Genomic DNA, 334809 nt, shown 5'->3' with positions numbered 1-334809 from the left:
ACCTCCGGGGGGGGGGGGGGGGCCGCCCCCCCCCCCCCCCCCCCCCGGGGGGGGGGGGCGCCGCGGGGGGGGGGGGGGGGGGGGGGGGCGCGCCGCGCCGGCGCCAGTCACCCCTCCCCGCCGCTTCGCGGCGACCCTCCCCATCCAGGGGAGGGTAAAGCGCGATCGGCCGAAGGCCGCAAGCCCGACCGGGCGTCCGAGCCGTTGCGAGGCGACTCCCGCGACGCCGAAGGCGCGCAAAAAAGAGGGGGCGGAAGGCCCGCGCCGGCAGGCGCGGAACAGCCCGTGAGCGTGAATATTTGCTGCGTCGGCGACGACGACCAGTCCATCTATGGCTGGCGTGGCGCCGAGGTCGACAACATCCTGCGCTTCGACAAGGATTTCCCGGGCGCCACCATCATCCGGCTGGAACGCAACTACCGCTCGACGGCGCACATCCTCGGCACCGCCTCGCACCTCATCGCCCACAATGAGGGTCGCTTCGGCAAGACGCTGTTCACCGAGAAGGTCGCCGAGGACGACGAGAAGGTGCATGTTCACGCCGCTTGGGATTCCGAGGAGGAAGCCCGCGCCGTCGGCGAAACCATCGAGACCTACCAGCGTGCCAAGCACAAGCTGAACGACATGGCCATCCTGGTCCGCGCCTCCTTCCAGATGCGCGAATTCGAAGACCGCTTCGTCACGCTCGGCCTCAATTACCGCGTCATCGGCGGCCCGCGTTTTTATGAGCGCATGGAAATCCGCGATGCGCTGGCCTTTTTCCGCGTCGTCGCCCAAGGCGCCGACGACCTCGCCTTCGAGCGCATCGTCAATGTCCCCAAGCGCGGCCTGGGTGAAGCCACCATCCGGCAGATCCACGACACGGCGCGGAGCTTGCGCATCCCGATGCTGGAGGCCGCGGCCAAGCTCGCGGAAAGCGATGAGCTGAAGCCCAAGCCGCGCGCGGCCTTGCGCGAAGTGGCGGCCAATTTCGAGCGCTGGCAGAAGGCGCTGGAAACCACGCCACACACCGAGCTCGCCGAGACCATTCTGGAGGAGAGCGGCTACACCGACATGTGGAAGAACGACCGTTCGGTCGAGGCGCCGGGCCGGCTGGAAAACCTGAAAGAGCTGATCCGCTCGATGGAGGAGTACGAATCGCTGCGCTCCTTCCTCGAGCATGTCGCGCTGGTCATGGACGCCGAGCAGAACGCCGAGCTTGACGCCGTCAACATCATGACGCTGCATTCGGCCAAGGGCCTCGAATTCGAGACCGTGTTCCTCCCCGGCTGGGAGGAAGGCCTGTTTCCGCACCAGCGCGCGCTGGACGAAGGCGGCCGCTCCGGCCTGGAGGAAGAGCGCCGTCTCGCCTATGTCGGCCTGACCCGGGCCAAGAAGAACCTGCATTTGTGGTTCGTCTCCAACCGCCGCATCCACGGCCTGTGGCAATCGACCATCCCGTCGCGCTTCCTGGACGAACTGCCGGAAGCCCATGTCGAGGTCGCCGAAAGCGGCAACTCCTATGGCGGCTACGGCAATACCTATGGCGGCGGTTCGTTCGCGTCGGGCCGTGGCGGCCAGGGCGCAGGACGGCAGAACCCCTACGGCGCCTCGCGCTTCGACAATGTCGGCGCGGAAAAATCCGGCGCCTTTTCCAACACCTATGCCACGCCCGGCTGGCAGCGCGCGCAGGCCAACCGCACCGAGGCCACCGACCGCAACTGGGGCTCGCGCTCCGGCCATCAGGTCGAGCGCATCGGCTATGGCGAGACCGACAGCGGCTACGGCGCCGGCCGCACCTCGGTCAAAGGCCGCACCATCGACGGCGAACTGGTCGCCAAATCCGTCGCCGACACGCCGTCAGCCTTTAGTGTCGGCGACCGCGTCTTCCACCAGAAATTCGGCAACGGCAACATTTCCAACATCGAAGGCAACAAGCTGACCATCGACTTCGACAAGGCCGGCCAGAAACGCGTGCTCGACGGGTTCGTCGCGGCGGTGTGAGAGATCAAGTCGGGAATGCAAACCGTTCTACAATTTTGTTTGCCAGAAACTGGACAACGTCTTCTCGCTCAATGTTATACTCAAATGAAGTACTCCTGAACCCGCTTACGTTTAATCCTTGCAATTCCTCATTAGACGATAAGAAATACCTCCAGTTGATGGCATACCAATCCCGGTCGTTCTCCCTCTTATCCGGATCATCAGAAAATCCATAACGAGTCTTTACGTCACGATAGGTCAGCGTCCCATTTTTGGCCTTTGCGAATAAAGGAGGAGAGGACAGTTTCAAATCACAAAGTACATGGATCAATGCCGGATGGCGTATGGTTCTTTTGTTCGTAAAGGCCATACACAATCCAAACAAGGTGCAAAGACGCTCCAGCCGACGTAGAGAATATTCGCCGCTTTCCCATACAATCGAGGTAAAGTCGGCAAAACGATCCTTCAACTGACCAGATTGATCATCGTCTGGCATCTCCCTAGTTGCATTCAGTACAAATTTCTTTAGAAGGCGATCATTCTCCCTTTTTTCGAATTGTGGGAATGTCACTCTAAAATGAATGAATTTTTCCAGATACAAATTGGCGTTTATCTCAGATCCGTACATTTTTCGGGTTGCGGCAGAAAGCTGATCTAATTGGCATACAAGCAAGAAATGAACATTTTTGACAGAAAATAGATGCTTTATTGTCTCCAGAACCGACAGCGCGTATGTCGGCTTGCATCGATCAAGCTCATCTACGATAAATATAAGAGGCTTTTGGCTACTGTCTGTCGACATAAGGTCCGAGAGCGTTTGGCGAAAGCTCTCGAATGCCTTTTGCTCAGCTTTTGCGCTTTCCAATCGGCTATCAATGATTTTGTCGAGTTCGGCTTCGATCTCCTTACCTACCTCGTTGGCTATGTCCTCATTTGCATCTTCAAAGTCAGAGGCTCGCACCACGCCGGCCGTTAGTCCGCGAATAGCCCCTTTGATGGCAACCCGCCCAACAATCTTAGCTACGTCTTTTGCTCGTGCCTTGAGCGCTTTCTTTTCCTTCGGCTTTATTCCCGTCTCTTGGATAATCTCGGCGGCAAGAGAAACAAAAACGTCTGGATCGTAGTCGCGTTTGAATGCATCGAAATAGACAACTTTGAATTGCTGATCCTTTGCCTTGCGAGCCAAGCGCCTTGCGAAGACTGTTTTTCCTGATCCCCATGGTTCATCGAGCGCGACGACTAATGGATCATCACTGAGGTCAAACACCTTCAAGAGCCCTTCGCCAAATAAGTCGCGGCCAAAAATATCTTCACCGGCCTCAATTGCTTGCTCGATATCTGGCGCAAGTATCTTCATCTAAGGCTCCCCCAAAGGAGCCTTTTCTAGCACGCCAACCCACCTCTCCAAACTTGACCTATGCACTATCCACTAATTCCTTCCTGCCGCCGCGGCGAGGCAGAAACGGCAGGAAAGGCCGAGCTTGGCATCGCATGAATGGCTACCAACAAGCAGGCGTGAGCGACTGATCTCCCGCCTCCAAGTCAACACAGCCCCTCACCTGTACCGCGCCTGGTTCCACTTGTGCCCCAGCAGCGACAGGATGATGATCAGCCCGTTGAAGAACTGGACGTAGAAGCCGCTCAGGCCCGCCGCCACGACGCCGGTCTGGATGAACGACACGGTGACCGCGCCGATCGCTCCACCGGCAACCGTGCCGATGCCGCCCCAGGTCGGCGTGCCGCCGACGAACACTGATGCCAGCACCGGCAGCAGATAGCCGTCGCCCGCGGTCGGCCACCAGGTGAAGTTGATCATCACCGAAAACGTGCCGGCGATCGCGGCCCCAATGCCGGTGAAGATGAACACTTTCACCCGCACGCGCTTGACGTCGATGCCCATCTGCTGGGCGCTGTCGGGGTTGTCGCCGACCACCCTCACCTGCGCGCCGAAGCGGTGCCGGTTGTAGAGCATTGCCGACAAAATGACGAAGGCGAGTGCCCAGAAGACCTGTACCGGAAAACCCCACACCTGACCGGAGAAGATGGTGTACGCCCAGCTGTCGCTGAGACCGGTCAATGCCGTCGATCTGCCCTCGTTGATGATCTGGATCAGTCCCCGCAGCAGGAAATTCATGCCGAGGGTGGCGATCAGCGACGACAGCCCGCCATAAACGACCAGGGATCCGACGAGAAAGCCGAGCAGCGTGCCTGTGAGAATCGCCGCTGCGATGCCGAGAAACGGATCGTAGCCGGCCTGCACCACCAGCGCGAACACCCAGGAGGCAAAGCCCATGGTTGCGGGAAACGACAGGTCGATCTCGCCGCAGGTGACGACGAAGACCAGCGGCACCACCACGAACAGCGCAACGGGCAGCGTGGTCAGCACGGATCTGTAGAGATACCAGGTGGTGAACACGGTCGGGTTGGCGATCAGGAACGCCGCCATCATGATGATGAACACGGCGAGCGTGCCGAGCGCTGCGCGGTTGTCGATGACGAAACCGCGCAGCCAGTGGTCGGACGGGTGCTTCCACTCAGGTCGGGCCGCCTTGCCGCCAAGAGGGCTCTGCAGATCGGGTTCCATGGTCTTGCTCATCGTGCTGCCCTCTCCGCGTCGCCGGCCTCGTGCAGCCCCGGCAATCCGCCGGGATGCGCAAGGTCTTCCATGAAGTTGATCAGCTCTTCGGCCGACTTGACCTGGCTGCGATCGGCGGTCAGCGCCACCTTGCCGCGGTCAATCACCACGAAGCGGTCGGCGATGTCGAAGACGTGATGGATGTTGTGGCCGATGAACAGGATCGAGCGGCCACTCGCCCGCACCTGGCGCACGAAATGGAAGACCTTGGCGGTCTCGGTCAGCGACAGCGCCGTCGTCGGCTCGTCGAGGATGATCAGTTCCGCCTGCTTGTAGATGGCGCGCGCGATCGCCACGCCCTGGCGTTCGCCGCCGGAGAGCTGGCCGACGATCGAATGCGGCGTGAACACCTTCGAGGTAAAGCCGATCTCGCGCATCAGCCGGCTCGCCTCCTCTATCTCTTTATTGACCTTCAGAAAGCCCATGAAGCCGGTGAGTTCGCGGCCCATGAAGATGTTGCGCACGATGGTCTGCTGCACGGCCAGCGCCCGGTCCTGGAAAACCGTCTCGATGCCGGCGTCGCGCGAGCGTGCCGCACTCCAGCCGGTCACCGGCTTGCCGCGCACCAGGATCTCGCCGCTGGTCGGCTTGACGACGCCCGACAGGATCTTGATCAGCGTCGACTTGCCGGCGCCATTGTCACCGATCAGGCCGACCACCTCGCCGCGGTCGACCGAGAGATTGACCCCGCCCAGCGCATAGACCTGGCCGTAGGATTTGCTGATGTCGCGCAGTTCGATGATGCGTTCGGCCATGGCGATCCTCGCTCCTGTGGTATCATCCCGGCCTGGTGCCGGCGGTCCTGCCGGCCGGGCTTGGGCCCAGCCGGCAGCTTGGGAGGTCAGCGCAGCGCCTGCTTGGCGAGCTCGGCGACGATCTCGTAATTCTGCGGCGTCACGAAGCCGGCACCGGTGTCGACATTCATCGGCGCCAGGCCCAGCACCACCTGCTGGCAAAGGCTGAGGATCGGCAGATAGCCTTGCAGAAACGGCTGCTGATCGGCCGTCAGCTGCACCCAGCCGCCCTTGAACGCCTCGACGATCTGCGGGCTGGTGTCGAAGCCGAAGTTGAAGATGTCGCCGGGTTTGCGTCCCGCCGCCTGCATGTAGGTGGCGACGTTGCCCAGCATCTGGCCGCCGGGATAGCCGACCGCCTTCACATCGGGATTGTTGAGCAGTGCCGCCGTGATCACCGGGATCGCCAGATTGGGGTCGGACGCCCATTCGCCGCTCGGCGGCGAGGACAGCTGGATGACCTCGACGCCGGCTTCCTTCAGCGCGGCCACGGTGCCGCGCTCACGCGCACCGCGGGCCTCGTTCTCGAACGGGCCGATCATGATCGCCTTGTCGCCGGCCTTGAGATTGCCGAGCTTGAACGCCTCGACGCCGAGCGCGCGGCCCTGCTGCTCCTGCTGGGCGCCGACATAGCCGCCGCCGAACGCAGCCACCACCGTCGGCACCGGCACGTTCTGGTACATCATCTTGATACCGTCCTTGTGCGCCTGTTCGGCCAGCGGCATGATCGCGGCGTCGCCGGGATGGCCCATCATGGCAATGCCGTTGGGCTTCACGGCGACGGCCTCGCGCAATTGCTGAACCATCTTCTCGACGTCCCACTGCGAGAAGATGTAGTCGACCTTGGGTCCGAGATCGGCCGCCGCCTGCTTGGCGCCATTATAGACGATGGTGCCGAAAGCGTCGCCCTCGGCGCCGCCGACGAAAAAGCGGATGTGGACATCCTTGCACCACTGGGCGTCGAGCGCCTGCGCCGGCAGAGTGGAGATGGCGGCGCATAGCGCCGTGGCGGCGGCCACGACGGTCGAGCGCAGAAGTGTCGTTCTCATTGCGATGCTCATGCACGTTCCTCCCTTTTGTCCTCGGTGAGCCGAGGGGTTTCGTCATTCGCCTGTCGGCAGTGCTTGTCGGCAGTGCTTGGCAATCTGTCAGGCCGGCTCCTCCCACCGGCCCTCGGTCACGCCGGGTTCGGCAGGTAGGTCGCTCCTCCCCGGCATTGCTTGAGGTATTCCAGCCCGCGCACCTGACCTGTGATTTCGAGGTCGCCGCGATAGACCGGGTCGTGCCAGCCCTCGATGTCGATGGCGCCCTTGTAACCGGCCAGCCGCAATTCGCTGATCACCCGCGTCCAGTCGCTGTCGCCAAAACCGGGCGTGCGCATCTGCACGAAGGGCAGCTTGCCGAACACGCCGTGCTCGCGGATGACATCCCAGCGCACCGTCGCGTCCTTGCCATGGACATGGAAGATGCGCGGCGCCCATTTGCGGATCTGCGGCATCGGATCGATGAGGTAGACCAGCTGATGGCAGGGCTCCCATTCCAGGCCGAGATTCTCGTCGGGCAATTCGTTGAACATCAGCTCCCAGGCGTCCGGATTGTGGGCGATGTTCCAGTCGCCGGCGGCCCAGTTGCCGTCCATGGCGCAATTTTCGAAGGCAATGCGCACGCCCTTGTCGGCGGCGCGTTTGGCCAGCGGCCCCCAGACCTCACGGAAGCGCGGCAGGCTGTCGGTCAGCTTCTTGCCGCGCAGGCGGCCGGTGAAGCCGCTGACCGTCGAGGCGCCGAACAGATGCGCATTGTCGATCACCGTTTCCCAGGCCGCGAGCACGCCGCGATCGACCTCGCCATCCTCCAGCGGATTGCCGAACACACCGATCGACGACACGACGACATCGGCATCGCCGATCGCCTCGCGGATCTCGCCGGCGAGCCGCGGCAAATCCTTGCCGCCCAGCGTCTGCCAGAAGAAGGGCTGGATGCTCTCGAAGCCGAGCGGCAGAATCTCTTTGATGTAGGCGGCCGGGTCTTCGAGATTGGCCCGCACCATGGTGCCGATCCGGATGTCGAGAAGCGGGTTTGGCATCATGATGCTTCCTGTGTGATTGCGACGCGCCGTCCGGTCTCGGCGCTTTCGATGGCGCCAAAAACCATGGCCAGGCTTTTGATGTTGTCGCTGCCACGGGTTTCCGGCTCGCTGCCGGTCTCGATTGCGTGGATGAAATCCTTGATGATGCCGAGATGACCGCCGACGCGGTCGGCGGAATCGAGCGGCGGTACTGTGATGGGCTGGGTCAGGTCGAACAGGCCGTCGCGGACCGACAACACAACTTCGGCCTTCAGTCCGTCCTCGCCGTCCCAGACCAGGCTGCCGTGCTCGGCGACGATTCGCCACGTGCTCTCCCAGCTGGTGCGGAAGCCCGCCGCGCACCAAGAGCCTGCATAGGTGAACACCTTGCCGCCGCCGAGATCGAAGATAGCGCTGGCCGACGATCCCTGCCGGTACCAGGAATTCGCCGGCTCCCATTCCTGGCAAAAGACGCCGGCGGGATCGCCTGCGACCATGTAGCGGGCGGCGTCGAATGTGTGGATCGCCATGTCGAGCAAAAGCACATGCGCCATCTCCTCGCGAAAGCCGCCGAAATGCGGCGCGACGAAGAAATCGGCATGGATGCTGGTTGGCTTGCCGATGGCGCCGGAGTCGAGAAAGCGCCTGATGCGCCGGACATTGGCGACGTAGCGGCGGTTCTGCACGACCGCATGGATACGCCCCGCGTTACGTGCCGCATCGACGATGGCGCGCGCGTTTTCCGGAGTATCGGCCAGCGGCTTTTCCGTCAGCAGATGGCAATTATGGGCAAAGGCGGCAAAGGCGACATCACGCCGGGCGGCTGGAACCACGACATCGAACACCGCGTCGGGCCTGGTCTGGTCGAGCACCGCGTCGAGGCTGGTGCCGATTACCGCGCCGTCGAGCCCGTATTCGCGCGCCCTCGCCTTCGCCCGTTCTGCGTCGAGATCGACCAAGCCGACAATGGCCAGCCCGTCGATCTGCCTCGCGGCATCGAGCCAGGCCTTGCTCATCGCACCACAGCCGACGAGGACGGCATTCATCATCCGGCATTCCTCCCGTCCGGTCCCTCCAGACCGAATGTCACGGCATTTCCGGCACCACCGTAAACGTTTCTCCGTAAACGTTTACGAGAACACACCCGATGGCGTAGAATGTCAATCGGCTGCCAGCGAAAATCATCCCGAAGCCTTGGCCTGGGCGGCAGCCGGTGCTAGCCAAGACAGGGGGAGAACTGTCCTTGGCGTCCAGCATCCATGACCTTGCGCGTCACCTGAACATTTCGATCGGCACCGTGTCGCGGGCGCTGAACGGCCGCGCCGACGTCAATGCCGACACCCGCCAGCGCGTGCTCGCCGCCGCCAAGCAATTGAACTATTCGCCCAACCAGTCCGGCCGCAGTCTGCGGCAAGGCACCACCCATTCGATCGCCTTCATGCTGCAGCCGCATCCGGGCGACCAGCAATATGGCGAACCCTTCTTCATCCCGTTCCTGATCGGTCTGCAGGGCCGACTGGCCGAGGATGACCTGGATCTGATGGTCGTCATGGGCGAGCCCGGCCAATATCAGCAGGAGAGGCTGCGCCGCGTGGTTGAGACGCGCCGAGCCGACGCGGTCGTGTTGGCCAATACACGGCGGGAAGACGATCGGATCGACTATCTCAGCAAGGCTGGCTTTCCCTTCGCCACGCTTGGCCGAAGTCAATCCGGCGACGACACCTATCCTTCGCTCGATATCGATTTCGAGAGGGCGGGTGATGAAGCCGTCGACCGGCTGGTCGCGCGCGGCCACCGCCGCATTGCCGCCATCCGCCCTTCGCTGGATCTCAACTTCGGCTACCTGTTCCTCGACGGCTACCGCAAGGCGCTGGGGCGGCATGGCATCGAAGTCGACCCCGGCCTGATCGCCGACGGCTTCATCAACGAGGCCGGAGGCTACCAGGTGACGCCGCGCGTGATGCTCTCCAAGGACCGGCCCACAGCCATCATCTTCAACAATGACGCAATGGCGCTCGGCGGCTGCAAGGCACTGGCCGAGATGGGCATCAGGCCCGGCCACGACATCGCGGTGATCGTCATCGTCGACACGCCGCTCTGCCGTTATTTCTCGCCGGCGCTGACCGCCTTCCGTCCGTCGCTGGAGCCGATGGGCCGGCGGCTGGCCGAAATGCTGCTGGCCTCGCTTCCCGCCTTTGCCGGCCCGGAAGGTCCGCGCATCATCCGCGAAGTCTGGCCGCTGGAACTGATCGCCCGCGACAGCGATTGATCATTGCGCTCTTCCCTCTCCTACAAGGGAGAAGGAAGAGGCCCTCTCTGTCACGCAAGTATCATGTTCGCGTCCTAGACCGCTTTGCGAGAGGGCGACATCGTCGATGCGATGCGGTGGCCCCTTTGCGCCGCTCAAGGCTTGTCACAAAAAGGATCTCCATGAAAATCTCGCACCGAACCGTGTCGCTCGGCGCCGCGCTGGCGCTGTTTACCGCCCTGACCCCTGCCCTTGCCGACAGCACCGCCACCGTTGGCGGCTTCGTCAACAAGGGCCTGGTCGGCGTCGGCCGCATCCCGGCCGATCAGAAGGACAAGTTCGGCGAGACCTTCGGCTCCGGCTCCGGCATGTCCATCGACGCCGCAAGCTGGACCCGTGGCGCGGACGGCTACAAGGGCTCGCTCTGGTTGCTGCCGGACCGTGGCTACAATGTCGTCGGCACCACCGATTACCGGCCGCGCCTCAACACTATTCATATCGAATTCACGCCGACCGCACTGGGCGCCACGCCCACCTCCGGCCAGGAACAGACAGGCGTCAAGGCGACGCTTGCCGATTCCCTGCTCCTCACCGACGACAAGGGCGCTGACGCCACCGGCCTCGATCCGCTCAACGGCGTGCGCGCGGCCAATGGCGACCTGCCGATCCTGCCCGAGGCCAATGGCAAGCTGGCGCTCGACAATGAGGCGATCGCGCGGCTGCCCGACGGCACCATGTTCATCTCTGACGAATACGGCCCCAACATCTACCGCTTCTCGGCCGACGGCCATCTGTTGTCGGCAACGCAGCCGCCCGCCGCTTTGGTGCCGATGCGCAAGGGCGCGCCGAACTTCGCCTTCGACAATCCGGGCCCCGGTGCAGCCGAACCCGATCCGAAGGATCCCGAAACCGGCCGCCAGAACAATCAAGGCCTCGAAGGCATGGCGCTGACGCCGGACGGCAAGTCGCTGATCACTGTGCTGCAGTCGGCGCCCCGCCAGGATGGCGGCGATTCGCCCGCGACGCGCCAGAACACCCGCGCGCTGGTCTACGACGCCTCCGACCCGGCCCATCTCAAGCTGGTGCATGAATATGCCGTGCCGCTGCCGGTGTTCAAGGACGCCAAGGACAAGACCAAGGTCGCCGCGCAGAGCGAAATCGTGGCGCTGTCGGACAAGACCTTCCTGATGCTGGCGCGCGACAGCGGAAACGGCCAGGGGGTGAAGGGCGATACTTCGCTGCTGCGCCAGATTTTCGTCGTCGACGTCTCTGGCGCCACCGACATTGCCGGCGGCGCCTTCGATGCCGCCGACAAGCCGCTGGCGCCCAAGGGCGTGCTCGACCCCTCGGTGACCCCGGCCAAGCTGACGCCGTTCATTGACATCAACGACAACAAGGAACTCGGCCGTTTCGGCCTGCATGACGGCAAGCCGAACGACAAGAACAATCTCTCGGAGAAGTGGGAAGCAATGTCTGTGGTCAGCCTGCTCGATCCGGCGCTGCCCGACGACTATTTCCTGTTCGTCGGCAACGATAACGACTTTCTCACCCAGGACGGTTTTCAGGTCGGCGCGCCCTACAAGGCCGACGACGGCGCCGATGTCGACACCATGTTCCTGGTCTATCAGGTCACGCTTCCGGGCCTCGCCAAGAAGTAGCCGTTTACGGAAAGGCGGACGCGCCCGGCGCGTCCGCCTCTAAACGTTTGTCGGCGATCAGCGATGCCGTGAAGGCACCTATTTCAAAATCTCCGCATCCCTTGGCACGCCGGCATCGATCGGCTCGGCGGTCCGGCTCGACACGGCCATGATCTTGCCTGCGGCCGACAGGTTCGGGCGCACATAGACCTGGGCTACGCCGTTGACCCGGCTGTAGAGGTCGATAATGTCCTGGTTCATGAAGCGCACGCAGCCCGACGACGCGTTCTTGCCGATGGAATCCCATTCCGGCGTGCCGTGCAGCCGGTACATCGTGTCCTTGCCGTCGCGGAACAGATAGAGCGCACGCGCGCCGAGCGGGCTCTGCGGTCCCGGCGGCATGCCGTCCTTATATTTCGCCAGTTCCGGCCGGCGCTGGATCATTTCGGGCGGCGGCGTCCACACCGGCCATTTCTTGCGCGCCTGGATCACGGCGCTGCCGGTCCAGCCAAACCCGGCCTTGCCGAGGCTGACGCCATAGCGCATTGCCTTGCTGCCGTCGCGCACCAGATAGAGAAAATGCTCGGATGTATCGACGACGATCGTGCCGGGTTTTTCGCCGGTCGGATCGTCCACGATCTGGCGCACGAACTTCGGATCGAGCTTGGCCACGGGGATTGCCGGCAATGAAAAGCCCTCATCGACGCGCGCCGAATACATGGTGGCGGCATCGCCCAGAGCCGGTTCGGGCGCCGGAGCGGGCGTTGGCGGCACCACGACGTCGGTCGTGGTGCAGGCTGAAAGCGCCATGGAAGCGGCACCCAAAGCGGATATTCCAAGAAACGCGCGCCGGTTCAGGCGCTCGGAAAAAAGCGGATTGTCGGACATGATCCCCCCAGCCTATTCATCATATCCAACAGGATATGCGACCCCACGCGGCGACGACCCATATCCCATTCCGAATGTTTTGAGAACTGATTAGCTTGAAGCCGCCAGGTGGCATGTTCCAATGCCGCATCGACCTTGTCCGTCAAATCGGCGATCATTGCCGGGCGGACTTTGAGATGAACCTTCGCCGAACAGCCCATGGACGAAAAAATACCACCGCGCCGGCGCACCGGCGACCTGACCAGCGGCCCGATTCCGCGCACGCTGCTTTTGTTCGCTCTGCCGGTGCTCGGCTCCAATGTGCTGCAGTCGCTCAACGGTTCGATCAACGCTGTCTGGGTCGGCCGCTTCCTCGGTGAATCGGCGCTGACCGCCACCTCCAACGCCAATCTGGTTCTGTTCCTGATTCTTGGCACCGTATTCGGCATCGGCATGGCCGCCACCATCCTGGTGGCGCAATCGGTCGGCGCCCGCGACCTGCCCGAGGCGCGGCGCATCGTCGGCACCAGCGCCAGCTTCTTCTTCCTCGTCTCGGCTATCTTCGCCGTCTGCGGCTGGATCTGGGTCGACGCCATCCTCAACACACTGGGCACCCCGCCCGATGCGCTGCCGCTGGCGCGCTCCTATCTGCGTATCATCTTCGTCGCCGTGCCGATGATGAACCTTCTGTCCTTCGTCATGACGGTGCTGCGCGGTGCGGGTGATTCGCGCACGCCATTCTTCTTCATGGCGCTCGCGGTCGTGATCGACATCATCCTCAATCCGCTGCTCATTCGCGGCATCGGCCCCTTCCCCGAACTCGGCATCGCCGGCTCCGCCACCTCGACGCTGATCGGCCAGACGGTGAGCGTGATCGCCATCCTCGTCGTGCTTTATGCCAAAAAGCATCCGTTGCGGCTCGCCGGCGCGAACCTCGCTCTGCTGCGGCCGGATCCGGCGCTGCTCAGGATCGTCGTCTTCAAGGGCGTGCCGATGGGCCTGCAGATGATCGTCATTTCGGCGGCGGCGCTGACCGTGATGGGCATCGTCAACTCCTACGGCTCGCAGGTCGCCGCCGCCTACGGCATCGCGGCGCAGCTGTGGACCTATATCCAGATGCCTGCACTGGCGATCGGAGCCGCAGTCTCGTCGATGGCGGCCCAGAATGTCGGCGCCGGGCGCTGGGACCGCATCGGTCGCATCGCGGCGTCCGGCGTCGGCTTCAACCTGGTGCTCACCGGCGCCCTGGTGGCGCTGCTGTTCCTCTTCGACAGGCCGGTGCTCGGCCTGTTCCTTAGCCGCGACAGCACCGCAATCGACATTGCAGCCCACATCAACAAGGTGGCGTCCTGGTCGTTCATCCTGTTCGGCGTCACCATCGTGCTGTTCGCCACCGTGCGCGCCACCGGTGCCGTGATGCCGCCGCTGATCATTCTGGTGATTTCCGTGCTGGTCGTGCGTACCGGCTTTGCCTACTTCTTCAGGAGCTACATCGGCGAGGAAGCGCTGTGGTGGAGTTTTCCGGCGGGATCGATCACCTCGCTGGTGCTGGCCGCCGCCTATTATCGCTTCGGCCGCTGGCGCACCATGCACATGATCGAGGACCGGCCGGCCGCCGGCGAGCCGCCCGACACCGGCCTCGGCATCCCGCGCGGACGGGCAAACATGGCGCCCGAGACGCCAAACGGGTGAGGCTCAGCGCGCGTATTTGACGCCGAACCCCAGCGCTACGACAGAGAACAGCGTGATCATGCCGGCGAAGGCCAGGCTTGCCGTCGTCGGAGTGGCCCAACTCGACAGCAGCCCAATGCCGATCACCGGCAGCGCATTGCCGCAGAAGCAGCAGATGAAGAACGCCGACACCAATTCGGCGCGACGCTCGGCAGGTGCGATCTGGCTCACCACCTGCAGGCCGCCGCGATAGCCGAGCGCCGCCGCCACGCCGCACACAGCGGTGGCGGCAACCATCAGGGACATCGACGCGAAAAACTGAGCAGCAACCATCAGCCCTACGGCCGGGATCATCAGCGCCAGCGCGGCCAGCATGCCGGCGCGACTGGACAGTCGGGTCGTGGCCAGAATGGTCGCGGCCGCAACGATCGACAGTTCAAAGAACAGCCCGCCGGCCTCGGCATGGTTGGCCACATGCAGCTGCTGCGCCAGGATGCTCGGCGCCAGGGCTGCATAGAAGCCGACCAGCGCCATGGCGCCGAAGCCGGTGACGGCCGGCGCCACGAAAGCGGCGCGGATATCAGCGGGCACCGACAGCCGCGGCCGCAGCGAAACGTCGGCCAGCCTTCCCGGCCGCGAAACGGTTTCCCTGGTGCGCCAGATCAACAGCGTCACCACCACGAGCAAGGCAAGATAGACCGCAAACGTTAGTCTCAACGGCCAGGGCGCATATTCGGCGAGCAGGCCCGATGCCAGCGCGCCGAGGCCAAGGCCAACGAAGTTGGTGCTGGTGGCGATGATTGCCGCGCGCGATTTGTCCTTACCCTCGATCAATTCGGCAAGCCAGGCCGTGCCGGTTCCCGCGCCGACGCCGATGCCAAGGCCGCTCAATATGCGGGCGACATCGAGCCATGCGACGTTCTCGGCCAACAGGAACACCAGCGCGCTGACCACCGCTATGGCCATCGACGCCAGCGCCGCAGGACGGCGGCCAATGCCGTCGGACAAGCGCCCGAACATCAGCAATGCGCCGAGATTGCCGACGACATAGACGGCGTAGACCAGCGTCAGCGTGATCTGCGAGAAACCGAAGGCCTGCTTGTAGATGACGTAAAGCGGCGTCAGCACCGTGCTGCCGGCGAACAGAGCGGCGATCATGGCGGCAACCGCGGCCATCGCGGGCCGGCCATCGAGTCCGTTGTCGCGCGTTATGGTCTCGGCATAGCTGGTCATGGCAACCTCCGGCCAATCGCCCAACGCCCAATTGCGCCCCAACGTCCATGTAAGGATGGCCGTTCCACGCGCCGAACTTCATCCTGACAACCTTGTCAGGATGGTCTTGCCCGAAATCCTCGCTTAACGTCTTTCCATCGAGAAGGAGAATCCATGGGAAAAGGCAGAGTCGAGGCATTCACCGATGGGGTGGTCGCCATCATCATCACCATCATGGTGCTGGAGCTGAAAGTGCCCCATGGGGAGGATTTTTCAGCGCTTCTGCCGCTGTGGCCGATCTTTTTCAGCTATGTCTTGTCGTTCATCAATGTCGGTATCTACTGGAACAATCTGCACAACATGTTCCACACCGTCCAAAGGGTCGACGGCCGCGTGCTGTGGGCCAACCTCAACCTTCTGTTCTGGTTGTCGCTGATGCCGGCGACGACGGCCTTCATGGGCGAGAACCATTTCGCGCCGGTCCCCGTCGCCGTCTATGGCATCGACCTGGTGCTGTGCGCGGTCGCCTACACCTTTCTCGCCACCAAGCTGCACCATTTGCACGGCAACGACACCGCCTTCGCCAAGGCGCTGGGCAATGACCGCAAGGGCAAGATCTCGGTGGCCCTCTACGCCGCCGCCGTCCCGCTTGCCTTCGTCAACCAATGGATCGGCGTTGCGATCTTCGTGCTGGTGGCCGCCGTCTGGTTCGTTCCGGACACGCGTTTTTCGCGGGTGCTGGAAAAGTAGCGTAGGACGCCTCTACTTGCGCATCGCCTTCAGCTTTTCGGCAACCGACGCGGCTAGGTCGGCATAGCGCTCCTCCAGCCGCTCGGCCGCCTTGATGATCGAAAAATCATGGCCGAATTTTTCCAGCGCCATGCGCAATTTCTCGACGAACTCGGCCTGTTTTTCGAGTGCCGAAAACAAGGTCTTCACCTGCGCTTCGCTTATGTCCGGATTGGCAAGCATCTGTGGCACCTCGCGGCCCATCTGGTCGCCGGTGGCGGTCTGCTCCTTCAGGATCGCAACCCAGTCGGTCAATCGGCAGTCTCCTGTTCAGCCGCAGCATGCACAGCCGCCGTTGATGCGGTCAACCCGAACACGCGGGACGGCCTTGCACGATGCGCGTCCCGCGCTAAGTTCGGCGCCACCCGAACCCTAGGAAAAAGATCATGACCTCCGACGCCGAAATCCAATCCGCTTTGCCCGCCCTCAGCCGAGGCAACGTCGCCGTCATCACCGGGGGCGCCAGCGGCATAGGGCTTGCCGCCGCCAAAAGGCTGGCGGCTATGGGCATGAGACTGGTGCTGGCCGACATTGGCGGCGCGCGCCTCGATGCGGCCCGCCAGGCAGTCGCCGCGATCGCCGGCGAGAATGCCGTGCTTGCGGTCGCCACAGACGTCTCGAAGGCCGACGAACTCGGCCGGCTGGCGGAAAAGACGCATGCCGCTTTCGGCGCCGTATCGCTGCTGATGAACAATGCCGGCGTCGGCAACAATCCGGGAAAACCGTGGGAGAACGGCGACGCCTGGAAGCGGCTGATCGACATCAATTTCTGGGGCGTCGTACATGGCGTCGAGGCCTTTGCGCCGGCCATGCTGGCCTCCGGAGAGCCGGGCCTGATCATCAACACCGGCTCCAAGCAAGGCATCACCACGCCACCCGGCAATCTCGCCTACAACGTATCCAAATCGGCATTGAAGACGTTCACCGAAGGCCTGGCGCACGCATTGCGCAACGAGCCGGGCGCGAAGGTCGCGGCGCATCTTCTCATTCCCGGCTTCACCTTCACCGGCCTCACCGAAGGAGCGGTCGAAAAACCCGCTGGCGCCTGGACCGGCGAGCAGGTGGTCGACTTCATGCTGGCTTCGCTGGCGCGCGGGGACTTCTACATCCTGTGCCCCGACAATGAGGTGATGCGGCCGACCGATGAAAAGCGCATGGCCTGGGCGATCGGCGACATCATCGAGAACCGGCCTGCTCTCTCGCGCTGGCACCCCGACCATAAGGACGCTTTCGCGGCCTTTATGGGAAACTGATCGTCGAACTCAGCCAAAGCCGAGACTCAGGCGGGCGCGCGTTTTTTCGCGGTGCGCTTTTGCGCGACGGCCTTCTTGCCCGCCAGTTCGGCGAGCTCGTGGTCATGGCGTTTTGCCGCCCGCTCGCATTTGTCTCTGATCTCCTCGACCTCGGATTCGGTCAGGTGCTCGATGCCGATGAAATGATTGTGGCCCTCGCTGACGCGGATCAGTTCGTCGAGCTTGGCCTGAACCGCGGCGCCGTCGCGGTTCTGGGTGTTCTGAATCAGGAACACCATCAAAAAGGTGATGATCGTCGTTCCCGTGTTGATGACGAGCTGCCACGTATCGGAGAAGCCGAAGAATGGCCCGCTTACCGCCCAGACGATAACGATGGCGCAACAGGCGATGAAAGTCGGCGGCAGGCCCGCCAAGTGCGAAACGGTGTTGGCGATTCTGGTAAACAGCTTTTCGATCATTCACATCCTCAACCGTTCAAAGCGCGACGAGCTGACCAAGGCCGCATTCATCGCTCCAACAATAAACAACCGGCAGCCGCTTCCGGTTCCCTGTCGCAGAGGGCATCGCTGGTGCAATTGTATGCACGCCAAAGGCGCAGCGCCGTGAAAAGCCGCCTTATCGGTTTGTTGCCATTAGTCACCATGCAGGCCAAAACCTGTTCGTTCCGCTTCACGGCGGATTTGTCTCCAAGCCCCTTCCGCTGCGCCACCCCCGCATGGCGGAAGGGGTCCGTTGCGTTGCCGCAGACCGGCGGAACTCTTCCCGACACGTGCCGTTCAGAATTTTGGCGCCAGGATTTCGGCCAGCCAGTCGATGAAACCGCGCACGCGCGGCGAGCTCTCAGGAATGCTCTTGCTCCCAACGATCGAGGAAATCCTCAATCGGCAAGGCCTGCATGTCGGGAACCGCTTTGGCGAGTTTCTCCGGCGGCCAGTCCCACCAGGCAAGGCTTTCGATCCGCGCCGCGATCTCGGAGGGAAAGCGCATGCGCAACGGCTTCGCCGGTACGCCGGCGACGATTGTGTAGGCCGGCACATCCCGCGTCACCACCGAATTGGCGCCGATGATGGCGCCATTGCCGATGCTGATCTCGGGCATGATGACGGCGCCATGGCCGATCCAGACATCATTGCCGATGCCGACCGCCTTGGCCTGCCGCCGCGCGCGGAACGCCGCGTCGACGCCCAGCCAGCGGAAATACTCGTTCGGCCGGTAGCTGAGCTTGTGCTGCGTGATCCGCTCGATCGGATGCTCCAAGGCATTGATGCGGCTGTTGGCGGCGATCGAGCAGAATTTTCCGATCGTCGTGTAGATCGCCTCGGCGTGGCGCTCGAAATAGGAGAAATCGCCGACATTGACCTCGCGCAGCACCACCCGTTCGCCGATCGAGGCATAGCGGCCAAGCTTGCACGCTTTCAGCTCCGCGGTCGAATGGATGCGCGGCTCGGGATCTTTCAGGACGAGGTTTTCGGTACGGTCCATCTGGCGGATTTACCCCCGCGCAATTGCGGAAGCAATTGTCGCGTTGCGCCCGGAGGATCGTTATTTCGGCTTGCCGCCGGTCCACACCACGTTCTGGCCGAACAGCGGCACGGTCGTCACCGACATTTTCGCCGAGCCGTCCTGCACTTGGCGCGAATGCGAGAGATAGATCAGCGTCTCGTTCTTCTTGTCGTAGATGCGGTTCACCACCTGCTTCTTCCAGATCAGGCTGATGCCTTGCTTGAACACCTCTTCGCCGCCCTCGCTCATGTCGATGTCGCCGATGGTGATCGGCCCGGTCTGGCGGCAGGAGATCGAGGAATCAGACGGATCCTCGAACCAGTTGCCCTTGTGCAGCCGGTCGATGACGCTGCGGTCGAAATAGGAGACATGGCAGGTCACGCCGTCGATCTTGGGATCCTTGATCGCCTCGACGATGATGTCGTTGCCGACCCAATCGACGCCGACCTTGCCGACTTCCTCTGCCGCTGCGGCACCGGCGCCAAGGGCAATGCATGCGGCCAGCGCGCCGCCGATCAGTTTCTGCCCAATCCGTCTCTGCCCAGTCCGTCTTTGCAAGGGAGCCTCCTCAGGTTCAGTTTGCCGGTCTCAGGTGGGATAAGGGCCAGCTGTTTGCAAGGTAGCGCCCAGCCCGGTTGCGGCAACGCGGCATCTTTGCCTTGCCCCCTGCGACCGGCTAAGACTGCCGGCAGAGAGGCGCCGATCCGGCGCTCGATGATTTCTGCTACGGACAATTCCTGATGATGCGTTCAATTCTGGTCGGCATTCTCGTTCTGATGGCGGCGGGCATCGGCTGGCTCACCTTTGACTTCTATCGCGGCCACTATGGTGGCGAACCGTATGGCGCGCCATTCACGCTGGTCGACCAGAAAGGCGCGCCAATCACCGAAGCCGCCTTCCGGGGAAAACCCAGCATCGTCTTCTTCGGCTTCACCCATTGCCCGGAAGTCTGCCCGACCACTTTGTTCGAAATGGCCGGCTGGCTGAAGACGCTGGGCGACGACGGCAAGAACCTCAACGCCTACTTCGTTACCGTCGATCCAGAGCGCGACACGCCGCCTGTGATGAACACTTACGTCAGCAATTTCTCCGACCGCATCGTCGGCATATCGGGCGATCCCGACAAGGTGCACGCCATGGCGAAGTCCTTCAACATCTACTGGAAGAAGGTCGACACCGGCGACGGCGATTATACGATGGACCACACCGCCTCGGCGCTGCTGCTCAATGCCAAGGGCGAGTTTTCGGGCACCATCGCCTATGGCGAAAGCGCCGATACCGCGATTGCCAAGCTGAAGCGGCTGGCAGCAGGCTAGGCATGATCCCTAAATGTGGAATCCGGTTTTCTCGGACAGAAAAGTGTTGTCCAGAGATCATGCTCAAGCAAGAGACCAACTGATGGGTCAGACCAGGCTCCACTTCATCGCTGGGAAGATCGAGGCCGACCGCATATTTGCCGCGCTCGAGCCGGCTTTCGAGGATGAAGGCCTGCCGATCGCCGTGCTCGAAGTCGATGAAGACCGCGACATCTATGAGGTTTCGCTCTACACCGACGGCAATGTCGACGCGGTTGAGGCGCGGCTAAAAGACAGCCTTGTGGGACTGTCCCTGTCGAAGCCGATCGAGCGCGAGGTTTTGCCCGACATCGACTGGGTGGCGCGCTCGCTGGAGGGACTGAAGCCGGTGCGCGCCGGACGTTTCTTCGTCCATGGCGCGCATGACCGCCGGAAGCGCCACAGCGGCGAACTCGCCATCGAGATCGAGGCCGGCCTTGCCTTCGGCACCGGCCATCACGGCACCACGGCCGGCTGCCTCGAAATGCTGGAACGGGTCGTGCGCCGCGAACGTCCCAGGAATGCCCTCGACCTCGGCACCGGCAGCGCGGTGCTGGCAATCGCCGTCGCCAAACTGGCGCATATTCCGGTGCTGGCGACCGACATCGATCCGATCGCCGTCAGGGTCGCCGCCGCCAATGCCCGCCTCAACCACGTCAAGGCGCTGGTTGAAACGGTGACGGCGCCCGGCTTCCACCACCCGATCTTCGGCAAGCGCGCGCCTTTCGACCTCATCGTCGCCAACATATTGGCGCGGCCGCTGATGCGGCTGGCGCCTGAGATGGCCAGGCACATCAGCCTCGGCGGCTCGATCGTGTTGTCCGGCATCCTCGAGCGCCAATGCAATGCGGTGATCTCGGCCTATGTCGGCCAGAATTTCCGGCATGTCAGGACCCTGCATCGCGAAGGCTGGGTGACGATCCACCTGAAGCACTGAGACGCAACGCGCTTTGGACCAATCCGAGCCTGTTGCGATTGGCGAAAATCGATTCCGGTTTTCCGGGTCATGCGCTACGGTCGCGCCCGATACAGGAGGCATACCATGTTCCAGACCTTCGATTCCGCAGGCGACCCCAGCGTCGGCAAGCCGCGCGTGACGTTGCTGCGGCGATGGCTGGCGGATAATGGCCTCGACGGTTTCCTGGTGCCGCGCGCCGACGAGCACCAGGGCGAGTATGTCGCCGATCGCTCGGCGCGGCTGAAATGGTTGACCGGCTTCAGCGGCTCGGCGGGCGTAGCACTTGTGCAGCGTGACCGCGCCTTCATGTTCGTCGATGGCCGCTATACCTTGCAAGTGCGCCACGAGGTCGATCTCGACATTTTTGCGATCGAGAGTCTCGTCGACAACCCGCCGGCCTCCTGGATCAAGGACAATCTCGGCAAGGGCGCCAGGCTTGGCTTCGACCCGTGGCTGCACACGATCGCTGAGGTCAAGGCGCTGAAAACCTCGGCCGAGCAATCCGGCGCGACGCTGGTGCCGCTCGACAGGAACCCGATCGACATCATCTGGAAGGATCAGCCGGCGCCGCCCGTGGCGCCGGTCGAAATCCACCCGATCGGCTTTGCCGGGGAACTCGCCAAGGACAAGCTGGCGCGGCTGGTGGCGGCAATCGGCAAGGAGGGCGCGACGCACGCCGTGCTCACCGACCCCTCCTCGATCGCCTGGGCCTTCAACATCCGTGGCGGTGACGTGCCGCACACGCCGCTGGCGCTCGGCTTCGCGATCCCTGCCGCCGACGGCAAGCACCAGCTGTTCATGGACCAGCGCAAGTTTTCGCGCACGGTCGCCGCCTATCTCACCCAACTCGCCGATCTGCACGAGCCCGGCGAATTCGAGGCGGCGGTCGTTACCCTTGCCAAGGGCGGCGCCAAGATCGCGCTCGACCCGGTGCTGGCGGCGGAGAAGCTGAGAATGCTGGTCGAGGACAATGGCGGCGCATTTGTTTCAGCGGCCGATCCCGCCCGCATTCCGCGCGCCACCAAGAACCAGGCGGAAATCGCCGGCAGCCGCGCCGCGCACCGCCGAGACGGGGCGGCCGTGGCGAAACTGCTGTGCTGGCTGGAACGGCAAAAGCCGGGCACGCTCGACGAAATAACCGTTGTCACCAAGTTGGAGGAGGTGCGCCGGCAGACCGGCGAGGAAACGCAGATGCCGCTGCGCGACGTCTCCTTCGACACCATTTCAGGCAGCGGTCCGAACGGCGCCATCATGCACTACCGCGTGTCGCGCGCCACCAACCGCGAGCTGGCAAAGGGCGAGCTGTTCCTGCTCGATTCCGGCGCCCAGTATCAGGACGGCACCACCGATATCACCCGCACGGTGCCGATCGGCCAGCCGACCGAGGAGATGCGCGAGCGCTTCACACTGGTGCTGAAAGGTATGATCGGCATTTCCACGCTGCGCTTTCCCGCCGGCACGCGCGGCTCGGAAATCGACGCGGTGGCGCGCATGGCGCTGTGGAAGCATGGCTGCGACTTTGCCCACGGCACCGGCCATGGCGTCGGCTCCTATCTGGCGGTGCACGAAGGGCCGCAGCGCATCGCCCGCACCGGCACCGAAAAGCTGCTGGCCGGCATGATGCTGTCCAACGAGCCCGGCTATTACAAGGAAGGCTCCTACGGCATCCGCATCGAGAACCTGATCCTGGTGACACCGGCTGAACAGGTGGAGGGCGGCGACATCGCCATGCACGGTTTCGAGACGCTGACGCTGGCGCCGATCGATATCAGGCTGATCCGCACCGACCTGTTGACGCGCGAGGAGTTGCACTGGCTGGATACTTACCATGCCTGGGTGCTGGCCGAGATCGGCCCGATGCTCGACGGCGAGACGCTGGCTTGGCTGGAGAAAGCGACAGCGCCGCTGCCGCACGACGCCAAGATCTGAAATGAGCTTCTTTCTCCCCGTCACTATACGGGGAGGTGAGGAGCGGTCCGCGAAGCGGACGAAAAGCCAATTGCTTGGCTTTTCGAGTGACGAACGCCCGCCAGGGCAATGAGCGGCGGCGCCGACAGTTCGAAACTGTTCCGCGCGCAGGCGCCCTATGCCACAAACTGCCGCGCGAGGACCAGCACCACCGCCCCGGCCAGAAACATCGCCATCAGGCCGCCGCGCAGCGAGACCACAGCGGCGACGACCAGCGCCGCCCATTCCGCCGGTCCGGCGCTAAGTGCGGCGGGCGCCACCAGCGTCGTCAACACTGCGGCCGGCACGGCATTCAAACCCGCCTCGACGCGTGGATGGATGTGGTCGAAGCGCGAGATCACCAGATGGCCGCCGACGCGGGTGAGATAGGTGGCGATCGCGCCGGCAATGATGATCCACAAGGTCGCGCTCATCGTTTTGCCTCCACACCGCTATGGTGCGGCGGCAGGATGACGGCCAGAAGCACGCCTGCAACGGCGCCGATGGAGACGTGCCATGGCGATCCCACAGTTTTGTAGGCAATGATCGACGCCGCGGCGCTGGCGATCACCACCGGCAGCCACAGTGGCCGGTTGCGAAAGCCCATGACCAGCCCGAGGAAATAGATCGGCAGCAGGAAGTCGATGCCGAGCGCATGCGTGTCCGGGATCAGCTTGCCGAACACCGCGCCCAGCGCGCTCTCGATCCCCCAGAACACATAGACCGGCAGGCCAAGCCCCATGTACCAGGCAAAGCCAACGGTCTCGCCGGCTTCGGCCTTACGCTCGGCCACCGCGAATTGCGGATCGGTGAGCACGAAATAGCCCAGCGCTTGGCTGATAACCGGCCAGTGCGCGATTCGCCGGCCGATGCTGGCGGAGTAAAGCACGTGACGGAAGTTTACGGCGAAGATCGACAGCACGATCAGCCATGGCGCGACATGCTGGCCGAACAATTCGATGCCGACCATCTGGCTGGCGCCGCCGAAGATCAGCGCGCTCATCAAGAAAGCTTCGAGAACGGAAAAGCCGTTGTCGACGGCGATGGCGCCGAACAGCAGCCCAAATGGCGCCGCGGCGACAACCACCGGCATCGACAGCCGCACGCCGTCCCAGAAGTCGCTGGCCACGGAATTTTCGCTTAAGGTCTCTGCCGACATGTCACATTCCCATCTCGCGCTGCTATGTAGGAGCCGGCGTTTGAAAAGTCAGACGAATTCGCTTGAGCCAACAAATCAGCGAAACTGATGTTGTAAAAACAAATGAGGGGGTTCGGATGATCGCTTATGACTTCACCGGCAGGCACGCGGTCGTCACCGGCGCCGGTGGCGGTATGGGCGAGGCGATCTCGCTGGCGCTGCTCGATGCCGGCGCCTCGGTCACCGCCATCGACGTCAAGCCGCGTCCGGCGTCGCTTGCCGCCTATGACGACCGGCTCACCTTTGCCCAGGGCGACCTCACCGACGCCGCCTTCGTCGAGCAGACCATCAATGCCGCGGGCCGCGAGCGCGGCGGCATCGATTATCTCGCCAATGTCGCAGGCGTGCTCTGGTTCGGTCGCGACAAATCGGCCCTCGAGATAGACCTCGATGTCTGGGATCAGGTCTTCAACATCAATCTGAAATCCTTCGTCCACACCGCGCGGGCGGTGGTTCCGCATATGCGGGCCGGCGGACGCGGCGGCGCCATGGTGCACTTCTCCACCATCCAGTGGTATCGCGGCGATCCGACCCCGCAGGATGCCTACCAGGCATCGAAGGCCGGCGTCTGTGCGCTGTCGAAGTCGCTCGCCATGCAGTTGGCGGGCGATGGCATCCGCTCCAATTCGATCTGCCCGGGAATGGCGTTGACGCCGCTGCAGGCGCGCTGGGACACCGAAGAGAAACGCGCGGCCGTTGCCAATTATGCGCCGCTCGGCCGCATCGGCACGCCGCAGGACATGGCCAATGCCGCGCTATTCCTGCTTTCCGATGCGGCAAGCTACATCACCGGCATCGAACTGGCAGTCGACGGCGGTCTTTTGATGCGGATGTAGCCGTGCAGTGCGCCGGGCTGATTTAGCTCCGCGGTGCCGTGCCCTGGATCGCCCTGCCCCAGTCAAGCAGCGGCTTGGCGCGCAAGGCGAAATCGACAAGCTCGTCGACCAGCGTCGGCGCGTGAATTCCAGCCGGATCGATCATGTGCTGGACATAGAAGTGCCGGTTGCGGATGGCGTCGACAAGATCGGGTTCGTTGACCTGCTCGAAGCCGCGCGGCGTGCGCTTCATGCGGCCCTCGGTTTCAAGTTCGAAGCCGTTTTTCTTCAGCGTTGAGAGCAGTTTTCGGAACTCGGCCGGCCGGGCGACGATCGCCTTGCGCATCGCCAGCAGCAGGGACGGCTCCGGATTCCACCAGGCGACATCGGCAAAGCAGCGGTCGATCCCGACATAGACGAAGAACACGCCCTGCTCCATCTTGGTGCCATCCGGCGACAGCATGGCCGACAAATGCTGGTTGTAGGGCCGCTTGTCCTTGGCGAAGCGCACGTCGCGGTTGATGCGAAACAGTGACTTCTTGCGGTCTCCGCGCAAGCCCAGACCCGCCGCCGCGAAGCGCTCGGTCAGCGTCTCGACCAGATCGCAGAACGGCTCATGCAACTCGCTGTCGTAAAGCGCGCGGTTTTCCTGGAACCATTCGCGGCTCTGGTGGAAGTCGAGCGCCTTGAGGAACGGTATGGCCTTTTGCCCGAACCCTTTGAACGAACCGGCGGTCATGCCTTGCCGACCCGTTGCAGCCATGTGTCCTCGTCGATGACTTCGACGCCGAGTTCGCTGGCCTGCTTCAGTTTGGAGCCAGCGCCCGGCCCGGCCACCAGCAGATCGGTCTTCGCCGACACCGAACCCGCCACCTTGGCGCCGAGCCGTTCGGCCATCGCCTTGGCTTCGGAGCGTGTCATCTTTTCCAGCGTGCCGGTGAAGACGATGGTCTTGCCGGCAACCTCGCTGTCGGTCGACACGGTGACGACATACGGCTTCGGCTTGACCTGTTCGAGCAGTCTGTCGAGCACGTCGTCATTGCGTTCATTGCCGAAGAAATCGCGCAACGCGTCGATCACCGTGTCGCCAATGCCGTTGATGGAGGGGAAGACGCTGTGCGGATCCTCAGCCGCCGCCGTTTCCTTGCCGACGCGGATCAGCTCCTCGATGGTCGAAAACGTCCGGGCAAGCACGGCCGCCGTCGTTTCGCCGATATGGCGGATGCCGAGTGCGAAGATGAAGCGGTCGAGCTCCGGCTCGCGGCGCGAATCGATGGCCGCGAACAGCTTGTCGAGGCCTTCATAATTGCGGTTCTCGACACCGCGCACATTCTTGCGCGCCTTGCCCGATGCCGCCTCGCGCAGCCTGGCCTGCTCCTCGCGCCGCTCGGCCAGCGCCCTGGTGACGGCCGGGCGGCGATCCCTGAGGGTGAAGATATCGGCGGCGGTCTTGACCAGTCCCGAATTGAAGAACAGGTCGATATTTTCGGCGCCCAGCCCCTCGATGTCGAGCGCGCCGCGCGACACGAAATGACGCAGCCGCTCCACAGCCTGCGCGGCGCAGATCAGCTCGCCGGTGCAGCGCCGGCGGGAATCCTCCTTGCCGGTCTTTTCGTTGATTTCGCGCGTCGCCGGCGAGCCGCAGACCGGACAAATGTGCGGGAATTCGTAAGGCACCGCATCAGCCGGCCGCTTGTCGACGACGACGCTGACGATCTGCGGAATGACATCGCCCGCCCGTTGTATGACAACCGTGTCACCGATGCGGACATCGATGCCGTCGCGAATCGGCAGGCCGTTGCTGTCGAAGCCCTTGATGTAGTCCTCATTGTGCAGCGTGACGTTTTCGACCACCACGCCGCCGACCGTGACCGGCGCCAGCCGCGCCACCGGCGCCAGCGTACCGGTACGACCGACCTGGATGTCGATCTTCTGCACCGTCGTCATCGCCTGTTCGGCCGGGAATTTGTGCGCAACGGCCCAGCGCGGCTCACCGGTGACAAAGCCCCAGCGACGCTGCAATTCCAGCTGGTCGACCTTGTAGACGACACCGTCGATGTCGTAGCCGAGCGACGAACGCAGCTCCTCGATCTTGTGGTAGTGCGCGATCAGCTCCTCGACAGACTTCGCCCGCACCATCAGCGGGCTGACCTTGAATCCCCATTCGGCGAATTTCTGCACCGAATCATATTGGGTCGGCGCCGGATCCGCTGTCGTGTAGCCCCAGGCATAGGCAAAAAATTTAAGATTGCGGCTGGCGGTGACGGACGCATCCTTCTGTCGCAAGGAGCCCGCTGCCGTGTTGCGCGGATTGACATAGTCCTGGCCGCCCACCGCCGCCGAGCGTACCTTCAGTGCCTCGAATTCCGCATAGGTCATGTAGACCTCGCCGCGGATCTCGATGGTCTCGGGCCAGCCCGATCCTTCCAGCTTGGCGGGGATGTCGGCGATGGTCCTGAGATTGGCGGTAATATCCTCGCCGACAGTGCCGTCGCCGCGCGTAGCACCCTGCACGAACACACCGCGTTCATAGCGCAGCGACGCCGACAGGCCGTCGATCTTCGGCTCGGCCGTAAACGCGATGTCGAGATCCTTGTCGCGGTCGAAGAAGCGCCGGCCACGCTCGATGAAATCGGTGACGTCCTCGTCTGTGTAGGCCTTGGCGAGGCTGAGCATCGGCACCGCATGGCGCACTTTGGCAAAGCCTTCCGCCGGCGCGGCGCCGACCCGCAGCGAGGGCGAATCCTCCCGCACCAGACCGGGAAACCGCTCCTCGATGGCAAGGTTGCGCCGCCGCAGCGCGTCATATTCCGCGTCCGTAATCGTCGGCGCGTCCTCGGCATGATAGCGCCGGTCATGACCGGCGATCTCCTCGGCCAGCCGCTGGAGCTCATCCGCGGCTTCGCTTTCGCTCAACGATTCGACTGGTTTTTCAGACATGCAGCGGTCCCTGGACAGTGGCGAGGCACCATAAATCAGGATTTCGGAAAAAGCATTCCTGAACAGCGGGATGGAGCCATATCCTGACTCAGTCCGAAAGCCTTGCGACGACTACGCTGCAGCAATATTCTCGCGCAGCAGCCGTTCGGCGGCTGCGCGCGCCTCTTCGGTGATGGTGGCGCCGGCCAGCATGCGCGCAATCTCTTCCTGGCGCGCCGCCCGGTCCATTTCGGCGATGCCGGTAGCGACCTTGTCCGAGCCGCCGGATTTGGAGATCAGGAAATGCGTGGCCGCGCGCGCCGCCACCTGCGGCGCATGCGTTACGGAAAGCACCTGCACACGCTTCGACAGTCTGGCCAGCCTTTGGCCGATCGCATCGGCCACGGCGCCGCCGACGCCGGTGTCGATCTCGTCGAAGACCAATGTCGGCGCCGAGCCACGGTCGGCCAGCGCCACCTTGAGCGCCAGCAGGAAGCGCGACAGCTCGCCGCCGGAGGCGACCTTCATCATCGGCCCAGGCCTGGTGCCGGGATTGGTGCGCACCCAGAACTCGACCTGGTCGATGCCTTCCTCCATGCGGTTCTCGCCATCGCTGGCCAGTTCGACGATGAACTCAGCCCGTTCCAGTTTCAGCGCCGGCAATTCGGCCATCACAGCCTTGGTCAGGCCGACCGCGGCCGCATGGCGAAGCGAGGACAGCTGGGCTGCGGAAATATCGTAGGCTTCGCGCGCCGCTGAGGCCTGCTTTTCCAAGAGATGCAGGCGCCCCTCGCCGGCATCAAGATCGGCGAGATCGGCGGACATGGTGTCGCGCAGTTGCGCCAGATCGTCGACGGCCACACTGTGCTTACGTGAGGCCGCACGCAGCGAAAACAGCCGCTCCTCCGCCTTCTCCAGCCGCTGCGGGTCGTATTCGGTAGCGCGCAGTGCCGCCTCGACGCCCGATTGCGCCGCATCCAGCGACAGCATCGCCTCGTCCAGCGACTTCACCACATCCTCGAGCAGTCCCGGCGCTTCGCTGGCCTTGCGCTGCAGGCGCCTCAACAGGCTGGCCAGTTGCGGCAGCGGCGAGGACGGGCCTGACAGCACATCCTGTGCGTCGTGTATTTCCGAGGCGATCTTTTCCGCCCGCATCATCGTTGCACGCAATTCCGCCAGCTGTGTCTCTTCGCCGGGCTGCGGATCGAGCTTTGCCAGTTCCGCCACCGAGGCCCTGAGATAATCGGCCTCGCGCGCCGCCGCCTCGACCTTGGCGCGGTGCCTGGCGAACTCCTGCTCGCAGCCGCGCCAGTAGCGCCACGCCTCGCCTGTCGCGCGGGCAGCGCCGAGATGACCGCCAAAACTGTCCAGCAATTCGCGATGCGCGCCAGGGTCGACCAGAGCCCGCTCGTCATGCTGGCCGTGGATCTCGACCAGCGCGTGGCCGATGTCCCGCATCAGGGTGACGCTGGACGGCTGGTCGTTGACGAAGACACGGGTGCGGCCATCCGCGGTCTGCAGCCGGCGCAGGATGATGTCGCCGTCATCCTCGATGGCGTTTTCGGCCAGCAGCGCGCGCACCGGGTGGTTGCGCGGCACATCGAAGACGGCAATGACCTGGCCCTGGGCCGCGCCGTGGCGCACCAGCGAGGCGTCGCCGCGCGCGCCAAGCGCCAGCGACAGCGCGTCGAGCAGGATGGATTTGCCGGCGCCGGTTTCACCGGTCAGCACGGAAAGGCCGGGCTGGAAGTCGATATCCAGCTTCTCGATCAGGACGATATCGCGGATCGACAGTCTGGAAAGCATCAGAACCCGGACCTCAAGCAATTCCAGGAAAAGTGCGTAGCGGTTTTCCGTCCGGAATTGCGTACAACAAAAAGTTAGGACGGTTCAGAGCCTCAATCAAACCACTGAACCGCTGTGTGAAGCGGCATGCGACCGATGGAGTCGCAGCGCCGCACTATCTTTTTGTTTGAGCGTCGGATCAATCCGAAAAGCGCGTTCCGCCTCAGTCGATGCTCGGGCGTCAGGCGCCGGTGATCAGCTTGCCGGCCTTGGATATCCACGATCCGGCATTCTCGCGCGGCTCAAGCCCGTTGCTCTGCAACAGCTTGTAGGTATCCTTGTACCATTGGCTGTCGGGATAATTGGTGCCGAGCACCGCAGCGGCGGTTTGCGCTTCCGAGGTCAAGCCCATCGCGTAGTAGCTTTCGGCCAGACGCGCCAGCGCCTCTTCGACATGGCGGGTGTTGGAATAGTTCTCGACCACGTTGCGGAAGCGCTTGACGGCAGCAATGTATTCGCGCCGCTCGAGATAATAGCGGCCGATCTGCATCTCTTTGCCGGCCAGCTGGTCATTGGCGAAACGGATCTTTTCCTTGGCGTCGTCGACATATTCCGACGTCGGCCAGCGCGTCACCAGATCCTGCATCGTCTGCACGGTCTGGCGTGCTTCCTTCTGATCCTGGGTGACGTCCTTGATCTGCTTGTAGTAGCTCAGCCCGATAATATACTGGGCGTAAGCCGCGTCGTCGGTCGACGGATAGAGCGTGAGATAGCGCTTGGCCGAGCCGATCGCTTCGTCATAACGGCCGGCGCGATAGTCGGCGAAGGCGCCCATCACCATCGATTTGCGGGCGAATTCCGAATAGGGGTGCTGGCGGTCGACGGCGTCGAACTTCTTGCTCGCCTCATCCAGGCGGCCGGCATTGAGATTGGCAAGGCCTTGATTGTAAAGGACGTCGGCCGGTTCGGTCTGGTCGACATAGGTCGACAGGTCGACGTCTTTCTCGGACGACATGCAGGCCGAGAGGAAGAGCGATGGCACAACCACCGAAAGCGCCAGGAAAACAGCCCGATACGGCGCTTTCGATTGACCAACTCGCTTGAAGAACATGATTGGATTGCGCCCTTTCGGCGTTAGTTCAATGCCTTTCGCATGGCGTTCCCTCAAAACTGATCCCCACTTTTGAGCGACATGCGCCTAACAGACGGCAGCAGCCATAAACCATAACTGCCTTGCCCAGCAACGCTATGTCTAGCCAATCGCACATTTTTGTGGCGGCTTGGTGTTGCCCCGAATGCTACGCACTTTCACTGGCCGGTGATGCTTTCGTGCAACACCGGCCAGCGTTCAGAAAGCCAGAAAATCGTTAAGAATCAGATCACCCAGGGCGCAAAGACAGGGCCGGTGACGGCGCTCATCTCGGCGGTGCGGCCGCGCTCGCGGCGCGTGGTCTCGACGACCTCGAAGGCCGAACGGTCGGACAGAAGCCGCCGCAAAGCGGCCGCATTCATCCGGTGACCGCCGCGATAGGAGCGGAAACAACCGATGAAACGGGCGCCGGCCAGCGCCAGATCGCCCATCGCGTCCATCGTCTTGTGGCGAGCGAACTCATTGGGGTAGCGCAGGCCGCCCATGTTGATCACCCGGTTGTCGTCGCCGATCACCAGCGAGTTCTCCAGCGAGGAGCCCAGCGCATAGCCGGCCGCCCACAGCCGCTCGACATCCTTCATGAAGCCGAAGGTGCGGGCGCGCGCGATATCCTGGCGAAAGATGTCGGGGTTGATGTCGGAGGCGAATAGCTGGCGGCCGATCGCCGGGCTTTCGAAATCGATCTCGACCTCGAAGCGCGTGCCGCTATAGGGCCTGAACTCGGCCCAGGACGCGCCATTCTCGATGCGGACGGGCTTGACCACCCTGATGTAGCGGCGCTTGACCGCCAGCGTCTCGATGCCGGCTTGGTCGATGGCTTCCACGAACGCCACCGCACTGCCATCGAGGATCGGAACCTCATGACCGTCGATCTCGATGACGATGTTGTCGATGCCGAGCCCGAAAAGCGTCGCCATCAGATGTTCGACGGTGGCGATATGCTCGCCTGCCGGATCGCCGAGCATGGTGCAGAGATCGGTCGCGCCGACTTCAGCAACCAGCGCGCGGAACTCGCGGCTCTCGCTTCCGTTCGAAAGGTGGAAGAGCACGCCGGTGTCGGCGTCCGCAGGGAGGAAATTGACGGTGACCGGTTTGCCGCTGTGAACGCCGGTACCGGTCAGCGTTGCACGCGATTTCAGTGTCGTCTGATAGTCTTGCAAGACAAACCCCATAGCCCAAACGCCTAAGTCCGCTTTAACCCAAAAGGCGCGGCTCTTTTTTATCGGCAGGCAGGGCCACTTCCCCGAATCCCAGCACACCGAAAGTGCTGCGGCAAAGATAATGGTCTGTCAGGGAGACTCCAAATCACGGTTTCTTACTCTGTGTAACCGCGACAGACCTTGAGCGTCACATCGTAACGCCTTGTTATTAAACCACTTTAAACGTTAACAGGCAGACAATCTCTCGTCTGCCTGTTAACAAGTGTTACATACCGTTAACGGCTCAGTTGGCCTGGCGGCGCAGGAAAGCCGGTATCTCCAGCTGGTCGTCTTCCTGGGTCGACCTGGTCTGCGGCGTCAACCGGCCCTGATCGTCGAGCTGGCCGCGGCGCGGCGCGTAAAGCTGCGGATCCTGGCTGGCAAGGCGGCGCATTTCCGGCGCCGCCTGGCGCAGTTTCGGTTCGCGCGGCTGTGCCGGCTGCAACCGGGCCGGCTCTTCTTCGCGGCGCGTCAGCCCGTTGGTGAGCCGCTTGAGCAGCCCCATCGGCCCGCTGTTTTCATGGTCGGCCGGACGGCCCTTGGCTTCCACCTCGGCCCGCACCACCGGCGGAAAATCCTCCACCCGCGGCATGCGCTGCGGTGCGGCAGCCACAGGCTGCGGCATTTCCCGCATCGGCGCCGGTTGCATCACCTGCTGCACGACAGGCTGCGGCTGGGCAGGCGGGGCCTGGAAGATCTTGCTCTGCGGGCGGAAATCTTCCGCCTGGGCCATCGGCGCCGGACGAGCCATTGCCGCCGCATTGGCCTCGGCAAGCTGGATCGCCTCGGCCACCGGATCGGCCGCGCGCTGCTCATAGGTCTGCTGCTGGACCGGTACCGGACGGCCTTCCGCCCCCGGAGCCGCTGGGCGGCTGACCGGCTTCTGCTGCGGCGGCACGGCCCGGATCGAGATCGGCGCCGCGGCGATTTCAGCTGCCGATTTGTCGATGCCGGTGGCGACCACCGAGACGCGGATGACGCCTTCGAGTTCCTCGTCGAAGGTGGCGCCGAGGATAATGTTGGCGTCCTGGTCGACTTCCTCGCGGATGCGGGTCGCGGCCTCGTCGACTTCGAACAGGGTCAGGTCGCGGCCGCCGGTGATCGAGATCAGCAGGCCCTTGGCGCCCCTCATCGAGGTCTCGTCGAGCAACGGATTGGCGATCGCCGCCTCGGCGGCGGCCATCGCGCGGCCCTCGCCCGAAGCTTCGCCGGTGCCCATCATCGCCTTGCCCATTTCGCGCATCACCGAACGCACGTCGGCGAAGTCGAGATTGATCAGGCCTTCCTTGACCATCAGGTCGGTGATGCAGGCAACACCGGAGTAGAGCACCTGGTCGGCCATGGCGAAGGCGTCGGCAAAGGTGGTTTTGTCATTCGCCAGCCGGAACAGGTTCTGGTTGGGGATGACGATCAGGGTATCGACACATTTCTGCAGCTCCTCGATGCCGAGATCCGCCGTCTTCATGCGGCGCTGGCCTTCGAAATGGAACGGCTTGGTGACGACGCCGACGGTGAGGATACCCCGTTCGCGCGCCGCGCGGGCAACCACGGGAGCCGCACCGGTTCCGGTGCCGCCACCCATACCGGCGGTGACGAAGCACATATGGGTGTTGGAGAGATGATCGATGATCTCATCGATGCACTCTTCCGCCGCCGCACGGCCCACTTCAGGCTGCGAGCCGGCGCCGAGCCCCTCGGTGACATGCGCGCCGAGCTGGATCAGCCGCTCGGCCTTCGACATGGTCAGCGCCTGTGCATCGGTGTTGGCCACGACGAACTCGACACCGCGCAAGCCCGCGGTGATCATGTTGTTGACGGCATTGCCGCCGCCGCCGCCGACACCGAATACGGTGATCCGCGGCTTGAGCTCGGTGATGTCCGGCTTTTGCAGATTGATCGTCATTGTCTCCGTCCTTTGCCTTTCCCGCCGCTTCGCCGCCGCGGCCGCCTATGGGGCTGTCCCCGTCAATTAGAAACTGTCTCTCAACCACTGACTCATGCGATGCAGTTTTCCGCCCGTCCCGGTCATCCTGAGACCGGAAATTCCTTTCGCCGGATGGCTCTCGAAGCTCGCCATCTGCGGGTAGATCAGCAGCCCGACCGCCGTCGAGAAAGCCGGCCCCTTGGCAGCTTCCGGCAGGCCCGCCACGCCGAGCGGGCGTCCGATGCGCACATTGCGTCCCAGAATGCGGCGCGCCGCCTCGGGGAGACCCGCAAGCTGGCTGGCGCCGCCGGTCAGCACGACGCGTTTTCCCACGGCATTGCCGTAGCCCGACTTGTTCAGCCGGTCGCGCAACAGTTCCAGCGTTTCGTCGATGCGGGCGCGGATGACGCGCGTCATCACCGAGCGCGGGATCTGCAGCGGCATCTCGCCGTCTTCGCCGATCGGCTGGATCGAGACCAGGTCGCGATCGTCGGCACTGCCAGGCAGCGCCGAACCATGCATCACCTTCAGCCGCTCCGCGGCGTCGAGCGAGGTCGACAGGCCCTTGGCCATATCGAGCGTCACATGATTGCCGCCGATGGCAATGGCATCGGCGTGGACGAATTTGCCTTCCGAAAACACCGAGATGGTCGTCGTGCCGCCGCCCATGTCGATGCAGGCCGCACCCATTTCCAGTTCGTCGTCGACCAGGGCCGCAAGCCCGCTGGCATAGGGCGTCGCCACCATGCGCTCGACCGAAAGATGCGAGCGGTTGATGCAGAGCTCCAGATTGCGCAGCGGCGCGGCATCGCCCGTCAGCACATGCATATCGACGCCGAGTTGGTCGCCGACCATGCCGCGCGGATCGCGCACGCCGCGCTCGGCGTCCAGCGAAAAGCCGACGGGCAGCGAATGGATCACGTCGCGTTCGGCCTTGAGCGCCTGCTTGGCGCCGGCGGCAAGCACGCGCTTGATGTCGGCTTCGTCGGCCTGATGGCCACCGAGATTGATGGTGGCCGAATAGGTTTCGCTCTTCAGCCGGCCGGCCGTCATGTTGACGATCAGCGAATCCACGGTCAGTCCCGCCATGCGTTCGGCTGCGTCGACGGACAGGCGAATGGCGTGCTCCGCGCGGTCGAGATCGACGACCACGCCCGACTTCACGCCTTGCGATTTCTGGTGGCCGATGCCGATCACCTGGATGCGGTGCGAGCGGCCGCGCAACAGCTTGCCGTCCTCGCGCGGCTTCAGTTTCGCCACCACGCAGCAAACCTTGCTTGAGCCGACATCCAGCACGGTGAGCGTGCCGGAACGCCGCGAAGAGGCATCGCTGTTGCCGCCAAGCCAGCTCATATCTTCGTCCCCGACTTGCGCTTCAGATTTTGCGGCTTTTCATTGAGCGCGGCCTGGCGCTGCGTCGCCGCTTCCGGCGTCAGCTGCACCACCAGGCGATCGGAGATGCGCATGTCGACGGCGGCGATGTCCCGCGTCAGAAGCCCGTTGTCGTGGTCCATCCGAACCAGATCGGCGATCGCCTGATCCTCGCCATCCTCGGGCAGCTTGATCGTGATGCCGTTTTCCAGCTTAAGGTCCCAGCGCCGTTCGCCGATGCGGATATAGCCTTTGACCCGAGCCGCGAGCTCGGGAAATTTCTTGATCTTGGCCACGAAGTCGGGGGCCTTGGCCGGCGCGCCGGTGCCGATGATCAGCGGCAGCAGCGCCTGCTTGCCGCCGGAGAATGGCGCGATCACCGCGCCGGAGCGTTCGATGACCGAAAGCTCGGCGCCCTGCTGCCAGAGCGCGAAGGGCTCGCGCTCCTCGACACGCACTTCCAGCGTATGTGGATAGACCTTGCGCACCGCCGCCACTTCGACCCAGGGCAAGGTATCAATACGTTCACGCGCAGCCTCGGCATCGAAGCCGATCAGTGACGTCCAGCCGTCGAGCTCGAGCCGGTCCAGTATGTCGATCTCCGAAGTCTGGCGGTTGCCGACCACCTTGATCTGGTCGACGGCAAAGCCGGTCCGGGCGGTGATGCTCTGGACGATGTCGTCGGCATGACCGCCGAGAATGGCGCCATAGAGGCTGCTTGATGCAATGAGCGAAGCCGACAGGATGGCCGCGGAAAAGCGCGGCGCGACGAAGTCGCCGCCGCCCAGGCGCGCCAGCACGCGCACCGGCCGGCGCAGCACGCGCGGCAGCACGAAATGGTCGAACGACAACGGCATGCCGAACAGCGCCGGCCCGGCGCCGCCCCTGCCCTTGTCCTGTCCCCATTTCAACGCAGACACGAAGCGTCCTCCACCATCCAACTCAACAATTCGCCAAACGAGTGCCCGGCCTGGGCGGCGATTTCAGGCACCAAAGACGTCGGCGTCATGCCCGGCTGAGTGTTGATCTCGAGCCAGACAATCTCGCCGTTTTCGGAGTGACGGTCGTCATAGCGGAAGTCCGATCGGGAAACGCCCCGGCAGCCGATAGCCAGATGTGCCTTGAGCGCCAGTGTCTGTATTTTTTGGTAAATATTTGATGAAATTTTAGCAGGGATTTCGTGTTTTGATCCGCCGGCGACGTATTTTGAATCATAGTCGTAGAAGGAATGGCCGGTCGGAATGATCTCGCAGACGCCGAGCGCCACGTCGCCCATGACGGCGCAGGTCAGCTCGCGCCCATGGATGTAGCGCTCGACCATTACGGTCTCGCCATATTTCCATTCGGACGAGCCGATGACCTGCGGCGGATGCGACTGCCCTTCATGCACGATGACGACGCCGAAGCTTGAGCCTTCATTGACCGGCTTGACCACGTAGGGCGGCTTCATCGGATGCTTGTTCTGGATGGCAAAGCGGCTGGCAACCTTCGATTCCGCCACCGCGATGCCGGCAGCCTTGGCGACCTTCTTGGCTTGCTCCTTGTTCATGGCGAGCGCCGAGGCGAGCACGCCCGAATGGGTGTAGGGAATGGCCAGATATTCGAGGATGCCCTGGATGGTGCCGTCTTCACCGAACGGGCCGTGCAGTGCGTTGAAGACGACATCGGGCTTGAGTTCGGTGAGCACGGCGCCGACATCGCGCGCAACATCGACGCGGGTAACTTGGTAGCCTTCATTCTCAAGCGCATCCGCACACGCCTTTCCCGAAGACAGAGACACGGGCCGCTCGGACGAGAATCCGCCCAGGAGGACAGCCACATGCTTGTTCTTCATATCCCGTCATCCCTCTCACGGCGGGCCCGCAACCACGCATTCAGCGATCAGATTGAGTCCGAGTCTCCCGGCAGGTTGCCCCCCCAGACGGAAAACGCGGTCGACGCGTCGAACGACTCAAATCAGGAAACGCTTTAAGGCAGAGAATCAGAGAGTTGATTCGCTGGCAAGTGCTTATGATTCCGACAGATTCACTTTCCGCGAAAACGGCCGGAAAAAGCGTGTTGTGAGTCTTTGGAGCAACGGTGGCGCTGTTGTTTCAGACCGTTTGAAGTTCAAGCATCACATGAACTTCAGCTTGCGCTAAAGAAGCTGTCCGAGGAATTCCTGCACGGCATGGCCGGGGCGGAAATTGCCGAGCCGCTTGATTTCCCACTGCAGGCGGATGCCTGAATTTTCAAGCACGCGGGCGCGCACCGTCTCGCCGAGATATTCGAGGTCGTATCCGGTCGCTGTTCCGGTGTTGATCATGAAGTTGCAGTGCATCGGCGACATCTGCGCGCCGCCGATCATCAGCCCGCGGCAGCCGGCCTTGTCGATTTCCTTCCAGGCCGAGGTGCCTTCCGGATTCTTGAAGGTCGAGCCGCCGGTCTTCTCGCGGATCGGCTGCACCGTCTCGCGATGCGTCTGGACGGCGTCCATGGCCGCCTTGATCGCCTCTGGGTCTTCCAGAACACCTTCGAAAACGGCGGAGGTGAAGATCAGCCCGGCAGGTGCGGCCGAGTGACGATAGGCATAGCCCATGTCGTCATTACTGAGCGTGTGGTGATTGCCCTTGCGGTCGAGCGCCCGCACCTCGACGACACGTTCCCGCGTCTCGACGCCATTGGCGCCGGCATTCATCCTCAGCGCCCCGCCGATGGCGCCGGGAATGCCGTGATAGAAATGAAAGCCGCCAATGCCGGCCTCATAAGCGACGGCCGCGACGCGCTTGTCGGGCGTCGCCGCACCGGCCTTGATGACGGTCGGCGAAACCACCTCGGTCTCGCCAAAACCCTTGGCCGAAAGCCGGATGACGAAACCCGGAATGCCGCCGTCGCGCACCAGGAGGTTGGAGCCGACACCGACGATGGTGAGCGGGATGTCCTCCGGCACGGCGCGCAGGAAGGCAGCCAGATCCTCCTCGTCGGCCGGCTGGAACAGGGCGTCCGCCAGACCGCCGGCTCGGAACCATGTGATCTTGTCCATCTCGGCATTGGGCGTGATGCGGCCGCGCAGGCCGGCAAGCCGGTCGCCAAGTTTGTCGAGCAGGTCCTGGCCGCGCATCATGAGACGGTACCGCCGAGTTCCCCAGGCAGCGCATAGGCCCATTGGGTGATGTTGCCGGCGCCCAGGAAGATGACGAAGTCGCCCGGTTTCGCCAACGCGCGGATGACGGGCGAAATCGCGGCAGGGGTTTCGACGTAGCGCGCATCGCGATGGCCGCCGGAGCGGATGCGCGACACCAGCGCCTCCGAGGTCACGCCGTCGATCGGCTCCTCGCCCGCCGCATAGACCGGCGCCACCATCACCGTGTCGGCATCGTTGAAACAGACCGAAAACTCGTCGAACAGATCGTGCAGCCGGGTGAAGCGGTGCGGCTGCGCAATGGCGATGACGCGGCCCTTGGTGGCGCTGCGCGCCGCTTTCAACACCGCCGTGATCTCGACCGGGTGGTGGCCGTAATCGTCGAAGATGTCGACGCCGTTCCACGAGCCGGTGTGGGTGAAGCGCCGCTTGACGCCGGCAAAGGACGACAGCCCCTTCTTGATCGCTTCGGCCGACAGGCCGAGTTCATGCGCGACCGCAATTGCGGCGGTGGCGTTGGAGACGTTGTGGCGGCCGGGCATCGGCAGCCGCAGATCCGATATCGTCGTCTGGCCGCCGGTCTTGCGGTCGCGGATCACCACGTCGAATGCCGAGACGGCACCGGCCATGCGGTGGTTGGTGAAACGCACATCGGCCTGCGCGTTCTCGCCATAGGTGATGACGCGGCGGTCCTCGATGCGGCTGACCAGCGCCTGTACTTCCGGATGGTCGGTGCACATCACGCCAAAACCGTAGAACGGCACGTTCTCGACGAATTGCCGGAAGGCCTCGCGCACCTTGTCGAAACTGCCATAATGGTCCAGATGCTCGGGATCGATGTTGGTGACGACGGCGATCTCGGCCGGCAGCTTGAGGAAGGTGCCGTCGCTTTCGTCGGCTTCGACCACCATCCACTCGCCATCGCCCATACGGGCATTGGTGCCATAGGCATTGATGATGCCGCCATTGATCACCGTCGGGTCGAGCCCGCCGGCATCGAGCAGCGTCGCCACCATCGACGTGGTTGTGGTCTTGCCATGTGTGCCACCGATCGCGACCGCCTGGCGGAAGCGCATCAGTTCGGCCAGCATCTCGGCCCGGCGGACAATTGGGAGCAACTTCTCCCGCGCGGCCTTCAGCTCGGGATTGGATTTCTTGATCGCGGTGGAGACGACCACCACTTCGGCCGCGCCGATATTCTCGGCCTTGTGGCCGACAAAGCATTCGATGCCCTTGTCGCGCAGCCGCTGGACATTGGCGCTGTCGGCCTGGTCCGAACCCTGCACCTTGTAGCCGAGATTGTGCAGAACCTCGGCGATGCCGCTCATGCCGATCCCGCCAATGCCGATGAAATGCACAAGGCCGATGGTCTGCGGCATCTTCATCAATGCGTCCCTTTCCTGAAATCCGAAACGGTTTTTCTGGACGCAATAGCCTCTGTGAGATCAGCGAGCAACCGTGCCGCGTTCGGCCGGCCAGCCGACTTCGCTCCGGCAGCCATGGCCGTCAGCCGCTCGGGAGTGTCCATCAGCCCGCCAATGAGAGCCGCGATGCGCTCCGGCGACAGTGACGATTGCGGATGCACCTCGCCGCCGCCCGCCGCGGCAAGGGCGGCTGCGTTCGCCGCCTGATCGTGATCCAGCGCATAGGGATAAGGCACCAGCAGCGCCGGCCGGCCGATGACGGCGATCTCCGAAACCGTCGAGGCGCCGGAGCGCGAGATCACCAGATGCGCCGCGCCCATGCGCTGTGCCATATCGGTGAAGAAGGGCGAGACCTCGACATGGACGCCGAGTGCCGCATAGCCAGCCTTCACCCGCGCCACGTCGTCGGCGCGGGCCTGCTGGGTGATCACCAGCCGCTTGCGCTGCGCCTCCGGCAGAAGTGCGATCGCCGCCGGCATGGCATCGGAAAAGAACTGCGCGCCCTGGCTGCCGCCGAACACCAGGAGCCTGAACGGATCCGCCCCTTTGGATGCGGTGTAGGGCGTCTTTGCCGCCTCCAGGATTGGCGGCCTGACCGGATTGCCTGTCGTCACCGTCTTGGCGCCTGTGGCACTTTCATCTTGCGGCAGGAAGCCGCCGGCAATCGCATCGACACGCCCGGACAGCGCCCGGTTGGCGCGGCCCATGACCGCGTTCTGCTCATGGATCAGCGTCGGCAGCTTGCGCCGCGTCGCGGCATAGAGCGGTGGCAAGGTCGGATAACCGCCAAAGCCGACGACCGCATCAGGCTTGATCCTGGCGATGACGGCGGAGGCCTGGCGCACGCCGCGCCAGATCTTCCAGAACGCTCCGAGCAGAGCGGCGGGGTTTTTCGAGCCCATCGTCGCCGACTGGATCGGATGGATGGCGGCGGCCGGGAAATGGCCGGCAAAGCGCTCGGCGCGGTCGTCCGTCGCCAGATGCACGCCCCAGCCGCGCTCGATCAGCTCATGCGCCAGCGCCTCGGCCGGAAACAGATGTCCGCCGGTTCCGCCAGCCGCGAGAAGGATGACACCCCGCGCCATATCACTCCGCCGGCAGGGCGCGCTGCGACAGGGCAAAGCCCATCTGCTTGCGCTTTTCCGGTCGCTTGCGCGTCAGCGCCAGCACCATGCCCATCGAGATGGCAATGGCGATCTGCGAGGAGCCGCCATAGGAGATGAAAGGCAGCGTCATGCCCTTGGCCGGCATCAGTTGCAGGTTGACGCACATGTTGATGACCGACTGCAGGCCGAACACGGTGACGAGACCGCCGACGGCGTAGCGGGTGAAATCATCATGTTCCTTCAATGCCGTGCTCAAGCCGCGCAGCACGATGAAGGCGAAGATCGACATGATGAAGAAGCACATGATCAGCCCGAACTCTTCGCCGGCGACCGAAAACACGAAATCGGCATGCGCGTCGGGGATGACGCGCTTGACCGTGCCCTCGCCCGGGCCGACGCCGAACCAGTGGCCGTTGATCAGCGCCTCGCGGCCCATGTCGACCTGGAACGTGTCGCCTTCGCCGGTCAGGAATTTGTCGATGCGGGCGGCGACGTGCGGGAACACCGTATAAGCGGCAAACAGGCCGCCGGCGCCGGTGGCGCCAAGCGCGATGATCCATAGCCAGGGCAGGCCGGCCATGAAGAACATGACGCCCCAGGTGCCGGTCACCAGCATGGTCTGGCCGAGATCGGGCTGCGCCACCAGAAGCGAGATGACCAGGATCAGCAGCAGCATGGCAAACAAATTGCCCGGAATGTCGGGCTGGCGCTTGTGTTCGGCGAACAGCCAGGCGCAGACGATGACGAAGGCGGGTTTCAGAAATTCCGACGGCTGGATCGACATGCCGACAAACGACACCCAGCGCCGCGCGCCTTTCACCTCGACGCCGATATAGAGCACGGCGACCATCAGCACCAGCATGATCCCCAGGATGATCAGCGCCATACGCCGGATCTGCCGCGATTCCAGGAAGGACACTGCCAGCATCACGCCGAGCGCCGGCACGGTGAAGATGATCTGCCTGGTGGCAAAGTGGAAACTGTCGAGGCCGATGCGTTCGGCCACCGCCGGGCTTGCCGCAAAGGACAAGACGATGCCAAGCCCCATCAGCGACAGGAACGCCGCCAGGAACCAGCGATCGATCGTCCACCACCAGGTTGCAACCGGGCTTTTGTCGAGACGGCTTTGCATTATCGTGCCCCTCCGATGGGTTTCACGCCCTCGATAGCATTCGCAGCTTGCCTGAAGGCTTCGCCGCGAACTTCGAAATTCTTGAACTGGTCGAAACTGGCGCAGGCCGGCGACAGCAGTACCACCACCTCGCCGTTGTCATCCTTGGCCGAGTCTTTCGCGGCATGGTCGACCGCGGCGGCCAGGGTGCCCGAGATTTCATAGGGCACGGCTTCGCCGAGCGTCGCCGAGAATGCGGGCGCCGCCTCGCCGATCAGATAGGCCTTGGCGACGCGCGGGAAGAAACCGCGCAGCGGCTCGATGCCGCCTTCCTTGGGCAGTCCGCCGGCGATCCAGTAAATGCGCGAAAAACTCGACAGCGCCGGTGCCGCCGCATCGGCATTGGTCGCCTTGGAATCGTTGACGAACAGCACATGATCCTTGCGGCCGACCTGCTCCATGCGATGCGCGAGGCCGGGGAAGCTTTCCAGTCCCGCCTGGATTTCGCCCAGGCTCAAGCCGACCTTGAGGCAAGCTGCGACGGCGGCAAGCGCGTTCTGCGCATTGTGCTGGCCGCGCAACGAACCGATGCCTTCGAGGAAGGCGACGCGGCTGTAGCGGCCATGCACGGCTTCCATCAGATCAGAGCCGTCGGCGAAATAGCCGTCGGTCAGCGGCAGCCGCTTGGAGATGCGGATCACCTCCCGGCCCGCCCTCTCCAGCCGGTCAGCGATCTGCGCGCACCAGGAATCGTCAACGCCGACGATCGCCGTCTCGCTGCCGGCAACCAGCCGCTCCTTGATCGAAGCGTAATGCTGCATGGTGCCGTGGCGGTCGAGATGGTCGGGCGTCAGGTTGAGCAGGATGCCGGCCGTCGGGTTGATCGAGGGCGCGAGATCGATCTGGTAGGACGAACACTCGACGACATAGTCCCGGTCAGCCTGCGGTGGATCGAGCGTCATGATGGCCCGGCCGATATTGCCGCCCATCTGCGTGTCGCGCCCTGCCGATTTGAGGATATGCGCGGTCAGCGCCGTGGTCGTCGACTTGCCGTTGGTGCCGGTGATAGCGATGAACGGCGCATCAGGCGCGCGCGCAATCCGCTCGCGGCAGAACAATTCGATATCGCCGATCACCTCGACGCCGGAGCCACGCGCCAACTCCACCGTCCAGTGCGGCTTGGGATGCGTCAGCGGCACGCCGGGTGAGAGCACGAAGGCCGAGAATTTCGACCAGTCGGCGCCGCGCAGATCGGCGGTCGCAATGCCTTGGTCAGCAGCCTTGGCGACGCTATCGGGATTGTCGTCCCAGGCGAGCACGTCGGCGCCGCCCTCGATCAGCGCGCGCGCCGTGGCGGTCCCCGAGCCACCGAGCCCGAAGAGCGAAACGCGTTTGCCCGAAAAGGATGCGGCGGGGATCAAGCGGGTTCCTATCTCAGCTTGAGGGTCGACAGGCCGACCAGCGCCAGGATGACGGCGATGATCCAGAAGCGGATCACCACCTGGCTTTCGGTCCAGCCGAGCTTTTCGAAATGATGATGGATAGGCGCCATCAGGAAGACGCGCTTGCCGGTCATCTTGAAGTAGCCGACCTGGATGATGACCGACAGGATTTCCACGACGAACAATCCGCCGACGATGACCAGCACGATTTCGTGCTTGGTGGCGACCGCGACCGTACCGATCAGGCCACCCATGGCCAGCGAACCGGTGTCGCCCATGAAGATCGCCGCCGGCGGGGCGTTGAACCAGAGGAAGCCGAGGCCGGCGCCGATGACGGCGCCAAGCACGACAGCCAGCTCGCCAGTGCCGGGCACGAAATGGATCTGCAGATATTCGGCGAACACCGCATTGCCGGAGAGGTAGGCGATGACGCCGAAGGATGCCGCCGCAATCATGATCGGCACGATCGCCAGCCCGTCGAGGCCATCGGTCAAATTCACCGCATTGCCGGCGCCGACGATGACGAAGCAGGAGAACGGCACGAAGAACCAGCCGAGATTGATGATGAATTCCTTGGCGAAGGGGAAGGTCAGCGACGACGAGAACGGCGCCTGGCCATTATGCATGATCGCCCAGGCGGCGATGCCGGCGATGACGAATTCCAACGCCAGCCGCGCCTTGCCGGAAAAGCCGAGATGCGACTGCTTGGTTACCTTGAGATAGTCGTCGTAAAAGCCGATCGAACCGAAGCCCAGCGTCACCAAGAGCACCACCCAGACATAGATCGAGGAGAGGTTCGCCCATAGAAGCGACGAGCCGACGATGCCGCACAGGATCATCAGCCCGCCCATGGTCGGCGTGCCGGCCTTCTTGAAATGCGTCTGCGGGCCATCGGCACGGATCGGCTGGCCCTTGCCTTGCCGCAGCCTCAGCGAATTGATGATGGTCGGCCCGAAGATGAAGACGATCAACGCCGAGGTGATCAGCGCACCGCCGGTGCGGAAGGTAATGTAGCGGAAGACATTGAAGACCGAGACCTTGTCCGCAAAATCGACGAGCAATGTAAACATGCGATTCCGTCCCCCGGACTAGTTCTGTTTCGTGCCTGCGGCTTCCGCCGGATATTTGCCGAGCAAGGCCTCGACCAGCTTTGAAAAGCCGATGCCTTTCGACGATTTGATCATCACAACGTCGCCGGCCTTCAGCGTCGACAACAACAGCGGCTTCAATTCCTCGGCGCCGGCGCGGTATTCCGTTTTGATCTCGTCGGGCAGGATGTCTGCCAGCGCCCGCATTTCCGGGCCGCCGAGAAAGACCGTGTGCGTGCCGGTCCCGACGATCAATTCGGCCAGGGCTGCATGCAGCTTGGCCGAATGGTCGCCGAGCTCGAGCATGTCGCCGAGCACGGCGATGCGCCGGCCCTCGCCCGTGACAGGCGTCGCGTTGAGCAGCGCCATGGCAGCAGCCATCGAGGCCGGATTGGCGTTGTAGCTCTCGTCGATCAGTGTGATCGGTCCCTTGGGATGGCGCAGCACATGGCGCTTGCCACGGCCACGCTCCGCAGAGAGATCGGCCAGCGCTTCCGCCACCTTTGCGATGTCAGCTTCAACGAGATGCGCCGCGCCAAGAACGGCGAGCACATTCTGCACCATGTGGCGGCCAGGCGCGCCGATCCGGGCAACGACATCCTGACCGCCGATCCTGGCGGTGATATCGGAATGACCGGCATGCAGCTCGCATTTGGTCAGCTTGTAGGTCGACCGTGCATTCTCGCCGAAGCCAAAGACATGTTCGACGCCGGCGGCCCGCGCCATCTTGTCGAGCAGCTTCCAGCGCGCATCGTCGCGGTTGAGCAAGGCCGCACCGCCGGGCTCGATGCCTTCAAAAATCTCGGCCTTGGCCTTGGCGATCTCGTCGAGATTTCTAAAGAAGCCGAGATGCGCGGCGGCGATCATCGTGACGATGGCCACATGTGGCCGGACCATCTTGACCAACGGCCGGATCTCGCCGGGATGGTTCATGCCGATCTCGAACACCGCATAGTCGCAATCGCCGGGCATGCGCGCCAGCGTCAGCGGCACGCCCCAATGATTGTTGAAGGACTGCGCCGAAGCATGCACCGTGCCGACGGCCGACAGCACATGACGCAGCGCCTCCTTGGTGGTGGTCTTGCCGGCCGATCCGGTCACCGCGATGATTTTTGCGCTGGAACGGGCGCGGGCGGCAACACCGAGTTTCTCCAGTGCTGCCAGCACATCCTGCACGACGATCATCGGCGCCGTCAGCCGCCCAAGCGACGGCAATTTGCCCTCGGCGACGACCAGAACGCCGGCGCCGGCCTTGATCGCCGCGGTCGCGAAGTCATGGCCGTCCATCGCCTCGCCCTTGATGGCGAAGAAGGCGTCGCCCGGCTGCAGGCTGCGGCTGTCGATCGAGATCCCCGAAATTCCCTCCGGCATCGGCCCGAGCGGCCGACCGCCCATGGCGTCGACCAGCGCGTCGGAAGTCCAGAGCACGCTCATGCGGCCCGCTCCCGCAGCGCCGACCGGACTTCTTCGTGGTCGGAGAACGGAAAAGTCTCGGCGCCGATAGTCTGGCCCTCTTCATGGCCCTTGCCGGCAACGATCAGCGTATCGCCCGCTTTCAGCATGGCGACCGCTTCGTGGATCGCCTTGCGGCGGTCGCCGATTTCAATGGCGCCGGGTGCGGCCGCCAGGATCGCGGCACGGATCGTTTCCGGCACTTCCGAGCGCGGATTGTCGTCGGTGACGATGACGACATCGGCGAGCCGCGTGGCGATCTCGCCCATGATCGGCCGCTTGCCCCGGTCGCGGTCGCCGCCGCAGCCGAACACGACGATGACGCGCCCGGTGGTGAATGGGCGCACGGCGGCCAGCACATTTTCCAGCGCATCCGGCTTGTGGGCATAGTCGACATAGACGGGCGCGCCATTGGCGGTGGCGCCGACAAGGTCGAGCCGTCCCGGTGCCCCCTGAAGTTTCTCCAATGCCATCAAAGCTTTGGCGACCGGCGTTCCAGTGGAAATGGCCAGCCCGGCCGAAACCAGGGCATTGGCGATCTGGAAGTCGCCGGCGAGCGGCAGGTCGATCTCGTAGAGCACGCCGTCGGCTTCGACCTCGGCGCGCTGGCGGTGGCGCTCGTGCTCGACCCGCTTCAGGCGCAGGAAATCGCCATGGCGGCCGACAGTCAGCACATTGAGCCCCGCGGCCTGCGCAGCCTGGATGGTCGGCGCCGACCACGGATCGTCGGCAAAGATGACCGCCGGCGCGCCTTTCGGCAGCAGCGTGTCGAACAGGCGCAATTTGGCGCGATGGTAGTCCTCGACCGTCGGATGATAGTCCATATGGTCGCGGCCGAGATTGGTGAAACCGCCCGCGGCGAGCTTGACGCCATCGAGGCGGCGCTGGTCGAGACCATGGCTGGAAGCCTCCATCGAGGCGTGGGTGACGCCGGCCTCCGCCAATTCCTTGAGCAACTGGTGCAAAGCCACCGGATCGGGCGTGGTCAGCGAACCGTAATCGTTGCGGCCCGGCGCCACCACGCCGGTGGTGCCAATGGACGCGGCGGCAAAGCCGGCCTGCTCCCAGATCTGCCGGATGAAGGCGGCGACCGAGGTCTTGCCTGCGGTGCCGGTAACCGCGACCATCGTCTCCGGCTGGCTGCCGAAGAAACGTGCCGCGCTCAGCGCCAGCGCCAGGCGTGGGTCGTCGACGCTGAGCACCGGGACGGACAGGCCGGAAACGGCGCCGGCCTTGCCCACGACAACCGCCGCTGCGCCGCGCTTTGCCGCATCGGCGGCATAGGCCGAACCATCCGCCTTGCTGCCGGCGAGCGCGAAAAAGACCACGCCGGTCTTGACCGTGCGGGAATCCGACGAAATCCCGGTTACCTCCACATCGCGGGAAGATGTTCCCTCGACAGGCAGGATACCGGCTAAATCTCTCAGGTGCATCGAACCCCGTTTATCTCAACAAAATAGCGCGCAGTTGCCGGCGCGCCCTAAGAATCACTGATAGGAAACCAGCGTTGCGCCATTTTCATGGCTGAAATCTGGCTTCACGCCAAGCATGGCGGCTGCCCGCCTGATGATGTTTCCGGCCATGACACCCGCATTGTTGGCGGCGACGTCGGTCATCCCGGGCTTTTCCGGGTGCGGAGCGTCGGCGATCGTAAACACCAGATATTGCGGATCGTCCATCGGGAAGGCGGCGACGAAGGTGTTGAAATTCAGTTCCTTCGAGTAGCGGCCATTGATCACCTTCTCGGCGGTTCCGGTCTTGCCGCCAACGCGGTAGCCGGGGGCCCTGGCGTTTCTGGCCGAGCCTTTCTCGGCATTGAGCGTGTAGAGGTAGCGCATGCCCTCCACAGTCTTTTCGCTGACCACTCTCTTGGCCACCGCCATGGCATCCTGCTCGCTGCGGACCAGGAAAGTCGGCGGGATCAAATAGCCCTGCATCAGCGCCGCGCAGCCGACGGCGGCCTGCAGCGGCGTCGTCGACACACCATGGCCGAAGGCGATGGTGAAGGAGTTGACCTGTTTCCAGACCTTCGGTTCGGTCGGGCGCGCGACCTCAGGCAGTTCGGTCTGCATCCTGTCCAGAAGGCCAAGGCGATGCAGGAATTCGCGGTGCCCCTCGATGCCGACCATTTCGGCCTCACGGGCCGATCCGATATTGGAGGAGTAAAGGAACACCTCCGGCAATGACAGCACGCGGTTCTTGCCATGGAAATCGTGGATGGCCTGATGGCCGACCCGGATCGGATGCGAGGCGTCGAAACGGCTGTTCATATTCGCCTTGCCGGAATCGAGCGCCATGGCCGAGGTAAAGCTCTTGAAGGTCGAGCCCATCTCGTAGAGGCCGGCCGACATGCGGTTCAGCCGATCCTTGTCCTGCGCATTGAAGGGATTGTTCGGATCGAAATCCGGCACCGAGGCCATCGCCACCACTTCGCCGGTCTTGATGTTGAGCACGACGGCGCCGGCGCCCATGGCGCGATAGCGCTCGAGGCCGGCGGCAATCTCGTCGCGCACCACATGCTGGACGCGCAGGTCGATCGACAGCTGAACCGGCTTCAGATCCTTGGCGATCGCCAAGCCTGAGGCCTGCAGGTCGCTCAGGCCCTGCTCGTCAATGTATTTCTCCATGCCGGAGATGCCCTGATTGTCGATGTTGGTGAGGCCGACAATGTAGGACGAGGTCACGCCGGCCGGATAGAAGCGGCGCTTTTCGGTGCGAAAGCCGATTCCGGGAATGCCGAGCTGCATGATGTCGGCCTGCTGCTTGGGCGTCAGCTGCCGCTGCAGCCAGACGAAGCCGGCGCCGCTCTTCAGCTTGTGATAGGTCTGCTCGGGGTCGATATCTGGCAGAATGGTCGACAGCTTTTCGATCGCCTCGTCGGCATCGACGATGCGGCGCGGCTCGGCAAACAGCGATGCCGTCTTGATGTCGGTCGCCAGCACCTCGCCGTTGCGGTCGACGATGTCGGGACGCGACGCCGTCACCCGGCTTTGCGGCCCATTCGACATGTCGGGGGACTGAAAACCGAGATAGACCAGCCGCCCGGCGATGGTCGAATAGATGCCGAAGAACACCGCCATGGTCATCACGATGCGGGTCTTGGCCTTGCCGCCGGTCGCCTTGCGCGCGCCCTCGACGACGATGGAGCCGTCCTCGCCGGTCCGTGCGCGGCGCTTCAGCAATTTGCCGATCGACGGAAGTTTGGGGCGCATTGGAAATCCAGCGATCATTGGACGATGGCTCCGGTCACCACGGGATCCTTGTCGGCTGGTCCTTTGCCGGAATTGTCGGCCATGCCGCCAAGCCGCTGCGACGACAGGTCCTCGATGTTGAGCGGTTTTGCCGGCAGGTCGTCGAGCCCGACGATCTGCCGCGCATTGACCGGCTCGAGTGCGAGCTGCGATTTGTAGATTTCAGCCAGCTTCTGCAGGCGCGACGGCTGGGTCAGCAGGCTCCAGTCGGCCTTGAGCAGGTCGATCGTGTCCTCCTCATAGCGGATCTGCGCCTCGATCTTCTGCACCGAAGCCAGCTGTTCCTCGGCCTCGCGCTTGGCCTTGTAGGTCAGAGCCGCGGCCGAGACCATGACGGCGATCAGGACTATGTCGCTGGTTCGAAACACGTATTCACCTCTCTCGCGGCGCCTGGATGCCGGGAAGTTTTGGAAGTCCGAAAACGGTGAGATCACCGGCGCGCGCCGGCGCCTCGGTGCGGATGGCGGCACGCAGCCTGGCCGAGCGCGCCCGCGGATTGGCAGCGACTTCGGCATCGCCTGCCGTCACGCCGCCACCGGCCTTGCGGAAGGTCGCGGTGCGCGCATGCGCCTCGGGCAAATGACGTGAGCCGGTGGCGACATCGGCGCGGTCGGCGATGAAGCGCTTGACGATGCGGTCTTCCAGCGAGTGGAACGTCACCACGGCAAGCCGCCCGCTGGGCTTCAATACCCGCTCGGATGCCATTAGGGCTTTGGCCAATTCGCCCAGCTCGTCATTGACGAAAATGCGCAGCGCCTGGAAGACGCGGGTGGCCGGATGGATTTTGTCTTTCGGCGCGCGGCCGATATGCGTCTCGATGGCGTCGGCGAGATCAAGCGTACGCTCAAACAACCGTTTTTCGCGGCGTGACTCGATCATGCGGGCGATGCGCCCGGCATTCCGCTCTTCGCCGAGGAAGCCGAAGATGCGGGCAAGGTCGCCTATCTTGAACGAATTGACGACGTCGGCAGCACTCAAACCCGCCTGCGCCATGCGCATGTCGAGCGGCCCGTCCGTGCGGAACGAAAAGCCGCGCTCGGGCTGGTCGACCTGCATGGAGGAAATGCCGATGTCGAGGACAACGCCGTCGGCGCTTTCGACCTGTTCGTCCAGCGTCGAGAACGGCGCCTGCACCAGCCTCAGCCTGCCGCCGGATTGCTGTTCCAGGCCGCGCCCGGCGGCAATCGCATCGGGATCGCGATCGATCGCCACCACCGAGGCGCCGCTCGCCAGGATCGCCTTGGTGTAGCCGCCGGCGCCGAACGTGCCGTCGACGATCACATCGCCTTCTTTGGGCGAGAGCGCTTCCAGCACTTCGGCAAGGAGGACCGGAATGTGGCGGACCGGTCCGCCAACGGCGCTGAGATCATCGCCGTGATCCGCCATCATTCCGGCCGCTCCCCAGCCTTGCCCTCGTGAGCCTTCGTCCCCTGCCGAAGCTGCAAAAGCCGGGCCCGCGCCTGCGCCCCATAGGCGGCCAGCCGTCCAGGCTCCCAAACTTGAAAGAAATTGCCACGGCCGACAAAGGCCACTTCGCTTGTGATGCCCGTATGCTCGCGGATGAAATCGCTCATCGTGATGCGGCCATCCTGATCGAGCTTCAGGAACGTCCCGTCGCCATGGCAGAAGAACGACATATCGTCCGCCGTCTGCAAAAAAGGGTCTTCCAGCGCGATGCGCTGTTCGTAGCGGTCGAGCAGATCGAGGCCGCCGACGTCCATCGCAGGCACGTCCAGTCCGCGCAGCGCGTAGAGCTCCGAATAGCCGCGTTTCTGCACGACCGCGCGGAAATGCGCCGGAACGGAGACCCGCCCCTTCGCATCGATCCTGTTCACCGCGCTTGACAGAAACCGGTCCATGACACGCTGCAGCCGCTTCCGCCGCCGCACCCCTCTCCATGTTTTCGTCCGCGCCGAAGCGCGTCCCCTGCCGAAAATCCGCTTCGATCCCAGCGGCAAAACCCCGCAAACGCACAGCCGCCGCGGCTGCCCGATTGGCGTACGCTTTACCCTGACGCGAAACGAAGGCTTTGGTATCGAAATGGGATATCATGGGGCACTATGGGCGTCAACGGGAACAGGCTTCACAACGCGCGCCACAACCGGTGAGAGCAGCTCTGACAACACTCCCGTCTTTATCTCCCATTAAGCCTAACGAACCGTTTAGAGCGGGCTGGCCCAAGCGGAAGCGGCTTGCCGCGCATCACTGCCGCGAATAGCGTCGTCAGTCTTTTCGCTGAGCAACAAGGCAGAAATCCATGTCCGAAACAGCCAGGTCCCGCGCGGCCTCCCTTGCCCATCTGCGGCGCGACGGACTTGCCAAAGGCGACCCCATCCCATTGCCGCTGACCATGGCCGCTATTTTCCACAACCCGGGCGACGGCGCCGGCTACAGTCAGTACGGCCGTTACAGCAACGCCACCTGGGATGCAGTCGAGCACATGCTGGCGCATCTCGAAGACGCGCCATGCGTCGGCTTCCCCTCAGGAATGGCGGCAATCTCGGCGGTGTTTTTCGGCCTGTTGAAATCCGGCGACCGCGTGCTTTTGCCTTCGGACGGCTACCATGCCACACGCGCGCTGGCCGAACGTTTCCTCAAGCCCTTCGGCGTCACCTATGATCTGCGGCCGACAGCTACATTCCTCGACGGCGGCTTCGACGGCTACCGCCTTGTCTACGTTGAAACCCCGTCAAATCCGCGATTGGACATTTGCGACATCACAGCGGTCGCCGAGGCCGCGCACCAAGCGGGCGCGATCGTCGTCGTCGACAACACCACGATGACGCCGTTCGGCCAGCGCCCGCTCGATCTCGGCGCCGACATCGTCGTTGCTGCCGACACCAAGGCGGCCAACGGGCATTCCGACGTGCTGTTCGGCCATGTCGCCAGCCGCAATCCAGACATCATCGCGGACGTCACCGGCTGGCGCGAGACCGCGGGCGGCATTCCCGGCCCGTTCGAGGCTTGGCTGGTGCATCGCGGCCTGGAGACGCTGGAGGTACGCTTCGACCGCATGTGTTCTTCTGCCGAGGTGATCGCGAAGCGCCTGAAAAACCATCGCGCCGTTAGCGGCTTGCGCTACCCCGGGCTGGAGGGCGACCCGTCGCACAACCTCGCCCGGGCGCAGATGGAGCGCTTCGGCTTCCTCATGTCCTTCGAACTCCTCTCCCAGGAAAAGGCCGAGGATTTCATCAACAACTGCACGCTGATGCAGGCGGCAACGTCGTTCGGGGGTGTCCACACCTCCGCCGAGCGGCGGGCCAAGCGAGGAGATTCGGTTCCGCCCGGCTTCGTGCGCCTGTCGGTGGGCTGCGAGCCGGTGGAAGAACTCTGGCAGGCGATCGAGGCATCGCTGGACAAGATCGGCATCTGAGCTGGCGGTTAGGTCACCAAGTAATCGGCGCCAATATCGCGCCTGCCGTGCAAAACGCGGACGATCTCGATCGCGTCTTCGCCCATGCGATACAGAGTGACATATTCGCCGACGATCAGATGACGAATGCCGGGCGCGATATCATCGCGCGGCGCACCTGAGAACGGGTGCAAGGTGAGCAGTGTCCAGCGCCTCTCCAAAGCGTCCACAAGGCGCATGGCTCCCTTTGGGCTATGTTCCGCAATGTAGTCACCGATGCCTTCGACATCTGATATCGCCTGAGGAAGCAGCCGATATTTCACTCTTCCGAGCCTGCAGCTTCCGACATCCTGTGATATTTGGCTCGCAGCCGGTCCATGAAGGGCTGGCCGTCCACCGCCGGTCCGCTGTCGATCCCCTCCTGAACCAGCCTGCGCAATTCCTCGACCGTGTAGCCGAGAAGATCGCGGCGGTCTTTCCATTGCCGCAGCGCATCACGGATGACTTCGCTGGCCGAGGCATATTCGCCGGCGGCCACGACATCGTCGACCGCCGCCGCCAGTTCCGGCGAAAGCGTGATGCTGCGTTTGTCGACGTGACCCATGATGCGCTCCTGATCAAACCATGACAATCATGGTACGATTTAATCGTACCAGCTTCAAGGATGCGTTTGTCTCGACCCCAGCATGCGTACTTGATTCAATCGCTCAAGCACCTGAATCGCCAGCTGCGCCCGAAGGCGCAGACTGCTGATCCAAAGGATTAATCGCGATATGGGGGAGAAATTGCCAGCTGGCCTGTAAGCCGGGTTTTGTATGGCCCTCGCCCCTTTCGGGGCGAGAACGTGGCGGCCATTCATCTTGGGCGCATGTTGCCATGCGCCTCACGCAACCTACCCGGACGGTGAGCCGGAAACAGCCCTCGAAGGTTTCCCCTCGCACCGTCCCTATTCGGTCTTGCTCCCGGTGGGGTTTACCGTGCCGCTCCTGTTGCCAGTCGCGCGGTGGGCTCTTACCCCACCCTTTCACCCTTGCCCCGATAAATCGTGGCGGTTTGCTTTCTGTGGCACTTTCCCTGGGGTCGCCCCCGCCGGCCATTAACCGGCACCGTGTTTCCATGGAGCCCGGACTTTCCTCACCCGCAGCCTTTCGGCTTTGCGGGTGCGGCCGCCCGGCCAGCTGGCAGAGCGTATAAAGGGGTTCACGTTCCAAAACGCAAATGAAAAAGCAGACTTTATGCCGGCGATCCCAATGCCGCCAACTGCACCTTGACCTTGCCGCAATACGCCGCCGACACCGGGTTCATCCGCGTCGCGGCATGGCCGGCATTGTATTTCAGGATCGTGCCGCAGGTGGTGCCGCCGCCGAGATTGCGCGCCATGGCAAGGTACTTCATGCCGTATTTGATGTTGGTGTCGGGATCGAACAGACCCTTGGCCGAGCCGCTATACCCCATCATCCGCGCCGTTGCCGGCTTGATCTGCATCAGGCCGATTTCACCCGCGCTGCCGACGATGTTCGGCCGGTAGTTGCTCTCGATCTTGATGACCGCCTGGGCCAGCGACACCGGCACGCCTTCGGCCGCAGCATAGCGGGCAATGATTGCCGAATACTGGCCGCCAAGCGCGGCTGCCGCAGTCGACTCCGCAGCGGTGCTTGGGCGGATCGATGCGGTCGTCGTCAGGTCGACGCTCTTCCTGTTGCGCTTAAAATGCCTCTTGGCCGTGGCTTTTCTGGCCTTCACCACGGCTGCTTTGCGCACTTTCGCGGTGATTGCCCTTTTTGCTTTCGGGTTTGCCTTCGTCATGGTGGCTTTGGCGGGTGCGGCGATGAAGCCCTGGTCTGCCCTCTGGCTCAGTGGTGCGGCATCGGCCGTGCTGAAGGCAAAAGTCATTACGCCGGCAGCAATAGCTGCCGTTACAACGGTCAATTTCTGCATGTGGTCCTGTTCTGTTTGGCCGCGCGAAGATCTTCACGCAGCAACGCCTAATCAATATCGGAGCATCCGGGGGGCTGGAGGTCCGATAACTTGCACGAACCGCGTTTGAGGGCGGAATTTGTGTCGAACAAGGCGAGGCAATTCACTTTCAGTGACAGGCTGTAACTTGAATATCAGAAAAAGATTATTTAGAGGCAACTGACCTAAGGGAAGTCAGCAGGCTTTGCAGCGTGCTAGACGTAGAGCCGTCGGCGACACCATTCACCAGGCGCGGTCGGAAATGCCGCTGAAAAGCTTCGACGACGATTTCGGTCTGGCGGTCGAAGACACCTGATATCTCGACGCCATAGCCATAGAGCGCCAGCATCGACTGCAGTGCCTCGACCTCGGCGCCGGTATCGCCGGCTTTCAGCACCGCGCCGCGCCGGACCGGCGCCGCAGGCACGAGATGGCCGACCCCGGCCGCAAACAGCGCATTCCAGGGGAATTTCTCGCCCGGGTCGATCTTGCGCCCCGGCGCGATGTCGGAATGGGCAAGCACCCTTTGCGCCGTAATGGAATGGCGTGCGATGATACCAAGGCAAAGCCCGATCACCGCTTCCACCTGCCGCTTGGGAAAGGCCGAATAGCCGAGCGAATGGCCGGGATTGACGATTTCGATGCCGACCGAACAGGAGTTGATGTCGCGACGACCGAACCAGGAACTTGCACCGGCGTGCCAGGCGCGGTCGCTTTCGCGCACCATCTGGATAATGCGACCGTCCTCATGGACGAGGTAGTGCGACGAGACTTCGCTTGCGGGGTCGCACAACCAGGCTTCCGCGGCAGCACCCGTCGCCATGCCGGTATAGTGCAGCACGATCATGTCGGGCCTGAGCGTTTCGCGTCGCGGGCCGAAATTCGGCGATACCCTGACCTCCGCGCTTGGCTCGTCGGGCGGGAAGCCGCTCATGCGTGCCTGAGGCCCCGCTCGATCATTTCATAGGCCGCGTTGATCGCCGCGACCCTGGTCGTTGCAATCTTGATGAATTCCTGCGGCAGGCCGCGCGCTATCAGCCGGTCCGGATGATTGTCGGAGACCAGCTTGCGGTATCGTTTCCTGACCTCCTCGAACGGTTTGCCGCGCTCAATGCCGAGCACGATATAGGGATCGCCGGCGCCGAGATTGACGTGCCTGGCCATGATGGCTTCGTAGTGCACCTCGTCGATGCGGAAAATCTCGGCAATACGGTGCAGGAAAATCCCTTCGCGCTCATGCACCAGCCCATCCGCCTTGGCGATATGGAACAGACCGTCGAGTATGTCTTCCAGCATGACGCAGTTCGAATGGCCCGAGCCGCACATCTGCGCCATACTCTCGGCATAGGTCTCGAACCCGGCAACGTCGCGCTTGGCCAGATCGTAAAGCCGCGCCACATTGCGGGTCTGTTCTCGCGGCACCTCGAATATTTCCTGGAACGCGCGAACCTCGTCCTGGGTGACGATGCCATCGGCCTTGGCCATCTTGGCTGACAGCGCAATCATCGCCACAGAGAAGGCGACGCGCCGGCGCAGATCGGCGTCACCGGAGAAAACCGTGCGCACGGCCTCGACCACATCGGCGACGCCGGACGTGGCTGAAGATGAAACGCGGGTGATGAAGTCGCCGAGGCGATCCCAAATCGACATGAGCGCTTATTAGGGCCGCCGGCCATTGCTATCAAGCCAAGACAGCGCCGCAGAGTGGATCGAATTTACGCAAGCAACCGACGCGCCAGATCCCAAACCGTAGGAAAGAGCCGGTTCAAGGCCCTTGAGCCCCGAATCGACCTAAACGCAGGAAGGCCGGCGCGAAGCCGGCCTCCTCTCTCGTCACGTCAAAGTGACCGAGACTGCTGCTACTGCGCGGGGGCAGGAGCAGGTGTTGCCGGAGCCGGTTCTGCAGGCTTCGGTGCATCCGGCGTCGCCGGCTTCATGGGCTCGGCGGCTGGCGGATTGGTGCTCTGGGTGGTGGTGTTATCCGTACCGCTGTCGCTGCAGGCGGCAACGCCGAACAGGGCCAGGGCGGAAACGGAAGCAAGAATGAGCTTTTTCATGACATCTCTCCTTCAACACACGCTCACGTTGCGGTGAACGGTCGAAGGCAAAATGCATCAAACGGCCATGAGTTTCGTAACGTTGCGTTTCCTGATGTAACATCCGCGCACTACCGATTGCGGGCCGGGCGATGCCGAACTAACAGTCTGGACCCAAATGCAATGCCGGAGTTCTGCGTGGACAAGAAATGGGATTTTTGGATCGACCGCGGCGGCACCTTCACCGACGTGATCGGACGTGATCCGCAAGGCGGTTTGCATCCCAGGAAATTCCTGTCGGAAAATCCCGAAGCCTATCCCGACGCGGCCATAGCCGGCATCCGCGAGCTTCTGGGGCTGAAATCCGGCACCGCTATTCCTCCGGGCCTGGTCGGTGACGTCAAGATGGGTACCACCGTTGCCACCAACGCGTTGCTGGAGCGCAAGGGCGACCGTGTGCTTTTGCTCATCACCAAGGGCTTTCGCGACGCGCTCAAGATCGCCTATCAGGCGCGGCCGGACATCTTCGCCAAGGAGATCATCCTTCCGGAACAGCTCTACGAGCGGGTCATCGAGATCGACGAGCGTGTGCGCGCCAATGGCGAGGTCGAGCGCCTGCTCGACATCGCCGCCTGCCGCCCCGCCATCGAACAGGCGAAGGCTGACGGCATCGATGCGGTGGCCATCGTCTTCATGCATGCCTGGAAATATCCCGACCACGAGAAGGCCGTGGCGAAAGTCTGCCGCAAGATCGGGTTCAGCCAAGTCTCGGTCAGCCATGAGGTCTCGCCGCTGATCAAGCTGGTCGGCCGCGGCGACACCACCGTGGTCGATGCCTATCTGTCGCCGATCCTGTCGCGCTATGTGCAAAGGGTGGCGGGAGAACTGGGCGCGACGCCAATCTCCCCACTTGTGGGGGGTGAGGAGCGGTCGGCCAAAGGCCGAGAAAAAGCCAACGATTTGGCTTTTTCAGCGACGAACGCCCGGAGCCATAGCGAAGGGCAGTCCGCAAAGCGGCCAGGGGGGGGCGCTGTCCCGCCAGCGCCTCATTCCGTCACGCCCCCCTCTGCCCTTCCGGGCATCTCCCCCACGAGGGGGGAGATTGGCCAATCTCCTCGCCTGATGTTCATGATGTCGTCGGGCGGGCTCACCGCCGCCGACATGTTTCAGGGCAAGGACGCGCTGCTGTCCGGCCCGGCCGGCGGCGTCGTCGGCATGGTCGAGACGGCGAAACTCGCCGGCTTCGAGAAAGTCATCGGCTTCGACATGGGCGGCACCTCGACCGACGTTGCCCATTATGACGGCGAGTATGAGCGCGCCTTCGACACCGAGGTCGCCGGGGTGCGCATCCGTGCGCCGATGATGCGCATCCATACCGTCGCTGCCGGCGGCGGCTCGATCCTGCATTACGAAGCCGGCCGTTTCCGCGCCGGCCCGGATTCCGCCGGCGCCAATCCCGGCCCCGCCGCCTACCGGCGCGGCGGCCCGCTTGCCGTCACCGACGCCAATGTCATGCTGGGCAAGCTGCAGCCCGATTTCTTTCCGGCGATTTTCGGACCCGGCCAGGACCAGCCGCTGGACGTCGCCGCCGTGCATAAAAAATTCGCTGCGCTGGCCGCCGAAATCGGCGATGGCCGCACGCCGGAAGCCGTCGCCGAAGGGTTCGTTACCATCGCGGTGGAAAACATGGCAAACGCCATCAAGAAGATTTCCGTGCAGCGCGGCTACGATGTCACCGAATATCTCTTGAACTGTTTTGGCGGCGCCGGCGGCCAGCATGCCTGCCTGGTTGCCGACGCGCTCGGCATGGAGGCGGTACTGATCCACCCCTTCTCCGGTCTGCTCTCAGCCTATGGTATCGGCCTGTCGTCGGTTTTCGCGTCGCGCCAGCAGGCACTCCTGAAGCCGCTTGCCGAAGAATCCAGGACCGAGATCGCCAGCCTCATCGGCACGTTGAAAAAAGCCGTCATCGCCGAATTGGCAGCGCAAGGCATCGCCGAGGACAAGATTGCGGCAAAGCCGGTGCTGCACATCCGCTATGACGGCACCGACACCACGCTGTCGGTGAATTTCGAAGGCGACTCGATCTTCCAGGCCAGGCGCGATTTCGAAATCGCCCACAAGGCGCAGTTCGGGTTCGTCTATGATGACAAGCCGATGATCGTCGAGACCGTTGGCGTGGAAGGCGCCGAGATCGTCGAGACCACGGCCGAAGCCGTTGCGCCCGCCGGACCGGCAAGGGTTGAAGCGGGTGCGTCGGGAACGCGGCGCATCTACACCGAGGGCCGCTGGCATGAGGCCGGCATCCATCGCCGCGAAAACCTGCGCCCATCCAATCTGGTCCCAGGCCCCGCTTTGATCATCGAGCCGAACCAGACCATCGTCGTCGAGCCGGGCTGGCAGGCCGAAATCACCAACCTCAATCACGTCGTCATTCGCCGCACGGAACGGAAAGTTCGCACGGCTGCCCTCGGTACCGAAGCCGATCCGGTGATGCTGGAGGTCTTCAACAACCTCTTCATGTCGATCGCCGAACAGATGGGCGTCACGCTGCAGAACACCGCCTATTCCGTCAACATCAAGGAAAGGCTGGACTTTTCCTGCGCCGTCTTCGACCGTCATGGCGCGCTGGTCGCCAACGCGCCGCACATGCCGGTGCATCTCGGCTCCATGGACCGCTCGGTCGAAACCATCATCCGGCTGAACTCCGGCGACATCCATCCCGGCGACGTCTTTGCGCTGAACGCCCCCTATAATGGCGGCACGCATCTGCCTGATATCACGGTGGTGACGCCGGTGTTTTCCCTCCCCCTTGAGGGGAGGGTGGCCGCGCAGCGGCCGGGTGGGGTCCTCTCAGAAGGCACCACAAGAGCGTCGAGCACTGCCGCAACGCCCCCCTCCGGCGGCTCCGCCGCCACCTCCCCCTCAAGGGGGGAGGAAGTAATCTTCTACGTAGCCTCGCGCGGCCATCATGCCGATATCGGCGGCACTGCCCCCGGCTCGATGACGCCGCTTGCCACCACAGTCGACGAGGAAGGCGTGCTGTTCGACAATTTCCGCGTTGTCGATCGTGGAAAATTCCGCGAGACGGAGTTGCAAACGCTGCTCACCGACCACCCCTACCCCGCCCGCAACCCGCACCAGAACATCGCCGACCTAAAGGCGCAGATCGCCGCCAATGAAAAGGGCGTGGCGGAACTGCGCAAAATGGTCTCCCATTTCGGCCTCGATGTCGTCGAGGCCTATATGGGCCATGTCCAGGACAATGCCGCCGAAAGCGTGCGCCGCGTGCTGGAAAGGCTGCCTGACAGCTCGCAGTATGAATACCCGACCGACACCGGCCAGGTGATCAAGGTGAAGATCACGGTCGACCGGCAAAAGAGCGAAGCGACCGTCGACTTCACCGGCACCTCGCCTGTCATGAAGAACAATTTCAACGCGCCCGAGCCCGTCGCCCGCGCCGCCGTGCTCTATGCCTTCCGCGTCATGGTCGAGGACATGATCCCGATGAATGCCGGGTGCCTCAGGCCCATCAACATCATCATCCCCGACGGCTCGATGCTGAAGCCGGCCTACCCCGCCGCCGTCGTCGCCGGCAATGTCGAGACCTCGCAGCATGTCACCAACGCGCTGTTCGGAGCCATGGGCGCCATGGCCAATGCGCAAGGCACGATGAACAACCTGACCTTCGGCAACAAGCAGTACCAGTATTACGAGACCATCTGCTCCGGTTCGCCGGCAGGCCGGATGAACTCCGGCCGTGGCTTTGCCGGCACATCGGGGGTTCACACCCACATGACCAATTCGCGACTCACTGACCCTGAGGTGCTGGAACTGCGCTTTCCCGTGCTGCTGGAGGATTTCCACATCCGCCAAGGGTCCGGCGGCAAGGGCAAATGGAGCGCCGGCGACGGCACCAGGCGCACCATCCGCTTCCTCGAAAAGATGGAATGCGCCATCCTGTCATCGCACCGCAACCGGCCGCCGCAAGGCCTCGACGGCGGCGGTGACGGCGAGGTCGGCTCGACCAAGGTCCGCCGCCAGGACGGCAGCGTCGAGACGCTGAAGGCCTGCGACCAGACCGTGCTCGACGCCGGCGACGCCGTTATCCTGACGACGCCGACACCGGGGGGATTTGGCAAGGCCTGAACTCGCGTCAACAGCCTGTCACCCGCCTGTCATGCCCCTGAGTTACCCGCTTGCGGCAAAGCAAATGGGGAATCACTTTGCCATGACGGACGTCTCCTCGGATCTCGTTTTTCGCCGCGGCAAGGAAGTTGGAAAGGCCGTCTACCAGAACCGCCCGCTGTCGCAGGCCGGCCTTTCCGAACGACTGTTTGCGCTGCTGTTTTCCGGCCTCGTCTATCCGCAGATCTGGGAAGACCCTGAAGTCGACATGGAGGCCATGCAGCTTGGCCAGGGCCACCGCGTCGTCACCATCGCCTCCGGCGGCTGCAATATCCTGGCCTACCTCACCCGCTCGCCTGAACGAGTCGAAGCGGTCGATCTCAACGCCGCCCACATCGCCTTGAACCGGATGAAGCTGGAGGCGGTGCGCCACCTGCCTTCGCAGGGCGATCTGTTCCGCTTCTTCGGCGCCGCCGACACCAGCCACAATTCGGAGGCCTATGACCGCTTCATCGCGCCGCATCTCGATCCGGTCAGCCGCCACTATTGGGAGCACCGCAACTGGCGCGGCCGCCGGCGCATCACCGTCTTCGACCGCAATTTCTACCAGACCGGCCTGCTCGGCCTGTTCATCGCCATGGGCCATCGCACCGCCAAATTCTTCGGTGTCGACCCCGCAGGGATCATGGCGTCGAAGTGCATCGCCGACCAGCGCCGCTTCTTCAACGAGGAGCTGGCGCCGGTCTTCGACAAGAAGCTGTTGCGCTGGGCGACCTCGCGCAAGGCTTCGCTGTTCGGCCTCGGCATTCCGCCGGCGCAGTACGATTCGCTGATCACCTCGGGCGATGGTTCAATGGCCAGCGTGCTGAAGGCCCGGCTGGAAAAGCTCGCTTGCGATTTTCCTTTGAAGAACAACTATTTCGCCTGGCAGGCTTTCGCCCGTCGCTATCCCAATCCGGGCGAAGCCGCCCTTCCCGCCTATCTCGAAGAGGCCAACTACAAGGCGATCCGCAACAATGTCGGTCGCGTCGGCATCCACCACGCCAATCTGATCGAATTCCTGGCCGGTAAGGATGCCGGCACCGTCGACCGCTTCATCCTGCTCGACGCGCAGGACTGGATGACCGACGACCAGCTCAACGCGCTGTGGTCGGAGATCACCCGCACCGCGTCGGTCGGCGCCCGCGTCATCTTCCGCACCGCCGCCGAACCCAGCCTGCTGCCCGGCCGCGTCTCGACTTCGCTGCTCGACCAGTGGACCTACGAGGACGAGGCTTCGCGCGACTATTCGGCCCGCGACCGTTCGGCCATCTATGGCGGCTTCCACCTCTACGTGAAGCGCGCGGCATGAGCGCGAGCGAGCTGCCGGCCGACCATGCGCAACTGATGGACGGCGTCTATCGCTGGCAGCGCCACATCTACGACCTGACCCGCAAATATTACCTGCTCGGCCGCGACCAGATGATATCGGGGCTGGATGTACCGGCGAACGGCACAGTGCTCGAGCTCGGCTGCGGCACCGGCCGCAATATCGCGCTTGCCGCCCGCCGCTACCGCGACGCCCGCTTCTACGGCCTCGACATCTCGGCCGAGATGCTGGAGACGGCCAGCAAGGCGATCGGCCGCGAAGGCCTGTCCGGCCGCGTCGTGCTGGCACGCGGCGACGCCACCGATTTCGACGCCAAGACGCTGTTCGGCGTCGAGCGCTTCGACCGCATCTTCGTCTCCTATTCCCTGTCGATGATCCCCGGTTGGGAAAAGACGGTTTCAGCAGCCCTCGCCGCACTCGCGCCCGGCGGCTCGCTGCATGTCGTCGACTTTGGCCAGCAGGAACGCCTGCCCGGCTGGTTCCGGACATTGCTGCGCGGCTGGCTCAAGAAATTCCACGTCGCGCCACGTGAATCTCTGCGTGAAGTCCTGGAATCGGAATCTCGGCGAACCGGCGCAAGCTTCCGTTTCCGCACGCTTTATCGCGGCTATGCCTGGCTGGCGGTCGTCAAGATCGCGCACTCTTACCTCCCCCTCGATGGGGGAGGTCGCGCCGAAGGCGCGGGTGGCCAGGCACCCCGCCCCGGCGCTACGCGCCGACCCTCCCCATCAAGGGGAGGGTAAAGGGAGCTAGCGCAGTGCCTTCATCAGCGCGCCGACCATCACCTGCGGCCGGTAGCCGAGCTTGGCGGGCGTCAACCCCAGCCGCACCACCACCAGTTGCTCCGACGGGATGATGGCGACCGTCTGGCCGTCATGGCCCTCCATCCAGTAGGTATCGTTGGGCAGGCCGGCGGCGACGCCGGCGCCGGGATTTCCTTCGTCCCCCGGGGCTTCGATCCAAAGTTGCCCCTTGCCGTAGACTTTCGAGGCCGGTGCCGGTTCGCGCATCCAGTCGACGAAACCGGCCGGCAGGATCTGGTTGCCGTTCCAGACGCCGCCCTGCAGCAGGAATTGGCCGAACCGCGCCCAGTCATGCCCGGTGGCATAGAGGTAGGATGAGCCGACAAAGGTACCCTCCTCGTCGGTTTCGAGCACCGCGCTTTGCATGCCGAGCGGCCCGAACAGCGCTGTCCTTGGCCACATCAGCGCCTTGTCGCCGATAGCATCCTGCCACAGCCGCGACAGCATCACCGCCGTGCCGCTCGAATAGGAAAAGACCTTGCCGACGTCGCCGGTCAGCGGCTTGGCCTCGGCGAAGCCCGCCATATCCGGTTCGAGGTAGAGCATGCGCGTCACATCGGCAACGTCGCCATAATCCTCGTTGAACTCGAGTCCGCTCGACATCGCCATCATATCGGCAAGGCTGATGGCGGCGCGGCCGTCCGCCTTCCATGAGCCGAACAGGCCCTGATTGGTCACCGCCATCTTGCCGTCCTTGACCAGCGTGCCGACGAGCGCGGCGTTGACTGTCTTGGTCATAGACCAGCCCAGCAGCGGCGTTTTCGCCGAAAAGCCCTCGCCATAACGCTCCGCAACAATGCGGCCATTTTTGACCACAACCACGGCGCGCATGCCGATGCCGGTCATCGCCGCACCGTCGAGGATCTTGTTGATTTCGGGATTTTGCGAGGCATCGACTCGATCTCCCTCGGGCCACAGATCGCCCTTGGTGGCCGCCGACGCCTCGGCAGGGATTGACGTGCGCCGTGCCTTGCCGACGTCGCCGTCGGGAACCGAGGCGCAACCCAGGCCGGCGCGCGCAACGGCAACGCTCTTGCCGAGGAAGCCAAGCAGCCCGGCCGAGACGGTCCCCCTGTTCTTGTCGACCGACACCTTCATCAGCCTGAGAAGCGGATGGCCGGGCGCCTGCACGTCGATGGCAAGCACCTCATTGGGATCACGGCCGGCGATAAAAACATTCGAGCAGACAATCTTGGCGGAATAGCCGGAACCGACGCGGATCAGGTCGGGCGGCGCGATGTAGAGCCAGGCAAACAGGGCGGCTATGGCCAACACGACCAGGCCGAGCAGCCATTTGATGATCTTCACGGCGATCCGCATCTTTCCGTCCCTGCTTTTCCGCTGCCCGTGGCTTGCGGCCCGATTTTATGTCATCGATTTGCCGCCATTGCTTCCGCAAAATCGGTGTTCTTGTCGAGCGCCGTCAACCTGTTATCAACCATGATCGGCGATCACTGGTGCATGTCGCCCAAAAGTGCGCAGCGGTTTTGGAACAACGACATGCACGAAAATAGCGTATCAGACGATGCTGTGGGGCGATCGCCTGAGGGGCACCTGCAACGACAACCCAACAGCGACCGGCTGATTCCGGCTCGGGAAATGCGATGCGCCGTTTCGCGGCCCTCATCACGTTGACGCTGCTGGCCGCCTGCTCGACCGCCGGCGATCTCGTGCCCTCGATGTCGCCATCCAGCAGCCCGACGGTTGCCGTGCGCGCACCGCGTTTCGAAGACTCCAAGCCGCATGAATGGGATAGCGGCGCGCCTTGGAACTATGCCGTTCACGGCACCGACGTCTCCAAATACCAGACCTCGGTCGACTGGCCGACGGCCAAGGCCAGCGGCATCTCCTTCGCCTTCATCAAGGCGACCGAGGGCGGCGACCGTTTCGACGAGTATTTCAACGAGCATTGGTCGCGCACCAAGGCCAATGGCATTCCGCGCGCGGCCTACCATTTCTTCTATTTCTGCACGCCTGCCGCCACCCAGGCGCGCTGGTTCATCCAGAACGTGCCCGTCGACCGCTCGGCCATGCCGCCGGTGCTCGACATGGAGTGGAACCCGCAATCGCCGACCTGCCGGCTGCGCCCGGATTCGGCGACGGTGCGGGCCGAAATGACCACCTTTCTCGAGATGATCGAGCGGCACTATGGCAAGAAGCCGATCATCTACACCTCGGTCGACTTCTTCGACGATAACGACCTTTCGACGTTCCGCGGCTATCCCTACTGGCTGCGCTCGGTGGCCGGCCACCCCCGCCAGAAGTACGGCAGCCACCCTTTCACCTTCTGGCAATACACCGGAACCGGTATCGTTCCCGGCATGACCGGCAAGTCCGATATCAACGTCTTCAACGGCACTGAGGCAGCCTGGAAAAAGTGGCTGCGGCAGAACACCCGTTGACACCGGCTCTGCCGCCTGCTTTTCGACGTCCCATGCGCACCTACCTGCAACCACTGGGATATCCACGCCGGAAACAGTCGAAGAGCCGCCTGCGCTCCGGGCTGCTCGCGGCCCTGCTGCTCGGCGCCGCGGTCGTGCCGGCGGCGGCGCAGGAATGCGGCGGCGACTTCGAAACCTGGAAGCAAGGCGTGGCGGCGGAAGCCAAGGCGGCCGGTGTCGGCGCTGTCGGCCTTGACGCGCTGGAAGCCGCCGCCATCGACGACAAGGTGCTGGCGCGTGACCGCGCCCAGGGCGTCTTCGCCCAGACCTTCATCCAGTTCTCCAACCGCATGATCTCGGCCTACCGGCTGAAGCAGGGCGCGGCCAACCTGAAGAAATACGCCGAAATCTTTGCGCGCGCCGACCAGCAGTTCGGTGTCCAGGCGCCGATCATCACTGCCTTCTGGGGGCTGGAGACCGATTTCGGCGCCGTACAGGGCGATTTCCACACGCTGAGCGCCTTGGTGACGCTGTCGCATGACTGCCGCCGCCCGCAGCTGTTTCGGCCGCAACTGGTGCCGCTGTTGACGCTGATCGATCGCGGCGTCGTTCCGGCCGACGTCACCGGCGCCTGGGCCGGCGAGATCGGCCAGACCCAGATCCTGCCTTCCGATTATCTCGCGCGCGGAGTCGACGGCGACGGCGACGGCATTGTCGACCTCAGGCGCAGCGTACCCGACGTGATCATGACCACGGCCAACAAGGTGCTGTCGCGCGGCTGGAAACGCGACCAGCCCTGGATCGAGGAAGTGCGCGTGCCCGAGGACATCCCCTGGGAGCAGACCGGCCGCACCAACAAGTTGCCGCTGCCGCAATGGGCCGCCTGGGGCGTCACCAATCCCGATGGCACGCCGCTGATCGACAATGGCCTGAAGGCCGGCCTGGCGCTGCCGATGGGCCGCAAAGGTCCGGCCTTCCTCGCCTACGACAATTTCGACGTCTATCTCGAATGGAACCAGTCCTTCACCTACGCGCTAACCGCCGCCAACTTCGCCAGCCGGCTGGCCGGGGCAAAGCAGTTCGACCCGCGCAATCCCGAAACCGGGCTCAATGGCGACCAGATGAAGGAATTGCAGACTAAGCTCGAAGCCAGGGGCTATGACGTCGGCACCGTCGACGGCATTCTGGGCACCAACACCCGCGAAGCCATCCGCAAGGAACAGATGCGGCTCGGCATGCCGGTAGACGGCTGGCCGACGCCGGAGCTTTTGGGGAAACTGTGAGTAGAATCTGCCCAAGCTGGGTTCCTTATTCCCTACTCCTTGCCCGGACGAAGTCGATAAATGCCCGCAAAGCCGGGGGGACGTGCCTCGAACTCGGGTGATACAGGAAGAAGCCTGGAAAGCTGGGCGACCAGGGCTCTAGAAATCTCATCAGCCTGCCCGCATCGATCCAGGACTGGACCTGATAGTCGATCATGTAGGCAACGCCTGCTCCACCCAGCGCCGCGTTCAGCATCAGCTCGGTGTCGTTGACAGTCAGGCTGCCCTCGACGGCGATTTCCAGAGACCGTTTGCCGCGCGCGAACTCCCATCGATAGAGGTTGCCGCCACCAGGCCACTGGAATTTTATGCATTGGTGCTGATGCAACTCCTGCGGATGGCGCGGTATGGCCCGATTTTCGAGATAGACGGGAGCGGCCACCGCCGCCATCTGCAAATCCCCGCTCAGTTTCACTGCCACCATGTCCTTCTCCAGCCGCTCGCCAAGCCTGATTCCGGCATCGAACCGTCCTCGAACAATGTCGGTCAGCGTATCGTCGACGATGACGGTCAGCGCTATATCAGGATAGGCGCGTTGGAAGTCGCCAAGGATCGGGCCGATGAACCGCACCGCGGCAACACGCGGCACGTTTATTCGTAGCGAACCCGCCGGCCGATCACGCGCGGCATGAATGTCCGCTACGGCGCCCTCTAGCTCTTCGAACGCAACGGCAAGGCGCGCAAACAGCGTCTCGCCGGCACCAGTGGGTGAAACACTACGCGTCGTGCGATTCAGCAACCTGACGCCGATGCGAGCCTCCAGTTGCCGGATCGACTGGCTGAGCGCCGGCGGGGAAACACGCAGCCGGGCGGCGGCGCGGACGAAACTACGCTCTTCCACGATTGCGGCAAATGCCTTGAGCTCGGCGAATTCAGAACCGCGCATTGTGTATCCCTAGATTAACAAGCTAGTCAGATAATAGGCCATTATCTGATCAGTTGCATGGCCCTATTTCTCGACTAGCGGACCCGTCGGATGAATCCGGCACGGGCCTGAATGATTGAAGGACGTATCATGCCCAAGTCCTTGCAAGGCAAAACCGCACTCGTCACCGGCAGTTCGCGCGGCATTGGGCGAGCCATCGCCGAAGGCCTCGCCTCCAAGGGCGCTGCCGTCGTCGTCAACTATGTCGGCAACCACGAAGCCGCTGACGAGGTCGTGGCCGCCATCGCCGGCAAGGGAGGAAAGGCGATCGCCGTCCAGGCCGACATATCAAGCGTCTCGGATATTCATCGCCTGTTTGACGAGGCTGAGAGTGAGTTCGGCGCGATCGACATCGTGGTTGCCAATGTCGGCGTCGCCGTCATCAAGCCTCTGACCGAGGCAACCGAAGCCGATTTCGACCATGTCTTCGGCACCAATGCCAAGGGCACGTTCTTCGTGCTTCAGGAAGCAGCGCGCCGTGTGCGAAACGGCGGCCGCATCATCGCGGTCTCCACCGGCGGCACCAAGATGTTCTTCACGCAAACGGCGCTCTATCTCGGCAGCAAGGGCGCCGTCGAACAATTCGTCCGTGTGCTCTCGCGTGAACTCGGACCGCGCGGCATCACCGTGAATGCGCTGTCGCCTGGCTTCACCGACACGGACCTGCTTCCCGAGCGCGATCGCGCCGTGGCGGCCGGCATGTCTCCATTTGGCAGGATCGGCGCGCCCCGCGACGTTGCCGATGTCGCGGTCTTCCTGGCCAGCGACGAGGCCCGCTGGCTGACCGGCGAGAATATCCAGGCCGGTGGCGGGGTCGCTTAGTCCGCCATCGTCTCCAGGCTGGCGAATCCCTGCGGCGCATCGCCTTCGTCAAACGGCGTCGTCACCTCGACGAAGGTATCGGGATAAAAGCCGTTGAAGCGGGTTCTTAGCGACAGCGAATAGGCGCCGATATGGCCGATCTCGATCCAGTCGCCGGTGTCGACGGTTTCCGGCAGCCAGAACGGCCGCGACAGGATGTCGACGGAATCGCAGGTCGCGCCGCAGACCTTGAACGGCACGATGTTCTTCTCCTCGCCATTGCGCGAGCGGATCGCCGGATCGGGGATGAAGCGGGCCGGCAGTGTGATCTTGCCGGTCCAAGAATCCGACAGCGACGCCCAGATGCCGTCATTGATGTAGAGCCGCTTGCCCTTGCGCAGCAGCACCCGCACGATCAGCGACAGGCAGCGCGCCACGATCACCCGGCCGGGCTCGGCCACCAACGGGATCTGGTCGAACTGGTATTCCCTCAGGTCGCCCGACAGCCGCGACATGATCTGGCCGAGCGACGGCATCTCGATCTGCTTGCGATTGGGGTCATGGCCGTACTCGGCGGGAAAGCCGCCGCCGACATCGAGGCCCGCAATGTCGAAGGTCAGCCGGTTGCGCACCCAATCGGCGGAGGCCAGCGCCCGTTCATAGGTGTCGGGATCCTCGATCTGGCTGCCGACATGGAAGCACAGGCCGACCTTGTAGCCGGTGCGGTTGAGTCGCTCGGCGAGTTCCACAGCATAGGCCGGCCCGGCGCCGAATTTCTTCGACAGTTCATAGGCCGCCGAACCCTTGGTCTGGATGCGCACGAACACGCTGATGGAGCCCGGATCGATGTCAAGCGCCCGCACCACCCGCGTCAGCTTGGTGATCTCGTCCTCATGGTCGAGCGAAATGACCCGGATGGCGTATTTTTCCAGCGCAAGCTTGATGTCCGACTGCGCCTTGACCGGATGCATGTAGAGCATCTCGGCGTCGGGTGAGACGGCGCGCACTGCGGCGAACTCGCCGGGCGAGGCCACATCGAAGGCGGTGACGCCGGCTTCGACCAGCGCCTTCAGCACGATCTGCTCGCCATTGGTCTTGACTGCGTAGGCGGTCTTGCCGGGAAACATGCCCATGAACTGTTTGGCATCCGCCTTCAGCACCTGCGGGCGAAAGCAGTAGACCGGATCGTCCGGCCGAAGCGCCAGCGCCGCCTCGCGGGCATTCTCGAATCGCTGCATGGACGAATCCCCTGACTTCTCGGCTGCGCACAATTAATCCAAGCTAGCGGCCAAAGAAAACAATTCTGTGTCTGGCGGGCACTGACCCAGCGGCGCATCCTCCTGGCAGCACTGTTGTCAGCAATCAGGTTTCGGGTGGCTCTTGTCGCCGGACCCGATATGCCTTCTGCCTGAGTGGCTGGCATTGATGCCGCGGGGAAGGACGTTCACGATGGCAATAGCCACGACAGCCGTGCAGCGCGGACCGATGACGCTGAGGGACTGGGGACAGCTTCTGCTGCTCGGCGCCATCTGGGGCGGCTCGTTCTTCTTTGCCCGCATCGCCGTTGCCGAAATGCACCCGCTGGTGCTGGTGCTGTTTCGCGTTGCCATTGCGGCCATTGCACTGCAGCTCTATCTCGGCATTCGCGGTCCGTCCTTCCGCCTCGCCTTCCCGCATGCCGGCCTGTTTTTCCTTTTGGCGCTCGCCAACAATGTCGTCCCGTTCTCGCTGATCTTTGCCGGCCAGACCGCGCTTGGCGCCGGCGTCGCCTCGGTGCTCAACGCGACGACGCCGTTCTGGACGCTGATCCTCGCCAACGCGCTGACAGCGGACGAAAAGCTCTCCTGGAACAAGCTTGCCGGCATCGGGCTCGGCATCGCCGGCACCGCTGTCATGATCGGCCCCGGCCTGCTGGCCGGGCTCGGCGGCCCGGTCTGGGCGAAATTCGCGCTGATCGGCGCCTCGCTGTCTTACGCCGTCGCGCTGATGATTGCCCGCCGCTTCAAGGGCGTGCCCTCGCCGGTCATCGCCACCGGACAATTGACGGCGTCGACCATCATCATGATCCCGGTGGTGCTGCTCACCTATGGCCCGGCCGGCCTGTTCTCGGCCTCGCCGCCGGTCTGGACGGCGGTGCTGGCGCTGGCGCTGCTCTCCACCGCCTTCGCCTACATCCTCTATTTCAACCTCGTCGCCTCGGCCGGCGCCACCAACGCCTCGCTGGTCACGCTCATCGTCCCGGCCAGCGCCATCCTGCTCGGCCTCCTGTTCCTCGGCGAGCGGCTCGCTCTGTTCGAGTTCTGCGGCATGGCACTGATCGCGCTTGGCCTGGTGACGATCGACGGGCGGTTGTTTGGTCGGCGCTAATGCCCGTCGACCAAAAGTGCGCAGCGGTTTTGGAACAACGACGCGCTTTAGGTCTGGTAGCGCTGCCATGCCTCGCTTTCGTCACAGCCACGTCACAATTTATTCACAGGCTACCAGCGGGTTTTGCCGAAGAGTTTCAATGCCTAACGCCAGGTGGCAGGTCGCAAATTCCACAATCGCGTCGCATTGCAGCATATTTTCCGCTTGCCTGTGGCACAAATGCCCCTAGACTCCACCCATAGCTCTTGAAGAAGGAGACTATGACATGGGACTTACGAGGCCAATCAACGCATTGATGATCTGTGCTGCATTTGCCTTCATTGGCGCCCTTATCATAGGTGTTCTTCCGTAACCGCCGGAGCGGAAGAAAACAGCAGCAATAGCCCACAAATTCGAAAGGCCGGGTGTTTCGCCCGGCCTTTTGCATTTCAGATTTCATACCACGATGAAGCTCAGGCGGCGGCGGATCCAGCTGCCTCTGTTTCGTGGGAGCGGATGCCGATCATATGGCAGATGGCAAACACCAGGTCGGCCCGGTTCATGGTGTAGAAATGGAAGTCGCTGACGCCGCGCTCGACGAGATCGAGCACCTGCTCGGCCGCCACGGCAGACGCCACGAGCGCATGCGTCTGCGGATCGTTGTGCAGCCCTTCGAAACGCTCGGCCAGCCATGCCGGCACCAGCGCGCCGCAGCGTGCCGAGAAATTGGCGACCTGGGTGAAATTGTGCACCGGCAGGATGCCAGGCACGATCGGGATGTAGATGCCGGCACGGCGCGCCTTCTCGACATAACGCTCGTAGAGATCGTTGTCGAAGAAGAACTGGGTGATCGCCCGCGTCGCGCCATTGTCGGCCTTGCGCTTCAGCATGTCGAAGTCGGTGGCGAAGTCGGGGCTTTCCGGATGCTTTTCGGGATAGGCCGAGACCGAGATGTCGAAATCGCCGGCGTCCTTCAGCGCTCCGACAAGTTCGGCGCCATTGGCATAGCCATCGGGATGCGGCCGGTAGGCCGTACCGACACCCGCCGCCGGATCGCCGCGCAACGCAACGAAGCGCTTCACGCCCATATCGGCGAATTCGCGGACCACGGCATCGACCTCATGGCGGGCGGCGTCGACGCAGGTCATGTGAGCCGCCGGCGTCAGCGCCGTCTCGTTCAGGATGCGCTTGATCGTGCGCGCCGTGCGTTCACGCGTCGAGCCGCCGGCGCCATAGGTCACCGAGACGAATCTCGGCTTCAGCGGCTCCAGCCTGGTGACGGTGTCCCAGAGCCTGGCTTCCATCTCGTCGGTCTTCGGCGGGAAGAACTCGAAGGAAACGCGCACCTTGTCGCCGATGTCGGGACGGCGGGAAAAGCGGAACTGGTTCATCAGGCGATTTCCCCCATAGGGTACGCTTTGGTGGGTTGGGTGTCATTTGAAGGCTCGGCCATCAGCATGCGGCGGTCGCGGCCGAGCCACAGCTTGACGGTCAGCCTGGCTTCGTTGCCGCCGCGCGGCTCGAATTCCTGGGCATCCTCGAGATCGAGCCCGGCCTCGGCAAACCATTCGGAGATCTGGCGGTCGGAAAAGCCCAGCCTGACATGCGCATGCTGGTCGCGCAGGAATTCCAGCGCATGCGGCGCGAAGTCGACGATCACCAGCCGGCCCGCCGGGCGCAGCAGCCTTGCCGCCTCGCGGATGGCGCGGGCGGGATCGTCCAGATAGTGCAGCACCTGATGGATGGTGACGAGGTCGAAGGCGTCGCGCTCGACCGGCGGCGCGAAAATGTCGCCTTGGCGGACCTGGGCATTGGCGATGCCTGCCTTGTCGAGATTGGCCCGCGCCACCGTCAGCATTTCGCGCGACATGTCGATGCCGACACCGCGCCGGTAGAGCGGCGAAAATATCTCCAGCAGCCGCCCGGTACCGGTGCCGAGGTCTAGCATCGACTGGAATGGCCGCTTGCCGACCAGCTTGAGGAGTGCGGCTTCCACCGCGCGGTCCGGCACATGCAGCGAGCGGATGTGATCCCAGCTGGCGGCGTTCTCGGAGAAATACTCGGCGGCACGGTCCTGGCGCTTGCGCTTGACCGATGCCAACCGCTCGAGATCGCGCTCGACCTGTGGATCGGCGCCGCGAATGCCGGAGACCAGCCCCATGACGAAGTCGCGCGCGGAATCCGTATCCGACAGCCGGAAGAAGGCCCACGAGCCCTCCTGGTAGCGGCCGATCAACCCGGCCTCCAGCAGCAGCTTCAAATGCCGCGACACCCGCGGTTGCGACTGGCTGAGGATCTCGGTGAGGTCGGACACGGTGAGATCGCCGCGCGACAGCAGCGCCAGGATGCGGAGCCGGCTCGATTCGGCCGCAGCCTTCAACGTATCAACCATCGTATCGAGCGAAACATGCATCGGCGCGCTCTCGTTGAAAAGATATAAACATATGTTTATGTCAGCTTTGACGACATGGCAAGGCCTATGTCGCTTCCTGACAAGAAAATGCCGCACACATGATCCCCGCCTGAGAGAACCGCTTTTCCCTGACGATCAGCTGGAAACTTGTGCTAGGGCGAAAGCCATGTTCGAGAAGCGCGACGGCGAAAAGCTCCTGCAGACTGACCCGGCTGACATGCCGGCGGATGGCCATATCGTGTTTATCGGCCGCATCGCCTCGCCATGGACCACGCGCGAAAGCTGCCCGAAGAACATGCGCGCCGCCCGCGAGACAGGACAGGCGGCCACCGTTCTCATCGACCCACCCTATCGCGACGGCCTGCTTGCGCTGGAGCGGGCCAGCCACATCGTCCTCCTGTCCTGGCTGCATCACGCGCCGCGGGCACTGATTGTCCAGAGACCCCGCCATGCGGCTGAGCCGAAAGGCGTTTTCTCGCTGCGCTCCCCTGCCCGGCCGAACCCAGTCGGGCTGCATATCGCCAGGCTGATGGCCGTCGACATCGACAACGGCTGCATCGACATCGACGCCATCGATGTTCTCGACGGCACCCCGGTGATCGACATCAAGCCCTATTTCGCCTCGACCGACGCCTTTCCCGAGGCGACCATTGCCGGGCGTGACGAAAAATGAGCGCGCCCACCGGCCGCCGCCGCGCCATCGCCAAGGCGCTGACCGCACTGCTGCCCCTGGCGCCCTATGCCGATATGGAGAAAATCCGCACCGAGGCCGGCGCCGTGCACATGAAGACGCTGCCGCCGGGCATCGCGGTCTGGCTGGCGACGATCGCCCATATCAGGCACGGCCATACCGACTATGAAAAGCTGCTGGCCGAGGGCTATGACCGCGACTCGGCGCGGTTCTTCGTCATCGAGCAAACAAACATGGTGCTGACCCGTTGGCGCGCCACGCGCCTGCTCGATGCAGAGGACGAAGAGGAATAACTTCAGCTACCGTCGCTTCAATACGGCAACCGCATTGTAGGGCTGGCCGTCGGCCTGGCCAACCCAGGTCCAGGACAGGTTCCCTTTGAAAAATCGGACGGTGATGCCGCCACCGTCGATGCACTTGTCCTGGCCGTAGCTGATGTTTTCCCGGTATTCCGCCGAACTGTCGTCGCGAGAAATCTCGGTCAACGATCCGCCGCAGCCGAGCGACGGATAGTCGATCGACGCGGCGCCATCGCCGATTGTCATTGCGATCGCCCAATCGGCGCCGGCAGCCCCGGCCGGACTTTGATGACCGCTGCCGGTCCAGACGCCGTTGAGCCCCGCCGCGTTGACCACGCAAGGCACGTTCTGAAAGATCGGCGTCAGCTCGCTGCCCGTCTTCTCGCAACGATAGGTCTGGCCGTTCTGGCACAGCGCCTCGCCCTCGCGAGCGCATTGCGCGAAGGCATGGCCAGTGACGAAGACGAGGAAAATTGCAAAGCTGATGGTCCGAAAAGATCTGCCCATTTTGCCCCTCCCGGCCGGATATTTTCAAGCCGGACCATAGGGCATATCGAATGTGCTACCTAGGACAAACAGCGATGGTTGGGTGGCCCTATGCCGCCTGCAGGGGACCACTAGCTTGACTCTGCCGCATCAAGCCGAAGGACCAATCGCCATGAACCGAAGCGCAGCAGCCGGTAGCATTGTGCCATTGCCGGCTTTGTCGGATCGCCATATCGATCCGCATTCCTATCCCGACGGCATCGCCTTTCTCGATGGTCAGTATCTGCCGATGTCGCAGGCCAAAATCTCGGTGCTGGATTGGGGGTTTCTGCATTCCGACGCCACCTACGACACCGTGCATGTCTGGGACGGCAGCTTCTTCCGCCTCGACCTGCATCTCGACCGCTTCTTCGCCGGCTTGCAAGAACTGCGCATGACGATCCCATTCGACCGCGACGGGGTGAGTGAAATCCTGCACAATTGCGTGGCGCTGTCGGGCCATCGCGCCGCCTATGTCGAAATGCTGTGCACGCGCGGCGCCTCGCCGACCTTCAGCCGCGACCCGCGCCAGGCGGTCAACCGCTTCATGGCTTTCGCCGTTCCCTTCGGCTCGGTCGCCAATGCCGAGCAGTTGCGGCGCGGCCTGCATGTCGCGATCAGCGACAAGGTGCGCATTCCGCCGGCTTCGATCGATCCGGCGATCAAGAACTATCACTGGCTCGACCTGGTGCGCGGCCTCTACGACGCTTATGACCGTGGGGCCGAAACCGCATTGAAACTCGACTTCAACGGCAATGTCGCCGAAGGCCCCGGCTTCAACGTGTTCTGCGTCAAGGACGGCAGGCTGTCGACGCCCGCGGTCGGCGTGCTGCCCGGCATCACCAGGCGCACCGTCTTGGATCTCTGCGCCGAAGCAGGCCTTGCCGCCGACTCGGCCGATGTCAGCGTTGCCGCGCTGAAGGCTGCCGACGAAGTCTTCATCACTTCCACCGCCGGCGGCATCATGCCGGTGACAGTGATCGACGGCGCTGCTGTCGCCGACGGCAAGATAGGCGGGATCACAAAGCGCTTGATGGCGCTCTACTGGGAAAAGCATGACGACCCGGCCTGGTCGAGCCCGGTGCGCTATCCCTGACCGGCGAAGGTCCTGCTCCACACGATGTCGTGACCAAAAAGATTCCCCCTCGCCTCTGGAAAATCGCTCGACGCACCGTATATCGCGGAAGCGGAGAAGCCTCCGCTTCCCAGTTCACGGACCGCATGGGCAAGGATTCCACGTCATGACAAGCAAGGTTTGGTTCATCACCGGATCGTCGAAAGGCTTTGGCCGAGTCTGGGCCGAGGCCGCACTCGCTCGCGGCGACCGTGTCGCCGCAACCGCGCGCGATGCCGGCACGCTCGCCGATCTCGTCGCGAAATACGGCGATAATGTCGCCGCGATCAAGCTCGACGTCACCGACAAGAAGGCTGTCGATGCGGCCATCGCCGAGGCGCACAAGCGCTTTGGCCAGCTCGACGTCGTCATCAACAATGCCGGCTATGGCCATTTCGGCGCCATCGAGGAAGTCAGCGAACAGGAAGCCCGCGACCAGATCGAAACCAATGTGTTCGGCGCGCTCTGGGTCACCCAGGCGGCTTTGCCGATCATGCGGGCGCAGGGCTCCGGCCACATCATCCAGATCTCGTCGATCGGCGGCGTCAACGCCTTTGCGTCGCTCGGCCTTTACCATGCCTCGAAATGGGCGCTCGAAGCCTTCAGCCAGTCGCTCAGCATCGAGGTCGCCGAATTCGGCATCCATGTGACGCTTGTCGAACCGGGCGGCTTCTCCACCGATTGGTCCGGCGCCTCGGCCAAGGTCTCCAAAGCGATCGAGGCTTACGCGCCGGCCCGCGCCAAGATGGCGGAACGCCGCGCCAACTCGGTCGCCGGCGACCCCGAGGCCACCGGACCGGCGATGCTTGAAATCGTCGACGCGGCCGAGCCGCCGCTGCGCGTCTTCTTCGGCGATGGCGGCCTGCCGATGATCAAGCAGGAATACGCCAACCGCATCGCGCTGTGGGAAAAGTGGGACCACGTTTCCGTCGAGGCGCAGGGCGCCAAGAAGAACCGCAAGGCGGCCTGAGCGCGTCTTGAAATCCGGCTGCGTCGCCCCGGCGGCGCAGGACTTGCCCTAGCCCGGTGCTAGGATCGATAAATCCACTGCTCGGGCACGCGCACCGAGATCTCTTCCCCTGTTGTCATACGACCCGGTTTCTCGACCCAGGCAACGAGGCCGCGCAGCCGTTTCGCCGCCTTCGGGAAGGCCAGCGCGCCGGCCTCCCGATCGGCCATCCCGGCGTTTTCGGCAATCGAACGTCCGGCAAGGCGGCAAGGTCCGTTCTGCGCATCGACCTTGATCGTCACGCCACCTCTGAAGAACAGCAGCGTGCCTGACGGCAGCATCGAGAGATGCGGCACGCCTTCGATCAGCAGATTGGCGCCGATCCATTCCGGCTTGATCTCGGCCAGCCCCATCCGCTCGGCAACGACGGCGAGTTCATCCCCTGCTACGATTGATATCTGCCGCTCGTTGCGGATTTCGGTGCCGCGCGGATACCAGGGTTCGCGACCGCCCGAACGACGGGTGGCGCCGGCGTGGAAGTCGCCGTCGATGCCTTCGAAACCGAGCTGCAATGCTTCCACCGGGCGCGTCTGGAAGTGATTCGACGGTGCGGCGTAGAGCGCCGTCACCCTGGCTACGAGTTTTCGCGCTGAAATGATCTCGATCGGAGCCTCAGGGAAAAGATCCAGCATGGCTTACTCCTTGTGCAAGGCGGCATTAGCGATAGCCATGAGCCCGGTCCAGTCCAAAGCAATGATGATCCGATCAAGCGGGCTGATGGCAGCCGATCACGATCTTCTTACCGCGGATCGCATATCCTATCGTACTGCGCCGCATTGCCGCCGTGCTGCACCGGCCTCATGGTGAGACAAGTCTGCGGAGGTTTCCATGCGTCCCGGGACTGCAATCGCGCTGCTTTGGCTGATCTGGGTCGTGTCCTGGTTTCTAGCCGCCTTCTGGGCCGACCCGGCGAAAAAGCGTGCCGGCATCCAGGAGGAGCTTCGCTATCGCGCTTTGTGGTTGATCGGCGCGGTGCTGCTGTTCATTCCCGCGCATGGCTATGCCGGCCGGCTGCGATTCTGGTTTCCGACCCTTGCCGAAGCGTGGATCTGCGCAGGGCTTGTTGCCGTTGGCCTGTTGTTCGCCTGGTGGGCGCGGTTGCATCTCGGCCGTCTCTGGTCGGCTTCGGTGACGGCCAAGGCCGAGCACCGTGTCGTCGACACCGGTCCCTACAGAATGGTCCGCCACCCGATCTATACCGGACTGCTTCTGGCGATGCTTGCCACAATGGCGGCCAAAGGCACGGTCTGGGGAATCGCCGGCGCGATTCTTCTCACCATCGGCATCGTCATGAAGGCAAGGCTGGAGGAACGCTTTCTGCGCGGAGAACTCGGCAACGCCTATGATGACTATGCCCGCAGCGTACCGATGCTGGTGCCGTTCATGCCGGCCTGATTACAGCATCCGCAAAAGCGCGCCACCGATCGAATAGCCGGCGCCGAAGGCGCACAGCACGCCGAAATCGCCGGGCTTCATGTCGGCGTGGTTTTCCGACAGCGCGATGATGGCGCCAGCGCCGGCGGTGTTGCCGAGCCGCTCCAGCACCATCGGCGCGCGGTCATGGTCGACCTCGTGGCCGAAGGCCAGTTTCAGGATCATGGCGTTCATTCGCGCATTGGCCTGATGCAGCCAGAATCGCCTGATGGCTTGCGGCGTCAGCCCGTGCTCGGCGAGGAATTCGACAATGAATTTGTGGCCGGCGACGGTGACTTCCTTGAACACCTTGTTGCCGACCTGTTTGATCAGATTGCCTTCGAGGTTGATCATGTAAGGATCGTCCTGGGCGGTGCGGGTGTGATAGCCCAGATTGGTGCGGATATTGTTCGACATCTGCGTCCAGGTGCGCGTGTCCAGCACCTCGAAACGCCCCGGCCGCCTCTCGCCCTCGCCCAGCCCCTCGACCACCATCGCCACCGATGCATCGCCGAAGATGAAATGCGTCTGCCGGTCGCGGAAATTGAGATGGCCGGTGATGATCTCCGGCGTGACCACCAGCACGCGCTTGTGCGCGCCCGCCCGGACCAGATTGGCCGCAATGTGCAAGGCGGCCGCGGCCGATGAACAACCAAGCCCCATGTCGAAGCCGGCGCCCTTGGTGCCCAGCGCCTCCTGCATTTCGATGGCGATCGCCGGATAGGGCCGTTGCTGGTGCGAGGCCGAGCAGATCACCAGGTCGATGTCGGACGGCTTCAGGCCGGCATGGTCGAGCGCCTTCCGGGCCGCGGCCACTCCAAACTCGGCCTGCAGCGACAGCGCATCATCGGGCCGCGCCGGAATGCGCGGCGCCATGCGGGTCGGATCGAGAATGCCTTCGCGCTCGATCACATGCCGGGTCTGGACGCCCGAGGCATGGACGATGAAGGCGCTGTCGGATTTCTGCAGCAGCGTCTCATCCGTGCCTTGCCGGCGCGCATTCTCCGTGTCGACCCAAGCGTTGAAACTGGCGACCAGTTCTTCATTGGTGATCTTGGCTTCAGGGATTTCAACGCCGATGCCGCTGATGATGACGCGATGCATATCCAGTCCGTCCATGCGCAGGCATTGTCGTTCTCATGTGAACGACGAAGGGGCGCGACACAACACTTTTCTCACCCCGCCGGTTTACGCCGGCTTAAGCCACAGGCTGTGGGCGGATATCCTCGGGTGCAGAGTGCTAGCCGGCCCGCTTGGCGACGATGAAGATACGCGGAAAGCGCAGCAGCACCTTGCCGTTTGCGGTCTTCGGATAGGCCTCGGTGATCTTGGCGGTGTAATTGTCGAGGAATATCTTGCGCTCGCCGGCGTCGAGCGGATCGAGAAACGGCTTCAGCCCCGTCGACTTCACCCATTCGACGATCACCTCGGCGTCGGTCAGCGGATGATTGTAGGCCGTATGCCAGATATCCACCCGGATGGAGAGCGGCGACAAGAGATCATAATAGAACGACACGGCCGGCAGCGGGCCGCGCGCAGCACCTGCCATCTTGGCGGCGAACGGCATTTCGGCGGCCGTCTCGCGCATCAGCCGATGCGACGGCTCAAGCAGATTGTCGGGCATCTGGACGGCGAGCGCGCCACCCGGCGCAAGAAAGCCCATTAGCCGCTGGAAGACTGCCGGATGGGTCGGCAGCCACTGGAACACCGCATTGGCGAAGATGACGTTGACCGGCCCGGCCGGCTGCCAGGTCGAGGCATCGGCGAGGTCGAAATTGACGCTGGGCAGGCGCGCCCTCGCCTTTTCGATCATGTCGGGAGAGCTGTCGAAACCGATGACCTCAGCATCCGGCCAGCGCTCGACCAGCAGCTCGGTCGAGTTGCCCGGGCCGCAGCCGATGTCGACCACCCGGCGCGGGAAATCCACCGGCACCTGCGCAACAAGATCGCGCGCGGGCCGCGTGCGCTCATCCTCGAATTTCAGATATTGGGCGGCGGACCAGTCAGGTTTTGCGGCTGTGCTGTTCATCGATAAACCTCACGACGGTTGCCAACCTCCACGACCAGCACGACAAGCCGGCTGTCCTGGAACTGAGTAATGATCCTGTGGTCACCGACACGAAACCGCCAAGCTTCTTCCTTTGTGCCCGTCAGGCGCTTGGCAAGGGCTCTCGGATTGGGATGCGCTGAAACTCTCTGATTCAGGAACTCCAGGATGCGCCGTTGATCTTTCGTCGAAAGCCGTTCGATGTCTTTCTCGGCGCGCGGCGTGAACTCGACACGCCAGGTCATTCAGCGGCAGGCTTCTTGCGACGCTCCTCGGCTTCACGACGTTCGAGCTTCCGGATCACTTCATCCAGCGGAATGCGCACACCGTCATCATCTCTCAGGCGTTCGTCCGCAATTGCGGCGTCGTGCCAATCTTCGATGGCCTCGAGGATCGCTTCGGCTGCAACCTGGTCGGCGGTGCGACCGCTGGCCTTGGCCATTTCGGCCAGCAGTTTCTCGGCTTTTTGCGGCAGTTTGACTGTGATCATGGACGACTCCATCCGATCAATTTAGGTCAAACGCACACCGCCTGCAACGGATCGCCGCAGCCCTACCGCGTCAGCCTCTTGTACGTCATCCTGTGCGGGTTGACGGCTTCGGGGCCGAGACGACGGATCTTGTCCTGCTCGTAGTCCTCGAAATTGCCCTCGAACCATTCGACATGGCTGTCGCCCTCGAAGGCGAGGATGTGGGTGGCCAGACGGTCGAGGAACATACGATCATGCGAGATGATGACAGCGCAGCCGCCGAAATTTTCCAGCGCGTCTTCAAGTGCCGCCAGCGTTTCGGTATCGAGATCGTTGGTCGGTTCGTCGAGCAGCAGAACATTGCCGCCGGTCTTCAGCATTTTTGCCAGATGCACGCGGTTGCGCTGGCCGCCGGAGAGGTTGCCGACCTTCTGCTGCTGGTCGCCGCCCCGGAAGTTGAACGACGCGCAATAGGCGCGCGTGTTGGCCTCGAACTTGCCGAGCTTGACCACTTCGGCGCCGCCGGAGATTTCTTCCCAGACGGTCTTTGACGGATCGAGCGCATCGCGGCTCTGGTCGACATAGCCGAGCTTCACCGTTTCGCCGACGCGCACAGAGCCGGCATCCGGCGTTTCCTGGCCGGTGATCATGCGGAACAGCGTCGTCTTGCCGGCGCCGTTCGGGCCGATGACACCGACGATGCCGCCCGGCGGCAGCTTGAATTCCAGGCCTTCGATCAAAAGCGTGTCGCCAAAGCCCTTGGACAGGCCTTCCGCCTCGATCACCACATTGCCGAGCCGCTCGCCATGCGGAATGACGATCTGCGTATCGCTCGGACGCCGCTTGTCGGCTGCATCCAGCAGGTCCTGGAACGCCTGGATACGCGCCTTGGACTTGGTCTGGCGGGCTTTCGGGCTGGACTGGATCCACTCGCGTTCGCGACCGATGGCGCGCTGGCGGGCGTCGTCCTCGCGACCTTCCTGCTTGAGGCGCTTGGCCTTGGCTTCGAGGTACTTGGTGTAGTTGCCCTCATAGGGGATGCCGCGGCCGCGATCGAGCTCGAGGATCCACCCGGTGACATTGTCGAGGAAGTAGCGATCGTGGGTGATGATCATCACGGCGCCGGGATAGGCGCGCAGATGCTTTTCCAGCCACGCCGTGGTCTCGGCGTCGAGATGGTTGGTCGGTTCGTCGAGCAGCAAGAGGTCGGGCTGACGCAGCAGCAGCTGGCAGAGCGCGACGCGGCGGCGCTCACCGCCCGAAAGCTTGGTGACCTCGGAATCCTTGGGCGGGCAGCCCAGCGCTTCCATCGCCATCTCGACCTGCTGTTCGAGATCCCACAAATTGAGCCGGTCCATCTCGTCCTGGAGCTTGGCGGACTCATCGGCCGTCTCGTCGGAGTAGTTCATCATCAATTCGTTGTAGCGCTCGATGATGGCGGTCTTGGCGGCGACACCTTCCATGATGTTCTCGAACACGGTCTTGTCCGGGTCGAGTGCCGGCTCCTGCGCCAGGTAGCCGACGGTGGCGCCTTCGGCCAGCCAGGCTTCGCCGTTCCACTCCTTGTCGAGCCCGGCCATGATCTTGAGGATCGTCGACTTGCCCGAGCCGTTGGGGCCGAGGATGCCGATCTTGGCGTCGGGATAGAAGGAGAGATGGACATTCTCAAGCACCTTCTTGGTGCCATAGGCCTTGTTGAGGCCGGCCATGTGATAGATGAACTGGCGTGCCACGCGCGCTTTCCTTGATGATTGACCGAAAATGTCGGATTGAATGGAGGTTGGCCGCTATGTAGGCGATGCCGGGCCGAACGGCAATCGCTTTTGCCATTTCAAGCCGGGTGTACACCGCACGTTAAGTTTTCCGCCGGTTGTAGGGAGCGTTGAAATCCCCGGTTAACCCTTCAGCGTCAAAACAGGATCGATCGCTGGCCTGTCGCGATCGAAAGTAGAGATCGGACCGAAGGTAGTGCTGAACAGTTTCCTGCTCCTTGCCGAAGCGGTCGTCTACTTCAGCGTCATGGTCACGCTGTTCCGCTTCAGGGATCGCATCGGCCTCGGCGTCTTCGTCTGCGCGCTGGGCGCCATGCATTTCCTCGAAACCTATCTCGCCAGCGTCTTCTATGTCGCCCTGCCCTTCGGCATGGTCTCGCCAGGCTCGGCGGTGCTGTTTTCCGGCAAGCTGGTGATGCTGCTTCTGCTCTACGTGAAGGAAGATGCGGCCACGGTGCGCCAGCCGATCTATGGCCTTTTGCTCGGCAACGCCTTGATGATCGGGCTGGTCCTGATCCTGCGCCTGCACGATATTTCAGCCCTTTCCGACGGCAAGCTTCCCGATATCGGTTTCATCGACCAGTTGGGCTGGCTGATGGTGTGGGGCACGACGCTGCTCTTCATCGACGCCATCCTGATCATCCTGCTTTACGAAAAGCTCGGGCGTTATCTGCGCAAGGCGCCGTTCTCCCGCATCCTGATTTGCGTCGCCTGCGTGCTCACCTTCGACCAGGCCGGATTTTTCACCGCCCTGCATTTCGTCGCAGGCGCACCGATTGCGGTCTTCTTCGGCGGCTGGTTGGCCAAGATGGGTGCCGCTTTTGCCTACAGCGCCATGCTTGTCGCCTACCTCAGATGGTTCGAAACGCGTCAGGTCGTGGCACCCCGCGGGCTGTCCGACGTCTTCGACACGTTGACCTATCGCGAGCGCTACGAAGCCCTGGTCGAACATGTCGGCCGCGACGGCCTCACCGGCCTGTTGCACAGGGGACGCTTTGACAGCGACGGCGAACGTCTGGTTGCCGTCAGCCTGCGCACGGCCCAACCGCTCAGCCTGCTGATCGTCGACGTCGACCATTTCAAGTCGATCAACGATCGCTTCGGCCATGCCGAGGGCGACAGGGTGCTGAGATCGATCGCCCAGGTGCTGACCCAGGCGGCCGGCGCACACGATCAGGTTTTCAGGATCGGCGGCGAGGAGTTCGCCATCCTTTGCTCGCAGCCGCATGCGGTCGCCAGGTTGCTCGGAGAAAACCTCCGCCAGGCCGTCAAAGCGTGCGTAAACCGGTTCGACATCAGCGTCAGCGCCGGCATCGCCACTGTCGATGAGACCGTAGGCTCGCTTGCCGATCTCTTCGCCCTTGCCGACGAGCGTCTCTACAGGGCCAAGTCCACCGGGCGTGACCGCGTCGTCGGCGAAGCGCATGACGATGCCGAAGACCTAACTGCGTGGACATTGCCCACGCGTGGCGTCAGCGGATAAGGCTGTCAGCTCCGCTTGCGCTGCTGCAACGCGCCGACCGCAACTGAAACGGCTATCAGCGCGATGGCCAGCCATTTCAGCACGGTGATGATCGGACTGGCATCGATGTCATAAGCGATGAACAACAGAATGCCGGGCACCAGCAGGCCGCACATGACCAGCATGATGCGGTTGATCTGCCAAGACACTTTTGCTGCCAGCGCTTCGTCACCGGCTTCGCCGACAAGACCGGCGCGCATCTCCCGAGAGATGGCCAACGCGCTCGACAGGCGCATGGAGATCGGCAAGCCGAGCCCGATTATGAGGAAGGCACACGCCGCCAGCAGAGCCGAGAATTTGAGCGCGCTGGTGTCGGCCGGCACCGGAAACAAAAGTGTCGCCAGCGGCAGGAAGACACAGACGATGCCGAGCGCGGCAATGGCGATGAAGATCGCGGCATTGACCCAAGTGAACAGCTGGTAGCGGCTTGCCCCGATCGGCGCGGCAAGCACGCGCATGCGCGCCCACTCGGCATCGGTATAGGAAAAGCCCGGCCATTCCATGCGGCCGTCTTTAATGGCGGTCATCCCCCTGGCCCAGAAAGCCAGCCGCGCCAGCGCGCCTGATGTCATGCCACTCATCGCCACCCCCGCCGAATGAAACACATCCAGACCATATCACCGCGTCACTGCCAAGCGACAGACGGATATCCTACTGGAACCCGGCCGCATCGACCGAGCCCTTCGGACAGCCCGCCTTGGTCGTCGGCGCCGAGGCGAGCATGAGAGTGCCCAGCGAACTGTCGGGGCCGATCGGGCCGGTCAGGCCGAGCGTCAGCTCGCCGATCAGCCGCCTGCCGCTCGACGGATCGACCAGGCAGGAGACACGCACCCGCGCGCCCGACCCGGCGCCGAAGGCGCTGTCGAAGGCGCTGCGGATCTGGTCCGAAGTCAGCTGCTTGCCGACATTCCTGGTGAAGAGCTCGCGCACCGGCGAGGCATTCACCGCCCGCATCAGGTTCAGCGCCTCGGCAAAATACTCCTGCTGGCTCTTGCCGTAGCAGGTGCCGTGCTTGATCCATTCATGCCGTTCGAGCTTGGAGGCGGTGCCCGGCATAACCTGGTCGAGCTCGGCGCGCGTAGCGGCATCGAGATCGACCGGCGGCAGGTCTGCCCAATGGGCCGGATTGTCATTGGCCTTGTCGCTCGCCGGCACCTGGCAATAGAAATTGCCGTTCGGCTGCGGCCAGAGCCCATGCAATGTGAAATGCGACGCGTCGAAGCCGCCCGCCGTCTGCGCCTGGCATTCGGGCTTGCTCGACTTGGTTTCGCAGAAGGCCGGCTGCCAGCTCAGCGCGAAAACATATTCGGGTTTTCCTGAAGCCGGCGCCGCAGGCTTGCCCTGATCGGCGGGCGCGGCCGGCTGGGCGGCTGCGCTGCCGCCGGTGACATGACCGCAGCTGATCTTGACCCAGCGACGCTCAGGATCGGCGCCCGGCACGCGGATGAGGTAATGCGTCGGCGCATCCTTGTTGCCGGCCAGGAGGTCGTAGCTCTGTCCAGCCGTTGTCGCGATATTGCCGGGGTTCTTGCCGCTCTTGATTGCCTGCGTTGCTGGACAGGCAGCATCGGCCACGAAGGAGCCGCTCATCTTCACATCGGCGCGCGCTAGGCCGACACCGGCCAGCGCCACCAACACCGCACCCCATATCGCCGATATCCGCATTCCAGCACTCCTAGCGTTTCATAGCGCAAGCTAGAAACGTGTGACATGTCAGAATTACGATTTCTTTCGTCCGCCGCAAAAAACAATCGCTCGGTCGATCAGACCCCGCCCTCCTCGACCCGCTTCGTCAACATACGCAGCAGATCAAGCGCGGTCTCAAGCACGCGAGGCTCGATGCCCTCGCTGATGCGGTTGGCCCAGACATGCTGGCGCGTGCCGATATCCCTGATCGCGGCCCGGCCCGCATCGGTCATCGCCAGGAGCTTGGCGCGGCGGTGCGCCGGGTTGTCCGCATAGGCGGCGAGCCCTTCGGCGGCCAGAATGTCGGCAAGGCGCTGCACGCTCTGGCGGGCAAGCCCCATGTGGCGGGCAATGTCGGCAACCGATTTCGGCTCCTTCAGCACCGCGCCCAGAACCTGCCAGCGCGCCGCCGTCAACCCGGCAGGCTCCGCCAGCCGGTCGGCCGCGTCGAGAAACCCGCCATTCAGCCGGAACACGGCAAGCACCAGTTCGGTGAGCACATCTCCGGCTTCGGTCCTGCTTGTCATTTCTGGCCGGCCTCGATGGTGGAAACGAAAGTGTTGACGGCTTCAGCCACCGCCTCCGGCTTGTCAAGCATCACCCAATGGCCGGAACCGGCGACGGTTCTGTGGCCAATTCCGCTGCGCAGCCGAAACAGGGCCGCCGCATTGTCATTGGCCTCCGTGGCCAGCACGAAGATCGGCCCGTGATAGGCGTCGAGCGTCGGTTCGGGATTCCATTCCGCCAGCGCCTTGCCGACGCCTGCCCGAGCCGCCGGATCGACCACCGCCGCATCGGCGATGACCTGTTTGCGGACATCTGGGTTGGAGCCGGCGATCGAGGTGTAATAAGCGCTCAGGACATCGCCGCCGTTTGGCCCCGCCAGATCGCGCACGAACCCGTCGCGAATCTCTTTGGGCAGGGCGCGCGGATCGGTCGCCGGATCGACCAGCAGGATGCCGGCAACACGGTCGGCATGGCCGGCGGCATAGGCGAGCGCGGCCCCACTGCCGCCGCTATGTGCAACGAGGACAAACCGCTTCAGGCCGAACGCATCGGCCACCGCACCAATATCGTCGGCACGGCCGTCATAGCCGTAGTCGGCATCAGCTGCAGGCGCCGATGCGCCATGGCCGCGAAAATCGAAGGCGACCGCCTCACGGCCACCTGCGGTGAGCTGCATCACCCGGTTCCACTGTGTGGCGCGGCTGCAGTCGCCATGCGCGAACAGGATCGGCAGGCCGTCGCCGGATTTGATGTCGTAGCCGGCAAGCTGGCCCTGCGGGCCGGCAATGGTTGAGGTCTTCATGGTCATCTCCCTGGTCTGGCTGGAAGCAATGCCGGGCAGGAGCATTGCGGATGAAAGGCTCGCCAGCAGAAACGCGCGGCGCGAAACGGTCGAAACGGTTTTCATACTCATGTTCCCGATGTAATTTGACAGTATGCTGTCATATAACCAAATTGACAGCAAGCTGTCAATAGTGACCCCGGCTGATTTCGACCTCCCCTTGACGTCGGTCCCGCCGTCGCCCAACAGTCGCCGAGGAGCGAGACATGGCATTTGACAAGCAGACGACGCTGGCCTCTCCGACCGGGGCCACGCTCAACCTCTATGTGAAGCACGCGGGGGGCTCTCCACGCGCGGTAGTCCAGGTCAATCACGGCCTGGCCGAACATGCGGCGCGCTATGCCCGCTTCGCCGATTACCTCAGCACCCGCGGCTTTCATGTCTACGTCCACGACCATCGCGGCCATGGCGCGACCAAGGCGCCCGATGCCCCGCTCGGCAGGTTCGCCGGCACAGGCGGCCCGGCCAAGGTGATCGCCGATGTCGATGCCGTCCACGATTTGATCGCAAGGGAGCAGCCCGGCCTGCCGGTCATCCTGTTCGGCCATTCGATGGGTGCGTCGGTGGCGCTCAACTACCTGCTGGCGCACTCGCCGCGCGTCCACGCCGCGGCGATCTGGAACGGCAATTTCTCACAAGGCTTGCTCGGCCGGCTTGCGCTCACCATCCTCGCTTATGAGCGCTTCAGGCTCGGCTCCGATGTCCCCTCACGCGTCTTGCCCAAACTGACCTTCCAGGCCTGGGGCAAGGCGGTGCCCAACCACAAGACGCCGTTCGACTGGCTGTCGCGCGACGAGGCTGAAGTGGCCAAGTACATTGCCGACCCGCTGTGCGGCTGGGATGCCTCGATCTCGATGTGGCGCGATGTCGTGGAGATGGCGCAGAAAGGCGGCAAGGATGCGGGCTTTGCCGGCATCAGGCGCGACCTGCCCGTCAGCATCGTCGGCGGCGAGAAGGATCCGGCCTCCGACTATGGCAAGGGCATCGACCATCTCGCCAAGCGCATGCGTGCGATGGGCTTTTCGAATCTGGTTTCAAAGGTTTACGCCGACACCCGCCACGAAAGCTTGAACGAGGTGAACCGCGATGTCGTCATGGACGATTTCGCTGCCTGGGCCGATAGCGTGCTCAAACGCTGACATCGCTGGCCCACCGCAAGGCCCGTGACAGCGGCATCCCGGGTTGATAGAGGCTGCGGTTCCGACCCGTTTTTGGTGATTTATGGCTGAACCTCCGCTGAAAGGCGTCCGCGTCGTCGAACTCGCCCGCATCCTGGCCGGCCCCTGGGCAGGACAATTGCTGGCCGATCTCGGCGCCGATGTCATCAAGGTCGAGAGCCCCGATGGCGGCGACGATACCCGCAAATGGGGTCCTCCCTTCGTCATGAGCCATGATGGCGAGAACCTGTCGGCCGCCTATTACCACTCCTGCAATCGCGGCAAGCGCTCCATCGCCGTCGATTTCTCGACGCCCGAAGGGGCCGAGACGGTGCGCCGGCTGGTTGCCACGGCCGACATTCTGATCGAGAACTTCAAGCTCGGCGGCCTCAAGAAATACGGGCTCGATTACGAGAGCCTGAAGGCGATCAATCCAAAGCTCGTCTACTGCTCGATCACCGGCTTCGGCCAGGATGGGCCTTACGCACCCCGCGCCGGCTATGATTTCATCATCCAGGCCATGGCCGGCATGATGTCGATCACCGGCGAGGTCGGGCGCGAGCCGCAAAAAGCCGGCGTCGCCATATCGGACATCTTCACCGGCCTCTATTCGGTGATCGCCATCCAGGCAGCGCTTCGCCATGCCGAAAAGACCGGCCAGGGACAGCATATCGACATGGCGCTGTTCGACACGCAGATTTCCGCACTCGGCAACCAGAACCTCAACTATCTCGTCTCCGGCAAGGCGCCGGTGCAGATGGGCAATGCGCATATGAACATTGCGCCCTATGAGGTTGTCCCGGTCAGGGACGGCCATATCATCCTGGCGGTCGGCAATGACGGCCAGTTCGCCAAATTCTGCGCCGCCGTCGGACTCGACCATCTCTCAGCGAATCCCGATTTCGCCACCAATCCGGCCCGCGTCGCCAACCGGGTGAAATTGCGCGAGCACATGATCGAGACGCTGAAGAACTGGGACCGAGACCCGTTGCTGGCCAAGCTCGAAGCGGCAAGCGTGCCGGCGAGCCCGATCAACAATATCGGCCAGATGTTTGCCGACCCGCAGACGATCGCACGCGGCATGCGCCTCGACCTCGACGATGGCCATGGCAATCGTCTGCCCTCGGTGCGCGCGCCGATGGTGATGTCCGGCACACCGCTGGTCTATGAACGCCCTTCGCCACGCCTTGGCGAACATACCGAAGAAATTCTTGCCGAACTGGAGAAGTCTGGACGATGAAGACCGGTGGACAACTGATTGTCGACGCACTCGAGGCGAACGGCACCGACCGCATCTTCTGCGTGCCCGGCGAATCCTATCTCGCGGTGCTCGACGCATTGCATGACTCGCCCATCCGCACCATTGTCTGCCGACAGGAAGGCGGCGCCGCCATGATGGCCGACTGCCAGGGGCGGCTGACCGGCCAGCCCGGCATCTGCTTCGTCACCCGCGGCCCCGGCGCCACCAATGCGTCGGCCGGCATTCACATTGCCATGCAGGATTCGATACCCGTCATCCTGTTCATCGGCCAGGTCGCCAGCCACGCCAAGGAGCGCGAGGCTTTCCAGGAGGTCAACTACAAGCGCTTCTTCGGCGACATCGCCAAATGGGTGGTGGAGATCGACGATGCCGCGCGCATCCCCGAACTCGTCACCCGCGCCTTTGCTGTCGCGACATCGGGCCGCCCCGGCCCCGTCGTCGTCTCGCTGCCGGAGGACATGCTGACCAGTCTTGTCGACGCGCCCGCGGCCTTGCCGCACACGCCGGTCGAAACCCGGCCCGGCGAAGCCGAACTCGATGCTTTGGAAAAGCTTCTAGCCAAAGCCAAGCGTCCCTTCGTCATCCTCGGCGGCACACGCTGGGACGAGGAAGCGGTGGCACGTATGCGCACCATTGCCGAGGCCTGGTCGCTGCCGGTCGGCTGCTCCTTCCGCCGCCAGATGCTGTTCGACCATCTGCACCCGAACTATGCCGGCGATGTCGGCATCGGCATCAACCCGACGCTGGCCACCGCCATCAAGCAGGCCGACCTGGTGCTGCTGATCGGCGGCCGCATGGGCGAGATGCCGTCCTCCGACTACACGTTGCTGAAAAGCCCCTATCCCGACCAGACGCTGGTCCATGTCCATGCCGATGCCGGCGAACTCGGCCGTGTCTACCGGCCGACCCTGGCGATCAACGCTGCGCCGTCAGCCTTCGTCGAAGCCTTCGCCAAGCGCAAGCCAGCCTCCGCGCCAGCCTGGGCGGATGAGACAGCGAAAGCACACGCTGCCTACCTCGACTGGTCGACGCCTCCTGAGACCGGCCCCGGCACGGTCCAGATGGGACCGATCATGAATTACCTGGAAAAGGTTCTGCCCGACGACGCCATTTTCACCAACGGCGCCGGCAATTACGCCACCTGGCTGCACCGCTTCCACCGCTTTCGCCGCTTCGCCACGCAGGGCGCGCCGACCTCCGGTTCGATGGGTTATGGCACGCCGGCCGCGGTTGCCGCCAAGGCGCTCCATCCCGACCGCACCGTGATCGCCTTTGCCGGCGACGGCTGCTTCCTGATGAACGGACAGGAATTCGCTACCGCCGTGCAATACGACCTGCCGATCATCGTTATCGTCGTGAACAACGGCATCTACGGCACCATCCGCATGCACCAGGAGCGCGACTATCCCGGCCGTGTCGTCGCCACCGATCTGAAGAACCCTGACTTTGCCGCTCTTGCCCGCGCCTATGGCGGCCACGGCGAGACGGTCGAGAACACGGCAGATTTTGCCCCTGCCTTCGAGCGTGCCCGCGCCAGCGGCAAGCCGGCGATCGTCGAAATCAGGCTCGACCCCGAGGCGATCACGCCGACGCGGACGATGACGCAGATCCGCGACAAGAGCTGAGAAGTTAGCAGCGAAAGCCGAGTTCCGTCACACCCCCCTCTGTCCTGCCGGACATCTCCCCCTCAAGGGGGGAGATTGGATGTCATGTCGCCCTTCGCCAATCTGCAGCGTTGCAGACAGGGCGCTATGGTCAGAGCTGCTGATCTCCCCCCTTGAGGGGGAGATGTCCGGCAGGACAGAGGGGGGTGCTGTCCCGCCGACGCTGCCAAGACGATCGCCCCTTTCCTGATATCTACAAGCGAGCTATCAGACCGCTGCCAGCGCCTGCGTCAGGTCGGCGATAAGATCGTCCGGATGCTCGACGCCGATCGACAGCCTGACCGTGGTCTCCAGCACGCCAATGCGCTGGCGCACGTCGAAGGGAATGCCGGAGTGCGTCATCGCCGCCGGGTGGCTGGCGAGTGACTCCGTGCCGCCGAGGCTCACCGCCAGCTTGAATATTTGCAGCCCGTTGAGAAATGCGAAGGCCGCCTTCTCTCCGCCTTTGATATCGAAAGAAAATGTCGACCCGGCGCCGCTGCATTGCGCCTTGTAGGCCCGTCCCGCTGCCGTATCCTCGCCCAGGAACGGCAGGTAATGCACCTTCTCGACCTTGGCGTGATCGCGCAGGAATTCGGCCACGAGCCGCGCATTGTCGTTGGCGCGCTCCATGCGGATGGACAGCGTCTCCAGCGAGCGGCCGAGCATCCAGCAGGAATGCGGGTCGAGTTGCGTGCCGATGGCGCCGCGCAGCGCCTTGATCGGCTTGGTCACCGCCTTGCTGCCCATCGCCGCACCGGCGATCAGGTCGGAATGGCCGCCGACATATTTGGTCAGCGAATAGACGGAGACATCCGCGCCATGTTCGATCGGTCGCTGGAACACCGGGCCGAGCAGCGTGTTGTCGCAGACGATGATCGGCGTTGATCCTTGGCTTGCGCCGATCTCGTCGGCAAACTTCCGGATCAGTGCGATGTCGACCAGGCTGTTGGTCGGATTCGACGGCGTTTCGATGAGAATGACCGAGACACGCCCCTTCGCCACCGCTGCATCAGCAGCGGCCCGCACCGCCTTGTCGTCGACGCCGTCGGCGAAGCCGACAGCGCCGATGCCGAAGCCGGACAGCGTGCGCGTCAAAAGCGTCTCGGTGCCGCCGTAAAGCGGCTGCGAATGCAGGATGACATCGCCCGGCCGGGCATAGGCGAGCAGCGTCGTGGCGATCGCCGACATGCCCGACGAGAACAGGATGCAGGCGTCCGTTCCCTCATAGACCGCCAGCCGGTCCTCGACGATCTCCGAGTTGGGATGATTGAAGCGCGAATAGACCAGGCCGGACGCCGTGCCGCTCGGCGGCTCCTTGCGGCCGGATGTGTAGTCGAAGAAGTCGCGTCCCTCCTCCGCCGATTTGAACACGAAGGTCGAGGTCAGGAACACCGGCGGCTTGACGGCGCCTTCCGACAGTTGCGGATCGAAGCCATAGCTCAACATCAACGTTTCCGGATGGAGCTTGTGGTTGCCGATGTGGGTTTTCGACGGGCGCGGCGCGGTCATGGCTTTTCCTGCGTTCTGGAGGAGTCTCGTCCAGCAATTTATGCGATCCCGGTCCACCAGTCCTTGCTATTTTCGGCCTCGCATGGCTGCATCCCGGCAACAAATTGCCGAGCGAGAGCAAAAGTGCAACAGAAGATAGCCGACGATTTCGACCGCAAGATCCTGCGCGAGCTGCAGGCCGACGCCCGCATCACCAACAATGAGCTTGCGGAGCGCATCGGCCTGTCGCCGTCGCCATGTTTGAGGAGGGTACGCCGGCTGGAGGAGGCCGGCATTATCCGGGGCTATACCACGCTGGTCGACCCGGCCGCCTTCGGCTGGAACATGGTCGCCATCGCCACCGTCCGGCTCAGCCGCCAGAACGAGGACGAGATCGTCATGTTCGAAGACGCCATCCGCGGTTGGGAAGAGGTACTGGAATGCCACCTCGTCACCGGGTCACGCGATTATGTGTTGAAAGTGGTGACCGGCAGCCTCGAACAGTACGAGCGCTTCATCAAGGAAAAGATCGCGCGGCTGAAATGCGTCGCGTCGATCGAGACCAGCTTCGTCATGAACACCATAAAGGAACGGCGCCTCTGACATTTGGTCAAAGGCGCCGCTCTCGAGGTCGAAATTGCCTGGCCAGGCTTATTTGATCGCCTTGTCGGTGATGGCTGTGGTGTAGGCGCCGGTCGGCGCCTTGGTGATGATCTTCTGGTCGAGCAGCGCCTTGGCGGTGCGCTCGTAGGTCGCCGGGTCGAGCTTGCCGTCGGCATTGTCGATCAGCTTGGCGACTTCGCTCATCATCCGCTTCTGGTGGTTTTCGTCCTGGCCACCGCCGTCCATGACAATGCCCGCGGCCTCGTCATTGTTGTCGATGGCATATTTCCAGCCCTTCATCGAGGCGCGCACGAAACGCACCATCTTGTCTTCGAAAGCCGGATCCTTGAGCTTGTCTTCCGAGGCATAGAGCCCGTCCTCAAGCAGGTCGTTGCCCATCGCCGAGTAGTTGAACACGGTGAGCTGGTCCGGCTTGTAGCCGGCATCGATCAGCTGCCAGTACTCGTTGTAGGTCATGACCGAAATGCAATCCGCCTGCTTCTGGATCAGCGGCTGCACGTCGAAGCTCTGCTTCAAAACCGTGACGCCGTCCGGGCCGCCTTCGGTCTTCAGGCCGAGCTTGTTCATCCAGGCGTAGAATGGATATTCGTTACCGAAGAACCAGACGCCCAGCGTGTGACCCTTGAAATCGGCTTCGGTCTTGATCGGGCCGTCCTTCGGGCAGACCAGCTCCATACCGGCCTTCTTGAACGGCTGGGCGATGTTGACCAGCGGCACGCCCTTTTCGCGCGCGGCGAGCGCCCCGCCCATCCAGTCGACGATGACGTCGGCGCCACCGCCGGCGATCACCTGCTCGGGTGCGATATCGGGACCGCCCGGCTTGATGTCGACGTCGAGGCCTTCTGCTTCATAAAAACCCTTGGCCTTGGCGACATAGTAGCCGGCAAACTGCGCCTGCGTGACCCATTTCAGCTGCAAGGTCACCTTGTCGGCGGCCATTGCCTGGAACGCGGCCAGCGACATCGCGCCGGCCAGCATCGGAATGATCAGTCTTTTCATGTTTTTACCCTCTGAAGTTAACACCCGAACCCACCGCCCTATCCACCACGGACAGAGGGATGCCAAAACGTGACGGCTCTCTCGACGAGAGCGACCACGCCATAAAAGACCGAACCCGCCAGTGCTGCAACTGCGATTTCGGCCCAGACCATGTCGATGTTCATCCGCCCGACCTCGGTCGAGATGCGAAAGCCCATGCCGACCACAGGCGTGCCGAAGAACTCGGCGACGATGGCGCCGATCAGCGCCAGCGTCGAGTTGATCTTCAGCGCGTTGAAGATGAAGGGCGCTGCCGCCGGCAGCCGGAGCTTCAAGAGTGTTGGCCAGTAGCCCGACGCATAGGTGCGCATCAGGTCGCGCTCCATATGGCCGGAGGCGGCAAGACCGGCAACCGTGTTCACCAGCATTGGGAAGAAGGTCATGATGATGACGACCGCGGCCTTGGACGGCCAGTCGAAGCCGAACCACATCACCATGATTGGCGCCACACCGATGATCGGCAGCGCCGAGACCATATTGCCGATCGGCAGCAGACCGCGGCGCAGGAACGGCACGCGGTCGGCCGCAATCGCCACCAGGAAGCCGGCGCCGCTGCCGATGACATAACCGAAGATCACCGCCTTGAAGATGGTCTGCCTGATATCGGCGCCGAGCACCGGCAGGGAACTGGCGATGCGCACACCGATGGCGCTCGGCGGCGGCAAAAGGATGAAGGGAATGCCGGCGCCACGCGTCATCGCTTCCCATATGATCAGGATCCAGGCGCCGAAGATCGCCGGTATGATGAGGCGCAGCGCCATCCGCGCCCCTTTTGCCATCGGGCGAAGCCCCGACAGCACGGCGACGCAGCGCCATGCCAGCAGCCAGGCAGCGGCGAGCAGCAGGAAATACGGCGCCAATGCCATGCCTTCGAACCCTGTAATGCCCGAGATCAGCATCCAGGCGACAAGGTGAGCGCCGATAAACAGCACCGCAGCCTCGGCCACCGCCGAAATCCTGAGCATCGAGATCAGCCCCGCCAGCACGGCCAGGCCGATCATCGGGGTCTTTATACCGAAATAGGGGTAGTCGAAACTTGCCGTCGGGTCTGCAAGGGTGGCCGCTTCCGGCTTCGACATCGCGCCGAGCGACAGGGCTACAAGACACAGCGTAATGGCCAGCACCGCTTGCCAGGAGGGCTTCAGCCAGTTCATGCCGGCCTCCCGCCCATCGCGCGGTCAACGAGGCGCCCGGCTATGCCGACCACCATGACCAGAAGGGCCGCCACCACCGAGCCCGCCACAAGGGCGGACCAGATGTCGATGGACTGGCTGTAATAGGCACCTGCCAAAAGCTTGGCGCCGATGCCGGCGACAGCACCGGTCGGCAGTTCGCCGACAATGGCGCCGACCAGGCTCGCCGCCACCGCCACCTTCATCGAGGTGAACAGGAACGGCACCGAGGCCGGCACCCGCAGCTTCCAGAAGGTCTGCGAGACACTGGCATTGTAGGTGTGCATCAGGTCGAGATGCATGAGTTCGGGCGAGCGCAGGCCCTTCACCATGCCCACCGTCACCGGGAAGAACGACAGGTAGGTCGAGATCATCGCCTTTGGGATCAGACCGCTGATGCCGATCGCCCCCAGCACGACGATGATCATCGGCGCCACGGCCAGAATGGGAATCGTCTGGGAGGCGATGATCCACGGCATCAGGCTACGGTCGAGCGTCGCCACATGCACGATGCCGACCGCGATGACGATGCCGAGCGCCGTGCCGAAGGCAAAGCCGAGCAACGTCGACGACAGGGTCACCCAGGCATTGTAGACGAGGCTTCGGCTCGATGTGATGGGCCGCAGGAAGGTGTTCTCGAAGAAGTTCACCGCCACCTGATGCGGCGCCGGCAGCGTCGGCTTGGGCTGCGACAGCGTCTTGCCGATGAATTCGACGGTGCCGTGGGTTTCCCCGGCGCGCCGGTCGAGGTCGCGCTGGAACGGCGCGTTGAGGATGACGGCGAAGACATACCAGAGCACCACCACGCCCAGGAGGATGGAGGTCACGGGGATGAGTTTTTCGCGGAAGGTGTCCATCTATCGCGCCTCGCCAGCGGGGCGCCCTCCTCTCCCCAACGGGGAGAGGGTGGCCGGAGCGAAGCGGAGGCCGACCACCTCCGCGTTCGTCATCCTAGGGCGGAGCGACGCGAAGCGTCGTGCAGACCCTAGGATCCATTCCGTGACGTTGGCCGAGGGGTATAAGCGGTTGAGAATGTTCGCCTTCGCGGGCGCAGCGGCGTGTGCACCGTTTTGCACCGTTGCGGACCGTATAGGTAACGGTATGGATCCTAGGGTCTGCGCCGCGTCGCTTCGCTCCTTGCTTCGCCCTAGGATGACGAAGGCGTGGCGGCGACGTCCGCACTCATTCGCTACCCCCTCAATCATCATAGCTGTGCCCTGCCCGCAACCCATCGCGCACGCGGGCCGCGATCGCCAAAAACTCCGGTGTCTCGCGGATGTCCAGTGGCCGCTCCTTTGGCAGCGTCGATTCGATGATGTCGGTAACCCGACCTGGGCGCGGCGACATGACGACGATGCGCGTCGACAGATACACCGCCTCGGGGATGGAATGGGTGACGAAGCAGATCGTCTTGTTGGTGCGCGCCCACAATTCCAGAAGCTGTTCATTGAGATGATCGCGCACGATCTCGTCCAGCGCGCCGAAGGGCTCGTCCATCAGCAACAGGTCGGCGTCGAAGGCGAGCGCGCGGGCGATCGAAGCGCGCTGCTGCATGCCGCCGGAAAGCTGCCAGGGGTATTTCTTCTCGAAGCCGGAGAGGTTGACGAGCTCCATCGTGCGCTTGATGCGCTCGGCCTGCTCCACTCTCGAAAGGCCGATGATCTCCAGCGGCAGCGCCACGTTACGCTCGATCGTGCGCCACGGGAAAAGGGCTGCCGCCTGGAAGACGTAGCCATAAGCGCGTTTCTCGCGCGCCTGTTCCGGCGTCATGCCGTTGACCGAGATCGTGCCCGATGTCGGTTTTTCCAGATCGGCGATGACGCGCAGCAAGGTGGTCTTGCCGCAGCCCGATGGGCCGATGAAGGAGACGAACTCGCCCTTGCCGATGGTCAGGTCGACATTGGAGAGCGCCTCTACCGGACCGTCATTGGTCTGAAAGGTAAGGCCAAGTCTGCTTGCCGAGACGACGGCTGGCGATTGTCCCGTCATCGCTTGCTGCCTGCCTCTCGCAGCCGCCCAGGATGAAATGCCGTTGCATTCGCGTTGATGTTGCTTTCCACTCGTCCAATCCCACCCAATCGACGCCCGGAGCCTTGCCGATGTCGCCCAAACCCACTTGTCACCTTATCCGTCCTGAAAGCACTTATGAAGGCAAGCAGGGATTGACCTATTTTGCCGGCATTGCAGCCGAGACGGTCGGCTCGTCCGGCATCTGCATGCATCTGCTCACCCTGCCGCCTGGCGCCCGCGCCAAGGCGCATCTGCATGAAAGCCATGAGACGGCGATCTATGTGCTCTCGGGCGAGGTCCACACATGGTATGGCGACAGGCTCGAGAACCACATCGTCGTCAAGGCCGGCGACCTCTTCTACATCCCGGCCGGCGTACCGCATCTGCCGGCCAATCTGAGCAACGCCCCGTCCTCGGCCGTCATCGCCCGCACCGATCCCAATGAACAGGAAAGCGTCGTCCTGTTGCCGGAACTGGATGCGCTGGTGGCCTGACGCTGACGGGACTGCCGTCATTTGCACCGCGCCACTTCGCCCATGACATTGCCGTCCTCGTCGGCGACCGTCAGCTTCTTGGCGTTCTTGGCGCTGCGCTTGATGGTGAATTTGGTCGGCTCCTGTCCGTCTTCACCTTCGGCCTCGCATGTCGCCGTCACCACCAGCGAACCATCAGCCTGCGCTTGCTTCTCCGTGAAGGTGCAGGCGCTGGCGGCGGTGACCAATGCCTCGTCGGTCAAAAGCAGCATCCGATCGGCGGCGACTTCCTGGCCGTTGCGGTTGATGCAGCCATATTTGTCCCCATAGGGTTTCGTCAGGTCGATGCCTGCCGCAAGGGCCTGACCCGCAGCCAGAACGACTACCATCGCAACAGACGGCCCCAAACCGCGCGCGCTCATTCCCCCAGCTCCAACGTCACGAACACGGTTGCAACGGCCCCATTTCTTCAAGACCGGGAATGGTCACGAAGAACCCACCCTCGCCCTTGTTGGTGACCACAACGGTTTCAGCCGTCGTCCCCGCCTCGCCTTCGGCGGAACAGGTCGCATCAAGTGATTGCGTGCCCGGCGCCCACGTCAATTGCTGCGCGAACCGGCAGCCGCTGCCATAGGTCTCGATGCCCTCGGCGGTCAGCACGATATAATCGTCGCGGCCCTGAAAGCCGGCCTTTGCAAAGACACAACCGGCATCGTTGCCCCAGAAGCCCACCAGCCTCTCGGCCCCTGTTGCCGGACCAGCGACCACCATCGCCACGACCAGTGAAATGAGCGCCCCCGGGCTCCGCAACGTCAAACGCCTGTCGCCGGAATGCCGGTGCGTTCGACCTTGCGCGGCGCGGTGATGTCCTTCCAGGTCGATAGAGCCCGGTTGACCGCCGCGTTCGGCTCGCGGGCGACGAATTCGCCATGGCCGGGCTTGGCCTTGACCTCCGCTTCCTCGACCGACAATTCGCCGCGCGAAAAGACGAAGCGCGGCAGGCCGGTCACCTCAAAACCTTCGAAGACGTTGTAGTCGATCACCGATTGCTGCTTCTTCGAGGTGATGGTCTTCTTGGCGCTGGGGTCCCACACCACGATGTCGGCGTCCGCGCCTTCGACGATGGCGCCCTTCCTAGGATACATGTTGAGGATCTTGGCGATGTTGGTCGAAGTCACCGCGACGAACTCGTTCATCGTCAGCCGCCCGGTGTTGACGCCCGTCGTCCACAGCACGGGCAAGCGGTCTTCAAGCCCGCCAGTGCCGTTCGGGATCTTGGTGAAATCGCCGACGCCGTTGCGCTTCTGCTTGGTGGTGAAGGCGCAGTGGTCGGTCGCCACCACCTGCAGCGATCCCGCCTGCAGGCCGGCCCACAGCGAATCCTGGTGCAGCTTGTTGCGGAAGGGCGGACTCATGACGCGGCGCGCCGCATGGTCCCAATCCTTGTCGAAATACTCGCTTTCATCCAGCGTCAGATGCTGGATCAGCGGCTCGCCGAAAACCCGAATGCCCTTCTGGCGGGCGCGGCGGATGGCTTCGTGGCTCTGCTCGCAGGACACATGCACGACATAGAGCGGCACGCCGGCCATGTCGGCGATCATGATGGCGCGGTTGGTCGCCTCGCCCTCCACTTCCGGCGGCCGCGAATAGGCGTGTCCCTCGGGGCCATTATTGCCGGCGGCGAGCAGCTTTTGCGACAGCGCCGCAACCACGTCGCCATTCTCGGCATGAACAAGCGGCAGCGCGCCGAGATCGGCGCAGCGCTGGAACGACGCGTACATCTCGTCGTCGTCCACCATCAGCGCGCCCTTGTAGGCCATGAAATGCTTGAACGAGGTAATGCCTCTGTCGACGACGGTGGCCATCTCGTCGAACACCTGCTTGCCCCACCAGGTGATCGCCATGTGGAAGGAGTAGTCGCAGGCAGCCTTCGAGGTCTTGTTGTCCCACATCTGCAACGCTTCCAGCAGCGACTGCTGCGGCGCCGGCAGGCAGAAATCGACCACCATCGTGGTGCCACCGGAAAGGGCCGCACGCGTCCCGGACTCGAAATCGTCGGCCGAATAGGTGCCCATGAACGGCATTTCGAGATGGGTGTGCGGATCGATGCCGCCCGGCATGACGTAACAGCCGCTGGCGTCGAACTCATGGTCGCCATGCAGGTTCGAGCCGATGGCGACGATCTTGCCGTGCTGCATCAGCACATCGGCCTTCCAGGTGCGGTCGGCGGTGACGATGGTGCCGTTTCGGATGACTTTGGTCATTGTCGTGTTCCCTTGTTCTCTTCGCGCTTCTTGTGAGCGTCGTTTTGAATACAGATCTTAGTTCACGCCACGATCCCCGCTGTCTCTACCACCGCATGGAACAGCACGTCGGCGCCGGCGCCGGCCCATTCCTTGGTGATTTCCTCAGCCTCGTTGTGTGACAACCCGTCAACGCAGGGGCACATCACCATGGCGGTCGGCGCAACGCGGTTGATCCAGCAGGCGTCGTGGCCGGCGCCGGAGACGATGTTGCGGTGGGAATAGCCGAGCCGATCGGCGGCGTCGCGGATCGCCTTGACGCAGCCGGCATCGAAGGTGACCGGATCGAAAGCGCCGACCTGCTCGACCTTGTACTGGATGTCGAGCGCCTCACAGATTGTGTCGATGCCTTCGCGTATGCGCCCATCCATCGCGTCCAGCACTTCCTTCTCGGGCGAGCGGATGTCGATGGTGAAGACGGTGCGCCCGGCGATGATGTTGCGCGAGTTCGGAAACACCTCCATGTGGCCGACCGCGCCGACGGCGTCGGGCTGGTAGTCCATGGCGATCTCGTGCACCAGTTCGATGACCCGAGCCATGCCGAGCCCGGCATTACGGCGCTTGGGCATCGGGGTCGAGCCGGTATGCGCCTCCTTGCCGGTCAGCGTTACCTGCAGCCATTTCAGGCCCTGGCCGTGGGTGACGACGCCAATGTCGATGCCTTCGTCCTCGAGGATCGGCCCCTGCTCAATATGCAGTTCGAAGAAGGCGTGGATCTTGCGATCACCGACTTTCTCGGTGCCTTTCCAGCCGATGCGCTCCAGCTCCTCGCCAAATTTCCTGCCCTGTTTATCAGTGTGCTGATACACGTCCGCCTGATCGAGCACACCGGCGAACACGCCGGACGCCATCATAGCCGGGGCAAAGCGCGAGCCTTCCTCATTGGTCCAGTTGGTAACGACGATCGGATGCCTGGTCTGGATGCCGAGATCGTTAAGCGAGCGAATAATCTCCAGCCCGCCGAGCACGCCGAGCACGCCGTCATATTTGCCGCCGGTCGGCTGCGTGTCGAGATGGCTGCCGACATAAACCGGCGGCAGGCTGGGATCAGCGCCTTCCCGGCGGGCAAACATGGTGCCCATTTCGTCAAGCCCCATTTCGAGCCCGACCGCCTCGCACCAGCGCTTGAACAGATGCCGTCCCTCGCCGTCCTCGTCGGTCACGGTCTGGCGATTGTTGCCGCCGGCAATACCGGGGCCGATCTTCGCCATCTGCATGATGGAATCCCACAAACGGTCTGAATTGATTCGCAGATTCTCGCCTGGGGCGGCCATGCTCTAAAACCTCATCGGTTGCGGGGCGGCGGCGTCCCCCTCCCCCTCGAGGGGAGGGTGGCCGCGAAGCGGTCGGGTGGGGTCGCCCGCGACGCGCGCGACCTTCTCTTTGACCACCTGCGCGACGTGCCAAGCGCTGTTTATGACATCGGGCTCGTCAACACGGAAGACTTCAAATCCGAGCGATCGCAGATAAGCATCGCGAACGGCATCGTGCCGACTACCCCTGTCGTGTTCGTGCATGTCGCCATCGACCTCAACGATCAGCTTCACCGCCAAGCAGGCAAAATCCACGATGTACGGGCCAATCGGGCACTGACGGCGAAACTTGATGCCGGCTGATTTCAGGTCCCGCAGTTCATACCACAGCAGCGATTCTCCCTTGGTCGCGTGAATTCGAAGCGCTCGCGCCTTTTGGCGCATTTCGAAGCTCACGCGGGTACGGGGCATCAGGAGCGGCCTCGGAACAAAAGAGCAGGTCGGCGTCCGGTCGCACCGACCCCACCCGACCGCTTCGCGGCCACCCTCCCCTCGAGGGGGAGGGCTATCCGCGCCCGGTTTGTCAATCGATCGCCCTCAGCACTTCTCTGACATGGTCGATCAATTCGTTGATCTGGCCCTTGGTGATGATCAGTGGCGGCGACAGCGCGATGATGTCGCCGGTGGTGCGGATCAGCGCGCCGCGCTCGAACGCCTTGACGAAGGCCGAGAAGGCCCGCTTGGTCGGGCTGCCGGCGATCGGCGCCAGTTCGATCGCGCCGATCAGGCCGATATTCCTGATGTCGATGACATGCGGCTCGTCCTTCAGCGAATGCAGCGCATCTTCCCAGTAGGGCGCCAGTTCCTCGCCGCGGGTCAGCAGGCCCTCTTCCTTGTAGGTGTCGAGCGTGCCGAGTGCCGCGGCGCACGCAATCGGATTGCCCGAATAGGTGTAGCCGTGGAAGAACTCGATCATGTGCTCGGGGCCGGTCATGAAGGCGTCGTGGATTTCCTTCTTCACGAACACCGCGCCCATCGGGATGACGCCGTTGGAGACGCCCTTGGCGGTGGTCATGATGTCGGGCGTGACGCCGAAATAATCCGCTGCGAACGGCGCGCCGAGACGGCCGAAACCGGTGATGACCTCGTCGAAGATCAGCAAAATGCCGTGCTTGGTGCAGATCTCGCGCAGTTTCTGCAGATAGCCCTTCGGCGGCAGGATGACGCCGGTGGAGCCGGCGACCGGTTCGACGATGACAGCGGCGATGGTCGAGGCGTCATGCAGGGCAACGATGCGCTCCAGCTCGTTGGCGAGTTCCGCGCCATATTCCGGCACGCCCTTGGAGAAGGCGTTCTTTTCCGGCAGATGCGTGTGCGGCATGTGGTCGACGCCGCCGAGCAGCGTGCCGAACATCTTGCGGTTGGTGACGATGCCGCCGACCGAGATGCCGCCGAAATTGACGCCGTGATAGCCGCGTTCGCGGCCGATCAGGCGGGTGCGCGCGCCCTCGCCCTTCACACGGTGATAGGCGATCGCCATCTTCAGCGCCGTTTCGACCGATTCCGAACCGGAATTGGTGAAGAAGACATGGTCCATGCCCTTGGGCGCGAGATCGACCAGGCGGTTTGCCAGTTCGAACACGATCGGGTGTCCCATCTGGAAGGCCGGCGCATAGTCGAGTTCGGCCGCCTGATGCTGGATCGCTTCCGTGATCTTGGGACGGCAATGGCCAGCATTGACGCACCACAGGCCGGCGGTGCCGTCGAGCACCTTGCGGCCGTCGCTGGTGGTGTAGTGCATGTCCTTGGCGGACACGAACATGCGTGGCGCCTGTTTGAACTGCCGGTTCGCGGTGAACGGCATCCAGAATGCGCTGAGATCGTTCGGCGTGACTTTCAGCCGGTTGGACATGACCAAGACTTCCCCTTGTAACCTGTTTCTGTGCGGCTAACGCTTGGGCTTTCCAAAGCTTGGTCTTTGCTGCGTTTTCATGCTACGCAAATTTTTGACCGATTGGACAAACGTTAGCACCGCCCTGTCGGCGGTCAAGGGATTACTAGCGGAAATGCGGCCTGCGAAGTGCGCTCCACGGGTAAGAGAAAAACTGGTCCAGAGAATTGGTCCAGATGAACCCTGCGGCCAAGGCTTGCAGGGGTGAGCGGCGCCATGGAAGGCTCAGCCCCTCGCCGCACCCGCATCCAGCAGGAAAAGCGCGAACTGATCCTGGAGGCAGCCCTCGAAGTCTTCTCCGCCAACGGCTTTCGCGGTTCGACCATCGACCAGATCGCCGAGGCCGCCGGGATGTCGAAGCCGAACCTGCTCTACTATTTCCGCCGCAAGGAAGACATCCACGAAACGCTGATGGAGCGGCTGCTGGCGACGTGGCTGGCGCCGCTACGTGAACTCGACGACATCGGCGACCCCCTGACCGAGCTCAGGAGCTACATCCGGCGCAAGCTCGAAATGGCGCGTGATTTTCCCAGGGAAAGCCGGCTGTTCGCCAACGAGATCCTGCAAGGCGCGCCGCGCATCATGCCGCTGCTGGCGGGTGAGCTGAAAACGCTGGTCGACGAGAAGGCCAACGTCATCAAGGGCTGGATGCGCGCGGGAAAAATCGCCCGCACCGATCCCTGGCACCTGATCTTTTCGATCTGGGCGACGACGCAGCACTATGCCGATTTCGATGTCCAGGTCCGTGCCGTGCTCGGCGCCGATCGCGGCGGCGACGGCCGCTTCGAGGATGCGGCGCGGTTTCTGGAGCAGTTGTTCATTGATGGGCTGAAGCCGAAGGGCTGACCTTGGGCGTCAGGCGCTGCGGCGCTCCGCCGGCATCGCCTCAAGCAAATTCTGCAGCTTCTCGATCGAATTCTGTTCGGCCAGCGGCGTGTAGACGATCAGCTTCATGTCCGAGCCGTCGTCGATCGACAGGCTCATATGCTCGAACGTCATGGCGCCGGCTCTCGGATGTCGGACATGTTTCACCCCCGACAATCGGCGTGCCACGTCGCGTTGCGGCCACCAGTCGCGAAACTCCGGACTTGAGCGCGTCATAAGCACGATCAGCCGCTCGAAATCCGCATCGCCCACATAGCGGGCGCTTTCCGCCCGGAACGAGGCCAGCACGGTGCGCGCCAATTGCTCCCAGTCAACCAGCAGGCGCCGGTGATGCGGATTGGTGAACACCATGTGGACGATGTTGCGGGCGTCGCCCTCTAGCAGGCCATAATCACCGAACACCGCTACCGCCGCCGGATTCCAGGCCAGCACATCCCAGCGCCGCCCGACGACATAGGCCGGCTGCAGCACCAGGCTCTCCAGCATATGCATTAGCGGGCCATCGACCTTTTCCGGCGCAGCCACGCGGTTCTCCGGTTGCTGGCGGCCTGCCAGGATGAACAGATGCCGCCTTTCAACGGCGTCGAGGCGCAGCGCTTCGCTGAGCGCAGCTAGCACCTCCACCGAGGGTCTGACCTCGCGCCCCTGCTCTAGCCATGTGTACCAGGTGGTGCCGACGCCGGCGATCATCGCCACTTCCTCGCGACGCAAGCCTGGCGTGCGTCTCCGCAGGCCGGTCGCGATGCCGGTGGCGGACGGCGTCAATCTTTCGCGGCGCGAGCGCAGGAAGGCGCCAAGCTCGCGCCGGCGGCTGTCTTCAGCGGAGTGCGTGGGGGCATCCATGAGAGCTATTATAGCAGTATTGATACCAGGATAAAGTTTGAACTGTTTGGGCTGGGTCAGGCGCCCCATCTTCCATCCAGAAGAGATGGAGGCTCTGAATATGGATCTGAAAGACAAGACAATCCTCATCACCGGTTCGACCGACGGCGTCGGCCGTGTCGTCGCGCAAAGGCTGGGCGCCGGCGGCGCGCGCGTGCTGGTGCATGGCCGTGACGCGGCTCGCGGCAAGGCAACCGTCGCAGAAATCGAATCCGCCGGCGGCAAAGCCGAGTTCCTCGCCGCCGACCTCGCCTCGCTAGCCGAGGTCCGCCGCCTTGCCGAGGCCGTACGCGCAAAAACCGACCGGCTCGACATCCTCATCAACAATGCCGGCATCGGCACGGCCGGCGCCAAGCGACAGCTCAGCGCCGACGGCTTCGAACTGCGCTTTGCCGTCAACTATCTCGCCGGTTTCCTGCTGACCTCGGAACTGCTGCCGCTGCTCAAGGCGAGTTCGCCGGCGCGCATCGTCAACGTCGCCTCGGCCGGCCAGCAGGCGATCGATTTCGGCGATGTCATGCTGACCCGTTCCTATGCCGGCGTGCGCGCCTATTGCCAGAGCAAGCTGGCGCAGATCCTGTTCACCATCGACCTCGCCGGAGAGTTGAAAGGCAGCGGCGTCACCGTCAACGCTCTGCATCCGGCGAGCTACATGAACACCACCATGGTCCGCCAAGCCGGCGTGACGCCATGGAGTTCGGTCGAGACCGGCGCCGACGCCATTCTCAACCTCGCGACATCGCCCGCCCTGGAGGGCCGCAGTGGCCTCTATTTCGATGGCCAAAAGGAATCCCGCGCCAACGCACAAGCCTATGACGCCAAGGCCAGACAGCAATTGCGAACCCTGAGCCTCGACCTCGTCGGCCAAGCCTCCGCAAAATGGAAGGAACAGCATTCATGACCGGCAAGATCGAACACACGGTCGTCATCGGCGGCTCATCCGGCATCGGCCTGGCAACGGCGCGAAAACTGCTGGGCCCAGGCATGAAGGTGACCATCACCGGACGAAGCCAGGACAAGCTCACCAGCGCCTGGAAGAGCCTCGGCGGCGCCGCCGAAAAAGCTGCCTTCGATGCTTCGAAGCCGGACGAAGTCCGCCATTTCTTTGGGGAACTCGGACCGTTCGATCACCTCGTGCTGGCTGCCAGCGGCGGCAAGGGACTTGGGCCGTTCGAAACCCTCGATCTCTCAGACATCGCCGGCGGCGTCGACGAGAAAGTCAGGCCGCAGCTGTCCTGCCTGCAGGCTGCCTTGCCGACGCTCAACAGATCGGGATCGGTCACTTTCATCTCGGCGGTGTCGGCACAATTGTCGGCGCCCGGCGTGGCTGGCATTGCCGCCGTCAACGGCATGCTGTTGACGGTGGTGCCGATCCTGGCGGTCGAACTGAAGCCGCTGCGCGTCAATGTCGTTGCCCCCGGCGTCATCGACACGCCGTGGTGGGATTTCCTGGCCGAAGACCAGCGGCAGGCGGTGTTCAGCGAATATGCCGGCAAAACCCCGGTGGGCAGGATCGGCCGCGCCGAAGACGTCGCCGGCGCAATCGCCTTTCTAGTCTCCAACGGCTTCATGACCGGCCAGGTGCTGACCTGCGACGGCGGCCTGCGCTACGCGGCGTGACCTTACAGCGACTGCGCGATCAGCGTGAGAAGGCCTCCGGCCAGTGCGACGTTGCCTACGAAACCGTTGATGCGCGACGCCCGGTCCGGGCCCTGATGGTCCCAGAAATTGTGGAACATCGGCGTGGCGACGATGAGAAACAGCAGCAGCACGGCGCAGGCGGTCGCAGTCCACAGGCCGGCCATCAACAGCGCGCCGGCAATGGTCTGCAGGACGATGCCGGCCCACAACGCCAATCTCGCCTGCGGCACGCCGCGCGCGGTCATCAGCCCGGTCAGGAAGGTCTCGTTCTGAACATTGCGCAGGCCGGCGCAAACGAAGGCGCCGCCGAGCAACAGGCGGCCGAGAAACAAAAAGGTCGAAGGCAAATCGACAGGCATGAAATCTTCCCCGTACTTAAGCATGAAACAGGTGGAGCGCCGCCCTTTCCACGGCGCTCCATGACTAACCGGACGGTCAGGCTGCTTTGGCAGCCGGCATCGGGTGAATGGCGTGGAACGGGATGCAGAGCCGGTTCCAGGTGTTGATCATGCCGATCGCGACCGACAGCTTGACCAGTTCCTCTTCCGAGAAGTGCTCTAGCGTGCGGGCATAGAGTTCGTCCGAAACGCCATTGTTGGCGATCAGGGTCGTTGCCTCGGTCCAGGCAAGCGCCGCGCGTTCGCGCTCGGAAAACAGCGGCGATTCCTTCCAGGCCGAAACCAGATAGAGCCGTGTCTCGGTTTCGCCATCGCGCCTCGCCTCGCGGCTATGCATCTCGACGCAGTAGGAGCAGCCATTGATCTGCGAGGCGCGGAGCTTGATCAAATGCAGCAGGCTCACTTCAAGCCCGCATTCGTCGACCGCCTTGTTGAGCGCCGACACGGCTTTCATGATCTCAGGCGCCTTGGCGAAGAATTGCAGTCTCTGTTTCATCGTCTTTCCTTTCACATCTGTTTGCGGGGGATTAAATCTGTTTGGTCGAAGCGGGTTTCTGCGGCCGCTGATGGCGCGCCACAAAGGCACAGCTGGCGGCAAACGATCGCGGATCGCCTTCGGCCTTGTAGTCAGCCACGATGTCGGACAACCGGGTTTCCGCGAGAGCGGCACGATAGGCACGCTCGGCTTTCAGCATCGCGGCATTGATGCCGCACGGCTTCACATAGGCCGAAGCATCGATCTTGACCGGGCCGCGCTGGCGGATCTCGCCGCAGCGGAAGGCCGGCTCGCGACCCTCGACCGCAAGCACGATATCGAGCAGCGTGATGCGCTCGGCCGGACGCGCCAGCCGGTAGCCGCCCGCCGGTCCCGGCACCGATTCCAGGATGCGCGCAGCAGTCAGCTGGTTCAGATGTTTCAGCAGATAGCTCGGCGACAGGCCGAAGGACTCTGCCAAAGCAGCACCCGGTATCGTGCTGTTGCCCTCCACGCTGGCCAGTGTGGCCGCGCAATGGATGGCCGCTTCTACACCCTCGCCCAGCTTCACGATGTTGCGCTCCTATTCATAGATATCTTTTATCCTAGATAAATTTTATCTGCAATAGGAAAATGAAAAACGGCGCTCGAAAGCGCCGCTTTTTTCTTCGACCCGTCCCCTACTCCGCAGCCACCTTGGCCATCGGGTTGTTCGGGTGCGTCGTCCAGTTGGCATAGACCGGCGACACCGGCTTGCCGGTGCGCTGGTCCATCACGCCGGCGGCCAGCGGCTCCATGGTGATGCAGTTCTCGACCGGGCAGACATTGACGCACAGATTGCAGCCGACGCATTCGGCCTCGATCACCTCGAAATGCCTGACGCCGTCGACCATGTTGGTGATTGCCTGGTGCGAGGTGTCCTCGCAGGCGATGTGGCAGCGGCCGCATTTGATGCAGGCGTCCTGGTCGATATGCGCCTTGGCGATGTAATTGAGGTTGAGATACTGCCAGTCGGTGACGTTGGGCGTGGCGCGGCCGACGATGTCGTCGAGCGAGGCATGGCCCTTCTCGTCCATCCAGTTTTCAAGACCGGCGATCATCTCCTGCACGATCTTGAAGCCGTAGGTCATCGCCGCCGTGCACACCTGCACATTGCCGGCGCCGAGCGCCATGAACTCGGCAGCATCCCGCCAGGTGGTGATGCCGCCAATGCCGGAGATCGGCAGGCCGTGCGTTTCGGGATCGCGGGCGATCTCGGCCACCATGTTCATGGCGATCGGCTTCACCGCCGGGCCACAATAGCCGCCATGCGAGCCCTTGCCGTCGATGGTCGGCTGCGGCGCGAAACTGTCGAGATCGACGCCGGTGATCGAGTTGATGGTGTTGATCAGCGACACCGCGTCGGTGCCGCCGGCGTGGGCGGCGCGCGCCGGCTTGCGCACATCGGTGATGTTGGGCGTCAGCTTGGTGATGACAGGCATGCGGGTGTTGGCTTTGCACCAGCGCACCACCATTTCGATATACTCCGGCACCTGGCCGACAGCCGCGCCCATGCCACGTTCCGACATGCCGTGCGGGCAGCCGAAATTGAGCTCGATGCCGTCGGCTTCGGTCTCCTCGACCACCGGCAGGATCGCCTTCCAGCTTTCCTCGACGCATGGCACCATCAGCGAGACGACGATGGCGCGGTCGGGCCAGTCCTTCTTGACCTGCTTGATCTCGCGCAGATTGACCTGCAAATCGCGGTCGGTGATCAGCTCGATATTGTTGAGGCCGAGCAGGCGGCGGTCGGCGCCCCAGATCGCGCCATAACGCGGGCCGTTGACATTGACCACCGGCGGGCCTTCCTCGCCCAGCGTTTTCCAGACCACGCCACCCCAGCCCGCCTTGAAGGCGCGGATGACGTTGTAGGCCTTGTCGGTCGGCGGCGCCGAAGCCAGCCAGAACGGATTGGGCGATTTGATGCCGACGAAATTGTTGCGGATGTCTGCCATGACAGGTCCCTTTCAACCGAGACGAAGGAGCATTTCCACGGGTGCGAGAATGCCGCCTTTAAGCGCGGGGGTGAGATTGGCGATCTTGGTGCCGGCGTTCTCGCCCATGATAAGATTAACGCCAGGCGGCGGCTTTTTTCCTTCCGCCTGCGCCGCAGCCATGCGCGCCCGTATCGTGTCGAAAAATTCGATGGCGAAGGCGCCACGAGGGCGCTCGGCGGTTACAGAGAACCCCGCGGCGGCGGCAGCCGAACGATAGTCGTCGGGCGTGGCAACGAAGGACATGCTCTCGTCGGATGCCCATGGCAGCGGATAGGTCAGCGCACCTGCCTTGAGCCGCATCACATCGTAGACGGCAAAGACGCCGCCCGGCTTGAGCACACGCGCCGCCTCGCTCATCAGCTTTTTCTTGTCGGGAAGATTCATGCCGACATGCAGGATCATGGCCGTATCAAAGCTTTTGTTGCTGAACGGCATGTCCAGCGCGCTGCCCTGCACGAACCGGACTTTGTCGGCCATTCCCACCCGCTTCGACAGGCTGGTCGCGATGTCGACATAGCTTTGCGTCAGATCAATGCCGGTGACATCGGCGCCGGCATTGTTGGCGGCGAAGCGGGCTGGACCACCCACGCCGGAACCAATGTCGAGCAGCCTGGCCCCCGGCTTCAAACCCATCTGGCCGATGAGTTCCCTGGTGGCGGCGATACCGCCAATGTGGAACTCGTCGACCGCTTCGAGATCGCCAGCGCGTAGATGGGCAATTTCCACGCCGGTATCGGCGACCACGGCAAGAATGTGCTGCTCCAGATCCGAGACGTCGTAGTGACGCGCGATGCCTGATTCCACTGAGGCCATGATCTCTATCCCTGTGCCAGACTCCGGTTGATGCTCTCCGCCGCATCGCGGCCTTGCGCGACGGCCGATACCGTCAAATCGTCGCCGCCAAAAATGCAGTCGCCGCCGGCCCAGACATTGGCGAGCGAGGTGCGCCCTTCTGCGTCGACCTTGATGCGGCCGGCTTCGAGTTCGATCGCAGCACCGCTGCCGTTAAGTGCCGCCGGCACAAAGCTCTGGCCGATCGCCTTGAACACCTGGTCGGCGGCCAGCGTCAGCCGCTCGCCGGTGCCGACAAGCGTGTCGCCGTTCATCGCTGTGTATTCGAGCTCGATGCCCGACACTTTGCCACCTTCGACAATGACCCGCTTCGGCTGCAGCCAGTGGCGGATGGTGACGCCGTTGGCGGCTGCCAGATCCTGCTCGAACTCGGAAGCGTTCATGTGTTCCTGGCCGCGCCGGTAGCAGATCGTCACCTCCTCGGCGCCGAGCAGCTTCGACTGCACGGCGGCGTCGATCGCCGTCATGCCGCCGCCGATGACGACGACGCGCCGGCCGATTGGCAGGCTCGAGAGATCGCTGGCCTGGCGCAGTTCGGCGATGAATTCGACTGCATTGACGACGCCACCGGCCTCCTCGCCATCGGCGCGCAGCGCATTGACGCCGCCAAGCCCCATGCCGAGGAAGACGGCATCATAATTGAGGATCAGGTCCGAAAGCTGGTAGTCGCGACCGAGCGCCTTGCCGTTATGGATATCGATGCCGCCGATCCCAGTGACATAGTCGACCTCGGCCTGGGCGAAATTGTCGATGCTCTTGTAGGCGGCGATGCCATATTCATTGAGGCCGCCGGCCTTCGGGCGGGCTTCCAGAATGGTGACGTCATGGCCGTGGCGAGCGAGCCGGTGGGCGGCGGCAAGACCGGCCGGTCCGGCACCCACGACGGCGACCGACTTGCCGGTCGATTCAGCGCGCGGATAAAACTGCTTGTGCTCGGCCATTGCGACGTCGGTGGCGTAGCGCTGCAGGCGGCCGATCTGCACCGGCTTGCCTTCCGCCACCTCGCGCACGCAGACCTCTTCGCAAAGCGTCTCGGTCGGGCAGACGCGGGCGCACATGCCACCCAATATGTTCTGGTCGAAAATCGTCTTGGCCGAACCGATCGGGTTGCCGGTCGATATCTGGCGGATGAACAGCGGAATGTCGATCGAGGTCGGGCACGCGTTCATGCACGGCGCATCGTAGCAGAAATAGCAGCGGTCGGATTCGACCAGCGCTTCGTGGTGATCGAGCGGCGGATGCAGGTCGGAAAAATTCTCGGCGTACTGGTCGGCGGCAAGCCGGCCGCCGGCAATGCCGTCCTTGAACTGGCCTTCTGGCATCGTCAGTTCCCCATGTTTTCGTTTTGGGGAAGGCTAGCACGTTTTATTTTTTTATCAATTGGTCAATTTTCGCCGCAAGCCACTGAAAAGCCTAGCTGATAATATGATCGGACCACTCATGTTATGGCCTATGTCACGGGCGAAAAGCCAGTGCTCGTAGCGCCGCCATGGATCGACCTGATCTCGTTGGCAACCAGTTGCTGCAGCCGCCACAGATTGCGGTCGCGGATGCCGAATTCCTCAAGGTGGCTGACGGTGTTGTAGAGATATTCCGCGCCTGAGCCGACATGGCCGCAGGCTCTGGCAAGCACCCTCGCCACCCGATCCAGCGGCTGCCCGAGCGAGGTTCCCCTGCCCGTCACCCCGACCCAGAAGCCGAGCGCCCGTATCCGGCCCTGCTCCGTGCGCACGGGAACCCACCGGACCGAGCTGACACTCTCATGGTCGTCGATCTCGCGCCGCAACAATCTTTCGATCTGCTGCGGCTTGTCGCCGTCGGGCAGGCGGTAGATGACGCCGTCGCATCGGCCGCCGCGTTCGAGCGCCATCATCAGCCCCGGCTGCGCGACGCTGCCGCGCCAGCGCACCATGTCGAGGCAGAAGGAGCGATGCCAGCCAAACGCAGTGGCGCGCTGGCGTTCGACGGACTCGAAAGCCGGCTTCCAGATCAACGAGCCATAGGCGAACACCCATAGCGGCCCCGCATCCGCTTCGTTGGAGAGCCGCGCGGCAAGAGCACGGAAATCCTCGTCGTTCAGCTGCGTCCAGCTGCCGTCGGGTCCAGGATCGACCTCTTCGCGATGGCACAGTGAAACAAGCTCAGGCGTGAGCGACATAAGGCGCATGAAACGACAACCCCTCGTTTGCCCAAGGAAAGTCGAAAACCGCCGCATGTGCAAGGCGTCGAGCGGGACGAAGTGCGGAACGATGCGTCAACGCAGCCGTTGAACTTTCTCCGCTTCGCTGTCGGATTCGCGTCGCTGAAAACGTCCTTTGATGGATCGGACGACGATCTATGCATGAAGGTGAGGAGACCGAGAAATGCCAAAATCCCCGATGCCCTTCTTCTGGTACGAACTGATGACATTGGTCGAAAACGCTCACCCGACCTAATCAATCTTGTCGTCTAGTCCCACTCCCATCCCTTCCCGTTCCCCCATCTCTTGAAACCCTTTCCCTTGTGATCCAACACCTTTCGAAACAAACCGCCCTCGGGCGGCTCGTTTGGTCCATAGATATCGCGCAGCAGTTGTCTCGCCTCCCCGTTGTCAACATCGCCGTCAGTAAGCGGAATCAGAGTGAGTTTTCGATCCTTAGTCGGCACAACGTGCATGATTCTAGCGGGCACCGTCATGAGCGATCGAAAATCTTTTCTGGGGCCTCTCTCAGATTGAACCATATCCTTTATGAATTTTGCATATTGCCAGACGATGATGTCAGCTGCCTGGATCATGCCAGACGCTCGCTTGTCCATAAATGAAAATGAAGTCCGCGGACGGTGGATCTTCCTATCATTGAAATACTCGTAAGCAGTGTTCCCGTTCTTGTGTCTACTTTCATAAAAAAGAGATACTTCGCAATCTCTAAAATATATATTTGCAATATCATATATTATATCAGATACGTTCCCTACAAGATAGGTATATGGGTCAATATATTTTCCATCTTTGTTATACCCATCATATCTGCCCAATGGGGTGGAACAGATAATCGAAAAGGCGACGTGTCGATTAATTAGGTCCATCAGTTCGGTTTGAAGCTGTATTCTGCGCTCTTTTGGCATTCCTTTGAAGACGCCGCTTGGAGGCTCAGGAGCGCATTCCACCATATGGAAGTAGGGAAGATCGCCATACCTTCTTAAGACGGCTGCCCATGCCGTCTCTACGAAACGCGCATCTTCGGGTCTAACAACATACCCGCCGACAATCTGGATCGGAAACCCTCCATCATCCCCCGACTCGTCTATGTAAGCCTCTAGACGCACGAATGCCAAATCCTAGGAACAGCTGATTTTCAAATACTTTCGAATAAGCGTCTATCATCCTACCACCTGCCAATGGATGCTCAAAGTACGGTATTCCACCTTAGCCCAAACTCTGAGCCCGTAACACTAATACGGCGCGCGCCCGCGCTATCCGTACAACGCACAACAATTACTTCCAAAGATCTGTAAAGAGCCGCGGCGAAGTGCGGAACGATGTATCAACGCGGCCGTTGGATTTTCTCAAGCCCGCTGTCGGATTCGCGCTGCCGAGATCGTCCTTTGATGGATCGGACAACGATCGATGCATGAAGGTGAGGAGACTAAAAATGCCGAAATCCCCAATGCCCTTCTTCTGGTACGAGTTGATGACCAGCGACCTCGATGCGGCGCAAGCGTTCTACACCAGCGTGGTCGGTTGGCGGGCCGAGCCCTTCGACAAGGCGCCCGGCATGCCGCGCTATATCGTGGTGAACTCCGCCGAGCGCGGCGTCGGCGGGCTGATGACCCTGCCCGAGGAAGCAGCCAGGACGGGTCTGAAGCCGGCCTGGTTCGGCTATATCCGCACCAGCGATACCGTTGCCTCGACCGAGGCACTGAAAGCGGCCGGCGGGGCTGTTCACCGCGAACCCGACGACATTCCCGGCGTCGGCCGCTTCTCCGTCGTCGCCGACCCGCAAGGCGCCGCCTTCATGTTCCTGCAGCCCAATGGGCCCGACCAGCCCGTCCTTCCGGCAACGACGCCGGGCCATGTCGGCTGGCACGAGCTTTATGCGGCCGACCGCCAGAAGGCCTTCGATTTCTACTCAAGCCAGTTCGGCTGGACCGATGCCGGTAGCATGGACGTCGGCGAGATGGGCATCTACCAGACCTTCGGGGCAGGCCCTGAATCCGGCGGCGGCATCATGAACAAGCCGCAACAGCTGCCGGTGCCGGTCTGGCTGTTCTACTTCAATGTCGACGCCATCGACGCAGCCGCCAAACGCGTCACCGACAATGGCGGCAAGATTGTCATGGGTCCGATGCCGGTGCCGACCGGCCAATGGATTGCCCAGTTCACCGATCCGCAAGGCGCTTATTTCGCGCTGATCGCGCCGGGCCGCTGATCCCCTCCGGTACTCGCCTGCACGGAACTGCTCTCATCGCGCCGCCGGTGCGATGAGACGCGCCTTGGGCGCGGTCACTCCGGCGCCAGCACCGCGACCTTGAGGTTCTCTTTCCTGGCGCCGCTGAGCTGGATCGTGGCTGCGCCAGGCGTCAGCTTGAAGCGCACGCTCTTGCGGATGCCGGGGCAGGTCTTCACGCCGCTGAAACCCGCTGATTTCACGGCCTGGCCATCCTGAATGACGTCGACCCAGGCCTCATCGGACAGGCTGATCTGGAGCTCTCCTTCCGGTGGCACGGCCACGTTTGCCGTCGCGCCGAACGTGCCGGCTGCCGGCGCGCGTTGCGGTGAGACGGTGAAGCTGACCGCATCGACCGGCTCCAGCGCCATATCCGCGGCTTCGCCGAAAGCAAGAGAGGCACCGGACTGCGCGGCGGGCGCTGCCGGAAACAGTTCCTGCTCGCGTGTCACCGGCCATTTGAAGGCATCGCAGCCAGCATCAGCGGCCATGGCGAAACTGGTGCTTGCGAGAATTGCGAACAGGCTGACGGCGACTTTTTTCATGGCGAAGGAACCCGTTTGGTTTGGAGTGTCTTACACGCAGATATACAACTTTAACGAGATGTATGCAACCATAACGAGAGCAGATTTCGAAGTCAGACTGGAAATAATTGCATCACCGATTGTTGATGACAGGCCATGGGAAGTGAATGGTCCAGCGCCGGGTGATGATTTATGGCCGGGCCACATGGTTGGAAAAATGGAGTTTAGATGAAGCTTTTTGACGGTCTCGCCAGATTTCAGCCGCAGGCACTCGGCGTCCTGCGCATCATGACGGCCCTGCAGTTCCTCGAGCATGGCTCGCAGAAACTGTTCAATTTTCCGGTCAGCGCCGAGCCTCACGCTCTTAGCGGCCTGACGGCGACGGCAGGCATCCTGGAATTCGCCGGTGGCATCCTGCTGGCGCTCGGTCTGTTCACCCGCCCGGTCGCGTTCCTGCTGGCCGGCGAGATGGCCATCGCGTATTTCATGGCGCACTACCCGCGCGACTTCTTCCCGGTCAACAACAGCGGCGACGCGGCAATCTCCTTCTGCTTCATCTTCCTCTATCTGGTGTTTGCCGGCGCCGGCGCCTTCGCGCTCGACAACCGCCGCAGCACCTGACGCGCCTGATGCATGTCGCCCAAAGGTGCGCAGCGGTTTTGGGATAACGACATGCACAAAGGAATCTGAAGCGCCTCGGCGAAGCCGAAGCGCTTCAGGCGCGCATTCGCTCGAAGTTCGCGTCAAAGAGCGGCGCTGCCTGAACGCGCGCCGCGTGGCGCTTGCCCAAAAGTTCGATCTCGAAGCCGTCGCTCTCATCGGCGATCTCCTTCGGCACATAGCCGATGGCGACGGATTTTTTCGAGTGATGCGCATAGCCGCCTGAGGTCACCCAACCGCGGACTGCGCCATCGTACCAGATCGGCTCGTCGCCGATGACATCGGCATCGTCGGCATCGAGGATAAATGTGCGCAGCCTGAGCTTGCCGCCCTGCTTGCGCTCGGCAAGAGCGCCGGTTTTGCCGATGAAATCGGCATCCTTGCCATAGGCGACGAAACGGTCGAGTCCGGCCTCCAGCGGCCCGTAGATCGGCCGGTATTCACGCGCCCATGAGCCGTAGTTTTTCTCCAGCCGCAGCGCATTGAGCGCGCGCGAGCCGAACAGGCCGAGGCCGAATTCCGCGCCTGCCGCCATCAACGCCTGGAAGGCAGCGCGCTGATATTCCGGCGCCACCCAGATCTCGTAGCCGAGATCGCCGGTGTAGCTGACGCGGCCGACCAGGCACGGCGCCGTGCCGATGTCCAATTTCGCGACCGCCATGAAGGGGAATGCGGTGTTGGCGACATCCGCGCGGCTGACCTTCGCCAGCACCTCCCTCGCCTTGGGTCCGGCGATCGCCAGACCGGTCAGTTTCTGCCCCAGCGCCTCTATGCGCACTGAGCTATCCGCAGGTAAATGTGCCTCGAACCAGCGCATATGATACTGCTCGGCGATACCGGAGCCGGCGATGAACCACTCGGTCCCGTTGGAATTGGGGGCACCGATATTGGCCAGCGTGAAATCGCCGATGAGCTTGCCGTCGTCCTTCAACATCGGCGCCAGCGTCATGCGGCCGGGCTTCGGCAACTTGCAGGCAAAGATCCGGTCGAGCCAAGCAGCCGCCCCTTCTCCCGTCACCTTGTATTTGGCGAAGTTCGAAATCTCCGCCAGGCCGACGCTCTCACGAACAGTCGCGACCTCATTGGCGACATGGGTGAAATCGCTGGACCGCCGCCACGAGAACTCGTCCTTGACACCCTCGGGCGCAAACCAGAGCGGCACTTCCAGCCCATAGGACACGCCCCATTGCGCGCCCTTGGCCGACAGCAGATCATAGATCGGCGTCGTCTTCAGCTGCCGCCCGGCGGGCAGCTCCTCATTGGGGAAACGGATCGAGAAGCGGCGCGAATAGTTCTCGCGCACCTTGGCATTGGTGTAGGCCATCGTCGCCCAGTCGCCGTAGCGCGCGACATCCATCGCCCAGATGTCGGCGCCGGGATCGCCCTCGATCATCCAGTTGGACAGCGCCAGGCCGACGCCGCCGCCTTGTGAAAAGCCCGCCATGACGCCGCAGGCGACCCAGAAGCCGGGAAGGCCACGCACCGGCCCAACCAGCGGATTGCCGTCCGGCGCGAAGGTGAAGGGCCCGTTGATGATCTGCTTGATGCCGGTCCTCTCGAAGGCCGGGAAATGGCGGAAGCCGACTTCGAGCGACGGCGCGATGCGGTCGATGTCCGGCTCCAGCAATTCATGACCGAAATTCCACGGCGTCTGGAATTCGGACCAGACCTTATTGGCCTTCTCGTACGTGCCCATCAGCATGCCGCCGCGCTCCTGGCGCAGGTACAGCTCACCATCGAAATCGACGGCATGGATGATCTCGGTCCCCGTCTTGGCGTTCCACGCCGCCACCTCGGGCATATCCTCGGTGATCAGGTACATGTGCTCCATTGCCAGCACCGGCAGCTCCAGCCCGACCATGCGGCCGACCTCGCGCGCCCATAACCCGCCGGCATTGACGACATGCTCGGCCACCACTTCGCCCTTGTTGGTGATGACGCGCCACATGCCGTCGGGCCGGCGCACAATGTCCTCGACCTTGGTGAAGCGCTCGACCTCGGCGCCCAGTTTCCGCGCGGCCTTGGCATAGGCATGCGTCACGCCGGAGGGATCGAGATGGCCGTCCTCCTTGTTGCGGACGGCGCCGACGAATTGTTTCGGGTCGAGCAGCGGCATCAGCTCGGCCGCTTCATTGGCCGATATCTCCTCGAGGTCGATGCCGAGGTAACGCCCCTTGGCGACGACGCCGCGCAGCCAGTCGAGCCGCGCCTCGGTTGCCGCCAGAAGCACGCCGCCGGTCAGATGTACGCCGGTCGCCTGTCCCGACAGCTCCTCGATCTCCTTGTAGAGCGAGATCGTGTATTTCTGCAGCTTGGCGACGTTGGGGTCGCCATTGATCGTGTGCATGCCGCCGGCCGCATGCCAGGTCGAGCCGGAGGTCAGCTCGTCGCGCTCCAAAAGCACGACATCGGTCCAGCCATGACGCGCCAGATGGAACAGCACGGAGCACCCGACGACGCCACCGCCAATGACCACGACCTTTGCATGCGATTTCATGAGTTTTGCTCTGTTATCAATGAGTTGAGGAGATAAGGTGAATCAGAAAGGCAGCGCCGCGCGCCGACGCTGAAAAAGTCACGGCTCGCCCTGCCCGATCGCTTCCTTGCGCCTGGCCACATACGCCTCCAGCGCCTCGCGCACGGCGATATCCATCACCGGCTCGACATAGTCTTCCAGCGCCTTCTTCCACAGCCGGGTCGCGCGCGCCGTCGTGTCGAGGCCGCCGGCCTCCTGCCATGCCTCGTAATTCTGCCAGTTGGACAGTATCGGCTGGTAGAAGGCGGTGGCATAGCGTTCCAGCGTGTGCGGTTCGCCGAAGAAATGGCCGCCGGTCGGCACCGCGCCCAGCGCCTCGACCGCAAGCTCCGCCTCGTCGACGACGATCGGGCGCAAGAACTCCATCATGTGCTGGATCATCTCGACATCAATGATGAGCTTTTCGAACGATGCCGTCAGCCCGCCCTCCTGCCAGCCGGCGGCATGATAGACGAGGTTGCCGTGGCCGAGCACAGCGCCCCACAGCGCCATCAGCGTCTCGTAGGCGCCTTGCGCGTCCGCCGCATTCGATGCCGACCCCGGTGTCGTGCGGTAGGGCAGATTGTAGCGCCGCGCCAATTGCCCCGAGGCGATGTTGGCCTTGGTGTTCTCCGGCGTTCCGAAGGCCGGCGCGCCCGACTTCATGTCGACGTTGGAGGTGAAGGCGCCGTACATCACTGGCGCGCCGGGGCGCACCAGTTGCGTCAGCACCACGCCGAACAGCGCCTCGGCATTCTGCTGCGCCAGGGCGCCGGCGAGCGTCACCGGGCTCATCGCGCCCATCAGCGTGAACGGCGTCACCGCCACCGACTGGCCGAACTCGGCCATGGTCATCAGCCCCTCGGCCATCATCTCGTCGAAGCGGCGCGGCGAGTTGACCGAGATGATGGTGGCAATGCCGGGATCATCGCGCATCTCGTCCAGCGTCAGCCCGCGCGCGATTGCCATCATCTCGATGCCGTCCAGCGCCCGGCCTCGTCCGATCGCCGAGACATGGAAGGATTTGTCGGTCAGCGTCAGATTGGTGAAATAGGTATCCATGTGCCTGGTGTTCGCCGGCAGTTCCACCGGCGCGCAGACCTGGTTGCCGAGCATGTGGATGCAGTTGAAATGCTGAGCCAGCCGGGTCAGATCGGCATAGTCGTGCAAGTTTCCAGCGCGCCGGCCGCGCTCCATGTCGTGCACATTGGGCGGCCCGGCGACGAGGGTGAAATTGATCGTGTTGCCGCCGAGATGAATGGTGTTGGCGGGGTTGCGCGGCGTCAGCCGGTAGCTGGACTGCGTGGTCTTCAGCGCCTCGGCGACAAGGCCCCGGTCGATGCGGACGTTCGCCGTTGCATGGTCGACCTTTGCGCCCGCCTTCTCGAACAGCGCCAGCGCCCGCTGAGACATCACCTCGATGCCGAAATTTTCCAGAATATGCATCGACGCCTGGTGGATCGTTTCGACCTGGTCGACTGAGAGCATCGCCATCGGCGGATAGGGATTGGTCACCCGCCGCAGTGGAAGTTGCGGGATGGCGGCAGGCCCCCGGTTGCTGGTTCGCTCCGCGCCGCGCTTGCGTCTTGGTTCATTCATGCCTGTCATCAGAGCGCCGGCATCCGGATATCGCTGTCAGAAATCCGCCCTTCGCGGACGTGATTTTAGCCAAGGCGGCATTTTTGAATTCTGACGGAGATAAAGGCGACGCGAAAGGTCGGAATAATGATACAGGCCCACTGAGCGCAGCCAGGCCGGCAAGCCGTTAAGAAACGCCGAAAGATTCCCTTTATGATTTCGGCCTATTCGTTTTCCAATGCGTAGTTCGAGTTTGAGTAAAATTGTAGCGGTTGGCGTGCTGCTGGCTTTGCCGGCCTGCGCGACGCCGCCCAACCATATCAACGATGTCTGCGCCGTCTTCGACCAGAACGACGGCTGGTTCGACAACTGGCAGTCGGCCGCCGAGCGCGCCTCGCAGAAATACGGGGTCCCCGTCCCCGTGCTGATGGCGACGGTGCGCAAGGAATCCGGTTTCAAGAGCAATGCCAGGCCGCCGCGTACCAAACTGCTCGGCTTCATTCCGTGGAAACATGTCTCGTCAGCCACCGGTTTCTCGCAGGCGCTCGACGGCACCTGGTCGCAATATCAGAGCGAAACCGGCAGTTGGGCGGCGAGGCGGACCAAGTTTGCCGATGCCGTCGATTTCGTCGGCTGGTATCATTCCAAGACATCAGACACGTTCGGCGTCGCCCGCAACGACACCTACAATCTCTACCTCGCCTACTATCTCGGCTGGACCGCCTACGGCCGTGGCAACCGTGGTGACGCCGGCGTGCAGGGCTATGCCAGGGCGACCGAAAAGATGGCCCGCGACTATGCCGAACAGCTGCAGCAATGCGGCAGCTGACGTTGCCAAGCGGTCTTGCAGCCACGCAGTTTGCGATCGAAGCGGAACTCAGCCATTCATTCGCTTGGGATCAGGTGGAGGATCGACCTCCCTCCCTTTACCGCTGCCGTCGACAGCTTTCGGTCAAACGTCGCCAATTGGCCGTCACGCGCCTTGGCGAGTCCCAACAGATAGCTATCCGTTACCTGTGCCGGGGTGAGGATCCTGGCTGCATCGATGTCGTTGGAACCGACAAGGCTGATCTCGTCAGGCCAGAACTGATGTCCTGAAAGGGCATGCAGCTTGCCGACAATCTGCCCCACCACTGCGGGCGAACCCGGAGAATTGGGGTATTTCGGGTTGCTTACAATCCTGATGACGCCATTCTCGGTAATGGGACATGTTGCCCATGATAAATGCCCGGTGGATTGGAACCACCGATGGGCATCTTCATGCGCGACGTGAGCCGGATCGATCAACGCAATCAACACATTGACGTCGAGCAGGAAGGTCACGGCAATTCGTCGCGAAGCGCATTGACCATTTCGAGATCGACCATCGGGCTGTCGGGCCGCGATGCAAGCAAGGGGATGCCGTTGCGTTCACCGCCGGTCGGGGGCCTGCGCAGTGAGCGGCGAGCCAGATCGGAAATGACGTCGCCAACGCTGCGATCCTGCTGTCGCGCCATGGCCTTGGCCGCAAGTAGGACATCGTCATCGATTGCAAGTGTGGTTCTCACAACATGCTCCCTACCGCGCATCAAACATCACGCATCACATAAAGCAATGGACAGCAATATTCAAGCGAACGTAGCTGTCGTTCCTTGAGCTATGGCGACGCTGCGGCAATGCGCCAACGAGCGGCATTGCCTCTATGGCTGGTCAGCTCGGCTTCTTGCCATGCGGGCGCTTCGGCGGTTCGCCGGCGAAACCGGGGCCGATCCCATCCGGTGCGTCTTCCGGCACGCCCTCATGCGCTGCGTGTTCCCTGTCGAACTTGATCACCGGCTCCATCGTCGCCAGCACATCGTCCGACAGCCAGCACAGGCTCATATGGCCATCGCCGAGATGCTTCACCGGCGGCACCTTGGTCTCGCACAGATTGTCCGGCACCAGTTTCTTGTAGCCGCAGCGCGTCTGGAACGGGCAGCCGCTCGGCGGGTTCATCGCCGACGGGATATCGCCTTCGAGCACGATGTGCCGTTTGACCACGCTGGTGTCGGCGATCGGGATCGCCGACAGAAGCGCCTCGGTGTAGGGGTGGTAGGGCGGCGCGAAGATCTGGTCGGTCGTACCCTGCTCGACGATGTAGCCGAGATACATGACGACGACCCGGTCGGCGATGTAGCGCACGACGGACAGATCGTGGCTGATGAACAGCATCGTCGTCTTGTTCTTGCGCTGGATGTCCATCAGCAGCTCGGTCACCGCCGCCTGCACCGAGACGTCGAGTGCCGACACCGGCTCGTCGGCCACCACCACCTTGGCATCGCCGGCAAAGGCACGCGCCACGCCGATGCGCTGCTTCTGGCCGCCTGAGAGCTGACGCGGCTTGCGTGTCTCGAAGGCGCGCGGCAGCTTCACCAGGTCGAGCAGCTCCAGCATGCGCTTGCGCCGCTCGGCGACATTGTTGCCGACTTTGAATTTTTCCAGCGTGCGGATGATCTGCGAACCGACGGAGTGGCTGGGATTGAGCGTATCGAACGGGTTCTGGAACACCATCTGGATCGACGACACCGTTTCGACGCTGCGCTTCTCGATGCCGGTCGACTGGATCTCCTTGTTGCCCAGCGTCACTGTGCCGGCACTTGCCGTCTCCAGCCCGAGCAGGACCTTGGCTAGCGTCGACTTTCCGCAGCCGGACTCGCCGACGATGGCGACGGTCTCGGATTCGCGGGCCATGAACGAGATCGTCTCATTGGCCTTGACGACGCGGCCTTCGCTGGAGCCGAACACTTCGCTGCCGCCGACCTTGTAGTATTTTCTCAAATCCTCGATCTTGAGCACCGGGGCGCCGGGCACGACCTTCTCATTGACCTTCTTGGCGCCGGGAGGCAGCGCTTCCCAGTCGATCTCGTTGAAGCGCACGCAGCGCGAGAAATGCCCTTCGTGACCGGCGACCTCGATCATCGGGATTTCGGCGGCGTTGCAGACGCCCTCGACGAAATGGTGGCAGCGCGGCCCGAAATTGCAGCCCTTGGGCCGCTCATGCGGCAGCGGCAACTGGCCGGGGATAGAGATCAGCGGCCGCGAATTCTTGTCGGCGCCCGGCAGCGGAATCGAGCGGAACAGCCCTTGCGTATAGGGGTGACGCATCCGGTCGAACACGTCCTTGATCTTGCCGGTCTCGACCGCTTCGCCCGAATACATCACCGTGATGCGGTCGCAGGTCTCGAGGATGAGGCCGAGATTGTGCGACACGAAGATCATCGACGTGCCGAACTTCTCGCCCAGCCCCTTGACCAGTTCGACGATGCCGGCCTCCACCGTCACGTCGAGCGCCGTCGTCGGCTCGTCGAGCAGAAGCAGCGCCGGTTTCGACAGCAGCGCCATGGCAATGACGATGCGCTGCTGCTGGCCACCGGACAGCTGGTGCGGATAGGAACGCATCATCCGTTCGGGATCGGGCAATCTCACCGAGCGCACCATTTCGAGCGCCCTTTTGTAAGCCTCTTCCTTCGACACCTTGTCGTGGATCAGCGGCACTTCCATCAATTGCTGGCCGACCTTCATCGCCGGATTGAGGCTCGCCATCGGCTCCTGGTAGATCATGGCGATCTTGTTGCCGCGGATGGAGCGCAACTCCTCGTCGGACAGCTCGCCCATGTCCTTGCCCTGGAACTTGATCTTGCCGCCGACGATCTTTCCGATGTTGGAGAGGTCGCGCATGATGCCGAGCGACACGGTCGACTTGCCGCAGCCGGACTCGCCGACGATGCCCATGGCTTCGCCCGGCATCACCGTGCAGGAAAAGTCCATGACGGCAGGGATCTCGCCCTTGCGGGTGAAGAAGGAGATCGACAGGTTCTCGATCTCGATGATCGGCGCAGCGCTTGGCCCAAGGGTCGGGTTGCCGGGATTTCGAACTGCCTCATTCATGGGTCGCTCCAATCCTATTTTTATGCTCGCGGGGCCGAAACCCGCAGATCAGTCTTTCATCGATTGTTCGCGCAGCGAGTCGGCAAGCAGGTTCAAGCCCAGCACGAACGACATCAGCGCGATTGTCGGCGGCAGCGCCGGGTGGATGAACGAGCGCAGCAGGCGGCTGGCGTCCTTGATCGCGGTGCCCCAATCCGGGCTCTCCGGCGCCAGGCCCAGCCCGAAATAGCCGAGCGTGCCGAGCAGGATCGTGGTGTAGCCGATGCGCAGGCAGGCATCGACGATCAGCGGTCCGCGCGCATTGGGCAGGATCTCCCACAGCATGATGTACCAGGGCGATTCACCGCGCGTCTGCGCCGCCGCCACATAGTCGCGCGTCTTGATGTCCATCACCAGGCCGCGCACGATGCGGAACACGCCGGGGCTGGAGGCGAACACCACCGCCACGAAGATGTTGAGCTGGTTGGGATCGATGTGGATGATCTTGAACGGATCGGCGTCGAACACCAGGCCGGCATAGACCCAGCCGCCGATGACCAGCGTCAGCCCGAGCAATATATAGAGGCGGTCCGGCCGGTTCTTGTAGCGGGTCCAGAACAGCACCGAAAAGAAGATGATCGGGAACAGGAAGAACAGCCCGGCCATGGCGTAGGGGATCGGCGTATCCATGATGCCCGGCGTCACCAGCAGGTAAAACAGCAGGATCACCGGGAAGGCCAGCACCAGATTGGCCAGGAAGGACAGCACAGTGTCGATCCGGCCGCCATAGTAGCCGGCGGGCAGACCGAGCGTAATGCCGACCATCAGCGCGAAACCGGTCGCAGCCGGTGCGATGATCAGCACGATCTGGCTGCCATAGACCATGCGCGAAAAGACATCGCGGGCGAGCTTGTCGCCGCCGAAATAGTAGATGAGTTTCGATACCGGCTCGAGCGCGCCCGGCAGCGCATCCTTCATGATCGGGACCTGGGCGAGCGGATCGAAGGGCGCGACGGTCGACGCGAAGATTGCCGTGAACAGCCAGAACAGGCAGATGCCGACACCGACTATGCCGACGCCGCTATCGAACAACTGGCCGTAGAGGCCGAGCCTTTTCTTGTAGGTGAAGCTCGCCCCCATCACCAGGGCAAGCCCTAACCAGACCGGCCAGAAACGCCCAATCACGCCGAGCACGACATTGAAGGCACCGATATATTCGACCTGCATCTGCCCCAGCCCCCTATTGAACTCTGATACGCGGATTGAGGAACGCGTAGCCGACATCCGAGATGAGCTGCGTGATCAGCACGATGAACACCGAGACCAGTGAACAGCCAAGCAGCAGATCGATGTCGTTGTTGCCGGCGGCCTCGACCAGCGTGTAGCCAAAGCCCTGGTAGCGGAACATCACCTCGACGATGACGACGCCGGTAAGCAGCCAGGGAAATTGCAGCATGATGACGGTGAAGGGCGCGATCAGCGCATTGCGCAGCGCGTGCTTGACGACGACGCTGCCGAAGGAAAGCCCTTTCAGCCGGGCGGTGCGGATATATTGCTGCGTCATCACCTCGACCATCGAGGCGCGTGTCATGCGGGCGATGTAGCCGATGCCGTAGATCGCCAGCGTCATCACCGGCAGGGTGAAATTGTAGAAGGTGATGCCCTGGCTTGCCGAGGCGGCCGAACCGTTCAGCCAGCCGAGCCAGGAGGCGAAGATGACGGTGAAGATGACGCCGGACACATATTCGGGCGTCGCCGTCGACGCGATCGATGCGACGGACAGCGTTCGGTCCGTTCGCGAGCCCTCGCGCATGCCGGCCAGGATGCCGATCAGCAGCGAAATCGGCACCATCACCAACAGCACGCAGAGCATCAGGATACCGGTGGCGGCGAGTGCGGGGAAGAGCTTTGACGCAACGGAGGTTTTGAACTTGGTCGAGCAGCCGAAATCACCTTCCAGGATGCCGGAGAATTTCGGCTCCAGCGGATCGTTGCAGAAGGAGAAACGCTGCGTCGGCTTGCCGGTCGCCGGATCGGTCACCGGTTGCTTCGGGACGACGCCCAGCCATTGGCCGTAGCGCACGAAGAAGTTCTGCCGGTAGCCATGGTTGACCAGCCAGCTTTCGAGCTGTTCGGCCGATGTGTGCATTTCGGTCTGGCTGATCGCCAGCTTCTTCAAATTCGGCTCGAGGTTGATCAGGAAGAAGACGATCATCGTCAGGCACAGCATCGTCAATGCCATGGTGCCGAGACGCCGGATTACGAAAGAAAGCATGGCGGTCCCCTGCCGGTCTGGTTGGGGTTGGAGCCAGTTCGAAAAACCAGCTTTGCCGTTGCCGGCAGAGTTGGCCGTCAAATCGGCACTCGGATGCAATCAACCCAGTTTTATTGAACGGTCTTTCAGGAGAGTCCGCAACTTTTGCTGCGGCGGCTTCCGGTTCTGGGCCATGCGAGGCGTGACGGGAAGGAGCGAAGTGCCCCTTCCCTGACGTTCCGATCACGCCTGGTCGAGCCAGACCTTGCCGTAGTCGCGCTCGAAGGTCGGATGCATCTTGTAATTCTGCACCGCCTTGACCGAGTGGCTGTAGAGCTTGCGCCAGTATGGCTGGATCATGATGCCGGAATCCTGCAGGATCTGCTCGATGTCCTTCATCATCTCCTTGCGCTTGGCCGCATCGGCAACGGCCAATGCTGCATTGAGCTTGGCATCCCATTCGGGGTTGGAATAGGCCGACTCGTTCCACGCCTCGCCGGTGCGGTAGCCGATCGCCAGAACCTGGACGCCGAGCGGGCGCATGTTCCAGTTGGTCATCGACAGCGGATACTTGGTCCAGTCGTTCCAGAACGTCGAGCCCGGCAGCACCGTGCGCTTTACCTTGAGGCCGGCGTCGCGCATCTGCGCGGCGATGGCGTCGCCGGTATTCTTGTGCCAGTCTTCGTCGACCGTTATCAGCTCATGCTCGAAGTCGGCCTGGCCGGCTTCCGCCATCAGCGCCTTGGCCTTGGCCGGATCGCGAGCGACTTTGGGCAGCTCGTAATATTCCGGGTGGATTTGGCAGACATGGTGGTTTTCAGCCACCGTGCCGGCATTTCCGTAGCCAAGCTGCAGAACGACATTGTTGTCGACCGCCAGTTGCAGCGCGTTACGCACCTTCTGATCGCCGTAAGGCTTGTTGTTGATGTTGGTGCGGCACACGATGGTCGACGCGGTGACGATTTCGGACTTGACCAGGTCCAGTCCGTCGAGGATCGACACATAGTCGGCCGAGGTCTCGAAATTGGTATGGACTTCGCCGGCCTCGAAGGCACTGACCATGGCTGCCGGATCGGTGCCGTAGTCGACGAATTCGATGCCGTCGAGGAACACCTCGCCGTCCCACCACTTGTTGTCCTCGCGGCGCTTGTAGACCACCTTCTGGCCGACATCGTAGGAGACGAGCTCGAACGGACCGGTACCGATCGGGCAGGCTTTGAAGTCGCCGCCCTTCTCGTCGAAGCTCTTGTGGACGATGAGACCGGGATAATCGCACATGTTCGGAATGAGCGCGATGTCGGCCTTGCCGAGCTTCAGCTTGACGGTGTGGTCGTCAACCTTGGTCACGGCGCTTTCGTCGAGTTTGTCGTCCTTGACCAGCGTGCCGAGACGGCCAGGCATCGAATTGCCCTCGGCCTTCTTGTCGGCCCAGCGCTTGAGATTGAAGATGACGTCATCGGCGGTGAAGGCATCGCCATTCGACCAGGTCACACCCTTGCGCACATGCAGCGTGTACTCGGTGGCGTCGTCGTTGACCTCCCAGCTCTCCAGAAGGTACGGCCGGAACGTGTATTCGCTGGTGTACTTGACCAGCGGCTCAAGCGCCTGGCGCTCGGCATTGGCGATTTCCGACCAGTCGGCCTTGCGCGGATCCTTGGGATCCTTGACCCATTGCGCGACTTTAAGGATGCCACCCTTCTTGCCCTGCACCTCTTCGGCCCTGGCTTGGGTCGGCACGGCTACGCCGAGCATGCCGTAGGCCATCGCAGTCGACGCGCCGAACACGCTCGCCATGGCGAGGAACTCGCGGCGATCGACTTTGCCTGCCTTGGCTTCTTCGGCCATGGCCAGGATGTGATCGGGAACGCGATCGCCATTACTCTTGTAATTTGTCATACCTTAACTCCCATTGTTGGCTTTCCGCCTTTTAACATTCCGCATCCCTGCCGTGATGTCAAAGACGGCATGGCTACGGAACCTGTTAGGGAATGTGCAACTTTGAAAAGGGAGCGGTTCGCGTGATAACGACAGACTTGGCGCAAAAGTGCTAGCGCGCCCAGATTCCGCCGGAATCTGCTTAGGCGAGTATTGATACATTTGGGCGGGTTGAGACAGCGCCAGTTCCGGCGGCGGTAAGGGCCAGGAACTCAATATTCCTTTTCGTAGAATATGCCGCCCTTGGCCTCGCCGCCATCATTGGCCTCGCCGCGCAGCTTGACGCCGCGTCCGACATTGAGGTCGATCGTCGCCTTGCCCGACCCTGGCCTGTCGCCTTTCTGGATCGTCACATAGGTGCGGTCATTGAGGTACTTGCCCGCCGACACGGCGGTGCCGCCCTGGTCATCGGTGGTCACATCCAGGTCGTCGACGCCGATTGCACTGCGCAGGTTTTCGAGCAGCGAGGTCGAGCCGCCGACGCCGGCCAGTTGGCCGGCGGCCTCGGCCAGCTGCGCGATCTGCAGCGGCGACAGGTTCGACATAGAGCGGCCGAAAATCAGCTGCGCCAGCACCTCGTCCTCGGGCAGCGCCGGCACCGATGAGAAGTCGAATTTCGGATTGGTCGCTTCGCCCGAGACGACGATGGTGACGGTGGCGCTGGTCGTGGTCGATGTCGCGGTCAAGTTGAGGTAGGGCACCAGCGAGCCCGAAAAGCCGACCGTGCCTTCGGTAAAGGTCAGCCGTTTGCCGAGAATCGACAGCCGCCCACGCTGCAAGGTGAAGGTGCCGACCGCCTGCGGCGAAGCCGCCGGGCCGGTCAGCCTCAGCGAACCGCCGAACTCGGCATCGACGCCCCTGCCCTGGATGAAGATCTGGTTCGGCGCATTGACCGTGACGTCGAGGACAAGCCCACTGCCGCCACCACCGCTGGCCGCCGCCGGTCGCAAGGCCTTGTCCTGCGCCCGCACGGAGGCGGGCGCGTTCTTGTGCTTGACACCGAGCGCTGCCAGCGAGCCCGGCAGCTTATCGGGAACGGTGATGACGGTCTTGGCCAGATTGACGGTGCCCGAAATCACCGGCGCCGAGGTGAGCGGCCCCTTGATGGTCAGGTCGCCGCCGAGATTGGCTGTCACCACCCTGCCGTCGGTATAGCGGCCGTCAACCAGCTTGATAGACAAATCGGCTGGGAAACCTTGCGCCGGATTGATGCCGAGGGTGCCGGAGGCCGACAGGCTGCCGCGTGTCGACAGCGTGCCGGTCAGCCGGTTGATCCGGGCAACGCCGTTGCCGATCGAAATGTCGGCGGCAATGTCGTTGACGGCAAGGCCGGAGCGCGCGTCGACCAGGCGGGCGCCCGACGTGCTGACCGTGCCGCCGATCACCGGCGACGCCGCCGGGCCGCGCATCTGGATATTGACGTTGGCGGTGCCGCTGAGCGACAGGCCTTGCGCCGCAAGCTTGGCGGCCAGGAAGGAAAATGGCACCTTGCCGTTGAAGTCGAGCACCAGCGCTGGTGTGCCGGCCGTCGTCACCGTACCGCCGCCCTTGAGGCCAAGCCCGGCGCCGTCGCTGATGTAGGCGTTGAAGGTGAGCTTCTTGCCGGCAAATGTTCCCGACGAAGAGATATTCATGCCGCCAAGACCGGCGCTGCGCGTCTGCGAGGTCTGCACCCCGCCGGCATCGATATCGAAGGCGACAGCCGGATTGCCCAACGCGCCCGTCACCTTCACAGTCCCTGAAATCGAACCGGCGGCCTGGAGGCCCGGCGAAAAACTGTTGGCCAGCGAAGCCGGCACCTTCGACAGCGCGGCACTGATGTCGAGTGCCTGCCCGACCTTGCCGGTCACCGTCGCCGTGCCGCCACCGAGATTGAGCACCAGCTTGTCCAGCGTCGTTGTGCCGTTGGCGATGCTGACGGTCGAGGCCTGGGCGATGGCCGCCTTGATGCCCTGCACCGTGGCCTGGCCGGAAGCGAGTTCGATGGTGGTGGTGCCGCCAGCCACCTTTACCCTGCCCGCAGCCCTCGCCGGAATGCCCTTGACGGTGGCGCCGCCGGAAAACCCGGTCCAGTCGCCGTCGCGCTTCAAATCGACATCGATGCCGCTGATGGCGGTGCCGCCGGAAATGACGCTGTCGGCGCGAATCTTGCCCGAGATGACCGGCGCGGCGAGATAGTTGGCGACCAGCGCATCGATCGACACCGTCTTCGCCTGCAGGTCGCCGCGCGTGATCGAAGCGGTCGCAGCCTTGACGGCGACGTTCGGGCCATCCGCGGTCTTGGAGAATGCAATAGTGCCGCGCACATCGCCTTCGGCCTTTTCCAGCGCCAGCGCCGCCAGCGGTCCGATATCGGGCAGGTCGAGCGCGATGGTGCCGACCGGCACGAAAGCCTCGTCGAGCGCAAGGTCGCCGGAGATCTTGTTGTTGCCGAGCGACAAAAGCAGCTCGTTGATGGCGCTCTTGCCGTCGGCCGTCGCCAGCACCGCATTGCCTTGAAGCGCCTGCCCCGCGACATTGCCGGTCAGTTGCACATTGGCTGCCGGGTTCGCGGCATCGGCCTTGCCGGTCGCAATCAGCTTAAGTCCGGTGATTTCGCGTTCCGCCACCAGCAGGCGGTCGCTGTTGACCGTCAGCGACAGGTCCGGCGCCAGGCTGGGCCCCTGCGCGTTGAGTGCAAAGCTGATCGCGCCTTTGGCATCTTTCGACACCAGCGAGATGTCGGCCAGTGCACCCGTGATATCTGCGCTGAGCTTGTTGTCGGCGAGACTGGCCTGACCGTCCGCGGTCAGTGCGCCCGACACCAGTCTGACCGGATTGGCGCTGAAATTGCCATTGGCATCCCGCTTCAGCGTGGCGCTGAGCTGCGTGCGCTCTGCCAGCACGCCGCGCGCCGCAGCCGGCAATGCCGCCGACAGCACGTCGGCGTTCAGGTTGAGGTCAATTGCTCCATCGGCAAAGCCGACACGGCCATTGAAGGCACTGCCCAGCGCATCGCCCTGCACCGAGCCGCTGTCGATGGTAATCGCATCGGCCGCCAGGCTGCCCGCGACCTTGGCGGTGACTTTGCCGGCGATCAGCGGCGCGATCGTCGGATTGTCCAGACCGACCTTGTCCGCCGTCACCGTGCCCGAGATCGGACCGGTGCGGCTTCTCACATCGAACGCGTCGGAATGCAGCGCCAGCGAGATGCCCTCGACCTTGGTGAAATTCGTCGCCACCGACGGCAACACCGCCGAGATATCGAGCTTGGCTTGCGCAGCCTGCCCCGCCGCCTTCACAGACAGCGCCTGCAGTTCGAGCTTGATCGGGCCTTCCACGCTGCCGAACGCCAGCGGCAGGCTCGGACCGGAAGAGGTCAGGTCGAGCGCGAAATCGCTGGCGCCGTTCGGGTTGAGGGTGCCGGCCGCCTTGCCGGAGATTTTCTCACCCGAAAGCGTCGCCTGGTCGAGCACGACGCCGCCGGCCGCGGAATAGCTGCCGGCCGCATCGACATCGAGCGGCCCGAGCCCGGCCTGACGGGTCTGGCTGGTCTCGGCGCCGGCCAGCTTTGCATCGAAGTGGATGTCGGGATTTGCCGATGGCCCGGTGATTTGCGCCGTGCCGTCGAGCGTGCCCCCGGCATCGAGGCCGGGTGAAAAGCCATTGGCAAGCGCGGCCGGCAGCGCCGAGAAGGTCGCCGCCAGATCGAGCGTCTGGCCCGCCGTGCCCGACAGCGTCACCGAGCCGCCGCCGAGATCGACTACCAGCCTTTGAATGTTGGTTATGCCATCGGCAATGGTCAGGCTCGACGGCTCGGCGATCGCCACCTTGATGCCGCGCACCGTCGCCTCGCCGGACGCGATCTCGACGCTGGTCGCGCCGCCGGCAATCTTCGCCCGCCCGGCAGCTGTCGCCGGAATGCCTGATATGGTTGCGCCGCCGGTGAAATTCGTCGAGTCGCCGTCACGCTTGAGGTCGACGCCGATGCCACTGACGACGGTCGTTCCCGAGGTCACGCTCTCGGCCTTGATCGTGCCGGAGATCGCAGGGCTGTTGAGATAGTTGGCGATCAGTGCGCTGACGGTGACTGCCTTGGCTGCCACATCACCGCGCGCGATCGACACGCTGGCTGCATTGATGGTGACAGTGGGAGCCTCGCCGTCTTTGGCGAACACCACGGTGCCGCCGATATCGCCGGCCGCCGTCTGCCCGGCCAGCGACGCCAGCGGCGCGATATCGGGCGCGGAGATCGTCAGCGTCCCCAGCGGCAGGAATTTTTCATCGAGCGTGAGGTCGCCCGACACCTTGTTGTCGCCCAGCGCTACGCTGAGCCCCTTGATGGAGCGCTTGCCATCGCTCGTCACCAGCGCCGCCTTGATGGCGAGCGGCTGTTCGTCGACCGCGCCGGTCAGCGAGACATCTGCGGCCGGGCTCACAATGTCGGCCTTGCCCGATGCGGTCAGCTTGATGTCCTTGACCGTGCGGCCGGAGGCCGTCAGGCTGGCACTGTCGGCCGAAACCGAGAAATCCGGTGCGTTGCGCGCGCCGCTTGCCGTCAGCGCGAAATCGATCCCGCCGGCGACCGGCACGCCGACCAGCGAAGACAGCACCGAGACGTCGCCGAGCTTGCCCTTGATGTCGGCCTGGATATCGCTGCCTTGCGCGCTGGCGGTGCCGCTGGCGCTCAGCGAACCGGAAGTGAGTTCGATCGAGTTGGCGGCGAAAGAGCCCTGCGGATCGCGCGTCGCGGTCGCCGAGAATTTGACCCGTTCGCCAAGCAGCGAACTGATCTGCGGCGGCAGCGCCGTCGACACAGCATCGGCATTCATCTTGAGCGTCATGGCGAGATCGGCCAGCGTCACCTTGGCCGTCAGCCCGGCATTGAGAGCATCGCTGCGCAGCGTGCCTTCGTCGAGCGAAATCTCGTCCCTGCTGATCGAACCGGCAAGAGAGGCCGTCAGCTTGCCGGTCACCAGCGGCGCCAGCGTCGCGACGTCGGTCTTCAGCCCGGCCGCCGCCAGCGACACGCTGACCGGGCCGCTGCGGTTCTCGAAGTCGAAACCGTCGGAATGGATCTTCGCATCCAGATTGTTCACCTGAGAGCCGCCCGCCACCACCGAGACCAGTGAAGCGCTGGCGTCAATCATCGGCGCCTTGCCGTCACCGAAGGCGCGCGCGGTCACATTGTTGATGGCCACCATGATCGGCTGCGCCTGGGTACCGACATTGACCGTGACCGGCTTGGCTTTGGCCACGAGTTCGACCGAAAGGTCGCTGGCGCCGTTGGGGTCGACCATGCCGGCAGCGGTACCATGAACTGCGTCGCTCTCGATTGCAGCGCGCTCGATGTCGACGCCGCCGGCTGCGGTCGCGGTGCCGGCGAGGTCGAAACTGGTCTTGCCGGCAAACAGCGACTTGAACCGTTCCGGCAGGAACCCTTCGAACGAACCGTCGCCCTTGGCCTCGATCCGGTTGCCCTTGTCGGTCAGCTGGTGCCGGCCGGTGAGCTGGGTAACGATCTGCCCATCGACCATGAAGGTGCCGACGCCGCTCCAGTTGGCCAGCGGCCCGGTGCCCGAGACGACGATGTTGACCGGCGGCGCGCCGGGTAGCTTGAGCAGGTTGGCGATGATGCCGCCGGCCGGCTCGGAAGCCTTGAGATCGAGGTCAAGCTTGTTTTCATCCGGCGCGAAGTGGATGTTGGCGTCGACATTGCCTTGCTTGCCGTCATGGCGGGTAACGTTGAGCACCGTCTGGATCGCCAGCGGCGACGCATCGACCTTGGCCGATCCCTTGGCCGCAAGTTCGGCAATGCCGCTGCCGGCAAGTTGCTGGCCGAGCGCGATCTCCGGCAAATCGATCGCTCTGATATCAAGCGAAACCGGCAGGCCGGTCGACCCGCTCTTGCTCGGCTCGGTGCTCGCCACAGGCAGCCGTGCCAGTTCTATCCGTTCGGCCGCTATGCGGTCGGCGCTGAAATTCTTCGACAACAGCGCCAGCGGCGACCAGTCGACGGCCACCTTGCGGGCCACCAGCCACGCGCCCTCGCGGTCTTCCAGCACGACATGGTCGACCGTCAGCGCGCCGGACCAGATACCGTTAATGCCGCTGACCGTGACTTTGCTGTCCCTTGACGAGGCCATGTCAGAGATGATGCCGGCGAGATTTTCGCGGCCGCGCTCGGTCTTGGTCAGCACGACCAGCGCGCCGATGCCCGCCGCCGCCACGATCAGCAGCGTGTAGAAAAACAGGCGAAGGATGCGTTTCAAAATCTTCATCGTCAGAACGCCTGTCCGATCCCGGCATAGATGCCGAAACGCGGGTCGCCACGGTCGCGGTTGAGCGGCACGGCGGCGTCGATGCGCAGCGGCCCGAACGGCGTGATGTAGCGCAGGCCAACGCCCGCGCCGACCTTCACGTCGGAAAAGTCCGGCGTCGCTGTGGTCGAGACAGTGCCGGCGTCGACGAACGGCACGATGCCGATCGTGTCGGTCAGCGCAATGCGCATTTCGACCGATGTTTCGAAGAAGGAAAGCCCGCCGATCGGCTGATTGTCGATGTCCTTCGGTCCGATGCCCTGATAGGCATAGCCCCGCACCGAGCCGCCACCGCCGGAATAGAAGCGCCTGTCGGCTGGAACGTTCTGAAGGCCGGTGCCGACGATCGAACCCAGCGCGACGCGTTCGGCAAGCACGAATTTCGAGGCCGTGTCGAGCGACTGATAGGCCGACCCCTCGCCCCTGAGCTTGAGGAAGGCGGCGCCGCTCAGAATGTCGTAGCTCGGTTCGGCATAGGCCAGAACCCTGAAGCCGCTGGTCGGATTGAGCCGGTTGTCCCTGTTGTCATAGACATATTGCAGCGGAATGCTGGCGATCAGGTATTTGTGCTTGCCGAAGGCGTCGGTGATCCTGGAATAGTCCAGCGCGATTTCAGCCGAAACCGTCTGCTTCTTGTCGATCTCATAGGACAGGCCGGTGCTGCCCTTGACCGAGAAATGGTCGTAGGCATCGGGATGTTCGAGGACGGTCTTGACGCTGGCGATGAATTTCGAAGCCGGCCCGATCACGCCCGGCTTCTCGAACATGATGCCGGCATTGTAGTTGAGCTCGCTGAGATCGTTGCTGCCGATGCCGCTGATCTTGCCCTCGATGCGCAGCTTTTCGGCCCGGCCGAACAGATTTCGGTGGCCCCAATAGCCTTCCAGGCCTAGCCCTTCGGTGTTGGAGAAAGTGCCGCCGACGCCGAAATAGCGCGGTTTGCGCTCGCTGACCTGAACGCCGATCGGAATATTGCCGTCGGCGTCGAGACTGTCGGCTTCCTTCAGCGTCACGCTGTTGAACACTTCGAGCCTCAGCAGCCGGTCGCGGGCATCGTCGATCTCGTCGGGCGAATATTGCCGGCCGCGTTTCAGCCCGGTCATATATTCGGTGAACTCGCGATTGACCTTCTCGGTGCCATCGACGGTGGTGTCGCCATAACCGGCAACCGGCCCGGCGGCCACCGTCAGCGTCACGTCGAGCGTCGAGGTGGTGTGCTCGGCCACGACCTGCATGTCGGTGATCCGGGCCAGCGGCCGGCCCTCCTGCTTCAGCGCCCGCACGATCAGCGCCTCGGCCTTGAGCACGGCGCCCGAGCCGGCATCGCCGCCGGCTATCAGGCCGAAATCGGTGCTCGCCAGCCCGGCGGCATCGCCCTCCAGCCGAATATTGCCGAGCGTGAATTTGGGCCCGCTCGAGATGCTGATCACCACCGGGATCGGCTGCGGACCCGTAAATTCGGCATCGGGCGGCAAATCGTCGAGCGCCTTGCCCTGGATGGTGATGGTGACGACGCCTTCATAACGGGCGTCGGCATAAAGCGCGGCGACCAGCTGTTCGCGGTCGCTACGCGCCTTTGCCAAAAGGCCGAGCGAGCCGGAAACCGGGCGGTCTTCGTCGGATTTCAGCGACGAGGCGTTTTCGAGCTTCTTGACCAGGTCCTTGTCGGCATCGGGCGCTTCGATGGTCACCGCATAGCGCAGCGGGTCGACGATATCGGCGTCCTCGTCATTCGAAGAGCCCCACAATTTGATGCCGAAGAGCTCGAAGGCGGCCGCCGACCCCGATTCGGCAACGAGCACGGTCGAGCACGCCAACGCCACAATCAGCGCACGCGAAAGCGTGCGCCGTGGCGCACTTACCTTCGACATCTGCGCTTCATACGCCGGCATCAGGACAACCTAGGTTACAAAACTAAAATTGGAATGAAGTTTTGAAGCGCTCGTAAAGGGGCCACAATCCAATTGTCTGAAATAGGCAGGGCTTGGAATTCACACCTTCTGCGTTTTCGCAAGAAAGCGTGATCCCTTTCCCGTGGATGAACTATCGGCATACCGGTCATTGGCCGGTTTGGGAACCGTTGGCGGGCGGAAACCTGCCCGTCCTCGTGTTGACAAGCTTGACTGAAGCTTGAACATGCCGCGGACGTAGCAGTGTTTGGAGGGTGTTATGGCGATGCGCGCGGCGGCTCGTGGTCTGTCGATCTTGATTCTTCTCATTTTCGCCTGGGGGTCTGTAGCGCAAGCGGCCGAAGCCCGCCGGGTGGTGACCTCAAATAATTCCGACTATTTCGGCTTCGATCTCAGATCGGACCAGAATGTCAGCCTCGATCAGTGCAAGACGACATGCCTCGGCGACCCCGCCTGCCGCGCCTTTACTTACAACAACAAGGCCAAATGGTGCTTCCTAAAGTCCGACTATAACCAGTTGAAACCCTTCAGCGGCGCGGTCGCGGGCAAGGTCGTCAATGTCGATGGCGACCCCGATATCGGCGCCCCGCCGGAACTCGCCTTCTTCCCCAACTGGATGGCCGACCAGGCCCAGCAATACCGCAACAAGCTGACCGATCCGGCCTATGACAAGCCGACCGACGGGCTGGAATCACTCCGCGCCGCCGCCGAACAGGCTGCACTGACCGGCGACCATGGGCAGGCCATGAACAAATACGAGGCCGCGGTCTCGGTCCTGCCTGACGACGGTCAGCTTTGGCTCGGTCTGGCGCGTGAAACGCTTGCCATACAGCCGGCCAGCGGCACCTCCGAATCCTACAATCTGCCGGTCAAAGGCACCTCCGCCGCCATCAACGCCTACAAGTTGCTGCGCACCACCAAGACCCGCGCCGAAGTGCTGGCGCTGCTCGGCAACGGCCTCGACCGCCGCGATCTCTACCGTCCAGCCCTGCAGGCTTATGAAGCCAGCCTCGCGCTGGTCAGTTCGCCGGCGGTCAAGGCCGAATATGAGGATCTCAAGGCCCGCAAGGGCTTCCGCGTCATCGATCACTCGATCGACGCCGACACCAGCGCGCCGCGCATTTGCGCGCAGTTTTCCGAGGAGCTGGTCAAGACCGGCGTTGACTACGCCCAGTTCGTCACCGTCGACAACCAGCCGCCCAAGGGCGTCGAGGCAAAGGACAAGCAGATCTGCGTCGAAGGCCTGGAGCACGGCCAACATTACGAAGTGACCTTCCGCGCCGGCCTGCCGGCCGCCATTGGCGAGGTCACCGCCGCTCCGGTCGTGCTGTCGATCTATGTGCAGGACCGCGCGCCGTCCGCCCGCTTCACCGGCGACAGCTTCGTGCTGCCCGCCGGCGCCCGCCGCGGCATCCCGGTCGTCACCGTCAACATGAATGCCGCGCAGATGAAGCTCTACCGCATCGGCGATCGTTCGCTGGCGCAGCTTCTGTCCGGCTATCAGTTCCTAAAGCAGCTCGACGGCTATGATATCTCCAGCATTTCCGACCAGATGGGTGAGCCGGTCTGGCAGGGGCAGCTCGATATCGCCAACGACCTCAACAAGGACGTCACGACTTCGTTCCCGGTCGACGAAGCCTTGCCGCAGCGCAAGCCCGGCGTCTACGTGCTGACCGCGCAAGCGGTAAATGAAAATGACGAGGACAATTACAATTCGCTTGCCACGCAGTGGTTCGTCGTCTCGGACATCGGCCTGTCGACCTATACCGGCCAGGATGGCCTCAATGTCTTTGCCCGCTCGCTCGGAACCGCCAAGCCGATCGCCGGCGCCGAACTGACGCTGCTGGCCAGGAACAATGAAATCCTCGGCACAGCCACGTCGGACGCCGAAGGCCATGCTGTCTTCAACCCCGGCCTGACGCGCGGCGACGGCGGCATGGTGCCGGCCGTTCTGATGGCCAAGCAGGGCGACAACGATTTCGTCTTCCTCGACATGGGCCGCGCCGGCTTCGATCTGTCCGATCGCGGCGTCGCCGGACGCGCCGCACCGGGCGCGCTCGATGTCTATGCCTGGACCGAACGCGGCATCTACCGCGCCGGCGAGGATGTGCATGTCGCAGCCCTTGCCCGCGACGGCGCCTCCAAAGCGGTGGAAAACCTGCCGCTGACCTTCATCTTCACCCGTCCCGACGGCGTCGAGAACCGCCGCATCGTTGCCGATGGCGTCTCGGCCGGCGGCTATGCCGTCGACCTGCCGCTGGAAGCCAACGCCATGCGCGGCACCTGGACGGTGTCGATCTATACCGATCCCAAGCAGGCGGCCGTTTCCAGCCAGATGTTCCTGGTCGAAGACTTCGTGCCGGATCGCATCGAGTTCGACATGAAGTCCGACAAGCAGGAGATCGCACAGGGCGAAACCGCCACCATCGACATTGACGGCCGCTTCCTCTATGGCGCGCCGGCCGCCGGCCTCGCGCTCGAAGGCGAGCTGACGCTGTCGACGGCGCGCGACTGGGACCGTTTCGCCGGCTATTCGTTCGGCCTTGCCGACGAGCAGTCGGCCGAGCCTTCGGTGACCCCGTTCACCGGTCTGCCGGTGGTCGGCGACGACGGCAAGGCGACCTTCCCGGTCACGGTCGACCAATTGCCCGCGACCACCAAGCTGGTCGACGCCAAGGTCACGGTTCGCATGCGCGAAACCGGCGGCCGCGCCATCGAGCGCTCGCTCAACATCGGCATCCGCCCGCAAGGCCACATGATCGGCATTCGTCCGGATTTCGCCGACAATGAGGTGCCGCAGGGCGGCACCGCCAAATTCAGCCTCATCGCGGTCGATCCCGACGGCAAGCGCGAGACGCTGAAGGGCGCGCAGTGGTCGCTGGTCAAGGTCGAACGCAATTACCAGTGGTATCGCAACAACAACTCGTGGAACTACGAACCGGTCACCTTCACCAAATCGATCGCCAACGGCCAGGTCGATCTCAGCGCCGATGCCGAGGCGACCGTGACGATGCCGGTCGACTGGGGCCAGTACCGGCTCGAGATCGAGACTGCCGATCCCGAGGGCCCGGCGACCAGCTATGAGTTCGACGCCGGCTGGTATGTCTCCTCGACCTCCACCGAAACGCCTGACGGGCTCGAGATCGCTCTCGACAAGGACAGCTATGCCGTCGGCGACGTGGCCAAGCTGAAAGTGTCGCCGCATTTTGCCGGCGAACTGCTGGTCACCATCGGCGCCGACAAGCTGCTCAAGACCGTCACGGCAACCGTGCCGGCCGGCGGCAGCACGGTCGACATCCCGGTCGGTGACGACTGGGGCGCCGGCGCCTACATCACCGCAACCCTGTTCCGGCCCGGCGATGCGCAGGAAACCCGCATGCCGGCGCGCGCCATCGGCGTAAAATGGCTGACGGTCGACCCAGGCTCGAAAAAGCTCGCCGTCACCCTGACGCCGCCGGACAAGACGATGCCGCGCCAGCAGCTGTCGATCCCGGTTTCGGTCGCCGGCGTAGCGCCGGGCAGCAATGCCTATGTCACGGTCGCTGCCGTCGATGTCGGCATTTTGAACCTCACCAACTACAAGGCGCCGGATCCGGAGGGCTGGTATTTCGGCCAGCGCATGCTCGGGCTCGAAGTCCGCGACATCTATGGCCGTCTCATCGACGGCTCGCTCGGCACCACCGGCAAGCTCAGGACCGGCGGCGACGGTGCCTCGATGCAGCCGCAAGGCAGTCCGCCGACCGAAAAGCTGGTCGCCTTCTTCTCCGGCCCGGTCCAGCTCGACGCCGACGGCAAGGCAAGGATCGACTTCGACATCCCGCAGTTCAACGGCACCGTGCGCGTCATGGCCGTCGCCTGGACCAAGGAGGCCGTCGGCCATGCCACGACCGATGTCATCGTGCGCGATCCGGTGGTGATCACTGCCGGCCTGCCCCGCTTCCTGGCGCCTGGAGATGCAGCTATCATGCGGCTCGACGTCGCCGACACCGACGGTCCGGAGGGCGACTATGCCCTGTCGATCGCCACGACCGGCGACCTCTCGACCGGCGACAAGCCCTTGCCCGAAAAGCTGACGCTGGCCAAGGGCAAGCGCCAGACGCTGACCGTGCCGCTGATTGCACAGACGGCGGGCAATGCCTCGATCACCATCAAGCTCGCCCATGGCGACGGCACCGCCGTCGAGCAGACGCTGTATGTTCCGGTGCGTCCGGCGCAATTGCCGGTCACCACCCGTCTGGTCGTCGACCTCAAGGGCAATGGCGGCTCGCTGCGCGTCGACAAGGAGCTGCTCGCGGCAAGCCTGCTCGACGGCGCCTCGATCAGTGTCGGCGTTTCGCAGGCTGCCGCCTTCGACGTGCCGTCGCTGCTGATGACGCTCGACCGCTACCCCTATGGTTGCGCCGAGCAGACCACCAGCCGCGCCATGCCGCTTCTCTACGTCAACGATCTGGCGTCCGGCGTTGGCATGCAAAGCGATCCCGAACTGCACGGCCGCGTGCAGGCCGCCATCTACAAGGTGCTGAGCTACCAGGCTTCGGCCGGCAGCTTCGGCCTGTGGGGTCCGGGCTCCGGCGATCTGTGGCTTGACTCTTACGTCACCGACTTCCTGACCCGGGCGCGCGAGCAGAACTACGACGTGCCGGCGCTGGCGATGAGCCAGGCGCTGAGCAATCTGCAAAACTCGGTCGGTTACGACCAGGACGTCCAGGATCGCGGCAGCGAAATCGCCTACGCGCTCTATGTTCTGGCCCGCAACAAGAAGGCCTCGGTCGGCGATCTGCGCTACTACGCCGACACCAAGCTCGAAGCCTTCTCGAGCCCGATGGCCGTCGCCCAGTTGGCGGCGAGCCTGGCGCTCTACGGCGACGCGCAGCGTTCGGAAGCAACCTTCCAGACGGCGCTGCAGCTGGCCAAGTCGACCACCGAATACGACTACTACCGGTCCGACTATGGCTCGCGGCTGCGTGATGGCGCCGCGATCCTGGCGCTCGCCGCCGAATCGAAGCCGGTGCCGACCATCGTGCCGGAGCTGATCCGGCTGGTGGCAAGGGAACGCGCCGATGCCCGCTGGACCAGCACGCAGGACGAGTCCTGGATGCTTCTGGCGGCCCGCGCGCTGAAGTCGGGCAACGACTCTATCACGCTGTCGGTCAACGGCGCGCCGCATGCAGGTGGATATTCCAACCACCTCAGCGGCACCGACATTGCCGACAGCCCGCTGACCATCGCCAACACCGGCGCCACGCCGCTGCAGGCGGTCGTCACCACGGTCGCCTCGCCGGTAGAGCCCTTGCCGGCCGGCGGCGACGGCTTCACCATCGACCGCACCTACTACAAGCTCGATGGCACCGAAGCCAACGTCACCGAGGCGACGCAGAACGAACGCTACGTGGTCGTGCTCAAGGTTTACGAGCAGAACCGCTGGCCTTCGCGCCTGCTGATCACCGACCTGTTGCCGGCCGGCTTCGAGATCGACAATCCGGGCCTTGTTTCCAGCGCCCAGCTGTCGAACTTCACCTGGCTGGCGCAAACCGACGCCGCCCATCTCGAATTCCGCGACGACCGTTTCGTCGCGGCATTCAATCCCAATGACGGCGATGGCGACCGCAACATCATGCTGGCCTATGTCGTGCGTGCGGTGACGCCGGGCACCTACGCCCATCCGGCGGCCACGGTGGAGGACATGTACCGGCCGCAATATTCGGCCCGCACCGCCACCGGTATGATGGAGATCAGGGCGCCGTAAGGCGCCTTGACGAAGATGAACACGCCGATGTCCGCGACCATCTCCTTCTCCCCGCTATGCGGAGAGAAGGAGCCGGCAGGCGGATGAAGGGCACCACCATGCTCTCCAGAAAATTTCTCCGTCGAACAGGCATCGCCGCCGCCTCCCTCGTCGGCTTTGCGGCGATCGCTGCCGCTTCTCTCTGGGAACTCGACCGCGCTTTTCCGCCGCCGCTGCCCGGAAGGCTCACCGTCTCCACCGAGGTCCAGGACCGCGACGGCCAGCTGTTGCGCGCCTTCGCCACGCCGGACGGTTACTGGCGGCTCGACACTCATCTCGACCAGGTCGACAAGCAGTTCGTCAACATGCTGGTCACCTATGAAGACAAGCGCTTCTGGGACCATGATGGCGTCGATGTGCTGGCGCTGGCGCGCGCCGCCGGCCAGTTCGCCACCAGCGGCCGTATCGTCTCCGGCGGCTCGACCCTGTCGATGCAGCTTGCCCGGCTGATCGAGCCACGCGAAAACCGCAGCCTCGGCTCGAAGATCAAGCAGATGCTGCGTGCCATCCAGATCGAGCGGCGGCTGTCCAAGCAGGAGATCCTCGAACGCTACCTGACCTTGGCGCCCTATGGCGGCAATCTTGAAGGTGTGCGCGCCGCCTCGCTCGCCTATTTCGGCAAAGAGCCGAAGCGGCTGACGGTCTCGGAAGCAGCACTGCTCGTCGCCTTGCCGCAATTGCCGGAAAAGCGCCGTCCCGACCGCAATCTCACCATCGCTCATGCCGCCCGCGACCGCGTGCTGACCCGCATGGTTTCGGCAGGCCTGCTTGGCGAGCGCGAGGCCGCGCGCGCCGCCCTCGACGATGTCTCGGGCCTGCGCCGCAAATTGCCGGCGCTGGCGCCGCACGCCGCCTACGCCATGCTGCCCAAGGCCGTGCCCGGCAAGCCACTGCAGCTTACGATCCGCAAAAGCGTCCAGCAAGGGCTGGAACAGGTGGCGCGCGATGCCGCGATCAAGCTTGGCCCGCGCCTGTCAGTCGCCATGGTGATGGCGGACGCACGCACCGGCGACATTCTTGGCGAAGTCGGCTCGGCCGATTTCTTCGATGCCAGCCGCTCCGGCTGGATCGACATGACCAGGATCGTGCGTTCGCCCGGTTCGACGCTGAAGCCGTTCATCTATGGCCTCGCCTTCGAGCAAGGGCTGGTGGCGCAGGAAATGCTGATCGAGGACAGTCCGGTCGATTTCGGCGGCTACCGGCCAAAGAATTTCGACATGGGCTATCAGGGGGATGTCTCGATCCGCCAGGCGCTGCAGCTGTCGCTCAACGTTCCGGCGATCCGCGTGCTCGACTCGGTCGGCCCGGCACGGCTGATGGCGCGCTTCCGCCAGGCCGGCGTCAGCCCGGTGCTACCGGTCAACGAGGCGCCGGGCCTCGCCATCGGCCTCGGAGGCGTCGGCGTAACGCTGCGCGATCTCGTCCAGCTCTATACCGGCCTCGCCAATGGCGGCAAGGCAAACACGCTGCATGACGGCACCGAGCCGGCCAATGCCGAGCGCACCACCGCCACCATCCTCGACGCCCAGGCGAACTGGCAGATCACCGACATATTGTCGGGCGTGAAGCCGCCCGAGGGCGCCTTGCAGCGCGGCATCGCCTACAAGACCGGCACGTCCTACGGCTATCGCGATGCCTGGTCGGTCGGCTTCGACGGCCGCTACGTGCTGGGCGTCTGGGTCGGCCGCGCCGATGCCGGTGCGGTGCCCGGCCTGTCCGGCTATGTCTCGGCCGCCCCCATCCTGTTCGAGGGCTTCGTCCGTTCAGGCCTCACCGCCGTCCCGTTGCCCAGCCAGCCGGCCGGCGTCGTCAAGGCCAGGCGCGAAGACCTGCCGGTGACATTGGCGCGCTTCGGCGCCGGCGCCGACGGACTGGTGCAGGCAGGCCCGACGGAACCGGCGCCAACGATCATTTTCCCGCCCAACGGCGCCCGCGTCGATCTCGCCACCAATTCCGCCGAGGCCTCGCCGCTGGTGCTGAAACTGCAAGGCGGCCGCGCGCCGTTCCGCTGGCTGGCCAACGGCAAGCCGCTCGTCGGCATCGACCGCCGCCGCACCGCGACCTGGCTGCCCGACGGCGCCGGCTATTCGACGCTCACCGTCATCGACGCCGTGGGACGCGCGGCAAGCGTGAAGGTGTTCGTTGAATAGATGGCGCCAAGCGATTCAGGGGATTGGGCTTCTTCGCCCGAGGCCCGGCGCGAGGCACCCCCCTCTGGCCTGCCGGCCATCTCCCCCGCAAGGAGGGAGATTGGCAGCTTCGGCGCCACGCTCATTCAGCAACGTTGAAAAATGGCGAAAGCCGCAGCGACATCTGATCTCCCCCCTTGCGGGGGAGATGGCCGGCAGGCCAGAGGGGGGTGTGCCGAAGCGCTTGCATCGAGGATTGGCCTTAGCCCTATCCATGTTCGTTTCGACTTGCTCCCCCGCCGACGCCGATCCCCTGCCCGCCGGCTTCGTCCGCCTGGCCGATGTCGATCCCTCGATCCGCCAGGACATCCGCTATGCCGGCCTGGAAAATTTCCTGCATCGCAAGGCCGATGGCTACGACGCCCCAATCTGCATCCTCACGAAGCAAGCTGCGCATGCGCTGTCCGGTGTGCAGAAAGCGCTCGCCGCCGATGGCCTGACGCTGGTCGTCTTCGACTGCTACCGCCCGGCCCGCGCCGTTGCCGACATGGGCAAATGGACCAGAGAGGGCGGCCCGCCCGATCCGCAATGGTACCCTCAGCTGCAGCGCGGCGACCTCATCGCCAAGGGCTATATCGGCGAATTGTCCACCCATTCGCGCGGCTCGACCGTCGATGTCGCCATCGCCCGCAGCGACGGCAAGAACAAGTCATCCGCCGCTTGCGGCGCGGCCGGCGCCGGCACGCTCGATTTCGGCACCAGCTTCGACTGTTTCGACCCGGCAAGCGAAACCGCACATCGCCCATTGGCGGCAGAAGCGGCGGCAAACCGCAAAAGGCTGCTCGACGCCATGCGCGCCGGCGGCTTCAAGAATTATGCGCGAGAGTGGTGGCACTACACGCTTCGGGATGAGCCGTTTCCAAAGCTGCGCTTCGATTTTCCCATCACTGCGGGCTGAACCGCCCGGTGCTACACCGAGCCTTCCCTCATTCGGCCTTGCTTCTGCGGTGTCAGCTCCTAGATAGCGTCAAACCGGCCGGATTTGGGTTAGACCAATATGAGGAAAATATTTCCTTCCGAAGCCCAATATCGGCGAAAATTTCCTTCGAGTGGACGAAAAAGGCAACGTTGAATGCATCTAATTTCTATCAATTCGATAGAGTTCAGCCGTCATCAACGGAGGCGGGAATGACCAAACCTCATTTCAAGAAACTGCTCGGCGCACTGGTCGCCACATCGATCCAGTTCGGCACGCTCGGTTTCGCGTTTGCCGATACGACCATTCTGAACGTGTCCTACGACCCGACACGCGAACTCTACAAGGCCTATGACGAAGCCTTCGTCGCACACTGGAAGGCCGAGACCGGCGAGACGGTCACCATCCAGCAATCGCATGGCGGCTCCGGCGCCCAGGCCCGCGCCGTGATCGACGGCCTCGATGCCGATGTGGTGACGCTGGCGCTCGAGGGCGACATCAACGCCATCGTCACCAAGTCGAAGAAGATCAACCCGGACTGGCGCAAGAAGTTCGAGAACAATTCGGCGCCTTACACCTCGACCATCATCTTCCTGGTCCGCAAGGGCAACCCGAAGGGCATCCACGACTGGAGCGATCTGGTCAAGGACGGTGTCCAGGTGATCACGCCGAACCCGAAGACGTCGGGTGGCGCCCGCTGGAACTACCTTGCCGCCTGGGCCTATGCCAACGCCAATGATGGCGGCGACGAGGCCAAGAACAAGGAATTCGTCGGCAAGCTCTACGCCAATGCTCCGGTGCTCGACACCGGTGCGCGCGGCTCGACGGTCACCTTCGCGCAAAAGGGCATCGGCGACGTGCTGATCGGCTGGGAAAACGACGCCTATCTGGCGCTCAATGAATTCGGAGCCGACAATTTCGAGATCGTCTATCCCCCGACCTCGATCCTGGCCGAGCCGCCGGTGGCGATCGTCGACGCCAATGTCGATGCCAAGGGCACCCGCAAGGTCGCCGAAGCCTATCTCGGCTGGCTCTATTCCAAGGAAGCCCAGACGATCATCGCCAAGAACCACTATCGTCCGGCCAAGCCCGAGCTGGTGGATGCGGCTGACATTCCGAAGACGCCCGAAATCAAGCTGATCTCCATCGACGATCCGCTTTTTGGCGGCTGGAAGAAGGCACAGCCTTATCATTTCGGCGATGGTGGTATATTCGACCAGATCTACAAGCCGGCCCAGTAGGATTTAGATCAGGACGACATGACCATAGCACCCGCCAAGGCGGGGTGGCGATTCAGACAGCCGAGTGTCATTCCGGGTTTCGGATTGACGCTCGGCTTCTCGCTTGCCTACCTCACGCTCATCATCCTCATCCCCCTGTCGGGCCTGATCTGGCGCTCGGCAGCCCTCGGCTGGACCGATTTCTGGGCGATCGCCACCGACCGCCGGACCATCAACGCACTCGAAATCAGCTTCGGTACAGCCTTCATCGCAGCCGCCGTCAACGTCGTCTTCGGCACGCTCGTCGCCTGGGTGCTGGTGCGCTACCGCTTCCCCGGCCGCCGCGTCGTCGACGCCATGGTCGACCTGCCCTTCGCGCTGCCGACGGCAGTGGCCGGTATCGCGCTGACCACTCTTTATGCGCCTAATGGCTGGATCGGCCATCTCCTGGCGCCGCTCGGCATCAAGGTCGCCTACACGCCGCTCGGCATTGTCGTGGCGCTTGTCTTCATCGGCCTGCCGTTTGTCGTGCGCACGGTGCAGCCGATCATGGAGGAGATCGACAAGGAAGTGGAGGAAGCCGCCGCGACGCTCGGCGCCAACCGCTTCCAGATCATCACCCGCATCCTGTTTCCCGGCCTGGCGCCGGCCATCATCACCGGCTTCTCACTCGCCTTCGCGCGCGGCGTCGGCGAATACGGCTCGGTCATCTTCATCGCCGGCAACCTTCCCTACAAGTCGGAGATCGCACCGCTTCTGATCGTCATCCGGCTCGAGGAGTACAATTATCCGGCGGCCACCGCGATCGCGGCGATCATGCTTTTGCTGTCGTTCGTGATGCTGCTGGTCATCAACCTGGCGCAGTCATGGAGTCGCAAGCGCTATGGCTGACCCCGAGATCAAATCCTACGAACCGCATCACGAGAGCCGGTCGGCGGCGGTGACCGAAAGCCGGCCGGTGCGGCTGCTGCTGATGGCGGTGGCCTTCGCCTTCCTCGCCATCTTCCTGCTGCTGCCGCTGATCATCGTCTTCCACGAGGCGCTGGCGAAAGGCATTGGCGCCTACACGGAATCGCTCTCCAATCCCGATACGCGCTCGGCGATCCGGCTGACTCTGCTGGTGGCGGTGATCGCCGTGCCGCTCAACGTCGTCTTCGGCATTTCGGCTGCCTGGGCGATCGCCAAGTTCGAGTTCAAGGGCAAGGCTTTTCTAACCACGCTGATCGACCTGCCCTTCTCGGTCTCGCCGGTCATTTCCGGCCTGGTCTATGTGCTTTTGTTTGGCGCTCAGGGACTGTTCGGTGAATGGCTGAAGGCGCACGGCATCCAGATCCTTTTCGCCGTGCCCGGCATCGTGCTCGCGACCATCTTCGTTACCTTCCCCTTCGTTGCCCGCGAACTGATCCCGCTGATGCAGGAACAGGGCAACGGCGACGAGGAAGCCGCGCTCTCTCTGGGCGCCAATGGCTGGCAGACCTTTTGGTACGTGACGCTGCCCAACGTCAAATGGGGATTGCTCTACGGCGTGCTTCTGTGCAACGCCCGCTCGATGGGCGAATTCGGCGCGGTGTCGGTCGTGTCGGGCCACATACGCGGGCTGACCAACACCATGCCGTTGCATGTCGAAATCCTCTACAACGAGTACAACGCCGTCGGCGCTTTTGCCGTCGCTTCGCTGCTTGCCGGCCTGGCGCTGGTCACGCTGGTCTTGAAAACACTTCTTGAGATGCGCTACGGCGCCGAGATCGCCGCGACGCGCGGACATTAGATGCATGTCGCCCAAAAGTGTGAAGCGGTTTTGGGATAACGACATGCATCCACTAAAAAGGGACATTTGATGGAAGTTCGCGTTGCCAACGTACGCAAGGAGTTTGACCGGTTTCCGGCCCTCCATGACGTATCGCTTGACATCAAATCGGGTGAGCTGATCGCGCTGCTTGGGCCATCCGGCTCCGGCAAGACGACGCTGCTGAGGCTTATCGCCGGCCTGGAGCGGCCGACGCGCGGAAAGATCTTCTTCGGCGACGAGGACGCCTCGCACCGCTCGATCCAGGAGCGCAATGTCGGCTTCGTCTTCCAGCACTATGCGCTCTTCCGGCACATGACGGTCGCCGACAATATCGGCTTCGGCCTCAAGGTGCGGCATGGACCGTCGCGACCACCGGCGGCCGAAATCCGCCGACGCGCCTCCGAACTGCTCGATCTCGTTCAGCTTTCCGGCCTGGAAAAGCGCTATCCGGCGCAACTTTCGGGTGGCCAGCGCCAGCGCGTGGCGCTCGCCCGGGCCATGGCCATCGAGCCCAAGGTGCTGTTGCTCGACGAGCCGTTCGGCGCGCTCGATGCGCAGGTGCGCCGGGAACTGCGCCGCTGGCTGCGCGAGATCCATGACCGTACCGGCCACACCACCGTCTTCGTCACCCACGACCAGGAAGAGGCGCTCGAGCTTGCCGACCGCGTCGTGGTGATGAGCCAGGGGCGCATCGAGCAGGTCGGCTCCGCCGACGAGATCTACGACACGCCGAACTCGCCCTTCGTCTACTCCTTCATCGGCGAATCGAGCATGCTGCCGGTCAAGGTTGAGAATGGCGAGATCTGGCTCGCCGACCGTCCGATCGGCGTGTCGGCGCCGCACGCACCCGAGGGCGATGCGACGCTGTACTTCCGCCCGCACGATATCGAACTGCTCGACGGCTGCAGCGGCTGCATCGCCGGCACGGTCGCCGCCAGCCGCCGCGTCGCCGGCACAAGACGCGTCGAACTGGAAATCGGCGGCGAGCGCCAGCGCGTCGAGATCGAACTGCCTGTGGACCATCCTGCGGCGCAGAAGAGCCGGGTGGCGTTCAGGCCGAGGCGCTGGAAGCTTTTCCCGGCGGCATAGACATCGATCCGGCGCTACTCCAGCCAGTTCTCGACCGTCAGGCCCTTGATCCGACGGAGCTCAGCGGTGTTGGCCGTCACCAGTGTCGTCCCCAACACACAGGCATGGGCAGCAATGAAAAGATCATTGTGGCCGATTGGCTGGCCTCTGGCCTCCAGCTCGGCACGAAGTGCTCCGTATTCGTTATCCATCGGCACATCGAGCGGCAACACAGGAACCTCGGCGAGCAATTGCTCGACCTTGGCGAGCAGCTTGGCCGATCTCTTGCGGGCGCAGCCATAACGCAGCTCCGAGGCGACAACGATGCTGGTGCACAGGGCACCGTCTCCCGCGCGAACCGCCGCACTGGCAGCCTTGCCGGTAGGGTTTCGGATCATGTCGCTGAGAATGTTGGTGTCCAGCATGAACCGCATCAAAAGATATCCTCAGGCCCCACGGGCGCATCATGGATCTCGGGAAAGTCGTCTTCAGGACCAAGCGGCGGCTCTTTCGCCCATTGGGTGAGCAAGGCGGTGAGGCCTGGTTGACGGACCGGCTCGATGATCAGCCGGTCGCCATCGCGGCTGATCAGGACCTTCTCGCCAGGCAGCTCGAATTCGACAGGGATGCGAACCGCCTGACTGCGGTTGTTGCGAAACAACTTCGCCTCCCTGGGGGGTGGTATTGAGTGACGGTGCTGCGGCATGGCAGCCTCCCCTGTCTGTTCCACTTGTATATGCCATTTGTATATGCCACTCGGCCTCGAATTGCAAACCACAGAAAACCCCAACGCATCGGCATTTCGGCTGGAATGAAATTTCGCCGATAACCTGCTTCAGCGATTTCTTTTTCGCTGCAACGCCATACGTCTGCCCCGTGTGCCTCGCAGTACACCCTCCGGCCCGGCTATGTTCTGGCAACGCATTGCACATCGGAGCCTGTGTTCATGAAGCGATTTTTCCTCAGCGTCGCCACTGTCGCCGGCCTGATCCTCGCCTGTTCGCAGGCCTGGTCGGCCGACAAATTGCTCAACGCTTCCTATGATGTCGGCCGCGAATTGTTCGCGCAGGTTAACAAGGCTTTCGTCGCCGGCCATCCGGGCGTCACCGTCGACCAGTCGCACGCCGGCACCTCGGCGCAGGCGCGCGCCATTGCCGAAGGCCTCGGCGCCGATGTCGTCACCTTCAACCAGGTCACCGACATCGACTTTCTGGTCAAGAAAGGCCTCGTCTCCGCCGACTGGCAGAAGGATTTCCCCGACAACGCCTCGCCCTTCTATTCGCTCCCATCCTTTCTCGTCCGCGCGGGCAACCCCAAGCACATCAAGAACTGGAACGACCTCGTGCGCGACGACGTGCAGGTGATCTTCCCCAACCCCAAGACCTCGGGCAATGCGCGCTACACCTATCTGGCCGCAACCGCCTACGCCAAGGAAGCCTTCAAGGGCGACGACGCCAAGGTGAAGGAGTTCGTCACCAAGCTGTTCAACAACGTGCCGATCTTCGACACCGGCGGGCGCGCCGCCACCACCACCTTCGTGCAACGCGAGATCGGCGACGTGCTGATCACCTTCGAGTCGGAAACGCGCGGTATCCGCAAGGAGTATGGCAACGACAAGTTCGAACAGGTCACGCCAACGGTCAGCCTGCTCGCCGAATTCCCGGTGGCGATCGTCGACAAGGTCGCCGACGAGCACGGCAGCCGTGACCTCGCCAAGACCTATCTCGATTTCCTCTACACGCCCGAGGGCCAGACCATCGCGGCTGAAAATGGCCTGCGCGCCCGCAACGCTGAAGTCGCGGCAAAATACAAGGCCGACTTCCCCGATGTCCGCCTGCTGACTGTGGAAGACGTCTTCGGCGGCTGGGACAAGGTACAGAAGGAGCACTTCGCCGCCGGCGGTCTGCTCGACCAGACCTATGGCAGCCGCTGATATCAGCAGCGTTCGACCTCACCTCACAAGAAAGCCGGCGCTTTGCCGCCTTCTTCGTTTTCGCGCGCCGACAAACGGCTTCAGGCGGAATCTGTCGCGATCGGCGAAAAACGTTACAAAGAATGAACGCCTTTGTGCCTAACATCTCAACCGGGCGGCTTGTTCTACGCGAAACCGGGTTGTTCAGGCGAAACGTCATGATTTGCACACAAACAACCGCCAGATGCGGGTGGTTGGGGTTTCCATGAACTGAAGCGGGCATGCTTACCAAAAAAGGCAAATACGGCCTCAAGGCCCTCGTGCATCTTTCCGGCCTGCCGGTCGGCCAGCTTGCATTCGTCAACGACATCGCGATCGCCAACAACATCCCGAAGAAATTCCTGGATGCCATTCTGGGCGAGCTGCGCAATGCCGGTTTCGTCCTCAGTCGCAAGGGCAAGGAAGGCGGTTATCGCCTCGCCCGGCCGGCTTCCGAAATCAAGATCGGCCACGTCGTGCGCGTGCTGGACGGCCCGCTCGCTCCCATACCCTGCGCCAGCCGCACGCAATACCAGCGCTGCGAGGATTGCGACGAGGCGACCTGCCAAGTCCGGCACATGATGCTGGAAGTGCGCCAGGCGATCGCCGAAGTGCTGGACAATCGCAGCCTCGCCGCCATGCGCGACGCCGACAATGATGATTTTCCGGTCGAGCTGACATCGCAGATCTAAATTAGAGCATGGTCCCGAAAAGTGCGAACCGGTTTTCGGACAAGATCATGCTGAAATGAGAGTCCTCAGACCAGGCCGAGCTTGCCGGCCAGGCCGACGCGCTGGATTTTGCCGGTGGGACCCTTGGGTATCTCCTGGAGAAACAGGATGTGGCGCGGCACCTTGAACTCGACGATCCGGCTGCGCGCGAAATCGCGTATCTGCTCGGCATCGGCGGTGGCGCCCTCGGCCAGCACGATGGCCGCACCCACCTCTTCGCCGAGCATGGCGTGCGGCACGGCGAAGGTCACCGCCTGCGCCACCAGCGGATGATCGAGCAGCACATTGTCGACCTCGAGCGGCGAGATCTTTTCGCCGCCGCGATTGATGATCTCCTTCAGCCGCCCGGTGATCTTCAGATCGCCATCCTCGTCGATGAGGCCCTGGTCGCCGGTGCGGAACCAGCCATCGCTGAAGGCAGCTTCATTGGCCACCGGATTGTCGAGATAGCCATCATGGATGTTGGCGCCGCGCACCGCGATCTCGCCCTTTTCACCCGCCGGCAGGATCGTCCCCTTGTCGTCCAGGATCGTCACCTGCGGACCCGCAGGCAGGCCGACCGAGCCTGGCTTGCGGCGTGCCGGCGGCAGGCCGTTGGATGTCATCTGGTGCGCCGCCTCGGTCATGCCATAGGCCTCGACCACCGGACAGCCGAAGACGCGCTCGAGGTCGCGGAACACGGTGTCGGGAAGCGCTGCCGAAGACGAGCGGATGAAGCGCAGCCGCGCAGCCGCGATGGTTTCGCCATTGCGGGCGGCGCGCGCCAGGATCGCCTGATGCATGGTCGGCACCGCGCTGTACCAGCTCGGCCGGAAATCGCCCAGCCAGCCGTAGAATTTGAGCGGGTTGAAGCCCGGCGTGCAGACAACAGCGCCGCCGACTGCCAGCTGTGCGCTGAGCGCCGCCATCAGCCCGTGAATGTGGAACAGCGGCATCACGTTGAGACACATATCGTTTGCCGACAGCGCCAGGGTGCTGGCGATGTTGGCCATCGATGCCTGCAGATTGCGCTGCCGCAAGCCGACGATCTTCGGTCGCGCCGTGGTTCCCGATGTGTGCAGGACAAGCGCGAAATTGTCGGGTCCGTTGAACTGCATATCGTCGAGGCGAGCCTCGCTGGCAGCCTCCACCTCGGCGTCGCCCGCCAGCAGAAACTCGCCGGCCTTGGCGCCGTCAGTCACGACGACGTCGAGCACCGCAATGCCGAGCCCCTTTGCGGCGTTGCGCGCGGCATCGCCCATGCCTTGTCCGCACAGCAGCAGCTTCACATCGAGATCGCCGAGATAGAAGCGGAATTCGTCTTCGCCGTAAGCCGGATTGAGCGGCGCCGCCGTCGCCAACGCCGAGACCGCCAGGAAACAGGTCGCCATTTCCGGGCCGTTGGGCAAGACGATGCCGACGGCCGTGCCGCGGGCAACGCCACGCCTGGCGAGATCGCCGCAGAGCTTGTCGACAAGATTGGCGAGGCCGGCAAAGCTCAGGGATGGCCGGTCCGGCGCCATCAGCGCCACCGCAGCCGGCCGCCAGGGCGCCAGTTGGGGAAGTGCTACCGATAGGGCCTGTTTCAAGTTCGAACCCTGAATGGCGTTCACCATGGCCTTGCCGGCGCCGATTGCGCGCCCGTGGCAGACGCAGTAAAGCGATTTCCGGACGCACGCAAGAACAGGTGGACACCGATCGGATGAGGCTGCCGTGGTTGGGAAAATCCCGGAAAGCCGACCGGACACCATCTTCCGCCGTCATTTATCATACGGAAATCATCGCCGACATCCTGGTGCCCGAACGCGCCGAGAATGTTCGCTTCTTCAGCCGCAAGCAGGTCCGCGCCGGCAAGTTGCGCACCTTCAACAACAGGGATCTCCGCGAGCTGCTGCTGGCCGCCTTTTATCTCGGGGTCGCGGCATTGCTACCGGTCAATTGGTGGGCCGCGATCTGCAGCCGCGTATCGGGGCTGCGCCTCAAGCGCCATATCCGCAAGGATTTCGTGCGCTACGCCGCCGCGACGCGCGCCGTGCTCGGCAATGGCATCGATGCGCAAAGGCAGTTCAGGGCCTTGCTCTGCGCCAACCACCGCCGGCGTTTGCTACTTGCCGCGCATCTCATCGGCCGCCGCTGGTCACCTGATATCCGGCTGGAGGGCCTGGAAGGCCTGCAAGCGGCGCTGAAGCGCGGCCACGGCGCTATCATCTGGTGCGATCAGTTCACGACCCAGACCATCATCGGCAAACGCGCTCTCCATGAAGCCGGCATCGAGACACACCAGCTCAGCGTCAGGGCTCACGGCATATCCGATTCGACCTTCGGCTTGCGCTTCCTGAACCCGCCGATGGTTCGGGTCGAGAACCGTTTCCTGAAAAGCCGGATCGTGTTCGACCGCAGCGACGCCTACCAGGTCACCGGCCGGATCCAGAAGATCCTTGGCAGCAACGGCGTGGTGTTGGTGACCAACACGGTGCATGCCGGCTCGACATTCACCGAAGTCGGCCTTGGCGAGAGCGGCTGGACCCACCTGGCTTCGGCGCCGACGAATTTCGCTGCCAGAGGCAAGGCGGCGCTGTTTTCCATGTCGACCTTCGAGACCGATCCGTTCCGCCAATACCGCGCCGTCCTAAGTCCCGAACTGGTGCCGGCCCCGGCAGAGGCCGGCGAGCGCGCGGCCAGAGCCGGCGCCAAGAACATGGCGCTGCAGGCCGAGTACATATTGCTCAAGCGCGACCGCTTGCTGGAGGCGCTGAAACTCTATCCCGAGCAAATGATGGTCTGGTCCGGCGCCGACCGGTTCACCGAACGGCCGGAAACCGCCTTGCCCGACGAGGGTGGTTCATGATTTTGCGCCGGCCAGCAGGCTGGCAACGGCGGTGACGATCTCAGCCACTGGAAGTGTGGCGTCGGCCGTCAGCGCCCGCTCGTCGGCGCCAGGCGGCTCAAGGATGGCGAACTGGCTTTCGACCAGGCTTGCCGGCATGAAATGGCCCTTGCGGTTGGCGACACGCTGCTTGGCGGTTGCGGGATCGATCTTCAGATAGATGAAATCGATATCCCGGCGGAAGCCACGCAGACGATCGCGGTAGCTGCGCTTCAGCGCCGAGCAGGCGGCAACCACGCTTTGGCCGCTGCCGGTCAGGTCGGCGATCCGCTCGCCGATGGCATCGAGCCAGCCCTCACGCAGCTGATCTGTGAGCGGCTCGCCGCTCGCCATGCGGGCGACGTTTTCGGGTGGGTGCAGCCTGTCGCCTTCGACAAAGACGGCCCCTTCCTCTGCTGCCAATGCTTTGCCGACAGCCGATTTTCCGCAGCCGGCGACGCCCATCACCACAATGGCCCGAGGCACTGAGCCGGTAGCGCCCATTGGCGCCTTTGCGGTCTTTTCGTCCACGGTCAGCGGCTTGCCGGCGCGCGGCCGTAGAGCAGGAGCATGGCAACGATGACCAGGCCATAGACGATCTGCCGCCCCGCCTCCGGCATCTGCATGACCGAAAGGATGGACTGCAGGAGCGTGATCAGGATGACACCGGCGACGGTGCCGAGATAGGAGCCGCGGCCACCCAGGATCGAGGTGCCGCCCAGAACCACGGCGGCGATCGACGGCAGGAGATAGGCATCGCCCATCGATTGCGCCGCCTTGGAGGCATAGCCGGCGAGAAGCACTCCGCCAAAGGCGGACAGCCCGCCTGAGATAGCGAAGGCGATCATCACCACGCGCCTTGTATCGATGCCGGAGAGATAGGCGGCACGCTCGCGGTTGCCGATGCCGTAGACGGTGCGGCCGAAGCTGGTGCGGGACAGCACGAACACCATCGCAGCGCCAATCAGCGCCCAGATGATGACGGCGTTAGGCACGCCAGGAATGGTAAAACCTGTCGCAAGATAGCGCATGGCGCCGGTGGCCGAATCCTGTGGCGAGTAGCCGCCGGTATAAACGACCATGAGCCCTTGCGCGACAGCGTTGGTGGCGAGCGTGATGATCATCGAGGGTATGCGCAGATAGGCGACGCCAAAGCCGTTGACGATGCCGATCAGCACCCCGCAAAAGATGCCGAACGGGATGGCCAGCGCCACACCGATCGGGCCATAGGCAGCAGCCGCACACGCCATCATCGCGCCCGCCGCCACCGCCCACGGCACCGACAGGTCGATTTGGCCTAGCAGGATGACCAGCATCATGCCTGTGGCGATGACGCCGAGGAACGAGGCCACCTTGAGCTGCTGCAAGAGATATTCAGGCGACAGAAAGCTCCTGGAATAGAGGCTGCCTAGGAACAGCAACAGCACGATGCAGGCGAAGGCCGTCAGCACCGCCGGATCGGCGCGGCGGATGAATTTCGGCACGCGGCCGGCGATACCGCCCAATGTCGTTTCGCTCACAGGAACCACTCCAGCCGGTTGCGGACCCGAAACAGCGCAAACGCGCCAAGGCTGACCGCGACCAGCAGGATCACGCCCTGGAACAGCGGCTGCCATAGCGGGTCGAAATCGAACACGAACAACAGGTCACCGATGGTGCGGAAGGCCAGCGCGCCGAAGATGGCGCCGATGGCGCTGCCTTTCCCGCCGAACAGCGAGACGCCGCCCAGCACCACCGCGGCGATCGAAAACAGCGTATAGGCGTTGCCGCTGGCATAGGCTGCATCGCCGGTATAGGTGAAGAAGGTCAGGAACAGTCCGCCGATCGCGGCCAACAGGCCTGCGAGCGCGTAGGCAGCGAACTTGCCGCGCCTTATCGGCACACCGGACATGTAGGCCGCCGTCTCCGAGGATCCGGCCGCATAGGCCGCGCGCCCGAGCACCGAGCGGCTGAACGGTAACCAGACCACGAGCACGACGGCGAGCAGCACGACCAGGCTCGCCGGCACCACGCCCAACAGGCGTCCGGTTAGCGCGTCGGCGAGACCTTCGTTGACCGAACCGCCGGGAAACGGCCTGAGCAGCAGCGCGATGCCGAAATAGACCGCACCCGTGGCGATCGTGGCGACGATCGGCTGCAGGCGGCCGTAGATGACGATGGCGCCGTTGATCGCTCCGCACAGGAGCCCGGTGCCGAGCACGGCGATGACGCCGAAAGCGGTCTCGAGGCCGGTGCCGATGACCAGCCAGGAGGCGAGGCAATTGGTCAGCGTGAAGATCATGCCGACGGAGAGGTCGATGCCGGCGGTGATCACGACCAGTGTCTGCGCCATGGCGACGAAGGCGAGCAGCACGCCCTTGTTGGACGCCGTCTGCACGACATTGGCGGTGAAGCCCGCCGGATGGTTCGAGGTGTAGATGACGAACATGACAATGAATATGCCGAGTGCCATCAGTGTTCCGCGCTGCTCGGCCAGCCAGTAGCGCCACTCTTTCACGCGTCCGCTCCCTGTCTTGCGCCGGCATCGTCTCTCGCGCCGCCGTCATCGCCGTGAATGTTGAGTGCGCTTGCAATGAGCGCCCGCTCGGTGATCTCGGCCCCGACCAGCTCGCGCTTGACCGCGCCGTCATAGAGCACCAGCACGCGGTCGCAGCAGCCGATCAGTTCGTCATAGTCGGTCGAATAGAACAGGATCGCCGCCCCCGCATCCGCCAGCTTGCGCATCAGTTGATAGAGTTCCTGCTTGGTGCCGACGTCGATGCCGCGCGTCGGATCGTTGAGCAGGATGATACGCGGCTGGCGCATCAGCCATTTGGCGATGACCACCTTCTGCTGGTTGCCCCCCGACAGCGCACCGACCGGAATGTCGAGGCCGGCCGTCTTGATCGCCAGCAGCCCGACCATGTCGTCGATCAGCCGCTGTTCGGCGGCGCGGTCGATGATGCCGGCCTTGGACAGCCGGTCTAGGGCGGCAAAGGAGAGGTTCTCGCGCACCGTCATCGGCAGCATCAGGCCTTCGGTCTTGCGGTCCTCCGGGATCAGCGCCATGCCGATGCGGTCGTCGCGCGCCGCTTGGGGGCTGGCGATCGAAACAGGCTTGCCGTCGATAAGGATCTGGCCGCCGAGGCCGCGCAGCACACCGAAAAAGGCAAGCAGCAATTCGCGCTGGCCCTGGCCGTCCAGGCCGCCAAGGCCGACGACCTCGCCTGCCCCGACCGTCAGCGAGACATTGTCCAGCCGGTCCGTCCAGGACAGCTTGCGCGCCTCCAGCACGGGAACGGCGGCGGCTGCGGTGCGCGCGGGTTTCGGCGGGAAAATATGGCTGTATTCGCGCCCGATCATCAGTTCGACGACTTCGTTGTCGCTCTTTGTGCCTGCCTTGTAGCTGGCGACATTGCGGCCGTTGCGAAACACCGTGCAGTGGTCGGCAAGCTCGGCGATCTCGTTCATGCGGTGCGAAATGTAAAGCAGCGCCAGCCCTTCCGAGCGCAATCGCTTGAGCACGCTGAATATCCTGGCGACGTCCGTCGCGGTCAGGGCCGAGGTCGCCTCGTCGAGGATCAGGATGCGCGGCTTCCTGGCCAATGCCTTGGCGATCTCGACCATCTGTCTTCTTGAAAGCGGAAGATCCTTGACCAGCGCCAATGGATGGATGTCGGCCGCACCTGCGCGTGCCAGCGCATCCTCGGCAATGCGGCGCTGCGCCTTGCGGTCGATCATGCCGAAACGCTTCGGCGGATCGGAGATGACGATGTTGTCGGCAACGCTGAGTTCGGGAACCAGCGACAGCTCCTGGAAGATGCAGACGATGCCGGACTTGTTTGCAGCAGCAGGCGAAGCGAACGTCACCTCGCTGCCGTTCAGCATCATGCGGCCTTCGTCGGGCGCGACGACGCCCGCCATGACCTTGATCAGCGTCGATTTGCCGGCGCCGTTTTCGCCGAGAATGGCGTGGATGCTACCGGACGAGACCGAAAGCTCGGCCTTTTCCAGCGCTCGCACACCACCATAGCGCTTGGATATGCCTTCCATCCGGAAGAGCGGAACCGCACCGTCCATCGGCCCTCCCGAGGCAGTTTGACTTCAAGGGATATCGAGTGGCCGGCGCCGCGGAGATCCCGCGGCGCCGGATATGCCGCCTATTGGTCAGCCCTATTGGTCAGCTTTGGTCTGGCCCATGATTTCCTGCGCGGTGAAATTGATGCCGCAGGTCGGGAAGGAATTGCCGACGAAGAAATTGTCGGACTGGTCGGGGAAGAAATCCTGACCGGCCTTGAAGTTCGGATCCTCGACGATCGCCAGTGGCAGTTTCACTGCTTGCGGAACGACGTTGCCTTCGAGCGCGGCAATCGCCGTCTTGATGGCGACCGCGACCTGCGCCGGACCGGTGCCGGCCGATGAGCATTTCAGCCCGTCGCCGGCATGTGCCGCGCAGAACTTGCGGAAACCGTTCTCGGTCTCCCCGCCGAACGGCACGAAAGCATGCTTGGCATCGATCATCGCCTGCACGATGCCGGTGTCGCCGCCTTGCCCGGTGATTCCGTCGAACGGACCGTTGGTGGCAATGGCGTCGGCCGTAGCCTTCTGTGCCACGCCGTCGTCCCATTTGCCGACCACCTCGGTGACCTCCCATTTCTTGCCGGAGGCATCGAGCGCTTCATGGATTCCGTTGTGACGGTCGGTGTCGACGGAAGTCCCGGCAACGCCGCGCACTTCGAGCACCTTGCCGCCATTCGGCACATGGCCGACCAGCCATTTGCCCCACAATTCGCCAAGGCCCTTCTGGTCGACATTGACGTTGATGGCGTCCTTGGTATCGAGAATATTGTCGAAGGCGACGAGGATGACGCCAGCTTCCTTGGCGCGCTTGATGACCGGCCCGAAAGCGGTCGGGTTCTGGGCGTTGACGACGATCGCGTCATAGCCGGAATCGATGAAGTTGTTGATCGCCGAAATCTGAGCCGGCACGTCCTCGCCGGTCGAGACGACCTTGAATTCCTTCAGTTTCGCAGCGACCTCCGGCTGGGCCGCATAGGCCTTGGCGGTCTGCACCATCTGGATGCGCCAGGTGTTGGCGATATAGCCATTGGCGAGCGCGATGCGGTATGGGCCGTCTTTCTTGGGGAACTTGAAGAACTGCGTATCGGCCGCCCAGGGCGCAAAGCAATCCGGCTCAGCCGACGGGCCCTTGACAACTTCCGGGTCGGCCATGGCCGACGAACTCAGCATGACGAATGCAGTGGCGGCAACGATGCCACCAACAAGTGACTTGATCATCGATATTCCTCCCAGTTGTAGTTTTATTTGCTGCTGCTTGTTAATTTGATGCTGTTTGTCGTGGTGTGTTTTCCACGCCTGCCGAAGGCCCTCCAGCCTGGCCGGCGCCACGTCTCAAGGGCCCGAAGCCGGCCCGATCCCCTCCCCCTCGCCGCTTCACAGGCGATAAACGAAACTAGCATATTATACATAATAAACAAGCATGAGCTGTTGCTTATGTATAATAAACAGGCAGGGCCTCTCATCAAAACGTCTGCCTGACGAAAATGGTAGCGCTACCATGACGTTGTGTAAAGCACCATTTGCGGAGGCCGGCCAAAGCGTGTTCAGCGTGCGGTGCTCTCGCGGGGCTTGAGTTCGAAACCAAGATCGACGACCCGCTGCTCAGGCCTTCGTCCTGCGATCGCCGCCAGCGCCATGGCGACAGACCGACGGCCGATTTCATAGCGAGGGGTGCGGATACTGGTGAGCGGCGGGAACGCCGCCTGCATCATTTCGAGGTCGTTGAAGCCGACAATGCCGATTGTTTTCGGCACGTTGAGCGCGGCGCTATGGCATTCGAACAAAACGCCGAGCGCGATGTCGTCATTGTTGCAGAAGACGCCGTCGAGCGCCGGCATCTTGGCCAGCGCATCGCGAAGCAGCTCGCGGCCGAGCGTCACGCTGGACAGTAGCGGCGTGGTGGTGACCAGCCGCGGGTCGAACAGGCCGGCCTTCTCCATTGCCGCGCGATAGCCGGCAAGCCGCCGCTGCGAGCGCGGGTCCATGCGTGCGCCGATGAAGCCGATCCGCCGGTAGCCCGCCTCGATCAGATGCTCGGTCGCGGTGCGGCCGCCGTCGAAATGCGAGAAGCCGACCAGCATGTCGACCGGATCGGGCCCGGTCTCCATCACCTGCACCACCGGGCAGCCCGCGCTCTCCAGCAGCTTTCGCGAGGTCGGCGTCTGGTCGATGCCGGCCACGATCAGCGCCGCCGGGCGCTGCGGTGCGAACACCTGCAGCAGGCGCTCCTCCTCGAGGCCGGAATAATGGGTGTTGCCGAGCTGGACGCGGAACGGGCCGTCCGACAGGCTGTCATAGATGCCGCGCACCACTTCGGCGAAGACGTTGTTGGTCAGCGACGGCACCAGTACGCCGAACACATCGGCGCGCGCCGAGGCCAGCGCCCGTGCATTGGGATCCGGGACATAACCGAGTTCGTCGACGGCGGCCTGGATCTGGCGCCGCAGATCCTGGCTGACGCGTTCCGGTTCGCGCAGCGCCCGCGACACGGTGATGGCGCCGACGCCGGCCTTGCGCGCCACATCTGATAGGGTCGGGCGGCCGCCCCCACGACGCGAGCGCGGCTTGGTCATGGACATCCTCCACGTGCCGGGCCCCGGCCGCTGCGCCCTTGCGAAACCATGTCCAGCTTTTCCACCGCCACCATGCCAACCGGCTGCTGCCGCACCCACTCGCCTGCTGGCGTCGCGCAGCCAATCGCCCTTGTCAAGCAACAGGGCAATCCTGCCTTCCTAAGCCATCAGGGCAGCACTGCGTTTTGCTTTCCACAGCAGCAGCCCGATGGCCACTATGTTCAGCAAGTTCCACGCGATCCCGTTGAGGAACGCGGCGGCGTAGGAGCCGGTCAGGTCGTAGATCCAGCCCGACATCCAGCCACCGATCGCCATGCCGAAGATGGTCGCCATCATGACGATGCCGATACGCTGGCCGGCCTCCCTGGCGGGCAGGTATTCGCGCACGATGATGGCATAGCAAGGCACGATGCCGCCTTGCGACAGGCCGAACACCAGCGACACGACATAGAGCGAGGCAAGCCCGTCGAACGGGATGTAAAACAAAAGCGACAGGCATTGCAGCACGGAACCGATAAGCAGGGTTTTCACGCCGCCGATGCGGTCGGCGACAAAGCCGGAGGCAAGCCGGCTGACGACGCCCGCCGCCATCATGATCGACAGCATGTCGGCGCCATGCGCAATGCCGTAGCCAAGATCCATGCAATAGGCGACGATGTGCACCTGCGGCATCGACATCGCCACGCAGCAGCCGAGACCGGCAACGATCAGCAGCACCTGTAACGCCGCCGGCGACAGCGAAATCGACTGCACTGGCCGGCTTCCGGGCGAACCGGCGGCAGCCGCCGTCGGAGCAGCGCGCCGCAACAACAGCACCAGTGGCACCATGGTGACCAGGCAGAAGACACCGATGCCGGCATAGGTGAAGCGCCAGCCTTCCGCCTTGATCAGTGTCGGCATGATGGTTGGCCAGAGCGCTCCGGCGAGATAGTTGCCAGCAGCCGCCGCCGTGACGGCGACGCCGCGCCGATGGTTGAACCAGTGCGAGATGTCGGCGATCAGCGGCCCGAAGATCACCGATGTGCCGACACCAATCAACACGCCCTGGGCAAGGGTGAATTGCAGGATAGAGGTCGACAGCGCGGCGAGCAGCAGGCCGGCGGCGAGAGCCACCGAGGATAGCAGTGCCGGGATCCAATACCCCATGCGATCGACCGCGCGGCCAACCAGCACATTGCCGGCGGCGAAGCCGACCATGGTTGCGGTGTAGGGCATCGATGCCGCGGCGCGGTCAACGCCGAACTCGGCCTGCACGGCCGGCAGCACGACGACGACGGCCCACATGCCGACCGCACCGATCGTCGCCAGCAGCATGGAGATGGCAAGCCGCATCCAGGCGTAGCTGCTGTCGATGCCGGGGCTATCCGCCTGATTGGCGACGATCGGGGTCAAGGCGTTTCCTGTCTACGGCCCTGGGAAGTCGACCGTTGTGTCGCCACTATCGGCGTATTCACCGCGACGGGCAGCGCCACAGGCCCATGATCCGTGGCTCCAGCGGCCCGGCGATTTCTCGGGAACCGGCGGCGGCCTGCCCGAGTTTTGCGACAGGAAGGAGTTTATCATGACCGCGAAGAAAAAATGGTCGGCCGATGTGACCGAGCACAGCGATGCGATGGACCTTGAGGACCACATCTTCGAAGCCGACGACGCCAGGAAGATCGCGGCCTCGCTCAAGCGCTCGGCCGAGCACAGCGACCGCCGCAAGGCCCAGCCGTTTGAGTCGGCCATGTCGATGCTGAATTTCTACATCAACCGCGCCGGCAAGAACCTGCCGCAGGCGCGCCGGAAAGTGCTCGAGGACGCCAAGGACGAACTGCGCGCGGCCTTCGGAAGGCCGCAGCAGGATTAATGCATGTCGCTCAAAAGTGGCGCCGGTTTTGAGACAACGACATGCATAAACAAAGACCTAAGCGCGTCGACTTAGTCCGTTCAAACGGGACACGCTTTAGCGCTCCCGATTGGCTCTGCCAAATTCACCTCAACTGGACCTAGTGACAGGTCCTCTTTCCCCTCAATTTGCCGGCCTCGGCTTTGTGTTTCCCCGAGCCCTTTGAAGTAGCGGCATGACGGTCAAGATCGGCATCAATCCCATCACCTGGAGCAATGACGATGTTCCCGCACTCGGCGGCGATACGCCGCTCGCGACATGCCTGTCGGAAACCAGGCAGGCCGGCTATCGCGGCACCGAACTCGGCGGCAAATTCCCCAGGCGAAGCGACGAGCTTGGACCGATCCTGTCTTCTTACGGACTGGAGCTCGTCTCCGGCTGGTATGACGGCCGCATTCTGGACCGCACGGTCGACGAGGAATTCGCCGCCCTCACCTCGCATCTGACCCTGCTGCGCGACCTCGGCGCCAAGGTCGTCGTCTATGCCGACACCTCGCGCGGCCGTCATGACGGCATTTTCGCGCCGATCTCACAGCGTCCGCGCCTCGCTGACGGCGAATGGACCGCCTATGGCGAGAAGCTGACCGAACTCGCCGACCGCATGGCTGCCTTCGGCGTCGGCATGGCTTTCCATCACCATATGGGCACCATCGTCGAGAGCGATGACGAGGTCGACAGGCTGATAGCCGCAACCGGCAAGAGCGTCGGCCTGCTGTTCGATACCGGCCATTGTCTGTTCTCAGGCGGCGACCCGGCCTCCCTCCTGAACCGGCATCTCGACCGCATCGTGCATTTCCATTGCAAGGACGTCCGCGCGGCCGTGCTGGAGAAGGCACGGCGCGAGGACATGAGTTTCATGGCGGCAGTGATGGAAGGAATCTTCACTGTGCCCGGCGACGGTTCCGTCGATTTCCTGTCGCTGTTGAAGCCGCTGGCCAAGCGCGGCTTCGAAGGCTGGATCGTCGTCGAGGCCGAGCAGGATCCGGCCAAGGCACACCCCTTGACCTATGCCACGAAAGGTTACGCTTCGCTTCTCAAAACGGCCTGCGCGGCCGGGTTCGACGTGGCAATACGAGACATGGCCTAACCACCGCCGGGGGGCTGGTGGTTGGGCCGGTTGGGCGCGCGCCTCGGTAGGGGTAGCGACGCGAAAGCGCCCGGCGATCCGCGCCGCCGCCCTCCCTTGGCGGCGCGGATCGCACAGTTCTTGGCATCGAAATTTTTGCCCCCGAGTTGCCGGCCCGGCGTTTCCAGCTTGAGGCTGGGGACGAGGCATGCCTTGATGCAGATGGAGGAGCGACATGGCATTCGAGGCGGCACTCGGCATGGAACGGCTTTGCACCATCCGTGAGATCGCCGAGAAGGCGGAACTCGGCGCGGCAACCGTTCACCGCGCGCTGAAGAACAGCCGCGAGGTCCGTCCCGAAACCAGACGGCTGGTGCTGGAGACTGTCTGCCTGCTTAACGAAGAGAAGATCGCCCGCGCCGCCAGGTTGGTCGGAGACTAGCTTGGCCGACCATATGCGCCTTTCCCTCGACATCATGTCGGTCGACCGCGGCTCGGACGAACCGATGCACCGGCAGATCTACGGCGCCTTGCGGCGCTTCATCCTCGACGGCCAGATCCAGCAGAACACGCTGCTTCCTTCGACACGCTCGCTGGCCGAGGATCTCAAGGTCGGCCGCAACACGGTGATCGCCGCCTACGACCAGCTGCTCGCCGAAGGGTTTATAGAGGCGCGCGCCGGGTCCGGCACCTGGGTGGCGCCGATCCAGCAGAAACGCCCGCCGGCCGCGCTGCGCGCCGGCCTCGCCGCCCCGCAAAAACTCTCGCGGCGCGGTCAGACCATCGTCAACGGCCCGCAGCCGCCACGCAATGCCGGCGTCATCAACTTCCATCCGGGCGTGCCGGAATCGGCATCCTTTCCCTTCACCATCTGGTCGAGCCTTCTGGTGCGCAATGCGCGCAGCCGCGATGAGAATTTGCTCGGCTATATCTCCTTTGCCGGCCATCCCGGCCTGCGCCAGGCCATCGCCTCGACCATAAGCCTGTCGCGCGGCATCAATTGCACCGCCGACCAGGTCATCATCGTCACCGGCGCGCAGGCAGCACTCGACCTCGCTTCGCGCGTGCTGATGGACGAAGGCGACCATGTCTGGATGGAGGAGCCCGGCTATCTCGGCGCCAAGAGCGCCTTTCTCGCCAGCGGCGCGCAGCTTGCGCCCTTGAAGGTCGATCGCCTTGGATGGCATCTCGCAGACCCAGAGCTGCCGCCGCCGCGCCTGATCTATGTGACGCCATCCTGCCAGTGGCCGTTCGGCACCATCATGCGCATCGAGGAACGGCTGCAGCTGCTCGACATCGCCGACCGCCACGGCGCCTGGATCGTCGAGGATGATTATGACGGCGAGTACCGGTACCGTGGCCGGCCGGTACCGGCGCTGCGCGGCCTCGATCACGCCGACCGGGTCGTCTATATCGGCTCCTTCGGCAAGACGCTGATCCCGGCGCTCCGCATCGGCTATCTCATCGTGCCGCGCGAACTGTCGGTCCCCTTCGACCGCGCCGTCTCGATCACCGGCCAGTTCGCGCCGCTGATCCTGCAGGCGACGGTCAACGACTTCATCACGCAAGGCTATTTCGCCACGCATCTGAAGCGTATGCGCCGGCTCTATGCGCGCCGGCAGGCCAATTTCGTAAAACTGTGCCAGGAGCATCTGGCCGAATGGCTGACTGTGACCGAGAACGATTCCGGCATGCAACTGCTGGCCAGTTTTGTCCGACCCTACAAGGACAGTGACGTCGTCGCCGCCGCCGTCAAGGAGGGCCTCGACGTGCAGGGCATCTCGATCAACTACCATTCGAGCGAGCCGGAACACGGCCTGCTGCTCGGCTATGCCGCGATGGACGAACGCCAGATCCTGCGCGCGGTGCTGGCGTTGCGCGCTGCCTTCATGCGGCTGGACCGGCAATAGGCCGATCCAGCGCTGAGCGCTTCAATTCACACTATCGAATTTCTGCAGATCGACGGGCGCTGCCTTGCGCATCTCGACATCGTCCAGCGAGGCATTCTCCAGCGCCACACGGGCCGCCGCATCGATGTTATGGACCATGTCGTCGATGTCGGCGTCGCCATGCGCCGGATTCATCGCGATCATCACCGTGCGGTTGAGGATGTCGAGAGAACCCTTGCCGAGATCGTCGGCATAGGTCAGCCGCAGGCCCTTGTTTTCCGGCAGCGTGTACGGATTGAGCGCCGGATGATGCGCGCCCTCATGCATCAGCACCTGGTCCCACTGAGTGAAATTGTGGCGGCCGGTCTTGCCGGCAATGACGCTCGGAATGGTCTTCGAAAAAGTCTGCGCCGCCTGTTCGCTGGGCAGCAGATACATCACCTGCGCCGCGCAATCGTCGTCGGGGCTGTTCATCGGCGACGGCGTCAGACCGAGATTGCCGAGATGGCGCGTGCCGGCCAGCACCTTCTTCTTCTCCGCCCGCATCGCCTCGATGATGCCGTCGAGACGGTCGAGCTGGACATTGAGCATCGCGCCCATCAATTCCGAGGCGCGCGCGCCGATGCCGGCGAACGGCTTGATGCTGTCGCTGCGGCCCTGCCAGTAGAAGTGGCAGGGGTCGATGGCGCAGCGCGCCCGCTCCGCCACTTTCGGATAGCTGGTGGCGATGCCGCCGCCCTCGCCCGACGTCATGTTCTTGAAGTAGTTGAAGGAGTAGGCGCCGGCATGGCCGATGGAGCCGAGCTTCTTGCCCTCATAGCCGCCGCCAATGCCCTGGCAGACATCTTCCAGCACGAGCAGACCGCGTTTTTTAGCGATGTCCATGATCGCGTTCATGTTGCAGGCCGCACCCCACATATGTACCGGGATGACCGCCTTGGTGCGCGGGCCGATGGCGTCGCGCAGAGCGGCCGGGTCGATGGTCAGGCTCTCGTCGATGTCGACAATGACCGGAATGGCGCCGACCGACAGCACTGCTGTGGCGGTCGCCATATAGGTGTGCGCCGGCACCAGCACCTCATCGCCCGGGCCGATGCCGAGGCCGATCAGGCCGGCGGCGAGCCCATAGGTGCCGCTGGCGGCAAGCGCGAAATGCTCGACGCCGAGATGCCTTGCATAGCGGGCCTCGAAGCGGTTGCACTCGCTGTTCTCGCCATAGCGAAACAGCGCGCCCGAGCGGATCACCCTGGCAATGGCCTCGATCTCTTCTTCGCCGGCGGTGTACATGGCAAGTCTCCACATCGCTTGATGGTGTGAAAGCAGTACGCCTGCGGCCGCCGTTTGAAAGAACCACTCCGCTGCGATCGGACCAAGCCATCCTGCTCACGTCGGAGCGGCGTTTAGCGCCGAATGTGGGCATATCGAATGAAATCGACATTCCAGAATGCAGGCCCGCGGAAAATCGTACCCATCCGAATTCGTCGAAGTGGCCCTGTCGGAAAGCCGGCATAGGGCGTTCCATCGCGTCCAGTTGGGCAAACGGTCGGTTCCATGCAGCACGGGACACACTTTGGAAGACCCTCGAAACCGGCGTGCCGGCAAGATGGTGGCCGGCAAGATGGTGGCCGGCAAGATGGTGGCCGGCAAAACGGTGGCCGTCCATGACGCGACAGCTCGTCCTGCATGAAGACGATGTCGGCATGTGCCATGGCGCCAACAGCGCCTTCCTCGAACTGACCGCACTGGGCGCCTGCAGCTCCGGCGCCGTGATGGTGCCGTGCCCATGGTTCCCTGAGATGGCCGAAGCGGCAGCCGCCGATCCCCGGCTCGATCTCGGCGTCCACCTGACGCTGAACAGCGAAAAGCAGCACTACAAATGGCGGCCGCTGACGTCGCCGTCGCGCGCGGCCGGCCTGACGGACGAGTTCGGCTATTTCTGGCCCGATGTCGCGACCACCCGCCGCAAGGCAGCACCGCAAGCGGTGGAAACCGAGCTTCGCGCCCAGATCGACACCGCCTACCGCGCCGGCATCGACGTCACTCATCTTGACGCCCATATGGGGGCAGCGCTGTCGCCCGAGTTTTGCGACGTCTACATCAAGCTCGGCCTGGAATATCGGCTGCCGGTGCTGTTGACCAAAACGCTGTCGGCCTATTCGCCCAACGACAATCTGGTTGGCGTCACCGAAGCGGCCTTCCAGCGCGGCGTTACTGAAGCCCGGGCCAAGGGCTTTGTCATCTTCGACGCTGCCATACAGACGACCTGGGGCCGTCCACGCTCAAAGCCGATAGAGCCAGCCTACAAGGCATTGGTCGAAGGGGTCCGTGAAGGCCTGACCTTCTTTTGCCTGCACTTCAACGCGCCGGGCGAGCTCGAACTGATCGAGCCGCGCTCCGCCTATGTCCGCACCGAGGAATATGAACTCTTCCGGGACCAGGGTTTTCGCGACTGGCTCGGCGCGCAGGACATCGACATCATCGGCATGAAGCCGCTGCGCGAGGAGCTTCGTGCACGGCTCGGGGCATCGACACCGGCAAAGGCCCGCAAAGCGGCCACCCGGTCAGCGCCGTAAGCCGATCCGTCGGCCGAGGCGCAAAGAGGGAATTGGAACTGCAACGACAATGGGAGAATGACATGAAGACTGTTCTGAAACTGGCGCTCGGCGCGCTTGTCTCGATGAGTATGCTGGCGGGCGTCGTGCAAGCGGCCGGCCTGAAGGATCCCAAGGATGTCCGCATCACCTTCGTGGTGCATGGCTCGGCCTCCGATCCCTACTGGTCGGTGGTCAAGCGCGGCGTCGACGATGCGGCGGCGCTCACCGGCGCCAAGGTCGAATATTATGCGCCGCAAGTGTTCGACGTGGTCGAGCAGGCCCGCCTGCTCGACGCGGCCATCGCCACCAATCCAGACGGCATCGCCGTCTCCATTGCCGACGCCAATGCGCTTGGTAAATCGGTCAAGGCCGGCCTTGCCGCCAATATTCCGATGGTCGTCCTGGATTCCGGCGAGAAGGAAGGCGCCGAACTCGGCACCTCTCTCTACGTCGGCACAGTCTCCGAATATTATTCCGGCAAGAAGGCCGGCGAGCGGCTGGCCAAGGAAGGCACGCTCAAAGTCGTCTGCATCAACCACGAGGTCGGCAATGTCAGCCTCGACCAGCGCTGCCAGGGGTTGAATGATGGGCTGAAGCCGTCAGGCGGCGGCACCGAGGTGCTTACCGTGTCGCCCGATCCGGCCGACATCCAGCGCCGCACCGAGGCCTATCTGTCGGCGCATCCCGACACCCAGGCCGTCTTCGCGCTCGGCGCCACCGCCGCCAATCCGCTGATCCCGTTCTTCCGGCAGAAGGAATTGTTCGGCAAGATCAAGCTCTACACCTTCGACATCAGCCCCGAAGTCCTGGATTCCGTCGTCGCCGGCGAAATGGGCTTCGGCATGGACGCCCAGCAATATCTGATGGGATACCTGCCGGTGATCTATCTGGTCGAGCATGCCACACATGGCTTCTGGCCGCAGAACAACGCCTACACCGGCCCGCTGTTCATCGATTCGCCCGACAAGGCCAAGGCGATCCTGGCGCTCGCCAAGGACGGCATCCGCTAAGGCAACACCAAAACGGATCGGGGAGCCGCCATGCGCTCCCCGTCTCTGGTCGAGATTGCGAAGTGAGCGATTGGGGAGCCTAATGGCTGTTGTGGAAGACAAGGCGATACCTCCAGAAGCGCCGGCGCCCGGGGTACTGGGCAAGGACCGTTTCGGCATGATGTCGAAACGGGCGGCCGGTGCTGACGAGCGGCTGGCCAGCACCGGCCGGCTGACTCAATGGCTTCGCCGGCCCGAAGCCGGTGCCGCCGGCGGCCTCATCGCCACCATCATCATCTTCGCCCTGCTGCCGGGTGCGTCGAACCTCTATTCGCTGCAGGGGTCGATGACCTTCCTGACGCTGGCAGCCGAACTCGGCATCATCGCCACGGCCGCAGCCCTTCTCATCATCGCCGGCGAGTTCGATCTCTCCGTCGGCTCGATGGTCGGCTTCGCCGGCGTCGTCATCGGACTGACGGTGAAATATTGGGGCCTGCCGCTGTGGGGCGGCATCGCCTGCGCCTTCGCTGTCGCCATCCTCACCGGCTACGTCAATGGTCTGATCGTGGTGAAGACCCGCCTGCCCTCCTTCATCGTGACGCTGGCGTCGCTCTACATCCTGCGCGGCCTGTCGATCGGCATCACCCGCGCCGTCACCGGCCGCACGCAGATCCCCTACATCCTCGACGGCGCGCCGGACCCGGCAACCGCCGGCCTGTTCAACGGCCATCTCCTGACCGGCTTCTTCCAATGGATGGGCACGCAAGGCTGGATCGCCACCCGTACCGACGGCATTCCCTTCGTCGTCGGCATTCCGATGTCGATCGTCTGGTGGCTCGGACTGACAGCGCTTGCCGGCTATGTCTTGACCCAGACCAAATACGGCAACTGGATCTTCGCCACCGGCGGCGACCTCAATGCCGCCCGCAATGTCGGCGTGCCGGTCGACCGTGTGAAGATCGCGCTGTTCATCTACACCGCCTGTGCGGCGACCTTGCTTGCCACCATCCAGGTGATGGAGGCCGGCTCCGCCGACACCACGCGCGGCCTGCTCAAGGAATTCGAGGCGATCATCGCCGCGGTCATCGGCGGCGTGCTGCTCACCGGCGGCTATGGCACCGTCTATGGCGTGCTGTTCGGCGCGCTGATCTTCGGCCTGGTGCAGATGGGCATCTTCTACACCGGCATCGACACCGACTGGTTCAAGGTCTTCCTCGGCATCGTCATTTTGATGGCCGTGCTGGTCAACAACTACATCCGCCTCAAGGCGCTCGGACGCGGAGGCGGCAAATGACCTACCCAAACCCGTCCCCCGCCATCCAGCCAGCCATGGAATTGCGAGGTGTGTCGGTCAATTTCGGCTCGGTGCGCGCGCTCCAAGATATCGACATCAAGGTCTATCCCGGCGAGGTGCACTGCTTGCTGGGCGACAACGGCGCCGGCAAGTCGACGCTGATCAAGGTTCTGTCGGGCGTGCACCGGCCGACCAAGGGCGAGATTTTCGTCGACGGCAAGCCCGTCACGTTCCGCAGCCCGCGCGACGCGCAGGACCTCGGCGTCGCGACGGTCTTCCAGGACCTCGGCATGATCTCGCTGATGTCGATCACGCGCAACTTCTTCCTCGGCCGCGAGCCGACCAGAAGCCGCCTGCCCTTCTCGCGCTTCGACAAGGAGCGCGCCAACACAATTGCCCGCCAGGCGATGGCCGATATCGGCATCGACGTGCGCGACCCGACGCAGGCCGTCGGCACGCTGTCGGGCGGCGAGCGCCAATCGGTGGCAATCGCGCGCGCAGTCCACTTCGGCGCAAAGGTGCTGATCCTTGACGAGCCGACCTCGGCGCTCGGCGTGCATCAGGCGGCCATGGTGCTGAAATTCATCATCGAGGCGCGCATGCGCGGGCTGGCGGTGATCTTCATCAGCCACAACATCCACCACGCCTACCCTGTCGGTGACACTTTCACGCTGCTCAACCGCGGCCGCAATCGCGGCACATACGCCAAGTCCGAGATCTCGCGCGACGAGGTGATTTCCATCATGTCGGGCGGCGAGGATCTGAAGGCGGTGGAAGCTGAGATTGCCGGGCTCTTGGCGCAGATCGGCAACCGGCCGGCCGCCGCACCCTGAGCCTGGAACACTTTGCAGAGAGTAATAACAGCATGAGCAGGATACGCGTCGGCGTCATCGGCGCTGGCATGATTTCGCAGGTCGAGCATATTCCAAACCTGTTGCGGCTCGGCGACCTGTTCGAACTGGTCGGCGTTGCCGACCCGTCAAGGATTTCGCGGGAATATGTCAGCGAAATTCACGGCATCGCCAATTTCGAAACGCCGGAGCAACTGTTCGACCAGAAGCTCGACGCCGTCGTCATCGGCTCGCCCGACCCGCTGCATCACGAGCAGGTGCTGGCCGCACTCGGGCGCGGCCTGCATGTCTTCTGCGAAAAGCCGCTCTGCTATTCCCCGGCGGAAATCGCCGAGATCATCGCCGCGCGCGACAAGGCCGGCAAGGTCATGCAGGTCGGCTATATGAAGCGCTTCGATCCGAGCTACCGGCTGGCGCTGGCCTCGCTGCCCGGCACGGCAAAGACGCTGCGGTCCGTCTCGGTCGAGGTCAATGATCCCGATGCCTGGCCGTTCATCGCCCACCAGCGCTACAAGCGCGGCAACGACATTCCCGAGGAGCTGATTGCCGCCGCGCAAGCCAGGCAGAAACAACAGGTCGAGCGCGCGTTGGGCCAGCCCATGACCGATCTGGCTTTCCGTGGATTTACCGCCGCTTACAGCTCCGCCTTGATTCACGATGTGAATGCCGTGCACGGCCTGCTCGACGCACTCGGCGTGCCGGAGGGCGAGGTTGTCGGCGCGCAGATCTTCGCCAATGGCGATGGCGGCCAGGGCGCGGTAAAACTGCTCGACGGCCAGGCGCTGTGGACCATGACGCATCTGACCGTGCCAAAGCTCGCCGACTACAAGGAGCGCATCACGCTGTTCTTCGACGATGCCAGCCTCGAGCTCGAATTCCCCTCGCCCTGGCTCAACCATCACCCGACCCGGCTGACTGTGAAGACCTCGGACGGCCACACACTGTCGACGAAGGATCTGCGCGCCGGCTACGGCGAAGCCTTCGTCGAGGAACTGCGCGGCTTCTGGGGTGCGATCGTCAATGGCGACGAGGTGGTCAACCGCCCCGAGCACGCCGCCCGCGACCAGGCGCTGCTGGTCGCGCTGACCAGGCAACATTTGGCCACTTCGCAGACCGGCTGAGCGCTCGCAGGATGTGTTGAGATTCAGGTCAGGCCGCGCCGAAAACATTGGGTTTCGAGAACCGGAGCGGAGCGTACTTAAGTACGTGAGGCGCGAAAGCCGGCGTTTGCAGGCCGGCCTCACCTGAATATCAGCACATCCTACCGGGTGTTGATGACGCCGTCGGTATTGGCGAGCAGCTTGCGCACCGCGTTGCGGGCCGCATCCGGCCGCTGCAGGCGGATGGCCTTCTCGATCGCCTCGTGCAGTTGCTGTGCATGCTGCAGATCGTCGAGTTCGCGCGTCGTATAGGTGAACAGATGATCGAAGGCGGATTCGATCAGCACGCCGAGCGGCACCAGCAGATCATTGCCGGAGGCGCGCAGGATGGCCAGATGGAAACGCGTATCGGCGCGCGTGCGCTCCTGCAGGCTCGGCGCCTCGCCCATCTCGCGGCAGGCCTGGCTGATCTCGGCCATCTGCTCTTCGGTGCGTCGCATGGCGGCGAAGGCAGTCGCTTCCGGCTCGATGATATGGCGGAATTCCTGCACCGTCTTCAGGAACACCTCACGGTCGGGCGCGGTCGCGTACCAGGCGAGCACATCGCGATCGAGCAGGTTCCAGCGCTCCCTGGGCTCCACCCAGCTGCCGATCTTGGGGCGCGATGCCAGAAGGCTTTTGGCCATCAGCATCTTGATCGCCTCACGCACCGCCGAGCGGCTGACGTTGAAGGTTTCGGACCATTTGGCTTCATTGGGCAGGATGGTGCCCGGCGGATAGTCGCCGCGCACGATCCGAAGCCCGATTTCGCTGGCCAGTGACGCATGCACGCTGGTGCCGGGCATCCGGGTCGCGTCAGCCCGGCGAAGGGTCGCCGGGCGCTCGGCGGATGCCGCCTTTTCAGGCTTCGTTCCCTTATTCGGCTTTCCGTCCCTCATGCGTCCACAAAGTCCGGATTTCGAAAGCTGTCAAGCAGAGGGCGGGACGTTGACGGCAAAGCCTGCGGCTGTGCACAGATCAGGTCGCAACCTTGCCCCCGGCCGGCCTATTTGACGTATTTGCGCCAGCTGTGCTCGGGACGGAAGCTAAGCATGTCCCTGGCTTTGCGGTTGGAAAGCAGCGTCTCGTATTCGCCGAGCTCCGCCTTGACCGGCACGTCGGGATAAAACCGCTTCAACAGTTCCGCCGTCGGCAGGTCGGACGAGGTGTCGTCATTGGCGGCGTTGAACACCTGGAAGCCGAGCCCGTCCGTTTCAACGGCGCGCAGCGTGATCTGGCCGAGGTCGCGCGCGTCGACATAGCTCCAGGCGATGCGCTTGCGAAAGCCCGGATCGGCAAACCACTTCGGAAACAGCGAATATTCGTGCGGCTCGATGACGTTGCCGATGCGCAAGGCATAGATATCGGTGCCGTTGCGCTGCGCAAAGGCGCGCGCCGTGTGCTCGTTGACGACCTTGGACAGAGCATAGCTGTCCATCGGATCGACGTCGTATTCCTCGTCGAACGGGAAATATTTGGGGTCGCGCGGCTCGTTGGCGAACACCACGCCGTAGGTGGTCTCGCTGGACGCGATCACCACCTTGGGGATGCCGAGCTTCACCGCCGCCTCGATGACGTTGTAGGTGCCCATCGCATTGATGCGGAACACCTCATTGTCGGTCGTGATCATGATGCGCGGTATGGCGGCGAAGTGCACCACGGCATCGACGGGCTGCGGCCGCAGCGACGGATCGAATTCATGCAGGCCCATATAGCTCGACAGCGCGTTGAACACCTGGCCGCTGTCGGTGATGTCGGTGATCAGCGTGCGTACCTTGGGATTGTCGAGCGGCCTGGTGTCGATGTTGAGCACCTGGCAGCCCTGTTCGACCAGATATTGCACGACATGGCGACCGGCCTTGCCGCTGCCGCCGGTGAACATGATCCGCTTCGTCATTTTCGTCTCCAATGCCTAGGATTTCCGTGTATTGTCAGACAATATGGCATTCCGCAACCACCCTCGCCCGCCACACGGCGGCGCCCACTATCAATCATCGCAACAGGACTTCAAGACATGACCACGACCGCCGCGAGCGAAAAGATCGGCTTTATCGGCCTTGGCCTGATGGGGCACGGCATTGCCAAGAACATCGTCGACAAGGGCTATGGCCTGACCTTCCTCGGCCGCAAGAACCGCAAGCCGGCGGAGGACCTGATTGGCCGGGGCGCCAAGGAGGCGGCGACTTCGCGCGACGTGGCGGCGGCGTCCGACATCGTCTTCATCTGCGTCACCGGCTCGCGCGAGGTCGAAGCCATCATCCGTGGCCCCGGCGGCCTCAAGGAGGGCCTGAAAAGAGGCTCGGTTGTCGTCGATTGCTCGACCGCCGATCCGGTCTCGACCGTGGCGCTGGCGGCGGAACTGAAGGAGATCGGCGTCGACTTCGTCGATGCACCGCTCAGCCGCACGCCGAAGGAAGCCTGGGAAGGCACGCTCGACGCCATGGTCGGCGCGCCCGACGCGCTGTTTGCCCGTGTGAAGCCGGTCATCGAAACCTGGGCCGGCCGCATCGTCCATATTGGCGATACAGGTGACGGCCACCGCATGAAGCTGCTCAACAACTTCATCTCGCTGGGCTATGCCGCGATCTATTCCGAGGCGCTGGCGCTGGCCGAAAAGGTCGGCATCTCGCCACCGCGTTTCGACAGCGTCATCCGCAACGGCCGCATGGATTGCGGCTTCTACCAGACCTTCATGCGCTGGACGCTGGAGGGCGACCGCGACGCACATAAATTCACCATCGCCAACGCCTTCAAGGACCTGACCTATCTGGAATCGATGGCGGGCGCGGCCGGCATCGCCAACCCGCTCGGCAACGCCACCAAGAACTCCTTCGCCGGTGCCCATGCCACTGGCCCGGCCGAGCAATTCGTGCCGATGCTGGCGACATATATCGGCAAGGTCAACGGCGTCGACCTGATGCCCAGCAAGGATGGCAAGAAGCAGACGATTTGAGGTGGCGAAAAGCCTGTGTCAGCGCCTCGACCGGCCGATAACATCGTCGGTGTTGGCGAGCAGTTTGTGCACCGCATTGCGCGCGGCCGCAGGACGCTGCAGGCGGATGTTCTTCTCGATCGCCTCATGCAGCGCCTGCGCCCGCCGCTGATCGCTGGTCTCGCGTGTGACGAAGACAAAGAGATGATCGAGCGCCGACTCGATCAGAACGCCAAGCGGCACCAGCAGATCGTTGCCCGAGGCGCGCAGTATGGCGAGGTGAAAACGCGTATCGGCGCGGATACGCTCCTGCAGGTTCAGAGCCTCGCCCATCTCACGACAGGCCTGGCTGATCTCGTCCATCTGCTCGTCGTTGCGCCGCGTGGCGGCAAAGGCCGACGCTTCCGGCTCGATGATGTGACGGAACTCCTGCACCGTGCGCAGGAAGGCTTCCCGGTCCGGCCCGGTCGCGTACCAGGCCAGCACATCGCGGTCGAGCAGGTTCCAGCGTTCCCTGGGCTCGACCCAACTGCCGATCTTGGGCCGTGAAGCCAGCAGGCTTTTGGCCATCAGCATCTTGATGGCTTCGCGCACCGCCGAACGACTGACATCGAAGATCTCGGCCCATTTGGCCTCGTTGGGCAGAATGGTGCCGGGCGGATAATCGCCGCGCACGATTCTGAGGCCGATCTCGCCGGCCAGCGAGACATGGACGCTCGCTCCCGGAAAATGCGCGGCACCGGCCCTGCGCATGACAGCCGGACCGCGGCTGGCTTGTGCCTTGGCCCGCTCGGTTCGCTTCTTTGATTTCTCGTCCGGCATTCACGTTCCAATGCGTCGGCCGTCTGCGTCCGGACTGGTCCGAACCTGCACGGCGCGCCGATCTCGTTGCCGAAAATCCAAACTACAGACGCGTCAAAGCCGGAGCCTGCTGCCCCAACCGTTGCGTCCGTCCGGGAAGAGACGGGGCGCCCGTCAAAGGGCGCCCCGAAATCGAGAACCTACTTCTGGATGCAGGTGTCGACCGTGTCCTTTGTGCATTCGTCGAGGCCGGTGAACACCGGATCGGCGACGGCCTTGCCTTCGACCAGATCGATCATCACCGACGGTGCCTTGTAGCCCATTTCGAACGGCCGCTGACCAACCAGAGCGGTTACAAGGCCGTCACGGGCGATCGCCACTTCATCGCCGATCGTATCGGCGGCGCCGATGACGAAGTCGTTGCTGGCGATGCGGTCCTTGAGCGGCCCGAACAGGTCGCGATAGGGCTGCGGTGCGCCAAACAGCGGCCAGCCGCCCATGATGCCGAAGGCGTCGAGCTTGGGATTGGCGGCGAGGATGTCGGTCATCGCCTGCACGCCCTTGGCGCCGTCGTCATTGGTGAACACCGGGCAACCGGCGACTTCGGTCCAGCCGCCTTCGCCGGCAAGTGCCGCCAGGCCTTCCTTGCCCGACAGCGCGTCACGCATGCCCTGCGCGCGGCGCAGGATGTTGTCGGCCGCGGGATTGCCTTCGATGGTACAGATCGTGCCGCCGTTCGGCTTGCCCTTCTTGATGTACTCGCCGATCTTGTGACCCATCAAATAGTTGTCGGTGCCGAGATAGGTCTTGCGCAGCGCGGCATCTTCCTTGCTGAGATCGGCGTCGAGCGTCATGATCGGGATCGTCGGATTGGCGGTCTTGATCGTCTGAGCGATCAGCGGCGCGTTGGATGGCGAAATCGCCATTGCCACCGTGTCGGCCTTGCTCAGCATGTCCTGAACGATCTGCGCTTCGCCGGCCTCGTCGGAGGTCGATGCCGGGCCGGTGTAGAAGCATTCATATTCCGAGCTTGCATTTTCCTTGTTCCATTTCTCGCAGCCCTGGTGGATGGCTTCGAAGAATGGATTGTCGAGACCCTTCACCACGATGACGAGCTGTTTCTTGGCCAAAGCCGGCCCGGCGCCCAGCGCCATGGCGGCGACGGCGGCGAGCAAAAGTGTTTTCCTCATGTCAGTCCTCCCTTGAAACAGACGGACACGGCGTGCCCGCCACACAGATCGACCGGATGCTTAATGACCGAGGTTCGTTTCACGAGCACTCGTGTCGCCAAGACAGATCGATAAGCATTTCCAGATGCGGCATTGGCCCGGCTCACACAAGGGTGGCGCCGCAACCTCGACCGATAAACCTCCGCCGATTCCGCCCGGCTAACCGCCAGCGGCATCGGCATAATCTCCTCCGACGCTTAGCTAATATCGGCTTGCGGCCAACGTCAATGCTATTTGTCCTACAAAACGGATTTTTGGATAACCAACGCTTCAATTCGTCCGACAATTGATTGACGAGCGCCGGCTTTTGCGTAAAACAACGCTGACGCTGTTTCCGGGAGGAGATGGGGAGAGCGGGGCCAAAGCAGCGCCGGCATTCACGCCGGGAACAGCAGCGGGTCGCAAAACACGGGGAGGCAAAGACTGGTGGCGGTTCTCGAACTCACCAATATCTCGAGGCATTTCGGCGCAATCCAGGCGGTCAACGACGTATCGCTGTCGATCGAGCCCGGACAGGTGGTCGGCCTGATGGGCGACAACGGCGCCGGCAAGTCGACGCTGGTCAAGATGATCGCCGGCAATTTCCGCCCCAGCCATGGCGTCATGCGGATGGACGGCAAGGAGTTGATCCTGCACAAGCCGGCGGAAGCTCGCCAGCACGGCATCGAGATCGTCCACCAGGACCTGGCGCTGTGCAACAATCTGACCGCTGCCGCCAATGTCTATCTCGGCCGTGAATTGCGCCGCGGCCTCGGCCCTTTACGCATCCTCGACTATGCCGCCATGTACAAGCGCGCCGGCCAGCTATTCGCCGAGTTGAAGTCCGAGACCCGTCCGCGCGACCTCGTCAAGCAGATGTCGGGCGGCCAGCGTCAGGCGGTGGCGATCGCGCGCACCATGCTGTCGCAGGCCAAGATCGTGTTGATGGACGAACCGACGGCCGCGATCTCGGTGCGCCAGGTCGCCGAAGTGCTGAACCTGATCCGCCATTTGCGCGACCAGGGCATCGCAGTGGTGCTGATCAGCCACCGCATGCCTGACGTGTTCACCGTCGCCGACCGCGTCATCGTCATGCGGCGCGGCCGCAAGGTCGCCGACAAGACGATTGCGTCAAGTTCGCCCGAGGAAGTCACCGGGCTGATCACCGGCGCCATCGAACAGGTTTGATCTCAGCGAATTTCACCACGCACAGCAGATGAAGGTCGACGATGGCACTGACAATTGACCAGCCGATCGAACAAAAGCAGCAATCCTTGCCGGCAAGACTGTTTGCCAGCCAGACCTTCTGGGTGGTGATCGCGGTCATCCTGGCCTGCCTGTTCCTGTCTTTTGCCACCGACGCCTTCGCAACGTCGAAGAACCTTTACAACATCACCCGCAACATCACCTTCGTCGCCATCATCGCGCTCGGCATGACCTTCGTCATCATCACCGGTGGCATCGACCTGTCGGTCGGTTCGGTGCTCTGCCTGTCGTCAATGGTGCTGGCCGTCACCATGCATGCCGGCTACTCCATCGAGGTCGGCATCCTCGCCTCGATCGCCACCGCGCTCGCCATAGGCGCCTTCAACGGCATCATGATCGCCTATCTCGGCTTTCCACCCTTCGTGGTGACGCTCGGCATGCTGTCGATTGCGCGCAGCCTCGCCATGGTCGCCTCCAACAACACCGTCGTCTTCCAGTTCGGCCCCGATCACGACAAGCTTCTGGCGCTGGGCGGCGGCGCCTGGGTGTTCGGCATCGCCAATCCGGTGCTCTACATGATCCTTTTGGCGCTGATCACCGGCTTCACGCTGCGCTGGACCAAGTTTGGCCGCCACATCTTCGCCATTGGCGGCAATGAGCACGCCGCGACGCTGACCGGCGTTCCCGTCAAGCAGATCAAGGTCGCCGTCTATATGATCTCGGCGCTGGCGGCGGGCATTGCCGGCATCATCCAGACCGGATGGCTTGGCGCCGTCACCACCAATCTCGGAACCGGCATGGAACTGCAGGTCATCGCCGCCACCGTCATCGGCGGCGCCAATCTCGCCGGCGGCGTCGGCACCGCCTTCGGCGCCATTGTCGGTGCCGCGCTCATCGAAGTGATCCGCAACAGCCTTGGTCTGCTCGGCATCAATGCTTTCTGGCAAGGCGTGTTCATCGGCGGCGCCATCCTGCTCGCGGTGCTGTTCGACCGGATCCGCAACTTCAGGCGCAATGACTGAATGTTTTTGGACTGAATCTTCCGGCTGGAAACCGTTGCCTTGACATCGAAATCCCTGTTCGACCTCAACGGGCGGCTGGCGCTGATCACCGGCTCCGGCCAAGGCATCGGCCTGGCGCTGGCGCGCGGCCTTGCCGAGCATGGCGCAAGTGTCGTGCTCAACGGCCGCGATGCCGGCAAGGTTGCCGGTGCTGTCGCCGGCTTGCGCGACGCCGGCTTCAAAGCGCACCCCTCGACCTTCGACGTGACTGATTTTCGCGCGGTCGATGCCGATGTCGCCCGCATCGAGGCCGAGATCGGCGCCATCGACATCCTGATCAACAATGCCGGCGTGCAGTTTCGCGCCCCGCTCGAGGACTTTCCCGAGGAGCAGTGGGAGCGGCTGTTCAAGACCAATGTCTCCGGCGCCTTCCATGCCGGCAAGGCGGTCGCCCGCAACATGATCGCGCGCGGCAAAGGCAAGATCATAAACATCGGCTCGGTGCAGAGCGAACTCGCCCGGCCCAACATCGCGCCCTATACGGCGACCAAGGGCGCGATCCGCAATTTGACCCGTGGCATGTGCACCGACTGGGCGAAATACGGCTTGCAGATCAATGCCATCGCCCCCGGCTATTTCCGCACCGAGATGAACCAGGCGCTGGTCGACAACCAGGAATTCTCCGCCTGGCTGGAAAAGCGCACGCCGGCTGGCCGCTGGGGGTATGTCGACGAACTGATCGGCGCCGCCGTGTTCCTCGCCTCCGACGCCTCATCCTTCGTCAACGGCCATACGCTTTATGTCGACGGCGGCATGACGGCTTCGGTTTGACGGGAAACCCTATCGCTCAGTCTGAAAATCCACCACTACGGCCGGCAGCACACAGCGGCTTTCGCCCCGCGCCTTGACGCGAGCCCGAACTCAGCCGCACAATCCCGTTGCAGGCGAAGGGAGGCCAGTCGTCTGCGGGAGGTATAACCCATGACGGACGCGATCAGGCTCTATTGGGGCCGGTTCGGACATGTTTCTGTCCTGAATGTCGCCAGCGACTTCGTCACCCATGCGCATGTCGAGGCCCACATCATCATCTGGCTGGAGGGCACGGCCGGCGAGATGACCGTCGGCCGCGAGACGGTGCCGCTGGGTCCCGGCACCGCCGCCGGCATCAATTCCTACCAGCCACACAGCCACATTCTGTCGCACAACGGCAGGCCCGGCCTGTTCCTCGCCTTCTACATCGATCCGGATTGGGCGCGCCGGCGCCGCGACCTGCCTTCGTCGGCGCCGTTGTTTGCACAGGCTGCGATCACGCTCGAACCATGGCTGCACCAGGCCGCCGCCAACCTGCTCGATCATTTGAGCGATAATGAAAGCATCGACGACGTCGCCAATTACGAGATCGAGCGCTTCATCGATAGCGTGCTCGACGCCGCCGACGCCTCGGCGCCGCAGGAGACGCGCATCCGCGTCAACACCATGCAGGATTTCCGCGTCCGCAAGGCGATCCAGCTGATGAAGGCCAATGTCTGCGAGCGCATTTCGTTCGACGACGTCGCCCGCAGCGTCGGCCTGTCGCGGCCGCATTTCTTCGCTTTGTTCAAGGAACAGACCAATCTGACGCCCAACGTCTACTGGAACACGCTGCGCATGGAGGAAGCCGTGCGGCAGTTGCAGTGGTCGCAGGAGCCGCTGATCTCGGTCGCCTGCAATCTCGGCTTCACCACCCAGGGCAATTTCTCGCGCTTCTTCCGCGACCATGTCGGCGTGCCGCCGACGCTTTACCGCGAGGCGGCGCGGGCTATGGCCTGAGCCAAGCCGCTCGTTTTTCAGACTCCTTGATAGGGCCGCAAGACCCATTGATAAGCGCAGCACCGGCCGCCGCCCTACCCTGCTGCGTATCGAATTCGTAGGGGAATGATCATATGGCTGAAGTCACCGTCTCCAGCGTCATCGACGCGCCGGTCGAAAAGGTCTGGGCGCGCATACGCGACTTCAACGGCCTGCCGGGCTGGCATCCGCGCATGGTCAAGAGCCATATCGAAGACGGCAAGAGCGCCGAAACCATCGGCTGCGTGCGTAATTTCGAGCTCGCCAGCGGCGCGCGTATCCGCGAAAAACTGCTCGACTTCTCCGACGCGAATTTCCGCGTCAGCTACTCCATCCTGGAGACGCCGCAGCCGTTGACCAATCACAAAGCGACGCTGCAATTGCGCCGCGTTACCGACGGCGACCGCACCTATGCCGAATGGACAGCAACTTTCGACGCGGCGCCCGAAGAGGCCGACAAGATCGCCGCCGGCATGGCCGCCAATGTCTTCCAGGGTGGCTTCAATGCGTTGAAGAGCCATTTTTCTGGCCAGAGCTGAGTCAGGGGAGACTGCCATGGCGCTTGCCCTCCAGACCTTTTCGGCCGTCAGGGATGCCAACGCGGCGCTGAAGGCGCCCGGCACCCGCTATCTCGGCGGCGGCACGCTGGTCGTGCGCGCCGCCAATGAAGGCGATGTCTCCGTCACCGGCCTCGTCCGCTCGACTGATCCGGCCCTCTCCGGGATCACCGTTGCCGGCGGCAAGGTCCGCATCGGAGCTTCGGTGACAATGGCGGCCATCGCCCGCCATCCCGAGCTTGCGGCGCTGTCCAGGGCTGCGCGCGCCGTCGGCGGCCCGGCGATCCGCAATATGGCGACTGTCGGCGGCAATCTGTTCGCACCCGCGCCCTACGGTGATTTCGCTGTCGCCCTGCTGGCGTTGGATGCGACGGTCGGCACCGATGATGGGGAATTGCCTATCGAGGATTTTCTGGCCAGGCGGGACGACAGCCGCGCCATCGTCACATCAGTCGCCTTCGCGTTGCCGAAGGCCGAGAATTTCCGCTTCCTGAAAGTGTCGCGGGTCAAGCCGAAGGGCGTCTCCGTGCTCAGCATCGCCGCCGTTCTCGAACAGGCCGGCGACGGCACTGTCTCCTCGGCGCGGATCGCGCTCGGCTGCATGGCAGACCGGCCGATGCGCGCCCGTGCTGCGGAAAAGGCACTGATCGGCAGCAGGCTCGAGCAGGACGGCGTCGCAGCGGCGCTGGCTGCAGCCGGTGAAGGCACCTCGCCAATCACCGACCCGATCGCCAGCGCCTGGTATCGCGCCGAGGTTCTGCCGGTCCATCTCGGCCGGCTGCTGCTTACTTAACCACCGCTTGGGGGGCGCGCGTCTGTCCGATCAACCGGGCAGGCGCGCTGGGAGGAAAACATGGCAAAGGTTCCGGTTCAGTTCACGCTCAACGGCTCGGAGAAGGCCGAATTTGTCGACAGCGGCACGACGCTGCTGCACGCGCTGCGCGACAAGATCGGCGACACCTCGCCCAAGGGCGGCTGCCACCAGGGCACCTGCGGCGCCTGTTCGGTCATCATCGACGGCGAACTCCGGCTCTCTTGCCTGACGCTGGCCGAGACCTGCGGCGGCGCCGACATTCGCACCACATCGGGCCTCGCTGAGGCCGGCGTCCTGCATCCGCTGCAGCGTGCCTTCCTCGACGCCTTCGCCACACAATGCGGCTTCTGCACGCCGGGCATGATCATGGCCGCCAAGGTGCTGCTTGACCACACGCCCAATCCGAGCCGCGAGGATGTGGTCGAGGCGCTGTCCGGCAATATCTGCCGCTGCACCGGCTACGAGCCGATCATCCAGGCGGTGCTGACCGCGGCCCGAGCCAATTCGCAGAACGCGGCCTAAGGACCAAAAGAATGGAACTGCGCAAAAACTATTTCGCCGATCAGCGCAAGGACGGCCTGCACGAGATCGGCCATGGGCGGCCTCGGCTGGATTCGCCGGGACATGTGACGGGCAAGACCGCCTATTTCGCCGACCGCAACTTCCCGAATATGCTTCACCTGAAAATGGTGCGCAGTCCGCACCACCATGCCCGCATCCGTTCGATCGACACTTCCGAAGCGGAGAAGCATCCCGGCGTGGTGAAAATCCTCACCGCCAAGGATGTGCCGCACAATGTCTACACCATCCTGATCCTGATCCAGGTCGGACCGGAAGACGAAACGGTGCTGGCCGACGGCAAGGTGCGCTGGAAGGGCGAGGCCGTGGTGGCGGTGCTGGCCGAGACCGAGCGCGCGGCTCAGGAAGCGGCAGCCAAGGTCAAGGTCGATTATGAGGTGCTGCCGGCCGTCTTCGACATGGAAGAAGCGCTGAAGCCCGGCGCGCCTTTGGTCAACGAATATCACGGCCAGAATTATTACCTCTATGACAGCGGCGAATGCCGCAAGGTGCGCTTCGGCGATGTCGAGGCGGGCTTCGCTGGCGCCGACCACATCCTGGAACAGAGCTACCAGTCCTCGCCGATCGAGCATGCGCCGACCGAGACCACGGGCTGCGTCGTGGTGCCCGAAGGCAATGACCGCTTCACCTGCTACACCAACACCCAGGCGATGTTCTTCACCCTCGACAACGCGTCGATCATCCTGCAGATGCCCGGCTCCAAACTGCATTTCGTCGGCGGCACTGTCGGCGGCGGCTTTGGCGGCAAGGTCGACGTCATCGTCGAGCCGATCGCCATTCTTGGCGCCAGGCTGACAGGACGTCCCGTCTCCTTCATCTACAGCCGCGAAGAGGAGATGCAGATCTCCTCACCCCGCGCCGCCGAAAAGATAATCATCAAGGACGGCGTGATGAACGATGGCCGCATCGTTGCGCGCAAGGTGACCGGCTATACCGATGCCGGCGCCTATTCGCGCCACTCGCCTTATGGGGCGCAGAAGGGTGCCGCGCACTATCCCGGCCCCTACACCATCCCCAATGTCTGGATCGACACCTACTGCGTCTACACCAACCGCACACCCTCCTCCGCGATGCGCGGCTTCGGCGTCACCATCGGCGACTTCGCGCTTGAGGTGCAGATGGACAAGCTGGCGCGGCTGATCGGCATGGACCCGCTCGAATTCCGCTTCATCAACGCCTATCGCGATGGCGACATGAAGGCGCATCGCCAGCCGACCGAAGGAGCGGCGCTGATCGAGTGTATGCAGGAGGCGTCGCGCGCCGCCAACTGGCCTGTGGCGGAGAAGTATATGGCGATGTCCTCCTACAAGAAGGGAGCTTGAGATGGCGCTAAGGCGCGGACGCGGCGTCGCCGCGATCAACTATCCGACGGGCATGAACCTTGGCGGCGACCCGACGCAGGCGCTGGTGCATTCGACGCCGACCGGCAATTTCATGGTGACGCTTTCCAGCGTCGATCTCGGTCAGGGCTTGAAGCAGATCATGGCGCAGATCTGCGCCGAGACCATCGGCGTGCCGACGGACCGGGTTACCATCGACACCGCCGACACCGACACCGGTCCGCACTGCATGGGCACCTTCGCCTCGCGCGGCACCCACCGCGCCGGCAACGCCGTCATCCAGGCGGCCAAGGAAGCGCGCCAGGTGATGCTGGAAGTGGCGGCGGAAGAGCTGGAGGTGAACGCCTCCGATCTCGAAACTGATGGCGAGGGCAACATTCTGGTCAAGGGCGCGCCGCAAAAGTCGATCTCGATCTTCGATGTCGCGCTGTCGGCTCATTTCAAGCGTGGCCGCTCGATCTCAGGCCGCGGCATGTTCCTGATCCCGCGCTCCTATCCGGAGAAAGAGACCGGCGCGATGAAGCCGTCGACCTGCTACGCCCATGCCTGCGCGGTGGCCGAGGTCGAGGTCGATGACGAGACGGGCGAGGTTACGGTGCTGACCGTCAAGAACGTCTTTGAGATCGGCCGCGCGCTGAACCCGAAAATGGTCGAGCAGCAACTGGTCGGCGGTTCCTGGATGGGCATCAGCCACGCGCTCTACGAAACGACCGAGCCCTATTATCCCAACCGCGACCATGGCGGCACCGACTTCAACCAGTATCTGATGCCGGGACCGGGCGATCTCGCCCAAACCGAGATCATCGTGCTGGAGCGGCCGTCGGCGGATGGTCCTTACGGTGCCAAAGGGCCAGGCGAAATGTGCGCGAACCCGCAGATCCCCGCGGTTGCCAATGCCGTCTTCGACGCCGTCGGCGTGCGCATTGACACGCTGCCGATCACGCCGGAGCGCATATTGCGCGCGCTGAAGGCGCAAGCGGCGAACTGAGGACGACATGCAGGAGCCGAACGCAGAGACTGTCGCGACCTCACCGGAGGCGGTGGCATCCCGTCTCGCCGCTTCGCGTTATCTCGCCGACGACAGCCTGGCCACCGCCATCTTCCTGGCCATACGGCTGGGCAAGCCGTTGCTGCTCGAAGGCGCGCCCGGCGTCGGCAAGACCGAAGCGGCCAAGGCGATCGCGCAGCTGCTGGGCCGCGATCTGGTGCGGCTGCAATGCTATGAAGGAATCGACGCAGCACACGCGCTCTATGAATGGAACTACCAGCGCCAGTTGCTCGCCATCCGCCATGCCGGCGAGCACGAGATCGACATCTATGACGACCGCTTTCTGATCGCGCGGCCATTGCTGCAGGTGCTGCGGGCGCCGGAGCAGCGCGTGCTGCTGGTCGACGAGATCGACCGCTCCGACCACGAATTCGAAGCGCTACTGCTGGAATTCCTCTCCGACTTCCAGATCAGCATTCCCGAACGCGGCACCATCCGCGCCGAAGCGCAGCCGATCGTCATCCTGACGTCGAACCGCACCCGCGAACTCGCCGAAGCGCTCCGGCGCCGCTGCGTCTATCACTGGATCGGCTATCCCGACGCCGAGCGCGAAGCCGCCATCATCATGCTGCGCGCCGGCGATGTCGCCGAGACCACCGCCCGCGCCGTGGCGGCCGCTGTGCAGGAGATCCGCGTCCGCCCGCTGGCCAAGCCGCCCGGCATCTCCGAGGCCGTAGAATGGGCCAACGCCGCCACCATACTGGAGAAAGGCGGCAGCCCATGGCCGCAAGCCTTCCGCCGAGCCATCGGTGTGCTTATCAAGGACGAGGAGGATTTGTCCGCGATCGCGCCGGAGCTTGGCCAGATTGTCGAGGAGGCGCTGGGGTGACGTGTGAGGTCAACAGCTCGTTCATAGCGAGGTGGCCTCACCTGGGCACTCTGCAACGCTGGCGGGACAGCGCCCCCCTCTGTCCTGCCGGACATCTCCCCCACAAGGGGGGAGATCAGCCGTCATCCTGGCTTTCGCCAATCTCCAGCGGCGCAGAAAGAACCGAAGCGCCAAAGCTGCTGATCTCCCCCCTTGTGGGGGAGATGTCCGGCAGGACAGAGGGGGGCGCGAAGGAATGATGCGTCAGGGAACCCTTCCTCTCGCCTCCGCGCCCTTCCTCCACTTCGCCCGGCTGCTGCGCCGCCACGCCTTTGCCGTCGCCCCCGAGCAGGTCTCCAGCTTCATGCAGGCGGTCACCCTGCTCGGTCCCCGCTCGATGGCCGACATCCGCGAGGCGGCGCTCGCAACGCTTGCCCCCCCGCCCGATCGCCGCGGCGAATTCGAGGCGCATTTTCGCAATCACTTCCATGGCGATGGCCAACCCTCGATCGAAGGCGAGGAAGACGAGGAAACCCGCATCAAAGACGATCACGGCACGCGCCAGGAGGAGAAACAGACCACGCGCCAGGAGAAAGGCGGCGATCTGTCGTCGGGCCTGGAGCAACTGAGCACGCGCGATTTTCAGCGTGACGATGACAGGCTGACCGCCTTTCGCCGCAAGCTCGCTTCAGCCCTCCCCGCGCGCCGCTCATTCCGCACCGTGCGCACCCATTCGCGTGGCAAGCTCGATCTGCGCCGCTCGCTCAGGGAAATCGTCACCGCCGATGGCGATATCCCCTCGCCGCAGCTCCGCCGCCGCCAGACGGTGCCGCGCAAACTGCTGATCCTGATCGACGTCTCCGGCTCGATGAAGCTGCATACATCGGATTATCTCAAATTGGCTCACGCCGCCGTACAAGGTGCTGACCGTGCCGAAATCTTCACCTTCGGCACGCAGCTCACCCGAATCACGTCCGCACTGCGTATCCGCGATCGCGACCAGGCTCTCGCCCGAGCGGCGGCACTCGTAGACGACTGGGACGGCGGCACGCGCATGGGACCGACCCTGCTCGCCTTCCTCTCGGTGCCCCGTTTCTCAGCCTTCGCCCGCGGCGCTGCTGTGATCATCCTGTCGGACGCGCTGGAGCGCGGCGACCATGCCGATCTCGAGACCGCGATACGCCGCCTGAGCGCCCGCGCCTTTCGCCTGTCGCTGGCCACACCTTTGGCCGGCGATCCGCGCTTCCAGCCGGCAACGGCGGCGTTGCGCGCCATCTTGCCCGATCTCGACGATCTCATCGACGGCTCGTCGCTCGGGAGCCTCACCGATTTCGTCCTGTCGCTCGCCCGCCCCGCCCCGGCGGCGTCGGCAATCTGGAAAAGGGTATCGTGATGCAGAAAGCCATCGACGCGCATTTCCACATCTGGCGCCAGCAGGACCAGCCATGGCTGGTCGGGCCGATGGTGCCGCGCATTTTCGGCCCCTACGAACCGATCCGCCGCGACTATCCGATCGAGGAATTTCTCGCCGATCAGCAAGGCGCAGGTGTCGAGAAGGCCGTCTATGTCCAGACCAACTGGGCCAAGGAGGATTTCGAAAAAGAAGTCGCCTTCCTGCAGAAGACTGCCGACCAGACCGGCTGGCCGCACGCTATCGTCGGCTATACCGATATGACTGTCGACGATGTCCGGCCCCAGATCGATCGATTGAAAAAGTACCCGCTGCTGCGCGGCGTGCGCATGCAGCTGCATTGGCACGAGACGCCGGCCTTCCGCTTCGCTGCCTCGGCCGATCAGGTCATCGACCCCAGGGTGCGGGCCAATGTCGCGCGGCTTAAAGACTATGGCCTGTCCTTCGACCTGCAGCTTTTCCCCGCCCAGATGAAGAACGGGCTGACGCTCGTCGGCGAGAACCCCGACACCAATTTCATCCTCACCCATGCCGGCATGCTGACCGGCATGGAGCCGGAAACCACCGAGGCCTGGAAAGCCGGCCTGAGTACTCTATCAACAGCGCCGAACTTCTACGCCAAGCTGTCGGGCCTCGGCACCTTCGCCCACCGCAACGATCCGGCGTTGATTGCCTACATCGTCGACAATGCGATCGACATTCTGGGCGCTGACCACCTGATGTTCGGCTCCAACTTCCCGATAGAGAAGCTCTGGACCAGCCACGCCGAACTGATCAAGGCGCATCGTGCAGCCGTGGCGAAGCACGGTCCGGTGGCGGAAGCGGATATCTTTTGGAATACGGCAGAGAAGGTTTACAGACCGGCATAGCGCACGCTTTCCATTCTCCCACAGGGGAGAAGCGAAAGCCGCCCCTCACTTCACTTCAAACTCAGGATCGACCGGAATCTGCATCGCAGTCACCAGATGGTTGGTCTGCCCGGCCAGCCCGATGATCGACACCATCTCGCCATGCTGCGCATCGGTCATGCCTTTGGCGCGGGCAGCTGCCGTATGCGAGTGGACGCAGTAGGAGCAGCCATTGGCGGTCGACACCGCGATATAGATCATTTCCTTGGTCAGCGGGTCGATGGCGCTCTCCGTGGCCATCACCACCTTCACCTGTTCCCATGTCCGTTTCAGCAAGGCCGGATCGTTGGCGAGCCCACGCCAGAAATTGTTGACGAAATCCGATTTGCGCGTCGCGCGGATGTCATCGAACACAGCCTTCGCAACCGGGATTTTTTCGACCTCAGCATCGCTGAGGAGTTTTGTGGCGGCCATGGCGTTTCCTTTCGTTGAATCGGTGGATCAGGTGGTTGAATCAGGTCTCGAGCAAGGGCGGCTAACCGGCTATTCCGATTCAGTTTTTGATGCTGACAGAACCATGGCGATTGGCCGAAGCATCTCAGCTTCGTCATTCACGGGCGAAGCAGGCGCGAAGCGCCGTCGCGGAGACCCGAGGATGACGAAGGCGCTGAGGCCTTCGCCAATTGGCGACCTATGCGCACCCTCAAACACCGACCAGAAACCTAATGAACCGCCGCATACATGATCTTCTCCTCCGTCGCCTCGGCGGGCGAAAACTCCTCGACCATGCGGCCCTGCCGGCACACCAGAATCCGGTCCGACAGGTTCATGATTTCCGGCAGGTAGGACGAGATAACGACGACGGCCAATCCCTCGTCGGCCAGCCGGTTGATGATCTGGTGGATCTCGGCGATGGCGCCGACATCGACGCCGCGCGTCGGCTCGTCGAAGATCACGATACGCGGCTGCTGCACCAGCCCCTTGCCGATCACCACCTTTTGCTGGTTGCCGCCGGAAAGCTCGACCACGCGGGCATTGTCGTTGATCGCCTTGATGTTCAGCGTCTTCGTCCATTCAGCGGAAAGCGTGCGCATCTCCTGCTGGTTGATCACCCAGGCCTTTTCGCGGCCCGCCGCCAGCAGCCCGCCGAACAGGTTCTCGGCGATGCCCATCGTCTCGAAAATGCCCTCGCTCTTGCGGTCCTCGGTAACATAGACAATGCCGTCGGCGACCGCCTCACTGGGCACGAGATAGCGCACCGGCCTGTCGTCGAGTTCAATCGCGCCACCGCGCAAAAAATCGCGCTTGTAGATGCCGGAGACGATCTTGAAGGTCTCGGTGCGGCCGGAGCCGATCAGCCCGAACACGCCGGTGATCTGTCCCTCGAAGATCGAGAAGGAGGTGTTGCGCACGACATTGCTCATCGAAATGTCCTGCACCGACAGCACCTTCTTGCCGGCCTTGCGCAGCCTGGCCTCGTCGCGCTGGCGATAGATCTGTCCCGACAGTGTACGCCCGACCATGGCGGCGACGATCTTGTCGCGATCGAAGGCCGATGTGTCGTCGGTTATGACCAGCTCGCCATCGCGCAGGATTGTGATGCGGTCGGCGATCATCAGCGCCTCTTCCAATGCATGGCTGATGAAGACGATCGAGACGCCGTTCGCCTTCAGCCGCCGGATCAGCGCGAAGAAGTGCCGCTTCTCCTCCGGCGTCAGCGTCGCCGTCGGCTCGTCGAAGATGATGATCTCGGCATTGTGGTGAACGGCGCGCGCGATCTCGACCATCTGACGCTTGGCCGCGCCCAGCGTCGCCACCATGGCGTTGGGGTCGACCGGAAAGTTCAGCGACTGCAAAAACTGCTGCGCCGAAATGTAGGTGCCGCGCAGCCGGTTGAGGAATTTTTCGGTGCCGAGATAGAGGTTTTGCGCCACCGTCATCGATGGCACCAGGCTGGTCTCCTGGAACACCATGGCGATGCCGGCCTCGAGCGCCGCATGCGGCGACGCATAAGCGATCTCGCGGCCTTTGTGGAACATCTTGCCTGAGGTGGCGTCGACGACGCCGGCGATGATCTTGGTCAGCGTGGATTTGCCGGCGCCGTTCTCGCCGAGCAGCGCGTGGATTTCGCCCTTGCGCAGTTCGAAGCTGACTTGTCTGACCGCGGGCACGCCGCGATAGTTCTTGGTGACATTTTCCAGGCGCACGATCGGTTCCATCAGAGACCTCCTGCGTCGATGGCCAGCACGCAATCGCCGCCCCTGGAGGCGATGAACAGGCGGCCGTCCGTTTCCGCCACGCTGCAGATGCCATGGCGCGTGCCGTCGGCGCGGCTGTGCAGGCTGAATTGCGGCTGCATGTTCTGATCGAGCCTGACCACCAGCCCATAGGAGCGGCTCGGCGACCAGGGCTTGTGGATGCCCATGGTGCGGATGCCGCCGCATTGCAGCGGTTCGAGGAAGCTGCGATTGGAGGCCAAAGCCGGCGCGATCCAGTAGGCCGGCGCCACCTGGTCTAGCATGTCGCGCCGATAGTGGGTTTCCTGGAGAACGAATTCGATCAGCCGGTTGCGTGGCGCGAACAGAGCCAGCCACGCGCCGCCATCGCCGGCCGGCGCGAGGCGCGCGGGATAGCCGGGCAGATGCGTCAGCATGGTCGAGCGGCTACCGGTCGCACCATCGAAGCGAACGAGCTGATGGCGCCAGCTTTCGCTGACCAGCACATCCCGCCCAATGGGATGCAGTCCATAGGGAAAGGCGATATCGCCGGCCACTTTGCGGAACTCGGCGGCGGCCGCGTCCCGCCTCCAAAGCGAACCGGACGCGCCCTTCTTCATCAGGTCGGCGGCCCATTGCGACGGCGTGTGCTCAGCCGAGCCATTGGCCAGCCACAACGTGCCGTCGTCTGCATAGGCAAGCGCGGTGATGCAGCTGACGCCGGCCGGCTGCGAAACCTCCTTGCCGGCAACCAGCAGCTTGCCGCTTTCCAACCCCACCGTCAGTTCGCCCGACAGTGATAGAGCCAGCGCCGTGATGGGGGAAAGAAAGGTCCCGACAACCTTCGGCTCCACCCCTGCGGCAAGCGAATATACCGCATTGCCGCTGGAAACGAGCAGCCGGCCATCGGCAACCAGAAGATTGTCGGGCTCCGTCAAATCGGCGAACACTGGCGCCTCGTCCAGCCGCGTGTTGGGACGGAAGGCACCGTCGAGCGGTGGGATGGTCACCGCCTTGCCACGAAACAGGTCGAGCACAGGATCGAGGATCATGGCTTCGCTCGCCAATAAGAAGCGGAACTGGTCCAGTTCGGGTCGGCGCCCGCAATCTTGTAGCGGCCGATGCGGTTGTTAAGGATGCCGCCGACGAACAGGAAACCCTTGTGCTCGCGCATCGAGGTGACCATCGGATGCGCGCCGCCGGTGAGGTCGCCCATCGCCTCGATAATGCCGCCCTTGTCGTTGAATTTCACCACGCCGCCGGTGTTGATGTTGGGGAACAGCCACTCGTCCTGCGGCAGCCGGCGCGTCATGCGCTTGCGCATATCGGGATGGCGCAGCGACAGGTCGAAGCTCGGCGTGCGCATGCCGAGCCATGCCATCCAGTAATTGCCGTCGGAGGCGCGGTTGATGTTGTCGGGATAGCCCGGCATGTCGCGGATGACGCATTCGGCGGCGCCCGCCTTCGGCCCTTCCAGCCAGTAGCGATGCACGCGGCAGGCCCAGCTCTCAGCGAAGAACAGCGACTTGCCGTCATGCGCCATGCACACACCGTTGGTGTAGCGGTAGCCGTCGAGCAGTGTCTTCGTCGAACCGTCCTTCGGGTCATAGACCAGCAGCCGGCCGGTGGCGCGGTTCTCGATCGAGTCCAGTGCCCAATCGTGGGCGTCATAGCGCTTGGTGGAGTCAGTGAAATAGATGCGCCCGTCCGGCGCGATGTCGCAATCATTGGGGTCGCGCAGCCGCGCATCGTCTACGATCGAGGTCCAGGAGCGCGACGTCTCGGCCGACAAGCGCCTCACTTCCCGATCCGGTGAGACGGAATAGAGCCCCATGGCGCCGACGCAGCTGATCAGATTGCCCGATTTGTCGAAGGCCAAGCCTAGCGGAAAACCACCGATATGGGCAAACACCTCCGACTTAACGTAATCCGGTGCGAAAAAGCGGACGATCTCGCCATGGCGCGTGCCGCAATAGAGATGGTCGTCGCGGTCGAGGATGACGTCTTCCGGCCCTTCCAACTCGCCGAGCCCGATATGGTCGGCCGCCGACAGCCGGTTGTCGAGCGCGTAGGGCGTGCCTGAGCCCGGCACCGCAGACTGTGTCTCGCCCATCTTGAGATAGACCGGCGCGACATAGACTTCGTTGAGCACCTTATGGCGGTTCTTCAGCCAGCGGATGTCGATCGTCACCGCCACCGCCAGCATGATGCCCAGCACCATCTGGTTGGTGCCGGTGCCATAGCCCAGCCGGATCAGCCCGTTGGTCATGGTCAGCACGATGATGGCGCCCATCAGCCCCTTGATGACCGAGCCGCGGCCACCACCCAGGCTGACGCCGCCGACCACCGCCGCCGTCAGCGCCATGATCTCAAGGTTGAGGCCGGTGCCCGGCCCTGCCCCACTCAGGCGGCAAGCGATCAGGAAGCCGCCGATCGAGGCGCAGAAGCCGGAAAAGACATAGGTCATGAACACGGTGCGACGCACGCGAATGCCGGCATTGTGCGCCGAGCGCCTGGATCCGCCGACCGCCAGCACATGCCAGCCCGGCCGTGAGCGCGTCAGCGCGATATGGGTGACGATGGCAAGAATGATCGCCAGCCACACCGAGACCGAAAGCCCCCAGAAGGTGCTGTCGCCGATGAAGTCGAGCACATCGGATGTCGCCTGGGAAAGCTGCACGTCTGCGGCATAGGTGGTGACGAGAATATCGAACAGCGCCCGGCCAAAAATGAAGGTGACCAGCGTAGTCAGAAAGGCGCGCAGCCTGAGATAGCCGACGAGGTAGCCGTTGACGGCGCCGAAGATGAGCCCGGTGGCAAGCGATGCCGCCAGCGCCAGCCAGATAGACTGTTCGAGGATGAAGAAGACATAGACGGCGGAGAAGCAGGACAGCGCGAAGATCGAACCGACGGACAGATCGATGCCGCCGCCCAGCATCACCACCGTCATGCCGGTGACCACCATCGAGAACTCGCCGAGCTGGCGGGTCGATTCCTGTAGCGAGGTCAGCTTGAAGAAGCCGGGAATGATCGAGCCGAACACGCTGAGCGTCGCCACCAGCGCCAGGAACGGAATGGCGTTGTCGGTCCAGCGTTTTGTCAGGATTTCGCCGACCAGATGGTCGGGCACGAGATTGTAGCGCCAGGACTGGAGGCGTTCGCGAAAGGACATCGGCGGCTGCTATTCCATGAGGGAACGAGGTGACCGGATTGTCCAGCCACCTCGTTTATTTCAGTCGAAAAAGCGCGGCTTACTTCGCCGCCGCTTCGGCCTGCAGCGCCTTCAGGTCCCAGCAGCTGTCGGGCTTGAGGTCGGCCTTGGTCGTAGCCTTCTCCAGTGTGTAGATGTAGGTGTGCGACGTGCCGGCCGGCTGGCCGCTCTGCAGCAGGAACTTGATGATAGCGTTCATGTCGCCGGACTGGCGAGCCAGATCGGTCATCACCACGGCGCCGTAAGTTCCGTCCTGCAATTTGTCGCAATCGGCCGCCTTCTCGCCGCCGCCGGTGGTGACCAAAAAGACCTTGCCGTCGAGCTTGGCGTCGCGGATGGCGGCGGATGCGCCGGTGGCGTCGCCATCCCAGAAGTCGATGATCGAGCAGATGTCGGGGTTCTGCTGCAGCATTGTCGTCGTCACGTTGCGCGACGTCGTCGGATCCCAGTTGGAGTCGGGCTTGGCCACGACTTTGAAGTCGGGGTGCTTCTCCAGCACCTTCATGATGCCGGCATACTGGTAGAGACTGGACGAGTTGGCCTGATCACCCTGCACAAGGCCGATCTTCTTCGACGAATTCTCGCCGCAGCCCTTGATCGCCGCTTCGGCCTCGAGTTGGCCGAGCCGGTCCCAGTCACTGCCGACAAAGGCGTCGGCCGGGAAGTTGGCGGGATTGTCGACCAGTATGACGTAGGTTCCGGCAGCCTGCGCCTTCTTCATCAGCTTGGAATAGGAGTTGAGATCCGGCGCATGGATGATCAGCACGTCCGGCCTTGTGTCGGACGAGATCGCGTCGGTGATCGCCTGTGCGCCGGCATCGACGACCCAGTTCGGATCGCGTGTTTCGAAGGTGCCGCCCCAGGCCTCGACTTCCGTCTTCAGATAGTGCGACCAGCCCTGCGCAAGGTCGAAGCCCATCGCCAGCGGCACCAGCATGACGCGCTTGCCCTTGAGCGCCTGCGCGTATGCGGCCGGGCCCGGATCGTCGGCGGCGAAGGTCGGCGCGACGAAGGCGGTAGCGGCAAGCGCCGTGGCGGCCGCCATCAGTGTTCTGATCAGTTTCATGTCACATCCTCTGTTTTTCACTTATTGCCGGCCGGTCGGCATGACCCGGTCGGGTACCCCTTAGATGTCGCCCTGCTGCGCGGTCTGTTCGTCACGCGGATTGATGATGCCGTCGACGATGATGGCTCCGAGCAGGATCGCCGCCTTGATCAGGTTTTGATAGAGCAGCGGAATGTCGATGATGGTCATCGCGTTCGACAGGATGCCGATCAGTGCAGCGCCCACCAGCACGTTGCGCACCCCGCCCCGCCCGCCGGAAAGGCCGATGCCGCCGATCACCGCCACCAGCACGATGTCATAGAGCAGCGTCGAGTTGACGACGCGGGTGTTGATCGAATGCAGGCTTGCCGCCGTAAGCAGGCCGGCGATCAGCGCGACAAAGGCCGAAACCACATAACGCAGCACCAGCATTGGCCGCACCGGAATGCCGATGTTGCGCGCGGCGACCGGATTGTCGCCGGCGAAATAGATGTAGCGGCCCCATTTGGTGTAGCGCAGGAACACGAAGAACAGGAAGGCGAGCCCGGCGAAGACGAACACTTCGATCGGAATGTCGAGGAAACGCAGGCCGCCGAGCAACTCCACCCAATGGCCCTGAGGCACCGGCACCGCATCCTGTGTGATCAGTTGCGAGCGGACATAGCCGAAGACGAAGGAGCCGGTCGCCAGCGTCACGAAGATCGCCGGCACGTCGGCATAGGCGACGAGAAAACCGTTGAGCAGGCCGATGGCGAGCACGCCTGCCAGCACATAGGCGAAGGCGAGCCCATCAGGCGTTCCGGCGTTGAGCAATTGTAGATACCAGGCGACCGACATCGCCATGATCGCCACCGCCGACAGGTCGATGCCCCTGCCGATTATGACGACCGCCATGCCGAGCGCCAAAATGCCCAGCACCGACACCGAGCGGACGATGGCAACGAGATTGTTGGCAGCGATGAAACCAGGCAGCCCAATGGCAGCGGCGACGAACAGCACCACGGCGATGGCAAAGACAATGCCTTCCTGATTCAGGCTCCTGACATTTGGCCAGCCAATCGTGTTCATGTCTGCATTCGCCCCGATGGCAGCTCTGCCACCCCTTCCGAAGAAAGCTAATCGGCTCGGCGCCGCTTCGTCAAATGAATCCGCGCTCGGAACGCCCGTTGGCAGTGATAATCTTCCAGTGGACGCACCGATTGCTAGAACTGGCGCAATCCTAGGAAAAGGCTGCGCTTTTGGCATTCCGTTGCGCCATTGCGTGTATGCGCGAAGGTGCCGTTCTGAGGCGAAAGCACAAGGCGCAATTAATTGCCGCCTGAGCGGCGAAAATCGCGAATTCAGGTCCTGGTCATGTGGCCTGAAACTTCGGCGCCTGCACCGGGCGGCAGCACGAGGAACCGCAACGCCGCCGCCAGCCCGATGGCGCCGATGACCAGGAAGGCGATGCGAAAATCGACGAGGTCGAGCGCCGGCCGGTGCCTGACGATCTGCGACAGGTTCAGAATGGCAGCCGCCACCGCTACGCCGAACAGCATCGACATCTGCTGCAGCATGGACGACAAAGTTGCCGCCGAGCTGCGCTGCGCCGCATCGATATCGGCGAAGGCCAGTGTATTCAGCGCTGTGAACTGCATCGAGCGCGTCAGGCCGGCGATCAGCATCAGCGCTACCACCAGCGCCTGCGGCGTCTCCGGCGAGATCGCCGCGCACGCCATGATCGAGGCCGAGGCGATCAGGCCGTTGACGACCATGACCGTGCGAAAACCAAAGCGTCGCAGCATCGGCGTCGTCACCGTCTTCATGCCGAGATTGCCGAGGAAGTAGGCCAGGATCATCAAGCCGGCATCGACCGGCGAAAGGCCAAAGCCGACCTGAAACAGCAGCGGCAAAAGGAACGGCGTGGCGTTGATCGCCACGCGAAAAATGGTGCCGGCGGCAAGCGTCGAGATGGCGAAGGTCTGCACCCTGAACGCGCTGAGATCGAGCAGCGGATGCGGCGCGCGCCGGAGATGCCGCACCGCCAGCCAGCCGATGACGATGCCGGCGGCAACCAGCAGCACGGCGGGCAAGGCGCCGTCTTCCGGATGTGCGATGCGCTCAAGGCCGTAGAGCAGCAGCGCGAGCCCCAGCGACGTGAGGAAAAACCCCGGCCAATCCAGCGGCTTGGGATCGGCCGCGCGGTCGCCCGGAATGAAGCGCGCGACCAGCGCCAGCCCGACCAGCCCAAGCGGGATGTTGATGAAGAAATTCCAGTGCCAGGAGAGATAGGTTGTGATGAAGCCGCCAAGCACCGGCCCGACCACGGGCGCAAACAACGCCGGCCAGGTGATCAGCGCCGTGGCGTTGAGCAGCTCCGATTTCGACGCATTGCGCAGCACCAGAATGCGCCCGACCGGCGTCATCAGCGCGCTGCCAAGGCCTTGCACGACACGGGCCGCGACGAACTGGGTAAGGCTCTGCGAGAAGCCGCAGGCCAGCGAGGCCAGCGTGAACAGTACGATCGCCAGCAGGAAGATGTTGCGCGCGCCGAAGCGGTCGGCAAGCCAGCCCGACAGCGGCACGAACACTGCCATGGTCAGCATATAGGCGGTGATGCCGATGCTCATCGCCACCGCCGGCACGCCGAAGGATTGTCCCATCTGCGGCAGCGAGGTCGAGATGATCGTCGAATCCAGCAGCTGCATGAAAAAGGCGATGGCAACGATCAACGCCACGCGCCGCGCATTGCTGGCGGCTACGGCGGAGGCCTCGGTGTCGGGAACGGCAGTCATGGCGAACCGCGTTGAACAGCATATGGCTGGCCCCGTCCAGAGCTTATCCAACAAACTTCCGTGTCGGCTCGCAGCCTGTTATGGATGGGCGGGCGGCCAAGGACATTGCATGAAGCCTATCTATATCGACTACCTCAATGCCCTAGATATCGAAGCCCTGGAGATGACCGACGGCGAAATCATTGCCGCTGTCGAAGCCGGGCTTATCGCGCAAGGCAATGGCCAGACGGTGATCGAGCCGCGCGTCCATCTTGAACCCGACCCTTCCTTCCATGGCCATTTCAACGTTCTGCGCGGCTACGTTGCGCCGCTCGATACGGCGGGCGTGAAAATCGTCGGCGACTATGTCGACAATTATCTGCACGGGCTCCCTTCAGAATTTGGCATTCTAAACCTGTTCGATCCGCGCACCGGCACGCCGCGCGCCATTCTCGACGCCACCGTCATCACCGACATGCGCACCGGCGCCGTCACCGCTATCGGCGCCAAACATCTGGCGCGCAAGAACTCCAAGGTGCTGGCCCATATCGGCGCACGTGGCACCGCCTATTGGAATGTCCGCCTGCTCGACCATCTCTTCGACTTCGACGAGATCCGCGTTCATTCGCGCCGCCCGAAAAGCCGCGACGGCTTCGCTGCCAAACTCTCGGCCGATCTCGGCAAGAAAGTTACCGCGGTTGCCGACTGGGAGAGCTGCGTCAAGGGCGCCGACATCGTCGTCGAGGCCTCGCGGCTGCCGGAGCCGCAGCCGCTGCTCAAGACCGAATGGATCAAGCCCGGTGCGCTGGTCGTGCCCTATGGTACGATGAGCGCGGTGGAGCTGTCATTGACCGACATCATGCAGAAAATGGTCGTCGACGACTGGGGCCAGTGCAAAGGCGGCAAGTTCGGCTCGCTGCGCGCCCATGTCGAGACCGGGCGGCTGGGCGAAGCGACGCTGCACGCCGAGCTCGGCCAGATCGCTGCCGGTCTCAAGCCGGGACGCCAGAGCGACGACGAGACGATCCTGTTCTGGCATCGCGGCCTGTCGCTGTCCGACATTGCGCTGGGCAAGGCGATGCTGGCCAAGGCTGCTGATAAAGGCATCGGCCAGAGGCTGCGCTTCGCATGAGCGCGCTCGTCCTCACCGGCGCCGGCGTCAGCGTCGAGGACGTTGCGCAGGTCGCCCGCGGCGGCCGCAAGGTCGAGGTTGAACCGACAGTCATCGAGAGGCTCGACAAAGCGCGAAAAGTGCTCGATCAGGTCGCCGCGTCCGGTCAGCAAATCTATGGGCTCAACACCGGGCTCGGCGCCAATCTCGGCACATCGGTCGAGGGCGATGCCAGCGCCTTCCAGCGCCAGTTGCTGGAAGGGCGAAGCGGCGCTGTCGGCGAACCGTTGCCCCAAGAGGCGGTGCGGGCGACCATGCTTGCGCGCGCAGCGATGCTGGCAGTCGGCGGCTCCGGCATTTCGCCGGCGGCTTTCACCGCCCTTGTCGATGCGCTCAATGCAGGCGTGCATCCGGTAATGCCGCAGTTGGGCTCGATCGGCGCCGGCGATCTCGTGCTGATGGCGGCGCTCGCCCGTCTGCTGACCGGCGACGGCGAAGCTGACTATCAGGGTCGGCGCATGCCGGCGGCCAAGGCGTTGATGATGGCGCGGTTGGCTCCGATCAGCCTGGCGCCGAAAGACGGCCTGTCGCTGATCAACGCCTCGGCGGTATCAGCCGGCACTGGCGCGTTGGTACTGGCCGACGCGCTGTCGGCCTTTGCGCAACAGCAGCAGGCCGGCGCGCTGACCATGGAAGGGTTTGGCGCCAACCGCACCATCCTCGATCCGCGCCTGCATCTGGCGCGGCCGGCAGCCTGCCAGCAACTCGCGGCCAAGGGCCTGCGCGACCTGCTTGCCCGTGACGAGGAGCCGGCGCCGACCACCTTGCAGGACCCGTTGTCGATCCGCTGCATGCCGTCGATCCATGGTGCATTGATCCAGGCGATCGATCAGGCGCGGCTGGCGCTGGAGATCGAACTCAATGCCGCCGCCGACAATCCGCTGGTGCTGGGCGATGACGGGCTGGTTCTGTCGACCGGCAATTTCCACACCGCATCGCTGGCGCTTGCCTTCGAGACGCTCGGCCTGGCGATCGCGCAATGTGCCGCGGCAAGCGTTGCCCGCTTCATCCAGCTCGCCGGCTCCGGCCGCAACGGCCTGCCAAAATATTTGTCACCGGTCGGCGGCGCCTCGGCCGGTTTCGTGCCGCTGCAAAAGACCGCAACGGCAATCCTGGCCGGCATCCGCCACAAGGCCAATCCGGTGATGCTGGATTTCCTGGCCGTGTCCGAAGGCGTAGAGGACCACGCCACGCAGACGCCGCTTGCCGTGTCGAAATGCGCCGGGATGATCGCGCTGTGGCGACGGCTGATCGCCTTCGAACTGATGGCCGCCGCACAGGCCGTGGACCTGCGCGACGGTCTCAAGCTGGCGCCCGGCACAGCAGCGGTCCATACCGCGGTGCGCGCGCATGTAGCGATGCTCAGGGAGGACCGGCCGCTGGGAACGGATGCCGAGGTGCTCCATGCCATGCTCGCTGACGGAACATGGCAAGGTGCAGCGATGATCGGCAAGGAGGCCGAGTAGTTAGCCCTTTGCGTCCACCCGTTTCATGAACAGGCTGAGCTCGGCCGGATCCATGCGCACGACATGCCTGTCTTCCGGATAGGCGCCGCTATCGACGTCGGCAACGTACTCGGAAAACGCCGCGACGCGTTCCGCCTGCAGACGATCGTACTCGGCGGCGAAGTTGCGGTAGACCTTGGAATGGCGCGGCATGTGGCCCCGGTTCTGGCCAAGAATATCGTCGGCAAACAGATATTGCGCGTCGCAGCCGGTGCCCGCACCCATCGACAGCATGATCAGCGAGGTCCGTTCCGAGATCGCCTTCGCCACCTCGATCGGCACCACTTCGATCTCGGCGCCGAGAGCTCCAACGGCCTCATACTGCTTGACCGCCTCAAAAATCTGCATGGCGGTGTCGGCGGTCTTGCCGACGGCCTTGAAGCCGCCGGTCCAGGTGGCGCGGGACGGAATGAGGCCGACATGGCCGATGACGGGGATCGCGTCGTCGGCGAGCCGCTTCACGGTGGCGAAACCGGCGCTGCAATAAACGGCGTCGGCGCCGGCCTTGTAGAGCCGGAACGCCCAGCGCAGGAAATCGTCCGCCGTGCCGATCTCATAAAAATTCTCGCCCGGCATGGTGAACAGGCTGGGCGCCGCATCGCGATACTCAGGGTTGAGCACCAGCTCGGGCGGCACCGAGACGATATCGACCCCTGCCCGCTCGGCAGCCTCGGCCTCGTCCATGGTCAGGACGCGCAGCATGGTCAGCTGGCGCTTGCCCTTCATGGCGCGCAGATCGGCGACGGTCGGTCTCTTTCGGCTCATCGGGATGTCCCTGTTGGCTGGTTGCTTTTCCCGGTCACCTTACCGGCCCCGTAACAGGCCGGATAGAAGGCGGGTGGTTTATTCGCTACTCGGCCGCCGCCGACATATCGAGCTCGTGAAATTCACCGCGATAGGGCCGCGCCGTCGGCGGCAATTCGCGCTTGAGGAAATAATCCTCGTACCGCAGCTGCTTCAGCAGCACCGGCCAGACCTCGCGATAGGCATGCCACATCGACGGGTTCGGCACCGGCAGGTCGTGCTTGATCAGCTCGTGCAGTCTTGGCAGCGCATGATAGGGCACCATCGGGAACATGTGGTGTTCGACGTGGTAATTCATGTTCCAGTAGATGAAGCGGCTGACCGGGTTCATGTAGACGGTGCGCGTGTTCAGCCGGTGGTCGACGACATTGTCGGCCAGGCCGATATGCTGCAGCAACCCTGTCAGCACCATGTGCCAGCTGCCATAGAGGCGCGGCAGGCCGATCAGCACCAGCGGCAGCCATGAACCCAGCGCGATCGCGAGGGCGATCGTCGCAACGTACACGGCGACATGCCAGCGCGCCGCCGTGATGGCCTTGCCCTGTTCGGTCTCAGGAATGTAGCTCTTTTCGTCGTCCGACAGCTTGCCCAACGCCTGGCGCGCCAGGATCGGCAGCGAATAACGGAAATCGAGAATGCCGGTGAAGGCAAGCGCCGCCTTGACCAGATTTGGCGGCCGCATTACCGCGATCTCGGCGTCACGGCCGACGATGATCGTGTCGGTGTGATGCCGCGCATGGCTCCAGCGCCATTGCACCGGATTGCGCACCACCATGAAGCTGGCGATTTCGTAGATCGCATCGTTCATCCAGCGTGTGCGGAAGGCGGTGCCATGGCCGCATTCGTGCCAGCGCGAATCGCTCGACGATCCATAGAGCACGCCATAGACGAGCAGGAACGGCACCACCCACCACGTGCCCCAGAACCACACGATGCCGGCGGCCGAGCCCAGGATGGCTGCGATCCAAATCACTGTATCGCGGATCGCCGGCCCGTCGGAGCGCTGCATCATTTCCTTCATTGCCTTGCGCGGCACGTCGGTGTGATACCACTCGGCCGAGGCCAGCCCGGTCTCGATCGCCCGGCGGGTGCTTTCGCCGACCAGGCCGTAATCGCGCTTTGTCTTGGCCGCCGTCGCCATCACCGTCTCGCCTACCTCAAAGCCCGTTGGCGCGGAACTTCCCGTCGAGAAATGTTTTCGCCCGCGGCACGTCGTCCTCGGTCAGATGCTCGATGATAACAGGGATGTTCGGGTGCTTCTCACTGAGCCGCTGCAGATAGAGATCGTAATTCAGCGATCCCAGCCCGGGCGCCGGCAGCTCGATCTCGCCGACGCCGCGGAAGGTCAGCCCCTCATGCGCGTCCGCGTCGCCGATATCGGCATGCTTCTCGGTCTTGTCGCTGCCTGAGCGCTTGACGTCCTTGGCGTGCGCGATGCGGATCTTGTCGGCCAGCGTGTCGAACACCTGGTTCAGCACCTGGTCCATGCGGTCGATATTGTGCGCCTCGAAATAATTGGTCGGATCCATCAGCAGGCCGAGGCCCGGATGGTCGACCTGCGCGAACATTTTGACCGTCTCCTCGACCGAACCGACGACATTGTTGACATAGGTTTCGAGCAGGAACACCGCGCCATGGTCGTAAGCCGTCTGGGCAAGATCCGAGATCACCTTGCGGCATTCCTCGAAGCCTTCCTCGGTCTTGTTTTTGGGATGATGCACCCAGTCGGATTCGGTGTTGTAGGTGCCGGTCTCCGAGATCACGTAGGGCGAGCCGAAGTCGCGCGCATTGCGGATGATTTCCTTGAGATAGCCGACGCGCTTCTCGCGCTCGGATTTGTCGGGATGGATGATGTTGGTGTAGCCCGAGATGCAGCAGACCGGCAGATTGTGGTCGCGAAACGTGTCGCGCACTGTCCTCGCCTTGTCCCCGGTGATCTGCCCGGCCGTGAGATCGACATCCCTGAAATGCATGTCGAGCTGCACTGTGTTGAAGCCGAGTGCACGGATGCGGCGGGCGGCCTCCGCGAGCTCATAGGGGAAATAGCCGGTGAAGATACCTGCCTGCATCATGATGTGAACTCCTCCCGGTAAGCGATTCAGCCGCCACACTATTCGGCGGCATGTTCAGTCGATCGATATCTCGGACAGTTTGACGGTGCGGCCTTGCGCCATCGAGCGGTAGCCCGCCTCGACCAGTGCCATTGTCTTGACGTTATCGGCGACGGAGAGCGCCGGCGGCGCGCCTGTCTTCACCGCATGCTGCAATTGCTCCATCACGCCGATGAAGGCATGCGGGAACCACATCGTGTCCCAGCTCGGGCTGACCCATTCGCCGCCGGTCGTCTTGGTCGACGCATAGGTCAGCGTCGAGGCCACGCCTTTCGGCCAGCCGATCGTGCCTTTGGCGACACCCTTGGTGCCGTCGACGCGCCAGTTGATGTGCTGGTCGTCCTCATAGCCCTCCTGGCGCGGTCCGGACCAGACATCCTCCAGCGACACGGCGAGCACGCCGGAGGGAAAGCGCAGCGTCGAGACGGTGATGCCGTCTGAATGGTCGAATGTCGTGCGCGGATCCTTGCGCGTCAGCGTGGTGATTTCCGAGGGATCGCCGAACAGGAAGCGCAGCACGTCCAGATGATGCACGCTCATATTGGCGAGCGTCAGCCGGTCGTAGTCCTGAAGGAAAGTCTGCCAGTGCGGGATCGCATGCATGTCGATCTGCGCAAAGACGATGTCGCCCAGCGCGCCGCTGTCGATGATCTGCTTCAGGACGCGCATCGACTGGTCGTAGCGCATGTTCTGGTTGACCGAGAGGATCTTGCCTGACTTGGCTGCCTCGTCGCGCAGCTTCACGGCTTCATCGACCGACAGCGCCAGTGGCTTCTGCGCCAGGATCGCCTTGATGTGAGGCTGCTTCAGCGCATGGCGGATCAGCGCCGGCTGCTGGTCGGGCGGAAAGGCAAGGTCGACGATCTCGACCTCAGAATCCTCGATCAGCTGTTCCGGTGTGTCGTGGACGGTCGCAATGCTCCAGCGCTTCGCCACCTTCTCGGCGCTGGTCTTGGTGCGCGAGGCGATGGCGACGACTGGGAAACCGGCCTGCGCATAGGCGGCAAGATGGCATTCGGCCATGATCATGCCGGCGCCGATGCAACCGATCCGGTATTCGCTGGTGCGAACCCTCACATCCGGCTCGAAACCCTGGCCTGCCATCCATTCCTCCCTTGGACGACAGGATATAACGCCATGGCCGGCCCATCAGCCAAGGTCCGCTCCATCAATTCCCATCAGAACCATGCCGGGGTGACGGTGCGAACTAGTTTGCGGCAATCAGCACGGTGCTTTCCGGCGACCAGCTGAGCATTACATTCTGGCCCTCGGCCAGCCGGTCACTGCCGGTATTCTGGACGATGACTTTCAACGTCTGGCCGGCACGCTCGACGAAATAGGTGCTGTTGTTGCCGGCGAAAATGCGCTTGGAGATCTGGCCCTTCAGAGCGTTGGCATTGGCCGCATCCGCAACCCCGGCATCGGTCGCGATGCGAATGCGTTCGGGACGCACGGCGCAGCTGGCCTTCGTACCGGCGGCAAGCCGATCACCCACCCCGGCGGCGATCGCCGTGCCGTCAGGCAGCCGGATGCCGTTGCCGGTCGCATCGCCGCGAAAAATGTTTGCGTCGCCAAGGAAGGTGGCGGCGAATTCGCTCTTCGGCCGGTCGTAGATTTCCTCCGGCGGCCCTTCCTGCACGAGCCTGCCGTCCCGCAATATGCCGATGCGGTCGCTCATCGTCAGCGCCTCTTCCTGGTCGTGGGTGACGAAGATGGTGGTGATGCCGATCTCGCGCTGGATGCGCTTCAGCTCGATCTGCATGTCGACGCGCAGCGCCTTGTCGAGCGCGCCGAGCGGCTCGTCGAGCAACAGCACGCGCGGCTTGGTGACGATGGCGCGCGCCAGCGCCACACGCTGGCGTTGGCCGCCGGAGAGCTGGTGCGGCCGGCGCTCGCCGAGCTTGCCGAGCTGAACCAGATCGAGCGCGCGCTGCACTTCGGTGGCGATCGTCGCTTTCGTTTCGCCGCGCACCGACAGGCCGAAGGCGACATTATCGGCGACGCTCATATTGGGAAACAGCGCATAGTTCTGGAACACCATGCCGATGCGCCGCTTTTCGACCGGCACCCGTTCGACGCTCTCGCCGCCAATGGCGATGCGGCCGGAGTCGGGAAAGTCGAAGCCGGCGATTTGCCTGAGCAGCGTGGTCTTGCCGCTGCCCGAGGGGCCAAGCAGCCCATAGAAACCGCCATCGGCGAAATCGATGGAGACGTGGTCCAGCGCCTTGTGCGCGCCAAAACTGCGGGAGACGTTCGATACCTGCACGCCGGCCATTATTTCTCTCCGCCGAATTTGAAGAAGCGCGCCGTGAACAGCATCAGCGCCATCGACACGACAATGATGATGGTCGAGACCGCGTTGATCTCGGGCGTGAACCCCTTGCGGATCGCGGCGTAGATTTCGACCGGCAGCGTCGTCTGCCCCGGCGTCGCCAGGAAGTAGGAGACGACAAACTGGTCGAACGACACGGCAAATGCGAACAAGCCGCCGGCAATGACGCCGGGCATGATCCACGGCAGCGTCACACGCGCGGTCACCTGCCACTGGTTGGCGCCGAGCGAGCGCGCCGCCTCTTCCAGCTCCGGTGCAAAAGTCTGCAGCCGGGCCGAGACGACGACGATGACATAGGGCAGCGCCAGCGCCACATGGCCGAGCAGGATGGCTAACAGGCCGCGGCCAATGCCGACGCCGAAGAAGAAGATCAGCATCGCCGTGCCGGTGATCAGCCACGGAATGGCGATCGGCGGAAACAGCAGCGCCTGCAGCACTTTCTTGCCGCGGAAGTCGTAGCGGAAGAGCGCCAGCGAAGCGGCCGAGCCAAGCACCACTGAGATGAGCGTGGTGATGACCGCGATCTCGAGGCTGTTCCAGGTCGCCGCGATCAGCTGGTCGTTCTGCCAGAGCGAGGCATACCATTCCGTCGTCCATTCGAACGGCAATTGGTAGAAGGGCGAGACGTTGAACGACATCAGCGCCATGATGATGATCGGCAGATAGAGGAAGACGAGCAGCAGTCCGATGTAGAAGCGGCCTAGTCCTTCGATTATGCGGGTCGTCATCATCAAGCAGCCCTCCGCAGCACCGGCGAGGCAACCGCCAGGATCACCAGCACCACCGCCAGCAGGATGAAGGAAAGCGCCGCCCCCAGCGGCCAGTTGAAGACGGCGACGAACTGGTCCTCGATCACCGTGCCATAGAACGTGCCGGTGCGGCCGCCGAGAATGCGCGGCTCCATGAACGAGCCGACGACCGGCACGAAGATCAGTGCAGCACCTGCCACCAGGCCGGGCATAGACAGCGGGATGATCACCCGCTTCAGCACCTGCAGCCGCGAGGCGCCCAGCGAACGTCCGGCCTCGATCAGCGAGTCGTCGATGGCCTGCAAAGTGAGGTAACAGGTCAGCACCATGTAGGGCACGTAGGAGTGCACCAGGCCGATGATGACTGCGGGGTAGGAATACATCAGGTCGATGTTGATATTGAACGGCAGCACGGCGTTGAGCGCCGTGTCGAGGATGCCGCCCTCGCGCAGCACCATCGCCCAGGAGAAGATGCGCACCAGCCCGTTCGACCAGAACGGCAAGATGACCAGCAGGAAGATCGCCTCGCGGCTGCGCCCCTTCAGCACCTTGGCCAGCACATAGGCCGCGGGATAGCCGATGACGACGCACCAGAGCGTCACCTCAAGGCCGAGCCGAAGCGAAGCCAGCAGCAGCGTCAGGTACAGGCTCTGCGAGAAGAAGGCGGCGTAATTGCCAAGGGTGAACGCCCACGGCTTTCCCGACAGCGGCAGGTCGGTCATGAAGGAGAAGAATACCATGGCCGAGAGCGGCAGGAAGATCGCCACCGTCAGCCAGAGATAGGCCGGCGCCAGCAGCGGCAGGGCCGATCTCAGCCCGCTGCGCGACGCGACCGCACCCTGTACTGCCATGATACCCTCCTCCCCAGGATTGAAGGGCCAGCCGGCGCCAACCGCCGGCTGGTCCGGACGTGAGCGTTACTTCACGTCGACTTTGAGCTGCTGCCACAGCGCCAGATAGGCCTCGCGCTGCGCGTCGGTGATCGGCGCCTGGAACTGGATGCGCTTGGCCACCTCGGGATCGCCCATCACCTTGCGGTTGAAGGAGTCTTCAGGCAGCGCTTCCACCGCCTTGGTGTTGGCCGACACCGGAGCGCCGACCTTGGTGACCCATTCGACATAGAATTTCGGATCGATCATCCAGTTGATGAAGGCCTGCGCACCTTCGACATTCTTCGAGCCCACCGGGATCGAGAACGCGTCGAGCCAGGCGACGGCGCCTTCCTGCGGAACGACCAGCGAGACCGGCAGCTTGAAGTGGGTCTTGGCGCGATCGGCCGAGCCGCTCCAATAGGTGCCGATGTCGATCTGGTTGGAGGCGACCATCTGGTTCCAGTCGTTCTCCGAGCTCCAGAAGGTCTTGATCTGCGGCATCAGCGAGGTCAGCTTGGTCTTGACCGCGTCCATATCCTTGATGTCGTTGATGTTCTGGCCGGTGGCGATGGCGCCGAACTGCACCGCTTCGACAGCGTCGTCGCGAATGACGACCCGGCCCTTATGCGCTGGGTCCCACATTTCGGCGATCGAGGTCGGTGGCTTGTCGAAGGACTTTTCGTTGATAGCCAGCGCCGTCAGGCCCCACACCCACGGCACGCCATAGACCTTGCCGTCATGGTCGAGCATCGGCGATTGCGCCTTGTCCTTGCTGATGTCGGCATAGTTCGGCAGCTTGGAGGTATCGATCGGCTGGATCAGCTTTTCCGCCATCGCCTGATCGTTGAAGGCGGCGTTGATCATGACCACGTCATAGAGGCCCGGATTGGTGCGGATCTTGGTCAGCATTTCCTGTTCGGAATTGAAGAAGTCGTTGACGACCTTGTTGCCGGTCGCCTTTTCGAAGGCTTCGATCGCCCACGGCTCGTCGGCGCCGTAGCCCTTCCAGTTGAGCACATGCACTTCGGCGGCACTGGCGGCCAGCGTGAGCGCGGAGGTGATGACGGCGGTCGCCGTCAGCAGGGCAGTCAGTCTTGGCATGCGCATGTTCGTTCCTCTCTTGTTTGCCCGCTTGGCGGGTCAGGCTGTCTGATGGGCCTTCTGGTTCTGGCCCGGCTCGCCCGTGGCGGCCTGGCTCAGGAAAGTCTGGATCTCGCTGTCGGTCGGCGCCGATGAGCCGCCATGGCGGGTGACGGAAAGTGCTGCCGCCGCATTGGCATAGCGCGCCGCCTCGAAGGGATGCACGCCGCGCGAGAGTGCACTGACCAAACCGCCGATATGGGTGTCGCCGGCGCCATTGGTGTCGATGGCATCGACCTTGAAGCCGGCAATGGTCTGCGTCTCGCCATTGACCAACCTCACGAAACAGCCCTTGGCGCCGGCGCGGATAACGACGCCTTCGGCCTTTGGGCAGTGGTCGGCGAGCAGCCGGGCGGCGAGTGCCTCGACATCGCCTTGCCCAGCGATCTCGACCGCTTCCGTCATGTTGCAGCTCAGCCATGTCGTACGGGCAAGCACCCGCGACAGGATGGGACGTGGGATATCCGCGATGACCGGCGTTGGATCGAAAACGAAGGGAATGTTTTCTGGCAGCGCCTCGATCCAGTCGGTCAGCGCGTCGCGGCTGCCGGAATAGCTAAGCGTATAGCCCGACGTGAACACCCAATCATCAGGCGCGACCACCACGGGCCTCATCATCTCGAGGCTGAGAATGCTCTCCGCACCGGGCCACGACACGAAGGTGCGCTCGGCATCCCCGGAGATCATGGCGACGCAATTGCCGCTGTCCATGACCGGCGATGGCGACGTCAGCGTTATGATGCCTTCGGCCGCAAACGCGGCGCGCAAAAAATCGCCATTCGGTCCGCTGCCGAGCTGGCCGCCGAACACCACCGTCATGCCGGTGCGGCTGGCCGCGACCATCATGTTGAAGCCGCCGCCGGCGACCTGCGCAAAGCTCGACGCGGTCTTCTCGCAGCCCGGCGCCGGCAAGGCGTCGATGCGGTAGACATAGTCGACGACGGCGCTGCCGATATGGACCAGACGCCCACTCATGCCGCGGCATCCTTGCTGGCCTTTGCGGTGCGCGCCGCGACGAGGTCTTCGACAAGCGAGCGCACCTCCCCCATATCTATGCCGACGAGCCCGGCAATGTGTTGTTGCGGCAGTTGCGAAAAGCCGACGCAGGCGCCGGCCATGCCTGAGGCAATCGCGCCGATCGTGTCGGTGTCGCCGCCGAGATTGGCGCTGATGATTGCCGCTTGCCAGGGATCGCCCTGCGCGACTTCAAGCACGGCGAAAGCTGCCGGCACGGACTCCTGGCTGGCCACACCGGTGCCGACGAGATCGGTGATGAGCCCGATCGCATCCCGCATGGTCTTGCCGCGCACGAGCTCCTGCGCCCAGGCGATACGCGCGGCGATATCGCCACCAGTCACCCAATGTCCGAGCCGGGCGCCTCGCCGCGCGGCTGCTACCGCGCTGTCGGAAGCGGCACGCCAGTCGCCACCGGCGACGCCGTGGCTGGCGGCGGCGGCAACTGCTGCGGCCGAAGCGATGGCGATCGAGGTGTTGTGCGTGGCACGGCAAGTTTCGGCCACCTTGGCGACGAAAGCGTCGAGCGGTTCCAGCGGCATCATGATGCCGACCGGCGCGATGCGCATGGCCGCGCCATTGGTGTCGCCCCGGCTTCCCGCCTCTTCCGCCGGCACGCCGTCATTGATGGCGTCGATGGCGCGCTTGGTCGATGGTCCCAGCAGGTCATAGCTGCCGCGCGCCTTGACCTCGCGCTCCCAGTCGAGCAGCGCGTTGACCCAGCGCGCATGGTCGAAGCGGTCGCCGGATTCGACCAGAATGCGGCCGAGCAGCAGCGCCTGTTCGGTGTCGTCGGTGACGGTGCCGGCCACGAGCCCCTTCGACACCGGATGGTCGGCGAAGGGCGCCACGAAATCCTCGACATGGCCGTATAGCTCGGCGATCCGCGCCGGCGACAGAAGCTGTGTCGGCATGCCGAGCGCATCGCCCAGCGCGCCCCCGACAAGCGCGCCCATGGCGCGATCGAGAATGGTTCTGTCCGGCATCGCTCAAAACCTCATATGCAGCGCGAAATGCGCCGGGTTGAGCAGGCTGGTTACATATTCGATCGGCCGGTCGTCGGCCGCACGCGTCAGCCGGCGTCCGCGCAGGAACGGCGTGCCTTGCGGGCAGCCGAGAATGGCGGCGTCTTCGGCATTCAGCATCTCGATGCCGACCCATTCCTCGCCATGGTCTGGGATGAGGCCGGCGCCGCGCAGCGTCTGGTGCAGCGAGCCTTCGCGCAGACCGCGCAGCGGCACGTCCTCCAGTTCGGGCGACAGCGGCAGGCGGCTGCGTTCGATGGAGATCGCATGGCCGTCGCTAGCATTGGTGCGCACCCGGTCGACGGCGATGAAGAACGGGCTTTCGATGCCAAGCAGCGCGGCAAGATCGGCATCCTCGATCACTTCAAGCCGCAGCGTCCGCGTCTCGGCATTGGCGCCGGCATTGGCCAGCGCCCGCGACCAGCCAATGCTGTCATCGACCGGCTTGCCGTCGAAAGTGACGAAGGAGCCGATGCCGACCTTGGTCGTGATCAGCCCACGGCTGGACAACTCCTCGAGGCCCTTGCGGACCGTGTTGCGGCTGACGGAAAAGCGCTGGACGAGTTCGTTCTCGCTTTGCAGGCGGTCGCCGAAGCCAAGCACGCCGGAGCGGATCTCATGTTCGAGAACGGTGGCGATCTGCTCGGGCTTGCCCGTGCCGGGAGACAGTTGAACCGCGCGCCGCTTCATATGGGTACCTGTTCAGTAAACCTGTATAGTCCTGTTCGATATTGGAGTTGAAGGGCGACGTCAACGATATATTTGGATTCACGCATATGCGTTGTGCTCAGGAGGTGCCCCGGGCATCGTTTGTTCGCATGGCGACGCGAACCGCGCAGGGCGTCCCGTCTCCGAGACAGAGCGGGGGCAGCGCTTCCCTCAGGCGATTAGCCTTGCGCTCACACGAAGAAAAATTCCTCGATCCGTCGCTTGGCCTTCCCCAGCGCCGGCAGGATATCCCGCTCCATCGCCTCGACGGAGAACCGCGCCGACTGGGTCGAGACGTTGATCGCCGCGACGGTCTTGCCCGCGCGGTCACAGATCGGCACGGCGATCGAGCGCAGGCCGAGCTCCAGCTCTTCATCGACGACGGCAAAGCCATCCGCCCTCGCCGCGTCGATGGCCTTGGCCAGCGCGGCGCGGCTGGTGATCGTCTTCGGCGTCCGCCGTTCGATCTTGGCTTCTGCAAGGAAGGCCTTCAGCTCATCCGCGCCCAGCCCCGCAAGCAGGACGCGCCCCATCGAGGTGCAATGCGCCGGCAGCCTGGTGCCGACATCGAGCGAAACGCTGAGGATGCGGCGGCCAGGAATGCGCGCGACATAGACGACTTCCTCGCCCGACAGCACCGCCGCGTTACAGGCCTCGTCGAACTGGCCCGCGACGTCGCGCATGATGGATGCCGCGAATGTCCACAGCGAGGCGCCGCCGAGCCAAGAGCGCACGATGGTGAGCAGGCGCGGCGATAGCGAAAACTGCCGGCCGGATTGCGTGGCATAGCCGGTGGCGGTCAGCGTCAGCAGGAAGCGACGCGCGCCGGCGCGGGTCAGCCCCGCCTCCTCCGCCATTTCGGTCAGTGTCAAGCCCGCCGGATGCCTGGCCAGTATCTCCATGACTGCAAGGCCGCGCTCCAGCGAGCCGACATGGTCGCGCGTCGTTGCCTCGTCCTCCATGCGGCCTCCGCAAGACAATGCGCCGCCTTGACTCGTCTCGGCGGCGCGATGTAAAAATATCTCATACAAAACAAATGTTCGCAATACGAACTTTTGGAGTTTTCTGCGATGGTCAAATTCCTGCGCCTCAAACAGGCCGTGGCGGAGAACCTGCACGATGGCGACACGGTCGCCTTCGAAGGCTTCACCCATCTGATCCCGACGGCGGCGGCGCATGAGGCGATCCGCCAGGGCTTTCGCGACCTCACCCTCATCCGAATGACCCCCGACCTGATCTACGACCAGATGATCGGCATGGGCATGGCGAAGAAGATCATCTTCTCCTATGTCGGCAATCCCGGCGTCGGCCTGCTGCGCCGCGCCCGCGATGCCATCGAGAACGGCTTTCCCCGGGCGATCGAGATCGAGGAGCACAGCCATGCCGGCATGGCCAACGCCTATGAGGCGGGCGCGGCCGGCCTGCCCTGCGCGGTTTTCCGCGGCTATCGCGGCGCCGGGCTGGCGGCAGTCAATCCCAACATCCGCTCGGTCACCTGCCCGTTCACCGGCGAGGTGCTTGCCGCCGTTCCTTCCATCCGACCGGACGTGACCTTCATCCACGCTCAGAAGGCCGACAAAAAAGGCAATGTTCTGGTCGAAGGCATTATCGGCATCCAGAAGGAAGCGGTGCTCGCGGCCAAGCGCGCCGTGGTGACGGTAGAGGAAGTCGTCGACAATTTCGACGACCTGCATCCCAACCTCACCGTGCTGCCGCGCTGGACCATCGCTGCGATCTCGGTGGTATCAGGCGGTTCGCATCCCTCCTACACGCACGGCTACTATGCCAGGGACAACGCCGCCTATCTCGAATGGGACGACATCGCCGCCGACCGTGAAAAATTCCAGACCTGGATGCAGGCCAATGTCCTCGATCGCACGGCGGACGATTTCGCCGGCCGCGTAAAGCATCTGAGGAGCGCGGGATGAGCGGCTTTACTCCCAATGAGATGATGACGATTGCCGCCAGCCGAGCCCTGAAAAACGACGATGTCTGCTTCGTCGGCATTGGCGCGCCGTCAGCCGCCTGCAACGTCGCGCGGCTGACGCATGCGCCCGACATCACGCTGATCTATGAAAGCGGCACCATCGGCACCGCGCCCGATGTTTTGCCGCTGTCGATCGGTGACGGCGAACTTTGCGACACCGCCGTCACGACCGTCTCGGTGCCGGAGATGTTTCGTTACTGGCTGCAGGGCGGCCGCATTTCGATCGGTTTCCTCGGTGCCGCCCAGCTCGACAAGTTCGGCAACATCAACACCACCATCATCGGCGACTATGCGCATCCCAAGACCCGCCTGCCCGGCGGCGGCGGCGCGCCGGAGATCGCCACCTCGTCGAAGGAGATCTACATCACCATGGCGCAGTCCAAGCGCGGCATGGTCGAGAAGATCGACTTCTTCACCTCCTTCGGCCATGGCGATGGGGGCGATCACCGCCAGCGCCTAGGCATCGACACCGCTGGACCGACGCTGCTGATCACCGACCTCGCCATCTGGAAGCCCGACCCGATGAGCAAGGAATTCACCGTGGTGTCGCTGCATCCCGGCGTGACGCGGCAGCAGGTGCAGGACAGCTGCGGCTGGATCGTAAAGTTCGCCGAGGCGCTTGACGAAACGCCGGCGCCGACGGAACTCGAGCTGACGACATTGCGTGACCTGCAGGCCCGCACCAAGGCGGCGCATGAGGGAAGCGGAAAAGAAAAGGCTGCATGACATGACCGAGGCATTCATCTGCGATTACATCCGCACCCCGATCGGCCGTTTCGGCGGCTCGCTGTCGTCGGTGCGGGCCGACGATCTCGGCGCCATTCCGCTGAAGGCGCTGGTCGAGCGCAATTCCGGCATCGACTGGCAGGCCATCGACGACGTCGTCTATGGCTGCGCCAACCAGGCCGGCGAGGACAATCGCAATGTCGCGCGCATGTCGCTCCTGCTCGCCGGATTGCCGCAGGAAGTGTCAGGCTCGACCGTCAATCGCCTCTGCGGGTCCGGCATGGACGCGCTCACCATCGCCGCCCGCGCCATCAAGGCGGGCGAAGCCGAGTTGATGATCGCCGGCGGCGTCGAATCGATGAGCCGCGCCCCCTTCGTCATGCCCAAGGCCGAGACCGCCTTTTCGCGCCATGCCGAGATCCACGACACCACCATCGGCTGGCGTTTCATCAACCCGCTGATGAAGAAACAGTATGGCGTCGATTCCATGCCGGAGACCGGCGAGAACGTCGCCGAGGATTTTTCAGTGTCGCGCGCCGACCAGGACGCCTTTGCCGTGCGCAGCCAGGACAAGGCCGTCGCGGCACAGGCCAATGGCCGGCTGGCGAAGGAGATTACCCCGGTGACGATCCCACAGAAAAAGGGCGATGCGATTATCGTATCGAAGGATGAGCATCCCCGCGCCGGCACCACGGTCGAGTCGCTAGCCAAATTGCCGACGCCGTTCCGCCAGGGCGGCACCGTCACCGCCGGCAACGCGTCCGGCGTCAATGACGGCGCGGCAGCGCTGATCATCGCCTCCGAAGCGGCTGTGAAAAAATACGGCCTGACGCCGATCGCCCGCGTCCTCGGCGGCGCTGCTGCCGGCGTGGCGCCACGCATCATGGGCATCGGCCCTGCCCCGGCGACACAAAAGCTCTGCGCCCGCCTCGGCCTGACACCGCAGCAATTCGATGTCATCGAGCTCAACGAAGCTTTCGCCTCCCAAGGCATCGCCGTGCTCCGCCAACTCGGCATCTCCGAGGACGCGGAGCACGTTAATCCGAATGGCGGCGCCATCGCGCTTGGTCATCCCTTGGGCATGTCGGGCGCGCGTATCACTGGCACCGCGGCACTGGAACTGCGCGAGCGCGGCGCCCGCTATGCGCTCGCCACCATGTGCATCGGCGTCGGCCAGGGCATCGCAGTGGCGCTCGAACGGGTTTGAGATCGCACTGCCCTTAATAGGGCAAACCGACATAGTTCTCCGCCAGCGCGGTCGACGCCGCCTGCGAATGCACGAGATAGTCGAGCTCGGCTTCCTGGATGCGCTGGCCGAACTCGCCCGTATCGGGAAAGCGGTGCAGCATCGTCGTCATCCACCAGGAGAAGCGCACCGCCTTCCACACCCGAGCCAGCGCTTTGGCTGAATAGGCGTCGAGCCCGGCCGGCGACTTGTCCAGATAGAATTCGCGAAGCCCGGCAAAGAGATAGCGCACGTCGCTGGCGGCGAGGTTGAGCCCCTTGGCGCCCGTCGGCGGCACGATATGGGCGGCGTCGCCGACCAGGAACAGCCGGCCGAAGCGCATCGGTTCGGCGACGAAGGAGCGCAGCGGCGCGATCGATTTTTCGAAGGACGGGCCGGTAACGACGGCGGCTGCGGTCTGTTCCGGCAGGCGACTGCGCAACTCGTCCCAGAAGCGACCGTCGCTCCAGGCGTCGACCTGTTCGTCAGCCGCGACCTGCACATAGTAGCGGCTGCGATGCGTCGAACGCATCGAGCACAGCGCAAAGCCCCGCTCATGGTTGGCGTAGACCAGATCGTGATCGGCCGGCGGCACTTCGGCCAGCACGCCGAGCCAGCCGAAGGGATAGGTCCGCTCGAAGGTTTTCAGCGCCTGCCCAGGCGCCGATTTGCGGCTGACGCCGTGATAGCCATCGCAGCCGGCGATGAAGTCGCAGTCGATGCGATGGCCGACGCCGTCCTTCCCGTAGGTGACGTAAGGCGCTTCGCCATCGAAACCATGCAGCGCGACGTTGGCCGCCTCATAGACGGTGGTCAGCCCGGCCGCCTCGCGCTTGTCCATCAGATCGTGCGTCACTTCGGTCTGACCATAGACGGTGACATGCTTGCCGCCGGTCAGTGCCGTGAGGTCGAGCCGGTGCAGGCCGCCGCCGAACGCAAGCGAGATGCCGGCATGCAGCAGGCCTTCGGCATGCAGCCTTACAGCTGCGCCCGCCTCTTCAAGCAACTCGACGGTGCCTTGTTCGAGCACCCCTGCCCGCACCCGGCCAAGCACATGCTCCCGGCTCGAACGTTCGAGGATCACCGTCTCGACGCCAATGGTGCCGAGAAGCTGGCCAAGCAGCAGCCCGGACGGTCCGGAGCCGACAATGACGATCTTTGTGCGCATCAGTGTCCCAGGCTTTCGATCTGTCCGGCGAGTTCGGCGGCGAGCCGTAGCGCAGCCGCGGTCGCTATCGCCATTTGCGGCAAGAGCAGCCATTCCAGCGTCCAGGCAGCACCGGAGCGCTCCTGCTCATGCACCAGCGCCTGGTGCATGCCGGAAAGCTGGGTGGCGTTGAAGCGCGCCAGCGTCACCAGCACTTCCGCCTTCACCGGGTTCTGCTTGTGCGGCATGGCCGACGAGCCGCCGCCGCCGGACAGCTTGATGTCGGTTCCACCTTGCGCCATCAGCGCAACGTCCTGGCCGAACTTGCCGAGACTGCCGGTGATGAGCGATAGCAGCCCGGCGAATTCGGCCAGCGCATCCCGCTGGCTGTGCCATTGCGGCGCGTCGCCAAGGCCGAGCTTTGCGGCAAGGGCCGCGCGCACCGCAGGTCCTTTGTCGCCCAGCTTCTCCAGCGTGCCGGCGGCGCCGCCAAACTGCACCACGAGCAGACGCTTGGATTGCTCCGACAGTCTCTGCTGATGCCGTTGCAGCGGCGTGCGCCACACCGCCACGCGATCCGACGCCTGAATTGGGATCGCCGGCTGCATGCGCGTCATCGCTGTCAATGCACGGCTGCCAAAACGTTCTTCCAGCCCCACCAGCCGCAAAATGTTTTCAGTCAGCAGCAGGTCGAGATGTTCAATGAGCCGGCGCAGCCGAAGCACCAGGCCAGTGTCGATGACGTCCTGGCTGGTTGCGCCGAAATGCACGCCGGCGTCGTGCGGCGCGCCGACCGCTGCCTTCAACTGGCGCACCAGTTCGGGCACGATCACGCCATCCTTCGCCACACCGGCCCGCAGCCGCGCGGTGTCCGGCTTGTATGACAACAGGACAGGTATAATCGCCGCGGCGGCATCCGTGCCGATAATCCCGCTTTCGGCTTCCGCTTGCGCCAGCGCGCGCTCGAAATCGAGCATGGCGGCGATTTCCGCGTCGACCGAAAAATGCCGAGCCGCCTCCTCGTCGCCGAGCAGGCCGGAAAGCAGCGGATGGTCGAAGGGCGATACGGTCATATCTCTGTTCCCTGACCGTCAGATGTCGAAGAAGACCGTTTCCTTCTCCCCCTGGAGATGGACGTCGAAAATATAGTTGTCGCCTTGCCGCTCGGCGATCAGCGTCGGCACTCGCACCTTGTGCTCGATGCGGGCCAGGATCGGATCCTCGGCATTGGCCTTGGCCTCGTCTGAGAAATAGAGCCGCGTATGTAGGCCGATATTGATGCCGCGCGCGACGATCCACAAGCTGATATGCGGCGCCATCAGCCGCCCGTCGCCATACGGCACGCGTCCCGGCTTGATCGTCTGAAAACTGCACAGGCCGGTTTCCATGTCGGTCGGCTGACGGCCCCAGCCCTGAAAATCCGGATCGGCATCGCCGCGCAATTCGGCCGGCGAATTGTAGAAGCCATTGGCATCCGCTTGCCAGATTTCGATCAACGCATCCCTGAGCGGCGTGCCGGTGCCGTCGAGCACGCGAATGCGCAAACCGATGCGGTCGCCCTTGGCGTTGTCGTTGAGCATCGTGGCGCCCAAGTCTGTCGGGTAGACGCCGCCGATACCACCGAAATTCGGCGTCAGCCCGATATGCACGTAGGGCCCGGCGGTCTGCGACGGGCTCTCCTTCAGCCGGGTCAGCGATTGCGCCATCAATTGCCCTCCGGACGGTTTTCGAACAGCGAGGCGCGGCGTCCGCGCAACACGATGTCGAACTTGTAGGCGCGCGCGTCGAACGGGATCGTCGCCTGCATGTCGAGCGCGGCGACCAGCGTCTCAATCGCCGCCTTGTCGCGGATACCGCGCACGATCGGGCATCGCCAGATCAGCGGGTCGCCCTCGAAATACATCTGGGTGATCAGCCGCTGTGCGAAGCCGTGGCCGAACACCGAGAAATGGATGTGCGACGGCCGCCAGTCATTGGGCCCGTTCGGCCAGGGATAGGGACCTGGCTTCACCGTGCGAAAGGCATAACCGCCATCGGCATCGGTGATGGTGCGGCCGCAGCCGCCGAAATTCGGATCGAGCGGCGCGAGATAGCCGTCCTTTTTGTGGCGGTAGCGGCCGCCTGAATTGGCCTGCCAGAATTCGAGCAGCGCGCCTGAGACGCCCTGGCCGCGCTCGTCGAGCACGCGGCCATAGACGATGATACGCTCGCCGATGGCGCTCTCTCCGGGCTTTGCGAAATTGTGGATCAGGTCATTGTCGAGTTCGCCCAGCATGGCGTGGCCGAACACCGGACCGGTGATTTCCGAAGCCGTGTTGTCGAAGGCCAGCAGCGCCTTTTGCGGCGAGCGCAGCACTGACGTCTTGTAGTCGGGCGTCAGCGCCGGCGGATGCCAGCCGCGGTCGCGCTGGAAGAAGGCGCCGCTCTCGGGCCTGCGGTTCGAGCCGGCATCAGCTGGCATGGCCAGCCCTGCTTCCGTCCATTTCCGAAAACACCTCCTTGGCGATCCTGAAGGCGCGGTTGGCGGCCGGCACGCCGGCATAGATCGCGACATGCAGGAACGCTTCGCAGATATCGTCGCGCGACGCACCGGTGTTGGCGGTGGCGCGCACATGCATGGCGACCTCTTCATCATGGCCAAGGGCGGCCAGCAGTGCCAGCGTCACGATCGAGCGTTCGCGCCTGCTGAAGCCCGGACGCGTCCACACAGTGCCCCAGGCTGCCTCGGTGATCAGCTCCTGGAACGGCCGGTCGAAATCGGTGACGGCATCCTCGCTGCGATCAACATGCGGGTCGCCGAGCACCGAGCGCCTGACGGTCAGCCCGGTCTGGTATCTGGTTTCGTTTTTGGGCAGTTCATCCATGGGTCTGCTTTCTCAGGGGAAGCGCCGCGACGAAATCGCGGATCAGGGTGGTCAGCGCCTTGGGCTGTTCGACGCAAGGGATGTGCGCGGCGTCACGAATGATTTCGAAATGTGCGCCTGGGATCAGATCGGCCAGCCAGCGGACGAGATCCGGCGGCGTCGAGCCGTCCTGGTCGCCAACGACGCAAAGCGTGGGTACCGCGATCCCCTGCGCGGCCTCGGTGAAATCGGCATCGCGCACCGCGGCGCAGGTGCCGATATAGCCGGCGACGGCTTGCCGGGTCATCATGTTCCAGTAGCCGTCGAGCTCGGCGACACGGTCCGCGTGGAAGGCAGGCGTAAACCACATTTTGAGCACGGCATCGGCGATGGCCTGGATGCCTTTGCTTTCGACCGTTTCGATGCGGGTGTTCCAGCTGTCGGCCGTGCCGATCTTGTGTGCGGTGTCGCACAGGATGAGGCCGTCGACGATTTCGGGGCGCCGGGCATAAAACCCTTGCGCAATCAGGCCGCCCACCGACAGGCCACACAGCACCGCATTGTTCAATTCGAAATGATCGATCAGGCCCGACAGATCATCGACATGCTCGTCGATCGAGCTGACGCCACCAATGTCGGACAGGCCATGGCCGCGCTTGTCGTAGACCAACGCAGGCATTTCGCCACCCAGTTCGGACAACACCTCGTCCCAGATGCGGAAGTCGGTGCCCAGCGAATTGATGAACACGATCGGCCGCGCATTTCCCTTCGCCTTGATATGGCGATGGTGCAGCGTGATGCCGCCAATGTTGACGAATGGCACGATTTCGATCCTCCGTGTTCACATTGCACAAGGCATTTGGTTTGGTAAAATGATATTTTACGCCGTTTCATTAACTGCTAGGTTATGAGAACATGTCCGAAAGCCGCATAAGGTTCCGTCACCTGCAGGCATTCCTTGAGGTAGCGCGGCAAGGCAGCGTGGCGAGGGCGGCCGACTTTCTCCATGTCAGCCCACCGGCCGTGACCAAGACGTTGCGCGAATTGGAGGAGGCGCTTGGCATCGCTGTCGTCGAACGCGACGGCCGCGGCATCAGGGTGACACGGCTTGGCGAAATCTTTCTCGGCCATGCCGGCACGGCGATCACGGCACTGAAGCGCGGCGTCGATTCCGTCCGCCAGGACGGCGCCATCAACCGGCATCCGATCCGCATCGGCGCGCTCCCGACAGTGTCGGCCAAGGTGATGCCACGCGCCATAAGCCTGTTCCTGAGTGAAAATACCGGTGCTGCGATCAAGATCGTCACCGGCGAGAACGCGGTCCTGCTGGAACAGTTGCGCGTCGGTGCGCTCGATCTCGTCGTCGGCCGGCTTGCGGCGCCGGAAAACATGACCGGCTTCTTCTTCGAGCATCTCTATTCCGAACCGGTGCTGTTCGTGGTGAGGGCCGGCCATCCGCTGCTGCAGCCGGGCCAGGACATCTTCGCCCGGCTCGATGAATTCCCGGTGCTGATGCCGACGCGGGAGTCGGTCATCCGCCCCTTCGTCGACCGCCTGTTCATCACCAACGGCATGACGGCGCCTGCGACCGAGATCGAGACCGTCTCGGATTCCTTCGGCCGTGCCTTCCTGCGCCAAAGCAATGCGGTCTGGATCATATCGACAGGCGTCGTCGCCAACGAACTCTCCAGCGGCGCCTTCGTCGCCTTGCCCGTCAACACCGAGGAAACCAAAGGGCCGGTCGGCCTGACGATGCGGACCGACACTGCGCCTTCGCCGGCCTTCACCATCCTGCTGCAGACCATTCGCGAGGCGGCCAGCCAGAACGCCTGAGCACCTTTCGCCAATCTGGCGCAGAGCGGGCCTTCAGCCGTATTTCCATAACCTGTTGGTTAACGAAACACCGCAAAATATCATTTTACCAAACCAAACACCTAGGGCACTGTGACGATGGGAGGATCGAAATCGTGCCGTTATCGGCATTGGCGGCGTTCCGCTGCCGCCTCAAGGCCTGCCGGGGCGATCTCCGATCTTAAGAACGGGCGGCATCGATTTTGAGCAGGCCGGCGGTGACCTCCAGGTGCCGTCAGGAAAGGGAGGAATACCAGCATGACCTCAAGCAAATCCGGCGTCTCGCGGCGCCAGTTCATCGCCACATCGCTCGCCGGCGGCGCGGCACTTGCGCTCAGCCGCGGCCAGGCATTCGCGCAGGCCGCCGACACGCTGAAGGTCGGCTTTGTCAGCCCGCGCACCGGGCCGCTCGCCGGCTTCGGCCAGACCGACGGCTATGTGCTCGATCTCGCCCGCAAGGCGCTCGCCAACGGCCTCGACATCGGCGGCAAGAAATACAGTGTCGAGATCATCGACCAGGACACGCAATCCGACCCGTCGCGCGCCGGCCAGCTCGCCAAGGACCTCATCAACAACCAGGCCGTCGACCTGATGCTGGCGGTGTCGACGCCGGAGGTGATCAACCCGGTCGCCGACGCCTGCGAAGCCGCCGGCGTGCCTTGCCTCTCCACCGTCATGCCGTGGGAGGCCTGGTATTTCGGCCGCGGCGCCAAGCCCGGCGAACCCTCGCCGTTCAAATGGACCTATCATTTCGGCTTCGGCGTCGACGAGTTCTTCCGGACCTACATCTCGCAATGGAACCTGATCGAGACCAACAAGAAGGTCGGCGTCATGTATCCCAACGACGCAGACGGCAATGCCATCCGCACCCATCTGGCGCCGTTGCTGGCAAAGCAGGGTTTCACCATCGTCGATCCCGGCGCCTACGAGACCGGCACCACCGACTATTCCTCGCAGATCGCGCTGTTCAAGCAGGAAGGCGTCGAGATCTTCAACTCCTTCCCGATCCCGCCGGACTTCGCCGCCTTCTGGCGTCAGGCTGCACAGCAAGGCCTGATCAAGCAGATCAAGATCTGCCAGGTCGCCAAGACCGGATTGTTCCCGTCCGACATCGAGGCGCTGGGCGATCTCGGCAACAAGATTTCGAGCGCCGCTTACTGGCACAAGGCCTTTCCCTACAAGTCGCCGCTGACCGGCGTTTCGGGAATCGAACTGGCCGACGGTTATGAGGCCGCCAGCGGCAAGCAATGGACGCAGCAGCTCGGCGCCTCGATGTCGCTGCTCGACGCCGGCTTCGAGGCGCTGAAGGCAAGCACCGACGCCAAGGACAAGGCGGCCGTCGCCAAGGCGCTGAGCACGCTCAACACCGAGACCATGATCGGCAAGGTCGACTTCACCAGCGGCCCGGTCGCCAATGTCTCTCCCGGCCCGATCATCGGCACCCAATGGGTGGCGGCCAAGGAAGGCGGCAAATTCCCGCTCGACTACGTCGTGACCGAGAACGCCACCGACCCGAAGGTTCCGGTCGAGGCCAAGCTCCAGCCGTATAACGGCTGACGGACGGCTACGGGGATCGCATCGTGAACGGTTCAGCAAACGCCGCGATCCTCCACGCTGCCGGCATCCAGAAACGCTTCGGCGCGCTGGTGGTGCTCGACGATGTCGACTTCGCCATGAATGCCGATGAGGCCGTCGGCATCGTCGGCCCGAACGGCGCCGGCAAGACGACGCTGCTCAGCATCTTATCAGGCGCCTTCCCGCCGAGCGCCGGCACGGTCGCCTTCAAGGGTGGCGATGTGACCGCGATGCCGGCTACAGCGCGCTGTCGTCTCGGCCTGGTGCGCACGCACCAGGTGCCCAAGCCGTTCAGCGGCATGACCACGTTCGAGAACGTTTTTGTTGCCGCGTCGCATGGCGCCGGTCTCGCCCGCGACGAGGCCTATGAAGAGGCGCTGGAGTCGCTGAAACTGTGCGGCATGATGGGCGTGGCCAACCGGCGCGCCGAAACGCTCGGCCTGCTCGACCGCAAGCGGCTGGAACTTGCCCGCGCGCTCGCGGCAAGGCCTACGCTGCTTCTGCTCGACGAGATCGGCGGCGGACTGACCGATGGCGAGGCGAGCGAACTTGTCGATACCATCAAGGAATTGCGCCGCCGCAAGATCGGCATCGTCTGGATCGAGCACATCGTCCACATCCTGCTGCAGGTGGCAGAGCGGCTGATCTGTATGGACGCCGGCAAGATCATCGCCGATGGCGAGCCGCAAGCGGTGATGGCCGACCCGGAAGTCGTGCGCGCCTATCTCGGCGGAGGCCCGAAATGAGCCTGCTCGCAATCGAGAATCTGGTCGTCCGCCATGGCCTGTTGCAGGCGGTGCGCGGTGTGAGCTTTACGATCGAGCGCGGCGAAACGCTGGCGCTGGTCGGCGCCAACGGCGCCGGCAAGACGACGCTGCTGCGGGCGATCGCCGGCGCCCATGAGCCGACGGCCGGCCGCGTGCTGCTGAATGGCGCCGATATCACCGGCGTTCCCTCGCACAAGCGCGTCGGCATGGGCGTCGCGCTGGTGCCGGAAGGGCGAAAACTGTTCGTGCAAATGACGGTCGAGGAGAACCTCCTGCTTGGCAAGACCGCCGGCCGTCCCGGCGACTGGAGCGTGGAACGAGTGCTCGACACGTTCCCCAATCTGAAGCCGCGCCGCCATGCCAAGACCGGGCATCTCTCCGGTGGCGAGCAGCAGGCCACCGCCATCGGCCGCGCTTTGATGAGCAATCCCGAACTGCTGCTGCTCGACGAGGTCTCGCTCGGCCTGTCGCCGCTGGTGGTCGACCGCGTATACGCTTCGCTGCAAGGCCTGATCAGCTCCGGCACGACGATCATCCTGGTCGAACAGGACCTCAATCGCGCGCTCTCGGTCTCGGACAAGGTCATCTGCATGCTCGAAGGCCGCGTCGCGCTGGAAGGCCCGAGCAAGGGCATGTCCCGCGATGAAGTGACGAAAGCCTATTTCGGTCTGCACAGAAAAAGCGCCGGGAGTGTGCCGGCATGAGCAACCAGATCGTCCAGGGCATCCTGCTCGGCGGCTACTACGCGCTTATCGCCTGCGGCCTCTCCTTCATGTTTTCGGTGATGCGCATAATCAACCTCGCGCATGGCAGCCTGGCCGTGTTTTCCGCCTATGCGCTGTGGTGGCTCGCCTCGCAATTCCATATCTCGCCCTTCGTCGGCCTGCTCATCGTGCTGCCGCTGATGGCGGCCATCGGCTGGGCGCTGCAGCGCTTCCTGCTCGAGCGCAGCGCCCGTGGAGGCGCGCTGCTGCCGATCCTGACCACGTTCGGCCTCGCCATCGTCATCGACAATGCGCTGTTCGAGCAGTTCGGCGCCGACACACGTTCGCTGGCGCCCTATATCGGCAGCCTCTCCTACGATTCCTGGGAATGGCCGGGCAGCATCTATGTCGGCAAGCTTGCCGTGATCATGTTCGCCGCCGCCGTCATATTGCTTGGCGGACTGCAGCTGTTCCTTACCAACACCAGGCTTGGCCGCTCGATCCGCGCCACGTCGGAAGATCCCGACACGGCCGGTCTCGTCGGCGTCGATGCGCGCCGCGCCAACGCCCTCGCGGCCGCCATCGCCATGGTCACGGTCGGTCTTGCCGGTGCCTTCCTCGGCATGCGCGCCACCTTCGATCCCTATACCGGCGCACCTCAATTGCTGTTCGCTTTCGAGGCGGCGGTGATCGGCGGCGCCGGTTCGCTATGGGGCACGCTGGTCGGCGGCATCGTTCTGGCGCTCGCCCAGACGCTCGGCGCGCAGATCCATCCGCAAGGTTTTCTGATCGGCGGCCATGTCGCCTTCCTGATCGTGCTGTTCATCCGGCTCTCCACCTGCGGCCTCGGCCTGCGCGGCCTGCTGCGCCTGCCCGCGAGGAAAGCATCATGAGCGCGGTTTTAAACGCCCCCGCTATCGAGCGCGGCACCTCCGCCTCGCGCATCTCGGCGATTGCGGTCGGCGTCATCATCGCGCTACTTGGCGTCGCGCCGCATTTCCTGTCGGCCGGCGCCGTCGACCGCGTGACCGCCTTGTTCATCTATGTGATCCTGGCAGCGATGTGGAACGCGCTGGCCGGCTTCGGCGGGCTGGTTTCGGTGGGACAGCAAGTGTTCTTCGGCCTCGGCGCCTATTTCACCATCCGCCTGGCCGATGCCGGCCTCAACCCGTTCGCCTCGCTGTTCGTCTCCGCGATCATTGTCGGCGCGATCTCCTGGCCGATGTCGCTGTTCATGCTGCGGCTCAGGAACGGCGAGTTCGCCATCGGCATGTGGGTGATCGCGGCGCTCACCCATCTCCTGGTCAATCTCGACCGGCTGGTGCAAGGCGAGACCGGGACGTCGCTGATCTCGCTCAACGTCTATGACGCCGGTTCCAGGCGGGCGACGATCTACTGGCTGGCGCTGGCCGCGATGACGGCGCTGCTCGCCACCCTGTTTAGCCTGCTGCGCGGCAGCACGGGTGCGGCCATCCGCGCCATCAGGGACAATGAGGAGGCCGCGGCATCGGTCGGCGTGCGCGTCACCGGAACCAAGCGGCTGCTCTTCGTGCTCGCCGCCTTCGGCATCGGCATGGCCGGCGCGCTGTGGTTGGCCACGTCGATCACCTTCCAGCCGAAAACCTACTTCAACGTCCAGTGGACCGCCTACATGATCTTCATGGTGCTGGTCGGCGGCATCGGCACCTTCGAGGGCGCCATTCTGGGTGCGCTGCTGTTCTTCCTCATCGAGACCTGGTTCGGCGGCACCGGCGTCTGGTATCTGATCGGCCTCGGCGCCACGGCGGTGCTGTTCTCGCTGTTCCTGCCGCGCGGCGTGTGGGGAACGCTGGAGGAGCGCCTTGGCCTGCGCCTGCTACCGGTCGGCTACCGGGTCAGGCTGCCGGCAAACGCCGGCGATAGTGACGCGACGCCTTCGCCGCAACAGGCCGCAACGCATAGTGAAAAGGCGTGACCATGCTGTTCGGCAAGACCATCCTCATCACCGGTGTCGCCTCTGGTATCGGCGCTCGCACGGCCGAACTTGCCGGCCAACTGGGCGCTGACGTGATCGGCGTCGATATGCGTGAACCGGCAGCATCGGCCGGCAGTTTCGTCAAGGCTGACATCTCATCCAAGGCCGGCGTCGACGATCTCCTCGGGCGCCTGCCGCAGCGCATCGATGCGCTCTGCAATGTCGCCGGCCTCCCCGGCAACACCGGTGCGGTGTCGACACTGGCCGTCAACTTCTACGGCCTGCGCGCGCTCTCGGAAGGCCTCGCACCAAGACTTCGTGAAGGCGGCACCGTAGTCAACGTCGCCTCGATCGCCGGCTATGGCTGGCGCGCCAATCTCAACCGCGCGGCATCGATGGTCGGCATCGAAGGCTTTCCCGATGTGGCGAAGATGATCGCCGACCATCAGGTGAAGAACGAGGAAGGCTATCCCGTTTCCAAGGAGCTGCTGCTGTTGTGGACGCAGCGCGCCGCGCATCAGGACCTGTTCAGGAGCCGCGGCATCCGCGTCAATGCAGTGAGCCCCGGCCCGGTCGAGACGCCGATCCTCAAACAGTTCCGCAATGTGCTGGGTGACGCCCGCGTCGACAGCGACATCGCCAGGGTCGGACGCGCCGGAACCTCGGGCGACATCGCGCCTGTCGTGCTGTTCCTGTGCTCGGACGGCGCACGCTGGGTCAACGGCGCCAATGTGCCTGTTGACGGTGGGCTTGAAGCATCGATCAATGCCGAGGTGCTCGGCTTCTAGACCATGATCCCGAAAAGTGGGAGCCGGTGTTCGGATCAGATCGTGGTCGATAATTGATAGAAAAGACGCTCCACGGCGAGCGAGGGAGAGAACAATGGACATCGGACTTCTGATCGACGGCGACAAAAGGGATGCCTCCGGCTCAGCCTCTTACGAGCGCATGGACCCGTTCACCGGCAAGCTGGCGACCCGCGCTGCCGCAGCCAGCATCGCCGACGCCAATGCCGCGGTCGAAGCCGCTGCTGCCGCTTTCAAGACGTGGTCGAAGACCGGTCCGGGCGAGCGCCGCGCTTTGCTGTCCAAGGCGGCCGATGTCATGGACTCCAAGGTCGGCGAATTCACCAAGTTGATGATGGAAGAAACCGGCGCGACCGGCCCCTGGGCTGGCTTCAACGTCATGCTCGCCGCCAAAATGCTGCGCGAGGCAGCCGCCATGACGACGCAGATTTCGGGCGAGGTCATTCCCTCCGACAAGCCCGGCACGCTGGCCATGGCGATCCGCCAGCCGGCCGGCGTCTGCCTCGGCATCGCGCCGTGGAATGCACCGGTCATCCTCGGAACCCGTGCCATCGCCATGCCGATCGCCTGCGGCAACACGGTTGTGCTGAAAGCTTCGGAAATGTGCCCAGGCACGCACCGGCTGATCGGCCAGGTGCTGGTCGAGGCCGGCCTGCCCAAGGGCGTCATCAATGTCGTCACCAATGACCCCAAGGACGCAGCGGCAATCGTCGAAACACTGGTCGCGCACCCAGCAGTCAGACGCGTCAACTTCACCGGCTCGACGAAGGTCGGCAGGATCATTGCCGAACTCGCCGGCCGTCACTTGAAGCCAGCGCTGCTCGAACTTGGCGGCAAGGCGCCGCTGGTCGTGCTGGACGATGCCGACATCGACGCCGCGGTCAATGCGGCGACCTTCGGCGCCTACATGCATCAGGGCCAGATCTGCATGTCGACCGAGCGTCTGGTCGTTGATGAAAAGGTCGCCGACGAATTCGTCGCCAAGCTCGCCGTCCGCGCGGCGCAGCTGCCGGCCGGCGACCCGCGCGGCCATGTCGTGCTCGGTTCGCTGATCAGCAGCCAGGCCGCCGACAAGATGGAAGAACTGGTTGCCGACGCCGTCGCCAAGGGCGCCAGGCTTGTGGCCGGCGGCAAGCGCACCGGAACCGTGGTCGAGGCGACATTGCTCGACCACGTGACGCCGGCGATGCGCGTCTATTCGGAAGAATCCTTCGGCCCGGTCAAGCCCGTGATCCGCGTTGAGGGCGAGGACGAAGCGGTACGTGTCGCCAACGACACCGAATACGGCCTGTCTTCAGCCGTGTTCAGCCGCGACATCCGCCGTGCCATGGCGGTTGCCGCGCGCATCGAAGCCGGTATCTGCCACATCAACGGCCCGACCGTCGGCGACGAGGCGCAAATGCCGTTCGGCGGCGTCAAGGGTTCAGGCTACGGCCGCTTCGGCGGCAAGGCCTCGATCGCCGAGTTCACCGACCTGCGCTGGCTGACCATCGAGGATCCGGGGCAGCACTATCCGTTTTGACTGCACCTTCTCCCACAGGGGGGGAGAAGGGAAGGAGCCCTCAGGGCCGTTGCCTGGCGAGCCAACGGATTCCCGCATCAAAACCCGGCAAGGCTCGAGTCGCGCGATCGGCGGCCCCTCCCGGAGTTGTAAATCGTTTGATCGTGGGTATTTTACCCCTCAAGCACATGCCGCCGGACGGCGGCAAGCGGTTTTGGGGACTACCACAAGTGCAAAGCAAAATACGCGATACGGATCGCGCCGGGGAGGAATCGTTATGCCAAACAAGGCCCTGCCGCTGGTCATCAGCGCGCCGGAACCACGCACGCTCGACCTGATCTTCACCTCACCGCAGCTGGCGCGCCTCAAAGCGCATTACCGCGTCGTCGAGACGACGGCCGAGGGCGTGGCGAACTTGCCCGCCGACGTGCTTGCCGAAGCCCGCTATATTATCGGCCAGCCGCCGATCTCGCCCGAGACCTTGGACCGGATGCAGGCGCTGCGTTGCGTCTTCAATGTCGAGACCAACCTCATCAACAACATGCCCTATGAGACGCTGTTTGCGCGCGGCATCCATGTCGTCACCACCGGCCTCGTCTTCGCCGAGCCGGTGGCCGAGCTTGGCCTCGCCATGGCGCTCAACCTCGCCCGCAACATCGTCGATGCTGACCTCGCCTTCCGCAAAGGCGAGGAGCTGTGGGGCGGTGACGGCAATTTGACGGCGCGGCTTCTGTCCGGCGCCGATGTCGGCATCATCGGCTTCGGCGATCTCGGCCGTGCGCTCAACCGACTGCTGTCGGGTTTTCGCACCCGCACCAAGGTCTTCGACCCTTGGCTGCCGCCGTCTATCCTGATCGACAATGGCGTCGAGCCGGCCTCGCTGGCCGAGGTGCTGACATCAAGCGATTTCGTCTTCGTCGTCGCTTCGGTGACCTCGGAGAACCAGGGTTTCCTCGGCGCTGAGGCCTTTGCAAGTATGCGCAAGGGCGCCGCCTTCATCCTGCTCAGCCGCGCCGGCGTCGTCGACTTCCCTGCCCTGATGGCGGCGGTGAAAAGCGGCCACATCGTCGCCGCCAGCGATGTCTTCCCTGAAGAACCGCTGGCGCAGGACCATCCGGTCCGTGCGATCCCCGGCTTCCTGCGCTCCGCCCACCGCGCCGGTGCGCTTGACATCGCCTTCAAGCGCATGGGCGACATGGTTCTGGAAGACATGGACCTGATCGACCGTGGCCTGCCGCCGCTGCGCTCCAAGCGCGCCGAGCGCGAGACCGTGTCAAGGATGCGTTCGAAGCCGGCGGACAGGAACTAGTTATCGCGATAAATCCGTCTGAAATGGATTTCGGAGTTGGCCAAGCCGCGTTGTCATCGTCGCTCAGGATGACCGCAAGCGCGGGAACCTTTGCACGGCGATACCCCGCCAGGCCTGGCCGGCGGGGTATTGATTTGCGGATGACGTAAAAATCTGCGTGCTATCCGGCAGCAACGCCGGCTGCCGAGCGATTGGCCAGCACCAGCCCGACCTCGCCGACAACCTGATCGACGCGCTTCAGGATGGGTTCGGCCCGCAGCACGCCGTCGGAAAAGTCCTTGTCCGTGGCATAGACCCCTGTCGGCAGCGTCAGCGCCTCGAAGAAGCCGAACAGCGGCCGCAACTGGTGCTCGACGATCAACGCGTGGCGATCGTTACCGCCGGTGGCAAGCAGCACCACCGGCTTGCCGCGCAAGGAAGCGGGATCGAACAGATCGAAGAAGTGCTTGAACAGGCCGGTGTAGCTGCCCTTGTAGGTCGGCGACCCCACCACCAGCACATCGGCATTGACGACGCTGTCGAAGATTGCCCGCGCCTGACCGTCGAGATCGCGCGCCCATTTGGCAGCGCCAAGTGAGGGGCCGAGGTCTTCGATGTCGTAGGTACTCGCCGACAATCCATGCTGGCGCGCAATGTCCCTGACGACCTGGTCGACGAAGCCGCGCGTCTTGGACGGCCGGGTGAAATTGCCGGAAAACCCGACGACGGTTGGATTGGGCATGTTTCTCTCACCTCTCGCGGACCTGCTTGATGCCGCATATTTACAGGCTTGCGCCTGCCGCAAGAAGCAAATGACTGACCTTGCAGCACCATAGTGAGGAATTTTTTTCCGTTTGCCCGCTCGTCTCAGGCCGCGAGAAGCCGGCCATAGGATTCCAGGTAGAAGCCGGGCGACCTTGCGCAGGTCCGCACCGCCTCCCTGGCGGCAACCGTTTCCTGCCACCGCAGCAGGCGCTCGCATTCGGTCGGCATGGCAAAGCCCAGATATTTCTCAAGCACGCACAGCTGTTCGAACCAGGGATAGAAGGCGACGTCGGCGGCGCTGAATTCCGAGCCCAGCAAAAACCGTTCGTCCGCCCCTCGCCTCGCAAAGGCATGCTGTTCCACAAAGCGCAGGGCGTCGCCAAGCTGGGCCTTGATCCGCTCATGAACCATAGCGTCGGAACTGTGCATCATGGTTGCCGTCCTGGCGTAAAGCTGCGTGTCGGCGAAGCTGATCCAGATGCGCGCCTCAGCGCGGGCATGAGCATCCCTGGGGAAAATCGGCCGTTCGGGGAATGCATCATCGAGATATTCGCAGATGATCGCCGACTCCCTGACATATTGCCCCTGATGGCGCAGCAGCGGCACCTTTCCCGTCGGCGTGAGTTTCAGGAACCACGCCGGCTTGTTGCGCAGATCGATTTCGATTTCCGTCGCCTGCAGGCCTTTCTCGGCAAGGGCGAGCCTGACACGGTGCGCATAGGGACAAAGCTGCGCGACAAAAAGCTCGATTGGCGGCATGAATAACTCCTGAGTTTCGTTATCGCCGGCAAGCGGCCTGTCGGGCATAGCTAGGTCCAGTAAGGCCGGCGCGCTATTCGACAGCGTCTGGATTGATTTATCGATCGTCTGTTTCTGGAGCGAAGCGTGGATCTCCTGGCTACCCTCATGCGCGAATTGCACTTCGCAGCCGCCGGGTACCGGCGCCTCGAACTGGCCGCGCCCTGGGCGATCTCGTTCAGCCAGGCTGGACTTCGCGGCATTCACGTCGTCATCAAGGGGCGATGCGAGGCGGTGTTCGGTGAGGAAGATGTCGAGCCTCTCGATGCCGGCGACCTGATCATTGCACCGCGCGCCGATCCGCATGTGCTGCGGTCGCCCGGCGCGCTCAAAAGCGCGAACGTCCCCGCCGCCGAACTGGCGACCCAAACCGCAGCCGGGCGTATTCGCAGCGGCGGCGAAGGCGAAAAGACCGTCATCCTGTGCGGCGCCTTCGCCTTTCGCGACGCCGACCATCCGGCACTTGCCGGCCTGCCGCGCATCGTTCACATCCGGGGATCGAATGGCCGTCTGCCCAAATGGCTGCGTGGCTATGTCGAGGCCTTGCTGGTGGAAGCGACCGACGAAGGTCCCGGCAGCGACGTAGTAATGGCTCGCCTGTCTGGGGCCATCGTCACGCGCGCCTTGCGCTCCGGTCTGGAAAGCATGGACAATCCAGGTTGGCTGAGGGGATTGCAGGACCCCGCGATCGCCAGAGCGCTCGCGACCCTGCATGAAGCCTATGGCCACGACTGGACGATCGAGACCCTGGCACGCGCGGTCGGGCTCTCCAGGGCAACCTTTGCCGCCCGCTTTCGCGATCTCGTCGGCGAAGCGCCCATGGCCTATCTCTTCGGCTGCCGCATGCGGCAGGCCAGCCGGCTGCTGCACGAGGGCAAGAGCCTGGGCCAAGTCGCCGAGGCGGTCGGCTACAGCTCGGAAGCCGCCTTCTCCACCGCCTTCAGGCGCCACGCCGGCGTCTCGCCCGGCCAATTCAGGAAACGGAAGGATCTGTAAGGCAGAGCGATATTGGCGGCGGCCGCGCCTCGCGGTAGGACTTTGCCAGCACTATGTCTGATCATATCCCGACGCGGTTCGCCGCCGCTTTGCCCAGGAGATGCTTCGTGCCCAAAGGTTCTGACCTGCTTGTTGCCGCCCTCGAGAATGAGGGCGTCGATCGCATCTTCGGCATTCCCGGCGAAGAAAACCTGGACGTCGTCGAATCCATCCGCAAATCCTCGATCCAGCTCATCCTCACCCGTCATGAGCAGGCGGCGGCGTTCATGGCCGCCACCCATGGCAGGCTCACCGGCAAGCCAGGTGTGTGCATCACCACGCTGGGACCCGGCGCCCTGAACCTGACGACGGGTGCCGCCTATGCGCTGCTCGGCGCCATGCCGATGATCATGATCACCGGGCAGAAGGGCATCCGCTCGTCGCGCCAGGCCCGCTTCCAGATCGTCGACATCGTCGCCGCGATGAAGCCGTTGACCAAGCTGTCACGTCAGATCATCTCGGCGAAGACCATTCCCGCCGTGGTGCGCGAAGCGTTTCGGATTGCCGAGGAGGAGCGTCCGGGGCCGGTGCATCTGGAACTGCCCGAAGACATCGCGGCCGAGGAGTGCGACGATGTCGCGCTGATCCCGCCGCATCCGGTCGAGCTTCCGCTGGCCAGCCCGCTGGCGCTCGACCGTGCCGCTGAGATGATCATCAAGGCGCAGCGGCCGCTGGCGATGCTGGGCGCCGCCGCGTCGCGGCCGCGCTCGACCTCCGACCTCGCCCAGTTCGTCATCAGAACCGGCATTCCCTATTTCACCACCCAGATGGGCAAGGGCACGGTGCCCGGCGGCACCGAACTCTACATGGGCACAGCGGCGCTGTCGGAGCGCGACTATGTGCATGAGGCGATAGAACAGGCCGACCTCATCATCACCATCGGCCACGACACGATCGAGAAGCCGCCCTTCATTATGGGCGACAAGGGACCGAAGGTGATCCATGTCGGTTACCAGCCAGCCAATGTCGAGCAGGTCTATTTCCCGCAGACCGAAGTGATCGGTGACATCGGCGCTTCGCTCAGGCTGCTTGCCGACCGGATCGAGGGCAAGATCCCCAACGCGCAAGCGTTGCTGCCATTGCGCGAAGGCATTTTGACCCGCATTGCCGCCCGCGCCACCGAAGACCGTTTCACGCCGCAGCGTCTGGTTCATGACGTGCGCGCGGTGATGCCGGCCGATGGCATCCTGGCGCTCGACAACGGCATGTACAAGATCTGGTTCGCGCGCAATTACCGCACGCGCGTCGCCAACACTTTGCTGCTCGACAACGCCCTGGCCACGATGGGCGCCGGCCTGCCCTCGGCGATGACGGCCGCGATGCTCTATCCCGCACGCCGCGTCATGGCGATCTGCGGCGATGGCGGCTTCATGATGAACAGCCAGGAACTGGAAACCGCCGTCAGGCTGAAGCTCAATTTGGTCGTGCTGATCATCGAGGACAATGCTTTCGGCATGATCCGCTGGAAGCAGGCGGTCGACCAGTTCCCCGATTTCGGCATGACCTTCGGCAATCCCGATTTCGTCCGCTATGCCGAGGCCTATGGCGCCAAGGGAACCAGGGTCGGCGCCGTCTCAGAAATACAATCGACGCTTGAACAGGCCTTTGCCGGCGGTGGCGTCCATCTCGTCGTCGTTCCGATCGACTATTCGGAGAACGAGCGCGTGCTGGTCGAGGAACTGCGCCACCGGTTGCCGGCGCCACCGGAGGCCTGACGGTGGAGTAGATACCGCCGCAGCAGCGCTCAGGCGGCCCGGACCTTGGCGCTCCCACGCGCCCAGGTCGGCAGCCAGTCGCCATGCGTCGCCAGCAACTCATCGACCAGCGCCCAGATCTGGTCGAGATCGAGTTCGGCCGCCGTATGCGGGTCCATCATCGCCGCGTGGTAGATGTGCTCGCGGTTTTCGGTCATCAACGCCTGCACCGTCAGTTCCTGCACATTGATGTTGGTGCGTATCAACGCGGTGAGTTGCGGCGGCAGCTCGCCAATATAGGTCGGCTGGATGCCGGAGGCGTCCACCAGACACGGCACCTCGGCGGCGCAATTGTCCGGCAGCGAGGTGATGCAGCCATTGTTGCGGACATTGCCGTAGATCACCGAAGGCTCCCCGGTCCACACCGAGTTCATGATCGAGGACGCGTATTCCTTCGATTGCTCGACCTCGATGCGGTCGGCCGAGCGATAGGCCTCGGCCTTCCAGCGCTCGATCTGTTCGATGCAGCGCTTGGGATATTCGTCGAGCGGAATGCCGAATTTCTCGATCAGGTCGGGCCGGCCTTCCTTGATGAAATAGGGCGTGTATTCGGCGAAATGCTCGGAGCTTTCGGTGACGAAATAGCCGAGACGCGTCAGCATCTCGTAGCGCACCTTGTTGGGGCAGCGCGGGTTCCAGCCCGGCTTCGGCGCCCTGCCCTCGCGATAGGCGCGGACCAGGTCCGGATAGAGGTTGCGGTAAGACCCATCCGGCTGCAGGTGCTCGAACTTCAGGTAGAAGGCCATGTGGTTGATGCCGGCCGAGCGGTAGCGTATCTCGTCGTAGGGAATGTCGAGATCGTGCGCCAGTTCCATCGCCGTGCCTTGCACCGAGTGGCAGAGGCCTACCTGCTTGATCTCAGGGTATTTCTCTGAGATCGCCCAGGTGTTGATCGCCATCGGGTTGACGTATTGCAGCATGATCGCGTCGGGGCAGACGGCCAGCATGTCCTCGCAGATCTTCCACAGATGCGGCACGGTCCGGAGGCCGCGCATGATGCCGCCGACGCCGAGCGTGTCGGCAATGGTCTGGCGCAGGCCGTATTTCTTCGGCACCTCGAAATCGGTGACGGTGCAGGGCTCAAAGCCGCCGATCTGGAAGGCGACGACGACGAAGTCGGCGCCGGCGAGCGCCCTGCGCTGGTCGGAATAGGTCTCGGCCTTCGCCTTCACGCCCAGCGTCTCAATCAGCTTGTTGACGACGATGGCGCTCTCTTCCAGCCGCTGCGGATTGATGTCCATCAGCGCGATCGTCGCGCCTGACAGCGATGGCCGCTGCAGCACGTCGCCGACAATGTTCTTCATGAACACGGTCGAACCCGCGCCAATGAAGGTGATCCTGGGATGTCTTGCCACTATTAAACCTCCGGCACTTTGCTACGCCACGTCGAAGGCGGCCCTGACGAGCCGTTCGGTGTAGGCGGTCTTGGGATGGGAGAGGACCTCGTTCACGGGTCCCTGTTCGACGATCTTGCCGTTCTGCATGACGATGACTCGATGGCAGAGCGCGCGCACCACCTTGAGGTCGTGCGAAATGAAGAGATAGCTAAGGCCGCGTTCGTCCTGCAGCTTGCGCAACAAGTCGATGATCTGCGCCTGCACCGAAAGGTCGAGCGCCGATGTCGGTTCGTCGAGCAGGATGAATTCGGGCTCCAGCGCGATGGCTCGGGCAATGGCGATGCGCTGCCGCTGGCCGCCGGAAAATTCGTGCGGGAACCGCGACAGGATATCGCCGGGCATGCCGGCGCTGACCAGGGCGTCGCGAACCCGACCGACCCGCTCGCGCCGTGTCGCGCCGATCCTGTTGACGACCAGCCCTTCCTCGATGATCTGGCCGATCGTCATACGCGGGTTGAGCGACGAGAACGGATCCTGAAAAACGACCTGCATGCGCGAGCGCAGCGGCCGCATCCCGGCGCGCGACAGGCCGTGGATCGGCTGGCCGTCGAAGCTGACCTCGCCGCGCTTGGCCTCGGTGAGCCTGAGCAAGGCGAGACCGAAGGTGGTCTTGCCGGAGCCGGATTCGCCGACCAGCCCCAGTGTCTCGTGGCGGCAAAGCTTCAGGCCGAGATCGTCGACGGCGACCAGCTCGCGCCAGTCCGGCTTCAGGAAGCTGCCATGGCGTAGCATGAAGCAGACGCGCATATCGCGGGCCTCGAGGATGGTGCCGCTGTTTTCCGGCAGCGGCTGCGGCTTGCCGTGCGGCTCTGAAGCGAGCAGCCGCTTGGTATAGGCATGCTGCGGGTCGGCGAACAGCCGCTCGGTGACGTTGTGCTCGCACATCTCGCCATGCTGCATGACATAGACATAGTCGGAGAATTTTCGCACCACGGTGAGGTCGTGGGTGATCAGGATGACCGCCATCCTGAGTTCTTTTTGCAGATTGCGGATCAAATTGAGGATCTGTGCTTGCACCGTGACGTCGAGCGCTGTCGTTGGCTCGTCGGCGATCAGCACATCAGGGTCGTTGGCGAGCGCCATGGCGATCATCACGCGCTGGCGCTGCCCGCCCGACATCTGGTGCGGATACTGTTTGATGCGCGCTTCCGGCTCGGGGATCTGGACATGCCGCAAAAGCTCGAGCGCCCGCGCCCAGGCTTGCTTGCGGCTGACCTTTCGATGCACTCTGATCGCCTCGACGATCTGACTGCCGACCGTATAGATCGGGTTGAGCGAGCTCATCGGCTCCTGGAAGATCATCGAGATGCGATTGCCGCGCAACTTGCGCCGGGCGCTCTCGGGGAATTTCAGTATGTCCTGCCCGCAATAGTGGATGGTGGATTTCGGCGACACGGTGGCCCGCTTTGACAAGAGCCCCATGACAGCGCGCGCCGTCACCGACTTGCCGGAACCGGACTCGCCGACGATGGCGATCGTCTCCCCGCGATAGAGCTGGAACGAGACATCCTTCACCGCGTCGACGACGCCGTGCTCGACCTTGAAGGCGACCTCGATGTTGCGGGCATCGATGATGGGTTGGTCGTGGCGGCCGGCATGGTCGAACCGGACGGCTGGTGCGAAGGTGGCTGCGAGCGCTACAGTCATCCCGGCCACCTCAATAAGGATCGACGGCATCGCGCAGGCCGTCGCCCAGCGCGTTGAAGGCAAAGACGGTGATCAGCACGAAGCCGACCGGCGACAGGATCCACGGATAGGTGCCGATGACCGAATAGGTAGCCGTGTCCTGCAGCATCAGCCCCCACGAGATCAGCGGCGGCTTCACCGCGAAGCCGAGGAAGCCGAGAAAGGCTTCGAGCAGCACCACCGTCGGGATGGCGATCGTCACGGCGACGATGACGTGGCTCATCACATTGGGGAAAATGTGCTGCATGATGATGCGCATGTCGGTGGCGCCGACCGCCATGGCGGCGCGCACATAGTCGATCCGCGCCAGCGCCAGCGTCTTGCCGCGCACCTCGCGCGACATCTGCGCCCAGCCCAGCGCCGACATGACGATGATGACGAAGGCGAGGAAGACGTTGGTCGGCGCGGTCACCGGGATCAGCGTCGTCAGCGCAAGATAGAGCGGCAATTGCGGGAAGGCGAGCACCAGCTCGACAAAGCGCTGCATCCAGACGTCGAAGCGGCCGCCGAAATAGCCCGAGACCATGCCGACCGTGGTGCCGATGACGGTGATGATGAACACCACCGTCAGCGCTATCATCAGCGAGACGCGCGAGCCCTGGATGGCGCGCGACAACACATCCCGGCCGAATTTGTCGGTGCCGAGAAAATGCACCGGCTGGCCGTCGGCCGAAGCGAAGAAATGCCGGTTGGCGGGGATCAGTCCAAGCAGCCGGTAGTCGGCGCCCTTGACGAAGAAGCCGAGCAGGCGCGGATGCTCGTAATCCGGCCCGACGACCGGCTGGAAGGTGACCGGGTCGAGGTCAGCAGAATCCGCCAGCGCATAGACCCGCGGCTGGAGCACGAAATTCCCGTCTCTGTCGTGAAAACTCATCACTTGCGGCGGGGCGAAAGCGACATCGGTCACCTTGGGGTCCATCGGCGCGAAGAAATCGGCGAACAGCGCCATCAGCACCAGAAGCACCACCAGGATCAGCCCGGCCATGCCGGTCCAGGAGCGCCTCAGCCGGCGCCAGACCAGCGCCATATAGCTCTCATTGCCGCGCGGGGTCGCAATCGCGGTTGCTTCAGCCGGTGGCGGCGGCGGGGATGGGTCGCGCGCCAGCATCTAGCTCTCCCTGAACTGGCGCACGCGCGGATCGAGCAGCGCGAGCAGCATGTCGGCGATGATGTTGCCGACGATCAGCGTTGCCGACAGCACCATCATGAAGGTCGCCGTGACATAGACGTCGCCGACCGCCATCGAGCCGACAATGGCCGGCCCGACCGTCGGCAGCGCAAAGATGATCGCCGTCTCGATCTCGCCGGTCAGCATGTAGGGCAGCACCACGCCCTGATACATGATGAGCGGGTGCAGCGCGTTGGGCACGGCATGGCGCATGACGACGGCGCTGCCGGTCAGGCCCTTGGCCTTGGCCGTCTCGACATATTGCGCGTTCAGCGTATCGAGCAGATTGCCGCGCATGACGCGCATATTGTAGGCGAGCCCGCCGAAGGTGGCGATCGCCACCACCGGCCAGACATGCTTGACGAGGTCGGCGAATTTCGCCCACGACCACGGCGCGCCGCCATATTGCGGCGAGAAGAAGCTGCCGATCTCCGACACGTTGAACTGGAAGACCAGGAGATAGACGATGATCAGCGCCATCAGGAAGCGCGGCACCGTCATGCCGAGGAAGGAGATGGCCGACAGCACCGAGTCGATCCACGTGTATTGCCTGGTCGCCGCCCAGATGCCGAAGGTGATGCCGAGCACCGAGGCCAGCAGATGGCAGACCAATGCCAGCAGCAGCGTGCGCGGCAGCCGCTCGCCGACCACGGCGGCGACCGGCTTGTTGTAATAGAGGCTGTAGCCGAAATCGCCGCGGGTGATGATGCCGGCGACCCAGTTCAGGTACTGGACGGGCAGCGGTTTATCGAGGCCGTGCTCGACCCGATAGGCCTGCGCCTGCGCGTCGGCTTCGACAAAAGACGCCCCGCCCTGGTTGATGAGCTGCGAACGGATATAGTCGGCATAGTCGCCCGGCGGCGCCTGGATGATGGCAAAGGTGACCAGGCTCAGGATGACCATGACCGGCACCGCCGATGCTATGCGCATGGCCAGGAATCGCAGCATCGGACCGTTTCTCCTCCTTGGATCTAATCTGTTGCCGCTGACCTTACTCCGTCCCGGCCGCGCGCGCAGCGCGGCCGGGCGTCAGCCAGGGGAGGAAACTCAGTTCGTCGGACCCTTGTCGCCGGGCTTGCCGGGAAGCTGGTCGGGAAAGAGTTCGTATTTCTGCTGCTTGTCGGCGGCGACGAAGACGCGTTCGCGCACGATCGAATCCTCGGCCCAGTTGAACATGAAGATCGGCGTTCCCTGCGGGATGTTGGAGAAGCGCTTGTTGATGATCAGGGCGCCGGGATATTCGGTCAGTCCGATATTGTAGACATGCTCCGTCGAGATCTTCTGGAACGTCTTCATCAGGCTGGCGCGCTCGTCATTGTCTGACGAGGAGACGAACTTGTTGACGATGTCGACAAGCTCCTTTTCGAACGGCATCAGGTCGACCACGCCGCTTTCGGGCGCGCGGTGATCCCAGCTGGTCTTGGGTCCGACGGGCGCGAGTTGCACGGTATTCTGCACGACGGAAGTCAGCTCCTGCTCGTTGCGCCTGATCAGCCAGTCGAAGCGGCCGGAATATTGCGAGGCATCACGCTGGGTGCCGTTGAGGCCGTTGAGCACGACCCTGATGCCAAGCTTTTCCATCTGGCCGACGACGCCTTCGGCGAGGCTCTTGTCGGTGCCGTAGTCATTGTTGACCAGCATCACGATCTCGACATTCTTGCCGCCGGCGGTCCCGGCCGGGAAGTTCACGAAGCCGTCGCCATCCGTATCCTTGAGACCAGCCTTGGCCAGTTCCGCCTTGGCGCCCTCGATGTCGAAGGGATAGTAGACGGTCGAGTTGCGGTCATAGAAGCTGGTGCCCGAGGAAAAGCCACCGGGGTAGATGGCGGTGAACGGCCCCTTGACCAGCGAGTCGCCGAGCGCCTTGCGGTCGAGCGCCATGGTGATGCCCTTGCGGAAGTCCTCATTGCGGTTGAGCTCGCGGATCGCCTGGCCGCGTTCGTCGGGATTGCCCCAGCCATTGGCTGAAAAGTTCATGCGCAGATTGTAGCCGATCAGGCGCGGGCCAAAGGCGAGCCGGGCCGGCGCGTCCTTGTCCGCCGCTCGCTTCAGCGAAGCGACGAAATTCTCCGGCTGCTCGAGGTTGGAGAAGTCGGCGGCCCCTGCCACCGCCTGCACGTCGCGGTCGGCCCAGGTCGACAGCTTGTAGTGCAGTTCGTTGAGATAGGGCAGCTGGTTGCCCTTCTCGTCGACCTTCCAGTAGTAGGGATTGCGGCGCAAGACGATGATGTCGTCGGGCCTATACTCCACCGGCACCCAGGCGCCCATCACCGGAATGTTCATATATTCCGGCGGGAACGCGTTCTTGAACTGCTCGTAGGTATTCTTCGAGTACTTCGGATGCTGCGGCTTGAGGATATGCGCTGGGCCGGGGCAGAAGGTGCCGTAGGCCATGGCGTAGAGATACTGTTTGGGGAAAGCGTCCTTGAAGGTCCACTCGACGGTGTAGTCGTCGACCTTCTTCAGCGTCGTGCCGACACCGAAGGTTTCCGCTGTGGCGCCGTTCAACGGCGAGACATTGGGGTCGACGACCTCATCGTCCCAGTAGAACATGACATCGTCGGCATTGAAGGCAACGCCGTCAGACCATTTGGCGCCTTCGACCAGGTGCATGGTCAGCGTGTGGCCATCCTTCGACCAGTCCCAGCTCCTGGCGAGGTTGGGCAGCGGCTCGGTGTCCTTGGCCTCGACCTGGAACAAAGGCGCGGTGCGCGTCAGGCATTCCGAAAGGCCGATGTCGATGCCGCCCCATCCTTGGGTCTGGCCGGCGCCATAATTCCAGCCTTCCGGCCGGCCGCCAATGACGTGGCGCATGGTGTCGCCATAAACGCCGATGCCGTCCGGCATGTTGCCGGTCTTGAACACCAGCGGCTCCTTCGGCAGGCGATCCTTGACCGGCGGCAGCTTGCCAGTCTTGACGTATTTCTCGGTGACCCACTCGGGCTCGTGATATTCGGGCAGCGCCTTGAACTCCAGGATGGAATCGCGGGCGACGTATTTGATCTTGCCCTCGGCGGGAAACGCCGCCGGCGCCGGCGGCGTGGTCGGCTCGGACGCGTATGCACTGCCAAGCGCCGATGCCGAGACGCTCAGCGCCAGCCCGGCGAGAATGCCAATTCTTCGCCCGGCGAGAATGCCAATTCCACGAAAGTTCCTCATTGTGTTCCTCCCAGATGTTTCGACGTCTGCTGCTGCCCGCATCTATTCATGACGGCTGATTGGCGAACCGGCCTCCCGCTGTCCGCCTGCCAGCATTCTCAGCCGGCCTGTTTCAGGGCCGTTTTTTCGGCGCGCAGTTCCTCGATCGAGCGCACTTTGCGCCGCGCCGCACCCGCCCAGTCGCGGGTTTTCACCATCGATTTCGAAAGCCGCTCCTTGGCGGCCGGCACGGCATCGGCGTATTGCGGCAGCCAACGCGCCTGGGCGACGACCATCTCGTCGACCATCTGCCAGACCTCTTCCGGCGTCGACACCGCACCCACCAGCGGATCGTGCAGCACCGCGAGCTTGAGCAGGTCAATGTCGCCCGTAACAGCCGCATGCACCGACATGCGCTGGACGTTGATCGAAGCCATGCAGGTGGCCGCGCAGGCTTCCGGCAGCGTGATGCCTGACGCCATGTTGATGCCGAAGCGATCGACGAAGCCGGGCGATTCGATGATCGCGTCCTGCGGCAGATTGGTGATGATGCCGGCGTTCTTGACGTTGAAGTGGCCGCGATAGACGCGGTTCGTCTCCAGCGCTTCGAGAATATGGCTGGCATGCTCGTTCGAGCGCTTCGATACGTCGAGCGGCTTCGACGCCGCTTCGAGGAATTGCGGATATTCCGTCTCGAACCAGTTGCGGGTTTCCGTGGAGTAGCGAAGATAGCCGCCGGTCTCGCCATGGATCCAGTCGGACATGTCGATCCAGCGGGTGATTTCGTCCGGCCGCTTGCGATACCAGGGCAGATATTCGGAGAGATGACCGTTGCTTTCGGTGGAGTAGACGCCGAAGCGCTTCAGCACGTCGATGCGCAGCTTTTCCTGCTGCGAATAGACCGGATGCGCCTCGAAGGCAGCCACCAGTTCGTCCTTGCCGATCTTGCGGCCGTTGAGGCGCAAATCGATGAACCAGGTCTGGTGGTTGATACCGGAGCAGACATAATCGAGTTCGCTGTGCGACTTGGCGCCGAGCACTTCGGCGATCTGTTCGGCGCCGTGCTGGACACCGTGGCAGAGGCCGACCGTATCGACCTTGCCATATTCGATCGCCGCCCAGGTGTTCATTGCCATCGGGTTGGCATAGTTGAGGAATTTGGCGCCTGGCTCGGCGACCTCCAATATTTCCTTGCAGAAGTCGAGGATGACCGGGATGTTGCGCTGGCCGTAGAGGATGCCCCCGGCGCAAATCGTGTCACCGACGCACTGGTCGATGCCGTATTTCAAGGGAATGCGGATATCGTCGGCATAGGCTTCGAGCCCGCCCACCCGGACGCAGCTGATGACGTAGCGCGCGCCTTCCAGCGCCTTGCGGCGGTCGGTCGTCGCCGTCACCTTGGTCGGCAGCTTGTTGGCCTCGACGATGCGGTCGAGGATCGCCTTGATCATTTGCAGATTGTGTTCGCTGAGATCGGTCAGCGCGAATTCGATGTCGCTGAATTCCGGGATGCACAAAATGTCGGTGAACAGCTTCTTGGTGAAGCCGACGCTGCCCGCGCCGATAATAGCGATTTTGAAACTCATCACCTTCCTCGATCCATTCGAATGCCGGGTAAGGAGCAACAGGAAAGGGAATGGCGGCCCGCCTTGGCGCGCATACCATTCGAGCCGGAATTCCGGCTCGTTCTCCTCCCCGCCCGCCCCTCGACCGCGGGTCTTTCGCGTTCTCAGGATTTGGATTATGCCGTTATTCCAGGGCGCGGCCAGAGAACGATTATGCTTTCGAGGGTAATTTTGTGCTGCATGATCTGATCGCCAACGGACAGTTGATGCGCACCATTTCGCTGCCGCGCGGCCGCCAGCGCCTGCATGCCATGCCGACCAGCACCGGCTATGAAGTACGCGAGGGCGTGACCTATGACTGGGATGGGCGCAAGCGCGGCCAGACACCGTTCACCGTGCTGCAGCACACGATCAGCGGCACCGGCCAGCTGCGCTACGAGAACCGCAACTACCGCCTGCAGGCCAACGACACGCTGCTGGTGCTGGTGCCACACAACCATCGCTACTGGCTGGAGAAGGGCGACCGCTGGGAATATTTCTGGATCTCGATGAATGGCGAGGAGGCGCTGCGCGTCCACAAATCCATACTCAGCGTCTCCGGCCCGGTGTTTCGGCTGCAGCCGGAGACGATCGATCATCTCGCCGATTGCAGCCTGCGCCTGATCAAGGGCGGCGCTTCGCCTGGCGCTGCTTCGGCAATCGCCTATGAGGCGGCGATGGCGCTTTACGACGATGTCTTCGGCTCGCACGCCTTCACTGAGAAACAGAGCGTCATGCAGCCGGTCATCGATCATATCAACGCCAATCTCGACAAGCCCTTGCCCGTGGCCGAGCTCGTCCAGATCAGCGGCCTCAGCCGCGCCCATTTCTCGCGCTGCTTCGCCGAGAGCGAAGGCGTTCCGCCGGCCGAGTTCGTGCTGCAGCAGCGGCTGCAGCGGGCGGCGAAGCTGCTAACCAAAGCCGATTTCCTGCCAGTCAAGGAGGTCGCCATCCTGTGCGGCTTCGAGGACGCCAACTATTTCTCGAAAGTCTTCCGCCGGCTCTACGGCATCAACCCGACGCAGTTCCGCACCACCGGCATGTATGCCAGCCTGGGCAGCCTTCGATAGGATTACCCGATGCGGTTGCCGCTTGCGGGATCGAACAGATGCAGCGCCGCCGGATCGGCAGACAGCCGCACCTTATCGCCAGGCCGGATAGTGCTGCGTCCCATGACGAAGACACAAACCAGCTGGTTGGCGAGCCGGACATAGAACTGCGTCGACAGGCCGAGCGGCTCGACCACCTCGACCTCTGCCTTGAGCGGACCATCGTCGGCAAGCTGGATGTGCTCCGGCCGTAGCCCGACGGTGAGCACATCGCCATCCTTCAACGGCAAGCCATCAGGCAACCGCAGCTTCTGGCCGTCGGCCAGCACCGCGTCCACCTTGCCGCCCTTGGCGATTGTCGCCGGAAAAAAGTTCATGCCGGGCGAGCCGATGAAGCCGGCGACGAAGGTGTTGATCGGCCGATCGTAGAGTTCGAGCGGATGGCCGACCTGCTGGACGTAACCGTCATGCATGACGACGATGCGGTCGGCCATGGTCATGGCTTCGATCTGGTCGTGGGTGACATAGACCGATGTGGTCTTGAGCTGCTGGTGCAGCGCCTTGATCTCGGCGCGCATATGCACGCGCAATTTGGCGTCGAGATTGCTGAGCGGCTCGTCGAACAGAAACACTTTGGGATCGCGCACGATGGCGCGGCCCATGGCGACGCGCTGGCGCTGGCCGCCGGACAGTTGCCTGGGCAGACGTCCGAGGAAACTGTCGAGGCCGAGGCGCTTGGCCGCCGCCCCTACCCTGCCGTCGATCCTCGTCTTCTCCGCCTTCTTCAACAGCAGGCTGAAGCCCATATTCGACGACACATCCATGTGCGGATAGAGCGCGTAGGACTGGAACACCATGGCAATATCGCGGTCCTTCGGCGCGACATCGTTGACCAGCCGATCGCCGATATGGATCTCGCCGCCCGACACCTCTTCCAGCCCGGCAATCATGCGCAAAAGGGTCGACTTGCCGCAGCCGGAGGGACCGACGAGCACGACGAACTCGCCATCGGCGATTTCGAGATCGACGCCATGCAGGATGCGCAGCGAACCGTAGTCCTTCTCGACGTTTTGCAGCGTTACGGAAGCCATCGATTATCCTTTGACCGCGCCGGCGGTGAGGCCGGTGACGAGATAGCGTTGCAGGAAGGCAAAGAAGATGCAGACCGGGATAAGCGCCAGGATCGATGCCGCCATCATCTGCCCCCAGTCGACGGCGAACTTGCCGATATAGGTGAGCAGGCCGACGGCAAATGTCTTCTGGTCATCGCTGGAGATCAGCATCAGCGCAAACAGCAATTCGCTCCAGGCGGCGGTGAAGACAAAGCCGAGCGTCGCGCCCATGCCGGGCAAGGTCAGCGGCACGATCACCTTGCGCATCGCCTGGGCGCGAGTGCAGCCGTCGATCATCGCCGCCTCCTCCAGATCCTTCGGAATGCCGTCGAAGAAGGACTGCATCAGGAAGGTGGCGAAGGCGGTGTTGAAGGCGGTGTAGATGATGATCAGCCCAACCAGGCTGTTGGTCAGGCCAAGCTCGCCCATGACACGGTAGATCGGCGGAATGACCATCACCAGCGGGAAGGTTTGCGTCAGCAAAAGCATGATCGCCAGTGTCGCCTTGCCGCGAAAGGTGAAGCGCGACATGGCGTAACCGGCGAGCGTGGCGATGACCGTGACGAGCGCCGCCGTCGACACCGATACGATGACGCTGTTGAGGAAATAGCGGGGGAAATCCGAGGCTTCAAGTACAGTGATGAAGTTGCGGAAGGTGGTCTGCGACGGCCACAGCGTGATGCCCTCGGAATAGAGCAGCCGCTCCGGCGTCACCGAGATCTTCAGCGTCCAGAAGATCGGAAACAGCGCAAAGATCATATAGGCGGCAATCGCCGTGTAGAGGCCGATGCCGCTGAAGATGCGCGAGGAGGTGGAGCGTCCGGCGATCATCAGACGTGCCTCACCAGCAAGCGGCGGATGGCGATCAGCGCGATCGCATAGGCGATGAGCAAGACCAAGAGCAGCACCGCCACCGCGGAGGCATAGCCCTTGTCCAGCGACTTGAAGGCACTGACATAGATGTAGACCGGCACCGTGCTGGTCGAGCCTGCCGGCCCGCCCTCGGTCATGACAAAGATCAGATCGGCGAAGGTGGCGATCCAGATCGTACGCAGCATGACGGTGATGACGATGGTCGGCGCCAGGAACGGCAGCGTCACCTTGGTGAAGCGCTGCCAAGGCGAAGCGCCGTCGATTGCGGCCGCCTCATGCAGTTCCGACGGGATCGACTTCAGCGACGCCAGCAGCGTGATGGCGAAGAACGGAATGCCGAACCAGATGTTGGCGATGATCGGCCCCCACATGGCGGTGGCCGGATCGGACAGCACATTGGTCGGCTCGGCCTTCAGCCCGAGCGCAAACAGCCAGTGCGGCAGCGGGCCGATGATCGGGTTGAACAGCCATGCCCAGGTCAGGCCCGACAGGAAGGATGGCACCGCCCAGGGCAGGAACACCACCGCCTGCACGAACTTGCGCCCGACAAACGGTTTGTCGAGCAGCAACGCCAGACCCAGGCCGAGGAAGAACTGGAAGAACAGGCTGGCGACGGTCCACCAGAGCGTGTTGACCAGCGCCTGCCCCAGCACCTGGTCGGTCAGCATCGCCTGATATTGGCCAAGGCCGACATATTCGGATTTGAAGGCGGAGAACTTCCGGAACGAATAGCTGATGCCGATGATCAGCGGCACCAGCAGCACCACGACCAGCAGAACGATCGCCGGGCTGAGATAAAGCCAGGGCTCGATGGCCGCATGCGTCAGCCGCTTCTTTCGCGGCCGGCCTGCGGATCGTATTTCGGACACGGCATAGGTCATTAGCGCTCAACAGTCATGGGTGGGTGCCGACAGCGGCAACAGCACCCTTCTCCCCGTTCACGGGGAGAAGATGCCGGCAGGCAGATGAGGGGCGGCGCCAGCCTTGGGGTGCTCGCGCTGCCCCTCATCCGGGCCTGTCTGTGCATGTCGTTGTCCCAAAACCGCTACGCACTTTTGGGCGACATGCATTCGGGCCACCTTCTCCCCGTAAACGGGAGAAGGAAGAAGAACTACTTCTTGTTCTTGGCCAGCCAGTCCTGCTGCTCCTTGGTCAGGAACGCGGCCCATTGATCGGCGACGTCCTTGGCCGACTTCTGGCCGAGCAGCACTTCCTGGAAATTCTTGATCGCCACCTGGTCGACGAAATTGCCGAGGTTCTCCAGATGTGTCGGCGGCGTCACCATTTCATATTTGGAAGTGTCGCTGAGTTCGGTGAACCAGCCTTTGAACTGCTCGGTCTTGAAGTGGGCATCCTGGTCGGCGCCATTGTGGATCGGCACGACGCCGACTTCCTTGGCCCATTCGAGATTGTCCTTGGGCGACAACAGCGTCGCCATCAGCTTCCAGGCATCGTCCTTGTGCTGCGAATTGGCGAACATCGCCCAGCCGGCATAGCCCAGCGTCGGATAGGATTTGCCGCTTGGCCCCACAGGCAGCGGCGCCACGGCAAAATCGTCGGCACTCATCTTGTCGGCAATGCCGATCAGCGCATCCGGATCCTGATTGAGCATGGCGCAGGTGCCGGAATAGAAGCCGGTGACGGTCTCGTTAAAGCCCCAGCTCACCGCATCCTTGGGCGCCAGCCCGTCCTTGTACATGTCGGCCAGCATCTGCAGGCCCTTGACCGAGCCCTCCTCGTTGATGGTCGAGGTGCCGTCCTCGTTGAAGTAGCCGCCCTTGCCAGCGGCGATGTTCATGAACATGTGCATGCCGTTGAAGGCGCCCGGGCCACCGCGCAGGCAGTAGCCGTACTTGCCCGGAATGGCGGAGATCTTCTTGGAATCGGCGATGAAGTCGTCGAGCGTCGCCGGCGGGCCGTCGAGACCGGCCTCCTTGAACAGCTTCTTGTTCCAGAACAGCGCATTCACATAGTAGCCGTACGGGATCATGAACTGGGTGTTGTTGACGGTCGAGCCGAATTGCTTGGCGCGGTCGCCCAGCGTCTTGGCGTCGTCCCATTTGGCCATGTAAGGGCCGAGATCCTCGAGCTGGCCGTTGGTGGCGTACAGGCCCATCCAGCGCTCCGGCATCTCGACGATGTCGGGCGTATCGCCGGCCTGCACCATGGTGAGGAATTTCTCGAAGGCCTGCCCCCAGGGCAGCGAGACCACCTCGACCTTGACGCCGGCATTGGCGGCCTCGAACTCGGCGATCTGCTTCTTCAGGAATTCGGTGCGCTGCGGGCTGGTGATGACCTCGACCAGCTTGAGGGTGGTGTCGGCCAATGCGCCACTGGCGGACATCGCCAGGCCGGCAGCGGTGGCAAGCATGATGCTCAGTCTTTTCATGTTCAGAACTCCCATTTTGAACCCAGTCATTTTTTTGCTTTGTCGAAGGCCTGGCCGATGTCGGCCCAGAGGTCTTCGACGCTTTCCAATCCGACATTGAAGCGGATGGTTCGGGGGCTGACGCCGAAGCGCGCCATCGAATTGAGACCCGGTGTCTGCTCGAGCGAGGCCTTTGCCGGCACGACCAGGCTTTCATGACCGCCCCAGCTGACGCCGATGCGGAAAAATTTCAGCGCATCGACGAAAGCGGGAATGTCGACATCCTCCGTCACCTCGAAAGAGAACAGCCCGGCATAGCCGGCAAGCGTCTTCTTGCCGGGATGGTTGGAATAGGCGGGATGATTGACCCGCTCGACCTTGTCATGCGCCTTCAAGCGCTCGGCGATGATGAGCCCGCTCTTCATGTGATGCGGCAGTCTCAGCGGCAGCGTGCGCAGGCCGCGCAACAGCAGCCAGCCCTCGAAGGGCGACAGCTTTGCGCCGAGCTGCGAATAGGTCTGGTCGTTGATGTGCTTGATATGGGCGGCCGAGCCCGCCACCACACCGGCGACGGTATCGCTGTGGCCGCCGAGATATTTCGAGGCCGAGTGCAGCACCAGATCGACGCCGTGCAGGATCGGCTTCTGGAACACCGGCGTCGCCCAGGAATTGTCGATTGTGGTGACGATGCCCTGCTCTTTCGCCAGCCGCGTCAGATGTTCGAGATCCTGCAGCTCGAACATCATCGAGGTCGGGCTTTCCAGGTAGAGCAGTTTCGCACCGGGAAGTGCCGCGGCCACCGCATCCGGATCGGAGCCGTCGACATAGTCGACCTTGATATGCAGGCGCGGAAACAGCCGCTCGAACAGTCGGTAGGCGTCGCCATAGCAATTGCGCACCGCAAGGATGCGTTCGCCTGCGCCGACGAAAGCCAGCAACGTCGCGCTGATCGCAGCCATGCCGCTCGAAAAACCACGTGCTGCTTCAGCACCTTCAAGCGCTGCGACGCGCGACTCGAATTCCATCACCGTCGGATTGTCGCCGCGCGAATAGATCGGCTGTTTCCTGCGCCCGGCAAAGGTGTCGGCCATGTCGGCATAGCTGGCGAAGGTGAACAGCGAGGTCTGGTAGATCGGCGGCACCACCGCATTGCCGGGGAACGGGTCGTCATGCGCCAGAAGCGTCGCCGCCTCCGCGAGATAGTCGCTGCCGGAAATGCTTGGGTCGAAGCTGTGCTCGTTCATGTGCGGACCGAAAGTTTGAGGTTGGCGGCGCCGCGCTTCAAATCGTCCTCGACCGTGGCGATCAGCTTCAGCGCTTCGGCCCGGGCGCCTTCCGGATCGTGCGCGGCGATGCAGTCGAACATGGTGCGGTGGTAGGGAAAGCTTGCGTGGCCGAAATCGCGCACGCCGAGCGGATGTTCCCAAAAGCGGTGGAACAGTTCGTGCATGGCGGCGATAATCTGCTCGAACAGCGGATTGCCGCAGGCGCGGTAGATCGCCTGATGGAATTCCCAGTCCTCTTCCGACGACATGCCGGCGCGGCTGAGAAACTCTTCCTCCATGATGTCGAGCTTGCGCTTGATCTCGGCGAGGTCGTCCTTGTCGGCACGAATGGCGCAAAGGGCGGCGGCTTCCGCTTCCAGCGCGCGGCGGATTTCCAGCGTGCGCATCAGGCCGGTGAAATCATTGCCGCCGGCAAGCGTCAGCGGCATGTGCAGCATGTCGAGCGAGACGGCGGCCTTGAGATAGGTGCCCGAGCCCTGCCGGCGCTCGACCAGGCCAAGTCCTTCCCAGCGCGTCAGCGCCTCGCGCACCGTGTTGCGGCTGACCTTCAGACGCTCAGCGAGGATGCGTTCGGTCGGCAGCCTCTCACCGGGTTCCAGCTTCTCGCGCATGACGAAGCCGGCCAACGCCTTCAGCACCGCGTCGTCGCGGGCCGTCGTCTGGATCGGCGGAAGGCTGAATTCGGTCACCGGGGCTATTACCGAAGTGGTTCAATGGTCCAACCAATTTCTGCACAGACGAAGGGACCTGTCAACAGTGGAAACGCAGCGAGGCCGAAGGGCCAGGGGATGCACCTTCGGCCTTGCTGCTTCAGCCGTGGATGCGCGCCGGCGCAGCGGCGGCGCGAGCCTCGCGCCAGCGAGCGAAGATTGCCTCGCGAACCCGCCTCGAACCAGAGAGGCGCTTTTTTGCCTGCGCCAGCACCGCAGGCGACGCCTCGGCGGGCGTGCCGGACCGAAAGGGAGGAGCCGGGGCGTATTCGAGCGAGAGCTGCACGATCTCGGCCTCCTCCTGTCCAAGCAGCCTCGCAACCAGCGCCAGGCCGAAGTCGATCCCCGAAGTGACGCCGCCGGCGGTGATGAGCTTGCCGTCTTCGACGATACGCTCGTCGACCGGGATCGCTCCGAACTCCTCAACGAAATCATGCGCATACCAGTGCGTGGTCGCGCGCTTGCCCCTCAGCAGTCCGGCCGCCCCAAGCACCAGGGCACCGCTGCAAACGGAGGTGATGTAGCGCACCTGCCCCGCGCGCTCCCACACGAAATCGAGGACTGTCTGGTCCTCCAGCAGCGCGTTGACCCCGCCCCCGCCAGGAATGCACAGCACGTCGAGGGGCCGGCAATCGTCAAAGGTCGCGGTTGGCGTCAGCGAGAGGCGCGTCGATGACGTCACCGGGTTGCGATCCTTCCAGATCAGTTCCACCTCGGCATCCTTGGCCGATGCCAGGACTTCGTATGGGCCGGTGAGGTCGAGTTGTTGGACGTCGGGGAATACGAGGATGCCGAAACGAAGGGGCATGGAAATCTCCGTGGGTTGACTTCCGGCAATCTACGGCATCATGGTTTGGCACGATTGCCATTCATCCCTCGCTTCGGGCCAAACCAATGCGCCGTATCGAAGTACTTGCCTATCCCGACATCCAGCTCCTCGACGTCAGCGGACCGCTGCAGGTCTTTGCCAGCGCCAATGATTTCAAAAGGCAGGCCGGCGAACCGGCTCCTTACGAGGTCGTGGTCGTCGCCGCCTCACCGCGCATCCGGACATCGGCCGGTCTCGTGCTGGAGGCAGCAGTGCTGCCAACCCACGGAGGTAAGATCGACACGCTGCTTGTCCCCGGAGGATGGGGCGTCAACGCGGCCTGCGACGATCCCGTGCTGGTCCAGTGGATCGCCGGTCGCTCGCGCGATGCCACCCGAACCGCTTCCGTCTGCAGCGGCGCCATGCTGCTGGCGACGGCTGGCCTGCTCGACGGCCGCCGCGCGGTGACCCATTGGGGACGCTGCGCGGAGTTCGCCCGGCGCTTTCCCGCGGTCCGGCTCGAACCCGATCCGATCTTCATCCGCGACGGCAATGTCTGGACATCCGCCGGCGTAACGGCGGGGATCGATCTCGCCCTCTCCCTCGTCGAGGCCGACCTTGGCCGGCACACGGCGCTCGGCGTGGCGCGCGAGTTGGTGGTCTTCCTGAAACGTCCCGGTGGCCAGGCGCAATTCAGCCAGACCCTCAAGCTGCAGCAAGGCGACGGGCGCTTCGACCGGCTGCATGGCTGGATCCTCGAAAATCTGGCCGGTGACCTGTCGCTCACGCAGTTGGCCGACCACGCCAATATGAGCCCGCGCAGCTTCTCGCGGCGCTATCGCGAGGCCACCGGCCGGACACCTGCCCGCGCGATCGAGGAGATCCGGATCGAGGCGGCGCGGCGGATGCTGGAGCGGGGCCAGCCCGTCAACCAGACGGCCCGCCGCTGCGGTTTCGGCTCGGAAGAAACCATGCGGCGCGGCTTTCTGCGCGTGCTGGGCACCAATCCGCGCGCCTATCGCGAGCGGTTCTGATCGCGACTGCTTGCTCCATTAGGCCGGCGGTCGATGCCGTAGAAATAGAGCCTCTCCAGCGTTCAGGCGGGATGCTGTAGCTGGCTGAGCCCGCCATCGACGACGAGGGTCGCCGCGTTCATGAACGGGCACTCCTCAGAAATCATGAACACAGCGGCCAGCGCGATCTCGCGCGCCGAGGCGATGCGGCCGCCGGGATGCAGCGCCAGCGTCTTGGCGCGCGCCGCAACCGGATCGGCAAAACTGTTCCAATAGTCGGTCGCCTTCTGCGTCTCGACATAACCGGGCGCCAGCGCGTTCACGCGCACGCCCTGCCCGGCATATTCCAGCGCCAGCGACTTGGTCAGCCCAAGCAGCGCGTGCTTGGCCACGGGATAGGGGAAGGTATGAGGGATGATGGTGAAGCTGTGCGTCGAGGCGATGTTGAGGATCGCGCCACCGCCATTTGCGATCATTGCCGGCAGCACCGCCTTGGCGCAGTTCCAGGCGCCTTTGACGTTGACATCGAAATTGCGATTCCACTCCTCCTCGGTCGCCTCGAGCGGCGTCGAGAACACATTCATCCCGGCATTGTTGATTAGCGCGTTGATCGGCCCGATCGCGTCGGTCGCCCGGCTGACGGCAGCGGCAATCGCGGCCCCGTCGCTGATGTCGGCTGCGGTATGTCCGACATGGCCCTGCGGTGCGGCAAGGCCGGCGACCGTTTTGTCCAGCAGCGCGCCGTCGCGATCGACCAGGAACAGCCTTGCCCCTTCGGCGAGGCAAGCTTCAGCGATGGCAAGCCCAATGCCTTGCGCGGCTCCGGTGAGGAAGATGCGTTTGCCGGACAGGCGCTCAGCCATGGCTGTCACTCCACTGGAAGATGGTCAGCGCCGGCCCAGTGCCGACGAACGCAGATTGTCGAGCAAAACGGCAAGCAGCAGGATCACGCCGCGCACAATGTATTGGTAGAACGCCGGGATGTTGAGCAGGTTCATGGCGTTTTCGGCGATGCCCATGATCAGCACGCCGACGATGACGCCCGACATGGTGGCGCGGCCGCCGGCAAGCGAGACGCCGCCGAGCACGCAGGCCGAGATGACCGAGAGTTCAAGCCCGACCGCCGCATTGGGCTGGCCCGACGTGATGCGCGAGGCCAAAAGGATGCCGGCGATGCCACAGATCACGCCTTGCAGAGCAAAGATCCAGATGCGCGTCCAGTCGACATTGACGCCGGCCAGGCGCGAGGCCTCCGGGTTGCCGCCGATGGCCAGCGTGTTCTTGCCGAAGACGGTACGATTGAGGACAAAACCGAAGATGCAGAACAGCACGGCCAGGACCCAGACCGGCGTCGGAATGCCGAACAGCTTGGATAGCGCCAGCTGGTAGAAATCCGGGCTGTTGATGCCGACGGCGCGGCCATCGGATGCGATCAGCGCAAGGCCGCGCACGATCTGCATGGTGGCAAGCGTCGTGATCAGCGCGTTGATGCGGAATTTGGCGATGACGACGCCATTGATGAAGCCGACGAAGGCGCCGCAGGCGATTGCCGCGAGAAGCCCGAGCAGGATCGAACCGGCATAGTTCGACGCCATTACCGCGACCATGCCGGCGAAAGCAACGATCGAACCGACCGAGAGGTCGAAGTCGCGCGCGGCGAGGCAGAACATCATCGTGCAGGCGACGATGCCGACGGTGACCACCGATTGCAGCAGGCCGAGCATGTTGCGGTCGGTCAGAAAATTCGGCACCAGCAGCGACACCAGCGCGAAGGCGACGATGAAGATCACGACGAGGCCCTGTTCGCCGAGCAGGATCTTCTTCAACTGATCGGTCATGGCAAAGATCCTCAGGATGCGATCGCGTCGGGGGTTTTCTGATCGGGAAGAGCGGCGGCCAGGATCGCTTTTTCGGCGAACTGGTCGCGCGCGAGTTCGGCGCTGATGCGCCCGCCGCACATCACCAGGATGCGGTCGCAAATGCCCATCACTTCCGGCAGTTCGGACGAGACGACGACGATCGCCATGCCGTCTTCGGCAAGCTGGTAGAGCAGTTCGTAGATTTCCGCTTTGGCGCCGACATCGATACCGCGTGTCGGCTCGTCGACGATAAGCACGCGCACGCCCTGCTCCGACAGCCAGCGGCCGAGAATGACCTTCTGCTGGTTGCCACCGGAGAGGTTGATGATGTCCTGCTTGCGCGACGGCGTGCGCACCTTGAGCTTCTTGATGAAGGTCTCGGCGGTGGCGATCTCGCTGGCGCGGTTCAAGATTCCGAAGCGTGTGTGATGACGCCGCGACGAGATGTTGATGTTCTCCTCGATCGAGCGGCCCTGGATGATGCCGTCATGCTTGCGGTCTTCCGAGCACAAAACGATCCCGGCGCGGATCGCGTCATGCGGATCGGTGGCATGCACGACCTTGCCATCAACGGTAATGGTGCCACCTGAGCGCGGGTCGGCGCCGAACACCAGCCGCATCAGTTCCGAGCGCCCCGCGCCGATCAGGCCGAAGAAGCCGACGATCTCGCCCGCCCTCGCCTCGAAGCTGGCGGGCATCGTCAGTTTTACTCCGGAAACAGCGTCGACCTTCAGCCGGACATCGCCGGCCGGGCGTGGGCGAAAACCCCAGATATCGGAGATTTCGCGGCCGACCATTTCGGCGACGACCTGGTCGCGTGTGACGTTTTTCAGCGACGCATGGTGCGCCGCGAGCTTGCCGTCGCGCAGCACGGTCAGGCTGTCGCAGAGGCGGAACACTTCGTCCAGCCGGTGCGAGACATAGATGATGACCTTGCCCTCGCCGCGCAGGCGGTCGATCAGGGCAAACAGGATTTCGCTTTCGCGCGACGACAATGACGAGGTCGGCTCGTCCAGAGCGATGACGCGCGCGTCGAGCATGATCGCCTTGGCGATCTCGACCATCTGGCGCTCGCCGATCGACAGCGTCTTGACCTTGCGGCTGATATCGATGTCGATGCCGGCTGATTTCAGCTTGGCGCCAACATCGTCCAGCATCCTGGCACGGGCGATGATGCCGGCGTTGGCGGGGAAGCGGCCGAGGCTGAGGTTTTCGGCAACAGTGAGCTCGGGAACCAGCTGCAATTCCTGGTGGATGACGATGACGCCATTGTCGAAGGCATCTCGCGTCGTTGCATAGGCTTGCATCTTGCCGTCGATGAGGATCTCGCCGTCATCGGCATGCTGGTCGCCGGACAGGATCTTGATCAGCGTGGATTTGCCGGCGCCGTTCTCGCCCATCAGGCCGTGCACGGCGCCCTTGTCGACGCTGAACGAGACGTCCGACAGCGCCTTGACGCCCGGATAGGTCTTGGTGATTTCCGAGAAGTCGAGAAAGGACATGGGGCGCCTATCCTTTTGCTATGCCAAACAGGCGGCGACTGTGAGCCGCCGCCTGTTTGTACAGGGAGGATTATTCGATGCCGAGACCCTTGCGGACCGTCTGGTAGTCGTCGCGCTTGGCCAGCGCACCGGCGGTCAGGATGAGCTTCTCGGGTTCCTTGTTGTTGGCGACCCAGTCATACATGTTGAGCGCAGTCTCGTAGCCGTGACGCTTCGGCGAGATGATCACCGTGCCGACGAAGCCGGTGGCGGTCGGCTTCTTGAACTCGTTGATCGCCGAATCCGCGCCGCCAATGCCGACGCCGATCACGTTTTCGGCCGGGATGCCGACGCTTTCGGAAGCGCGCACGGCGCCGAGCACGGCTTCGTCGTTGAGGCCGAAGGAGACCCACTTCTTGATGTCGGCATGGGCGTTGAGCACCACCGTCGCCGCATTCAGTGCAGCCTCGGTGTCGGTCTTGGCCTGAGGCGCGTCGAAGATGTTCTCGGCCTTGAAGCCGTTGGCCTTGAGCACCGAGATGGCGCCTTCGACCCGGTCGACGGCGGTCGGCAACTGATCATAGGAGACGCGGATGGCGCCGACCTCGTCGGCCTTCCAGCCGCGCGCCTTCATTTCGTCGACGATCGCCTGGCCGACGGCCTCGCCGATCTTGGTCGCCGAAATGCCCATATGCGGCACGTCTTCCAGCGCCTTGCCGTCTGCGCCGACCAGACGGTCGTCAACGGTCATCAGCTTGAGATTGTTTGCGGCGGCCTTGGCGACGATGCCGGGGCCGAGTTTCACATCAGGTGTGCAGACGATGAAGCCTTGCGCGCCCTGCGCGCCGAGATTGTCGATCGCCGACATCAGCTTCTCACCGTCCTCGGCGCCGATCTTGACCAGGGTAAAACCCTTCTCCTTGGCGGCCTGGTCGGCGAACTTCCATTCGTCCTGGAACCACGGCTCCTCGGGCTGTTTGACGATAAAACCTATCTTGGTGTCCTGAGCATATGCTGCGATGGTCGTGACGGACAGCACGGCAAGGGCGCCCGCGACGAGCGCGGTCTTCAGAAGTCGCATGATTACCTCCCAGCGATGGCCGGGCGCTCAGCCCGGATGCAGAGTCTCTAATTCTTTTTATCATACTCGTCAATTGATCTGGTATGATAATTGAGCTACATGCTCTGACCAGGGATCGCTGGCGCAAATCATCCGCATCCGGTAAGGCCGGGGACGCGAGATCAGTGGTTTCGCCGCCTTGGAGGAGGGCTGAGGTGACCGAAACTTCGAAGAAGGCATCAGGCGACACCCGCCGCCCGCGCGTCATGCCCGATGTGACCAAGGCGCTTGCCTCAGACATCTTTTCCGGACGCTATCCCGCCGGCTCGTCTCTGCCGACCGAAAACGAACTCGGCGTCGAGTATGGCGTCAGCCGCACCGTCATCCGCGAGGCGCTGAAGGTGCTGGCCGCCAAGGGGCTGGTGCTGTCGCGGCCGCGCATCGGCACGGTTGTATGTGAACAGGACAACTGGAACATCATCGACCCGCAGGTGCTGGCCTGGCACGCGCCGCATGCGCTGGACGACAAATTGTTCGACGCCATCCTCGAAACGCGCCGCGCCATCGAACCTCTGGTAGCTGAACTGGCGGCGACTCGTGCGACGCTGCAGGAGATCGCCGATCTCGAAGCCGCCTGGCGCGGCATGGCCAATGCCGGCGAGGATCTCGCCGCCTTCTCGCGCTCGGACATCACCTTCCACCAGATCGTCTATGCTGCGAGCCACAACCCGATCTTCCGCCAGATCGGCAATCTGATCGACACCGGGCTGAAATTCTCGCTTGAAGCAACGGCGACCATTTCGCTCGCCCGGCGCATGGAAGCAGTGGCGGCGCACCGTGAGGTGGTGGAGGCACTGCGCATGCGCGATGCCGCGGCGGCGCGTGCGGCGGCAGGCCGGATCCTCGACCTTGCGGCGCGCGACCTGGTTAGCGCCAAGAAACTCAAGAACAACTGAGACCAGCATGAAAATCATCTCGCTCACCACCTACATCGTCCCGCCGCGCTGGCTGTTCCTGAAGATCGAGACGGATGCCGGCGTCACCGGCTGGGGCGAGCCTGTCGTCGAAGGCCGTGCGCTGACAGTCGAGGCAGCGGTCAAGGAACTTGGCGATTATCTGATCGGCAAGGACCCGCGCCTGATCGAGGACCATTGGACGGTGATGCATCGCGGCGGCTTCTACCGCGGCGGGCCGATCCTGATGAGCGCCATTGCCGGAATCGACCAGGCGCTGTGGGACATCAAGGGCAAGGCGCTCGGCGTGCCTGTGCATGAACTGCTCGGCGGCAAGTTGCGCGACAGCATCAAGGTCTATTCCTGGATCGGCGGCGACCGGCCGGCGGAAGTGGCTGCTGGCGCCAGGGAGGTCGTTTCGCGCGGTTTCCAGGCGCTGAAGATGAATGGCACCGAGGAACTGCAGATCGTCGACAGCCATGACAGAATAGATGCGGCTGTCGAACGAGTCGCCATGGTGCGCGAGGCCGTTGGGTCCAACATTGGCATCGCCGTCGATTTCCACGGCCGCGTCCACCGGCCGATGGCGCGCATGCTGGTCAAGGAGTTGGAACCCTACCGGCTGATGTTCATCGAGGAGCCGGTGCTCAGCGAAAATCGCGAGGCGCTGAAGGAGATCGCAGCCCTGGGCTCGACGCCGATCGCGCTCGGCGAGCGGCTTTACAGCCGCTGGGATTTCAAGTCGGTGTTCGAACAAGGCGCCGTCGACATCATCCAGCCGGACCTGTCGCATGCCGGGGGCATCACCGAATGCCGCAAGATCGCGGCGATGGCCGAGGCCTATGACATTGCGGTGGCGCCCCACTGCCCGCTCGGGCCGATCGCGCTTGCCGCCTGCCTGCAGCTCGATGCCGTCAGCTACAACTGCTTCATCCAGGAACAGAGCCTCGGCATCCACTACAACGCCGCAAACGATTTGCTCGATTATGCCGCCAACAAGGACGTCTTTCGCTACGAGGATGGCTATGTCGCAATCCCCGATGGTCCCGGCCTCGGCGTCGAGATCGACGAGGACTACGTCAAGGAAAGGGCCAAGGAAGGCCACCGTTGGCGCAACCCGGTCTGGCGTCACAAGGACGGCTCCTTCGCCGAGTGGTAGCCCGGCCGACCTTGCGGCCAGGCCTTCAGGACCTCGAGCTCAATTTCGCGGTGGCGCCAGCGTAACGCAGGCCTCTGATGTGCCGCAGCGCCGAGCACCAGCGCATGGGAACCGTCGGCGCCGGCAAGCCGCAACTGGCTGACCGCCTGGGTTGCGGCAAGCGATCGAAAGCAGTCGCTATCCATGGAACATGGCGGATGTCCTGTTCTCATCGACCTTTTCTTGGCCCGCCAGCCGCGTCACCTGCCCGCGGCGTGCCGGCCTGCGTTCCTGCCGGAGAAGATGCAGCTGCCGAGAAATGTCCCTTCCAGCGCATTGTAGCCGTGATAGCCGCCGCCACCGCCGCCGGCCACCTCGCCTGCCGCATAGAGCCCGGCAATGGGTTCGCCATTGCCGTCGAGAACCTGCGAATTGAGATTGGTGTGCAGGCCGCCAAGCGTTTTGCGCGTCAGGATGTTGAGGCGCACCGCGATCAGCGGCCCGTGCCTGGGATCGAGTATCTTGTGCGGCTTGGTCACCCGGAAGATCTTGTCGCCAATGTAGTTGCGGGCGCCGCGGACGGCTGTGACCTGCGCATCCTTGGTATAGGCATGGTCGACCTCGCGATCGCGCGCCACGATCTGCGCCTTGAGCCGGTCGTAGTCGAGCAGATTGTCGCCTGACAGCGCGTTCATGCCGGCGACCAAGTCGGCCAGGTTGTCGCGGACGACGAAGTCCTCGCCCTTTTCCAGGAACGCTGCCACCGATGGTGGCGCCTTGCCGCCGCGCCGGTTCTTCAGCACGGCCCGCCAATCCTTGGCCGTAAAGTCTAGGTTTTGCTCCGAACCCGACAGCACGAACTCCTTCGAAGCGATCGTCTTGCTCAGCACGAACCAGGAATAATCGTGTCCCGTCGACAGGATACGCTTCAAGGTGCCGAGCGAATCGAAGCTCGGGAAGAACGGCGCCTCCATGCGTTGTCCCAGAGCATCGAACCATAGCGGCGACGGCGCCGACAGGATGCGGATGCCGTGGTTCGGCCAGATCGGATTCCAGTTCTTGATCCCCTCGACATAGTGCCACATGCGGTCGGCGTTGATGACGGCCCCGCCGGCGTCCTGGGTGATCGCCACCATGCGGCCGTCGACATGGTGCGGCACGCCGGCAACCATACGCTTCGGCGCTGGCCCCAGCCGCCGGACCGGCCAGACCTTGCGAACCAACTCATGATTGCCGCCGATGCCGCCGGAGGTGACGATCACGACACCGGCCGAAAGGTCGAAATCGCCGACGGCCGTGCGGCTCGACTGCTTGCCGCGCTCGACATCGGATGCCTCCAGGATTTCGCCCGCGACGCCGGTGACCGCGCCGTTGGTCTTGATCAGCCGGCTGACCTGATGACGGAATTTCAAAGTGATCAGCCCTTTGGCGACGTGCTCGCGCACGCGCCTTTCGAACGGCGCGACCACGCCCGGCCCAGTGCCCCATGTCAGGTGGAAGCGCGGCACTGAATTGCCGTGGCCATTGGCCAGCGCGCCGCCGCGCTCGGCCCAGCCGACCACCGGCCACCAGCGCATGCCCATGGCGTAGAGCCACGGCCGCATCTCGCCGGCGGCGAAATCGACATAGGCTTCCGCCACTTTCCTTGGCCAATGGTCCTCGGGCCGGTCGAACTGGGCAGAACCCAGCCAATCCTGCCAGGCGAGGTCGCGGCTGTCCTTGATGCGCAGGCGGCGCTGCTCGGGCGTGTTGACCAAAAACAGGCCGCCGAGCGACCAGAATGCCTGGCCGCCGAGAAAACCGCCACCCTCTTGCTCGACGATGATCACGCGCTTGCCGGCATCGCCGAGTTCCGCGGCTGCGGCCAGGCCGGCCAGCCCGCCGCCAACGATGATTGCGTCCGCGTCAGCCATTGTCGTAGCTCCTGTGCCGGCTTTTGTTTTCGAGATCGGATGCTCGTTGCTAGCCGCGCAGCGCGTTCCAGATGATGCGCGGCAGCTTCAGGAGGCTCGGCTGGTAGTTGAACTCGGTGATCAGGCGGCCGACCATGTGTGCCCTTTTGTGGGTCAGGAACCAGGCCGGCTTCGGCATGATGCGGAACGGCGCTTCGAGCACGCTGCGTTCCGGTCTGTCGAACAAATAGGTGTTGTGGACGACGCCGATGCCGCTCTGCACGTCGTCGAGCGTGTGGCCAGGGAAAGCACCCCAGGTCGGGCGCAGCAGCGCGAACAGAACGCCGCTCCAGGAATTGATGCCGATGCCGCCATAGCGCAGTTCGGCAATGATTTCCTCGAACCGCTGCCGGCCGATCTCGGCGATCGTCCTGGGATGGATGAGGATGTTGGCGGCAAGCGTGCCGTGCAGCTTTTCATTGGCGTAGGCGACAGCGGCGCGCAGATAGGATTCCGCATTGCCCGCCGGCAGCCGCATGACGCTGAGCGCCGGCGCGAACACCTCGGCATTTTCGAGATAGGTATCCGTGCCCGGCCGGAACGGCACCACCACGCAGGCCGGCCCGCCGGGCCGCTCGAATTTCTGTACGCTGTCGGCATGCGCCTCGAAGGCGGCGAGGCGCTCGGTCGCGCCGGGATAATAGGCCGGGCGCGACGGGGCTTTCTGCATCACCTTTTCGAGGGCCGCCAGAAGCGCGTCGGATTTGTCCCAGCCTTCGGGCAACACGAGCATTTGGCAGGCGATACAGTTGAAACCGGAATTGTTGAGCTTCTGTGTGGCGATCAGTTCGGCGTGGTAGGCGATATCGGCATCCGACCACGGACCGGGCACCACAATGGTCGGTGCCACGCCGCCAAGCTCAGAGGTGATACGCCGGCTGTTGCGCGGCGTGCCCGCCGCCTTGTTCTTGCGGCCCTCCTCGCCAGGCCCCCAGACGATCGCGTCATGCGAAGCGGCGGCACCGGTGATGTGGATGTCGTCGACGAGATCGTGGTTGCACAGATACGCGCCGACATCGGCGCCGCCGCGCACGATGCGCAGCGCACCGAATTCGATCAGCGGCCGCAGCGCCGGCCGCAGGAAATCGATCAGATAGTCGTTGACCGGGTTCATCTTGAGCAGAACCACCTGGTGCTCGACCAAAAGCTTGTGCAGGCAGTCGAGCGGCGCGATCGAGGCGACATTGCCGGCGCCGAGCACGAGGCCGATCTTGCCCTTGCGGCTGGTGCGCGGCGCGTCATAGGCCGATGCGGTGTTTGCGGCCAGGTTCGCCTTGGTCACGCCGGGCTGCATCCAGATCTCGGCCTTCAGCCCGGTGAACAACACCTTGTCCCAGAGCGAATTCGGAACCACCGTCACCGCCACCTGTCCGCTGGGCAAGGTGCGGACCGGCAGTCTGTCGAGGAACTTCTTGCCCTCCATCAGGCTCAGCGTGTGGATGAACTGGTTGCAGCCATCCATCAGCGCCGCCGGGCCAGCCAGCCATTCCTCACCTTCCAGCGGCGAGCCGGTCGGGATGCCCTTCTTGCGCGTCGCGGTTTTGACCCACGCCTCGGCGACCTCGCGGATGTGATCCTTGACCTGCCGCAGCAAGGCGATCCGCTCGCCATTCGAGGTCTGCGCCCAGTCGTCCTTCCTGGCGTCGAGATCGGTGAGCGCGAGGTCGAGTTCGGCTGCCCATTCAGGCTGCACGGGCTGGGTTTTGACTGCCTTGGCAACCATCCTATCCTCCTCCACTTCGATCTCTTTGTTTGACGCAATTCCTGTGGGAAAACCGCTTCACACTTTTCCTGGAATTGCTCTACGAAAACGGCAGTGCGGCCCATTGCTCGACGAATTTCCCGCCGGAATAGACCTGGATCGAACCGAACTGCTGTAGCACGAATTCGCTCTGCGTCGGACGCAGGAAGGCGTAGTCGTCAGGCCCGACATTGACGTTGTCGGGCAGCGCCATGAATTGCTGATTGGTCGAAAAGCCGAACGTCTTGTCGGTCTTCATCCCCACGGGATGGACGGGCTTCGCCATCCATTTTCCGCCATAGAGAAAACAGCCGCGCCGCGGCAACAGCCCGAGCTTCTGCAGCAGCCAGGAGCGCTGGTCGAGGCCCGGCGCCTGGACATCGACCACTTTCAGGATCGGCGTCGCGATGAATGCGGCAGGCCACAATTGGCTGAGGCTCGGCACATCGAAATCGGTCGGCAGCATAAAAGCCGATCCGATGGACAATTCATTGGCGCCGACCCAGCTGTCATAGAGCAATGCGGTGCTGCTGCCGCCAAGATTGAGGATCTTGCGCTGGTCGGCGGCAAGGCAAGCGACATACTGGCGAAACAGGCTGATCGCCTTGACGCGCGCCTTGGCCGGTCCTCCCAGCAGTTTGGGGATATGGCCGATATGCGCCTCGTAGGCCATGACGCCTTCGCATTTCAGCCGCGGGTAATTCGCCAACGCGGAAACTGCCCGGGCCAGTGAGTCGGGATCGCTGATACCGCCGCGATGAAGGCCGACATCGACCTCGAAGCAGACGCGCAGCTCGCGGTCGAGCTCGGCGGCAAGCGAGCCATAGGCGGCCAGCCGCTCCTCGGTATCGATCAGCCAGACGATGCGCGACGTAGCTTCGCCGAGCCCGGCGAGAACGCCCTTCGTCAGCGCGTGCCTGGCGCCGGCAACCGGCATCGGCTTGCCCAACAGGAGATCGACTTGGGGAAACATTTTCAGCATCTCGGCGCTGATCGGCAGATGAAAGGTCATCAGCCTGTCGGTCGCAAACGCCGCGCGGATATAGTCGATCAGCGGCAGGCATGGCAGCGACTTGTCGACGAGGCGCAGATCGAGGCCCGTGGCGAACTTCGCCTTGATCGCAGCGATGTTGTGATCGAGCCGGTCGAGATCGAGCACCAGGCAAGGCTGAAAGATCCCGGCTGCCCTGAGCGCGCCCGACATTTCCGCGAAATAGGTGTCGGTCAGGCTCATGCCGCGACGCCGAGCAGCCTGGCAATATAGGGCGACACGAAGCGGTTGTCCGGGTCCATCTCGCGGCGGACCGCCATCGCATCGTTCCAGCGCGGATAGAGCGCGCTCAATTCCCTTGATGTCAGGCTGTGCATCTTGCCCCAATGCGGGCGGCCGCCGCGCTTCCTGAAGATCGGCTCGGCGGCGTTGAAGAACGCCATCGGATCGCGCTCGACGCCGTGATGGATGGCGATGGAACAGGTTGGGCGCTTGTAGAAGGGGCTGAGCCAGACATTGTCGGGCGCGACGACGCGCACCTCCATCGGAAAATAGACCTCTGGAAACCGCGTCTCGAGCAGCGCAATGATTTCGCTGAGTGCGGCCGCCCCTTCCTCGAACGGCAGGTGGTATTCCATCTCGTTGAACTTGACGTTGCGCTCGGAGGTGAAGACCTTCAGCCACTCCTCGATATAATCCTCGGCCGGCACCTTGGCGAAGGCCGAGCCGATGAGACGGCGGCGCAGCCAAGGGAGCCAGCTGAGATAGTCGCGCAGTTTTCTCAGCGTCGTCACCGCATCGTCGTCTTCCGTCGGCGGACGCACCGTCGCCGGCGCCTCGGTGATGTTGCTGGCAATCAGCAGCGCCTGGCCGGAAAACGGCACATAGTAGAACTCGGCCGAACGATGCGCCGTCATGGTGCTTTCGAATTGCGCAAGCACATCGGCGATCGGCGCCGTCCAGCGGCGGTGCCGCATCCGGTAACTCGCCACGTTGCGGATCGTCACTTCGGTGACGGCGCCGAAAGCGCCGAGCGAAGCGCCCATGGCTTCGATCATGTCGGGGCTCTTGGCACGGTCGAACTCTTTCACGGCGCCACGCCCGTCGACGATCTGCATCGCCTCGAGCTGGGTATGGTAAGCGCCGAGCGTGATGCCCGAGCCGTGGGTGGCGGTGCCCAGCGCCCCGCCGAACGCCTGCTTGTCGATGTCGCCCATGTTCGGCAGCGCCTGGCCGACGCCGTGCAACAGCTTTGCCAGCGCGCCGATCTTGGTGCCGGCGCCGACCCGTGCTGTCAGCCTTTCGGGATCGTGCGACCTCAGGCCCTCGAAGCGATCAAGCGACAGGATCGTCCCGTCATTCTTGACCAGAGGCGTGAAGGAATGGCCCGTGCCAGCGAATCGAACTGGTCCCGGCGCGTTGCGAATGGCACCACTCAGCTCATCGAGACTCTGCGGTTCGGCAAAAGCCTGCGGCGTGGCCGTGACATAGCCCGACCAATTGCTCCACTGGCTGATAGCCTCTCCCAAAATTGCCTCCCTGGGACGCCGGCTTTGCCGGTCTTTCTCCTAGCGCTGAATAATATGATACATACTCAGCTTTTCGGATATGATACATTGTCAGCTTTCTGTCAACCTGGCAATCGGAGGTGTCTTGTGTGGTCCCGTGTTCAAGTGCATGGCCTTTGGCCATGATTGGGCGCATTCCGATAGTGAGATTATCTCTAGGCAATTAAAAGGACAAACAAGGACACAAATATAATTAAAACAATCTGCTTAAATCTCACCACAAGAGCTTTGCGCTCATCCCGTTTTATTCTGATTTTTGTTTCATGTTCGTCATACTTTATATATCCATAAAACATGCAGCATGCTAACAAAACCAAAAAAATACCTCTCCTACCATGGCTTTCTCGGAAGTCACTGCTGCCAAACGCAACCACCCATCCGCCAATTCCGTAAATAACCAATGTTGAAGTGAATAAAACGAAAAGCATCGAGAAAACGTATAGTTTCTTTAACGCATTCCGACGACCGTCGTGCCCATCCATCACTACAGTTCCTTTGCTTGCACGAACGTAAATCAATACTGCATTATTCATGATTCATACTTGATTTCCGAGTACCCCTCTAGCTCACCTCGGGGCAACGGAACTTCACTACACAATAGCACGCCGCCAGGTCGTGGGGCGAACGGCTAGGTTCCTCGTCCGTCAGCGAGCCGCGCGCCGTACTAAGGGCCGTGCAAATCCATGAGGGCAACCGGCTGTATCACGAGCCTCACCGCGACCGGGCGATCGTGATCGAGCGTGGTATCTGATTGTCATCGGACGACATTCCGCGCCGGCCGCATTATCTACAGCGACGCACGCTGAGCCGGCGTCGGCATTGAACGCAGTTCGTTGCCCCTTCAAGCCAGCCCAAACGTTTCCACGGCCCGCATGATGCCGCGCAATTCGGCCAAACCCTTCAGGCGGCCGATCAGCGAGTAGCCGGGATTGATCCTTGTCTTGCCGATATCGTCGGCGAGCAGGTGGCCATGGTCCGGCCGCATCGGGATTTGCCAGTCGGCTCGGCCCTCCTTGCGGCGGCGCGCCTCCTCCTGCATCAGCGCCAGGATGACATGCGCCATGTCGGTGCCGCCTTCGAGATGCTCGGCCTCGTAGAACGAGCCGTCATCCTCGATGGTGATGTTGCGCAGATGGGCGAAGTGGATGCGGTCGCCGAATTCCTTGACCATGGCGACGATGTCGTTGTCGGCGCGCGTGCCGTAGGACCCGGTGCAGAACGTCAGCCCATTGGCCTGGCTGTCGACGGCATTGAGAATGAAACGCGCATCCTCGGCGGTCGAAACGACGCGCGGCAGGCCGTAGAGCGAAAACGGCGGATCGTCGGGGTGGATACACATGCGCACCCCCTCCTCTTCCGCCACCGGAATGATCTCGCGCAGGAACCACGCGAGGTTGCCGCGCAACTCCTTCGGCCCGATTCCGTCATAGTCCGCAAGCGCCTCGCGAAAACTGTCGCGGTCATACTTGCGCTCTGTAGCCGGCAGGCCGGCGATCAGATTGCGCTCGATCTGGTCCATCTTCTCTGGCGACAATTCCTTCAGCCGCGCTTCCGCTTGCGCAATACGCGCCGGCGTATAGCTGTCAGCACCGTTCTTGCGCTTCAGCACGAACAGATCGTAGGCGGCGAAATCAACGGCATCAAAACGCAGGGCGTAGCCTGTCGTCGGCAGACGGTAGGCTAGATCGGTGCGGGTCCAGTCCACCACCGGCATGAAATTGTAGCAGATCGTGGCGATGCCGGCCCTGGCCAGCGCGCGGATCGAATCGCGGTAATAGCCGGCATAGCGCTCGCGTTCCTGCGCGCCGATCTTGAAGGAATTATGGACCGGAATGCTCTCGACGACCGACCAGGTCAGTCCTGCTTCCTGGATAATGCGCTTGCGCTCCAGCACTTCGGCCTCAGGCCACGCCCGGCCGTCATAGATATGGTGGAGCGCCGAGACCACGCCGGTGGCGCCCGCCTGCTTGACATGATCGAGCGTCACCGGATCATCGGGCCCATACCAGCGCCAGCATTGTTCCATTTCGGCTTTCCTTCTGCGACAGGTTGGCAACTTATTGTTGGACCCCGATGGGAGTCGATAGAAAATGGAGGAGTTTTTAGAAATGACGGATTTCGACGGCAAGGTCGCCCTGGTGACCGGGACGACCGGAATCGGCCTGGCAACCGCCACACGCCTTGCGGCCGGTGGCGCCGCAATCATCGCCTGCGGCATCGACCGCGCCGCCAACGCGGCGATGAAAGCGCAACTAGAAAGTGCTGGTGCCGCGGTGCTGGTCATCGACACCGATGTGTCCGTCTCCGATCAGGTGCGCGACGCGGTCGCGGCTGGCGTCGCGAAGTTCGGCGGCCTGGATGTCATCGTCAATTCAGCCGCCGTCCATCCCTATGGCACGGCGACGACCACCGACTGGGAAAGCTGGAACCGAACGATGACGGTCAATGTCGGCTCGATCTACCTGACCGCGCATTTCGGCATTCCGGAAATGATCAAGCGCGGAGGCGGCGCCATCGTCAACGTCGCCTCGGTGCAGGGCTTTGCCTGCCAGCAGAACGTCGCCGCCTATGCCACGACCAAGGGCGCCATCCACACGCTGACGCGCTCGCTGGCGCTCGACTACGCGGCATCAGGCATCCGCGTCAATTCGGTCAGCCCGGGCTCGATCCGCACGCCGATCCTGGAGAAGGCTGCGCGCGGTGACGGCGGCAGCGATGCCGATGTCGAAGAGGCCTACAAGCGCTTCGGCGCGGCGCATCCGCTCGGCCGCATCGGCGAACCGGAGGAAGTGGCGGAACTCATCGCCTTCCTTTGCTCGTCGAAGGCCGGCTTCTGCACCGGCGCGGACTACAGGATTGATGGCGGACTGACCGCCGGCATCGGCGTCAGATAGAGCACTGATCGTGCTCTGCACGCTTGCCGGCGATCTCGAGCGCTATGTACCGCCTTATAGCTTCCACGTCCGCCTGGCATTGCCCGAAAGCAGCTTCGCCCGTTCGTCGGGACTGGCTCCCGCGATCAGCGCATGCGTCGCTGTCACCCAGGTCGCAAGGCCACCGCCAAGCGTGCACACCGGCCAGTCGCTGCCCCACACGACGCGGTCCCAGCCGAAGCAGCCGATCGTGTGCTCGACATAGGGGCGCAAGGTCTCGACGGTCCATGAGCCGGCATCGGCATAGGCGACGACACCGGAGATCTTGCCGATGACATTGGGACGCCGCGCGATCTCGGTCATATGCTCGCGCCACGGATGTTCCGCACTGGCCTTGATGTCGGGCACGCCGCAATGGTCGAGCACGAACTGCACATCCGGCGCCAGATCGGCGAGCGCAACCGCCCTTGGAATCTGATGCGGCAGGACGACGAGGTCGAAGGTCAGGCCGGTGCCGGCAAGCCGCTTGATGTTTTCGCGAAACCGCGCGCTGTCCGAAAGCTCGTCCGGCATGACATGCAGCACGCGGCGGAACCCCTTGACGAAGGGATCGGCCTGCTGGCGCCCGAGATAGGCGGCGAAGCCGGCCTCCTCCGGGCGGCAGGAGGCGATCGCCCCGCGCAACAGACTGCCCTTCTCCAGCGACTGCGCCTTCACATGGCTGGTCTCGGCCTGGATGTCGGCTTCATCGACGTCGACCTCCATATGCAGCGCGGCCTCGATACCGGCGCGGCGGGCCTGGATCGCATATTCTGCGTGCGGGAAATCGCGGTTGAGCGCCGGCTCGCGGCTGAGCCAGGGATAGCGCAGCGCCGACAGGTCGATCAGGTGCAGATGAGTGTCGATGATCATGGCTGTCCTCCTCGGTGATTTCAGATCATCGCCAAATGCCTAAACCCAGCGCATGACACAAGCTTTGGCTCAGGCCCGCTTCGGGATCTCTTTGTCCTCGAGCAGCAGCGTCAGCCCCATGGCGACGAAATAGAGCGCCGCCACCCAGATGAACATCACGTTGAAGCCACTGGAGTAATGGTCGAGCACCACTTCGCGGATCGCGCCCGGCAGGCTCGATGCGAGGTGCGGCGTCAACCCGTTCAGGCCACCCGGCAGCAGGGCGGCGGCGTCTGCAGGAAGCTCGGCTGTCTGCCGGTTCAGCGCCCAGATCATCACCGCGCCGTTCAGCGCCAGACCCAGCGATGCTCCGAGCGTCCGCGCCTGGGTGATCAGCGACGTCACCGCGCCGATATCCTGCAGCGGTGCCGCCGCCTGGATCGCCACGATCAGCACCTGGAACTGCAGGCCCATGCTGATGCCGAACACAGCCATCATCGTTGCCAGCACCCAGATCGGCGTGTGCTGGTTGGTGAGGACAAAGCCCAGCATCAGAAACCCGCCAATAGCCATGGCGACCACCGGCATCCATTTGTAGCGTCCGGTTGCGGCAATTACCCGCCCGGCGACGATCGAGATGACCATCGATGTCAGCGACGCCGGCAGGAACAGGAAGCCGACTTCGGCCGGGCTGAGACCCGTCAGCGTCTGCATGTAGAGGGCGAAATAGAAGAACATGCCCAGCGTCACCGTTCCGGCGACCAGCGACACGCCCGAGACGATGCTGACCGTCGAATTGCCGAACAGCCGCAACGGCACGATCGGCTCTTCGGCCCGGCGCTCCACCATGATGAACAAGGTGATGGCGACCAGCGCGAGGAGTGGCAATACGAAGGTGAGCAGGTCCGGCCCGCTGGGGTCGAGCACGTGATAGCCCCAATAAACGACCGCCGTTGTGCCGATGGCGAGCAGCGCGCCGCCGAGATAGTCGATGCGGTGCCGTTTTTCGTTGAACCGGCTGCGCATGGCGAAGGCCAGCACCGCCAGCACGATGATGCCTATCGGCAGATTGACCAGGAACACCCAGCGCCAGCCGAACAGGCTGGTGATGTAGCCGCCGGCCAACGGGCCGAGCACTGATGACAGCGCGAACACCGCCGAACTGTAGCCCTGATATTTCGCGCGGTCGCGCGGCGAAAACAGTTCGCCGATCATGGCGAAGGCCGAGACCATCAGGCCGCCGCCGCCGATGCCTTGCAGCACGCGCGCGGCGATGAGGCTCTCCATCGACCATGCCATGCCGCAGACCAGCGAGCCCAGCAGGAACAGGCCGATCGCCGTCAGCACGACATTCTTGCGGCCATACATGTCGCCGAGCTTGCCGTAGAATGGCGAGACCGCGGCGGTCGAGAGCAGGTAGGCGGCACCGACCCAGCCGAACAAATGCAGATTGCCGAGTTCGCCGGCAATGGTGGGCAAGGCGGTGACGACGATCTGCATGTCGATGGTTGCCATGAACATGGCGATCAGCGCGCCGAAATAGACGATCAAGGTCGTAAGGTCGGGCCTGACTTGGGCCTCCACGGGCGCTGTGTCCGGCAGCGTCTGCTCGACAGTCATCGGTGTCTCCGTAGCTTGGGGCGCGATTTATGTGCCCACAGCCGAGAGGTGTCAAATAGGCGAAAACGCCATGCCTGGAGGCATTCCGTCCGGCTAACGGGAAGAGCCTTAGCGGACGTGCAGCCGTGGATGATGGTCGTCGCGACCAGTTCCGCGGGGTCGTGTGCAATCGGGTCGACGATGCTGTCGATGAAGGCAGTGTGATCGAGCGCCAGCGTCGTCAGATTGTGGCTCTCCACCGTGAACACCTGGCCTCGGTGCGCATGGTCACCGACATCTCGGGCAACACTGTCGAAGGCAATAGCTACGCCATATACGGCGAAAGCCTCAACACCGGCTTCCATACCCAAAAGGGCTATATCGGCGAGCGCTTCGATGCCGAGACCGGGCTGCTGTATCTCAATGCCAGGTACATGGATCCGGTGCTTGGACGGTTCATCTCGCCGGATGACTGGGATCCGACTAAGGAAGGCGTTGGCACCAACAGATATGCTTACGCATGCAATGATCCGATCAATAGGGGGGACAATAATGGCCACATAGCACCCCTCATTTGGGCTGCTGCGATCCTCGGTGCATATTTCATGAGTGTCGAGCCTGCAAATGCTCCTGCACCAACGGATACGGCTAAAAGTGTCAGCGGTGGCCAATTGATAGCAAACATGGCAATGGGAGCTGCCACACCACTACTTGCGGCAAAAGCACCATTTTTGACAATGTCAGCGGCGGCAAGGTGGCCACGTGCTTTCCGAATTGGCTGCCGCTGAAACAGGCCTTTTTGCACCAGGAGCAGCCACGGTTGCTGGAGTAGGAGCAACAGCCGCTGCAACAAGTGTTGCTTCGCTTCGAGGGGGGGGTTACTCACGAAGCCGAACGGCTAGCGCAGTTAGGTCTTACCAAGAACAATGCCGGTTGGAGGCCAAACCAAGCTGATTTCGACAGCGCGGCGTTCAAAGTCATTGTGGGAGACGCAAAGTTTAGCCGGGGCGGATTGCCAAAGGGAACGATCTTTGACGGCATGAAGGTTGGAAATTTCGAGATCAAGGGAGGGCTTAGCATGCTGGATTCGACCTACCAACTTAGGCTCCAAACGTATCGATCGCTGAAAACGAACATGCCTCTTAGATCGAGACGACGCGGCCCATCAACCCTACCTTCCAGAACTGGCTAAACCGGTGGGGTGTTTTGGTTCCGAGACAGAAGTGATAGGCATGCGAAGGGATGGGCTGTGGAATTTATGATGACGAAGTGGCATGTTGCGAGGGGCGCGCGCGCCGATGCCGAAATAAATAATAAAATCTTTCTGATCAAAAACGTCTCTGAAATGAGGGCAACTTATCAGGTCAGACTTCTCCTTTATCGAGCTGTGCAGGAAGGTACGCGGTTGGTTTTAGACCTTCCAAAAGAATGCAAGTTGAGCGCCAATTTGAAGGCCTTGGCTAAAGAGCATCGCCGTAATTTTGAAATCACGAGAACCTGATGGGACTATATCTAGCTGTCTTTGATGGCGATGAGGAGCTGGATGGGGTTGAGGTAGGCTCGTATGCTGACTTCGAAACGTTCCGCTCTAAGGTTGCGACGCACGTAGAACAGGGCGTCGCAGGATCGCGGTGTCCAACACTGATGGTTCATTCTGACAGTGACGGACAATGGTCGCCCGAAGAGGCAGCTCTATTGCAAGCGGAGCTATTGTTGATCACCGATAGCTTCTTGAAGCTGCCCCCTGAGCCTCTTGGGGATGGTTGGAAACCAGAAGTAGCCCAGATGTTTGGGCTTCGGCCGAACAGCCTTTATGACTGTTTTTTTGATGTAGACGGCGAGCCTCTCTTGGACCGTCTGATTGGCTTGGCTCAACTGAGTACGCAGCGGAATCTTCCGATTTTGTTCCAATGAGGATGAGAGCCCGGATGACGACTTCAACCTTAACTGGCGAGGCACCCCGGTCCGCCGCAGGCAGACCGATCTGGCTTTCAGCCGTAACTTGAAGCCACCGCTTTTCAGGCGGTGGAGCATTAACTCGATCCCGCTGGTGCTCAATGCGCTGACCGACGCGCTCTCGGTTCTGCAGGAGAAACCCAACCCCCGGTCGCACCCACCCCCCACCACCAACCCTGTGGATAGACTCCAAATCCCCCCATCAATCCAAGCACTCAACCTCAGGACGTCCTAAACTAAGGCCCTTGGGGAATCGGGTGTATGTCAATCGGGTCAAGCAATCGCGTCGTATTGTGCCTGTTGCTTGCACTTGCCGGCTGCAATTCCACGCCGGGCAAGGACTTTTTCACCGAGACTATCGACAGCCTGCACGCCAAGAACTCGCCCTTGCGGGCGGGATACACCGGACCATCCACCGTCACCTCGGCCGCGAGCGCCGGGCAGCGCTTCAACGGCGCGCAGTATCAGGGGTCCGGCCAGTTCGTCTCGTCCAGCGCCCCCGTCACCCAGGTAACGACTGACGGCTCGGGCCAGTTCGAGCTCAACCTGGTCAGTGCGCCGATCGCCGATGCGGCCAAGGCGGTGCTGGGTGACGCGCTGCACCTCAACTACATCGTCGACCCGCGCGTGCAGGGCACGGTGACGCTGCAGACCTCGCAGCCGGTGTCGAAGGATGCACTGGTCGACATACTGGAATCAGCACTTGCGGTGAATGGCGCGGGCATCACCAAGCGCGCCGGCACCTACCAGGTCGTGCCGCTGTCCGAGATCATGTCCAACACACCGCCGGTCAGCGTGCCCTCGGTGTCGCCTTCGGGGCCCGGCGTCAAGGTGCAGGTGCTGCAGCTGCAATATATCGCCGCCGACGAGATGAAGACCATTCTCGAGCCGATCACCCGCCAGGGCTCGGTGCTGCGGGTCGATTCCACCCGCAACCTGATCACCGTCGCCGGCAATGACAGCGACCTCAATGCCATCCGCGAGGCGGTGTCGGTGTTCGATGTCGACTGGATGCGCGGCATGTCGGTGGCGCTGCATCCGCTGAAGACCTCGAAGCCGGAAGCCGTCGCCGCGGAACTCGATTCCATCTTCGGCACCAAGGACGGGCCGGGCGCCAAGCTCATCCAGTTCATCCCCAACGACCGGCTGAATTCGGTGCTGGTGATCACCTCGCGCCCGGCCTATCTCGCGCGCGCCGCCAGCTGGATCAACAAGCTCGACAGGCTGGCGGAGTCCAACGAGGACCAGCTCTTCGTCTACCAGATACAGAACCGCCCGGCCAAGGAACTGGCCGCTGTGCTGAGCTCGGTTCTCGGCACCTCGGTCAAGACCGAGGGCGGCGCGGACGGCTCGAACGTGTCGCCCGACCAGACGCCGATCGCCATGCAGTCGGACGGCATTACCCCGGTGCCGTTGACCGGGCCGTCGCCTTCGATGCCGCAGCAGGACGGACAGCCGCCCGCCCACGCCACCGTCGTCGCCGACATCGAAAACAACGCGCTGCTGATCCAGACCACGGCGCGCGACTATGAGCGCATCGAGCAGATCCTGACCAAGGTCGACATCTTGCCGACGCAGGTCATGCTGGAAGCGGTCATTGCCGAAGTCACGCTCAACGACGAGCTGAAATACGGCCTGCGCTGGTTCTTCGAGAATGGCGGCACGAAGGTATCGGTGACCGACGTGGCCAAGGCGGCTGCCGCCGCCACTTTGCCGGGTTTCAACTGGAGTTATGCCACCGACAACATACAGGTGACGCTGAATGCGCTGTCCTCGATCACCGATGTCAACGTCATTTCGGCGCCGACCATCATGGCGCTGAACAACCAGAAGGCGATCTTGCAGGTCGGCGACCAGGTGCCGATCCTGACCCAGCAATCGCAGGATACCGGCAGCGGCACGGCGCCGATCATCAACTCGGTGCAGATGAAGGACACCGGCGTCATCCTGACGGTGACGCCGCGCATCAACAATGCGGGCCGGGTGATGCTCGACATTCAGCAGGAGGTCAGCAACGTTGCCGAGACGAAGAGCTCCGGCATCGATTCACCGACCATACAGCAGCGCAAGATCCAGACCCGCGTGCTGGTCAATGACGGCGAAAGCCTGGCGCTGGGCGGCCTCATCCAGCAGAACAACAGTGTCGGCCGCACGCAGGTGCCAATTCTCGGCGACATCCCCATTATCGGCAACGCGTTCAAACAGAAAAACGACAAGATTGTGCGTACCGAACTGATCATCTTCATCCGGCCGCATGTCGTGCGCGACATCAACGAGGCCCGCGAAGTGACCGACGAATTCCGCGGCAAGATTAGCCTGCAGACGCCGATCCAGAAACGCCGCGGCGGCACCAAGCTGCAGCAGGATTTGAAGAGGCTGGCCTATTGATCGCGGCTGCGCACCCATCGCTCCTGCTGGCTGCCACGTTCGCCCTGGCGGCAATTCTCGCCGCCATTTCGATCGCCGATTTCCGCCGCCAGATCATCCCGGACGGGTTGAACCTGGCGCTGGCCGCCGTCGGCCTAGGCTATCAGGTGGCGGCAGCCGGGGCGGACGGCCTGCCGTTGCATCTCCTGTTTGCCGCAGCGACCTTCGCCGCCGCCTGGCTGCTGCGGCGCGGGCACTTCCTGATGACCGGCCGGATCGGGCTTGGCCTCGGCGACGTCAAGATGCTGGCCGCCGCCGCATGCTGGATCGACCCGTTGCTTCTGCCGGTGTTGCTGTTCATCGCCAGCGCCACCGCGCTGCTGTTCGTTGGTGGCCAGGTGGTAGCGAGCGGTCCGGCAGCCGCGCGGGCCCGCATTGCCTTCGGCCCGTTTATCACCATCGGCCTCGGCGCCAGCTGGGTGCTGGAACAATTCGCCGGTTTGAACATGGGACTGCTCTGATGATCATGCTGCGCTTTAAGCAAGCTTCCGAAAAATCCGGCCGCGACACCAGCGAAAGCGGGTTCACGCTGGTCGAGCTTCTGGTCGTTCTCGCCATCATTGCCTTGATCGCGACGCTCGCCGCGCCTCAGGTGTTGCGCTATCTCGGCTCGGCGCGGACCAACGCCGCCAAGGCGCAGATCCGCAACATCGAAAGCGCGCTCGAACTCTATTATGTCGACAACGCGAAATACCCGACCGACGAAGAAGGGCTCGCCGCCCTGGTCACACAGCCGGCCAGCGAAGCGCGCTGGAACGGCCCCTATCTCAAGGGCGGCCTGAAGGATCCCTGGGGCAAGCCCTATTCCTACGAGGTGAAGGCCGATGCGAGCGGCGTCGTCATCCGCACGCTTGGCAAGGACGGCAAGCCCGACGGCACCGGCGAGGACCAGGACATCACCAACTGATGCCCGCCAACTGAAGCGAGACGGGACGCGTTATGGGTCAGGCTCTTCAGCTCACCGGCGGCGGCACGGCGGTTGCCAGATCGAGGCGGGCAAAGCCCGTCGACGAGTAGGTCGCGCCGTCCCTCGCCACCGAGATGGTGAACCGCACGGCAGCAGGCAGACGCCGTGGAGCGGACCAGCTCGCCGACCATGACGGGACTTTGGCCGAGGCGTCGAGATATTCGAACCTTACCGCGCTGACGCCGGCGATCAGCAGCACCGGTTGGCCTCCAGTCGATTTGGCGGCATCGCTGCCGCGTCGGATTTTCTGCACGATGGTCAGGTCACTTCCAAGCGAAACGGCGACCTCGCGCAAGGCTGAGGATTTGAAGCCGATGGCCTGAACGGCGTTGAACTCGATGCGCGCGCCGGTGCCGCTGAGATAAAGCACCATGTCGGGCGTCGACTGCGACAACGGCAGCGGCTCGGCGCTGCCGATCGCCGTTTCGAGAAACCGCGCCGCGGCATCGACCTCCATCTGCATCTCGGTCGTCTTCTGGATCCGCATCATGGTCCGCGCCTGTCCGAGAAAGACGATCATCAGCGCGGAGATCACGCCGATCATCGCCAGTCCGACCAGCACGTCGATCAGCGCGAAGCCTTCGACCGATGCCGATGATTTGGGGCGCCGGTCGGTCCCGAATATTTGCTTGAGAACACGCTGCCCGGATGGCCGGCCCCCACGACGCGCATGGGCTTGGATCAGCCGCCGGATCATCGCGGGTCCTTCACCGGCACGAAGGTCAGGAACGGCTGGCCGGCGCCGTTACTCCTGCCAATGACGACGGCAACCATCTTCGTCTTCGACACCACGATCGGGCGCGTCTGCAACTGCCAGCCGGATCGCCTGCTGTCCGTTCCGGCCTCGTACTCCGACAGCATGATGCGCGCGGCCCTCGCCGCTTCGATCTGCGCCTTGGCGATGGCGATGCTGCGGCTGGCCAGCACGATCGACTGGCTGGCGATGCCGAGCACCAGCGCAAGGATCGTCATGGCGACGATCATCTCCAGGATCGAAAACCCGTCTTCTGACGAAGGCTCGGTCACGGCAATGCCCGCCATGTCGGAAGCCCGGTCAGCCAGTTGACCGCAATGCGCGCGGTCCGCGCCTTTTGCTGCAGCGAAATATCCATGCCCGACGCGCTGCCGTCGGGCATGAAGGTCAGCACCGTTTGCCGTCCGGCGACGACGGTCTCCTGGCCGGTAACGACCGTCAGTTTGACGTCATCCGGCAATGCGAAAACATCGCGCTCGCCAAAGCGAATGGTGCGGGCGTCGAGATCGACGAGGACCTCTCTCGGCCGCGCGGTGGCAATGGCCGATGTGCGCGACAGCCGCAGCCGCATGGTGATCTCGCCGGCCAGCGTCTCCAGGCTCTTGCTGCGGTAGTGGCTGACCAGCCCGGGCGCGGCGATAGCCGCCATGAGCGCCATGATCGCCAGCACCACCAGCATTTCGACCAGGGTGAATCCGGCTTCCGCCTGCTGGTCGGCTTTCGCGGCGGCGGCGGTCATTGCAGCGCCAGATCGTTGATCGAGAGGATCGTGGTCATCACCGAAATGACCAGGCTGCCGACGAGGAAGCCAAGCGAAATCGTCAGCGCCGGCGTCAGCAGCTTCAGCACCGTGTCGATCCGCCGCGTCAGCGTCAGCTGCAGCATTTTCGCCGCGCGATCCAGCACCACCGGCAGCGCGTTCGCCTCTTCGCCGAGCGACACCAGCGACATCGTCGCATGATCGAAAATCCCCGCCTTGACGACCGCGCCATGCAGGCGGGCGCCGTTGGCGACATTGTCCTCGATCGAGGCAAAGCTTGCTGCCAGCGAGCTCTGCCTCGACACATTGGCGGCGAGCCCAAGCGCCTCGGTCATCGCCACGCCATTGCCGAGTAGCAAGGCCAGCATTTCAAGGTAGCGCGCGATGACGGCATCCCTGACCAGCGCGCCGATCAGCGGTATCTTCAACACCGCGTGCGAGAACTGTTTTCTGGCGCCGGCAGAGCGAGACAGCACGAGATAGGACAAAAGGCCGAGCACTGCCGCCAGCGGGAAGACGAAGGGGTAGTCGCGGAACACCGTGCCGAAGACCGACAGCATCTTCATGGTGAACGGCTTGGGCGCGGATGAGCCCTCGAAGATCGGCTCCAGCGCCGGCACCAGCACGGTCGCCAGAATGACCAGCGCCCCGCTCATCACCGAAAGCAGAAAGGCCGGATAGGCCAGTGCCTCGCCGATTGCCGCGCGGCGCTTGGCGGTGGCCTCGAACGTGTCCGCCAGCCGCTGGCAGATATAGGCCATCTTGCCGCTGCGCTCACCGCTGGCGAGAAGTGCCGCGACATCGGAGGTGATGCCCGGCAGGGCGGCAAAGGCCTCGGCGATCGGCCGCCCGCCCGTGGTGAGATCGAGCACCGATTGCAGCTGCTGGCGCCGTTGGCGGTTCGCCTCGCCGGCGATGACCGCGCCGAGGGCGCGGTCGACGGTGAAGCCGGCGTTGAGCAGCACCGACAGCTCGGAAAACAGCCGGCTGAGATCGACCTTCCGGGTAAAGGTCAGCGCGCTTCGCCCCGGCAGGCGCAACTGCGGTCTGTCGCTGCTTACCGGGGCGAGGTGATAGGAACGGCGCCCTTGCTGCGCCAGCTTGCGGGCGGCCTCCTGCTTGGTCGAGGCATCGAGGACGCCGCTCTCCGTGCTGCCGTCGACGAGATAGGCGCGATAGGCAAAGGCCGGCATCAGCCATCCCCCGCGAGATCGATGACGCGGCGGACCTCGTCCATCGTGGTAACCCCGGAGCGGGCAAGCGCTGTGGCATGGACCGACATCGGCACCAAATCGTCTTGCGCGGCTATGCGGCCGATCTCCATTTCGCCGGCGCCCTGGTCGATCAGTTCGGCAATGCGCGGCGAAACCTGCAGCATTTCGTAGGTCACCGTGCGCCCGCTATAGCCCGAGCCATTGCAGGTGCGGCAGGGCGACCCGGCCTGCTCAAGGCCGTGGCAGGCCGGACAGTCATGGCGCAGCAGCCGCTGCGCGATGACGCCGCGGATCGTCGCGCCCAGCAGGTAACCATCGATGCCCATGTCGCGCAGCCGTGTCAACGCGCCCGCCGCGCTGTTGGTGTGCAGCGTCGAGAACACCAGATGCCCGGTCAGTGCTGCCTGCACCGCGACCTGCGCCGTCTCGCGGTCGCGGATTTCGCCGAGCAGGATGATGTCGGGGTCCTGGCGCAGGATCGACCGCAGGGCCGCGGCAAAGTCGAGGTCGATCGCCGGATTGACCTGCAGCTGGGTGATCCCGGCCATGCGGTATTCCACCGGATCCTCGACGGTGAAAATCTTGACGTCGGGCCGCGACCGTTCGGCCAGGATCGAATAGAGCGTCGTCGTCTTGCCGCTGCCGGTCGGCCCGGTGATCAGCACGATGCCATTGGCCGATTGCGACATGGAGCGGATCTTGGCTTGCGCGGCACTGTCGAAGCCAAGCTTTTCCAGCTTCAGCTCGACTCCGGCGCGGTCGAGAATGCGCAGCACGATGGCTTCGCCATGGATGGACGGGATGACCGAGACGCGCAGGTCGATATCCCGGCCGCGCACGGCAATGCGCATGCGCCCGTCCTGCGGCAGGCGGCGCTCGGCAATGTTGAGCCGCGACAGGATTTTGATCCGCGTTGAGATGCCCGACAGCATCGCAATCGAGGCGGTGTCGACGGTGGACAGCATGCCGTCATGGCGGAAGCGGATGCGGACATGATCCTCGAGCGGCTCGATGTGAATGTCGGTGGCCCTGGCATCGACCGCCTTGTGGATGGTCTCGGCGACGAAGCGCACGATTGGCGCCTCGCGGGCGAAATCCTTCAGCCGCTCGAGATCATCAGGACCGAAATCCATGATCTCGCCGGCACTGCCGCCATTCGACGCCGCCGCCAGGGCCGACTGCTCGACACGGTCGATGCATTCGGCGATCACGCGCCTCGGCAGAATGCGCAGCGCCAGCGTCCGCTCATAGTGGAAGGCAAGCGCATCGATGGTTGCCGACGAGAACGGATCGGCGACGGCGACAACCAGCCGCTCGGCGTCCATCTGCAAGGGCAGGATGGCGTTCTCGCGGAGATAGGCGAGCGGCACGCCGCCCAACATTTCGGCGCTGATCTGCTCGGGGACATCCACCGGCGTCGGCGCTTCAAGGTAACTGCTGAGGCTGTTGGCAAGCTCCTGCTCGCCGATCAGCCCGAGTTCGGTCATCACCGTATCGAACGGATGGCCGGATGTTCGCGACGCCCCCAAGGCGCGCTGCGCGGCATGCGCGGTCAGTACCTTCTCGCCTTCGAGAAAGGTGAGGAACGCCTCGATCCCCTTGGCCTGGGCGGAAGCGTTCATACGCTCAACCTCGCCAGCAATTGCGCGGCTTCAGTGCCGAACAGCATCTCACAGCCGGCAGTGGCCGTGGACGGTGGCAGTGCGGCGGCGGAGCCGGCCGGGCTACGCGAGACGCGCGAGAATGGCGACGAGTTGGCTTGGGATTTCTCGATGATGAAGCCGGCCTCGCCCGTAATGCCGGAACCGTCCCGCCTGACAACGATGTCAACCGTGTAGGCCGATACATCGGTCGCACCCGCAACGACCGATGCGTTGGGGCCGCCGACGAGAACAGCGCGCAGCCGGCGCGGCGCCCGATCGGAGCTGACCGTGCCGCGCTTGGAGTTGACGGTGAAAATCCCCTGCAGGTTGCGCAGCGGGATTTGCGCAAGTGCTGAAAACTCCTGCAACTCGGAAACGGATTCGAACGGCGCCTCTTTGTCCTCGGGCGGGCCCACCGGGCTTCTTGCCTGCGGCAGGCCGGCGAACAATTTGGCGCTGTCGCGAAACCGCATCGCAGCCTTTGCCATTTCGTCCGCCATCTGTTGCTCGAAACCGAGCGCGGCAAAGCCCAGCCCCAGCAGGCGGTCATCGGCGGCATTGAGATCGATCAGCCCGCCATGATCCTGGACGCGCAGGACAAAGCTGTATTTTCCCGACCGGCACGCGGCCGGCGTGGAATCCAGCGGCAGCTTTTCCGCGGGCTGGTCACCGGTCAATTCGCTCGCCACCAGATTGCCGAGACCCTCGGCAAGCAGCGACAGGCGCTCCTGCTCCAGCTCGTTATTGGCAATCATCAGCCGCGTCCTGGCGGTGACGGCGAAGGGAACGACGATGGCCGAGACGATCAGCGTGAACACCAGCACCGCGACCAGCGAAAAGCCGGCGCTGGTGCTATCTGCGTCTATGGCCGGGAGAGCTTTGCGTTTTAAGAATACCCCTACCCTTGGCCCCTTCCCGCAAGGGGAAGCAGGGCAATCGCATATGGCGTTCCCCCACTCCGTCTCGGCTTCGCCGAGCCATCTCTCCCCCACATTCGTGGGGGAAGAGGAAATGCCAATCGCCGACATCGCTGCCTTGAAAGGCTTGGGTTTCCTCTCCCCCATGGACATGGGGGAGAGGTGGCCGCGCAGCGGACGGAGTGGGGGACTGGCACCACCAAATGCGATTGCCCTGCCTTTACTCTCAGCAAACATGCGCGCGCTCATAGTTCCGGCTCAGGTGGCGGCGGTGGCGGGGCTGGCGCTGGCGGCGGCGCCGGAAGCGGGTTCTGCCATGGCGGATGCAGCGGGATGCGCGCCACCTTGCCGTCGCGCTCCAGCACGGCCTGGTCCTTGTCGATCGCTGAGACCGTCCAGCCATCGACGGTCTCGCCACTGGCATACCAGAGCGCTTCATCCTTGCCGGCGACGCGCAGCAGCGCCTTTCCCGCCCCGCCCTGAATGCTGATGCCCAGCAGCGATGGCGCGGCCACCGGCGCGACGTCCACCGGCGGAGGCGCCTGTTCGACGGGCGCCACGGCCACCTCCACCGGCAGCGGTGCTGGCGGCGGCGGCACGATTTTCCGCCGCGACGGCGTGAACAGCGGCCGCTGGAACGTCTCGCTGAAATCGCCGGCTTCGGGAAATTGCAGCGCACCCGTCACCGAAGCCGGGCCGCCATCATGCCCCTTGCCGGACGCGATCGGCGTGGTGTCGACCGGTGTGTTGTAGAGCGCGACATTGATGAGGGCGAGAACCGCGATACCTCCAGCAATCGCCAGGCCCGCGAATTTCCCGCTCATGGCTTGACCCCGCCTGGCGGGGTTTGTGTCTGCAGCGGGCCGTAAAACAGGATCTCGGCAGACAGCTCTGGGTCGCCCATCCGTCCCGCGGCAGGGCTGACATCGGTGGTGCGCAGCGTCGCCTCGCGGATAAACAGCACCGGCAGCGAGGTCTCCAAGGCGAGCACGGCGTTGTGGATGCCTTCCAGCGGCCCCGACAGATTGACCCGCAACCCGATGAAATCGACGCCGCCTTCGCTCAGCACTGGGGCATTGCCGGCCGACAGCACGCTGACCCCGTTGGCGGCAGCGATGGCGTTCAGCCGCTTCTGCAGCCCGCCGCGAATCATCGCTTCGCTTTCGCCAGTGAGGAATTCGGGATTGGCCGCTTCCACCGGGCTGGTGTCGCCGTCGAGGCGCTTGGCAAGGGCTGCCACGTTTTGCAGCTGGCCGAGCAGCGCGCGCTTTTCCTCGATCCCGGCCCGCGCCGAAGCGACGCTGTCGAACGCCGCGAACACCAGCCAGGCACAGAGACACGCCGCCACCACAGCGAGCGCCAGCGCGATCAGGCGGCGCAGCGGCGGGCTGGTGTTGAGGATGGCGGAGAGCATCGTCAGAGCGCTCCGATCTTTGCCGAAATGGTGAAATGTTCGCCGTCCTGTCCGGGCACCTTGACCACGGGCGAGGCGAATTCGGGCGCCGAAAACAGCGGCGAGGCATCGATCGGCTGGATCAGTTCGGCCGCCGAAGTGGCAAAGCCGGTGATAACAAGATCGTCGCCCTTGGCCGAGAGATCGGTGAGCCAGGCCGTGTCGGGAAGCAGATGCGTGAGTTCGGCCCAGACCCGCACCAGCGACGCCGTGGTCTTCTTTTCCTGGCGGATTTTCTCGACCCGCTCGATGCCGGCTTGGCGCTTCTGCAGCGAGGCGCGTGCCGTCTTGGCCAGCACCTGCGCATCGGCAATCTCGGCGTCAAGTTCGCCGTCGGCCTGCCAGATCAGCCAATGCGCGTGGGCAAAGGTGATGAGCAGGGCTGCGGCCAGCGCCGAACAGGCCTCGATCCAGGTGCTGCGCCTGCGCCGGTCGCGCGCCGTCGGCGGCCAGATGCTGGCCAGGCTGAGCGGATCGGCGCGCAGCGTCTCTTCGGGCCGCGAAAGCGACAGGCTGCGCACCGAGCCGCCGGCGCGGCGCACCGCGTCCAGCACCGGGGCAAGAGTCTTGCCCTTGACGACATGGTAGGAACTGTCCTGCCCGGCAGGCCTGGCCCCGGCATCCCTGGCAAACAAGACATGCACCTGTGCCGGATCGAGCGGCGTCGCGGCCATAAGGTCGAGCTCGGCCATGTCGCGCGCCTGCCGAACCGGAAGTCGCCGCGGCGCCAGCTGCCGGGTCAGGAACAGGCCGGGCTGGATGACAATATCGAAACGCGGCCGCCTGACGCGGCGCCCGCCCTGCAGCAACGCCAGGATCTCGTCCGACGAGGCTGTCAGTGCCAGCGGGATCGACTGAAACTCCGGGGCGCCGGCCTCGCGCACACGAATGCCGTCATCCGCCAGGCTGACGATCCAGTCGCCGCTAGGGGCTTGCCTCTGCTTAGGCGAAAGCCGAGCCCAACCCCCCCGCAGCTCCTCGAGCCACCAGTCCCGGAAATCCAGACATTGCGCGCCAAGTCCCGCCACGACCCACCCCACCCCGGCTGATTCTAAGCCGAGGGTTTTCAGGCTGAGGTTACAGGGGCTGGTGTGACGGGGATATCAGCGAAGGCGCGGGGAGCGGATTAGCCACAGCTTTTGTTATTTGGTTTGAGCTGACACGGTCCGGCATCAGCCACCAGGCCCAGATGCCGACATCTGTGACGCGGCAAGGCTCGACTAGCAGGGTCTTGTAGAGCGCATGGCCCCTTACCGCGCTGCGTGATGCGGCGGAACGACAATGCGAGCAAGGAGGAGCATGCGGTCAATCTATACGCAGCTCAGCCAAGGGCAGGGTAAAATATGCATTGTTGCTGTAATTACTGCTATTCGAAGAGGAAGATTCCAGCGAAAGAATCCTTCATTTGGAATCACTGAGCGCAAATATTACTGCCTCACCTAGGCCATCGTCGGTCTCGCGCAATGTCTGACTTTTATCCTCTAGTGGCGTAAAGCCAATTTTGCTTCCGCGGTTCTGTGTAGGAACAAGCCTAATGATGCCACCATCTTGACTGATGTTGACGCATCTAGCAGTTTTGGCAAAGGCGCTGAAGGATTTCACGCCAAGAGATTCGGCAAACTCTTTATTCAACTTAGGCCAGTCCTCTTGCCGAGGATGAGGAACGCCATCTTTAGATAGATGGAGACAGTTCAAAACGGCCTTCCTTATTTCAGCGACCTCATTCTTTTGAATGACTAGAGTTGGGCGCTCCTCAATCCACAATCCCATAATTGTCTTCGACTGACCAAAGATAAAAAGCTTCCCATTCCGCTCGTAGGCCGTTGCAGATTTCAAGCTGTACTCCTCCTATTGTCATGGAAATGTGGAAACGCTCACAGCAACACCTCGCGATGCCCCATATCGCATAGCTTCGCTAATAGCTGCCTGCTGTGCCGCATTACCGCTATTGGGCACAGCAACCTGCAACGCTCGTTCAGATATTTGTGCCGAGTTGATTGTCCGGCCAGCGTAGGTCGCACCATTGAACGCTTTGACCTTGTCCACATATCCTTTCAGTACTTGACTTAGCGTACTAGCATTTTGGTATGTCTTCGCGTTGAGGTCTACGCTCTTGATGCTCGTGACAGTGCCGCCCGCAATTTTGTCGACCACCGGGTAACTGTCAGGCAAATTTTGCCCGAGCGCCTTCTCAATCGCCTTTCCCCGGGGCGCCGGACCAAGAGACCAAACGCTTTCCACAGCTTTGGGAGCGACTACACTCGGGGCAGCAGCAATTGCTCGTGCGCCGGATACCCACCCAACGCTTTCAAGCACTGACATGGCATCCATCGCCATCAGTTCGGGTGTCGTCTTGCCAACACGCGCGCGGCTCTGGCGTGAAAATTTGTCCCAATCTGGCGCTACATTGTAAGGATCACCTTCTTCTCTCGCCTTTTGTGCCTTAGTATCCGCATGATCAGCGTTTGAAGAGTTTGTCGCATCTCGATCCTCAGATTTCGAGAACCAGTCGCCGAACATATGTCCATTTGGGTCGCTCTTGTTCACGGGATCATTTCGAGCATAGGCATATCGGTTCGTCCCAACGCCGGGCAGTGTCGGGTCCCAGTCATCCGGCGAGATGAACCGCCCCAGCACCGGATCCATGTAGCGTGCATTGAGATAGAGCAGCCCGGTCTCGGGGTCGAAGCGCTCGCCGATATAGCTTTTCTGCGTCTTGAAGCCGGTGTTGAGCTGCTCGCCATAGGTGGCGTAGTTGGTGTACTCGACAATGGCGCCCGACATGTCGGTGACATTGCGCACCGAGGCCAGGTGCTCGCGGTGCAGGAAGTATTTGGTCGTGCCGACTACCTTGATGTCTGGGTGGGGATAGCGGGTGTAGATCTCCGCACCCGGCGTCGCCGGATTGATCTCGACGGAAGCGTCGGGATAGAGCGTGGTGGCGAAGGTTGAAGCCTTCTTTACCCGCGCACCATCTGGGCCATAGAACAGCGAGACACTGTTGGAGGCCCGCGTGACGGTCTTCAGCCGGTTGGCTTCATCCCAGGTCAGCGTTCGAGTGCCGTCGGAGGTTAGATTGCCATTGGCGTCATAGGCCATGGCATTGGCGCCGACGGATGTTGGCGCATGCGGACGTGCCGCGTTCCCGGCGGGATAGACATAGCTCCCGGCAACGCGCGTGCGCGAGATCATGTTGTCGTTTGCGGCATAGACGAAGGTTTCGTCCAGCGTGTTGTCGCCGGCATTGTCGGCCGAAATCAACCGGTCGGCATTGTCGTAGCCATAGGTCCAACTGGCCGAGCCTGCAGGGTCGATGCCGATGATGCTGGTGATGCGGCCGATGGCGTCACGCACGTACTGACGATCCATCAGAATGGTGGCATCCTTGGCGGTGGTTATTCTCGTGAGCCAGTGTCGGGTCGGCGAATAGGCGAAGGAGGTCTTCACGCCGTTGGCGTAGGTGATCTCTTTGGTCTGGCCATCGGCCTCGTAGACCGTCGAGGTGATGAAACCGGGAGCGGAGACGAGCCTGTTGCCGGCGCTGTATTGCAGCGGTGCGGCTGACGTGCCGAAGTCGAGCTGCACCGGCAGATATTGCGTCGCCAGTGTTTGCCCCGACGCATCGCGTACGCTGGTCGTGGTGTGGGTCAGCGTGCCGATGGTGGTATCCTGCCGCGCCGGCTTGCTGAAGCCGTCATATTTGTACGCTTGCGTGGCCGCCGGATTGGTCGAGGCAGTCAGCTGGCCGATGTTGTAGAAGCCGGCAGCCGCCTGGTCGTAGCTGTTCTGCATCTGCGTCACCGCACTGCCACCCGGCGCCGTCGCCGTCTTCAGCGTCAGCCGGTCCATCTGGTCATAGCTCAGCGTGGTGACCGTGTCTCTGGCATCAGTCTGGCTGACCAGCCGGTTGGCGGCATCGTAGACGTAGGACCATGTGCCGAGATCGGGATCGGACGCCGTCAGCCGGTTGCCGACCATGTCGTAGGTGTATGTCCAGTTTGAACCACCGGGATCGGTCACACCGATCAAACGGCCGAGCCTGTCGTAGTTGCGGGCCTCCATCAGGCCGAGACCCAAAGTGTCGCGATAGACAGCCACAACATCGCCCCGTGCCGAACTGACCGTTGTGCTTTTATGGCCGAGTTCGTCGGTCAGCGTTGTTCCCCACAGCCGCGGCGGGAGGGTTTCGGCGGTGGCGAGATAGGGTAGGTAGCTGCGCTGGCTGGCATCCGGATTGACCGTCAGCAGCAACCGGTCGGCCCAGTCATAGCTGTTGGTGGTCCACTGCGCGGCCTCGCCGACAAATCTAGGGAAGGCGCTGCGCAGGACATTGCCGCGAAGATCGTAGTCGGTCTCGGCAATGCGCCTGGCGCCGGCCGCTGTCTCTCCGGGAGTCTCTACCCGATAGACCCGGCCGAGCCCGTCATAATACGAGCGGATAAAATCCTCACCGGCGCCATTGGGCAGCGGCGTGTACTTGACCAGCGCCTGAGTTGCCGGATTGCCCTCGTTCTCGAAGCGGATCTTGGCATAGGCGCCGGTGACGCTCTGCGAGACCTGGTAGAGCCGGCAGAACGGATCGTAGGTGAAGGTTTTGACGAGACCATTGGGGTCGGTCTTCGTCGCCAGCAGCCCGCAGGTGGCGTTGTATGTGGCTGTCGAGACAAAGCGCGTGTCTGCTGGTTGCCCGCCCGTGGCAAAATACTTCGGCGCCCGCTCGGTTACGGGATAGACGTGATAGGTCGCGTCATAGTCCCACTCGGTCTTGTGGCCGAGCGCGTTGATGGCGGAGATCTTGTTGCCATAGGCGTCGTAGGCGAAGACCTGATAGGAATATTTCTGCGGCGTCGAGTAGACATCGGCATAATCGATCGACCAGGTCAGATTGCCCTTGGTCGGCGGCGCACTGTTGTCGCCATGCTGGTTGTCATAGAAAAACGCCTTGTAGCTGATGAACGGGAATGTCTCGTCAAGACCCGCCTGTACCGTCTGGATGCGCGGTAGCGACACGATATAGGCCGACGTGTTGGGCGCAAACCACCGCCCGGTCCGGGTCTCGTCGCCACTGACATCGGTGCGGCCGTAGTCGTCCTGCAAGAAGATGTTGTTGTAGGCATCGAACCAGCGTTGGACCCGCAAGGTGCGGCTGATGTTCTCGGTCAGCGTCGTGTCGGTGACCGTGTTTTGCACCGTGTAGGGTTTTGCCGTGGTGTTGACGACATAGGTCTCGGCCACCTGCTTATGGACCGTACCAGCGCCATCCTTCCACACCGTCAGTGACGGCAGGCCATAGCTTGCGAGATCCTGGCGGAAGGTGGTCTCGATCTTCGACGGCGCCGTCTCGCCATTGGCCAGCGGCTTTGTCTCGACGATCGAGGCAAAGCTCAGGAACTTGCGCGCCGCCGGATCGTATTTGCCGCCGGAATAGGCGTAAGCGCTCACCGCCGTCTGGCCACGGCCATCGCTGACCGAGAGCTTGGTCACCGCATGCACGACCTGCGGCAGGTAATTGTTCACCCAGGTCGAGGACGGCGAATACTCCATCGCCACCGTGCCGCCAAGTTCCGTCACGATCTGCTTCAGCAGGTTCGGATTGCCCGTGCCGGCATTCGAGATGAACATGCTGTTGTAGTTGGTGAAGTCTGGCAGCCCGTCGCCGTTAAAGTCGCCGATGACTGTGCCGACGTTCGCTGTCGTAGGCATAGTGAATTGCACCGGCGTCATCGCCGTCGAGGACGGCTGCAGCGAGTAAATCTTGATAGGGCCGATCGACAGAGGCCAGGGTGGCGGCGCCGACTGGTTGCTGCCGGCTGTGATGACATCCATGCGGCCATCATTGTCGAAGTCGCGAAGGACAGCGGAGGCACCAGAGACCGAGGATATCGAATAGCTTTTGAAGCCAACGCCGGTCGACAGCCAAATCGCAGGGCTGGCATTACGACCGTAGCGGAAGACATCCGTTGCCCCATCGCCATTGATATCGGCAAAAACGCATGTGCCGGAGGTCTCAGATTCCTGTGCCGGGCAACTGATGCTGAAGGATGGTCCATTCTTCTGCCAAACGCCGTTCGACAGCGCTCCTTTTCTCGCCGTCCCGCCGCTACCCCAAAAGAGTGGTTGCTGCCGGCCGCTACCGAGAAAATCGCCGACGCCTATTGCTGGTGTAGACCAGTTGCCAGCGACAGCATTGACAACGTCGATGCCGTTGCCGCCTGCATCGGCAACGAGTGATGCCCCTGGCGGTGATAATCCCCCCGGCCCAACGTTTGGAAGACCATCACACACCGCCTGATAACCGGTTGGAGTACAGGGTATCTTTGACAGACCCAGAGAAGCATCAGCCTTGATGATTGATTTGGTGGCCGTATAGGTAATCCGACCGGTTGCACCGTCTACATAGTTCTGAATGGACGTATCTGCGAAATCCGTAGAACTCTTAGTCGCCAAGAAGTGACCAGCTTCTGATGAATACTCAGGGGGATCTGGATCACTGTTAGGGTTAGCTAACGTGTCTAAAAGCAGGGACACGGTTCCGGCCGGATCGCCGCTCGAACTGAATTTGTATATGTACTTGGTCCGCTCTAGAGCTGGGCAAGGACCTTGATTGTGCGTGCAGGTGTCCACGTTCCTGATGGCGTCGCCAAAGATCTCATCTCGACCGTCTGCATCCAAATCCCCAACCTGCCTCGGCGAAGACACACCTCCACCCGCAAATGAGGGCGCTGCCACCGACCCATAGACCCCATCGGTGTTCTGATAGGTCATCTGGCCGAGCACCTTCGAGGTGCCACCGGAGATGGCGCCGTCTGTGGCGACGCTGGCGTCCGTGCCGTAACGCGTGACGGCGGTCAGCCGTGAGGTGTTGGAAAACGGCGCCTGATCGTAAGTCAGCTTGTAGGCACCCCGCAGCATACCTGAGACCGTGACGCCGATCGTCTTGATGCGCTTGTCGGTGACGGAGATGTCGCGGCCATTGCCCATCAGGATCAGGTCGGGACGCGTCTCGTAGTAGAACTTGACCACAGTACCGTTGTAGCTGACGGCGTCGGGATAACAGACCGGACTTGCCGGACAGGTGTAGGTATAGGTTACGCTATTGCCATTGGTGTCGGTGACCGAGGTCAGCAGCCAGCGATAGCTCATCGCCAGATCATAGGCCGGCGTGCCGGCGGTCGGCGTCAGATTGGCTACCGCCGCCACCGAGCGGAAAGTCGAGACCGTGCCGTCGCGGTCGGTAACCCTCCATTCGTTGCTGGTGCTGTTCAGCGCAATGCGGCGATAGCTTTCATTCTCGGTCGCATGCGTACCGCCGGTCGCGCAGGAAGGCGACACCATGCCGGCCGCACAGGCCACCATCGCCTGGCCGTCGAGCAGATAAATGTCATTGGCGTCGTATGCCGGCATGCCATAGCCCGGCGTGGCCCGTTCGATGACATCGAAGCCGTCGAGGCCCCAGGCATAGCCGAGCCAGCCCTGGTAGAGGCCACCGGTCTTGGTCTTGCGTGAGGAATTGTAGTTCAGCGCGATCTGCGGCTCGATGCCGTGATAATCGGGGACGTCGATGCCTACAGCGTAACCCAGATTGCCGTTGCCCCCAGCCTTGGGTAGATCCACCTTCGGCGTGCCGACCGCTTCGGGATCGCCGCTCTCGGTTGCCGTGGCTGCTTCCACTGCCGCCGCTGCCGCGGCAGGTTCCTCCGGCGCTGCTTCCGTATCGGCCTTCTTCTCTGTGGCCTTGCCCTTCGCGTCGGTCGTTTTGGTATCGGCAGCCTTGGCGTCGCTCGCATCACCAGCCTTGGTGTCCGCCGGCTCGGCGCCGACCTTGGCCGCCGCATCGGGACTGCCGGTCGCCGGCCGGGTTGCCGCGTCGCCCGTCGCGCCCACCGGCTGCTTCGCCGAGGAGCCGCCGCCTAACGCCGCCCCGCCATTGCCGAGACCGCCACTGGCTGGCGCAGCCGGCGAGGTACTCTGCGCAAAGGCCTCTATCCCTGCGTCACCTCTAATATAAGAATAGCAAGATATATCTGCGCCGAAGACGCCAGCGGCAAGCACAGCCGCCCCCAATAGCAACCGCTTCATTGAATCCCCCTAGCCAAGTTGCTTGACGCTACTCCGGCTGGACTTGGTTTATACGACGGCAACCCGTCACAACCCAGATATCCACAGCTTTATTTTGCACGCATGAGTTGCCAGCGGAGCGATCGCATAAGGGCACTCCCCTCAGTGTCTCGACGTTGCCGAGCCAGGGCGGTCACCCGCATTCGTCGCAAGTGTGCCTGCGCAAAGCGACCGGAAGCCTTCCGACATCCAGGTAAAGGCTGTCGATGCCCGGCAGCAGCGGCGCCGCCAGGATCAAACGACGTCGCCGCCCGTCTGACAGCAGGCAGACCGGCTTGCGTGCTAGTTTGAAGCTTTATGCCACCCATTTTGGGCAGGCGCCCTGCCCTTGGGCACCGCTGGAGACCGCATCGCGGCAACTCTACAGGTCGCCGCGTCGGATCTTTTATTGGTCGAAGAAACCGGCGTCCTCTTCCGCAAGGTACTTCTTCGCTGCTTCGGCATCGATGTCGACACCCAGTCCCGGCGCTTCGAGCAGGTCGATCATGGAGTCCTTCACGATCTGCCCCTTGGGCAGGCCGATGACGATGTCCTCCCACCACGGGTCGGAGGCGCTGGGATATTCGAAGGCGATGTAGTTGGCCGGCAGCGTGGCGCAGACATTGATCAGCGCGCCGAGGCCCAGCAGACCGTTCGCCGTGCCGTGCGGCGCCATCATGATGGAGTGCATATAGGCATGCTCGGCCACCCATTTGAGCTCGGCGATGCCGCCGATATCGGCGGGGTCCGGACCGATGACACGGACCGCCTGGGTCTCGATCAGTTCCTTGAAGTTATGGCGCAGGTAGATCTGCTCGCCGGTGTGGATGGGGGTGGACGTCGATGTCGTGAGTTCGCGGTAGGCCTGCGGATTGACCCATGGCACGTAGTCGCCGGTCAGCATGTCCTCCAGCCACATCAGATTGTATTTTTCCACCGCCTGAGCGAAGCGGATGGCGTCCGGCAGGAACCACCCGGGGCCGCAATCCAACGCCAGCGAGACCTTGTCGCCGAGCACATCCTTCATGGCGATGACGCATTCGATCATATGCGCCATGCCGCGCTCGCTGATCTGCCCCTGGTCCATCGCGCCGTGATAGGTCGGCGGCTGACGCACGCCGTAGTGGAAGTCGGGGACGCTGGTCTTCATGTTGGAATGAAAGCTGATGCCTTGCTTGACCATGAAGAAACCTTCCGGCCGCTCCATCATCCATTTGACGTCGGCCGCGTAATCCTCCGGCCTGTCGCCGGTGCGCTTCTTGCGGATGGAACCGTTATAGACCCGCACCTTGTCGCGCACCTTGCCGCCGAGCAGCTTGTAGACCGGAACGCCTGCCGCCTTGCCGGCGATGTCCCACAGAGCATGCTCGATAGCGCTGACGGCGGCGCCGTAGGGCTTGAACGAGCCGCGCTGGCGGATTTTCAACATCACGCGTTCGACATCGGTCGGGTCCTCGCCGATCAGCGCGTCGCGGAAATGCAGCACCCAGGGTTTCAGATAAGGCTTGGTGTACTCGACCTCGCCGAGGCCATGGAGGCCTTCGTCGGTGACGATGCGCACGATGGGGTGCCTGCCGATGACGGCGCACCTGAGATCGGTGATCTTCATGATGTCCTCTATTTCACCGACGAGAAGGCGGTTGGCGCGAGAAACTGGCTGGAAATATTGGCTAGGATCGGGCCATCGCGCTCGGACTCGTCGCGGGCCTTGAGCCATGCCGGATCGGTGATGAAGGCCTTCCATCTCACTTCGCGCTCGGCAAGGGATTCCCAGGCGACGAAATAGATCAGTCGATTGCTGTTTTCGCCGACCACCGTGGTGAAGAACCCGGCCTGGCGGATGCCGTGTCTATCCCACAGCGCCAAGGTATGGTCGTTGAAACGCTTGAGCAGCGCCGGCAGCCGGCCCGGCACGCAGTCGTAAATGCGAAGTTCGTAGATCATGGTCCATCCTTCTGTTCACCTCTCCCTCCGAGGAGAGAAGTGTAGAGTCAGCTCCAGGTGCGGTCCCAGGAGTATTCGTCGTCCCAGTGATCGGTCGGTTGCCAGATGCCGGTGACGCCGGGCTGCAGGTGCTGGCTGATCACTTCGTCGACGATGTCGTCGATGCCCAGACCAGGCTTGTCGGGCACGGTGATGAAGCCGTCCTTGACCAGCGGCTTGGGCAGGCCGGTGACGATATCGTCCCACCAGTCGACTTCGACGCTGTGATATTCGAGCGCCATGAAGTTTTCCGTCGCCACCGCGACATGCGCGGCGGCCATTGCCGCGATCGGGCTTTCCGCCATGTGAATGGCCATGGCGACGCCATGCTCCTGCGCCGCGTCGCCGATCTTCTTGGTCTCGAGAATGCCGCCGGTGGTCAGCAGATCCGGATGGATGACCGAGATGCCGGCGTTGAGCAGCGGCTCGAAGCCTTCCTTGAGGTAGATGTCCTCACCCGTGCAGATCGGCACCGAGGTCGCCTGCTGCAACTGCCGATACTGCTCGGTGTACTGCCAGGGGATCACGTCCTCGAGCCAGGCCGGTGCGTATTTCTCGATCCGCCGGGCCAGACGGATGCCGTCCTGCAGCGAGATGTGGCCGACATGGTCGATGGCGAGCGGAACCTCGTAGCCGATCACCTCGCGGACCTCGTGGATATATTGGTCGAGCAGGTCGATGCCCTTTTCGGTGAAGTGGAGGCCGGTGAAGGGATGCGGCACGTTTTGCGCGTCATAGGCGGCATTACGCGCCCGGCGCTCGTCCAGCGTGCGTGCCGGACCGCGCGCGGCATGGCTGCGGAAACCGTCGAGCACGCCGGCCGGCGCCACCACTGCGCCCGATATGTGCGAAATCTGCGCCAGACCGAGATCCATCTTGAGGAAGGTGAAACCGAGATCCATCCGCGCCTTGAGCCGCTTTCCGGTCTCGGTGCCGCTGGGCTTGTCCGCGTCGGTGTCGCAATAGACACGCACCTTGTCGCGAAACCGTCCTCCCAGCATCTGGTAGATCGGCACGCCATACGCCTTGCCGGCGAGGTCCCAAAGCGCGATCTCGATTGCCGAGACACCGCCACCTTGCCGCCCATGGCCGCCAAATTGTTTGATGCGGCGGAACAGCCGGTCGACGTCGCAAGGGTTCTCGCCCAGCAACCGGCTCTTCAGCATCAGCGCATAGGTCGCGCTGGCGCCGTCGCGCACTTCGCCCAGGCCGACAATGCCCTGGTTGGTGTAGATCTTGACCAGCGCGGAGGTGAACGGCGCGCCGACGATCTCGGCGACGCGCAGGTCGGTGATGCGCAGGTCGCTCGGCCTGGAGTTCGTATTTACCCGATTGAGCGCCTCGCCGGCGCTACCCGTCTTTGCCATGGCTTATCCTCGTTCTGATTGGTGGCGCCCCGCACCCCCGGCCTGCATAAGCGTTGCTAGCCAAGCTCTATCTCGTGGGCCTGCAGGTAGTCTCGGTTCATCTCGACACCGAGACCCGGCTTCGACGCCAGCTTGAGGCTGCCGTTCGAGACATCGAGTGGCTCGTCGATGAGGTGATTATATTTGTCCAGGTTCCACTCCGACGTTTCGAGCTTGTAGAAGTTGGGAACCGTCATCATCACCTGCGCTCCCGCAACCACATTGATCGGTCCCGCGGCGTCATGGGGCGAGACCGGGATGTAGTAGGCTTCGCACAGGGCGGAAATCTTCTTCAGTTCGGTAATGCCGCCGGTCCAGGTAACGTCCGGCATGATGTAGTCCGCAAGCCTGTTCTCGAGCACCGGCACGAAATCCCATTTGGTGTGGCCGCGCTCGCCCCACGAGATGGCGGCACTGACCTTCTCACGCACTTGCTTGAGAGCATTGAGGCTTTCTGGCGGGCATGGCTCCTCGAACCAGTCGATCTGGCCGGCTTCCTCGAGGCTTCGGCAGAGGCGAATGGCGGTGGGGACGTCGAAGCGGCCATGCGCGTCGATGAGAATGTCGACACCGGGCCCCGCCGTTTCACGGATCAAAGCCGTTAGTTCGGCAGCCTCGCGCTCGTCCTTGCGGGTCATGCTGCCATCGAGGTAGCCGTCCCGCTGTTCGCGCGCCAAGCCATCGGCGATGCGGCCTTGGTGGGGGAAAGGATCGAACTTCAGCCCGGTGTGTCCGGATTCGACGATGTCTCGAATTTCGCGGACCACAGCCTCCTTGCTGGTAAACTTGGCCTGGTTGGGATGGGTATAGAGCGCGATTTCATCGCGCACCGGTCCGCCCAGCAGCTCGTAGATCGGCTTGCCTAGAACTTTGCCGCGAATGTCCCAGAGCGCTATGTCGATAGCGCTCACGCATTCGACTGCGGCGCCGCGGCTGCCCATATAGGTGAAGCTGCGGAAAATCTTGTGCCAGAGATGCTCGATGCGCGCCGGATCCTCACCTGTGACGGCAACACCGATCTGCCGCAGGATCGTGCACAGCGCGCGGTTGGCGAGCCTTGTGGTGGTGGTGATTTCCCCCCAGCCACTCACCCCTTCGTCGGTCGTCACCTCGACGAACAGGAACTCTCCCCAATAGGAAGCATCGGACTTGATCAGCCACGGCCGAACGCTCGTGATTTTCATCTCTCAACTACCTCTGTCTGATGGCTGGACCAATGATGTTCTGGGCTGGAAACTCTATCCGGCCCGAGCGGCATTGCGCGCACGCATCTGTTCGAGGACGTGCCGACCGGAACCCTCGACATGGCGGGAAATGAGTTCGGCCGCCTCGTCGGCATTTCCCGCTCTGATATGCGCGATGAGCTCGCGGTGTTCACGCATAATGGCGGCCCGCCGCGCGAGCGTGAAATTGAAACGCCGGCTCACGGCTCGCAGCACTTCGCGATGCTTCCACCAAAGCTCGGCGGCATGGCGGTTGTAGTGGCGCTGGTACATCACGGTGTGGAAGGCGGTATCCAGTTCACTGTGCCGCAATGTGTCGGTGAAGTTGTTCTCTTCGATCAGAGCCTGGATGCGTTCGAGTTCGGCGATGTCCTCGCCGGTCGCCATGTTCACGAACCATCGCGTCAGGGCCGGCTCGATCAGGACTCCGATCTCGTAGATATCCCGGACAAAATCCTGGTCTATGGGCCGGACGCGCGCGCCACGGTTGGCGACAAAGGTGACGAAGCCCTCCCCTCGCAACAGCTGCAGCGCCTCGCGTACGGGGTTGGTCGAGGTGCCGTGACGCCGGGCGAGATCGGTGACCACAAGCCGTTCGTTGGCGGCGAGCCGTCCCTCGATGATGTCTTCCCGGATCAGCTCATAAAGCGAGGCGCCCTCGCTGGACGCCCCGATGGGATCAATCCCCACGGGTGGCTCTGCTTTGAAATCACTTGTTTCGGCCAAAGCCGGCTCCCCCGATTAGTACATCGCATGCTCGATATCATACACGCGTTTTGCAAACAATGTACGATCGGGTGCGTTGACAGGCAATCCACGATCTGAAAACGTACCAGATGATCGAAGGGATACATTGAGCAGAAGGACGCATCCCGCACGGTCGGACGAGCCCCTTGGCGCACAGCGGCATGGGAGAATCTGGGAGGATACTATGACGAGGATTACACTCGGCGGTGCCGTCCTGCGCGGCACTGTCGCCACTGCTTTGATGGCGTCGCTCATGTCGGGATCGGCGCTGGGTTCGCCGCCAGTCGATTTGAGCAAGTGGTCGCCGGAATATGTGCGCTCCATCGCCGGCACACAGGATTTCGACACGGCCGCCGATTGCGGCAAGGTCACTCCGCTCGACTACAAGGGGCGACTGACGTTCTGGTATCAGGGCGTGTTCGAGGGCGACCCCGACCTGCTGCGTCAGTACTACAAGGATTTCTTCGAGACCTTCCGCAAGACCTATCCGAACATCCAGCTCGAGGATCAGGCCCTCACCTACAACGACCTTCTCGACAAGTTCCGCACGGCGCTGCTGGGCAATGCCGCGCCGATGGCGGTCCGCCTGCAAATCCTGGGCGGAACCGAGTTCGCCTCGAAGGGTTATCTGCAGCCGCTCAAGCCGGAAGATGTGGGCTATCCCACAGAGGATTTCTGGCCCGGCGCCATGAAGGCGGTAACCTGGGATGGCGTGACCTACGGCATTCCCACCAACAATGAGACGATGGCGTTCATCTGGAACGCCGACATTTTCAAGCGTGCGGGCCTCGATCCGGACAAGGCTCCGGCTACCTGGGACGACGTCGTCAAATATTCCAAGCAGATCCATGACAAGCTCGGCATAGCCGGCTACGGCCTCGTGGCGCGCAAGAACGCCGGCAACACGCCGTACCGCTTCATGCCGCAACTATGGGCCTATGGCGGCGGTGTCTTCGACGAAGCCTCCGCGAACCCGACCTATAAGGAGGTCGAGCTCAATAGCCCGCAGAGCAAGGCGGCGTTGCAAGCCTCCTACGACATGTATGTTCGCGACAAGTCGGTTCCGGTTTCGGCCCTCACCAACCAGCAGGCCGATAACCAGCCCCTGTTCGTCGCCGGCCAACTCGGCATGATGGTCTCGCACCCGTCCGACTATAACGTCATGCTCGACCTGCAGAAGAAGGCAACGGGCGCCGACAAGGACAAGGCGCAGACTGTCATCGACAACATGCGCTATGGCCTGATTCCGACCGGCCCCGACGGCAAGCGGGCCGTCGTGTTTGGCGGCTCGAACATTCACATCCTGAAGCCCGAATATGTCGAGGGCGGCAAGGTGGACGAGCCGGCCGCAAAGGCCATCATCTGCATGTGGACGAGCCCTGAATGGTCGTTGAAGATGGCGTATGCCGGCTCGAACCCGGGCAACCTCAACGGCTTCAAGACCAAATGGATGAAGGAACGTCTGGACAACATCAAGTTCCTCGATGTCACCACCTCGATGTTGCCATACGGCATTCCGTTCCCGGCGCTGCCGCAATCGCCCGAGATCATGAATATCATCGTCCCGGACATGCTGCAGAACGCCCTGACCGGAGCGATGACCGTCGACCAGGCAGCGGATGACGCGGCCGAGAAGGTGAAGAACCTGATGGACGGACTCTAGTCCGGGCCTGACCTGCGATCCGACCGGCTGTGCCGATAGTGCGTGCAGCCGGTTTGCTCCGAAGAACAAGGGCACGCCATCGTGACGATCGTGACCGGCAAGGCCGAGGCTCGCCAAAGATTGCAACCCGGTAGCTCCGGGGTGCTGCGGAATATCTGGGAGCACCGCGCCGACTACGCATACGTGCTTCCAGCGATCGCCGTGATGCTCATCGTCATCGCCTATCCGATCTACTACACGGTCGAGCTGTCGTTCTTTAAGACGCCGCCTGGCCTGCAGCTCCGCGACAAGACCTTCATCGGATTGGACAACTACACGGCCATCCTCACCAGCCAGGTGTTCTGGAAAGTCACCTTGAACACCCTGATCTGGACGATCGCATCTACCTTCGTTGCCTTTGCCTTGGGATTTGCCGCCGCGCTGGCCCTCCACCGCGAGTTTATCGGCCGGGGTGTCCTGCGCGCTATCCTGATCATTCCTTGGGTCATCAGCGCGGTTGCCGCCTCCTATATCTGGAAGTGGATCTACCATTCGGACTTCGGCATCATCGGCGCGGTGCTGGTCGGCCTCGGATTGGCTGACCGGCCGCCGAACTTCATCGACAACGTCAGCACGGTGCTGCCCTCCTTGATCGTCGTCAATATCTGGCGCGAGTTTCCGTTTGCCATGATCATGATGATGGCCGGTTTGCAGACGGTCCCCGACCAGTTGTTGCGCGCCGCGGAAGTCGACGGGGCCAATGAATGGCAGCGTTTCTGGCACGTCACCTTCCCGCATCTGCGCAACGTCTCGACGGTGACGATCCTGCTGCTCGCAGTGGCCAATTTCAATTCCTTCATCATCCCGTGGATCATGACCGGTGGCGGGCCGTCGAACGCTTCGCACATCTGGATCACCCACATTTATGAGCTCGCCTTCGGCCGGCAGCGATGGGGCGTCGCATCGGCCTATTCGGTACTCCTGTTCCTCATGCTGATGGTGCTGGGCTACTTCTACGTCCGTGCGCTGGCCGGCAACGAGCGCAAAGAGGGGAGCGCATGAGCACGATCGTCGAGACAGTCCCTCGACGTCCGGCCCGGCGCCGCATGCGCATCGACGGATGGCGTTGGGCCGGGCGCATCTTCCTCGTGTTCATGCTGCTTTACACCGCGTTGCCGATGATCTGGATGCTGATCACCTCGATCAAGTCCGGCTTCGCGGCGATGCAGTTCCCGCCGCAATGGTGGCCGGAAGAGCCTACCCTGGCCAGCTACCAGAAGCTGCTCGATCCGCAAAACAGCGTCGGCCAGGACTTCCTGCGTTTTTTCTGGAACAGCCTCTACGTGTCCACGGTCACCACAATCCTTTCGGTGATCGTGGCCGTTCCTGCGGCCTACGCGTTTTCGCGCTTTCGTTTCCCCGGTCGAAACTTCCTGTTCTTCACCGTGCTTTTGCGCAACATGTTCCCGGCGGTGATCTTTCTCGTGCCGCTCTTCATCCTGATGCGCGCGATCGGGCTGGTGAACACGCATGGCTCGCTCATTCTCACCTATCTCACCTTCGGCCTGCCGCTGGCGATCTGGCTGCTCAAGGGCTTTTACGACAACATTCCGGTGCAGCTCGAGCAGGCGGCGCGGATCGATGGGGCGACCCGGTTCCAGGCCTTCATCCTGATCGTGATGCCGCTCTCGACGCCCGGAATCATCGCCACCGCGATCTATTCCTTCATTGGCGCCTGGAACGAGTACATCTATGCCTACACCTTCCTTTCCAAGAACGAGCAGTTGACCCTGCCGGTCGGCATACAGCGTTTCTTCTCGGAGAATACGACGGACTTTCCGGGCCTGATGGCGGCCAGCTTCATGATGAGCGTGCCCGTCGTGGTGCTGTTCCTCCTCCTGCAACGATACTTCGTACGCGCCCTTACAGAAGGCGCGGTCAAACACTAGAGCCGGATGATTTCAGGTCTGTTCGACCTCAAATCTGAATCCGCCTCTAAATCAAAGAGATAGAGCATGATGTCGTCCGAAAACCGCTTCACACTTTTCGGCATCATGCCGTAGGGAGTTGCCGATGGCCCACGTGGACCTGAGAGATCTCGTCAAGACCTATGGCGGCTTCAAAGCTGTCAACGACGTTTCGCTGACGGTCAATGACGGCGAGTTCGTTGCGCTCGTCGGCCCTTCGGGCTGCGGCAAGACAACCACGCTCAATCTTGTCGCGGGATTGATCCCGGTCACATCGGGCGACATCGTCATCGGCGACCGCGTGGTCAACGACCTCGACCCCAAGGACCGGGACATCGCGATGGTGTTCCAGAACTACGCGCTCTACCCGCAGAAATCGGTCTACAAGAACCTGGCGTTCCCGCTGCAGATGCGCAAGCTGCCCAGGGACGAGATCGACAGGAAGGTCAAGGAAGCGGCGCGCGTGCTCGACATGACGCACCTGCTCGAGCGCAAGCCGCGCGAACTTTCAGGCGGGCAGCAGCAACGTGTCGCCTTGGGGCGCGCCCTCGTCCGCGACCCTGCCGTTTTCCTCATGGACGAGCCGCTCTCCAACCTCGACGCCAAACTGCGCGTCCAGATGCGCTCGGAGATCAAGCGCTTCCACCAGGATCTCAAGGCGACCATCATCTATGTCACGCACGACCAGCTCGAAGCCGTGACCATGGCCGACAAGATGGCGGTGATGAACGGCGGCTACCTGTTGCAATACGATTCTCCGGCGCAGGTCTTTGCCCATCCGGTGAACATGTTCGTCGCCAGCTTCATCGGCAGCCCGGCGATGAGCCTTGTTCCACTGGAGGCATCGACAGCAAACGGCAACACTGCGTTGACCGGCGCGGAGGGCTGGAGCCTTGAGCTCTCGCCGCTCAACGCCCGGAAGGTTGCGGGGGCAACGTCGAGGAAAGTCGTGCTCGGCGCACGTCACTCGACCATCAGGCTCCACAAGAGCGCGGTGCCAGGCAGCGTCCCGGCCAGGGCCTATACAGTGGAGCCGACCGGAGACGTCACCTTCGTGCAGGCGTTGCTGTCAGGCGCCATCGTCAACATCAGCGTGTCCCCCAACATCGCCGTCGCACCTGACGAGCAGATCTGGCTCGAGTTCGACCAGGAGCGGCTGCATCTGTTCGATGGCGAAACTGAACTGGCCCTCAAGGCCGGCTGAGACAAGACGGGGGTTCATTGGGAACGTTGGGGATGACTGAAAAGCTTAAGATCACCGCGATCAAACCCTATCCTGTATGGGTTGGAACGCGTAATCAGATGCTCGTCAAGATCGAGACCGACCAGGGCGTCTTCGGCTGGGGCGAGAGCGGCTTGAGCGGGCGCGAAAAGGCCGTTGCCGGCGCGGTCGAGCATTTTCGCGAGTTTCTCATCGGCCGTGACCCGATGCAGATCGGGCGAATCTGGCAGGAGGCCTATCGCAGCCAGTACTTCGAAGGCGGGCGCGTTCTGCAGGCGGCTATCTCCGCCATCGACATCGCCCTTCACGACATCAAGGGCAAGGCGCTGGGGGTGCCGGTCTACGAACTGCTGGGCGGCAAGCAGCGCGACCGCATCCCCACCTTCGCCTCGACCGGAGACGAGGCCGAGGGCGACCTCGCCATCGAACGAGCCCGGGAGCTGCGCGCACGGGGGTGGCAGGCGATCCGCTTCTTCCCCGCAGGGCAAAGCAGCAGGGACATCTTCGAACCCCGCGAGTCGATCGGCGCTACCGCGAGCATGCTGAACAAGGCGCGCGAGGCGCTTGGCGACGACGTCGTTCTCGGCATCGACTATCATCATCGGCTGTCGGTGGCAGAGGCGGCGAGCTTCTGCAACAAGCTCGGCCGCGGCGTGCTTGATTTTCTCGAGGAGCCGATCCGCGACGAGACACCTGAAGCCTACGAATCCCTGCGCAGGATGACCGACATTCCCTTTGCCATCGGCGAGGAATTTGCCAGCAAGTGGCAGTTCCTGCCCTACATCGAGCGCGGCATCCATCAGTTCAACCGTCTCGATGTCTGCAATGTCGGCGGGCTCACCGAGGCGATGAAAGTCGCCGGCTGGAGCGAGGCGCACTATGTCGACCTGATGCCGCACAATCCGCTTGGTCCGGTGTGCACGGCCGCGACCCTACATCTCGCCGCCGCGGTACCCAACTTCGCGTGGCTCGAGACCAGGGAACCCGAGACGAAGCTGGGCTTCGACAATTCCGACTTCTTCCCCGTGCAGCCACGGCTCGACGGTCCCGACTATCCGGTCAGCGACCTGCCGGGCCTCGGCGTCGAGGTCAACGAAGCGGCGGTCCAGGCGGAGGCTTTTCGTTTCTGGGAAGCGCCTCACCTCAGGCGCCGGGACGGGTCTGTTACGAACTGGTAGTTCCATCTCAACCGGAGTCCACGATGACGCATATCCCTGACATCACGCGACCGCCCAAAGACCTCATTGACGCCCTGAGGGAAATCGGCGCCGCGACGGTCGCCGGCACGCTTGGCCATATGGGTTTCCGCAATCCTCACATGGTCGGTCCGGTGGCGCAGAACCATGGGAAGTCGATCGTCGGGCCGGCGCTGACGCTGCAGTTCCTGCCGCAGCGGCCGGACCTCTTCAGCGAGGGAGAATACGCCGACCCGGAAACGCAACTGCACCGGCACGTGCTCTATCACGCGCAGGAAGGCGATGTGGTCGTCGTCGACGCGCGCGGTGACATGAGCTCGGGCGTCTTCGGCGATATGATGTCGACCTATTTCAAGGGCAGAGGCGGCGCGGGCATCGTCATCGACGGCTGCATGCGCGACCGGCCCAATGTCGAGAAGCTCGATCTGCCCCTATGGCTGCGCGGCTGGACGCCCAACTACCATGTGCAAACCAGCATCTATCCGAACGCCGTCAACGTTCCGATCGCCTGCGGCGGTGTCACGGTGATCCCGGGCGACATTATCATCGCAGACGACGATGGGGTGGTAGTGCTTCCCGTCGCAATGGCCGCAAAGGTGATCGAAGAATCCCGGAAGCATCACGATTGGGAAGAGTTCTCGCGAGAGAAGCTGATGCAGGGAGCGCCGCTGCAGCGCTACTATCCGCTGCATGACGACGCCCGCGGCGAATATGAGGAGTGGCGCAAAGCCAATCCAGTGAAGGGCTGAGGCCCGGCAGCAACGGCATTCGGCATGCAGCTGTCCAAGAGGTGATTGTTGCCCCGCAATACGTGGGTTTTGAGACCCTTGCCTTCGGCTACATGCCTGGTCCCACTCGAAAACCCTGCCGACGGGCCTCCCGATCCAGAAAAACGCTTTCCTCGGGTGAAGCGGCGGCTCCGATACGGAAGGTGAAGGACGTCACATGCGTCGCATTGGTGTCGATCCCACAGCGAAAGCGCACATGATACCAAGTCGTCGCGGTACGAAAAGCGGTATCCGGGGCGTCCAGAAGATTGCCGACCTCTAGTGGAATGCTTGGGAGCAATACGGGGCGATAAGCGGCGTCGTTCAGTTGCTGACCCAGAAGATTGGAGCAAAGGTCGGCTACGCGTTGCCCCCGTGGCACGTCGGCCATCGAGTTCGTTGCGAAGGGATCGCCGGTAGCGCCTTTTGAAAAAAGCTTGCGAACACCCGGAAGCCCCGCATACGCTAGTGAGTTGGCCGTGGGGCTTGGCTCTACGGCCTTTGCGCGCGGCGGCTTCGCGGCCTTCGCCGGGCTGGGTTTCGGTGCAGTGTCGGGTCTGGCCTCAGGCGCCTGAGCCGACGCAGGAAGCTCGATCTCACCGCCATCATCAGCCGAAGGTATTGCAGCGGCCGATTCGTGCCTGTCGGCGTCAGGGGCTCCCGCCTCCTGTTTGTCAGCTTCCGGCTTCTCGTCGATGCTGGCTGGCTCCGCCGGCTTTGCAGCGTCGGGCGTCGGTTCAGATCTGCTCTCCGCATCAGTTGGCGTGGCAGCCGGCTTGGGCTCGCTATCCTTGGTCGTGGACGACGCTTGGTCCTGAGCGCTTCTCCCATCCAGCGATTTCCTGGGGCCGGTGTCTTTGTCACCGAACTGGAATGCAGGCTTCAGGACTTTCCCTGACGGCAGGTTGTCCGGCACCGGCTTTTCGACCTTCTTTTCAGGCTGACTTTTGGCTTCGGGTTTCGGCTTCGGCGGTTCGGGCGGCGGGACGAGTGCGACATTGACCGGTTCCTCCTCCTGCGGCTGCTGGGCAGGAACGGGCAGGCCATAGACCAGGAATGCGGTGATGAGCGCATGCAGGACCAGCGATGCGGGCAAGGCCCACAGCAAAGTCCGACGCCGCTCGGATTTCTCGGTCTTCATCCCTCACGATGTGGAGCGAAACTGCGGCGGCATCAAGCGTGGCAACCGTATTGGCGCATTCAGCCGCAGCTCAACAGTGAGGAGACGACGCCTGATTGCTTCTCGCCGCCGGCTCCATTCTCTGCATGCCCGCCTCCAATCTCAGCGTCGCAGGCTGGCGTCGCGGGCACGCTCGCGGAGCTCTTCGCGAGAAAGGCCCGCATCCGCCAATATGCTGTCTGGAAGCCGCCTCAAGCTCGCAAGCGTCTGGCGATAGGCAAGCCAGCGGGCGAAACGGTGTCGAAGTTCATGCAACATGATCGTCTCCTTGGCGAGCGGGATACCCACGTTCTTGGATTGGTCGAAAACGCAAAGCAATCGCGCAAAGCGTATGCACGATCGAACGGATTGCGCTGACTGCCTGGCCAACCGAGGTGCCTGTCATTGTCCCACCAGGGCAGGAATTTCCAGCGCCTCCAACGGCTGCATACTTGCGCGTGATGGCCGCTTCGCGCTACAGCCACGGTCGCAAGGAGTTTTTCATTTCTGCAAAATGGATATTGGCTGGGACGATCTGAGGTTGTTTCTCGACGTTGCGCGGCTGGGTGGCCTGAGCGCGGCGACGGCAACCACGCGCCTCAGCGCAGCCACACTCGGACGACGCGTCACCGCGCTCGAAAAGCAGATCGGCGAAGCGCTGTTCGTACGTCAGCAGACCGGCTACCGGCTAACCCCGGTCGGTGAAGAACTGCTGCGGCGCGCCGAAGACGTCGAAGCAGCAATGCAGTCGCTAACCCGCTGGCGCGAGGGAAACCTGCCCGACCGCATTGTCCGCGTCTCGGCCGGGCCATGGACCTCGGCCTTCGTTTCCACCCATATCGGCGAAATCTGGACCGTCGATGACGGCATCAGGGTGGAACTCGTCACCACCACCGACCGGGTCGACATCGGTCGCCGCGCCGCCGATATCGGCATCCGCAGCGAGCGCCCGACCGAACAGTGGCTGGCCGGCCGTCAGAGCGGCAAGGTCGCGTATGCCATCTATTCCGGACGCCACCTGATCAACGGCATCGCCGCCGGGTTGTTCGTCGGCGTCACCGGCGAAGGGGCAAACATTGCCTCGGCGCGCTGGCTGCAAGCCCATCACGGCGATCGCATCGCCGTGCGCGGCAACAACACCCATTCAGTGCGCGAATTGGTGGCCGCAGGCGCCGGCCTTTCGATCTTTCCGTGCTTCGTCGGTGACAGCGATCCGCGGCTGGTTCGCGTCGCTCATCCTATCCCAGAACTCGAAACCGACCAGTGGATCGTCACCCACCATGAGGAACGCCACTCCCCGCCGGTACGAAAGATTGCCGACCGGATTGCCGCTCTGATGCGGGCCCATCAGCCGCTGTTTCGCGGCAAGATGCCGATCCGCTAAGCGTCAGGCGTCGATCGGCCGCCAGATTCTCAAGGTTCTGGCGCGTGAGGCGGGCGCGTGAAGCTTGGAGGGGTTGGATCCCGGAGATTGTGGATTTTCGCTGGCCAGAATCCGAGCCGATTCCGGAAGATTGAACTGGAGACCCGTTCAAAAGGTCGGCTCATTCAGGCGCATATGGTACAAGTCCCACATCTTGTCTTGCCGCAAAGTTCACCCTCTGATTCCCTGTGCCAAGGCGATAGAACGTGATTCTTGCACCTGGCGTGTTCAAGCGGCGCGTTCCGGGAACTTTTTTGTCGATCAATTCCAAGGAGACAAGACGATGAGCACCGCGGCAAGGCCCGTCATCTCGGAAATGCGGCCGAAGATAACCGTTATTGGTGTCGGCGGTGGCGGCGGCAACGCGGTCAACAACATGATTGCCGAAAATCTGCAGGGTGCGGAGTTCATCGTCGCCAACACCGATGCCCAGGCACTGACCATGTCGAAAGCATCGCGGCTGATCCAGCTGGGTGCCCATGTCACGGAAGGCCTGGGCGCCGGGTCGCTGCCGGCGGTCGGCCGCGCGGCAGCCGAGGAATCGATCGACGAGATCAGGGACCACCTAGCGGGAACCCATATGTGCTTCGTGACCGCCGGCATGGGAGGCGGAACTGGAACCGGTGCCGCGCCCGTCATAGCGAACGCTGCACGGGCAGCCGGCATCCTGACGGTGGCGGTCGTCACCAAGCCGTTCACCTTCGAAGGGAAGCGCCGCATGCAAGCCGCCGAAGAGGGCATCGAGCAGCTTCGCGAATGCGCCGATACCGTGATCGTTATTCCGAACCAGAACCTCTTCAGGATCGCCGACGCAAAGACGACTTTCGCGGACGCCTTCGCCATGGCTGATCGCGTCCTTTATTCCGGCGTCGGCTGCATAACCGATCTCATCGTCAAGGAGGGGCTGATCAATCTCGACTTCGCCGACGTGAAGTCGGTGATGCGCGACATGGGCCGCGCAATGATGGGTACCGGGGAAGCCACGGGCGAGGACCGCGCCAGGAAGGCCGCCGAAGCGGCGATAGCAAACCCACTTCTCGACGAAGCCTCGATGATCGGCGCCAAGGGCGTCCTGGTCTCGATCTCGGGCGGCATGGACATGACGCTGTTCGAAGTCGATGAGGCCGCCACCCGCATCCGCGAGGAGGTCGACGCCGACGCCGACATCATCGTCGGCGCCATATTCGACCGGGCACTCGCCGGAAAATTCAGGGTCTCAGTCGTCGCGACAGGATTGCGGCAGGGCCTGGAGATACCGCAGTAGGCAGGATCCGGGCTGCTGATTTATGAGTCTGGTGGACCGTGGTCATGGGCTTCGCCACCGAAAAGTCGGCCCGCAAGCCCGCACCATTGAACTTGCCGGTGAATTTGCGTTGCCGGCCTAGGGACCGAATTCGTTTCGAGGCCGCTGCCACGAATGCGCGAACTCGCATCAGCGCCGCCGCGGAACCGCCCCCAACTGCAACCGCCGCGAATGCGCTTCGACCCGGATCCCCAACAGGAGGCCATACGGATTGACCACGGCAGACATTTCGCCTGCGATATGGCCAGCATCTGCTGACCACATGATCGGCCCTTTCTGATCGCTGATGCGGGCTCGCTGGATATGGCACAATAAAACCGGCATGGGTCAGGCGTCGGGAGCATCCAGTGGCGGCCAGCCTCGCAAGCACTATATCGAAGAAAAACTCAGGTCGACCCGACAGGAGCATACTCCATGGCTGACACGCCGACACCCGATGCTTCGTTTCTCGCGGCCCTGACGACAGAGCATTTCGTGCAGCAGACAGCGATCAGCACGTCCATAAGTGAAATGGCGTCGCGAACGACCATCTACATTATGTCTCTGTCGAGCGCTCTGGTGGCAACGGGCTTTGTTACGCAGTCCTCCGAGTTCTTCCTGCCGTTTGTCGCGGTTGTGCTGCCATCGGTCTTTTTACTGGGTGCCTTTACCGTCTTGAGGTTGGTCGACATCGCCGCTGAGAACATGCAGGCCCATATCGGCATTGCCCGGATCAGAGCCTACTATCGAACTTTGGGCGACGAGGCTGCCTTCCAGTTTTCCAAGGAATTCGGTCGCTGGCCCGAAAATGACGCCGAACCTTCTCTTCGTACTGGGCCTCTCCTGGCGTACCTGACCACCGCAGCGACTATGATCGCATTCATAAATGCCATCGTCGCTGCGGCGGGCGTTACTCTGCTTGCGTTTCGTGTCGGTGCAGAACTATTGCTCGCGCTGTGTCTTGGTGCTGGAACAGCAATCGGCTTGATGACGATTTTCTATTTATACCAGCGCCTTCGGACGAAAGGCATGGTCCGCATTGCCAAACCCTATGGTTCTGAAAAAAGCGTGCTTTGAGCGGGTAATGAATGTGGTGTTTGTCTGAACGCCGCCGGCATGGCAATTCCGATCTCATTGACGACCAATGCTCCACGCCCCTCGCAGGCTGTTCGCAATGGCGAGCCCTTTCGGGATCGAGATATTTGCGCAAACTTTTTTGCCCGGCATGCGTTGTTCGTTCTCCGAGCACAGGAGAAAGCCATGCAGACTAAGTCGCAGACTTCAGCCGAAGCCGCCAAGCAACGCCATATCCAGCGTGGTATCGACGCCAAAGACGAGACGAAGAGCAATGGCAAAATGCAACAAGCGATGCAAGCCGGCGCTCGCAAATATCCCGAGCCACCTTTTCCCGAGCAGCATCAACCCAAACCGGGGCATGAATGGGCGATCGAGCCCGCTCCGCTCTACGATGCGCCTTACTACCTCGGATCGAAAAAACTCGATGACAAGGTAGCGCTTATCACGGGTGGTGATTCCGGCATCGGCCGTTCGGTGGCAGTCTTGTTCGCCCGCGAGGGCGCCGACATTGCGATCGTATACTTGAGTGAAGACAGGGACGCCGAAGCGACCAAAAACGCCGTCGAAAAGGAAGGCCGGCGTTGCATACTGATAAAAGCCGATGTCAGTGAACGCGAGCATTGCCGCAACGCCGTGGCGCTGACGGTCGAAAAATTCGGCAGGATCGACGTGCTGGTCAACAACGCCGCTTTCCAAATCCATTCCAGTGACTTCAACGACCTGACCGAGGAACATTTCGACACGACGCTGAAGACCAATCTTTACGGCTATTTTCATATGGCGCAGGAGAGCGTGCCGCACATGGAGCCGGGCTCCGCGATCATCAATACCGGTTCGGTGACCGGCATCGACGGTTCCAAGCAACTGGTTGACTATTCGATGACCAAGGGCGGCATTCATGCCTTCACGCGAGCGCTTTCGGGCAATCTGATCGGCAAGGGCATCCGGGTAAACGCGGTCGCGCCAGGTCCGGTGTGGACGCCGCTCAACCCTTCGGACAAGGAAGCCGACGACGTCTCGAAATTCGGCGCGGATACGCCGATGAAACGGCCAGCGCAACCGGAAGAACTTGCCCCGGCTTACGTGTTCCTCGCCTCGTCGCATTGCTCGAGTTACATCACGGGAGAGATCCTGCCGGTGGTCGGTGGCTACTGAGGTCGCGGAACGTATTTCATTGCATTGGGCTACCGAGTAGACGGCACGCGACGACGTCGTCTCCAGGGAGACGCTTGCCGTGCTCGGTCGCTTCAAGAAACGCGTGATCGGTGCCGTGGGCCGCCGCTGCACGGCACCCGCCACGGCTCCGGAGCAATAGCGCTCCGCGTTGGTCGAAATCCTCGCCCGCGTTTTCAGTTTTCTGAATTTCCGCTTGGAACTCTCCCGCCGGCATCCCGTTCAAACATCATTGAGCCAGGAGAACGACCATGCCACGAGGCGACAAATCGAAATACAGTGACAAACAGGAACGCAAAGCCGACCACATTGCCGCAGGCTATGAGAAGCGCGGTGTTTCCGAGAAGGAATCCGAGCGCCGGGCATGGGCGACCGTCAACAAGGACGATGGCGGCGGCAAGAAAGAAGGCGGCTCGGGTCGTGGTAAACACACCGGACACCCCGCGGCCCACAAGGGTGGGAAAAGCGGCGGCAAGGCATCGGCTTCACGGTCAGCCGCAAGCCGATCGGAATCGGCAAAGAAGGCAGCGGCAACACGCAAGCGGAATGCCGAGCACCATGCCCATTAACTGCCCCGCAACAGGTTCGGAACGCCATGAAACTCAAGCTCGCTGACCGCCTTCGCAACCGACAAGAGCATCGCCGACAAGAACATCGGCAGTGCCTCTTTGACTGCGATCGGAGCGTTCGGCGCCGCCTTGATCGATCTTGATGCGTGAGGTTGGCAAGCGCCTACCCGGCTCCTTGGCCATCAAGGGCGGATGTCTCTGTGGCAGGATCCGATTCAGCGCCGGGATCGAACCGAGGGTTCACTACTGCCACTGCGATATGTGCAGACGAGCGACCGGCAGCGCGTTTGCAGTTCTTGCCTGGATGCCCTGCCAAAGCCTGAGCTGGAATTCCGGAACGCCAACATATCGAAGGTCTTCGCCGATCGCGCAAAGAGGCTTCTGCCCAGAATGCGGGTCGCCGCTCAGCCTTTGCTACGACGCGTCGCCAACCGAGATCGCGCTGCACGTCGGTACCTTCGATGATCCGGCTCACCTGGTGCCTCGGTACAACTACGGTTCAGCGCAGCGCCTTGGTTGGGTGTGCTGCGGAATAGACCTACCGGACCGCGACACCGAGGAGCGCTGGTAGCGCCGCGAACGACCCAGATTGCCGATCAGGAATGCGGCCCTTGTCGCCGTGCCCCGAAAGTGCGGTCTCGATCTGCCCGGCCTGCCGACGTCGCCAGACCGTCGACAATCCCTAAGCGCTAGCCGGTTTTGATCCTTTGGGGGGCCGCATTCTCTATCGCGAAGAAAATCGCTTCGAACAGATCCTCGTCGCGGAAGGGCTTGCCGAGCAAGGGCACGTCGGCTGGCCGATCGGCAATCTCCCGGGCATCGGCATAGCCCGTGATCATGACCGCTGGCCAGTCCGAGCGCAAATTGCGCGCGAAGCGGATTACGTCGACGCCGGATACGAGTGGCATGGCGAAGTCGGTGATAATGACGTCGAACTTGTCGGGAGTGCGCTCCATCATGGCCAGCGCCTCCGCCCCTCCTCCCGCGCAGGTCACCTCGAAACCGCGCTGGCGAAGGGACTCGGCGGTCAATTGCCGCAAAACATGGCTGTCGTCGATCAGGAGGATTGATGGGTGCTCCATTCCGGCATCGGCGAACGCTCGTTCAATGTCGGGTTCCACCGCAGGATCCACCGGCTGTTCGGTCGAACGTGGCAGCCAGAGTTGCATGGTAGTTCCGCGGTTGACGACGCTTTCTATGCGAAGTGTCCCACCTGACTGCTTCATGAAGCCGTAGACCGTGCTGAGACCGAGGCCCGTTCCCTTACCGACCGGCTTGGTGGTGAAGAACGGTTCGACGACCTTGGCGACAAGATCGGGTGGTATGCCGGATCCGGTGTCCTTGACGGCGATCAGGACATAGTCGCCCGGCGGAATATCCTCTGTTTGCGTCACGATCGATCGATTCTGCGCATGCACGGTTATTGTCCCGCCAGAGGGCATGGCGTCACGCGCGTTGAAAACCAGATTCATCAGGGCCAATTCAAGTTGGCCTGCATCGACATGCACCGGCCAGATCGTGTCATCGATCTGCCAGTCGAAACGGATCAACCCCCCCAGTACGGGCGCCACCAATCCGTTCATCGTGTCGTTCAGCGCAGCAAGGCGCACCGCTTCCGGCTTCAGGGTCTGGCGCCGCGAGAATGCCAGCATTCGCGCCACAAGGTCAGCGCCTTGTTTTGCAGAACGCCGCGTCAGGTCGAGTACCTGTTGCGCCTGATCATCCAACGTGGCTCGGCGTTCAAGCAGCCCTAACCCACTGAGAATTGCGGCGAGCAGGTTGTTGAAATCATGCGCCAGGCCGCCGGTTAGCTTGCCGATAGCGTCGATGCGCTGGGATTGAAGCAGCTGATCCTCAAGACCGCGCCGCTCGGTGATGTCAAGCAATGTGCCGATGATTTCCGGTTCACGGCCATCTGAGCCGTCCGACATCACCCCCTGGTCGAGAAAAATGCGATACTCGCCATTGGCGCATTGCCAGCGGAACTCGCACGTATAGGAGCCGGTGGTTTTTGCCGCCAGCAGCGCTTCCCTCAATCGCGGCAGGTCGTCCGGATGAACGCGGCTGAGACCGAACTCTGGATCCGATGTCAGGTATTCAGGCGCAAAGCCGGTCAAGCGCTCGACGCCCTCCGTAACAAAGCGCGCCGCAAAGGGCGGCTCGGCTGCCCGAGCATGAAAGCAGACCGGCAACGAATTCAGGATGGCGTCCTGCCGTTGCTCGGCGCTGCGCAGCGCGCGTTCGGCCTGAAGCTTGTCCTTGTGCGCCTGCAACGCCTGCGCCAATAGTCCCTGCTCGACCTCCGCCTTGCGCTGGATCTCGAGCGTCTTCTCGTGGAGTTCGACGAAAACCGCGACTTTCGAACGCAGCATGATCGGATCGAATGGCTTGAACACATAGTCGACCGCGCCGGCATCATAGCCGCGCAGCATATGCGCATCCTCCTTGTTGATGGCGGTCAAGAAGATGATTGGGGTGCGCTTGGATTGCTCGCGCTGGCGGATAAGTGCGGCCGTTTCATATCCGTCCAACCCTGGCATGAGGACATCCAGGAGAATGACGGCGAACTCCTCTTTCAGCAGAAAGCGCAGAGCCTCTTCGCCCGATTGGGCGCAGATGACCTCCCCGATAGTCGCGAGCACTTCGCTGATCGCCAGCAGATTGCGCTCATCGTCGTCCACCGCCAGGATACGGGCTCTTGCCGGCCCTTCGGCAAGAGCTGCGACCTCAAGTTTCCTTACCCTGTTTCTTGCCAGCTTTTGCATCGAACGGCCGTCAGTTCGCTGCCAGGAGAATTTTTTCCGGGCTCTCTACACGGGATCGGGCACGCCCGATCCAGACACGAAGCAGCGCCAGCAGGAGATCCAGGTCGACGGGTTTGGCGATATAGTCGGAAGCCCCGGCATCCAGACATTTTTGCCGATCCCCCTTCATCGCCTTTGCGGTGACGGAAATCAGCGGGATATGAGCAATCGCCGGTGTGCCGCGAATCCGCCGCATCGTCTCGTAGCCGTCCATCTCCGGCATCATGATATCGATCAATGCCACGTCGACATCGGGCGCCTGTTCAAGAAGCGCGATGCCATCACGGCCCCGCTCGGCATGCAGAACCTGTATGTCATAGGTCTCCAGAACACTGGTGAGCGAATAGATATTGCGAATGTCGTCGTCGACGATGAGAACCTTCGCCCCGGCGAGATCGGACTTGCCGTTGTGTTCAGTTCCTGCCCAGGCCTCTTGGCGACCTTCTCCCGGCAGCGTTGCCGAAATATGCAGCGCCAATTGAGCGAAGTTCTCCGCCCGCGGTGCTTCCGCCAAGGCCGGGTTCAATGCCAGTACCTGTTCAAGCGCGTCCGGGTGAGGCGTAAAGAACAGCAGCTGCGGCAAGGCTTCGCCGAATTGGCCGGTGATCTCGTCCAGCGCCTTTGCGTTGTCCTTGGCGGAGCGTCCAAAGCCGAGCACGACGGCATCATAGGAGGCGAGGCCAACGTCTTCTGCATTTGCCGCAACACGACCGATCGCGGTGACCGACGTTACGCCGTCGCGGATTGCCTCGACCAGAGCCAGACGCCGCTCCGGGTCAGGGTCCACGACCAGAACGCGGCGCTGAACGCGGAGCTTCTTCGAGTGGATATCCTGAAACACCTTCATCAGCTCGTCCGAGGAAACGGGCTTGGTGGAAATGCTGGACGCCCCCTTGCGTGCGAGACTGTCGATGTCTTCGGCACCCGAGATGACATGGATAGGAATTCCCCTCGTCTTCTGGTCATGCCGCAGCAGATCGAAAAGCACCCAGCCATCGATATCCGAAAGTCCGAGATCAAGTGTGATTGCGTCGGGAACGAGCTTGCGGGCCAATGCCAGCGTGCCGGAACCTGCAGTCGACAGAACGCCTTTCAGCCCGGCCGACCGGGCGAGGCCAAGCAGCAACCCGCCAAAGGTCGGATCGTCTTCGACGATCAACACGATCCGATCGGTGGGTAGGATTGAATCGCGGTCGTCGATCAGCTCTGCCGAGGGCGGACTGCTGAGCAGAGCTGTCGCAGCAACCGCCTCCGCCGCCGGAGCCAAGGTCGACTGTACTGTCGTCACGCGGGGGCCGTCGAACGGGATGATGAGGGTAAATGTCGACCCCTTGCCCGGCGTGCTTTCGACCCGCAATTCGCCGCCAAGCAAGCGAGCGATCTCGCGGCTGATCGAGAGCCCAAGGCCGGTGCCGCCATACTTGCGGCTGGTGGTGCCATCGGCCTGCTGGAAGGCCTCGAAAATCAGCTTCTGTTTGTCTTCTGGAATGCCAATGCCGGTGTCGGTGACGGCGATCGCGAGAGCCTTCACCGGCTGCGTCGCGCCATTGCGGCGGCCGGCCTTTTCAACCCGGAAGTTCAGGCTGACCTCGCCTTCCGAGGTGAATTTGAATGCGTTGGAAAGCAGGTTGAGGACAATCTGCTGCAAGCGTTTCTCATCTGTGCGGACCGTGTCGGGAAGCGCCGGATCGACCTTGATGGCGAAGCCAAGTCCCTTGTCGGCTGCCAGCTGACGAAAAGTTCGTTCCATATGCTGGCGAAGATGCGTCACCGGCATATCGTTGATGTCGATGGAAACAGTACCCGACTCGATCTTCGACAGATCGAGGATATCGTTGATGAGGCTGAGAAGATCGGTTCCTGCCGAATTGATGGTGCGGGCGAACTCTACCTGTTTTTCGTTGAGGTTGCCGTGCTGGTTGGTCGCCAGCAGGTTTGACAAAATGAGCAGCGAATTGAGCGGCGTGCGCAGTTCGTGGCTCATATTGGCCAGGAATTCGGATTTGTATTTCGACGTGAGCGCCAGTTGCTCGGCTTTTTCCTCCAGCGCGCGTCGCGCCATCTCGATTTCGAGATTCTTGTTTTCGACCTGCTTCTTTTCGTTCTCGAGCAGCTGCGCCTTTTCCTGCAGCTCCTCGTTCGTCGCATGCAGCTCTTCCTGCTTTTTTGTCAGCTCGGTTTGACGCGCTTGCAATTCCGACGTCAGCAGTTGCGACTGCTTGAGCAGGCCCTCCGTGCGCATCGTCGCAGCGATGGTGTTGAGAACGATGCCGACGGATTCCATGAGCTGGTTGAGGAACGACTGGTGTGTGTCACGAAACTCGCCGAACGAGGCGAGCTCGATGACGGCTTTGACTTCATCCTCGAACAGAGCAGGCAGGATGATGACATTGGCTGGCGAGGCGCTGCCAAGACCAGATGTGACCCGAAGGAATTCTGGCGGCACATTGTCCAGCATGATGGCGCGCTTGTCGGCGGCACTTTGCCCAACCAGGCCCTCTCGCAGATCAAGCCGCTGCTTGATGGCAGCTTTGCTCTCGGCGCCATAGGAAGCCGCCAGCTCAAGATAGGATTCCTCCTCGTCGCGATTGGTGACGTAGAACACCCCATACTGGGCGTTCACCAGAGGAGCGAGTTCGGACATGATGAGCCGCGAGACGGTGGCAAGGTCGCGCTCGCCTTGCAGCATGCGCGAAAACCGGGCGAGATTGGTCTTCAACCAGTCCTGCTCGGCATTCTTCAGCGTCTGATCCTTCAGATTGCGGATCATCTCGTTGATGTTGTCTTTCAGCGCGGCGACCTCGCCGGAGGCTTCGACGCTGATCGAACGGGTAAGATCGCCCTTGGTCACCGCCGTCGAAACCTCGGCGATGGCACGCACCTGGGTGGTCAGATTGGCAGCGAGTTGATTGACATTGTCGGTGAGGTCGCGCCAGAGGCCGGCGGCACCTGGCACACGCGCCTGACCGCCGAGCTTGCCCTCGATGCCCACCTCACGGGCGACGTTGGTCACCTGGTCGGCAAAGGTGGCAAGCGTCTCGATCATGCCGTTGATGGTGTCGGCCAGCAGGGCGATCTCTCCCTTCGCGTCGACCGTCAGTTTGCGCCTGAGATTGCCTTGCGCGACCGCCGTCACGACATCGGCGATGCCGCGCACCTGATTGGTCAAGTTCGTCGCCATCAGGTTGACGTTGTCGGTCAGGTCCTTCCAGGTACCGGCAACACCTTCGACGCGCGCCTGGCCACCAAGCTTGCCCTCGGTGCCAACCTCACGCGCGACTCGGGTGACCTCGCCGGCGAAGGAGTTCAACTGGTCCACCATGGTGTTGATGGTCGACTTGAGCTCCAGGATTTCGCCCTTCACATCGACGGTGATCTTCTTCGACAGGTCGCCGCGCGCCACGGCGGTCGTGACTTCGGCGATGTTGCGCACCTGGCCGGTCAGATTCTCGGCCATCGAGTTCACATTGTCTGTGAGATCCTTCCACGTGCCGGCAACGCCGCGCACCTGCGCCTGGCCTCCCAACTTGCCTTCCGTGCCGACCTCGCGTGCCACGCGCGTGACTTCCGAAGCGAAGGAATTAAGCTGGTCCACCATTGTGTTGATGGTGTCCTTCAGCTCCAGGATCTCGCCGCGGACATCGACGGTGATCTTCTTCGAAAGGTCCCCGAGCGCCACGGCGGTGGTTACCTCGGCGATGTTGCGCACCTGGCCGGTCAGGTTGGCCGCCATGGCGTTGACGTTTTCGGTCAGATCCTTCCACGTGCCGCCGATGCCGCGCACCTGGGCCTGGCCGCCGAGCTTGCCATCGGAGCCGACCTCGCGCGCCACACGTGTCACTTCCGAAGCGAAGGAATTGAGCTGGTCGACCATCGTGTTGATGACGTCCTTGATCTGCAAGATCTCGCCCAGCGCGTCGACGGTGATCTTCTGGGTCAAGTCGCCGGTCGCAATGGCCGTTGCCACCTTCGACACGTCACGCAACTGCACCGTCAAATTGCCGGCCATGGCGTTGACGTTGTCGGTCAGATCCTTCCAGGTGCCACCGACGCCTTCGACATGCGCCTGGCCACCAAGCTTGCCTTCCGATCCCACTTCGCGGGCCACACGCGTGACCTCAGAGGCGAAGGAGTTCAGTTGGTCGACCATCGTGTTGACGGTGTCCTTGAGCTCCAGGATCTCGCCTTTGACGTCGACGGTGATCTTCTTCGACAGGTCGCCGCGCGCCACGGCGGTGGTGACTTCTGCGATGTTTCGAACCTGGCCAGTCAGGTTGGCGGCCATGAGATTGACGTTGTCGGTCAAATCCTTCCATGTGCCGCCGACGCCCCTCACCTCTGCCTGGCCGCCCAGCTTGCCTTCGGTGCCGACCTCGCGTGCCACGCGCGTCACTTCCGAGGCAAAGGAGTTCAGTTGGTCGACCATCGTGTTGATGGTGTCCTTGAGTTCCAGGATTTCGCCTTGCACGGCGACCGTGATCTTCTTGGACAGATCGCCCGACGCGACCGCCGTCGTCACCTCGGCGATATTGCGCACCTGACCGGTCAGGTTCTCGGCCATCGAGTTGACGTTGTCGGTGAGGTCCTTCCAGGTGCCGGCGACGCCGCGCACCTGCGCCTGGCCGCCAAGCTTGCCTTCGGTGCCAACCTCGCGTGCCACGCGCGTGACCTCGCCCGCGAATGAATTCAGCTGGTCCACCATTGTGTTTATCGTGGATTTCAGCTCGAGAATCTCGCCCTTCACGTCGACCGTAATCTTCTTCGACAGGTCGCCCAAAGCCACCGCAGTCGTCACTTCGGCGATGTTGCGCACCTGCCCAGTCAGGTTCTCGGCCATGGAATTCACATTGTCGGTCAGATCCTTCCACGTACCGCCAACACCCTCAACGCGCGCCTGGCCGCCAAGCTTGCCTTCAGTGCCGACCTCGCGCGCCACGCGCGTCACTTCCGAAGCGAAGGAATTGAGCTGGTCCACCATCGTGTTGATGGTGTTCTTCAGTTCTAGGATTTCGCCCTTGACATCGACTGTGATCTTCTTCGACAGGTCGCCCGACGCGACTGCGGTCGTAACCTCCGCGATGTTGCGCACTTGCCCGGTCAGGTTCGTGGCCATCGCGTTGACGTTGTCGGTCAGATCTTTCCACGTGCCGGCGACGCCCTTGACCCGGGCCTGGCCGCCGAGCTTGCCTTCCGTACCGACCTCGCGCGCCACGCGCGTCACCTCGGAGGCGAAGGAGGCCAACTGGCCGACCATGGTGTTGACGATCTTGCCGATGCGCAGGAATTCGCCGCGCAGCGGTCGGCCGTCAATTTCGACCATCATGGTCTGCGACAGGTCGCCCTTGGCGACGGCGCCGATAACGCGCGCAACCTCAGCCGTTGGCTGAACCATGTCTTCGATGAGATCATTGACTGAACGGACACTGGATTCCCAACTGCCGGTGGCATTGCGAACCCGGCCGCGCTCGCCTATCCGCCCTTCCTTGCCGACGACCCGGCTCAAGCGCTCGAACTCGCGCGTCACTTGGTCGTTGAGGTCAGCGATCTCATTGAAAGTCTCAGCTATCTCAGAATCGAGGCCTTCATAAACATTGTCGATGCGGACGGAGAAATCGCCGCGCCGGAAGGCTTTCAGAGAATTCAGGATGCTTCGACGGTCCAATTGCTTCTTGGATGCCTGCACGGTCACAGCGCCACTCCCAGCCCTATGGATTTATACGGATAAAGTTGCCCCCGCGGCCAATGGTGGATCGCGCCGCGAGACCCCAAACGCCGCATTTTCCATTTTGTTCCATCGTGCCGTGAAAATTCCAGGCCGACGATTGCGCCTTGGTTTGAACGCCGGATTTCATGATGCGGTTGCGATTTATCGGGCTTCAGCCGACCACGACACGTCATCGCCGTTTGCCATTGCCAGAGAGGCATGAATTGCGTTGCGCAACTCGGAAGGCGAGGCAGGCTTTGCGACCCATGTCCCTTGAAGGAAAATCGGATCGTGAAAACCCGAATTGGCGTAGCTTGCCGAATGGACGACAAAGGGGATGTGTCGGGCGTCAAGCAACGTAGCTATTCGTTCGAGCGCGATAAACGCCTCGTCTTCCAAAATCGCAACGGACCTATGGTGGTCCAATTATCGCAGTCCTTTGCTCTCCGAAGCGATCGGCAGCGCAGCACGCCGCCTGACCGGTTCCACTCGGTGGTCGAAGCTCACGGCAATTTTCTTGCCGGACATGGCATGGACCATAAGCCCGACCAATTCCTCGTCGTCGCAGCGACACTCAGGAAACCTTGCGCGGATTTCATCGACCGCAAACGCCGTCGAGATAATGTCGTCAGCGCGATAGCCAGAGATCACCGCGTAGACTGCGCTATAGGTTTCAAGGTCAATGACTTCGGTTTTCAGCACATCATCCTCCCTGCGGAAGGCCGACGGCAGAGGCGCCGGATGTCTCGCAAAGATTGCTAGATGCCGGCATCGAGTCTTCGGCGCTGTATCCTGTTCATTCTATGACGGTTGGCCGCGCTGTCGATAGCTCTGCAAGGCTTTGTACGCTTCCAGACACTGATTCACGCGAGCGACCAGATCAGGCAATCGTGCCGTTCATATACGTTTTCCGGTTCACTGTAGTGCCGTCCGCCAACTGAAACAGTCCGCCCGACCAGAATGACGATTGTCGGCCCTTTCACTTGAAGCCCACCAGATCAGCGAGTGAGTTGTGGCCAACACTCCAACACCTCCGCCATGCTGGCCGCCTCAATCTGCTCACTGAAGCGGGAATGGTAGACTTCCATCAGTGCGTCATGGGTCTGGTCGGCAGAGCTGCAGATGGCATCGGTGACGAGAATGACGCGAAAGCCACGATCGATGGCGCCAAGCACGGTCGCGAGAACGCAAACGTCGGTTTCGCCACCGGTGATCACGAGCGCACGCACGCCGGAGCCACTCAGCAGCGCGTCGAGCCGCCCCTCGGTCCAGGGCGAATAGACGTGTTTGTCGACCACCGTCGCCGGCGGTACAAATCGTGCGAGTTGAGGCATCAGCTCGATCAGGCGCGGATCGATGTTGGAAAGGGTTACCTCCGCCCACCGACGATAGTAGTTTGCCCACATTCCCGGCGCCTCGCCCGGGCGGGCGGCAGGAATGAAGCGCGTGAACAGGGTACGGCTGGCATGTCTGGCGACCAGTTCTTCGATCGCCGGGACCACCTTTTCAGCCCACGGCACGGGCCAAGGTCCACCCGGCGCAAACAGGCGCTGCATGTCGACGCACAGATGCAGGCCATCGTCGCCTATTGGTCCGTGAATCAATCCTTGGGCGGCCACTGGTGGATTCCGTCGGGTTTGGGTTACTGGCCTGCCTGCCGCGCTGCATCGGCCTCAGCCACATCAACAGTGTAAAGCAATTCACCGTTTTCGTTGGATACCCTCACAAGCCAGCCGGACAGAGCGTCCGTGCCAGGCTGCAGGTCGGCGAGAAGATCGATTGCGCAGCGGATAGCTTCGGACCGGGCCGCCTCAAGGCTCGCCATCCTCGACGGCGGTATGCGTCGGCTGGTTTCGCCATCGCGATACTCAAAGACATATACGTCGCCGGCGCCGTCGCTTGCAGAGGTTATCTCGACCTGGTCGAAATTGCCGTTGCTGCTCGCGTCATATTCATTGGCTGCGAGATCAAAGGTCGCTGTCTGGACCAGGATTGCCTTTGCGCGGGCAAGCACGTCATCTTCAGCTTGTATCCCGACGTTTGCCATGTCCACCGTAACGCAGTCGCCGCCCTCGCCGCAAAATATCACCCGGCGAACCGACTGCCCGTCTGGCGCCCTGGCATTCACCACTTCGGTCCGAACGACTTGCATGACACTCTCCTGCCTGTGTCTGACAATGTTCATGGTGCGGTTCGGTTCCTGCGGATGCAGGGCGTCGGCCCGGCTGTCGAGACTGACAGGACTTCCCCACCGGACATTCACGGTGCACCGAGCCCCCGCCGCAGGAACAATTCGAACGGAAACGCGTTGCCCTAGCTGGAAACGGGATAAGCGCAAAATGGCCGCGCCACGTGCTGCCTGGAAGGGCTTCTTGAAGGTTGGTTCGGTTACTTGCGGCGTGAAGATTGTCGGCGCAACCAGCGAAGCATCCAAGATCCATTTCAAGATTTTGAACCGCAAGGACGGTCTGCCGGTCAGGAGCGTCTACGCCGACGAGGAGACCGGAAAGCTGGTGGATGCAGCGGATCAGGTGAAGGGTTTCGAGATCGAAAAGGACGAATTTCTCCAGATCGAACCTGACGACATAAAGGCGTTGAAGCTGACGTCGAAGCACACGCTCGAAGTCGGCGAATTCGTATCGATTGACGATATCGATACGCGCTATCTCGAGAAGCCCTACTATCTGATCCCGGCCGACGGCGCCGCAATCGAAGCATACGGAGTGATCCGCGATGCCATGAAGAACAAGGGCGTGGCCGCTCGATCCTGCGTGGTGCTCTACCAGCGCGGCCGCGAAGTGCTGATTCAGCCCTATGGCAAGGGGATGGTGATGACCGAGCTTCGCAACCACAACGAAATGGTTTCGGAAAGCACTGTGTTCGATGGATTGGCCAAGCAGAAATACGACCCCGATCTGCTCGAAATCGCCGGCATGCTTATTGACAAAAAAGTGACGACCTTCGATCCCTCGAAATTTGAAGACACCTATGAAGACGCGCTGATCGCCATGATCGATGCAAAGCGCAAAGGCAAGAAGCTGCCGAACCCCGCACCAAGGCCACAGGAGAATGTCATCAACCTCGCTGAGGTGCTGAAGAAGAGCCTCAAACAGGAAGGGCTGGCGAGATCCACAAAGAGAGCCTCACCGAAACGCAAGACAGCATAGTTGATAACTGCCTAGCCAGAAGGTCCGCACAGCAGCCCCAGCCGCCCCTAAATCGTTTGGAACAATTCTCGCGGTTGCCCGTTGGCCACCAAGGACGATGCCTTACGGCCGAGATCAAGAACGTCGACAGGGCAGTCCTCAAAGAGTCAGAGGCAGCGGATGCCAACATTGCGCTCAAAGGAGCCGGAACGCAGGACTCTGATCGGGCGCCGACAAGCCCCAGGACCGCCGGCCATCGGTAAAAATACATGGGGTGTGAAAAGACCCTTTCGCCTCCAGACGCGGCGACGCGCGACCTGTGGCGGGCCGAACCCCACGCCCAAGCGAAACCCGGAGAATAGATGTGCCCCCCAAACCAGAGCCAACCGAAGAGCCGCCAGTGGATGCGCCGACGTGGACGCCGGACATACGCGAGCCTGAGCCGGATCTTCTTCCCGACGAAGTGCCAGTTCCTAATCCGGACGAGAACCGTGATCCGCCAAAGCGAGGCGTGGTGACAGACTGAACAACGGGTTTGGTCCGGCATCCTCCTGCAAAGGCGTTTATCTCGCCGCCGGGTTCAAGATCGCCAGTGAAATGCGACTGGATTTGGCTACGCCGAATGCTTGACGGATTTGGTCTCCATAGTGTGGACCTATCGACGCTTCGCCAAGCCTCATTTTCCAAGTATCTGTTCGAACGTGCATTGCTTCGGGCTTTTGTCAGGACGCCATCGCAGAAATTTGGTGCCATGACGGAAACGATCCCCGGTGACATGATCGAACCGCACCTCCGCCACCAGTTCGGGCCGCAATGGCTCCCATTGTCCGCTTCTTTCCGTGCTCCACCGACTGGGACCGCCCGGCGCTTTTCCCGTGAAGCCAGGAGCCGATCGCAAAGCTTCAAGTTGTCGCGTAAGCTTGGCCCTGTCCTCCCGGGCGATCGTCGAAGTGAACCCGACATGGTCGAGTTGCCCCTGGTCATTGTACAGACCGAGCAACAGGGAGCCAACTTCACGCGACTTCGCCAGGTAGCGGAACCCTCCGACGACACAATCGGCCGTGCGCAGGCGCTTGACTTTGACCATGGCGCGCTCGCCGGGCCGATATTCATCATCGAGAAGCTTGGCGACGACCCCGTCGGTCGAACCTTGTCCGGATTGGCCAAGCCATCTGCCTGCCGCCGCCAAATCAAGCGTTGCCCGAGACAGTTCGAGATCCTTTCGCCCGGCCGACTTTACGAACAGTTCGAGTGCAGCGCGCCGAACCGAGAGCGGCTGTTGCATCAAGGCGCCCTCGGAGGTCGCCAACATGTCAAAGAGGATCAGCTTTGCCGGCGTCGCGACCGACAGTTTCCGGATCCTGCTTTCCGCCGGATGCAGCCGCATCTGCAAGGCGTCGAAAGAAAGAGAGCCTGCAATTTCGATGACGATCTCACCATCGACCACGAACTCTTTTGTTTTCAGTTCATGCAACATCGCGACGACTTCCGGGAAATACCGCCCTAACGGCTTGCCGGATTTTGCACGCAACTCCACGGCCGCGCCGGCTTTAAAGGCCAGGCAGCGGAACCCGTCCCATTTGGGTTCGTATTGCCACCGGCCAGCATCGGCCGGCAACGTGTCGGCAGCCTTTGCTTCCATCGGCGCCGTGCTCAACGCAACGCCGAAAGACGATTTTACACTCGTCGGCAGATCGCGAGAGATGGCAGATTCGCCCGTCATGAAAGTTCCGTGGACAACGATGGAGATCGACTCAACGCAGCACTGGTGCCGGTTTTGGAAAAATCATGCTTCAACAGGGTTAGGTCATGATGAGATTTCAACCAGATCTCATCATGACCTGGGACGGTCTACTCGGCAGCCTGCATGTTGATCTTGCTTTCCGCCATTTCGGTGAGCTTGCGATCGGTCGCCTGCTCTTCTTTCAGGTTCTTGGCCAACACGTTGGCGCAGTCGCTGCGGCCAAGCTGCTTGGCCCAGGCGATGAGCGTGCCATATCTGGTCATCTCATAATGTTCGACCGCCTGCGCCGACGCTATCAGTGCCGCGTCTAGGACCTCCTTGTCGTCGACGTCGCCGCTCACATCGTCGGCTTCTTCGAGAATGCCGTCTATCGCCGGGCAGTTGACCTCCTTGGCCTTGACGCCATGCAATTCGAACACCTGTTCGACGCGCTCGATATGGCCTTTGGTCTGCTCGAGGTGTTTTTCGAATCCGGCCTTCAATTGCGGATCGGTTGCCTTGCCGATCATCTTCGGCAGCGCTTTCTCGATCTGCTTTTCGGCGTAATAGATGTCGCGCAGCGTGTGCACGAAGAGATCGTCGAGTGTCTTGATGTCCTTCGAAAAGAAGCCCATGGCCTTACCTTTCATTGTGCAGAAGTTCGGGTCCGGCGGCGGCTCGCCCGCCACCCGCGGAGGCCGGGAACTCGTCCCGGCTTGCTGGTCAACGCACCGGTGCCGGAGGAGTTCCTGATTCCGAGCCGGGCCGTTACTCCTTTTCGAGACGCTGCGGTCCATCTCCGGAGGAGCTTTGACCCGAACACACGTTCCATGGTCCAGGCGAGGACCCTCAGGCGCACGCCGGCGCGGAAAAACTGACGGCCAGGAGAGCCGAAACGTGCTGTGCGCCGCAAGCTCTCGCAGGCGATGGCTGCCTCGGCAGATGCAATGCCAGCGCCGGGCGCGCACTATTGTCGGGAGAACTCCTGGTCAAGTATGCGAAGGCCCTCTTCATATTTGGCCGCCGACGCTCCGACCTGCCTCGACTGCCAGATGTTGTCCTCCAGATCGGCGCGTTTTACGGGGAGCGCCACTGGGTTCGACGCAGCCCGCCGGACAAAGGCGAAATACTCCTCATCCGGCCTGCGCGACATGGCATCGACCGCCGCGGTAATTGTCGGTTCGAAGCCTGCTTCTTCGAGCTTGGCGCGGGTCCAGCCCTCGCCTTTCTCCAGAACGTCATGAAGGTAGGCAACAGTCTTCTGATCGATTGTCTCGACAGCGTCGACGACACGGCGGCAATGCTCGATGTAGGGCCGCCCGGTCTTATCGCGCTGCGACGCGTGAACCTCCTCCGCAATCTTTGCCGCCTGGTAGAAACTGCTCATCGCGCCTGTCGTTACCGTGATTGACTCTGCCTGATGAAACCTATTCGACGATATGTGGCGTGTGTCGCTTGTCCTCGGCAGGGTCGACATCGATACGGGCCTTTTCCGGATCGAAAGCGCCGTGACCTGCAATAGCCAGAGCAGCCGCATCGGGCGTTTCGTAGGCCCACATGAAATCATCGGAAGAACTGCCGACGGCGTGGACACGCCAGTAGCTTGCGGTGCCTTTGAGCGGGCACCGGGTGGTGGTGTCGGTCTTTTCGAAAAGATCGAAATAGATGTCCTCGAAGGGGATATAGAAAACGGGCTCGTGCCCGTCTTCACGCAGGACCTTCGCCCGCTCCGTAGCTGCGACGATGGCGTCGGAAAACCGCACCGTCACCGTGCCGGAAAACGGTTCTATGGCCAATCGGCCAAGGTTTTGCTGTGAAGTTGCGCCTGAAGTTTGCATTTGGATTTCTCCCTGGCGATTACCGCAAGATCGGTCATGCTTGGAGACGAAATGCGCGGCGGCGCTTCAGGTTCCGGCATGTCCGATGAAGCTGAATGGCAGCCGGCCTTAAAGCGCCTATCGGTTGCCGTATCCAGCAGTACTCGTCGGTAAGGCGCGGTGAAATGCTCGTCCAACCCATTCGAAGACTTTGGAAGACGACACGGTGGTCGCTTCCGTGGAGCGTCAGGGCTGGCACCGAAATGATCTTCGCCGCTACTTGCCGGCGGGCGAGTTCCTGGCAGGAGATGCTCCAGCTGTTTGGCCGTCGTCAGCTGCCGCCTCACGCACGGGCTCCGGGGCGGCCTGAGTTGCTGCCAAGTGGGCCGCAAGGTCCCTATAGACCTTGCCCCTGCCGCCATCGTGTTTAGCGATCAGGCCAAGTAGGTCATGACGGCTTAGCTTTGCAATCTTCATTAGGAATTCGAATTCGTGCTTCGGAATCGAGGCTGCTAAGCGATCGAGTTTGGCCCGCCGGGTCTCTTTGGACACATGTGCTCCTATGTATCCAGGCAGCATGCGAGGCACGTATTCGGAGGCCCGCCATTGTCTTGATGGCGGGCCTTCGGGCGGCCGAAGCCGCTAGGTCCATCGGCTACTTGTTGCAATTTTGCACGGTCGAGGTCGTTGCGCCACTTGCAGTGTTGTTATCGATGTCATTGCCTGCGGCGTCCTTGCAACGGTCGGTCATGCCGTTCGATTTTGTAGTCGAGTTTGTGGAATTCGGATCGGTTGGCACGGCCGCATTCCCGCTGCCAGTGCCAGCGGCGCCGCCGCTGCCAACAGTTCCAGTACCAGTTCCATTACCCGTGCCAGCCGTTCCGCCAGCACCCGTTCCATTTGTCTGCGCCAAGGCGGAACCGGCCAAGGCAATAGTTAGCACCGACGCGGCTAGAATTTTCTTCAACATTGGAGTCTCCGTGTTTGAATCGCCGAATTGCGATCGCTTTCCCAACGACAGGTTTTTCTCATTGTTCCCGGCGTAATGGATTGTGATCCGCAGCAGCCTTCGTCGAGGTGGATACTCTTGCCGGCGCACGAATTGTGATGAGACCTGACAAGGCAGGATGGGCTTTGTTCAACACCAAAGCGATATGTTGGGCGCGGCTGCATGCATCCGACGCGGATCGCGATGCGGAATGTGGGCAAGACGGGTTACAACAGAAGCGGCGATCAGAGCTGAGACCGAACCGGGCGCCTTGATGTTAATCTGACGGTTGAATCTCAAGACCATTCCGACGCAGGAGCAGAAGGCATGCCGGCTCAACCCGAAGGATTTACAATCGCTCTGGCTCACAACGGGGATGCACGAACGCAGGCTGCCGCTGCGCTCTACCGACAAAATATCGAACAAACCGGAATCGATGACCGGGCAGTGATCGGCGCGGAGCTTACCGACCCCTCGGGAAAGATCTGGGGTGGAATTTGGGGCAGAACGGAACTGGGGCTCCTGTTTCTCGACATGTTCTTCTTGCCTGAAAAATTGCGTGGCCGATCCTATGGATCACAGCTTCTTATGGCGATTGAGGAGGAAGCCATTAGGCGCGGATGCAAGAGAGCCGTCGTCGAGACGAGCAGTTTCCAGGCGCCTCAATTTTACCGGCTTCATGGGTTTGAGGAATTCGGCAAAGTCGAATTCGTTATTCCAGGACAGGCCCGCATCTTCCTTCGCAAGAACCTGCAGTAATCTTTGCGGAGGCGCCATCTGCGCGAACGGCTGTTCGCCGGCAAAATGCCGGCGCCTTAGCCCTCCCGAGCCGTAGCCATCTACTCCCGAAGGTCCTTTTGCCCTTTCCATCCAGGAAGCTCGGTCATCGGGCATAGCAGCCGCGGTCGCGCCGGATCGGAGATATCGAGTTTATCCCAGGGAATGCGGTACAGGCCGTCGCGGCGGCGCAGCCGAAGCAGGTCGAGCATCGCGATGCCGATGGTCGAGGCCGACAGACGCTCGAACGCGGCGTAGATGCCAACGTGGAATTCAGTAACGACGAGCTCGTCGCCACGCTGTTCGGCGAGAATCTCTTCGATGTGACCGATGCTCTTTCCACGCTGCGAGAGCACGCGTCGCCCGGCAAGATGTTCGAGGTTGAACTGTCCTCATCATCACGCTCCTGGGATGCGCCCGATGACATGATCGCGCAACCAGTCCTGCCAGGCGAAAATCGACGTCTCGCCCACCTCGATGTCACATTCGATGTCGAGCCCGTTGTCCTGCACCTTTTTCCACGCAATCCTGTGTGGCTCGGCGTGGCGTTTGCCACCCACCCTCGTCGCCAGTTGCGCCATCCATTCCCCGGGCCGCGCGCCAAGGCGGCGCGCCAAAGTGATGGAGCCGAGTTCTATCGCGACAATCCTTGGTGGTTTGCCCCGCCGCAACTCGGCCACCACTCCGTCGACCTTGCCGATCTTGACCCGCCGGCGGTCGAACACCTGCTTGTCCAGGAGATCACGCATCAATTCCATCATGTGCCTCCGAATATCTGCAGCGGAATCGTCACCACGGCGAGCACGAAGGCAAGCGCGATAATGAAGACAACGGCGGCATTCGAAATGATGCCGTTGCGATGTTCGCCGACATAGCGTTCGTCATTCAGCAGGAAGAGAAATGGAACTACCGTCAGCGGAAGGCTCGCCGCCGTTACCGCCATGGAAAAGATGGTCAGCCTCAGTGGGTCGAGGCCAAGCATGATCGGAATGGCGGCCAAAAACAATGATGCCGTATAGACGGCACTGAAGCCCGGATCATCGCGCGGCTTGCGATCCTCGCCCCAGGTCCAGCCAAAGCCCTGCGCCACCAGATATGCCTGTTGCAACCCGACTTCGAGTGCGGCGCCGAAACAGGCAATGGCGAGCGAGGCAACGAATAGAACGAACCCCCAGAAGCCGAATATAGGGATCAGCATCAACGGCAGTTGGTGATAGTCGTCCACCTGGTCGATGCCGCGCGTCGCGAGAACGAGAGCAGCGACGATCAACACGCCGATCGAAATGGTCCCACCGAAGGTCATGCCCAGCCCGGCGATGGCACGATTGGCCCCAAGGTGGCTTTCATCCCATTTGTCCTCGATAGCTCCCGAGGAATAGAACATGAAAAGATAAGGCGATATTGACGCGCCGAGAATGCTGGCCGCCATGAACCAGTAATTGATGGCATCGTGAGCCGGCAGCGAAGGCACGGCGCTGCCAGCGACCGCTGTCCAGTCGGGCTTTAACATCACCGCACCAACCACGAAGCACAGCGTCACGAGGCCGAGGACCGAAACGCCTTTCTCGATAAAGCCAAACGTGCCTTTCCACAGCAGCAACCATGCCAGCAACGCCACCGGCAGTGCCCACCACTGGAAGCCTATGCCGGTGGCAAGTTCGAGTGCGATGGCCACACCGCCGATCTCAGCGGACAGCACCATGAAATTGACGAGAAGGACGACGAGCAACGGCCATAGAAAGACGTTGAACCCAAATCTTTCACGAATGCCCTCTGAGATCGTGTGATGGCTCATCGCGGCGAACCGACCGGCCATTTCAACCAAAAAGATGATGCATATGGTGCCGAGAACTATGGCCCAGATTAGCTGGAATCCGAAGGCGGCACCCGCCTGCGCCGCCGTAGCCATCGACCCGACTTCGAGGAAACCTCCGACACTGGTGACGACGCCAAGCGATATTTCCAGAAGCTTCTTCACGGCTTTGGTCCGAAAGCGCTGGTGTAAGCGGCGGCGAGCGAGCGCATGGCCGCCCGAAGATCCTGTTGTGCGCTTTTCACCTCAGTGCGATTGTTCACCCGCAATCCCGCCTCGGCATGCGCCACCGCCACCGACAAACTGTTGACTGCTGCCGTCAGTCCTGCTCGCCCGGCTGGTTCAGCGGTCTCGGCCGATCGAATTTGCGCCTCGACATCGGCCAGCGTTTTTCCGACCGAGTGCAGTGCGGCCGTGGCATAGGCGGACGGTGCCGCTCCCTCCACCCAGGCATCCAGTACCATCGATACGGTCTGTGCCGCGGAGGCCGCTGTTCGTGATTGCTGCGCCACCTGATTGGAAGACGAGCATCCGGCCAACCCGGCTAGACTCAGCAGCAAGCACAGGCAGCCAACCGGAAAATGACGGTCGTTATGGGGTACAGCGCGCGTTGTATGCACCACGCGGATTTCCTCCCCGGCCCGAACCAACTGCGTCCGGCATCAATGATCTAGAGCCCTCGGAGAGCTCGTCAACGAAACCGACGACGAGCCTGTGAGGTCGGCTAGTCAACGTAACAAAACGCTCATCCCGGACAGCCGTGAAAGAGGGAGGCCCGCGCTTCTCTTTGGCGCGGAGAAGCGCGGGAGATCGGGCTGAGGGGATGACCCGATCGCGCAGCATCAACATGGGAGGGCAACAACGCTGCACGGTTCGAACTTCCAACCGAGCCACTTGTTCCAACTTCAACTGATTAGGCTCATTGCCGTTCTGAGTACTCAATCCATGCGTTTGGGGGCCTTTTGAAGGTAGGCCATGGCGAGTTCTCATGGCGAACAACGGCTTTTGCCCCAACGCTCATCCATGAATGCGCGCAAGGACCGCGACGACGACCGTCGCCTGACCGTCATGACAGCGCACGATCAATCCAGCCCAAACGCCGCGGAACAATTGTGCCCGCTCGTGGTTCCGATGGCACGAAGATGGAGGATATGATGACGGACGCCAAACTCGCTGTGGTGACCGGCGCCTCGAGTGGCATCGGAAGGGAACTCGCAAAGCTGTGCGCTAAAGACGGTTACGACCTGATCATCGCCGCCGACGAGCCGGCTATCCGGCAGGCGGCAGAGGCACTTGAGACCCACAATGTAACGGTCGAAGCCATTGAGGCCGATCTGGCGACCGTCGAGGGCGCCGATCGGTTGATCTCCCAGATCGGCGATCGCGATATCGACCTGTTGTTTCTCAATGCGGGACGCGGGCTCGGCAACGGCTTCGTTGACCAGGACTGGCGAAAAGTCCGCCGGATCATCGACACCAATGTCACCGGAACGGTCTATCTGGCGCATGAACTCGGCGCCAAGATGGCCCGGCGAGGTCGCGGACGCATCCTGTTCACCGGGTCGATCGCCGGCTTCATGCCCGGAACATTCCAGGCCGTCTACAACGGCACGAAGGCATTCATCGATTCCTTCTCGATCGCGCTCCGCCATGAGCTGAAAGATAGCGGCGTGACGGTCACCGTGCTGATGCCTGGCCCCACGCAGACGCGATTCTTCGAGCGCGCTGAAATGATGGATACCAAGGTCGGCTCCGATGAAAAGGACAATCCGGCCGATGTCGCCAAGACGGGTTACGAGGCGATGATGGCCGGTGATGAACAGGTCGTCAGCGGTTGGAAAAACAAGCTGCAGGTCGCCGCCGCGCATGTCACGCCGGCAGGCACCTTGGCCGAACAGCACCGTAGGATGGCCGAGCCGGGGTCGGCGTCCAGCGACTGAGCCAATATTCGCGTCATCAAAAGGGCTGGCATTCCCAAGGCCGCATGTGCTGCGCGAGGCAATCTATCGCTGCCGCAGGGGCGGCACCATCTCGGTTCCCGGCGTCTATGTTGGTCTGGTCGATCACATCCCGTTTGGGGGCAATGAATAAGGGACCGGCTTTCCGGATGGGCCAGACGCATACGCAACGCTACCTGGAACCTTTATTGGCCATGGTCCAGAACGGCGCAATCGACCGCTCCTTGTGATTACCCACCGGACCGATCTGAAAGCAGGGCCGGATCTCTACAAGACTTTTCGCGACAATCAGGAGGTTGTGTCAAAGTGGTGATGCGGCCTCACGGCCGAGACGGGCAAGGCGACCCACACCTCACTGCAATCACAAGGGAACATTCGCGTCGACGGCCGGTTAGGTGCCACTTCCGTAATGGTCACCTGCCGTCAAAGCGAGCCCATGATGAACCATGACCAGCATGACAATGTACCAGACGCAGCGCGTAGACTTGTCGTCGGAAGCATGGCGGGAGGAATTCTCGCCGCTTATGCTTCCACGGCGTCAGCCGATACGGGAACAGTGCCTGCTAAAGCAGGCCCTGCGAGCCCGATGCTCAAACAGAATCCGGTGACGCAATATCACCAGCCGTCTTTCAAGCCACAGGAACAGAAGTGGCCGGGTTTGGCCAGCAAGATGGTGCCGCGCCCGGACCACGGCGAAACGACCTACAAAGGATCAGGCAGGCTTGCCGGCCGCAAAGCGCTGATAACCGGCGGCGATTCCGGTATTGGTCGTGCGGCGGCGATTGCATTCGCGCGCGAGCGTGCGGACGTTGCTTTCGGCTACCTCCCCGAAGAACAGGAAGACGCCGACGAACTGGTGGACCTAATAAAAGCGGCAGGTCAAAAGGCTTGCCGGCGATATCCGCAATGAGGCCTTTTGCAGAAAGCTGGCCGATGAAGCAGCAACGCCCCTCGGCGGTCTCGACATCCTGGTCAGCAACGCTGCCCGCCTCACTAGAGTCCACGGTCCTCAAAAAGGGCCGCCAAGCCCACCGCTCCTTAGGCGTGGTGGGCTTTCAGACTGTCTACAGGAGGAACCAATGGCTGGCGATGAAATAGAAAGAAGGCGACTGCAGATGTTGATCGAACAATATCTGGAGACCCGTAAGCGACGGCACGATTTCGTGTCGATCGCGAATGCCGAACTCGCGATCAAGGCAGTCATGCCGCATTGCCCGGTGTCGAGCGCAGCGTTGGCAGAGATGATTGCCGCTGGCGCCGTCACTTACGGCCTTGGCGTCCTATTCGACGCGAGGCAAACCGAGGGCGAACTGCCCGTTGTTTGATAGGCTCATCGCCTGACCAATCGTCGCGCGGTCGCCAAGTTTCGCCCAGCGCTGGAATACGCCAGACCGGGAGCATGTCAATCGTGCCGGCCGGATCGCAGGCACCTGCCGGCGACGCCGTCTCGGGCCTGGACCCGAATGTCGTCGCATATCTGGTGAAAAACCAGTGTCTTTGTCCCACGAGAAGTGCGTTACCGGGCTTCTCGTTGGGTTGGCACCGTTCCGCTGTCCTGGTGTCTTGCCAAAGACGTCGGTTGAACACCGAGCATATTTCGCACGGCCTCGACCAGCGCAGCAGCCCACACGGGTTTTGACAGCATCTTGTGATGACGCAAATCTTGCGGGATGTCAGATGCCGTGTACCCACTGACGAAAACAAACGGAATTCCGCGTTGCGCTAGAAGAGGGACAAGGGCAGCGCTGGTCTCGCCGCCGAGACCAATGTCCAGGACCGCGGCAGATATGACTTCACTCTCGATCAGCTTTTTCGCGCGAGCAACGGACGGCACTGGCCCGGCGATGGCGAAGCCGGCCTCTTCCAGAATTGCGCGGTGCTCCTCCGCGACCAGCCATTCATCTTCGACGATAAGGATACGAGATGCAGTCACGTTTCGCTCTCCCGATGATCAAACGGAAACTCAATCCGCAAGCTCAAACCATCGGAACCGAAAGATGTTTCAAAATTTCCGCCAAGCCGATACTCAATTTCGCCTTTTACCAGCGAAAGACCAAATCCCGTCTTCTCAGGTGGAGTGACAGCGGGACCGCCGCTTTCTAACCATTCGAGCTGAAAACCGTGATCCGACGCCGACCAAGTCACGGACACCACGCCGTTTGGCACGGACAAGGCGCCATATTTTCCAGCATTCGTGGCAAGTTCATGGATCACCATGCCAAGCGACAGGCCCTGCTGAGGCTTGAGCCGAATGTCCTCGCCTGTGGTGTTGATGCGTTCCAGCCCGAACGGCTCGACTTCCTGCCGCACGATTTCCTCTACCGAGACCTCTTTCCAGCTTTCGCGCGAGAGCACTCCGTAGGCCCGCGCCATGGCGCGCAGGCGACCGATGAGCGCTTCGGCGAAAGCCTCCGAAGAGGGAGCATTTTTCAGGGTCTGACTGGCAATGCTGACCGTAACGGCCAGCATGTTCTTGACCCGATGATTGAGTTCCGAGATCAATACCCGCTGGTGGGCTTCGGCTTCAGCCATGGTCGTCACATCGACAAAGGTCACCACCACACCCTGGATTTTTCGCACGCTGTCGCGGTAGGGGATCAGCCGCACGAGATAGTGGACGCCGTCGCTATCGCGCGGTAGCTGGTGCTCGATCATCTCGCCGGCTTTGAAAACTTGCGCGATATGGTCGCGCAGGTGCGGATAATCGAGCCGGCTGGCAAGATCGGTAAGCGGTCTTCCGATGTCGGTCGGCAGCAAATTGAAGAACGAAGACGCCGCCGGCGTGAAGCTGCGGATAACCAGCTTGGTATCGAGAAAAACAGTCGCGATCTGTGTGCTCTCGAACAGGTTCTTCAGATCGCTGTTGGCCCGATCGAGGTCCTCGATCTTGGAAACCAGTTCGGCATTGATGGTGTTCAATTCCTCATTGAGGGACTGCATTTCTTCCTTGGAGGCCTCAAGCTCCTCATTGGAGGACTGGGCTTCTTCGTTGACCGAGACGAGTTCCTCATTGGAAGATTTCAACTCCTCCAATGCGGTCTCATATTCTTCGATCGTCGATTGCAGGCGCTCGCGCGTATCGCGGAGCTCGCGCTCGAAATCAGCAATCCCGGATGGCTGTCGAACCTTTAGAGCCTCCAGCCGCGGCTGCGGCTGGCCCACCGGTTCGAACAGGACGAGAAACAGCGGCTCGCCGCTGCCGCGATCAACCAAGGGCTCGATCGTCAATGTGACGAATTGGACACGATCTTCATCTTCTTCAATGGCTATCGCTTCGCGCACAACCGTGCGCCGGCCTTCGGCCGCTTCCCGCAAAGCGCCGCGCAGTTCCAGACGCAGGCCGCTGCGTGCCATTGTGAGCAATTGTCTGCTCGGCACCCCTTGCGGCGGCTCGAGATATTTGCCGGTTCTGACCGAGTAATAGACGACATCTCCATCACCATTGATGACGACATGGGCCGGAGCGTAGCGTTCGAGAACATGGGCTTCGACGGTTTGCCTTAGGGAGTAAGACAACCCGCGGCGGGCATGAGTGTCATTGGCGCTGGAAAAGTTGCTTGCAGGCGCAGCATTCAACAAGATCGGCAGCCGCGGCGGCGCCGTATGTTCTCGTGCCTTGAATATCCGTTGTTTCTTGTCGACCGGGGCA

299 protein-coding genes, 1 other RNA gene and 2 pseudogenes (1 of these 302 only partly in view) are annotated in these 334809 nt (G+C 63.0%); 112 read left to right on the top strand and 190 right to left on the bottom strand.

Features of this window, described 5'->3' with window-relative positions:
- Nucleotides 1-1983 (top strand): ATP-dependent helicase (locus NKJ18_RS09095; RefSeq protein WP_502906158.1); only part of this gene is annotated, 1983 nt, incomplete at its 5' end.
- A gap of 4 nt (nt 1984-1987) precedes the next feature.
- Here NKJ18_RS09095 and NKJ18_RS09090 read toward each other — a convergent pair.
- From NKJ18_RS09090 to NKJ18_RS09065, 6 genes are all read right to left on the bottom strand, one after another.
- Nucleotides 1988-3319, bottom strand: coding sequence for a KAP family P-loop NTPase fold protein (locus NKJ18_RS09090; protein ID WP_352758117.1), 1332 nt, complete (start codon nt 3317-3319; stop codon nt 1988-1990).
- Between the two features lie 198 nt (nt 3320-3517).
- On the bottom strand, nt 3518-4558 hold the full coding sequence (locus NKJ18_RS09085; RefSeq protein ID WP_023668309.1) for an ABC transporter permease: 1041 nt from the start codon (nt 4556-4558) through the stop codon (nt 3518-3520).
- Entirely contained in the window at nt 4555-5352 is a 798-nt protein-coding gene (locus NKJ18_RS09080; RefSeq protein ID WP_023817963.1) for an ATP-binding cassette domain-containing protein, read from the bottom strand. Before NKJ18_RS09080 ends, NKJ18_RS09085 begins: the two co-directional genes overlap by 4 nt.
- Before the next feature lie 86 nt (nt 5353-5438).
- Nucleotides 5439-6452, bottom strand: a complete 1014-nt coding sequence (locus NKJ18_RS09075; protein ID WP_352758116.1) for a substrate-binding domain-containing protein — start codon at nt 6450-6452, stop codon at nt 5439-5441.
- Nucleotides 6453-6568: 116 nt separating this feature from the next.
- Nucleotides 6569-7474, bottom strand: a complete 906-nt coding sequence (locus NKJ18_RS09070; protein ID WP_502906157.1) for a sugar phosphate isomerase/epimerase family protein — start codon at nt 7472-7474, stop codon at nt 6569-6571.
- Nucleotides 7474-8505 (bottom strand): Gfo/Idh/MocA family protein, encoded by a 1032-nt coding sequence (locus tag NKJ18_RS09065; RefSeq protein ID WP_023832878.1) that lies wholly within the window; start codon nt 8503-8505, stop codon nt 7474-7476. Before NKJ18_RS09065 ends, NKJ18_RS09070 begins: the two co-directional genes overlap by 1 nt.
- Nucleotides 8506-8699: 194 nt before the next feature.
- On the opposite strand from NKJ18_RS09065, the gene NKJ18_RS09060 reads away from it, so the two are divergent.
- The gene (locus tag NKJ18_RS09060; RefSeq protein ID WP_023697001.1) at nt 8700-9725 is read left to right on the top strand and encodes a LacI family DNA-binding transcriptional regulator; all 1026 of its coding nucleotides are present in this window, start codon (nt 8700-8702) and stop codon (nt 9723-9725) included.
- A 161-nt stretch (nt 9726-9886) separates the two neighbouring features.
- Nucleotides 9887-11362, top strand: coding sequence for an esterase-like activity of phytase family protein (locus tag NKJ18_RS09055; RefSeq protein WP_352545494.1), 1476 nt, complete (start codon nt 9887-9889; stop codon nt 11360-11362).
- A 78-nt stretch (nt 11363-11440) separates the two neighbouring features.
- On the opposite strand, the gene NKJ18_RS09050 is transcribed toward NKJ18_RS09055, so the two are convergent.
- The gene (locus NKJ18_RS09050; protein ID WP_352758115.1) at nt 11441-12229 is read right to left on the bottom strand and encodes a L,D-transpeptidase; all 789 of its coding nucleotides are present in this window, start codon (nt 12227-12229) and stop codon (nt 11441-11443) included.
- Between the two features lie 198 nt (nt 12230-12427).
- Here NKJ18_RS09050 and NKJ18_RS09045 point away from each other — a divergent pair, with 198 nt between their 5' ends.
- Complete coding sequence (locus tag NKJ18_RS09045) at nt 12428-13900, top strand: MATE family efflux transporter (RefSeq protein ID WP_352758114.1); 1473 nt, start codon at nt 12428-12430, stop codon at nt 13898-13900.
- A gap of 3 nt (nt 13901-13903) precedes the next feature.
- Here NKJ18_RS09045 and NKJ18_RS09040 read toward each other — a convergent pair whose 3' ends face one another.
- Entirely contained in the window at nt 13904-15112 is a 1209-nt protein-coding gene (locus NKJ18_RS09040) for an MFS transporter (protein ID WP_023682119.1), read from the bottom strand.
- 153 nt (nt 15113-15265) lie between these two features.
- Here NKJ18_RS09040 and NKJ18_RS09035 point away from each other — a divergent pair, with 153 nt between their 5' ends.
- Nucleotides 15266-15841, top strand: a complete 576-nt coding sequence (locus NKJ18_RS09035) for a TMEM175 family protein (RefSeq protein ID WP_023682120.1) — start codon at nt 15266-15268, stop codon at nt 15839-15841.
- A gap of 12 nt (nt 15842-15853) precedes the next feature.
- Here the strand turns inward: NKJ18_RS09035 and NKJ18_RS09030 are convergent, their stop codons facing one another.
- On the bottom strand, nt 15854-16135 hold the full coding sequence (locus NKJ18_RS09030; protein ID WP_023668298.1) for a hypothetical protein: 282 nt from the start codon (nt 16133-16135) through the stop codon (nt 15854-15856).
- A 131-nt stretch (nt 16136-16266) separates the two neighbouring features.
- On the opposite strand from NKJ18_RS09030, the gene NKJ18_RS09025 reads away from it, so the two are divergent.
- A complete protein-coding gene (locus tag NKJ18_RS09025) occupies nt 16267-17133 on the top strand; it encodes an SDR family NAD(P)-dependent oxidoreductase (protein WP_023682121.1) in 867 nt (288 codons plus the stop codon).
- A gap of 26 nt (nt 17134-17159) precedes the next feature.
- Here the strand turns inward: NKJ18_RS09025 and NKJ18_RS09020 are convergent, their stop codons facing one another.
- The 3 genes from NKJ18_RS09020 to NKJ18_RS09010 form a co-directional block, all read right to left on the bottom strand.
- On the bottom strand, nt 17160-17591 hold the full coding sequence (locus NKJ18_RS09020) for a low affinity iron permease family protein (RefSeq protein WP_023750938.1): 432 nt from the start codon (nt 17589-17591) through the stop codon (nt 17160-17162).
- A 382-nt stretch (nt 17592-17973) separates the two neighbouring features.
- Nucleotides 17974-18615 (bottom strand): LbetaH domain-containing protein, encoded by a 642-nt coding sequence (locus NKJ18_RS09015; protein ID WP_023733062.1) that lies wholly within the window; start codon nt 18613-18615, stop codon nt 17974-17976.
- 60 nt (nt 18616-18675) lie between these two features.
- Complete coding sequence (locus tag NKJ18_RS09010) at nt 18676-19194, bottom strand: CreA family protein (protein ID WP_023753104.1); 519 nt, start codon at nt 19192-19194, stop codon at nt 18676-18678.
- Nucleotides 19195-19376: 182 nt separating this feature from the next.
- Here NKJ18_RS09010 and NKJ18_RS09005 point away from each other — a divergent pair, with 182 nt between their 5' ends.
- The 3 genes from NKJ18_RS09005 (at nt 19377) to NKJ18_RS08995 (ending at nt 22857) form a co-directional block, all read left to right on the top strand.
- Complete coding sequence (locus tag NKJ18_RS09005; RefSeq protein ID WP_023697009.1) at nt 19377-19952, top strand: SCO family protein; 576 nt, start codon at nt 19377-19379, stop codon at nt 19950-19952.
- Nucleotides 19953-20034: 82 nt separating this feature from the next.
- The gene (locus NKJ18_RS09000; RefSeq protein ID WP_023733063.1) at nt 20035-20907 is read left to right on the top strand and encodes a 50S ribosomal protein L11 methyltransferase; all 873 of its coding nucleotides are present in this window, start codon (nt 20035-20037) and stop codon (nt 20905-20907) included.
- Between the two features lie 105 nt (nt 20908-21012).
- Complete coding sequence (locus NKJ18_RS08995) at nt 21013-22857, top strand: aminopeptidase P family protein (RefSeq protein ID WP_023753103.1); 1845 nt, start codon at nt 21013-21015, stop codon at nt 22855-22857.
- 155 nt (nt 22858-23012) lie between these two features.
- Here the strand turns inward: NKJ18_RS08995 and NKJ18_RS08990 are convergent, their stop codons facing one another.
- Together NKJ18_RS08990 and NKJ18_RS08985 are read right to left on the bottom strand one after the other, a co-directional pair.
- Entirely contained in the window at nt 23013-23309 is a 297-nt protein-coding gene (locus tag NKJ18_RS08990; RefSeq protein WP_023741691.1) for an AzlD family protein, read from the bottom strand.
- The gene (locus tag NKJ18_RS08985; protein ID WP_023668289.1) at nt 23306-24034 is read right to left on the bottom strand and encodes an AzlC family ABC transporter permease; all 729 of its coding nucleotides are present in this window, start codon (nt 24032-24034) and stop codon (nt 23306-23308) included. The genes NKJ18_RS08990 and NKJ18_RS08985 overlap by 4 nt, the downstream gene beginning before the upstream one ends.
- Nucleotides 24035-24150: 116 nt before the next feature.
- Here NKJ18_RS08985 and NKJ18_RS08980 point away from each other — a divergent pair, with 116 nt between their 5' ends.
- Nucleotides 24151-24909, top strand: a complete 759-nt coding sequence (locus NKJ18_RS08980; RefSeq protein ID WP_352519885.1) for an SDR family NAD(P)-dependent oxidoreductase — start codon at nt 24151-24153, stop codon at nt 24907-24909.
- Between the two features lie 22 nt (nt 24910-24931).
- Here NKJ18_RS08980 and NKJ18_RS08975 read toward each other — a convergent pair whose 3' ends face one another.
- From NKJ18_RS08975 to mraZ, 21 genes are all read right to left on the bottom strand, one after another.
- The gene (locus NKJ18_RS08975) at nt 24932-25627 is read right to left on the bottom strand and encodes a DUF2461 domain-containing protein (RefSeq protein ID WP_023682130.1); all 696 of its coding nucleotides are present in this window, start codon (nt 25625-25627) and stop codon (nt 24932-24934) included.
- Nucleotides 25624-27828, bottom strand: a complete 2205-nt coding sequence (ligA, locus tag NKJ18_RS08970; protein ID WP_352758113.1) for an NAD-dependent DNA ligase LigA — start codon at nt 27826-27828, stop codon at nt 25624-25626. The genes NKJ18_RS08975 and ligA overlap by 4 nt, the downstream gene beginning before the upstream one ends.
- A gap of 111 nt (nt 27829-27939) precedes the next feature.
- A complete protein-coding gene (recN, locus tag NKJ18_RS08965) occupies nt 27940-29613 on the bottom strand; it encodes a DNA repair protein RecN (RefSeq protein WP_023829250.1) in 1674 nt (557 codons plus the stop codon).
- Nucleotides 29614-29833: 220 nt separating this feature from the next.
- The gene (locus tag NKJ18_RS08960; RefSeq protein WP_023668284.1) at nt 29834-30703 is read right to left on the bottom strand and encodes an outer membrane protein assembly factor BamD; all 870 of its coding nucleotides are present in this window, start codon (nt 30701-30703) and stop codon (nt 29834-29836) included.
- 263 nt (nt 30704-30966) lie between these two features.
- On the bottom strand, nt 30967-31914 hold the full coding sequence (lpxC, locus tag NKJ18_RS08955) for a UDP-3-O-acyl-N-acetylglucosamine deacetylase (protein WP_023668283.1): 948 nt from the start codon (nt 31912-31914) through the stop codon (nt 30967-30969).
- Nucleotides 31915-32185: 271 nt separating this feature from the next.
- The gene (gene ftsZ / locus NKJ18_RS08950; RefSeq protein WP_352758112.1) at nt 32186-33844 is read right to left on the bottom strand and encodes a cell division protein FtsZ; all 1659 of its coding nucleotides are present in this window, start codon (nt 33842-33844) and stop codon (nt 32186-32188) included.
- 66 nt (nt 33845-33910) lie between these two features.
- The gene (ftsA, locus tag NKJ18_RS08945) at nt 33911-35218 is read right to left on the bottom strand and encodes a cell division protein FtsA (protein ID WP_023688034.1); all 1308 of its coding nucleotides are present in this window, start codon (nt 35216-35218) and stop codon (nt 33911-33913) included.
- Nucleotides 35215-36156, bottom strand: coding sequence for a cell division protein FtsQ/DivIB (locus tag NKJ18_RS08940; RefSeq protein WP_023725356.1), 942 nt, complete (start codon nt 36154-36156; stop codon nt 35215-35217). The genes ftsA and NKJ18_RS08940 overlap by 4 nt, the downstream gene beginning before the upstream one ends.
- Nucleotides 36144-37070 (bottom strand): D-alanine--D-alanine ligase, encoded by a 927-nt coding sequence (locus NKJ18_RS08935; RefSeq protein WP_023668279.1) that lies wholly within the window; start codon nt 37068-37070, stop codon nt 36144-36146. The genes NKJ18_RS08940 and NKJ18_RS08935 overlap by 13 nt, the downstream gene beginning before the upstream one ends.
- A 303-nt stretch (nt 37071-37373) precedes the next feature.
- Entirely contained in the window at nt 37374-38339 is a 966-nt protein-coding gene (murB, locus tag NKJ18_RS08930; RefSeq protein ID WP_352758111.1) for a UDP-N-acetylmuramate dehydrogenase, read from the bottom strand.
- The gene (gene murC, locus NKJ18_RS08925) at nt 38336-39742 is read right to left on the bottom strand and encodes a UDP-N-acetylmuramate--L-alanine ligase (RefSeq protein ID WP_023668277.1); all 1407 of its coding nucleotides are present in this window, start codon (nt 39740-39742) and stop codon (nt 38336-38338) included. The genes murB and murC overlap by 4 nt, the downstream gene beginning before the upstream one ends.
- Entirely contained in the window at nt 39742-40866 is a 1125-nt protein-coding gene (murG, locus tag NKJ18_RS08920; RefSeq protein ID WP_352758110.1) for an undecaprenyldiphospho-muramoylpentapeptide beta-N-acetylglucosaminyltransferase, read from the bottom strand. Before murG ends, murC begins: the two co-directional genes overlap by 1 nt.
- Before the next feature lies 1 nt (nt 40867).
- The gene (gene ftsW, locus NKJ18_RS08915; protein WP_023668275.1) at nt 40868-42019 is read right to left on the bottom strand and encodes a putative lipid II flippase FtsW; all 1152 of its coding nucleotides are present in this window, start codon (nt 42017-42019) and stop codon (nt 40868-40870) included.
- Complete coding sequence (gene murD / locus NKJ18_RS08910) at nt 42019-43419, bottom strand: UDP-N-acetylmuramoyl-L-alanine--D-glutamate ligase (protein ID WP_023688030.1); 1401 nt, start codon at nt 43417-43419, stop codon at nt 42019-42021. Before murD ends, ftsW begins: the two co-directional genes overlap by 1 nt.
- A gap of 8 nt (nt 43420-43427) precedes the next feature.
- Nucleotides 43428-44510, bottom strand: coding sequence for a phospho-N-acetylmuramoyl-pentapeptide-transferase (mraY, locus tag NKJ18_RS08905; RefSeq protein WP_023668273.1), 1083 nt, complete (start codon nt 44508-44510; stop codon nt 43428-43430).
- An 18-nt stretch (nt 44511-44528) separates the two neighbouring features.
- A complete protein-coding gene (locus tag NKJ18_RS08900; RefSeq protein WP_352758109.1) occupies nt 44529-45962 on the bottom strand; it encodes a UDP-N-acetylmuramoylalanyl-D-glutamyl-2,6-diaminopimelate--D-alanyl-D-alanine ligase in 1434 nt (477 codons plus the stop codon).
- Nucleotides 45959-47413, bottom strand: coding sequence for a UDP-N-acetylmuramoyl-L-alanyl-D-glutamate--2,6-diaminopimelate ligase (locus NKJ18_RS08895; RefSeq protein ID WP_352758108.1), 1455 nt, complete (start codon nt 47411-47413; stop codon nt 45959-45961). The genes NKJ18_RS08900 and NKJ18_RS08895 overlap by 4 nt, the downstream gene beginning before the upstream one ends.
- Before the next feature lie 54 nt (nt 47414-47467).
- Nucleotides 47468-49192, bottom strand: a complete 1725-nt coding sequence (locus NKJ18_RS08890) for a peptidoglycan D,D-transpeptidase FtsI family protein (protein ID WP_352712346.1) — start codon at nt 49190-49192, stop codon at nt 47468-47470.
- A gap of 14 nt (nt 49193-49206) precedes the next feature.
- Entirely contained in the window at nt 49207-49599 is a 393-nt protein-coding gene (gene ftsL / locus NKJ18_RS08885; RefSeq protein ID WP_023682142.1) for a cell division protein FtsL, read from the bottom strand.
- Nucleotides 49600-49603: 4 nt separating this feature from the next.
- Entirely contained in the window at nt 49604-50620 is a 1017-nt protein-coding gene (gene rsmH / locus NKJ18_RS08880; RefSeq protein WP_352758107.1) for a 16S rRNA (cytosine(1402)-N(4))-methyltransferase RsmH, read from the bottom strand.
- The gene (gene mraZ, locus NKJ18_RS08875; protein WP_023690870.1) at nt 50617-51090 is read right to left on the bottom strand and encodes a division/cell wall cluster transcriptional repressor MraZ; all 474 of its coding nucleotides are present in this window, start codon (nt 51088-51090) and stop codon (nt 50617-50619) included. Before mraZ ends, rsmH begins: the two co-directional genes overlap by 4 nt.
- A 398-nt stretch (nt 51091-51488) precedes the next feature.
- Between mraZ and NKJ18_RS08870 the strand changes: the two genes are divergently transcribed.
- Nucleotides 51489-52604: a cystathionine gamma-lyase gene (locus NKJ18_RS08870; RefSeq protein ID WP_352758106.1), complete on the top strand. Its 1116-nt coding sequence runs from the start codon at nt 51489-51491 to the stop codon at nt 52602-52604.
- An 8-nt stretch (nt 52605-52612) separates the two neighbouring features.
- Here the strand turns inward: NKJ18_RS08870 and NKJ18_RS08865 are convergent, their stop codons facing one another.
- The 7 genes from NKJ18_RS08865 to NKJ18_RS08835 form a co-directional block, all read right to left on the bottom strand.
- Entirely contained in the window at nt 52613-52906 is a 294-nt protein-coding gene (locus tag NKJ18_RS08865; protein ID WP_352758105.1) for a type II toxin-antitoxin system RelE/ParE family toxin, read from the bottom strand.
- On the bottom strand, nt 52903-53187 hold the full coding sequence (locus NKJ18_RS08860; protein ID WP_023668264.1) for a type II toxin-antitoxin system ParD family antitoxin: 285 nt from the start codon (nt 53185-53187) through the stop codon (nt 52903-52905). The genes NKJ18_RS08865 and NKJ18_RS08860 overlap by 4 nt, the downstream gene beginning before the upstream one ends.
- A gap of 180 nt (nt 53188-53367) precedes the next feature.
- An RNA gene (gene rnpB, locus NKJ18_RS08855) (RNase P RNA component class A) lies at nt 53368-53765 on the bottom strand.
- Between the two features lie 51 nt (nt 53766-53816).
- A complete protein-coding gene (locus tag NKJ18_RS08850; RefSeq protein ID WP_352758104.1) occupies nt 53817-54521 on the bottom strand; it encodes a lytic transglycosylase domain-containing protein in 705 nt (234 codons plus the stop codon).
- A 184-nt stretch (nt 54522-54705) separates the two neighbouring features.
- Nucleotides 54706-55473, bottom strand: coding sequence for an N-acetylmuramoyl-L-alanine amidase (locus NKJ18_RS08845; RefSeq protein ID WP_352758103.1), 768 nt, complete (start codon nt 55471-55473; stop codon nt 54706-54708).
- Nucleotides 55470-56189, bottom strand: a complete 720-nt coding sequence (locus NKJ18_RS08840; protein WP_023668261.1) for a J domain-containing protein — start codon at nt 56187-56189, stop codon at nt 55470-55472. Before NKJ18_RS08840 ends, NKJ18_RS08845 begins: the two co-directional genes overlap by 4 nt.
- A 209-nt stretch (nt 56190-56398) precedes the next feature.
- Nucleotides 56399-56596, bottom strand: a complete 198-nt coding sequence (locus NKJ18_RS08835; protein ID WP_023668260.1) for a hypothetical protein — start codon at nt 56594-56596, stop codon at nt 56399-56401.
- A 177-nt stretch (nt 56597-56773) separates the two neighbouring features.
- On the opposite strand from NKJ18_RS08835, the gene NKJ18_RS08830 reads away from it, so the two are divergent.
- Genes NKJ18_RS08830 through NKJ18_RS08820 form a run of 3 tightly spaced genes read left to right on the top strand, consistent with a single transcriptional unit; the run spans nt 56774 to nt 62815 of the window.
- Nucleotides 56774-60724, top strand: coding sequence for a hydantoinase B/oxoprolinase family protein (locus NKJ18_RS08830; RefSeq protein WP_352758102.1), 3951 nt, complete (start codon nt 56774-56776; stop codon nt 60722-60724).
- 31 nt (nt 60725-60755) lie between these two features.
- On the top strand, nt 60756-62054 hold the full coding sequence (locus NKJ18_RS08825) for a BtaA family protein (protein ID WP_352758101.1): 1299 nt from the start codon (nt 60756-60758) through the stop codon (nt 62052-62054).
- On the top strand, nt 62051-62815 hold the full coding sequence (locus NKJ18_RS08820) for a class I SAM-dependent methyltransferase (RefSeq protein WP_352758100.1): 765 nt from the start codon (nt 62051-62053) through the stop codon (nt 62813-62815). The genes NKJ18_RS08825 and NKJ18_RS08820 overlap by 4 nt, the downstream gene beginning before the upstream one ends.
- 6 nt (nt 62816-62821) lie before the next feature.
- Here the strand turns inward: NKJ18_RS08820 and NKJ18_RS08815 are convergent, their stop codons facing one another.
- Nucleotides 62822-64195, bottom strand: coding sequence for a serine hydrolase domain-containing protein (locus NKJ18_RS08815; RefSeq protein ID WP_352758099.1), 1374 nt, complete (start codon nt 64193-64195; stop codon nt 62822-62824).
- 284 nt (nt 64196-64479) lie between these two features.
- Between NKJ18_RS08815 and NKJ18_RS08810 the strand changes: the two genes are divergently transcribed.
- Nucleotides 64480-65277 carry a glycoside hydrolase family 25 protein gene (locus NKJ18_RS08810; RefSeq protein WP_023668254.1) on the top strand — a complete coding sequence of 266 codons (798 nt, stop codon included), beginning with the start codon at nt 64480-64482 and terminating at the stop codon, nt 65275-65277.
- A gap of 32 nt (nt 65278-65309) precedes the next feature.
- Nucleotides 65310-66539 (top strand): lytic murein transglycosylase, encoded by a 1230-nt coding sequence (locus NKJ18_RS08805; RefSeq protein WP_352758098.1) that lies wholly within the window; start codon nt 65310-65312, stop codon nt 66537-66539.
- A gap of 25 nt (nt 66540-66564) precedes the next feature.
- Here the strand turns inward: NKJ18_RS08805 and NKJ18_RS08800 are convergent, their stop codons facing one another.
- Nucleotides 66565-67464: a LysR family transcriptional regulator gene (locus NKJ18_RS08800; RefSeq protein ID WP_023668252.1), complete on the bottom strand. Its 900-nt coding sequence runs from the start codon at nt 67462-67464 to the stop codon at nt 66565-66567.
- A gap of 129 nt (nt 67465-67593) precedes the next feature.
- Here NKJ18_RS08800 and NKJ18_RS08795 point away from each other — a divergent pair, with 129 nt between their 5' ends.
- On the top strand, nt 67594-68325 hold the full coding sequence (locus NKJ18_RS08795; RefSeq protein ID WP_023690857.1) for an SDR family oxidoreductase: 732 nt from the start codon (nt 67594-67596) through the stop codon (nt 68323-68325).
- Here the strand turns inward: NKJ18_RS08795 and NKJ18_RS08790 are convergent.
- Nucleotides 68322-69542, bottom strand: a complete 1221-nt coding sequence (locus tag NKJ18_RS08790; protein ID WP_023668250.1) for an alanine racemase — start codon at nt 69540-69542, stop codon at nt 68322-68324. The genes NKJ18_RS08795 and NKJ18_RS08790 overlap by 4 nt on opposite strands.
- Nucleotides 69543-69753: 211 nt before the next feature.
- On the opposite strand from NKJ18_RS08790, the gene NKJ18_RS08785 reads away from it, so the two are divergent.
- Entirely contained in the window at nt 69754-70671 is a 918-nt protein-coding gene (locus NKJ18_RS08785) for a DMT family transporter (protein WP_023682155.1), read from the top strand.
- Nucleotides 70672-71123: 452 nt separating this feature from the next.
- Here the strand turns inward: NKJ18_RS08785 and metF are convergent, their stop codons facing one another.
- Entirely contained in the window at nt 71124-72041 is a 918-nt protein-coding gene (metF, locus tag NKJ18_RS08780; RefSeq protein ID WP_023714781.1) for a methylenetetrahydrofolate reductase [NAD(P)H], read from the bottom strand.
- Nucleotides 72041-73063, bottom strand: a complete 1023-nt coding sequence (locus NKJ18_RS08775; RefSeq protein ID WP_023688015.1) for an ArsR/SmtB family transcription factor — start codon at nt 73061-73063, stop codon at nt 72041-72043. Before NKJ18_RS08775 ends, metF begins: the two co-directional genes overlap by 1 nt.
- Before the next feature lie 166 nt (nt 73064-73229).
- Here NKJ18_RS08775 and tsaA point away from each other — a divergent pair, with 166 nt between their 5' ends.
- Both tsaA and NKJ18_RS08765 read left to right on the top strand, forming a co-directional pair.
- Nucleotides 73230-73736 (top strand): tRNA (N6-threonylcarbamoyladenosine(37)-N6)-methyltransferase TrmO, encoded by a 507-nt coding sequence (gene tsaA / locus NKJ18_RS08770; RefSeq protein ID WP_352758097.1) that lies wholly within the window; start codon nt 73230-73232, stop codon nt 73734-73736.
- Nucleotides 73733-74047, top strand: a complete 315-nt coding sequence (locus tag NKJ18_RS08765; RefSeq protein ID WP_023668245.1) for a DUF2293 domain-containing protein — start codon at nt 73733-73735, stop codon at nt 74045-74047. The genes tsaA and NKJ18_RS08765 overlap by 4 nt, the downstream gene beginning before the upstream one ends.
- A gap of 6 nt (nt 74048-74053) precedes the next feature.
- On the opposite strand, the gene NKJ18_RS08760 is transcribed toward NKJ18_RS08765, so the two are convergent.
- Complete coding sequence (locus tag NKJ18_RS08760) at nt 74054-74560, bottom strand: hypothetical protein (RefSeq protein ID WP_023699619.1); 507 nt, start codon at nt 74558-74560, stop codon at nt 74054-74056.
- A gap of 151 nt (nt 74561-74711) precedes the next feature.
- Between NKJ18_RS08760 and NKJ18_RS08755 the strand changes: the two genes are divergently transcribed.
- Together NKJ18_RS08755 and NKJ18_RS08750 are read left to right on the top strand one after the other, a co-directional pair.
- The gene (locus tag NKJ18_RS08755) at nt 74712-75674 is read left to right on the top strand and encodes a D-amino acid aminotransferase (protein WP_352758096.1); all 963 of its coding nucleotides are present in this window, start codon (nt 74712-74714) and stop codon (nt 75672-75674) included.
- A gap of 145 nt (nt 75675-75819) precedes the next feature.
- Nucleotides 75820-76662 (top strand): SDR family oxidoreductase, encoded by an 843-nt coding sequence (locus NKJ18_RS08750; RefSeq protein WP_352758095.1) that lies wholly within the window; start codon nt 75820-75822, stop codon nt 76660-76662.
- A gap of 59 nt (nt 76663-76721) precedes the next feature.
- On the opposite strand, the gene NKJ18_RS08745 is transcribed toward NKJ18_RS08750, so the two are convergent.
- Nucleotides 76722-77333 (bottom strand): MOSC domain-containing protein, encoded by a 612-nt coding sequence (locus NKJ18_RS08745; RefSeq protein WP_023714785.1) that lies wholly within the window; start codon nt 77331-77333, stop codon nt 76722-76724.
- A gap of 196 nt (nt 77334-77529) precedes the next feature.
- Between NKJ18_RS08745 and NKJ18_RS08740 the strand changes: the two genes are divergently transcribed.
- Entirely contained in the window at nt 77530-78096 is a 567-nt protein-coding gene (locus NKJ18_RS08740; RefSeq protein ID WP_023668240.1) for a methyltransferase family protein, read from the top strand.
- Here NKJ18_RS08740 and NKJ18_RS08735 read toward each other — a convergent pair whose 3' ends face one another.
- The 5 genes from NKJ18_RS08735 to ettA all read right to left on the bottom strand — a co-directional run bounded on the left by NKJ18_RS08735 (nt 78097) and on the right by ettA (nt 82363).
- Nucleotides 78097-79218 carry a beta-ketoacyl-ACP synthase III gene (locus NKJ18_RS08735; RefSeq protein ID WP_023668239.1) on the bottom strand — a complete coding sequence of 374 codons (1122 nt, stop codon included), beginning with the start codon at nt 79216-79218 and terminating at the stop codon, nt 78097-78099.
- A gap of 136 nt (nt 79219-79354) precedes the next feature.
- Entirely contained in the window at nt 79355-80143 is a 789-nt protein-coding gene (tam, locus tag NKJ18_RS08730; protein ID WP_023744583.1) for a trans-aconitate 2-methyltransferase, read from the bottom strand.
- The gene (locus NKJ18_RS08725; RefSeq protein ID WP_023668237.1) at nt 80140-80406 is read right to left on the bottom strand and encodes a type II toxin-antitoxin system RelE family toxin; all 267 of its coding nucleotides are present in this window, start codon (nt 80404-80406) and stop codon (nt 80140-80142) included. The genes tam and NKJ18_RS08725 overlap by 4 nt, the downstream gene beginning before the upstream one ends.
- A complete protein-coding gene (locus tag NKJ18_RS08720; protein WP_023668236.1) occupies nt 80403-80651 on the bottom strand; it encodes a DUF6290 family protein in 249 nt (82 codons plus the stop codon). Before NKJ18_RS08720 ends, NKJ18_RS08725 begins: the two co-directional genes overlap by 4 nt.
- Before the next feature lie 62 nt (nt 80652-80713).
- Complete coding sequence (gene ettA / locus NKJ18_RS08715) at nt 80714-82363, bottom strand: energy-dependent translational throttle protein EttA (RefSeq protein ID WP_023744582.1); 1650 nt, start codon at nt 82361-82363, stop codon at nt 80714-80716.
- A gap of 235 nt (nt 82364-82598) precedes the next feature.
- On the opposite strand from ettA, the gene NKJ18_RS08710 reads away from it, so the two are divergent.
- The gene (locus tag NKJ18_RS08710; protein WP_023744581.1) at nt 82599-83885 is read left to right on the top strand and encodes a GGDEF domain-containing protein; all 1287 of its coding nucleotides are present in this window, start codon (nt 82599-82601) and stop codon (nt 83883-83885) included.
- Between the two features lie 5 nt (nt 83886-83890).
- Here the strand turns inward: NKJ18_RS08710 and NKJ18_RS08705 are convergent, their stop codons facing one another.
- From NKJ18_RS08705 to NKJ18_RS08690, 4 genes are all read right to left on the bottom strand, one after another.
- Entirely contained in the window at nt 83891-84505 is a 615-nt protein-coding gene (locus NKJ18_RS08705; protein WP_031194875.1) for a hypothetical protein, read from the bottom strand.
- 70 nt (nt 84506-84575) lie between these two features.
- The gene (locus tag NKJ18_RS08700; RefSeq protein WP_023735981.1) at nt 84576-85589 is read right to left on the bottom strand and encodes a ribonuclease T2 family protein; all 1014 of its coding nucleotides are present in this window, start codon (nt 85587-85589) and stop codon (nt 84576-84578) included.
- 98 nt (nt 85590-85687) lie between these two features.
- Complete coding sequence (locus NKJ18_RS08695; RefSeq protein WP_023714791.1) at nt 85688-86137, bottom strand: MarR family winged helix-turn-helix transcriptional regulator; 450 nt, start codon at nt 86135-86137, stop codon at nt 85688-85690.
- Nucleotides 86134-87024: an alpha/beta fold hydrolase gene (locus NKJ18_RS08690; protein ID WP_023735982.1), complete on the bottom strand. Its 891-nt coding sequence runs from the start codon at nt 87022-87024 to the stop codon at nt 86134-86136. The genes NKJ18_RS08695 and NKJ18_RS08690 overlap by 4 nt, the downstream gene beginning before the upstream one ends.
- Nucleotides 87025-87164: 140 nt before the next feature.
- On the opposite strand from NKJ18_RS08690, the gene NKJ18_RS08685 reads away from it, so the two are divergent.
- The 3 genes from NKJ18_RS08685 (at nt 87165) to NKJ18_RS08675 (ending at nt 91001) form a co-directional block, all read left to right on the top strand.
- Nucleotides 87165-88097 carry an alpha/beta fold hydrolase gene (locus tag NKJ18_RS08685; RefSeq protein ID WP_352758094.1) on the top strand — a complete coding sequence of 311 codons (933 nt, stop codon included), beginning with the start codon at nt 87165-87167 and terminating at the stop codon, nt 88095-88097.
- 82 nt (nt 88098-88179) lie between these two features.
- Complete coding sequence (locus tag NKJ18_RS08680; RefSeq protein ID WP_023668227.1) at nt 88180-89355, top strand: CaiB/BaiF CoA transferase family protein; 1176 nt, start codon at nt 88180-88182, stop codon at nt 89353-89355.
- A complete protein-coding gene (locus tag NKJ18_RS08675; RefSeq protein ID WP_023735984.1) occupies nt 89352-91001 on the top strand; it encodes a thiamine pyrophosphate-binding protein in 1650 nt (549 codons plus the stop codon). Before NKJ18_RS08680 ends, NKJ18_RS08675 begins: the two co-directional genes overlap by 4 nt.
- 246 nt (nt 91002-91247) lie before the next feature.
- On the opposite strand, the gene NKJ18_RS08670 is transcribed toward NKJ18_RS08675, so the two are convergent.
- Nucleotides 91248-92531, bottom strand: coding sequence for a cystathionine gamma-synthase family protein (locus tag NKJ18_RS08670; RefSeq protein WP_023668225.1), 1284 nt, complete (start codon nt 92529-92531; stop codon nt 91248-91250).
- Between the two features lie 123 nt (nt 92532-92654).
- On the opposite strand from NKJ18_RS08670, the gene NKJ18_RS08665 reads away from it, so the two are divergent.
- The gene (locus tag NKJ18_RS08665) at nt 92655-93113 is read left to right on the top strand and encodes an Lrp/AsnC family transcriptional regulator (protein ID WP_023682177.1); all 459 of its coding nucleotides are present in this window, start codon (nt 92655-92657) and stop codon (nt 93111-93113) included.
- Nucleotides 93114-93161: 48 nt separating this feature from the next.
- Here NKJ18_RS08665 and NKJ18_RS08660 read toward each other — a convergent pair whose 3' ends face one another.
- The 4 genes from NKJ18_RS08660 to NKJ18_RS08645 form a co-directional block, all read right to left on the bottom strand.
- On the bottom strand, nt 93162-94133 hold the full coding sequence (locus tag NKJ18_RS08660; RefSeq protein WP_023682178.1) for an ABC transporter substrate-binding protein: 972 nt from the start codon (nt 94131-94133) through the stop codon (nt 93162-93164).
- A 38-nt stretch (nt 94134-94171) separates the two neighbouring features.
- Complete coding sequence (locus NKJ18_RS08655) at nt 94172-95326, bottom strand: ABC transporter permease (protein ID WP_023753550.1); 1155 nt, start codon at nt 95324-95326, stop codon at nt 94172-94174.
- Nucleotides 95323-96201, bottom strand: a complete 879-nt coding sequence (locus tag NKJ18_RS08650; RefSeq protein WP_023697049.1) for an ABC transporter permease — start codon at nt 96199-96201, stop codon at nt 95323-95325. Before NKJ18_RS08650 ends, NKJ18_RS08655 begins: the two co-directional genes overlap by 4 nt.
- A gap of 340 nt (nt 96202-96541) precedes the next feature.
- The gene (locus tag NKJ18_RS08645) at nt 96542-97333 is read right to left on the bottom strand and encodes an ABC transporter ATP-binding protein (RefSeq protein WP_352758093.1); all 792 of its coding nucleotides are present in this window, start codon (nt 97331-97333) and stop codon (nt 96542-96544) included.
- Nucleotides 97334-97443: 110 nt separating this feature from the next.
- Between NKJ18_RS08645 and NKJ18_RS08640 the strand changes: the two genes are divergently transcribed.
- Nucleotides 97444-97848, top strand: coding sequence for a cupin domain-containing protein (locus NKJ18_RS08640; protein WP_031193071.1), 405 nt, complete (start codon nt 97444-97446; stop codon nt 97846-97848).
- Nucleotides 97849-97865: 17 nt separating this feature from the next.
- On the opposite strand, the gene NKJ18_RS08635 is transcribed toward NKJ18_RS08640, so the two are convergent.
- From NKJ18_RS08635 to aptA, 6 genes are all read right to left on the bottom strand, one after another.
- The gene (locus tag NKJ18_RS08635) at nt 97866-98249 is read right to left on the bottom strand and encodes a hypothetical protein (RefSeq protein ID WP_031197044.1); all 384 of its coding nucleotides are present in this window, start codon (nt 98247-98249) and stop codon (nt 97866-97868) included.
- A gap of 16 nt (nt 98250-98265) precedes the next feature.
- Nucleotides 98266-98559, bottom strand: a complete 294-nt coding sequence (locus tag NKJ18_RS08630; RefSeq protein ID WP_245260000.1) for a hypothetical protein — start codon at nt 98557-98559, stop codon at nt 98266-98268.
- Between the two features lie 80 nt (nt 98560-98639).
- The gene (gene hydA / locus NKJ18_RS08625) at nt 98640-100091 is read right to left on the bottom strand and encodes a dihydropyrimidinase (RefSeq protein ID WP_023699634.1); all 1452 of its coding nucleotides are present in this window, start codon (nt 100089-100091) and stop codon (nt 98640-98642) included.
- 62 nt (nt 100092-100153) lie between these two features.
- The gene (locus NKJ18_RS08620) at nt 100154-101404 is read right to left on the bottom strand and encodes a Zn-dependent hydrolase (protein WP_352758092.1); all 1251 of its coding nucleotides are present in this window, start codon (nt 101402-101404) and stop codon (nt 100154-100156) included.
- 3 nt (nt 101405-101407) lie between these two features.
- Entirely contained in the window at nt 101408-101827 is a 420-nt protein-coding gene (locus NKJ18_RS08615; RefSeq protein ID WP_245261377.1) for an endonuclease domain-containing protein, read from the bottom strand.
- Between the two features lie 139 nt (nt 101828-101966).
- Nucleotides 101967-103295: an omega-aminotransferase AptA gene (aptA, locus tag NKJ18_RS08610; protein ID WP_023705584.1), complete on the bottom strand. Its 1329-nt coding sequence runs from the start codon at nt 103293-103295 to the stop codon at nt 101967-101969.
- Nucleotides 103296-103550: 255 nt separating this feature from the next.
- On the opposite strand from aptA, the gene NKJ18_RS08605 reads away from it, so the two are divergent.
- Nucleotides 103551-104180 (top strand): TetR family transcriptional regulator C-terminal domain-containing protein, encoded by a 630-nt coding sequence (locus NKJ18_RS08605; protein ID WP_023697053.1) that lies wholly within the window; start codon nt 103551-103553, stop codon nt 104178-104180.
- 9 nt (nt 104181-104189) lie between these two features.
- On the opposite strand, the gene NKJ18_RS08600 is transcribed toward NKJ18_RS08605, so the two are convergent.
- Nucleotides 104190-105062 carry a helix-turn-helix transcriptional regulator gene (locus NKJ18_RS08600; protein ID WP_023729382.1) on the bottom strand — a complete coding sequence of 291 codons (873 nt, stop codon included), beginning with the start codon at nt 105060-105062 and terminating at the stop codon, nt 104190-104192.
- Between the two features lie 100 nt (nt 105063-105162).
- Here NKJ18_RS08600 and NKJ18_RS08595 point away from each other — a divergent pair, with 100 nt between their 5' ends.
- Complete coding sequence (locus NKJ18_RS08595; RefSeq protein ID WP_352758091.1) at nt 105163-106002, top strand: SDR family oxidoreductase; 840 nt, start codon at nt 105163-105165, stop codon at nt 106000-106002.
- Nucleotides 105999-106721 carry an SDR family oxidoreductase gene (locus tag NKJ18_RS08590; protein WP_023668208.1) on the top strand — a complete coding sequence of 241 codons (723 nt, stop codon included), beginning with the start codon at nt 105999-106001 and terminating at the stop codon, nt 106719-106721. Before NKJ18_RS08595 ends, NKJ18_RS08590 begins: the two co-directional genes overlap by 4 nt.
- A 2-nt stretch (nt 106722-106723) precedes the next feature.
- On the opposite strand, the gene NKJ18_RS08585 is transcribed toward NKJ18_RS08590, so the two are convergent.
- From NKJ18_RS08585 to NKJ18_RS08550, 8 genes are all read right to left on the bottom strand, one after another.
- Complete coding sequence (locus NKJ18_RS08585; RefSeq protein ID WP_023668207.1) at nt 106724-107101, bottom strand: DoxX family protein; 378 nt, start codon at nt 107099-107101, stop codon at nt 106724-106726.
- A gap of 76 nt (nt 107102-107177) precedes the next feature.
- Nucleotides 107178-107636, bottom strand: coding sequence for a carboxymuconolactone decarboxylase family protein (locus NKJ18_RS08580; protein ID WP_023668206.1), 459 nt, complete (start codon nt 107634-107636; stop codon nt 107178-107180).
- Between the two features lie 31 nt (nt 107637-107667).
- Nucleotides 107668-108186, bottom strand: coding sequence for an RrF2 family transcriptional regulator (locus tag NKJ18_RS08575; RefSeq protein WP_023668205.1), 519 nt, complete (start codon nt 108184-108186; stop codon nt 107668-107670).
- Between the two features lie 109 nt (nt 108187-108295).
- The gene (gene preA / locus NKJ18_RS08570) at nt 108296-109609 is read right to left on the bottom strand and encodes an NAD-dependent dihydropyrimidine dehydrogenase subunit PreA (protein ID WP_023712066.1); all 1314 of its coding nucleotides are present in this window, start codon (nt 109607-109609) and stop codon (nt 108296-108298) included.
- 12 nt (nt 109610-109621) lie between these two features.
- Complete coding sequence (locus NKJ18_RS08565) at nt 109622-110464, bottom strand: class I SAM-dependent methyltransferase (protein WP_023687987.1); 843 nt, start codon at nt 110462-110464, stop codon at nt 109622-109624.
- A gap of 5 nt (nt 110465-110469) precedes the next feature.
- Complete coding sequence (locus NKJ18_RS08560; RefSeq protein WP_352460211.1) at nt 110470-111825, bottom strand: NAD(P)-dependent oxidoreductase; 1356 nt, start codon at nt 111823-111825, stop codon at nt 110470-110472.
- Nucleotides 111826-111953: 128 nt separating this feature from the next.
- The gene (locus tag NKJ18_RS08555) at nt 111954-112670 is read right to left on the bottom strand and encodes a gamma-glutamylcyclotransferase (protein ID WP_352758090.1); all 717 of its coding nucleotides are present in this window, start codon (nt 112668-112670) and stop codon (nt 111954-111956) included.
- A gap of 281 nt (nt 112671-112951) precedes the next feature.
- A complete protein-coding gene (locus NKJ18_RS08550) occupies nt 112952-113809 on the bottom strand; it encodes a DUF3800 domain-containing protein (protein ID WP_352758089.1) in 858 nt (285 codons plus the stop codon).
- Nucleotides 113810-114135: 326 nt separating this feature from the next.
- Between NKJ18_RS08550 and NKJ18_RS08545 the strand changes: the two genes are divergently transcribed.
- Nucleotides 114136-114912 (top strand): VOC family protein, encoded by a 777-nt coding sequence (locus tag NKJ18_RS08545; protein ID WP_352758088.1) that lies wholly within the window; start codon nt 114136-114138, stop codon nt 114910-114912.
- Between the two features lie 74 nt (nt 114913-114986).
- Here NKJ18_RS08545 and NKJ18_RS08540 read toward each other — a convergent pair whose 3' ends face one another.
- Nucleotides 114987-115475 (bottom strand): hypothetical protein, encoded by a 489-nt coding sequence (locus NKJ18_RS08540; RefSeq protein ID WP_352710937.1) that lies wholly within the window; start codon nt 115473-115475, stop codon nt 114987-114989.
- Between the two features lie 207 nt (nt 115476-115682).
- Here NKJ18_RS08540 and NKJ18_RS08535 point away from each other — a divergent pair, with 207 nt between their 5' ends.
- Complete coding sequence (locus tag NKJ18_RS08535; RefSeq protein ID WP_023707718.1) at nt 115683-116075, top strand: DoxX family protein; 393 nt, start codon at nt 115683-115685, stop codon at nt 116073-116075.
- A 94-nt stretch (nt 116076-116169) separates the two neighbouring features.
- On the opposite strand, the gene NKJ18_RS08530 is transcribed toward NKJ18_RS08535, so the two are convergent.
- Nucleotides 116170-118611, bottom strand: a complete 2442-nt coding sequence (locus NKJ18_RS08530) for a GcvT family protein (protein ID WP_352710935.1) — start codon at nt 118609-118611, stop codon at nt 116170-116172.
- Nucleotides 118612-118689: 78 nt separating this feature from the next.
- Nucleotides 118690-120228, bottom strand: coding sequence for a trimethylamine methyltransferase family protein (locus tag NKJ18_RS08525; protein WP_023687979.1), 1539 nt, complete (start codon nt 120226-120228; stop codon nt 118690-118692).
- Between the two features lie 217 nt (nt 120229-120445).
- Here NKJ18_RS08525 and NKJ18_RS08520 point away from each other — a divergent pair, with 217 nt between their 5' ends.
- Nucleotides 120446-121036: a transglycosylase SLT domain-containing protein gene (locus NKJ18_RS08520; protein ID WP_352446054.1), complete on the top strand. Its 591-nt coding sequence runs from the start codon at nt 120446-120448 to the stop codon at nt 121034-121036.
- 56 nt (nt 121037-121092) lie between these two features.
- Here the strand turns inward: NKJ18_RS08520 and NKJ18_RS08515 are convergent, their stop codons facing one another.
- From NKJ18_RS08515 to NKJ18_RS08480, 8 genes are all read right to left on the bottom strand, one after another.
- The gene (locus NKJ18_RS08515; protein WP_352758087.1) at nt 121093-121530 is read right to left on the bottom strand and encodes a TA system VapC family ribonuclease toxin; all 438 of its coding nucleotides are present in this window, start codon (nt 121528-121530) and stop codon (nt 121093-121095) included.
- The gene (locus NKJ18_RS08510) at nt 121527-121754 is read right to left on the bottom strand and encodes a hypothetical protein (RefSeq protein ID WP_023829221.1); all 228 of its coding nucleotides are present in this window, start codon (nt 121752-121754) and stop codon (nt 121527-121529) included. Before NKJ18_RS08510 ends, NKJ18_RS08515 begins: the two co-directional genes overlap by 4 nt.
- A 142-nt stretch (nt 121755-121896) precedes the next feature.
- The gene (locus NKJ18_RS08505; protein ID WP_023729392.1) at nt 121897-124113 is read right to left on the bottom strand and encodes a dipeptide ABC transporter ATP-binding protein; all 2217 of its coding nucleotides are present in this window, start codon (nt 124111-124113) and stop codon (nt 121897-121899) included.
- Between the two features lie 48 nt (nt 124114-124161).
- The gene (locus NKJ18_RS08500; protein WP_352522042.1) at nt 124162-125319 is read right to left on the bottom strand and encodes an ABC transporter permease; all 1158 of its coding nucleotides are present in this window, start codon (nt 125317-125319) and stop codon (nt 124162-124164) included.
- A gap of 13 nt (nt 125320-125332) precedes the next feature.
- Nucleotides 125333-126367 (bottom strand): ABC transporter permease, encoded by a 1035-nt coding sequence (locus tag NKJ18_RS08495; RefSeq protein ID WP_023668188.1) that lies wholly within the window; start codon nt 126365-126367, stop codon nt 125333-125335.
- A gap of 222 nt (nt 126368-126589) precedes the next feature.
- Nucleotides 126590-128242: an ABC transporter substrate-binding protein gene (locus NKJ18_RS08490; protein ID WP_023668187.1), complete on the bottom strand. Its 1653-nt coding sequence runs from the start codon at nt 128240-128242 to the stop codon at nt 126590-126592.
- 251 nt (nt 128243-128493) lie between these two features.
- Nucleotides 128494-134541 carry a translocation/assembly module TamB domain-containing protein gene (locus NKJ18_RS08485; RefSeq protein ID WP_352758086.1) on the bottom strand — a complete coding sequence of 2016 codons (6048 nt, stop codon included), beginning with the start codon at nt 134539-134541 and terminating at the stop codon, nt 128494-128496.
- A 2-nt stretch (nt 134542-134543) separates the two neighbouring features.
- A complete protein-coding gene (locus NKJ18_RS08480; RefSeq protein ID WP_352758085.1) occupies nt 134544-136472 on the bottom strand; it encodes an autotransporter assembly complex protein TamA in 1929 nt (642 codons plus the stop codon).
- Nucleotides 136473-136749: 277 nt separating this feature from the next.
- On the opposite strand from NKJ18_RS08480, the gene NKJ18_RS08475 reads away from it, so the two are divergent.
- From NKJ18_RS08475 to NKJ18_RS08445, 7 genes are all read left to right on the top strand, one after another.
- Nucleotides 136750-142236, top strand: a complete 5487-nt coding sequence (locus tag NKJ18_RS08475) for an alpha-2-macroglobulin family protein (protein ID WP_352758084.1) — start codon at nt 136750-136752, stop codon at nt 142234-142236.
- 83 nt (nt 142237-142319) lie between these two features.
- A complete protein-coding gene (gene pbpC / locus NKJ18_RS08470; RefSeq protein WP_352758083.1) occupies nt 142320-144425 on the top strand; it encodes a penicillin-binding protein 1C in 2106 nt (701 codons plus the stop codon).
- Between the two features lie 253 nt (nt 144426-144678).
- Nucleotides 144679-145362, top strand: a complete 684-nt coding sequence (locus tag NKJ18_RS08465) for a M15 family metallopeptidase (protein WP_352758082.1) — start codon at nt 144679-144681, stop codon at nt 145360-145362.
- A 230-nt stretch (nt 145363-145592) separates the two neighbouring features.
- Nucleotides 145593-146621, top strand: coding sequence for a sulfate ABC transporter substrate-binding protein (locus tag NKJ18_RS08460; RefSeq protein ID WP_023673082.1), 1029 nt, complete (start codon nt 145593-145595; stop codon nt 146619-146621).
- Between the two features lie 18 nt (nt 146622-146639).
- Entirely contained in the window at nt 146640-147491 is an 852-nt protein-coding gene (cysT, locus tag NKJ18_RS08455; RefSeq protein WP_023687973.1) for a sulfate ABC transporter permease subunit CysT, read from the top strand.
- Nucleotides 147484-148368: a sulfate ABC transporter permease subunit CysW gene (gene cysW, locus NKJ18_RS08450; protein WP_023690809.1), complete on the top strand. Its 885-nt coding sequence runs from the start codon at nt 147484-147486 to the stop codon at nt 148366-148368. Before cysT ends, cysW begins: the two co-directional genes overlap by 8 nt.
- Nucleotides 148369-148437: 69 nt before the next feature.
- Entirely contained in the window at nt 148438-149478 is a 1041-nt protein-coding gene (locus NKJ18_RS08445; protein WP_023673079.1) for a sulfate/molybdate ABC transporter ATP-binding protein, read from the top strand.
- 14 nt (nt 149479-149492) lie between these two features.
- Here NKJ18_RS08445 and NKJ18_RS08440 read toward each other — a convergent pair whose 3' ends face one another.
- Together NKJ18_RS08440 and NKJ18_RS08435 are read right to left on the bottom strand one after the other, a co-directional pair.
- Complete coding sequence (locus NKJ18_RS08440; protein WP_352758081.1) at nt 149493-149891, bottom strand: type II toxin-antitoxin system VapC family toxin; 399 nt, start codon at nt 149889-149891, stop codon at nt 149493-149495.
- The gene (locus NKJ18_RS08435; RefSeq protein WP_023682213.1) at nt 149891-150163 is read right to left on the bottom strand and encodes an AbrB/MazE/SpoVT family DNA-binding domain-containing protein; all 273 of its coding nucleotides are present in this window, start codon (nt 150161-150163) and stop codon (nt 149891-149893) included. Before NKJ18_RS08435 ends, NKJ18_RS08440 begins: the two co-directional genes overlap by 1 nt.
- 240 nt (nt 150164-150403) lie before the next feature.
- Here NKJ18_RS08435 and NKJ18_RS08430 point away from each other — a divergent pair, with 240 nt between their 5' ends.
- Entirely contained in the window at nt 150404-151390 is a 987-nt protein-coding gene (locus tag NKJ18_RS08430; RefSeq protein ID WP_352758080.1) for a sulfate ABC transporter substrate-binding protein, read from the top strand.
- 260 nt (nt 151391-151650) lie between these two features.
- Nucleotides 151651-152100, top strand: a complete 450-nt coding sequence (locus NKJ18_RS08425) for an RrF2 family transcriptional regulator (protein ID WP_023673075.1) — start codon at nt 151651-151653, stop codon at nt 152098-152100.
- Nucleotides 152101-152165: 65 nt separating this feature from the next.
- Here NKJ18_RS08425 and NKJ18_RS08420 read toward each other — a convergent pair whose 3' ends face one another.
- The gene (locus NKJ18_RS08420; RefSeq protein ID WP_502906156.1) at nt 152166-153707 is read right to left on the bottom strand and encodes an acyl--CoA ligase; all 1542 of its coding nucleotides are present in this window, start codon (nt 153705-153707) and stop codon (nt 152166-152168) included.
- Between the two features lie 113 nt (nt 153708-153820).
- Here NKJ18_RS08420 and NKJ18_RS08415 point away from each other — a divergent pair, with 113 nt between their 5' ends.
- Complete coding sequence (locus NKJ18_RS08415) at nt 153821-154966, top strand: hypothetical protein (RefSeq protein ID WP_023696192.1); 1146 nt, start codon at nt 153821-153823, stop codon at nt 154964-154966.
- Here NKJ18_RS08415 and NKJ18_RS08410 read toward each other — a convergent pair.
- From NKJ18_RS08410 to NKJ18_RS08380, 7 genes are all read right to left on the bottom strand, one after another.
- A complete protein-coding gene (locus tag NKJ18_RS08410; RefSeq protein ID WP_023673072.1) occupies nt 154961-155515 on the bottom strand; it encodes a gluconokinase in 555 nt (184 codons plus the stop codon). The genes NKJ18_RS08415 and NKJ18_RS08410 overlap by 6 nt on opposite strands.
- A 2-nt stretch (nt 155516-155517) precedes the next feature.
- Complete coding sequence (locus tag NKJ18_RS08405; protein ID WP_023696194.1) at nt 155518-156504, bottom strand: ABC transporter permease; 987 nt, start codon at nt 156502-156504, stop codon at nt 155518-155520.
- Nucleotides 156501-157481: an ABC transporter permease gene (locus NKJ18_RS08400; RefSeq protein WP_352758078.1), complete on the bottom strand. Its 981-nt coding sequence runs from the start codon at nt 157479-157481 to the stop codon at nt 156501-156503. The genes NKJ18_RS08405 and NKJ18_RS08400 overlap by 4 nt, the downstream gene beginning before the upstream one ends.
- Nucleotides 157478-159043 carry a sugar ABC transporter ATP-binding protein gene (locus NKJ18_RS08395; protein ID WP_023753570.1) on the bottom strand — a complete coding sequence of 522 codons (1566 nt, stop codon included), beginning with the start codon at nt 159041-159043 and terminating at the stop codon, nt 157478-157480. The genes NKJ18_RS08400 and NKJ18_RS08395 overlap by 4 nt, the downstream gene beginning before the upstream one ends.
- A 93-nt stretch (nt 159044-159136) precedes the next feature.
- Nucleotides 159137-160261, bottom strand: a complete 1125-nt coding sequence (locus NKJ18_RS08390; RefSeq protein ID WP_023705611.1) for a sugar ABC transporter substrate-binding protein — start codon at nt 160259-160261, stop codon at nt 159137-159139.
- 326 nt (nt 160262-160587) lie between these two features.
- The gene (gene gntR / locus NKJ18_RS08385; RefSeq protein WP_023682222.1) at nt 160588-161616 is read right to left on the bottom strand and encodes an HTH-type transcriptional regulator GntR; all 1029 of its coding nucleotides are present in this window, start codon (nt 161614-161616) and stop codon (nt 160588-160590) included.
- Between the two features lie 159 nt (nt 161617-161775).
- Complete coding sequence (locus NKJ18_RS08380) at nt 161776-162948, bottom strand: MFS transporter (protein WP_050591957.1); 1173 nt, start codon at nt 162946-162948, stop codon at nt 161776-161778.
- A gap of 229 nt (nt 162949-163177) precedes the next feature.
- Here NKJ18_RS08380 and NKJ18_RS08375 point away from each other — a divergent pair, with 229 nt between their 5' ends.
- From NKJ18_RS08375 to mocR, 4 genes are all read left to right on the top strand, one after another.
- Entirely contained in the window at nt 163178-163465 is a 288-nt protein-coding gene (locus NKJ18_RS08375) for a DUF3175 domain-containing protein (RefSeq protein WP_352758077.1), read from the top strand.
- Between the two features lie 214 nt (nt 163466-163679).
- Complete coding sequence (iolE, locus tag NKJ18_RS08370; protein WP_352758076.1) at nt 163680-164591, top strand: myo-inosose-2 dehydratase; 912 nt, start codon at nt 163680-163682, stop codon at nt 164589-164591.
- A 214-nt stretch (nt 164592-164805) separates the two neighbouring features.
- A complete protein-coding gene (locus tag NKJ18_RS08365) occupies nt 164806-165012 on the top strand; it encodes a LacI family DNA-binding transcriptional regulator (RefSeq protein ID WP_023673063.1) in 207 nt (68 codons plus the stop codon).
- A 1-nt stretch (nt 165013) separates the two neighbouring features.
- On the top strand, nt 165014-166480 hold the full coding sequence (gene mocR / locus NKJ18_RS08360) for a rhizopine catabolism transcriptional regulator MocR (RefSeq protein ID WP_352518728.1): 1467 nt from the start codon (nt 165014-165016) through the stop codon (nt 166478-166480).
- A 21-nt stretch (nt 166481-166501) separates the two neighbouring features.
- Here the strand turns inward: mocR and NKJ18_RS08355 are convergent, their stop codons facing one another.
- Nucleotides 166502-167746 (bottom strand): DegT/DnrJ/EryC1/StrS family aminotransferase, encoded by a 1245-nt coding sequence (locus tag NKJ18_RS08355; protein WP_352758075.1) that lies wholly within the window; start codon nt 167744-167746, stop codon nt 166502-166504.
- Between the two features lie 374 nt (nt 167747-168120).
- On the opposite strand from NKJ18_RS08355, the gene NKJ18_RS08350 reads away from it, so the two are divergent.
- The 5 genes from NKJ18_RS08350 (at nt 168121) to NKJ18_RS08330 (ending at nt 173308) form a co-directional block, all read left to right on the top strand.
- Complete coding sequence (locus NKJ18_RS08350) at nt 168121-169032, top strand: polysaccharide deacetylase family protein (protein WP_352758074.1); 912 nt, start codon at nt 168121-168123, stop codon at nt 169030-169032.
- 62 nt (nt 169033-169094) lie between these two features.
- Nucleotides 169095-170063, top strand: coding sequence for a rhizopine catabolism ABC transporter substrate-binding protein (locus NKJ18_RS08345; protein ID WP_352758073.1), 969 nt, complete (start codon nt 169095-169097; stop codon nt 170061-170063).
- A 157-nt stretch (nt 170064-170220) separates the two neighbouring features.
- Nucleotides 170221-171336: an ABC transporter permease gene (locus NKJ18_RS08340; protein ID WP_031197030.1), complete on the top strand. Its 1116-nt coding sequence runs from the start codon at nt 170221-170223 to the stop codon at nt 171334-171336.
- Nucleotides 171333-172169 (top strand): ATP-binding cassette domain-containing protein, encoded by an 837-nt coding sequence (locus tag NKJ18_RS08335; RefSeq protein WP_023712088.1) that lies wholly within the window; start codon nt 171333-171335, stop codon nt 172167-172169. Before NKJ18_RS08340 ends, NKJ18_RS08335 begins: the two co-directional genes overlap by 4 nt.
- Nucleotides 172170-172201: 32 nt before the next feature.
- Nucleotides 172202-173308, top strand: a complete 1107-nt coding sequence (locus tag NKJ18_RS08330; protein WP_352758072.1) for a Gfo/Idh/MocA family protein — start codon at nt 172202-172204, stop codon at nt 173306-173308.
- Nucleotides 173309-173448: 140 nt separating this feature from the next.
- Here NKJ18_RS08330 and NKJ18_RS08325 read toward each other — a convergent pair whose 3' ends face one another.
- Both NKJ18_RS08325 and NKJ18_RS08320 read right to left on the bottom strand, forming a co-directional pair.
- Nucleotides 173449-174225, bottom strand: a complete 777-nt coding sequence (locus tag NKJ18_RS08325) for a FadR/GntR family transcriptional regulator (protein ID WP_352758071.1) — start codon at nt 174223-174225, stop codon at nt 173449-173451.
- A gap of 107 nt (nt 174226-174332) precedes the next feature.
- Nucleotides 174333-175223: an NAD-dependent epimerase/dehydratase family protein gene (locus NKJ18_RS08320; protein ID WP_352758070.1), complete on the bottom strand. Its 891-nt coding sequence runs from the start codon at nt 175221-175223 to the stop codon at nt 174333-174335.
- 117 nt (nt 175224-175340) lie between these two features.
- Here NKJ18_RS08320 and NKJ18_RS08315 point away from each other — a divergent pair, with 117 nt between their 5' ends.
- The gene (locus NKJ18_RS08315; RefSeq protein WP_352758069.1) at nt 175341-176279 is read left to right on the top strand and encodes an NAD(P)-dependent oxidoreductase; all 939 of its coding nucleotides are present in this window, start codon (nt 175341-175343) and stop codon (nt 176277-176279) included.
- A gap of 18 nt (nt 176280-176297) precedes the next feature.
- Here NKJ18_RS08315 and NKJ18_RS08310 read toward each other — a convergent pair whose 3' ends face one another.
- Together NKJ18_RS08310 and NKJ18_RS08305 are read right to left on the bottom strand one after the other, a co-directional pair.
- Nucleotides 176298-177080 carry a FadR/GntR family transcriptional regulator gene (locus NKJ18_RS08310; RefSeq protein ID WP_023673051.1) on the bottom strand — a complete coding sequence of 261 codons (783 nt, stop codon included), beginning with the start codon at nt 177078-177080 and terminating at the stop codon, nt 176298-176300.
- A gap of 179 nt (nt 177081-177259) precedes the next feature.
- Nucleotides 177260-178249, bottom strand: coding sequence for a sugar-binding protein (locus NKJ18_RS08305; RefSeq protein WP_023673050.1), 990 nt, complete (start codon nt 178247-178249; stop codon nt 177260-177262).
- A 465-nt stretch (nt 178250-178714) separates the two neighbouring features.
- Between NKJ18_RS08305 and NKJ18_RS08300 the strand changes: the two genes are divergently transcribed.
- From NKJ18_RS08300 to NKJ18_RS08245, 12 genes are all read left to right on the top strand, one after another.
- Complete coding sequence (locus NKJ18_RS08300; RefSeq protein WP_023682237.1) at nt 178715-179455, top strand: ATP-binding cassette domain-containing protein; 741 nt, start codon at nt 178715-178717, stop codon at nt 179453-179455.
- A 41-nt stretch (nt 179456-179496) separates the two neighbouring features.
- A complete protein-coding gene (locus NKJ18_RS08295; protein ID WP_023673048.1) occupies nt 179497-180495 on the top strand; it encodes an ABC transporter permease in 999 nt (332 codons plus the stop codon).
- Between the two features lie 39 nt (nt 180496-180534).
- Nucleotides 180535-181305 carry an SDR family oxidoreductase gene (locus NKJ18_RS08290; protein WP_023712093.1) on the top strand — a complete coding sequence of 257 codons (771 nt, stop codon included), beginning with the start codon at nt 180535-180537 and terminating at the stop codon, nt 181303-181305.
- 150 nt (nt 181306-181455) lie between these two features.
- Nucleotides 181456-182283: an AraC family transcriptional regulator gene (locus NKJ18_RS08285; protein ID WP_023712094.1), complete on the top strand. Its 828-nt coding sequence runs from the start codon at nt 181456-181458 to the stop codon at nt 182281-182283.
- Between the two features lie 113 nt (nt 182284-182396).
- Entirely contained in the window at nt 182397-182840 is a 444-nt protein-coding gene (locus NKJ18_RS08280) for an SRPBCC family protein (protein ID WP_023673045.1), read from the top strand.
- A gap of 16 nt (nt 182841-182856) precedes the next feature.
- Complete coding sequence (locus NKJ18_RS08275) at nt 182857-183651, top strand: FAD binding domain-containing protein (protein ID WP_023673044.1); 795 nt, start codon at nt 182857-182859, stop codon at nt 183649-183651.
- 60 nt (nt 183652-183711) lie between these two features.
- The gene (locus NKJ18_RS08270) at nt 183712-184194 is read left to right on the top strand and encodes a (2Fe-2S)-binding protein (RefSeq protein ID WP_023673043.1); all 483 of its coding nucleotides are present in this window, start codon (nt 183712-183714) and stop codon (nt 184192-184194) included.
- Between the two features lie 11 nt (nt 184195-184205).
- Complete coding sequence (locus NKJ18_RS08265) at nt 184206-185573, top strand: xanthine dehydrogenase family protein molybdopterin-binding subunit (RefSeq protein WP_023673042.1); 1368 nt, start codon at nt 184206-184208, stop codon at nt 185571-185573.
- A gap of 1 nt (nt 185574) precedes the next feature.
- Nucleotides 185575-186579: a xanthine dehydrogenase family protein molybdopterin-binding subunit gene (locus NKJ18_RS08260; protein WP_023673041.1), complete on the top strand. Its 1005-nt coding sequence runs from the start codon at nt 185575-185577 to the stop codon at nt 186577-186579.
- A gap of 7 nt (nt 186580-186586) precedes the next feature.
- Nucleotides 186587-187468, top strand: a complete 882-nt coding sequence (locus tag NKJ18_RS08255; protein ID WP_023673040.1) for an AAA family ATPase — start codon at nt 186587-186589, stop codon at nt 187466-187468.
- 235 nt (nt 187469-187703) lie between these two features.
- Nucleotides 187704-188840: a vWA domain-containing protein gene (locus NKJ18_RS08250; protein ID WP_023823203.1), complete on the top strand. Its 1137-nt coding sequence runs from the start codon at nt 187704-187706 to the stop codon at nt 188838-188840.
- Entirely contained in the window at nt 188840-189727 is an 888-nt protein-coding gene (locus tag NKJ18_RS08245; RefSeq protein ID WP_023705629.1) for an amidohydrolase family protein, read from the top strand. The genes NKJ18_RS08250 and NKJ18_RS08245 overlap by 1 nt, the downstream gene beginning before the upstream one ends.
- A 45-nt stretch (nt 189728-189772) precedes the next feature.
- On the opposite strand, the gene NKJ18_RS08240 is transcribed toward NKJ18_RS08245, so the two are convergent.
- The 7 genes from NKJ18_RS08240 to NKJ18_RS08210 form a co-directional block, all read right to left on the bottom strand.
- Entirely contained in the window at nt 189773-190180 is a 408-nt protein-coding gene (locus NKJ18_RS08240; protein ID WP_023823204.1) for a carboxymuconolactone decarboxylase family protein, read from the bottom strand.
- Between the two features lie 248 nt (nt 190181-190428).
- A complete protein-coding gene (locus NKJ18_RS08235; RefSeq protein WP_023714820.1) occupies nt 190429-191925 on the bottom strand; it encodes a sugar ABC transporter ATP-binding protein in 1497 nt (498 codons plus the stop codon).
- Nucleotides 191925-192974 (bottom strand): SMP-30/gluconolactonase/LRE family protein, encoded by a 1050-nt coding sequence (locus NKJ18_RS08230; RefSeq protein WP_023823205.1) that lies wholly within the window; start codon nt 192972-192974, stop codon nt 191925-191927. Before NKJ18_RS08230 ends, NKJ18_RS08235 begins: the two co-directional genes overlap by 1 nt.
- On the bottom strand, nt 192971-195094 hold the full coding sequence (locus NKJ18_RS08225) for an ABC transporter permease (RefSeq protein WP_023823206.1): 2124 nt from the start codon (nt 195092-195094) through the stop codon (nt 192971-192973). Before NKJ18_RS08225 ends, NKJ18_RS08230 begins: the two co-directional genes overlap by 4 nt.
- Before the next feature lie 79 nt (nt 195095-195173).
- A complete protein-coding gene (locus NKJ18_RS08220) occupies nt 195174-196199 on the bottom strand; it encodes a sugar ABC transporter substrate-binding protein (protein WP_023668177.1) in 1026 nt (341 codons plus the stop codon).
- A gap of 60 nt (nt 196200-196259) precedes the next feature.
- The gene (locus NKJ18_RS08215; protein ID WP_023699681.1) at nt 196260-197246 is read right to left on the bottom strand and encodes an ABC transporter permease; all 987 of its coding nucleotides are present in this window, start codon (nt 197244-197246) and stop codon (nt 196260-196262) included.
- Between the two features lie 272 nt (nt 197247-197518).
- On the bottom strand, nt 197519-198952 hold the full coding sequence (locus NKJ18_RS08210) for a DHA2 family efflux MFS transporter permease subunit (protein WP_352758068.1): 1434 nt from the start codon (nt 198950-198952) through the stop codon (nt 197519-197521).
- A gap of 109 nt (nt 198953-199061) precedes the next feature.
- Between NKJ18_RS08210 and NKJ18_RS08205 the strand changes: the two genes are divergently transcribed.
- Nucleotides 199062-200063, top strand: coding sequence for an ornithine cyclodeaminase family protein (locus tag NKJ18_RS08205; protein ID WP_023829197.1), 1002 nt, complete (start codon nt 199062-199064; stop codon nt 200061-200063).
- Nucleotides 200060-201568 carry an HAL/PAL/TAL family ammonia-lyase gene (locus NKJ18_RS08200; RefSeq protein ID WP_023815628.1) on the top strand — a complete coding sequence of 503 codons (1509 nt, stop codon included), beginning with the start codon at nt 200060-200062 and terminating at the stop codon, nt 201566-201568. The genes NKJ18_RS08205 and NKJ18_RS08200 overlap by 4 nt, the downstream gene beginning before the upstream one ends.
- Here the strand turns inward: NKJ18_RS08200 and NKJ18_RS08195 are convergent, their stop codons facing one another.
- From NKJ18_RS08195 to NKJ18_RS08140, 12 genes are all read right to left on the bottom strand, one after another.
- A complete protein-coding gene (locus tag NKJ18_RS08195; RefSeq protein WP_023682254.1) occupies nt 201569-202372 on the bottom strand; it encodes a 3-methyl-2-oxobutanoate hydroxymethyltransferase in 804 nt (267 codons plus the stop codon). It lies immediately after the preceding gene.
- A gap of 85 nt (nt 202373-202457) precedes the next feature.
- Nucleotides 202458-203552, bottom strand: a complete 1095-nt coding sequence (locus tag NKJ18_RS08190; RefSeq protein WP_352758067.1) for a fatty acid desaturase family protein — start codon at nt 203550-203552, stop codon at nt 202458-202460.
- A 16-nt stretch (nt 203553-203568) separates the two neighbouring features.
- Nucleotides 203569-204483 carry a sugar phosphate isomerase/epimerase family protein gene (locus NKJ18_RS08185; protein ID WP_023705643.1) on the bottom strand — a complete coding sequence of 305 codons (915 nt, stop codon included), beginning with the start codon at nt 204481-204483 and terminating at the stop codon, nt 203569-203571.
- Between the two features lie 54 nt (nt 204484-204537).
- A complete protein-coding gene (locus tag NKJ18_RS08180; RefSeq protein WP_023712102.1) occupies nt 204538-205626 on the bottom strand; it encodes a Gfo/Idh/MocA family protein in 1089 nt (362 codons plus the stop codon).
- Nucleotides 205627-205729: 103 nt separating this feature from the next.
- Entirely contained in the window at nt 205730-206797 is a 1068-nt protein-coding gene (locus NKJ18_RS08175) for an ABC transporter ATP-binding protein (protein WP_023712103.1), read from the bottom strand.
- On the bottom strand, nt 206797-207585 hold the full coding sequence (locus NKJ18_RS08170; protein ID WP_023712104.1) for an ABC transporter permease: 789 nt from the start codon (nt 207583-207585) through the stop codon (nt 206797-206799). Before NKJ18_RS08170 ends, NKJ18_RS08175 begins: the two co-directional genes overlap by 1 nt.
- A complete protein-coding gene (locus tag NKJ18_RS08165) occupies nt 207585-208454 on the bottom strand; it encodes an ABC transporter permease (protein WP_352758066.1) in 870 nt (289 codons plus the stop codon). The genes NKJ18_RS08170 and NKJ18_RS08165 overlap by 1 nt, the downstream gene beginning before the upstream one ends.
- A 66-nt stretch (nt 208455-208520) precedes the next feature.
- Nucleotides 208521-209582 carry an ABC transporter substrate-binding protein gene (locus NKJ18_RS08160; protein ID WP_023733149.1) on the bottom strand — a complete coding sequence of 354 codons (1062 nt, stop codon included), beginning with the start codon at nt 209580-209582 and terminating at the stop codon, nt 208521-208523.
- A 33-nt stretch (nt 209583-209615) separates the two neighbouring features.
- Entirely contained in the window at nt 209616-210590 is a 975-nt protein-coding gene (locus NKJ18_RS08155; protein WP_352758065.1) for a PfkB family carbohydrate kinase, read from the bottom strand.
- Nucleotides 210587-211615, bottom strand: coding sequence for an ADP-ribosylglycohydrolase family protein (locus tag NKJ18_RS08150; RefSeq protein ID WP_352758064.1), 1029 nt, complete (start codon nt 211613-211615; stop codon nt 210587-210589). Before NKJ18_RS08150 ends, NKJ18_RS08155 begins: the two co-directional genes overlap by 4 nt.
- A 3-nt stretch (nt 211616-211618) precedes the next feature.
- Nucleotides 211619-212344 (bottom strand): GntR family transcriptional regulator, encoded by a 726-nt coding sequence (locus NKJ18_RS08145; protein WP_023687928.1) that lies wholly within the window; start codon nt 212342-212344, stop codon nt 211619-211621.
- Between the two features lie 209 nt (nt 212345-212553).
- Nucleotides 212554-213324 (bottom strand): IclR family transcriptional regulator domain-containing protein, encoded by a 771-nt coding sequence (locus tag NKJ18_RS08140; RefSeq protein ID WP_023704681.1) that lies wholly within the window; start codon nt 213322-213324, stop codon nt 212554-212556.
- A 108-nt stretch (nt 213325-213432) separates the two neighbouring features.
- On the opposite strand from NKJ18_RS08140, the gene NKJ18_RS08135 reads away from it, so the two are divergent.
- From NKJ18_RS08135 to pcaF, 3 genes are read left to right on the top strand one after another with little or no spacing between them, the layout of a single operon-like run.
- Entirely contained in the window at nt 213433-214290 is an 858-nt protein-coding gene (locus tag NKJ18_RS08135; RefSeq protein ID WP_023704680.1) for a CoA transferase subunit A, read from the top strand.
- Entirely contained in the window at nt 214287-215075 is a 789-nt protein-coding gene (locus NKJ18_RS08130) for a CoA-transferase subunit beta (RefSeq protein ID WP_023690761.1), read from the top strand. The genes NKJ18_RS08135 and NKJ18_RS08130 overlap by 4 nt, the downstream gene beginning before the upstream one ends.
- A gap of 1 nt (nt 215076) precedes the next feature.
- Entirely contained in the window at nt 215077-216282 is a 1206-nt protein-coding gene (pcaF, locus tag NKJ18_RS08125; RefSeq protein ID WP_023704679.1) for a 3-oxoadipyl-CoA thiolase, read from the top strand.
- 13 nt (nt 216283-216295) lie between these two features.
- Here the strand turns inward: pcaF and pobA are convergent, their stop codons facing one another.
- From pobA to pcaD, 6 genes are read right to left on the bottom strand one after another with little or no spacing between them, the layout of a single operon-like run.
- A complete protein-coding gene (pobA, locus tag NKJ18_RS08120; RefSeq protein ID WP_023704678.1) occupies nt 216296-217468 on the bottom strand; it encodes a 4-hydroxybenzoate 3-monooxygenase in 1173 nt (390 codons plus the stop codon).
- Nucleotides 217468-218520, bottom strand: a complete 1053-nt coding sequence (locus tag NKJ18_RS08115) for a 3-carboxy-cis,cis-muconate cycloisomerase (RefSeq protein ID WP_352758063.1) — start codon at nt 218518-218520, stop codon at nt 217468-217470. The genes pobA and NKJ18_RS08115 overlap by 1 nt, the downstream gene beginning before the upstream one ends.
- 18 nt (nt 218521-218538) lie before the next feature.
- Nucleotides 218539-219153 carry a protocatechuate 3,4-dioxygenase subunit alpha gene (pcaG, locus tag NKJ18_RS08110; RefSeq protein WP_352758062.1) on the bottom strand — a complete coding sequence of 205 codons (615 nt, stop codon included), beginning with the start codon at nt 219151-219153 and terminating at the stop codon, nt 218539-218541.
- A complete protein-coding gene (pcaH, locus tag NKJ18_RS08105) occupies nt 219153-219908 on the bottom strand; it encodes a protocatechuate 3,4-dioxygenase subunit beta (protein ID WP_023696240.1) in 756 nt (251 codons plus the stop codon). Before pcaH ends, pcaG begins: the two co-directional genes overlap by 1 nt.
- Nucleotides 219898-220311 carry a 4-carboxymuconolactone decarboxylase gene (pcaC, locus tag NKJ18_RS08100; protein ID WP_023714835.1) on the bottom strand — a complete coding sequence of 138 codons (414 nt, stop codon included), beginning with the start codon at nt 220309-220311 and terminating at the stop codon, nt 219898-219900. The genes pcaH and pcaC overlap by 11 nt, the downstream gene beginning before the upstream one ends.
- Nucleotides 220304-221113, bottom strand: coding sequence for a 3-oxoadipate enol-lactonase (pcaD, locus tag NKJ18_RS08095; protein ID WP_023691336.1), 810 nt, complete (start codon nt 221111-221113; stop codon nt 220304-220306). The genes pcaC and pcaD overlap by 8 nt, the downstream gene beginning before the upstream one ends.
- Nucleotides 221114-221205: 92 nt before the next feature.
- Here pcaD and pcaQ point away from each other — a divergent pair, with 92 nt between their 5' ends.
- The 9 genes from pcaQ to NKJ18_RS08050 all read left to right on the top strand — a co-directional run bounded on the left by pcaQ (nt 221206) and on the right by NKJ18_RS08050 (nt 230757).
- The gene (gene pcaQ / locus NKJ18_RS08090; protein WP_023685275.1) at nt 221206-222123 is read left to right on the top strand and encodes a pca operon transcription factor PcaQ; all 918 of its coding nucleotides are present in this window, start codon (nt 221206-221208) and stop codon (nt 222121-222123) included.
- A gap of 276 nt (nt 222124-222399) precedes the next feature.
- Nucleotides 222400-223698, top strand: a complete 1299-nt coding sequence (locus NKJ18_RS08085; protein ID WP_023733161.1) for an ABC transporter substrate-binding protein — start codon at nt 222400-222402, stop codon at nt 223696-223698.
- A 23-nt stretch (nt 223699-223721) separates the two neighbouring features.
- The gene (locus NKJ18_RS08080) at nt 223722-224462 is read left to right on the top strand and encodes an ABC transporter ATP-binding protein (protein WP_502906155.1); all 741 of its coding nucleotides are present in this window, start codon (nt 223722-223724) and stop codon (nt 224460-224462) included.
- Nucleotides 224459-225187, top strand: coding sequence for an ABC transporter ATP-binding protein (locus tag NKJ18_RS08075; RefSeq protein WP_023685278.1), 729 nt, complete (start codon nt 224459-224461; stop codon nt 225185-225187). The genes NKJ18_RS08080 and NKJ18_RS08075 overlap by 4 nt, the downstream gene beginning before the upstream one ends.
- Nucleotides 225184-226080 (top strand): branched-chain amino acid ABC transporter permease, encoded by an 897-nt coding sequence (locus NKJ18_RS08070; protein WP_023749940.1) that lies wholly within the window; start codon nt 225184-225186, stop codon nt 226078-226080. Before NKJ18_RS08075 ends, NKJ18_RS08070 begins: the two co-directional genes overlap by 4 nt.
- Nucleotides 226077-227141: a branched-chain amino acid ABC transporter permease gene (locus tag NKJ18_RS08065; protein WP_352758061.1), complete on the top strand. Its 1065-nt coding sequence runs from the start codon at nt 226077-226079 to the stop codon at nt 227139-227141. Before NKJ18_RS08070 ends, NKJ18_RS08065 begins: the two co-directional genes overlap by 4 nt.
- 2 nt (nt 227142-227143) lie before the next feature.
- Nucleotides 227144-227929, top strand: coding sequence for a coniferyl-alcohol dehydrogenase (locus tag NKJ18_RS08060; RefSeq protein ID WP_023714837.1), 786 nt, complete (start codon nt 227144-227146; stop codon nt 227927-227929).
- A gap of 94 nt (nt 227930-228023) precedes the next feature.
- On the top strand, nt 228024-229469 hold the full coding sequence (locus NKJ18_RS08055; RefSeq protein ID WP_352758060.1) for an aldehyde dehydrogenase: 1446 nt from the start codon (nt 228024-228026) through the stop codon (nt 229467-229469).
- A gap of 256 nt (nt 229470-229725) precedes the next feature.
- A complete protein-coding gene (locus NKJ18_RS08050; RefSeq protein ID WP_023668143.1) occupies nt 229726-230757 on the top strand; it encodes a hydroxyacid dehydrogenase in 1032 nt (343 codons plus the stop codon).
- Between the two features lie 160 nt (nt 230758-230917).
- Here the strand turns inward: NKJ18_RS08050 and msuE are convergent, their stop codons facing one another.
- Both msuE and NKJ18_RS08040 read right to left on the bottom strand, forming a co-directional pair.
- Nucleotides 230918-231478 (bottom strand): FMN reductase, encoded by a 561-nt coding sequence (gene msuE / locus NKJ18_RS08045; RefSeq protein ID WP_023687920.1) that lies wholly within the window; start codon nt 231476-231478, stop codon nt 230918-230920.
- A 125-nt stretch (nt 231479-231603) separates the two neighbouring features.
- On the bottom strand, nt 231604-232260 hold the full coding sequence (locus tag NKJ18_RS08040; RefSeq protein ID WP_352521544.1) for a glutathione S-transferase family protein: 657 nt from the start codon (nt 232258-232260) through the stop codon (nt 231604-231606).
- Between the two features lie 126 nt (nt 232261-232386).
- On the opposite strand from NKJ18_RS08040, the gene NKJ18_RS08035 reads away from it, so the two are divergent.
- Complete coding sequence (locus NKJ18_RS08035; RefSeq protein WP_196813619.1) at nt 232387-233295, top strand: AraC family transcriptional regulator; 909 nt, start codon at nt 232387-232389, stop codon at nt 233293-233295.
- A gap of 107 nt (nt 233296-233402) precedes the next feature.
- The gene (locus tag NKJ18_RS08030) at nt 233403-235049 is read left to right on the top strand and encodes an acetolactate synthase large subunit (RefSeq protein WP_023829178.1); all 1647 of its coding nucleotides are present in this window, start codon (nt 233403-233405) and stop codon (nt 235047-235049) included.
- Between the two features lie 29 nt (nt 235050-235078).
- On the opposite strand, the gene NKJ18_RS08025 is transcribed toward NKJ18_RS08030, so the two are convergent.
- The 6 genes from NKJ18_RS08025 to NKJ18_RS08000 form a co-directional block, all read right to left on the bottom strand.
- On the bottom strand, nt 235079-236443 hold the full coding sequence (locus NKJ18_RS08025) for an alpha-glucosidase/alpha-galactosidase (RefSeq protein ID WP_352758059.1): 1365 nt from the start codon (nt 236441-236443) through the stop codon (nt 235079-235081).
- Between the two features lie 21 nt (nt 236444-236464).
- On the bottom strand, nt 236465-238132 hold the full coding sequence (locus tag NKJ18_RS08020) for an ABC transporter ATP-binding protein (protein ID WP_352758058.1): 1668 nt from the start codon (nt 238130-238132) through the stop codon (nt 236465-236467).
- Between the two features lie 10 nt (nt 238133-238142).
- Complete coding sequence (locus NKJ18_RS08015; protein WP_023687914.1) at nt 238143-239279, bottom strand: ABC transporter permease; 1137 nt, start codon at nt 239277-239279, stop codon at nt 238143-238145.
- Entirely contained in the window at nt 239280-240287 is a 1008-nt protein-coding gene (locus tag NKJ18_RS08010; protein WP_352758057.1) for an ABC transporter permease, read from the bottom strand. It lies immediately after the preceding gene.
- Between the two features lie 99 nt (nt 240288-240386).
- Complete coding sequence (locus NKJ18_RS08005) at nt 240387-242498, bottom strand: ABC transporter substrate-binding protein (protein ID WP_023691352.1); 2112 nt, start codon at nt 242496-242498, stop codon at nt 240387-240389.
- Nucleotides 242499-242596: 98 nt separating this feature from the next.
- Nucleotides 242597-244063: an alpha-glucosidase/alpha-galactosidase gene (locus tag NKJ18_RS08000; RefSeq protein ID WP_023741779.1), complete on the bottom strand. Its 1467-nt coding sequence runs from the start codon at nt 244061-244063 to the stop codon at nt 242597-242599.
- Nucleotides 244064-244275: 212 nt separating this feature from the next.
- On the opposite strand from NKJ18_RS08000, the gene NKJ18_RS07995 reads away from it, so the two are divergent.
- Nucleotides 244276-245151 (top strand): AraC family transcriptional regulator, encoded by an 876-nt coding sequence (locus tag NKJ18_RS07995; RefSeq protein WP_023687910.1) that lies wholly within the window; start codon nt 244276-244278, stop codon nt 245149-245151.
- A gap of 2 nt (nt 245152-245153) precedes the next feature.
- On the opposite strand, the gene NKJ18_RS07990 is transcribed toward NKJ18_RS07995, so the two are convergent.
- The 7 genes from NKJ18_RS07990 to NKJ18_RS07960 all read right to left on the bottom strand — a co-directional run bounded on the left by NKJ18_RS07990 (nt 245154) and on the right by NKJ18_RS07960 (nt 252287).
- Nucleotides 245154-246221: an ABC transporter ATP-binding protein gene (locus NKJ18_RS07990; RefSeq protein ID WP_023741781.1), complete on the bottom strand. Its 1068-nt coding sequence runs from the start codon at nt 246219-246221 to the stop codon at nt 245154-245156.
- 3 nt (nt 246222-246224) lie between these two features.
- Nucleotides 246225-247073 carry a carbohydrate ABC transporter permease gene (locus NKJ18_RS07985; protein ID WP_023741782.1) on the bottom strand — a complete coding sequence of 283 codons (849 nt, stop codon included), beginning with the start codon at nt 247071-247073 and terminating at the stop codon, nt 246225-246227.
- Nucleotides 247073-247996 (bottom strand): carbohydrate ABC transporter permease, encoded by a 924-nt coding sequence (locus NKJ18_RS07980; RefSeq protein WP_023736033.1) that lies wholly within the window; start codon nt 247994-247996, stop codon nt 247073-247075. Before NKJ18_RS07980 ends, NKJ18_RS07985 begins: the two co-directional genes overlap by 1 nt.
- 230 nt (nt 247997-248226) lie before the next feature.
- Nucleotides 248227-249504, bottom strand: coding sequence for an ABC transporter substrate-binding protein (locus NKJ18_RS07975; RefSeq protein WP_023685297.1), 1278 nt, complete (start codon nt 249502-249504; stop codon nt 248227-248229).
- Nucleotides 249505-249530: 26 nt separating this feature from the next.
- Nucleotides 249531-250727, bottom strand: coding sequence for a PLP-dependent transferase (locus NKJ18_RS07970; protein WP_352521542.1), 1197 nt, complete (start codon nt 250725-250727; stop codon nt 249531-249533).
- Nucleotides 250724-251458, bottom strand: a complete 735-nt coding sequence (locus tag NKJ18_RS07965) for a FadR/GntR family transcriptional regulator (RefSeq protein WP_352521541.1) — start codon at nt 251456-251458, stop codon at nt 250724-250726. The genes NKJ18_RS07970 and NKJ18_RS07965 overlap by 4 nt, the downstream gene beginning before the upstream one ends.
- 121 nt (nt 251459-251579) lie before the next feature.
- A complete protein-coding gene (locus tag NKJ18_RS07960; protein ID WP_352521540.1) occupies nt 251580-252287 on the bottom strand; it encodes a DJ-1/PfpI family protein in 708 nt (235 codons plus the stop codon).
- Nucleotides 252288-252373: 86 nt separating this feature from the next.
- Between NKJ18_RS07960 and NKJ18_RS07955 the strand changes: the two genes are divergently transcribed.
- A complete protein-coding gene (locus NKJ18_RS07955; RefSeq protein WP_023685300.1) occupies nt 252374-253321 on the top strand; it encodes a GlxA family transcriptional regulator in 948 nt (315 codons plus the stop codon).
- A gap of 62 nt (nt 253322-253383) precedes the next feature.
- On the opposite strand, the gene NKJ18_RS07950 is transcribed toward NKJ18_RS07955, so the two are convergent.
- The 4 genes from NKJ18_RS07950 to NKJ18_RS07935 form a co-directional block, all read right to left on the bottom strand.
- Nucleotides 253384-254163, bottom strand: coding sequence for an SDR family oxidoreductase (locus NKJ18_RS07950; RefSeq protein ID WP_023685301.1), 780 nt, complete (start codon nt 254161-254163; stop codon nt 253384-253386).
- Between the two features lie 24 nt (nt 254164-254187).
- Nucleotides 254188-255138: an L-arabinose ABC transporter permease AraH gene (araH, locus tag NKJ18_RS07945; protein ID WP_352758056.1), complete on the bottom strand. Its 951-nt coding sequence runs from the start codon at nt 255136-255138 to the stop codon at nt 254188-254190.
- Nucleotides 255139-255149: 11 nt separating this feature from the next.
- A complete protein-coding gene (gene araG / locus NKJ18_RS07940; RefSeq protein WP_352758055.1) occupies nt 255150-256661 on the bottom strand; it encodes an L-arabinose ABC transporter ATP-binding protein AraG in 1512 nt (503 codons plus the stop codon).
- Between the two features lie 70 nt (nt 256662-256731).
- Entirely contained in the window at nt 256732-257721 is a 990-nt protein-coding gene (locus tag NKJ18_RS07935) for an arabinose ABC transporter substrate-binding protein (RefSeq protein ID WP_023668118.1), read from the bottom strand.
- A gap of 245 nt (nt 257722-257966) precedes the next feature.
- Between NKJ18_RS07935 and NKJ18_RS07930 the strand changes: the two genes are divergently transcribed.
- Both NKJ18_RS07930 and dgoD read left to right on the top strand, forming a co-directional pair.
- Nucleotides 257967-258656 carry a FadR/GntR family transcriptional regulator gene (locus NKJ18_RS07930; RefSeq protein ID WP_245259915.1) on the top strand — a complete coding sequence of 230 codons (690 nt, stop codon included), beginning with the start codon at nt 257967-257969 and terminating at the stop codon, nt 258654-258656.
- Between the two features lie 7 nt (nt 258657-258663).
- Nucleotides 258664-259812, top strand: a complete 1149-nt coding sequence (gene dgoD / locus NKJ18_RS07925; RefSeq protein WP_023668116.1) for a galactonate dehydratase — start codon at nt 258664-258666, stop codon at nt 259810-259812.
- 239 nt (nt 259813-260051) lie between these two features.
- Here dgoD and NKJ18_RS07920 read toward each other — a convergent pair whose 3' ends face one another.
- The 6 genes from NKJ18_RS07920 to uxuA all read right to left on the bottom strand — a co-directional run bounded on the left by NKJ18_RS07920 (nt 260052) and on the right by uxuA (nt 268069).
- Nucleotides 260052-261704, bottom strand: a complete 1653-nt coding sequence (locus NKJ18_RS07920; protein ID WP_023691361.1) for an FAD-binding dehydrogenase — start codon at nt 261702-261704, stop codon at nt 260052-260054.
- A gap of 49 nt (nt 261705-261753) precedes the next feature.
- Nucleotides 261754-263466 carry an aldehyde dehydrogenase family protein gene (locus NKJ18_RS07915; protein WP_352497916.1) on the bottom strand — a complete coding sequence of 571 codons (1713 nt, stop codon included), beginning with the start codon at nt 263464-263466 and terminating at the stop codon, nt 261754-261756.
- Between the two features lie 79 nt (nt 263467-263545).
- On the bottom strand, nt 263546-264718 hold the full coding sequence (locus NKJ18_RS07910; protein WP_031199743.1) for an alanine racemase: 1173 nt from the start codon (nt 264716-264718) through the stop codon (nt 263546-263548).
- Nucleotides 264715-266004, bottom strand: a complete 1290-nt coding sequence (locus NKJ18_RS07905; protein ID WP_352758054.1) for a D-arabinono-1,4-lactone oxidase — start codon at nt 266002-266004, stop codon at nt 264715-264717. The genes NKJ18_RS07910 and NKJ18_RS07905 overlap by 4 nt, the downstream gene beginning before the upstream one ends.
- 194 nt (nt 266005-266198) lie before the next feature.
- Entirely contained in the window at nt 266199-266576 is a 378-nt protein-coding gene (locus tag NKJ18_RS07900; RefSeq protein WP_156033774.1) for a hypothetical protein, read from the bottom strand.
- Between the two features lie 308 nt (nt 266577-266884).
- Complete coding sequence (uxuA, locus tag NKJ18_RS07895) at nt 266885-268069, bottom strand: mannonate dehydratase (protein WP_023687892.1); 1185 nt, start codon at nt 268067-268069, stop codon at nt 266885-266887.
- Between the two features lie 82 nt (nt 268070-268151).
- Here uxuA and NKJ18_RS07890 point away from each other — a divergent pair, with 82 nt between their 5' ends.
- Nucleotides 268152-268937 (top strand): SDR family NAD(P)-dependent oxidoreductase, encoded by a 786-nt coding sequence (locus tag NKJ18_RS07890; protein WP_023687891.1) that lies wholly within the window; start codon nt 268152-268154, stop codon nt 268935-268937.
- 54 nt (nt 268938-268991) lie between these two features.
- On the opposite strand, the gene NKJ18_RS07885 is transcribed toward NKJ18_RS07890, so the two are convergent.
- Together NKJ18_RS07885 and NKJ18_RS07880 are read right to left on the bottom strand one after the other, a co-directional pair.
- Nucleotides 268992-269828, bottom strand: a complete 837-nt coding sequence (locus NKJ18_RS07885) for an amidohydrolase family protein (protein WP_352758053.1) — start codon at nt 269826-269828, stop codon at nt 268992-268994.
- Between the two features lie 69 nt (nt 269829-269897).
- A complete protein-coding gene (locus tag NKJ18_RS07880) occupies nt 269898-271427 on the bottom strand; it encodes an MDR family MFS transporter (RefSeq protein WP_023696271.1) in 1530 nt (509 codons plus the stop codon).
- A gap of 125 nt (nt 271428-271552) precedes the next feature.
- On the opposite strand from NKJ18_RS07880, the gene NKJ18_RS07875 reads away from it, so the two are divergent.
- From NKJ18_RS07875 to gspG, 6 genes are all read left to right on the top strand, one after another.
- Nucleotides 271553-272194, top strand: coding sequence for an RHS repeat-associated core domain-containing protein (locus NKJ18_RS07875; RefSeq protein WP_084566757.1), 642 nt, complete (start codon nt 271553-271555; stop codon nt 272192-272194).
- Between the two features lie 473 nt (nt 272195-272667).
- Nucleotides 272668-272907, top strand: coding sequence for a hypothetical protein (locus NKJ18_RS07870; RefSeq protein ID WP_023696274.1), 240 nt, complete (start codon nt 272668-272670; stop codon nt 272905-272907).
- Nucleotides 272907-273320, top strand: a complete 414-nt coding sequence (locus NKJ18_RS07865; RefSeq protein ID WP_023687886.1) for an Imm70 family immunity protein — start codon at nt 272907-272909, stop codon at nt 273318-273320. The genes NKJ18_RS07870 and NKJ18_RS07865 overlap by 1 nt, the downstream gene beginning before the upstream one ends.
- Nucleotides 273321-273623: 303 nt before the next feature.
- A complete protein-coding gene (gene gspD, locus NKJ18_RS07860; protein WP_023687885.1) occupies nt 273624-275750 on the top strand; it encodes a type II secretion system secretin GspD in 2127 nt (708 codons plus the stop codon).
- Entirely contained in the window at nt 275747-276250 is a 504-nt protein-coding gene (locus NKJ18_RS07855) for a prepilin peptidase (protein ID WP_023687884.1), read from the top strand. Before gspD ends, NKJ18_RS07855 begins: the two co-directional genes overlap by 4 nt.
- Entirely contained in the window at nt 276250-276696 is a 447-nt protein-coding gene (gene gspG / locus NKJ18_RS07850) for a type II secretion system major pseudopilin GspG (protein WP_023696276.1), read from the top strand. Before NKJ18_RS07855 ends, gspG begins: the two co-directional genes overlap by 1 nt.
- Nucleotides 276697-276742: 46 nt before the next feature.
- Here gspG and NKJ18_RS07845 read toward each other — a convergent pair whose 3' ends face one another.
- The 16 genes from NKJ18_RS07845 to NKJ18_RS07770 form a co-directional block, all read right to left on the bottom strand.
- On the bottom strand, nt 276743-277453 hold the full coding sequence (locus NKJ18_RS07845) for a type II secretion system protein GspJ (protein WP_352758052.1): 711 nt from the start codon (nt 277451-277453) through the stop codon (nt 276743-276745).
- A complete protein-coding gene (locus NKJ18_RS07840) occupies nt 277450-277797 on the bottom strand; it encodes a PulJ/GspJ family protein (protein WP_352758051.1) in 348 nt (115 codons plus the stop codon). Before NKJ18_RS07840 ends, NKJ18_RS07845 begins: the two co-directional genes overlap by 4 nt.
- Entirely contained in the window at nt 277779-278249 is a 471-nt protein-coding gene (locus tag NKJ18_RS07835; protein ID WP_352758050.1) for a prepilin-type N-terminal cleavage/methylation domain-containing protein, read from the bottom strand. The genes NKJ18_RS07840 and NKJ18_RS07835 overlap by 19 nt, the downstream gene beginning before the upstream one ends.
- Nucleotides 278246-279463 carry a type II secretion system F family protein gene (locus NKJ18_RS07830; protein WP_352758049.1) on the bottom strand — a complete coding sequence of 406 codons (1218 nt, stop codon included), beginning with the start codon at nt 279461-279463 and terminating at the stop codon, nt 278246-278248. Before NKJ18_RS07830 ends, NKJ18_RS07835 begins: the two co-directional genes overlap by 4 nt.
- A complete protein-coding gene (locus NKJ18_RS07825; protein WP_352758048.1) occupies nt 279463-281106 on the bottom strand; it encodes a GspE/PulE family protein in 1644 nt (547 codons plus the stop codon). Before NKJ18_RS07825 ends, NKJ18_RS07830 begins: the two co-directional genes overlap by 1 nt.
- On the bottom strand, nt 281103-282293 hold the full coding sequence (locus tag NKJ18_RS07820) for a hypothetical protein (protein ID WP_352758047.1): 1191 nt from the start codon (nt 282291-282293) through the stop codon (nt 281103-281105). The genes NKJ18_RS07825 and NKJ18_RS07820 overlap by 4 nt, the downstream gene beginning before the upstream one ends.
- Nucleotides 282290-282868, bottom strand: coding sequence for a hypothetical protein (locus NKJ18_RS07815; RefSeq protein ID WP_352497929.1), 579 nt, complete (start codon nt 282866-282868; stop codon nt 282290-282292). The genes NKJ18_RS07820 and NKJ18_RS07815 overlap by 4 nt, the downstream gene beginning before the upstream one ends.
- Nucleotides 282865-283458, bottom strand: coding sequence for a type II secretion system protein GspM (gspM, locus tag NKJ18_RS07810; RefSeq protein WP_352497930.1), 594 nt, complete (start codon nt 283456-283458; stop codon nt 282865-282867). Before gspM ends, NKJ18_RS07815 begins: the two co-directional genes overlap by 4 nt.
- A 2-nt stretch (nt 283459-283460) precedes the next feature.
- On the bottom strand, nt 283461-284525 hold the full coding sequence (locus NKJ18_RS07805; RefSeq protein WP_352758046.1) for a PilN domain-containing protein: 1065 nt from the start codon (nt 284523-284525) through the stop codon (nt 283461-283463).
- 373 nt (nt 284526-284898) lie between these two features.
- Entirely contained in the window at nt 284899-285333 is a 435-nt protein-coding gene (locus NKJ18_RS07800; RefSeq protein ID WP_023815871.1) for a contact-dependent growth inhibition system immunity protein, read from the bottom strand.
- Nucleotides 285334-285351: 18 nt separating this feature from the next.
- Nucleotides 285352-291381 (bottom strand): endonuclease toxin domain-containing protein, encoded by a 6030-nt coding sequence (locus NKJ18_RS07795; RefSeq protein WP_352758045.1) that lies wholly within the window; start codon nt 291379-291381, stop codon nt 285352-285354.
- Nucleotides 291382-292000: 619 nt separating this feature from the next.
- Nucleotides 292001-293203 carry a mandelate racemase/muconate lactonizing enzyme family protein gene (locus tag NKJ18_RS07790; RefSeq protein ID WP_352758044.1) on the bottom strand — a complete coding sequence of 401 codons (1203 nt, stop codon included), beginning with the start codon at nt 293201-293203 and terminating at the stop codon, nt 292001-292003.
- A gap of 8 nt (nt 293204-293211) precedes the next feature.
- On the bottom strand, nt 293212-293538 hold the full coding sequence (locus tag NKJ18_RS07785) for an NIPSNAP family protein (protein WP_352758043.1): 327 nt from the start codon (nt 293536-293538) through the stop codon (nt 293212-293214).
- Between the two features lie 47 nt (nt 293539-293585).
- Nucleotides 293586-294944: a mandelate racemase/muconate lactonizing enzyme family protein gene (locus NKJ18_RS07780; RefSeq protein WP_023704649.1), complete on the bottom strand. Its 1359-nt coding sequence runs from the start codon at nt 294942-294944 to the stop codon at nt 293586-293588.
- Between the two features lie 56 nt (nt 294945-295000).
- A complete protein-coding gene (locus NKJ18_RS07775; RefSeq protein WP_023739521.1) occupies nt 295001-296167 on the bottom strand; it encodes a mandelate racemase/muconate lactonizing enzyme family protein in 1167 nt (388 codons plus the stop codon).
- Nucleotides 296168-296221: 54 nt separating this feature from the next.
- Nucleotides 296222-296932, bottom strand: a complete 711-nt coding sequence (locus tag NKJ18_RS07770; RefSeq protein WP_023739522.1) for a GntR family transcriptional regulator — start codon at nt 296930-296932, stop codon at nt 296222-296224.
- Nucleotides 296933-297137: 205 nt separating this feature from the next.
- Here NKJ18_RS07770 and NKJ18_RS07765 point away from each other — a divergent pair, with 205 nt between their 5' ends.
- From NKJ18_RS07765 to NKJ18_RS07740, 6 genes are all read left to right on the top strand, one after another.
- Nucleotides 297138-298616 carry an ABC transporter substrate-binding protein gene (locus NKJ18_RS07765; RefSeq protein WP_023668101.1) on the top strand — a complete coding sequence of 493 codons (1479 nt, stop codon included), beginning with the start codon at nt 297138-297140 and terminating at the stop codon, nt 298614-298616.
- Between the two features lie 81 nt (nt 298617-298697).
- Nucleotides 298698-299657: a carbohydrate ABC transporter permease gene (locus tag NKJ18_RS07760; protein WP_352758042.1), complete on the top strand. Its 960-nt coding sequence runs from the start codon at nt 298698-298700 to the stop codon at nt 299655-299657.
- The gene (locus tag NKJ18_RS07755) at nt 299654-300544 is read left to right on the top strand and encodes a carbohydrate ABC transporter permease (protein ID WP_023714612.1); all 891 of its coding nucleotides are present in this window, start codon (nt 299654-299656) and stop codon (nt 300542-300544) included. Before NKJ18_RS07760 ends, NKJ18_RS07755 begins: the two co-directional genes overlap by 4 nt.
- Nucleotides 300545-300668: 124 nt before the next feature.
- Nucleotides 300669-301766, top strand: coding sequence for an ABC transporter ATP-binding protein (locus NKJ18_RS07750; RefSeq protein ID WP_023681188.1), 1098 nt, complete (start codon nt 300669-300671; stop codon nt 301764-301766).
- 32 nt (nt 301767-301798) lie between these two features.
- Nucleotides 301799-302962 (top strand): mandelate racemase/muconate lactonizing enzyme family protein, encoded by a 1164-nt coding sequence (locus NKJ18_RS07745; protein ID WP_023754437.1) that lies wholly within the window; start codon nt 301799-301801, stop codon nt 302960-302962.
- 23 nt (nt 302963-302985) lie between these two features.
- Entirely contained in the window at nt 302986-303729 is a 744-nt protein-coding gene (locus tag NKJ18_RS07740) for a ribonuclease activity regulator RraA (protein WP_027048645.1), read from the top strand.
- An 88-nt stretch (nt 303730-303817) separates the two neighbouring features.
- Here the strand turns inward: NKJ18_RS07740 and NKJ18_RS07735 are convergent, their stop codons facing one another.
- Together NKJ18_RS07735 and NKJ18_RS07730 are read right to left on the bottom strand one after the other, a co-directional pair.
- Nucleotides 303818-304888 carry a DUF930 domain-containing protein gene (locus NKJ18_RS07735; protein ID WP_352758041.1) on the bottom strand — a complete coding sequence of 357 codons (1071 nt, stop codon included), beginning with the start codon at nt 304886-304888 and terminating at the stop codon, nt 303818-303820.
- A 141-nt stretch (nt 304889-305029) separates the two neighbouring features.
- Complete coding sequence (locus NKJ18_RS07730) at nt 305030-305185, bottom strand: YjiS-like domain-containing protein (RefSeq protein ID WP_023681184.1); 156 nt, start codon at nt 305183-305185, stop codon at nt 305030-305032.
- A gap of 235 nt (nt 305186-305420) precedes the next feature.
- Between NKJ18_RS07730 and NKJ18_RS07725 the strand changes: the two genes are divergently transcribed.
- From NKJ18_RS07725 to NKJ18_RS07700, 6 genes are all read left to right on the top strand, one after another.
- On the top strand, nt 305421-306290 hold the full coding sequence (locus tag NKJ18_RS07725) for a LysR family transcriptional regulator (protein WP_023668092.1): 870 nt from the start codon (nt 305421-305423) through the stop codon (nt 306288-306290).
- 322 nt (nt 306291-306612) lie between these two features.
- On the top strand, nt 306613-307593 hold the full coding sequence (gene ftsZ / locus NKJ18_RS07720) for a cell division protein FtsZ (protein ID WP_023702103.1): 981 nt from the start codon (nt 306613-306615) through the stop codon (nt 307591-307593).
- Nucleotides 307594-308046: 453 nt separating this feature from the next.
- Nucleotides 308047-308688, top strand: coding sequence for a hypothetical protein (locus NKJ18_RS07715; protein WP_023702102.1), 642 nt, complete (start codon nt 308047-308049; stop codon nt 308686-308688).
- A 183-nt stretch (nt 308689-308871) separates the two neighbouring features.
- Nucleotides 308872-309843 carry an SDR family oxidoreductase gene (locus tag NKJ18_RS07710; RefSeq protein ID WP_023687856.1) on the top strand — a complete coding sequence of 324 codons (972 nt, stop codon included), beginning with the start codon at nt 308872-308874 and terminating at the stop codon, nt 309841-309843.
- A 269-nt stretch (nt 309844-310112) separates the two neighbouring features.
- Complete coding sequence (locus NKJ18_RS07705; protein WP_023687854.1) at nt 310113-310430, top strand: hypothetical protein; 318 nt, start codon at nt 310113-310115, stop codon at nt 310428-310430.
- Between the two features lie 142 nt (nt 310431-310572).
- On the top strand, nt 310573-311001 hold the full coding sequence (locus NKJ18_RS07700; protein ID WP_081731301.1) for a GFA family protein: 429 nt from the start codon (nt 310573-310575) through the stop codon (nt 310999-311001).
- Nucleotides 311002-311119: 118 nt separating this feature from the next.
- Here NKJ18_RS07700 and NKJ18_RS07695 read toward each other — a convergent pair whose 3' ends face one another.
- The 5 genes from NKJ18_RS07695 to NKJ18_RS07675 form a co-directional block, all read right to left on the bottom strand.
- The gene (locus tag NKJ18_RS07695; RefSeq protein ID WP_352513817.1) at nt 311120-313195 is read right to left on the bottom strand and encodes a PAS domain-containing hybrid sensor histidine kinase/response regulator; all 2076 of its coding nucleotides are present in this window, start codon (nt 313193-313195) and stop codon (nt 311120-311122) included.
- Nucleotides 313196-313205: 10 nt separating this feature from the next.
- Entirely contained in the window at nt 313206-318917 is a 5712-nt protein-coding gene (locus tag NKJ18_RS07690; RefSeq protein ID WP_352673428.1) for a HAMP domain-containing protein, read from the bottom strand.
- Nucleotides 318918-319364: 447 nt separating this feature from the next.
- On the bottom strand, nt 319365-319640 hold the full coding sequence (locus NKJ18_RS07685) for a hypothetical protein (protein WP_023725485.1): 276 nt from the start codon (nt 319638-319640) through the stop codon (nt 319365-319367).
- Between the two features lie 296 nt (nt 319641-319936).
- Nucleotides 319937-320557 (bottom strand): cysteine hydrolase family protein, encoded by a 621-nt coding sequence (locus NKJ18_RS07680; protein ID WP_023687850.1) that lies wholly within the window; start codon nt 320555-320557, stop codon nt 319937-319939.
- 23 nt (nt 320558-320580) lie between these two features.
- Nucleotides 320581-321123 carry a DUF6894 family protein gene (locus NKJ18_RS07675; protein WP_023700055.1) on the bottom strand — a complete coding sequence of 181 codons (543 nt, stop codon included), beginning with the start codon at nt 321121-321123 and terminating at the stop codon, nt 320581-320583.
- Between NKJ18_RS07675 and ku the strand changes: the two genes are divergently transcribed.
- The gene (gene ku / locus NKJ18_RS07670) at nt 321122-322105 is read left to right on the top strand and encodes a non-homologous end joining protein Ku (protein ID WP_502898375.1); all 984 of its coding nucleotides are present in this window, start codon (nt 321122-321124) and stop codon (nt 322103-322105) included. The two genes, NKJ18_RS07675 and ku, sit on opposite strands and share 2 nt — an antisense overlap.
- Nucleotides 322106-322760: 655 nt before the next feature.
- Here ku and NKJ18_RS07665 read toward each other — a convergent pair.
- The 5 genes from NKJ18_RS07665 to NKJ18_RS07645 all read right to left on the bottom strand — a co-directional run bounded on the left by NKJ18_RS07665 (nt 322761) and on the right by NKJ18_RS07645 (nt 326594).
- Nucleotides 322761-323807: an ATP-dependent DNA ligase gene (locus tag NKJ18_RS07665; protein WP_050591512.1), complete on the bottom strand. Its 1047-nt coding sequence runs from the start codon at nt 323805-323807 to the stop codon at nt 322761-322763.
- 128 nt (nt 323808-323935) lie between these two features.
- Nucleotides 323936-324442 (bottom strand): YciE/YciF ferroxidase family protein, encoded by a 507-nt coding sequence (locus NKJ18_RS07660; protein WP_023668075.1) that lies wholly within the window; start codon nt 324440-324442, stop codon nt 323936-323938.
- A gap of 332 nt (nt 324443-324774) precedes the next feature.
- The gene (locus NKJ18_RS07655) at nt 324775-325194 is read right to left on the bottom strand and encodes an HD domain-containing protein (protein WP_023741810.1); all 420 of its coding nucleotides are present in this window, start codon (nt 325192-325194) and stop codon (nt 324775-324777) included.
- A gap of 40 nt (nt 325195-325234) precedes the next feature.
- Nucleotides 325235-325645 carry a DUF427 domain-containing protein gene (locus NKJ18_RS07650; protein ID WP_023704637.1) on the bottom strand — a complete coding sequence of 137 codons (411 nt, stop codon included), beginning with the start codon at nt 325643-325645 and terminating at the stop codon, nt 325235-325237.
- A gap of 634 nt (nt 325646-326279) precedes the next feature.
- Nucleotides 326280-326594, bottom strand: a complete 315-nt coding sequence (locus NKJ18_RS07645) for a hypothetical protein (RefSeq protein ID WP_031201473.1) — start codon at nt 326592-326594, stop codon at nt 326280-326282.
- 345 nt (nt 326595-326939) lie between these two features.
- Here NKJ18_RS07645 and NKJ18_RS07640 point away from each other — a divergent pair, with 345 nt between their 5' ends.
- Nucleotides 326940-327371: a GNAT family N-acetyltransferase gene (locus NKJ18_RS07640; RefSeq protein WP_023804854.1), complete on the top strand. Its 432-nt coding sequence runs from the start codon at nt 326940-326942 to the stop codon at nt 327369-327371.
- 80 nt (nt 327372-327451) lie between these two features.
- On the opposite strand, the gene NKJ18_RS07635 is transcribed toward NKJ18_RS07640, so the two are convergent.
- From NKJ18_RS07635 to NKJ18_RS07620, 4 genes are read right to left on the bottom strand one after another with little or no spacing between them, the layout of a single operon-like run.
- Entirely contained in the window at nt 327452-327745 is a 294-nt protein-coding gene (locus tag NKJ18_RS07635) for a hypothetical protein (RefSeq protein WP_352758040.1), read from the bottom strand.
- Between the two features lie 42 nt (nt 327746-327787).
- Complete coding sequence (locus NKJ18_RS07630) at nt 327788-328150, bottom strand: hypothetical protein (RefSeq protein ID WP_245260251.1); 363 nt, start codon at nt 328148-328150, stop codon at nt 327788-327790.
- The gene (locus tag NKJ18_RS07625) at nt 328147-329367 is read right to left on the bottom strand and encodes an NRAMP family divalent metal transporter (protein WP_023668066.1); all 1221 of its coding nucleotides are present in this window, start codon (nt 329365-329367) and stop codon (nt 328147-328149) included. Before NKJ18_RS07625 ends, NKJ18_RS07630 begins: the two co-directional genes overlap by 4 nt.
- Nucleotides 329364-329825, bottom strand: a complete 462-nt coding sequence (locus NKJ18_RS07620) for a hypothetical protein (protein WP_352758039.1) — start codon at nt 329823-329825, stop codon at nt 329364-329366. Before NKJ18_RS07620 ends, NKJ18_RS07625 begins: the two co-directional genes overlap by 4 nt.
- 519 nt (nt 329826-330344) lie before the next feature.
- Between NKJ18_RS07620 and NKJ18_RS07615 the strand changes: the two genes are divergently transcribed.
- The 4 genes and pseudogenes from NKJ18_RS07615 to NKJ18_RS07600 all read left to right on the top strand — a co-directional run bounded on the left by NKJ18_RS07615 (nt 330345) and on the right by NKJ18_RS07600 (nt 332485).
- Nucleotides 330345-331142 carry an SDR family NAD(P)-dependent oxidoreductase gene (locus tag NKJ18_RS07615; protein WP_023696321.1) on the top strand — a complete coding sequence of 266 codons (798 nt, stop codon included), beginning with the start codon at nt 330345-330347 and terminating at the stop codon, nt 331140-331142.
- Nucleotides 331143-331179: 37 nt separating this feature from the next.
- Nucleotides 331180-331481: pseudogene (locus NKJ18_RS07610) on the top strand (glutathione-dependent formaldehyde dehydrogenase); the annotation flags it as partial.
- Nucleotides 331482-331746: 265 nt separating this feature from the next.
- Nucleotides 331747-332149: pseudogene (locus tag NKJ18_RS07605) on the top strand (SDR family NAD(P)-dependent oxidoreductase); the annotation flags it as partial.
- Between the two features lie 90 nt (nt 332150-332239).
- Entirely contained in the window at nt 332240-332485 is a 246-nt protein-coding gene (locus NKJ18_RS07600; protein ID WP_023687844.1) for a hypothetical protein, read from the top strand.
- 191 nt (nt 332486-332676) lie between these two features.
- On the opposite strand, the gene NKJ18_RS07595 is transcribed toward NKJ18_RS07600, so the two are convergent.
- Nucleotides 332677-333093 (bottom strand): response regulator, encoded by a 417-nt coding sequence (locus NKJ18_RS07595; protein WP_023696326.1) that lies wholly within the window; start codon nt 333091-333093, stop codon nt 332677-332679.
- Nucleotides 333090-334809, bottom strand: the 3' portion of a protein-coding gene (locus NKJ18_RS07590) for a CheR family methyltransferase (RefSeq protein ID WP_352500322.1). It continues 1388 nt past the right edge of the window; the window shows 1720 of its 3108 coding nt (coding positions 1389-3108); its start codon lies beyond the right edge, outside the window — the gene reads right to left on this strand; it ends in the stop codon at nt 333090-333092. Before NKJ18_RS07590 ends, NKJ18_RS07595 begins: the two co-directional genes overlap by 4 nt.

Source organism: Mesorhizobium sp. M0217 (assembly GCF_040321955.1).
Classification (GTDB): domain Bacteria; phylum Pseudomonadota; class Alphaproteobacteria; order Rhizobiales; family Rhizobiaceae; genus Mesorhizobium.
Note: the sequence above shows the minus strand (reverse complement) of the source record. Positions and strands in the feature narration are given on the sequence as shown.

Bases quoted from the DNA above. Each gene is read 5' to 3' on its own strand.
- NKJ18_RS08325 (WP_352758071.1), bottom strand. From the start codon at position 174,225: ATGAGGGACGGAAAGCCGAATAAGGGAACGAAGCCTGAAAAGGCGGCA.
- NKJ18_RS08650 (WP_023697049.1), bottom strand. From the start codon at position 96,201: ATGGACACCTTCCGCGAAAAACTCATCCCCGTGACCTCCATCCTCCTG.
- NKJ18_RS08935 (WP_023668279.1), bottom strand. From the start codon at position 37,070: ATGAAGAACAAGCATGTGGCTGTCCTCCTGGGCGGATTCTCGTCCGAG.
- NKJ18_RS07745 (WP_023754437.1), top strand. From the start codon at position 301,799: ATGACTGAAAAGCTTAAGATCACCGCGATCAAACCCTATCCTGTATGG.
- NKJ18_RS09085 (WP_023668309.1), bottom strand. From the start codon at position 4,558: ATGAGCAAGACCATGGAACCCGATCTGCAGAGCCCTCTTGGCGGCAAG.
- NKJ18_RS07915 (WP_352497916.1), bottom strand. From the start codon at position 263,466: ATGGTTGCCAAGGCAGTCAAAACCCAGCCCGTGCAGCCTGAATGGGCA.
- NKJ18_RS08465 (WP_352758082.1), top strand. From the start codon at position 144,679: ATGTTCGTTTCGACTTGCTCCCCCGCCGACGCCGATCCCCTGCCCGCC.
- NKJ18_RS09040 (WP_023682119.1), bottom strand. From the start codon at position 15,112: ATGACCAGCTATGCCGAGACCATAACGCGCGACAACGGACTCGATGGC.
- NKJ18_RS08645 (WP_352758093.1), bottom strand. From the start codon at position 97,333: ATGACGGGACAATCGCCAGCCGTCGTCTCGGCAAGCAGACTTGGCCTT.
- NKJ18_RS08335 (WP_023712088.1), top strand. From the start codon at position 171,333: ATGACCTACCCAAACCCGTCCCCCGCCATCCAGCCAGCCATGGAATTG.
- NKJ18_RS07725 (WP_023668092.1), top strand. From the start codon at position 305,421: ATGGATATTGGCTGGGACGATCTGAGGTTGTTTCTCGACGTTGCGCGG.
- NKJ18_RS08430 (WP_352758080.1), top strand. From the start codon at position 150,404: ATGAAGCGATTTTTCCTCAGCGTCGCCACTGTCGCCGGCCTGATCCTC.
- NKJ18_RS08345 (WP_352758073.1), top strand. From the start codon at position 169,095: ATGAAGACTGTTCTGAAACTGGCGCTCGGCGCGCTTGTCTCGATGAGT.
- NKJ18_RS08265 (WP_023673042.1), top strand. From the start codon at position 184,206: ATGGAACTGCGCAAAAACTATTTCGCCGATCAGCGCAAGGACGGCCTG.
- NKJ18_RS08375 (WP_352758077.1), top strand. From the start codon at position 163,178: ATGACCGCGAAGAAAAAATGGTCGGCCGATGTGACCGAGCACAGCGAT.
- NKJ18_RS08700 (WP_023735981.1), bottom strand. From the start codon at position 85,589: ATGCGGATATCGGCGATATGGGGTGCGGTGTTGGTGGCGCTGGCCGGT.
- NKJ18_RS08200 (WP_023815628.1), top strand. From the start codon at position 200,060: ATGAGCGCGCTCGTCCTCACCGGCGCCGGCGTCAGCGTCGAGGACGTT.
- ftsZ (WP_023702103.1), top strand. From the start codon at position 306,613: ATGAGCACCGCGGCAAGGCCCGTCATCTCGGAAATGCGGCCGAAGATA.
- pbpC (WP_352758083.1), top strand. From the start codon at position 142,320: ATGAAGGGCACCACCATGCTCTCCAGAAAATTTCTCCGTCGAACAGGC.
- NKJ18_RS08160 (WP_023733149.1), bottom strand. From the start codon at position 209,582: ATGCGCATGCCAAGACTGACTGCCCTGCTGACGGCGACCGCCGTCATC.
- NKJ18_RS08195 (WP_023682254.1), bottom strand. From the start codon at position 202,372: ATGAGCCGAAAGAGACCGACCGTCGCCGATCTGCGCGCCATGAAGGGC.
- NKJ18_RS08310 (WP_023673051.1), bottom strand. From the start codon at position 177,080: ATGCCGGACGAGAAATCAAAGAAGCGAACCGAGCGGGCCAAGGCACAA.
- NKJ18_RS08840 (WP_023668261.1), bottom strand. From the start codon at position 56,189: ATGTCGATTTGGGATCGCCTCGGCGACTTCATCACCCGCGTTTCATCT.
- NKJ18_RS07815 (WP_352497929.1), bottom strand. From the start codon at position 282,868: ATGAGCGGGAAATTCGCGGGCCTGGCGATTGCTGGAGGTATCGCGGTT.
- NKJ18_RS07975 (WP_023685297.1), bottom strand. From the start codon at position 249,504: ATGAAAAGACTGAGCATCATGCTTGCCACCGCTGCCGGCCTGGCGATG.
- NKJ18_RS08870 (WP_352758106.1), top strand. From the start codon at position 51,489: ATGTCCGAAACAGCCAGGTCCCGCGCGGCCTCCCTTGCCCATCTGCGG.
- NKJ18_RS08475 (WP_352758084.1), top strand. From the start codon at position 136,750: ATGGCGATGCGCGCGGCGGCTCGTGGTCTGTCGATCTTGATTCTTCTC.
- NKJ18_RS08190 (WP_352758067.1), bottom strand. From the start codon at position 203,552: ATGGCGACGGCGGCCAAGACAAAGCGCGATTACGGCCTGGTCGGCGAA.
- NKJ18_RS08255 (WP_023673040.1), top strand. From the start codon at position 186,587: ATGCAGGAGCCGAACGCAGAGACTGTCGCGACCTCACCGGAGGCGGTG.
- NKJ18_RS08180 (WP_023712102.1), bottom strand. From the start codon at position 205,626: ATGGCAGGCCAGGGTTTCGAGCCGGATGTGAGGGTTCGCACCAGCGAA.
- ftsA (WP_023688034.1), bottom strand. From the start codon at position 35,218: ATGAGCTGGCTTGGCGGCAACAGCGATGCCTCTTCGCGGCGTTCCGGC.
- murC (WP_023668277.1), bottom strand. From the start codon at position 39,742: ATGAAGATGCCGCAGACCATCGGCCTTGTGCATTTCATCGGCATTGGC.
- NKJ18_RS08040 (WP_352521544.1), bottom strand. From the start codon at position 232,260: ATGCCGCCAATCGAGCTTTTTGTCGCGCAGCTTTGTCCCTATGCGCAC.
- NKJ18_RS07840 (WP_352758051.1), bottom strand. From the start codon at position 277,797: ATGGCGGGCATTGCCGTGACCGAGCCTTCGTCAGAAGACGGGTTTTCG.
- NKJ18_RS07960 (WP_352521540.1), bottom strand. From the start codon at position 252,287: ATGCCCCTTCGTTTCGGCATCCTCGTATTCCCCGACGTCCAACAACTC.
- NKJ18_RS08600 (WP_023729382.1), bottom strand. From the start codon at position 105,062: ATGGATGCCCCCACGCACTCCGCTGAAGACAGCCGCCGGCGCGAGCTT.
- NKJ18_RS08165 (WP_352758066.1), bottom strand. From the start codon at position 208,454: ATGGCAGTACAGGGTGCGGTCGCGTCGCGCAGCGGGCTGAGATCGGCC.
- NKJ18_RS07985 (WP_023741782.1), bottom strand. From the start codon at position 247,073: ATGATCGCCGGACGCTCCACCTCCTCGCGCATCTTCAGCGGCATCGGC.
- NKJ18_RS07775 (WP_023739521.1), bottom strand. From the start codon at position 296,167: ATGAAAATCACGAGCGTTCGGCCGTGGCTGATCAAGTCCGATGCTTCC.
- NKJ18_RS09075 (WP_352758116.1), bottom strand. From the start codon at position 6,452: ATGAGCATCGCAATGAGAACGACACTTCTGCGCTCGACCGTCGTGGCC.
- NKJ18_RS07700 (WP_081731301.1), top strand. From the start codon at position 310,573: ATGCGTGAGGTTGGCAAGCGCCTACCCGGCTCCTTGGCCATCAAGGGC.
- NKJ18_RS08425 (WP_023673075.1), top strand. From the start codon at position 151,651: ATGCTTACCAAAAAAGGCAAATACGGCCTCAAGGCCCTCGTGCATCTT.
- NKJ18_RS08320 (WP_352758070.1), bottom strand. From the start codon at position 175,223: ATGACGAAGCGGATCATGTTCACCGGCGGCAGCGGCAAGGCCGGTCGC.
- NKJ18_RS08215 (WP_023699681.1), bottom strand. From the start codon at position 197,246: ATGAACACGATTGGCTGGCCAAATGTCAGGAGCCTGAATCAGGAAGGC.
- NKJ18_RS08365 (WP_023673063.1), top strand. From the start codon at position 164,806: ATGGCATTCGAGGCGGCACTCGGCATGGAACGGCTTTGCACCATCCGT.
- NKJ18_RS08750 (WP_352758095.1), top strand. From the start codon at position 75,820: ATGACAAGCAAGGTTTGGTTCATCACCGGATCGTCGAAAGGCTTTGGC.
- NKJ18_RS08245 (WP_023705629.1), top strand. From the start codon at position 188,840: ATGCAGAAAGCCATCGACGCGCATTTCCACATCTGGCGCCAGCAGGAC.
- NKJ18_RS08850 (WP_352758104.1), bottom strand. From the start codon at position 54,521: ATGCAGAAATTGACCGTTGTAACGGCAGCTATTGCTGCCGGCGTAATG.
- ftsZ (WP_352758112.1), bottom strand. From the start codon at position 33,844: ATGACGATCAATCTGCAAAAGCCGGACATCACCGAGCTCAAGCCGCGG.
- NKJ18_RS07820 (WP_352758047.1), bottom strand. From the start codon at position 282,293: ATGAGCGCGCGCATGTTTGCTGAGAGTAAAGGCAGGGCAATCGCATTT.
- hydA (WP_023699634.1), bottom strand. From the start codon at position 100,091: ATGACCAAAGTCATCCGAAACGGCACCATCGTCACCGCCGACCGCACC.
- NKJ18_RS08065 (WP_352758061.1), top strand. From the start codon at position 226,077: ATGAGCGCGGTTTTAAACGCCCCCGCTATCGAGCGCGGCACCTCCGCC.
- NKJ18_RS08635 (WP_031197044.1), bottom strand. From the start codon at position 98,249: ATGAGCGCGCGCGGTTTGGGGCCGTCTGTTGCGATGGTAGTCGTTCTG.
- NKJ18_RS08805 (WP_352758098.1), top strand. From the start codon at position 65,310: ATGCGCACCTACCTGCAACCACTGGGATATCCACGCCGGAAACAGTCG.
- NKJ18_RS07600 (WP_023687844.1), top strand. From the start codon at position 332,240: ATGGCTGGCGATGAAATAGAAAGAAGGCGACTGCAGATGTTGATCGAA.
- NKJ18_RS08005 (WP_023691352.1), bottom strand. From the start codon at position 242,498: ATGAGGAACTTTCGTGGAATTGGCATTCTCGCCGGGCGAAGAATTGGC.
- NKJ18_RS08015 (WP_023687914.1), bottom strand. From the start codon at position 239,279: ATGCTGGCGCGCGACCCATCCCCGCCGCCGCCACCGGCTGAAGCAACC.
- NKJ18_RS08075 (WP_023685278.1), top strand. From the start codon at position 224,459: ATGAGCCTGCTCGCAATCGAGAATCTGGTCGTCCGCCATGGCCTGTTG.
- NKJ18_RS07920 (WP_023691361.1), bottom strand. From the start codon at position 261,704: ATGGCTGACGCGGACGCAATCATCGTTGGCGGCGGGCTGGCCGGCCTG.
- msuE (WP_023687920.1), bottom strand. From the start codon at position 231,478: ATGCCCAATCCAACCGTCGTCGGGTTTTCCGGCAATTTCACCCGGCCG.
- NKJ18_RS08445 (WP_023673079.1), top strand. From the start codon at position 148,438: ATGGAAGTTCGCGTTGCCAACGTACGCAAGGAGTTTGACCGGTTTCCG.
- NKJ18_RS07885 (WP_352758053.1), bottom strand. From the start codon at position 269,828: ATGATCATCGACACTCATCTGCACCTGATCGACCTGTCGGCGCTGCGC.
- NKJ18_RS07865 (WP_023687886.1), top strand. From the start codon at position 272,907: ATGGGACTATATCTAGCTGTCTTTGATGGCGATGAGGAGCTGGATGGG.
- NKJ18_RS08235 (WP_023714820.1), bottom strand. From the start codon at position 191,925: ATGGAACCGATCGTGCGCCTGGAAAATGTCACCAAGAACTATCGCGGC.
- lpxC (WP_023668283.1), bottom strand. From the start codon at position 31,914: ATGGGGTTTGTCTTGCAAGACTATCAGACGACACTGAAATCGCGTGCA.
- NKJ18_RS08460 (WP_023673082.1), top strand. From the start codon at position 145,593: ATGACCAAACCTCATTTCAAGAAACTGCTCGGCGCACTGGTCGCCACA.
- NKJ18_RS07935 (WP_023668118.1), bottom strand. From the start codon at position 257,721: ATGCGACTTCTGAAGACCGCGCTCGTCGCGGGCGCCCTTGCCGTGCTG.
- NKJ18_RS08620 (WP_352758092.1), bottom strand. From the start codon at position 101,404: ATGGCCGCCCCAGGCGAGAATCTGCGAATCAATTCAGACCGTTTGTGG.
- pcaG (WP_352758062.1), bottom strand. From the start codon at position 219,153: ATGGCGCAATCGCTGACCCGGCTGAAGGAGAGCCCGTCGCAGACCGCC.
- NKJ18_RS07785 (WP_352758043.1), bottom strand. From the start codon at position 293,538: ATGATCTACGAACTTCGCATTTACGACTGCGTGCCGGGCCGGCTGCCG.
- NKJ18_RS08975 (WP_023682130.1), bottom strand. From the start codon at position 25,627: ATGACCGCCGGTTCGTTCAAAGGGTTCGGGCAAAAGGCCATACCGTTC.
- NKJ18_RS08595 (WP_352758091.1), top strand. From the start codon at position 105,163: ATGGATCTGAAAGACAAGACAATCCTCATCACCGGTTCGACCGACGGC.
- NKJ18_RS07630 (WP_245260251.1), bottom strand. From the start codon at position 328,150: ATGATGGAATTGATGCGTGATCTCCTGGACAAGCAGGTGTTCGACCGC.
- NKJ18_RS07705 (WP_023687854.1), top strand. From the start codon at position 310,113: ATGCCACGAGGCGACAAATCGAAATACAGTGACAAACAGGAACGCAAA.
- NKJ18_RS07650 (WP_023704637.1), bottom strand. From the start codon at position 325,645: ATGCAAACTTCAGGCGCAACTTCACAGCAAAACCTTGGCCGATTGGCC.
- NKJ18_RS08985 (WP_023668289.1), bottom strand. From the start codon at position 24,034: ATGTCGGCAGAGACCTTAAGCGAAAATTCCGTGGCCAGCGACTTCTGG.
- NKJ18_RS07990 (WP_023741781.1), bottom strand. From the start codon at position 246,221: ATGGCTTCCGTAACGCTGCAAAACGTCGAGAAGGACTACGGTTCGCTG.
- NKJ18_RS08845 (WP_352758103.1), bottom strand. From the start codon at position 55,473: ATGAGCGGCTTCCCGCCCGACGAGCCAAGCGCGGAGGTCAGGGTATCG.
- NKJ18_RS08860 (WP_023668264.1), bottom strand. From the start codon at position 53,187: ATGGGTCACGTCGACAAACGCAGCATCACGCTTTCGCCGGAACTGGCG.
- NKJ18_RS08390 (WP_023705611.1), bottom strand. From the start codon at position 160,261: ATGATCAAGTCACTTGTTGGTGGCATCGTTGCCGCCACTGCATTCGTC.
- NKJ18_RS08250 (WP_023823203.1), top strand. From the start codon at position 187,704: ATGATGCGTCAGGGAACCCTTCCTCTCGCCTCCGCGCCCTTCCTCCAC.
- NKJ18_RS08185 (WP_023705643.1), bottom strand. From the start codon at position 204,483: ATGATGCAGGCAGGTATCTTCACCGGCTATTTCCCCTATGAGCTCGCG.
- araG (WP_352758055.1), bottom strand. From the start codon at position 256,661: ATGTCCTTTCTCGACTTCTCGGAAATCACCAAGACCTATCCGGGCGTC.
- NKJ18_RS09005 (WP_023697009.1), top strand. From the start codon at position 19,377: ATGATGCGTTCAATTCTGGTCGGCATTCTCGTTCTGATGGCGGCGGGC.
- NKJ18_RS07870 (WP_023696274.1), top strand. From the start codon at position 272,668: ATGACGAAGTGGCATGTTGCGAGGGGCGCGCGCGCCGATGCCGAAATA.
- NKJ18_RS08205 (WP_023829197.1), top strand. From the start codon at position 199,062: ATGAAGCCTATCTATATCGACTACCTCAATGCCCTAGATATCGAAGCC.
- NKJ18_RS07970 (WP_352521542.1), bottom strand. From the start codon at position 250,727: ATGAACGAGCACAGCTTCGACCCAAGCATTTCCGGCAGCGACTATCTC.
- NKJ18_RS07880 (WP_023696271.1), bottom strand. From the start codon at position 271,427: ATGACTGTCGAGCAGACGCTGCCGGACACAGCGCCCGTGGAGGCCCAA.
- NKJ18_RS08350 (WP_352758074.1), top strand. From the start codon at position 168,121: ATGACGCGACAGCTCGTCCTGCATGAAGACGATGTCGGCATGTGCCAT.
- NKJ18_RS08230 (WP_023823205.1), bottom strand. From the start codon at position 192,974: ATGATCCTCGATCCTGTGCTCGACCTGTTTCGTGGCAAGGCGGTGACC.
- recN (WP_023829250.1), bottom strand. From the start codon at position 29,613: ATGCTTTCCAGACTGTCGATCCGCGATATCGTCCTGATCGAGAAGCTG.
- NKJ18_RS07980 (WP_023736033.1), bottom strand. From the start codon at position 247,996: ATGACCTATGCCGTGTCCGAAATACGATCCGCAGGCCGGCCGCGAAAG.
- NKJ18_RS08490 (WP_023668187.1), bottom strand. From the start codon at position 128,242: ATGACAAATTACAAGAGTAATGGCGATCGCGTTCCCGATCACATCCTG.
- NKJ18_RS08605 (WP_023697053.1), top strand. From the start codon at position 103,551: ATGGAAGGCTCAGCCCCTCGCCGCACCCGCATCCAGCAGGAAAAGCGC.
- NKJ18_RS08135 (WP_023704680.1), top strand. From the start codon at position 213,433: ATGGTCAAATTCCTGCGCCTCAAACAGGCCGTGGCGGAGAACCTGCAC.
- NKJ18_RS08305 (WP_023673050.1), bottom strand. From the start codon at position 178,249: ATGAGGAAAACACTTTTGCTCGCCGCCGTCGCCGCCATGGCGCTGGGC.
- NKJ18_RS07755 (WP_023714612.1), top strand. From the start codon at position 299,654: ATGAGCACGATCGTCGAGACAGTCCCTCGACGTCCGGCCCGGCGCCGC.
- NKJ18_RS08415 (WP_023696192.1), top strand. From the start codon at position 153,821: ATGAGGCTGCCGTGGTTGGGAAAATCCCGGAAAGCCGACCGGACACCA.
- NKJ18_RS07740 (WP_027048645.1), top strand. From the start codon at position 302,986: ATGACGCATATCCCTGACATCACGCGACCGCCCAAAGACCTCATTGAC.
- NKJ18_RS08615 (WP_245261377.1), bottom strand. From the start codon at position 101,827: ATGCGCCAAAAGGCGCGAGCGCTTCGAATTCACGCGACCAAGGGAGAA.
- NKJ18_RS07735 (WP_352758041.1), bottom strand. From the start codon at position 304,888: ATGAAGACCGAGAAATCCGAGCGGCGTCGGACTTTGCTGTGGGCCTTG.
- pcaQ (WP_023685275.1), top strand. From the start codon at position 221,206: ATGTCCGAAAGCCGCATAAGGTTCCGTCACCTGCAGGCATTCCTTGAG.
- NKJ18_RS08705 (WP_031194875.1), bottom strand. From the start codon at position 84,505: ATGAGTGGCATGACATCAGGCGCGCTGGCGCGGCTGGCTTTCTGGGCC.
- cysT (WP_023687973.1), top strand. From the start codon at position 146,640: ATGACCATAGCACCCGCCAAGGCGGGGTGGCGATTCAGACAGCCGAGT.
- NKJ18_RS09090 (WP_352758117.1), bottom strand. From the start codon at position 3,319: ATGAAGATACTTGCGCCAGATATCGAGCAAGCAATTGAGGCCGGTGAA.
- NKJ18_RS08810 (WP_023668254.1), top strand. From the start codon at position 64,480: ATGCGCCGTTTCGCGGCCCTCATCACGTTGACGCTGCTGGCCGCCTGC.
- iolE (WP_352758076.1), top strand. From the start codon at position 163,680: ATGACGGTCAAGATCGGCATCAATCCCATCACCTGGAGCAATGACGAT.
- NKJ18_RS08960 (WP_023668284.1), bottom strand. From the start codon at position 30,703: ATGTTCTTCAAGCGAGTTGGTCAATCGAAAGCGCCGTATCGGGCTGTT.
- NKJ18_RS07890 (WP_023687891.1), top strand. From the start codon at position 268,152: ATGACGGATTTCGACGGCAAGGTCGCCCTGGTGACCGGGACGACCGGA.
- NKJ18_RS08670 (WP_023668225.1), bottom strand. From the start codon at position 92,531: ATGACCGCGCCGCGCCCGTCGAAAACCCACATCGGCAACCACAAGCTC.
- NKJ18_RS08900 (WP_352758109.1), bottom strand. From the start codon at position 45,962: ATGAGCGTGCTCTGGACTTCCGACGCGCTGGTCGACGCCATGGGCGGT.
- NKJ18_RS08000 (WP_023741779.1), bottom strand. From the start codon at position 244,063: ATGAGTTTCAAAATCGCTATTATCGGCGCGGGCAGCGTCGGCTTCACC.
- NKJ18_RS08820 (WP_352758100.1), top strand. From the start codon at position 62,051: ATGAGCGCGAGCGAGCTGCCGGCCGACCATGCGCAACTGATGGACGGC.
- NKJ18_RS08495 (WP_023668188.1), bottom strand. From the start codon at position 126,367: ATGCTTTCTTTCGTAATCCGGCGTCTCGGCACCATGGCATTGACGATG.
- gntR (WP_023682222.1), bottom strand. From the start codon at position 161,616: ATGACCAAGCCGCGCTCGCGTCGTGGGGGCGGCCGCCCGACCCTATCA.
- NKJ18_RS08695 (WP_023714791.1), bottom strand. From the start codon at position 86,137: ATGACAAGCAGGACCGAAGCCGGAGATGTGCTCACCGAACTGGTGCTT.
- gspG (WP_023696276.1), top strand. From the start codon at position 276,250: ATGATCATGCTGCGCTTTAAGCAAGCTTCCGAAAAATCCGGCCGCGAC.
- NKJ18_RS08995 (WP_023753103.1), top strand. From the start codon at position 21,013: ATGTTCCAGACCTTCGATTCCGCAGGCGACCCCAGCGTCGGCAAGCCG.
- NKJ18_RS08795 (WP_023690857.1), top strand. From the start codon at position 67,594: ATGCCCAAGTCCTTGCAAGGCAAAACCGCACTCGTCACCGGCAGTTCG.
- NKJ18_RS07750 (WP_023681188.1), top strand. From the start codon at position 300,669: ATGGCCCACGTGGACCTGAGAGATCTCGTCAAGACCTATGGCGGCTTC.
- mraY (WP_023668273.1), bottom strand. From the start codon at position 44,510: ATGTTTACATTGCTCGTCGATTTTGCGGACAAGGTCTCGGTCTTCAAT.
- NKJ18_RS09080 (WP_023817963.1), bottom strand. From the start codon at position 5,352: ATGGCCGAACGCATCATCGAACTGCGCGACATCAGCAAATCCTACGGC.
- NKJ18_RS08145 (WP_023687928.1), bottom strand. From the start codon at position 212,344: ATGAAGCGGCGCGCGGTTCAACTGTCTCCCGGCACGGGCAAGCCCGAG.
- NKJ18_RS07830 (WP_352758049.1), bottom strand. From the start codon at position 279,463: ATGCCGGCCTTTGCCTATCGCGCCTATCTCGTCGACGGCAGCACGGAG.
- NKJ18_RS08270 (WP_023673043.1), top strand. From the start codon at position 183,712: ATGGCAAAGGTTCCGGTTCAGTTCACGCTCAACGGCTCGGAGAAGGCC.
- NKJ18_RS07825 (WP_352758048.1), bottom strand. From the start codon at position 281,106: ATGAACGCTTCCGCCCAGGCCAAGGGGATCGAGGCGTTCCTCACCTTT.
- NKJ18_RS07715 (WP_023702102.1), top strand. From the start codon at position 308,047: ATGGCTGACACGCCGACACCCGATGCTTCGTTTCTCGCGGCCCTGACG.
- NKJ18_RS08380 (WP_050591957.1), bottom strand. From the start codon at position 162,948: ATGCGGCTTGCCATCTCCATGCTGCTGGCGACGATCGGTGCGGTCGGC.
- NKJ18_RS08760 (WP_023699619.1), bottom strand. From the start codon at position 74,560: ATGGGCAGATCTTTTCGGACCATCAGCTTTGCAATTTTCCTCGTCTTC.
- NKJ18_RS07655 (WP_023741810.1), bottom strand. From the start codon at position 325,194: ATGAGCAGTTTCTACCAGGCGGCAAAGATTGCGGAGGAGGTTCACGCG.
- NKJ18_RS08055 (WP_352758060.1), top strand. From the start codon at position 228,024: ATGGACATCGGACTTCTGATCGACGGCGACAAAAGGGATGCCTCCGGC.
- NKJ18_RS08720 (WP_023668236.1), bottom strand. From the start codon at position 80,651: ATGATCACAGTCAAACTGCCGCAAAAAGCCGAGAAACTGCTGGCCGAA.
- NKJ18_RS08895 (WP_352758108.1), bottom strand. From the start codon at position 47,413: ATGCACCTGAGAGATTTAGCCGGTATCCTGCCTGTCGAGGGAACATCT.
- NKJ18_RS07930 (WP_245259915.1), top strand. From the start codon at position 257,967: ATGCCCGATGTGACCAAGGCGCTTGCCTCAGACATCTTTTCCGGACGC.
- NKJ18_RS08815 (WP_352758099.1), bottom strand. From the start codon at position 64,195: ATGCGGATCGCCGTGAAGATCATCAAATGGCTGCTCGGCCTGGTCGTG.
- NKJ18_RS08640 (WP_031193071.1), top strand. From the start codon at position 97,444: ATGTCGCCCAAACCCACTTGTCACCTTATCCGTCCTGAAAGCACTTAT.
- NKJ18_RS08170 (WP_023712104.1), bottom strand. From the start codon at position 207,585: ATGATGACGACCCGCATAATCGAAGGACTAGGCCGCTTCTACATCGGA.
- NKJ18_RS08825 (WP_352758101.1), top strand. From the start codon at position 60,756: ATGCCCCTGAGTTACCCGCTTGCGGCAAAGCAAATGGGGAATCACTTT.
- NKJ18_RS09000 (WP_023733063.1), top strand. From the start codon at position 20,035: ATGGGTCAGACCAGGCTCCACTTCATCGCTGGGAAGATCGAGGCCGAC.
- NKJ18_RS08755 (WP_352758096.1), top strand. From the start codon at position 74,712: ATGAACCGAAGCGCAGCAGCCGGTAGCATTGTGCCATTGCCGGCTTTG.
- NKJ18_RS08790 (WP_023668250.1), bottom strand. From the start codon at position 69,542: ATGCAGCGATTCGAGAATGCCCGCGAGGCGGCGCTGGCGCTTCGGCCG.
- NKJ18_RS08660 (WP_023682178.1), bottom strand. From the start codon at position 94,133: ATGAAAAGACTGATCATTCCGATGCTGGCCGGCGCGATGTCGCTGGCC.
- NKJ18_RS08540 (WP_352710937.1), bottom strand. From the start codon at position 115,475: ATGAAAAAAGTCGCCGTCAGCCTGTTCGCAATTCTCGCAAGCACCAGT.
- NKJ18_RS07730 (WP_023681184.1), bottom strand. From the start codon at position 305,185: ATGTTGCATGAACTTCGACACCGTTTCGCCCGCTGGCTTGCCTATCGC.
- NKJ18_RS08505 (WP_023729392.1), bottom strand. From the start codon at position 124,113: ATGAATGAGGCAGTTCGAAATCCCGGCAACCCGACCCTTGGGCCAAGC.
- NKJ18_RS08890 (WP_352712346.1), bottom strand. From the start codon at position 49,192: ATGCGCCCCAAACTTCCGTCGATCGGCAAATTGCTGAAGCGCCGCGCA.
- cysW (WP_023690809.1), top strand. From the start codon at position 147,484: ATGGCTGACCCCGAGATCAAATCCTACGAACCGCATCACGAGAGCCGG.
- NKJ18_RS08240 (WP_023823204.1), bottom strand. From the start codon at position 190,180: ATGGCCGCCACAAAACTCCTCAGCGATGCTGAGGTCGAAAAAATCCCG.
- NKJ18_RS08315 (WP_352758069.1), top strand. From the start codon at position 175,341: ATGACCACGACCGCCGCGAGCGAAAAGATCGGCTTTATCGGCCTTGGC.
- NKJ18_RS09065 (WP_023832878.1), bottom strand. From the start codon at position 8,505: ATGATGAATGCCGTCCTCGTCGGCTGTGGTGCGATGAGCAAGGCCTGG.
- NKJ18_RS08355 (WP_352758075.1), bottom strand. From the start codon at position 167,746: ATGTACACCGCCGGCGAAGAAGAGATCGAGGCCATTGCCAGGGTGATC.
- NKJ18_RS08085 (WP_023733161.1), top strand. From the start codon at position 222,400: ATGACCTCAAGCAAATCCGGCGTCTCGCGGCGCCAGTTCATCGCCACA.
- NKJ18_RS07645 (WP_031201473.1), bottom strand. From the start codon at position 326,594: ATGTTGAAGAAAATTCTAGCCGCGTCGGTGCTAACTATTGCCTTGGCC.
- NKJ18_RS07955 (WP_023685300.1), top strand. From the start codon at position 252,374: ATGCGCCGTATCGAAGTACTTGCCTATCCCGACATCCAGCTCCTCGAC.
- NKJ18_RS08520 (WP_352446054.1), top strand. From the start codon at position 120,446: ATGCGTAGTTCGAGTTTGAGTAAAATTGTAGCGGTTGGCGTGCTGCTG.
- NKJ18_RS08500 (WP_352522042.1), bottom strand. From the start codon at position 125,319: ATGCAGGTCGAATATATCGGTGCCTTCAATGTCGTGCTCGGCGTGATT.
- tam (WP_023744583.1), bottom strand. From the start codon at position 80,143: ATGAACAGCACAGCCGCAAAACCTGACTGGTCCGCCGCCCAATATCTG.
- pcaC (WP_023714835.1), bottom strand. From the start codon at position 220,311: ATGGATGAACTGCCCAAAAACGAAACCAGATACCAGACCGGGCTGACC.
- NKJ18_RS08740 (WP_023668240.1), top strand. From the start codon at position 77,530: ATGCGTCCCGGGACTGCAATCGCGCTGCTTTGGCTGATCTGGGTCGTG.
- NKJ18_RS08745 (WP_023714785.1), bottom strand. From the start codon at position 77,333: ATGCTGGATCTTTTCCCTGAGGCTCCGATCGAGATCATTTCAGCGCGA.
- NKJ18_RS08655 (WP_023753550.1), bottom strand. From the start codon at position 95,326: ATGAACTGGCTGAAGCCCTCCTGGCAAGCGGTGCTGGCCATTACGCTG.
- NKJ18_RS08260 (WP_023673041.1), top strand. From the start codon at position 185,575: ATGGCGCTAAGGCGCGGACGCGGCGTCGCCGCGATCAACTATCCGACG.
- NKJ18_RS07950 (WP_023685301.1), bottom strand. From the start codon at position 254,163: ATGGCTGAGCGCCTGTCCGGCAAACGCATCTTCCTCACCGGAGCCGCG.
- uxuA (WP_023687892.1), bottom strand. From the start codon at position 268,069: ATGGAACAATGCTGGCGCTGGTATGGGCCCGATGATCCGGTGACGCTC.
- NKJ18_RS08115 (WP_352758063.1), bottom strand. From the start codon at position 218,520: ATGACCGTATCGCCCTTCGACCATCCGCTGCTTTCCGGCCTGCTCGGC.
- NKJ18_RS08590 (WP_023668208.1), top strand. From the start codon at position 105,999: ATGACCGGCAAGATCGAACACACGGTCGTCATCGGCGGCTCATCCGGC.
- NKJ18_RS08155 (WP_352758065.1), bottom strand. From the start codon at position 210,590: ATGAGTGGGCGTCTGGTCCATATCGGCAGCGCCGTCGTCGACTATGTC.
- NKJ18_RS08535 (WP_023707718.1), top strand. From the start codon at position 115,683: ATGAAGCTTTTTGACGGTCTCGCCAGATTTCAGCCGCAGGCACTCGGC.
- NKJ18_RS08175 (WP_023712103.1), bottom strand. From the start codon at position 206,797: ATGGCCGGCGTGCAGGTATCGAACGTCTCCCGCAGTTTTGGCGCGCAC.
- dgoD (WP_023668116.1), top strand. From the start codon at position 258,664: ATGAAAATCATCTCGCTCACCACCTACATCGTCCCGCCGCGCTGGCTG.
- NKJ18_RS07765 (WP_023668101.1), top strand. From the start codon at position 297,138: ATGACGAGGATTACACTCGGCGGTGCCGTCCTGCGCGGCACTGTCGCC.
- NKJ18_RS08685 (WP_352758094.1), top strand. From the start codon at position 87,165: ATGGCATTTGACAAGCAGACGACGCTGGCCTCTCCGACCGGGGCCACG.
- NKJ18_RS07790 (WP_352758044.1), bottom strand. From the start codon at position 293,203: ATGAAGATCACCGATCTCAGGTGCGCCGTCATCGGCAGGCACCCCATC.
- NKJ18_RS08330 (WP_352758072.1), top strand. From the start codon at position 172,202: ATGAGCAGGATACGCGTCGGCGTCATCGGCGCTGGCATGATTTCGCAG.
- NKJ18_RS09020 (WP_023750938.1), bottom strand. From the start codon at position 17,591: ATGATCGAAAAGCTGTTTACCAGAATCGCCAACACCGTTTCGCACTTG.
- NKJ18_RS08435 (WP_023682213.1), bottom strand. From the start codon at position 150,163: ATGCCGCAGCACCGTCACTCAATACCACCCCCCAGGGAGGCGAAGTTG.
- NKJ18_RS09045 (WP_352758114.1), top strand. From the start codon at position 12,428: ATGGACGAAAAAATACCACCGCGCCGGCGCACCGGCGACCTGACCAGC.
- araH (WP_352758056.1), bottom strand. From the start codon at position 255,138: ATGACCGATCAGTTGAAGAAGATCCTGCTCGGCGAACAGGGCCTCGTC.
- NKJ18_RS09050 (WP_352758115.1), bottom strand. From the start codon at position 12,229: ATGTCCGACAATCCGCTTTTTTCCGAGCGCCTGAACCGGCGCGCGTTT.
- NKJ18_RS07780 (WP_023704649.1), bottom strand. From the start codon at position 294,944: ATGGCAAAGACGGGTAGCGCCGGCGAGGCGCTCAATCGGGTAAATACG.
- NKJ18_RS08580 (WP_023668206.1), bottom strand. From the start codon at position 107,636: ATGAAACAGAGACTGCAATTCTTCGCCAAGGCGCCTGAGATCATGAAA.
- NKJ18_RS09055 (WP_352545494.1), top strand. From the start codon at position 9,887: ATGAAAATCTCGCACCGAACCGTGTCGCTCGGCGCCGCGCTGGCGCTG.
- NKJ18_RS08690 (WP_023735982.1), bottom strand. From the start codon at position 87,024: ATGAAAACCGTTTCGACCGTTTCGCGCCGCGCGTTTCTGCTGGCGAGC.
- NKJ18_RS08340 (WP_031197030.1), top strand. From the start codon at position 170,221: ATGATGTCGAAACGGGCGGCCGGTGCTGACGAGCGGCTGGCCAGCACC.
- rsmH (WP_352758107.1), bottom strand. From the start codon at position 50,620: ATGATGGCGGATCACGGCGATGATCTCAGCGCCGTTGGCGGACCGGTC.
- NKJ18_RS08585 (WP_023668207.1), bottom strand. From the start codon at position 107,101: ATGCCTGTCGATTTGCCTTCGACCTTTTTGTTTCTCGGCCGCCTGTTG.
- NKJ18_RS07910 (WP_031199743.1), bottom strand. From the start codon at position 264,718: ATGAGCCTGACCGACACCTATTTCGCGGAAATGTCGGGCGCGCTCAGG.
- NKJ18_RS07665 (WP_050591512.1), bottom strand. From the start codon at position 323,807: ATGACGGGCGAATCTGCCATCTCTCGCGATCTGCCGACGAGTGTAAAA.
- NKJ18_RS08070 (WP_023749940.1), top strand. From the start codon at position 225,184: ATGAGCAACCAGATCGTCCAGGGCATCCTGCTCGGCGGCTACTACGCG.
- NKJ18_RS08280 (WP_023673045.1), top strand. From the start codon at position 182,397: ATGGCTGAAGTCACCGTCTCCAGCGTCATCGACGCGCCGGTCGAAAAG.
- NKJ18_RS08800 (WP_023668252.1), bottom strand. From the start codon at position 67,464: ATGCGCGGTTCTGAATTCGCCGAGCTCAAGGCATTTGCCGCAATCGTG.
- NKJ18_RS08020 (WP_352758058.1), bottom strand. From the start codon at position 238,132: ATGACTGTAGCGCTCGCAGCCACCTTCGCACCAGCCGTCCGGTTCGAC.
- NKJ18_RS08220 (WP_023668177.1), bottom strand. From the start codon at position 196,199: ATGAAACTGATCAGAACACTGATGGCGGCCGCCACGGCGCTTGCCGCT.
- NKJ18_RS07675 (WP_023700055.1), bottom strand. From the start codon at position 321,123: ATGAACATTGTCAGACACAGGCAGGAGAGTGTCATGCAAGTCGTTCGG.
- NKJ18_RS08555 (WP_352758090.1), bottom strand. From the start codon at position 112,670: ATGCGCCTTATGTCGCTCACGCCTGAGCTTGTTTCACTGTGCCATCGC.
- NKJ18_RS08060 (WP_023714837.1), top strand. From the start codon at position 227,144: ATGCTGTTCGGCAAGACCATCCTCATCACCGGTGTCGCCTCTGGTATC.
- NKJ18_RS08225 (WP_023823206.1), bottom strand. From the start codon at position 195,094: ATGTCCTTTCGCGAACGCCTCCAGTCCTGGCGCTACAATCTCGTGCCC.
- pcaH (WP_023696240.1), bottom strand. From the start codon at position 219,908: ATGCCAGCTGATGCCGGCTCGAACCGCAGGCCCGAGAGCGGCGCCTTC.
- NKJ18_RS07695 (WP_352513817.1), bottom strand. From the start codon at position 313,195: ATGCAAAAGCTGGCAAGAAACAGGGTAAGGAAACTTGAGGTCGCAGCT.
- NKJ18_RS07900 (WP_156033774.1), bottom strand. From the start codon at position 266,576: ATGAATAATGCAGTATTGATTTACGTTCGTGCAAGCAAAGGAACTGTA.
- ku (WP_502898375.1), top strand. From the start codon at position 321,122: ATGGTGCGGTTCGGTTCCTGCGGATGCAGGGCGTCGGCCCGGCTGTCG.
- ligA (WP_352758113.1), bottom strand. From the start codon at position 27,828: ATGTCTGAAAAACCAGTCGAATCGTTGAGCGAAAGCGAAGCCGCGGAT.
- NKJ18_RS08440 (WP_352758081.1), bottom strand. From the start codon at position 149,891: ATGCGGTTCATGCTGGACACCAACATTCTCAGCGACATGATCCGAAAC.
- NKJ18_RS08835 (WP_023668260.1), bottom strand. From the start codon at position 56,596: ATGAAAAAGCTCATTCTTGCTTCCGTTTCCGCCCTGGCCCTGTTCGGC.
- murG (WP_352758110.1), bottom strand. From the start codon at position 40,866: ATGGCGCGGGGTGTCATCCTTCTCGCGGCTGGCGGAACCGGCGGACAT.
- NKJ18_RS08560 (WP_352460211.1), bottom strand. From the start codon at position 111,825: ATGCCAGAAGGCCAGTTCAAGGACGGCATTGCCGGCGGCCGGCTTGCC.
- aptA (WP_023705584.1), bottom strand. From the start codon at position 103,295: ATGTCCAACCGGCTGAAAGTCACGCCGAACGATCTCAGCGCATTCTGG.
- NKJ18_RS08480 (WP_352758085.1), bottom strand. From the start codon at position 136,472: ATGCCGGCGTATGAAGCGCAGATGTCGAAGGTAAGTGCGCCACGGCGC.
- NKJ18_RS08050 (WP_023668143.1), top strand. From the start codon at position 229,726: ATGCCAAACAAGGCCCTGCCGCTGGTCATCAGCGCGCCGGAACCACGC.
- pcaF (WP_023704679.1), top strand. From the start codon at position 215,077: ATGACCGAGGCATTCATCTGCGATTACATCCGCACCCCGATCGGCCGT.
- NKJ18_RS09025 (WP_023682121.1), top strand. From the start codon at position 16,267: ATGACCTCCGACGCCGAAATCCAATCCGCTTTGCCCGCCCTCAGCCGA.
- pobA (WP_023704678.1), bottom strand. From the start codon at position 217,468: ATGCGCACAAAGATCGTCATTGTCGGCTCCGGACCGTCCGGGCTGCTG.
- murB (WP_352758111.1), bottom strand. From the start codon at position 38,339: ATGATGCGCGGCCAGGACCTGCTCGACAAACTTGGCGACCGGCTTGCC.
- NKJ18_RS08680 (WP_023668227.1), top strand. From the start codon at position 88,180: ATGGCTGAACCTCCGCTGAAAGGCGTCCGCGTCGTCGAACTCGCCCGC.
- metF (WP_023714781.1), bottom strand. From the start codon at position 72,041: ATGAACCAGTTCCGCTTTTCCCGCCGTCCCGACATCGGCGACAAGGTG.
- NKJ18_RS08395 (WP_023753570.1), bottom strand. From the start codon at position 159,043: ATGGACGGTGCGGTTCCGCTCTTCCGGATGGAAGGCATATCCAAGCGC.
- NKJ18_RS07835 (WP_352758050.1), bottom strand. From the start codon at position 278,249: ATGACCGCCGCCGCCGCGAAAGCCGACCAGCAGGCGGAAGCCGGATTC.
- NKJ18_RS08150 (WP_352758064.1), bottom strand. From the start codon at position 211,615: ATGCCGGACAGAACCATTCTCGATCGCGCCATGGGCGCGCTTGTCGGG.
- NKJ18_RS08525 (WP_023687979.1), bottom strand. From the start codon at position 120,228: ATGAATGAACCAAGACGCAAGCGCGGCGCGGAGCGAACCAGCAACCGG.
- NKJ18_RS08785 (WP_023682155.1), top strand. From the start codon at position 69,754: ATGGCAATAGCCACGACAGCCGTGCAGCGCGGACCGATGACGCTGAGG.
- NKJ18_RS08485 (WP_352758086.1), bottom strand. From the start codon at position 134,541: ATGAAGATTTTGAAACGCATCCTTCGCCTGTTTTTCTACACGCTGCTG.
- NKJ18_RS08775 (WP_023688015.1), bottom strand. From the start codon at position 73,063: ATGCATGTTTCGCTCGATACGATGGTTGATACGTTGAAGGCTGCGGCC.
- gspD (WP_023687885.1), top strand. From the start codon at position 273,624: ATGTCAATCGGGTCAAGCAATCGCGTCGTATTGTGCCTGTTGCTTGCA.
- NKJ18_RS07845 (WP_352758052.1), bottom strand. From the start codon at position 277,453: ATGATCCGGCGGCTGATCCAAGCCCATGCGCGTCGTGGGGGCCGGCCA.
- NKJ18_RS09035 (WP_023682120.1), top strand. From the start codon at position 15,266: ATGGGAAAAGGCAGAGTCGAGGCATTCACCGATGGGGTGGTCGCCATC.
- NKJ18_RS08210 (WP_352758068.1), bottom strand. From the start codon at position 198,952: ATGACTGCCGTTCCCGACACCGAGGCCTCCGCCGTAGCCGCCAGCAAT.
- NKJ18_RS08735 (WP_023668239.1), bottom strand. From the start codon at position 79,218: ATGCATCGCGTCATCATCAGCGGCATCGGCGTTGAAATCCCTGAAGCC.
- NKJ18_RS08530 (WP_352710935.1), bottom strand. From the start codon at position 118,611: ATGAAATCGCATGCAAAGGTCGTGGTCATTGGCGGTGGCGTCGTCGGG.
- NKJ18_RS08990 (WP_023741691.1), bottom strand. From the start codon at position 23,309: ATGAGCGCGACCTTGTGGATCATCATTGCCGGCGCGATCGCCACCTAT.
- NKJ18_RS08130 (WP_023690761.1), top strand. From the start codon at position 214,287: ATGAGCGGCTTTACTCCCAATGAGATGATGACGATTGCCGCCAGCCGA.
- NKJ18_RS08140 (WP_023704681.1), bottom strand. From the start codon at position 213,324: ATGGAGGACGAGGCAACGACGCGCGACCATGTCGGCTCGCTGGAGCGC.
- NKJ18_RS08725 (WP_023668237.1), bottom strand. From the start codon at position 80,406: ATGACCTGGCGTGTCGAGTTCACGCCGCGCGCCGAGAAAGACATCGAA.
- NKJ18_RS08285 (WP_023712094.1), top strand. From the start codon at position 181,456: ATGACGGACGCGATCAGGCTCTATTGGGGCCGGTTCGGACATGTTTCT.
- NKJ18_RS08010 (WP_352758057.1), bottom strand. From the start codon at position 240,287: ATGCTGCGATTCCTGGCCATGCGCATAGCATCGGCGGTGCCGGTCATG.
- NKJ18_RS08295 (WP_023673048.1), top strand. From the start codon at position 179,497: ATGGCACTGACAATTGACCAGCCGATCGAACAAAAGCAGCAATCCTTG.
- NKJ18_RS08565 (WP_023687987.1), bottom strand. From the start codon at position 110,464: ATGGCCTCAGTGGAATCAGGCATCGCGCGTCACTACGACGTCTCGGAT.
- NKJ18_RS09070 (WP_502906157.1), bottom strand. From the start codon at position 7,474: ATGCCAAACCCGCTTCTCGACATCCGGATCGGCACCATGGTGCGGGCC.
- NKJ18_RS08275 (WP_023673044.1), top strand. From the start codon at position 182,857: ATGGCGCTTGCCCTCCAGACCTTTTCGGCCGTCAGGGATGCCAACGCG.
- NKJ18_RS08675 (WP_023735984.1), top strand. From the start codon at position 89,352: ATGAAGACCGGTGGACAACTGATTGTCGACGCACTCGAGGCGAACGGC.
- ftsW (WP_023668275.1), bottom strand. From the start codon at position 42,019: ATGCAAAGCCGTCTCGACAAAAGCCCGGTTGCAACCTGGTGGTGGACG.
- NKJ18_RS07640 (WP_023804854.1), top strand. From the start codon at position 326,940: ATGCCGGCTCAACCCGAAGGATTTACAATCGCTCTGGCTCACAACGGG.
- NKJ18_RS08980 (WP_352519885.1), top strand. From the start codon at position 24,151: ATGATCGCTTATGACTTCACCGGCAGGCACGCGGTCGTCACCGGCGCC.
- tsaA (WP_352758097.1), top strand. From the start codon at position 73,230: ATGTTCGAGAAGCGCGACGGCGAAAAGCTCCTGCAGACTGACCCGGCT.
- NKJ18_RS07615 (WP_023696321.1), top strand. From the start codon at position 330,345: ATGGAGGATATGATGACGGACGCCAAACTCGCTGTGGTGACCGGCGCC.
- NKJ18_RS09015 (WP_023733062.1), bottom strand. From the start codon at position 18,615: ATGGACCGTACCGAAAACCTCGTCCTGAAAGATCCCGAGCCGCGCATC.
- gspM (WP_352497930.1), bottom strand. From the start codon at position 283,458: ATGCTCTCCGCCATCCTCAACACCAGCCCGCCGCTGCGCCGCCTGATC.
- NKJ18_RS07660 (WP_023668075.1), bottom strand. From the start codon at position 324,442: ATGGGCTTCTTTTCGAAGGACATCAAGACACTCGACGATCTCTTCGTG.
- preA (WP_023712066.1), bottom strand. From the start codon at position 109,609: ATGGCAGACATCCGCAACAATTTCGTCGGCATCAAATCGCCCAATCCG.
- NKJ18_RS07710 (WP_023687856.1), top strand. From the start codon at position 308,872: ATGCAGACTAAGTCGCAGACTTCAGCCGAAGCCGCCAAGCAACGCCAT.
- mraZ (WP_023690870.1), bottom strand. From the start codon at position 51,090: ATGGACCGGTTTCTGTCAAGCGCGGTGAACAGGATCGATGCGAAGGGG.
- NKJ18_RS08545 (WP_352758088.1), top strand. From the start codon at position 114,136: ATGCCGAAATCCCCAATGCCCTTCTTCTGGTACGAGTTGATGACCAGC.
- NKJ18_RS08765 (WP_023668245.1), top strand. From the start codon at position 73,733: ATGAGCGCGCCCACCGGCCGCCGCCGCGCCATCGCCAAGGCGCTGACC.